The following is a 461,373-nucleotide window of genomic DNA, read 5'->3' on the forward strand; positions in this document are numbered from 1 at the left end:
GTTTCTGGCACAACACTGAATCCCAACCGTGCGTTTCTGTTAGCTCCCGCGGGAGTTCACACCAATCCCCTTCGGGGATCGGACCGGCGTCAGTGCTCAAGCACTAACGCGGGTCGAGACACACCTGTTATAGGATCAAGCCTTACGGGCAATTAGTATCAGTTAGCTCAGTACATTACTGTACGTGCACACCTGACCTATCAACGTCCTGGTCTTGAACGACCCTTCAAGGGGCTCGAAGCCCCGGGGATATCTCATCTTAAGGCGAGTTTCCCGCTTAGATGCTTTCAGCGGTTATCTCTTCCGAACATAGCTACCCGGCGATGCCACTGGCGTGACAACCGGTACACCAGAGGTTCGTCCACTCCGGTCCTCTCGTACTAGGAGCAGCCCCCTTCAAATATCCAGCGCCCACGGCAGATAGGGACCAAACTGTCTCACGACGTTTTAAACCCAGCTCACGTACCTCTTTAAATGGCGAACAGCCATACCCTTGGGACCGGCTACAGCCCCAGGATGAGATGAGCCGACATCGAGGTGCCAAACACCGCCGTCGATATGAACTCTTGGGCGGTATCAGCCTGTTATCCCCAGAGTACCTTTTATCCGTTGAGCGATGGCCCTTCCATACAGAACCACCGGATCACTATGACCTGCTTTCGCACCTGTTCGACTTGTCAGTCTCACAGTCAAGCACGCTTATGCCATTGCACTATCAGCACGATTTCCGACCGTACCTAGCGTACCTTCGTACTCCTCCGTTACACTTTGGGAGGAGACCGCCCCAGTCAAACTGCCTACCATGCACTGTCCCCGACCCGGATCACGGGCCAAGGTTAGAACCTCAAACAGATCAGGGTGGTATTTCAAGGACGGCTCCATTGAGACTGGCGTCCCAACTTCATAGCCTCCCACCTATCCTACACAGACCGGTTCAAAGTCCAATGCAAAGCTACAGTAAAGGTTCATGGGGTCTTTCCGTCTAGCCGCGGGGAGATTGCATCATCACAAACACTTCAACTTCGCTGAGTCTCGGGAGGAGACAGTGTGGCCATCGTTACGCCATTCGTGCAGGTCGGAACTTACCCGACAAGGAATTTCGCTACCTTAGGACCGTTATAGTTACGGCCGCCGTTTACCGGGACTTCAATCAGGAGCTTGCACCCCATCATTTAATCTTCCGGCACCGGGCAGGCGTCACACCCTATACGTCCACTTTCGTGTTTGCAGAGTGCTGTGTTTTTATTAAACAGTCGCAGCCACCAGTTTATTGCAACCCTTTCACCCTTCTGGCGCAGGCCAGTCAGGCTATGAGGGCGTACCTTATCCCGAAGTTACGGTACCAATTTGCCGAGTTCCTTCTCCCGAGTTCTCTCAAGCGCCTTAGAATACTCATCTCGCCCACCTGTGTCGGTTTGCGGTACGGTCACTGTGAAACTGAAGCTTAGAGGCTTTTCCTGGAACCCCTTCCAGTTGCTTCGTCGCCTAGGCGACTCGCCTCGCACCCTTGAATTGCGCGCCCGGATTTGCCAAAGCGCCTTCTCCAATGCAAGGACCGGGACTTCCAACACCCGGACAACCTTCCGCGATCCGTCCCCCCATCGCATTTCACAATGGTGCAGAAATATTAATCTGCTTCCCATCAGCTACGCATTTCTGCCTCGCCTTAGGGGCCGACTCACCCTACGCCGATGAACGTTGCGTAGGAAACCTTGGGCTTACGGCGAGGGGGCCTTTCACCCCCTTTATCGCTACTCATGTCAGCATTCGCACTTCCGATACCTCCAGCACACTTTCCAGTGCACCTTCGCAGGCTTACGGAACGCTCTCCTACCATGCACATTACTGTGCATCCGCAGCTTCGGTATATGGCTTAGCCCCGTTACATCTTCCGCGCAGGACGACTCGATCAGTGAGCTATTACGCTTTCTTTAAAGGGTGGCTGCTTCTAAGCCAACCTCCTGACTGTTTTAGCCTTCCCACTTCGTTTCCCACTTAGCCATATTTGGGGACCTTAGCTGGCGGTCTGGGTTGTTTCCCTCTTGACACCGGACGTTAGCACCCGATGTCTGTCTCCCGTGATTGCACTCTTCGGTATTCGGAGTTTGCTATGGCGTAGTAATCCGCAATGGACCCCACAACCATGACAGTGCTCTACCCCCGAAGGTGACACACGAGGCACTACCTAAATAGTTTTCGGAGAGAACCAGCTATTTCCAGGTTTGTTTAGCCTTTCACCCCTATCCACAGCTCATCCCCTAACTTTTCAACGTTAGTGGGTTCGGTCCTCCAGCACGTGTTACCGTGCCTTCAACCTGGCCATGGATAGATCACCTGGTTTCGGGTCTACACCCAGCGACTGGACGCCCTGTTCGGACTCGCTTTCGCTACGCCTGCCCTAATCGGTTAAGCTCGCCACTGAATGTAAGTCGCTGACCCATTATACAAAAGGTACGCCGTCACCCCGCTTTAAGCGCTCTCGCGCTTAAATCCACTTCAAGCGCGCAGTGGTCATGTTTCAGACTTGATGTCTTTTGACGCATTCATTTCATGAATGCGCCGAAAGCGCTTAAAGCGGGGCTCCGACTGTTTGTATGCATGCGGTTTCAGGATCTGTTTCACTCCCCTCCCGGGGTTCTTTTCGCCTTTCCCTCACGGTACTGGTTCACTATCGGTCGATCACGAGTATTTAGCCTTGGAGGATGGTCCCCCCATCTTCAGACAGGATTTCACGTGTCCCGCCCTACTTCTCGTACACCCAGTTCTTCCATGCTGTTTTCGTCTACAGGGCTATCACCTGCTATGGCCGCACTTTCCAGAGCGTTCGACTAACAATACGGATAACGTGTACCGGCTGATCCCATTTCGCTCGCCACTACTCTGGGAATCTCGGTTGATTTCTTTTCCTGCGGTTACTTAGATGTTTCAGTTCACCGCGTTCGCTTCACGTAGCCTATGGATTCAGCTACGGATACTCCATTAGGAGTGGGTTTCCCCATTCGGACATCTCCGGATCAATGCTCGTTTGCCAGCTCCCCGGAGCTTTTCGCAGGCTACCGCGTCCTTCATCGCCTGTGATCGCCAAGGCATCCACCACATGCACTTGTTCGCTTGACCCTATAACGGGTGTGTCTCTGTGTCGACCCACGTTAGCGCTTTAGCGCTTACGTGGGTCCCATCCCCGGAGGGGATAGACGCACTCGCTACAGGTTGAGTATTCGTGTTGCGCCGTATTCCAAGGCAATCTTTCGATCACCTTTAAAATACATCGATACAATCACAACCCTGATTCACCTACTCGGCACCCATCTCCAGGCGCCTTTCGTGAATCTCTTTACTACTTCTTCCTGATTGTTAAAGAACGGCAGCCGGTATGAAGCCTGTGCCTCATACCGCTCTGACTGGCTCAATCGCCAATGCGCAACGCTCTGCCTTCATGCAGAACCCTGCGCATTGAGGATTGGTGGAGGATGACGGGATCGAACCGACGACCCCCTGCTTGCAAAGCAGGTGCTCTCCCAGCTGAGCTAATCCCCCAGTCCCACAGATATTCCAGCGGCCCCAGCCCTTCAGCTCACCAGACAAGACCGTGGTGGGTCTGGATGGATTCGAACCATCGACCCCCGCCTTATCAAGACGGTGCTCTAACCGGCTGAGCTACAGACCCCTGAAGTCTGTCTGCGTTGCTTCTAACCACAGCCGATAAGCGTGAGCACTTGAGTGCAATGAATGCACAGCTCTGGAAAGGAGGTGATCCAGCCGCACCTTCCGATACGGCTACCTTGTTACGACTTCACCCCAGTCATGAATCCTACCGTGGTGACCGTCCTCCTTGCGGTTAGACTAGCCACTTCTGGTAAAACCCACTCCCATGGTGTGACGGGCGGTGTGTACAAGACCCGGGAACGTATTCACCGCGGCATGCTGATCCGCGATTACTAGCGATTCCAGCTTCACGCACCCGAGTTGCAGAGTGCGATCCGGACTACGATCGGTTTTCTGGGATTGGCTCCACCTCGCGGCTTGGCAACCCTCTGTTCCGACCATTGTATGACGTGTGAAGCCCTACCCATAAGGGCCATGAGGACTTGACGTCATCCCCACCTTCCTCCGGTTTGTCACCGGCAGTCTCCCTGGAGTGCTCTTGCGTAGCAACTAGGGACAAGGGTTGCGCTCGTTGCGGGACTTAACCCAACATCTCACGACACGAGCTGACGACAGCCATGCAGCACCTGTGTTATGGCTCCCTTTCGGGCACTCCCGCCTCTCGGCAGGATTCCATACATGTCAAGGGTAGGTAAGGTTTTTCGCGTTGCATCGAATTAATCCACATCATCCACCGCTTGTGCGGGTCCCCGTCAATTCCTTTGAGTTTTAATCTTGCGACCGTACTCCCCAGGCGGTCAACTTCACGCGTTAGCTACGTTACCAAGCCAATGAAGGCCCGACAACCAGTTGACATCGTTTAGGGCGTGGACTACCAGGGTATCTAATCCTGTTTGCTCCCCACGCTTTCGTGCATGAGCGTCAGTATTGGCCCAGGGGGCTGCCTTCGCCATCGGTGTTCCTCCACATCTCTACGCATTTCACTGCTACACGTGGAATTCCACCCCCCTCTGCCATACTCCAGCGCTGCAGTCACCAATGCAGTTCCCAGGTTAAGCCCGGGGATTTCACATCGGTCTTACAGCACCGCCTGCGCACGCTTTACGCCCAGTAATTCCGATTAACGCTCGCACCCTACGTATTACCGCGGCTGCTGGCACGTAGTTAGCCGGTGCTTATTCTTCCGGTACCGTCATCCCTCACGGATATTAGCCACGAGGTTTTCTTTCCGGACAAAAGTGCTTTACAACCCGAAGGCCTTCTTCACACACGCGGCATTGCTGGATCAGGCTTGCGCCCATTGTCCAAAATTCCCCACTGCTGCCTCCCGTAGGAGTCTGGGCCGTGTCTCAGTCCCAGTGTGGCTGGTCGTCCTCTCAGACCAGCTACAGATCGTCGGCTTGGTAGGCCTTTACCCCACCAACTACCTAATCTGCCATCGGCCGCCCCTTGAGCGCGAGGTCCCGAAAGATCCCCCGCTTTCCTCTCCCGAGCGTATGCGGTATTAATCCGGCTTTCGCCGGGCTATCCCCCACTCCAGGACACGTTCCGATGTATTACTCACCCGTTCGCCACTCGCCACCAGACCGAAGTCCGTGCTGCCGTTCGACTTGCATGTGTAAGGCATGCCGCCAGCGTTCAATCTGAGCCAGGATCAAACTCTTCAGTTCAAACCTGTTACTGTGTTCGGGCTCTCTCGAACCCGGTCGCTCACTCAACGTACTGACGATGATTGATCCGTCTTTCGACAGACAAACCTTCCTCTAATACTGTGTGAGGCTTCTGATACTTCTGCCTGACAGCAGATTCCGGAGAATCCGCCGCCGCATTCCGCATCAAGCGCCCACACTTATCGACTGTTAGTTTTTAAAGATCGGTCCGCCAAACCCGCCGCGCCTGAACCACCTGAACCACCACTACCCGGCACTGCTTCGTTTGCGTCGCTGCGTCTGCAGCAGAGAAGCGAGATTATGGAGAACTTCCGTCGGATCGTCAATACCCGTTTTTGCTTTCGCTTAAAAAAGTTGCCGCTCACTTCCGGGTCGCATCCACCACGACCTCGACAGGAACTGCAGCGGCCATAGCCGCGTAGCCCGCGTCGCTAGGATGGATGTGATCGCCGCTATCGAAAGCGCGCTGCAGACGCTCCGGCTGCGCCCGATCGCGCAACGCCGCGTCGAAGTCGACGACGCCATCGAAAGCACGACTAGTCCGGATCCACTGATTAACCGCGAGTCGGATGTTTTCCCGCTCCGGTGGCAGCGACGCCGGCGTCAGCGTCGCGCCGAACATCTTGACACCGTTGCGCCGCGCGGCCGCGATCACTCGCTGGTAACCGGCGATCAGATCGGCAGCCGTGACCGACGTATGAGGAAAATCGCAGTCGAGCCCGCCATGAGGCGGCATTGCCGCAAAGTTGATGTCGTTGATGCCAATCAGCAGGATCGCCGCTTTGACGCCTGGACGTCGCAAAACGTCGCGCTCGAAGCGGCTCGCAAGCGCGTCGCCATAGCAAGGCGAGTCGCTCAGGAGCCGGTTGCCGCTGATGCCGAGATTCACGATCGCGGTCGACTGCGCGCCGCTCGCCGCCAGCCGCCGAGCCAGCGCATCCGGCCAGCGACGGTTCTGGTTGAGGGTGGAGCGCATGCCGTCGGTGATCGAGTCGCCGATCGCGGCCACGGCAAGCGACGGTGCCGCCGCCTCCACCGACAAACCCGTGACCCACACATATTGCGTGAAGCGGCCGGGAAACGCCGTGGCGGACGTGTCGGTGGTGTGATTGCCGGGCCCGGACACATAATTCACCTGATTCGACACTCGGTGCCATGCGACGATCCGCTGCTCCGGTCCCACGAACGCACTGATCGCATATGGCGCGCCCTCGACGACATCGATCGCGACCGGATCGCTGTCCACCTCGCCGCCAGGCGGAACGCTGACCGCGCCCTTACCGCCAAACGTCACCCGACTGCCGGCGCCCTCGACTGCTGCCGCGCCACCGGCGGAGCGCGCGATGCGCAGTTCGTCGATGACGAGAGGCGTCTTGCCGTACGCATTGCTCAGATGAATTCGCGCCACCCTCCCCGACAACGTCGGATACATGATTTGCCGAACGGTGCGCCCGGCGACTTCCGGCGCGCGATACAGCGGTGGCAACTCGGCCCGCTGTGGAATCGGTTGCAGCGCGGTCGCCCAAACGGCGACCCAATGCTCGGACGCTTCGGCAGCGAACGCACTCGAGGAAACGACAAACGGGGCAAATTGGGCGAGCAGCGCCGCGCCGCATGCGGCAGCCAAGGTGCGAATGGTCATTCGGAGGATCGGTTCGAGGCGAAACGCGCATTGTGCCCGAACGACGCGGCAATCGCCGGCAATCGCCGGCAGGTCCGCTTACCCCGGCGCCCGGCGGCTGTGCCGGCTCGGACTCACGCCGTTTGCTGGCTCATGATCTTCAGCGCGACCGCTTCGGCGACCTCGATTCCGTCGATTGCCGCCGAGTAGATCCCGCCCGCATACCCCGCACCCTCGCCCGCCGGATACAGCCCGTTGACGTTGACACTCTGGTAGTCGTCGCCGCGACGCACGCGTACCGGCGACGAAGTTCGCGTTTCAACGCCGGTCAGCACCGCATCATGCATCGCGAAACCGGCGATTTTCTTCTCCATCTGCGGCAGCGCTTCGCGAATCGCTTCGATCGCGTAGTCGGGCAGCGCGGTGCTGAGATCGGTTGGCCGCACGCCCGGCTTGTATGACGGAACGACCGAGCCGAGTGAAGTGGACGGCCGCCCCGCGATGAAGTCGCCGACCAACTGCCCTGGAGCCATATAGTTACCGCCACCGAGCTCGAACGCCCGCTCCTCCCACTTGCGCTGGAACGCGATGCCGGCGAGCGGCCCGCCCGGGTAGTCGTCTGGCGTAATGCCGACCACGATGCCCGCGTTCGCGTTGCGCTCCGCGCGCGAGTACTGGCTCATGCCGTTCGTGACGACGCGCCCCAGCTCGGACGTGGCCGCCACCACGGTGCCGCCGGGACACATGCAGAAGCTATAAACCGCTCGCCCGTTGCTGCAGTGGTGCACCACCTTGTAGTCGGCTGCGCCGAGCTGTTTGTGACCGGCAAATTTCCCAAAACGGCTCCGATCGATGATCCCTTGCGGATGCTCGATCCGAAAACCGAGCGAAAACGGCTTCGCCTCGACGTGAACGCCGCGGTCGTACAGCATCTGGAAGGTATCGCGTGCGCTATGGCCGACCGCCAGCACAACGTGGTCGCAGCGCAGCGTCTCGCCGGTCGACAGCTTCAGCCCGCGCACCTGGCCGTTGTCGATGTCGATGTCCTCGACACGCGTTTCGAAGCGCACTTCGCCGCCCAACTCGTGGATGCTCGCGCGCATCTTCTCGACCATGCTGACGAGACGAAACGTGCCGATATGCGGCCGGCTCAGGTACAGGATGTCCTCCGGCGCACCGGCCCGCACGAATTCGTCGAGCACCTTGCGGCCGTAGTGTTTCGGGTCCTTGATCTGGCTGTAGAGCTTGCCGTCCGAAAACGTGCCCGCGCCACCTTCACCGAACTGCACGTTCGACTCGGGATTCAGCACCGATTTGCGCCACAGGCCAAACGTGTCCTTGGTGCGCTCACGTACGGCCTTGCCGCGCTCGAGGATGATCGGCCGGAAGCCCATCTGCGCGAGGATCAGGCCCGCGAACAGTCCGCACGGCCCCATGCCGATGACGACCGGACGCTGCGTGCTCAGTTGGGCGGGCGCTTCGGCGACGAACTTGTAGCTCATGTCGGGCGTCACGCCGCAATGCGGCACGTCGGCGAGCCGTTTCAGCGCGGCCCCTTCATCCTTGACCTCGACATCGACGATGTAGGTGAGCTTGATGTCGGCGCGCTTGCGCGCGTCGTGCGCGCGGCGAAACACGGTGTATCGGATGAGCCCGTCCCGCGCCACGCCGAGTTCCATGAGGCGCGCACGGATGGCGGCTTCGAGGGCGCTTTCGGGATGATCGAGCGGGAGTTTGATTTCGCTTAGACGTAACATGAGTACCGGAGACGCGAGTGGGCCGCAAATCGCGGCCAATTCGCAATTTTACCGGTAAGTGTCGGCGCGGGGTGACGGCCGGTCATGAAGCGCCGGCCCGTCGAAACCGGGCAAACCAGCATGCATGCTTCGACGCCCTCAATGAGCTATCAGCCCCAACGTCTCTTCACAAAAAATTTATTAACCGACCGGTCGGTTGGTTTATACTACGCCGACACAGACCACTCCTCCAGAGAGAGCGTCCCTCATGTACACCCAATCCCTCGATATCCCCGGCAACGTCGCCCCGCTGGACGCGGACGCGAATTCGCCCGAACAACAGGCTCGCTTCGACGCGGTCATGAGCGCCGACGGCAAGATCGAGCCGCAGGACTGGATGCCCGACGCGTACCGCAAAACGCTGGTGCGGCAGATCTCGCAGCATGCGCACTCGGAGATCGTCGGCATGCTGCCCGAGGGCAACTGGATCACGCGCGCGCCGAGCCTCAAGCGCAAGGCGATCCTGATCGCCAAGGTGCAGGACGAAGCCGGCCACGGCCTCTATCTGTATAGCGCCGCCGAAACGCTCGGTGTCTCGCGCGAGCAGTTGATCGACGCGCTGCACGCGGGCAAGGCCAAGTATTCGAGCATCTTCAACTACCCGACACCCACCTGGGCCGACGTCGGCGTGATCGGCTGGCTCGTCGACGGCGCGGCGATCATGAACCAGATCCCGCTATGCCGCTGCACGTACGGCCCGTACGCCCGCGCGATGATCCGCATCTGCAAGGAAGAGTCGTTCCATCAGCGCCAGGGCTTCGACGCGCTGCTCGCGATGATGGCCGGCACCGAGGCGCAGCGCGAGCTGGTCCAGCAGGCGGTGAACCGCTGGTGGTGGCCGGTGCTGATGATGTTCGGCCCGAGCGACAAGGATTCGGTCCACAGCAACCAGTCGGCCAGATGGGGCATCAAGCGCATCACCAACGACGACCTGCGCCAGAAATTCGTCGATGCGACCGTCGAGCAGGCGAAGGTGCTCGGCGTCACGCTGCCCGACGCGGACCTCAAATGGAACGAGGCGCGCGGTCACTACGACTACGGCGACATCGACTGGGAAGAGTTCTGGCGCGTCGTCAATGGCGACGGCCCGTGCAACCGCGAGCGCCTCGCGACCCGCGTGAAGGCCCATGAAGACGGCGCCTGGGTACGCGAAGCCGCGCTCGCCCACGCGGAAAAGCAGCGCCAGCGCGCGCAACAGCACGCCGCCTGAGTGGCACCGCACATCAAAGGAATCAGGAGATCAGCAATGAACAAGGAATGGCCGATTTGGGAAGTGTTCGTGCGCAGCAAGCAGGGACTCGACCATAAACACTGCGGCAGTCTGCATGCCGCCGACGCGCCGATGGCGCTGCGCATGGCGCGCGACGTCTACACGCGCCGCCAGGAAGGCGTGAGCATCTGGGTGGTGCCGTCCTCGGCGATCACGGCCTCGGCGCCGCACGAGAAGGCCGAGCTGTTCGAACCGGCGGGCGACAAGATCTATCGCCACCCGACGTTCTACACGCTCCCCGACGAAGTCAACCACATGTAAGCGCGGCCATGACCACTACGTCCACTACGCCCATTACGCCCATTACGCCCGAACATCTCCAGTACGTGCTGCGCCTCGCGGATACTGCGCTGATCCTCGGTCAGCGCAACACCGAGTGGTGCGGCCACGGCCCAATCCTCGAAGAGGACATCGCGCTGTCGAACATGAGCCTCGACCTGATCGGCCAGGCGCGCCTGCTGTACACGCACGCGGCCGCGCTCGAAGCGCCGCTTACCGGCCGTCAGCGCAGCGAAGACGACTACGCGTACTTCCGCGCCGAGCGCGAATTCGCGAACTACACGCTCGCCGAGCTGCCGCATTACGGGCCGCTCGCCGGCACCGCGCAGGCCGGGAAGGATTACGCGGTCACGATCGTGCGCAACTTCCTGTACGCGACGCTGATGATGCATCTGTGGGGTGCGCTGACGGGCTCCAGCGACGGGCAGCTCGCCGCGATCGCCGCGAAGTCGATCAAGGAAACGCAGTACCACGTGCATCACGCGAGCGAGTGGCTGATCCGTTTCGGCGACGGCACCGACGAATCGCACCGTCGCGCGCAGGCCGCGCTCGACTACCTGATGCCGTACACCTACGAGTTCTTCAGTGCGGACGCGGTGGAAGACGCGGTCGCCGCGGCCGGCATCGGCCCGCGCACCTCGGCGCTGGAAGCCGCGTGGCTCGACGACGTGCGCGCCACGCTCGGCCAGGCCACGCTGACGCTGCCCGCGGCGCTGCGGCACGTGAGCACGGGCAAGCACGGCGAGCATTCGGAGCACATGGGTTTCGTGCTCGCGCAAATGCAGAGCCTCGCGCGCCAGCATCCGGGCGCCAGCTGGTGAGTACGCGATGACGACCTCGACCGCCCCGCAGCCCGCGAACGCCGCCGCTGCCACGACCGCCACGCCCGATCCCGCGCTCACCCGCGCATGGACCGTGCTCGAAGCGGTACCCGACCCGGAGATCCCGGTGGTGTCGATCCGTGAGCTCGGCATCCTGCGCGACGTGCGACGCGCCGCGGACGGCGCGCTCGAAGTCGTGATCACGCCGACCTACTCGGGCTGCCCGGCGATGTCGCAGATTGCCGAAGACATCGGCCGTGCGCTCGAGGCCGCGCAGCTCACGCCCTACCGCGTCGCCACCGTGCTCGCGCCGGCGTGGACCACCGACTGGATCACGGCCGAAGCCCGCGAAAAACTGCGCGTCTACGGCATCGCGCCGCCGACGGGCAACTGCGGCGCGGCCGCCCACGCGCAAGCGGCGCCGCAGGAGAAAGTCCTGCGCTTCGTGCCGCGCGCGCTGCCGGCCCCAGGCTGCCCACGCTGCGGCTCGGCGCACACCGAGCGGCTCGCGCAATTCGGCTCGACCGCCTGCAAGGCCCTGTATCGCTGCCTCGACTGCCGCGAACCCTTCGACTACTTCAAACCGTACTGATATGGCCACCCCGCAATTCCATCCGCTGCGTATCCGCGAAGTGCGCCCCGAAACCGCCGATGCGGTCTCGGTCGCCTTCGAAGTCCCGCCCGAACTGCGCGACCACTATCGCTTCACGCAGGGCCAGTTCGTCACGCTGAAGACGCATATCGACGGTGAGGAAACGCGCCGTTCGTATTCGATCTGCGTGGGCGTCACCGACTACGATCGCGACGGCGAGTTGCGCATCGGCATCAAGCGCGTGCGCGGCGGGCGTTTCTCGAACTTCGCGTTCGACACGCTGCAGCCGGGACACACGATCGACGTGATGACGCCCGACGGCCGTTTCTTCACGCACCTGAACGCGGAACAGGGGCAGCAGTACCTCGCGTTCTCGGGCGGCTCGGGCATCACGCCGGTGCTCGCGATCATCAAGACGACGCTCGAAGTCGAGCCGCGCAGCACCTTCACGCTCGTCTACGGCAACCGCAGCGTCGACCAGATCATGTTCGCCGAGGAGCTCGAGGATCTGAAGAACCGCTTCATGAACCGCTTCGTGCTGTATCACGTGCTGTCGGACGACCTGCAGGACGTCGAACTGTTTAACGGCGTGCTCGATCAGGAAAAATGCGCGGCGTTCATCGAGCAGCTGCTGCCGGCCGACGCGATCGACGAAGCGTTCATCTGCGGCCCCGCGCCGATGATGGATGCAGCCGAGGCCGCGCTCAAGGCAGCCGGCGTGCCGCCCGCGAAGGTGCACGTCGAGCGCTTCGGCACGCCGCTGCCGCAGGCGGGCGTGCCGCCCGTCGAGATCACCGCGGACACCCCCGCGGCCGAGCTCGAAATCGTGCTCGACGGCAAGCGCCGCAAGCTGCGCCTGCCGTATCAGGGCACGAGCGTGCTCGACGTCGGGCTGCGCGCCGGTCTCGCGCTGCCGTATGCGTGCAAGGGCGGCGTGTGCTGCACCTGTCGCGCGAAGGTGCTCGAGGGCGAAGTGAAGATGGAAAAGAACTACACGCTCGAAGAACACGAGGTCCGCGACGGGTTCGTGCTGACGTGTCAGTGTCATCCGGTTAGCGACAAGGTCGTCGTCAGTTACGACGAACGTTGAGTCGAGTGCTTTCGTGGCCTAGGTACGGACTGCCCTCCCGCGACGTCCGCCACCGCTTTCGGCCGTTTCGCGATCCGCTTAAACTAGGGGCCGCTCATCGATCGGGACATCGGGTTCCAGTCGGCGAGCGGCCTCTTTTTGTTACAGCTGCTGACGTCACTGCAAGCCCTTGCCCATGAGCACGATTCACCTCACCAACGGCGATGTCGCCGCCGAGTCGCTGCGTACCGCGCTGGACCAGGCGGGCCGCGACGATCGCGTGCAGCCGCTGCGGGACGATCTGGCGGTCGGCCCGTTACGCGGCGTCGACGACTCTGCGCACGTGCGCGCCGACTTCTGGGAACGCGTCAGCGCCGACACGCAACGCGACTTCGTGCGCGAGTTCCGCGAACAGGCCGCGGTGCTCGACGGCCTCGCCAGCAGCACCGCGAATCTCGTGGTGTGGCACGCCGAAAGCGCGTCCGATCAACTGATGCTACGCCGCGTCTGCTATCTGGTGCGCAACAGCCCGCAGCGTTTGAACGAAGTGCGTCTGTCGATCGCCGACCTCACCGATCCGCAAGCGTGGGCGCATACCCGCAAGGATCGCGCGACATCGGTCGGCATGTTTGCGCCGGACGTATTGCAGACACACCTGCCGGACGCCGCCCCGATTTCCGTGCTGCGCATCAGCCGGCTCGCGCTCGAATGGCAGGAGGTCAAACAGGCGAACGGCGAGACGCGGCGCTGGCGTGACAACACCTTCACGAGCGGCAGCGTTGCCGAAATCGACGCGCTGATCCTCGACCGCGCAACCGACGACTGGCAGCCCGCCGCGCGCGTCGCCGCCTATGTGATGACCGCCGGGTTGTGGTTCCTCGTCAGCGACAGCATCGTGCTGTGGCGCATGCGCGAACTCGCGGCGCTGCGGCGCGTCCGCCTGCGCGGCGATGCGAACGAATGGCGCTCGCTCGAACTGCGCGCGGCATCCGCCCCCTGCTCACCCCAATAAGATAAGAACAGACGAATATGGCCCGCACCCGAGCCCCCGACCACGAAACCCAACGCGAGCAGATTCTCGAACTGGCCGCCGCGAAGTTCGCGCAGACCAGCTATCCAAGCACCTCGATGGCCGATCTTGCCGCGGCGAGCGGCACCTCGAAAGCGCGCCTCTATCACTATTACGAGAGCAAGGAAGCAATCCTGTTCGATCTGCTCGATCGCTACACGAAGCGCCTGATGCTGATCATCGCCGAGGTCGAAGGATCGAGCCAGCGGCGCGAACTGAGCGAGCGAGAAACCTTCGCGGAGCTGATCCGCGCGTTCCTGTCCGAGTATGAGACGTCGCACAGCCGGCACGTCGCGCTGCTGAACGATGTCAAGTATCTGGTCGATTCGCAGCGCGAGATCATCCTGAACCGTCAGCGCGACGTAGTCGCCGCCTTCGCGCGGCAGCTCGTGCGCGCCTATCCCGAACGCGCGACACGCGACAACCAGACCGCGCTGACGATGATGGTGTTCGGCATGATCAACTGGACCTTCACGTGGCTCAAGCCGGACGGCCGGATGGGCTATCGCGAGTTCGCCGAGCAGGTGGTCGGCATGGTCGAGCATGGTCTCGGCAGCGCGCCGGCCAGGTAGACGATGGTCTGAACAGATCGCAACCCGCGCACTGGATGTTGCAAAGCAACAACATGCAGACCAAATAAATCAGCGCAGGGAATCCATGCGGCATCGTGTCACGAACGTGCGATCACTTTTAACTTCTGTTTAAAATCAAATAATTAAATTTAGGGTTCCAGCGCTCCAGGTATTCACCTCGACTTTTGATACGGGTTTTCCCTAGTGAATGGCTTAGGTTTCCGTTAAAATTGGTTTTGCGGTGCACAACGCCGCCTGATTAAAAGGAGAACCCGACCATGAACATGCTGACCCATCGCAACACCGAGCCGATCGCGCCGAACGATCGCGCGTCGCTGCCTGCTGAACGCGCGCACGCTCTGGTCCGTGAACTCACCGCCGCCGATCGCGAACGCCTGCTTGCTCACTTCCTCGCGCTCGACGAAGAAGACCGTCTGCTGCGCTTCGGCCAGGTCGTGCCGAACCATGTGATCGAAAACTACGTGCGCGCGATCGACTTTACGCGCGACACCGTGTTCGGCGTGTTCAACAGCAAGCTGGAACTGAGCGGCGTCGGCCATCTGGCCTACCTGCCGGCCGAAGGCAACAAGCGCACCGCCGAATTCGGCGTCTCCGTGCTCGAAAGCGCACGCGGCATCGGTATCGGCTCGAGGCTATTCGAGCGCGCCGCGATCCGCAGCCGCAACACGCATGTGACGACGCTGTACATCCACTGCCTGGCGCGCAATTCGACCATGATGCACATCGCCAGGAAGGCCGGCATGAAGATCGAGTACGCGTACGGCGAGGCCGACGCCTATCTGACGCTGTCGCCCGCCGATCAGTCGAGCATCCTCGCGGAAATGCTGCAGGAGCAGGCCGCCGTGTTCGATTACGCGCTCAAGCGCCACGCACGCCAGGCATCGCGACTGTTCGAGTCGTTCATGCCGGTGGCTGTCGCTGCCTGAACAATCGCTACGGGGAAATGAGATTGGGGCGGCCGCAAGGTCGCCTTTTTTCTATCTGTACCCAATCAACGCCACGCGTAGGACCGTGCGCGTGAAGCCTACAAAATGGGCAGCGCTGTCGTTTCCTTGATCTTTTCTAGCGAAAAGCTCGATTTCACATCGATCACCGATGGATGCCGCAGCAACTGATCCTGCACGAAGCGCGAAAAGTGCGCCATGTCCTCCACTTGGACGCGCAACAGGTAATCCATCTCACCCGTCATCGCGTGACATGCGACAACTTCGGGCCACGTCTGCACGGCCGCGCCGAACAGATCGGCGTGCGTGGCCTCGCCATGCGGACTGAACGCGCGACCGCCACCCTTCTCCAGCCGCACGCTGACATACGCGAGCAGGTCAAGCCCGAGACGTTGCGCGTCGAGCAGCGCGACATAGCCGCGAATCACGCCGCTTTCCTCGAGCCGGCGAATCCGCCGCAGGCACGGACTCGGCGATAGATTGATCCGTTCCGCAATCTCCTGATTCGACAGCCGGCCATTCTCCTGAAGGATCGCCAGAATGCGTCGATCGATCGCGTCTATCTCGCCAATAGCCATGTTCTGCCACGTGTCGTTCGAATAGAGCCATAAACTGGCTCAAGCGTAGCGACGCGTGATTAAGTTCGCAAGTTTTTGTCTTCATCGCGGCTCTACACTTGCCCCATCCGGTCGCGCTCAGCCGACCGTCCCGCGCGCTCACCGCCAGCGCGCCTCGGCAACCCTCTTGCATGGGATTGGAGACAGACGATGCAGGTTTCAACTTGGGAAAATCCTGTCGGCACTGACGGCTTCGAATTCATCGAATACACGGCGCCGGACCCGAAAGCGCTCGGCAAACTGTTCGAACGGATGGGCTTCACGGCCGTCGCGCGGCATCGTCATAAGGACGTGATGCTGTATCGTCAGGGCGACATCAACTTCATCGTCAACGCGGAGAAGCATTCGTTTGCGCAGCGCTTCGCGCGCTTGCATGGCCCGTCGATCTGCGCGATTGCGTTTCGCGTACAGGACGCCGCGAAGGCCTACGCCCAAGCGCTCGAAAAAGGCGCATGGGGTTTCGACAACAAGACCGGCCCGATGGAGCTGAACATCCCGGCGATCAAGGGCATTGGCGATTCGCTGATCTATTTCGTCGACCGCTGGCGCGGCAAGAACGGTGCGACGCCGAACAGCATCGGTGACATCGACATTTACGACGTCGACTTCGAGCCGATTCCGGGCGCGAACCCGAACCCGGTCGGCCACGGCCTGACCTATATCGATCACCTGACGCACAACGTGCATCGCGGCCGCATGCAGGAATGGGCAGAGTTCTACGAGCGCCTGTTCAACTTCCGCGAGGTGCGCTACTTCGACATCGAGGGCAAGGTGACGGGCGTCAAGTCGAAAGCGATGACCTCGCCGTGCGGCAAGATTCGCATTCCGATCAACGAGGAAGGCTCGGACACCGCCGGTCAGATCCAGGAATACCTGGACGCGTACCACGGCGAAGGCATCCAGCACATCGCACTCGGCACCAGCGACATCTACCGCACCGTCGACGGCCTGCGCGCATCGGACATTTCACTGCTCGACACGATCGACACGTACTACGAACTCGTCGACCGACGCGTGCCGAATCATGGCGAGCCGCTCGAGGAACTGCGCAAGCGCAAGATCCTGATCGACGGCGCACCGGACGATCTGCTGCTGCAGATCTTCACCGAAAACCAGATCGGCCCGATCTTCTTCGAGATCATTCAGCGCAAGGGCAACCAGGGCTTCGGCGAAGGCAACTTCAAGGCGCTGTTCGAATCGATCGAGCTCGATCAGATTCGCCGCGGCGTCGTGCAGGACAAGACCTGACCACGGAGACTCGCGCCTGATCGGCGCGCAGAAGAAAAAAGGGCGAGGATCGCAGGATCCTCGCCCTTTTACGTTGCAACGCCGCCGCTCTCTTCGGAACGGCGGCCGGTCGTCATTAGACGCGCGCGATGCGGTGCGTCATGAATTCTGCCTGTACAGATCGCTGCCGATCGCACCGTCGACCCGCGCCGGCGCCACCTGCGCCGTGCGGATGATCGCGTTCGACAGTGCCCCCGTACTGCCCGGATTCGAGCGCACCGGCGCGCTCATCGCGAAGAAAGCGGCGGAAACCATCAGGAAGGTCTGGATGTTTCTTGTGTTCATGCGTACTCCTTTTCTAACTGCCCTGCTGTCCAGAAGCTGCACAGAATGCGCGGCGTTCGGCATCGCTCGCAGGTCGGGGTTAGACAGTCGTTTTCACTGCGGTTCCGCAAATTTGTAGGTTTTACAGCTTGTTACACGCGCAGGCGCAATACAACTCCATTCCGGCGGAAATCCGCGATAACTGCTGACAACACGTAGGCAACTCGTCGCGAAACCGGCCGAAATCAGATCGTGCGCGGGCGATTTTTGATCCGCTGCGGCGGGTTTCCACCAGTGCTACCATCGCTTAAAACCCGTCAATATGACGACCCCGGCCCCAGCATTCACGAGATGCCGGGGGCCAGAAAAGTTTTGGTGATCCCAAGCTGAAGTGGAGGAGTACACATAATGAATGCCCCGCTAGACGCAGGTCAGCGAGCCTCGCTCGAAGCCGCGTTGTCTTCCGTCACGCTCGACGACAAATACACCCTCGATCGCGGCCGCGCGTACATGAGCGGCATCCAGGCGCTGGTGCGTCTGCCGATGCTGCAGCAGGAACGCGACCGCGCCGCCGGCCTCAACACGGCCGGCTTCATCTCCGGCTACCGCGGATCGCCGCTCGGCGGGCTCGACCAGTCGCTGTGGAAAGCGAAAAAGCATCTGGCCGCGCATCAGGTGGTGTTCCAGCCCGGCGTCAACGAAGACCTCGCGGCCACCGCCGTGTGGGGTTCGCAGCAGGTCAATCTGTACCCGAGCGCCAAATACGACGGCGTGTTTTCGATGTGGTACGGCAAGGGCCCCGGCGTCGACCGGTCCGGTGACGTCTTCAAGCACGGCAACTCGGCCGGCTCGTCGCGGCACGGCGGCGTTCTCGTGCTCGCCGGCGACGATCACGCGGCCAAATCCTCGACACTCGCGCATCAGTCCGAACACATCTTCAAGGCATGCGGGCTGCCGGTGCTGTTTCCGTCGAACGTGCAGGAATATCTGGACTTCGGCCTGCACGGCTGGGCGATGAGCCGCTACTCGGGCCTCTGGGTCGCGATGAAGTGCGTGACCGACGTGGTCGAATCGTCCGCATCGGTCGATATCGATCCGCACCGCACCAACATCATCCTGCCGGAAGACTTCGTGATGCCCGACGGTGGGCTGAACATCCGCTGGCCCGATCCGCCGCTCGTGCAGGAAGCGCGTCTGCTCGACTACAAGTGGTACGCGGGCCTCGCCTACGTGCGAGCGAACAAACTCGACCGCGTCGAAATCGATTCGCCGCATGCGCGCTTCGGCATCATGACCGGCGGCAAAGCTTATCTCGACGTGCGCCAGGCGCTGACCGACCTCGGTCTCGACGACGAAACCTGCTCGCGCATCGGCATCCGGCTGTACAAGGTCGGCTGCGTGTGGCCGCTCGAAGCGCAAGGTGCGCAGGCCTTCGCACGCGGTCTCGACGAAATTCTGGTGGTCGAGGAAAAGCGCCAGATCCTCGAATACGCGATCAAGGAAGAGCTGTACAACTGGCCCGACGCGCAGCGCCCGCGCGTATTCGGCAAGTTCGACGAGAAGGACGGCGCGGGCGGCGAATGGTCGGTGCCGATGGGCAACTGGCTGCTGCCGGCGCACTACGAGCTGTCGCCCGCGATCATCGCGAAGGCGATCGCCACGCGGCTCGACAAGTTCGATCTGCCATCGGATGTGCGCGCCCGCATTGCCGCGCGCATCGCGGTGATCGAGGCGAAGGAAAAGGCGCTCGCGCGGCCGCGCGTCGAAGTCGAGCGCAAGCCGTGGTTCTGCTCGGGCTGCCCGCACAACACGTCGACCAACGTGCCGGAAGGCTCGCGCGCGATGGCCGGCATCGGCTGCCATTACATGACGGTCTGGATGGATCGCAGCACCAGCACGTTCAGCCAGATGGGCGGCGAAGGTGTCGCGTGGATCGGCCAGGCGCCGTTCACGAACGACAAGCACGTGTTCGCCAATCTCGGCGACGGCACCTACTTCCACTCGGGGCTGCTCGCGATTCGCGCGGCGATCGCGTCGAAGGCGAACATCACCTACAAGCTGCTGTACAACGACGCAGTCGCGATGACGGGCGGCCAGCCGGTCGACGGCGTGCTGAGCGTGCCGCAGATCACGCATCAGCTCGCCGCCGAAGGCGCGGCGAAGATCGTCATCGTCACCGATGAGCCGGAGAAGTACGCGGCAAACGTCGGCCTCGCGCCCGGCGTCGACATTCACCACCGCGACCAGCTCGACGACGTGCAGCGTCAGCTGCGCGAGGTTACGGGCACCACGATCCTGATCTACGACCAGACCTGCGCGACCGAAAAACGCCGTCGCAGGAAACGCGGCGCGTATCCCGATCCCGCACGGCGCGTCGTGATCAACGAAGCGGTGTGCGAAGGCTGCGGCGACTGCTCGGTGAAGTCGAACTGCCTGTCGGTCGAACCGCTCGATACTGAGTACGGCACGAAGCGCCAGATCAACCAGTCGACCTGCAACAAGGACTTTTCGTGCGTGAACGGCTTCTGCCCGAGCTTCGTCTCCGTTGAGGGCGGCCAGTTGCGCAAGCCGAAGGCGGCGTCGGGCGCCGGCGCCGAAATGCCGCCGGTGCCGGATCCCGAGTTGCCGTCCATCGACCGTCCGTACGGCGTTCTGGTGACGGGCGTGGGCGGCACGGGCGTCGTCACGATCGGCGCGCTGCTCGGCATGGCCGCGCATCTCGAGAACAAGGGCGTCACGGTGCTCGACGTCACCGGCCTCGCGCAGAAAGGCGGCGCCGTGATGAGCCACGTGCAGATCGCGAAGCAGCCCGCCGATATCCACGCGACCCGCATCGCAATGGGCGAAGCGAGCCTCGTGATCGGCTGCGACGCGATCGTCACCGCCAGCGACGAATGCGTGTCGCGGATGCACGCGGATCGCACGCGCGTCGTGCTGAACAGCGCGCACACGCCGACGGCCGAGCTGATCAAGAACCCGAACTGGCGCTTCCCCGGCAGCAGCACCGAAGCCGACGTGCGCGCCGCGGCCGGCGATGACAACGTCTCGACCGTCGACGCGAATCACTTCGCCGTCGCGCTGCTCGGCGACGCGATCTACACGAACCCGTTCGTGCTCGGCTATGCGTGGCAGCGCGGCTGGGTGCCGCTCACGCACGAGTCGCTGATTCGCGCGATCGAGCTGAACAACGTGCAGGTGGACAAGAACCGCGCGGCGTTCGAATGGGGCCGGCGTGCCGCGCACGATCTGGCTGCGGTACGCAAGCTCGCGCAAACGCAGGGACGCGGCGATCCGGCCGACAGCGCGGGCGGCAAGATCATCGCGCTGCATACGCCGAAGGCGCTCGACGCGCTGATCGACAAACGCGCCGACTATCTGACCGCCTGGCAGAACCGTGCGTACGCGGAGCGCTATCGCGCGCTGGTGTCGCAGGTGCGAGCCGCCGAAGAAGCGCTCGATTCCGCCGACGGCCAAATGCCGCTGACCGAGGCGGTCGCGAAGAACCTGCACAAGCTGATGGCGTACAAGGACGAATACGAAGTCGCACGTCTGTACAGCGACCCGGCGTTCATCGAAAAACTGAACGCGACGTTCGAAGGCGACTGGAAGCTGCACCTGCATCTCGCGCCGCCGACGCTATCGAAGAAGGACGCGCACGGCCATCTGGTGAAGAAGAAGTACGGCCCGTGGATGGTCAGCGCGATGCACGTGCTCGCGAAGCTCAAGTTCCTGCGCGGCACCGCGTTCGACGTGTTCGGCAACACCGAGGAGCGTCGCACCGAGCGCGCGCTGATCGGCGAATACGAGGTATTGGTGCGTGAGCTGATCGGCGGGCTGACTTCTCAGAAACGCGATCTCGCGGTCGAGCTCGCGAATCTGCCCGACGGCATCCGCGGCTATGGGCATGTGAAGGAAAACAACCTGAAAGGCGTGCGCATCAAGTGGAACGAGCTGCTCGCGCGTTGGCGTTCGCCGGATGCGGGCAAGACGCAGCACGCGGCTTGATCGACTCTCCCAGCTGAACCGAAAAGCGGCGGTCTGCACGGACCGCCGCTTTTTTTAGGCGATCGGGTAGGAGGCGGGGTTGCCCCCGCCGTCCTCCCACAACACCGGACGTACGGTTCACGTATCCGGCGTTTCCCGTCGGCCTCGGACCGGATCGGTCGTCGGCGTGAGCTTGTTTCGTGCGTCGTGTCACCTGGCATCCGATGGACACCTCAGCCTCTCTCGGGGCTTCCGGCCCCTCCAGCATGGCTGCAGGCCCCCGGCATGGCCGAGGCTTCTGCCCAGATACGCAGAGATCACGCGTGACTTGCCACTCGTGACAGGTTTGGCCCTTCGCCGCTCCGGTTTCAACGGCTACTACGACCTCTGCTGACTTCTGCCACCCCATTCCGACACCTCTCGATGCCAGTAGCACAAGGCAGGATGGCAGATCTCCCAGGGTAATACGCGCGACCTTCACGCTTATGCCTGTCGGATCTACGTCATGGCGTTCCGTGCAAGTATCGGGCTTTACAGATTTTGGCCTGCTCACCCCGCCATTCCGCCTAATATCCGCTTCCTGTTCGTCAGGCCAGCGCTTTGCCTTCGGCTTCCTTCAGATTCCACCTCACGATGGACACCCTTGCCGTCCGCTAACACTTCCCCTTGCCGGGTGTGTAGGGGACTCTCACCCCCAAGTCATCCAGTTCGCCACCACAGCGATCCAGATAGCGCCTTTCACGGCGCTGCGCGCCATGCCTGGCGCACCAAAAAAAAACGCTACGGAACCGGGGTTCCGTAGCGCTTCTGCCCAGGCCGCCGCGCGCGCGTTACTGCTGCGCCCACGCCAACCTCACGTGATACACGTTACTTCGCGTTCACCGACTCGCGCGCGTTCGCCGAAGCAACCGCCGTCATGTTGATGATCCGGCGCACGGTCGCGGCCGGCGTCAGGATATGCACCGGCTTTTCCGCACCCAGCAGGAACGGCCCGACCGTCACACCCTCGCCGCCCACGACCTTCAGCAGGTTGTACGCGATGTTCGCCGCTTCGACGTTCGGCATGATCAGCAGATTCGCTTCGCCGGCGAGCGTCGTGCCCGGGAACGCGGCCTTGCGGACCGTCTCCGACAGCGCCGCGTCGCCGTGCATTTCACCGTCGATCTCGAGCGACGGCGCGCGTTGCGTGATCAGCTTGCGCGCCGCGGCCATGCGCTCCGACGACGACGACGGCGCGCTACCGAAGTTCGAGTTCGACAGCAGCGCGACCTTCGGCGTGATGCCGAACTTCTCGATTTCGCGCGTGGCGAGCATCGTCATGTCGGCAAGCTGCTCGGCGGTCGGCACTTCGTTGACGTACGTGTCGCAGATGAACAGGTTACGGCCCGGCAGCATCAGCAGATTCATCGCGGCGAAGTTCTCGACGTCGTCGGCCTTGCCGAGCACCTGCTCGATGAAGTTCAGATGCGTGTGGTACTGGCCGATCATGCCGCAGATCATGCCGTCCGCTTCGCCAAGGCGCACGAGGATCGCGCCGATCAGCGTGTTGAACTTGCGCATCGCGGCCTTCGCGACGTCCGGCGTCACGCCTTCGCGCGCGCCGAGTTCGTGATACGCCTGCCAGCACTTGTGATAGCGCGGATCGTCTTCCGGATCGACGATCTCGACGTCTTCGCCGCACTTGAGCTTCGAGCCCATCTTCTTCAGACGCATCTCGATCACCGACGGACGGCCGACCAGGATCGGCTTGGCGATCTTTTCGAGCAGCACGAACTGCGCGGCGCGCAGCACGCGCTCGTCTTCGCCTTCCGCGAACACGATGCGCGCCGGTGCCGACTTCGCCGCCGCGAACACCGGCCGCATCACCATGCCCGAGCGATAGACGGTCGCGCCGAGCTGTTCGCGGTACGCATCCATGTCCTGGATCGGGCGGGTCGCGACGCCCGAATCCATTGCGGCCTGCGCGACGGCCGGCGCGATCTTGATGATCAGGCGCGGATCGAACGGCTTCGGAATCAGGTATTCGGGACCGAATTCGAGCGAGTGGCCTTCGTAGGCCTTCGCGACTTCATCGCCCTGGTCGGTTTCCTCGGCCAGTTCGGCAATCGCGCGCACGCACGCGAGCTTCATTTCTTCGGTGATCGTCGTCGCGCCGACGTCGAGCGCGCCGCGGAAGATGAACGGGAAACACAGCACGTTGTTGACCTGGTTCGGATAGTCCGACCGGCCGGTCGCGATGATGCAGTCCGGGCGCACCTTGCGCGCTTCTTCCGGACGGATTTCCGGCTCGGGGTTCGCGAGCGCGAGAATCAGCGGCTGCGAGCCCATTTCGGCGACCATCTCCGGCTTCAGCACGCCGGCGCTCGAGCAGCCGAGGAACACGTCCGCGTCGCGGATTGCATCGGCGAGCGAGCGCGCTTCGGTGTGCGCCGCATAGCGCTCCTTCGACGGATCGAGGTTGCCGCGCCCTTCGTAGATCACGCCCTTCGAGTCGGCGACGAGAATGTTCTGCTTCGACAGACCGAGATTGACGAGCAGATCCAGACACGCAATGGCCGCCGCGCCCGCGCCCGAACAGACCAGCTTCACTTCGTCGAGCCTCTTGCCGACCACCTTGAGGCCGTTCAGGATCGCCGCCGACGCGATGATCGCGGTGCCGTGCTGATCGTCGTGGAAGACCGGAATCTTCATGCGTTCGCGCAGCTTCTTCTCGATGTAGAAGCACTCGGGCGCCTTGATGTCCTCGAGGTTGATGCCGCCCAGCGTGGGCTCGAGCATCGCGATCGCCTCGACGAGCTTGTCCGGATCGGATTCGCTCAGCTCGATGTCGAACACGTCGATGTCGGCGAACTTCTTGAACAGACACCCCTTGCCTTCCATCACCGGCTTCGCGGCAAGCGGGCCGATGTTGCCGAGGCCGAGCACCGCGGTGCCGTTCGTGATCACGCCGACGAGGTTGCCGCGCGACGTGTACTTCTGCGCGTCGAGCGGTTCCTCGTGAATTGCCATACAGGCTGCCGCCACACCCGGCGAATACGCGAGCGACAAATCCAGCTGGTTCGACAGCGCCTTGGTAGGCGTCACCGAAATCTTGCCAGGTTTCGGATTCTGGTGATATGCGAGAGCGCTTTGCTTGAGTTGTTCGTCCATTTCTAGGCCTGCGAGACGTAAGTGATTGGGCCCGGCGACACACATCGTTGCAGCGCTTTCATCTGTCGGACGGATAGACGACCGAGGCGGTTTTCGCACGCGCCCGGTCAGGCGCGACGGCTTACCTCGACGAAGACGGGACGATGTGGAGTGCTTCGCGGGTCGATCAGTGTACACCCCGGACGTGTCGATGCACTGAGTGGTTAACAGGACTCGCCATTGGCGAAACAGGCGCTCAGGACGCTGCGTCGCCACGACCCGGCCGTGCTTTTCCGCCACGCGGCGGGGCGCCATGCGGGCCGCATGGTCCAGGCATTCGCAGTATCCGAAGCGATTGAAGGACGCGCTTCGTCGACGCGGTCAGTCGAGTTCGGCGCCGCGTCGCTCAGGAATCAGAAACAGGGTCGCGAGGATGTCCAGCAGGTAAATCGACGCCAGTAGCGCGAGCGCCGCGCCGAACGAGTAGCGCGCCGCCAGCGCGCCCACGACGACCGGCCCAAAGCCGCCCACCGCGCGACCCGCATTGAACAGCACGTTTTGCGCGGTGGCGCGCGCATCGGTTGGATAGAGCTCCGAAATCAGCGCGCCGTAGCCGCCGATCATGCCGTTGACGAACACCCCCATCGCCGCGCCGCCGATCAGCAACGCCATCGGCGTCGTCAGTTGCGCATAGACGAACACCATGACGACGGCGCCCGCCTGGTAGAACAGGAACGTCGGCTTGCGGCCGAAGCGGTCGGCGGCGATGCCGAATAGCCAGATGCCGGCCGCCATGCCGAGAATCGTCGCGGCGGTCCACAGCCCCGATTGGGTCAGCGAGTAGCCGAAGGTCTTCGACAGATAGCTGGGTAGCCAGATCATCAGCCCGTAATAGCCGAAGTTCTGCACCGAGCACAGGATCGTGACGCCGAGGCTCGCGCGCGTCGTGCGTCCATCGACGAACAGCAGTTTCAGCGGCAGCTTGCGCATGCCGCGCGCGACGCGTTGGTCGAAAAGCGCCGGCTCCTCGACGCGGCGCCGCACGAAGAACGACACCGCCGCCGGCAGCAGCCCGAGCGCGAACATGCCGCGCCAGCCGATCACCGGCAGCAGCAGCGGCGTCAGCAACGCGGCCGCCAGCACGCCAAGCTGCCAGCCGAGGCCGACATACGACGACACCCGCGCCCGCTGCGACGCCGGCCACGCTTCGGCGACCAGCGTCATACCGATGCCGAATTCGCCGCCCAGCCCGATCCCGGCGATGGTCCGATAGATCAGCAGGTCCGTATAGCCTTGCGCGAGCGCGCACAGGCCGGTGAACACCGCGAAGATCAGGATCGTCCACGTCAGCATGCGCACGCGGCCGAAATAATCGCTGAGCACGCCGAAGAGCACGCCGCCCGCCACCGCACCGATGAGCGTCCATGTGACCAGCGCGCCGGCCTGCGAGGAACTCAGATGCAGGTCGGCGGCGATCACCGGCAGCATGAAGCCGAGAATCAGCAGATCGAAGCCGTCCATCGCATAGCCCAGCACCGACGCAAGCAGCGCGCGGCCCGCATAGCCCGGTTCGACGGCGGAGCGGGTTTCGGTGGCGGAGGCGGAGGCGGGTGGAGCGGCGTTCATTGAAAGCATTCCGTTGGTCTGAAGGCGGCTGCGTGGGAAGCGTCCCGGGAAAGTCGCGTGAGTGTAAAGGCGGCCTCACCCGGTCACAAGACGATGCGCGCGCCAAAGCGCCCGCCGGCTGCGCCGCCGCGCGCGACGGCCTCCTCGGTGCGACCCATTTCAGGTAAAATAGCGGCCCACGCGCGCAGCAAAAGCCGGTCTGTGCTCTTCCCCCGGCCGCGTATCCCGCCCAGCATGGCGCGGCATACCCCGCTTGCTGCGCCACCGGGCCAGCGCCCGCTTCTCCCCCGCTCACTCCGAAGGATCCGCCCATGACAGGCTTCGATCGCCAGACGATCTCCGACACCACCGCCAAGATGCTGCTCGAAGTGCAAGCAGTGCATTTCAACGCGGAGAAACCGTATATTTTCACGTCCGGCTGGGCGAGCCCGGTGTACATCGACTGCCGCAAGCTGATCTCGTATCCTCGTGTGCGCCGCGGCCTGATGGAAATGGCCGAAGCGACGATCCTGCGCGACGTCGGCTATGAGCAGATCGACGCGGTCGCCGGCGGCGAAACCGCGGGCATCCCGTTCGCGGCATGGCTGTCCGACCGCCTGATGGTGCCGATGCAGTACGTGCGCAAGAAGCCGAAGGGTTTCGGCCGCAACGCGCAGATCGAAGGTCTGCTGACCGAAGGCCAGCGCGTGTTGCTCGTCGAAGACCTGACAACCGACAGCCGCAGCAAGATCAACTTCATCAACGCGCTGCGCGCCGCCGGCGCGACGGTGAACCACTGCTTCGTGCTGTTCCACTACAACATCTTCAAGGAAAGCGTGTCGGTGCTGAAAGACATCGACGTCGATCTGCACGCGCTCGCCACGTGGTGGGACGTGCTGCGCGTCGCGAAGCAGAACAACTACTTCGACACGAAGACGATCGACGAAGTGGAAAAATTCCTGCACGCGCCGGCCGAGTGGTCCGCTGCACATGGCGGTGCGACGTCTACGCCGCAATAAAGCCATCGCGCTAAGGCAGTGACAATAAAAACGTAGCCGCTTTATGCGGATTGAATGAAAAAGCCGCCTGTTTCGCAACAGGCGGCTTTTTTTATCGCCGATTGTTTATCGCCGATTACCCGGCGGACGAAACGAGGCCCGATATCAGGACTGGTTCGCGATGTCCTTACTCGAGTTCGACGAAAGATTCAGCAAACCATTGCTCTGCGCATACTGGAATAGTTGGGAGTCACGATCGATTCCGAGCTTGCGCATGGCCGCGTTTTTTTGTGTGCTGATCGTCTTGATGCTGCGATTCAAACGCTCCGATATTTCCTTGATCGTCATACCCGATACGAACAGGCGCACGACTTCGAGTTCGCGCCGCGACAGCTTCGAGTCGTCGCGCTTGCCGGCTGAATTGACCCGCAACCCATCGAGCACCGCCTTCACCGACGGACTCATATAGGTCATACGACGGCCCACGTGTTGTACCGCAAGCGCAATATGGCTGAGATCGTCCGATTTGTTCACAACCGACGTCACGCCAAGTTCCTTGAGCCGTTTGAGCAATGCGGCGTTCTCGAGCATGGTGAGCACGACGATCGGCAGATTCGGGAAATTGCGGCGCAAATAGTCGATGAGTTGCAAGCCGTCGCCGTACTGACCGCCCGGCATGGCCAGGTCGGTGACGAGCACGTCGCATTCGGTGGATTGCAACATTTTGATAAGTTCAGTCGACTGCCTTGCGCGCCCAACGACTTGCATACCGGGAAATTTGAGCAGCGCATTTTCAGCGCCAAACAGAATAACCGGATGATCGTCTGCCACCACAACCCTGAGTGAAACTTGCATCGTCCTCCTCTGGACGGATAAACCGGTCTCCACAACTTCTAACACTGCTTTTGACGCTCGCTATTTAAACGAGTCAAATGCAGTAAGGGTCGCGCGACAACCCCCTTACTATAGCTGATTTCCTGTCTGCGAATTCCGCGGCACGCGAACATATTGCGTCGCAGAGCTAATCAGCGCTGATGTTAGACTTGATTCGACCGTGGGGCACAATTCAGGACAACGACAGTCGCGAGCACCCGCGCCTCGCGCCCTTACAGGAGAACCGGCATATGCGCGTGCGTTGCCTGGTTGTTTCGCTGGCTTCATCTTGGCGGCATCGATCGCTCGCCGTCGGCGCCATGCTCGCGCTATTCGCAGCGCATAGTGCCGGTGCCCGGGCCGACGAGCCGTTCACGCTGACGAGCGCGAGCGTGCGCGCGGGCGGCACCGTGCAGAATGCGCAGGTGTTCGACCGGAACGACTGCAAGGGCGGCAACCGTTCACCGCAGCTCTCATGGCGCGACGCGCCGGCCGGTACGCGCGGCTTCGCGATCACGATGTTCGACGAGGACGCACCGGGGCGCGGCTGGTGGCACTGGGCGGTCGCGGGCATCCCCGCCACGGTCGACAGCCTGCCCGAGAATGCGAGCTCGTCCGGTTTCCTGGGCAAGCTCGGCGCGGTCGAAGCGCGCAACGACTTCGATACCGACGGCTATGGCGGCCCGTGCCCGCCTCCCGGCAAACCGCATCGCTATATCATCACCGTGTACGCGCTGAACTCGGCCGATCTGCGTCTCGCGCAAGGACGTCCCGCGTTGATGTTCGATCACGAGATCGGCACGGCCGCGATCGGCAGCGCGCGGCTGGTGGTCAATTACGGGCGCTAGTGGCGGCCGTCGCGGTCGTGATGGGGCGCCGCCGCGCCGCATCGCCTGGCTTGCGCCGTTCGCCTTCCCGATCGCTTTGCTGGAGCACTTCATGTCGAAGATCGTCATCGTTTATCACAGTGGCTACGGCCACACGAAGAAGGTCGCCGAAGCCGTGCTCGCGGGCGCGCTGGAAGTCGGTGCGCAGGCGAAGATGATGCCGGTCGGCGACCTCGACGACGCCTCGTGGGACGAACTCGCCGCCGCCGACGCGCTGATCTTCGGCGCGCCGACCTACATGGGCGGCCCGTCGGCCGACTTCAAGAAGTTCGCCGACGCCAGTTCGAAACCGTGGTTCGCGCAGGCGTGGAAAGACAAGATCGCAGCCGGCTTCACGAACTCGGCGACGATGAACGGCGACAAGTTCTCGACCATCCAGTACTTCGTCACGCTGGCGATGCAGCACAGCATGATCTGGGCCGGCACCGGCATGATGCCGTCGAACACGAAGGCCGCGACGCGCAACGATCTGAACTTCGTCGGCGGCTTTACCGGACTGCTTACGCAATCGGCGGCCGATGCGTCGCCCGACGAAGCGCCGCCGCCGGGCGATCTCGAAACCGCGCGCCTGTTCGGCGCGCGCATTGCGGGCGTCACCGCGCGCTGGATCGCGCCGCGCGGGTAGCGCCGCGCGGGTAGCGGCGCGCGGCTAATGGCTGAACGGCGCCGAAACGACGTCGCGGCTCACCGGCGGTTCATCTTCGGTCATCAGCCCGCATTCGCCGCGCAACGGGTCACGCCAACGTCACGTTGTGCGCGCATCGTCGTTTTTTCGCGCTGCACCGCACGGTCGCGGCGATGACGTCTTAAAATAACGTTCCGGCGCGGCGTCGCGCCCCGTTTCCAGCGAGTGAGATCGAGATGAGCACGAAAGTTTTTGTCGACGGACAGGAAGGCACGACCGGCCTGAAAATTTTTGAATACCTGTCGCAGCGCGCCGACGTCGAAATCCTGCGTATCGAAGAAGCGAAGCGCAAGGACCTGGACGAGCGCCGTCGTCTCATCAACGCGTCCGACGTCACGTTCCTGTGTCTGCCCGATGTCGCCTCGCGCGAGTCGGCCTCGCTCGTCGAGAACGACCGCACGGTGCTGATCGACGCGAGCACCGCGTTCCGCACCGCGCCCGACTGGGCCTACGGCCTGCCCGAGCTGGCTCGCTCGCAGCGCGAGCGCCTGCGCACCGCCAAACGCATCGCCGTGCCGGGCTGCCACGCCTCGGCGTTCGTGCTCGCGATGCGCCCGCTCGTCGAAGGCGGCGTCGTCGCGCCCGAGTTCGCCGCGCACGCCTATTCGATCACTGGCTACAGCGGCGGCGGCAAGAAGATGATTGCCGACTACGAAGCCGGCGGCAACGACAGACTCAAGAGCCCGCGCCCGTACGCGCTCGGCCTCACGCACAAGCACCTGCCGGAAATGGCCACGCATACGGGCCTGAAGTCGGCGCCGATCTTCACGCCGATCGTCGGCGACTTCTACAAGGGCCTCGCGGTCACCACATACTTCTCGCCGGGCCAGCTCGCGAAGAAGACGACGCCGCAGGACGTGCAGGCTCAGTTCGCCGAATACTACGCGGGTGAAGCGTTCGTGCACGTCGCGCCGTTCAACGCCGACGCGAGTCTCGACAACGGCTTCTTCGACGTGCAGGCGAACAACGACACCAACCGCGTCGACCTGTTCGTGTTCGGCAACGAAGAGCGCTTCGTGACCGTCGCGCGGCTGGACAATCTCGGTAAGGGCGCGTCGGGTGCGGCGATCCAGTGCATGAATCTCGCGATCGGCGCGGCAGAAGGCACCGGTTTGAAACGCTAGGCGAGTCGACCCGCATCCGCGGTGCCACGAAAAAAGCCGGTCTTTGCAGACCGGCTTTTTTGTTTTAAAGCCCGTTCATTAAAATTGATACAAAACATTTCTGCCTGGTAGCCTCGGCGCCATACTCACCGCCGGTGCGGGCAAGCCGGGGCTGACGCAGGTGTCGGCGAAGGCGTCCTCGTCGTGGGCGCCGGTGTTCAACGCGGGCCTTGCGTACAACATCACCGAGCACTGGGGGCTCGTTGCGTCGGTCACGTATATCCCGCTGAAGACGACGTCCTCGGTCATCATCAAGGCGGCCGATGGGACGGAGCTTGGCGTGTCGAAGGCGGATCTGAGCGCAAACCCGATCATTTCCTTTCTGGCCGTGTCGTATAAGTTCTGAATTTGATTTTCCGCGGTCGCGGCACCGCTTTGGGCGCGCGGCGAATTCCAGGCAAAAAAAAGCCCACCTAGGTTGGCGGGCTGAATCCATATCAGAGGAGACATGGAGGAGACAAGACGAACTATAGCAGACCGCTTGGTGCGTTGCAACATGCAAATTAGGGTTGACCCTCAATGTTGCAGACATACAACGGTCACATGGGTACGGCTCAGTTTTCCCTTGTCTGCCGACACGCGCGGTGCTTAGTGCCTCACCAGCGCCATCATCGTGCCGAAACCGACGAACACACCGCCCGTCAGCCGGTTGAACATCCGCGCGACGCTGCGGCTCTTCAACCTGGCGCCGATGCGCGTGCCAAAACCCGCATACACGAGATACCAGCTGACCTCGATCGACGCGAATGTCGCGAGCAGCACGCCGAACTGCGGCAACTTCGGCTGGGTTGCATCGATGAATTGCGGCAGCAGCGCGGCCGCGAACAGGATCGCCTTCGGATTGCTGCTCGCGACCAGAAAGCCGTTGCGAAATAGCGCGAAGCGCGAGCGCGCGGGCCGGGCTGTCAGGTCGTCGATGTTGTGCGCGGCGGTTTCGTCGGCCGGCACGCGCCATGCCCTGATGCCCAGATATACGAGGTAGGCCGCGCCGATCATGCGCAGTGCGTTGAACATGGTCGGCCATGCCGCCAGAAACACGCCGAGCCCCGCCGCCGATACCGCCAGCATCAGCACCAGCGCCGATAGACAACCGGCCATCGTCGCGCTCGCGCGACGCAGGCCGTGCTGGGCGCCGTGCGTCATCACGAGCAGCATGTTGGGACCGGGAATCGCGGAAACGACGAAAACGGTGGCGGCGAACAGCCACCAGGTATGCAGAGTCATCGAAATCGGGTGTCGGGGAATCGGGTGGCTATTATGCCTTGCCGCCCAGCGCGACTGATGCGGCCACGCTGCGTCGATCGCTTGCGTCCGGCGATCGACAGCGCCGTCAGCGGCCGGCCCGGCGCGTCGCGACCTGACCCAGCACCGCGAAATCCTTCTCGCCGTCGCCGTGCGCGATCGCCTCGATCAGGCTGTCGCGAACCACGCTCGCGACCGGCATCGGCGTCGTCACCGCATCGGCGGCGGCGAGCGCGAGGCGCACGTCCTTCAGTCCCAGACGCGCCTTGAACAGCGCCGGCTCGAAGCGCTGCTCGGCGATCAGCTTGCCGTAGCCCGAGTACACCGGTCCCGGAAACAGGCCGCTCGTGATCACGTCGAGAAAGTCCTGCATCGCGAGGCCGTGGCCCGTCACGAGCGCGGCCGCTTCGCCGAGCGTCTCGATCGCCGCGCCGAGCATGAAGTTCGCGGCCAGCTTCATCACGTTCGCCTGCTGCGGCAGCGAGCCGATGCGCCAGGTCTTCTGGCCGAGTGCGTCGAAAATCGGCTGGATCCGGTCGATCGATTCGGCCGGGCCGCCGGCGACGATCGTCAGCTTGCCCGCGGCCGCGACGTCGGGCCGCCCGAGCACCGGTGCGGCGACGTAATGCACGCCGCGCGACGCGTGCGCGGTCGCCAGTTCCTCGGCGAGCGCCACGGAAATCGTCGCCATATTCGCGTGGATCAGCCCGCGCGGCGCATGTTCGAGCAACGACGCGGTGATGACTTCGCGCAGCGCGGCATCGTCGGCGAGCATCGAGAACACGGCGTCGCCCGCAAACGCTTCAGCCGGCGTCGCGACGACTTGCGCGCCCAGCCCGGCCAGCGGCTGAGCCTTTTCCGGTGAGCGGTTCCACACGCGCACCTGGTGCCCGGCTTTCAGAATGTTTGCAACCATCGCGGCGCCCATCTCGCCGAGACCGATAAAACCGATGTCCATCTATCGCTCCGTCTTCTATAGAACCCGAAGTAGAGCACACTCATGCGACAAGCGCAGGACAACGCGCAACCCGAGCGGTGCGATACTGCAGGCATGGTCACCGCGACATTCCGCTTCTACGAGGAGCTGAACGACTTCATCGCCCGGCCGCTGCGCCGGCGCGCGTTCACCTGCGTCTGCGCGCGCGGCGCAACGACCAAGCACATGATCGAAGTGCTCGGTGTGCCGCATACCGAGGTCGAGCTGATACTGGTGAACGGCGACTCGGTCGGTTTCGATCATCCGCTCGCCGACGGCGACCGCGTCGCGGTCTATCCGAAATTCGAGGCGCTCGACATCCAGCCGCTGCTGCGCGTGCGCGAGCGGCCGTTGCGCGTGATGCGCTTCATCGCCGATGCGCATCTCGGCGGCCTCGCGCCGCTTCTGCGCCTTGCGGGCTTCGATACGCTGTACGACAACCACTTTCCCGACGCCGATATCGAGGCGCTCGCCGCCGCGCAGCAGCGCATCGTGCTGACGCGCGACCGCGAGCTGCTCAAACGCCGCAACATCACGCATGGCTGCTACGTGCGCGCGCTGCGGCCGCGCGAGCAGTTGCGCGAAGTGTTCGAGCGGCTCGACCTCGCGCGCAGCGCGCAACCGTTTCGGCTATGCCTCGTATGCAACGCGCCGCTGCGACGCATCGCACGCGAGGAAGCCGGCCCGCGCGTGCCGTGCGGCGTGCTGCAGCGGCACAGCCGCTTCGTGACCTGCGATGTATGCGGACGCGTGTTCTGGGAAGGCACGCATTGGCAGAGGATGCGCGCGTTGATGGACAGCGTCTCCGCCGGCGCACCGGACGGTGTCGGCTGACGCCCCGCGCTTGCGTACAATGCGGGTTGATCTATTTGGCAGAGGCCTTTCCGATGATGAAAAAAACCGACCTTGAAAAGAACAAGGCGCTGAAACTGGGCAACGCGATGAAACAGGCGACCGCTAACCGCGGTGGCAAGAACGCGGCGACCGAGCCGAAGATCGACCGGCGCGAGCAGCGCAAGCTCGATCAGGCGCAAGGCCTCGTCCCGTTTGCGTGCAAGCTCAACGGCGAGCTGGTGGAGGCGCTGAAAACGCGTGCCGCCAGTCATGCGGACGGCCTGAACGGGCTGCTGGATGAAGTGATCCGGCGCGGGCTCGCGGGCTGATCTTCCCGCGCGCAAAATCCGCCGCAAATGCAAAAAGGCCAGAGCGCGAGCTCTGGCCTTTTTGCTGGCAACGCATCTGCCGCCACCGGCTGCACCGACCGGCAAACGGTGCGGCGCAGCGCTATGTCGCGCCCAACGAGCGCGCGTTGGCTTAGTTCTGCACGCCCTTGTCGTTCGTGCCTGCTGCCGAAGCTGCGGCGGAAACGTGTGCCTTCTTGCCGTGGGTCTTCAGCTGCTTGACGTGGTGCTTCTTCGGTGCGCTTGCTGCTTCCATAGCAGCGGCATCCGATGCCTGCGCGAAAGCCTGAACGGAAACGAGTGCGATCGAAGCGGCTGCGAGCGAGACGATAACTTTTTTCATGTGTTGATCCCCAAACCAGACGACTGAGTCAATGTGAATGAATACAGCTGCACGGTAGAGCGGCTGGACTTCGAGGTGCCTTGTGCGCCCCGCGGGAGAGTATTACCCAGGCGTAGGCGGTTTGTCATGCGCAAAACTCGATATGTATTTTCCGGGAGACAGCCTGCTTTCAGCGTGCTTTCATCTACCTGCAATGCGCACCAAGGACCCTACCAGGTCACCGTGAAGCCGCCGCCCGCGCGCCTCGCCGACCGCTTCGCGGCGCTCAAACCAGGTTCCGTAGCAGGCTCGCGGTCTCCTGCAGCGCCGGCAAAACGCGGTGCAGCGCGGCGTTCGCCGACTCCTCGCCGATCGGCATGCTGACGCTGATCGCCGCGACCACCGTACCGTGCCGGTCGCGCAGCGGGACCGCGACGCCGCGCACACCGATCTCGAGCTGCTGGTCGGTGACCACGTAGCCGTTGCGGCGGATTTCGCCAAGCACTTCTCTGAGCCGTTCGACGGTCGAATAGGTGTACGGCGTGAAAACCTTGATCGGATACGACGCGAGCCACGGGTCGATGCTGTCGGGCGGCTGGAACGCGAGCAGCACGAGCCCCGCCGACGATAACGGCGCCGGCGCGCGCGAGCCGGTCACGAAGCCGACCGCCATCGCCCGATTCACGCCGTTGCGCGCGACGTAGACGACGTCGTGTTCGTCGAGGATCGCGACCAGCGCGGTTTCCTGCACGGTCGCGGTGATCCGCTGCAGGAACGGCTGCACCGTGCGCGGCAGCCGCGCCGAATCGAGGTAAGACTGGCCGAGCCGCAGCACGCGCGGCGCGAGCCAGAACAGCTTGCCGTCGGTGTCGACGTAGCCGAGTTCGCGCAGCGTCAGCAGATAGCGGCGCGCAGCCGTGCGCGACAGGCCGGCGCGCGCGGCGACCATCGTTGGCGTCATGCGCGCGTGCTCTTCGTCGAATGCTTCGATGATCGCGAGCGCCTTCGCGGCGCCCGCGATCCAGTCCTTGTCGTCCATGTCGTTTGCTCGTGGAAGGAGCGGGGGATCGCGGTCCGGTCCGCAAGTCGCTTGATCACCGCGATCCGCAGGCCGGCGACCGCACGGCCGTTGCGCGATTATCGCGCGACTCGCGGGGCTTGCCTGCCCGGCGCGCGACGCCCGCGTATCATGTGAGCGATTCCTTACCGGCTGAGCACCGCGTGGCGCGCCTGCGCGGCTTCCCAGCGCGATCCCAAGACAAATCAGAAGAAATCTTGAATCCCGATACCCGCCAACACCTGCGCGCGAACGTGCTGATGCTGATCGCCGCGATGATCTGGGGCTCCGCGTTCGTCGCACAGCGACTGAGCCTCGATACGATCGGCCCATTCCTGTTTACCGGCTTGCGCTTTCTGCTCGGCGCGCTCGTCGTGCTGACGATGATCGTCTGCGTGCGCCGGGCGGCGCTCGCCGAGCTGACGAAGCGCGCGCCCGGCGGAGCCCGCGAACTGCTTGGCGCGGGCGGGCTGCTCGGCGTCGTGCTGGCCGTGTCGATCTCGCTGCAGCAGATCGGCCTGCAGTACACGAAGATCGCGAACGCGGGCTTCATCAGTTCGCTGTATGTGGTGATCGTGCCGCTGCTCGGCGTGCTGTTTCGCCACCGGACTGGCCTCGGTACGTCGCTTGGCGCGCTACTGGCGGCCGTTGGCATGTACTTCCTGAGCGTCGACGAGCACTTTTCGATGCTGTACGGCGACTGGTATCAGCTCGCCGGGGCGCTGGTGATTTCCGCGCAGATGATGCTGGTCGGCCGCTTCGCGGCGCGCCACGACACGCTGATGCTCGCACTCGCGCAGTTCGTGACCTGTGGGCTCGTGTGCCTGTCGATCGGCCTTGCCGTCGAACCCTTTAGCGCCGCGATAATTGCACGAGCCGCGCCGACGATCGCGTACGGCGGTGCGTTATCGGTGGGCGTCGCGTATACGATCCAGGTGGTCGCGCAGCGCTACGCGGCGCCCTCGCATGCGGCGGTGATTTTCAGCATGGAAGGCGTGTTCGCGGCGTTTGCGGGCTGGCTCGTCCTCGGCGAAACGCTGACGACTCGCGCGTTGTTCGGCTCTGCGCTGATGCTCGCGGGATTGATCGTGTGTCAGATACTGCCGGGTTGGAAACGCGCCCGGCAGCATGCGCCGCAGGTGATGTGATTTACAGCGTTATAAAACGATTCGACGCCAACGCTCGGTGCGCGATGCGCGCCGACAGGCGTCTTGCCCCTTCGCCCAACTATGCCGCGCGCGGATGAGCGAATGGGCTCGGCGTATCGGCGGTTGGCGGAAACACGCACCAGCAGCCGTCGTCGTGGCGAAAGAAGAACAAACCCCGCCCGCCCTGTTCCGGCGACGTCTCCACCCGCACATAGCGCCGCCCGCCCGCACGTGTGCGGCTGAATTCCGTCACGTGAACCGGCTCGGCCGGCGATGGCGAAAGCCACTTCTCGACCAGAAACCGCAACGACTGTTCGCTCGCGGCTCTCATGATCTGCTCCGGAACAGCTTGTCGCGCTGCTCATCGCGCGTGGACTCGGGACTGTCGTCGTCGCGAGCGGCGTCGCCGTTCTCGGCGGCCTCGGCGGCTGCCAGCGCCATCATCCGACTGGTCGCGACCGCGCGCAACGAGCTGCAATGGGCCGCATGTCGAATGTCCGACAGAAGACGGACTAGCTGTCGTGCTGATCTGCGTTTCATACATCCCCCGCACTGCACCAGAAACCTCACAAAGCACTTTAACTCTATGCCGGATTGTTCGCTGGGCAAATGGTTTTGACTAAATAGCAACAGTTGCGCTTGCAATACGAAGGCGCGCAATCTTCGTACCGAGTTATCAATGTGCGCGTTCGGTGGGCGGAAATCTGTGCGTTGGCGAGCCCTTCGCGGCGCGCGAACCGTCGATGCGGGAGCAACGGGAAGTGTCGGTCGGAGGCGTGGTTATCCACAGCGACCTCTGAATAACTTCGGGATAGCGCGACGAACAGCCTGTGCGCGAAATCTTGATAAAGATCAGGGTCGGCTAACGGTGTTCGAACTTATCCCAGTTATGTAGTTTTTCTACCGACGTGTTCCGCAGGGTTATAGGTTTCGCATGATGTTGAAGCGGCGCGACATTTGCGACTTATCCACAGAATCGGTTAACCCTTGTTAACTACTACTACGTATGTATACGTATCAAGTAAACACCATAAGGTGGATATCGCTGCGCGCCTGAATCAGAGGCTGATCGGACCTTGATTCAGCCTCGATGCGAAAGCCGCTGCGCGGCTGTCAGGGCACCAGAGGCGCCGTGCCGCTCGCGGGTTCGATCGCTGCAGCCTGGCCAATCGGGTCGGCGGGCTGGACCGGCGAGGATGTCGACGGTGTCGTCAACGGAAGCGGTGCGGGTGCGGTTAACTGCACTGGCGCGGGCGCTGACTCGACCGCCTGAGCCGCAGCTGGTGGCGTCACGGCGACAGGCTTGTCGGTCGTCGGTTGGGCGAGCGCTGGTGACGTCGTCTGAACCGGCACGGTCGACGTCGCTCGAACTGCAGCGGAGGTGGTCGCCGCTACCGGCTCGGGTACCGGCTCAGGGATCGTCAGTTGAAGCGGCGCTGCTACCGGCATCGGCAGCGTCCGCGTCTCGATCGGGCTGCTCGTCACCGGCTGCGTGCGCACGACCGTCTGCAAGTAATGATCGACGAGACCGAAAAAGCGGTCATAGAACTTGCCCGACGGAATCGTCTCGCTCGAGATCTTCACCATCGCGTCGCTATTCGAGCGAATCGGCAGCGACAGCGAACCGAGGACGCTGAGCCCGACGCTCGCCGACGTATCGCTCTTCTTCAATGCGAAGCCGTTCTGCACCGCGTTCACGTACACGATGCTGGTATCGGCCGCCTCTTCGCCGGGCGTGCACACGACGTGAAATTCGACGACCACGTGCGAATCGCCTGTCGGCTGAAAATTCTTCGTGCCGTCGACGGTATCGGGACGCGACATCGTCGTCAGATAGCCTTGGCTCAGCAATGCGCGGCGCGCGGCTTCGCAGCTATCGCCCGTACTCGAATTGAAATTGCGCGCGTACGGGCTTGCGCCGGTTTCGAATAGTTCCTGAGTGAATTGGGGTTGCGGCGTGCTGCTGCATGCCGTGAGCGCGACCAGCCCGAACAGGGCCGCGGCGGTGGTGCGGGAAAAGGGGTTCTGCATGATCAATTGCAAGAAGCGCCTCGTGGGCGCGAATGGAAATGCATTGTAGAGCGGGCAGCGTCACGTGCGTAAAAAGCGTGCAAGGTACAGCCCGGACCCTATTACAGCGGGAAACAGGGCGTCAACTTGAAGCACGCCGCCGCGCCCTCGCAGTGCAAACGGGCGAAAATGCGAGAAGAGACCGCGCGTGCGTGCCTAGTTCGACGTCGTGCGCGCCGAGCCCACCGTCGCGGCCGAAGTCGACCCAGAGGTCACGGCCGACGATGCCCCGGCTGCCCCTCTCGCGGCGGGTGCCGCGGATGCAATGAGCGCTGCCGGCACGCTGAACGCGTCGGCCCACGGGTTCGCGCTGGCGCAACGATCCGCCTCGCACCACGCGGCCCGCCCAGCGGCCCCGGAAGCGCCGTCAGCGGGTGTCGCAACCGCCGCGAAATCCTCCACGCGCAGATTCACCTTCTGCGCATAGGCCTTCGAGCCGCCATAGCTCTTGAGCGCGGTATTCAGATCGCCGTTCGCCGAGCGCATGTAGCCGTACAGAATCGCCGAGCCAGCTTCGATGTTCGCACCCGGCTCGGTCAGATCCTTCACGTTGCGCAGCAGGCCGCGGTGCGCCTGCGGCACGACCTGCATCAGCCCCGTCGCGCCATTGGCGCCGCGGGCTTTTTCCTTGAAGCGGGATTCGATCGAGATGATGGCGAGCAGCAGCGCCGGAGGAAGGGAGTATTTGTTGGCGGCGGATTGCACCGCGTCGGAGATCTTTTGAGCCTTTTCTTTGCCCACACCGAACTTCTGCGTCAGGTACGCCGATATTCGGTCGGTGTTTTCGTCGGCCGCCGCGGTTTGCGCGAGGCTGAGCGAAAGCACGATCAGGCAAAGTAACCGGCTCATAGTGGACGTCGGAGGAAGCAAAGATCCGCGCATTATAGCGCCGCTTCGTCGGGCGGCGCCTCTCCTCGGCAATTTTTTGTCTTTTAAATCAAGGGTGAGCGGAACTCGTCCCGCTTTCCGATGGGTTCATTTGACCGCTTTTGACTTCAGGTCATAGCCGTCGCTCAGCGTCGCGAGGAACGCGGCGACGTCGTCGATATCACGCTCGGACCAGACCGGACGCTCGCCCGTTTTGCGCGTCAGCGGCTCGTTGGTCGTATCGACGTTCACGCGCAGTGCGACCGGCAGATCGTTGAATTTGTCGACTTTGCCGTGCGCATCCCTTGGATACCACTTGTCCGGGTTCGTATCGCGTTGCACGTAGAAACGCAACACCTCTTTCAGCGTGTGGAAGCGACCGTTGTGAAAAAACACGTGACGCGTCGCGGTATTGCGCAGCGATACCGACTTGAACAGTCCGCAGTTCAGCTTGTCGCTCTGATCCGTACGCAATGGTCCGCACAGGCCCATGTCGAAATACTTCGGATCGGCGTTGACCTTCAGTTCAGCGTTGCGCGGCACGCCAAGCGCCTGAAAGTTGAAGTCGGTGAAAAGCGGATGAGCGCCGTTCACGCCCGACTGGTCGATATGACAGGATGCGCAATTGCCGCCGGCGGGGTCGTCGAACAGTTTTTTGCCGCGCAACTCTTGTGCAGTTAGTTGCACTTTCCCATCCAGGTAGTAGTCGAACTTGCTCGTGTACGGATGAAAACTCGGGTCTTCGAGCTCGAAGCGCTCGATCGCGTACATCGCCTGGGTGAACGCCTTGGTCGGATCGGCAAAAATGTTCTGGCCGAATACGTCCTTGAAGCGCGCAGCGTATGGTGCGCGCTGCATCTTCGCGAGCAATGCGGCCGGATCCTTGTTGGCCATCTCGTTCGGATTGAACAGCGGGAAGTTCGCCTGATCGTGCAGATAGTTGAAGCGCCCGTCCCAGCCGAAGCCGCCGACCGGCGCGTTGTCCGTTTCGCTGAGCCGCTCGGACAGGCTCGCCGCCTGCGCATGCGTCCAGATCGGCGTACGGTTCAGCACGTAGCGCAGGCTCGGCACCGCGCGCGTGCCCTGCTGATGCAAGTCTACGCCGCCCAGTTGCGCGGCGAGACCGTTGGGCGGCCCGTACGCGTGCTCGGGACTGTGACAGCTCGCGCACGACATCTTGCCCGAGGCCGACAGCGCCGGATCGAAGAACATCAGTTTGCCGAGCGCGGCGGCGTCGCTATAGACGGGCTTCGCATCGGCGGATGCCGGTGTCGCATTCGACGCAACAACGCGCGCCGCACCGGCGCCCCCCAGTAACGCGCCGCCCATCAGGGCGGCGAGCGCTATCCGACGCGCGCTCGCGCGCGCCGTGAATCGCATGACAGAAGACAGCATCGAGTCTTTTACAGGTTCGTGAAGATGTCGCTGCCGAACCCCACCAGACCGGCCTGTCCCGCATAACCAAGGTGGTCCAGTTGGAAGATGTCCTCGATGCTCTTCAGCATCGAATAGTGGTTGTACGGCACCGTGGACACCGTACCCGGCTTGATGAACTTCGAGATCATCACGGCGCCGGTCTGGTCGCCGCCGTAGCTCGACTTGGTCAGGTTGATCGTGATGCCGTTATAGGCGAGCGACGAAGTCTCCGGGAACGACGGCAGGTTCGGGCCGGGTTGCTGGCTACAGCAGGTCGTGCCGGCAAATATCAGATCCTCGCCCGACGCGGACTGCGTGACCGTCGCGTAGCTGCTTTCGTCGAAGTTGATGATCAGCAGGCCATCCTTCTGGAACGCCGGCGATGCGGTGATGATCGGCACCCACTTCTGCAGGAACGTGTTCGCGCTCGTCAGGCCGCCCGGCTGGCCGTTCACGCAAGGTGCGTCGTGGCCGTCGTCGCACAGGTTCGGCGTGATCAGGTTGAAGTTCGCCGTGGTCGAGACCGATTGCAGATCGTTCTGCAGGTTATTCAGATTGACGACGTGCTGTCCGCAGTCCGGCGAATCGATGATCGAGTGGAAGTACATGAACGGATTGTGGCGCGTCGCATACTGGTCGCCGAGCGGCACGGCCGCGCTCGGAGCTTCGGCCGACTGCGTGAGGTCCGTCGTGTTCAGCGTCGGATGGCCGCAGGTGGCCGCTTCGCGCGACGGATCGTTGCCCATGTCGCCTTCATAGCCCTTCCACGTATAGCCCGCTGCCTTGAGTTGGTCCGGCAACGTCTTCGCGCTGGCCGGATACACGCAGCCCGAGCCGATCGCCTGGCCATCGGACGTCATGCCGGTCAGCTTGAAGTCCTGATAGGTCATGCAGTCGTTGTCGGTCTCGTTGGTCGGCGACTGGCCGCTGATCATCGAGATGTAGTTGTCGAGACTCACGTGGCCCGTGCCGTAGTACTGCTGCACGAGCGCGCCTTGCGATGCCAGTGTTTGCGCGAGATACGGCGCTTTGGTGTTGGCGCCGAATGTGGTCGCGTAGTTTTCGTTTTCGAGCGTGATCACGAAGACGTGGCGAATCTGCTGCTGTCCGGTCAGTTGCAGCCCGCCGGACGAAGAAGACGAGCCGCAGGCGGCCACGATCAAAGCGATTAAAGCCGTGCAAGCGGCCATGATGAGTGCGCGTAGCCCAATGCGGTGTGACATGTTCGTTGCCCTCTGTTGCTGTCTCTTTGTTGCCCTGTCGGGAATGCGGTTTTATTTGCGGGCAGACTTTATGGAGCGCCTATGACATTGCGGTGAAAGTTGACGTTAGTTCACCGATAAAACCATTGGCGAACCAGCGGGTTGCCGACTCGATTCACGCTTCGCGCCAATTTGAGACAATGCGCGTCGGCCGCGCACATCGTTGCGCGCCGCCTCAACGAACAACCGATGTTTTCAGCTATGAGCAAGACCGCGTTTATTCCCAGCGTCCCCGGCACGTCGGAGGACGACTTCGAGATTTCGGCGAGCGCGAAAATGGCCGGCTACCGGCGCTTCTTCGGCGTGTTGAAGGTGCTGCGCACGACCGACGGCCGCGTGCTGTTTCCATTCGATGGCGCGCCCGAACTGGGCCCACACGCGAGCCGACTCGAAGCGCTCGCGGCCGCGCAGGTGTATGGCGAACACATCGTCGCGAGCGATCTGGCGCGGCCGGAGTTGTAGGTTTCGTCGATCACCTGGCGATATGCCGATACGCGAAAAAATGCGGGTGGGTCAGCGCACGCGTACCCGGTTTGCCGCGCCGGCCCCCGCACGCGCGGCGAGCACACCACCGAGCACGCCGCCGACATGGCTCTGCCACGACACATCCGGATAGATCGGCAGTACGCCGAACAGCAGGCTCAGACCGTAGCTGCTGACGACGACCAGGGCCACGAGGATCGACACGAGATTGCGCGTGTAGTAACCACGCGCAACCAGGTGACCCGCATAGCCGAACACCAGCCCGCTCGCGCCGATATGCACCGAATACGGCGCGCCGAATAGCCACGCGCAAAGACCGGCGCCGAGCATCGCGCCGATGGTCGCGCGCCAGAAGCCGGCGATGTTCGGCCACGTACACAGCCAGCCGAGTACGACGAGCCCGCTCGTGTTGGCGGCGATGTGTCCGACGCTCGCATGCAGCCACGGCGCGAACAGGATGCCCTGCAAGCCGTCGAGCGAACGCGGCACGACGCCGTGTTCGTTCAGATGCAGGAACGGCAACGCAACCGACAGAAAGAACACCGCCCACATCGAACCGACGAACAGCGCGATTAGCACGACGCGTGACTTCAGCTTTTCGGTTAGCGTGTTGGGAGATGAGGTCTTCATGATGACGAGGCCACGTGGGATGTCGACAGAGGGTAGTCGATGTGGCGTCGTCACGTCGAGGCATCGTGGAAAGACAGATGCCGATGGTGTTTCGTCCGCCGGACCGCATGGCGGCGCGGCTGATCGCGTGAGCTTGCGGCCCGGTTTGCCGCTACGTCTTCGTCACTCCACCGTCACCGACTTCGCCAGGTTCCGCGGCTTATCCACATCCGTGCCACGCGCACAAGCGGTGTGATACGCGAGCAACTGCAGCGGCACGACGTGCAGGATCGGCGACAGCAAGCCATAGTGCTCTGGCATCCGGATCACATGCAGCCCTTCGCCGTTGACGATCTTCGTATCGGCATCGGCGAACACATAAAGCTCGCCGCCGCGCGCGCGCACTTCCTGGATGTTCGACTTCAGCTTTTCGAGCAGCGCGTCGTTCGGCGCGACCGTCACCACCGGCATCGCTTCGGTCACGAGCGCCAGCGGCCCGTGCTTCAGCTCGCCAGCCGGATACGCCTCGGCGTGGATATACGAAATCTCCTTGAGCTTCAGCGCGCCTTCGAGCGCGATCGGATAGTGCATGCCGCGTCCGAGGAACAACGCATGTTCCTTGCGCGAAAACTCCTCCGACCACGCGATGATCTGCGGCTCCAGCGCGAGCACGCTGTTGAGCGCCGCCGGCAGGTGGCGCAACTGCTTCAGATAACTCGCTTCCTGCTCGTCGTTCAAACGTCCGCGCAGCTTCGCGAGCGTTGCCGCCAGCGTGAACAGCGCAACCAGCTGCGTCGTGAATGCCTTGGTCGACGCGACGCCGATCTCGCGGCCCGCGTGCGTGAGGAACGACAACTCGGTCTGCCGCACCATCGCGCTCGTGCCGACGTTGCAGATCGCGAGCGTGTGCTTGTGGCCGAGCTCCTGCGCGTGCTTGAGCGCCGCGAGCGTGTCGGCGGTTTCGCCCGACTGCGAAATCACCACCACCAGCGACTTCGGATTCGGCACCGACTCGCGATAGCGATACTCGCTCGCGATCTCGACCTGAGTCGGAATCTTCGCGAGCGATTCGAGCCAGTACTTGGCGGTGAGCCCCGAGTAGTAGCTGGTGCCGCACGCGAGAATCAGCAGGCTGTCGATGTCCGCGAACACCTGGCGCGCGCCTTCGCCGAAGATCGAGGCATCGAACGCGTCGGCCTGCGGAATCGTGTCGGTGATCGCGCGCGGCTGCTCGAAGATTTCCTTCTGCATGAAGTGGCGATACGGGCCGAGTTCGACCGCGCCGCCATAGGCCGCCACCTGGCGCACCTCGCGTTGCGCGGCCTCGCCCTGGCGATCGGCGATGCGCACGCCATCGAGCGACAGTTCGCAGACGTCGCCTTCCTCGAGGAAGATGAAGCGCTCGGTGCTGCCTGCGAGCGCGAGCGCGTCCGATGCGAGGAAGTTTTCGCCGTCCCCGAGCCCGACCACGAGCGGCGAGCCCTGACGCGCGCCGACCACCGTATGCGGCTGATCCTTGTGCAGCACCGCGATCGCATACGCGCCGTGCAGTTGCGCGATCGCCTCGCGCACCGCAGCGAACAGGTCGCCGCGATACAGGCTATGGACCAGGTGCGCGATAACCTCGGTGTCGGTCTGCGAGACGAACTCGTAACCCTTGCCGCGCAGCATTTCGCGCAAGGTCTCGTAGTTTTCGATGATGCCGTTGTGTACCAACGCCAGCGCATCCCGCGAGAAGATCGGGTGCGCGTTGTCGGTGACCGGTGCGCCATGCGTGGCCCAGCGTGTATGCGCGATGCCCGTCACGCCTTCGAGGTGACCGTCGCGCACCTGGCCTTCGAGGTCGGCCACGCGCGCGACGCTGCGCGCGCGGCTCGGCCCGCGAGCGCCGAGCACGGCGACGCCGCACGAATCGTAGCCGCGATATTCGAGGCGTCGCAGTCCTTCGACCAGGACGGGAACGATATTACGTTGCGCAACCGCGCCGACAATGCCGCACATGGTGTATTCCTTTTCAGTGCCGGATTCAGTGAGCGCGCCTCGTGGGCACGCCGTATCGATCAGCTTTTCTTTTTGACAGGGCGCACGTAGCCCGTCTTGCTCGTCTGGGTTTTATCGTTCAACACCAGCGCGTCGGCGGCGACGTCCTTCCACACCGTGGTGCCGGCCGCGATCGTCGCGCCGCGCTGCACGCGCACCGGTGCGACCAGTTGCGTGTCCGAGCCGACGAACACGTCGTCCTCGATCACGGTGCGGAATTTGTTGGCGCCGTCGTAGTTGCAGGTGATCGTGCCCGCGCCGATATTCACGCGCGCGCCGACATCCGCATCGCCGATGTAGGTGAGGTGGTTGGCCTTCGAGCCATGACCGAGCACCGCGTTCTTGATCTCGACGAAGTTCCCTACATGAGACTCGTCTTGCAGCGCCGCGCCTGTGCGCAAGCGCGCATACGGACCGACAACGGCCTTCGCGCCGACTTCCGCGCCTTCGATGTGGGTGAACGCATCGACGCGCGTACCGGCGCCGATACTCGCGTTGCGAATCACGCAGTTCGGCCCGATGCTGACGTTGTCGGCCAGCGTCACACGGCCTTCGAACACGCAGTTGACGTCGATCGACACGTCGCGGCCGCATTCGAGCGTGCCGCGCACGTCGACGCGCGCCGGGTCGGCGAGCGTCACGCCCGCGACGAGTAGTGCGTCGGCGACATTGCGCTGATGAATCCGCTCGAGCTCGGCGAGCTGCTGCTTGCTGTTGACGCCGAGCGTTTCCCACTCGTCGTCGGGCTGCGTGGTGACGACTTCGAGGCCGGCTTCGATCGCCATTTCGACCGCGTCGGTCAGATAGAACTCGCCTTGCGCGTTGTCGTTTTTGAGCGCCGCGAGCCAGCCGGCAAGGCGCGCGGTCGGCGCGACGATGATGCCGGTGTTGATTTCGGCGATCTTCAGCTGCTCGGGACTCGCGTCCTTCTGCTCGACGATGCGTTGCACGTTGCCGTGCTGATCGCGCACGATGCGGCCGTAACCGGTCGGGTCGTCGAGCGTGACGGTGAGCACGCCGTAGCCGTCCTGGCCGGCACGCCCGGTAAGTGCGCGCAGCGTTTGCGCACGCGTGAGCGGCACGTCGCCATAAAGCACCAGCGTGGGCAACGATGGATCGAGCAGCGGCAGCGCCTGCTGCACCGCGTGGCCGGTGCCGAGCTGTTGCTCCTGTACCGCGAACTGGATATCGGGCGCCGCGACGGCTTCGCGCACGGCTTCGGCGCCGTGGCCGATCACGACGATCAGGCGGGCGGGCTTCAGCGCGCGGGCGGTGTCGATGACATGAGCGAGGAGCGGCCGGCCGGCCAGAGGATGGAGCACCTTGGGAAGCGCGGACCGCATGCGCTTGCCGGTACCTGCCGCCAAAATGACGATGTTCATGGCGTCGGCAAATAGACGAGTTTGGAGCGGACGATTCTATCATGCTGCACCTGCAAAAAAGGCCGCAGACGCGGCCTCGGCAGGGCTTGCAAGCCAGCGGAAAAGCGCCGGAATGCCGCCGGAACAGGCACTTTTCGCTCGTTACAGGTCGTCGAACTGGACCAGCGAAATGGTCTTCGCACCGGTGAGCGGCGCGCCTTCGTCGCCGCTCGAGCATGGTTCTTCGTCGAACGCGATGTCACCTTGCGGGTCGGCTTCGCCGCTCGCGCGCAGCCCCGCGAACGCGAACAGCTGGTGATCCATCAGATGCGACGGCACCACGTTCGACAACGCATTGAACATGTTCTCGATGCGGCCCGGGAAACGCTTTTCCCAGTCGCGGACCAGCGCCTTCATTTCCGCGCGCTTAAGGTTTGGTTGGCTACCGCACAGATTGCACGGAATGATCGGGAATTCACGCAGCTCGGCGTACTTCTCCAGATCGGTTTCCTTCACGTAGGCGAGCGGCCGGATCACGATGTTCTTGCCGTCGTCCGATTGCAGCTTGGGCGGCATGCCCTTCAACTTGCCGCCATAGAACAGGTTCAGCAGCAGCGTTTGCAGGATGTCGTCGCGATGATGGCCGAGCGCGATCTTGGTCGCGCCGAGCTCGCCGGCGACGCGATACAGGATGCCGCGCCGCAGCCGCGAGCACAGCGAACAGGTGGTCTTGCCCTCCGGCACGAGCCGCTTGACGATGCTGTAGGTGTCCTGATTCTCGATGTGAAACGGGATGTCGAGCTGGGTCAGATACTCGGGCAGCACGTGCTCGGGGAAGCCCGGCTGCTTCTGGTCGAGGTTTACCGCGACGATGTCGAAATTGATCGGCGCGCGCTCGCGCAGCCGCATCAGGATCTCGAGCATCGCGTAACTGTCCTTGCCGCCTGACAGGCACACCATCACCTTGTCGCCGTCCTCGATCATGTTGTAGTCGCCGATCGCCTGGCCGACCTGGCGCGCGAGACGCTTGAAGAGCTTGTTGTTCTCGTACGCTTCCTTCTGCTCGCGGCGCGTGAGCGGCGATTTCGGGGCGCGGGCGGCGCTCGGTGCCGCGGTGGCGTCAGCGGCTTCGTTGTCTGCGGTCAGGATTTCCGGTGCGTTCATCGCTCAGTCCTCCTTGATGCGGAAGACTTCGACGCCGACCGCATCGCAGTCCGGATACACGTCCGGCTTTTCGGTCGACACGCGCGCGCCGCGCACCTGCGGATGTTCGAGCATCGCGCGCACGAGGTCGTCGCACAGCGTTTCCTGCAGATGAATATGGCCTTGCGAGACGCGCCTCGCGATCGTCGAGCGCATGAAGTCGTAGTCGACGACTTCGGTGAGCTTGTCATGCACCGGCGTGGACATCGCGAGCGGCACGAACAGTTCGACGTTGATCACGACGCGCTGCTCGCCGCGCTTTTCGAAGTCGTGCACGCCGATATTGATGTGCACTTCGTAATTGCGCAGAAAAAGCCGGCGGCAATCGGCGAGCCGGGGGTGCGAAAGAGCGGCAAACATGTTCGTTCCAGTCCAAAAAAGCGTGCGGGGCACGCAAAGGGGCGCTTCGCCACACGCGTTGGCCGCCTCGAAGGCCGGCCACGCGCGCGTGTCAGGCGCCCGTCAAAAACATCACGTCGCGCGGCAGAGGCACGAGATGCTGCCCGCCGTCGACCACCAGCGTCGTTCCGGTAACGCCGGCTGCATCCGCGAGATACAGCGCGGCGGCGACGATATCCTCGGGCCGCGACGCACGGCCAAGAGGCGTCATACGGTGAGCGGCCTCGAACCCGTGCTGGGTCTGGTCGCCCGATTGCATGGTCAGCCCGGGCGCGAGCCCGACCACCCGGAGCTTCGGCGCGAGCGCCTGAGCGAGCGCGACCGTCGCGGTCTGCAGCGCCGCCTTCGACAGCGTGTACGACAGATAGTCCGGGTTCATGTTGTACAGCTTCTGATCCAGCACATTGATGACGACGCCGCGCTGGCTTTCGTCGCGCAATGCCGCATCGGGCGTCGCGTCGTAAAGCATGCGCGCGAGCACGAGCGGCGCGCCAACGTTCATCGCGGTCAGCTTCAGCAGCAGCTCGTAGCCGACGTCGCGCGCCGTGTCTTCCTCGAAGCGCGACGCGTTATTGACGATGCACGACGGCCGCCCGAGCGCAGCGGCGCAGTCCGGCAGCAGCCGGGCGACCTGCGCCTCGTCGCCGAGCTCAGCGTGCAGCGCGACCGCGCGGCGGCCCAGCGCGACGATCTGCGCAACCACTTCGTCGGCGTCCTCACGCGAGGCACCGTAGTGCACGGCCACGTCCCAGCCGCGCGCGGCGAAGCCGAGGGCGAGCGCGCGCCCGATGCGGCGCGCGGCGCCCGTAATCAGCACGACGCGGGGCGTTTCGGGCGGCAGTTCAGCCGCGCGGGCAGCGGTGTCCGGAGAAACGGTCATTTACAATGCGGGGATGAATCCCAAAGCTCACCAACCCGATAGTTTACCTGCTCCCGGCCCGAGCGCGCTCGCGCAGTCCGACGCGCTCGTCGCCGAGATCCGCGCGCAGCTCGACGCGGCCGGCGGCTGGCTGCCGTTCGACCGCTACATGGAGCGCGCGTTGTACGCGCCGGGTCTCGGCTACTACAGCGGCGGTGCGCGAAAATTCGGCCTGCGCGCCGACGACGGCAGCGACTTCGTCACCGCGCCGGAATTGTCGCCGCTGTTCGCCGCGACGCTCGCGCGCCCGCTCGCCGAAGCGTTGGAGGCGAGTGACACGCGCGATGTGATGGAGTTCGGCGCCGGCACCGGCAAGCTCGCCGCGGGCTTGCTCAATGCGCTCGACACGCTCGGCGCCGAGTTCGACAGCTATTCGATCATCGATCTATCGGGTGAGCTGCGCGAGCGGCAGCGCGAAACGATCGCGGCGGCCGCGCCCGCGCTGCTCGCGAAAGTGCGCTGGCTCGATGCGTTGCCGCAGCGTTTCGAAGGCGTGGTGATCGGCAACGAGGTGCTCGATGCGATGCCGGTGCGGCTCTTCGCGCAAAACGGCGGTGTCTGGCGCGAGCGCGGCGTGGTATGGCGCGACGGCGCCTTCGCGTTCGACGACCGGCCCGTCGCGGCTGCCGCCGACCTCGCGCTGCTGACCGAAATCGATGCGACCCGCGAACCGTCCGGCGACGACTACGTGACAGAAACGCACGAAGCCGCGCGCGCCTTCACGCGCACCATCTGCACGATGCTAGCGCGCGGCGCGATCTTGCTGATCGACTACGGTTTTCCGCGCCACGAGTACTACCACGACCAGCGCGCGCAGGGCACGCTGATGTGCCACTACCGGCACCGCGCGCACGGCGACCCGTTCCTGTACCCCGGTCTGCAGGACATCACCGCGCACGTCGAATTCACCGGCATCGCCGAGGCGGGCGTCGAGACCGGCGCGGACCTGCTCGGCTTCACATCGCAAGCGCGCTTTCTGCTGAACGCGGGCGTCACCGAGGTGCTCGGCGAAATCGATCCCGCCGACGCCGCGCGCTTTCTTCCCGCCGCCAACGCGGTACAGAAGCTGCTGTCCGAGGCGGAGATGGGCGAGCTCTTCAAGGTGATCGCGTTTTCGCGTGGACTCGACGATACGCTGCGCGCCTTTTCGAGCGGCGATCGTTCGCATACGCTGTGATTGTGAATCCGCTCTGGCTCGAGGACTCGCGATGATTCGCTGGCTTTTGACGACCTTCGTTGCCGTCGCGGTGCTGTCGTCGTGCTGGCCGTGGCTGAGGAAGCTCGGCATCGGCCGGATGCCCGGCGACGTGACCTTGCGGCTGTTCGGCCGCGAGTATCCGTTTCCGTTCATGTCGACGCTGGTGCTGTCGATGCTGTTGTCGCTGTTGGCGCGGGTGTTGTAGGCGCCGTCGCGCGCTACTTTACGCCCGCGCGACGTCAAGCCAGCGCAGCCTCTACCGCACGCACGCGCTCCTCATGCACGGCGTCCTTGATGCCGGCCGGCGCATCGGCGAGCCGCTGCGCCACTGCCCCTGCATCCACGCCTCGCGCGGCCACCAGTGCAAGCCTCAGCCGCTCGGCCTGCGGGTACTCGCTCGTCTCGAGGCCGAGCCGCCCGCGTGCATCCGACTCGCAGGCCTGCAGCGCCTCGGCGAAGCGCGCCGGCTTCCTGATCGCGTCGCTGCGCTCGAGCAGGCGCACCAGAGCCGCCGCCCCCATCTCCATCACGCGATGAATATTGCCGTGCTCGCGCGCGACCAGCACCGCCAGATCACGGCACTCGTTCGGCACGCGCAGCCGCTCGCACAGCGGCTTCAGCAAATCGACGCTGCGGCCCTCGTGGCCGATGTGCCGCGGCAGCAGGTCCTCCGGCGTGGTCGCCTTGCCGAGGTCGTGCGTCAGCGCCGCGAAGCGCACCGGCAGCGTGTAGCCCTGCTGCGCGGCATGGTCCAGCACCATCATCACGTGGACACCGGTATCGACCTCGGGGTGATAGTCGGCGCGCTGCGGCACGCCGAACAGCGCGTCGATCTCCGGCAGAATCCGCGCGAGCGCGCCGCAGTCGCGCAGCACGCCGAACATCCGCGACGGCTTCTTCTCCATCAACCCGCGCGACACCTCCTGCCACACGCGCTCGGCCACCAGCGCATCGGCTTCGCCGTCGGCGACCATCTCGCGCATCAGCGCCAGCGTTTCCGGCGCGACCGTGAAATCGACGAAACGCGCCGCGAAACGCGCGATGCGCAGAATCCGCACCGGATCTTCGAGGAACGCATCGCTGACATGGCGAAAAAGCCGCGCCTGCAAGTCAGCCTGGCCGTTGAACGGATCGATGACCGGGCCGGTCAGCTCGCCGTCCGGACGCACCTCGCGCGCCATCGCGTTGATCGTCAGATCGCGGCGCGCGAGGTCTTCTTCGAGCGTCACGTCGGGCGCATAGAAAAACTGGAAGCCGTGATAGCCGGCCGCCGTCTTGCGCTCGGTGCGCGCGAGCGCGTACTCCTCCTGCGTCTGCGGATGCAGGAATACCGGAAAGTCCTTGCCCACCGGCCGATAGCCCTGCGCGACCATCTGCTCGGGTGTCGCTCCCACCACCACGTAGTCGCGGTCCTGCACCGGCACGCCGAGCAGCTCGTCGCGGACCGCGCCACCTACTGCATAGATGTTCATGGGCATTCGTCTTGATAGGCGATCCCGTGCGTTTCGCGGCGCGAGGCGTCGATCCATGCATTGACCGCGGGCAGCTCGGTGAGCCGCTCGACATAGGCGGCTGCGGTCTCCGACAACGCCGGCTTCCACGTGTTGAAGCGCATCGCGACCGGTGCGAACATCGCGTCGGCAATGCCGAATTCGCCGAACAGGAACGGACCGCCGTAGGTCTCGAGGCAGTCGCGCCAGATCGTCTCGATCCGCGCGATATCGGCGAGCGCGCCCGGCGTCGCGTTCTTGCCCGGGAACGACGCACGGATGTTCATCCACATCTTCGAGCGCAACTCGCCGAACCCCGAATGCATCTCGGCGCTGACGCTGCGCGCATGCGCGCGCGCCGCCGCGTCTCGCGGCCACAGCGCGTGTTGCGGGAAGCGCTCGGCGAGCGTTTCGGCGATCGCCAGCGAATCCCACACGGCCTGCCCGGCGTCGTCGATCAGGCACGGCACCTTGCCCGGTCCGCGCGGCGCCTGAGCGCGGATCTTCGCATTCGTGTCCGCTTCGTACAGCAGGATCAGTTCCTCGTCGAACGGAATGCCGAAGTGCGTGAGCAGCAGCCACGGACGCATCGACCACGACGAATAGTTCTTGTCACCAATCAGCAGTTTCATACTTGTTATCAGGTAGAGGGAAAGGCTTCAGCGCCCGGCGTTGGCGCGGAACGTGTCGAGTCGCGAACCCGAGGCAGCACCGGTCAGGTACGTCGGCACGATCGCTTCGATGCTGACCGGTTCGAGTCCGAGCTCGGGCGCGAGCGGCCCGCTCAGAATGTTGGCGACCTTCATCGAATCGAGATTGTCGCGCGAAATCACCGGTTCGCCCGGCGCCAATTCGAAGCTCAACGCCTGCAGGCGCGCGAGCGGCTCGGGCAGACGGATGATGCGCGCATGCTTGCCGATCACGTCGCCGCAGTACGAAACCAGGTCTTCGAGCGTGTAGACGGTCGGGCCGCCAAGCTCGTAGGTGCGGCCGCTCGCGCCATCGAGATCGAGCACGTTGACGATCGCCTTCGCGACGTCGCCGACGTAGACCGGTTGGAACTGCGCGTCCGGCATCGCGAGCGGAATGGCCGGAAACACGCGCTGCAGGAACGCGAACTTGTTCAGAAACGCGTCCTCGGGTCCGAACACGACGGACGGCCGGAAGATCGTCCACGCGACGTTGGCCGCATGCACGGCTTTCTCGCCGTCGGCCTTCGAGCGCGAATACATGCTCGGGCCGTTCGGATTGGCGCCTAGCGCGCTCAGATGAATCAGCCGATGCACGCCCTTGCCTTCGCAGGCGGCGACGATGCGCGTCGGCAGCTCGACGTGCGCATGCGCGAACTCCCGCCCATAGGGCTTGCCGCGTTTGCAGTTCAGGATACCGACGAGATTGATTACGCAATCCGCGCCCTCGACGAAGCGCGCGAGTTGCACCGGATCGAACACGTCGGTTTCGAGCACGTCGATCGGCAGCATGGTCAGATGTCGCGCGTTGTAGCGTCGCCGTGTGGCGACGCGCACGTCCTTGCCCATCTCGACGAGCGCGTTGACGAGGTAGCTGCCGATGAACCCTGAACCGCCGATGACCGCGATGGCTTGATGTCGCATTTTTCGACTCCCTGACGGAAGCCGCGGCAACGGCTGGCGAAGCGCGCCGCAACCTCGAAGCGAGATTGCGGCGCCAAGGCGCTTACGGTGCGATGTAACCCAGGCGCGCCTTCAGCGATTGCGGACGGCCTTCGAACAATGCCGCGTAGTAGACCGTGTTGGACAACACATTTTTCACGTAGTCGCGAGTTTCCTGAAACGGAATCGCCTCGGCGAAGACCGCGCCTTCGACCGGGCGCTGCAGCGACTGCCGCCAGTTGCGCGGACGGCCCGGACCTGCGTTGTAGCCAGCGGTGGCCAGCACGGCGGACCCGTCGAACTGATTGTAGATCATCGCCAGGTAGTTCGTGCCGAGCAGGATGTTGGTGTCGATGTCGTTCATCTGCTCGCGCGACACCGGTCCCAGACCGATCTTCTTCGCGACCAGTTGCGCGGTGGCGGGCATCAGCTGCATCAGTCCGCCCGCGCCGACGCCAGAGCGCGCGTTGATGATGAAGCGCGACTCCTGGCGAATCAGCCCGTACGCCCACTCGACGTCGAGCCCGCTCGACTGCGCGTCCTGCTCGACGATGTTGCGGAACGGCGATAGATAGCGCAGCGAAAAATCGTGCTCGCTCTTCGTGCGGTCCGCGGTGTTGACGGTGCGGTCGTACAGCTCGATGCGGCGCGCGTACTCGGCGGCGGCGAGCAGTTGCCGGTCGGACATGTTGCGCAACGGCCAGTTCCACTCGCGATTGCCTTCGAGCCGCAGATTCAGCCCATAGAAGCGCTGCGCGAGATCGAAGCCCGGCGTGGTGCCGGCTTGCTGCACTTCTGCGTCGGTCACGGTGGTTTTTGGCGGCACGGTGATCTTCTGGCCGAGCTCTTCGAGCGCGAGCTGGCCGTAGAAGTTGAAGTTCGACGCGATCGACTGGAATTCCTGACTGGCCGTGGCCGTGTCGCCGGCCTGCTTCAGCGCGCGCGCGTGCCAGTACACCCACGATGATTGCTTGCGCAGCGACTCGGGCATCTGCTCGATCGACCAGCGCACCATGTTCCAGTCGCCTGCGAGCAGCGCGCTGCGTGTGCGCCATTCATACGCGGGATTCGACAGCGGCGCGTTGGCCGACAGCCGGAACCAGTCGACCGCGCCAGGCATCTGCTTGAGCGCGCCCTGATAGCCGATCGTGCCCCAGCCGATCGCGCGCTCCGGCGAATTCAGCGACGGCGCGACCGACGCGAACGTGGCCGCGGCCATGGCCGGATCGTTGCGCGCCATGCGCGTGATGGCGAGCAGCGCCAGCTGGTGCGATTGCGCATCCGGTCCGACGCCGCGCGCGAGCAATAGCGGCGGCGCATTGGTCGCCTGGCTGAACAGCACCGGGTCGGGCGGCTGGTCGCCGAGCGCGTCGACGAGCTTGCTGCCGGTGCTCGTGTAGTTCTGCTCGTACGCGAGACGAATTTGCGCCCAGATGTCGTCGGCGCTGAACTGGTGGTTCACGCCGAGCACCGTGATCAGATCGACGCAGCCGTCGCCGTACCACTTCGGCTCGACGAGCAGCGCGCGCGCCGCGTCCGCGACGTTCTCGCCGCGCGACGCGCGCGATTCGAGCGCGTAGCACTTGACCTGAGTGTCGTCGTCGAGCACGAACTTCGCGTACTGCTGGTCGAAGTTGCGCCAGTCGTGACGCGTGCCGAGCACCGTCAGGTAGTCGTTGCGCATGCGATCGGCGATCGCCTGGCCGTCGTACTTCTGCAGGAACGCGAGCACGGGCGCGTCCGGCGCGTCGATGCGCGCATGGCCGGTCGAATCGAACAGCTGCGGCTTGATCTGGAAGTACTCCAGATACGAGGGCGCCGGATAATCCGGGATCATGCTCGCGAGTTGGGCTGCGCGCGCCGCGTCGTTAGTACGCGAGGCTTCGCGAAGCTGGACGAAAATCTGGTCGTCGTTCGTGAGTTGCGAGATCGGAAGGGGCTTGACGGCCGAGGCAGTGCTGCAGGCCACGAGTGCCGCTGCGGCAAGCGCGATACTGGCCGCGCGATATACTCGAAAAAGGCGTTTTGACATCGTTGTTTCTGGAGCGCGAATTGGACCCAAGCATAGCATGCAACCCTGTCCCGGCAACGAAAAAGGCGCTGCGCCGGATGTTGCTGGAAAGCCGTCTGCAAGCGGCTTCCGAGCCGGCGAAGAATGCCGCGCTCGGGCGTCGGATGCTCGACGCGCTGAAGCACTACGCGGTACGCAGCGCCGGATTCTACTGGCCGCTTGCCGGCGAGTTCGACGCGCGCGGGGCGATTTCGATCTGGCTTGCCGCGGACTCGCACCACGAAGCCAGTCTGCCAATCATTAAAGAACGTGGCATGGCGCTCGAATTCCATGCCTGGACGCCCGCGACGCCGATGAAAATCGGCCATCACAAGATTGCCGAGCCCACCTCGGGGCGCGTGGTGCTGCCCGAGCTGCTGTTCGTGCCCTGCGTGGGTTTCGACTCGGACGGCTACCGCCTCGGCTACGGCGGCGGCTATTACGACCGCACGCTGGCCGGCTGGCCGGCGGCGCACAAGCCGATCACGGTCGGCATCGCCTACGAAGCGTGCCGCACCGACACGCTGGAACGCGAGGCGCATGACATTGCGCTCGATCTGATCGTCACAGAGGCGGGGTTTCATCCGGCGCTGCCGGGCTGAACGCGCGATGCGCGGCGTGTGACGCGCCGGCGCTTGCGCGGTGCTTCGTCGTTACAGCGAAGCCGCCGCGCGCGCCGCCGTGTCGTACAGGCCCGACGCATTGCGCATCAACTGCGCGGCCTCGCCGATCTGCTGGTTGGTCAGGCCGCTTTCCTTGAGCGTCGAGATCAGGCAGTTTTCGCGCACCTCGCGATACTTCAGGCATAGTTCGCGGCCCGCGTCGGTTGCGGAAAAGAACACTTCCTTGCCGGTCTTTTCGCTTTTTACGTACCCTCTAGCTACGAGCTTTTTCAACGCGTACGTCGCGACGTGCGTGTCCTCGATGTTCAGCACGAAGCAGATGTCCGCGAGCTTCTTGCGGCGTTCGCGATGGCTCACGTGATGCAGCAGCGACACTTCGATCGCGGTCATGTCCTTGTCGCCCGCCGCCGACATGCAGCGCACCATCCAGCGGTTGAACGCATTGCCCGCCATGATCAGCGCGTATTCGAGTTCCGAGAGTTCCGCGCTGCTCTCGGAGACGAGATGTTCCGACGAAACGATCTTGGTGGGATGACGCGTCATACGAGGTTCCCGTGACGAAAATGGGCTGGAAAAGTGTCGCAAGTGTACGACGATGCTCGCCGCCGACGAGCCTGGCAAAAACGCTTATTGGTAAATCGTCGATATTTTATTGATAATGTACGCTCCAAACGTCGCCGACTCCGTGCCGGGCATGCGCCAACGCACCGCGCTGTCCGCCTCATCCTCCGACTCGATCCGGGCCGCCCAGTCATGAGCCAACCACGAATTTTTCCCCTCGGCGATGCCGCGCTCGTCTGCGAAGCGCCGCCGCCCGCCACGCTGGAGTGCCAGCAGCGCGTGTGGGCTGCGGCCGAAGCCGCGCGCGACTGGCCGCAGGTGCTCGAAGTCGTGCCCGGCATGAACAATCTGACGCTCGTGTTCGACCCGCTCTCGACCGACGCCGACGCGCTCGGCGAGCAGTTGCTGACGGCCTGGAACGCAGCGGCCAAAGCCGTCGCGCCCGGGCGCGACGTCGAGATTGCAGTGCAGTACGGCGGCGCATTCGGCCCCGATCTGCGGGCGGTCGCCGAACATACGGGCTTGAGCGCGCGCGAGGTCGTCGAACGTCATGCGGGCGGCGCCTACGTGGTGTTCTTTCTCGGCTTCCAGCCCGGCTTCGCCTATATGGGTGGGCTCGACACCGCGCTGTACACGCCGCGCCGCGCGTCGCCGCGGCTCGAGGTGCCGGCGGGCTCGGTCGGCATCGGCGGCGAGCAGACTGGCATCTATCCGGCGGTGTCGCCGGGCGGCTGGCAGCTGATCGGCCGCACCGAGGTGCCGCTGTTCGATCCGGCGCGCCGTCCGCCCACGCTGCTGCAGCCCGGCGACCGGGTGCGCTTCACGATCGCGGGGATGCACGCATGATCGACGTGATCCGCGCGGGTCTCCAGACCACGATCCAGGACCTTGGCCGCCACGGCTATCGGCATCTCGGCGTCGCGATGGGGGGGGCGCTCGACCGGCTGTCGCTCGAAGTCGGCAACCGGCTGGTCGGCAACCGCCCCGACGCGGCCGGCCTCGAAATCACCTTCGGCCCGACCGTGCTGCGCTTTTTACGCGCGACGCGCGTCGCGATCACCGGCACCGAGTTCGGCGCGACGCTCGACGGCAAACCCGTCTATTCGTTTTGGAGTCTGCCCGTGCAGGCCGGCCAGGAGCTCGTGCTGCACGCGGCGAAGCGCGGCATGCGCGGCTATGTCTGCGTGGCGGGCGGCATCGACGTGCTGCCGATGCTCGGCTCGCGCAGCACCGACCTCGCCGGCCATTTCGGCGGACTCGGCGGCCGCGCGCTCAACGACGGCGACCGTCTGCCGGTCGGCGCGCCGCAGCAGCGCGGCCACCTCGGCTTCACGCCCGAGGCGCCCGAGTTCGGCGTGAAGGCGCCCGCCTGGTGCAAGTTCGTGCTGGTCAACGAGCCGCTGCGGCGCGGTCGTCATCCGTCGGGCGTGCCGTGGGCCATACCGATCCGCGTGCTGCGCGGCCCCGAATACGACAGCTTCACCGCGGATGCACAGCAGTCGTTCTGGTCCGACGACTGGCTCGTGACGCCGAACAGCAACCGCATGGGCTATCGCCTTGCCGGTACCGAGCTGAAGCGCACGCACAAGACTGACCTGCTGTCGCACGCGGTGCTGCCCGGTACGGTCCAGGTGCCCCCGAACGGTCAGCCGATCGTGCTGATGAGCGACGCGCAGACCACCGGCGGCTATCCGAAGATCGGCGCGGTGATACAGGCCGATCTGTGGAAGCTCGCGCAGGTGCGCCTGAACGGTGCTGTCCGTTTCATCCCGACGACGCCCTACGAAGCGCGCCAGGCTTTGCTGGAAGAACGCACGTATCTGCGGCAGATCGATGCCGCGATCGCGATGCATGAAGAGCGTTGCGCGCGCCGGGTGGCGCTCGCGGCGCTGTGACACTAAGTAAAGGAATCCCCATGGAAATCGATCTGAACGCCGATCTCGGCGAAGGCTGCGGCTCCGACGAGGCGCTGCTCGCCCTCGTGAGCTCGGCCAACATCGCATGCGGCTGGCATGCGGGCAGCCCCAACGCGATGCGCGACTGCGTGCGCTGGGCCGTGCAGAAAGGCGTGTCGATCGGCGCGCATCCGAGCTTCAACGATCCCGAGAATTTCGGCCGCAAGGAAATGGATCTGCCGGCGGGCGAGATCTATGCGGGCGTGCTGTATCAGCTCGGCGCGCTGTCGGCGATCGCGCAGGCCGAGGGCGGGCGCATCGCGCACGTGAAGCCGCACGGCGCACTGTACAACCAGGCCGCACGCGACGCGAAGATCGCTGACGCGATAGTCTCCGCGGTGCACGATTTCGATCCGTCCGTGGTGGTGTTCGCGCTCGCCAACAGCGGGCTCGTGAGCGCCGCGCGCAACGCGGGCCTGACCGCGATCGAGGAAGTGTTCGCCGACCGCGGCTATCGCGCCGACGGCTCGCTCGTGCCGCGCAAGGAGCCGGGCGCGCTGCTCGACGACGAGGACGAAGTGCTCGCGCGCACGCTCGTGATGATCCGCGAGCAGCGCGTGAAAGCCGTCGATGGACAGTGGGTGCCGTTGAACGCGCAGACCATCTGCCTGCACGGCGACGGCCCGCATGCGCTGGCGTTCGCGCGACGCATTCGCGGCGCGCTCGCCGACGCAGGCATCGAAGTGCATGCGGCGGCCGCCGCGCGCGTGTGAGCGTTCGCATCACCGTCGATCACACCGCACGCCGATCCGATCCGGCGGTTCCTTTCATATTGACGAGGTGCTGGCCATCTGACGCAGTACCTCGTCGTCCGAAAGCTGCTGCTGTCCAATCAACGGTGGCGCGGCCGACGCAAATGACTAACGATCGCTAACAGAGCGACGGCCAATATCAAGGAGACCAGAAAACTGACAACGAGCAATGTTGCGACGATGATGTCCGTGTTGTTTTCTCCGCCAACCGAATCCAGCACCTTGAAAAGCGGAGCAAAAAACTCAGAGCCCGCGCCGCTCGCAAACCATTCATCAATACCCGGCATGCGGGCAATTCCCACTGCGATGGGAAGCGTCAGCGCCAGTGCGAGCGCAATACCAATCAGCGCCTTTTTCATTTCACGTTGATCGTGCCGTAGTATCTGGTCATCGTTCCGGGAATGAACGCGGGCGGCTGTGCTTTCAGGTATGACCGCAGCGCCTTGAATTGCTCGCGGGACGAAAGCGTAATACAACCGTCGCTTTCTCCGGATCGTCCTACCGGGTGCAACCGAAAGCTACCGCGTCGCACACCGTCTACGAACGTCCAATCATCAATGTGTTGATCATTGCGGTACAGAGCAAACCATTCCGCGCGGTGCGTGTCCGCCAATAAGTCTTTGGCAGCATCCCAGAGCCAACCGAAATGCCCCCCACTTTCCCTATCGACGATGTAGTACTCGCCTGCGGAGATGGCGCCAGCGCTTACCGCGAGGAACGCCGCCGGTCCTTCGCACCGCAAGTTTCGCTTCGGAGATATGCTCTCCGGAGAAGCAGTATTTCGCCAGATTCGGACTGGCACGGTCCATCAGATGAGTAAATTCAAGGTCGGAGACAGTGGCAGTTGGGACATGTCGGCTTGAACCGGCGAGCATCCCGGTCGGTTGTGTAACTTGCCAGCGCCATCCGATTACATCGATCTCGTTGAGATGAGCCGCGTCCTGCGATTCGCCATCGATACCATCGATCTTGATAAAGATGTCCTGTTCCATCCTTGGATCTCCTTCCTGTTAGTCGCTTGCGAAAAAAGTTCTGACGAAGCTAACAGGCACAGGATGCAACACGACTCGGACTCCGCCGAGAAATGCGCCAGAGATTCACGGCGCTGATCGCGATGGCCTGGCTCAGCACGGCGATCGCGCTATACGGTGGTCTGCAGTTGCCTTCTGATTGATCCCGCCGCTACGGCCGCAGTCTCGAACCGACTCAACCCGCCTCAACCACGAAGCCGTGCTGCCGCAACAGCTGCAGCACGCCCTTCGGCCCACCCAGATGCAGCGCGCCGATCGCGACGAACAGCGGCTTGTTCGGCGCGGCGAGCTGCAACATTCTCGCGACGAAGCGGCGATTGCGCTCGTAGACGATCCGGTTGTCGATCGAATTGGAGACGCGCGGGTCGCGCGCGAGCTTTTCCGATTTGGCAGCCTGCCACGCGGCGATCGCATCGGCATCGCCGACCCGCCACAGCCGGTGCAGCGTGCGCACGTCCTCGACGTTCTGCGCGGGCGTCTGCACCAGATCCTGCGCGAGCATCTCCCGCTGCTGCGCGGCCGACAGTCCGGTGAACGCGCGCATCTGTTGCGCGAGCGTTTCGAGTCCGACGATCTTGCCGCGCGTCTTCAGATAGACGTTCTGCAATTGCGCTTCGGTGCCGTATTCCGTTTGCAGACCCGCAGACAGCGAGTCGTAGGTCTCGACCACCAGCGACGCGAGCCACGGCCGCATCTTTTTGATCGCATCGAGCGCGGCCGGGTTGCCGCGCAGCCGCAACGCGAGCTTGTGCCACAGCGGCTCGGGCAGCAGACCCGGCAGGCAGTCGTGCTTGCACACGCCGTACTTCGACACGTCGTCCTGCGACACCAGCAGCTCGTCGGGCGACAGTTCGAGCGCGAGCGTCGGCGACGCGGCGAGCGCCGCGAGGATCGGCGCGCGGAACGGCTGCCCCGCCGGATAGTCGGCGGGATCGCCGACGTGCAGCGTGCCGAGCACGTAGATCGTCGTACTGCCGCGCGTCGCGACATAGAACGGCGTGCGCGCCGGTTGCTGGCGCACCGGGCCGCTCGCCGTGGTGCCGGGGACCGGGGGCGGCGCAATCGACGGCGGTGGCGGGCTTGGCACCGTGACGGCAGGACGGGCCGCCTGGGCTGGCGCCCTGGCCGCCGCGCCGGCCGCGTGAGCGATGCAGGGTACGGCCGCGCCGACCGACAGCGCGCAGCCTACGCGAAATAAAGCGGACAGCGACGCGGGAAGAAATACGGAGAAAAAGGCGCGCGCCAGCGCATGAACAAACGCGCAGAGAAACGTGCGAAAAAACTTGCCGGCGAACCTTCCAGCAAATGCGCCGCAGGGCGCGGCGCCTCCCAGCGCACGCGCCCCGCGGCGCCGCGCGAAGGCGGCTATCCAGCCGCCCTCACACAAGCGGCGCGCAAGACGACGCGCCGCCACCACATCAGGCATCCACGTCCCCCACCTCTTCAGCGCGGTGACAGGAGACCAGGCGGCCATCCACTTCTCGCAGCTTCGGCTCCTCGCTGCGGCAGCGGTCGATCACGTACGGGCAGCGCTGATGGAACGTGCAGCCCGACGGCGGATTCAGCGGCGACGGCATTTCGCCTTGCAGCTTGATCTTGATCGTGCGGTCGGCCTCGAAGATCGACGGGGTCGCCGACATCAGCGCGCGCGTGTACGGATGGCGCGGCTTCGAGAAGATGCGCTGCTTGTCGCCGAGTTCAGCGACGCCGCCGAAGTACATGACCATCACGTCGTCGGCGATATGCTCGACCACCGACAGGTTGTGCGAGATGAACACGTAGCTCGTCTTGAACTCGTCCTGCAGGTCCATGAACAGGTTCAGGATCTGCGCCTGGATCGAGACGTCGAGCGCCGAGACCGGTTCGTCGGCGACCACGATCTGCGGATCGAGGATCATCGCGCGCGCGATCGCGACACGCTGACGCTGGCCGCCGGAGAACATGTGCGGATAGCGCTTCGCGTGCTCGGGCCGCAGGCCGACCGTGCGCATCATCTGCGCGATGCGCTCGGCGCGCTCGGTCGCGCTCATCTGCGTGTTGATCGCGAGCGGTTCGCCGAGCGTCTGCTCGACGGTCTTGCGCGGATTGAGCGACGCAAACGGGTTCTGGAACACCATCTGCACGCGGCGCCTGAGCGCCGCGATCTTCTCGTGATTCGCGCCGGCCACGTCCTCGCCGTCGATCAGCAGGCGGCCCGCGCTCGGCGTTTCGATCATCGTCAGCTGACGCGCGAGCGTCGACTTGCCGCAGCCGGACTCGCCGACTACCGCCAGCGTCTTGCCGCGGTCGAGCGCGAACGACACGCCGTTCAGCGCCTTCACCGTGCCGTGCGCGAACATGCCGCGCTTGACCGTGTAGTAGCGCGCGAGCTGGTCGGCGACGAGCACGTGATCGCCAGTACGATCCGACTGGCGACGGGTTTCGGGTACTGCGCTCATCGGGCGCCTCCTTGCGTGTGAACGTTGGCGTCCTTCTCGAGGTTCAGCGGCTTGATGCAACGCACGCGCGTGAGCTCGGCGTGCGCGGGCAGCGGCGCGAGCGCGGGGCGGGCCTTCATGCAGTCGTCGACCACATACTTGCAGCGCGGCGCGAACAGGCAACCCCTGGGCCGGTCGTCGCGGCCCGGCACCATGCCCGGCAGCGCCGCGAGCCGCACCGCGCCGACGTTGTGCTCGGGAATCGCGGCCAACAGCGCTTCCGTGTACGGATGATGAGGCGCGGCGAAGATGTCCGGCACCTTGTTCGTCTCGATCACCTCGCCCGCATACATCACGGCGACGCGCTGCGCGACCTCGGACACCACGGCCAGATCGTGCGAAATCAGCACGAGCGCCATGCCGCGTTCCTTCTGCAGGCGCATCAGCAATTCCATGATCTGCGCCTGGATCGTCACGTCGAGCGCGGTGGTCGGCTCGTCGGCGATCAGCAGCTTCGGGTTGCAGGCGATCGCCATCGCGATCATCACGCGCTGGTTCATGCCGCCCGACATCTGATGCGGAAACGAGCCGATACGGTTCTTCGCGTCCGGAATGCCGACCTGATCGAGCAGTTCGAGCGCGCGTTTGTCTAGCGCGCTGCCGCGCAGGCCCTCGTGCAGCTTCAGCACTTCCTTGATCTGATAGCCGACCGTGTAGCTCGGGTTCAGGCTCGTCAGCGCGTCCTGGAACACCATCGCGATGTCCTTGCCGATGATCTTGCGGCGTTCCCTCGCGGAGGCCTTCAGCAGGTTCTTGCCGTCGAACGTGATTTCGTCGGCGGTGACCTTGCCGGGCGCGTCGATCAGGCCCATCAGCGCCATCATCGTCACGCTCTTGCCCGAGCCCGATTCGCCCACCACGCCGACCACTTCACCGGCCGCAACGTCGAGATTGATGCGGTCGACCGCCGGCAGACCGCCGAAGTTGACCGCGAGATTGCGGATGGTCAGTAGATTGCTCATGGTCAGGCCATCCGTTTCAGTTTGGGGTCGAGCGCGTCACGCAGCCCGTCGCCGAGCAGGTTGATCGCAAGCACCGAGATCAGGATGGACAGGCCGGGCATCGTGACGATCCACCATGCGCTGTCGATGTAATCGCGCGCCGACGCGAGCATCGCGCCCCACTCCGCCAACGGCGGCTGCACGCCGAGGCCGAGGAAGCCGAGCGCGGCGGCATCGAGAATCGCCGACGAAAAGCCAAGGGTTGCCTGCACGATCAGCGGCGCGGTGCAGTTCGGCAGCACCTGCGAGAACATCAGCCGCAACGTGCTCGCACCCGCGACGCGTGAAGCGGTCACATACTCCTTCTGCAACTCGCCCTGGGCGGACGCGCGCGTCAGACGCACATAGCCCGGCAGCGCGACGATCGCGATCGCGAGCATCGTGTTGACGAGACCCGGACCGATGATCGCGACCACTGCGACCGCAAGCAGCAGCGACGGCAGCGCGAGCAGCACGTCCATGATGCGCATGATCGGCGTGTCGGCCCATTTCTCGAAGAACGCGGCGACGAGGCCGAGCACGACGCCCGGAATCAGCGCGAGGACCACCGAGACGAAGCCGATCCAGAACGACAGCCGCGCGCCGTACATCAGACGCGAAAGGATGTCGCGGCCCGCTTCGTCGGTGCCGAGAATGAACTTCCAGTTGCCGCCGTCGAGCCACGCCGGCGGGATCTTCACGGAGTCGCGGTATTGCTCGATCGGGCTGTGCGGCGCGATCAGCGGCGCGAAGATCGCGATGAAGACCAGCACCAGCACGATGATGCCCGCGCCGACCGCACCGCGGTTGCGCGAGAAGTTCGCCCAGAATTCGCGTGCCGCGATGCCGCGGCCGCTCGGCGGGGTAACCGCTTGGGGGACGGTGTTTTGAATGTCAGCCATCGTGATTTACCTCGTATGGCGAATGCGCGGGTTGAGCACGCCGTACAGCAGATCGACGACGAGGTTCACGACGATCACCAGCGTGGCGATCAACAGGATACCGCCCTGCACGACCGGATAATCGCGCCGGCCGATCGCGTCGATCAGCCACTTGCCGATGCCCGGCCATGAAAACAGCGTTTCGGTCAGCACCGCGCCCGCAAGCAGTGTGCCGACCTGCAGGCCGATCACGGTGACGACCGGAATCAGCGCATTGCGCAGCGCATGCACGACGATCACGCGTCCCGGCGACAGCCCCTTCGCGCGCGCGGTGCGGATGTAGTCCTCGCGCAGCACTTCGAGCATCGACGAGCGCGTCATGCGCGCGACGACCGCGAGCGGAATCGTGCCGAGCACGATCGCGGGCAGGATCAGGTGACTGAGTGCGGATTTGAACGCGCCTTCGTCGGTGGACATCAGCGAGTCGATCAGCATGAAGCCGGTCACGTGCGGAATGTCGTATTCGACCGCGATGCGGCCCGACACCGGCGTCAAGCCGAGCTTGACCGAGAACACCATGATGAGGATCAAGCCCCACCAGAAGATCGGCATCGAGTAGCCGGTCAGGGCGGTGCCCATCACGCCGTGATCGACCACCGTGCCGCGCCTCAGCGCCGCGAACACGCCCGCCGGCAGGCCGACGATCAACGCAAACAGCATCGCGCAGAACGACAGTTCGACGGTGGCGGGAAAGCGCGCGAGGAATTCGCCCATCACGCTCGTGTTGGTGATGATCGAAGTGCCGAGGTCGCCGTGCACGGCACGGACGATGTAGTGGAAGTACTGCAATGGCAAGGGCTCGTCGAGCCCGAGGCGGTGCATCGCGGCCGCATGCATGGCCGGATCGACGCCGCGCTCGCCCATCATCACTTCGATGGGGTCGCCCGGGATCAGGTGAATCAGCGCGAACGCGAGGATCGTGATGCCGATGAACGTCGGTATCACCATGCCGATGCGGCGCAAAACGAAGCGGAACATGGTTCGCTCCCATGGTACTGGTGATGAAAAAACGCAACCGGCGACGAGGGCTCGTGACCCCGGTCGCCGGACCATTTCGACCAGTTTTCTAACCGTGCGAAAAGTGTACTGTGTTGCGGCGTACTGTACTGCGGCCTACTGCGCGAACTTTACGATTACTTGACGCTGACGCCGTCGAAGCGCGCGTAGCCGAGCGGTTCGATGCGCATGTCGACCACCTTCTTGCTGACCGGCTGATAGACGGTCGAGTGCGCGATCGGCGAGAACGGCAGTTGCTGCGCGAAAATATATTGCGCTTCGCCGTAGATCTTCGTGCGCGTCGCCACGTCCGAAGTCGTGCGGCCCTTCTGGATCAGATCGTCGAACGGCTTGTAGCACCACTTCGAGAAGTTGTTGCCGTTGATCGCCTCGCAGCCGAGCAGCGTGCCGAGCCAGTTGTCCGGATCGCCGTTGTCGCCGGTCCAGCCGATCAGCATCGTGTCGTCTTCGCCCGCGTGCGCGCGCTTGATGTACTCACCCCATTCGTACGTGACGATCTTCGCCTTCACGCCGATCTTCGCCCAGTCCGCCTGGATCATTTCCGCCATCAGACGCGCGTTCGGGTTGTACGCGCGCTGCACCGGCATCGCCCACAGCGTGAGGTCGAAACCGTTCGGGTAGCCCGCCTTCGTCAGCAGATCCTTCGCCTTGGCCGGATCGTACGAGGCGGCCGGCAGGTTCTTGACGTACGACCATTGCGTCGGCGGCATCGGGTTCGTGGCCAACTGGCCCGCGCCCTGGTAGACCGAGTCGATGATCGCCTTCTTGTTGATCGCCATGTCGAGCGCCTGACGCACTTCAAGCTTGTCGACCGGCTTGTGCGTCACGTTGTACGCGAGATAGCCGAGGTTGAAGCCCGGCTGCGACGGCATGTCGATGTTCGGCTCGGCCTTCAGCGGCGCGATGTCGGCGGGGCGCGGATAGCTCATCACCTGGCATTCGTCGCGCTTGATCTTCTGCACGCGCACGCCGGCATCCGGCGTGATCGAGAAGATCAGCTTCGAGATTTTCACCGCGCCCGGCTTCCAGTAGTCCGGGTTGCCGTCGAAGCGGATCGTCGCGTCCTTCGTGTAGCTGCGGAAGATGAACGGACCGGTGCCGACCGGGTACTGGTTGATGTCGGCGGCCTTGCCTGCCTTGAGCAGCTGATCCGCATATTCAGCCGACAGGATCGACGCGTATTCCATCGCCAGATTCTGGATGAACGGCGCGTTGACTTCCTTCAGCGTGAACTTGACCGTGTACGGGTCGACTTTCTCGACGCTCGTGATCAGCTTGTCGAGGCCCATGTCGGTGAAGTACGGGAACTGCACCGGATACGCCTTGCGGAACGGCTGGTTCGGGTCGAGCATGCGCTGGAACGAGAAGACCACGTCGTCCGCGTTGAATTCGCGCGTCGGCTTGAAGAACGAGGTGGTCTGGAACTTCACGCCATGACGCAGATGGAACGTGTAGGTCTTGCCATCGGGCGACACGTCCCACTTCTCCGCGAGGCCGGGCTCGACCTTGGTGCCGCCGCGTTCGAACTCGACGAGGCGGTTATAGACGGTGAACGTGTTGGCCGTGAAGTCGACGCCCGTCGTGTATTGGGCCGGATCGAAACCCGCGGGACTGCCTTCCGAGCAGTAAACGAGGGTTTTGTTCGGGATCCCAGCGGCCTGCGCGCTCGTGACGCCAAGCAGGGATGCCGCTGCGGCAGCGACGAGCGTGGACCTACGCGCGACGCGCAACAGATTGTTTTGCTTCATGTTTCCTCCAGGTTCGGGGCCGGCTTGCGCCGGCGTAGCGGGATATTACTTGAGCTTGGGCCGGCTACCAAGCGGAGCAAAATCCCTCTGTTGACGACAGGAAACACTTCGTGCAAACGTTTGACCACGGTTTTGTCACGGGCCGGGCGGGCTCATTCGAGCCGCCCGGCGACGAATGCGGCGCAAAAAAGCGCGCCGCGCCCGCTTATTTCACCCCAACTTCCAGGAATTGCGTCGGCCCGAACGGATCGATCTTGAAGCCTGTCACGTTCTTGCTGATCGGCTGATAGACGGTCGAATGCGCGATCGGCGTGAACGGCACCTGGTCCTTGAAGATCTCCTGCGCCTGCGTATAAGCCTTGGTGCGATCGGCCATGTTGGTGGTGCTGCGGCCCTGCTTGATCAGATCGTCGTAAGGCTTGTAGCACCACTTCGAGAAGTTGCTGCCGTTGACCGCGTCGCAGCCGAGCAACACGCCGAGCCAGTTGTCAGGGTCGCCGTAGTCACCCGTCCAGCCGATCAGCATCGCCTGATGCTCGCCGGCGTGCGCGCGGCGAATGTACTCGCCCCATTCGTACGTGACGATATTCACCTTGACGCCGATCTTCGCCCAGTCCGCCTGCAGCATTTCGGCCATCAGGCGTGCATTCGGGTTATATGGGCGCTGTACCGGCATCGCCCACAGCGTCAGCTCGAAGCCGTCGGGGTAGCCCGCCTGCTTCAGCAGCGCTTTCGCTTTGTCGACGTCGTAGGGCGCGTCCTTCAGGTTCTTGTCGTAACCCCATTGCGTCGGCGGCATCGGATTGGTCGCTGCCTGGCCCGCGCCCTGGTAGACTGCTTCGATGATCGCCTTCTTGTTGACCGACATGTCGAGCGCGCGGCGCACGAGCACGTTGTCGAGCGGCTTTTTGGTCGTGTTGTACGCGATATAGCCGAGGTTGAAGCCCACTTCGCTTGGCATCGCGAGCGACGCATCGGCCTTCACGGTGGGGATGTCGGCCGGGCGCGGATAGGACATCACCTGGCATTCGCCGCGCTTCAACTTTTGCAGGCGCACGGCCGGATCGACCGTGATCGCGAAGATCAGCTTGCCGAGCTTCGCGACGCCCGGCTTCCAGTAGTCGGGATTGCCGTCGAAGCGGATCGTGTCGTCCTTCGTATAGCTGCGGAAGATGAACGGACCGGTGCCGACCGGGTACTGGTTGATGTCGGACGCCTTGCCCGCCTTCAGCAGCTGATCCGTGTATTCAGCTGACAGGATCGACGCGAACGGCATCGCGATCTGCTGCAGGAACGGCGCGTCGACTTCCTTCAGCGTGAAGCGCACCGTGTATGGATCGACCTTCTCGATTTTGGCGATGTTCTTCGCGAGACCGAGGTCGTTGAAGTACGGGAAATTGACTGGATACGCCTTGCGGAACGGGTTCTCGGGATCGAGCATGCGTTCGTAGGTGAACACGACGTCGTCCGCGTTGAATTCGCGGGTCGGCTTGAAGTACGACGTGGTCTGGAATTTGACGCCGTGGCGCAGATGGAACGTATAGGTGAGGCCGTCGGGCGACACGTCCCACTTTTCGGCGAGTCCTGGCTCGATGTCCGTGCTGCCGTGCGCAAATTCGACGAGCCGGTTATAGACCGTGTACGAGCCGGCGCTGAATTCGACGCTGGTCGTGTATTGCGCGGTATCGAAACCCGCCGGGCTGCCTTCGGAGCAGAACACCAGCGTCTTGTCGGGCAGCGTGGCCGCCTGCGACGCGGCGGGCGCGAGGCCGCTCGTGGCGACCGCGAGCGCGGCGAGAGCCGGCAGGCAGAACTGGTGAAGCGCGAACAGCCGGTGTGCCGCAGTCTTTCTTGTCACTGTCATATCGTCCTCCGCACAGCAGCCGGGTTGGCTGCGTTTCGATGATAGACAGCACAAAAATGCGCTTCAACAGGGACTTACCACGCTATTTGGGACAAGTTCGCGACCCATGCCAGACTGGCGGGGACCGCGCGGCCGTTGCAGCCGCGCGGGCATCGCGATTACACGGCGAGCCGTTCGCAGATCGCCTTGGTCGACGCGGCCGCGTTCAGCGTATAGAAGTGCAGACCCGGCACTTTCGCGTCGAGGAGCCGTTGACACAGAGCCGTCACCACGTCGAGCCCGAACGCGCGGATCGACTCGCGGTCGTCGCCGAAGCTCTCTAGCCGGCGCGCGATCCAGCGCGGCACTTCGGCGCCGCACATTTCGGAGAAGCGCATCAGCTGCGAGAAGTTCGTGATCGGCATGATGCCGGGCACGATCGGCACGTCGACGCCGAGCTGGCGCGCATCGTCGACGAAACGGAAGTACGCGTCCGCGTTGAAGAAGTACTGCGTGATCGCCGAGTTCGCGCCGGCTTTCACCTTGTGCGCGAAGTTTTCGAGATCGTGACGCGGCGAGCGCGACTGCGGATGGTATTCCGGATAACCCGCCACCTCGATCCAGAACCAGTCGCCGAACTCGGCACGGATGAAGCTGACGAGCTCCGACGCATAGCGCAGCTCGCCGACCGCGCCCATGCCCGAGGGCAGATCGCCGCGCAGCGCGACGATATGGCGGATGCCGTACGCGCGGTACTCGTTGAGGATCGCACGCAGGCTGTCCTTCGACGAGCCGATGCACGACAGATGCGGCGCCGCCTCGAGCCCTTCCTTCGCCATGTCGACGACGGTATCGAGCGTGCCTTGCTGGGTCGAGCCGCCGGCGCCGAACGTGACGGACACGAACTTCGGTTTGAGCGACACGAGTTCCGCGCGCGTCGCGCGCAGTTTGTCGATGCCTTCCTGCGTTTTCGGCGGGAAGAATTCGAATGAGAGTTCGATCGGATTCATAGTCAAAAAGGTCAACCGAGACTGCGGTTGCCGAAAATGAGCGCGGACAGTAGCCACGACACGATGCTGTACAGGATCGAGCCGAAGAACGCCGACCAGAAGCCCGACACCTCGAAGCCCTTCAGCAGCGACGCGCACAGCCAGAAGCACAGCGCATTGACGACCAGAATGAAGAGTCCGAGCGTGAGGATCGTGACGGGCAGCGTCAGCAGGATCAGCAGCGGCCGCAGCAGCGTATTGATGAGGCCGAGCACGATCGCGACGATCAGCGCGGTACCGAAGCTACGGATATGGATCGACGGAACGATGTAGGTGATGATCAGCAGCGCGAGCGCGTTGATGAGCCAGGTCAGCAGCACGGTCATGTAGAACTCCTTGTAAGCACCAGTGCGGAGAAGATGTCCAGCAAACGGAAAGCCGCGCTGGCGAACAAAGCGGCGCATTGCGCGCCGCCCCGAGATCGGACCGTCAAGCTTTTACCGCCGCCCGCGTGGCCGGGCGCGCGAACGCGCGCATCGAGCCGCGGACGGCCGCGTGCTTAATAGCGGTAGTGGTTCGGCTTGAACGGACCGTTCCTGTCGACGCCGATGTAGCCGGCCTGCGCGTCGGACAGCACGGTCAGGTTCGCGCCGATGCGCGCCAGATGCAGACGCGCGACCTTCTCGTCGAGATGCTTCGGCAGCACGTACACCTTGTTTTCGTACTTCGCGCCCTGCGTGAACAGTTCGATCTGCGCGAGCGTCTGGTTCGTGAACGAGTTCGACATCACGAACGACGGGTGGCCCGTCGCGCAGCCGAGGTTCACGAGGCGGCCTTCGGCCAGCAGGATCACGCGCTTGCCGTCGGGGAAAATGATGTGGTCGACTTGCGGCTTGATGTTTTCCCACTGGTACTGACGGGTCGACGCGACGTCGATTTCCGAGTCGAAGTGGCCGATGTTGCAGACGATCGCGTTATGACGCATCGCCTTCATGTGATCGTGGTTGATCACGTGGTAGTTGCCGGTCGCGGTCACGAAGATGTCGGCCTTGTCGGCCGCGTACTCCATCGTCACGACGCGGTAGCCTTCCATCGCCGCTTGCAGCGCGCAGATAGGATCGATTTCGGTGACCCACACGGTCGCGCCCAGACCGCGCAGCGATTGCGCGCAGCCCTTGCCCACGTCGCCGTAACCGGCCACGACCGCGATCTTGCCCGCGATCATCACGTCGGTCGCGCGCTTGATGCCGTCGACGAGCGACTCGCGGCAGCCATACAGGTTGTCGAACTTCGACTTCGTGACCGAGTCGTTGACGTTGATGGCCGGGAACGGCAGGCGGCCTTCCTTTTCCATCTGGTACAGACGGTGCACGCCGGTGGTGGTTTCTTCGGTGACGCCCTTGATCGCCGCGAGGCGCTTCGAGTACCACGTCGGGTCGATCTCGAGGTGCGCGGCGATCGACTTGTACAGCGCGACTTCTTCCTCGTTGGTCGGCCTGGCGATCACCGAGCGGTCTTTTTCGGCCTTCGAACCGAGGATCAGCAGCAGCGTCGCGTCGCCGCCGTCGTCGAGGATCATGTTGGCGAACTCGCCGTTCGGCCATTCGAAAATGCGGTGCGAGAACTCCCAGTATTCATCGAGCGATTCGCCCTTGAACGCGAACACCGGCGTGCCGGCCTGCGCGATCGCGGCGGCGGCATGGTCCTGAGTCGAGAAGATGTTGCACGAGGCCCAGCGTACGTCCGCGCCGAGCGCGGTCAGCGTCTCGATCAGCACGCCGGTCTGGATCGTCATGTGCAGCGAGCCGGCGACGCGCGCGCCCTTCAGCGGCTGCTGCGCCTTGTACTCTTCACGGGTCTGCATGAGGCCGGGCATTTCGGTCTCGGCGATCGTGAGTTCCTTGCGGCCCCAAGCGGCGAGCGACATGTCGGCGACAACGTAATCCTGCTTCTGGGAATCGATGACTGCGGCGTTCATCACGCCCTCCTTTCTAAGAAATTGACTAGAAATGTGACGTGAGCGCGGTTTGAGGCAGCGTTCGGATTCGCGCGATGCGCATTCCATGCTGCCAATTGAAGCCTTCGAGCCTGGCGGGCGGCCGGCGAATGCGGATTCGCGGTACCCGTCGCAACGCTCCTCGAAGACGAACGGCGATTGTAGCAAATCGAGATGACTTCGGCGTGCGCCGGATGGTGCGGCAGCGCGCTGGTTCAGATCGGCAGCAGCCCCAGCATCGGCGCGAGCAGCACCATGGCGACACCGGCGATCATCATCGTCAGGCTGGACACTACGCCCTCCTCGCTGCCGAGCTCGCGTGCCTTCGCGGTGCCGACGCCGTGCGCGGCCGCACCGAACAGCGCGCCGCGCGCGAGCCGCGTACGCAGCGGCACGAACGCGAGCACGATTTCGCCGAACAGCATGCCGCAGACGCCGGTCGCGATCACGAACAGCGCGGTCAGGTCCTTCGGCGCGTGAATCCTGTCGGACACCGCGAGCGCGAATGGCGTCGACACCGAACGCGTCATCAGGCTGCGCTGCAAGTCCGGCGACAGGTGCAGCAGCTTCGCGAGCATCAGCGAGCCGCCGACGCCGACCAGAATGCCCACCGTCACGCCGACGGACAGCGAGATCCAGTGGCGCTTCAACAGTGCGCGGTACTCGTAGATCGGCACGGCGAACGCGACCGTCGCGGGGCCGAGCAGCCACATCAGCCAGCGCGTGTCCTCGAAGTAAAGCGAATACGGAATGTGCGCGAGTAGGACGATCGCGACGAGCGCGGCCGGCACCGTCAGCATCGGCGTGAGCCACGGCGAGCGCACGCGCGCATACAGCGCCTTCGACGCGAAGTACAGCGCGATCGTCAACACGAGGCAGCCGGCCGCGATCAGGCGCGAGGCGTCGTCGGCCAACAGCGAAGCAAACGGGAGCGGGTTCATCGGCGCTCGCGCGACAGACTGCCTGCCTTACGCGCAACCCGCACGCGGCGCAGCGCGAAACGCCGTTCGACGCGCGCGGCCTGATCGACAGCGAACGCCACCGCGACCATCACCATCAGGGTGCCGGCGATCACCACCAGCGCGAGGCGCCAGCCGTCCGCGCGGAACAGGCCGCCGTATTGCACGGCGGCGACCGCCGCCGGAATGAAGAACAGCAGCATGTCGGACAGCAGCCAGTCCGCGCCGGCCTTGACCCAGCCAGGCGCGATACCGCCACAGAACAGCAGCGCGAGCAGCACGACGAGGCCGACCACGCCGCCCGGCACCGGCAGATGCAGCCGCCGCACGATGAAATCGGCGCCGATCCACAGCGCCGCGATCGCGGCGCTTTGCACGGCGATGCGTGCGACACGGCCGAAGCCACCCGCGTCCCCACTTGAGCCGCCACCGGCGGGACGCACGGAACGGGCGAAAACTGGCGCGGACATGGCATTCCCTGGCTGGCGTGGAAGGCACTTAGTATGGGGCTCGCCGCGGCATAAACAAAATGACTTACAATCATCGAAATCATTCCAAACTGGAATTCGGGAGACCACGCTCATGGAACTCCGCGCGCTGCGCTATTTCGTCGAAGTGGTCCGTCAGCAAAGCTTCACCGTCGCCGCTGAGCAGATGTTCGTCACGCAGCCGACCATCAGCAAGATGGTCAAGTCGCTGGAAGACGAAATCGGCTCGCCGCTGCTGCTGCGCGACGGCCGCCAGATGGTTCTCACCGACGTGGGCCGGATCGTCTATCAGCGCGGCCAGGACGTGCTCGCCGCGCACGCGCAACTGCAGGCCGAGCTGAACGATCTCGACACGCTCGGGCGCGGTGAACTGGCAATCGGCATTCCGCCGATGGGCGGTGCGCTCTTCACACCCGCAATCGCCGCGTTCCGCCAGCGCTATCCGAAGATCGAGCTGAAGCTGTTCGAGCAGGGCTCGCGCGCGATCGAAGCCGCGCTGATCAACGGTGAACTGGAACTGGGCGGTGTGCTGCAGCCGGTCGACCCCGACAACATCGACGTGCTGCCGATGTCGCGCGAGTTGTTGTGGCTCGTCGCGCGCGCCGGCTCGCGCTGGGATGCGTTGAACGAGGTGCCGCTCGCCCAACTCGCCGATGAGCCGTTCGTGTTTTACGGCGAAAGCCTCGCGCTGAACGACGTCGTGTTGAACGCGTGTCGCGCGGCGGGATTTGCGCCCGCGATCGTTGGACGCAGCGCGCATTGGGACTTCATGGCGGCGTTGGTGCTGGCCGGCGTCGGCATCGCGCTGCTGCCCGCGCCCTATTGCCGGCGGCTCGATCCCGCGCAGTTCACCTGCCGCCCGGTCGTCGAACCGGAGATCCCGTGGGAGATGGCGATCGGCTGGCGCCGCAACGGTTATCTGTCGCACGCGGCGCGCGCGTGGCTCGACGTCGCGCGCGAAACGCTGCCGACACACGTCAGCGACGATTTCATACTCGGACCGGGGATCGGCTTTAACGGAATCACAGCGCCGCAAGGAGTTCTGCCACCCTCAGGCGAGTGACGGGCGGCGGCCGGCCGCGTCACGCCGCTCGCGTTTGCCGACCTCCTTGCAAACGGCGATCAAACCGCCTGCGCCGGCATGTCACCTGGGTTCGGGGGCGTCACCGTCGCCGACCTCCCCGCTCCCTCTCGCCGGCTCGTCGCGATCAACTCCGCCGCCCGTTCGCCGATCATCACCGTCGGCGAATTGGTGTTGCCGCCGATCAGGGTCGGCATGACCGACGCATCGACGATCCTCAACCCCGTCACGCCGCGCACGCGCAATTGCGGATCGACGACCGAGCGCGCGTCGCCGCCCATCCGGCAGGTCGCGACCGGGTGATAGATCGTGTCCGCGCGCTCGGCGATCGTCTGGCGCAGTTCCGCATCCGATTGCCCTGGCCGCGTGTACAACTCCTCGCCGCCGTGCAGCGCGAGCGACGGCGCGCCGAGAATGCGCCGCGCCATCTTCGCGCCCTCGACGAGCAGATCGAGATCGCGCGCATCGCTCAGAAAGCGCGGATCGATCAGTGGCGCGACACGCGCATCGGCGCTTGCGAGCGTCACGGTGCCGCGGCTATGCGGACGCAGCACGCATACATGCAGCGAATAGCCGTGGCCCCAGTGCATATGGCGGTTGTGATCGTCGACGATCGCCGCGCAGAAATGCAGTTGCAGATCGGGCCGCGCGAGCGTCGGCCGGCTCTTCAGAAAACCGCCCGCCTCGGCGACGTTGCTCGTCAGCATGCCGCGCCCGTGTCGCATGAAGGTCACGAATTGCGGCAGCATCCGCGCGATGCCGCGCACCGAGAAACCGGTGGGCTCGATCGACCTCACGCGTTTGTTGATCGTGAAATCGATGTGATCGATCAGGTTCTGGCCGACCTCGGGCGCATCGTGAAGCACGTCGATGCCGAGCGAGCGCAGATGCGCGGCCGGCCCGATGCCCGAGCACATCAACAGTTGCGGCGAGTTGAACGCCCCAGCGGCGAGCACGACCTCGGCGCGCGCCGCGAGCGTTTCGGTGCGGCCGCCGCGCACGATTTCGACGCCGCTCGCGCGCTTGCCGTCGAACACGACGCGCAGCACGGTCGCGTCGGCCATCGTGTGCAGGTTCGCGCGCGGCCGGTCGTAGATGTACGCGCGCGCGACGCTGCAACGGCGCCCGTCACGTTGCGTGACCTGATAGAAGCCGATGCCTTCCTGGTCCGCGCCGTTGAAGTCGTCGTTCGCTTTGTAGCCCGCTTCGAGCGCGGCCTGCACGAAGCGCCTGGAAAACGGATTCCTGAAGCGCAGATCGGACACGGCCAGCGGACCGGCCTCGCCATGCCACGCATCGGCGCCGCGCTCGTTGTGTTCGGCGCGGCGGAAATACGGCAGCACCTCGGCCCACGACCAGCCGTCGCAGCCGAGCCGCGCCCACTCGTCGTAATCGAGCGGATGGCCGCGCGTGTAGATCATCGCGTTGATCGCGCTCGACCCGCCGAAACCGCGTCCGCGCGGCTGATAGCCCTGGCGACCGGCGAGCCCCGGCTGCGGCGTGGTCAGGTAGCCGTAGTTGGTCTTCAGTCTATTCGGCACCACGGCCGCGACGCCGACCGGCATGTTCACCAATAGATTGCGCCCGGTATGCGGACCGGCCTCGATCAGCGCGATGGTCGCGTCGGGACAGCTATCCGCGAGACGGCTCGCGAGCGTGCAGCCGCCCGAGCCCGCACCGACGACGATGTAGTCGTATTGCATGCGCTCCTCCTGATGGGCCGCGTTGCTCGCGGACCCTGTCTCGTGCACACTTGTCTACGTGTGTTTTCTGCGCATTGTAGGGAGCGTATCGGGGCTGCGGCGGGTCCCTGACAGAACGATTCCTCTAAACGCCGGCGGCAACGCGCCCCTATGATGAAAGGCGCGTACGGCCCGCGCGCGGCTTCCAAACATGGCGCGACGCGCGCCCTCCTTCCGGCATGCGGCATCACGCGCGGCGCTCGAACAGATGCGACGAAGCGCATCGGGGATGCCGTCGGCGAAGCGGCGCACAATAGCGAAAGCACGGAGACAGCAGATGGAACGGCACGGCTTCGGCCAGACTCACGAGGTGACGAATCAGGCGCCGCCGCTCGCGGACTACAACCTGTTCGCGAGCGACGCCGCTTTGAGCGCGGCCGTCGATCGCGACGGCGCGAGCTGGCATCGCGAGGCGCTGCTGCGACACGGCGCGACGCTGACGACGCCCGACACGCTCGCGCTCGCGGAGCTCGCCAACCGCCATACGCCGGAGCTGGTCACGCATAGTCCGCGCGGCGAGCGCATCGATGCGCTCGAGTTCCATCCCGCGTGGCATGAACTGCTCGCGCTGCTGCGCCGCGAAGGGCTACACGCGCTTCCGTTCGCCGAGCCGCGAAGCGGCGCGATGGCCGCGCGCTGCGCCGGCTACTTCATGCATGCGCAGATCGAATCCGGCTCGCTGTGCCCACTGACGATGACATTCGCGAGCATTCCGGTGTTGCAGCGCGAATCCACGTTGTTCGATACGCTGCGCGACCAGTTGTACACACGCGAGCACGATCCGCGCGACGTGCCGCTCACGCAAAAGCGCTCGGCGATGATCGGCATGGGCATGACCGAGAAACAGGGCGGCTCCGACGTGCGCAGCAACCGGACGCGCGCCCATGCGTTCGACGGTGCCGGCGGACGCGGCGGCGCCTACCGGCTCGTCGGTCATAAATGGTTCTTCTCGGCGCCGCAGTGCGACGCCCATCTGGTGCTCGCGCGCACCGACACGCACGAGGGGCTGTCGTGCTTTTTCGTGCCGCGCTTCGCGCCGGACGGCAGCAAGAACGCGGTGCAGATCCAGCGTCTGAAGGACAAGCTCGGCAATCGCTCCAACGCAAGCAGCGAAGTCGAATTTCTCGACGCGTACGGTGTGATGATCGGCGACGAAGGACGCGGCGTGCCGACCATCATCGAAATGGCGAGCTACACGCGGCTCGACTGCGTGATCGGCAGCGCCGCGCTGATGCGCGCCGCGCTCGTGCAGGCGGTCCATCATGCGCGGCATCGCAGCGCGTTCGGCCGGCACCTTGCCGAGCAGCCGCTGATGCGCAACGTGCTCGCCGATCTCGCGCTCGAATCCGAAGCGGCTACGGTGCTGTTCATGCGCCTCGCGCGCGCGTTCGAGGAGTCCGCCGACGCGTCGTCGGCTTCATCGGCCGAACGCGCCTGGCGGCGCATCGTTACGCCTGCCGCGAAGTACTGGGTCTGCAAGCGCGCGCTCGAATTCACCGGCGAGGCGATGGAAGTCTGGGGCGGCAACGGCTACGTCGAAACCGGGCCGATGGCGCGCTTCTATCGCGAGGCGCCGGTCAACTCGATCTGGGAAGGCTCGGGCAACGTGATGTGCCTCGACGTGCTGCGCGCGATGGAGCGCGAGCCGCATGCCGCGCAAGCGCTGTTCGCCGCCTGGCAGGACGTCGCGCGCGCGCATCCGGCGTTGGGCGCGGCACTCGCGCGTCTCGCCGCGACGCTGAACGGACCGGCCGAACCGCGCGAGGCGTCGGCGCGACGTATCGCGCAGCAGATCGTGCTGATCACGCAGGCGACGCTGCTCGCGCAGCACGCGCCCGCCGGGGTCGCCGACGCGTTCATCGCGACGCGTCTCGCCGACGGCTGCGGCGAAAGCGGCCGCGTGTACGGCACGCTGCCGGCCACGTTCGATCACGCGGCGATCGTCGAGCGCGCCTTTCCCGGGTAAACGCGGCGGGCGCGCAAACCCCGAGCGCACCGCTCGCAGCTCCGACCCAACCTCAAACCAATATAAGCGCGCTCGACGCGCACGGTCATCCATCTGGGAGTGGACTCACATGAAGAACGATGTGCCGGACGCCGGCGCGCTCGAAGCACTGTTGCGCGATCAACGTCATGCGTATCTGCGCGCGCCCTATCCGTCGTGGGACACGCGCGCGACGCATCTGCGTGCGCTGCGCAAGCTGATGCTCGACAATCGCGACGCGCTCGCCGACGCGGTGCACGCGGACTTCGGCAATCGCGCGAAGGAAGAAGTGCTGCTCGCCGAATTCCTGCTCGTGAAGGAAGAGATCGACGCCGCGCTGCGTCACGGCAAGCGCTGGATGAAAGCGCAGCGCCGCCGCACCAACAAGTGGCTGCTGCCGGCGCGCGCGAAGGTGGTGCCGCAGCCGCTCGGCGTGGTCGGCATCATCGTGCCGTGGAATTATCCGGTGCTGCTCGCGGTCGGCCCGTTGATCAGCGCGCTGACGGCCGGCAATCGCGCGATCATCAAGATGTCCGAACTGACGCCGCGCACCTCGGCGCTATTCGAGCTGCTGATCGGTCAGACGTTCGCGCGCACTCACGTCGCGGTCGTCAATGGCGATGCGGCGCTCGCGGCCGCGTTCAGCGCGCAGCCGTTCGATCATCTGCTGTTCACCGGCTCGACGAAGGTCGGTCACGAAGTGATGCGCGCGGCGGCCGAGCATCTGACGCCGGTCACGCTCGAACTCGGCGGCAAGTCGCCGGCGCTGATCGGCGCGCATGCGCGTTTCGAGAACGCGGTCGACAATCTGATCGCAGGCAAGACGCTGAACGCGGGGCAGACCTGTGTGGCGCCCGACTACGTGCTGGTGCCGCGCGGCAAGGAGCAGGCGTTCATCGAACGGGCGCGCGTGCGGATGGCGAGGATGTATCCGGACTTCGCGCAGAACCCGGATTACACGTCGATCATTTCTTCGCGGCACTTCGAGCGGCTCGAACGTCTCGCCGACGAAGCGCGGGCTGCGGGCGCGCAATTGCATGCGCTGACCAACGCGACGCCCGATGCCGGGAGCCGGCGCTTTCCTCTGATCGCCGTGACTGGCGCGCCGGACGGATGCGCGCTGATGCAGGAGGAGATTTTCGGGCCGCTGTTGCCGCTCGTGCCGTACGACACGCTCGACGACGCGATCGCGTGGATCAATGCGCGGCCGCGGCCGCTGGCGCTTTATCTCTATGCCGACGACGCGCGGACGGTTGAACGTGTCACGCATGAAACGATCGCCGGCGGCATGGCGGTTAACGAGACGCTGATGCATCTGGCATGTGAGAGTTTGCCGTTCGGCGGGGTCGGGGCGAGTGGGATGGGGGCGTACCACGGGTACGAGGGGTTCGTTACTTTTTCCAAGATGAAGCCCGTGCTCATGCAGGCGCGCTTGAATGCGCGCGGGTTGATTTCGCCACCATACGGTAGACGCGTGAACGCGGTGTTGAAGTTGATGATGAGGTTTTGATTTTGCCCCTGGGCGGGGTGAGGCCTTTTTTGTCTTTGTTCTTTGCGGTGTTGGCCTTTCCTTGCTTTCTTGTCGGTCTATTAGCGTTGCCCCTGTGCGGGGCGGCACCTACTTTCTTTGCTGCTGCAAAGAAAGTAGGCAAAGAAGACAGCTCAAACCGCAAGCTCATAAGCGGGTCCCCTGGCTTGGAAGGGGTAGTGGTGCATCTGGAATCCGGGCCGCCGCACATTCCCCGTTCGTGACAAAGCCGTCATCCCTCCCACTCCGCACTACGTGCGTCGCGGACGGGTCTGCCTGGGAAACCAATGGTTTTCCCCGCGCAGCGGGGACCCTCGGCTGCGCCTCGGCGATGCGCCGAAACAACCGGTGGTTTTGGAACGGGGATTCGGCGCGCGCAGCGCCGCCGGAAGAATGACTGCCTTGTCACCGGCGCCGAATGTGCGGGAGCACGGATTCCAGATGCACCACTACCTCATGCGGACCGAGGGACCCGCTTAAGAGTTGGCGGTTTGAGCTGTCTTCTTTGCCTACTTTCTTTGCAGCAGCAAAGAAAGTAGGTGCCGCCCCGCACAGGGGCAACGCTAATAGACCGACAAGACAACAAGGAAAGGCCAACACCGCAAAGAACAACGACAAAAAAGCGCCCGCCCTGCCAAAGGGCAAACACACACCTTCAGTGATCCGCAGCACTAGCGCCGCCAGGCACATCAGTAGCAACAACATCAACCACATCCGACGCGCCAGCGCCATTGCCCGTCTCAGCATCAGCCCCACTCTCGAGCCGATGCAACCAGGCCAGCAACTCGGCGACAGCCTGATAAAGCTGCGGTGGAATCCGCGCATCCAGATCGACTTGCATCAGCAGCGACACCATCTCGGGCGCCTCATGCACATACAGCCCTGCCTCCTTCGCGCGCTGCACGATCATCTCGGCGAGCAGCCCATACCCCTTGGCGACCACACGCGGAGCGGGCTCGCCGCCATTAGCGTCATAAACAAGCGCAGCCGCGCTGCGACGATGGGTGCGGCTCATCAGATATCCCAATTGAAGTCGTCGCGCGATGCGGCGCCCGAGGCCGACGCCGTCGACGTGGCCACGGCCGCCGACGCCGACCGTGCATACGCGCTCGCGGCCTGCGCACCCGCCGCCGAGGTGCCCGCCGCGGTAGTACCAGGCACACCGCCGCCGATCTCGCGAATCGTCAATCCCTGCAGCTCGAGCCCCGCCGCCGCGAGCCGTTGACGGAAACCGTCCCCCTGCATCGCGAGCCGCGCGGCGCCCCGCGGGCTCGCCTGCACGCGCGCGGTCAGCCGCGTGCCGGTCAGCGTCAGTTCGGCATCGACGGTGCCGAGCGTCGGCAGCGACAGCGTCAGACGCGTGCGCCACGGCTGGTCCTCCTCGCTCGCGAGGCCGCCGCCGCTGCGGTCCCATTCGTCGCCATCCTGCTCGATCGTCCAGTCCAGACGCGCGCCGGGCCACGCCTCGCCGGTCCAGCGGAACTGTCCGGTCGCAAGCAGATCGAGCTGCTGGCGCACGAGCGGCACCGTCGCCGGATGCACCGCCGCCGCCATCGCCTGCGCGCTCTGCGACGAGCCGGCATCGGCCGCCTGAGACACCGCGCTGTGCAGCCCCGCGTGTGTGGACTGGCCATTCAGGTCGGACACCGAGCTGGCCAGCAGCTCGCCCGCGACGAGTCGCGCGGCCTGCGCGGTCAGGATCGACGGCATCGCGTGCATGGCAGGGTTGTTCTCGGCAACGTTCGCCGTGCCGCGTGGCGTTGCCTCGGGGGCTCCGTTCGCCGCAGCGGTCCGCGCGCTCGCGTCGCCAGCGTCGGCGCTCCAGTCGGGAGGCAATTGAGAATCTGCGACGAGCTGGTTCTGCGCCTCTTTCGCCAGTTCGGCCGGCGAACGCTGGCCGACCAGCCACGCCGCGAGATGCGCCTCGTAGAACAGGCCGCTGTCGGCGAGCGTCTGTTGCAGCGCGGCCGCGAGCGCCGCGACCGGCACTTCGGTCGCCGCCACGCTCGCGGTGGCGGCCGCGGTTGCGCTGGCGGCAGCGTTGGGATTGGTATTGGTGCTGGCAGCAGCGGCGGAATCGCCGGCAGCGAAATTGACTGTCGCGGCGCCCGCCGCATCGGTCAGCGGCAAGCTTTCGATGGCGACGTCGAGCGCCGGCGCGGCCGCCCAGATCGGCGCGCGGCCGAGCACCGCCGGTGTGGCCTCGCCGCCTGAGTGCGCAATCGCATTCAGCGTCAGCGCGACGGCCGACAGCGCGGTTTGCGCGGACGACTGGGGCGCGGGCGTCACGTTCGCAGGCGCCGCGGGAACCGCGGTATCGACGCCGGCCGCGCCGGTCTGCGAGGTGGTCGCGGTTCCCGGCGCGATGCTGAGCAGGCTGTCGATCCGGCTCGACAGCACCGAAGCGAGGGCCGAATCGATTCCGTTCATGCCGGTTCCTTGGTCGCATCGGCGGCAACACGCGCGATGCTCTGATTGCTACGATCCTTCAGACGCGTGCGGCGTGGCGCCAGCTCACGCGCGCGCGCTCGCGCTCAGCGCGCCCCGTACAACTCCTTCAGCACGCGCGTCGACCGGCCGGCGAACAGCGCCGACAGATGCGCCATGCGCGGATTCGCGAGGTCGCGGATCGCGGCGTCGTCGGCGAGGATCTGGCGGATCAGCGCGTACTTGCGCAGGCGTTCGGCCTCGTCGAGCTTGACGCCCACGTCGGCTTCGCGCAGCGCTTCGACCAGCTGCCGATACTCTTCCTGCAAGTGCACCAGGTCGTTCCACAGTGCACGACGGGCCGCTATCAGCATGCGGCAGGACAGCGCGGCGATCGCCTCGTAGCGGGCAAAATATTCTGCGTTCGATGTCATCTCAAGCTTTCCGCGGCTGGCTGTGCTGCCATCCGCGCGATCTCCGGGGCTATCCCGATCCATGCCTCTTCGAGCGTCGCGAGCAGACGGTCCACCTCGACGAGCATCGCCTCGCTCTGATTGATATTGGCTTGCAACAGTCGACGCGCCATATAGTCGTACAAAGCATTGAGCCGTTCGGCGATTTCGCCGCCCACCTCGAGGTTGAGCGACTGCTGCAGCCCGCTTTCGATGATCCGGATCGCCTTGCTGATCGCCATGCCACGCTCGGCCACGTTGCCCTGCTGCAAATGCATGCGGCTTTGCGCGATCGCCTGGCGTGCGCCCTGGTACAGCAACACGATCAGACGATGCGGACTTGCGCCCATCACGGATGTCTCAATACCGACACGCGCATACGCGTTGGCTCCAGCGTGCCCTTGGGAAAACATCGGCGCTCCTCCTCTGATACTGGCTGCGGTTAAGTCGTGGCGTGGCCGCGCGGCGCGTCGACGCGCCGGTCGCTGACCTGTAATTTGGTTATCGGATGCGCGACGACAAAGCTTTAGTCCGGCGTAAGGAGGATCGAAAGCGCCGCTGGGCGGGCACGGGAAACACGGCACGAAGCCGCCGGCGCAAGCGTCGGCAGCGGCGTGCCGGATCGTCGGACGGGACTCGTATGGACCTTCAGGCAGTCCTTCAGGCGGACACGCGCGATCCCGCTCAGATCGACATCTGCGCGATGTCGTTGTACGCGGCGACCAGCTTGTTGCGCACCTGCAGGCCGAACTGGAAGCCGATGTTGGCCTTCTGCATGTCGACCATCACGTCGTTCAGCGACACGTTCGACGCACCGAGCTCGAACGCCTGCGACTCGCCGATCGCCTTCTGCTGGTCGCCGCTGATCTTGTCGAGCGAAGCCTTCAGCGCCGCCGCGAAGTTGGTGGGCGTCGCCGCGCCGGATTGCTCCGCCGCCGGGGTCGCGTCGCCGGCCGCCTGCGCCGCCATCGCCTGCATCTGTTGCAGCGCCGACGATAGCGCGTTCACGGGCATGGTCATGTTTTCTCCGTTGGATGTGCGATCGGACCGCCGGACGGTGTACCGATCTAGACGAAAGCATAGCAGCGGCTCCTTGCGGAAAGTCCCGAAACTAGAGGGGAAACCCGGCTCTATTCAAGCAATCGGGCTGAGCCGCGCTGCGGATAATTTCAAACGTGAAAGTCTCTGTCCGTCCGCCGAGCCCCGGCGCGGCATCACGACAGAACGCCAAGGCATTCCCCGGAGAAACCCGACGCATGGATTCGTCAGCCAACTCTTTGATCAACCCCGACGCCCGTATGGGGCTCGCCGGCGCGCAGCCCGCTGCCGGTCAGGCCGGTAGCGGCCAGGCCGGCGGCACGGCCGACCTCGGTGGCCTCGGCGGCCTGGGAGGTATCGGCGGCAATTTCGGCCAGCGTCTGTCCGGACTCGCGCAGATGCGCGGCAACCCGCGCGCGCCGCTCGTGTTCGCGGTCGCGCTGCTGGTGGCGGTCGTCGCCGGCCTGTTCCTGTGGTCGCGCGCGCCCAGCTACAAGGTGCTCTACAGCAATCTGTCCGACCGCGACGGCGGCTCGATCATCACCGCGCTGCAGCAGGCCAATATTCCGTACAAGCTGTCCGAAAGCGGCAGCGCGATCCTCGTGCCGGCCGAGCAGGTCCACGAGATGCGCCTGCGCCTCGCATCGCAGGGGCTGCCGAAGAGTGGCTCGGTCGGCTTCGAGCTGATGGACAACCAGAAATTCGGCATCAGCCAGTTCGACGAGCAGATCAACTATCAGCGCGCGCTCGAAGGCGAACTCGAACGCACGATCGAAGCGATCTCGAGCGTCAAATCGGCGCGCGTGCATCTCGCGATTCCGAAGCCGAGCGTGTTCGTGCGCGACAAGGAAGCGCCGTCGGCGGCGGTGCTCGTGAACCTGTACCCGGGCCGCGTGCTCGACGAAGGGCAGGTCGTCGCGATTACGCACATGGTGGCGTCGGCGGTGCCGGAAATGCCGGTGCGCGGCGTGACGATCCTCGACCAGGACGGCAACCTGCTCACGCAGCCCACCAATGGCAGCGGACTCGATGCGACCCAGCTGAAGTTCCGCCAGCAGATCGAGCGCAACACCCAGCAGCGCATCGACACGATCCTCGCGCCGCTGTTCGGCGCCGGCAACGCGCGCTCGCAGGTCAGCGCCGACATCGACTTCTCGCACAGCGAGCAGACCTCCGAGAACTACGGCCCGAACGGCAATCCGCAGCAGGCCGCGATCCGCAGCCAGCAGTCGAGCAGCGCCACCGAAATGTCGCAAGGCGGCGCCTCGGGGGTGCCGGGCGCGCTGTCGAACCAGCCGCCGCAGCCGGCCTCCGCGCCGGTCGTGGCCGGCAACGGCGCGAGCTCGGTCACCACGACGCCGGTCAGCGACCGCAAGGATTCAACCACCAACTACGAGCTCGACAAGACCGTGCGCCACGTCGACCAGCCGATGGGCGGCATCCGCCGGCTGTCGGTCGCGGTGGTCGTCAATTATCTGCGGGTCGTCGATCCGAAGGGGCACGTGACGATGCAGCCGGTCAGCGCCGACAAGCTCGCGCAGATCACCCAGCTCGTGAAGGACGCGATGGGCTTCGACGCGTCGCGCGGCGACTCGGTCAACGTGGTCAACAGCGCGTTTACCACCGAGCTCGACCCGAACGCCGATCTGCCGTGGTGGCGCACGCCCGACATGCTCGCGCTGTACAAGCAGATCGCGACGTACCTCGGCATCGGCGCGGTGGCCCTGTTCCTCTACTTCGTGATGGTGAAGCCGGCTTTGCGCCGCGCCTTCCCGCCGCCGCCCGAGCCGGTTGCCGCGCTGATGGGGCCCGACGAACCGGTGCTGCTCGACGGCATCCCGGCCGAGGAGCGCGATGGCGCGGTGGTCGAAATCGAAGCGGATAGCGAGCAGCTCGCGCTCGAAAACGCGAAGCACAAATACGAGCGGAACCTGGAGTTCGCGCGCAGCATCGCGCGTCAGGATCCGAAGGTCGTAGCAACCGTCGTCAAGAACTGGGTGTCCGATGAGCGCTGAAGGCGTAGTGAAGAGCGCGCTGCTGCTGATGTCGATCGGCGAGGAAGAGGCGGCGCAGGTGTTCAAGTTTCTGGGCCCCCGTGAGGTTCAGAAAATCGGCGTCGCGATGGCCGCGCTGAAGAACGTCACCCGCGAACAGGTCGACGAGGTGCTACAGGAGTTCGTGCGCGAGGCCGAGCAGCACACCGGCATGTCGCTCGATTCGAGCGATTACATCCGCTCCGTGCTGACCAAGGCGCTCGGCGACGACAAGGCCGGCGCGATCATCGACCGGATCCTGCAGGGCAGCGACACGAGCGGCATCGAAGGCCTGAAGTGGATGGACTCGGCGGCGGTCGCGGAACTGATCAAGAACGAGCATCCGCAGATCATCGCGACGATCCTCGTGCATCTGGACCGCGATCAGGCTTCGGAGATCGTCGGCTGTTTCACGGACCGGCTGCGCAACGACGTGCTGCTGCGGATCGCGACGCTCGACGGCATCCAGCCGGCCGCGCTGCGCGAGCTCGACGACGTGCTGACCGGCCTCTTGTCCGGCAGCGACAACCTGAAGCGCAGCCCGATGGGCGGTATCCGCACCGCGGCCGAGATTCTGAACTTCATGTCGAGCAACCACGAGGAAGGCGTCATCGAAAACGTGCGCCAGTACGACGCCGAGCTCGCGCAGAAGATCATCGACCAGATGTTCGTGTTCGAGAACCTGCTCGACCTAGAAGACCGCGCGATCCAGCTGCTGCTGAAGGAAGTCGAATCCGAAGCGCTGATCATCTCGCTGAAGGGCGCGGCGCCCGCGCTGCGTCAGAAGTTCCTGTCGAACATGTCGCAGCGCGCGGCCGAGTTGCTCGCCGAAGACCTCGACGCGCGCGGCCCGGTACGCGTGTCCGAAGTCGAGACGCAGCAGCGCCGCATCCTGCAGATCGTGCGCAACCTGGCCGAGAGCGGACAGATCGCTCTAGGCGGCAAGGCGGAAGATGCCTATGTCTGATCCGAACGCCCCGGCAAAGGAAAGCCTCTCGGCCTACCAGCGCTGGGAGATGGCGTCGTTCGACCCGGTCCCGCCGGCGGCGCCGCCGGCCGAACCCGAATTCGACGAGCGCGCGTTCGAAGCCGAACTCGAGCACCGCCGCGAAGCCGCGCATGCACAGGGCGTCGCGTCCGGTCATGTGGCCGGCCAGGCGCTCGGCTTTCAGGCGGGCTATGACCAGGGGCACGCGCAGGGTTTCGCGCAAGGCCAGACCGAGGCGCGCGAGGAAGCGATGCGGCTCGCCGCGCTCGCCGAAACCTTCAAGAGCGCGCTCGATGGCGCGCAGCACGCGATCTCCGAAACGCTGATTGCACTCGCGCTCGACATCGCGCAGCAGGTCGTGCGCCAGCACGTGCAGCACGACCCGACCGCACTGATCGCGGCCGCGCGCGAGGTACTCGCGGCCGAGCCCGCGCTCGCCGGCGCGCCGGCGCTGATCGTGAGTCCCGCCGATCTGCCGGTCGTCGAGGCGTATCTGCTCGATGAATTGCAAACGCGCGGCTGGACCGTGCGAACCGACGCATCGGTGGAACGTGGCGGTTGCCGCGCGCAAGCCGGCACCGGTGAGGTCGACGCGGGCATCGATACGCGCTGGCAGCGCGTCGCCGCCGCGCTCGGCAAGGTGAGCACGTGGTGAAGCCGACGCTCGACGAGATCCGCGCGAGCGATCTGACGCCGCTCGAACGCGAGCTCGCGTTGGCGTCGTTCGGCGCCGAGGCGCTGGCCGATGTCGAGTCGGCCGGTATTCCGGAGCCTCCGGATGCGGCATGGCACGCTCCTGCGAGCGCACATCCAGCGACAGGCGCGGCGGCGAGCCGCGAGTCCGCCGCGACGGACCACGCCGCGCGCAGTGCTTGCGCCGCTCACGCTCCGCACGCGCCGTCCTACGATCCCGCGCTCGACATCAATCCCCACATGCAGGCATGGCGCGGCCAGCTCGACGCGCTGCGCGCGCGCAACGCGATCGCGAAGCCGCTGCGCGCGTGCGGGCGTCTCACACGCGCGGCCGGTCTCGTGCTCGAAGCGGTCGGCCTGCGTCTGTCGGTCGGCGCCGAAGTGATGATCGAGTTGCCGCCCGGCAGTTCGCTGCCGATGGCCGAAGCCGAAGTGGTCGGCTTCTCCGGCGACAAGCTGTTCCTGATGCCGACCACCGAAGTGATCGGCCTGTTGCCCGGCGCGCGGGTCTTTCCGCTCGAAAGCGCGCCGATCGCCGACCCGCTCGCGGGCGCGAAGCGTCTACCGGTCGGCTGGGAATTGCTCGGCCGCGTGCTCGACGCATCCGGCCGTCCGCTCGACGGGCTCGGCCCGCTCGGCACGCAAAAGGACGCGCCGCTGTCCGCGCCGGTCATCAATCCGCTCAATCGCGAGCCGATTCACAAGGTGCTCGACGTCGGCGTGCGCGCGATCAACTCGCTGTTGACCGTCGGTCGTGGTCAACGGATGGGGCTGTTCGCGGGTTCGGGCGTCGGTAAATCTGTGCTGCTCGGCACGATGGCGCGCTACACCAGCGCCGAGGTGATCGTGATCGGCCTGATCGGCGAACGTGGCCGCGAAGTGAAGGAGTTCATCGAACAGATTCTCGGCGAGGAAGGGTTGGCGCGCTCGGTCGTGATCGCCGCGCCGGCCGACGTGTCGCCGCTGTTACGGATGCAGGCCGCCGCGTACTCGACCTCGCTCGCCGAATACTTCCGCGACCAGGGCAAGCACGTGCTGCTGCTAATGGATTCGCTGACCCGTTACGCGATGGCGCAGCGCGAGATCGCGCTCGCGATCGGCGAGCCGCCCGCGACCAAGGGGTATCCGCCGTCGGTGTTCGCGAAGCTGCCGGCGCTCGTCGAGCGCACCGGCAACGGACCGGCGGGCGGCGGCTCGATCACCGCGTTCTACACGGTGCTCACCGAAGGCGACGACCAGCAGGACCCGATCGCCGACTCGGCGCGCGCGATTCTCGACGGCCACATCGTGCTGTCGCGCTCGCTCGCCGAAGCCGGCCACTACCCTGCGATCGATATCGAAGCGTCGATTAGCCGGGCAATGACCGCGCTGATCGACGATAACCATCTGAATAAAACGCGTATGTTCAAGCAGATGCTGTCGCGCTATCAGCGCAACCGCGATCTGATCAACGTCGGCGCGTATTCGAGCGGGCGCGACGCGGTGCTCGATCGCGCGATCGCGCTGTATCCGCGGATGGAAGCGTTCCTGCAGCAAGGCTTTCGCGAGTGCGCGAACTTCCAGCCGAGCATCGACATGCTGAACGCGCTGTTTGCTTAGGGTCTGTTTACATATGGAACGCACGTGCGAATGCCCGCTATCGGCCGTCCCCCAAGGGGACTTCCTTCGGGGCGCAGGGCAAGGAGTAAGGAGCGCTGCGTGGCCGCGCCACGTGAGCGACGCGCGACGCCGCCATGCGGCCGATAGCGGGCATTCCCCTGGAATGAAATTCAGAACTGGGGTTGCCGCGAGAAGGGCCGCTCGCTGCGTCATGCTCCTTGCGAATACGTCGAGTATTCGCGGCGTCGCAGTCCTTGCGAGCGGCCCTTCTCGCGGCAACGCACGTGCGTTCCATATGTAAACAGACCCTGTGGCCGAGGAGGCTGACGATGTCGAAACATTTTCCGATCAAGACGCTGATCGGTCTCGCGCAGGACGACGTGGACGCCGCCGCGCAGCGGCTCGGCCGCGCGCAGCGCGAGCGCAACGACGTACAGGCGCAACTCGATGCGCTCGTGCAGTACCGCGACGAATACTACGCACGCTTCATGGAGAGCGCGCAGTCAGGCATGCCGGCCGGCAACATGCGCAACTTCCAGGCGTTCATCGACACGCTCGATGCCGCGATCGAGCAGCAGCGCAGCCTGCTCGCGGCGGCGAGCGCGCGCCTCGAGGCGGCGAAGCCCGACTGGCAGCGCCACAAGCAGAAGCTCGGCTCGTACGAAGTGCTGCAGGCGCGCGGCGAGGCGGCCGAGGCGAAGGTTGCGGCGCGGCGCGAACAGCGCGATGCCGACGAATATGCGGCGCGGAGTCTGCGCATGCGAGCCGACGGCGCGTGAGGCCTTGCCTCGCGGCTAACGCCCTACGGCACACCCGTTCGACCGATTCACAGGATTCTTTATGTCGCTTCTTTCACAGATCGGCTCCCAACTGAGCACGCTGCTCGACACGAGCGGCAATGGGTCGAGCAGCGCGTCCGCGAACGCCGCGGGCTCGAGCTCGTTCGCGCAGACCTTGCAGCAAAGCATCGACCAGCAGAACAGCGCGAATCAACAGCAGACCAGTTCAGCGACGGCGTCGCAAGCCTCGGCGCCGAGCGCGCCCAGTGCGCCGCCGCCCGCTTCCTCGCAGCAGAGCGCGAGCGGCAGCCAGAACGGCAACGGCACAGCGAGCAACGCGGCCAGCAGCAGCGCGTCATCGCCGTCGTCCATGTCGTCGACGACACCAACGCAGCAGACATCGAACAGCCAGGCGAGCGCGACGCAAGCCAGGCAGAAAGACACCAAGGCGCAAACCGACGCTGGCGCGCTCGCCGCCGCTGCGGCTGCCGCCCAGGCTCAGGCGCAAGCGCAGGCACAGGTCGTCGCCAACAACGCCGACTCGAACGCCACCACCACGACCGATGCCGCAAGCTCCGCCGCCGATGCGATGAGCGCGCTGGCCGGCACGGCCACGAGCACGCTCGCGGCCACCGCGGCAAGCAGGAAAGGCGCGCTCGATCCGAAGTCGCTGCAGGATGCGTTGCAGAGTGCGCTGTCCGCGCTGTCGAGCGGCCAGGGCGCGGTGCCCGCGGCCGCGCTTGCTGCCGGCGCGGCCGCGAAAGCCGCGAGCGTGTCGAGCGCGGCGGGCGGCTTGGGCAGCACGAAAAACGGCCTGAACGGCACGTCGGACGACAAGACGCTCGCGAGCGGCCTGTTCGGCAACGGCAAGGGCGCCTCGACGACCCACACGACGTCGACGGCGACGGCCGCCGCGACCGCGCTGGCCGATCCGTCGGCAGCGAAGTCGGCCGCCGATGCGTTGAGCGCCGCGGCCGCGACGAGCGGCCAGGCGGACAACCTCGCCTCGGCGCGCAGCGCGTCCGAGGCGGCGAACGCCGCGCTGGCCGCGACGCAAGCGACAGCGAACGCCGCGAGCACGACAGCGGCAGCGCAGAGCACGGGCAATGCGAGCGCGGCCGCCGCCGCGAATGCGTTGACGCCGCAGGTCGGCACGAGCGACTGGGAAGACGCGCTGAGCCAGAAGGTGGTGTTTTTGTCGAATGCGCATTCGCAGAGTGCTGAGCTGACGCTCAATCCGAAGGATCTGGGGCCGTTGCAGGTCGTGTTGCAGGTGGCGGATAACCATGCGCATGCGCTGTTCGTTTCGCAGCACCAGTCGGTGCGGGAGGCGGTCGAGGCGGCGTTGCCGAAGCTTCGCGAGGCGATGGAGTCGAATGGGATTGGGCTTGGCAGTGCGAGTGTGAGTGATGGGTTTGCGCGGCAGAGCGGGCAGCAACAGCAGAGCGCTGGCGCGGGTGGGGGGAATGGGAAGAGGGGTAATGGTGGTGGTGGTGCCCTTGCAGGGGACAGCTCCAGCGATGCCATCGGGAATGTTGCCGTGCGGCAGCAGGTTGGATTGGTCGATACGTTTGCCTGAAGCGAGGCGGGGCGCTTTTTTGTCGTTGGTCTGGCTTTGTTGGCCTTTCCTTGCTTTGTTATCGGTCTATTAGCGTTGCCCCTGTGCGGGGCGGCACCTACTTTCTTTGCTGCTGCAAAGAAAGTAGGCAAAGAAGACAGCTCAAACCGCAAGCTCATAAGCGGGTCCCCTGGCTTGGAAGGGGTAGTGGTGCATCTGGAATCCGGGCCCCCGCACATTCCGCGTTCGTGACAAAGCCGTCATCCCTCCCACTCCGCACTACGTGCGTCGCGGACGGGTCTGCCTGGGAAACCAATGGTTTGGCCCGCGCAGCGGGGGCCGTCGGCTGCGCCTTGGCGATGCGCCGAAACCACCAGTGGTTTTTGAACGGGGTTTCGGCGCGCGCAGCGCCGCCGGAAGAATGACTGCCTTGTCACTGGCGCCGAATGTGCGAGGGCACGGATTCCAGATGCACCACTACCTCATGCAGACCGAGGGACCCGCTTAAGAGTTTGCGGTTTGAGCTGTCTTCTTTGCCTACTTTCTTTGCAGCAGCAAAGAAAGTAGGTGCCGCCCCGCACAGGGGCAACGCTAATAGACCGATAAGTCAGCAAGGAAAGGCCAACAAAGCCAGAACAACGAGAAATAGCCAGAAATAGCCCTTCTTTTCGACCCATAGCGCCGCAGGCAAATCAACAACAATCACCCTAACCCTTACTAGGCCAGCAACAAGCTGGCAAACCAAATGGCAACCACGACCGCCCCGCAACAAGCCGCGCCCGCCTCGCCGGGCCCCATGAAGCGCATCATCCTGATCGTCCTCATTGCGCTGATCGCCGCGGGCGCTGCCGGCGCCGGCATGTGGTTCTTCATGTCGAAGCGCGCACCCGTCGCCGTATCGGCCGAAGCCACGCCGGCGCAATCCGCCGTGCCGCTGTTCTTCCCGCTCGAATCGATGACCGTCAACCTGCAATCGGACGACGGCCAGCAACACTTCCTGCGCATCGGCCTCACGCTCAAGCTCGGCGATGCCGCCACCCAGCAGGCGCTCACCGATCACATGCCGGAAGTGCGCAGCCGCATCCTGCTCGCCCTGTCGAACAAGCACCCCGAAGAACTCGCGCCGCTCGAAGGCAAGCGCGCGCTCGCCGAAGAGCTGAAGACGCTGATCACCCAGCCGACCGACAAGAGCGCCGCACCGATCCGCGTGCAGGACGTGCTGTTCACCGAATTCGTCGTGCAGTGACGTGACGTTGTCAAGCGCTGCCATCATCAATCGCCAAGGGACGCACGAGGAATAAGCAATGGGCCACGAAGAGTTCATGTCCCAGGAGGAGGTCGATGCCCTTCTGAAGGGCGTCACCGGCGAATCCGACACGGAATCCGAGCAAAACGACCGCACGGGCGTGCGCCCGTACAACATCGCGACGCAGGAACGTATCGTCCGTGGCCGGATGCCGGGCCTCGAAATCATCAACGACCGCTTCGCGCGCCTGTTGCGCGTCGGCATTTTCAACTTCATGCGGCGCTCGGCGGAAATTTCCGTCGGCCCGGTGAAGGTGCAGAAGTACAGCGAGTTCACGCGCAACCTGCCGATCCCGACCAACCTGAACCTGGTCCACGTGAAGCCGCTGCGCGGCACATCGCTGTTCGTGTTCGATCCGAACCTCGTGTTCTTCGTGGTCGACAACCTGTTCGGCGGCGACGGCCGTTTCCATACGCGCGTCGAAGGACGCGATTTCACGCAGACCGAGCAGCGCATCATCACGAAGCTGCTCAATCTGACGTTCGAGCACTACGCGGCGTCGTGGAAGAGCGTGCGTCCGCTGCAGTTCGAATACGTGCGCTCGGAAATGCACACGCAGTTCGCCAACGTCGCGACGCCGAACGAAATCGTCATCGTCACGCAGTTCTCGATCGAGTTCGGCTCGACGGGCGGCACGCTGCACATCTGCATGCCCTACTCGATGATCGAGCCGATCCGCGACATTCTCTCGTCGCCGATCCAGGGCGAGGCGATGGACGTCGACCGACGCTGGGTGCGCGTGCTGTCGCAGCAGGTGCAGGCCGCCGAAGTGCAGCTGAGCGCCGATCTCGCGCAGGTGCCGGTCACGTTCGAACAGATCCTGAACATGCGCAAAGGCGATGTTCTGCCGATCAACATCCCCGAGCACATCACCGCGAAAGTAGACGGCGTGCCGGTGATGGAATGCGGCTACGGAATTTTCAATGGTCAGTACGCGTTGCGGGTCCAGAAGATGATCAGCGCAGCCGACACGATGAAGGAAGGTGGATATGAGTGACCTGAACGCAAAGCCCGAGACCGATCTCGCGGCAGCCGAGCAACTCGCCGCCGGCGAGCTGTCCGCCGTGGAAGACGACGCGGCGATGGCCGACTGGGCAAGCGCGCTCGCCGAGCAGAACGGCAACGACGAAATCAACCCGGCCGCGGGCGCCGTGTTCCAGCCGCTGTCGAAGGCCGCGCCGACCTCGACGCACAACGACATCGACATGATCCTGGACATTCCCGTCCAGATGACGGTCGAACTCGGCCGCACCAAGATCGCGATCCGCAATCTGCTGCAGCTCGCGCAGGGCTCGGTCGTCGAACTCGACGGCATGGCCGGCGAACCGATGGACGTGCTCGTCAACGGCTGCCTGATCGCGCAGGGCGAGGTGGTGGTCGTCAACGACAAGTTCGGTATCCGGCTGACCGACATCATCACGCCGTCCGAACGCATCCGGAAACTCAATCGATGAAACGTTTGGCAGGTCGCGGCGTGCTGCTCGCGTCGCTTTTCGCGTGCACCGTCGCGTCCACCGTCGCGCACGCCGCCGACATGAACGCGGTCAACAACGCCGCGAAGATCGCCTCCGGTGTCGGCGCGGGCAGCGCAGTGCCGGCGCTCGGCGTCGGCGCGGTCCTGCAAACCTTCGTCGGGCTCGCGGTCGTGATCGGCCTCGTGTTCGGCTGCGCGTGGCTCGCGCGACGCTTCGGCCTGCAACCGGGCCAGCGCGGCGGCCTCGTGAAGACGGTCGGCGGCGCTTCGCTCGGTGGCAAGGAACGCGTCGCGGTCGTCGAGATCGGCGATACGTGGCTCGTGCTCGGCGCCGCGCCCGGCAACGTGCGGCTGCTGCATACGATGCCGGCGGGTTCCGTCGCGGCCGATACGGTTGCCGCTTCGCCAGCACCGCTTTCCGGCACTTTTGGTCAACGCTTTCGCGACGCCCTGAAGGGCGAAGTGGGCAAACGTTTCAACGCGCACCGCGGCGGGGATCGGTAATGCAGGTCAGTTTCAGGCAGTCAGCCTGGTTCTTCACGCTTACGCGCCGTGCGGGGCGGGCGCTCCCCGCAGCGCTTCAACTCGCGCTGCCGGCACTGCTGTTCGCGCTGCCGACGCTGTCTTTCGCGCAAACCGCCGGCCTGCCGGCGTTCACGACGAGCCCCGGCCCCAACGGCGGCACGACCTACTCGCTGAGCGTGCAGACGATGCTGCTGCTCACGATGCTGTCGTTCCTGCCCGCGATGGTGCTGATGATGACGAGCTTCACGCGCATCGTGATCGTGTTGTCGCTGCTGCGCCAGGCGCTCGGCACGACCACGACGCCGCCGAACCAGGTGGTCGTCGGTCTCGCGCTGTTTCTGACGCTGTTCGTGATGTCGCCGGTGCTCGATAAAGCCTATAACGAAGGTTACAAGCCGTTCTCCGAAGGCACGATGTCGATGGATCAGGCGGTGGCGCGCGGCGTCGCGCCGTTCAAGACCTTCATGCTGCGTCAGACCCGCGAAAGCGACCTTGCGCTGTTCGCGCGCATCTCGCACGCGGCGCCGATGCAGGGGCCCGAAGACGTGCCGCTGTCGCTGCTGGTGCCGTCGTTCGTGACGAGCGAGTTGAAGACCGGCTTCACGATCGGCTTCACGATCTTCATTCCGTTCCTGATCATCGACATGGTGGTCGCGAGCGTGCTGATGTCGATGGGCATGATGATGGTGTCGCCGGCGACGATTTCGCTGCCGTTCAAGCTGATGCTGTTCGTGCTCGTCGACGGCTGGCAGTTGCTGCTCGGCTCGCTCGCGCAGAGCTTCGTCTGATATTTTTTCGACTCCTTGTTCCTCAGGCACTCACGATGACACCCGAAGCAGTCATGACGCTGGCCCACCAGGCCATGTACGTCGGCCTCGTGCTGGCCGCCCCGCTGCTGCTCGTCGCGCTCGTCGTCGGTCTGGTCGTGAGCCTGTTCCAGGCTGCCACGCAGATCAACGAAAGCACGCTGTCGTTCATCCCGAAGCTGCTCGCGATCGCGCTCACGCTGGTGATCGCCGGACCATGGATGCTGACCACGATGCTCGACTATCTGCGCCACACGATCACCAGCATTCCGACGCTCGTCAACTGAGCGCCGCTGGCACGTCTGCCCTCCCCACTCCATGTTCACGGTCACCTACGCGCAACTGAACGTCTGGCTGACCGCGTTCCTGTGGCCGTTCGCGCGCATCGCCGCGCTGATCGCGACCGCGCCGGTGCTCGGCAACATGTCGCTGCCCTCGCGCGTGAAAATCGGTCTCGCCGCGTTCGCGACGATCATCGTCGCCCCGACGATCGGCGCGCTGCCGCAGGTCACCGTGTTTTCCGCGGCCGGCGTGTGGATTCTCGTCAACCAGTTCCTGATCGGCATCGCGCTCGGCGTGACGATGCAGGTCGTGTTCCAGGCGATCGACGCGACCGGCTACTTCATCGGCCTCGGCATGGGCCTTGGCTTTGCGACCTTCTTCGACCAGCAGGCGACCGGCTCGGGCGTCGTGATCTCACGCTACATGACGACGATCGCGACGCTGGTGTTTCTCGCCGTCGACGGTCATCTGCAGATGATCGCCGCGCTCGTGACGACGTTCCAGTCGGTGCCGGTGTCGGCGAACCTGCTCGCGCCGCACGGTTGGCAAACGCTCGCGAACTGGGGCGGCTCGATCTTCTCGGCGGGGCTGCTGCTCGCGTTGCCGGTCGTCGTCGCACTGCTGATCGCGAACCTCGCGCTCGGCATTCTCAATCGCGCGGCGCCGCAGATCGGCGTGTTCCAGATCGGCTTTCCGCTGACGATGCTGGTCGGCCTGCTGCTCGTGCAGCTGATGCTGCCGAACATGATCCCGTTCTTCGTGCGCTTGTTCGATAACGGCATCGATGAGATGGGACGGGTCGCGGCGGCGCTGAGATAACGCCGAAAATCGCGGACATAAAAAAACCGGCTCGCGCCGGTTTCTTTATTGCGCCGCCGGAGCGGCATCAGCTGTTGATGTACTGGAACAGCGACATGTTCTGGATCTGCACGAACGCTTGCTGCGAAGCCTGCAAGGCCGCCTGCTCCATCGAGTACTTGCTGATCGTCGAGACCATGTCGGTCTGGGTCAGGTCCGCGAGATCGCTTTGCGTTTGCAGTGAGTTGGTCTCCGTAACCGTTTGCAGCGCCTTGACTTCCTGCTCGCGGCCGCCGACCGATGCCTGCACCGCGGTGACGTTGTTCAGCGTGTTGCCAAGCTGCGACAGGCCCGTATTCAACGCGTTCTGCAGGTTCGCCGAGGCCGCGGGGTTGCCGCTCACCGGCTGCTGGAGCGCGGCGATCATCGCGTTCAGGTTCGCGAACACGTTGGTGCCCGCCTGGTTGGCCGGCTGCACCGTGAATTTGTCGTTGGCCGCCGGCGTGCCTGTGATTTCGACGGTCTGGCCCGCGATCGTGATGTCCGAGCCCGCCGTGTACGGCTGCGCCGTGCCCGCGACGCCGGTCGTCGTGTCAGTGACCGTGTAGGTGAGCGAGCTGCCGCTGCCGCTGAACTGGATCTGGTACGAGTCCGCGTTCCCCGCGTTGGTCGGATCCTTGACCGACACCGCGCCGATCACGCCGCTGCCGGTATTGGCCGGGTCGCCCGAGGCGATCGGCTGCGCGTTGGTCGCGCCGACGCTCATGAACACCGACAGCCCATTGTCACCGGTCGAGACCGCGTTGCTGCCGGTGACCTGCACGGTGCGCGTGCCCGTGTCGCCCGTATAGGTGACGTTGCCGGCCGCATTTGTCGTGAAGGCCTGGGTCGAATTCTGGAAACCGGCGAACAGCGCATTGCCCGAGCTGTCGGTCGCATTCGCGGAGGTGACGAGCTGGTCGCGCAGGGCGGTCAGCTGCGCGGCGATCGCCGTGCGGTCGGCGTCGTTCAAACTGCCGTCGCCGGCGCGCAGGCCTAACGTGTTCGCGCTTTGCAACGTCGTGATGACGTTGGAGAGCGTCGAGTCCTCGGCCTGCAACGACGTGAGCGCCGCATTCTGGTTCGTCGCGTACTGCGACAGCGCGGACGCCGTCGAGCTGAGCTGCACGGCCTGCGCGGCGCCGAGCGGATTGTCGGCGGGCGTGGTCAGGCTCTGGCCGCTCGAGATTTCCTGATAGATCTGCGACAACTGAGCCTGCTGATTGCTCATGTTCGCGACGTTCATGCTGAAGTACTGCTGGGTCGAAATTCGCATGGTTCCGCCTTACGAGAAGATGCCAAGCAAAGTCTGGAACAGCGTCTGCGCCGTCTGGATGACCTTGCTGTTGGCCTGATAGAGCTGCTGGTACTGAAGCAGGTTGGCCGCTTCCTCATTGATATTGACGCCCGACACCGACTGCTGCGCCGACGTGATCTGCGCGACGAGCGTGCTTTGCGCGGTCGCCGAGGTCTGGATCTGCGTGGTCTGGTTGCCGATGTTGTTGACGTAGCTCGCGTACGCGCCCGTCAGCGTCGAGGTGCCGCCGTTGAGAGCCTGCGCCGAAGTCAGGTTCGACAGCAGTTGCGCGTTGCGGCCGTCGTTGGTCGCGCCGGTGTTCGGTCCGATCGTGAACGAGTCGCCGTTGGCGGGCGTGCCGCTGATCGTGACCGTCACGTTGTTCATCACGCCCGCGCTCGCCGAATTGCTCGGGTTGGTGATCGTCAGCGTCGCGCCCGAGCTCGGCGAGTATGGCACCGCGGTCGTCGCCGAGCTGATCGTGTACTGCGTGGACGGCGAGCCGGCGACTGTCACCACCGTGCCGACCGGGAAGCCGGTCAGGCCGGTGCCCGCGGTGTAAGTGATCGTCGAGGTGCTGGTCGGCGCGCTGTAGCCGGCAGATACCGTGCCTTGCGTGATCGTCCCGGTGCCGGTGTTCGACGTCGACGCCGACGCGAGCACCGGCGCCGCGGCCGCGATTGCCGACGCCGACGTGGTGGTCAGCGCGAAGCCGTCGAGCGCGCCGCGGGTCGGTTCGACCGAGAACGAGTCGCCGGCCTTCATCGTGCCGCTCGCGACCGAGAACTGCAGGCCGCCGATCGGGTTGGTCAGGTTCGCCGCCGAACCGACGATGCTGCCGGTCTGGTTGTCGGTCAGCGTGTAGGTGCTGCCGTCGTACGACAGCGTGTAGTCGCCCGTGGTCGGCTGGGTCGCGTCGGCGAACGAGACGCCGAGCGTAGCGTTGCCGGTGTTCTGCGAGTTGGCGTACACGGTCGGCGAGCCGACCGTGAACAGCGCGCCGCCCGCGGTGCCGTTCAGCGTCAGGCCGAGTTCGTTCTGCGCATTGACCTGCGCGGCGAAGCTGGTCGCGATCGCGCCGAGTTGCGCCTCGGCCGGATCGAGCGTTTGCGAGCGGAATTGCAGCAGTCCGCCCAGCGTGCCGCCGGACACGCTCGTGTCGGACAGCGTCTGCGGCGTCGGTGTCGGCTTTGCCCCGGCCTGGCCGAGATACTGGACCGACAGCTCGCTCGGATCACCCGACGAAGTCGCCGTGCCGAGATTGAAGCTGTTGCCGGCCAGCACGAGCGGCTGTCCGCTCGACATGAACAGGCTATAGCTGCCGTTGTCCTGCACGACCGACACGCCGATCAGCTGGGACAGGTTCGACACCGCCTGGTCGCGTGCGTCGAGCAGCTGGTTCGGCGGCTGGCCCTGGTTGCTCGCCTGCGTGATCTGCGTATTCAGCGACGCGATCTGCGCGGTGTAGGTGTTGATCTGCGCAACAGAGTTGCTCAGCTGCGTGTTGACGCTCGAGCGCAACTGGTCGTACTGCTGGCCCGCCGCGTTGATCTGGTTCGCGAGCGTCTGCGCGTCGCTGATCGCGGTCTGCCGCGCCGACACGCTCGACGCGTTGTTGGCGACGTTCTGCAGCCCCGTGAAGTAACCGCTGATCGCGCTCGCAATCCCGGCGGTCGGACTGCCGACGAGGTTGTTGAGCTGGGTGATCATCGTGTTGTACGCGGTGAGCGCGCTGCTCGACGACTGCGCGTTGTTCAGTTGGGTCGTCAGGTACTGGCTGTACGCGCGCGTCACGGTGTCGGTGGAGACGCCCATCGGCAGGTAGCCGGAGCCGGTATACGTGCCGCCCGTCTCCGAATACACCGGGGTTTCCATCGTATAGCCGGGTGTCGACGCGTTGCTGATGTTCTCACCAGTCGTCGTCAAACCCCACTGGGCCGCGTTGAGTCCGCTAAGGCCGATATTGAACAGATTGCTGGACATGCGTCATCCTGAAGGGCGGCATCGCAGACATGCCACCGCGTTAGTGGAACATCCTCTTTAACGGCCCGACGTGCAAAAAATTGAGGGCCATTCCACTTCGTTTGCGCTCGCCGCGACGTTTGCGCGACGTTGCCGCGCTGTTGCCTCCAACGCGAGTGCAACGTTTGCTTCGTCGGCCAAAGCGTTCGCGCGGTGCCGGGCGTCGCGCGCACGGCACCGCGCGTTGGCTCGCCGCTCAGCGCGCCAGCGAGCGGCGCTTCATTTCGAGCTGCGTGATCAGCCGCTGCAGCGTGTTTTCCGCGCTGCCCGGCAGCGACAGGAAACGGAAGCCGAGCTGATAGCGCTGCGTGCCGTTCGGCAGCGCGAGCGAGCGATGCGACACGAGCTGCAGATCGAGCGACAGACGGCCGAGCGCGCCGAGCGTGAGCTCGCAGTCCATCAGGCGCGCGCCCATCGGCAGCGCGGCGACGCGCAGGTCGGTCGTGCGCATCCCGACGCCGCCGAGCGACAGGTCGTGCACCTCGAAGCGGAACGTGTCGCCCTCGGGCAGGCGGCCCGTACACATGAACGGGTCGAGAATCGGCGCGGCGACGCGGAAATACTCGCGGCGCTGCACGTAGAACAGCACCTCGGGGAAGTCGGCCTCGAACGCAGGCATTCCCTCGAAGCGCGTCTCGCGTGGCGTCGGGGTCGTGAACTCGACGCGCACGCCGTCGGGCGACGCGTGGAACTGGCAGCGCGGCGCGTTGAGCAGCCCCTTGTTCTGATCGGCGAGCGCGCCCCAATCGAAGGTGAAGGTGCGCTCGCGCACGTCGACGTCGAGCAGGCGCGTGACGATCTGCCCGCCCGCATATTCGACGGTGAGGAAATCGCCGCGATTGACGATATTGCGCAGCTGCACGCCGATTTCCAGCGGATTGCGGCGGCCGAAATCGGAAGCGCTCTCGTTTTGCGGGACGTGCGGCTGACCGTTCGTGTCAATCAGGCCGTTCGACTGGTTCATATCCATGGGCTTGCCGGTAAGCATGTTCTTGCGGGCACGTGCCAGGGCCTAGCCATGGACTCTGAGGGTCTTCATGCAAAGCCGCAACACACGCGTTCGACCGGACCTTACAGCGCTATTCCGGTATCGGGTCTAACTCGTTAGCGGCAGCATCGAGCCAAAATTTAGGGGCTCAATTTAAATATTCGCCGGAAAATTTCGCGCAAACGTTAAAAGCGTATCCGCCCTATTTCCCGCGACCTTGCTCGCCCCGGACTTTGCGGAGCTTTTTACCGATGCCGCTTTTTCTGCTGCTTTTATCGCCGCTTTTACCGACACCTTTAAAACCGCTTTAATGCCCGTCGCGTGCGTTATTTTTAATCAGCCCATTTTCTGCATGATCGACAGCAGCTTTTTCGCGTAATGCGGATCGGTTGCATAACCGGCGCGCTGCATGCCGTTCGCAAAACCGTTCACGTCGCGCGACGAATTGATCACCTGCGCGTAACGCGGATTGCTCTTCAACATGCTCGAGTAATCGGTCATCGCTTCCTCGTACGAGTCGTACGCGCGGAATTTCTCGACCGTGCGCTGCGGCTTACCGTTCACGTATTCGGTCGTGACCGTCGACACGGTCTTGCCGGTCCAGTCGTTGCCCGCCTTGATGCCGAACACGTTGTGGCTCGTCGAGCCGTCGGCCTTCTTGATCTCGCTCTTGCCCCAGCCCGATTCGAGCGCGGCCTGACCGATGATGAAGCGCGCCGGAATGCCAGTCGCCGCGCTCGCGGCCTGCGCCGGCAGGGCGAGCTTGTCGACGAACGCGTCGACCTTCGAGGAGCTGCCGTCGCCGCGCACCGGCGGCGTCAGCGCGCTATTGGCCGAGTAGGCGCGGCCGAGCCCGAGCTGACCGTTGGCCTGGGCATTGCCGTAGGCACGCGCGAGCGCGTTGAGCGCCGCGCTCTGGCCTTCGTCGCCGCCGCTACCGCCGCCGAGCGCGTTGGCCATGCCGGCGAGACCACCCGCCGCGCCCGCGCCGCTCGCGCCACCCACCTGCATGCCCTGGTTGCGCATCAGCTGCTTGAGCATCGCGTCGGCGACGCCGATGCCCTTCTTCGACAGCTGCTGCGCCATCTGCTGATCCATCATCGACGTGAACGTCGCCGTGTCGTGCGAATCGAACGGACCGTCCTGCGGCGTTGCATCGCGCATGCTCTTCAACATCATCTGCGTGAACACGGCGTCGAACTGCTGCGCGGCCATCTTCATGCCGGCTTGCGGCGAGGCCTTCGCCTGCGCGCTGAGTGCGCCGAAGCCCTGCACGTCGAGCGCGAACCGGCTGGTCAGATCGTTGGCGGAGTTGACGCTATTGGTCGTATCGGAATTCATCTCGCGTGCTCCTTAGATGATTTCAAGGTCGGCGCGCAATGCGCCGGCTGCTTTCATGGCCTGCAGGATCGACATCAGATCCGCGGGCGTCGCGCCGAGCGCGTTGAGCGCCTTCACCACTTCGGCGAGGTTCGCACCGGCGTTCACGAGTTTCAGCGAGCCGTTGTCCTGCTTCATCTGGATCTGCGACTGCTGCGCGACCACCGTGCGGCCGTTCGAGAACGCGCCCGGCTGGCTCACCACCGGCTGCGTATTGATCACGACCGACAGATTGCCGTGCGCGACCGCGCAGTTCTGCAGCGTGACCATCTGGTTCATCACGATCGAGCCGGTGCGGGCGTTCAGGATGACCTTCGCGGCGGCCTGCCCGGGCCGCACTTCGAGGTTCTGCAACCGGGCCATGAACGAGACCTGCTGCTGCGGATCGGCCGGCGCGCGCAGCTGGATCGTGCGGCCGTCGAGCGCGGTCGCGGTGCCGCTGCCGAACGCGTTGTCGATCGCCGCGACGACGCGCTGCGTGGTGTCGTAGTCCATGTCGTTCAGGTCGAGCTGCATGGTGCCCGCCTGCGACACCGCCGTCGGCACCGAGCGCTCGACGATCGCGCCGCTGGTGATGCGCCCCGCGGCGAGCTGGTTGACCTGCACCCTGCTGCCGTTCGCGCTCGCGCCCGCGCCGCCCACGGCGACGTTGCCCTGGCCGAGCGCATACACCTGGCCGTCGGCGCCCTTCAGCGGCGTGAGCAGCAGCGTGCCGCCGCGCAGGCTTTTCGCATTGCCGAGCGACGACACCGTGATGTCGATCGCTTCGCCCGGCCGCGCGAACGGCGGCAGCACCGCGGTCACCATCACCGCGGCGACGTTCTTCAACTGGATGTTCGACAGCGACGACTGCGAGTTGCTGGAGCCCGCCGCCTGGTTGTTGATCGAGATGCCGAGGTTCGCGAGCATGTTCGCGAGCGTCTGCGTCGTGAACGGTGTCTGCGTGGTCTGGTCGCCGGTGCCGTCGAGGCCGACCACGAGGCCGTAGCCGATCAGCGGGTTGTCGCGCACGCCCTGGATCTGCACGAGGTCCTTCAGGCGCTCCGCGTGCGCCGGCGTCACGGCCGGCAGCGCCGCGCAGGCGAGCGCGACGAACATCAGTGCGCGGCCCGCGCGCGACAGCGTGTTGAAGACAGTACCCATGATCACCACGGCGCCACGTTGAGGAAGAACCGCTGCAGCCAGCCCATGGTCTCCGCTTCGTTGATGTAACCCTTCGCGGAGTATTCGATTTTCGCGTCGGCGACCTGGGTTGAGTACACGGCGTTCAGACTCGAAATCGTGTTGGGATTCACGACACCGGAAAAGCGCACGAATTCATTGCCCTGATTGATCAGCATCTGCTTCTCACCGCTCACGACCAGGTTGCCGTTCGCCTGCACGCCGGTCACGGTCACCGTGATCGTGCCGTTGAACGTATTCGACGCGTTCGCGCCGCCGGTGCCGGTAAAGCCGTTGGAGCCGGTCGCGTTCAGGTTGGTCTTGGCGAACAGGCCGCTGAGAAAGCCCGAAGTCGGCACGCTGAACTTCGTGCTGCCGTCGCGGCTCGCATTCGCGCCCGAGTTCTTCGTCGCGTTGATGTTCTCGGAGATCACGATCGTGATGATGTCGCCTACGTTGCGTGGCCGCTGGTCTTCGAACAGCGGCCGACCCGCGTAGCCCGGGTTGTAGATCGAGCCCGGCGCCTGCGTCTGCGGCGGCAGCGGCGGCACCGCGCTCATCGGCTGCTGGGTGATCGGTTCCCTCGGCAGTTGGGCGCAGCCGCCGAGCGCGGCGAGCAGCGTGAGCTGCACGAGCGCCTCGGCCGTGCGCGAATGAACCGGAGTGCGAGTGGAGTGCGACATCATCGTTTACCGCCTTAAATTTCCAGTCCTCAAACCTGCATCTGGCTCAAGGTCTGCAGCATCTGGTCGGAGGTCGTCACGGCCTTGCTGTTGATTTCGTACGCGCGCTGCGTCTGGATCATGTTCACCAGTTCCTGCACGACATTCACGTTCGACGCTTCCACGTAACCCTGGTTGAGCGTGCCCGCGCCGTTCAGACCCGGCTGCGACACGTTCGGCGCACCCGACGACGCCGTCTCCGAGAACAGGTTCTCGCCCTTGGCGTCGAGGCCGGCCGGGTTGATGAAGGTCGCGAGCTGCATCGTGCCGAGCTGCTGCGTATTGCTCGAGTTGGCCACGGTGATCGACACCGCGCCGTCGCTGCCGATCGTCAGCGAGGTGGCATTGGTCGGGATCGTGATCGCCGGAATCACCTGGTAGCCGCTCGACGTGACGAGCTGACCCTGCGCGTTGGTCTGGAACGAGCCGTCGCGCGTGTAGGCGGTCGTGCCGTCGGGCATCTGCACCTGGAAGAAGCCCCCGCCGTTGATCGCGACGTCCTTCGAGTTGCCGGTCTGCTGCAGGTTGCCCTGCGTGTACAGACGCTCGGTCGCGACCTGTTGCACGCCGGTGCCGAGCTGGATGCCGGACGGCAGTTCGGTTTGCTGCGTCGAGTTCGCGCCCGGCTGGCGGATGGTCTGGTACAGCAGATCCTCGAACACCGCGCGCGAGCCCTTGAAGCCGTTGGTGCTGACGTTCGCGAGGTTGTTCGAGATCACGTCCATCTGCGCCTGTTGCGCATTCATGCCGGTGGCGGCGATATACAGTGAGCGGTTCACTTATGGTTCTCCAATGTCGGGCGGAGTTGGCGCTTTAGCGCTTACTCCGGCCCCATGCAAAGCGGTCTCGGAGCGCGCCTCGAAGGGCGCCCCGTGGCAATCCGTTAGCTGAAGCTGAGCAGCTGGTTGGCGGACTGATCGTTCTTGTCGGCGTTTTCCAGCAACTGCGTCTGCATCTGAAACTGGCGCGCGTTGGTGATCATCGAGACCATCGCGCTGACCGGATTCACGTTGCTGCCTTCGAGCGACGCCGGCGCGAGCGTCACGGTCGGATCGGCGTCGGCGGGATTGCCGTCGGCGGTGCGAAACAGACCGTCATCGCCGCGCGTGAGCGACTGCGGATCGGGATTGACCAGCTTCAGCTGATCGACGGTGACCACAGCGGTGGGCGGATCGCCCGGCGTCAGCGCCGACACCGTGCCGTCCTTGCCGATCGTGATCTGCGCGCCCGGCGGCACCGATACCGGCCCGCCGTTGCCGAGCACGACCTGATTGGTCGCGTTCACGAGCTGGCCGTTTTCGTCGATGTGCAGATTGCCCGCGCGCGTGTAGGCCTCGCTGCCGTCGGCGGTCTGCACCGACAGCCAGCCCGGCCCCTGAATCGCGACGTCGAGCGGATTGCCCGTCTGCTGGATCGGCCCCGGCGTATAGTCGGCGCCCGGTGTCGACGACAGCACGAAGGTGCGGGTCGTGTCGTCGTTGATCGTGCTGCCGTCGCCGAACGACATCGGCACGGCGCGGAAGGTTTCGAGCTGCGCGCGAAAGCCCGTGGTCGACGCGTTCGCGAGGTTGTTCGCGACGATCGCTTGCTGTTCGAGCGCCTGCGCGCTGCCCGACATCGCGGTGTAGATCAGCCGATCCATGAAGAGGTCCCGTCCGCTTACAGGTTGATCAGGGTCTGGTCGACGGCCTGCTGGGTCTTGATCGTCTGCGCGTTCGCCTGATAGTTGCGTTGCGCGGTGATCAGGTTGACCAGCTCGCTCGTCAGATCGACGTTCGAGTTCTCGACCGCGCCGCCTTGCAGCACGCCGTGATTGGTCGAGCCCGGCGTCGAAATCTGCGCGACGCCCGAGGCAGCCGTCTGGCCGTACTCGTTGTTGCCGAGGTCGACGAGGCCGTTCTGGTTCGAGAAGTTCGCGAGCACGATCTGGCCGAGCGCCGCGGTCTGGCCGTTCGAGTAGTTGCCGGTCAGCGTGCCGTCGGAGCCGACCGTGAAGCTCGTCAGTTGGCCCGCCGCGTAGCCGTTGGTCGACAGGCTGTTCACGCCGTCCTTGCCGCCGTACTGCGTGGTGCCGGCCATGTTCAGCGTGACGTTCTGCGGCGTGCCCGAACCGTCGGTGGTCGGGATCGACATGGTGAACGCGCCGAGCGTCGCGGTCGCGAGGCCGGTCGTCGCGTCGGTCGTACTGACCAGCGTGCCCGACGAATTGAAGTTCGCCGTGCCGATCAGGGAAGCGGTGCCGGTCGACGGGCCCGCGTACACGTTCCATGTGCCCGAGCCCGTCTTCGCGAAGTACATATTGACGGTCTGCGAGCCGCCGAGCGTGTCGTAGACCGTCGTGCTCGTCGAGTAGTTGTAGGTCGACGAGCTGTTCTGGTTGAACGCGGTCGGGTTTTGCGTGATCGTGTAGCTGTCGTTGGCCACCGGCGTGCCGCTGAACGTGATGCTCTCGCCGTTGCCGAGCGTGATCGCGGTGCCGGCCGTGTAGGGCTGCGACGCCGTCGTCGTGCCGAGCGTGTTGTCCGTGACCGTGTAGGTGGTCGGGCTCGTGAAGTTGATCGTGTACTGGTCGGTGTTGGTGCCCGCTGCCGCGTTGGTGATCGTCGCGCCGGTCGTACTCAGCGTGCCGGCGTTGGTGCCGCCCGGCGTCGCCGTCGGCGCGCCGAGCATGATGTTGTCCTGCGCGTTCAGGTTCAGGCCCGCGGTGATCGAGGTGGTCGCCTGCGGCGCGATGTTCGCGGTCGGCACCGTCAGCGGCACGGTCTGCGCGGTGTTGACGATGCCCGAGCTATTGGCCGCGTAGCCCATCAGATCGAGGCCCTGCGCGTTCGTGATGAAGCCGTTCTTGTCGAGCTGAAACACGCCGTTGCGCGAATAGGTCAGCGTGCCGTTGTTCGACATCTGGAAGAAGCCGTTGCCGTTGATCGCGACGTTCAGCGCCTGGTTCGTCGTCGTGAGCGTGCCTTGCGAGAATTGCTGCTGCACTTCGGAGAGTTGCGTACCGATACCGATCTGCTGGCTCGTCGCGGTCGCGACCGAATTGGCGTACATGTCGGCGAATTCCGCGGTGCCGCTCTTGAAGCCGACGGTGTTGGCGTTGGCGATGTTGTTGCCGATCACGTCGAGATCGCTCGACGACGCCGACAGACCGCTCAAACCTGTTTGGTAACTCATGACGTACTCCGTATCTGTAAAGTCGTAACTGAATGGATCCGGACTACAGGATCGCTGCGACGCTGGTCAGGTCGACCGTCGAGCCGTTCGACAGCACGAGGCCCGGCGTGCCGCTGCTCTGCTGGACGACGCTTTGCACCGTCGCGCCGGTGAGCGTGGTAGCCGTCGCCTGCTGGCCGTTGATCGTGCCTGTCGCGGTGATCGTGTAGGTGCCGTCGGCGAGCGGGTTGCCCGCCGAATCGGTCGGCGTCCAGCCAACCGGAATCGTGCCGGCCGACTGCTTGCCAAGATCGAGCGTGTTGACGATCGTGCCGGCCGAGTTCTTCACGACGATCTGCAGGTCGCTGACGGAGTTCGCGAGCGTGACGCCGAACTCGTTCGTCTTGCCGCTCGCCACGGTGATCGAGTTGCCCGGTGCGAGCACGGTCGAACCGATCAGCAGCGCGGCCTGCGACTGCTGGCCCGCCGACAGCTGCGTCGACAGCGAGGTGAGCGACGTATTGAGCTGGCTGATGCCCTGCACCGTGCTGATCTGGGCGAGCTGCGAGGTCATCTGCGAGCTGTCCATCGGATTGGTCGGGTCCTGGTTCTTCATTTGCGCGACGAGCAGCTGCAGAAAGGTGTTCTGCAGGTCCGCCGCCGACGTGCCCGACGTGCTGCTCGTCGAGCTGGTCGCGCTCGAGCTGCTGCTCGTGCCGTTCATCGTGTCGAGCAGCGTCTGCGAAACGGTCGTGCCGCTGCCGCCGATCGTGGTGTTGGTGGTCAAGGCTCTCTCCTCAGGTTCCGATCGTGAGCGTTTTCAGCATCAGGGTTTTGGCGGTGTTCAGTGTTTCGACGTTGGCCTGGTACGAGCGCGAGGCCGAGATCATGTTGACCATCTCCTGCACCGGGTCGACGTTGGGCAGCGTCACGTAGCCGTTCGCGTCGGCGGCCGGATTGCCGGGCTCGTACGCGGTCTTCATCGGCGACGGATCGTCGACCACGCCCGTCACCTGCACGCCGCCGACCTGCTGGCCGGAGCGTGTGCGCGCGCCGCCGAGCGGGCTCACCGCGAACACGACCTGCTTGGCCTTATACGGCTGACCGTCGGGGCCCGTCGTGCTGTCCGCGTTGGCCAGGTTCGACGCCGTCACGTTGAGCCGCTCCGACTGCGCCGACATCGCGGAACCCGCGACACCAAAAATGTTCATCAGGGATGGCATGTTTCCTGACCTCTCCTGCCGGTTCGCACCGGCTTTACGTTAAGTCCCGTAGCGTTTCTGTTCGTGCGTGCATGCTGCCTGTGTTCAGCTGCTATGCGCCCTGCCTGGGTGCCGTGCGGCGTGCAGGGCTTACGACGAGCCCGACGTGATCGCCGACAGCATCGTCTTGATCTGGTTCGACACGACCGTCATACCCGACTCGAAGTGCACCGTGTTGTCGGCGAACTGCACGCGCTCGGTGTCGACGTCGACCGTGTTGCCGTCGAGCGCCGGCTGCAGCGGAATCCGGTATTGCAGGTTGCCGTAATCGTCGGGGCTGCCGCCCGTCGCCGTCAGCGTGGCCTTGCCGCTCATGTGGCCGGCCTCGGTCGTGTTCATCGACATGCCGCTCGTCACGCCCGCGGGTTGCGTCATCGCGAGCGTCGAGCTGTTCGATGCGCCTTGGCCGGCGGTGCTGCCGCCCGTCTTCTTCAGCGCGCCGGCGAGCGACGACGCGAAGTCGATATCGCGCGCCTTGTAGCCGGGCGTGTCGGCGTTCGCGATATTCGACGACAGCAGTTCCTGCCGGTATGCGCGCACATCCATCGCCTGCCGGCCGAATGCGAATTCGGCATCGAGCTTGTCCAGCATCGGAATCTCCCGAGAACGTTTCCAAGGCCGTCCCGTGTGCGCATCGTGAGAGACACGCGGCGGGCGCGAAGGCCTTTTTGCATGTGATGCATCTTATGGGCCGCGCGCAAGCGGCAATCGGACGAATAACCGGGAAAGGGGGCTTCTATTCAACGTTTGCGCGAAAGCGGGGCTCACTAGAATGCAAGGCGTACCGATGCATTCGATGGAGACCCGCGATGGACCAGCCCACCAACACCTTGCCGCAGCCGGCGAGCGGCACGACGATGCGTCGCGTGGGGGGGGGCCGGGTCGATGAACGGGGCGATGGTTCGGAGGGCGCGCTCGCCCAGCCGGTGCCGCGCTCTTTCTCGCGTTGCCTTGCGCATTGCCTGACGCGGGCGGCCGTCAACGTCGCGGTATGGGTTGCGGGCGGCATCGTGTTGCTGCCGGCTACGACCCAGGCGCAGGATGCGGGCGGCCCGATCGTGATTGCCGGGCCCGCCGAGAAAAATCCCGCCGCGCTGAACGATCTCGCGCAACGGATTCAGACGCCGGCGCAGCGCAGCGCGTCGGCGGCGTCGCTCGCGGCGGCGACCGCACAGTCGCTCGGCCGCGCGAGCGGGTCGCGCGACACCGATACGTTCGGGCGTGCCGCGAGCGCAAGCGGCGCGATCGTCATTCCGGGCGCGGGCGAGCCCGCCGCCGCCGCGCCGGCCATCATCCGCACCAACTTCAAACCGGACGCCAACGGCGTCGTGACGATTCCGCCGGCGGCCAGCACTGGGGCGTCGGGCGTCGCGCGCGTCAATGTCGAAGCGGGTCCGGCCGCCAGCGTCGCGAATCAGCGCGTGGTCGTGGCCAATGCGCCGCAAGGCGACGGTTTCGACAGTCTCGCCGCGCGCGGCGAGCCACCCGAGTTCGGCGCGAATGGCAAGCCGATCGCGGCCGCTGCGGCGCAGCCGGCGCATCCCGGGATCGCGAGAACGCCCGCGACGTCGCCTGGCTCGCGCCAACCGGCGGCCGTCATTGCGCAGAGAGCGCCGCAGACCGCTACCGCCGCGACGGCTGCGCAAGCCGCGCCGCTGCCAGGCCAGCAGGACCCGGAAGCGATTCACGCGAGCGCCCTCGCGTTCCTGCAACAGCAGGCCGTCGGCCTGCCCGGCAAGGCCGACATCACTGTCGCGTCCGCGTTTCCGCGCGGCCTCGCCGCGTGCACGTCGCTCGAACCGTTCATGCCGACCGGCGCGCGCCTGTGGGGCCGGCTGACGGTCGGCGTGCGCTGCGCGGGCGAGCGGCCGTGGACCATCTATCTGCAGGCGCGCATCTCGCTGCATGCGACCTACTACCTCGCCGCCCGCGCGATGGCGCCGGGCGAAGTGCTCACGGCCGCCGACCTCGTCGCGCGCGAGGGCGACCTGACCGGCCTGCCGCAGGCGATCGTCACCGACCCGTCGCAGGCGGTCGGCTCGGTCTCGCTCGTGCGGATCGCGGGCGGCATGCCGCTGCGCCGCGACATGCTGAAGAGCGCGTCGGCGGTGGTGTTCGGCCAGACCGTGCGGGTCATCGCGGCCGGCGACGGTTTCTCGATCTCGTCCGAGGGCAGCGCGATGAACAATGCGTCGCCGGGCCAGCAGGTGCGCGTGAAGACCGCCAACGGCCAGATCATCTCCGGCATCGTCAAGGACGGCGGCACGGTGGAGATCCCGATGTGAGCGGGCTGGCGGCAACGAGCACCGTCGAAACGGTCCGCGCCCCGGTGGCCAGGGCAGACGGACGGGGATTGAAAGCGGTAGATGGCCACCTGGCGGCGAGCCGGGTGTCGAGCGATTGCGCTAAAGTTTTGATCAGCGGTTGCCGTTATCAGGATCAAATCGTTAGGGAAACCAATCGTGAAAGTCGATCCCACCACCTCTTCAAATCTGCCGTCGTTGAAAGACGCTTTGTCCCGTTCGCAGGAGAGCGGCGAAGCCACGCCGGCAGCCAGCACCACCCAAGGCGCGACGAGCACGGCCGCGCCGGCCGCAAGCAGCGCGTCGGGCGACACGAGCGTGAGCCTGTCGGGTCTGTCGCAGCATCTGCACAGCCTCGCGGCCTCCGGCTCGGCCGACATCGACACCGCGCACGTCGAGTCGATCAAACAGGCGATCAAGGACGGCAAGCTGCAGATCGACTCCGGCAAGATCGCCGACGGCGTGCTGCAGACGGCGCGCGACCTGTTGCAGAACAAAACCTCGTCGACCGGCAACTGATCGGCATTGCGCCGCGCGGTGATCTGCCGGGCGGCGTCCGACCAACCCGGTTCGCGCGCCGTTCGCGAGCCAGTGTGCGTAGCGAGTTGTTGATATGAAAGACGCCCTCGTTGCTACCCTGATCGAAGAATATTCGACCGTCGAGGCATTCGCCTCGATCCTCACTCTCGAAACCAAAGCGCTGACGGCGGTCTCGCCGCTGGAGCAGTTGCCCGCGATCGTCGAGAAGAAAACCGAGCTGATCGGCGTGCTCGCGAGGCTCGAAGCCGCGCGCGACTCGCATCTGGCCGAACTCGGCTTTCCGACCGGCTGGTCCGGCATGGAGCTCGCGGCCAGCACCGACGCGCGCGTCGCGACGCAATGGAAGCTGCTGCAGAAAGCCGCGGATCGCGCGCGGCGCGTCAACACCAACAACGGCGAGCTGATCCGCGTGCGGATGGACTACAACGAGCGCGCGCTAAAGGCGCTGCAAGTCAACGTGCCGCGCAAGACGAATCTGTACGGGCCGGATGGACGAGTTCCGGCTTATTCGGGACTTTGATCGGCCCGCCTGCCCGGCCTGCAATCGAGCAATATACGAAATGAATGAAAAAGCCCGTCATCGACGGGCTTTTTTCGTTTTCCGCCGCCGCTTTTCCACCCACTTCCCTGTCCGTTCCGCGCCGCGTTAGCCGTTCGGCTAGCTGGCGCTAGTCCACCTCGTCACGTTGAAATGGTCACTTCGTTCGAGCTTTCGCCAACGCCGCGGCTTCGACGCGGCCGCAATTCGACGGGCGGAATCTTGTTTGCTCGTTAGTTTGTGTAGGCGTGTGTATAATGGAGGGTATGATGTATGAACAGTGCCGAGGTCGTCAAAATGATTCAAGCGAATGGCTGGCAGCTCGTCCGCATAGCGGGCAGTCACCATCATTTCAGGCACGCGGGAAAACGGGGGCTCGTGACCGTCCCGCATCCGAAAAAAGATTTGCCGGCCGGCACCCTGAACAGCATTCTGAAACAGGCGGGGCTCAAATGAAGCATCTGATCTTTCCGATCGCCATCGAACCCGGAGACAACACGCACGCGTTCGGCGTCGTGGTGCCCGATATTCCAGGCTGCTACTCCGCGGGCGACACGCTCGAACAAGCGTATGTGAACGCGAAAGAGGCAATCGAATCGCATCTCGAAACCTTGCTCGACGAAGGGCTGCCGCTGCCCGAGCCTCTCACGCTAGGTGAGCATCGGCGCAATCCCGAGTTCGCGGGGTTCACATGGGGTTTCGTGACGACGCGCAATATTCCGGCGTTGAAGAAGGCGGTTCGCATCAACATCTCGCTGCCCGAGGTGCTGGTGCAGGAGATCGACGCGTATGCGCAGGCGCGCGGTATGTCGCGCTCGGCGTTTCTCGCGCTCGCCGCCGAGCATGAGATGGCGAACGCCTGAGCAACGGCAGGCGGCACAGGCGCGCATCGGCATCGGCGCACCGCCGCATCTGAAGGCAGCGTTTGAAAAACGGCGTGCGGCGCCGCGGTGCCGTCAGTTCGCTTCGGCGTTCGCCCAGGCCATTTCGCGCAGTCGGGCGCGCAGGCGTGCCACGGCCTGGCTATGCAACTGGCACACGCGCGATTCGCTGACTTCCATCACCGCGCCGATCTCTCGCAGATTCATGCCGCGCTCGTAGTACAGCGACATCAGCAGCTTCTCGCGCTCCGGCAAGCGGTCGATCGCTTCGATGAGCGCCGAGCGCAGGCTGTCGTCGAGCAGCGCCGAGAGCGGATCGGAATGATCGACGCAGTAGCGGTCCAGAAAAGGTTCGTCGTCGGCGGAGCGGTCGAAGTCTTCGTAATAGATCAGCTGGCTGCCATGCAGGTCCTGCAACATCGACTGATATTCGTCGAGCGGCATTTGCAGGTGCTCGGCGACCTCCGCCTCGCTCGCCGAGCGGCCGAGGTTCTGCTCCACCTTGTGCACCGCGGATTCCACTTCGCGCGACGTGCGGCGCAGGCTGCGCGGCAGCCAGTCGTTGCTGCGCAACTCGTCGAGCATCGCGCCGCGAATCCGCTGGCTGGCATAGGTCTCGAACTGCGCGCCCTGGTCTTCCTTGTAGCGGCCGGCGGCATCCAGCAAACCGATCATGCCGGCCTGGATCAGGTCGTCGAGATCGACGCTCGCCGGCATTTTCGCGACAAGCTGCAAGCCGAGTCGACGCACGAGCGGTGCGTACTTCGTCAAAACTTCGGCCTGAGAAATCTTTCCCTGAGCGTTGTACATCGTGCTCCCCTTGTCCTTCGTGCACGCCTTTCAAGCGTGATGCGCGGACGGTTGGTCGGCGTGGTGCGCCGCTGTAACTGTCGCAGGCGCCCGCCAGGGCGTTTGCGACGACATCGCTGGCCGCATCGGCCAGTACTGCAATTCGGCGGCGAGATGGCGGAAGTCGCGCGCGGCCGGTGTCGACGGAAACGCGTCGACCACGCAGCGCGACAGCTCGAGTGCCCGGGCGATGCGCACGTCGGCCGCAATGCAGCCGGCGTTTTCCAACGCGACGGTCAGGTAACGGCCGGCCACGCCGGCGAGATTCGCGAACGCGGCCTGCGCGTCGTTGGCGCTTTGCACGTGATTCGCGAGCACGCGCAACTGCGCGATCGCGTGCGCGTAATGCAAACGCTTGATGCACGCATAGGCCTCGGTGATCGCCTCGCCCGACATGCGCGCGACGATCATCACGTCATGCGCCTGCTTGGCGAGCGGCGACAGATGCCCTTCGTCGTCGAGCTGCGCGTCGATCAGCACGATATCGGCCGAGCCGCCGAGCAGCACACCGAGTTCGGCCTCCGTATGCCCCTCGCGGTTGTTGCGCGAGGCGGACAGCACCGAAAAACCGAGCGCGTGACGCGCGGCGGCGAAATCGACCGGGCTCTCGCCGCGCATCACCGCCGCGAAGTTGCCCGCGCCGCGCAAGCCGCCAAGCATCGCGCTCACCGACTTCTCACCGACGCATTCGTCGATCACCAGCACGTCCTTGCCCTGCTGTGCGAGCGCCGCGGCGAGGTTGACCGCCACGGTCGTATTACCGATGCCCGACGACGCACCCGCCAACGCGATCACGCGCGCGCCGCCGCGCCCGAGCAGCCGGCGCAACCCTTCGGCTTGATCCGAAACGAATTTATCCAAAGCGAACCTCGTGCAGCTCGGCCGTCGAACGTGCGGACAGCGAGGACAGCAAAGCGGGGATGTCGTCGTCGTGCGGCACGAACGGCGAGCTGTCGCGCGGAATGCAGAAGGTGCTCTTGATCAGGAATTTCTTCGTCGCGACGTAAAGGTTCTCCGGCACCTTCTGTCCGGTCGATACGTAATGCACCGGCAGCTTGTAGCGGATCACCGTATCGAGCACGCCGCCGAGGTTGGTCGCTTCGTCGAGCTTGGTCAGAATGCAGCCGGCGAGCGGCTGCTGGTCCGGCGCGCGCTGATACGCCTGCACGACTTCGTTCAACGTGTCGCCGTGGCTCGTCGCGTTGAGCAGCAACAGACGCTGCACCGGCTGGCCGGCGCGGCTTAGCATCGCGATCTGGTCGGACACGAGCCGGTCGCGCTGGCTCATACCGATCGTGTCGATCAGCACGATGTGCTTGTTGCGCAACTCCGAGAGCGCGAGCTGCAGATCGGCGCTGTCCTTCACCGCATGCACCGAAACGCCGAGAATCTTGCCGAAGATGCGCAGCTGTTCATGACCGCCGATGCGGTAGCTGTCGGTCGTCAGCAGCGCCACCTTGCTCGCGCCGAAGCGCATCACGCAGCGCGCTGCGAGCTTCGCGGTGGTCGTCGTCTTGCCGACGCCGGTCGGCCCCATCAGCGCGAATACGCCGCCGCGCTCCATCAGCGCGTCTTCGTCCTCCATCACCGGCAGGTTCGACTCGAGCACCGAGCGCACCCAGTCCATGCCGCCATCCATCGTGTCGACATCTTCGGGCAGGTTGTCGACCAGCATCTGCACGAGCTGCGCGGAAAAACCGGCGGCGAACAGGTGCTTGGTGAGCGCGGCGCGTGCGGGACTGCGGCGCTGTCGATCGCCCCACAGCAGACCCGCGAAGTGCTCTTCCATCATGTCGCGCATCGACGACAGCTCGTTCATCACGGTGTCCTTGACGACCTGCTCCATGCGCCCCTTGATCGCTTCGGCGACGGCGGACGGCGTGCGGCTTTCGTCAGTAGCGGACGGCACGGGCGCGATCTTCTGAGCGGCGCGGCGCGCAGCGGCTTCGGCGGCTTCGCGCGCCCAGTCGGGCGTGTCGATCACCGGCGGCACGGCGGCCGGCCGCGCGTCGACTGCGCTGCCGAGGCCTTTGGCGGTCGCGACGGCGGGCGTCATCGCGGCGGGACGCGCGCTGTATTGGCCGCCCTGTTGCTGCTGCTCGGCCGCGAGGCGGCGCGCGTGATCGATGAGCCACGGATTCGACTCGGCCATCGTGCGCGGCGCGGCGGCTTTGCTCGATGGAATTGCCGGCGGTACCGGCACGCCGGCAGCTTTCAACAAATCCGCGCGGATGTCTTTCGACAGGCGCGCGGCCGCGGCGCGGGCGCTCGCGCCGGAAGGCGTGGCGGCAGCGGCGGGCGTGGCCGGTGCGTTGAACGATGTGGCCGCGCTGGACGCCGACTGGCTCACGGCGGGCGCGGGGCCTGTCGCGATGGCCGCGGACGCGCCGGTCGCGCCCAGCATCGCCGGACCGATTGGCGAATTGCCGGGCAACGCGGCGGCGGACGCTGCTTGATTCGCGGACATGCTGAGCGCCTGGCTGAGCGCCGAATTGAGCGCCGAATTGACCGTCGTCCTGTTCACCGAGCCGGCCATGAAATCCGCAGCCGCATTCGCCGGCTCGATCGCCGGCGTCGCTTCACCACCCGCTTCCGGGCTCGCGCCGAACACCGACGAAAACACGTCCGGCATTGCGCTCGCGTATGGATTCGTCGGCGCCGCGAACAAGCCGCGCGGGGCCAGCGTCGATGCCGCACCTGAGCCCGTGCCGAGCGCCGCGGCCTGCGCGCCTTCGCGCGCTTTCGGCGTGATCGCGGCGAGATCGCTATCGGCGAGCGCGACGATTTCGACGCTGCCGTCGTCCATCGTGCGATTCGACAGCACGACCGCATCGGGGCCAAGTGCTTCGCGAACGAGACGCAACGCATCGCGACTGGTAGCACCGACAAATTTACGAATGTTCAAGCTGGACCCCCGATGAGGTATACGGACTGACGGACCGGCAATACACCGCTTCCCATTGCGATCAATTATTGCGAAAGGCGTCGGGCGACGATCGATGGATAAAGACCGTTAAAGGTGGGCAATTCGCGCGATGGACACACGGCAGACGCATCGTTCGACGAGCCTGGGAGAGCCGTGCAAACGCAAACCGGCGCCCCATTGGAGCGCCGGTTTGCGTTGTATCGACAGCCGCGGGCGAGCGACCTTCGTCAGCCGTGCGCGCCGATCAGATTGACCACCTTGACGTTGCGCGTATCGGGCACTTCCGCATACGAGAGCACCTTCAGCTGCGGCAGGCTGCGGCGCAGGAAGCGCGCGAGCATCGGCCGCAGTGCGTGCTGCACCAGCAGCACCGGAGCGAGGCCAAGGTTCTGCTGACGCGTCATCGCTTTCTGCGTTTCGGTGAGCAGCGTGTTCGCGAGACCCGGTTCGAGGCCCGGGTTCGGTCCGGTCGATAGCGCCTGCGACAGCACCCGTTCGAGGTTCGCGTCGAGGCCCATCACCTGCATGTCGGCGGTCCCGGGGAACCACTGCTGCGTGATCGCGCGGCCCAGCGCGAGCCGCACCGCGGCGGTGAGGTCGTGCGGGTCGGTGAGCTTGGTCGCGTGTTCGGCGAGCGCTTCGAGGATCGTGCGCATGTCGCGAATCGGCACGCCTTCTTCGAGCAGGTTCTGCAGCACCTTTTGCAGCGTGGTGAGCGGCAGCATCTTCGGCACCAGATCGTCGACGAGCGACGCCGTGTCCTTCTGCATCCGCTCGACCAGCGACTGCACCTCGCGGCGGCCGAGCAGCTCCGACGCGTGCGTGACGACGAGGTGATTCAGGTGCGTCGCGACCACCGTGCTCGAATCGACGACCGTGTAGCCGTATACCTGCGCCTGTTCGCGCAGATTCGTGTCGATCCAGATGGCGGGCAGGCCGAACGCCGGGTCCTGGGTCGGCGTGCCCGGCAGCGCGGCCGATACCTGGCCCGGGTTGATCGCGAGCCACTGGCCCGGATACGCCTCGCCCGAGCCGACCTCGACGCCCTTCAACGCGATCCGATAGCCGTTCGGCCGCAATTCGAGGTTGTCGCGGATATGAATGACCGGCGGCAAAAAGCCGATTTCCTGCGCGAACTTCTTTCGGATGCTCTTGATCCGCTTGAGCAGTTCGCCGTCCGAGTTCTTGTCGACGAGCGGAATCAGCCGGTAGCCGACTTCGAGGCCGAGCGTGTCGATCATCGTCACGTCGTCCCAGCTCGCCTCGGCGTTTTCGACCGGCGCCAGCGCGGCCGGCGCGACGTCGACGAGCGCCGGTGCGTTCTTGCGCTCCTCGGTGCGCTTCTTCATCGTGCGGCCGAGCTGGATCAGGCCGCCGCCGAGAATCAGGAACGCGAAGTGCGGCATGCCCGGGATCAGGCCCATCAGCACGAGAATGCAGCCGGTGATCATCAGCACGCGCGGGTTCGTGAACAGCTGGCCGGTCAGCTGCGTGCCGATGTCCTCGTTGGTCGCGACGCGCGACACGATCACGCCGGCCGCCGTCGAAATCACCAGCGACGGAATCTGCGCGACGAGGCCGTCGCCGATCGTCAGCAGCGTGTAGTTCTTGGCCGCCGCGGCAAAACTCATGTCGTGCTGGACCATCCCGACGATCAGGCCGCCGATGATGTTGATCACCATGATCAGGAGGCCGGCGACCGCATCGCCTCGCACGAACTTGCTCGCACCGTCCATCGAGCCGTAGAACTCGGCTTCCTGAGAGATCTCCGTGCGCCGCGTGCGAGCCTGCTCTTCGTTGATGAGGCCGGCGTTCAGATCGGCGTCGATCGCCATCTGCTTGCCGGGCATCGCGTCGAGCGTGAAGCGCGCGGACACTTCGGCGATCCGCCCCGCGCCCTTCGTGATCACCATGAAGTTGATCACCATCAGGATCACGAACACGACGATACCAACCGCGAAGTTGCCGCCCACGAGGAAGTGGCCGAACGACTCGATCACCTGACCGGCCGCATCGGGACCGGTATGGCCTTCGAGCAGCACGACCCGCGTCGAGGCGACGTTCAGCGACAGCCGCAGCAGCGTCGAGAACAGCAGCACGCTCGGGAACGCGGCGAAGTCGAGCGGCTTCATCGTGTACATGCTGACGAGCAGCACCATCACCGACAGCGCGATATTGAACGTGAACAGCAGATCCAGCAGGAACGGCGGCAACGGCAGAATCATCATGCCGAGGATCATGCAGATCAGCACCGGCCCGGCGAGGGCGCGCAGGTTGGTGCTGCTCAGCGCATCCGGCCGTCGGGCGAGGAAACCGGCGCGAGCGTTCATGCGGAGGCTCCGTTGTTGTCGTCGCTAGTGGCGTCGTTGGCGTTGTCGTCGGCCGGGTTCCGCGTGTCGGCGGCTTCCTCGGCGGCGTCCTCGTCCGATACGCCGCCCTTGTCGAGTTCGGGCGGCACGTCGAGTTCGGTCGGCGCGACCGGCACGTCGCCGCCTTCGGCCTTGAAGCGGCGCAGCTGATAGACCCACGCGAGCACTTCCGCGACCGCGCCATAGAGCGGCCCCGGAATCTCACGATTCAGATCGACGTTGTGATAGAGCGCACGCGCGAGCGGCGGCGCTTCGAGCAGCGGCACGTTGTTTTCGGTGGCGATCTCGCGAATCCGCGCCGCCACGAGGTTCACGCCCTTCGCGACCACCTTCGGCGCGCGCATCTCGCCGTCCGTGTACTGCAGCGCGACCGCGAAGTGGGTCGGGTTGGTCACGACCACGTCGGCCTTCGGCACTTGCGCCATCATGCGGCGCCGCGCGATCGCGCGCTGCTGCTGGCGAATCTTGCCCTTGATGTGCGGATCGCCTTCGCTCTCGCGATGCTCACGCTTCACTTCTTCCTTCGTCATGCGCAGCTTCTTGTGGAACGACCACAGCTGGTACGGCACGTCGAGCGCGGCCACCGCGAACATGCCGGCCACCGTCATGCCGCAGCACACCGCGATCAGATGCACGGAGTTGGCGAGCGCGAGATTGAGCGGCTGCGTCGCGAGCGCGAGGAATTGCTCGTGGCGATTCCAGATCGCCGTGCCGCCGATCAACCCCACCACCAGCGTCTTCGCGAGCGACATGCCGAGCTGGATCGGTCCGTTGATCGAAAATATGCGGCCGAGGCCCTCGATCGGGTTCAGCCGGTTGAACTTCGGCTCGAGCCCTTTCGCGGACAGTTGCCAGCCGCCCAGCGCCATCGGAGCGAGCAGCGCGGCAAGTCCGGTGACGCCGAGTATCGGCACGAGCGCGTAGAGTCCTTCGCGACCCGCTGTGCCCGCGCCGATCAGCATGCGGCTGGTGTCGAACGCGCTCGCGTGGTTGAAGGTGAGCGACGCACGCAGCATGTTCTGCAAATGCTCGCCGATGCTGCCCGACATGCCCCATACGCCGTAGAACCCGGCCGCGAGCAGCGCGAAGGTCGACAGCTCCCGCGAACGCACGATCTGCCCCTCCTCGCGCGCCTTCTGCAGGCGCCGAGGGGTGGCGGATTCGGTTTTTTCGAGGTCGCTGTCCTCTGCCACAAAGCTCTCCAGTCGGCCGAGGCACGGCGCCTCTTTCCAGTGAGAGCGATTATTCCTGCTCGACGCAAGCGCCGATCGGCGGATAAGGGCGGAGAAACGGGGGTATTTCGACGGATGAGCGGACGGCTCGCGCGTTTGTCACGCAAGCCGTCCGGCATTGGATCGACGTGCGGCTTCAGTAGCCGACGAAGGGGGAGGGACCGCCGCTCGCGGTCTGATCGAGGTGGTAGTACACGTAGCGGCCGTAGAAGAACGGCAGACCGAGGTCGAAGCTGGCGCTGCCGCCGATCTGGCCGGCGAGAGTGTTGAACGCGTAGTTGCCGCCGTTGGCGAACAGCGTCTGCGCGTTCACGATGCCGATGCTCGCGACCGCCGACACGTTGTTCTTCCCGACCAGCGTGACCGTGCGGGTCTGCGCCGACGACGGGCAATAGAAGCCCGCGAACTGGCTGCCGCACAGCGTGAGCGTGCTGTCGCCGAAGAAATAGGCGTTCGAGCCGGAATCGAGGAACGCCTGGACGGTCGTGCCGTTGAAGGTGCTGTTGTTGAGGTCGCCGTATGGGTCGGTCGTGAACACCTGCGCAGCGGCAAGCGGGTTGTTCCCCTGCGTGCCGATGCCGAACACCAGCGTGCCGGTCGCCGACGCCTGCCCGGTGTTCGACACCGGTGCCATCTGTACGATCACGCCGTTGTTGTCGAGCGGGAAGTTCGCGACCGGATTGGCGATCTGTTGCGGAATCGGCACCGCGGTGCGCGTGCACGACGTGCCGTTCGGACAGGCGAAGTAGTTGCTGTAGGTCGCCGCGGTCGTCGTGTTCGCGCAGGTTGCGCCGCAATCGGTCAGCGCGGTGCCGATGCCGAGGATGCCGTTCGCGCCCAGATCGGCGGCCGTGTTTTCGGCCGGGCCGCTGCCGCAGCCGCTTGGTACCGTGCTCGCGGCCTTGTCGCCGATGATCTGCAGCGGGATGCTGCCGGTCGTCGTTTCGCCGCCGAGCGTCACGATCGCGGTACGCACCGAGCCCCACGTGTAACCGTCCGCGAACGTCGCGCACTCGGCGAGCTGCGCGGCGTTGCTGCCGATCGTGCTGACCGGCAGCGCGCCGAGCAGCGTCGAATTGAGCACCGAGCCAACAACGCGCAAGCCGAACGAGCCGGTGTCGACCTGGATGTTGTTGATCGTCTGGCAGTTGCTGGTCGAGCCCGGCGCGCAGATCGTCACGCTGACGGTCGGGATGTTGATGACACCCGAAACGCCCCGGCCGACCGTGATCGGCACCGTGTTCGACGCATTCGCGGAGATCGGCTGCTGGGTCGGGCTGGCCGGCAGCGAACCGCCGTTCAGTCCGTTCGAGGTGCTGCCGCCATTGTTGGAACTGGAGTTGTTGTCGCTACCGCCGCCTCCGCCGCAGGCGACGAGCGTCGCCGTGAGCAGCACGGCAAGCGCGGCCTGCATCCAGCTTTTGAGGTTCGCGGTCGTGAGCATGGTTCGCATCGTGGTCCTCGCCGTTACTGGATGTCGGAACCGCTGACGCCGGCCGGCAGCGCGGAGGGCAGCCACGCGACGCCGCTGAACGCGCCCATGTGGCCGCCCGAACGCACCACCAGCCCGCTCTCGTCGACGGCGACCGGCCCCCGCGCATTGCCGCGCGCGGCCCGCACGGCCTTCACGCCGGCCACGTACTGCGGGAAATAACTGCCGAGCAGATCACTGAGATCGGGCATTTGCGGACCATGCCACGAAATGCCGAATACCGCGCCACTCGTGCTCAGGTATTCGCGCACCACGGTGCCGTTGCCGAACGTGGTCTCGCGCACCGTGTAGGAAGCGGGTGTGGAAGATGTGGAAGACGCCGCGCTCGACTCAGAACGCATGACGCTTTGCGATGTGCCGCTGGCGGGCTGCACCACGCGGGAGGACACCGACGCGTCGGACGGGGGGGTAAGCGGCGCGCTGCCCAGCGCCGCATGGGCGGATTGCGCGGCCGTCAGGGCCAATAACGAACATGGCAATACGAGCGCCGTGACTCCGGCGCGACCAATACGACTCCACATGAGAAGCTCCTCCCGAGCCGCGGCACGCTTCGCCGACTGCGCGAAGCGGCCACTTATAGGCAGATGATACGGCACCGCCGCGGCCGCAACGCTGAGGGATGGCCTCACCGGGCGACTGCCCGGCGTTGCGCGGGCCGGGTGCCGTACCGCTTTGACCTCGTATTATGCCTGCGGATTCTTTCAGCCGGCGCAAGGGGCGCCCACGCGCGCGACTTGCCGACTATTACTAGCAGCAAAACGTACGGAAGATGGGTAGCCGGTACTCATTGAACGCGTGATTGGCGCAAATCGCGGAGAAACCACCAGCCCGGCGCGCTTGCCGGGCCGAGTCACTTGCTCAGAAACCGAGGCTCGCGAGCAGATCGTCGACCTGCGATTGATCCTGCACCACATCCGTCTTGCCTTCCGGATTGATCTGCGGACCGTTGAGCAGATGCTCCGGGCTGCCCGTCGACGACACCTCCGCCTTGAGAGCCGCGGCGTTCGCCGCGAACTGCTCGCGCCGCTCGAGCGCGATGTTCTCGACCAGCACGCCGAGCAGCTGCTGCTCGATCAGATAGACGACGTCGGTGATCTTCTTGATCACCTGGCCGGTCAGATCCTGGAAGTCCTGCGCGAGCATGATCTCCATCAGCTGCGAGTTGGTCGCGCCGGTCGCCTCGGGCACGCCGCGCAGAAAGGTGCGCGTGTCGTTCATCAGCGCGCGCACTTCCTCGCGCTCGATCGGCGCCGCGTACCACTGCTCCCAGCGCGCGTCGAGCGTGCCCGCGTCTTTCTGCAGCTGCTCCTGGATCGGCTTCGCGATGTCGATCGCCGACAGCACGCGCTCGGCGGCCTGCTCGGTCATGTTGGCGATGTACTTCAGGCGATCGCGCGCATCGGGCACGGCTTCGGCCGCGCGCTCGACGTGCTTGTCGAGCCCGAGTTCGCGCATCGAATCGCGCAGCGTGCGCGTCAGTTGTCCGATGCGGGCAAGGATGCGGTCCGACGCGAAGTCGCCGCTGTCGTTGCCCGCTTCGGCGCCAGGCGTTTGGGTCGGCGGCGTCACGTCAGCTCCCGGCTTTCGCCATTTTCTCGAGGATCTTGTTGAGCTTCTCGTCGAGCGTCGCGGCCGTGAACGGCTTGACGACGTAACCGCTCGCGCCGGCCTGCGCCGCCGCGATGATGTTTTCCTTCTTCGACTCGGCCGTCACCATCAACACCGGCAGGTGCGCGAGGCTCGCGTCGGCGCGGATTTCCTTCAGCATCGCGAGACCGTCGAGGTTCGGCATGTTCCAGTCGGAGATCACGAACTCGTAGCTGCCGCTGCGCAGACGCGCGAGACCGGCCGCGCCGTCTTCCGCCTCGTCGACGTTCGAGTAGCCCAGTTCCTTCAGCAGGTTGCGGACGATCCGGCGCATCGTCGGAAAATCGTCAACCACCAGAATCTTCATTCCCTTGTCCATTTCTTTCCCTTTGCTTGATCCATGTTGCGGCGTTCGGCCGCGTCATTCCATCCGGCACGCATCATACCCGCTGAACGCGGTCACCCATCGACGACAAACGCGCCATCACGCGCCGGCTCATGTCCGGCAGCGCGGCGATTTCGTCGGCCGCGCCAAGCGCGATCGCCTCGCGCGGCATGCCGAACACGATGCAACTCGCCTCGTCCTGCGCCAGCGTGTAGGCACCGGCCTTTTTCATCTCCAGCAGCCCGGCCGCGCCGTCGCGCCCCATGCCGGTCAGGATCACGCCAACGGCGTTCTTGCCCGCATGCTGCGCGGCCGAACGGAACAGTACATCGACCGACGGACGATGCCGGTTCACCGGCGGGTCGTCGGACAGATGCGCAATATAGTTCGCACCGCTCCTCGCGAGCAACAGATGCGCATGGCCCGGCGCGATGTACGCGTGCCCCGGCAGCACACGCTCGCCGTGCTCTGCTTCTTTAACGGTAATCCGGCACAAACCATTGAGGCGTTGCGCGAAAGATTTCGTAAAGCCCGGCGGCATGTGCTGCGCGATCAGCACCGCGGGCGCGTCGGGCGGCAGCGGCACCAGCACTTCGCGGATCGCTTCGGTGCCGCCCGTCGAGGCGCCGACGATAACCAGCTTCTCGGTACTCAGCAGCGGGTTGTTGAAGAGCGGCGCGGCGCCGACCGGCGCCTGCGCGGCCTGGGTGGCCGCATGCTGCGCCGGCGCTGCCTGGCGTACGCGCGCGCGGGCTGCCGCGCGAACCTTGTCGGCGAGCTTTTCCGCGTAGTCGAGCATGCCGTCGCGAATGCCGACCTTCGGCTTGGTCACGAAATCGACCGCGCCGAGTTCGAGCGCGCGCAGCGTGATTTCGTTGCCGCGCTCGGTCAGCGACGACACCATCACGACCGGCATCGGCCGCAGACGCATCAGCTTCTCGAGAAAGTCGAGGCCGTCCATGCGCGGCATTTCGACGTCGAGCGTCAACACGTCCGGGTTGTGCTGCTTGATGAGCTCGCGCGCGACGAGCGGATCGGGTGCCGTCGCGACCACCGTCATGTCCGGCTGGCTATTGATGATTTCGGTCATCAGGCTGCGGATCAGCGCCGAATCGTCGACGCACAATACCTTGATCTTTTGCACAGCGCTCACGCCTCCTCTGTGGTTCTGGCGTTGTTGGAATGAGTCGGGCGCGGGCTCGCGCCGAACAGTTCGATTCTCGGCCGCGCGGCGGCGGCGGCCGGCTTCGCGAACAGCTCGACCCGCTTGCGCGCGGCGGCGAGCCGCTCCGCGCGTGCTTCGGCGCTTTGCCGCACGAGCGCCTGCTCGCGCTCGGCAACGCCCGCTTCCTGTTGCAAGCGCAATTTCTTCACCATCACCTGACCGGTGCGCGGCATGAACGCGACCTTGCGCGGGTGCGAGCCCTGCAGGTCCTCGGCGACGATGCGGATCTTTTCGGTGGCCAGATAGCGGCGCACGAACTCCGAGTTGCGATCGCCGATGTTCATCGTCGTCATGCCCGCGAGCACCGCGCCGCCGCCGAACACCTTGGCCTCGAAGCGCTCGCGCCGCCCGCCCGCCTTGATCAGTTCGTTGATCAGCACTTCCATCGCGTACGCGCCGTAGCGCATCGAGTCCGACGCGGCCTGCGCGACGTCGGCGCCGTCGTCGGGCAGCATGAAGTGATTCATGCCGCCGATGCCCGCGGTGCGGTCCTGGATGCAGGCCGCGACGCACGAGCCGAGCACGGTCACGAGCACCATGTCTTCGCTCGTCGTATAGAACTCGTTGGGCAACAGCTTCACGCCGGGGCGCTGGAAGTGGTTGTCGTAGTACAGGTTCGAAGCGATCGGCAGCGTGCTGCTCATGCGGCCACCCCGCTCGATTGATGCGCGTCATGCGCGTCAGGCGCGTTGGCGCGCGACGGCGCGCGAGTGCCGCCCGCGTCGCGCGTCAGTTCGTAGACGGTCTGGCCGCGCAGCCGGAACGCTTGCGTCACGTACGTGAAGTTTTCCGAATGGCCGGCGAACAACAGGCCGCCCGGTTTCATCAGCGGCTCGAAGCGCGTCAGCACCTGCGCCTGCGTCGGCTTGTCGAAATAGATCATCACGTTGCGGCAGAAGATCGCGTCGAACTGCGTGCGCAACTGGTAATCGCGATTGGTCAGGTTCAGTTGCTCGAAGCGCACGAGCGCGCGCACTTCGGGACGCACCTTGACCATCCCCGCATGCGCGCCCGTGCCCTTCAGGAAGAAGCGCTTCAACCGCTCGGGCGACAGGTGCTTGACCTGGTCGAACTGGTAGACGCCGGCCTCGGCCTTCGCGAGCACCTGGGTGTCGATGTCGGTCGCGAGCACCGACGCCTGGCGCGCGCCGCTGTCGCCGAGCGCCTCGATCAGCGTCATCGCGATCGAGTACGGCTCCTCGCCCGTCGATGCCGCCGAGCACCACACGGACACCGGTTGCGCACGGCGCGGCACGAACTCGGCGAGGATCGGAAAGTGATGGGCTTCGCGGAAAAACGCCGTGAGGTTGGTGGTCAGGGCATTGGTGAACGCTTCCCACTCGGCCGGATCGTTTTCCGCTTCGAGCAGATCGAGATACTGCCGGAACGTATCGATGCCGCGCGCCCGCAAGCGGCGCGCGAGGCGGCTATACGCCATGTCGCGCTTGTGGTCCGACAGCGAGATGCCCGCCCCGCGATGAATCAGCTCGCGGATGCGGGCGAAATCCGCCGCCGTAAATTCGAAATCGCGGCCCGTCTCGACGGACCTGGCCGGCTCTGTGCCGTCAGGTGCTGCCCGCGCGGGGCGTTGTGTTGCGCGCGTTGCCATCATGAAAATTCCTGTCTGCGATATGAGCCATCACGCTCGCCGCCCAGCCGGACTGCCTGGGAGGTAGGAATTGTCGTCGCGGGGTCGCGCCCTCCCGCGAGTACCAGCGACATATGGCCGGCTCGCGACACGCGTGCTGCGCGTGCTTCGATGCTTCGCCCATCCGCGGGCGCGATGCCGGTTGACCACATGTCACTCTGCCGTTGCCTAAAATGTTTCCCAGTCCGCGTCCGAGCTCGCCTTCGCCGTGCCCGGCGGAGCGGCGCGCGTGGGCGTGTCGGTCGTGACGCGAGCCGCGGCTGCGGCCGGCCGGGGCTTCAATACCGGTTCGACGCGTGCGGTTGCGTCGTGCTGCGTCGGGGTCGCCGCGCTCGCCGCGGTTGCCTTCGATTCCTTGCTCGCGCCAACCGGGTTCACCGGAGTCGCCGCGCTCGCCGCTTGCGGTGCAGCCCTGGCGAGCCGCGCGGGCGTCTGCGCACGCGTCGCCGGGGCGCTCTGACGCGCCGGTGTGCCGGTTACCTTCCAGCCGCCCAGCACCGCCTGCAACTGCCGCGTCTGATCTTCGAGCGACGCCGCCGCGGCCGCCGCCTGTTCGACCAGCGCCGCGTTCTGCTGCGTGACCGAATCCATCTGCACGACCGCGCGGTTGACCTGCTCGATGCCGCCCGACTGCTCTTCCGACGCCGCGCTGATCTCGCCCATGATGTCGGTCACGCGACGCACCGCCTGCACGATTTCGTCCATCGTCGTGCCCGCGCGGCCGACCAGCTCGGAGCCGCTCCTGACCTTGTCGGCCGAATCGCCGATCAGCTCCTTGATCTCCTTCGCGGCGCTCGCGCTGCGCTGCGCGAGGCTGCGCACTTCGCCCGCGACGACCGCGAATCCGCGGCCCTGTTCGCCGGCGCGTGCGGCTTCGACCGCCGCGTTCAGCGCGAGGATGTTGGTCTGGAACGCGATGCCCTCGATCACGCCGATGATGTCGACGACCTTGTTCGAACTGGTCGCGATTTCCTGCATCGTCGTGACGACCTGGCTCACCACGTCGCCGCCGCGCGTCGCGATGTCCGACGCGTTGACGGCGAGCTGGCTCGCCTGGCGCGCGTTCTCGGTGTTCTGCCGCACGGTGCCGGTCAGCTGATCCATGCTCGATGCGGTTTCCTGCAGCGACGCCGCTTGCTGCTCGGTGCGCTGCGACAGATCGGTGTTGCCCATCGCAATTTCGCGCGCGCCGGTGTCGATCGATTCGGTGCCGCTGCGGACCGCGCGCACCATCGTCGCGAGGCTTTCCTGCATCCGCTTGATGCCCGCGAACAGACGGCCGATTTCATTGTTGCTGAACACCTCGACGGGGGTGGACAGGTCGCCCCCAGCGATCCGCTCGAAGCACGCGGTCGCGTCGTTCAGCGGCTGCACGATGAGACCGCGCAGCGCGAAACGGATGCCGACCACCACCAGCAGCGCGAACACCGTGGTCACGCCGATCAGCATGATCATCAGCGACGCGCTCGACTGCGCGCTCGTTTCCTGATCGGCCACGCTCTGCCGCAACGCCTGGATCACCGCGGCGGCGGCCGCGTCGTAGGCGATGAACATCGGGCTGATCTTCGTGTCCGCGACCGCGTGATACGCGTCGAGATTGTTCGCGTTCAACGCGGCGAATTCGACGTCGACGCCGTCGTGCATCACCGTCGTATGCTTCGCGAGCACATCGTCGAGCAAGGCCTGCTCGACGCGGTGCTTCGGCGCGTCGAGATACGCCTGCCAGTTCTGCTTGCTCTTGCCGAGCAGCTCCTGCGCGCGATCGAGCGCCTTCTTCGCCTCGTCCGCGTTACCGGCGGCCGTCAGCGTGTTGAAGCGATCGATCGCGATGCGCGAACGCAACAGATACGCCGACGCATCGTCGAGCGCATGAATCGCGACCAGTTCGCCGCGTGCGATGCGATCGAGCGAGCCGCTCGCGCGATTCAGCGCGGTCAGCCCGAGCGCGCCGACCACCACGGTCAGCGTCACCAGAAGAATCCCCACCATCGTCAGCGACGTGCGGATCGACCACCTGCTCAGCATTTTGATGCTCCTTGTGCCGGGTTCCGTTACTGCCTGCGCTCAGACGCCGAGCGTTTCGGTCAGCGACATCTCGGAGCTGGTCATCAGCTTCTCGATGTCCATCAGGATCAGCATGCGGCCGTCGACCGTGCCGAGACCGGTCAGGTATTCGGTCGTCAGCGTCGCGCCGAATTCCGGTGCCGGCATGATCTGATCGACCGCGAGCGTCAGCACGTCCGACACGCCGTCCACGACCATGCCGACCACGCGATGCGCGACGTTCAGGATGATCACGACAGTCTGATGGTCGTACTCGACGCGGCCGAGATGGAACTTGATCCGCATGTCGACGATCGGCACGATGATGCCGCGCAGGTTGATCACGCCCTTGATGAACTCGGGCGCGTTGGCGATGCGCGTCACGTTGTCGTAGCCGCGGATTTCCTGCACCTTCAGGATGTCGATGCCGTACTCTTCCGCGCCGAGCGTGAAGACGAGGAATTCCTGACCGCCGGCGTCCGCCTGCGCGTCGCGGCGACCCTTCGCCCCGCCCGCGACGCTCGAATTGATGGATTGGACTTCTGCCACGTTAGCCCCCAAACGGTTGGGATGAATTGAGTTGAAGTTGTGTTGCGATGTCTGTCAGTGCCGCGTTTGCTGCGTGCGTTACGCGAGGCTCATCGCCTGCGCATGCCCATGCGCATGACGCGATTCGCGGTTCAGCGCCGCGACGTCCACGATCAGCGCGACGCTGCCGTCGCCCAGAATGGTCGCCGCGGAAATGCCGTGCACCTTGCGGTAGTTCGTTTCCAGATTCTTCACGACCACCTGCTGCTGGCCGACGAGTTCATCGATCAGCATCGCGAAGCGCCGTCCCTCGGTCTGCATGATCGTGACGATGCCCTGGGTCGGCTCCTGCTTCGCATCCGACACGTTGAACACCTCGTGCAGCGCGACGAGCGGCAGGTATTCGCCGCGCACGCGCACCACGCGCTCGCCGTTGGCGACCGTGTAAATGTCTTCGGCTCGCGGTTGCAGCGACTCCATCACGAAGTTCAGCGGCAGGATGAAGATCTCGTTGCCGACCTTCACCGACATGCCGTCGAGGATCGCGAGCGTGAGCGGCAGCACGATCCGCGTGGTGCTGCCCTTGCCCGCGTGCGACGTGATCTCGACGTGACCGCCCATCGACTGGATGTTGCGCTTCACCACGTCCATGCCGACGCCGCGGCCGGACACGTCGGTGACCTGCTCCGCGGTCGAGAAGCCCGGCAGGAAGATCAGGTTCCAGACTTCCTCGTCGCTCATCGTGTCGCTGACCTGCATGCCCTGCTTGGCCGCCTTCGCGAGGATCTTGTCGCGGCGCAGGCCCGCGCCGTCGTCGCTGACCTCGATGACGATGTTGCCGCCGTGGTGCGCCGCCGACAGCACCAGCTGACCGGTCGAATCCTTGCCCGCCGCGCGCCGCGCCTCGACGGTTTCGATGCCGTGGTCGAGACTGTTGCGCACGAGGTGCGTCAACGGGTCGATGATCCGTTCGATGAGGCTCTTGTCGAGTTCGGTCGCCTGACCGAAGGTGACGAGTTCGACCTCCTTGCCGAGTTTCGCCGCGAGATCGCGCACCAGACGCGGGAAGCGGCTGAACACGTAATCCATCGGCATCATGCGGATCGACATCACCGCTTCCTGCAGATCGCGCGCGTTGCGCTCGAGTTGCGCCATGCCGTTGAAGAGCCGGTCGTGCAGCGCCGGATCGAACGTGCTGGTGGTCTCCGCGAGCATCGCCTGCGTGATCACCAGCTCGCCGACCAGATTGATCAGCTGATCGACCTTCTCGACGCCGACGCGAATCGAGCTGCCTTCGCCGCCGGCCGCCGCGGCGGCCGGACGGGGCGCCTTGCGGTCCGGGTCGGCGGACGCGGCCGAAGCCGGTTTGGCCGCCGCCTGAGCCGCCGCGGGTGCCGCTGACGGCGGCTCGATGCTGTCCGCCTGAGCGGGCGGGCTTGCGGCCGCAGCGGTGAGGGCCGCCGGGGTCGACGATGCTGCGGGCTCCGTGTGAAGGACCGGCTGCGCCTGCGCCTGCGCTTGCGCCGCGGGAGCGGCGGGCGCGACCTGCGCGGATTGCGCCGGTGTCGGAGCGGCAGCGTCGGGCGTTCCAGGTTCGCCCTGCTGCGCGTCGTCCACCGGCGCGGTGCCACGGCCGATCGTGATCTGACTTTCGTCGATCACGAAGCAGCACACGGCGATGATGTCGTCGGAAGATACGTCGCTCGAGAGCCACAGCGTCAGATCGCTGCCGCTCTTGACCTGCCCGACGATGTTGCCCAGGTTGCCCAGCTCTTCGGTGAGCAGTTCCTGGTCTTTCTCTCCCACGCCCCGTAGCGTAATTTTCAGATGTGGGCCGGCGCTGTCGGCCGTGCCCGCGGCTTGTCCGGTCTGTGCCGGTTCGCCGTCGATCCATTCGCCCGCCGCCTGCACCGCCTGTTCGACGACGTGCTCGGGCGGGGTGCCGCCTTGCTGCTGTACCGCGGTTGCTTGTGTTGTTGTTTGGGTTGCCGTCGCCTGCGCTGCTGCGGGCGCGGGGGCGCTCACGGCCGGCGCGGTTTCGGCGCTCGCCGCCGCTGCCGGCGCGCCGCCCATGCGGCTTTCCGCGTGCAGCTGCTCCAGCTTCGCGCAGATCGCACGCGCCACCGCCGCATCGGGCTCGGCGCTCGCGCGATAGTCGGCGAGCTGGCCGGACAGCACGTCCTTGGTTTCGAGGAACGTGTCGATCATGTCCTTGCGCAGCACCAGCTCGTTGTTGCGCGCGCGATCGAGCAGCGACTCGAGAATGTGCGTGGTCTCGGTGAGCGCGGTGAAACCGAACGTCGCCGCGCCGCCCTTGATCGAATGCGCGGCGCGAAAGATCGCCGCGAGGTCTTCGGGGTCCGGGTGGGCCACGTCGAGATTGAGCAGCAATTGCTCCATCTGCGCGAGCAGTTCGTCCGCTTCGTCGAAGAACGTCTGATAGAACTGTGTGATGTCGAGTGTCATGCCTGGTTCACCGCGAGAGTGCCTGTCTGGCGTGAGTCGCCGTAGAGGCGCGTCGAGAGCTATCTGTACTGTGTCTAAAGGTGTTGATGACGCGGATCAAGCCGGGTCCGGTTCGGCCAGCGCCGCCACCAGCTCGGTCAGCAGGTCCGGGTCGAGCGGCTTTTCGATCCAGCCGGTCGCGCCCGCCGCGCGCGCCGCCTCTTTGAAGGGTTCGCCCGATTCCGTCGTGAGGACGAGGATGGGCGTCGCCTGATAGGCCGGATTTCCGCGCAGCGCGGTGATCAGATCGAGACCGGTCTTGCCGGGCATGTGCTGGTCGGTCAACACGAGATCGAACGCCATCGCGAGCGCGTTTTCGAGCCCTTCGTTGCCGTCCGCCGCGAGCGTGACTTCATAGCCGGCGCCCGTCAGCGTCGCGGCGAGGATCTGCCGCATCGATGCCGAATCGTCGATTGCCAGGATGTGCCTGATCATGAAAACCTCGCTGCGCTTAACACTGGGCCGCCGGGCGGTGCGCGCCGGTCGGGCGCGGGCCGCGGCCCGGCGGCCGCGGTCTGTTACTGGGCCGGTGGCGCCGCCGCCGGCAACTTCGGTGCAGCCGTCACCGGCTGCGCAAGTCTTTGCAGCAGCGGCTTCGAGCCGGCTGCGTCGTCCGACAGGGTCGTCGTCGTGGAGTCGTCGTGATCGAGCGCCTCCTCGGACTTCCTGTTCAATACGATGATGCTGATGCGACGGTTTTCCGGATCGAGCGGGTCCGCCTTGTTCAGGTTCTGCGTCGACGCGAGACCGAGCACGCGCATTACCTTCGCTTCGTCCATGCCGCCCGCGACCAGCTCGCGCCGCGACGCGTTGGCGCGGTCGGCCGACAGCTCCCAGTTGCTGTAGCCCTTCTCACCGCCCGCGTACGGCACGGCGTCGGTATGGCCCTGCACGATGATGCGGTTCGGCACGTCGTTCAGCGTGTGGCCGATCTCGCGCAGGATGTCGCGCATGTACGGCTCGACGACGTCGCGTGCGGTCGCGAACATCGGCCGCTTCTGCGAGTCGACGATCTCGATGCGCAGGCCGGTCAGCGTCGAGTCGATGCGGATCTGCTGCTTGAACTGGCGCAGCACCGGGTTCGCCTCGATCGCGGCCATCAGCTTGACCTGCAGGTCGTGCAGGCGCACCTGTTCCTGGCGTTCGAGCGCGCCCGTCAGCTGCTTCACGGAGTCGTCGTCGTTGTGCGACGCGGTGCGCTCGGCGCGGCTGCTGCTGCCGTCGGTCGAGCGGGTCACGCCCTGCGCGTCGGTCGAGATGTCGCGACCGCCGCCCTTCAGGATGCTCGAGTCTTCGGCGCTGCGATCGCCGCCCCACAGCGTGATCTTCAACGGCTGGTTGAAGTAGTCGGCGATACCTTTCAGCTGCACGGTGGAGGCCGAACTCAGCAGCCACATCAGCAGGAAGAACGCCATCATCGCGGTCATGAAGTCCGCGTACGCGAGCTTCCACGCGCCGCCGTGATGACCGGACTTTTTCGGCGCGCTGCGCTTGACGACGATTGCGCGGTCTTTGTCCTTGCTGCTCATCGATTCGGTTCCCGTCGCCTGCTTATTTCGCCTTGACGCGGCGCACGTGCTCTTCGAGCTCGGCGAACGACGGGCGCTCGGTCGAGAACAGCACCTTGCGGCCGAACTCGACCGCGATCGCCGGCGCGTAGCCGTTCAGGCTCGCGAGGATCGTCACCTTGATGCACTGGAACATCTTGGTCGACTCGGTCACGCGCTGCTCGGCGACGCTGGCGAGCGGCCCGATCAGCCCGTACGAAAGCAGAATGCCGAGGAAGGTGCCGACGAGCGCCTGCGCGATCATTTCACCGAGCACCGCGGGCGGCTTGTCGGCCGAGGCCATCGTGTGCACGACGCCCATCACCGCGGCGACGATACCGAACGCCGGCATCGCGTCGCCGACCTTGGTCAGCGCGTGCGCGGGCGCCTCGCCTTCCTGGTGGTGCGTCTCGATCTCCTCGTCCATCAGGCTTTCGATCTCGAATGCATTCATGTTGCCGCCGACCATCAGCCGCAGGTAGTCGGTCAGGAACTCGATGATGTGCTTGTCGGCGAGGATCTTCGGGTACTGCGTGAAGATCGGGCTCTTCGACGGATCGTCGATGTCGGCTTCGAGCGTCAGCGTGCCTTCCTTGCGCGCTTTCGCGAGCAGCACGTACAGGAGCCCCATCAGCTCCATGTAGACGTCCTTGTTGTACTTCGCGCCCTTGAACAGGGTCGGAATGACGCGCAGTGTCGCCCGGATCGTCTTCATCCCGTTACCGAGAATGAATGCGCCGACTCCGGCGCCGACGATCATCAGCACCTCGACGGGTTGCAGCAGCGCGCCGAGATGGCCGCCTTCGAGCGCGTAACCGCCGAAAACGGACAACAGCGTCACGAGTGTTCCCACGAAAATCAGCACTGCCGAGCCCTCACAAAAAAGCGACGGTTACCGTCGTTAGTCAGGTTTACGGCACCGAGGCGGAAAACTTTGGGGAAAAAGACGGCGCTCGAGTCCGGTGTAAACCAGAGGCTTGCGCTGCCTCAACGCGTGCTGCTCAGACTTCGGCGGTGACGAGGGTATCGAGCGTGGGGGCGGGGCAGCGGGCCTCGTGAGCTCGCGCGTCGGTCACTTGCGGCACCTCGGCCGGGACTCCGGCGACGGCGATTTGCCGCTCGGCCCGCGTTTGCGCCGCCTTCTTCGTCTTGCCCGCGCGCGACGGCGGCTGACACAGCCCGCAAACGAACCCGTGCTGCGGATCGTGCGCGTGCGCGACGAAGTGGCCGCCGCAGCGGCGGCAGGCGCTCATCTGAAGCATGCCCGAGTCGAAGAAGCGCGCGAGCGTCCAGGCGCGCGTGAGACTGAGCACCGGCTCGTCGTCGTGCAACTGCACGTGCTCGAGATACAGCCGGTAGCTCTTCACGATCGATTCGATCGCGCGGCAGCCGCCGTGACCGGCCATGAAACGGTAGATGTTGTAGAACAGCGACGAATGAATGTTCGGCTGCCAGGTCATGAACCAGTGGGTCGAAAACGGCAGCATGCCCTTGGGCGGCGACACCCCGTTCAATTCCTTGTACAGCTTGACGAGCCGGTCGCGCGACAGGCTGGTTTCCGCCTCCAGCAATTGCAGACGCGCGCCCAGTTCGATCAGCTCGATCGCGAGGGTGATTTCCCGGACTTCGAGTACGACGCTCTTACTGGCCATCAGCCGATCTGCTCGACCGGCTGGCTCGCCATCAGGATCGCCGAATGAGCCTGCGCGATCGCGCTGGACTTGTCCTTGTCCGCGAGGGCGGACAGCACCGCGTGATCGTCGAAGCGGAAGCGGCACAGCATCTGGTTGGACGCCGCGAGCTTGACGGTCTGCGCCAACGACAGATTGGCGAGCACGTCGGCCAGCTGGTCCGAAATACCCATGCGGAACATGCCCATCGGCTTGTCTTCGCGCAGCAGACGCTGGGCGAGCAGCAGATAGGAAAGATTGACTTCCCTGATCTCACTGAGCATATGGCTAGTCGTGCTCATGATTTCCCCCGTTCGTATGCCGGCTGGTCAGGCCGATTTTTGCGGAAACGTTTGCTCGAACGCGCGCGCTGAATCCGCGCGAATCCGCTCGTCTCTGGTCTTGCAAGCATTGTCTCGAAAGGGGGCACAGCCGAAAATCGGAGAGACACCCCAGCTGGGTGACGGATTAATCCGTCATTTGTGTAGGAATTATTCCTACAACCCGGGTTGCGGCGAGGCACGAATTGGGCCGAATTGATGCGCGGGGCGGGACTGACGATGCGCGCTGGGAATTTATACGGCTGCGGCGTGTACCGGATGGTGAGTTTTCAGAACTTCACCGCCGCACCGTAAAACGGTGGAAAAGAATTATAAGACGTTTTCACCCGGCTGCAATCTGGCTCGGTTAGAAACCTTTCCCGGCTCATCCGACCCTCGGGTCCGCCGCTTGCTACGGTGCATTTCGCCTGTCGAGCTTGATTGAGTCGGTGGAATTACGCTTCCCGATTATGGGGACCAGTTGGCGACTCGACCCTGCGCGGCAGCTGTAACGGTCCATGTTTCGCGCTGTAACAACATTAAGCGTTTGAAAAATAACTCGAATTACCGCGGTCGATCCCGATAATGAAGGCTAAGGGATTACCCGATAGCTATTTCGGAGCCCCCTCGGGCGGGGCAAGCCGCGCCCAACCGTCCGGTTAGGCAGACGTACCACGCGCCATTCGGCCGTCGTGCGAAGCCCCGGTAAGTATCAAAAATCCGCATGGGATCCGGGTCGGCGCCACAGCGCTAACTCTGATCGACACAGGAGAAAACGCATGCGAATCGCACAAGTCGCGCCGCTCTACGAAGCTGTCCCACCGAAACTCTATGGCGGCACCGAACGTGTCGTGTCGTATCTGACCGAAGCGCTGGTCGAGCTCGGCCATGACGTCACGCTGTTCGCGAGCGGCGACTCAGTCACGTCCGCCAATCTCGAGGCATGCTGGCCGCGCGCGCTGCGCCTCGATCCGACGATTCGCGATGCATTGGCGCCGCACGTGCTGATGATGGAAAAGGTCCGCAAGATCGCGCACGAGTTCGACGTGCTGCACTTCCATCTCGACTACCTGCCGTTCCCCCTGTTCACGACGATGGACACGCCGTTCGTGACCACGCTGCACGGTCGTCTCGACCTGCCGGAATTACAGCCGGTGTTCGACGCGTTCTCGCATGTGCCGGTCGTGTCGATTTCGGATTCGCAGCGTCTGCCGCTGCAGCAGGCCAACTGGCTCAACACGATCTATCACGGTCTGCCGGACCAGTTGCTGACGCCGCAGCCGCACAAGAAGCCCGAATATCTCGCGTTCCTCGGCCGCATCTGCCCGGAAAAACGCGTCGATACAGCTATCAGGATCGCCGCGCAAAGCGGTCTGCCGCTGAAGATCGCCGCCAAGGTGGACAAGGTCGACATGGAGTACTTCAAGCGCGAGATCGAGCCGCTGCTGTCGATGGCGCATGTCGAGTTCGTCGGCGAGATCAACGAGGCGCAGAAACCCGAGTTTCTGTCGGGCGCGAAGGCGCTGCTGTTCCCGATCGACTGGTCCGAGCCGTTCGGCCTCGTGATGATCGAGTCGATGGCCTGCGGCACGCCGGTTATCGCGTTCAACCGCGGCTCCGTGCCTGAGGTGATCGACCACGGCGTGACCGGCTATATCGTCGAGGACGTGCAAGGCGCGGTAGCGGCTCTGCAGCGTCTCGACGAGCTGTCGCGCATCGAAATCCGCGCCCAGTTCGAACGCCGCTTCAGTTCGAAAACGATGGCGCAGAACTATATCGACGGCTATTCCGCCTTGATTGAAACGTCGCGGCGCCCGGTATTGCGCCAGGTCGCGGTCGGCTAGGCGCGCCTGAAAACGGCCGGCGCTTTTACGGCTGGCCGTTTTCGGCCCGCATTGAAGCGGCGCTGTGAACCTTCGCTTATAACGCCGCAATAGCGGCGAGTCCGGCATCGGAATCGTTTGCGCGAGCGAAAAACGAAGTCTTTTGGCTGCCGGACGCGAAAAAGCCGCCCTGTATGGGCGGCTTTTTTAATACAGGGATGGTTGCGCTTCCACGGTGGATTTGCGAGCGGCGAATAAGTCAAACAGCAAAGAAACCTTCAGACCGCCTTCACCCCGTCTCACATCAGGTCGGGCGGGCGTCACGCCGAGCCAATCAGAAATCGCTCGCGATTCTTGCCGACGATCCATTTGGGCGGCTTGCCGCGCCCGCTCCATGTATTGCCCGACTTCGGGTCCTGATATTTCGCTGGCAGCGGCGTCTTCTTGGGCGGGCGGCCGCGCTTGGCGGCGACCGCGAAACCGAGATCCTGCGCGGTCAGACCGTATTCGGCGATCTTTTGGCGGATGTCGGCGACGACATTGTCGATTTCCGTGCGTCGCGCTTCTTCTGCCTGTGCCTGCAATTTGGCAATCTGCGCCTTGAGGTCTGCATATTGAGACATTCGGTTCTCCCCTTTTCTAGAACTCATTCGACCGCAGACTAGCTGCAATTATAAAAATTCGCAATGGCGACTAATACCGGTTTAGCGAATTTTCCTCTGATAATTATTAAAGAGTGTGAATTGTAAAACCTGCGCTTTATCTCGCAATAGTTTATAAATTCTGTGCGGATTGACAATCTTTGACACCCGATTTGGCGCTGTCTGCCTAGAATTGCGCGCTCAAGGTACGTACTCGCCCTTTTCGATGCGTGCTTCTGAAGTCCCCATTCTTTTTAGGATCGCCAAACATGCAGTTGTCAAAGCGCCTCGTTGCCGAATTGCTCGGCACCTTCTGGCTCGTGCTCGGAGGCTGCGGCAGCGCGGTCCTCGCCGCCAACTTCGCCGGGCCGGTTCACGGATTGGGCATCGGCTTCGTCGGCGTGTCGCTGGCCTTCGGCCTGACCGTGCTGACGATGGCTTTTACGATTGGCCACATTTCGGGCTGCCACCTGAATCCGGCGGTGAGCGTCGGACTGGCCGTCGCCGGCCGATTTCCGGTGCGCGATCTTCTGCCCTATGTCGTCGCGCAGGTGGTCGGCGCGGTGCTCGGCGCATTCGTACTGTCGCTGATCGCGTCGGGCAAGCCTGGCTTCGACCTCGTCGCGAGCGGCTTCGCGACGAACGGTTACGGCGAGCAATCGCCGGGTCAGTACTCGCTCGCCGCTGCCTTCATTTGCGAAGTGGTCATGACTGGCTTCTTCCTGTTCGTGATTCTCGGCGCGACCGACCGCCGCGCGCCGGCCGGCTTCGCGCCCATCGCGATCGGCCTGTGCCTGACGCTGATCCATCTGGTCTCGATTCCTGTCACCAACACGTCGGTCAATCCGGCGCGCTCGACGGGCCCGGCGCTATTCGTCGGCGGCGTGGCGATCGATCAGCTGTGGCTGTTCTGGGTTGCGCCGATCATCGGTGCGGTGATCGCGGGTGTCGTCTATCCGCTGATCGCTGACGATCGCAGCAGCGATGCGCGCAGGCTGGCGCTCGACTGACGGCCAGTTCGACGCGCCGGTCTCGTGATCATCGCGTAGTGGGCATGAATGGGCGCCTCGGCGCCCATTATTCATTGCGCTCGCCACTGCGATATGAATGCCGCGCCGGCCGCGTGCCGGTGGGCACCGCTGCTAGAATCGGGCGACTTCCCAGTCTCACACAGGTGCTTTCGATGAACCGTTTCCGCGGATTCCTGCATGGCGTCGCACTGTCGCTCGGCGGCCTGTGCGCGAGCACGATGGCGTTGCCGGCCGCGTCCGCGACGACGAACATGGCGACCGTCGTTGCGACCGCGGTCCCCGTTGTTGCCGCGGCGGGCGGCAATATCGAAACCCTCGTATTCGTTCGACACGGCGAGAAACCCGCGCAGGGGTACGGCCAGCTAGACTGCCAGGGGCTCAACCGTGCGCTCGCGTTGCCGGCCGTGATCGCCGCCAAATTCGGCAAACCCGATGCGATCTACGCGCCCGACCCCGGCCAGCAAAAAGACGACGGCGGTCATCCGTACTATTACGTGCGCCCGCTCGCGACGATCGAACCGACCGCGATTCAATTCCAGATGCCGGTCCAAACACCGTACGGTTTTGCGCAGATCGACCAGCTCGGCAACGCGCTCGTCGACCCGGCCAATCGCGGCAAGCTGATCGTCGTTGCCTGGGAGCACAAGCTGATCGAGAAGCTGTTGCGGCAGATGTTGAGCACGCATGGCGGTCGCGCGGCCGACGTGCCGAAATGGCAAAGCGACGACTTCGACAGCATTTACATCGTCCGACTCGACTGGCAGAACGGCACGCCGCGCGCGAGCTTCAAACACGATCGCGAAGGGCTCGACGGGCGGGCAACCGATTGCCCTTGCGCGGCCTTGCCGGGAGTGTCGGCATCTTCGGCAGGGGCGGCCTCTTCCGCAACTTCGGCCGCTTCGGCGCCCGCGGCGGATTAATTGAGCAATACAGATGTAAGCCGTGTTTACGTGCGCCGGCGCGGCAAGCGGCGAGCGTGCGCGGCGAGCCGCCTGCCGGCTTGAATTGACCGGCCGCAAAGCCCCGTGGGGCGCGGCTGCAAGCGAAGTAAGGTGTTTGCGCGCAACGTCCGCGCGAGCGTTTTTCCTGGCTTCGATGACTTCGACGATGCTTGCAGTCCGTAACATCTGGTCGCAGTCCAGCCCGCCTCGAGTGCGTACATTGAGCCTGTGCGACAAACCTACGTCGCCTCACAGGAGAGACCAACATGAAACGCATCGTCACTCACTTGCTGGTTGCTGCCGGACTCGCGGCGGGCGCATGCGGTGTCGCGCAGGCGCATACGGATCTGAGCGTCGGCCTATCGCTCGGCGCCCCGGTTTATGCCGCGCCCGTGAGCGTCTACGCCGCGCCGGAGCCAGTGTATTACGGCGGCTGGGATCATCGCTACCCGCGTGGTGACTACTACCGCGACTATCACCGCGATGATCGCGGCTGGGGTCACGACAACCGTCGCTGGGGTCATGACAATCGAGGCGAGCACCGCGGCTGGCGGGATTGACGAGCGCAAGCGGAGCGCACGCTGCGCGCTTCGCGAGCAACTTTTGCGGCCCGCATCCACGCGAGTGGATGCGGGCCGCTTTCAATCGCAGTGACTGCGGTTCAAGATGCCAGTTCGTCGTTGAGCGCAAACAGTTTGCGCAGATGATGCGCAACGCCCGCCTCGAAATTGTTGCCGATGCGCGGCACATGCGGCAGGCGGGTGATCAGATCGGGATTGGCGTTGTTCATCATGAATGGATGGCCGGCCGTCTCGAGCAGATCGATATCGTTCATGTTGTCGCCGAACGCGACGCAGTGCGACGCGTCGACACCGAGACGCTCGAGCACGATCTGCAGGGCGCGCCCCTTCGACACATTCGCGGTCATCACTTCGAGACAATCCGGCAATGAATACGTCACGTACAGTCGTTCGCCGAAGTCGCGTTCCAGATTGGCGGCCACCTGCGCGAGATCGGCGGGGTCGCCGATATACAGCGCCTTGGCAATGTCGACGCCATCGTGCTTCGGCAGGTCGGTCACTTCGTACGTGAAGCCGGAATCCTGGTGAAATTCCAGCAGATGGGGCGCGTCGCGGTCGATGAGCCACGCCTCGTCTGCAAACAGACTGACGATCACTCGACCATGCGCGCCGACAATTTCGGGCTGCACGAGACGCTGGACGATCGCCGGCGGCAAATCGTCGGCGTGGATCACCGTGTTGTCAGGCGCGTGAATGCGCGCGCCGTTCGACGTGATCAGATACGGATTGATGCCGAGCAGATCGCGGATGCCCGCGACGTCGCAGTAATGCCGCCCGGTGGCGATCACGAACTGCAGCCCGTCGCTTTCGAGCTTGCGCACCGTGGCGACCGTGAACGGGTCTACCTGGTGATCGGCGTTGAGCAGTGTGCCGTCGAGATCCGTGGCGATGACTTTATACATGGTGAGTCCGGCGGCTGAACCGTCGAGGCAGCGTCAAAGCGGGTATTTTACAGGTCTCCTCGAGCCAGCCGCTGCGCCTCGCGCCGCGCCAGTTGCAAGCCGCCATGCGCCGAATCCGCCCGCGGCTCGCGCAGGCGCGCCTGATACGCCTGCGGCACGTACTCGCGCAACGGCGTACCGAGGCCTCCGCATAACGCGACCGGCAGCGCGCCCGCCGCGTCCAGCGCGGCGATCATCTTGCCGACTTCGACGCCGGCCTCGCCGAGCAGCCGCGCCGCGAACGGATGTGCGCGGTGTTCGATCGCGATCGGCGCGAGCCGCGCGTAGGCAGTCTGATTGGCCGTGCACAGCCACACGACGAGACTGTCGCGATCCCGCGCGCCGGTATGCGCGAGCAGCGCTTGCGTGAGATCGTCGACGGCAACGCGGCCATCCAGCGCCTGTTGCGCGTGCACGATCAGCCGGAGGCCGAGCCACGCGCCGCTCGCTTCGTCGCCCGATGGAAAGCCGTAGCCGCTGGCCATGCGGAATTCGCCGTCGCTCGCGAGCGAAGCCGCGACGCTGCCGGTGCCGAGTGCGACGATCACGCCGGGCGCGCCGTCGTGAGCGCCGAGCAGGGTCGTGTAGGCGTCGGTTTTGACGGCCAGTCCGGCGAGCCGCGGCGCCTGCTGGTGAAACTCGGCGAGCCAGTCGCGATTGTTGACGCCCGCCAGTCCGCAACCGAGCACGCAGCGCGACCAGTCCAGCGCGACTCCGGCTCGCTGGAACGCTTCGCCGCAGGCGGCCTGAATGGACTGCCATGCGCGCGGGATGCCGAGCCCAAGGCCCGATGGGCCGCTTGCCGCTTGCGCCAGATCGCGGCCCTGCGCGTCGCCGAGCACGACGCGCGTGCCGGTGCCGCCGCCGTCGACGCCGATCAGAAAGAAGTCGTGGTTCATCGAATCGAATCAGTTCCGTGGGTGAATAACGCTTAGCGTGGCAGGTCAGTTTGAATCGCGCAATTAGCCGATTGGCCAGCTTGCAGCGCACACCGCTTCCGCTATGCTGGCGAACGACATGACCACGCGGGGGCACGACAGTGACACAACGATGCAACTGGGTATCGAGCGAAGCGCTCGCACAGTACCACGACACCGAATGGGGTGTGCCCTCGCGCGACGACCAGCACCTGTTCGAGATGCTCGTGCTCGAAGGCGCGCAGGCCGGTTTGTCATGGTCGACGATCCTCAACAAGCGCATCGGCTACCGCCGTGCATTCGCCGACTTCGACATCGACAAGGTCGCGGCCTTCACGCCGAAGCGCGTGGATGCGCTCGTCGCCGATGAAAGCATCGTTCGACATCGCGGCAAAATCGAGGCGGCCATCCTGAACGCGCGCGCTGTGCAGCAGATTCAGGCCGAACATGGCTCGCTCGCGAACTTCGTGTGGTCATTCGTCGACGACACGCCGATTCAGAACGAATGGGCTTCGTATAAGCATGCACCTGCGTCGACGGAAGTATCGGACGCGCTAAGCAAGGCGCTCAAGCGCTACGGTTGCAAATTTGTCGGTTCGACGATCTGCTATGCATTCATGCAGGCGGTCGGCATGGTCAACGATCATGAGACGACCTGCATGTGTCGTGAGCGATGCGTGTCGCTGGGCAAGAAGGGGCGTGGTCGGAAGGCGAGGTGAGGCCACGGCGTCCGCGGGAGGCGCAAACGCGTGAATTGGCGCCCTTTCATGCTCGTAGTCGGCCCTTCGTCGGACGACGCACGGCGGATACTCGTCGCCATGCGCTCACGCGATGCGCGCTCAACAACAAATAACTACCGCCTCGGACGCGGGAGACCAACCATGAAAACACTTAGCTTCCTGACCCACCAGGACATTTACGATCAGTCCGTCACGCATCTGTTCGAACAGAAACGCGCTGCATTGCTACCGAGAGGCGGCGGCGCCTACCGCGGCTATTGCGGCGGCTGCCCGGTCGGCAACCTGATCAAGCCGCGCGATTACATGACCGCAATGGAAGGCGTGCCGGTGCGCTTCATCGGCAAGCCACTGGCCGAAGTGCCCGCTTACATGGATGTCGGCTTGGCCGCGCTGAAAAAAGCGCTGCTTCGCGCCCGCATCAACGTATACGACCCGGTGACCCTCGCTTTGCTCAGTTGCCTGCAAAACGTGCACGACGTGTTCGGCACATGGGAGTGGCACGACCGGCTGGGCTCGATCGCGCGCGAGTTCGGGCTGTCGGCCGAGCGGCTGAGGAGCGCGGCGTAACGGCTGCACGCAGGGGCAAAATCCGACGCCGTAAAAGCAAAACGGCGATGTGGCTTCTTTCGAAGCTCACACCGCCGTTCGGCGTATGTAAAAAGCGTGTTTAGTGCAGCTTTTTCGGCAGCATCTGGCTGCGCAGACGCTTGTGCAGGCGCTTAACAGCTGCTGCCTTCTTGCGCTTGCGAGCCGTGGTCGGCTTTTCGTACGACTGGCGTTCACGCAGTTCAGCGATCAGGCCATTCTTTTCGATTGCGCGACGAAAGCGGCGAATTGCCACTTCGAACGGCTCGTTTTCCTTCAGAAGAATCGTCGTCATGTAATTCCTAACTCAATCACTAGATACGGGTTTAATTGCATGGCGGTAACCGCTCAGGTCACCACTCACGCGCCGGCCCTCCGGTCGCTCCGATTCATGGCCAGTAACAGGCAAACGCGAGGCTGATAAACAACCCCGGCCAAACCACGAATGAAGCGAGAGGCAAAGCGGCCACGGAGGCCGGAAAAGAGAGGTGGGGAGTTCACCGCGGAACGCGGACAGACGTAATGCAAAAGCCGCGTCTGTTGCCGTTTCGCCAACCTTTCATCAACGAAGAACACTGACGAAACAGGCAAAGATCTCAATTCACTCCCGATCATATCAGGAAACTCCCCATCGTACCAGGGGTTTACCGATTGCGCCAGGCTTTTCCCTGGCGCGGATCGCCTTCGCGTTGGCGGCCGAGGTGTTCGCCTTATCAGGCGCTCGCTTCGTCCAGCTCACGAATATCGTCGGCGGCGAGGGACAGCTGGACGGCCGCGACCAGGCTCTTCAACTGCTGGACCGAGGTTGCGCTCGCAATAGGGGCCGTAACGCTCGGGCGCGCCATCAGCCATGCAAGCGCGATCGCGGCCGGCGTGCTGCCGTGCCGTTGCGCGACGCGGTCGAGCGCGCCGAGAATCCGCAAGCCGCGCCCGTTCAGGTATTTTTCGACCCGGCTCCCGCGCGCCTTGCCGGCCAGATCGGTCTCGCTGCGGTATTTGCCTGACAGGAACCCGCTCGCGAGGCTGTAGTAGACGACCACGCCGAGATGATTCGCGAGCGCCACCGGCTCGCTGTCGCTCTCGTATTGCGCGCGGTCGTACAGGTTGTATTCGGGCTGCAGCAACTGATACCCGGGCAGCCCGTGCTCGCGCGACACCGCGAGCGCTTCCTCGACGCGCGCGCCACTATAGTTAGACGCGCCGATCACGCGCACCTTGCCCGCCTCGATCAGCTTCTGATACGCACCGAGCGTTTCGGCGAGCGGCGTCGCGGTGTCGTCGTCGTGGGAGAAATAGACGTCGATGTAATCGGTTTGCAGGCGGCGCAGCGAGTCTTCGACCGCCGCCTGGATATTTGCGGCCGATAGCCCCTTGCGCTGCGGATGCTTCGACACCTTGGTCGCGAGCACGATCCGCTCGCGCTTGCCGCTCTGATGGAACCACTTGCCGAGGATCGTCTCCGACTCGCCGCCCTGGTTGCCGGGCACCCAGGCCGAGTAGACATCGGCGGTGTCGATGAAATTGAGTCCGGCTTCAACGAACGCGTCGAGGATCGAGAAAGAGGTGGCTTCATCGGCCGTCCAGCCGAATACGTTGCCGCCGAACATGAGCGGGGCGACCTGCAACGAGGAAGTGCCGATCCTGCGTAGTTCCATGATGGCTCCAGGTATGAGTGGGCGAACGCAATGCGGGAAAATGGCCGGGCAAACCCGGGACCGTTGAGCATACGCCGCCTTGCACTACGTTGCAGCCCCGGGCACGAAGGCTACGCCGCACGCCTCGCGCTTGAACGCGGTCGATGCGTGGCGCAAAAGATGGCGCAATAGTTTGCGCGCGTCTCAAGTTTATTCAGAACACCGCTGGCGTTCACGAATGCCGCCGGCGGCAGCGTCACGAACAACCGCGACGCGGGCACGCGCTACGTGCAGGTGTCGGTCCCGCGGCAGATCACGATCATCGACAACGGTCAGACGGTGTTCCAGAGCGTGCAGGCAGACGGCTCCGCCTACGTCGCCGCGGCCGGCTCGTCCAATCAGGGCACGGGCACGTTGGGCACGGTCACGCAACCAACCGGCGGCAGCAGACGTCAACGACAACCATTCGATCCAGTTCGCGACGGACACTACCACCGGTGCGATGATCTATAGGGTCAGGACAACTCGGCCAATACGACGACGCAAACGACCGGCACGTACACAGACGTCTCGGTAATTGTGGCCGGCTCCGTCTTGAGCGTCCCGATCTCGAGTACGCGCGACGCGTTCAGCGTGACGCCCGGCAATGCGAGCGCCAACAGGCAACACGCCTGCGGGTACGGCGGCGCTCGATAACGCGCTCACGACGGGCGAGGCGCGGCTCTCCAACTCGTACTCGAACGTGGTCACGATCCTGGCTTCGGTAGGCGGAGGCGTCGCAGAGAACCTTCTCGTCCGCGCAGAACCTGTCGCTCTTCCAATACATCAATCCCCGGTGTGGGCGAGAGGCTGGCACACGCCGCCAGGCACACCAGCCTCCCCGCAAGCGCAGCCGCACAGCGCATATTTTTCAAGCGCGCTCCCAAAGCGCCCGCTCAGCCCCTGGTCGTAGCGCCGCTGCCACGCACCCCAGCTCCTCGACACATGCTCGCGCTGCTCGATGCGCTGCCGCCGGAATTGCGCGTCGGTCTCGTTTGGCGGGGCAAGCCGCAACATCACAACGACGCAAACCGGGTCGTTGCCGGCGGTCGCGTTGCTCGCGCCGCTCTGGCGGAAGAGGTGGTCGAGCGGGTGCGGGAGAGGTTGGCTAGTTGGCCCTCATTGAGTGCACGCCCATGGCTACGGGATACCAGGCATTAGCACCGCCGATAGTCTGTCGCCTGAACTATCGCTCCACCCCGCGTGCCCGCAACAAAGCTTTAGTTGATCGACCAGGCGCAATGGTCACTTCAGGAACGTCGACCATGCCTGGTGTTTGCGGTAGTACTGATCCTCCGCAGCATCCAGTCCGTTGTCCTTGTACCAGGGCAGATGCCTGCACGTGTACCGTCCACCGAAACGCACCGCAGCCAGATGAGTTTCGCGACGGAAGTACCGCTTGTTGTAGACCGCAAAGGTCGTATCGATCGGCGCGCGAAAGATCGGGTCACCGTTGGCGCTCGCCGCGATCTGCTGTTGCCAGTAGCGTGCTTCCCAGTCGATCAGCCCATAGTTCTTCACGCCGTCCGACTGCATGAGGGAGAGTGCTTTCTCGTCCATCAGCGCGGGTTGCGAGATGTCGAGAGCAAAGCCGGCCTTGCCGATTTTCAAAGCTTCCGTGGCGTCTATCAGGTCGAACAGGAAAGTATCGGGCAACTCGGGATTCAGTTCGAGATCGGGATCGGTAATGCAGAAAATGTCCGGCAGCCGGTGATAGATGACGTCTGAAAGCGTGAACGCGCGCGGCCCGACATTGTGGTCGAGCCGTGCGACGCTCACCGTATCCTGGATGCTGGCGAGGTAGTCGAGCATACCGGGGGCGCTCGATGCGTTGTCCACGACGATGAGATTGCGCAATCCTCTGCCTTGGAGCTGCGACACCATCCGGCGCAGATATGTGACGTTGTTAAAGGTCGGGATCAGAACCGGCACGTTGGCGATCAGGGCGCCGACTGGATGCCGGTATTGCCGGCTATCCGCCCTGAGCGCTGCCAGCTCGCTCGCTGGCTCAGCCTGGTTGACCGGCGCGATGCGCTCAAGATCGCTCACGTATTGTGAGACTCGGCTCAGTTCCTGGCGGATGTTCCTGTCGTTCGGCAGCAGAGTATTGGCCTTGCGCAAAGGCTCCAGTGCCTCAAAGGATTTCCCTTGCTGCCGTAGCGACGTCGCCAGCATGTGCCATGCCTTGCCGATTTCTGGCAAGAGCGTGGTGAACTGGCGGGCTACAGCTTCGGCCTCGGCAAACTGCTGCTTGTCGAGCAGGAGCGTGAGCGTATCGACGAATTCACCGGCCAGCGCGGCGCGCTGCTCGGGCGACAGGCCTGCTGGGCCGTCCCCGGCGGTGTGCGCATTGCTGACATGCGCCAGAACCTCGAAATGCTCAGGCTCCAGTCCGTCGCACCACCGCTGCCACATGGTGCGAAACGCGCGCGAGGCGGCGTTGGAGATCGCGCCGGCGTCGATCAGGACCGACTGTCTGCAGTACTCGCGCAGCTCGCCGCGCACTACCGTGAGCGCTTCGGGGTCGGCGGCCAGCGCGGCGCACTTGCGCACGAACTCGTCCTTGTCCTGCGCAACGAAGGCTGAGGCGAGCCCGAGGTGCGAGAGCCACCCCGTGCTGCCGCGGCTCGCCATCGAAACGCCGGGCAGGGTCATGGTGGGCACGCCCATCCACAACGCTTGCATGGTCGTGGTCGAATTGCCGAAGGGCAACGTGTCGAGACAGACGTCGATCAGATTGTGCTGCTGCAGGTAAGTCGAGACATTCCCGCGCTGCAGAAAACTGATACGGCTCAAGTCGATCCCTTCGCTCGCGAACAGCCCGGTCAGCTTGTCCATCTGCTCCCGTGCCGTAATCGCACCGATGACCATGCGCGAATCCGGTACCTCGCGCAGCACGCGTGCCCAGAGCGCCACGACTTCAGGCCCGATCTTGACGATGCGGCTGAAGCTGCCGAACGTGATGAAGCCGTTTTTCAGGGCAGGTAACTCGTTGACGTCCGGCGCTTGCGGGTGTGGCTTGAACGGCGCGAGCGCCGGCAGGAACACGAGCTTTTCCGAGAACTGGCGCTCGAATTGTTCGAGCGGCGTGACAAAACGGTCCGACAGGTAATAGTCGACGGCATCCAGGCCCGTCGTGGCCGGATTGCCGATCCAGCTCGCCTGGACCGGCGCCGGCTTGTGCGCGAAGGCCACGAGCCGGTTGCGGCCGGTATGGCCGGACAGGTCGATGAGGATATCGATGCCGTCGTCGCGGATCTTCTGCACGACTGCGTCGTCGCTCATGCCGAAGATTTCGCTCCACGTCTGCGCATGCGCACGAATCTGCTCGGTGAAGCCGTCGGTCACCGCGTAGTTCGAATAGATGTGCAGTGACAGACTCGAATCGAGCGCCAGATGCTCTAGCACCGACAGGAAGAAATACGCAACCGGGTGACCGAGCAGATCGCCGGAAACAAAACCGACTCGCAGGCGCCGCGACGGATCGCGGTCATTGGTGTGCCGGGGCCGACGCGCACGCAGCGGCGCTTCGTGGCGCGCTGCAAACTCGCGGAACTCCGCGAATGCGCTGAGCGCATCGAGGTCCGGCTTGTGCATCAGGTTGAACAGCAGGTTGCTGTGGGTTATCGCCTGCATCGGTGCCAGTTTTAGCGCACGGCGGAAAGCGGTTTCGGCTTCGTCGTACAGACCATGCTTGAGTAGCGAGAGGGCAAACGCGTCGCACTCGATGGCGTCGTTCGGCGCCAGTTCCACGGCACGGCGGAGATGGACGATCCCCTCGGCGTACCGGCCCATCTCCTCTAAGGCGGTACCCAGGTTGCGATGTAGCGCGGCGCTTTCGGGATATTTTTCGAGCGCCTGCCGGCAATGCGCTTCGGCTTGCTGATACTGGCGCGTGGTAATCAGCCCGTCAGTCAGCATCGTCCGGGCGGCAATGAAGTTGGGCAGCAGGCGGGCGGCGTGCTCGGCTGCCTCGACGGACTCGTTGTAGCGGCCCGTGCGTTGCAGGACACGCCCAAGTTCGTACCAGCATTCGCCATGCGACGGATATTGATGCGTCAGGCGGCGGGACACATTCAGCGCCGCTTCGAATTTCCCGCTGTTGAAGAGATGCTGGAGCTGGCGCATCTCCTTGAGGCTTGCGCGGCGCGTATCGAGCTTCCCGCGCTCGTCCGTATCGGATGCCGCAGGGGGGCGCGAGTCGCTCCCGCTCGCATCAGCCTGGGGAGCGGGAGCGGTCGCAGCCTCGGGCTCCGGCGTGGCCGGGAGCGGCGCTTCTTCCCCATTGATGCGCTCGTGCAGCATCTGGACGGCCGCCTCGGGCAGGCCTTGATGCCGCGCGAGGTCGAGCACGATGCGCGCCGCCTCGGTCTGCTGGCTGGCGACGAGGGCGTTGATGTAGTAGACCCAGATCTGCCCATTTTTCGGCACCTGCCCGAGCGCCGCCTCGAAATGCGGCACTGCTTCGGAGGGTCGCCCCGTTTGCATGAGCAGCACGCCGAGGTGGTAGTGCGCGTCGGTGTGATCGCTCGCGGCCTCCAGGACGGAGGCATAGCGCGCGGCCGCCTCGTCATATTCCTGCAGGCGATGATGTTCGATCGCGCTCTGCATGGCGAGCGCGATGTCGTGATTCTGCTGCGATGCGGCGGCAGGTGTGGCGGTGCAGCCCGGAGAGAGGAAGGCGGTCATGACGAAGGCGCGCGTACGCGTCAAGAACTCGGAACGTTCGAATTATGGGCGGCGGCCAATTACGCCGATCGTCCGAGCTAGCGCCAAAACGGCCGCCAATTTGCCTTCGATGAACTCTCAGGGCAAACAAACGGAAAAGAAAAAGCCCGCACAACGCGGGCCAGAGTACGCCATTGCGCCGCGAAGGACGCAATGAACCGTTGCTCCTGCTTCAGTACCGCGCCATGCTCAAATACCGCCCGGCGTTGCGGCTCGCTTGCATGCTCGCCTGATACTCGGCGCCCAGCACCTGCTGCGCGGCCTGCGCGGCCTCGACGATGCGGCTGTCGATCTCGTGGATCTCCTTGAGCCGCACGATGACCTCCTGCGGCTGGGGCGCGCCGAGCGCCGTCAGGAGGGGCGAGCGCTCGTCCGCGAGCTGCGCGGCCCGCTCCCACTCGCCAACAGCGACCGCCAGTTCGAGGTCTTTCGTTATCTGCCAGATGCGCTCGATCGGGGCGACGTTCTGCATGGCTCGCTCCTCGTCGCGCTCAGCTCTTGTTCGTGGCGAGCGCGCCTGCGCTGTTGGTGCCACCGAACAGTTGCGTGAGGTATTGCGAGTTGTTGTTCATCGTTGCCATCAGTGAGTTGAGCGCTGTGAACTGCGCGGTATACATACTGGTGAGCTGAGCCTGCCACGCTGTAAGCGTCGTCTGCTGGTTCGAGAGGCTAGTCAGGTCGGCGTTGATCGCGTCCGTACGGTTTTGAATGATGCCGCCGGACGAGGTGTAGTTTGTGATGCTGTCGTCCAGTTGCGCGGCGATGCCGTTGGTCGAATTGAACAGCGAGGCTACAACCGACTGGTTGTTCTGCAACGCATTGCTGAGCGTCGTGTTGTCGACCGACAGCGTGCCGTCCGCCTGGAGCGTAATGCCGATCGCGGCAAGCGTCGTCTGCGAGGTGCCGCTGCCCACGCCGCCGCTCACGATCTTGGCAAGCTGGTTCTGGATCGTGCTCAACGTGGAATCGCCGATTAGCACGCCCTGCGACGTCGAGTTCGCGTTGTACGCCGTCAGCGCCCCCATCGTCGTGACGAGCGTGTTGTAGAGGCTGACGAAATTGTTGATCGCCGAGGACTCCGCGCTGGTGTTCTGCGCGATCGTGAGCGTCTGCGTGGTGCCGACCGCCGCTGCCGTGAGGTTCAGCGTCACGCCGGACACGGCCGTCGTCACGGAGTTCGAGGAGCTGGTTACGCCCACGCCGCCGAGCGTGAAGTACGCATCCTCGGCGGCCTGCGTCTGGGTCCAGCCTGTGCCGGTAATGGTCGACTGGCTGGGGTTGTAGGTCTCCGGGTTGCCGTTGCTATCGAGAACCGGCTTGCCACTGCTATCCAGAACTTGAGCGGTGAGGTCGCTCGCGCTGGAGATCGCCTTGCCGTTGGTGGTCGTCACCGCGAGCTTGTTCAGGGCGTCGGTCGAGCTCGAATCGTTGATTGCGATGCTGATGCCGCTCGACGCGCCGGTCGAGGTCGATTGCAGCACGAGATGCGCGCCGTCCGCGCCGGTCACCACGGTCGCGACCACGCCGGGATTGTCGTTGGCCGAATTGATCGCCGATGCAATGCCGGCAATCGTGCTGTTCGAGCTATTCAGGGAAATCGTGCTGGTCTTGCCGTTGACCGTCAGGGCCATCGTGGCCGCGCCGGAAGCCAGGTTTTTGGTCGAGCTGTAGCCCGCCGAGGTGAGCACTTGCGACGTGGCGACCTGCGCCACATTGAGCGAGTACGAACCTGCCACCGCGCCCGTGCTGGCCGTGGCGGTAACGCCGCTGCCGCTCAAGGTGGACGAGAACGAGTTGAGCGTCGCACCGTCGCTGAGCGGCTCGGCGCCGGCCTGCAACGCGGACAGTGCCGCGGAGAGCGTGCCGTAGGCCGAGATCAGCGTGTTGTCCGCAGTCTGCTCGGCAGCGATGGTCGCGGACTGGCCGGCAGTCTTCGAGTTGACGAGCGCGGTGACGAGCGAACTAGTGTCCATCGACGAATTGGTCGAGCCGCTAATGATCGACTGGGCGGCTGCCTGCTCCGTGGCGTTGGCGCTTGCGGTCGTGGTGGCGACTGCACTCGCGATCGCGCTGGTGGTGGATCCGGTTACGGTGGACATGAGGAGGCTCCGTGCGTCGGCAATGCCGGTTAAAGCGATTTAACAAGCGGGGTAACGCGGGAAAAGACAATCGGGAGGCAAGCCTCCCGACGGGTTTGCGTCCGGCGCGCATCGAGCCGCGCGCCGGCTGCCTGCAGCGGGAAGCGCCTTACTGGAGGAGCTTCAGGATCTGCTGCGGCTGCGAGTTCGCTTGTGCCAGCACCGAGATACCGGCTTGTTGCAGAACCTGTGCCTTGCTCAGGTTAGCCGTTTCTTCTGCGAAGTTGGCGTCCTGGATCGACGATTGTGCGGTCGACAGGTCGGTCGACTGAGCTTGCTGCGTCGTGCCGATTGCGCTGAAGCGGTTTTGTGCCGCGCCGAGCGTTGCTTGCAGGTTGTTGACAGCGCTCAGCGCGTTGTCGATGGTCAGCATTGCTGCCGAAGCGCCGTCCTTGGTCGAGATGTCGATCTGCGAAACCGTGTTCGACTGGCTCAGCTTGTCGATGGTCGCGCCCATTGCGTCTGTAGTCTTGCCCGCAGCATCGAGATTCGGGTTATCGCCGGCCGCTTGACTCGCGGTCGCGATAGCGCCCGTTACCGCTTCGACTTCGGTCGCCATAGTCGCACCGGTGTCGCCAGTCAGCGTGGTGTTGCCGTTGCTGTCCGTACCAACAGTACCGCTGGTGAAGACTGCGCTAGCAACAGCGTTAGTCAAGGCCTTACCGTTCTGGTCCGTGAGCGTGAAGCCGCCCTTACCGTCGGCAATCACGTTGATCTGCGAGACAGTAGCGTTCTCGCTGCCGTTCGTATTAAGCGTCCACGTCTGCGAAGCATCACCTGCTGCAGCCGGAAGCGCGGCGCCACCGGTCACTTCGCCCCCGGGGGCATTCGCGAAGGCCGTGATCGTCGAAGCATCGGTGATGGCGTTACCGTTTTGGTCCGTGTACGAGACCGAATTCGTAGCGTTGTCCCACGAAGCCGTGACCGACGTGATACCCGCAGCCGCAGCCGCAGCGCCGTTGCTGTCCAGCGAGACCGAGAACGAGCCGAGCGTGTTGCCCGCTGCCGGAACGCCGCCGCCAATCGAAGCAGCGGACATCGACTGCGAGAGATTCAGCGAGATCGACTGACCGACGTTTGCGCCGACCTGGAACGACACGTTGCCCAACGAGCCGTCGAGGACGTTCATGCCGTTGTACGTCGTTTGCGACGCGATACGGTTGATTTCCGAGACTTGCTGGTTCACTTCCTGTTGAAGTGCAGCACGGTCGTTGTCGGTCATCGAACCGTTAGCTGCTTGCGTAGCAAGCTGGCGGATACGCTGGAGCGACGAAGTCAGCGACGACAGACCCGACGATGCCGTTTGCACCATCGAAGTACCATCGTTCGAATTCGACACACCCTGGTTCAGACCGTTGATCTGGGTCTGCATGATGTTCGAGATCGCAAGACCTGCTGCGTCGTCTGCTGCGCTGTTGATGCGCTTGCCCGACGACAGACGCGTGATCGCTTGCGACAGTGCGCTACCCGAGCCGGTCAGGTTTTGTTGCGCGATGAGCGAGTTGGTGTTGGTGTTGATTCCGAGCATTGAGATTCTCCTGATGGGGCTATCGGCCCAGTAACGGCAGCGGGTTCGTTGGCCTGCCGCCTTGTTTGTGATTACGACCCCACCTGGAAAAACTTTAGCTGCCTTGTTGATGCAACCCTCTGGGCTGACGCCCTTGCCTCGCCCGCGTGCAGTGGGGAGGCGCTTTTTCAAGATGGGGGACGCCAGGCTTCGTCCTTCGGCGGCTTAAGGCTCGCAGGCGTCGAAGCCACTTCGCGTCGCAATGCTGATTGGGCATCCGATCGCCCTTGATCTGCACCCGGCCTTACGGCTTCGAAAGACAAAGCCCGCGCAGCACGTCATCGGTCGAATTGAACCGAGCTGCCAGCTCAATTCGGGCCGCCACCGCGCGTGCGCATGCCTTAAGCTGCGAATCCACCGCCCCTCTACGACGACCGTGACCGCTACGAGCCCACTTGCCCCCACGCGCCAGCACATTCTGAGCGAAGCCACTGCCCTCAGCGCCACCGGGCAGTTCGCCGACGCACTGGCGCTGCTTGCACCGCTCGTCGGCGCGAAGGCCACCCCCGAGGACGCGGAGCACGCCGATGCGCTCAACCTCGCGGCCATGTGCGCCACGGGTGTGGGCCAGCCCGCGCAGGCGCAAGCTCTATGGTTGCGCTGCATTCAAGCGAAGCCGGATTTCGCCGACGCGTATCTGGGGCTCGGAGCGATGCTCGCGACCCTCAATCAGCTTGCCGAAGCGGAAGCGGTTTACGGGCGGCTTGCCGCGATACGCCCCGATGACGCCGACGTCCACAGCAATCGCGGGATCGTGCTGCACCGTCTCGGACGGCACGACGCGGCCAAGGCCGCGTACCGCGTGGCGCTCGCACTTCGCCCGGACCACGTCGACGCGAACTACAACCTCGGCATCGTGCTTCATGAACAGCGCCGCCTCGACGAAGCGGAGGCGGCCTATCGCACAGCGCTCGCCGTGAATCCGCAATTTGCCAAGGCGAACAACAACCTCGGCAATCTGTTGCGCGATCGCGGCCGGATCGAAGAGGCTGAAGAAGCGTATCGGCAGGCGCTGCTCGCGCACCCGCAATATCCCGAGGCACTGAACAACCTGGGGGCGCTTTACAGGGCGCTCGGCCGGCTCCGGGAAGCCGAGTTGGCTTGCCGCCTCGCGCTTCAGATCCGCCCCGCCTACGCGGACGCGCTCAACAATCTCGGCTGTGTGCTCACCGAACTCAAGCGCCTGCCCGAGGCGGAGAGCGCCTACCGGCAGACGCTCGCGTTGCGCCCCGCCTTCGCCGAGGCGCACTACAACCTCGGCTGCGTCCTGCACGCACTGGACCAACTGGTCGATGCCGAATGCGCGTATCGCGAGGCGCTTCGGCTCGCGCCGAACCGCGTCGAAGCGGCCAATAACCTGGGTTGCACGCTGCTTGCGCAAGCGCGCCTGCCCGAGGCTCTCGCGGCGTTTCGCCACGCGCTCACGTTGCGCGCCGACATCGCCGAAACACACTTCAACATCGGCAGCATCGTGAAAGAGCTCGGCGACCCGGAGCAAGCCGAAGCCGCCTACCGCCGCGCGCTCGCGCTGCGCCCCGACTACGGCGACGCGAAGTTCCGTCTCGCCACGCTGCTCATCGGCATGGGCCGCTTCGAAGAAGGCTTTCTCCTCTACGAATGCCGCTACGAGATGGCTGGGTTCGCGCATCACGCCACGCAGTCGATGCTGAGGTGTCCGCGCTGGCGAGGCGAGCCGCTCGCCGGCAAATCACTCCTCGTTTGGCAGGAGGATGGACTCGGCGACATGCTGCAGTTCGGGCGTTATCTGCGTCTGTTGAAGGCTCAGGGCGCCGCGCACGTCGCGTTTGCCTGTATGGCACCGCTACAACGCCTGTTCGCCGATGTCGATGGAGTCGACGCGGTGCTCAGTCATGACGAAGCCTCGGCGCGCGCCGGCGATTTCGATTGCTGGATCAGCGCGCTCAGCGCACCGCTGTATCTGGGCACGACGCTCGACACGATTCCGCCTCCCCTGTGCATCACCCTGGCCCCGTCGCGCGTCGAGCATTGGCGCGCGCGCCTTGCCGTGCTGGGCGCGGGACACCGGGTGGGTCTCGTCTGGAAGGGCAACCCGAAACACCACAACGACGTGCACCGTTCGCTACCGTTGCTCAACACACTGGCGCCGCTCTGGAGCCTGCCGGGCGTGAAGTTCGTGAGCCTGCAAAAGGGCGCGGGGGAAGACGAAGCGCTGTCATTCCCTGCGAGCCTCCCGATCCTGCCTCTCGGCGCAGATCTCGAAGACTTCACCGACACGGCTGCGGTCATCTCGCAACTCGATCTGCTGATCTGTGTGGACACTTCGACAGCGCATCTGGCAGCCTCGCTCGGCAAACCATGCTGGGTGCTCTTGCCGGCACGCGACGTGGACTGGCGGTGGATGCACGGCCGTGACGACTCGCCGTGGTATCCCAATACGGTTCGCCTGTTCAGGCGAGGGCTGGATGAACCGTGGCCCGCAGTCGCGGAGCGCGTGCGACAGGCCTGCGCTGCGTGGTTCGGCGCGTGATATCAACGCGGAGGCTGGGCTGAAGTCAGGCTGGTCGCACATGTTGTGAAACGCCACGGGCAGCGATTATGGGCACGCAAAGCACGAGCAGCATCAAGGCATCGAGCGGGCGAACCAGGAGGTGTCGCAGATGGGCCACACGGGTGCGAGAGAACTGCAGCTAGCGGTCGGCTAACTGTATTTTCACTGTAGCGGGGAAATCGATGAAGTAGCGAAACCGCTGAAAGCCTTATCCCCGGCTGGGATCGAACCAGCAACCCCTGCCTTCGGAGGGAAAAATCGCCCAAGTGCACACAAGGCCATGTGCATCTAACTTTATGATTCTACAAGATTTTGAATCGATTTTCCTCTCGTCAGCTCATCTTGCATTCGTTCAGATTAGTGACGCGCTCCGCCACTTTTCCGCCGGCTCGCCCGATCAATCAGCGCCGTGGCCTCCGCCTCCGACTGTGCAATTCGTGCCTTCCTGTTGGCTGCCCACGCACTTAAGTCGTCGCCGTACCACTCGGTCTCCCATCCTTCGGCATCAACCTGCCTGACAATGATCTCTGGGCCGCCACGGCTAGATTCAAGTTTGGCCTGCACCAAACGCTTGTGATACGGGCTATATGGCATGTCGCTTTCTGTAACGAGGATTAGGCTGTCCAGAAACTCCAGGCTGTTCAATGCATCGTAGTTATCCCAATAATCAAGGTCTACGCCGACAACCCAAGGCGGACAGCCTGCAGAATACTCACCGTCATCACCATCGCACCAGTGCCACAAAAATTGCTCCATCGTCCCTGCAGGATTGGCCATCCGAAACCAGTCATTCCATTCACTGCGCTCAAGCACACGACTTCCCAGCCCCTCGATTTTGTCGATCCAGCCATCAAACGAAGCCCGACGCTCTGCCGGCGTTGCATTCGCCCATTTTTTGCGCCTGCCATTCCTTGACCAAGGAACGTCGCCCTGGCGAACATTATTGCGGCCGGCGGTAAAAATCTTACAGGCCTCGTGCCGGTTGTTTAGCAGGGCCTTGATTTGGTCTCGCTCCCTTTTCTCCGCCGCTGCCTCTTCGGCCTCGTTCGGGTCAAGTCCAATTTGGATTTGGACGGATTCGACAAGTTGCCCGAGGCCCAATTCAAAGATGAACTGATCAGTTAGTCTGCCGCGCCCCTTATCGTAGCCCTTGCCTGCTATCTGGGCGAATTCCCAGTCCTCCACGCCACCAGGCTCCTTTTCCTCATGCTTGCCGGTCTTCTTGTTCCAACGCTTGCGTGTCGCTTGACGACACATCTCTGTCAACTTCCCCGCTGAAAGCCCAAGCTTAGCTTCGACGTTCGCCCGCGTTTCCTTGATCTCTCCCTGCGAGCGGAGCTCGGCATCCAGATAGATGGCCAAAGCTTTTCTTCGCGCTCGTTCCTCTGCCTCAATACCCGCGCTTCGCCCGGTCATCGGGAACCCCCCTTGATACGCCATTTTCAATGAGCGCTTTGCGCCCGAACATTTGAAATCAGACTACCTGATTCATATGGAGCGCGCAAATGCCTATCGAGGAAATTGGTTTAGCTAGCGATTTCAGGGTGATTTTCGGACAGTTGGACCCGAGCGCGCTAATTTCGCCCAGAGAGTTCGCCTGCCTCTTAGGCATTACGCCCGGGGCGTTCTACCAAAGGAACATGCTGGGGGAGTTTCCACGACCGGCCATGAGTCGGAACCGGTACGTGCGCTGGCGAGCTGCTGACGTAAGGGCCTGGCTGAACGACCTCAATGCGGCAGCTCCGCGTCGCGGTCGCCGACGCAAGTCGGATGCGCAATAAACACGGTGTCAAGAGGCGCTCGTGGAGCGAGATGAAGACCTACTGCTTCTTCCGGTGACGGCTGTGGAGGCATCGGTAGTTGCTGACGCACGGTCGCGCGGGAAGCCTGTGGCCGATGCTTGGCGTCGCTTCCCCCGCGGGCTCGCAATAGCGGCGGCGGTCGAGGTCGCGCCGCGCGAAGCAAACGCGCATGCCGCTCGGAATGAGAACAAAGGCATAGCGCAAGGGATCCCAAAGGGGCACCTAATTCCCGACCGTCACGAACAGCACGATTTTTTCGTGGCCGACATCTTGGATGCCGCACCGAAGGACGACTTGATGAGTATGGAGCATCCGATGTTTGCACTGAAGGCCGGCGACAAGCGTGTGCGAATCTATGAGCGCAACGGCGTGACCGTGAAAGTCAAGCCGGGGCCCGACGGCTGCGCCACCATCCACGACAAAGATATCTGGATTTACTGCATCAGCCAGCTAGTGGAGGCTCTTAACCGTGGGCGTGAGGGTGCAGGTCCTGAATTACGTTTTACAGCCCACGCGTTCTTTGTGGCGACGAATCGGCGCACCGATGGTGACAGTTACGCTCGCATGGGCGACGCCTTAGCGAGGCTTAAGGGTACGGTCATCGAGACCAATATTAAGACGGCCGACATGCGCGAACGTGGGGGCTTTGGCCTGATTGAAAAGTGGAGGGTAATCGAGCGAGCCAATGATGGGCGCATGGTAGCGGTCGAAGTAAAGCTTCCGGACTGGCTGTGGCGCTCGGTCAAGAGCATGCAGGTTAAGACGCTCAGCCGTGGTTACTTTCGCCTGCGTAAGCCGTTGGACAGACGTATCTATGAGCTGGTCCGCAAACACGGCGGCTCGCAAGCCAAGTGGCGCGTGACCCTTGCGGTGCTGCATGAGAAGAGCGGAAGTACCGACACATTGCGCAAATTCCGAGCCTCCATCAAGACGCTGGCAAAGTCCGATGAACTGCCCGATTACCGCGTGACGTTCGATACCGCGAGCGACACGGTGACGTTCTATGCCCGCGCCCAGAAGGGTGCAAAGACCCAGATTACTGACCTCCTGGCTGGACTGAGCAAGGACAAACGTCCGTGAAACCACGTGTCTCCTTCCTTGTGGAAAAGTCCGCGGCGTCTGTGGATAGACACGTGGTTTCACAGACGCCTCCCCTGTGGATTGACACGTTGTTTTACGGACACTCCGAACCGTGGTTTCACGGACGCAGATACCTCGCAAAGCCTGATGTGGCGAGGGTTCCAGAAACCGTAACGCGCGCGCGCGGTTAACCAAAACCTTTTTAAACCTTAACGTCTTCCGATGAACAAAGGCTCGAGCTATCAACGCGCTCCGGAAAAGGAAGGGCACAAACCGCCTATCGCGGCTTGGTTGCCCCACGCAAAATCAAACGACTCCGGCCTGTCCGGATCGCCTGCCCTACGAACGGTCGGCGCTCTCCCACCGCCCTGCGGGCGGTGGTTCCCGTGCGCCTCGATCCGGGTGCGACGGCGCGCGCGAACCGTGGTCAGCAATCGACGGCTTGAGCTTGCAGGAAAGGGGCTTGTAGTCGATTGGCTCTCTCACTTTTGGGCAAGCGTCGCCGGCGCGCGTCAGGCCCGGAGGGCAACGCTCGCGGGGAGCCGGTGGGCGGCTGTGGAACGCCGGCCAGCGCGCCGGCGCTGTCCACGCCCCTGTGGGGTGGGCAGCACAGCCGTCCACGGGCGGGCGCGGGACCGACGATCACATCGGCACATCGACGGTTCGAGCGCCGAAACCTTCCATTGCCGAAACCGGACGATGGCGGTTGCCAGTCCCTCGTTCGGTCCCTGCTCGTTGGTGATTTCACTCCGGCAGGTATCGAGTCGGACTCTTGTCCGAAATTCATGTCGGACAAGAGGGGGCTTGGTCTGTTTCAGCCACAACAACGACATGCGAAGGCATGGCTGGTTGTGGCTGAAACAGACCAAGCCCAACCCCTCAGGGGTCGAGGCGCGTAGCGACTCGGGGGTGGTGCTTGGCCGATTTCTTACGCTGCGAAATCAACACATACGACACCGGTAAGACGCGAAGTCACAACCGGAAGACAACTTAACTAGGCCCGGATACGAAATGGGAAAAGCAAAGAAACCCGCTCTCAAGCTGCTTCCGCCAGACTGGCGCGAGGCCCTATGGCGGCAAGCATGTGAACCTCAATGGCGGGAGTCTAGGCCACAATTGCTTCCTGCACTCGCTATCCTTTGGCTCACCGGCTGCCGTTCGGCAGAACTTGCAAACGGTGCGCATGTGGCTGTGCGCGGCGATTACCTGCTCATAAGGCTGAAGGGCGCGAAGTGTGTCGACGCTGAGGGGCGGGAGCGGGGTCAGCCGACCCGCATGATGGGATTTGCGATCGATGCTGAGGCCAACCCCGCACTGAAGCTCTTGCATGCCCTGTCTGCTCACTACGCGGTCGACGGAACGGCTCAACTCACGGTAACTCATGACAAGGACTACTTGTACAACAGTATCGTCCAGCTGGGAAAAAGCACCTTCCCGAGGCTAAGAACGCGCGTCAGTCCATACTGCTTTCGACACCAGGTGGCTTCCGACCTGAAGGCCGACCCAAGTGTTTCATTGGAGGACGCTGCCAAGGTGATGGGCCATTTGAGCGACTACAGCATCGGAAGTTACGGGCATGCTGCTCACGGACGGAAAGGACAGGGGGGACGGGTCAGGGCGCCGTTCGTTCAAGCAGCTCGACCCATCAAGCATTCGCCGAAAGTTGACCGTTTGTCCCGTTTCAAATTGGCCAGTGCGAAGCGACGCGATCACAAGCAGGGTTGACTAAATCGGAAGGACCAACGAACAATGCGTCGATGCAGCGTCGATGCAGCGTCGATTCAGCGAGGCCGGACTCTGTCGGGATAATCCTTGCCGGCACAATGCGTCGTTTCGGCGTTGTTTCGGCGTCGATTTGGGGAGCGGCCTTCGTTTAAGGGGATCCTAATTCTTGCGATGCGTCGTTGCGGCGTCGATTGAAGCATCGGCAATGGCAAGCAGAACGGCCGTCCAGTACAAGGCCACCAGAGGAAGAGGACATGACAGATTCGGATGCGTACCTCGATACGGTCGCGAACGGTACGAGGAAGGAACTCAACTTCTTCCTAGGGTTTTTCCTGCACGAGTGCCCCACGAGCATGATCCCGGCGAAACAACAGGTGCAGGAATGGGCAGAGATATTGGAGAAGCGCGGTCCCGAATTTTCGGCCGATGCCGCCGCCTGTCGCGAATTCAGTAAAGGAAGCGACGGCTAATTTCGAATTGTCGCGACCGGTCGCGAATCCTACCGGCCGGAAGGCGGAACCAGCACCGGTACCGAAGCAAGCAACGTCGATGACTTCACGAAAGCCGATTTACGTGCACGCGTCGGCGATTTGATAAAGCACGTGTCTGACGCCTACACCTGATAATCCGTCCCGCCTATGCGCCTTTTTGTCGATACTGAATTCACCGATTTCATTGACTGCGACCTGATTTCGATTGCGCTCGTCGCCGACGATGGCCGCGAGTTCTACGGTGAGCGCTCGGATTACGACGATGCGACCTGTACCGCGTTCGTGCGCGAGGCGGTGATACCGCAACTCGGCCAGCATCCGGGCCGGGTCTTCACGCGCGATGCCTTGCGCGCCGATCTACTCGCGTGGCTGGCTCAGTTCGACAGCGAGCAAGAGCGCATGCTGTGCGTCGACTATGCGGGCGACTGGGATTTGTTCGTGGATCTCGTCGGCGATGTGCCGGATGGCTGGTTGGCGTGCCATATCGGCCAAGCGCTGCGCCCCGACCGCTCGGAAATGTACTTTCGCGAGCATGGCGGCCGGCATCACGCGCTGCATGATGCGCGCGCGAGCCGATATGCGATGCAGGACTGACCGCGCGCGGCCGATGCGTAAAGGTCAGGGTTTCGGGGATGGCTCGACCGGCTCTACGGCGCGAAGGGTCAAAGCTTTTGGGATGACTCGACTGGCGCCGCATCCCGAAAGGTCAGGGTTTCGGGGATGACGCAATCGCCCCGGCAATCAACGAAAGGTCAGGGTTTCGGGGATGACTCGACCGACGCTGCATCGCGAAAGGTCGGAGTTCTAGGGATGGCTCGACCGGCTCTGTGGCGCGAAAGGTCAAAACTTTTGGGATGACTCGACCTGCTCCACATCGCGAACAGTCAGGGTTTCGGGGATGGCTCAACCGGCTCTACGGCGCAAAAGGTCAAAACTTTTGGAATGACTCGACCGGCTCCGCATCGCGAAAGGTCAGGGTTTCGCGGATGACGCAATCGCCCCCGCAATCAGCGAAAGGGCAGGGTTTCGGGCATGAGTCGACCGGCTTCATATCGCCAAAGGTCAGGGTTTCGGGGACGCCCGGACCGGCTTTGCAACGCGGAAGACCTCAACGTTATGGGGATGGCTGACTGCTTCTGCGGCACCTTCGGCTTTCGCACCCGCACTGGTTCGCGAAAGGTCAGTGTTTCGAGGAGGTCTTCGTCTTTAGTGCAGGTAGCGAAAGCGTTGTGGACGAAGCGACCCGGTAGCTGAATAAGTTGCTGTCCGGCTCAGATCGGCCACAAACTGCCGGTCACATGCGCCGCCGGAAGGCCGCTCAGGCGCCGGCTCTGCTTCGCAACCGGCCATCTGATTGTCGCAAGGCGAGCGCTCGTTCAGCGGCCAGAAGGGACATCAATCTGGCCGGCCAAAGACGCCCTGTTCCACCGAGCGGAGGCATCTCCCCTGTTAATCCCTGTCAGCTTGCCGGATTTCGTGCCATGACGACCCATGCCGCGCCGTTGATCATCACCGACCCCTCGCCGGGGAGGCTCGCGAAGGCGGCACGAACTGCGGCGGAGGCACGGGCGCGGATGTCGTCGGGCTGACCAGCGAGCGCACGCGACAGCGGGCCGACCTCAAGCGTCATCCTCACTGCGTCGTCGATCGCCGCGTCCCGCGTTTCGCCCTGGCCGAATGGGACGGCCGCGTCGAAGGGCGAGATAACGATTTCGGTGAAACCGGCCGCCGTCAGGATGCGCGCCACGTGCTCCCGGTCGCCGAACGAAAACGGGCCGGGCGCTTCGGGATCGGGGAGCGCGCTCGGCGGGACGATGTCCTTGAGCGCGCCCACCGGCAGTCGCATCCAATCGTTCTCGGCCGCACCGCGCCAGCAGACGAAAGCGACCCGGCCGCCCGGCCGGAGCGCGCGTCGCATATGGGCGAACGCCGCTGTCGGATCGGGGAAAAACATCACGCCGAAACGCGAGAACAGAATGTCGAACGCGCCTTCGGGCAGCTCTGCGCTGCTGGCGTCGGCCACCTGAAACAGGGCCGGCGTATCGTGGCGCGCAAGCGCGCGCGCTCGATCGATCAGCGGTTCGGATATGTCCACGCCCAGCACTTGGCCCCCCGCGCCGACGCGAGCGGCCAGAGCCAGACTTGACGCACCCGCGCCGCAGCCGATGTCCAGCACGCGCTCACCCGTCGCGGGCGCGGCGGCTTCGATCGCGGCCTGGCCGAACACCGCCACCAGAGCGTCGAGCCGGGCCTGGTTGGCGACCCAGCGCTCCCCGCTTTGACCATTCCAGTCACCCTCCTGATCAGCACTTTGCTTTGCCATGTCATCTCCTTGACTCGACGATCCGCCTTTCGCCGCGTCGATTTACGCCAACCTTTTCGAAGGCGACGACGCAACAAGGATCTGTGCTCTCAAACCACCATCGACTGCTGGGCGAAGATACCCGCCATCGCGCCCTGCGATGAAGCCTGGGTGACCGAGGGCAAGAAGGGCGTGGCGAGGTCGCCAGCGGCGTAGATGCCGGGCATGCTGGTTTGGCGGCGCTCGTCGACTTTGAGGACGATGCCGGTGGGCGTATCGACCGTGGCGAGGCCCAGTGATTCATGCAGGCGTGCGGACGGCTTGTTGCGCGGATGGGCGAACAGGACGTCGACCGCGACATTGCGGCGGGTATCGAGATTGACGGTGTTGATATGGCCCTTGTGATGGGCGATCTCGACGATCCGGCCATCGACGACAGGTATGTTGCGACGCGCCAGATCGACTTGGACATCGGGCGCAATGTCATGACCATCGGCGAAGACAGTCAGCTTGTCCGTCCAATCGCGGAACAGCCTGGCAGACTGGTGCGACTGCGGGCTGGACCAGACGAGGCCCCAATGCTGGCCGGCGACTTCAAAGCCGTCGCAATAGGGGCAGGGCACGATGGACGTGCCCCAGCTTTCGGCAAAGCCCGGAACATCAGGCATCTGGTCGGCGACGCCATAGCTCAGGATCAGGCGGTGCGCCCTCAGGCTTTCGTTATCGTCAGTGACGACGCAGAAATCGTCGATGGCGCCAGACACGCTCTCGGCCCGGGCATTGACCAGCCTGATCGTTGGATAGCGCGTCAACTGCTGCCGCGCCTCGACCAGGATGTCCAGCGGTGGCTTGTGATCGTGGCCGAGCAAGCCATGCGAGTGGCCTGCAAAGCGGTTGCGCGGCCGGCCGGTATCGAGAACCGTGACCTTGCGGCGGGCACGGCCGAGCTGCAGGGCGGCGGCGAGGCCGGCAAAGCTGCCGCCGATGATGATGACGTCATCCATGGTGATGGGCTCCGTGTTGTGATTGGAGGGGTGGGCTGGGCGTGGTGTGCAATATCGTCCAGCGATACGCGCTTGAGACGGTCAGCGAGTAGGGCTTCGGCATTGGCGAGAAAGTTGCTGATGGCTTCTATGAGCAGAAAGTTGTCAAGGCCATTTGCGAACTGGCTTACAAAGGATAGGTCAAGTCTCTTTCTCCTTGCTGCAAAGTGGTGACATGCTGGCGTATGGCGGCAAGCGCGGGTGATGGCGCTCGCCGCCATACAAGCCGCATTTTCGCGGCATAGTCGGGCGGATTCCCACCGCCCTCAACGTCAACCATTGGCTACAGTCCGGTCAACGTCGTTAGCCTGAAGCCGCTTATCGCGCGCGTAAGACAGCAACGTCTCACCAACTTCTATCCGCTGGCGTATGGCCAGCCTCATCCTTTATGCGCGTTACGCCGGAACCTGTTCCGGGAGCATGCCCCATCTGTTTAATCGGTCGCGTTAGCAACCCGCCATCAACACGGGCATGTTCACTGCAAACTCTCTATCGACAGGTATCGTTCCTCCCTTGATTGCGTTGTCGCGATACCTTTCGGACTCAGACTGACTTCAGTTGTGCGCCTTCGGGTATCACGCCGTCCTGCAAGTAGCGCCACAGCGCGATCGCGAGGCGTCGTGCTACTGCGACGATCGCAATGCGCCGCACGCGGCGATTCGGTCCCGTGCCTTGCGTGCGCTGGTTGAACCACTGCGTCAGTGCACTACCGGGCTGGTAACGGATCCAGCACCACGCCATCTCAATCAGCAGTGCGCGCACGCGACGGTTGCCCTGCCTGCTGATCCCCTGGTCCACCTGGCTCTCGCCACTGTCGTAGGGTTGTGGAACCAGCCCTACGCAGGCCCCAACTTCGCGCCGGTTATGGAAGTCCCGCCAGAACAGCTCGAGCGCCAGACGCGAGCCACCCACCGGGCCAATGCCATTTAGCTGCGTCAGAAGATCGATCCTTTCGCGTGCGGGTGCGGGCAGGCCAGCGTGTTGCGTTTTCTCGAGTGCCGCGAGTTGCTGCACGGCCAGCGCCAGCCGTTCGCACTCGCGCAGCAGCCGCTCCCGCAGCTCGCGCGGCAGTGGCGCACCGTCGTGACACCGCACCTGGTCACGGGCGAGGCGGGCGGCGAAGGCCTTGTGGTCAACCTCATCCCAGCAGCCGAGCGTGACAAGCAGTTTGCGCATCCGGTCACGATGCTGTAGCACCTCCTTCTGCAGTTCCCCTCGGTCGCGCATCAGATGGCGGGACGCTTCGTCCTGCGGTGACGGCACGTGCACCACGTGCATGCGGTCGCGCTCGCCGCGCAGCCACGCGCGCAGGCTGATCACCAGCCTGATTGCATCAAGCCGGTCAGTCTTGGCACGCCGCTTGTGGCGCTCGACCGGAATGCTCGCTGGATCGACCACATGACACTCGATACCGCGTGCCCGTAGCGCCCGATAGATCCAGAACGCGTCCTGGCCGGCTTCATAACTCACGACAAGGTGCACGCCCGCGGGCAGCGACCACTTCAGCTTCTGTTGTTCGATCACTTCCAGCACGGCCTGTAGGCGCGCGGGGGCTTGCGGTTGCGCTACGGTGTACACCGCCGGCTGCTCCCGCTGCCCGTCGTGCAACGCTACCTTCCACTTCGCCGCGGCGAGTTCGAGCGACACCGCCAGCGCCGGTTCCTCAGTACGCGTGTATCCCTGATCTGTACGCATGATGCTCTCCCGTGAGCAAACCTCGGTACGCCGATTTTAGGCGTTAGCCAGTCGACAACTTGGATGCGTCATAGGATCTGTATTGATCGGCCCCACAATCCCGCATTCGATATCGCCAGGCGCCCCGGGGAAACCCGGTTTGGGCAACTGGTTGAAACCTATCCTTGGCTTGCACATTTAAGATACTGCGTGGTATCGTAGTGCAGGAATTTGAATACTGTCAAGTACTGGAATTGTTGTGACCGAAAACAGCCAGAGCCGGCGCGGCCGGCCCGCCAACGAGGCGCTTCGCCAAACGATCGTCGACGCCGCCTGCGAGCTCTTTGTGGAATTGGGTTTTCAAGCGACGACCATGGACAAGGTCGCGCAGCGGGCGAAGATATCCAAGCTCAGCATCTATCGGCACTTCGAGAACAAGGAGGCGCTGTTCAGCGCGGCCATGGTGGCCCACTGCCATCAATTTGCACCCCAGGCCCTTTCTGAAAGCGTCGACGGTTCAGCCGAAGATCAGCTCATGGCGGTGGGATCATCCCTGCTTCGCACGCTGTTGAGCCCGGACGTCCGCAGTGTCGAAGCCATGGTTTTGGCCGACAAGACGAATCAAAAGTCGTTAAGCAAGCTCCATTACGAAGCCGGGCCCGCCCATGTCATCGCCCAAATCGAGGCCGTGTTGCGTCAGTTGCACGCGAAAGCGATTCTGAACGTACCCGATGCTCTCCGATCCGCCCGCTTGTTTGCCGCGCTTTTCAAAGGATCCGATCTTCTGCTTGTCGCACGCTTCGATGAGGCGAGAGCAGAGGATGACAACGAAATCGAATCCTATTGCCGGTCGGCCGTCGCCATGTTCATCGGCGCGCACGGTGGCATCTAAAGGTGCGCTATCGCGGCTTGATGAAGAACCCGCAGAGTTGCACACGCTGTTCGCTCTAAGCAATCTGTGGATGACGCGCGAACGACTGATGCGCGAGGCCGCTGCATGAGCGCAAAAGCCGCCCGCGCGGGCAGGCAATCGGCGCCTTCCTTATGCCGAACGTAGCGCTGCATTCGAGCCAGGTGCCGCACCGCTTCCACCGCATCGGCCCTATGTGGATGGCTCAGTGCGGCAAAACGAGTTCTGAACACCATCCCTAACCTTGCGGGCGCTTCCTTTCGATCTGGTGAACGACAAGCTGATTGCTTATAGAGAAATCAAACTTAAGTTCGAGAGCAATTCGAGGGTCGAGCAAGACGTCATCCTTGCACGGCGTAAGCCGCCTCACCAACTCACGGGTCTAAGCGTCCGCAGAGGCCGATGACTTGTCCCCCAGGCGACGGCACGGAATGACCGTTCCACTCCGATACCTACCCTTAGAACAGAGACTGCTCGACCGGCTGCAACGGGTCGGCACGAGCCTGTCGCGTCACGCTGTACCCGGCCAGGAAAACTCGCTACACGGGCAGCGCTGGCCCACTTCACCGCGCGACTGGTTCAGTCGATTCGCCCGAGGCCTGGAGTTCCTGAGTCCGTATCCAACCCACAACCTGAAGCGTTTTGGCGATTACAAGCTGCGCATGAACAGCCCGCAGGAAGGCTGGACCCGCGATGCGCTGTTGGAACAAGGCCGCCCGTCCTGCGGGACGGAACGGCACAGTATCTCAGCCCGGATGATGCTAGGCTATGGCGAGTCCGGGGATGGTCAACTCGCACGGGCATGGCCGTTGCGCGCGTCCCGCTTTAGTCAACTGAAAGAACAGGAGGGTGTATGAAAATTGGCATCATTGGCGCGGGGAATATAGGGAGGGTGCTGGCGCTGCGCTGGGTCGAACATGGGCACGAGGTGCTTATCGGCAACTCGCGCGGGCCGGATACGCTCGCCGATGTCGCCCGCGAAACTGGCGCGAAACCAGCCGAACTCGCGGATGTGGTCCGCGGTGCAGCAGTGATCGTGGTCACGATTCCCGAAAAGAAGGTGCTCGATCTGCCTGCCGGCCTGTTCGACGACGTGCCGGAAACCACGGTTGTAATCGATACTGGCAATTATTATCCACGCGAGCGCGATGGCCGCATCGACGGGATCGAGTCCGGGATGATGGAAAGCGCGTGGGTCGCGCAGCAGATCGGCCGGCCAGTAATCAAGGTGTTCAACAACATCTACGCGGATCATTTGCGCAATCTCGGCACGCCGGAAGGCGCACCGGGGCGGATTGCGCTGCCAGTCTCGGGCGATAGCGCCGACGCCAAGGCGACAGTGATGCAACTCGTCAACGAAGTGGGTTTCGATGCCGTCGATAATGGCGGTATCGACGACTCCTGGCGTCACCAGCCCGGCACGCCAGTCTATACGAAGGACTTCGACACGGAAGGCCTGAAGGCCGGCTTGCGGAAGGCGGAGCGAGCTCGTACTTCGCAGTGGACGGCCTCGGACAAGAGCCCCGGCAGCTTCGATCAGCCTGCTTGAAGCGAGGCGACGACGGACCTGTCGAAGTCCGTTGCCGCGTGCTGGAAAGACGCGGTCAATACGAGAGGTCCGTTGTGCGCTCGAGAGCGGATCTTTGGCCAACACGGTCGCAATAGCGGCTATGGGTCGTCCTGAGCTGGTCAACGTCGGGCTCAATGCGGCCACTTTCGGACATTCAACAACCAGCCGAGGATTGGCAACAATCGTTAGATTCGCAACAGGAAAAAACGTCTCGCCGGATGCAATTGGAATGCTTTACGCCAAAGAATTGTTTGATCTTCGGCTTCAGTTCGCCGAAAGGGTCTCAGAGTTAGGGGCCATCCCTTTGGAGGCGGCTCTTCTTGACTTCACGAATTTCTACGTACGGTTCGTTGGCGATAGAAAATGCGATGGCAATAATCCGGTCTGGACAGCATATTTGGCGGGGTTGGGGCGCGAGACCGACCGTCGGTGCGTCCGGTCAGACGCATGAAATTTGGTGTAGTTGTCGAAATCAGAGATGTGGACGAAAAGAGTGATGTCTCCAGCGCATTAACGACACGGTCTATTGCGCGTCACGGTGGACAAATAGTCATGTGGGGCGGTGCTGCCTATCCAGACATGATCGAAAACTTTGAGCGCGCGCTTATCATTCAATTTCCAAGGGCTGACGCCGCACGCCACTGGTACAAAACTGGCGATAACGCGAGCGCCGGATCGACGCAAAGAGAAAACCTCAACATCCGAGTGACGCTAATAAGTTAAATTCGCCAACGCGACGCACGGGACGGCCACTTTTCAACGGAACCCTTTCTAAGTCGTCACATCTTCGCGCCTCCTAATTGTCCCCCTTCATGCCTGAACCGATAAGCTCCCGTAACCATTGATGCGAAAGGTCGCGATGTGACCGTTCGTGCCACAGCATTACCATTTCGTACCCAGGAACCTCGACCGGTGGCGCGATCGATTGCAATCTGGATTCGCCTTTAAGCAGTCGCGATGGGAGCATCGCGACCAAGTCGGTACGCGACAAAACGTCTTGTACGAAGGTGAAATGAGGTACTGAAAGTACAACTCGCCTCTTCAAACCAATCTGCGCCAAAGTCATATCAGTGACGCCGACAAATCCCCCTCCATCCGGTGACACGATTACATGATCCAGTTTGCAAAACTGCGACACGGTAATTCTTCGTTTGAGTCGCGGATGATCAGGCCGTCCGACCAAGACATACTTTTCCTGAAACAAAGTCTTTCGGCGCAACCCGTCAGGTGCTTCGTCCGCCGTATGGAATGCTAGATCAACTTCACCTTTTTCGCATTGTCTCGCGATGAGACGGGGGGCGATCTGCGTAACGCTAACGCGAGAATTCGGCGCATATTCACGCAGCCTTGGAAGCGTGGGTAGCAGTACTGTCGTTTCACTGTAATCCGTCGCTGCAATATTCCAAGTTAGGGCTGCGGTGTATGGGTCAAACGGCTGTAACGGCGACATGACTTCGTTCAGGGCAGCTAGGGCCACGGAAAGCGACTCCCGCAGCGAGTCGGCTCTTGCCGTTGGTCGCATACCGCGAGGCCCGGGTAAAAGCAGAGGATCCTTAAAGACTCTTCTGAGCTTCGATAGGTGGACGCTGACAGACGGCTGCGACAGATTGAGGCGCTCGGCCGCCCGACTTACGTGGTGCTCCTCCAGCAATACATTGAGCGTGCGCAGAAGGTTCAGGTCGAGACTACGCAAATTATCCATGGCAATACCAGGTATCTATGAAATTCATTTCAAATATACCTGATCACCATTTACGCTGCATGCTTCACCACCAACGAGATGAACGGTGAAAGTCCTTTGGGCTGTCTAGCTTTGAGGAGAACGGTCGAAAGCTGCCTCTTCCCTTTCTTATTCAGGATCACCGCATGAGCAATGTTCTTATCGTCCACGCCCATCCAGAGGCCCAGTCGCTGACCGGCTCTTTGAAGAACCTCGCGGTCGAAACGCTGACCGCGCAGGGCCATCAGGTTCAAGTATCTGACCTTTACGCCATGCACTGGAAGGCCGTCGCCGATGCAGCCGACTTCCCGCAGCGTAAGAACGCCGATCGGCTACGCTATGCATCGGAATCGGGCAACGCCTTCGCCACGGGCACCCAACCCGCCGATGTCGTGGCTGAGCAGCAGAAGCTGCTGTGGGCCGACGCGGTCATCCTCACCTTCCCGATGTGGTGGTTCAGCACGCCGGCGATCCTGAAGGGGTGGGTCGAGCGTGTCTATGCACATGGCTTCGCTTACGGCGTCGGCCTGCAGGGTGGTGAGCGCTGGGGCGATCGGTATGGTGAAGGAACGCTAGCCGGTCGCCGGGCGATGGTTGTCGTCAGCATGGGCGGCCGCGAGCCGCACTATAGCGAGCGCGGTGTCAATGGCCGACTCGACGAGATCTTGTGGCCCGTCCAGCATGGACAGCTTTTCTATCCGGGCATGAATGTTATGCCGCCCTTCCCCATCTATCAGAGCGACCGCCTGTCTGAAGAGCGCTGGGTGGAAGTCGCGGCAGCCTTCAAGGTCCGGATGGAGAATCTCTTCACCGACACGCCAATCCCGTATCGCACTCAGAATGGCGGACACTATGATGGACAGCAGGTGCTCAAGCCCGGTCTCGGTTCCGGAGAAACGGGCCTCCGCATCCACCTGGCACAACAGGGCGATTCCGTTGAGAACCTGGACTCAGCCGAATCACAACCCGCGGCGCTTGCCCGCGCCTGATCAGGATTGCCAATCATGCGCACGTTCCGCTCCAACGGTCAGGTCGGCCTCGAAGCCCTCACGATGGTCGACTTGCCCGATCCCGACATACCGGCCCGGGAGAAATCCGGGTCCACCTGCATGCGACCTCGCTCAATTATCACGATCTGGGCGTCGTGACAGGGCGGCTTCCAGCCTCTCCGGGACGCATCCCCATGGCGGAGGAGCAGGCGTGGTCGAGGCGGTCGGGCCGGACGTAGAGGCTTTCTCAGTCGGCGACCATGTCGTGTCGACTTTCTTTCCGACGTGGCTTGATGGCGAGCCGCAGATCGCCGATTTCGCGACGCCGCCGGGCGACGGTATCGACGGTTACGCACGCGAAGCGGTCGTGGCACCAGTACACGCCTTCACACACGCACCGACGGGTTACACTCATGCCAAAGCAGCGACGCTGACAACGGCAGGGCTAACGGCTTGGCGAGCTCTCGTCGTCGATGGTGGATTGAAGGCCGGTGCAACTGTGCTGGTGCTGGTGGCGGGGGGTAGTTTTGCAGCCGGCCGACTTTGCCGCGCTTACGGTACCCGCCATGTCGTTGTCGGGGGCTTCGTGCTTTACGCGCTCGGTTTTGCAGGATTGCTCGGCTTGTCGAGTGACACATCCTACTGGCGTGTGGCGTTGTATCTGACGGCGGTTGGCTTTGGCTCGGGTGTGATAACGCCAGCCGTCACGGCCGCAGTGATGACTGCTGTCGACACAGGCCGTGCTGGGGTGGCGGCTAGCGTGCTCAATGCAAGCAGGCAGAGCGGCTCGGCATTCGCGGTGGCTGCCTTTGGCGCGTTGATGAGTACGGCGTGGGCACCAGGGCAAGGGGTACTGATGGCTACGCTCTTTGCAATCGGGCTATCGCTTGGAGCGGCCGCATGCTGGTGGACCACATCCCGCTACAACACGGGCAGCCCCAGATCGCCGGAGGTCCGCTGGGACGACACAAGACCGAATGTATGACCGTTGTCGAGAAACCCGACTGTCCCTTCTGGGTCGCGTGCCGCCCCTCGACGTCAGGCAGCAGCCGGCCATCAAGAGACGGTCACGCAGTCGCATATGAATGACCGATGCTGGCCATATAAGAGACAACGGCGCCGCTTTTCTCGACCGTATTGGTGATCGCTTTTTTCAAAAGCGTTCGGAACCGGGGGCCTGCAAGACCCAACATACGGCCCGCTTTCCCTTTACTCGAGCGAGACGGGCGTCGCAGAGCAGAGAGCGGGCACGCCGGCACGTTTTCCCACGCTGGAGTTCGCATACATCGGGTGACCACCTTACTTGATTCGATGCAGAGGTTCGGCGGCGGCAGCGGCGAGAAGCAGTTGTTGTGTTAGCCGTTCGTTTGAGCTCGTGTAGCACGTCGAATAGCTTGAGGCGGTTGACCAAACGCCCGCAAAAACGCACGACGCATTCTGTCTGGATCAGCAAAACCGGTCTCTCGTGCAACGACGTCAATCGGCAACCGGCCTTGCTCAACCATGAGACGTGCTGCTTCTAGCCGCAAATTTTCTACAGCCTTCGCTGGCGACTGTCCCGTTTCTTCACGGAACGCGCGAGTGAACTGACGCACGCTCAAACTAGCGGCTTCGGCAAGTCTGTCCACCGTCAACTGAGTGTGCAAATTACTCTTTGCGAATACCAACGCGGTCTGGATTCGATCACTTTTGGCATCGAGATCCAGCAATGTCGAGTGTTGCAGCTGTCCGCCGGCACGTCGGTGGAACATGACCATCCGCTTGGCGATGGTGCGCGCTACCCTTACACCGAGGTCCCGTTCTACCATGGAAATTGCCAGATCGGTCCCCGCTGTCATACCCGCAGATGTCCATACGGGACCATCGACGATAAAGATACGATCTTCTTCGACGTTGATTCTCGGATAGCTTGTCTGCAATGCGCGTGCGTGCGCCCAGTGGGTCGTGGCGCGCCGATCGTCAAGAACGCCGGCTTCTGCAAGGAAGAATGCTCCCGTGCACATTGAGGCTACACGACGAGTGGTTTTCACCGCTCTCTTCAGAAAGTCGACTAGCGCTGGGCTTGGCTCATACACGCCATCGATAACGCCGCCAATGATCACCGTATCAAAGCTACCCTCATCGAAACGGTCCGTCATGACGGAGTACCCGAGAGAACTTTGGACCGGCCCGCCGCTTTCGGATATCAGACGTATTTCGTAATGCGGTTCTTTCGTCAGACGGTTCGCCAGTTCAAACACAGTCAGACCACCAAAGATCATCACCTGGAAGTTTGGAACGACGATATAGCCGATACGTAGCATGACAGGTCCTTTGGGGAAGTTCTATAGCCGAACATGCGTCTGACATGCGGGCGGCGTGTGCAAGGCGTTCCAAGAATCACGGTGCTTGCATCTGCCTTTACGGACCTGGACAACCGGCCGCGATTCTAACTGTCGATACTGACGTCATGCACGTTCTTGCGCAAGTATGGCCCGAATTGTCGGATATATGACGCGCCGGACCGGTTCCCAGCTTCTACTATGAGCAGGTTCCCGAACTGACGCATGACTAGCCGAGACTACTCTATGGATAGCAATATCACCCCACCTGCATGTGCTTCAACACCACTATCCTCTATTACTCGCCGCGCGTTCCTCGCCAGTGGGACTGCGTTGGGCGCAACTCTGCTGCTGGATCGCAAGGCGCAGGCGCAAAGTCCCCTAACTGGCGGAGGTCATACGTTCAAGGAGTATGACATCAGCACTAATGGCATCTCCTTGCACGTAACCGAACAAGGAGACGGACCAGCCGTTCTTTTTGTCCACGGATTTCCGGATACGTCTTATACGTGGCGCCGACAGATGGAAACGGTATCGGCAGCCGGATACCGGGCAATTGCTCCGGACATGCGCGGCTATGGGCGCAGCTCGGCTCCCGCGGACGCCACGTTATACACGCCGCTGCACACGACGGGCGACCTGATTGGGCTGCTCGACGCGCTGAATATCTCCAGTGCAATCCTGGTGGGCCATGACTGGGGGGCGACCCATGCATGGAATGCCGCGCTGCTGCGTCCTGATCGATTTGGTGCGGTGTTTTGCCTGAGCGTGCCCTATGTTCCGCGCGGGGATGTCAGCGTGTTTGAGCGCATGCGGAAAGCGGGCCATCAAAACGACTTTTATATGTTCGAACAGATCCGGCCCGACGCCGATCAGATTTGGGCCGACGCCGCAGTGACCATTCCCGGAATTCTGTATTGGGCCTCATCTTCTGCTCCGTCCGACAAGCGTTGGAGTCCAATGGATCCTGCCCGAAGCCTCCACCGCGCGGCCCCCACACCGATACCGTCGTGGGCGCAGCCTGATTATGTCGCTTACAACATCGCAGAGTTTCAGCGCACCGGCTTCCATGGTGCCCTGAACTACTACCGCGCCGCTGAGCCGTATTTCTATTTGTCCGCTCCGTGGAAGGGCGCCAGGATCAATCAACCCTCATTTTTCATCTGGGGGAAAGCGGATGGATTGCAGGAGCTTTATCCGCTTACGGCGAACCAGATGCGTGCCGGTCTTCCCGGTCTCGTCGGAAGCCTTGATCTCGACAATGTGGGCCATTGGGTACAACACGAAGCCACGGACGTGGTCAATGACCAGCTCGTCAAGTTTCTACGCACCGTAAGCCCCGCGTGACTTCAACCTACGCTCTTGCTGCGAACATGTGCCGGGCGTAGAGTCGGGTAGACCTACGGTCCTTCAGATGATCACTGCGGCGGAAACGATCTTCAATTGAAATGGAATCGACGATGGCGACATCTAAAGGCCCTGGGTACAAGTTGAACAATGGAATCGAGATGCCTGGCATCGGACTAGGGGTGTTTCGCAGTGGTCCGGAAGAAACCGTTGCTGCCGTGCAGTCGGCAGTCGCTAACGGATACCGGCTGATCGATACGGCTGCGGCCTACATGAACGAGCAGCAGGTGGGAGAGGGCATTCGTGCTTCTGGCGTCATTCGCGAAGACATTTTCGTTACGACCAAGGTGTGGATCACGGATTATGGGTACGACCAGACACTCCATGCCTTCGACAGAAGTCTGCGCAAGCTCGGACTCGATTATCTGGATCTGTATCTGACTCATTGGCCTGTCCCTTCCGCCTTTGATGAAACTGTCGCTTCCTACAGAGCCGCGATGAAGCTTCTGGCGGAGGGGCGCGTCCGGGCGATCGGGGTGTGCAACTTCAGCTCCGCTCACCTGCGCAATCTCATTGAGCAAACCGGACATATCCCGGCTGTGAATCAGATAGAAGTGCACCCGTTCTTCATTCAAAGTGAGCTTCGCGAAGCTGACGAAAAGCTGGGGATCATTACGCAGGCGTGGTCTCCCATAGGCGGTATCAAGCGTGACGGGGAGAAAGCCAGGGCGTCGGGGAAGGTGCACGATCCGCTCTCCCATCCGAGCGTGCTTCAACTCGCCACGAAGTACGGCAAGAGTCCCGCGCAGATCATCCTGCGCTGGCAGATCCAGCTAGGCACCTGTCCGATTCCGAAATCCGTGCGTCCGGAACGAATCGCCGAAAACATCGATATTTTCGACTTCACACTCGCGACCGACGAGGTCCAGGCAATCAGCGCGCTGGACACCGGAGAACGTGGCGGGCCGGACCCGGAACTTGTAAGTCCTCAAACCTTTCCGCTGACCATCCATGACTGAACTGAGCGCGCGCACCTTCACATCGCCACGTCACACGACACATTACTGGGAGTGCGGCCCGGTCGATGGGCCGCTTATGCTCTTCATTCATGGCTGGCCGGAAATTGGCCTGATGTGGCGCGCCCAGATCGAGGCATTTTCGGCCGAAGGCTGGCGCTGCGTCGCGCCAGACATGCGCGGCTACGGTGGCTCATCGAGGCCGACCGCTTCGCGGGCCTACACACTGAGCGAGATCGTTCAGGACATGGTCGAGCTTCACGATCATCTGGGAGGCAGGCCGGCAATCTGGCTTGGCCATGACTGGGGAAGCCCGGTGGTCGGGGCGCTGGCGGCACACCACAGCGACCGCAGTCGCGGCGTAGTGCTGATTTCAGTGCCTTATTTCCCCGAAGGTTTCGCGCTGCCAAACCTTTTGCCGCTGATTGATCGACAACTCTACCCGCTCCACATTCATCCCGACGGACAGTGGGACTACTACCGTTTTTACCTGCCCCACTTTGAACAGACGGTGAGCGACTTCGAGGCAGACATTCCAGCGGCGCTGGCTTCGCTCTATCGGCCGGGAAATCCTGCGTCCGCGGGCATGATCTCTCCGTCAGCTTTGATCACACATAACGGAGGCCGCTATGGCTCGGCTCATCGCGCCCCGGCCACGTCCCCTGACCCGACGATGTGGCCACCTGCTGACTTCGATGCTTTGGTCGAGTCGTTTCGCGGCAGTGGATTCCGCCCAGCCAATGCGTGGTACCTGAACGACGCGGTCAACATTGCGTACGCCTCGGCTGCACCTGACAACGGTCGTCTGCGCCAGCCCGTGCTGTTCCTGAACGGCGATTGGGATGCGATCTGCGACATTAACCGCGGCCGCCTCGGAGAACCGATGCACGCCAGTTGCGATGACCTTTCCGTCGCGAACCTTCCCGCTGGCCATTGGCTTCCACTCGAGCGCAAGATCGAGCTTGTCCAGTCGATCCGTTCGTGGCTCGAGGCGAAAGGGCTATAGGTCCGAGCCGTCGAGGATTTGCGGGAAGCCTGCCCACCAGCTCGAATCACTTTGGGAGATATTGCATGACTGATCGGACAATCTTTGTAGCCGGCGCGACAGGCGATACCGGCGGAGCCGCGACAGATGCGCTTCTGCATGCCGGTGAGCGGGTTCGGATACTGGTCCGTAAGGAGGACGACCGGTCCGAGCGACTGAAGGCGCGGGGTGTCGAGGTGGTCGTTGGAGACCTTTCTGATATCGACGACGTCTGCGGCGCGCTTGAAGGAATCTATTCAGCCTATTTTGTGTTTCCTATCGAGTCAGGCGGCGTCTCGGCCACCGCCTACTTTGCGCAGGCTGCGCGCGAGACGGGGATCAGCGCAATCGTCAACATGTCACAGATTTCCGCGCGCCGCGAGGCGAAGAGCCATGCCGCACGCGATCACTGGATTTCCGAGAGGATCTTTGACTGGTCCGGCACGCCGGTCACACACCTTCGCCCTACCTTCTTCGCGCAATGGCTGACCTATCCCGGACAGGTGGCAAGCATCAGGAAGGATGGCGTCCTGCAACTTCCTTTCGGTGAGGGGCGACATGCGCCTATTGCGGCGGAAGACCAGGGCCGCGTGATTGCCGCCATCCTCAGAGACCCCGCCCCACATGCCGGGAACGTCTATCAATTGTATGGCCCGGTAGAGATGAACCACCATGAGATTGCCGCGGAGATGAGCAGAGCGTTGGGGCGCGAAGTGACATATCGGCCGATCGACCTGGAACTGTTCAAGAAGCGCTTGGACAGCGACGCAAAGTTCAGTGACACGTTTTCCCAGCATCTGATGTCTGTCGCGGTCGATTACCAGAATGGCGTGTTTGCAGGCACGAATACGGTTGTAGAGGACCTCACTGGAGCGCCACCTATGACAGTCGAGGTTTTCATTCGACGGCACGCCAGTTTGTTTACCTAACTGGAAAGCTCGTGCCGTTTAACCCGAGCCGTCGAGATCCGGTCCGATCGACTGAAGTTCGACGAGCGGCACAGGTCGCGGTTTCACAATTGGCAGGTGGGAATCTGGTGTGAGCGGATGGTCCGCCGAGCATCAATCGCTGCTGGTCGACTGCCGGGAGTCGCGCAAGAAGCGGAGGGTCAATGCATGCGTCGCGATCGTCCGGAGTGGGTCGCGTGCCGCCGATCGCTGCCTTGTGAAGTTCGAATGATGTATGCCAATTGCATGAGGCAGTGATCGGCCGCGAAGAGACATTCATCATCGCCTTTTCGGCGAGTTCTGGCGGCCGTTCGTGGACCGCAAGCAACCATTCGACTCCCGCTCAAGTCGCACGTCGACGGGGGCGCCTCGAAGGCTGCCGGTCGTCGAAACGTAACAAGCCGCCAACATAGCCCCGCTCGCGCTTGTTCCGCCGATAGCGCGGGCTTATGAGGAGGCAACATCATGACCGGGCGAACGACGGCGCGCACAAAAGCGTGATCAGATAGAAAACGGGCATTTCGACAGATCGCGTGCGAAGTAATATTGGTAGCTACCTGCCTTGAGAGCGCTGTTTATCTCCGCCACGGTTTCTTCAAGAACATCTCCATCTGGGACGGCCCCTACGAGGGCCAATACCGGGGACAGCGGGATGAAAGTCTTGATTTTCAGCGTCGGGACGTCCGGCACAATGAACTCGCCGGATTGCGCATGAATGACTCCCCATCCGCTGAGCGCGGCGGCAAGATCGCGCGTGTAGCCACTTACACGCAGTCGCAGTTGCCCCCCGTTGATCTGCCGAGCAGGTATCTTTCCCCCTTTTCTCACGAACAGACGGTCCGTGCTCTCCAGATGCTCCTCGTGAGCCTTCGTAATGTCGTATCCCGGAACACCGAACAATTGAAGTTCCTGCGCAGCTAGGCCCCGGAAGTGCGTCCGCATGAACCAAAGCGCAAACATGGCATCGATCGCGGGCTTATGTTCCGGCGCTATCGTGTTGACCTGGCCTTCAATGATCGGTTGGACGACATCCTGAAACCTGTTCTCGATCTGCGTCATGGCCGCTTCGGTCTGCTGGTCCCATGCACGCCGCGCGCAAAACAGGATGTCCTGAGGCACAGCGGGGCGCTCCTTGACCCTGATCATGTCGAACACGGTCACGCGCCCGCTCTGGTCGACAAACCGCTGAATGCTGCGCACGGGAAAGACATGCTGCTTGAGCGTCAGCCGCTTGGGGTTCTCTGGCAGCGTTTTTTCAGGCTTGCTCCATTTCTCCGGCGCCGGCAGCGGTGGAAGCGGCTTCGATGCCTGCGCGAGCATCGCAGCCATTACCGCAGCTGCATAGTGGCCTGAGTCCGGATCGTCGTCATCAACAGCGACTCTGATTACCGCCATGTCTTCTTCTCCAGGGAGCGCAGCAAATTCCATTATGACGCGGCACAAAGAGCCGGTCTGGTTCAAGCGCCGAATGCTAAGTCGGACTGGTGAGCGTGCGAACCAGTATCTCTGCCCATTTGAGGGAATCGAACACGAGCGGCTTCAGAATCGGCTTCGTACCGTGTACGTCCCCCATCTTCGCGCGTAAGGTCTGCATCACGTAGGCGCCCTGGTTCAGAGCACCCTTCAGGTTTTGGGCAAATGGCTTCGTGTCCGCAACATCCCAACCGAGAGCGTCGAGCTGGCTCTCCGTCTCGACGATGATCCCGCGGGCTTTCAAAGCGCAGTTGCATCGCTCCTGGAATGACGCATCCTCGGGATCGCCGAGACCTGCCGCCTCATAAATGGATGACGTCGCGGCATCGACTGCGCCACAGGCAGCCGAGATTGTTCCGCTCAAATCGCCATCCCGAAAGCGCTGCGCCGCCTTCAACAGATCCGCGCGAGGCTCTTCGGGCAACTCGGCCAGATCGGCGGTGTCAAACAGGCTCACCGGAATGAGTGCGTTATCGACCCACTGCCAGCCCAACCTTCCGAGATATTCCTCAAGATCGACGCGAACTTCGGGTTTCTGCTTAACGATTTCTTCTGCGGCAATTGCCAGAAAACGCCGACGCCTGTCTTCGCCCATCTCGGCGTAGACCTGGTCGATGCCCGCCAGGAGTGCCCCCTTCGTAGGTCTCTTGCTGGTTCCGTCCGACATCAGCTTTTCGTCGATGTGCGCGATCCTCGTGGTGTCGAGTCCGGCCAGGCCGACGACCTGCTTGATATCGTGGAAGTACAAGGTGCCGAGACAGGCACGGATGGCTCCCCATGCGTCACTAAGTGTGGCCATTTGCTTTGCCCTCCCGATCTGTCAGGACTTCCCCGCGTGATACAAAACAACGCAATTCCTAGCGCGGGTCCGGCTCGGTGCATTGCTCCGGCGTGGGATGTTCTATTTTATCTACATCAATATCGAGCATCACCCAAACGCCATCTCGGAGCCGCTCGTCGTCCGGCACAGTCTTCCGGTTTCGACGGGAGCGGGAGTTCCCCGCCGATCCCCTCCATATGCAACTCGACTGCCTCCTGCGCCATCTGCTGCAACTCGGCCAGCGTGTCGGCATCCGAGAAGCGGCCGGGAAAATCCGGAAACATCGGGCCATAAGACGACCCTGGGTCATGGTGCATGTACGACTGTTACTTGGAAGCGGCCGTTGAGGGGGCTTTCGTCCAGCGGCCGAATCGGGTCGCCTACCGCCGGCAGGCCAGGCGCGAGTAGCCGTTGCATTTGGCTCCAACGCCAAGGGCCATAGGCGCATTGCGACGGCAGCCCCTAAAACAATTCAGCTATGCGCGGGAACGCGCTCATGAAAATCGGCACCGGCTGCCAACTTTTCAAGCAGCATCCTCAGACGGTTCAATGAGCCTAAGCTCCGCGCCGGGACGCCACTCCGGTGCGAGAGCAAGCATGGCCTCACACGCGCCTTTGCTTCGGTAGACTGGATAGTCCTTTCGAAGTCGCGTGAGGTTAAAGTACGCGTAGAGCCTGAATTCATCTGCATCGGGGCGCGTGTATACTCCGTAGCGCAGCCCATCGGTCACGATCAGACGATGGCATTCCGTCCGCGTCTTCGCGTATCCGAGCGCCTGGGACATGGCGGTAAGGCAAGAGTCCTCCATTTTTTTTGCCTCCACAACCGCACAGAGATTTTGGTCCCGGCGGGGCAGGCGCTCAAAAAGCGCTACGTCCACCCGATTCCATTCGACCGCCATCCGCTGGGGCGTCCATCCCAAAGCTCTCAGCAAGGGCACGACCAGATATGCCACGGTCTCATGCTCCGAGGGTTTTTTGGTCCGCTTGTACCATTGTGCAATCCGAGTGAGTTCACCGATTTCGCCCATCAAGCTTGTGATCGACGCGCTGGCAACGCCGTGATCGAACAAATAAGTGGAAATCGCCGACAGAGGAATCGTCCTCTCGCTTTGCCGTGGCAATTCAGGCAGTAGTTCATTCCCGATTCCCGCCAAAGGGGCAAGCGTCTCAAGCCAGTCCGTCACAGCTCCTTTGTCGAGCAACTGCGTTGCATCGCCCTGTTTCATCGCATACGCGTCAAAGCGCTTCGGTCCCGCCTCTGCCTTCCAGAGCCATTTCACGCGGCGAACGTGCTGTAGATCCCATCCGTCGATATCCCCGAACTCATCGTGCCACTCGTACGAGCCGACGACTTCGCCCACGCCGTGTACCTCGTTCGTGCCAATACGGAGTACGACGACATCACCCGAGCGCATTGTGCTGCTGAATCTTTTCAGGTCGGTGACCTTCCTCGCTGACCAGCCATCAGCCCGCAATTTCTCGGCAGCATCCGGTAGCGGGCCCGCATATCCTGGGCCGTTCAGAATGACGCCCCATTCCAGACATATGTTGACGTAGCTCCGACCTGGTTCTCCCCCGGCGTGCTGCCAGATTTGCTTTCCCTCGAAATTCATAAAGTCCCCGTATTGCGGCATGGTTGGGCAGCAATGGCTGCCTGACTTGGAATTTTCGGATTCGCTATATTCCCTATGCAGCGAGGGTCTTGATGTTCCCGATTAGGTTACCCGGATCCGCTCATGACCGACGCGGCCTTATGCGCGTAGCCGATTGAGGTTGGTCGCCGTTGCAGTTGGACCCGCGACCGTTTCGCCACAGCGCCGTGGCGTTATGCAACAGCCAACGCCACTCGGCCCGACCCGGTTCCGAGTATGGCGCGACGGTTTAGCCAAACGCAACGGCTACTTCCGCGCGGTGTGACGGCGGAAGGCGATCATTAGTCTCGGCGCTACATCAACGGCATGGTGTCGGGCGCTCCCAAGATATCCGCCATCAGCACTTCTGAACTGCTGTGGTTAAGCATTCCACGGTCGCGAAATGAACCAGGGGAAAAACGCCATTCAGAGCGAGGCCGACCAGCGCAAAGCGATCGCCTGATACTCGCATGTATACCGGGCCACCGCTCATGCCATCCAAGTCCCACTCGGGCGTACCGTCGACGATTCTCATCGACCGCGTGTGCGGATAAGGACCAGGGCCGATGTGCCTTCCGATTAGCTCGACGCCCTGCGCTACCACGTGGAGCCTGTCGTAATCAATGTGCCCCTCTGTCCCTCGCGCTGGGTGACCTAACATCCGCAACATGGGCTCTTCCGAGTTCGAGGCGAAAAGCTGTAAGGTTCTCTCAAACCACTCCCCAAGAGGCGGCAAGGTTACACACCGCGACAAAAGTTGAGTTGTGACTCCGGGACGATGATCGAATACCTCTAGCGCAACAAGGTCAAGGTCTCCCCGATGCCCTCCTAGAAAATCTCCCGTATTGTTATTGACGACAGCTCGCCCGACGCTTCTGAACTGGACATAGTCGTCGGCAACCAATGTTTTAGGCGTCCTCGGCGGGACGATGGGTATCATCAGCCGCCCTGCGACTTCCGAAAGGTCGTCTCCGATTTTTCCCAGGCAGTGTCTCGCAGTGACAAGAAAAACTCGGCCAAGAAACTGGACGAAAAAACCGCTTCCATGTGTCCCGGGAAACTCAGGGGCCGCGTCGCTATAAGACATAAGCTGGACGGTGCAGTCGGGCCAAGTCGAGTGTGCAAAAGAGACAGGAAACATCATCAAACCAAAAAAAGGGTAGCCGGCTAGTAAACCGCTAGTTTATTCTAACGGCCAATATTCGCGAATTATCAGTCACTGCTACATACGTTTCCGGTGCGCGCATGGATAAGCGTCGACGCTGTGTGAAGACCCGCAGTTTTCGTGTCAGAGACCGCTATTGCCATAGAAGCAATGTTCGCAACAGGTATCCGAATGACCGCTTTCAGGGGCCAAGTGACGTCTCACTGCCCGAGCATCGGCGCGGCCGAATGACGCTTCATGGCCAATACTGTTGAAAAAGTCGCTGACCTTCTCTCTCGAGAGGTTTTCAGGGGTCTCCTTACCCTTGACCGGCGAGCGCGAGCGGCCTGTAGGCCGATCTGAGAGGTCGATTTTCTCGCGGGAGAACTGAAAAAGCCACGCAGCGACTTTTTCAACAGTATCGGCCGCTCACTGCCTCACGCAAACAGCATGTTGTCCCCGAACGTCGTGAAGTGGTGATCGGCAGCACGCGGCCCGTTGCCGCGAGCCATGGTTCTTGGTTCCAACGTCAAGTTCGCGATGCGGACATTCAGTCGACTACCCAGCGGGCGATTGATCGGCAGTCGCAAGTGACGGACATCTCGCCAAAATCGTTCCTCCGAAAAACGACAGAAAATCGAGAGAACTAATAGGTCAACTTCGTTCCTTTCAATCGCGAAGCACCTGCCGCCGCGTATGGTCCACGTGGAACTGGGTAATATCTTTCAAAACTTCCTGCGTTCGTTTAATCTTCTGTCGCCAGAATGAGTCAAACGGACGAAACGCAACATGCACGAGTATCTGGTGCGCCACAGCGCACTTTCCTATCTTAATCAGTGGTATGTCACCGATCGCAAGTACCTGGACCTGCTGGCGTCGTCCGACGTAGCCGCGACTCCTGGCGCTCGCATACAACTGCTGAGCGCAAAGTACATGGTCGCCCGAAACTTTGTCCTGCCTGACCTACCCCCGAACGATGCAGACGTGGAGATAGAACGACTGTGGGATGAGGTGGCGTTGGCTGTGACGGACGCTGCGGCTGACAACGCTTGTGACGCAAGCAGCGTTGTCGTTCGGCTGGCCAACGGACTAGGTGCAATCTTTCCGGACACCCGTGACCGGGCAGCACCGAATCTGCTGAGCGCCGCCACTAAGTTCCTCTGGTTTAGTGGACGGCACGACATCCGCATTTACGACAAGCGCGCGATTATCGCCTTGAATGCCTGGCGAAAGGAGCAACCCCGGGCCGAGGGCAAGCGAGGCTGGCGGGTCAATGGGTCATACGCTGACTTTGCGGGAGCGTGGAGTGATATGTATGCGGTGCACCAACCATCCGTGCGTTTGGCTATCGCCAGCTTGAACGAAGCAATCGGCTGGTCGCTGGTTCCCGATGGGCAGCCCAGAGACATAGCGCGAGCCATCTTCCAGGAGCAGTGGTTCCACGATAGGGTGTTCGACAAATATCTGTGGACGATAGGTGTAGAAGACGAGAGTCGCGTCGGCGCGTTTGTGTGACAGATCCTCGTTGCCGCAGATTTCGGAAAGTTACCTGAATGCGCTGCTCGGGCCGTTCGATGATTTGCTTCTCGAAGGCGATTCCACTTATACAGCTTATACAAGCCGCGCGCTATCTACTGGAGAAGACGAATTGTCGGGACAACTATTTCTCGTAAAGGACGAGGTGGGTTCGCGACTGGATGCGCGATTCTCGGTGGAGCAGGCGGACCTGATCCTGCACAGTCGGGGCGGAGCGAAGGGTCATCCTGGATCGGTGAATGCGGACTACACAAAGGCATTGCTCTTGCTTATGAACCGGCTCTCGTTTGCTGCGGTCCCTGTCCTGGGCGCATGGGTTGATAGCACAACCGTCCAGTCGATGCCACTTAGTATGCGCGCGATTTTGAGTGAAGCCGAAGGCAGCCTGGACCCTGAAACGATCTGCGGTCTGCTGAGCAGTCGCATGAAAGACGTTCGCAGCGACCCAAGTTCGAACGCGAGGGGCGGCAATTCCACGAAGCGTATCAGAATAGCGACTGCCTTTGATGGTACCAGTGATGAGTTGGCTGCGCTTCTCGGAGGTGTGGAGACGCAGGTGGATATGCGAAGCTCTGGACGTCTCCCCGCCGACGTTCTACGTCGCGCGACGCCCGACTTCATCTGGCGCGCGGTGCAGAAATTGGTCGAAGAAGAAGTGGAGCATTCCTTCGGCCCGTCAATAGACTATGACCTAATCGCTGACGACGGTCGCCGCCTTCCTCCAAAAGCTGTTTTTGGACTTGCTCTTTCGATGGCGCTTGATGGCGAATCTGTCGTTCCGGGGAATTTCACTGCTGGTGGGCTGTGCTTTACCCTGTTGCGAGATGCTGGCTATCAGATCGTACGCAAAGGCGAAGCCTTCGAGCCTCCCGACAGAGAAATCGACACCGATCGTGAGTGGCGGGAAGGTGACGTCAAGCTCAAATCGCATCTAAGGCGTGAAAGGGCGCCGGGACTCGCGAGTGCAAAAAGGGCGCAGTATCGGCGAATGCACGGACTACTCTCGTGTGAGCGGTGCAGCCTTGATCCGGTAAAGCAGTATGGGCAGGAAGAGGGCGAGGCATGCATCGAAGTTCATCACGCCTCCACACACGTGAGCGAGATGGGAGAGGGCCACAAGACGACGCTCGATGATCTGCAGTGTCTCTGTGCAAATTGCCACCGGGTAGTTCACAAGCTGCTGCGGAACCAGAGCCGAAAGACCTGAGATTGCTATTCTCCTGCTCTTCTGTGGTGACCCGACGCTTACTCTCGCGGCAGCGGACCGGAAGGGGAACCTTGTCAGTTCAAGCAGGCATTGCGAGCCCTATCTCAATAGGAACTTCAATGCCCGGCGTTTTCCTTGTTGGACGAGGGCGGCGGTGAAACGATGTCAGGGCTGGGAACGGTCGCCCGTGAGCGCACGCAGATCTCCGGATCCTCAATGCAGCAGCGATCGGCTACTCACAGCATCACAGCAACGTTAGCCGTCACCCAGTTAGGACTTCGGTGCGGCGTAAACGCCGTAACGTCCAATCGAAGCTTGGTGCCGAAATGACTTCATTAGGCTGGTGGCGGGTAGCGCAGCCAATACGTCCTCAACAACGTTTGATGTCGTGAGCAGACACCAATCGATGAACGGCTTCTTCAGCTTGTTCAACCAACTTTCGTGCACTTGCACGCGATCAATCAAATTTTCAGCCTCGAGTCGTCGTACCAACGCACTGTGACCAGCGACGTTGCCGCTCGTCTTGCTTCCCTTCAGTCGCTGCGAGAGGCGCTCGCCTTTGGGATGAACGATCTCGTTCCGGACCGCAACCAAAAAATCAAAATCCTTAAGGTCGTGCGTCGTTGCCGTGCCCTCTTTGTTGTTGGGCAACAAGCCAAGAATTTTATGAATCTTGAGGGCGACAGATTTCTTATCGGACTCGAGATCATCGAGCGTTTCAAGAAGCTTAGCTTCCGATTCCGTTAGCTCATGCCCGAATGCAGAGCTGCACCACACATGCTGTTTGTCAAACAGTCGAGCTGGCGAAGCTGAATCGGATTTCGGGTGGAACTCCTTTGCGTGATCGTCGAGCCAGCCTAACCAGGTCGCAAGGTCGTGCGTGAGCGCTTCGACTGACGCGACCGCCAGAACGGCAGTTGTAAGGCCGTCGTGAGAACGCAATGCGCGGTCGTAAAGATTCGGTGAGTGGTTCACCAAATGAATCCGCTGGTCTTTTGCAATTGACAACTTCATACCTGGATTTGGGTGGCTACGAACTATGTTTCCCTCGATAGTAACCGATTCCCAAATCCAACTTTGGCACCCCTACGAGGGAACCCGATTGCAATCAGCAACCAGTGCGGCGTCACCAGCCGCCGCGCGGCGAGATGCGTGGCTCGACGAATTCCGCGCAGTGGCGGCAGCGCGAGCAGCACTCGCAAGCTGCGAATGCATCAAGGAATAGACGGTCGTGCCGATAACCCAAGGGAAATAGCTTTTCCCGCTCTTTGCATTCTTGTCGTGTACGGAATTGGCTGGGCGCGAACTGATCAGATAGACATCAACCGGACGAGATTCGAATTGGAAATCGACTATAAAGAGCAAAAAAGTGAACATGGGGCAACGGACATCCCGATCCACGTCAAATCTATTAGGGAGCGGGAATACGAAATTGGGATGGTCGGAACTCCCACACAATTCATGAAAACCGGCTGGCTATCGAGCTGCATCGCCTTCTATGGTTCGAAGGGAGGCGAGAACGGGCGCGCATTTCTGTGTCATCTGGACTGGCACCCTAGAGGGATGGATTGCATGATACGTGAACTGAAGGCGTCTAACCGAAACGACCTAGGCGGGTTCGAGGTGTATGTCACCAGCGGTCTAGGCTGGATTGGAAGAGTCCTGTGGGCTTGCTTTTACTCTGTAGTGGTCGGTATCGCTGCGCACAGCGTCTGGCATAACGTCTTCATTACTGCCTTTGCGACCGCCCTAATCGGCCTCATCTCCGCTTCCTACTACTTCGGACCCTTGTGGCGAGGCTATCGAATAATCTGTAGTCATTTCGGCAAAGGTCCGAAAGTGAAATTTCTTCGGGGCTGCGTATTCAAAAGGGTTGAAATTACGGTCGATGCTTCGAAGTCCGTACAGGAAGATCCGAGGATTGAAACCGAAGCCTCAAGCAAAACGAAGCTGATATACAAGCCCAGGAAAGGTCACTGGTTTTATATGCCCATCGAACGTACCTCCGTCGCAGAGGCAACTGAGGCTAAACGCAGCCAGTCGCGAAAGACAACGGGTATCGGTTGAATCCGCAGAGTGCAACGGCCCTCCGGACGACTGAGCAACGCATCGAACGAAGGTCCGCTGTTGGCCCGGCTACTGCCGGTTGATTCGAGCGTAGCCGTTGCATTTGGCTAAACGCTCATGCAACGTTCGGAATTGGAGGCAGTGGTGTGTCGCTGATTGTTGCATAACGGCATGACGCCGTCGCGAAATGGTGGTCGATCCTATTGCAACAGCCGGCCAACCGAAACGGACCAACCGCGCGTCCGGCAAAGTTCGGCCATCTCCCGCCATTCGCTCGCGCTCACGGCCAAACGTTCGGCGTCGGTTTTGATCCAAACAACGGATCTCCGCGCCCGATTCCAGTGGATATGTAATTTCTGCTCGGTCCGAGCATCAATCCCGCATCGGCTCAAGCGACCGCTCCCAAGAACAGTCACCCGTACCTGCGTCTGGTCGGTCGTCACAGCTGGACAACACTCATCGGATAAAATTGTATCGTGTAGCGCTACACGATACAATATCCTCGGGCGGTTACCCTGTGGCGATTTGCCTGCTCACATTACTTGAGGATCTCATGGTTCAGTCTACCGATGTCCCGCACCCGGGAGCGCGTATCAAGGTCGAGATCATCCCGCAGGGGATGTCGGTCACCAAAGCCGCCCAGCTCATGGGAGTAGGCCGCCCTGCCTTGTCGAACTTGCTCAACGGTAACGCCGCTTTGTCCGCCGAGATGGCCGCACGCCTAGAGAAGGCGTTTAACTACCCGCTCAAGGACCTGATGGAAATGCAGGCGCAGTACGATGCGGCGCAGGCCAAGCAGAAGGATGCGCCCGCTGACATCAAGGCGTATGTGCCGCCCTTCCTGAAAATTAAAGCCAACGATATTGAAGGCTGGGTCTCGCATAACATCCCGGCGCGCACCCGTCTGGCGGTTTTCTTGCGCACTCTGGTGCACTCGACTGGCGATGGGCTTACCAAAGTGGACTTTCCCGGTAACGACGATGCAGAGCGCCCGGGATGGGACGGGTTCGTAGAGGCAAACGAAGGAGCGCCTTGGGTGCCTGCCGGGCGTTCCGGCTGGGAGTTTGGTACCAACGAGGACCCCAAGACGAAGGCGGAAGGCGACTTCGAAAAGAGCGTGAGGGCTCTTGATAACAAGGAGCGCGCGGAGACGACGTTTGTGTTCGTCACGCCGCGCCGGTGGGCCGGGAAGGCCGCGTGGGTTACGGCCAAGAAGGCGAAGGGACTTTGGAAGGATGTTCGAGCTTACGACGCGAGCGATCTTGAGCAATGGGTCGAACAGTCGCTGCCAGCGCAAGCGTGGTTCGCCAACGAAACGCACATCCCCGCGCAGCACGTTCGTTCGCTCGACAAATGCTGGGCAGACTGGGCCGGCATCTGCACCCCGCCGTTGACCGGTGCTCTGTTTAACTCCGCCATCGAGGCGACCAAGCGCACCATGCTCGCTCGCCTATCCAAACCGTCAGACGGGCCGATTCTGATTGCAGCGGACTCGACTGACGAGGCGCTTGCCTTCCTCGCCCAGTTGCTTAGCGAGCGTGGGGGCAACGATCTGGCGTCATATCGCGACCGCGTTCTGGTATTCGATAAGCCTGGCGTCTTGCCGCGTCTGGCAGCGGGCGCGCAGACCTTCATTCCGGTCGCGTTCACGCGGGAAGTCGAGCGCGAACTCGCTCCCTCTGCGAATTCGTTGCACTCCTTCGTCATCTACCCTCGCAACGCAGCGACCACAACGCCTGACATCGTTCTTGAGCCGGCTAACTACGAAACCTTCAACAAGGCGCTCGAAGAGACGGGCAAGAACCGTGACGAAATCTCGCGACTTGCGAGCGTCTCGGGCCGATCTCTCACCGTCTTGCGTCGTCAGCTTTCGACGGTCCCCGCAGTTCGAACGCCGCAATGGGCGGAAGACCGCCAGACGGCGGCAAGCCTCGTGCCGTTCCTGTTCGTGGGTGCATGGAACAGCCAGAATGAGACCGACAAGATCGGACTTTCACTTTTAGCCGGCGACCGTTCCTATGACGATCTTGAGAAGGATTGCCAAAGCCTTGCTCAATTGAACGACGCGCCGATCTGGTCGGTCGGAACCTATAGGGGCGCGATTTCGAAGATTGACCTGCTTTACGCTATCGCTGGCGCAATAACGCAGGCCGACCTGAATCGCTATTTCGCGGTAGCACGCATGGTACTCGGCGAAGACGATCCAGCGCTCGATCTGGACGAGGATCAGCGCTGGGCCGCTTCGATCCACGGCAAGACGCGCGAGTTTTCCGGTTTTTTCCGGGAAGGCATTTCGGAAACGCTGGTCTTATTGGCCGTCCACGGCGGGGAACTGTTCAAGAGTCGCCTCGGCGTCGATACCGAAATTGAGGCGATACGCGTTGTGCGTGAGTTACTTCCGAAGCCATTGACCACGCGGATTCTGGAGGCCAACGACCGTGACCTTCCCACCTATGCGGAAGCTGCTCCCGATGAATTCCTCTCGATCCTGGAGCGCGACCTCAAGTCCGAAAATCCCGCTGTTCTCGGACTCCTGCGTCCGGTGGACCCTGGCGTGTTCGGACGCAGTCCGAGCCGAACCGGATTGCTTTGGGCGTTGGAGGGTCTTTCCTGGAATCCTGTGACGTTGCCTCGCGCTGCTTCCATCCTCGCCCGGCTCGCGCAGGTAGAGATCAACGACAACTGGGTCAACAAGCCGACGAACTCGCTGGAGTCTATCTTCCGCGCCTGGATGCCGCAGACGGCCGCGAATCACGAGCAGCGGGTCGCCCTGATGAAGAAACTGGCCGAGAGGTTTCCAAACGTTGCATGGAAGATCTGCGTCGCGCAGTTCGGCACGCATCATCAAGTCGGCCATCACAGCCACAAGCCGCGCTGGCGTCCTGACGGCTACGGTTTCGGCGAACCGTTTCTAACGTGGGGGCCTACCATCGAATTCATGCGCGAGATGGTCGAGATGGCTTTGACCTGGCAGAACCATTCGCTTGGGATGTTGTGCGATCTGGTTGAGCGTCTGTACGATCTGACCGAGGCCGACCAAAATCGTGTGTGGGCGCTGGTCGAAGACTGGGCGAAGAACAAGGCGAGCGATGCCGATAAAGCGGCGATGCGCGAGAAAATCCGCATCTCGACAATGTCGCAACGTGCAGCAATGCGCGCAAAGAAGAGTGCAAAATCAACCGGCTTGGCAACTGCGGGCATGGCTGCATACGCTGCGCTCGAACCGAGCGACCTTCTGAACAAGCATGCCTGGTTATTCCGCGACGGGTGGGTCGAGACGTCCGCCGACGAGAATGAAGACATCGAAAAAATCGACTTCAGTAAGCGCGAGGAGCGCATCACGAGCCTGAGGATCGAGGCGTTGCGCGAAATCGTCGCGCAACGTGGTCTCGCCGGGATCTTGCAGCTTGCCGAACGCATGAAAGCTTCATGGGTGATCGGCGGCCTCGCGGCCAGCGCCGTGCTGTCTGAACAAGAACTCCAGGAACTGTTACGGCTCGCGCTCGCGCCAATCCTCGCCGGCAAGGAAGAGATTCACTCACACAAGAACCTCATCTGCGGCGCGGTGCGCGCTCTGGTCGATGACGACATACGCGAAGCGGTTCTCAAAGGCGTCGCAGCTGGCCTCTCCGCAGAGGACGTGGTGCAGCTGTTTGTCCTCGCGCCGTTCGGCAGAAGCACCTGGAAGCTGGTCGATACCCTCAGCGAGGCGGCCCAGGCCAAGTATTGGCGCGAAGTCACCCCAGACTGGGTTCTCGGCGCGGATGCCGAAAACAACGAAGCGGTCGAAAGGTTGTTGAAGGTAGAACGACCCCGCGCGGCGTTCTCTTGCACTAAGTTCAAGCCAGCCAAACTCGACGCGCAGGTCCTTTTCCGCCTGTTGTCGGCGATGGCACGGGGGGGTAACGATCGGCCCGGCGATTACATGCTCGAACATTACTATGTTGAAGAGGCTTTCAAGCACCTTAACAGCAGTCCGGCGCTAACTCTCGACGAAAAGGCTGGTCTGGAATTCGCCTACATTGAGGCACTAGCCCGCCCTTGGGATCGCCAGGGCTCCTATGGAATCCCGAACCTCGAGCGTTACGTCGGGGCACACCCCGAGCTTTTCATCCAAGCAATAACTTGGATCTACAAGCGCGAGGACGGTGCGTCCGACCCTGCTGAATTTCAGGTCCCGCCCGATCGCATCACGGAGATGGCCGAGCGGGGTTACAAACTGTTGGAGGCCATCCATCGAATCCCCGGCCATAACGACCTCGGCGAACTCGAGGCGGATGGTCTGGCGAAGTGGATCTCGACCGTTCGACAATCCTGCGCCGAGTTGGGCCGTTCCGAAATTGCCGACCACTGTATTGGCAAGCTACTGTCCAGCGCTCCGGTTGGCAACGATGGCGGGTGGCCGTGTGAGCCGGTACGGGACGTGATGGAAGATGTCCAGTCAGAGCCCCTAATGAGCGGGGCACGTACCGGTGTATACAATTCGCGTGGGGCACATTGGCGCGGCGAAGGTGGTGACCAGGAACGTGCGCTCGCGGAAAAGTACCGCAAATGGGGCCAAATGCTTCAGGTGTCGCACCCGTTCGTTGCCTCAAAGCTTCTTGAGCGCTTGGCCGACAACTACGACCGCGACGCGAGCAGCGAAGACACCGAGGCAGGCATTAGACGGCGACTGAGTTAAATATTTGTCTAGCATCATGCTCCCGGTGGGGATATTCCAATCAGAACGATACCGCTTGCGGTTACCGCTTTCGTGCGCAGTATCGAGCGCCGAAAGACGTGCCGCGTGCGCAATCGATCGATTTAGTGCAGTCGCCTACCGAACATTCGCCGTAAGGAAGGGCACCACAAGAGCCTTCGATCGCGTATAAATAAATGCGGCGTATGACAAGTCGCCGTCTACGTGGTCTCGGCCGGCAAATGCCACCATGCGGGCAGCGGTGTCTGGCAGGGCAGCCGACTCGGCCACTCAAATTTCATCGGTATTGAAGCGGAAAACACGGGCCTGCCTGACGACTCGCCTTGGCCAAAAGTCCAAGTGGAGAGCTATCAAAGGGGTGCTGCAGCTAGCGGACCGGACCAAGCTGCGCTCACCGAGCGTTGGCATTGGCAGTTCTTTCGCAGTCGTCTTTCTTATGCCCAAGAAGAGGACCTGCGTAGGCATCGTACCTCCGGTGCTCGAACCCATGTTGTTGACAATGGGCGAGTGTATTACGGCCCACGAATCGAAGCGGATCTTCTAGTATTCAACAGGCTCGACTCTACCAGTTGAGATGCACTCGGGTCATCGTTCTCCACCGTCCGTTTCGTCTGGTCGCCGCAGGTGGATCGCCTGCATACCAGCGGCCAGTGCGCCATCGTAGTCCGCGCTGAGCGTATCGCCGATCATGAGCGTGTTTTCAGGGGCAACGCCCAGCCGCTTACAAGTCCATTTAAATATCCGGCGATCCGGCTTCAGGTAGCCGACCTCGAACGACCAGGCATATGCATCGAGCTCTAACGGCAGTAGGGCAAGTAGAGGGGCGGCGTACGGCTTTGCCAGATTGGACGCGATGGCGACCTTGATGCCGCGCGCACGTAGGTCGGCCAGCACATCGTGCACTTCAGGGTAAAGCTCGATGCTCGCCAGCTCCGCGGTAAGAGCAGATTCCAGCGCCTCCATGACTTCAGGCTTCGGGTCGAGCCGTAGCGCGGCGGCTCCTTCACGCAGGTCGAAGGGTTGTGTCATAAGTGCCTTCCGCGCAGCCCAGAACCCAGTTCCCCCGCCGAGGTTGATCAGCCGATGGAACGGTCGCCGCAAATCAGTGATCCGGCAAAGGGATCCGAAGGCATCAAAAATAACGGCCTGTACATCGGGGTCAAACGTCACCTCGGCAAGACTGGACGCGATTGGGGGCTGCTTGAGTGCTTCGATTGCTTTTGCGTCTCGAAATTCGGCAATGGCGTTGCGTAGCCGGGTCGCGTTCTTCGGCGATTCGAGCAGATGAAGCGTTTCACGTATGCGTGGTAGACCTCTGTCCGAGAGGTACACACTGAGGCGAGCGTGCTCTGGGAGCTGCTGAAGGACATTTACCAGTTCTGCGGCAGTCATTCGAGTTTCGCGGCCCAATGACACGTCCTTCAGCGAGCGAATACTTGCCGTTGACTTTTGGCGACGTTTCGAATGCTTTGTCATTGCTTTAGCGTCCCGACGAAATGTTCCCAGTCTCCGCTCCGAGCGAGCTTGACGCGCGGATTAAGGAGGATGAAGGCGGGTCCGTGCTCACGCAAAAACGCGTCACGAATGACTGGCGGCAATGCGCCGATAATGATGAACCCCGTTACTTCCGGCTTGTATGTCTCAGCGGAGTCGATGTCCCAGCGTGGCGTTCCCGTTGAGTAGGCCCGAATCTGCGGACACGCCAGTAGTTCCGTACGCCCCCTGAGGAGAGCCGCAAGCACAGCACCCTGCGCGCCACGCAGGTCGTCAGATTCGAATCCATGCGGGCTCTCGGCAATGTCGCTGCCGCATACCTTCTTCATATCCCCTTTCCGGGTTTCCATTCCCGCTCCCATATCAGACGAAGCCGATCTTCTGCCGCGCAGCAGCCGGTACTGCGACCATTTCAACCATCATGCCAACGCTCATGCCTCCACCAGACTGGAGCGCACGGCCTAAGATCCGGCGAAGCACGCGATCGATGTCGCGGCCGGATTCCATCGCACCGACGAGCGCATCGGACACGTCATCCGGCAGTTGCTCATCGACGTGCATGCGTACGCCGGGATTTTCGTCAATCAGGCGCGCGTACATGCGCTGGACGAGCGCGGCCATTTCGTCGGCCGTCAGTCGACGAATCTCGAACATGTTGAAGCGCGACAGCAGGGCCGAGCTTAAGTCTTCGGTCGAATTGGCGGTTGCAATCCAGTTCATGTGCGAGGCGTTCAGGTGAACGTCGGGCAGCGCCGCATCGGCAAACTGCCTTGCCGTGCGGCGTTCCAACAGTGTGTACAGACCGGCTAGCGGATCCCAGCGCGGATCTTTGGCGGCTTTCTCGATCTCATCGAGAACCATGATTGGATTGATGACCTTCGAGCGGGCCAGCAGTCTGAACACCGCTCCAGGCTGAGTGTTCGCCCAGTGCTGTTCGGTGCCTGTTAAGAACGAGCCGGCCTGCCGCTGGTTCATCGCGACGACCTCGGACGGCACGCCCAGCACGTCGGCCAGTTCCAGGCCGAACGTAGTCTTGCCAGTGCCCGGTGGGCCGACGAGCAGCAGCCGCTGGAAGTCGAGACCTCGCCCAGCGACCTTGGCGAATGCCAGCTCCGCTTCGATCCAGCCGATCACCTCAGCAAAGTTCGGGTGATGCTGTGCGAGCTTATCAAGGCGCACGTCAAGTACCTCTGTGCGCAGTGCGCCGAATGTCTTTCGACCGCCTTCGAGCAGCATGGTGGCCCAGCGACTGACCGTCTTTTCTTCTTCCTTGCCCGGATTGCATCGCTCCAGCAGGCCGACGAATTCGTGCACATCGAGAAATTCCACGTGATTCTTCATGGCAACCTCAACCTGCGAGGTACATCGGCGAACTGCCGAACAGGCGCAGCTCGATGAGCCCGCACAGAGACACCGACTCGATTGGGTAGTCGTTCGAGCAGGCGGTCGCGAGCTCTTCAGGACGTGCGAAGCACATGAGCGTCGGAGCATCGCGCTCAAATACGTTGGCCAGGTCGGCTTCCAGTGGAATCGAGGCCAGCCGGTGGGGCACAATGGATGCAGTCATGTTCACCTCGTTGATAGGTGGGTAGTTGTCAGGCCGGTCGGTCGGTTGGCCGCTTCAAAATTGAACAACGCACTTGCGCGACCTGTAGTGTTTGCCGCCAGGTTCTTGCCGCTCTGCCTGTGCGGCTACATCCAGCAATGCGTAAGCGAGCGCGCGGAGTGTGTCGGGCTTGATTTCCTGTCCGTTACCCAACGGCGAATCGAGCGTGACTAGCGATGTACCTTGATGGGTGCGGCAAAGCGTATATTCCAGCGTGTGGCGCATATGCCTCTCCTATGGGTTGGGCCACGCGAATTGAGTTAGGTCACTCAGCGTTGAGTGGAGTTGAGTCACTCCAGTATTCGATCCTTCAGGTCCTTCAATATCAATTCCCGCACATACTGCGCGCCGGTGAGCCGCAGATCGGCTGCACGGCGTCGAACTCGTTCATGCAAATCCGGCGTTAGGTCGAGATTGAGCCGCACTGGCTTCAGAGGCCGTTGCGGCTGTTGCGAATGGACCATTCCGGCACCATTGGCAAATTCCTCTGCGTTGGCTGGGCGCGGCTCTGGCGAGGCTATGCTTGGTGCGAGCTTGAATTTGCTGGTCATGTGAATCGGATCCTGTCAGCTGAGGTCGAAAAATTCCTGCGCCAGAAGCTGGATCTCCGCGCGCGCCTGGCTGTTGTCGAGCTCGGTGACGCCCTTGCCGGCCAGCAGAGCATCGCGATAGACCTTGCGGTCCCGAATGATCGTGTCCGCCAGTTCAAGCTGGTCGAACTCGGCCAGCAGCTTCCGTGCGTCTTCGACTTCACGAATCACGGGGTTGGATGGTGCGATCGAAAGAACTGCTACTGCCCTCAGCTCTGGATTGAGTCCGCGCGCCAGGCCGATCAGTTCGTTGACCTTCGGGAGCGTCTCCAGGTCTGCCTGACTGGCCTTGGTTGGAACTAAGATCAAACTTGCGACGGCCATTGCACTGCGCATTTCGCGCGAGTCCCGACCGCCTGCATCAACTACGACCACCTGGTAGTGACGCGCAAGGTCCCGCAGCGTCGAAGCGACTTCGCCAGTGCGTTGGACGCACGGTACGGCGGGCGAAATACCGGCCTCATCGCGCCGCTCTACAAACCGCGCCGCCGTGGCCTGTCCATCGGTATCTAGGAGAACGACATCTAGACCACCATGGGCCAGACACACCGCCAAATTGCTTGCGATGGTCGACTTTCCCACGCCCCCTTTTTCAGCGGCGACCAGCAGGATCATTGCTTTGCTCCATGATGAGATGAGTAACTTCCCGTTGAACTACTTAGAGTTGAGTCAAGTGACTCGGAGTTAAGTTACTCACCGTTGAGTCGTGCCACTGCGGGCTGCGCCCGGCGGCTCTGAGTTGAGTTACGTTGAGCGCATCCTATGCGGCCGCACCCACAGCCGTACATGGCGCATAAACGGGGGTTTCATTTCAGTCCGGGCGCGTAAATGGCCGGGTTAGTGCTAGCCCAGCTTCCTCGCCAAGTCTGTCGCTCGCGGATGGTAGTAGCGCTTCAAAAGCTGGACCGATTTATGCCCGGTAACTGCCGACAGCTCGAGGATGTTGTCGAGCCGTTCGGCGATGCGGCTAGTAGCCTCGTGGCGCAGGTCGTGGAAATGGAGATCTGCAATGCCCGCGCGCTTGCATGCGCGCATGAACACGCGCTTCAGGGCTTCACCCGTAATGGGGAAAACAAGGTTGCTGTCGTTTCGGGGTAGACTTTTGAGGACTTCCACTGCGCGACTTGAGAGCGGCACATCTCGCGCTTCGCCGTTCTTGGTGTCGTGAAGCCGTACAAAACGCTCATCCAAAAACACGTCGGCCCAAGAAAGCGAGAGAATTTCACCTCGGCGCATGGCGGTTTCAATCGCGACAATCACCGCTGGGAGAACCCACTTGTTACGACATCCCCCTTCCGCGAACCGGCCGTGCTCATCGCGCGGACTGAGCTTCAACTCAGCAAGGATGCGCTGCTCCTCGCCGGTTGACAGCCGTCGGGTACGGGCACGGTTTTCGCGCGGTCGACGGATGATCGAGACCGGATTGACGTCCATATGCACGCCCCATTCTTTCCGGGCCACGTTCAACACATGGGACAGTAGAGTCAGCTCCCGGCTGACCGTCGAGCCGCTGACGGGGCGATGCTCCGCGTCTCCCTTGAGACGACGGTCACGATACTCGGCGACAACTTTGCCACTGAGCGCGGCGACCTTATATTTGGCAATCGGATCCCGTGAGATTTTTCGAATCCGTAAGACTTCCTCGGCCTCGCCTTTCTTTTGGGGCGATACTTCTTTTGCATACCGCTGCAGCAGATCGCCAAAAGTGTTGCGCTCAGCTTCGGTTCGATCCACAAAGGTTCCGCGATCCATTTCCGACTCGATACGACGAGCCCAAGTCTCTGCTTCGACCCTTGTATCGAAGGTACTCCATTGGTGCGGATAACCAACACGGCGGATTTCAGCGCGCCAGTACTTGCCTCGTTTCCAGATCCCTGCCATTTCTGCTCCAGACAATAATTGATTGTTATTGGGTCTGGGCTATTCTCAACTCCGCCCCTTTTCCGCCAAATGGCGCATAAAGGGAGGTTTCGGGCAACACGAGAAATGAAAAAAGGCCCTTGGCTTTCGCCGTAGGGCCTTGATTCTCTGGGTTTAGATCACCCAGCATCATTCTCAAATTCTGGTGCGCCCGGCTGGGATCGAACCAGCAACCCCTGCCTTCGGAGGGCAGTACTCTATCCATTGAGCTACGGGCGCTTCACCACAAAACTGCGGGGAATCTACGCGAAAGCGCGCCAACCAGAACGGACGCGACGCCAACGCGAGAGACCGCAAGGATACCCGGTTTCGGCCGAACCGTCCACAGGACGGCCTCCGACGCCCATCCCAGCGTCTTCCCCGACTCCTGCCATCGTCCATGCCGATCCGGGTAAACGCCTCCTGAACACCGTCCTGGCCCCCTCGCCGCCGCCGAAAGCTTGCGTCTATAATCGTCCGTGGCTGATAAAGAACAAGAAGTTGCCGTCGCGCTGTACCGCTCACACACCCACGGAGACGAGACAAGCATGAGCGAAGCACCACACGGAGCCCCGATCAAAACCCCAGCACAGCTTATCGCCGCGGTCATCGCCGGGTTTGCTGTGCCGATCGTCATCATCGTTCTGCTCGCCGTCTACGTCGATAATTCGACGCGCACCGGCGCCGGCACCGACTCTCTCTCCGAAGCCGAAGTCACCTCCCGCATCCATCCGATCGCCCAAGTCGAGATCCGCGACACCAACGCACCGCGCGTCTACAAGAGCGGCGAGGAAGTCTACAAGGCGGTCTGCTCGGCGTGTCACGCGTCGGGTGCCGCAGGCGCCCCGAAATTCACCAACACCGCCGACTGGGCGCCGCGCATCGCGCAGGGCTTCAACACGCTGTGGCACACCGCGCTGTCCGGCAAGGGCGCCATGCCGCCGCGCGGCGGCACGAGCCCCGACGACTACAGTGACTTCGAGATCGCGCGCGCGGTCGTCTATATGGCGAACAATTCGGGCGCGAGCTTCCCCGAGCCGGCGCAGCCGGCGGCGGGCGCGGCCGCGGCATCCGGTGCGGCAGCGGCATCCGGTGCAGCAGGCGCATCGGATGCGGGCGCGGCCCAGGCCGCCGCGGCGCTGGCCGCAATGGCCAGCGTGCCGCAGACTCCCGCCCCGGCAGCAGGTGGCGCGCAAAGCGCGGACGCCTCGCAGGCCGGCAAGGCGCTGTATCAGTCGGTATGCCAGGCCTGTCACGCGGCCGGCGTGCTGAACGCGCCGAAGTTCGGCGACAAGGAAGCATGGGCGCCGCGCCTGAAGGACCCGATGGACACCGTCTATAACTACGCGCTGCACGGCAAGGGCGCGATGCCGCCGAAGGGCGGCTCGAACGCATCGGATGCGGACGTGAAGGCCGCGGTCGACTATATGGTCAGCGCGGTGAAGTAAAGCACGCGGCATCGGTCGTCGCTGAAATGAAAAATCCCTGCATGCGCTAACGCGATGCAGGGATTTTTTCTGTGCAATCGCAAGCAACCGCAACTGGCGGGCACTTGCAGTCCCGCCCGCTCACGACTTCTGCAACAACGCCTTCAGGCTCGCGAGCCGGTCCTTCGGCGACATCGGCGCTTCTTCCGGTGTCGGCGGCGGCGCATCGTCGAGCAGCATTTCGTTGATGAAGCGCGACGCCTCGCAGACGACCGTCTCCCGCGCCCGCTTGCGCTTCTTGCACCAGTTCAGATGCAGGCTGCGCTGCGCGCGCGTGATCGCGACGTACATCAGCCGGCGTTCCTCCTCGATGCGCGCGTCGTCGATCGGCTCGTCGTCCGCGCCGCCGCGATGCGGCATGATGCCTTCCTCGACGCCGACCAGGAACACGTGCGGATACTCGAGCCCCTTCGACGCATGCACGGTCGACAGCCGCACCGCATCCGGATCTTCCTCGCGGCCTTCGAGCATCGACATCAGCGCGACCGTCTGGATCAGCCCGAGCAGGTTCTTGCCGGTGTCGCCGAAGCCGTCGGCGGTGTCGTAGCCGGTCGCTTCGCTGCCGCTGCCGTACTCCGGCTCTTCCTTCGTACCCTTGCGCTTGAGCCACTCGATGAACTCCAGCACGTTCTGCCACTTCGCCTGCGCCTGGCGTTCGTCGAACGCGTCGTACAGATACGCTTCGTAGTGGATCGCCTCCATCAGCTCATTGAGTAGCGTGCCCGCCGCGTCCTTCTCCGCGCGGTCGGTCAGGCGCTGCATGAAGTCGCAGAACGCGCGCATCGGCTCGATCTGACGCGGCGACAGACGCGCCTCGATGCCGCCCATGTAGACCGCCTCGAACAGCGACACCTTCGCCTGACCCGCGAACGCGCCGAGCGCCTCCAGCGTCGTATTGCCGACGCCGCGACGCGGTGTCGTGATCGCGCGGATGAACGCGGGATCGTCGTTCGCGTTGGCGATCAGACGCAGGTACGCGCAGATGTCCTTGATCTCGGCCTTATCGAAGAACGACTGGCCGCCCGACAGCACGTACGGAATCCGTTCGCGGCGCAGCACCTGCTCGAAGATGCGCGCCTGGAAGTTGCCGCGATAGAGGATCGCGTAGTCGCGGAAATTCGCGCGCCGCTCGAACTTGTGCGCGGACAGCCGAAACACGACGGACTCCGCCTCGTGCTCCTCGTCGTTGCAGCCCGTCACCGTGATCGTGTCGCCCATACCGTGCTCGGACCACAGCTTCTTCTCGAACAGCTTCGGGTTGTTCGCGATCACGTTGTTCGCGGCGCTCAGGATGCGCACCGTCGAGCGGTAATTCTGTTCGAGCTTGATCAGGTGCAGGTTCGGGAAATCCTTGCCGAGCTGGCCGAGGTTTTCGAGGGTCGCGCCGCGCCAGCCGTAGATCGCCTGATCGTCGTCGCCGACCGCCGTGAACGCCGCGCGCTTGCCGGCCAGGAGCTTCACCAGTTCGTACTGGCATGCGTTGGTGTCCTGATACTCGTCGATCAGCAGATAGCGCAGCTTGTTCTGCCAGCGGTCGCGCACCTGCTCGTTGCTCGCGAACAGTTCGGCGGGCAGGCGGATCAGATCGTCGAAATCGACCGCCTGGTAAGCGTGCAGCGTCGCCACGTAGTTGCGATAGACGATCGCCGCCTGATGCTCGTCCTCGGTCGAGGCGGTCGCGATCGCCTGCTCGGGCATGATCAGGCCATTCTTCCACAGCGAGATGATCGACTGGATCTTGCGGATGAAGCCCTTGTCCGTCGAGCCGACCTGCTCCTGGATCATGCCGAAGCAGTCGTCGGAATCCATGATCGAGAACTGCGGCTTCAGGCCGACATGCTCCGCCTCCTGACGCAAAATCTGCACGCCGAGCGAGTGGAACGTACACACCGTCAGCTGGTTCACGGGCACCTTGCGGCCTTCCTTGCCGGGTGCGGTCAGCGTCTTGCCTTCGAGCAACTTGCCGACGCGCTCGCGCATCTCTGCCGCGGCCTTGTTCGTGAATGTGACGGCGGCGATGTGGCGTGGCTCGAAGCCCTTCGCTTCGATCAGGTGCGCGATTTTCTGCGTGATCACGCGCGTCTTGCCGCTGCCGGCGCCGGCGAGCACGAGACAGGGACCGTCGAGATAACGGACCGCTTCACTTTGAGCGGGGTTCAGGCCTGCGGACATCGTTTGTGGATGGGTAATGCGGTTGAGGGCCGCTGAGGTCGGACCGGCGGGTGGCCCCGGCCGAAGGCCCGGGGCATGCTGCGCGGCGCAATGTGCGCGGGAGGTGCGATGTTAACATGGCCACTGCGATGGCCACCGCGATGACCACCGCGATGGACGCCCTCGTTGGATGCCTCGATGGTTCGGACGCCCCGACGGGCTGCGCGCAAGGCCGGCCGTCATGCTCAGCCCCCAGTCCAGCCCACAAATGCCACAATGATGAGATTGCGCGCCGCCGCCGCGGTGGCAAGGCGGCGCGCCGCTCCTCCAGGAAGACTCGCATGTCCGCATCGCTGAAAATTGGTTTGATGGGCTACGGCTTCGCCGGCGCGACCTTTCACGCACCGGTGATCGAACACTGCGGACGCGCGAGGGTCGCCGCGATTGCGACCGGGCAATCCGAGCGCGCGCACGCCGACTATCCGCACGCGAAAATCGTCGCCGATCTCGACGCGCTGCTCGCGCTCGACGACATCGACTGCGTCGTGATCGCAACGCCCAACGACACCCACTTCGACCTCGCGCGCCGCACCCTCGAAGCCGGCAAGCATGTGGTCGTCGACAAGCCTGTCACGCTGAGCGCCGCCGACGCCCACACGCTTGCCAATATCGCGCTCGCGCGCGGCAAGCTGTTCGTGCCCTTTCACAACCGCCGCTGGGACGGCGATTTTCTGACCGTGCGCGATCTGCTCGCGCGCGTGGAACTGGGTCGCCTCACGCAGTACGAATCGCATTTCGACCGCTTCCGGCCGGGCGCGCGTCAGCGCTGGCGCGAAGACGTGACGCGCGGCGGCGGTCTGCTGTTCGATCTCGGTCCGCATCTGATCGACCAGGCGCTCGCCCTCTTCGGCGCGCCGCGGACCGTATCGGCGACGGTGCGCACCCATCGCGACGACGCAAGTGCACCCGACTACGTGCACATCCAGCTCGGCTACGACGAGTTCGAGGTCGTGCTGCACGCAAGCGCGCTGACCGCGTTGCCGGGAGCGCGCTTTGCTATCCACGGCACGCGCGGCAGCTACGTGAAGTACGGCCTCGACACCCAGGAAGATCAGCTGAAAGCGGGCCTGCGCCCCGGCGACGCAGGCTTCGGCGCCGGCAACAGCCCCGGCGTGCTGCGCGTGCTCGAAGGCGACGAGGAAGTCGAGTGTGAATTGCCGACCCGCAACGGCGAGTACGCAGGCTTCTATATTGCGTTGACCGACGCGATCCAGAACGGCGTCGCATTTCCGATCAGCACGCGCGACGCGGTCGACGTGATGACGATCATCGACCTGGCCGCGCGCAGTTCCGAGCAGGGCGTGCGACTGCCGTTCGAGCGGATTCGCTGAACCCCGCCCCGCTGCGTGTCGACACCGCGCCACCACGAGCTGTGCACCAAAAACGGGACCGCCTTTAGCGCCGCGAAGGCTGTCGGCGCGGGCTTTCCTGACGCTCCGGAAAGGAACATAACGTTACAAATTCGCCCGCTGCCAGGTCAGCGGGCGTTCTTCGTCAGCCGTTGCTAATGAGGTAGCAATTCAACACGACAACGACTCCGGGAGAATCCATGTCTCGAATCATCCGTGCCCTTGTTGCATGCGCGCTGCTCGGCTCCGTCGCCGCCTGCGTGGTAACGCCCCCGCCGGCGCCGCATCCGGGCCCGAGTCCGCAACAGATCGCGGACCAGCGTCTGCATCAGGTCGACGGCCGCATCGACAATCTCGCGCACCGTATCGATAACCGCGTGAATCAGGGCTATTACCCGCCGCCGCAAGGCGCCGCGCTGCATCACCGTCTCGAGACGATCCGCCAGGAAGCGCATGACATGGCCGCCCAGCACGGCGGCGGTTTGTCCGCGGAAGAACAGCGCGTGCTGAATCAGGAACTGGACAATGCGGCTCATGCGATCGGCGAGTGAGTCAGCGAGCAAGTGGGCAAACCGAATCGGCAAACGCGCCACCAGGTGAGCCCCCACTACCGCTCATCGTGCGGTCACGGATGGCACCGGGAGAAGCAACTGAAAAGCGCGGGCACCACGGTCCGCGCTTTTCTTTTTGACGCCCCCGAACAGCCACAGCCGGCCCCACACCGCTGCCGGGCCTTTATTTGACAAGCCCCGGCCCGTCGCGTAAATTCGCCGCACGCGTCGGGAGAGCGTGCTGGCAGGCGAAAAATCGCAGGCCGCGCCGCCGAAGGGGCACACCCGCAAACTCTCAGGCAAAAGGACCGACCGCGTCGAAAAACCCGTCTTCCGGCGGCTTTTTCGCACTCTGGAGAGCGGCAGTAGCCATCCGCGTCGCACCTCGTGCACCGCAGGCAGGCTGCCCACCGAAGGGGCGCGCGTTTCACCGTGACGGATCGAGCTCATTGAGCCAGTCGCGGCGGCGCAATCTCTCAGGTATCGAGGACAGAGGGGTCATGCAGAACCACGCTCGCAGGCACACGGCCGCGAGGCAGTGCGCCGCATGGCCTTTTTTGTTTCGCGAGATACCCGAGGCCCCATGACCGAACTCAAACACACCCCGCTCCACGCCGCTCACCGCGCGCTCAATGCTCGCATGGTCGACTTCGGCGGCTGGGACATGCCCGTCAATTACGGCTCGCAGATCGAGGAACATCGCGCGGTGCGCACCGACGCCGGCATGTTCGACGTGTCCCACATGTGCGTGGTCGACTTCACCGGCGAGCGCGTCCGCGCGTTGTTCGAATACGCGCTCGCGAACAACGTCGGGAAGCTGCAAACGCCGGGCCGCGCGCTCTACTCCTGCATGCTGAATCCGAACGGCGGCGTGATCGACGATCTGATCGTCTATTACTTCGCCGAAGACCACTTCCGCGTGGTCGTCAACGCCGGCACCGCCGACAAAGACATTGCCTGGTTCGGCCAGCTCAACGCGGGCGGCTTCGGTCTCACCATCACGCCGCGCCGCGATCTGGCGATCGTCGCCGTGCAAGGCCCGAACGCACGCGAAAAGGCCTGGCAAACCGTGCCGGCCGCGCGCGCCGCGACTGAAGCGCTGAAGCCGTTCAACGCCGCGCGCGTCGACGGCACGCCGTTCGGCGAGCTGACCGTCGCGCGCACCGGCTATACCGGTGAAGACGGCTTCGAGATCATCGTGCCGGCTACCCACGTCGAAGCGCTGTGGAATGCGCTCGCGGCCCACGGCGTGCGCCCGGCCGGTCTCGGCGCGCGCGATACGCTGCGCCTCGAAGCCGGCATGAACCTGTATGGCCAGGACATGGACGACAATGTCTCGCCGCTCGACGCCGGCCTCGCATGGACCGTCGACCTGGCCTCGCCGCGCGAGTTCGTCGGCAAGAACAGCCTCGAAGCCGACGGCTCGCGCGCCGCGTTCGTCGGCCTGATCCTGCTGAAGGAAAACGGCAAGGCCGCGGGCGTGCTGCGCGCGCATCAGAAAGTCGTCACGCCGCACGGCGACGGCGAAATCACCAGCGGCACGTTCTCGCCGACCATGCAGGAATCGATCGCCTTCGCGCGCGTGCCGAAGGGCGTGCAGCCGGGCGACACCGTGCACGTCCAGATTCGCGACAAAGCCTGTCCCGCAAGCGTGGTAAAACTGCCGTTCGTGCGCAACGGCAAGGTGCTGGCGGTCTAAGCGGCCGGCGCACGCCCCTACATTCAAACACTACCGAACATACCGTTCAGGAGCATCCAATGAGCATCCCGGCCGAACTGAAATACACCGAATCGCACGAATGGGTCCGCACCGAAGCGGACGGCACGCTGACGGTCGGCATCACCGACCACGCGCAGGAAGCGCTCGGCGACATCGTCTTCTTCGAAGTCCAGGAACTCGGCAAGTCCGTGACCGCGGGCGACACCGTCGCCGTGATCGAATCGGTGAAGGCCGCCTCCGATATCTACGCGCCGGTCTCGGGCGAAATCATCGAGGCGAACACGACCGTCGCCGACTCGCCCGACACCGTCAACAGCACGCCGTACGACAGCTGGCTGTTCAAGATCAAGCCGGCCGCCGATGCGTCGCTCGACCGTCTGCTCGACGCCGAGGCGTACGCGAAGTCGATCGGCGCCTGAGTCACCTTTTGTTTTAACCGTCAGGCGCGGCGCTCGGACAACGGCGCGCCGCGCCGCCAGGAACACCCATGAAGCTCGAACACCCGGATCGTCTGATGAACCGCACTCCTCTCTCGCTCGCCGCGCTCGAAGTGCACGACGCCTTCGCCGAACGGCACATCGGCCCGGATACGGCCGACCAGCAAGCGATGCTCGAAGCACTCGGCTTCGCGTCGCGCGCGGCATTGATCGACGCCGTCATCCCGAAGACGATCCGCCGCACCGAAACGCTGCCGCTCGGCCCGTTCGCGCAACCGAAGAGCGAAGCCGAAGCGCTCGCCGCCTTGCGCGAGCTCGCGGACAAGAACCAGGTGTTCCGCTCCTACATCGGCCAGGGCTATTACAACGCCCATACGCCGACGGTGATCCTGCGCAACGTGCTCGAGAATCCGGCGTGGTACACCGCGTACACGCCGTACCAGCCTGAAATTTCCCAAGGCCGTCTGGAAGCGCTCCTGAACTTCCAGCAGATGGTCACCGACCTGACCGGCCTCGCGATCTCGAATGCATCGCTGCTCGACGAAGCGACCGCCGCCGCCGAAGCGATGACGCTGCTGCAACGCGTCGGCAAACCGAAGTCGAACGTGTTCTTCGTTGCCGACGACGTGCTGCCGCAGACCATCGAGGTCGTGAAGACGCGCGCGACGCCGGTCGGCATCGAAGTGAAAGTCGGCCCGGCCGCTGAAGCCGCCGACGCCAACGCATTCGGCGTGCTGCTGCAATACCCTGGCGTGAACGGCGACGTGCGCGACTACCGCGCGCTGACCGAAGCGATCCACGCGGCGGGCGGCCATGTCGTCGTCGCCGCCGACCTGCTCGCGCTGACGCTGCTTACGCCGCCGGGCGAATGGGGCGCGGACGTCGCGGTCGGCAATACGCAGCGTTTCGGCGTGCCGGTCGGCTTCGGCGGCCCGCATGCCGCGTACCTCGCGGTGCGCGACGAATTCAAGCGGCAAATGCCCGGACGTCTGGTCGGCGTAACCGTCGACGCGCAAGGCAACCCCGCGCTGCGTCTCGCGCTGCAAACGCGCGAGCAACACATCCGCCGCGAGAAGGCGACCTCGAACGTGTGTACCGCGCAGGCGCTGCTCGCGATCATGGCGAGCATGTACGCGGTCTATCACGGCCCGCGTGGCCTGAAGACGATCGCACTGCGCGTCAATCGCATCGCCACGCTGCTCGCCGAAGGCGCGAAACAGCTTGGCTATAACCTCGTCAACGAAACTTTCTTCGACACGCTCACGTTCGACACCGGCGCACGCACGCAAGCGCTGCACGACGCGGCGACGGCCAGGCGCATCAACCTGCGCCACGTGAGCGCGACGCAAGTCGGCCTGTCGATCGACGAAACCACCACGCGCCACGATCTGGCCGACCTGCTCGCGGTGTTCGCTCAAGCGGCCTTCACGAGCGACGTGCCGCAAGTCGACGCGCTCGACGCCGCGCTCAACGCATCGAACTCTGCGTCGGTGCCGGCCGCGCTCGAACGCACGAGCGCGTACCTGACGCATCACGTGTTCAACCGTCATCATTCGGAAACGGAAATGCTGCGCTATCTGCGCAGCCTGTCGGACAAGGACCTCGCGCTCGATCGCTCGATGATCCCGCTCGGCTCCTGCACGATGAAGCTGAATGCGACGTCGGAAATGCTGCCGGTCACGTGGCCCGAGTTCGGCCAGATCCATCCGTTCGCACCGACCGAGCAAACCGTCGGCTACCGCGAGATGATCGATCAGCTCGAAGAGATGCTGGTCGCCGCGACCGGCTATGCGGCCGTGTCGCTGCAGCCGAACGCGGGCTCGCAGGGTGAGTACGCGGGTCTTTTGATCATCCACGCCTATCACGCGTCGCGCGGCGAAGCGCATCGCGATGTCTGTCTGATTCCCGCTTCGGCGCACGGCACGAACCCGGCGTCGGCGCAAATGGCCGGCATGCAGGTCGTGGTCGTGGCATGCGACGCGCAGGGCAACGTCGATATCGAAGACCTGAAGAAGAAGGCCGCGCAGCACGCCGATAAGCTCGCGGCGATCATGATCACGTACCCGTCGACGCACGGCGTGTTCGAGCAGAACGTCCGCGAAATCTGCGAGATCGTGCATGCGCACGGCGGCCAGGTGTACGTGGACGGCGCGAACATGAACGCGATGGTCGGCCTGTGCGCGCCGGGTCAGTTCGGCGGCGACGTCTCGCACCTGAACCTGCACAAGACCTTCTGCATTCCGCACGGCGGCGGCGGACCGGGCGTCGGTCCGGTCGCGGTCGGCGCGCATCTCGCGCAGTTCCTGCCGAACCAGACTTCGTCGGGCTACCAGCGCTCGGAGGATGGCATCGGCGCGGTGTCGGCCGCGCCGTACGGCTCGGCGTCGATCCTGCCGATCTCGTGGATGTACATCGCGATGATGGGCGCGAAGAACCTGACCGCCGCGACCGAAACCGCGATCCTCAACGCGAACTACGTCGCCAACAAGCTCGCGCCGCACTATCCGGTGTTGTACTCGGGCCCCGGCGGCCTCGTCGCACACGAGTGCATTCTCGATCTGCGTCCGATCAAGGACACGAGCGGCATCACCGTCGACGACGTCGCGAAGCGCCTCGCCGACTATGGCTTCCACGCGCCGACGATGAGCTTCCCGGTACCGGGCACGCTGATGGTCGAACCGACCGAGTCGGAGTCGAAGGAAGAGCTCGACCGCTTCATCGAGGCGATGATCGCGATCCGCGAGGAAATCCGCGCGGTCGAGGAAGGCCGCGCGGACCGCGAGGACAATCCGCTGAAGCACGCGCCGCACACGGCGGCGGTCGTGATCTCGGACGACTGGAAGCACGCGTATGCGCGCGAGACCGCCGCCTACCCGCTGAAGACGCTGATCGCGAGCAAGTACTGGCCGCCGGTCGGTCGCGCGGACAACGTGTACGGCGATCGCAACCTGTTCTGCTCGTGCGTGCCGATCGCCGATTACGAATAAGCAGTGCGAGTCGGCGAGAGGCCATGCGCGGCGCTGTGAAGGTCCGTCGGCGTCCGCGAGCGGTCCACCCGCGGTCCTGTCGTTGAAAGCCGCAACCGGCTAACATCACACACCGAATCAGCCTAACGAGGAGTTTCGCATGGCGCGAAAGGTGCGATTGATGCAAAGCCGGGCCGAGGCGGCAGGCGTCCGTCCGTGGCGGCCCGCTTACGCGGTACTGTTGGCCGCAGCGGCCGCGTTGCTGCCGCTGCGCGCGGCGCAGGCCGCGATGAATTTCTGCGCGGCGCCGGCGCTGCAAACGAGCGAGCGCACCAATGCCGACCCCGGCGTCAAGGCGCTCGTCGCCAACGTGCAGGCACATCTGAACGAGCAGCCGCATGCGCTCACCAAATTGCACACCGAGGACACGCTGCCGCACGAGGGCATCTACGATCAGAGCGTCGAAGCGGAGAAGGATCTCGACCTGCTGCGCGACGCCGCGCTCGCGTGGCGCGCGACCAGCGACGACCGCTTCCTGAAGCTCGTCGACCGTCTGCTGTACGCGTGGGTCACGACCTATCAGCCGAGCTTCAATCCGATCGACGAAACGCGTTTCGAAGGTCTGATCCTCGCGTACGACATGACCGCGAGCGCGTTGCCCGTCAAAACGCGCAACGCGGCGATGGCGTTTCTGACGAAGCTCGCGAACGGCTACATCGCGCAGATCGACGCGCAGCCGCGGCCGCTCACGGGCACGTTCCGCAACAATTGGCAAAGCCACCGCATCAAGCTGATCGCGATGGCGGCATTCACGCTCGACAACCGCAAGATGATCAACGCCGCGCAGCGGCTGTTCGTCGAGCATATCGGCGACAACATCGCCCCGGACGGCTCGACGATCGACTTCGGCGAGCGCGATGCGCTGCACTACGTGACCTACGATCTGCAACCGCTGGTGACGGCCGCGCTCGCCGCGCGCCGCCACAACCGCAACTGGCTGCAGGAGAAGGGCGCGAACGGCGCGACGCTGCTCGCCGCGCTGAATTGGCTCGTGCCGTTTGCTACCGGCGCTCAGACGCATGAGGAATTCGTGCATTCGAACGTCGCGTTCGATGCAAAACGTCGCGAGGCCGGCTTGCCCGGCTATTCGGGTCAGTGGGATCCGAAGAACGCGACGGAACTGTTTCACCTGGCGGCCCGTCTCGATGGACGCTTTACGCCAGTCGCGCTGCAGCTCGCACCGACGCCGCCCGCGTGGCTCGCCGTGTGCTTGCCGCTGCCGGCGCGCTAAACTCTTTATCTATAGGCAGGGAGCAGTACATGGCAGTCAGCGTCTTCGATCTCTTCAAAATCGGCATTGGTCCGTCGAGCTCGCACACGGTCGGGCCGATGCGCGCGGCGCTGATGTTCGTCCAGGGACTCGAGCGCGACGGGCTGCTCGCTTCCACCGCATCGGTGAAGGCGGAGCTGTACGGCTCGCTCGGCGCGACCGGCAAGGGACACGGCACCGATCGCGGCGTCATGCTGGGCCTGATGGGCGACGCGCCCGACACCGTCGATCCCGAGACGATCGCGCAACGGCTCGAAGCAGTGCGCACGTCGCGCCAACTCGCGCTGCTCGGCACGCACGAGGTGCCCTTCGTGCAGAAAGAGCACATCGCGTTTTATCGTCAGGCGCTGCCCGAGCATCCGAACGGCCTGAAGCTGTTCGCCTTCGATGCGCAAGGGGCAACGCTGCGCGAGTCGACCTATCTGTCGGTCGGCGGCGGCTTCGTCGTGACGGCCGGCGCGCCGAACACGAAGGTATTGAGCGCCGTCGATCAGCTTCCGCATTCGTTCCGTACCGGCAACGAATTGCTCGCGCTGTGTGCGGCGAGCGGCAAGAGCATCGCGCAGCTGATGTGGGAAAACGAGCGCGTCTGGCACAGCGAGGAAGAGACGCGCGCGGGTCTGCTGAAGATCTGGGACGTGATGCAATCATGCGTCGCGCGCGGATGCGGCATCAACAATCCCGATGCCGATGGTCACTTGCCCGGACCTTTCCAGGTGAAGCGGCGCGCGCCGCAGCTCTATCGCGCGTTGACGGGCAACCCTGAGCGCGCGTTGCAGGATCCGCTGTCGATGGTCGACTGGATCAACCTGTACGCGATCGCCGTCAACGAAGAGAACGCGGCCGGCGGGCGCGTCGTCACCGCGCCGACCAATGGCGCGGCCGGCATCATTCCGGCGGTGCTGCATTACTACACGCGCTTCATGCCCGGCGCGAACGAGCAGGGCGTGATCGACTTCCTGATGACGGCCGCCGCGATCGGCATCCTGTACAAGCTGAATGCGTCGATCTCCGGTGCGGAGGTGGGCTGTCAGGGCGAAGTCGGCGTCGCATGCTCGATGGCCGCGGGCGCGCTGGCCGCCGTGATGGGCGGCACGCCGAAGCAGGTCGAGAACGCCGCGGAAATCGGCATGGAGCACAACCTCGGGCTCACCTGCGACCCGGTCGGCGGCATGGTGCAGATTCCGTGCATCGAGCGCAATGCGATGGCATCGGTGAAGGCGGTCAATGCCGCGCGCATGGCGTTGCGCGGCGACGGCAGCCACTACGTGTCGCTCGATTCGGTGATCAAGACGATGCGCGAAACCGGCGCGGACATGAAGACCAAGTACAAGGAAACGTCGCGCGGCGGACTCGCGGTAAATATCGTCGAGTGTTGAGTCGTTGAGCGCGGCATTCAATTGCGTGCGATCGCATCGGAAAAGCGCGGGCCCTGCGGCTCGCGTTTTCATTTGCACGATCGTGTTGCGCGCACGCCGATCGAACAGTTGCGCTGCGCCATGACAGCGCCCACGTGCTCGGCGTAAGCTGTCGAAGCGCCCATCGGCCGCTGTTGCACGTTCCGCCGATGCGGCTCCATCCCAACGCACCCACGCACTGCCAGGAGGCTTCTTCGCAATGTCGCTGCCGAATGCTCCCGCTGCCAATTCCGCTTCCAATTCCGTTATCGCTTCCCATACCGCACGCACGACCGGCGCGCGCCTCGTCGTCGATGCGTTGCTCACGCACGGCGTCGAGCGCGTGTTCTGCGTCCCCGGCGAAAGCTTTCTCGCCGTGCTCGATTCGCTGCACGACGAAACCGGGCGGATCCAGACGATCGTCTGCCGTCACGAAGCCGCGGCCGCGAACATGGCCGAAGCGCTCGGCAAGCTGACCGGCCGCCCGGGTGTCGCACTCGTCACGCGCGGGCCGGGCGCGACGCATGCGTCGATCGGCGTTCATACTGCGTTTCAGGACTCCACGCCGATGATTCTGCTGATCGGTCAGTGCGCGCGCGAACATCTCGATCGCGAGGCATTTCAGGAGATCGACTACCGGCGCATGTTCGGTCAGATGGCGAAGTGGGTCGCGCAGATCGACGACCCGAAGCGCATCCCCGAATATCTGAGCCATGCGTTTCATACGGCCACCTCGGGGAGGCCCGGGCCGGTCGTGCTGGCGCTGCCCGAAGACGTGCTGAGCGATGCCTGCGACGCGGTACCTGGCGCACCCGCTTATCACCGCGTGGCGGCGTCGCCATCGGCCGCGCAGATCGCGAAGCTGCGCGAGTTGCTCGAAGGCGCGCAACGGCCGATGGTCATCGCCGGCGGCAGCGGCTGGACAGCGGCCGCATGCGCGGACCTGCGGCGTTTCATCGAAAACTGGCAGTTGCCGATTGGACTCGCGTTCCGCTTCCAGGACACCTTCGACAACGAGCATCCGAACTACGCGGGCGACGTCGGTCTCGGCATCAATCCGGCGCTCGCTCAGCGCATTCGCGACGCGGACTTGCTGCTCGCGCTCGGTCCGCGCCTCGGCGAAGCGACGACCAACGGCTACATGCTGCTCGACATCCCGAAGACGAAGCAGACGCTCGTCCACGTGCATCAGGGCGCGGAAGAACTGGGCCGCGTATATGCGGCCGATCTGCCGATCGTCTCGGGCATGCCTGAGCTTGCGGCGATGCTTGCGGAACTGGAACCGTCGCCGTCCGGCAGGCTCGCCTGGGCGGGTGCCGCTGAGGAAGCGCATCGCGCGTATCTGGATTGGCGCGAGCCGCGCCCAATTCCCGGCGACGTGCAGATGGGCGAAGTGATCCAGCAGTTACGCGCCCACTTGCCCGACGACGCGATCCTCACGAACGGCGCCGGCAATTACGCGACGTGGCTGCATCGGCATTTCTCGTATCGGCACTTCCGTTCTCAGCTCGCGCCGACGAGCGGCGCGATGGGCTACGGCGTGCCGGCGGCGCTCGCGGCGAAGTCGCTGTATCCACAGCGCGCGGTGGTCGCGCTCGCCGGCGACGGCTGCTTCATGATGGCCGCGCAGGAGCTCGCGACAGCGATGCAGTACGACCTGCGCGTGCTGTTCATCGTCGTCAACAACAGCCAATTCGGGACGATCCGCATGCATCAGGAGCGACACTATCCGCATCGCGTGCATGGCACCGGCCTCACGAATCCGGACTTCGCGGCATTCGCGCGATCGTTCGGCGCGCATGGCGAAACCGTTGAACGTACCGGGGATTTTTTGCCGGCGTTGCAACGCGCGATCGAATCGCAGCTGCCGGCCGTGATCGAAATTCGCATGCCGCAGGAAGCGAGCACGCCCGCGGCGACGCTCGAGATGATTCGTGAGCAGGGGAGGAAGATGCGCGGACAGTGAAAATCGCCACGTGGCCTGACAGCGCGTCGAATGCGCCGCCCATAGAAAACCCCGCCAGAGCGGGGTTTTCTATTATCAACCGTAGTCAGCAAAAAACTTACTTGCCGCCCACGCTTTGCAGCGTCGTCCATTTGCCATCGACGACCTTGTACAGCGTGATACCGCCGTTCTTCAGATCGCCGCGCGCGTCGTATGCGAGGTTGGCCGACGTCACGGCCGGCTTCGACGTCTTGGCGAGCACCGGCAGGTACTTGGCAGGATCGGTCGAGTTCGCGTTCTTCATCGCGGTGAACATCGCCATCGCGCCATCGAACGCGTACGGCGAGTACGTTTGCACATCTTCGTTGAAGCGCGCCTTGTACTTCTCGACGTATGCCTTGCCGCCCGGCATTTCTTCGAGCGGCAGACCGGCGAGCGAAGCCACCGTGCCGTTCGCCGCATCGCCGGCGAGCTTGATGAAGGTCGGCGTGTGGACCATTTCGCCGCCCATCAGCGGCGCCTTCACGCCGAGCTGCTTCATCTGCTTGACCATCGGTGCGGCTTGCGAATCCGCGCCGCCGTAATAGATCAGATCCGGATTCGACGACTTCAGCTTGGTCAGGATCGACTTGAAGTCGACGGCCTTGTCGTTCGTGTATTCGCGATCGACGATCGTCGCGCCTGCCGCCTTCGCAGCCTTCTCGAACTGATCCGCAAGACCCTGGCCGTAAGCGGTGCGATCGTCGACGATCGCGATCTTCTTCATGCCGAGGTTCTTCACCGCGAACGTGCCAGCGACCGAGCCTTGCTGCGTGTCGGACGTCATCATGCGGAAGGTGGTCTTGAAGCCCTGCTGCGTGTATTCCGGCGCCGTCGCCATCGCGATCTGCGGAATGCCCGCGTTCGCGTAGATGCGCGAGGCCGGAATCGTCGTGCCCGAGTTGAAGTGGCCCAGCATGCCCTTGATGCCGTCATCCACGAGCTTTTGCGCGACCGTCGTGCCGGTGCGCGGGTCGGCCTGGTCGTCGGCCGAGTCGAGCACGATGCGAACCGGCTTGCCGCCGATCACCGGCTTCGTCGCGTTGAACTCTTCGACCGCGAGCGTGATGCCGTTCTGGAAGTCCTTGCCATAGTGCGCCTGTGCGCCCGTCATCGGACCGGCGAAACCGATCTTCACGTCTTCCGTCGATTGAGCGTTGGCCGTCCCCGCCAGCGACATGGCGGCAACCAGAGCTGCGCCTGCCAGCTGTTTCATTTTGTGTTGCATAGCTTCTCCTTGATACCAGGTGTGGATGAAGCGGTGTCGGGGTCGCCGTGCCGCTTCCTTTCTATTGAATAAATCGCCGAGGTTCGCTCAACCGATCGTCATCAAATTCGCATTGCCGCCTGCCGCCGCGGTATTCACGCTGACCGAGCGCTCGGTGAGCAGACGCTCGAGCGCGTAGTCCTCGTCGCCGCTCGCGAGCGCACGGGCCGCGACGCCCTGCACCGACACGATCGGCCCCGCGCGCTTCGCGACCTCCTTCACGAGCGCGAGCAGCTCATCGCTGTCGCCTTCGAACAGCACGGCGTCGAACGGCGCGTCGGCGCTCTTCTTCACGCTCGCGTGGGCCTTCAGCGACGCCGGCAATTGCGAAACCAATTGTTCACCGGCCGCGCCCTCGAACAACGCACGATTTCCCGTAGCCAGCGCCGCCGCGAACTGCACGCGCGCGCCGCTCGCCGTCGACGCGATACACAGCACCGTGCCGCGCGGGCCCAGCGTGTACGTATTGCGCTCGCCGGTCGGCCCCGACAGTACCGCGGTCGCGCCCGCCGGCACATGCGACAGATAGCCGTCGCAACGCGCGGCAAGCTGCGGCTCGCGCTCGGCGATCAGCCAGTCGCGCAACGCGGTCAGCGCGGCCGCCGGATTGTCGCCTTTTTCTGCCGCCTGCGCCGCCGGCGGTACTTCGACCACCAGCGCCTGCGCGAGCGACTTCGGCAAACCAGCCGGACGCGTTGCGAGCAGACGCTGCAGATATAACGCACCGCCGGCCTTCGGCCCCGTACCCGACAGTCCTTCGCCGCCGAACGGCTGCACCCCGACCACCGCGCCGATCACGTTGCGGTTCACGTAGATGTTGCCTACGTGTGCGCGGCTGATCACGTGCGCGATCGTTTCGTCGATGCGCGTGTGGATGCCGAGCGTCAAACCGTAACCCGTCGCGCGAATCTGTTCGAGCAGCTTGTCGAGCTGGCTGCGGCGATAGCGCACCACGTGCAGCACCGGACCGAACACTTCGCGCTTCAGCTCGTCGATGCTGTCGAGCTCGATCAGCGTCGGCGGCACGAAAGTACCCTGCGTCGCGCCCTCCGGCAGCGGCAGTTGCTCGACCTTGCGGCCCTTGTCGCGCATCGCCGCGATGTGCGCGTCGATGCCGCGCTTCGCGTCCAGGTCGATCACCGGGCCGACGTCGGTCGACAGCCGATCCGGGTTGCCGAGCGCGAGCTCGCGCATCGCGCCTGTCAGCATTTCGAGCGTGCGGTCCGCGACATCGTCCTGCAAACAAAGAACGCGCAACGCCGAACACCGTTGACCGGCGGAGTCGAAAGACGACTGCAGCACGTCGGCGACGACCTGCTCGGCGAGCGCCGACGAGTCGACGATCATCGCGTTCTGGCCGCCGGTTTCGGCGATCAGCGGAATCGGCTTGCCATCCGGATCGAGTCGGCCGGACAGCGTCTTGTTGATCAGACGCGCGACTTCGGTCGAGCCGGTAAACATCACCGCACGCGTGCGCGGATCGGCGACCAGCGCGGCTCCGACCGTCTCGCCATTGCCCGGCAGCAGTTGCACCGCGCCCGCCGGCACGCCCGCTTCGCGCAGAATTCGCACCGCCTGAGCTGCGATCAGCGGCGTCTGCTCGGCCGGTTTCGCGAGCACCGTGTTGCCGGCCGCGAGCGCGGCGGCCACCTGGCCCATGAAAATCGCCAGCGGGAAATTCCACGGGCTGATACAGACCACCGGACCGAGCGGCCGATGCGTGTCGTTCGAAAACTCGTCGCGGATCTGCGTCGAGTAGTAGCGCAGGAAGTCGATCGCTTCGCGGATTTCCGCGACCGCGTTGGCGAGCGATTTGCCCGCTTCGCGCACCACGAGGCCCATTAGCGTGTGCATCTGCGCTTCGAGCAGATCCGCGGCGCGCGCGAGGCAATCCGCGCGCGCCTCGACCGGCGTCGCCTGCCAGATCGGCGCGGCGGCCACCGCATGGCCGAGCGCGGCGCTCACATGCTCCGCCGTCGCTTCGACGACCGTGCCGACGAGATCACGCTGGTCGGCCGGGTTGCGCACGTCGCGCCCGGCGCCGACGGCGATCTGGTTGTCTTCGAGCATCGGCGCGGCGCGCCACGGATGATGCGCGCTCGCGAGCAGCGCCGACGACAGCGACGCGAGCCGATGCTCGTTCGACAGATCGAAGCCCATCGAATTGAGCCGTTGCGCGCCATACAGGTTGCGCGGCAGCGGAATGCGCGCGTGCGGGGCGCCGAGCGGCACGATCCTCGACGCTTCCTCGACCGGATCGGCGACCAGGTCCTTGATCGCGACGGATTCGTCGGCGATGCGGTTCACGAACGACGTGTTCGCGCCGTTCTCGAGCAGCCGGCGCACGAGGTACGCGAGCAGCGTCTCATGCGTACCGACCGGTGCGTACACGCGGCACGGGCGGTTCAGCTTGTCGCGGCCGGTGACTTCTTCGTAGAGCTGCTCGCCCATGCCGTGCAGGCACTGGAACTCGTACTGGCCGGGGTAGTAGTTATTGCCTGCGAGCTGATAGATCGCCGACAGCGTATGCGCGTTGTGCGTCGCGAACTGCGGATAGACGGCATCGGGCGCGCCGAGCAGTTTCTTCGCGCAGGCGAGGTACGACACGTCGGTGTAGACCTTGCGCGTGTAGACCGGATAGCCTTCGAGGCCGTCGACCTGCGCGCGCTTGATTTCCGTATCCCAGTACGCGCCCTTCACGAGCCGCACCATGACACGGTGGCGGCTGCGGCGCGCCAGATCGATCAGGTAGTCGATCACGAACGGGCAGCGCTTCTGATACGCCTGCACGACGAAGCCGATGCCGTTCCAGCCTTGCAGCTCCGGATCGAAGCACAGCGCTTCGAGCAGGTCGAGCGAGAGTTCGAGGCGGTCGGCTTCTTCGGCGTCGATATTGAGGGCGATGTCGTAGCGGCGCGCGAGGATCGCGAGCGAACGCACGCGCGGCAGCAGCTCGCTCATCGTGCGTTCCTGCTGCGCGCGCGAGTAGCGCGGATGCAGCGCCGACAGCTTGATCGAGATGCCGGGGCCTTCGTAGATGCCGCGGCCGCCCGCGGCCTTGCCGATCGCGTGGATCGCCTGCTCGTACGACGCGTAGTAGCGCTGCGCGTCGGCCTCGGTGGTGGCCGCTTCGCCGAGCATGTCGTATGAATAGCGGAAACCGCGCGCCTCGTACTTGCGGCTGTTCGCGAGCGCTTCGGAAATGTTCTCGCCGGTCACGAACTGCTCGCCCATCAGGCGCATCGCCATGTCGACGCCCTTGCGGATCAGCGGCTCGCCGCCCTTGCCGATCAGGCGCGTGAGCGCCGACGACAGGCTCGTCTCGCTATTGGTCGTCACCAGCTTGCCGGTGATCATCAGACCCCAGGTCGCCGCGTTGACGAACAGCGACGGCGCCTGGCCGACGTGCGATTTCCAGTCGCCCTTGCTGATCTTGTCGCGGATCAGCGCGTCGCGGGTCGCGCGGTCGGGGATGCGCAGCAGCGCCTCGGCGAGGCACATCAGCGCGACGCCTTCCTGGCTCGACAGCGAAAATTCGTGGATCAGCCCTTCCACGCCGCCGCCCTTGCTCTTCGAGCGCAGCGTTTCGACGAGCTTGCCGGCCATCGCCTGCACGTCGCCGGCGAGGTTGGCCGGCAGACGCGCCTGGCCGAGCAGGAACGGCACGCACTCGGGTTCAGGGCGGCGATACGCGGCGGTGATCGCCGCGCGCAGCACCGACTGCGGTTGCACGTTCTGCGCAAAATCGAGAAACGGATGGGATGCGCCGTCTTCCTCGTTCTCGACCGCCGCGCCGTCGGCGAGATCGGCCGTGCCGGTTGCGCCTGACAGTTCGGGCGGCAACTGGCCGTGCTCGATCTTTTCGAGGTAGGCGAAAATCGCCTGCTTGATCAACCAGTGCGGGGTGCGCTCGAGGCGGGTGGCGGCATCTTTGAGCCGGGAACGCAGGAGGTCGTCGACCTTGACGCCAAGGGTGGTGCTAGCCATGTTTCCTTCTCTGATACCGGGCGCGAGCCTGGCGAAAGACTAAAAGTTGGGCGAATCGTACGCCTCCAAATAAAAAGGTGCAACCAAATCGGCAGGTTGGTTGCACCCCATCGGAAGCCTTATGGAACATGGGTTTCCGGGCGGAGACCGACAGTCGGACCAGGGTGTTTTCGATCGGTACTTTCCCTGGCGTGATTCTTTTTGAAATAAGCCTTATCAAACGACTTCGCGCGCCGATATACAGAAGCACGATGACGGACGGCCCGAAACGTCGGTTTCAGGGCACGCAGAAAACATAAACGGGGTTCCCGAGGGTTGGTGTGATGGAAAAGTGGCTGGTAATACTGGGCATCTGGGCGATGTGCGCGGCCTGTGCGGTGTTTTTCATTCGAGGCGCGACAAGGGGCTCGAATCGGCGCGAAGAGGAGCGCAAGCGTGCGAGCGCGGCCTCGCGTGGATCGGCGGGCAATACGCGAAACGCGCTGAACGACTGAGATCAGGAGAGAGCGCGCAACGGCTCATGAAGCCGGATGCGCGCGAATGTGGGGATTCGCGACTGGATTGGCGCGGGGATTTGCGCCTGAAGATCGCTGTTGGATCAGCGCGGCCCGAGCGACGGCGCAACCGGCTCGAACCGCGCACAGACATCGCCGGGCGATACCAACTGGTCATGCAGACCACACAGTCGGCTATCCGCCACGCTCGCGCCGAACCCGGAACTGAACACGGCAAGCCCTGGGATACGCTGCTCGAGCGCATCCCGTTCGCTCACGCGATGCCGGCATGCGGCGCAGCAGGGCGCGTCCGCCGCGCAGCTGCGCTCTACGGCGCCTACGTATGGCGCAGCGCCGGCGCCACGATCCATCGAAATCTTCACGGCGTTATCCGAGGCTGTTCCAGTACGACGCGAACACGTGTGCGGACAGCGCGTAACCGATCGCGATATTGACCACCACGCCCGCCGTGAACGCGAGGAACGGCTTCAGACCGGTCGCGGCAAGCGAGCGGAAGCGCGTCGTCAGACCGATGCTCAGGAAGCAGAAGGTGAACGCCCACGTGCGCAGCACCGTGATCGGCGCGACGAACTCCGGCGTGACGATCTTACGGTAATCGGCGAGTGAATAATGGCTCGCGATCCACGTGACCAACGCCGACGCGATCACGAAGCCGATCACGAACTTCGGGAAACGCGCCCAGATCTCACCGGCATTCGCGCGCGCGGCGACGCCGCTGTCCTGCGCTTCCCAGCGCGTCGTCGCGACGATTGCGAGCACGAACGCCCAGATGCCGATCCAGATGTCGCGGCCGACCACCTTCATCAGCGTGAAGGCCTGCAACGACGCTTCGGGCGCGCCGGCGATCGCGCCGCTCGCGTGGCGCGCGAAATCGCCGTAGGCCTGGGCAGCGGCGATGCCCGCGGCGTCGGCGAATTCGGAGGTGCCGATCCAGGCGCCGGCGACGGCCGTCGGCAGTCCGAGCGAGCGCGACGCGAACGGCAGCACGAAGATCATCACGATCGCCCACAGCACGACCAGCGTGATCGCGACCGACGCCTGCTCGCGCTTCGCCCGTACCGCGCCGGCAATCGCGATCGCTGCCGACACGCCGCACACCGCGCCGCCGACACCGAGCACGGCGGCAAAGCGTCGATCGAGTCCGAATGCTCGCGCAACGAGAAAGATCACGAAGAACGTCACCAATGACACGATGCTCGCCTGGACGACCGCGACCGGACCGGCCCACACGAGCAGCGTGAACGGCAGCGTCGCGCCGAGCAGCACGATACCGACCTTGATGTAAAACTCGACGCGCAGCCCGGCCGCGAGCCACTCCGGCAGCGTGAACAGGTTCGACACGAGCAGCCCGAGCGCGAGCGCGACGAGCGGCGGCTCGAGGTTGTACCTGGACGCGTCGACCCATGCGCCGAGCGTCAGAATCAGCGCGGAAGCGACGAACACCACGATGAAGGCGGCGAGAAACGCGCCGACGCGCTGCCGGAGCAGGGCGACGCTCACGCCGAACAGCACTGCGAATGTCGCGAATAGCGCGAAGTAGTTGGGTAGATGCTTGCCGATGTCCTGCGCGGCCTGCGCGACGCTCGACCATTTGGCCGGCGCGACCGCGAGCCACCTGATGCTGCTGCCCGACGCGAACAGCGCCCACGCGATCACGATCACGAGCAGGCCGACGCCCGCGGCGAGCCAGTCTTCGGTCAGCGAAAAGCCGCTGCCTCGTGCGGTTTGCGCGTCTTGTGTACCTTGCCGCTGACCCGGCGCGGCGCCCTCCGGCACGGTGTGATGGGTGTCGCTCATTGCACATGCCCCGCGAAAGTTGAGTGGCATCGGCGCGAAGTTATTGTCGTTTAGCCCCAAAATGCGCCGATTTGGCGACTATAGGCGAGCGGGATCGCAAAGCGAAACGATCATTCGCTCTATGGATATGACTCAAAGAAGTATGGCCGGCGTCATCTGGCCCGTGGCGTCAGATGTCGAGCGGATCGACCTCGAGGTTCCAGCGCAGCACGCCCTTGAGCGCGCGCAACAGTGGCTGCCACGCGCGCAGCGTAGCCTGCAGCGCCGCGCGCGATGCGCTTTCGATCAGCAGCTGCGCGCGATGCACGTGCATCACCTTGACGATCGTGAGCGGCACTGCGTCGTAGACGGTGACGCGCTCGGCGGCAGGAATCCGCGCAAGTTCGGCGGCGGCCTGCTGCAGAAACGCGAGCGCCGCTTCGAGCGTGCGGCCTTCGGCGCGCAACAGCGCCTGGTAGACGAACGGCGGCAGGTGCGCGTCGCGTCGCTCGGCGAGCGTCGCATTGGCGAAGCCGACGTAGTCATGACGGCACAGCGCGTGATACAGCGCGTGACGCGGATAGCGCGTCTGCACCAGCACTTCGCCCGGCAGACCGGCGCGGCCCGCGCGGCCGCTCACCTGCATCAGCTGCGCGAACAGACGCTCGCTCGCGCGGAAATCATGCGAAAACAGCGCGGTATCGGCGTTCAGCACGCCAACCAGTGACACGCGCTGGAAATCGTGTCCCTTCGCGATCATCTGCGTGCCGACCAGAATATCGACCTCGCCCGCGTGCACGTCCGAGAACAACGCCTGCGCGCTGCCCTTGCGGCGCGTGCTGTCGGCGTCGATACGGAGCACACGGGCGCCCGGCACCGCGCTCGCAAGCGTTTCCTCGACGCGCTGCGTGCCGCGCCCGAGCGGTGCGATATCGACGTTGCCACACTCCGGGCACGAACGCGGGATACGAGACTCCCAGCCGCAGTGATGGCAGCGCAGCGCGCGCTCGGGCTTGTGCAGCACGACGTAGGCGCTGCAGCGCGGACAACCGGCCACCCAGCCGCACGCGTCGCAGGCGAGTTGCGGCGCGTAGCCACGGCGGTTGAGGAACACGAGGCTCTGCTCGCCGCGTTCGAGCCGCGCCTTTATCGCGGCGATCAACGGGCCCGACAAACCTTCGATCGATGCCCGCCCGCGCCGGCGCTCGTCTTCGAGATCGATGAGACGCACGCTCGGCAGTGCGGCCTCGGCGACGGCGCGGCGCGACAGCGTGAGCCGCTCGTAGCGGCCCTGATCTGCCTGCCACCAGCTCTCGAGCGACGGCGTCGCCGAGCCAAGCACGACCGGCACGCCGAGTTGCTTCGCCCGATAGATCGCGAGATCGCGCGCCGAATAGCGCAAGCCTTCCTGCTGCTTGTAGGCCGGATCGTGCTCCTCGTCGACGACGATGATCGCCAGCCGCGGCAGCGACGCGAGCACCGCGAGCCGCGTGCCGAGCACGATGCGCGCGCGGCCGGTGTGCGCGGCGAACCAGTTGCGGGCGCGCTCGCCTTCGGCGAGGCCGCTATGCAGCGTGACGATCGCGCTGGCGTCGAGCGCGGCGAAGCGGGCGCGGAACGCCGCCTCGAACTGCGGCGTCAGGTTGATTTCCGGTACCAGCACGAGCGCTTGCGCGTCGGGCTTGCCGGCCAGAATCGCGGCGAGCGCGCGCAGATACACCTCGGTCTTGCCGCTGCCCGTCACCCCGTGCAGCAGGAACGGCGCGAAGCCGTGGGCGTCGCGGATCGCTTCGACGGCACTCGCCTGTTCGTCGGTGAGGGTTGGCAGGGCAGGCGCGGGCATGTTCGGCAGCGACGCGGCGGCGGGCACCGTGGCGGCGTCGATCACATCGAGCGTGACCCAGCCTGCCGTCTGCCATGTGTCGAGTGTCGCCAGCGCCTTCGGATGCAGCGCGCGGGCGTCGGCAGCGAGGAGGAAGTCGGCTTGAGCGAGCGCTTGAGCGAGCGCTCGGAGCGCGGTCGCGCGGGCCGGCAAGGCGTCAGGCAATACCGTGCGGCCCTCGGCCGTCAACCGATAGCGCTCTTCCGGGGCGAACAGCCGCGACCAGCGCGACGCGTCGCGCAGCGCCTGCGGCAGCCCCGGCAGCGCCACTTCGCCGAGACCGCGCTGATAGTAGTCCGCGGCGAATGCGGCGAGCGCGAGCCAATGTGTCGAGACCGGCGGACACGCCGTGCAGACCTGATCCACATCACGCAGGCGCTCGGCCGGCACGTCGCTGTGAGCGGTCACTTCGCAAACGAGCCCCACCACGTGCCGCTTGCCAAACGGAACGCTGACGAGCGTGCCTACGACAGCCGCCCCGGAGATGTCGCAGCGGTAGTCGAACAGGGTCGGCAGCGGATGGTCGAGCGCGACGCGGACGAACATTTCGTTCACTCGGCGTGGCACTGAGGATGAGCCGGCACGAGGCCAACTCGCGGCGCGGGGTGGGTCGCATGGGACGCGAAGCCGTAGAAGTTAAAGTAAAACCTTAATTTCACCGCTAAGTTTTGGATTCGACTGAACAATTGCGCTCGGCTCGCGGCCCTGTGGATAACTTTGTTGAGAACTTCGCTTCGACGGGCCGCAAACGGCGCCGCGACGGCCTTGTGTGGGATTCCGCACATTTCATCACGCGCCCCGCAAACCCTTGCCCGACAGGGCTCAGATCAAATGCGCCGAGTATGTGCAAGGGTCGGGGCACGATTAAAGTCTCTACCGCGGCGCAGCGTGCGAAGTGTGCATAAGTCAGCTCTTGACTTTCGTAAGACCACCATCTGGCGGCCTATTCGCGGAGCTGCGGTCCTTAGGGCGAGAGCCCAATTCGCTGCGATGCAACAAGAAACGGTAATGATTACACACTCACGCGGGCGTATGTGCGCCACTACGAATAGCGCGGCTGTGACGATGCACTTCGTCGACCAGTTCAGCAACATGCTCTGGCGGCGTGAACTGTGAAATGCCGTGACCCAGATTGAAAACGTGGCCGGGATGGTTGCCGAAACTGTCGAGCACCGCGCGCGCTTCCATGCGGATCGCGGCAGGCGGCGCAAACAGCACCGACGGATCGATGTTGCCCTGAAGCGCCACCTTGCCACCGACACGTTCGCGCGCCTTGCCGAGGTTCACGGTCCAGTCGAGGCCCACCGCGTCGACGCCGCTCGCGGCGATGTCCTCGAGCCACAGGCCGCCCCCCTTCGTGAACGCGATGACGGGCACTTTTTCGCCGTCGTGTTCGCGCTTCAGCTGGCTGACCACCTGCTCGATGTAGCGCAGCGAAAAGCGCTGATAGATGCCATCGGCGAGCGCTCCGCCCCATGTGTCGAAAATCATCACCGCTTGCGCGCCAGCTTCGATCTGCGCGTTCAGATATGCCGCGACCGAGCGCGCGTTGACCTCGAGAATCCGCTGCAGCAGATCGGGACGCGCGTACAGCATCGATTTGACGGTGCGAAAGTCCGCCGAGCCGCCGCCTTCCACCATGTAGCACGCGAGCGTCCACGGGCTGCCTGAGAAGCCGATCAGAGGCACGCGCTGGCGGCCTTGCGCGTCCTTCAGCGCCGAGCGGATTTCACGCACGGCGTCGGTCACGTAGCGCAGTGTCGCGTCGATGTCGGGCACCGCCAGGCGCGCGACGTCGTCTTCGGTGCGCACCGGACGGGCAAATCTCGGCCCTTCGCCGTTGACGAACTCGAGACCGAGGCCCATCGCGTCGGGCACGGTCAGGATGTCGGAGAACAGGATCGCGGCGTCGAGCGGATAGCGATCGAGGGGCTGCAAGGTGACTTCCGTCGCGAAAGCCGGGTTCTTCGCGAGACCGAGGAAACTGCCCGCGCGGCCGCGCGTGGCGTTGTATTCCGGCAGATAGCGGCCAGCCTGCCGCATCAGCCAGATCGGCGTGTAGTCGGTGGGCTGGCGCTGCAGCGCGCGCAGAAAAGTGTCGTTCAGGAGTTGATGGGCCACGTTGCGTGCGACTGAAGAGCTGAGGGCAAATGAGCATTTTACCGGAGGCGGCTCCGGACATCGCGCGTCGCGGGGTAATGAATGTTGCGGCGGCGCGTCGTGGGAAGCGGGCGGAAAGCAGCTCGGACGCACCTCGATCAACTACCGCGCGCCACTGCCCGCACGGGTCAGGGTCGATGTCTTCCGCTGCCCGGGTCGCCCTAGCTGAACGGCCGATGTTCAAGCCCGCGCTGCCAAGCTACTATCCGACAGCTTTACCGATGAATTGCACACTACACACCACCAGGAGACTCGATGAAGAAGGCAGCACTCGCAATGCTCGGCGCGCTCGCCGGCGTCCTGATGCACGTCGGCGTAGCCAGCGCGCAAAACGCCGCGCCCGCGCCGTCCAGGCTCGACGACATCATCAGCCGCGGCACGCTGCGCGCTTGCACTACCGGCGACTACAAGCCGTATTCGTTCTACAGGGGCGATGGCCAGTTCGAGGGCATCGATATCGACATGGCTGAATCGCTCGCGAAGTCGCTCGGCGTGAATGTCGAGTTCGTCAAGACGTCGTGGTCGAACCTGATGAACGACTTCGTCGCAAAGTGCGACATCGGCATTGGCGGTGTGTCGCCGACGCTCGAGCGCCAGAAGCATGCGTTCTTCACACAGGCTTACATGATCGACGGCAAAACGCCGATCGTCCGTTGCGACGACGTCAACAAATATCAGACGGTCGCGCAGATCGATCAACCGTCCACACGTGTGATCGTCAATCCGGGGGGCACCAACGAGAAGTTCGCGAAGCAATACTTCACGCACGCAAACGTGACCGTTTATCCGGACAACGTGACGATCTTCAAGCAGATCCTCGCGGGCAAGGCGGACGTGATGGTGACGGATGCGTCGGAAACGCTGCTGCAGCAGAAACTCAATCCCGGCCTCTGCTCGGTGCATCCGGACAAGCCGTTCCAGTACGGCGAGAAGGCCTGGTTGCTACCGCGCGGGGATATCGCGTTCCAGCAATACGTCGATCAGTGGCTGCATCTCGCTCGAGCGACCGGCGAGTATCAGGCTATCTCGGACAAGTGGTTGAAGTAAGCCGACCGTGTCCGTTGGAGGGCGTCAGTTGCTGACTGATTGCGAGGGCGGCCTGCGCGCGCCTGGAGATTTGGGTGCCGGCGATGATGTAACGAAGGGCGACGTCGTCGGGTCGTATAACTGTCCGGGTCAGGTCCAAGGTGCAGCGATGCGCCCCTTTCCAATACGCTGCACAAGCGGATTCCCTTTGCTGCATTGCATCACAGGTTTTTCATCGAATTGCGATGTATTTCGGGGCAGGGTCACAGCGCTGGTTCCGCAGGAAATTCGTAGCTCGAACGCTGCAGACGCAACCATTTCACGCTGATGAGTGACCCAATTTCTGCTGCACCAGGCGTCATGAATGGCATCAATCATGCGTATTAAATTGCGGCATAGTCATCGGTAATAACTACGTTTTAAAGGTTTCATTTTGGCAATAAATCCCGCAACGCCTTATCTGGCGGGCGTTACAACCTGAAACACTTTGTTACCGCGTTCATAGGGTAATTCGCCCACAATGCCCTCAACGGTTTCAACACGGATGTGGCTGTGTGCGTGGTGTGAGCGGATACGATGCACTTGCCGGTCGGCGCTTGCCGAAGCCCTGTAAAGGGGCATCCCTGCTGGGGCCGTCATCGACGCAGGGGCGTCGTGATAACCGTCCCATCTTTGGTCTCCTCGCGCTAACCCCGTAGCGTGTGGTTTTTAGCGGGCTCCAGGCCCGCTTTTTTTTCGCCTGCTCAAACGTTTGCGCGCGACGAATCCTCACCGCGCAACTCCTGTTCTACCGTACCTATTTGGCATATTTGGCTGCGCAACGTGCTGCAGCGGCGTCACGCCGTCTTGTCCTCTCTGAGTTTCAACTCGCCGATCATCCGTTCGCGCATCACGAATTTTTGCACCTTGCCGGTCACGGTCATCGGCAGTTCATCGACGAAGCGGATATATCGCGGCACCTTGTAGTGCGCAATCTGTCCCTGGCAGAACTGCTGGATTTCTTCTGCCGTCGCCTGTTCGCCGGTCCGCAGCACGATCCACGCGCATACTTCTTCGCCATACCTGGTATCGGGCACGCCGAACACCTGCACGCTCTGGATCTTCGGGTGACGGAACAGAAACTCCTCGATCTCGCGCGGATAGATGTTTTCGCCGCCGCGAATCAGCATGTCCTTCAGCCGGCCTACGATGTTGCAATAGCCTTCGGCGTCGAGCGTCGCCAGGTCGCCCGTGTGCATCCAGCCGTCGACGATACTCTCGTGCGTCTTCGCGTCGTCCCCCCAGTAACCGAGCATCACCGAGTAGCCGCGCGTGCATAGCTCGCCCGTTTCGCCGACCGGCACGATATTGCCGAGCGGATCGACGATTTTCACTTCGAGATGCGGCTGGATGCGCCCGACTGTCGTCGTACGCTTGTCGAGCGGATCGGTCGTCGAGCTCTGGAACGAGACTGGGCTGGTTTCCGTCATGCCGTAGGCGATCGTGATCTCGCTCAGGTGCATCTTCGAGACGACCTTCTTCATCGTCTCGATCGGGCACGGCGAGCCCGCCATGATGCCGGTGCGCAGCCGCGAGAAGTCGTACGAGGGGAAGGTCGGATGGTCGAGTTCTGCGATGAACATCGTCGGGACGCCGTGCAGCGCGGTGCATTTTTCCTCCGCGGTCGCGGTGAGTGTCGCGGCCGGATCGAAGCCCTCGCCCGGAAACACCATGTTCGCCCCGACCGACACGCACGCGAGCACCGCCAGCACCATCCCGAAGCAGTGGTACAGCGGCACTGGAATGCACAGGCCGTCCTGCTCGCTGAGCCGCATCGCCATCGCGATATAGCGCGCGTTGTTCACGACGTTGCGATGCGTCAGCGTCGCGCCCTTCGGATTGCCCGTCGTGCCGCTCGTGAACTGGATGTTGATCGGCTCCCGGCACGACAGCGTCGCGCCGATCGCATCGAGCCGAGTGGCGTCGAACGACGCACGGCCACGCTCGATCACGTCGGAAAAGCTCAGCATGCCTGGCGTCTCCGTGTCGCACATGCGGATCACGTAGCGCAGTTTCGGCAGCCGCGCGGCATGCAGTTCACCCGGCGGCTGCGTCGCCAATTCGGGCGCGAGTTCCTGCAGCATCTCGAGGTACATCGACGTCTTGAAGCGCTCGGCGGTGATGATCGCCTTGCAACCGGCCTTGTTCAGCGCGTATTCGAGCTCCGCGAGCCGGTAGGCAGGATTGATGTTGACGAGGATTGCGCCGATACGCGCGGTCGCGAACTGCGTCAGCAGCCACTCGACGCGGTTCGGCGACCAGATGCCGACGCGATCGCCCTTCGCGATGCCGAGTGCAAGCAGCCCGGACGCAAGCACATCCACTTCCTGCGCGAATTCGCTCCACGTCCAGCGGATGCGCTGCTCCCGAAACACCACGGCCGGCCGGTCGGGAAAGCGCGCCGCGGTGTCGCGCAGAAGCTCGCCGACGGTCGCTTCGCTCAACGGATTTTCAGTCGACCCGCGCACATACGACAGTCCATCCGCGGGTTCGATGAGCGCACCTTCTCCCGAGCTATGCGTTGCCATGGTGTTGTCTCCGTGAGCGCAAGCGCGCTCGATTGAAATGAATTTGAAATCGATTGTGCACCGGCGCGTATCCGGCCGGCATCAAGTCTTACCCGCACCGCGTCGCATCGACCGCGGCGAGCGGTGACCGTCCGTTACTCCAACCTCGTGGATTTTGCCGACCTTTACGTAAACGTCAACTAGCTATCAAAAAAAAGCAGCCGCGCAGGCTGCTTTCTTCCATTACGTGCTGCTTTAGTGCTGGCCGCGCAGCTTGCGCAAACGCTGGATTGCCGCGAGTTGCGCCGTCGCGTACGCGAGTTCCGCCTGTGCGGTCGCGTACTCGAGGTTCGAGCCCGTGTTCTGCAGCGCCTCTTCCGCACGCTTGCGTGCGTCTTCGGCCTTGGCTTCGTCGAGATCCTTGCCGCGGATCGCGGTGTCGGCGAGAACCGTCACTGCACCCGGTTGGACTTCGAGGATGCCGCCGGCGACGAACACAAACTCTTCTTCGCCGTTTTCAACTTCGATGCGCACCGCACCCGGACGGATCCGCGTGATGAGCGGCGTGTGGCCCGGCAGAATGCCGAGTTCACCCGCTTCGCCTGGCAGCGCGACGAACTTCCGCCTGGCCCGAGAAGATTTCCTCTTCCGCGCTGACGACGTCTACTTTAATGGTTGCCATATGTGTCGACTCCTGTCGACGAGAGTTAGCGCTTGAGTGCTGACTCCCGTCCCATGCAAGGCGGGTTGAGCGTAATCAGAGACGCTGGCTTTGCGCAACACTACCGTTTTGGCAGCCGTGATGCGCGAGGTCGGCACCCGCTTCGTTACACCCGACCTTTACTGGATCTTCTTGGCTTTTTCGAAGGCTTCGTCGATCGTGCCGACCATGTAGAACGCTTGCTCCGGCAGGTGGTCGCACTCGCCTTCGACGATCATCTTGAAGCCACGGATCGTTTCCTTCAGCGGCACGTACTTGCCCGGCGAACCCGTGAACACTTCAGCGACGTGGAACGGCTGCGACAGGAAACGCTGAATCTTGCGAGCGCGCGCGACGGAAAGCTTGTCTTCCGGCGCGAGTTCGTCCATGCCCAGAATCGCGATAATGTCGCGCAGTTCCTTGTAGCGCTGCAGCGTTTGCTGCACGCCGCGCGTGATCGAGTAGTGCTCTTCGCCGATCACGTGCGGGTCGATCTGACGCGAGGTCGAATCGAGCGGGTCCACCGCGGGGTAGATACCGAGCGAAGCGATGTCACGCGACAGCACGACGGTTGCGTCGAGGTGGCCGAAGGTCGTAGCCGGCGACGGGTCGGTCAAGTCGTCTGCAGGGACGTACACGGCCTGCACCGACGTGATCGAGCCAGTCTTGGTCGACGTAATACGCTCCTGCAACTTACCCATTTCTTCAGCCAGCGTCGGCTGATAGCCCACTGCCGACGGCATACGGCCGAGCAGTGCCGACACTTCGGTACCGGCCAGCGTAAAACGGTAGATGTTGTCGACGAAGAACAGCACGTCGAGGCCTTCGTCACGGAAGTGCTCGGCCATCGTCAGGCCGGTCAGCGCGACGCGCAGACGGTTGCCCGGCGGCTCGTTCATCTGGCCGTACACCAGCGCGACCTTGTCGAGAACGTTCGAGTCCTTCATTTCATGATAGAAGTCGTTCCCTTCGCGGGTACGCTCGCCCACACCGGCGAACACGGAGTAGCCGCCGTGTTCCTTCGCGATGTTGTTGATCAGTTCCATCATGTTCACGGTCTTGCCCACGCCGGCGCCACCGAACAGACCCACCTTACCGCCCTTCGCGAACGGGCAGATCAGGTCGATAACCTTGATGCCGGTTTCGAGCAGCTCGGTCGACGGCGACAGTTGGTCGAACGCCGGAGCCTTCTGGTGGATCGCACGCGTGGTTTCGCTCGAGATCGGGCCGGCTTCGTCGATCGGACGGCCAAGCACGTCCATGATACGGCCGAGGGTCGGCTTGCCGACCGGCACGCTGATCGGGTTGCCCGTGTTCTTGACGATCGTGCCGCGGCGCAGACCATCCGAAGCACCCAGACAGATGGTACGGACCACGCCGTCGCCCAACTGCTGCTGGACTTCGAGCGTCAGTTCCGAACCTTCCAGAATGAGCGCGTCGTAGATCTTCGGCATGGTTTCACGCGGAAATTCCACGTCGATCACCGCGCCGATGCACTGTACGATCTTGCCTTCTACCAAAGCAGTAGTACTCATCGCTTTTCCTTTAGATACTCAATTCTTCACTCGCGCAAAGGCGCAGTTTCTCCGATGGGCGCGCCGCTCGGGCGCACACGCAACGACCTGCCTGACCGGGGTCAGACGGCCGCCGCTCCACCGACGATTTCCGACAGTTCTTTCGTGATCGCGGCCTGACGGCTCTTGTTGTAGACGAGCTGCAGATCGTTGATGACCGTCTTCGCATTGTCCGAAGCGGCTTTCATCGCGACCATGCGGGCCGACTGCTCCGATGCCATGTTTTCCGCGACGGCCTGATAGACCAGCGCTTCGACATAACGCACCAGCAGTTCGTCCACCACTGCCTGCGCATCCGGCTCGTAGATGTAGTCCCACTGCGTGCTCGGCGTCGTACCGTCTTCTTCCGTGCGCTCGAACTGGTCCGCCGATAATGGCAGCAGTTGCTCGATCACCGGCTCCTGCTTCATCGTGTTGACGAAGCGCGTGTACGCGAGGTACACCGCCGAAATCTTCCCTTCCGAGTACAGGTCGAGCTGCACCTTCACAGCGCCGATCAGTTTTTCCAGATGCGGCGTATCGCCCAGTTGCACGACGTTCGACACGACTTTCGCCTGCAGTCGGTTCAGGAAGCCCAGGCCCTTGCTGCCGATCGCGGTTGCCTCGATCGTCTTGCCTTGGCCTTCCAGTTCCTTGAACTTCTGCAGCGACGCACGGAGCACGTTGGTGTTCATCCCCCCGCACAGACCTTTATCAGTCGTGACGAGGATGATGCCGGCCGCCTTCGCGCCTTCGTTCGACACCATGAACGGGTGACGATACTCCGGGTTCGCACGGCTCATGTGCGCAGCGATATCGCGGACCTTGTCGGCATACGGGCGAGCAGCGCGCATGCGCTCCTGAGCGCGGCGCATCTTCGATGCGGCCACCATCTCCATCGCTTTCGTGATCTTGCGCGTGTTTTGCACGCTCTTGATCTTGCCGCGAATTTCCTTCATTCCAGCCATTGCTTGCTCCTTTGTCGGCCCGAGTTAGCGCTTTAGCGCTTACTCGGGTCCCATGCAATGCGGCCGAAGTAGCGCGGGAGCATTCGCATGCGGCCCGCGCCGCTTCAAGGTCCGTTTATGCCTTGCGGATCACTCGCGGATCAATAAGCGCCGGACTTCTTGAAGTCTTTGACGGCCGTGTGCAGCAGGCCTTCGTCGTCCTTCGAGAGTTCCTTGGTATCTTCGATACGCTTGACCAGGTCAGCATGGCTCGTCTTCAGGTGGTCGCGCAAGCCCTTTTCGAACGGCAGGACTTGAGCAACTTCGAGGTCGTCGAGATAGCCGTTGTTCGCCGCGAACAGCGACACAGCCAGTTCCCACACTTGCAGCGGCTGATACTGCGGCTGCTTCAGCAGTTCCGTCACGCGGCGGCCGCGCTCGAGTTGCTTGCGGGTCGCTTCGTCGAGGTCCGATGCGAACTGCGCGAACGCAGCGAGTTCGCGGTACTGCGCCAGGTCGGTACGGATACCGCCCGACAGCTTCTTCACGACCTTCGTTTGAGCCGCGCCACCCACACGCGACACCGACACGCCTGCGTTAATTGCCGGGCGGATACCTGCGTTGAAGAGATCGGTTTCAAGGAAGATCTGGCCGTCGGTAATCGAGATCACGTTCGTCGGAACGAATGCGGTCACGTCGCCTGCCTGCGTTTCGATGACCGGCAGTGCCGTCAGCGAACCGCTCCTGCCCTTCACTTCACCATTGGTGAACTTCTCGACGTACTCTTCCGAGACGCGAGCAGCACGCTCGAGCAGACGCGAGTGCAGATAGAACACGTCACCCGGGTAAGCTTCACGGCCCGGCGGGCGGCGCAGCAGCAGCGAGATCTGACGGTATGCCCAAGCCTGCTTGGTCAAGTCGTCATAAACGATCAGCGCGTCCTGGCCGCGATCGCGGAAGTATTCGCCCATCGTGCAGCCGGCGTACGGCGCGAGGTATTGCATCGCGGCCGATTCCGAAGCGGAAGCGGCCACGACGATCGTGTACTCCAGCGCGCCAGTTTCTTCCAGCTTGCGCAACACGTTCATGATCGACGAAGCCTTCTGGCCGATCGCGACGTAGATACAGACGAGATTCTTGCCCTTCTGGTTGATGATCGCGTCGACTGCGACTGCGGTCTTGCCGCACTGACGGTCGCCGATGATCAGCTCACGCTGGCCACGGCCGATCGGCACCATCGCGTCGATCGACTTCAGACCGGTCTGGACCGGCTCCGAAACCGACTTACGCCAGATCACGCCCGGAGCAATCTTTTCGATTGCATCGGTCTTCTTCGCGTTGATCGGGCCTTTGCCGTCGATCGGGTTGCCGAGTGTGTCGACCACGCGGCCGAGCAGTTCCGGACCCACCGGCACTTCCAGAATGCGGCCCGTCGTCTTGACGATGTCGCCTTCCGAAATGTGTTCGTATTCACCCAGAATCACGGCGCCGACCGAGTCGCGCTCGAGGTTCAGCGCGAGACCGAAGGTGTTGCCCGGAAATTCGAGCATTTCGCCCTGCATCACTTCCGACAGGCCGTGGATACGCACGATACCGTCGGTCACGGAGATCACGGTGCCCTGGTTGCGAACGTCTGCGCTCGCGTCAAGGCCCTGGATCCGGCTCTTGATCAGCTCGCTGATCTCAGAGGGATTGAGTTGCATTATTCGCTCCTGATAGTCAATTCTGTTGCGTGCCAGCCGCTAAAACGCGAAGCGCTTCAGGCCGTCAGGGCCGTTTGCATGCTGGCGAGCCGCGCGCGGACCGAGGTATCGAGCACTTCGTCGCCGACCGTCACGCGTACGCCGCCGATCAGCGAGTGATCGACTTCGACCGTCGGCTTCAGCTTGCGTTTGAACTTGCGTTCGAGGCTTGCGACGAGTTCGTTCAACTGCGCACCTTCGAGCGGGAATGCGCTGACGATCAGCACATCTGCTGCCCCTTCGCGGGCGTTCTTCAACTCTTCGAACTGCGAGGCGATTTCCGGCAGCAGCTGCAGGCGATGGTTGTCCACCAGCATCTGCACCAGATTCTTCGCTTGCGCGTTGTCCTTGAGCGGCGACTTGACCGCGGCCAGCAGCAGATCGCTTACCTGGGCACGGCTCACTTTCGGGCTCGAGGCGATCGACAGCACTTCGGGCAGACGCGCAACCTGTGCCAGCTCCTGCACGAGCGTGGACCAGGCGGCGATGTCACCAGCTTCGGCCACGCCAAACAGCGCTTCCGCGTACGGACGGGCGATGGTTGCAAGTTCGGCCATGATCAGAGCTCGGCTTTCAGTTGATTCAGCAGGTCAGCATGAGCCGCCTGGTCGACTTCGCGCTGCAGGATCTGTTCAGCGCCCTTCACAGCGAGTGCAGCAACTTCGCCACGCAGCACTTCGCGCGCCTTCACGACTTGCTGATCCGCGTCGGCCTTCGCCTGCGCGATGATGCGGGCGGCTTCCGCCTGCGCCTGAGCCTTGATTTCGTCGGCGACTGCGACAGCGCGCTTTTCAGCGTCGGCAATGCGTTGCTGGCCGTCGTTGCGAGCCTGAGCCAGTTCCTGGTCGACGCGCTTGTGAGCGGCTTCGAGTTCCTGCTTGCCCTTTTCCGCGGCGGACAGACCGTCGGCGATCTTCCTCGCGCGCTCGTCGATGGCGTTGATCAGCGGCGGCCACACGAATTTCATCGTGAACCACGCGAGGATCAGGAACACGACCATTTGCGCAAACAGGGTTGCGTTGAGATTCACGGTGTTTCCTTAAACGTTGCTAGTTCGGAAAGTGAAACGGCAAGGCGCTCATCGATTCTGCTCGATCAGCGCCCCAGTACCCGTTCCGCCCTGCGCCTTTACCTGTTATAGCTCAGGCGCAAACCTCCGAGGAACCTCAGCCTGCCAGCTTCGAGAGCAGCGGGTTCGCGAACGCAAACAGCATTGCCACACCAACGCCAATCAGGAACGCCGCATCGATCAGACCAGCCAGCAGGAACATCTTGGTTTGCAGCGGGTTCATCAGTTCCGGTTGACGGGCGCATGCTTCGATGTACTTGCCGCCCATCAGACCGATACCGATACAGGCGCCGATAGCACCCAGGCCGATGATGATGCCGATACCGATGGCGGTCAGACCCTGGATGTTGGCGATGAAAGCTTGCATGATCACTCCTTTGTGAAAAGTCTTTTAGAACTGGTTGGAACTGGGATTTAAAAAACTACGATTCTTTGCCGACAACGCAGGTTAGTGCGTGTCGTGTGCCTGGCCGATGTACACCAGCGTCAGCATCATGAAAATGAACGCCTGCAGCAGAACGATCAGGATGTGGAAGATTGACCACACTGTGCCGGCGACCACGTGGCCGATGAAGCCAAGCACCGTCGTGTCCGCGCCGAAGCTCCAGAGGCTGCCGAGCAGGGCAATCAGCAGGAACAACAGTTCGCCCGCGTACATGTTGCCGAACAACCGCATGCCGAGCGAGACCGTCTTCGCGACGAACTCGATGATGTTCAGTGCGAGGTTCGGGATCCACAGCAGCGGATGCGCGCCGAACGGAGCGGACAGCAGTTCATGCACGAAGCCGCCAGCGCCCTTGATCTTGAAGTTGTAGTAAATCATCAGCACGAACACGCCGAGCGCGATACCGATCGTGCCGTTCAGGTCGGCGGTCGGCACGATGCGGTGGTGCGGGATGGCTTCGGACAGACCCAGCCAGCCGATCACACGGCCCGGCAGGTCGACGGGAATGAAGTCGAGTGAGTTCATTAGCGCGACCCAGACGAACACGGTCAGCGCGAGCGGCGCGATGAAGGTGCGCGAACCGTGGATCATGGCCTTCGATTGATCCTCGACCATTTCGACAAGCATTTCGATCGCGCATTGGAAGCGACCCGGCACGCCGGCCGTTGCCTTGCGGGCTGCCAGATGCAGCACGAAGATCGTGACCAGGCCGCACACGATCGACCAGAAAAGGGTGTCGAGATTCCACACATGGATGTCGAAAATCGACGTCTGGTGTGCGGTGGAAAAGTTCTGCAAGTGGTGCGCGATGTACTCGGACGGATCCATTGCGCGCGTGCCTTCGCTAGCTGCCATATCGTTAAAGCCACCCAAATTGTCGAAAATCGTTCGAGGCCGCTCCCGCCGGAACACTGTGTTGCGGGAACGCGCCGGGTGCGGGCCCTGTCTCACCCGCACACCCGTGCCGGCGCTGCGCGCCGGCCTTAAATTCTTTTTGCTGCTGTTTTTTGTGCTGCTACCTTAGCGCCACGCCAAGGCGATCCAGTAAGTCTTCAGCGCGATGAGGTTGGTCACGAGCAGCGGAATCCAGCGTACGTCGTGATACCAGAAGGCGATTGCGACAAACATCGCAATCGTTGTCCCCATCTTGAGTGCTTCGCCGATCATCCAGCTCATCACGGTCTCGGCGCCGCCCTGCTTTTTCAGTCGTGCCGCGAACAACGCGCCCGGCACCCAGCAGATCGCCCCCCCGAGGAACGCGGACAGCGCAGCAGCGCCCGGCGGCTTGTAGAACAGCCACCACAACAGCGTTGCGACCAGGGACAAAACCATTTGCGCTGCGACGACCCTGAACGGCGTTACGCGCGATGGACGACCCACGCCGGGACCAAACAGCTTTTCCGCCTCGGCCCGCGTGAGCGGAACGATATTGTTATCTTCCTGCGCGTCATCCCACGCTTCGGCCGGATCGAACTGCCGACTGGAGGACATCTCGGGTGCGGAGCGTTCAGCGCGGTGTCTGTCGTCACCATTCTCCGGCGACAGATTCGACGTTTTGACCGCCATCGCAATGTTCCGAAAGTCTCGTTCAGCCCGCGAGTTTACGCAGCGCTTACGGGGTTGCCGTGCAATTAAATCCGGGCGATTGTAAGCGATAGTTGCAGGCAATTCAAGACTTTAGGCCAGCCTATAACCGCGTGAAACTTCCCTTCACGATGCGGTAAAACATACGCTAACGACGCGAAACACGTCAAATGTAAGGCGGGCGGGGGGCGGCAAAACCCGTGCGGGTGGTCGCGTGGATCGAAGCTCGTTGGCAGTGCGTTCCGACGCAGCGGCAGACGTCTCGAAAATGCAACAAATGCCTCTTTTTTAAGGGCTGAACGGGATAGCTCTTCTAATGAGCTGAATCAGCCTCACCGCAAATTTCGATGATGATCGGGTCGCTTTTGATAGCGGCTCGTCAGGATGATTATCGCGTGAATGTGGAGCGTCTGAAGCTAGGATTCCTGATTATTCGTGCATCGGTTGTTTTGGAATCCACAATAGTCGCTCGCACCGAGGTAAACCAACTCGCGGCAGTGCTCATGCACAGGCCGCCAGCCGTTCACCACTCTTGCCTGCTGAGCGCCAATCTTTGCTCAGACGTTCGCGTTCCCGCGCAAACGAACCAGAATGCCTTCCAGCGCGTCGAGATCGCCGAAGTCCACCAGCACCTGGCCGCGACCGCGTCGGCCGAGCTTGATTTTCACCGTAGCGGACAGCAGGTCCGACAGTTCCTCTTCCAGGCGTCGCGTGTCACGGCCGCCGTCCGGATTCGCGCGGGCCTTGGCCGCCGGCGTCACCTTCGTGGTCATCGCAACCAGCTTTTCCGTCTCGCGCACAGACAGGCGCTTGTTGACGACCTGGTTGGCCAGCGTGATCTGCGTCGCGGCATCGACGGCGAGCAGCGCGCGAGCGTGGCCCATGTCGAGATCGCCGGCGAGCAACATCGTCTGTACCGGTGTCGCAAGGTTCAGCAGACGCAGCAGGTTCGACACCGCGCTGCGCGAGCGGCCCACCGACTCTGCCGCCTGCTCATGCGTGAAATTGAATTCGTCGAGCAGGCGCTGGATCCCCTGGGCCTCTTCGAGGGGATTCAGATCCTCGCGCTGGATGTTTTCGATCAGCGCCATCGCCGCGGCGGCCTGGTCGGGCACGTCCTTCACAAGCACCGGCACCTCGTCGAGGCCCGCGAGCCGCGCCGCGCGAAAACGCCGCTCCCCCGCGATGATCTCATAGCGGTCCGCCGCGATCGGACGCACGAGAATCGGCTGCATCAGCCCTTGCGCGCGGATGCTCGCCGCAAGCTCCTGCAGCGCGCCTTCGTCCATGCGCGTGCGCGGCTGGTATTTGCCCGCCTGCATCTTGCCGAGCGGCAATACGTTCGGTGCGCCGTCGATCACCGCTGCCTCGGTGATATCGGCGGTGCCGCCGAGCAATGCCTCCAGACCGCGCCCCAGTCCCTTCTTTCTTGCTACTGCGTTCATCGTGCTTCCTCGATCCGCTTAGGATGCCTGGGGCGCGTCATTCAGCGCGCGCACCCGCTCAATCATTTCGACGCCGAACTGCACGTACGCCTGCGCGCCTCGCGACGCCCTGTCGAACACCACACCGGGCAGCCCGTAGCTGGGCGCCTCGGCCAATCGCACGTTGCGTGGAATCACCGCGTCGAAGACCTTGTCGCCGAAGTGCTCTTTCAATTGATCCGAGACTTGCTGTTGCAACGTAATGCGCGGATCGAACATGACGCGCAGCAGACCGATCACCTTGAGGTCGCGATTCAGATTCGCATGGACCTGCTTGATCGTGTTGACGAGGTCGGACAGCCCTTCGAGCGCGAAGTATTCGCACTGCATCGGAATGACGACGCCGTGCGCGGCGCATAGTCCGTTGAGCGTCAGCAGTGACAAAGCCGGCGGGCAATCGATCAGCACGAAATCGTACTCGCCCTCGACCCCGGCGAGCGCCGCCTTCAGTTGACGCTCGCGATTCTGCATGCTGACGAGTTCGACCTCGGCGCCCGCGAGCTCACGGTTCGCGGGAAGCACGTCGTATCCGACCGCCTCGGGCCGTACGCGCGCATCGGCCACCGACACGTTGTCCACGAGCACCTCGTAGACCGTGTTCGTACATTCGGCCTTGTCGATGCCGCTGCCCATCGTGGCGTTGCCTTGCGGGTCCAGATCGATGAGAAGGACTCGCTGTCCCTGCGCTGCCAGGCTCGCGGCCAGATTGACTGTGGTGGTCGTCTTGCCGACGCCGCCCTTCTGGTTCGCAACGCAGAAGATTTTTGCCATCGTTGGTGTGTCCCTTTTGCTGCTTGGATGAAGTGAAAATCGTTGAGGGTGTTGACAGGCCGAAGCGGCCGTCAGCTTTCGGGGTCCACTCGCACCTCGATCAGATGCCGCTCGGCGTCGAGCGACGGCACGTTCAGCCGGATGATCTGTTCCACGCGAGCGCCCGCCGGCAGACGCGCGATTTCGGCATCCGGCCGCATACCCTTCATCGCCCAAATTGCGCCCTGCTCCGCAACCAGATGACGGGCCAGTGTAACGAAATCCGAGAGTTCTGCGAACGCGCGCGAGACAATTACGTCGAACTTTGCCGGTACTTCGGCGCCAGGCCGCAGCGTCTCCACCCGACCGGTCACAACCGACAGGTTCGCGAGGCCCAGTTCCGCCTTCGCCTGCGACTGAAAGGCAGTCTTCTTATGGACGATGTCGTTCGTCGTGATGGTCCAATCGGGCAGCACGATCGCGAGCACGATGCCCGGCAGCCCCCCGCCCGAACCGACGTCGAGCACCGACGACGGCCCGCGCGGCGCCAGGTGCGGCACGATCGATAGTGAATCGAGAATGTGCTGGATTAGCATCTGCCTCGGATCGCGGATCGCTGTCAGGTTGTAGACGTTGTTCCACTTCGCGAGCAGCGCGACGTAATCGAGCAGCTTGCGCTGCTGCGTGTCGCTGAGTTCGAGACCAAGTTCACGGACACCGTCCGCCAGCAATGACGCCAAGGCCGGCTGGTCAATTCCCCTCTGCGCTGCCGTCATTGAACCACCGGCGTGCTGTCGGCGCCGGGCTCGGCGGACTTCGACGGACGACGCCCGAGGCCACGCTTCAGATGGACCATCAGCAGCGAGATGGCGGCAGGCGTGATGCCGGAAATACGCGACGCCTGTCCGATCGTTTCCGGCCGGAACTGCATCAACTTCTGGCGAGCTTCAAACGACAGCCCACGGACCTCGGTGTAGTCCAGCCCTTCAGGCAGACGCGTGTTCTCTTGCGCCTCGTTGCGTTCGATCTCACCGGCCTGTCGGTCGATGTAGCCCTGATATTTGACGCCGATTTCGATCTGTTCCTTGATTTGCGCGAGCAGCACGGGGTCTTCCGCAAGTGCTTCGGGCGCGCCACAAGTGCCGTCACGCAGCCCGCAGACGCCGTCGTAGCTGACGCCCGGACGACGCAGCAGGTCCGCGAGACTGTATTCGTGGTCGATTGGCTTGCCAAGCAAGGCGGTCGCCTCTTCTGCCGGTAAGGTCTTAGGATTGACCCAGGTTGAACACAAGCGCTGTGTTTCACGTGAAACAGCGTCACGCTTGCGACTGAAGGCGTCCCAGCGGGCGTCATCGACCACGCCAAGTTCGCGCCCGATCTCCGTCAGCCGCATGTCGGCGTTGTCTTCGCGCAAGCTCAGACGGTATTCCGCGCGGCTCGTGAACATCCGGTACGGCTCGGACACCCCGCGCGTGACTAGATCGTCCACGAGCACGCCGAGATAAGCCTGGTCGCGACGCGGACACCATGCTTCCTTGCCTTGCACGAACAGACCGGCGTTGATGCCGGCCAGAGTGCCCTGTGCAGCTGCCTCTTCGTAGCCGGTCGTCCCGTTGATCTGTCCGGCGAAGAACAGGCCACTGATCACCTTCGTTTCTAGCGATGCCTTCAGGCCACGCGGATCGAAATAATCGTACTCGATCGCGTAGCCCGGGCGCAGGATATGCGCATGCTCGAGGCCGCGCATCGAACGCACCAGCTCGAGCTGCACGTCGAAGGGCAGGCTCGTCGAGATCCCGTTCGGATAGAACTCGTTGGTCGTCAGACCTTCCGGCTCGAGGTAGATCTGATGCGATTCCTTCGACGCAAACCGGTGAATCTTGTCCTCGATCGACGGGCAATAGCGTGGCCCCACCCCCTCGATCACGCCCGTGTACATTGGCGAACGATCGAGACCGCCGCGAATGATGTCATGTGTCCGTTGATTCGTATGCGTGACCCAGCACGGCAGCTGGCGCGGGTGCTGCTCGACACGCCCGAGGTACGAGAACACCGGCACCGGGTCCAGATCGCCGGGCTGCTCTTCGAGCTGCGAATAGTCGATCGTGCGACCGTCGATTCGCGGCGGCGTACCGGTCTTGAGCCGGCCCTGCGGTAGCTTCAGCTCTTTCAACCGCGCCGACAGCGAAACCGCAGCCGGGTCGCCCGCGCGTCCGCCGGTGTAGTTGTTCAACCCCACGTGAATTTTGCCGTCGAGGAACGTGCCCGCCGTCAGCACCACCGCGCGCGACCGGAAACGAATACCCACTTGCGTGATGGCGCCGACCACGCGGTCGCCCTCGACCATCAGATCGTCGACGGCCTGCTGAAATAGCCAGAGGTTCGGCTGATTCTCTAGACGATGGCGGATCGCCGCTTTGTACAGCACGCGGTCAGCCTGAGCGCGCGTCGCGCGGACCGCCGGTCCTTTCGACGAATTCAGGATCCGAAACTGGATGCCGCTTTCGTCGGTAGCGGCCGCCATGGCGCCACCCAGCGCGTCGACCTCCTTGACCAGATGGCCTTTGCCAATGCCGCCAATCGACGGATTGCAGCTCATCTGACCAAGGGTCTCGATGTTATGGGTCAAAAGCAGCGTTTTGTTGCCCATGCGCGCCGACGCCAAAGCAGCTTCGGTGCCGGCATGACCGCCACCGACGACGATTACGTCAAATTCTGAGGGAAAAAGCATCGCGGGATCTCACGCCAGATCGTCGCGTGAGCCTTCAAAAGAAATGTATGGGCGAATTATAACGGGTTCAGTTTCGGCCCGAATTTCGTCCGAATGGTGAAACAATAAAAAAGCGGTGTGTTTCACGTGAAACACACCGCTTCCAGAGACAGCGATCAGCGAAATAAGTGCGGGCTTATGCGACCTTTTTGGCAAGACCGAGATAGGTTTCGATCACCCGGGGATTTTGCGCGAGGTCGGTTGCCGGTCCTTCCAGTGCCAACTCGCCGGTTTCCAGCACGTAGCCGTAGTCCGAGATCTGCAATGCAGCTCGCGCATTCTGCTCGATCAGCAGCGTCGCGACGCCCGTCTGCCGCAACGCGCTGATGATGTGAAAGATTTCCTTCACGATCAGCGGCGCGAGACCGAGGCTCGGCTCGTCCAGCATCAGCAGATCGGGCTTGCCCATCAGGGCGCGGCCGACCGCGAGCATCTGCCGCTCGCCGCCGGAAAGCGTGCCGGCCGCCTGCTTGCGCCGCTCCTTCAGCCGCGGAAACAGTTCGAACACCGGTTCCAGCTGATCGAGAAAGTTGCGCTCCCCTGCTCGCTTGCGCCGGTAGGCGCCAAGCAGCAGATTGTCCTCGACGGTCATCGAAGCGAAAAGCTCGCGCTTTTCCGGCACCAGGCACATACCAAGCGCAACGCGCTTTTCGACCGGCATCGCGCTGACGTCGTCGCCCTGATAGGAAACCGCGCCTTTCGCATGACCGGACGTCGGCAACGCGCCCATGATCGCATTCAGCAGCGTCGACTTTCCCGCGCCGTTCGGGCCGATCACGGAGACGATCTGCCCCGCCCGCACCTTGATCGCCGCATTGTGCAGCGCTTCAACCTTGCCGTAGCGGACGGACAATTGGCTCACTTCGAGAATCGGTCCCGCCGCCGCCACGCCGGTCGTTGTCATGTCGTCCATCATTCCACCCCACCCAGATACGCTTCGAGCACCGCCGGATCCTGCTGGACTTCCTGCGGCAGGCCCTCAGCGATCCGCGTGCCGAACTCCATCACCACGAGCCGGTCCGTCAAATTCATCACGAAATCCATGTCGTGCTCGACGAGCAGCACGCTCATCCCTTCTGTCTTCAGTCTGCGCAGCAGTTCGGCGAGCTGAAGCTTTTCCTGATACCGGAGACCAGCGGCCGGTTCATCGAGCAATAGCAGAGTCGGGTCGCAGCACAGGGCGCGCGCAATTTCGAGAATCCGCTGTTGACCAAGCGCCAGGCTGCCCGCTTCGTCATACATGTGCTGTTCGAGGCCGACGCGGCGAATCTGCCGAGCGGCTTCGGCCATCAACCGCTGCTCTTCGGAGCTGTTCAGCCGCACGACACTGCGCCACACGCCCGCATGGCCACGAAGATGCGCACCGATCGCGACGTTCTCGAGCACGGTCATACCCGGCAGCAGCTTCACGTGCTGGAACGTCCGGCCGATGCCGCGCTTGACGATTTCACGCGAACTCAGCGCATCGATGCGCTCGCCGCGGAACGTGATCTCGCCGCTTGTCGCCTGCAGCACACCGGTCACGAGATTGAAGGTCGTCGACTTGCCTGCGCCGTTCGGTCCGATCAACCCGATGATCTGTCCTGCTTTGACCTCGAAGCTGACGTCGTTCACCGCGACGAGACCGCCGAACTGCTTGCGCGCCTTGTTCACCTTCAGCAGGTCTTCGCCGGTCTGTGGCTTGTTGCGCTGCGGCAGAGGATCCGCGTGATCGGCGAGATGCGCCCGCGGGCCACGCGGGAAAAAGCGCGCGACGAACGGCCAGACGCCCTGCCGCGCGTACTGCAGAAGCAGCACCATGATGATGCCGAACACGATCACTTCGAAGTTGCCGTTCTCGCCGAGCAGTTTTGGCAGCAGCGTCTGCAAATAATCCTGCAGCACGGTCAGGATCGCCGCGCCGAGCACCGCGCCCCAGACGTGTGAGACGCCGCCCACCACCGCCATGAACAGGAACTCGATGCCGTGATTCAGTCCAAACGGCGTCGGATTCACGGCGCGCTGCAAGTGCGCGTACAGAAAACCCGAGACCGACGCAAGCACCGCCGCATAGACGAAAATCACGACGCGCATCCAGCCGGTGTTGACGCCCATTGCCTCGGCCATCAGACCGCCGCCGCGCAACGCGCGGATTGCGCGACCCGGCCGGCTATTAAGCAGATTCTGAACAGAGACGACCGCACCGAGCACGACTACCCAGATCAGGTAATAGATATGGCGGCCGGACTCGAGGTTGATCCCAAAAACATTCAACACCGGGATGCCGTTGATGCCGTCGTACTTGCCGAGCATGTCGAGATTGCCGAACAGGTAGAACAGCGCGAGCCCCCACGCAATCGTGCCGAGCGGCAGAAAGTGGCCGGATAGGCGCATCGTCACGAGACCGAGCATCAGCGCAACCAGGGCAGTGACGATCACGCCCGCGATCAGTGCGAGCCACGGCGACACGCCGAAGTTCGTCGTCAGATATGCGGTTGCATACGCGCCGATGCCAACGAACGCGGCCTGCCCGAAGCTCGTCATCCCGCCGATGCCGGTCAACAACACGAGGCCGATCGCGACGATCGAATAGAGACCGATGTAGTTCAGCAGCGTGACCCAGTACTCGGGTACATGGATCGGATGCGGCAGAACCGGCAAAGCGAACAGCACCACGAGGAACAACCAGAAGAACTTCTTTTGCATGATTCGTTTCATCGTGTCACTCCGCTTCCTCTTCGGCGTGCGGGCTCGCAAGACTGCGCCACAGCAGCACCGGGATGATTAACGTGAAAACGATCACTTCCTTATAAGCACTAGCCCAGAACGACGAATACGACTCCAGCAGACCAACCAGAATCGAGCCGGCCGCCGCCAGCGGATAGCTGACCAGACCGCCGATGATCGCGCCCACGAAGCCCTTCAAACCGATCAGGAAGCCCGAGTCGTAGTAGATCGTCGTGAGCGGCGCGACGAGGATGCCGCACAGTGCGCCGAGCCCCGCCGCAAGCGTGAATGCGAGGCGTCCCGCCTGCGTGGTGCCGATGCCGACGAGCCGCGCGCCGAGCCGGTTCACCGACGTCGCGCGCAACGCCTTGCCCGAGATCGAGCGATCGAAGTACAAATACAGCGCGCCGATCAGCACGGCCGCGGTGCCGATCACCCACAGGCTCTGTCCGGAGATCGACAACGTGCCGATGTTGAACGTCGCATCGGAAAACGCGTTGGTGCGCGAGCCTTCGGCGCCGAACATCACGAGGCCGAGACCGACCATCGCGAAATGCACGGCCACCGCGACGATCAACAGCACCAGCGTGGTCGCCTCCGCGATCGGCTCGTAGGCAAGGCGATACACGAACGGACCCATCGGAATCACGATCAGCAGCGTCAGCGCGATCTGCACGATCATCGGCAGCGGCTGCAGGAAGATGCCGCGCGTGAGCGCGTAGACCGCGATCGGAAACAGCAGGTACTTCCCCGCCAGCACGGGCAGCGTGCGCGCCGCATGACGACGCCGCTCAGCATGCCGCAACACGGCCGCCGTCTCGACGACGAAGCATGCCGCGCCCATCGCCATCAACAGCCAGCAGGTGGCCGGAAACTTCTGCGTTTGCAGTGCGGCGAGCGTCAACGCACCGTACGAAACGAACTCCCCTTGCGGGATGAAGATCACCCGCGTGACGGAGAACACCAGCACCAGCGCAAGCGCGAGCAGCGCGTAGATCGCGCCGGTCGTGATGCCGTCCTGCGCGAGGATCGCCGCAATTGATAGATCCATACTTCCTCGTCCTGAAGCGTCGAAATCGAAAAACCGGGAAACAGTCGCGACGGCGCGGTGCGAAGCCGGCCATCGATCTGCATGTCTGAAAAGACAACCGCCGCGCCGGGACGCGGCGCGGCGGTCGATGCCATTGTCGTCGAACACAATGGCAATGCGGCGTCATGCACCGCAGACTGCGCGAGAGGCGCGTACCGCTACTTGTTTTTGTAAATAGTCTTAGTTGTTCTGCAACTTCCACTTGCCGTCGACGATCTGCACGATCACGCGTGCGCGCTGGTCGAGGCCGTTGTGGTCGTTCGCGGTGGTGTTCATGATGCCGTGCGACACTGGCAGCTCCTTGATGTTTTCGAGCGCGTTGCGCAGCGCCGCGCGGAACTCCGGCGTGCCCGGCTGGGCGGTCTTCAGCGCGACCGGAATCGCAGCCTGCAACATCTGGCCGGCATCCCATGCGTGGCCGCCGAAGGTCGCGACCGAACCCGCGCCATAAGCCTTCTCATAGGCGTTCTTATAGGCTTCCGACGACTTCTTCACCGGGTTCGAATCCGGCAATTGATCGACGACGAGAATCGGACCGGCCGGCAGCAGTTCGCCTTCGCAATCCTTGCCGCACACACGCAGGAAGTCGTTGTTCGCGACCCCGTGAGTCTGATAGATCTTGCCCTTGTAGCCACGCTCCTTCAGCGTCTTGGCCGGCAGCGCCGACGGCGTGCCCGAGCCCGCGATCAGCACCGCGTCGGGATTCGCGCCCATCGTCTTCAGCACCTGGCCCGTCACCGATGCATCAGTGCGGTTGAAGCGCTCGTTCGACACGATCTTCAGGTTGTGCGCTTTCGCGGCGGCGTCGAACGTCGTGTTCCAGCTGTCGCCGTATGCGTCCGAGAATCCGATGAAGCCGACCGTCTTCACGCCGTGATGCTGCATGTAATCGGCGATCGCTTCGGCCATCAGGCTGTCGTTCTGAGGCGGTTTGAATGCCCATGCGCGCTTCGCATCCATCGGCTGAATGATCGCGGCCGATGCCGCGAGCGAGATCACCGGTGTCTTGCCCTCAGCGGCCGGATCGAGCATCGCGAGCGAATTCGGCGTGACGGTCGAGCCGATGATCGCGTCGACGTGGTCTTCGTCGATCAGCTTGCGCGTGTTCTGCACGGCCTTGCTGGTGTCCGACCCGTCGTCGAGGATGATGTACTGCACGCTCTTGCCGCCGATCTCCTTCGGCAGCAACGCGATCGTGTTCTTTTCAGGAATCCCGAGCGAGGCGGCCGGCCCCGTCGTCGACAACGTGACGCCGATCTTCACCTGCGCGAATGCAGCCCCCGCGCCGCACATCAGCGCCATCGCGATGCCGGTGCGTACCCAATGCCTTGTCTTTTTCATTGCGAGTCTCCAAACGCTTTGAAAAGCGCCTATCTGTAAACCGGCTTGCTGGACCGGGTGTTTGAATCTAGTGAGCGGGTTCAAGTGTGCCAAGCATGGTTTTCCCTGCTCGGCGCGCATACCTTCCCCCGCTGCGTTGGGTACCGCTCCTCTCGCGTCGCGCGAGTGCGCATTCGCGTCATACACCGCGTTTCTGTGCCGCGGCTTTTTTCCAACCAGGCATCTCATAGACCACTAATATGTTAGTAGTTTGCGTTCTGCATTATCGACGGTCAAGAGAGCGTGCGCCAAATGCGGGTTTGTCCTGAAGCAGCGAAACCACGCTTTTGCGCGATGCGGACACCTGGCCCGGGTAATAAAAAAGACGCGTCAACTGCACGCGTCTTTTTCGATGAGGTCCCGTGGCGCAGAGCCTTCGCTCAGTCGCCGGCGAGCTTCCACTTGCCGTCGACGATCTGCACCATCACGCGCGCCCGCTGATCGAGGCCGGCATGGTCGTTCCCGCTCATGTTGAAGATGCCGTGCGACGCGGGCAGATCTTTCGTTCCTTCGAGCGCGGCACGCAGCGCCTCGCGGAATGCCGGCATGCCTGGCTGCCCCTTCTTCAACGCGAGCGGGATCGCATGCTGCAGCAGCAGACCCGCGTCCCATGCGTGACCGCCGAACGTCGACACCGACCCCGCGCCATATGCCGTTTCATACGCATGCTTGTACGCGAGCGCGCTTTTCTTCACCGGATTCGCCTCGGGCAGTTGCTCGGCGACGAGCAGTGGGCCAGCGGGCAGCCACGTGCCTTCGCAATCCTTGCCGCACACGCGCAGGAAGTCGTTGTTCGCGACGCCGTGCGTCTGATAGTACTTGCCCTTGTAGCCGCGCTCCTTCAGCGTTTTCTGCGGCAGCGCGGCCGGCGTGCCCGCACCGGCGATCAGCACCGCGTCCGGGTTCTGCGACATCATCTTCAGCACCTGGCCCGTGACGGATGCATCGTTGCGCGCGAAGCGCTCGTTCGCGACGATCTTGATCTTCGCGAAGTCAGCGGCTTTGCTGAATTCCTTGAACCAGCTCTCGCCGTACGCGTCGGAAAAGCCGATGAACGCGACCGTTTTCACGCCGTGATTGGCCATGTGCTGCGCGATCGCCGTGGCCATCAGAATGTCGTTTTGGGGCGTTTTAAAGACCCATCTACGCTTCGCGTCCATCGGCTCGACGATGCCCGCGGCCGCGGCCAGAGAGATCATCGGCGTCGAGGTTTCGGCAGCGATGTCGATCATGGCGAGCGAGTTCGGCACGACGGTCGAGCCGATCAGTGCATCGACGTGGTCTTCGCTAGTGAGCTTGCGGGCGTTCTTGACCGCCTGGGTGGAATCGGTTGCGTCGTCGAGGACGATGTAGTCGATCTTCTGGCCCGCCACTTCTTTCGGCAGCAGTGCGATCGTGTTCTTTTCCGGAATGCCGAGCGATGCGGCCGGTCCTGTTGCCGACACGGTGACGCCGATTTTCACGTCCGCGAATGCATGGCCGCTCCAAGCAGCCGAGACCCCTGTGGCGACCAATGCCGCGCTGATCCAACGCAATGCCGACTTCATCCTGCTCCTCTATTAACCCCGTTATTCAATTGCAATTAAATCCGCGGATTTAATTGCCAACCCAATGGTCGGTGAATAGCGAGTGTAGCGGACGCAAGCGCCGTGCTGCAAGCGTTTCGCAGGCTTGTGATGTTTACCTCAGCGGCTAACGGAGAGTAAAAAATGGCGCGTGAAATAGCCGGGAGATCGCGTCAAAAAATTCGATAAATACAAATAAAAAAGCGCTGTTGGATATCAATCCAACAGCGCTTTCTTCTGGGCACTGAGTGCCTCACTTGTCTCCTCGTTCTCCACCTGCAAATTCGTGGTGCATCAGAACTGCATGAAGATTAAACGACCACCCCAACAGTCACAACTAGCAATTACCCTAGTGGTGCACTGCGGCACCGGATTGGGGCGCGTAGGGCGCATTTCGTCGCACGGTTTGCCACAGGTTCGCCCGAGTCCCTGATCCAGCGGACCTTCAGCACGAGCCGCAATTAGATCGGACGTCGAAGCAATTTCGTATCGCACTGCATCAAGCGAGCGACCACGCGGGCGGGATCAAACAGCCACTCTCAAGCCCGCAACGGTCGCACTCGCGCGACGATCTCACCGACGATGCCACGCCGGAACGCCAGCACACACGCGATGAAAATCAGCCCCGTGACGATCGTCACCGATTCGCCGAGCGAGCGGAACCAGTCGATGCCGGTCATCGACGCGAGTGCCGAGCCGATATCGCCGAGCCTGTCTTCGAGCGACACGATCAACGCGGCGCCGAGCAACGGCCCGAACAGCGTGCCCATGCCGCCCACCAGCGTCATCAGGATCACGAGGCCGGACATTGTCCAATAGGCATCGCTCAGCGTTTCGAAGCCTTGCACCAGCACCTTCAGCGACCCCGCGAGACCCGCAATGCCAGCCGACAGGATGAATGCGAGCAGCTTGAAACGGTCGGTGTCGTAGCCGAGCGACACCGCGCGCGGCTCGTTTTCCTTGATCGCGACGAGCACCTGCCCGAACGGCGAATGCACGATCCGCACGATCAGCAGGAAAGCCGCGACGATCACCGCGAGCACGACGAAATATAGCGCGACGTCCGAAGAGAGATCGAGCACGCCGAACAGCTTGCCCCGCGGCACGCCTTGCAGACCGTCTTCGCCGTGCGTGAACGGCGCCTGCAGGAACACGAAGTAGACCATCTGCGCGAGCGCGAGCGTCACCATCGCGAAGTAGATACCCTGACGGCGAATCGCGAAGAAGCCGACGACGAGCCCAAGCAGCGTCGCCGCCGCGGTGCCGCTCAGCACGGCGAGCTCCGGCGAAAAGCCGAGCGTCTGCATCGCATAGCCGGTCACGTAACCGGCCGACGCGAGAAACATCGCATGACCAAAGGACAGCAAGCCCGTATAGCCGATCAGCAGATTGAAGGCGGCCGCGAACAGCGCGAAGCACAGTACCTTCATCACGAAGAGCGGATAGATGCCGAGCACCGGCACCGCGAGCAGCACGATCAGCAGCAGACCGTAGAGCACCTTTCTCTGCATCATTTTTCCCTGCCGAAAAGACCCGCCGGACGCACGAGCAACACGAGCGCCATGATCACGAAGACGACGGTCGCCGACGCCTCGGGGTAGAACACACGCGTGAGTCCTTCGACTACGCCGAGCATCAGGCCGGTCAGGATCGAGCCCATGATCGAGCCCATGCCGCCGATCACGACCACCGCGAACACGGTGATGATCATCGACTGGCCCATCAGGGGCGAGACCTGAATCACCGGCGCGGCGAGCACGCCGGCAAACGCCGCGAGCGCGACGCCGAAGCCGTAGGTCAGCGTGATCATCAGCGGCACGTTGACGCCGAACGCCTCGACGAGCTTCGGGTTTTCGGTGCCCGCGCGCAGATAAGCGCCAAGCCGCGTCTTCTCGATCACGAACCAGGTCGCAAAGCACACGACCAGCGACGCGACCACCACCCATGCGCGATAGTTCGGCAGATACATGAAGCCGAGGTTGGTCGCGCCCGACAGCGCCGACGGCACATCGTACGGCTGGCCCGACGAGCCGTAGATCGAATGGAACACGCCCTCGATCACGAGTGTGAGGCCAAACGTCAGCAACAGGCCATACAGATGATCGAGCTTGTAAAGCCAGCGCAGCATCGAGCGCTCGATCGCGACGCCGACCAGCCCGACGACCAGCGGCGCGAGCACGAGCATCACCCAGTACGGCAGATTGAAATACGCCAGCCCCATCCACGCGAGCATCGCCCCGAGCATGAACAGCGCGCCATGCGCGAAGTTGATCACGTTGAGCAGGCCGAAAATAATCGCCAGCCCGAGGCTCAGAATCGCGTAGAACGAGCCGTTCACGAGCCCGAGCAGAAGCTGGCTCAGCATCGCCGGTAGCGGAACGCCAAAGATGTCCATTGAAGCCCTTAGCCCTTCAAGTCATCGTCAAGGTGAGATCGGTGACGCACGATCCGGCCGGCACGCGACGAGCGGCGACGCTGCCCGTCGCGTGCGGCATCTGAAACGGTCATCCGCCAGCACGTGCCCCTGCAGCGCCGGCGGTTCTCTCAGGTCTGCGCGGTCCTCGACCGCTTACTGCGCCCGCGCTTACTTCCACAGCGCGCAGCGGGTCTGCGCCTTGGTCGTGAAGACCTGATCGCCCGGAATCGTCGCAGTGATCTTGTAGTAATCCCACGGCTCCTTCGATTCGGCCGGCGTCTTCACCTGCATCAGGTACATGTCGTGGATCATGCTGCCGTCCTGACGGATGTAGCCCTTCGCGTAGAAGTCGTCGATCTTCGTCTTGTGCAACTGCGCCATCACCTTGTCCGGATCGGTCGAGCCCACCGCCTGCACCGCCTTCAGATAGTTCATCGCCGCCGAGTAGTCGGCAGCCTGCAGGCTCGACGGCATCTTCTTCATCTTGTCGAAGTAGCGCTGCGACCACTTACGCGTGTCGGCGTCCTTGTTCCAGTACCAGCTGTCCGTCAACACGAGGCCTTGCGTCGTTTCGAGACCGAGGCTGTGCACATCGTTGATGAACATCAGCAGCGCGGCGAGCTTCATCGTCTTGGTGATGCCGAATTCCTTCGCGGCCTTGATCGCGTTGATCGTGTCGCCGCCCGCGTTCGCGAGGCCGAGGATCTGTGCCTTCGACGCCTGCGCCTGCAGCAGGAACGACGAGAAGTCCGACGCCGACAGCGGATGACGCACCTCGCCGAGCACCTGGCCGCCGTTCGCCTTCACGACCTCCGCGGTCGCTTTTTCGAGCGCCTTGCCGAATGCGTAGTCTGCCGTCAGGAAGTACCACGTCTTGCCGCCCTGCTTCGTCACCGCCGAGCCCGTGCCGTTCGCGAGCGCGGTCGTGTCGTATGCGTAGTGGATCGTGTACGGCGTGCATTGCTCGTTGGTCAACGTATCGGCGCCGGCGCCGACGCTGATATAGACCTTGTGCTTCTCGCCCGCGACGGTGTTAGTCGATAGCGCGGTCGCCGAGTTCGTGCCGCCGATCACCATGTCCACGCCGTCGCGGTCGAACCACTCACGAGCGCGGGATGCCGCGATGTCCGCCTTGTTCTGGTGATCCGCGTACAGCACCGTGATCGGCTTGCCGTTGACCTTGCCGCCGAAGTCGGCGACCGCCATCCGGATCGCTTCAAGACCGCCCTGCCCGTCGATATCCGCGTAAAGCCCCGACATGTCCGTGAGGAAGCCGATCTTCACGGCATCGTCGGCCGCTTGCGCGCTGCCCAGCGTCAGTGCGGTGCCGGCGGCGACTGCGAAACAGAGTGAGGCAATTCGCGCGAGTGGGTTCTTTTTCATGCATGTCTCCTGGTTCTTCGCTTGTGGTTATCAGAGGCAGTCGGGCGCGCGTGTGTCCGTGTCTATACGCCCAGTAAATCGTGCAGCACCGGCATCTTGCCTTCGAGCTCGCTAGCCCCGAAATGCTCGACGATCATGCCGTGCTCCATCACATAGAAACGATCCGCGAGCGGCGCGGCGAAGCGGAAGTTCTGCTCAACCATCACGATCGTGTAGCCGCGCGCCTTCAGCGTAACGATCATGCGCGCGAGCGCCTGCACGATCACGGGCGCGAGCCCTTCCGAGATTTCGTCGAGCAGCAGCAGATTCGCGCCGGTGCGCAGAATCCGCGCGACCGCGAGCATCTGTTGTTCGCCGCCCGAGAGCCGCGTGCCCTGACTCATGCGCCGCTCGTGCAGATTCGGGAACATCGCGTAGATTTCCTCGAGCGACATCATGCGCGCCTTGTCGCCGACGGGCGGCGGCAGCAGCAGATTTTCCTCGCACGACAGGCTCGAAAAAATGCCGCGCTCTTCCGGGCAATAGCCGATGCCGCAATGCGCGATGCGATGCGTGGGCAAGCCGACGGTTTCGCGTCCGTCGATACGGATCGAGCCGGTACGGCGACCCGTGAGGCCCATGATCGCGCGTAGTGTCGTGGTGCGGCCCGCGCCATTGCGTCCGAGCAGCGTCACGACCTCGCCGCGGCCAACCGACAGATCGACACCGTGCAGAATGTGGGATTCCCCGTACCAGGCTTGCAGTCCCGCGATTTCCAGCGCGGGTGCGCCGCTTTTCGTTTGGTTCGCTTCGAGGCCTTCGCGCTCGACCGTCGTATTCATGCGTGGGCTCCGGCGAGCGCCGCGTCAGCGCTGCCCATGTAGGCTTGCATCACGAGCGGATTCTTCGACACTTCCGCGTAGCTGCCCTCGGCGAGCACTTCACCCCGTTGCAGCACGGTGATCGTGTCGGAGATACCGGCGATCACATTCATATTGTGTTCGACCATCAGGATCGTGCGTCCGGCCGACACTTTCTTGATCAGCGCGGTCACGCGATCGACGTCCTCATGACCCATGCCTTGCGTGGGCTCGTCGAGAAGCATCAGTTCCGGCTCCATCGCGAGCGTGGTCGCGATTTCGAGCGCGCGCTTGCGGCCGTAGGCGAGCTCGACCGTCAACACATCGGCGAAATCGGTCAGGCCGACCTGGGTCAGCAGATCCATCGCGCGATCGTTCAGACGGCGCAACGTACGCTCGCTCTTCCAGAAGTGAAACGCAGTGCCGAGCGAGCGCTGCAACCCGATGCGCACGTTCTGCAATGCCGTCAGATGCGGAAATACCGCGGAAATCTGGAACGAACGGATGATGCCGCGCCGCGCGATCTGAGCTGGCCGTTCGCCGGTGATATCGACACCGTTGAAAACGATCTGGCCCGCGGTGGGTTCGAGAAATTTGGTGAGCAGATTGAAGCAGGTGGTCTTGCCCGCTCCATTGGGGCCGATCAGCGCATGGATCGAGCCACGGCGCACGCGCAGGTTCACGCCGTTCACGGCGACAAAGCCTTTGAACTCGCGGGTGAGGCCGCGCGTTTCGAGAATCGTATCGCCGAGAATCATGTTCCCTTCCATACGGAGTAAGGCGAAGCACTACGATCTTTCCGCGCGAAGCTCTGCGCGACTTGTTGTTTTTGCGGCACCCCTTGCCGCTCCTTGGCGTGCTGCACCAATCCGTCCGGTAATTCATGGCGTGACACGCAGCATGGCTGCCATTGTCGCGCCAATGATGCAGCGCAATCATTGGGATTTGCACTTAGGGAACGAGGCCCGCGCCGTGCGCATGTGACGCGCGGTTCACACGCACGCTTCACGTACGCGGCGGAAAACCTGACCGGTGCGCTCGCCGAGTCATGTCACACAGCTGACATCGACGCGTCAACACCGGTATGCGCGGCCATGCTGCCGCTCACGCGCGCGCGGCGATCCTCGCGGATCATGTCGCTGGCGCGCTCGGCGATCATCAGCGTCGGCGAATTGGTGTTACCTGACGTGATGTTGGGCATCACCGACGCATCGACGACACGCAAGCCCTCGACTCCGATAACTCGTAGCCGGTTGTCGACGACCGCGGCGGGATCGTCGGTCGTGCCCATGCGGCAGGTGCCGACCGGATGGAAGATCGTCGTGCCGACCGCGCCCGCGGCCTGCTGCAATTCTTCTTCACTTTGATACTGGAGGCCCGGCAGGATCTCCCGCGGCTGATAGCGCGCGAGCGCGGGCGCCGCGACGATGCGACGCGTCAGACGTAGCGCGTTCGCGGCGACGTGGCGGTCGTAGTCGGTCGACAGATAGTTCGGCGCGATCAACGGTGGCGCGCAAGCATCGGCCGACGCAATATGAATGCTGCCGCGCGACGTGGGGCGCAACTGACACACCGAAGCCGTGAACGCATTGAAGCGATGCAGCGGTTCCCCGAAGCGATCAAGCGACAAGGGCTGCACGTGATACTCGAGATCGGGTCGCGACAGCGAGCGATCGTCGGCGTCGGACTTCGCGAACGCGCCGAGTTGCGACGGCGACATCGACATCGGTCCGCTCTGAAACAGCGCGTACCGCATGCCGATCATCAGCTTGCCCCACCAGTGCGCGGACATCGTATTCAGCGTGCGCACGCCCTGCACCTGATACGCCATGCGCAGTTGCAGATGGTCCTGCAGATTTTCACCGACACCGCGCAGATCCTGAACGACCTCGATGCCGAGATTCTGCAGACGCGCGCCATTGCCGACACCGGACAATTCGAGCAGTTGCGGCGAGTTGACCGCGCCGGCGGAAAGGATCACTTCGCAACGCGCTTTGGCGAGATAGTCGACCTCGCCGCCACGATATTCGACTCCGGTGCAGCGGCGGCCATCGAACACGACACGCTGCGTGTGGGCACCGGTGATGACAGTGAGGTTCTCCCGCTTCAACGCGGGCCGCAAAAATGCCTTCGACGCATTCCAGCGAATGCCACGCTTCTGGTTGACGTCGAAGTAGCCGACACCGGTGTTATCGCCGCGATTGAAATCGTCGGTGGCGGGGATGCCGGTTTGCTGCGCGGCTTGCGCGAACTCTTCGAGAATCTTCCATTTGAGGCGCTGCTTCTCGACGCGCCACGGTCCGCCCGCGCCGTGCGCTTCGTTGGCGCCGCCGTGGTGATCCTCGCTGCGCCTGAAGACCGGCAGCACCGCGTTCCAGGACCACGTCCTGTCGTTCGTCACACGCGCCCACTCGTCGTAGTCTTCCCGCTGACCGCGCATGTAGATCATGCCGTTGATCGACGAACTGCCGCCGAGCACACGCCCGCGCGGATACGACAGCGTGCGGCCGTTCAGACCCGGCTCGGCCTGGGTCTTGTACAGCCAGTCCGTGCGCGGATTGCCGATGCAATACAGGTAGCCGACCGGCACGTGAATCCAGTGATAGTCGTCCTTCCCCCCGGCTTCGAGCAGCAGCACGTGGATGTCGGGATCTTCGGTGAGCCGGTTCGCCAGCACGCAGCCGGCGGTACCCGCGCCGACGATGACGTAGTCGAACTCGCCTTCGAGTCGCCGTGCGGCGCGAGGCATACTGTCGGTATGACTCATCGTTTAGCCTCCTAAGCATTTTTGCGGCGCACGCGTGGCTGCTCGATCGCTTCCACGCGTGCGCCGCGAAGCGCTTTTATTGCGCTTTTATTGTTTTCCTGGCGCGCTTGCCGACTTGATGCCGCGCAAAGCCGCCAGCTTATTTGGCGACCGGCATCGTGAATTCGGCGCCCTTCGCGATGCTGTCAGGCCAGCGCTGCATGATGCTCTTGTAGCGCGTGTAAAACCGCACGCCTTCCTCGCCGTACGCATGATGATCGCCGAACAGCGACTTCTTCCAGCCGCCGAACGAATGCCAGGCCATCGGCACGGGAATCGGCACGTTGATGCCGACCATGCCGATCTCGATCTGCCGGGAAAACGCGCGTGCAATGCCGCCGTCGGACGTGAACAGCGACACGCCGTTCGCAAACTGATTCGCGTTGATCAGTTCGACTGCGGAGGCGAAGTCGGGCACGCGCACGACGCATAGCACCGGTCCGAAAATCTCCTCGCGGTAGATCTTCATGTCGGGCGACACGTCGTCGAACAGCGTGCCGCCGAGGAAGAAACCCTTCTCGTGCCCCGCGACCTGATGACCGCGCCCATCGACGACGAGCTTCGCGCCCGCGGCGACGCCAGCGTCGATATAGCCGAGCACCTTGTCGCGATGCGCGCCGGTGACGAGCGGCCCCATCTCGGCCGCCGCTTCCATGCCGTTGAGGATTTTCAGGCTATTCACGCGCGGCGTCAGACGCTCGATCAGCTCATCGGCGATATGCCCCACCGCGACCGCCACCGAAATCGCCATGCAGCGCTCGCCGGCCGAGCCGTAGGCGGCGCCGATCAGGGCGTCGACGGCCTGGTCGAGATCGGCGTCGGGCATGACGACGAGGTGATTCTTGGCACCGCCCAACGCCTGCACGCGCTTGCCGCGCTTCGTGCCTTCGGTGTAGATGTATTCGGCGATCGGCGTGGAGCCGACGAACGACAGCGCGCTGACTTCCGGATGCACGAGCAGCGCGTCGACCGCGACCTTGTCGCCGTGCACGACGTTGAACACGCCGTCCGGCAGGCCGGCTTCCTTCAGCAGTTCGGCGAGCCGGTTCGACGCGGACGGATCGCGTTCGGACGGTTTCAGCACGAAGGTGTTGCCGCACGCGAGCGCGACGGGGAACATCCAGCACGGCACCATCATCGGGAAGTTGAACGGCGTGATGCCCGCGACCACGCCGAGCGGCTGCCGCAGATTCCAGTTGTCGATGCCGCCGCCAATCTGATCGGTGAAATCGGTCTTCAGCAGATTCGGGATGCCGCACGCGAATTCGACGATCTCGATGCCGCGCATCACCTCGCCCTTGGCGTCGGAAAACACCTTGCCGTGCTCGCGCGTGATCAGCTCCGCGAGCTCATCGTGATGACGGTCGAGCAGTTCCTTGAACTTGAACAGCACCCGCGCGCGTTTGATCGGCGCGGTTTCGCTCCAGGCGGGAAACGCGGCTTTGGCGGCAGCGACCGCGGCGTCCACCTCGGCGACGCTCGCGAGCGGCACGCGCGCGCTGACGCTGCCGAGCGCCGGATTGAAGACGTGGCCGAAGCGCCCGCTCGTGCCTTCGACCGTCTTGCCGTTGATGAAATGGCTCAGCGCGCGTGCACTCGCCGCGCTGCGTGCGGCTTCGTCCTGCGCGGTTGCGTCGGAATATGTCTCGCTCATCTCGTTCCTCTTTCCTGTGAAATCTTCCGCTTCGCGCTCGATGCCGCGCGCACAAGCGTGCTGAACACCAAGCGTACGGCCCTTACGAGCGACAAATCCAATGAGTAATGCTCAACTGCGCCATAAGCCGCGCTAATATCAGCATATGGATCTGACTCTCCTTAGGGCCTTCGTCACCGTAGCACGCGAGGGCAACCTTACGCGTGCCGCGGTGCAACTGCATCTGACCCAACCTGCCGTCAGCCTGCAAATCAAGCACTTGCAGGAGACGCTCGGCGTGACGCTGTTCACGCGGAATTCGCACGGGCTCGCGCTGACACGCGACGGCCAGGCGCTGCTGCCGCATGCCGAACGCGCGCTCGGCGCGGCAGCCGACGTGCAGCGGGCGGCGCAGACGCTGCGCCAGGAAGTACGCGGGCGCCTGCGCATCGGCACCATTCTCGACCCCGAGTTTTTGCGCCTCGGCGGTTTCCTGAAGCAACTCGTCGAGACCTGGCCGCAGATCGAAACCGCGCTGCGCCACGGCATGTCGGGCTGGGTGCGCGAACAGATTCGCGCGGGCGAGCTCGACGTCGGCTATTACATTGGCCTGCCCGCCGACGACGAGACGCGCGACGGCACCACGTTTCACGCGGTCACGCTCACGCATTTCCAGTATCGCGTGCTCGCGCCGGCGGGCTGGAAAGATCGCGTGAAGGGTGCACGAGACTGGCGCTCGCTCGCGGCGCTGCCGTGGATCTGGACGCCGCCGGCGTCCGCGCACAACCGGCTGCTGTCGCGCTGTTTCGGCGAAGCCGGTGTGAAGCCGGTCAAGGTGGCCGAGGTGGACCAGGAGCCGTCGATGCTCGATCTGGTCAAATCGGGCGTCGGTCTCACGCTTGCGCGCGACGCAACCGCGATCGCCGAGGCGCATGCGCACGCGCTGACGATCGTCGATGGCATAACGGTGCCGACGCAGCTGAGCTTCATCACGCTCGACGAGCGCAAGGACGAGCCGGCGATCGCGGCGGCGTTGAAGCTGATCGAACAGCAGTGGGCGATTTGAGCGGGGACGGTCTGACGCGTTGCGATATGAGTCTCGCTAATGCCCGCCCTCTCCCACTTGTCCGCCGAGCTGAAACCGCTCCGTCACGAAATTTTTGCTAGATTGTCGGTTTGCGCTCGCGCAGCGCCCTCGCAGCTTTCCGTTCCGCCTGGCTTCGTCCTTCCCGGCGGCCTCCGCCCGGCAACATCAGCAACTCCGGAGCCGCCGGTCACTTCCCCCATCCACAGGAGCCTGACATGGCACGCAACATCGAAATCAAAGCCCGCGCCCAGCATTTCGACCAACTGCGCGAGCGCGCCGCACAGCTCGCGACGGACGCGCCGCTGATCTTCCGCCAGCAGGACTTTTTCTACGACGTGCCGCGCGGCCGCCTGAAGCTGCGCCAGTTCGACGACGGCACGCCGGCCGAGCTGATCTTCTATCAGCGCGACGACCGCGACGGCCCGAAGGCGTCGTACTACACGCGCAGTCCGGTGACGAATCCCGAAGCGATGCATGCGCTGCTCGCGACCGCGCTGACCACGCGCGGCATCGTCTCGAAAGAGCGGCACGTATATCTGAGCGGGCGCACGCGGATTCATCTGGATCGCGTCGACGGTCTCGGCGATTTCGTCGAACTCGAAGTGGTGCTCGCGCAGGACGACGACGAAGAAGGCGGACACGCGGAAGCTCAAGCGATGTTCAAGAGCCTTGGCGTATCGGAAGCGGATCTGGTGCCGGTCGCGTATGTCGATCTGCTGAATGCCGACGACGAGCCGCAGCGGGCGGCATAGAGATCCCGTCACCGCAGGGGCCGCGGCAAGGCATGCGCGGCTCCCCTCTTCCTGTCAGTCGGCACTGCCGGCAACGGCTTCGAACCCTCAAACCGCCGCCGCCCCCGCCGCCAGATGCCCGAGCGGCAACGGCCCATTGCGCTTGAAGGTGGTCAGCACGATATTCGAGCGCACGCTATCGACACCCGGCACGCGCATCAGCTTCTTCATCACGAAGGTCGACAGGTAATTCAGATCCGGCGCGACGATGCGCAGCAGATAGTCGGCATCGCCGACGACCGCGTGACATTCGAGCACTTCGGGCAGCAAGTCGATCTGGTGCTGAAACTGCTCGATGATCGAATCGCCGTGATGCTTCAGCTTCAGGCTCGTGAAAGCGGTGACGCCAAGCCCAAGCTTTTCGGGCCGCAGCACGACGCGATAGCCATCCACCACGCCGACCTGCTCCAGCCGTTGCAGGCGTCGCCCGATCTGCGACGGCGACAGCGGCACCTGCTCCGCCAACTGCTGATGCGTGGCGCGGCCGAAGCGCTGCAGCACGTCGAGCAGCGCGAGATCGAAGTGGTCGAGTTCAAGCATGGTGATATCCCGCATTAATCTGCCATTTAACACACGATTATCGCATAACCATCCGCTTATACGCGAAACTTGCGCCCTTTCCGCACGTGCTCCGCTCTACACTCGCATACGCCGATCTCATGCAATCCGTCTTGTTACAGCAGCCTCGCCATGTCCACCGCCAGCACCGCCAAACTCAAGGAACAGTTCGACACCGGTCTCGAGACCCAAGCCGACTTCACGATCGATCAGCCGCTTGAGCGCTACGGCACGGTTGACCATGCGGTCTGGCGACAACTGTACGCGCGCCAAACAGCCTTGCTCGAAGGCCGTGCCTGCGATCAATTCCTCGCGGGCGTCGAGCGCATCGGCCTGCCGTCCGAGCGCGTGCCGTCCTTCGAAGACGTCAACGCGAAGCTCACGCCCGCAACCGGCTGGCGCATCGTCGCGGTGCGTGGCCTCGTACCGGATCAGGCATTTTTCGAGCATCTGGCGAATCGCCGCTTTCCGGTCACGTGGTGGATGCGCCGCCCCGACCAGCTCGACTACCTGCAGGAGCCCGACTGTTTTCACGATCTGTTCGGCCATGTGCCGCTGTTGATCGACCCGGTGTTCGCCGATTACATGCACGCATACGGCCGCGTCGCGCTCGCTGCCAATGACGCGGGCGCGCTGCCGCTGCTCGCGCGGCTCTATTGGTACACAGTGGAGTTCGGACTGATCCGCGATGACGCGAGTCCGAACGGCCTGAAGATCTACGGCGCGGGCATCGTTTCGAGAAAGGCGGAGACGCTGCATAGCCAGCGAAGCGCAGCGCCGAACCGACTCGGCGTCGCGCTGGAACGCGTGATGCGCACGCGTTATCGCATCGATACGTTCCAACAAACCTATTTCGTCATCGATGACTTCGCGCAACTTTTCCACGTCGCGCAAACCGACTTCGCGCCGCTGCTGACGAAGCTCGCCAACGCACCTGCCTACGCGGCGGGCGACCTGTTCGACGGCGACTGCGTGATTGCGCGCGGAACCCGCGAGGGTTGGAACACCGGCGGCGACGTTTGAACGAAAAGCCATCGCAAACCGATCCAGCCCAGCGTGCGGCGAGCGTTGCGCAACCATGAAAAAATGACGGATTCGTCCGCCTGCCGGCGAGCGAGTTCGACGAGCGAGGTAACACCATGATTCAGAAACTGACTTCCGACGAGCGAACCGAGCAACTGGCGAAACTGAATCGCTGGCAAAGCGTGGCTGAGTGTGATGCGATTCGCCGCGCGTTCGAGTTCGCCGACTTCAACGAGGCCTTCGGCTTCATGTCGCGCGTCGCGATCAAGGCGCAGGAGATGGACCACCATCCCGAGTGGTTCAACGTGTACAACAAGCTCGACATCACGCTGTCCACCCATGAAGCGAACGGCGTGACCGAACGCGACATCGCGCTTGCCGCATTCATCGACGGGATTACTATGTAATACAAATAATTACGGGCCTTTATGCGTGTTTATGCATAATTCGCCGCGTAATCAGGTGACCATGAAAGGACAATGCAGGCAATTCCCTAGGCAAACCTTCAGTTCTACAGGCTATTCTTAAGTTGAACGTAAGCTTCCCAGGCCTGCCTTGCAATCGGGTCGAAACGATCGAGTGATAGCGACTGCTGACGCTGTACAATCAGCAGCGCATACGGCTTGGAGAGCGCGCTTGCCTCCTTGCACAGAACGTGTTCGTCGCCGCTTGAAGGTGAGCGGGTGCGCCAGAAGTTGATCGCGGCTTCCAGTTCGTGAATGCTGATCTCGGACATGACTTCGTGATGGCTGGCACGGTGCTTCGATTCGGCTCGACAGCTGCTTCGTGGCGCGTCTGCCGCCGCTTCGCACGCTGGCTGTGTAGCAGGCGCCCCGGCGAACCGCTTGCCCAAACGCCTAAACCCATTGTAATTGAGCGAAATCCATGCGACTCCTTCTGATCGAAGATGACCGCCCCATCGCACGCGGCATCCAAAGCAGTCTCGAACAAGCCGGCTTCACCGTCGACATGGTCCATGACGGCATCTTTGCCGAGCAGGCCCTCACGCAAAATCGCCACGAACTCGTGATCCTCGATCTGGGTCTGCCGGGCATCGACGGCATGACGCTGCTGTCGCGTTTCCGCCAGAGCAACCGTCACACGCCGGTGATCATCCTGACCGCGCGCGACGAACTGAACGACCGCGTGCAAGGCCTGAACTCGGGCGCGGACGACTACATGCTGAAGCCGTTCGAGCCGGCCGAGCTCGAAGCGCGTATTCGCGCGGTGATGCGCCGCAGCGGTCCGCACGGTGACATGCCGCGTCCGGAAGTGTCGCTGGGCGGCGTGCGGCTGTCGGGCGTCGACCGCCGCATCTTCAACGACGACAAACCGCTCGAACTGTCGCCGCGCGAATTCGCGGTGCTCGAAATGCTGCTGCTGCGTCACGGCCGCGTCGTCAGCAAGGCGCAACTACAGGATCATCTGACACACTTCGGCGGCGACCTCGGCGATACCGCGATCGAAGTCTACGTGCACCGCGTGCGCAAGAAGCTCGAGAACTGCCGTGTCGAAATCGTCACCGTGCGTGGCTTTGGCTACCTGTTGCAGGAAATTCGCCAGGCCGCATAATCGTCGTGAAGGCCGCGCATTGCGTCGCGACCTGACGGCGCCGGAGCGGCGCCGCGCATCGGCTGTGCCCGCAGCGCGTTGTGCCGGGCCCCGGACCGTCTCAAGGCGCCTCGCGCCATTACTACCGCAGTTGCCACCGCAGTCACAACTTTCCCGCGCGTTCGATCATGCACCAGCCGGCCGCCAATAGTCTGCGCCGCACGCTGCTGCGGCGCCTCGCTGCTCCCCTGTCGCTGCTCGCGCTGATGAGCGGCCTGATCGCTTACTGGCTCGCATGGCAGTACACGCAGCACGTGGTCGACCGTTCGCTCGCGGACCTCGCGACCGCGATCTCCAAACAGATCCAGATTGCCGGACCGGAAGCGCCGATCACGGTGCCACCGCTCGCGCAGGCGATGTTCTCCGACCCGGTCGAACATCTGGTCTACCGGATCAGCACCGGTGACACCGAAATCGCCGGTGACCACAATCTGCCGCTGCAAGGCACCAACGTGCGCCGCATGCATTACGCGTACGTGTTCGAGACGCAGCACGAAGGCGTGGCCGTGCGGGTCGCTCAGGTGCGCGTCGATCAGCCGAGCGGTAATCCGATCGTCGTCGAAGTCGGCCAGCCCGTGCATCACCGCTTCCGCATCGCCGCCGAGTTCCTCATCGCGATCATGATGCCGTTATTGCTCCTGCTGCTAGCCGGCTGGGTGATCGTGTGGCGCGTCGTCAATCAGCAGCTCAATCCGCTGACCGCGCTCGCCGATTCGCTGAACCGGCAAACGCACACGTCGCTCGAGCCGGTCGACGAAACCTATGTGCCGGTCGAGATCCGTCCGCTGACGGGCGCGCTGAACGCATTGCTCGATCGTCTGAAAGCCGCCCTCGATGCGCAACGCAAATTCATCGCCGATGCCGCGCATCAGCTGCGCACGCCGCTCACCGCCGTGAAGCTGCATGCGGAGCAGGCGGTCGTCGCACGCGATCCGCAGCAGACGCTCGCTGCCGTGCGCGAACTGCGCGCCGCGGCCGATCGCGCCGTGCGGCTGTCGAATCAACTGCTGTCGCTCGCGCGCGCCGAGCCGGGCGAACAGGCGGCCCGCTTCGTCAATGTCGACATGGCCGCGCTCGCGTTCGACACCGGCGCCGAATGGGTGCCGCGCGCGCTACCGGTACACGTGGACCTCGGCTTCCAGCGCCTCGACGATCCGTCGAACGATGACCCGCTGATGGCGCGCGGCAACCCTGTGCTGCTCCATGAAGTGATCGCGAATCTGCTCGATAACGCGCTGAAGTATGTGCCGCCTTCGCGGGTCGACGGCGGGCGTATCACGGTCACAGTTTCGCAGACGCTGATCGACGATCTGCGCATGGCCGAGATCGTCGTCGAAGACAACGGGCCGGGCGTGCCGCGTTCGCAGCAGGCGGATCTGTTCAAGCGATTCTTCCGCGGCGACGGGCAGACCGAGGCGGGCGTCGACAGCGGCGCGGGTCTGGGCCTCGCGATCGTCCACGACATCATGGTGCTGCATCATGGCAGCGTGCATTACGAGGACGCACCGGAGGGCGGCGCACGCTTTATCGTGAGGATTCCGTTGCTGCCGCCCGGTGCGTCCGCAGGCGCTGCCACCGCCAACGATGCCAACGCACGGCGCGCCACGAAAAAACCGGCGCACTCGGCGCCGGTCGATTTGTAGAAGGTTTGCCCGGCTGCCGCGGCGGCGTTCGCCTCAGCGCTTCGATCAGCGCAGACAGCTACCGCCGCGCACCGACCCGCGGCTCATTTCTTCTTCGATTTCTTCGCCGGTTTGCTCGACTTTTCGCCCTTGTCGGCGCCTTTACCCGACTTGCCGCCGCCCTTGCCCTTCTGCGGCGGTGCCAGCATCGTGCCGCGGCACTTGCGCGCGCCGCAGCGGCATTCGTATTCCTTTTTCAGCTTTTTCGTCTGACGCGCGTCGATCACGAGGCCGTAGTCGTAAAAGACTTCCTCGCCCTCCGCGATATCGCGCAGCGCATGCACGTACACGTGTCCGTCGATTTCCTCGGCTTCGCAGTTCGGCGCGCATGAATGATTGATCCAGCGCGCGCTATTGCCGTTCACCTTGCCGTCGATGACCTTGCCGTTATCCAGCGCGAAATAAAACGTGTGATTCGGTTCAGCCGGATTATGCGGATGGCGGCGCAACGCTTCTTTCCAGGTAATCCGCTCGCCCTTGTATTCGATCAGTCGCTCGCCGGCCGCGATCGGTTCGAGAGCAAACACGCCTTTGCCGTGCACACCCGAACGGCGCACGGCGATCCTGCGTGAATTCATTGAATGAATCCTTGTGAAGAACTGGGGAATCAAGTCTGGCAATCGTCAGGCGCGTCGCACGCGCGGCTTTTTTCTGACGCGAATAGCAAACGCGGCGCCCTGAAAGCGCCGCGTCGACTTGCGACGCGCACCGCGCCACAACCGGCATCCTACACGTTGTCCACGGCTTCCTTCAACCGTCAGCCGATGCGTTCGTTCAACGTGCGACGGGCGTCACCGTTGACCAAACGAAATGTCGCCGAACAGTGCTTTCTGCTCACGCGGTTGTGAACGCCAGTACTGCGGCGGCGCTTCGACGGTCGCACCGAGGTTAGCGGCGGCGTGCCACGGCCAGCGCGGGTTATAGAGCAGCGCGCGAGCGAGCGCGATCAGATCGGCATCGCCCGTTTCGATCAGCTGCTCGGCGTGCAGGGGATCAGTGATGAGTCCGACGCCGATCGTCGTCAGACCGGTTGCGTGCTTGACCGCCTTCGCGAACGGAATCTGATAGCCCGGCTCGAGCGGAATTTGCTGCAGCGGCGAGACACCGCCCGACGACACGTCGATCCAGTCGCAGCCGCGCTTTTCCAGTTCGTGTGCAAACGCGATCGTGTCGTCGAGCGTCCAGCCGCCTTCGACCCAGTCCGTCGCCGACACGCGCACGCCGACCGGTTTGTCGGCAGGAAATGCGGCACGCACGATGTCGAAGATTTCGAGCGGAAAACGCATGCGGTTTTCGACCGAGCCGCCGTAGTCGTCGGTGCGCTGATTGGCGATCGGCGACAGGAACTGATGCAGCAGATAGCCATGGGCGGCATGCACTTCGAGCGCATCGATGCCAAGACGCGCGGCGCGCCGCGCGGACGCGGCGAACGCCTCGCGAATCCGGTTCAGGCCGACGACATCGAGCGCGAGCGGCGGCTCCTCGCCCGGTTTGTGCGGCAGCGCCGACGGCGCATGCGGCAGCCACCCGCCTTGCGACACCGAAATCAGCTGGCCGCCTTCCCACGGCACGTGGCTCGATGCCTTGCGGCCCGCGTGCGCCAGTTGCATCGTCACGTTGACGTGCGAATGCTTGCGGATCGCGGCCAGCACCGGCACGAGCGCCTCTTCGGTCGCGTCGTCCCACAAGCCGAGATCGCCGGGGGTGATGCGCCCGTCCGCCTCGACGGCGGTTGCTTCGATGCACAGCATGCCCGCGCCGGACAGCGCGAGACCGCCGAGGTGAATCATGTGCCATGCGGTCGCTTCGCCGCGTTCGGCGGAGTACTGGCACATTGGGGAGACGACGATACGATTGGGAAGCGTCACGCTACGCAGCGTGAGCGGAGAGAAAAGCGCGCTCATGGATTACGCCCAGTGAAAGCCCGAGAGCGATCGAGGATAGCACCGCACGCGGTTTACTGCATGAACGTGGCACCTGGCTGGCCGCTTACGTCGCCATTCGGCTAGCCATTCAGGCTTGCGTCTCGACGTGATCGAGCCATTCGCCAAACATGCGGCACGCGGCGGCTTCGAGGACGGGACCGTATCGGCCGGTGTCGGCGCGCAACTGACGCGCGTCGATGCCGTGGCCCGAGAGTTCGTTCGCATTCCCTATCAGCCAAGGTTCGAACCGATCGGTGCGGATCTCGGGATGACACTGCAAGCCCAGTACGTGATCGCCCCATGCGAAGGCCTGATTCTCGCAAGCCGGGGTCGATGCCAGACGGGTCGCGTTGGCCGGCAGATCGAAGGTGTCGCCGTGCCAATGCAGCATCGAGGTATGAGCGCCATCGAGATGACGCAGCGGCGAGGCGCGGCCGGCATCGGTCAGCGTGAGCGGCGTCCAGCCGAGTTCGGCCTGAGTCGCGGGGTAGACGCGCGCACCGAGCGCCCGCGCGATCAGTTGTGCGCCAAGGCAGATACCGAGTGTCGGCAGACCGGCCGCGATGCGTTTTTCGATCAACGACAGCAGCGGCGCGAGCGTGGGGTACAGCGCGTCGTCGGTAGCGCTGATGGGGCCGCCCAGCACGACCATCAGCGACGCGGCAACCGGATTGGGCGCCTCGATACGGGCAACGCCCACATCGAGATAACGGACCGGACGCCCGCGCTCGCCGAGCACGAGCTCGAGACTGCCCAGATCCTCGAAGTGCACATGGCGGATGGCGAGTACTTCCCGATTCATCGGCCTGCCCTATCTTCAGGTTGACTAACGACCTGCCGCCAACGACTTTATCCTTGCACGGCACCAGCCGGCAAGCAGGCGGCGCATACCGCCCGCCGTCGCCGGCCAGGCCATGTTAGCGGATTGCCCAGGAAGACGCCGGTTATTGGGCGAAGATCTTCCAGGTCTTCTTCTGGGTGGCGACGTCCGCCGTTTCATGCACGGAGCAGTCGAGACGCACATCGGTGTCCAACATGTTCAGGTCGAGCAGCGCGCAGTGATGCGGCGTCTTCTTCGGATTCTTGCTCGGCTGGAAATGCGTGCAGCTCAGGCACATACGATGCGCCGGAATCGTGTTTCGCGCTTCGAGCTGATAGATGGTCTTGAGCAGCGTGCGATAGAACACGGACTGCTCGTCGTCGCGCAGCGTACCGACCGCCTTCGAGAGGAAGTCCGGCCATTGCGCGGCGCGTTTGGCAGCGGTGCGGCCACGCGAGGTCAGACGTACCGCGAGCGCGCGACCGTCGTCGAGTGCGCGACGCTTTTCGACGAGGCCCTTGGTCTCGAGCGTGCTGACCGCATCGCTGGTGGTCGCGGCAGTCAGCGCCGTTTCACGCGCGATTTCGCCGAGACGCATCGGCCCCTTACGTTGCATCAACAGCACGAGGATCTCGCCCTGGGTCGGCGTAAGGCCCGCGCCTTCCGCCCATTCCCAAGCCTGGCTTCGCATCGCCGTGCTCAATCGCAAGAGGCTGTGGGTCACTCGCCCGGCTGCCTGTTCTCCGTATACGCCTTCGCTCATAATCTTCGATTCGTTTATTTACCGCTTTGGTGCAATGCCGGCGGCTGCCTGCCGGAGTACACCCGTTGCGTGTGTGGGGTAGCTTCGTCCAACCGCGGATGAAACCGTTTGTACTATCTCAAAAATACACCGTCTTGGAAGCCGAAGGCGGCGAAAAACGACATTCTATGCGACAGCGGCTAATCGTACAGCTAACTTATCCAACGCGAGCTGTGGATAAGCAGGGGAAAACGTTTGGACAGCCTGTGTACCGTTTTGCAACAAGCACTTGTAGCGTGTTGAACGTTTCCTCGGTTGCGCTTGCCAGGCGTGGCCGGAGCCCGTTTTACGAGCCCAGTTATCATTTCCCCAGCGCATTGACTTTGCAGGAAATTATTCAGTTGTCCACAGCCTTTGGCAATGCCTGCTTACGACTACTACGCTGGTATACGTAAGCTTTCGAAAAACCTGAAGGGTTGCGCGCGCGAAAAACCATAAAAATTTTCTTACGAAAAAAAACCCGCACGCGGCGGGTTTCGTCGGAACGTCGCGTAGCTGGCGCACGCAAACGGTTTCATGAAGTCTTCGCGACTAGGCGCGCCATTGCAGACACTGCTGGCGTACCGCTTCGTGCAAGGACTTTTCCTGCGCAAACACACTGCGCAGCCACGTCGCGTCGTTGACCTGACCGCGCGCGATCGCGCCGACTTCGGCCAGCGCATTCACCGAGCCGAGCGCTTCCGCATGCGGTCCGATCTGTTCGAGCGTTTCGAGAATATCTTCGGAAATCGTCTTGCGTTCACCGGTTTGCGGATTGATGCAGGTGCCACCGAGTCCGAACCGGCAGGCTTCGAAACGGTTGAACGTGTAGACCAGATAGTCGTCTTCCTGCGGCATGATCGGCTTATCGAGCAACAAATGACGCGCGAGCGTCTGGATGTAGCAGGCGATCGCCGCGGCGCGATCCACCGAAAACGGTGTATCCATCACGCGGACCTCAATCGTGCCGAAGCCCGGCTTCGGACGGATATCCCAGTAGAAATCCTTCATGCTGTTGACCACGCCCGTGTGGACCATCTTCGAGAAATACTCCTCGAAGCTGTCCCACGTCAGCACGAACGGCGCGCGGCCCGACAGCGGAAACGCGAACACGGAATTCAGACGTGCCGAATGAAATCCGGTATCGACGCCCTGTACGAAAGGCGACGACGCGGACAACGCAATGAAATGCGGGATGAAGCGCGACATCGAATGCAGCAGATACAGCGCGCTGTTCGGATTCGGGCAACCGATGTGCACGTGCTGGCCGAACACGGTGAACTGCTTCGCGAGATAGCCGTATAGCTCGGAAATATACTGAAAGCGCGGCGTATCGACGATCTGCCGCTCGCTCCATTGCTGGAAAGCATGGGTGCCGCCACCGCACAGACCAACGTTCAGATGATCGGCCGCGGACACCAGCGTGTCGCGAATCTTGCGCAGATCGGTGACCGCCTGTTCGTGCGACGTGCAGATGCCGGTCGACAGCTCGATCATGCTTTCGGTGATTTCCGGCGTGATATTGCCGGGGATTTTTTCGTCCTTGATGAGGCGCAGCAGATCCGTGCCGGCTTTGGTCAGATCATAGTCGTGCGTATTGACGATCTGCATTTCGAGCTCGATACCGAACGTGAACGGTTTCGAGTCGATGAAGGGTTCGAGTGACATGGCGTCCCCTGAGTCAGGTCGTTTGAGGCGAAGGAATTGAAAGACGGGTTCGTGAAACGCGCATCGCAGCCCATGCGCGTTTCACGCTTACCCCTCGCGCCGCTCGGCGACGAGCGCGAGGCTGCGATAAACGAGCCACGGCCCGAGAATCTGCAGCACGAAAATCGAACACATAGCGATTGCGCGCAGCTGCGGATCGAAGTTCGGATACAGGTTGTACGTGTCGTCGACGAGCAGATACGCGAGCGCCGACATCGGTGACAAGGACAGGCCGAGCGCGATGCCCTGCTTCAAGTTCAGGCCGCTCGGCTTCGCGAACGCCAGCACGCCGACCAGCTTCGCGACGAGGCGAGCAACGATCAGACCCAGCGCGGCGACTCCGCCCAACGCGATGTGCTTCCATTCGAACGACGTCAGCGTCAGCACGAACAGGATCACTGTCAGCAGCCAGCCCGCGGTGCCGAAATGCTCTGGCCACAACTGCGGACGCACTTCGTGATTCTTCACGATGATGCCCGCGGCGAGCAGCGCGAGAATCGTCGACAGCTTGAACAGATGCGCGATCGCGATCGCGAGCAGCACGAGACCGAACAGCGCCACGAACGAATGCTCGTCCTGCATGTTCAGGCGCCGATAGAAGAACGTGCAGGTGCGCGCGAGCAGATACGCGAGCACGAGCGAGCCGACCAGCAGGTACAACGGCTGCAGGATGGTCGCGAACACGTTGCCGTAAGCCTCCTGATGCAGCCAGCTCGACACGAGCTTTTCGATCACGACCGCGTACATGCTGTTCAGCGCGGTCAAGGTCAGAAGACGCTGCGTGACCTGGCCTTCCGCGCGTAGTTCGGTTTTGAGCTGGATCACCATCGCGGGCGATGTCGCCATCGCGATCGCGGCGAGTACGGTCGCGACCATCAGCGGCACGTGCAGAAACAGCAACACGGGCAGCACCAGCACGAAAGTCAGCGTGGCTTCGGCGACGCTCGACAGAATCAGCCACGGATTGCGGCGGATCCAGCGCAGATCGAGCCGGCTGCCGAGTTCGAACAGCAACAGGCCGAGCGCGACGTCGAGCAGCGGCCGCGCGGCGCTCGCGGAATCCGCATCGATCACGCCAAAGCCTGCCGCGCCGGCCACGAGTCCGATCACCGCATAGCCGGAAATGCGCGGTAAACGCCACGCGCGATAGCAAAGCTCGCCGCACAGACCGGCGGCAAGCAATGCAAGACCCGCCCAGAAAATGGCGTCGGGCGAAAGCGGCCACGCTGGCAAAAACGAAAACGCCGAATTCATCGTAATGGGTTCTCCTTGGCAGCAACGGCAGACGACACGAACCGGCGCACACGCACGCCGTCACGAGCGCACGGGGAGCGCACGTTGTCGCAAGCGCTTCGCGAAATCAGCGTTGCGAGGTTTCAATGATCGGATGATCGGAATGCGCCACGGCCGCGAAGAACCGCACGGAGTCGGGCACATACACGGGATGCGGCAGTAGCAACAGGCACGCTGAAGGAACGCCGTCGACCGTGAATCAGATTCTGTTTGACCGGCACCGTTCCATTGCTGCGCGTGCCGTCATTGCTGTGGCACGACGCGGAAAAACGGGGATTGTGCCATAGCTTTTTCCGGGTTAACCGAAAAGACGTTAACTCGCAGGCAAAACGGTAAAAAAGAACGTTATTTTCCCAGTGAACGGAAAAAGCGACCTTTTTTCGAGGTATCGCATCAGTTTCGACCACGTCGCGAACGGCGAATCCGCTCTCGGGCGTTACCGCTGCTTCGGTGATTTCGATGCGCGGTTTTGTCGTTAGCGCAGCGCGTCGAGCGATCCGGTTTACGCGAACTCGAACGAAACTCAGCTAGCCCGATACGCGGGGCGTTAGCCCCCGTCTTTGCTGTTTACTGGTTTACCGTATGTATACGTAGTAACAGTTAACAAGCTGCCTCGGTTTCTGTGGATAACCTATGTTTACCGAAACAAATCATCGAGTTCCCGGCCGCATAACCGGATGCACAGCATGTGCGGCGGCTGCCGGTATACGCGAGCAACTTTTCGCACTTTTTCGCGATGTCCCAGTTACCCCGTTTACGTCCACAACGGTTCCACACGACTTGCGCCGGTTAACCGCGCGGTTATCCACAGGTCGCAGTGGATAAGCCGGAGTCCTGGTTAACCTTGTTTACAGGGCGGGCGGAGTTAACGTGCCGGGCGCAGAGATAACTTCGCAATGGTCGAAGCCGGTTAACCGATCGTTCCCTGTCGCAAGGACCGCAGCAGAAAACGCCCAGGGTCGATGTCTTCGGCGAGATCGCGTTCGAGCGGCCACGGCTCGCCTTCGATCTGCGAGGCGATCAGTTCAGCGCCGAGCGCGGCCCACACCAGCCCGCGAGAACCATAAGCGAATGCGCCGTACAGACCGTCGAGGCGCGGTAGATCGAGCGGCCATGCGCCGCGCAGGCGGGCAGCATCGCGGGCGGCAGCGGCTTCGTCGGCGAGCTGGCCGATCATCGGCATGCGATCCGAGGTCACGCAGCGAAACGCAACGCGGCCGGCGAGCGAGGTCAGCGGCGCGGCATCGAGTGCGCTTGCGAACGACGGCAACATCTGCGCGACGCGCTCGATATTCTCGCGATGACCGTCCGTGCGCAGCGACGTTTCGGGGTCGTCGAGTTCATAGGTCGCGCCTGTCAGCGTGACATCGTTCGCGAGCGGCACGGCGTAGCCCTCGCCGATCACCGGCAGCGCAAGCGGCGCGACGCTACCCGTCGGCAGCAAGCTCAACTGACCACGAATGCTGCGTGTCGGCGCATGACGCAAGCCAGCGATGCGCGCAGCTTCATGCGCACCAGCGACGATCACGACCGGCGCTCGCGCGACTACCTTTCCCGCGATATCGAAGACGGTCCACTGATCGCCGGAACGTTCGAGCCGCGCGACGTCGACACCGAAGCGTCGTTCGAGCAAGCCGCCTGCCGATGCGAATTGCGCCGCGCACAGCGAAGCCGGATCGATCCAGCCGCCGCGTGGAAAGAACCAGCCGCCGCGCGCGAGCGGCACGCCGGCGAGTCGCTCGGCATCGGACGCGCACACCGGCGTCACGTAGTCGGACGGATAGCGGAACGCGCCGATGGCCTCGCCGATTGCGCGTGCCTCGTCGTCGTCCGCGGCGATCTGCAGCAGACCGCGATCGCCGCGCGCGAGCCGATGCCCTGCACTTTCGAGCGCGGCCCAACGATTGAGCGCGTACAGAAAGCCCGCCCGCGTGACGCGCGACGCGACGCTGTCGTCGCGCGAAATCATTGGGTGGAATACGCCGGCTGGATTGCCAGACGCATCTTGTGCAACCGACGCATGCCGCTCGAGCGAAGTCACGCGCCAGCCGCGCGCCGCAAGCCGTTCGATCACCGCGCAGCCGGCCAGTCCCGCACCGATCACGACCGCGTGTCGTTCGTCGTGCCAGAACGACGCGGGCGGCTCATAACGGCGCACACGCCAGCGCGGCGCGAAGCGGCCGACCAGCATCGCGCGTTTCCAGCCGAAGCCGTCGACCTTGCGATACTCGAAGCCGCATTGCGTCAATGCGCGTTTGACGTCGCCCGCGCTGCTATAGGTGGAGAAGGTCGCGTCATCGCCCGCGACGCGCGCGAGCGCCTTGAAGATCGCCGGGCTCCACAGCTCGGGATTTTTCGCGGGCGCAAAGCCATCCAGATAGAACGCATCGGCACGCAGCCGCAAGGTGGGCAGGCTGTCGAGCGCATCGGCGAAGATCAACGTCAGCACGACGCGGCCGCCTTCGAATTCGAGCCGGTGCGTGCCGGGCACGAGCATCGGCCAAGCGTTCGCGAGCGTGTTCGCGAGCCCGGCGATCAGCGGATCGGAGATCGTCGTCGCGTGAACGCGGCGCAGATCGGCGGCGCTAAACGGATGCTTTTCGGTCGACACGAAATGCAGCCGCTCGCAGCGAGCCGGATCGGCGCGCCATGCGGCCCACGTGACGAGAAAGTTGATGCCGATGCCAAAGCCGGTTTCGAGCACGGTGAACGTACGGCGGCTCTGCCATCTTTCGGGCAATTCGTTGCCGCGCAGAAAGACGTAGTGAGCCTGCTCGAGCGCGCCGACGGCGCTGTGATAGATGTCGTCGTAGTGTGGTGAAAAGGGGCTGCCGTTGTCGCGGAAAGCGAGGACGGCGGGGATCAGCGGATCGGTCATGCGCGACGGGAAAACACGCTCAAAAGGTCGCTCGAAAGAGCGGGTTCGATGGTTCGAGCCGGCGCGCGCTGCGCGCGAGTCGCCGTAAAAGACCCATCAGGACGCATTTAGACGCTTTGCTGCGTTGGCAAAAACCAACGCTAACCCCCGCCAGGACTGGGTTTCAGCCCTCGTTTAGGGGGTGCTGAGGGGCAAAATTTCGATTTCCTTGCAAGAACGGCCCGAAAACCGTGCAATTCCTCGAAACCCTTATCCTGATTGGGTTTGCGCTGCGCTATCATAGCAAGCGCCGCGAAGGGAGCGGCAGCACGGCCGCCGAACAGGGTTTTGTCCGGCGCGGGAGATCGTCAGGATCAGGGCCGCAGCTGCTCGACGGCGCGGTGCGCGCACGTATAATCGGCGCGGTCGCGCTGTTCGTATCAACCTAAACTCAGAAAGGAACCTTAATGAACAAACAGGAACTGATCGACGCTGTCGCAGGACAGACGGGCGCCAGCAAGGCTCAAACCGGTGAAACGCTGGACACGTTGCTTGAAGTGATCAAGAAGTCTGTGTCGAAGGGTGAGGCGGTCCAGTTGATTGGCTTCGGTAGCTTTGGTTCGGGCAAGCGCGCAGCGCGTACGGGTCGTAATCCGAAGACCGGCGAAACTATCAAGATCCCGGCTGCCAAGACCGTCAAATTCACGGCAGGCAAGGCGTTCAAGGACTCGGTCAACAAGCGCTAGGCAGATTCCTGCCGGGCAGTTGACACCCGCGAGAAAAACCCGCCAGTGGCGGGTTTTTTTTCGTCCATGCATATGGTTCAAGCGCGGGACGTGCTTCGTTCAGTCATGACGATGCGCGTTCTCGCCGTGGTCATGTCCGCCATGTTCTCAGTCGTCGCCGTGCCCGTGATGATGATGGCCGCGATCATCATCATGATCGTGGTCGTCGAACTCCCACGCCGGGAACGGATCAGGGAACTGCTGCCAGGCTTGCGGCCCGAGCGCGTATTCGTCGTCGGTGAGCAGACAGGCGTCGAACTTTGCGCGCCAGATGGCGGGGTCGATATCCATGCCGATCAGCACGAACTCCTGACGACGATCGCCGATGCTGGTATCGTCCGGCGCGCCGTACCAGTCGGCGGCGATTTCGGCGGCCAGCTCGTCGTCGCCTGCCGGCCATTCGCTGCGATGCTGCGCGGCCCACCACATGCCCGCCGGACCGTGCCGGCAAGCGCCACCGGCCTGCGATAGCGAACCGCCGATATCGTTGCGCGTCGCGAGCCAGAAGAATCCCTTGCTACGCAGTACGCCCTTCCACTCCCGATGCAGCAGCTCCCACAGCCGCTGCGGATGAAACGGCCGGCGTGCGCGATAGACGAAATGGCCGACGCCGTATTCGTCGGCTTCGCTGCGATGCATGTGGCCGTGTTGACCGCCGTGCTCGTGCTCGAGTGCCGCGAGCCAGCCCGGCGCATTCGACGCTTCGTCGAAATCGAAGCGTCCGGTGTTCACGATCTGGTCGAGCGGCACGTCGGCGAAGCGGCTCACGAGCTGCACCCCGCGCGGGTTCAGGCGTGCCAGGATGCGCTGCAAACACGCGAGCTCGTCGGCGCTGACGAGATCGATCTTGTTCACGACGAGCACGTCACAATACTCGATCTGCTCGATCAGCAATTCGACGATCGTACGGTCGTCGTCTTCGTCGACTGTGATGCCGCGTTCGGCGAGCGCGTCGGCCGACGCGTAATCGCGCAGAAAGTTGAACGCATCGACGATCGTGACCATCGTATCGAGCCGCGCGACGTCGCCGAGCGACGCGCCCTCGTGGCCCTCGAATGTAATGGTTTCGGCACTCGACATCGGCTCGGCGATGCCGCTCGATTCGATCACGAGCGCGTCGAAGCGATTTTCGCCGGCGAGGCGACGGATTTCGTTTTGCAGCTCGTCGCGCAGCGTGCAGCAGATACAGCCGTTCTCGAGTTCAACGACCTGCTCGTCGACGCTCGACAGGTCGGCCGCGTGGCGCACGAGCGTCGGGTCGATATTGACCGCGGCGAGATCGTCGACGATCGCGGCGACGCGCAAACCGGCGCGATTCGCGAGGATGTGATTCAGGAGCGTGGTCTTGCCGGCGCCCAGAAAACCGGAGAGCACGGTGATGGGCAATAGCGGCTGGTTCATCGCGGTACGGAATACGGGAGGATTGAAAGGCGTGCCGGGGGCGGGGCCAAATGGTCGGCGTCGCGGCGACGGCGCGACAGCAGCATGAAGCCGCATTGTGCATTAAAACGGGCGCGGCCTGCGCAAGCGACAGCGCTGGACAAGCCTACTGCGCGGGCATCAACTTCCACCTGCGCAGAATCGCGGCGATCTGTTGCGAGTATTTGTCCCGCAACGCCGGCGTCTCAGAGTGGTATGCTCCGACCGCCTGCCAGGTATTGCCGTACTTGTTCATCTGGCGGCGCAGATGCCACGCCGCGATATAAACGTTCTTGCACGGCTCCATCAGCGTGCCCTGCGAGATCCCGTACTGGGCGAGCACCGGCAGATGCACCGAATTGATCTGCATCACACCGTAGTCGGTCGAGCCGTTCGCGTTCTTGTGCTGCGCATCCGGCCGGTTGTGCGACTCCTGCCACGCGATAGCCCGTAAAATCAATGGGTTGACCTTCTGATACTTCGCCGCTTCGTCGAAGCAGTCGGCGCGCGCGGAGCCGGCTGCGACGAGCAGCGCGAGCATGGCGGCGACGGTGACGAGCGGACTTTTCATCGGTCAACAGGACTGGATAAACCCGAGGTAAGAATCGGTAAGGCAGTTTGCCGGCCGCGTTTCGGCCGCAACGGCAAGCTGGCCGGGCATTTGTCGAGCATCGGGGAAAACCCGCGTCAGCAAACACATAGCAGTGAGTCGAACGGCTCGTATCATACCGGCAGTCCGACCTTCGTCAAGTTGGCTAACCGACATAAGACCGTACAAAGCCGGGTAATGGCGTCCAGGTACGGTGCCGGTTAGCTTTCAATTTAATAACCACCCTGCGATTCCGTAAGGATTCGCATGAGGCCCCTTGTTTTGTTTCAAATCCGACATGAAAAGCTGTTACTGTTCGTTTTTTTCGGACGTCGGGACGCTCGAGCTCGAAGCGAAACTCGCTTTTGGGGCCGGCTCACAGACCGACCGGGCGGTAGCTTGCTGCCAGGTCCGCATCGCATGACCGTCGGTGGCAGAGGCTGCCGGCATCGATATCACATTCCATGAGAAGAAATTGTATGGCTTTGCGTCGCGTGGCAACGGCGCTGCTGGTGGCTGGACTGATCACCGCGCAGACAGCACAGGCAGAGGTGACACTCAACTTCGTCAACGCCGACATCGACCAGGTCGCCAAGGCGATCGGCGCGGCGACCGGCAAGACAATCATCGTCGATCCGCGGGTGAAGGGGCAACTGAACCTCGTGTCCGAAAACGCGGTACCCGAGGATCAGGCGCTCAAAACCCTGGAGTCCGCGCTGCGCATGCAGGGCTTCGCGCTCGTGCAGGATCACGGCGTGCTGAAAGTGGTGCCCGAGGCCGACGCCAAGCTGCAAGGCGTGCCGACCTACGTCGGCAACGCGCCGACGGCGCGCGGCGACCAGGTCGTCACGCAGGTCTTCACGCTGAGGAACGAATCGGCCAACAACCTGCTGCCGGTACTGCGTCCGCTGATTTCGCCGAACAACACCGTCGCGGCCTACCCCGCCAACAATACGATCGTCGTCACCGACTACGCCGACAACGTGCGGCGCATCGCGCAGATCATCGCGGGCATCGATAACGCGGCAGGCCAGTCGGTGGCGGTCGTGCCGCTGAAGAATGCGAATGCGATCGACATCGCGCAGCAGATGAACAAGATGCTCGATCCGGGCGCGATAGGCAGTACGGACGCGACGCTGAAGGTGTCGATCGCGGCGGATCCGCGCACCAACTCGCTACTGATGCGCGCGTCGAACACCGCACGTCTCGCGGCGGCAAAGGAGCTCGCGAAACAGCTCGACGTGCCGACCACGATGCCGGGCAACATTCACGTCGTGCCGCTGCGCAACGCGGACGCGACGAAGCTCGCGCGCACGCTGCGCAACATGCTCGGCAAGGGCGGCGGCGAAGGCTCGTCGGGCGGCGCGAACGAGGCGAACTCGTTCAACCAGAACAGCAGTGGTGGTGGTGGCGGCGGCGGTCTGTCGAACGCCAGCAATTCGACGGGCACGTCGGGCACGCCACCGTTGCCGTCAGGCGGACTCGGCGGCAGCTCGATGAACTCGCCGTTGGGCGGCGGCGCCTCGGGCTCGAATAGCAATAGTGGCGGCTTTCTCGGCGGAGAGAAGGAGAAGAGCGAAGACCAGGGCGGCGGCATGATCACGGCCGATCCCGCAACCAACTCGCTGATCATCACGGCGCCCGAAGCGACGTACCGCAACTTGCGCGCGGTGATCGACCAGCTCGATGCACGTCGCGCGCAGGTGTATATCGAGGCGCTGATCGTCGAGCTGAACTCGAATACGAGCGGCAACCTCGGGATTCAGTGGCAGGTCGCGAACGGTAACTTGTATGCCGGTACCAACCTGTCGACTGGCTCGGGCAACAGCATCGTCAACCTGACGGCGGCCGCGGCCGCTGCCGGCTCGACCGGCGGTCTCGCTACGGCACTGGGCGCCTCGAACTTGCAACAGGGCCTGAACGTTGGCTGGATCCACAACATTTTCGGCGTGCAGGGTCTCGGCGCGCTGCTGCAGGCGCTGTCGCAGACCGCCGACGCGAACGTGCTGTCCACGCCGAACCTGATCACGCTCGACAACGAAGAAGCGAAGATTATCGTCGGTACCAACGTGCCGATCCAGACCGGTTCGTACTCGAACCTGACGAGCGGCACGACGAGCGCGGCGTTCAACACGTACGACCGTGTCGACGTCGGTCTGACGCTACACGTGAAGCCGCAGATTACCGACGGCGGCATCCTGAAGCTGCAGCTCTACACCGAAGATTCGGCGATCGTGAACGGTACGAACAACGCGGCGACGAACCCGGCGGGCCCGGAATTCACGAAGCGTTCGATCCAGTCGACCGTACTGTGCGATAACGGCGAGATCATCGTGCTCGGCGGCCTGATGCAGGACAACTACCAGGTCAGCAACAGCAAGGTGCCGCTGCTCGGCGACATTCCGTGGCTGGGCCAGCTGTTCCGCTCCGAGCAGAAGGACCGCAACAAGACTAACCTGATGGTATTCCTGCGCCCGGTCATTCTCGCCGATCGCGACACCACCCAGGCCGTCACGGCGAACCGCTACGACTACGTCCAGGGTGTGCAGGGTGCGTACCGTTCGGACAACAACATCATGAAGGATCGCGACGATCCGGTCGTGCCGCCGATGCCGCTCGGCCCGAGCCAGGGCGGTGTGCCGGCGCTGAACCTGTTCGATCTGAACCAGATGCGCCGCCAGCAGATGATGCCGCAGCAGGCACCGCAACAGGTGCCTCAACGGGTACCGCCGCAGGCCGTGCCGCAAGCCAACGCGCAGCCCACAACGCAACCTGTGCCGCAAACGATGCCGCAAACCGCGCCGCAACCGGCGGTCGTCGATCCGGCCAGCGGAGTGGTGCCGAGTACGGTATCGCCGGGAGCGCGTCCGTGACGCAGACGCCCGCGCAAACCGCGCCATCGCAAGGTCTGTTGAACGGCGCCGCCGCCGGCGAGCGCGCGGCGCCCTCGCCGCTCGCCGCCCGGCTCGTGCCGTACGGTTTCGCGCGCAGCGGCCAGGTCCTGGTCGCGCATCAGTATGCCGATAGCCTCGAAGTCTGGATCAGCGAGCGCACGAGCGAAGCCGCGCTTGCCGAAATCGCGCGCAACTACGGCACGGTATCGGTGGTGCGCGTGCCCGCCGACGATCTCGCGCAGGCGATCAACCAGGCCTATGCGCGCCAGGACGGCAGCGCCGCGCAGGTGGTCGGTGAAGTGGAAGGCGAAGTCGATCTGTCGCGTCTGATGCAGGACATTCCCGAGGTCGAGGATCTGCTCGAATCGGAAGACGACGCGCCGATCATCCGCATGATCAACGCGCTGCTCACGCAAGCGGCGCGCGAACAAGCATCGGATATTCATATCGAGCCGTTCGAGAATGCGTCCGTGGTGCGCTTTCGTGTCGACGGCACGCTGCGCGACGTGGTGCGGCCGAAAAAAGCGCTGCACGGCGCGCTGATCTCGCGGATCAAGATCATGGCGCAGCTCGACATCGCGGAGAAACGTCTGCCGCAGGACGGCCGCATTACGCTGCGCGTCGGCGGTCGTCCGGTCGACGTGCGCGTATCGACGCTGCCCACCGGCCACGGCGAGCGCGCGGTGCTGCGGCTGCTTGAAAAAGACGCGGCGCGACTGAATCTCGAAGCGCTGGGCATGGCATCCGACACGCTCGGCAAGTTCGACAAGCTGATCGGCAAGCCGCACGGCATCGTGCTCGTGACGGGCCCGACCGGCTCCGGCAAGACCACGACGCTGTATGCGTCAATGTCGCGACTGGAGACGGCGACCACCAACATCATGACGGTGGAAGACCCGATCGAATACGACCTGTCCGGCATCGGCCAGACCCAGGTCAACGAGCGGATCGGCATGAGCTTTGCGCGCGCGTTGCGCTCGATTCTGCGTCAGGATCCGGACGTCATCATGATCGGTGAAATCCGCGACCTCGAAACCGCGCAGATCGCGGTGCAGGCCTCGCTGACCGGCCACCTGGTGCTCGCGACGCTGCACACGAACGACGCGGCATCCGCGGTCACGCGTCTGACCGACATGGGCGTCGAGCCGTATCTGCTCGCCTCGTCGCTGCTCGGCGTGCTCGCGCAGCGGCTCGTGCGGCGGCTGTGCCCCGTGTGCCGCGAAGAGCGCACCGAGGAAGACGGCAGCAAGCGCTGGCATCCGGTCGGCTGCGACCGTTGTGGCCAATCCGGTTACGCGGGACGGCGCGGCGTCTACGAGCTGCTGCTGATCGATGAGACGATCCGTTCGCTGATCCACCGCAACGCGGCGGACGCCGAAATTCTCGAAGCGGGCCGCGCGCACGGCATGCGCACGCTGCGCGAGGATTCAGAGCGCTGGCTCGCATCGGGACTGACGTCGCTCGAAGAAGTGATTCGCGTGACGGGCGGAGCATAAGCGCATGCCGGCATTCCGTTTCGAAGCGATCGACGCGGCGGGCAAGGCACAAAAAGGCGTGCTCGACGCCGACAGCGCGCGCGGCGCGCGGACCAACCTGCGCTCGCAGGGACTCACTCCGCTCGTCGTCGAACCGGCGGCGTCGCGCACCCGCGGCGAGCGCAATCAGCGGCTCGCGCTCGGGCGTCGTCTGTCGCAGCGCGAGCAGGCCATTCTGACGCGGCAGCTCGCGAGTCTGCTGATCGCGGGTCTGCCGCTCGACGAAGCGCTCGCGGTGCTCACCGAGCAGTCGGAGCGCGACTACATCCGCGAGCTGATGGCGGCGATTCGCGCCGAAGTGCTCGGCGGTCATTCGCTCGCGAATGCGCTGCAGCAGCATCCGAAGGACTTCCCCGAGATCTACCGGGCGCTCGTCGCGGCCGGCGAACACACGGGCAAGCTCGGCCTGGTGCTGTCGCGGCTCGCCGACTACATCGAGCAGCGCAATGCACTGAAGCAGAAGATCGTGCTGGCGTTCACGTATCCGACGATCGTCACGATCATCGCGTTCGGCATCGTCACGTTCCTGCTCAGCTATGTGGTGCCGCAGGTCGTCAACGTGTTCGCGAGCACCAAGCAGCAACTGCCGTTCCTGACGATCGTGATGATGGCGCTGTCCGGCTTCGTGCGGCACTGGTGGTGGGCGATGCTGATCGGCGCGATCGTGGTCGTCTATCTGGTGCGCGCGACCCTCAGGCAACCGGGCCCACGGCTCGCCTTCGACCGCTGGCTGCTGACCGCGCCGCTGATCGGCAAGCTCGTGCGCGGCTATAACACGGTCCGCTTCGCTAGCACGCTCGGCATTCTGACCGCGGCGGGCGTGCCGATTCTGCGCGCGCTGCAAGCCGCGGCCGAAACGCTCAGCAACAATGCGATGCGCGAGAACATCGACGACGCGATCGTGCGAGTGCGCGAAGGTACGTCGCTGTCGCGCGCGCTCGGCAACACGAAGACGTTTCCGCCGGTGCTCGTGCACCTGATCCGCTCGGGCGAAGCGACCGGCGACGTGACGACGATGCTCGATCGCGCGGCCGATGGCGAAGCGCGCGAGCTGGAGCGTCGCACGATGTTCCTGACGAGCCTGCTGGAGCCGCTGCTGATCCTGGCGATGGGGGGCGTGGTGCTGGTGATCGTGCTCGCGGTGATGCTGCCGATCATCGAACTGAACAACCTCGTGCAGTAGTAGTCGTCGTAGCGCGAGGAAGGAAGAGAAAGGATTTGCGCGGCATGCGGTATCAGCCGCGCAACCGCTTCGGGTTTCAGCGCACGTAAATGGTGGGACCGCTGGAGTTGGCGGGCAGGAAGATTTCCGAGTGGGCGCCGTTGCGGTCGATGATGATCGAGCGGGCGCGGACTTCGGAGAGCCTGGTGCCTTGCATCAGCGTGCTGCCGAGCGACACCGCGCGCGGCGGCTCGCCACCGACGCTGACGATCGCCGCGGCGCCTTCGCTCAACGCGAGGATGCCGAAGAGATGGATGTCCTGATTGACGTTGCGCGTGAGCTGTCCGCCGAACAGTGTCGCGGCCTGATCGGTCGAGACCTGCGCATGCGCCGCCGCAGCCGGCAACGGCGCGCCGGACAACGTGATGAGCGTGATGACCCAGTAGGTCAGCGTCGCGCAGAAAGCGGCGAACAGCGCGAGCGACAGGAGGCGGATTTGGATGGCGTTCATGCGCACATTGTACGGACTATTGTGAAAATTGCGGTGGGTTGAAGCCCTTCAACTGCATGACATTAAAATGACGGCCCGGCCTGTTCAATCTGATAAGCCGGGCCGAAAATTTCACCTGAAAAGAGGTAGCAACCTATGCAACTGTCGACCATTCGCCGCGCTGACAACGCGGGTTCGCGCGGCCGTCGTCAACGCGGTTTCACGCTGATCGAAATCATGGTCGTGATCGCCATTCTCGGCATTCTCGCCGCGCTGATCGTGCCGAAGATCATGAGCCGTCCGGACGAAGCGCGGCGCGTTGCCGCGAAGCAGGACATCGGCACCGTGATGCAGGCGTTGAAGCTCTATCGCCTCGACAACGGCCGCTATCCGACCCAGGAGCAAGGCCTGCACGCACTGATCGAAAAGCCGTCCACCGACCCGGTGCCGAACAACTGGAAGGACGGCGGCTATCTCGAGCGTCTGCCGAACGATCCGTGGGGCAATGCGTACCAGTACCTGAATCCCGGCGTGCACGGCGAGGTCGATGTGTTCAGCTACGGCGCCGATGGCAAACCGGGCGGCGAAGGCAACGACTCCGACGTCGGGTCCTGGCAATGAACAGGCTGAACCTGGCATCCCGGCAGGCTCGATGATGTTCATGCACGCGCCCTCCTTGCCACCGGTTCGGCCGCTTGTTTCGCCAGGCGCCCTGCCCGCCACGCCGTTATGTTCGCGGCGCGTGCGAGTGTGCGTGCTTCACCGATGCATTGCAGTATGAATTTCCGTTGATCGTCGATGCCCGGCACTATGCGCACGTCCGCTTGCAAGTCCCGTGTGGACACTCCGTGTACGGCTTCGCGGCCGCGCTCCCGCCTGCGCCGCCGCGCGGCAGGCTTCACGCTGCTCGAAATGATGGTCGTGCTCGTGATCGCGGGCCTGCTCGTGTCGCTGACCGCGGTCACGATGACCCGCAATCCGCGCACCGATCTGAACGAGGAAGCGCAGCGTCTCGCGTTGCTGTTCGAATCGGCTGGCGATGAAGCGCAGGTGCGCGCGCGGCCGATCGCGTGGCAGCCGTTCGAGGGCGGCTTCCGTTTCGATCAACGCACCCAGGACGGCTGGCGTCCGCTGCGCGACGATCTGCTCGGACCGCGTCAGTGGGAAGGCGGCGTGACCAGTGTCGCGATCAGTTACCCGGGCTCGGATTCGCACGCCGATCGCATCGTGTTCGGTACCGAGGCGATCGACGTGCCGGTGCAGGTCACGCTGTTTTCGGCGGCCGGCCAGGCGACGATCGTCGGTACCGGCAATGGCCGCTACGAGGTGCGCTGAGATGCGGATGCTTCGCTATGGCAGGTCGGTCCGTGCCCCTTCCCTCTTCACGATGCGCGATGTCGGGTGCCGCGAGGAGCGTGGCTTCACGATGATCGAGGTGCTGGTCGCGCTCGCCATCATCGCGATCGCGCTTGCCGCGTCGCTGCGCGCGGTCGGCAGTCTCGCGAGCGGCGAAGCCGATCTGCACCGGCGTCTGCTCGCCGGCTGGAGCGCGGACAACGCGCTCGCGGACCTTCATCTGAAGCATGCATGGCCCAACATCGGCTCAACGAGCTTCGATTGCTCGCAAGGCAATCTGCAACTGCGCTGTACCGAGCATGTGACGGCGACGCCGAACCCGGTGTTTCGCCGTGTCGAAGTGATGGTGACGATGCCTGGGCAGTCCGGCAATCTCGCGCAGATGGTCACGGTGGTCGCGAATGAAAACAACCGCTCGCTGTGAGCGCCGCCGCCGTTATGGCGCGCGCGGCTTCACGCTGATCGAACTGCTGGTCGCGATCGCGATCCTCGCGGTGATCGCCGTGCTGTCATGGCGGGGGCTCGATCAGATCATCCGCGGCCGCACGACGATCACGAACGCGATGGAAGACGAACGCGTGTTCGCGCAGCTGTTCGACCAGATGCGCATCGACGCACGCCAGGCCGCCAGCGACGACGAATCAGGCCAGCCCGCGGTCTCGGTGTCCGGCAACGCGCTGCAGATCGTGCGGCACATGGTGCTGCCGGCCACCGCGCCGCGTCTGCAGGTGGTGCGCTATCAGATCTCGAACGGCCGCGTGGTGCGCTACGCGTCGCCGCCGCTCGGCAACGTCGGCGAATTGCGGCGCGCGTTGCACGGCAGCGACGAAGGCTGGAGCGCGGTGCCGCTGATGGGTGGCGTCGGCTCGATCTCGGCGCGCATGTACGTGCCGAAGCTCGGCTGGACCATACGGATGAACGACGTACAGACCGCGATGACCGAGGCCGTCAACAACCTGAAGGTGCCGCAGCTCGGCAACGCGCCGATGCCGCGCTCGGTGACGGGGCTCGAGGTCAGCATCGGCGCAACATCGCTCGCGCGGCCGGTCACGCGCGTTTTTCTGGTCGGAGAATGACATGACGTTCTCCTCGTCGTCGTCGAAAAAGTCGGCATCCGGTTCGCGCGTGGCCGGCGCGCGCGAGCGCGGTGTGGCCATCATCAGCGCGCTGCTCGTCGTCGCGCTGTCGGCGATCCTCGTGTCCGGCATGTTGTGGCGCCAGCAGGTACAAATCCGGCGCATCGAGAATCAGCGGCTGTTGTCGCAGGCGCAATGGGTCGCGCGCGGCGCGCTCGACTGGACCCGGCTGATTCTGCGCTCCGAAGGCGATACGTCGGCTGGCATCACGTATCTGGGCGGTGTGTGGGGCGTGCCGATCGCGAAAACCCGGCTGTCGGATTTTCTCGGCCAGATTGGCGAGGTACGCGCTGAGCAAGGCGCGGCCACCTACCTGTCGGGATCGATCGAGGACGCGCAGTCCCGATTCAATCTGCGCAATCTGGTCGCAAGTCCGGCGCCCGGCGTGACGCAAATCAGCGCCGAGCAGATGGCCGCGTATCAGCGCCTGCTGGTGTCGCTCGGCCTGAGCGGGCAGCTCGCCAAAGTGACCGCGCTGCACGTGCGCGCGGGGCTGTCGCAATCGGCGACGCGCTTTCAGACCGGCACGTCGATCAGCAGCACGCCGCAGGTGGGTGGCGGCGGCGGTATGACGGGCGGCAACTTCACGAACCAGCCCGGCATCGAGGACGGCGACGACAACGTGGCGGTCGCGCCGCTGCTGATGACGAGCGTCGATTCGCTGCTCGACATTCCGGGCTACACGCCGGAGATCGTCGCGAAGCTGCGGCCGTTCGTCACCGTGCTGCCTACGACCACCGCGATCAACATGAACACCGCGTCGGCCGAAGTGATCGCGGCGGTGGTGCCGGGCATGACCGTGTCGCAGGCGCAAGCACTCGTCGCGCGGCGCCAGACCGTGTTTTTCCGCAACGTCGGCGACGTGCAGCTCGCGCTGACCGCCGCCGGTGTGCAATCGGTGTCGATCGATCCGAATGAGTTCGACGTCAATTCGAGCTACTTTTTAGTCCACGGCAGTGTGCAGCACGAGCGCGCCGAAGTGGATCGCACGACGCTCGTCTATCGCGATCCGCTAACTCACACCACGCGTATCGTGCGGGTACAAGACCAACTATGAACAACGCAATCCACAGAGAGAGTGGCCTTTGAGCACGCTGATCGTCCTATTGCCACCGCGTGATCCGGCGGTGCCCTCGCAGGAATGGCAACTGCCCGAGCTGCCGTTCGTGCTGCTCGACAAGACCGGGCGCACGCAGCGCGCCGGCCGCTCGGCGCTCGCGCTGCTGCCGCGCGCCGGCACGACGGTGCTGATGCTCGCCCGCGCGCGACCTGCTGCTGATGCCCGCGACGCTGCCGCCGCTGCGTGGCCCGAAGCTGCGCCAGGCGCTGCCCAATATCGTCGAGGATCAACTGATCCAGGACCCGCAGACCTGCCACATCGCGGTCGATCCGCAGGGGCTTGGTGAAGGTCGGCACCTGCTCGCGATCATTGATCGCGGCTGGTTCCGTTTCATCTGTGAGGCGTTCACGGCGGCCGGTCATCGCAGTCTGCGCGCGGTGCCGGTCACGCGTTGCCTGCCGCTGGCGCCGGTGACCGAAGTTGCCGCGAACGTCGATGAAACAGCCGAAGTGCGCGAGCCGGCGATGGCCGGCGCGGCGAGCGTCGCGACGTCGCTACCGGGCGTCGCGCCGGTGGTCGCGCCCGAAGCGCCGTCCATCGTGCCGATGGTGGCCGCGGTGCTCGGTGCGGTCGTGCAGACCGCACCCGCGCTGCTCGTCGAAGGCGCGCTCGACAGCGGCGTGCCGCGCGTCGAACTGGCGATTGCACGCGGTGTCCAGGGCGAGGGTTTCGCGGCGCCGGCCGATGCGGTGAACGCGACGCTGTCCGCGCTAGCGGGTGCGGCGTCGGTGTCGCTGTACATGCTGACCGAGGTGCCCGGCAACGAGCCGAACCAATCCACGACGAGTCCCGCGCGGCTCGCCTCGCATATTCACGGCGCGAGTCCGCTGCCGTTCGAGCAGCTCGCGCGACGCGCGCTCGAATGCCGCTTCGACCTGTGCCAGTTCGAATTCGCGTCGCAGCCGTGGCGCCTCGATCGCGCGACGCTGCGGCGTCTGCGTCTGCCGATCGTGCTCGCGCTCGCCGCGCTCGTCGTCGCGATCATCGGCGCGAACGTGCAGTGGCTGATGCTTGCGCGTCAGCGTGACGCGATCAACACGCAGATGACGGAGCTGCTGCTCAATACGTTCCCGAAGACGACCGTCGTACTCGACGCGCCCGATCAGATGGCGCGTCAGGTGCAACAGCTGCGCGTGGCGGCGGGCGAGCTGTCGCCGGAGGATTTCCTGTCGCTCGCCGACGGCCTCGCGCGCTCGCTGTCGCCGCTGCCGGTCAACGGCATTGCCGCGCTCGACTATCACGATCACCGCCTCGACGTGACCTTCAAACCCGCGGTCAAGGTCGACCCCGACTTCGCCAAGCGCCTCGCGCGCAACGGCCTTACCGGCGCGATCGACAGCAGTACCGGCAAGTGGACCATCAGGAACGGACAATGAAAGCTGAACTCGCTCAAACATGGGCTGGCTTCTGGGACCAGCGCACCGATCGTGAAAAGGCGCTGCTGACGTGGGGCGGCGCCGCGCTCGCCGTGGCGATTGCGTGGTCGGTGCTGTGGGCGCCCGCGCAGGAAGGCCGCGCGCACCTGCGTGAATCGCTGCCCAGCCTGCAGCGGCAGCTTGCGCAGATGACCGCGCAGTCGAACGAGGCGCGCTCGCTGTCGGCGGCCGCGCAAGGTGTCGCGCCGACCGGCGCGGCGCTGAAGGACGCGCTTTCCGCATCGCTCGGCGAACATGGCCTCGCCGCGACGCAGGTGCAGTTCGTCGGCAACGCGGTGCAGGTGCAAATGAAAAACGTGGCGTTTCCGGCCTGGACCGCGTGGGTCGATGACGTGCGCAAGCAGTTCAAGGTGCAGGTCTCCGAGGCGCACATCACCGCGTTGAAAGACGACGGCCAGGTCGATCTGACGGTCGCGCTGCAACCGTCGACCGCGAAATAACAACGCGCCGCTCGCTACAGGATCTCGCATGAATTACTGGATGTGGCGCCTGCGTGCGGCGCTGCCGTGGCTGGTGGTCGCCGTTTTGTCGGTGGCGGCCGTGACGCTCGCGTTACTGCCGGCCGCCTGGATTACGCCGCAGTTCGCGCGGCAAACGCACGGGCACGTCAATCTCGTCGACGCCGAGGGCTCGCTGTGGCATGGCTCGGCGACCCTGATGCTGGCCGCCGGCGCCGATATGAGCGCGGCGACGCTGCTGCCTGGTCGGATCGAATGGCGCACGGCGTTCTGGCCGCTTTTCACCGGACGCGTGCGCATGGTCATGCGCCATAGCGAGGCGATGCCCGACCCGGTCACGGTCGAAGCGTCGCCGCGCGGCGCAACCGTCACGCCCGGCGTGCTCGCGGTGCCGGCGTCGCTGCTCGCGGGGCTTGGCGCGCCATTCAACACGCTCGATCTGCAGGGCAACGTGCAGCTGTCGTGGTCCGAGTGGCGCAGTTTCAACGGCGAAGCGTTCGGCCAGCTGACGATGATGCTCGACGACGTCAGCTCCCGGGTGTCGCTCGTGAAGCCGCTCGGGTCGTACCGGGTCAGGTTTCAGGCGCAGGGCACGTCGTCGGCGCTCGATCTGAGCACGATCAAGGGTCCGTTGACGCTGACCGGCAGCGGCACGGTGTCGGCCGCATCGACGTCGTTTCATGGCACGGCGAGCGCCGCGCCGGAACAGCACGATAACCTCGCCGGCCTGCTGAATCTGCTTGGCCGGCCTAGCGGGCCGGATACGGTGGCGCTGACGTTCGTGCGCTGAGTTGGGGCTGACGTGCGCTGATGTGTGCCGAGGCGCGTGTTTCGCGCGCGTGGCGCAATGAAAAAAGAGGCATGGCCGCGAGTTGCGACCATGCCTCTTCTGTTTTGTGGCGTTGCTGCGCGGCGAGCGCAGCGGACATTATTTGCTCTGCACCCGCGCTTGCGGCGCGTCTGTGCCCGACGCGGTGCTCTGTGCGATGGACGGCGCGCCGACTGACGTGGCCGCAGCCCTCGGCGCCGATGCCGGCAGCGGCGCGGGCGCCGCGACATCGCCGGTCTCGCGATTCATCTGCGACGCGTCCCAGCCGCCGCCGAGCGCCTTCACGAGCCCCACCGACGACACCATCCGCTGCCCGGCGATATTCTCGAGCTTCTGTTCGGCCGTGAAAGCCGTGGTCTGCGCGGTCAGCACATTGACGAAGCCGACCGTACCCGCCTTGTACTCGTTCGTCACGATGGCGAGCGCCTGGCGCGCCGAGTCGACCGCCTGCCGCTGCACGACGATTTCCTGTTCGAGGATGCGCAGCGACGCGAGGTTGTCCTCGACGTCCTGGAACGCGGCGAGCACCGTCTGCCGATAGGTCGCGACATCCGCGTCATAGGTGGCACGCGCGGCCTCGGTTTGCGCTTTGCGCAGGCCGGCGTCGAAGATCGTCCCGGCCAGTTGCGGGCCGAGCGTCCAGAAGCGCGACGGCAACGTCAACAATTGCGAGAACACCGAGTTCTCGAAGCCGCCGGTCGCCGACAGCGTCAGCGACGGGAAGAAGGCGGCGATCGCCACGCCGATCTGCTCGTTCGCCGCCGCGGCCTTGCGTTCCGCCGATGCGATATCCGGCCTGCGTTCGAGCAGCGCGGAGGGCATCTGCGCAGGCACGGCGGGCGGCGTCGCGGTGAGCGGCATCGGCGGCAGGGAGAACATCGACGCGGGCACGCCGACCAGCACCGCGATCGCGTGCTCGTCCTGCGCGCGCTGGATGCCGTTGTCGATCGCGGCGGCCTGCGCCGATTGCAGCTGCGTTTGCGCTTGGATCACGTCCGAGCGCGCGGCGACGCCGGCCGCGTACTGATTCTGCGTCAGTTGCAGCGAGCGCTGATAGGCGATCACGGTGTCGTCGAGCAGCTTCTGAGTGGAGTCGAGCGCGCGCAGCAGGAAGTAGGTCTGCGCGAGCGTGGCCTGGGCGGACAGGCGCGCGTTCGCGAGGTCGGCGGCCGCGCCCTGCTGGCCGGCTTTCTGCGCGTTGACCGAGCGCGTGACCGAGCCCCACAGGTCGGGCTCCCAGCTCGCCGTCATCTGCACGTTGAAGCTGTTTGTGATGCCCTCGCGACTGGTCGCCGTAGTCGCATTGCCACTGGTTTGCGAGCCGTTGCCCGAGCGCGTCGCGCCCGCCGACGCACCGATCGTCGGGAAGTACGCTGCCCGCGCTTCGCCGACGAGCGCGCGCGCCTGCCGGTAGCTCGCGGCGAATTGCGCGATGGTCTGGTTCGCGGTGTTGAGCTTGGCTTCGAGTTCGTTGAGCTTCGGGTCTTCGTAGATCGCCCACCAGTCGCCGCGGTCGTGTTGATCGGCGGGTTCGGCGACTTTCCAGCCGGGCGCGGCTTCCTTGAACGACGCGGGGATCTCGGTGGCCGGCCGCTGATAGTTCGGACCGACCGCGCAGGCGGCCAGGAGCGTCGCGCAGGCCGCGCTCACGGCAAGGGACAGGACGCGCGGCGCAAGCGCCCGCGACATTCGATCAGACTGCATGCAATGAATTCCTTCTGGACGCCACAATGCGACCGGGAATGGCGCCACCGGCCGGGCGAGATCGTGGTCTGCCGGAATGTTAGCGTATGAGCCCGCGCGAGCGCGGGAAACTGAAAGCCGAAAGGTTAATGCGAGGCGGTGCGCAGGTGTGTTACTTGCGGTGACGCGCTGGTTACGCGTTGTTACCGGCGGCGCGAGGGGCTGCGGGTTCGCGGTCGTTCAGATGGCTAGACGAAGCGAAACTGTGTGCCGAAAAGCGCGCTGCGAATCGGTGCACCTTCAGAGCCGCGATTCCGTGGATCGGGTCTGCTGGCGTTGACGCTGACACGCGAGCTTGCCAGCGGAGGCCCGGCACGACGCACCGCCAGGCGCGAGGCAAGCGTTACCGCTGTTGGCCGTCGCGGGGACGACGTTTCCCGCCTTTATCACGAAGCTTTCCTTCGGCAGCACGATCTCGCTGGATTCCGCGCCCACAACGCTGCCTTTCCTCGCCCGCTTCGTCCCCCTTCGATGCTCGGCCCACGCGAGCAACGCGACACCCACCGACCCACCCGGCAGCACCAACAGTCCCGCAAACAGCGCGAGCTTCCACCAGCGGTGTCGGCCCTGGAAGGTATGGAGTGCAGAATCGGTCAGTGAGCGGCTGAGGCCGCCAAGCGTGTTTTTGAGGTACAGCATCGGGGAAATCCTTTGGCGCGCGTCGCGAGGCGGGCGGCTTGCGGTCGATCGGTCAGAACATGGTCTCGAACGGCGCAGGACGCGCGAAACTCATTGCTTGTCATAATATTGACTATGCAATCAAATTTCAAGATACTGTGCGGCGCAATTGATTCGACTGTTGTATTTCGGTTGGCCTCGTTGCGCACCGCAAAATGCGATTTGACTTGTCTGCTTAGGCAGCTAAACTTCGTCTTGCCTGGATGTTGCGGATACCCCATGACTGATGGCCCCTACAAAGCGGACGAGGTCGAGCTCACGAGCAGTCTCGGCTACTACCTGACGAAAGCGCGCAACGTGCTGGTCGAGCGCACGGACCGTGCGGTCAAGCCGCTCGGGCTCACCGCGCAGCAGATCGGCGTGATTCTGATGCTGTCGTCGCGGCGCGCGAGCACGCCATTCGAGCTGTCGCGCGCGATGTCGTACGACAGCGGCTCGATGACGCGTCTGCTCGACCGGCTGGAAAAGAAGGGCTTCGTCGTGCGTACCCGCAGCAGCGACGACCGACGCATGGTGAAGCTTGAGCTGACGCCGCAGGGCCACGAGGCCGCGCGCCAGTTGCCGAACCTCGGCGCAACTGTGCTGAACGACCAGTTGCGCGGCTTTACCGCGGAGGAGCACGCGACGCTGATTCACCTGCTCGCCCGTTTCATCGCAAACGGTCCCGAGGGAGACGCCGACGTGGGTTGCGGACCGGCGCCACCGCCGGACGAGCCGCCGGGATGAGCCGAAGCATGCGTCAAACAACGGTCGTCGTCGGATGGCGGCGGCGCGTCATCACGAAGTACTAGCAGGACAATCACGAGGCGCTTTTCCAAGGCGTCATTGTCATCAGATATCTGTCTGGGCAGAGGGTGATGCGGCATGCAAGCATCGTATCTGAAACACGCGATAAGGCTGCCGCGACAAGCTTTCGCCGCCCGAGGAGAACAAACCTATGGATGCCACGGCTTCCAACGCCACGCTGCCCGCAGCAGAACTCGCCCCGCTCCAGGGCGGCACGCTCGCGCTGCTGACCGTCGGCCTTGCGCTCGGCACCTTCATGGAGGTGCTCGACACCTCGATCGCGAACGTCGCGGTGCCGACCATTTCCGGCAGCCTCGGCGTCGCCGCAAGCCAGGGCACCTGGGTGATCTCGTCGTACTCGGTCGCCTCGGCGATCGCCGTGCCGCTGACCGGCTGGCTCGCGCGACGCGTCGGCGAGGTACGACTCTTCACGCTGTCCGTGCTGCTGTTCACGATCGCGTCGGCGGCCTGCGGTTTCGCGCACAACTTCGAATCGCTGATCGCATTCCGGCTCGTGCAAGGGCTCGTGTCCGGGCCGATGGTGCCGCTGTCGCAGACGATCCTGATGCGCTCCTACCCGCCCGCCAAACGTGGACTCGCGCTCGGCTTATGGGCGATGACCGTGATCTGCGCGCCGATCTTCGGCCCGGTGATGGGCGGCTACATCACCGATAACTTCACGTGGCCGTGGATCTTCTACATCAACGTGCCGATCGGCCTGTTCTCGGCGTTCTGCGCGTATCTGCTGCTGCGTGGCCGCGAGACGCAGACGACGCGCCAGCGCATCGACGCGGTGGGCCTCGTACTGCTCGTGACTGGCGTGTCGTGTCTGCAGATGATGCTCGACCTCGGCAAGGACCGCGACTGGTTCAACTCGACGTTCATCGTGGCGCTCGCCGTGATCGCGCTCGTGTCGATCGCGTTCCTGCTCGTGTGGGAGTTGACCGAGAAGGAGCCGATCGTCGACCTGTCGCTGTTCAAGGATCGCAACTTCGCGCTCGGCGTCGTGATCGTCTCGTTCGGCTTCATGGCGTTCTTCGGTTCGGTGGTGATCTTCCCGCTATGGCTGCAAACGGTGATGGGCTATACGGCCGGCCTCGCGGGTCTCGCCACGGCACCGGTCGGATTGCTCGCGCTGTTTCTGTCGCCGATGATCGGCAAGAACATGCATCGGCTCAATCTGCGCATGGTCGCGAGCTTCGCGTTCATTGTGTTCGCGATCGTGTCGTTCTGGAACTCGACGTTCACGCTCGACGTGCCGTTCGGCCACGTGATCCTGCCGCGGCTCGTGCAGGGGATCGGCGTCGCCTGCTTCTTCGTGCCGATGACGACGATCACGCTGTCGAGCGTGTCCGACGAGCGTCTTGCAAGCGCGTCGGGTCTGTCGAACTTTTTCCGCACGTTGTCGGGCGCGATCGGCACCGCGATCAGCACGACGTTCTGGGAAAACGACACGATCTATCACCACGCGATGCTTGCAGATACGGTCAACACGTATTCGGCGAACACCAACGCCTATACGAATGCGCTGGCGGGCGCCGGGCTCTCCGGCGACAGCCTGACCGCGCAGCTGAACCAGGTGGTGACGAGTCAGGCGTACATGATGGCCACCAACGACTTCTTCCGCATCTCGGGCGCGGCGTTTATCGTGCTGGCGGTGCTCGTGTGGATCACGAAGCCGCGCAAAGGCACCGGGCCTTCATTAGGACACTGAAGCAAACGCGCGGCGGCGGCGAACGCATCGCCGCTGCGGCCACCGCTCGATCTATTGCGACATCACCTCGCCATTCGGCAGCCTGGTCGTGTTACGGGGCATCGTCTCCGGATGCGTGGCATCGGGCGCGTTCTGCGATGGCGTCGCGCTGCCTTGCGGCGCGCTGGCGGCTGTGCCCGTGGTGCCTCTCACATACTGCTTGAAATCCGCACCGGCTTCCCACGGATTCGGCTTGCAGCCGAGCGAGCTGTCGCAATGCGCCGAAAAGCCGATCGTGGTGGTGCCATCGGGACCTGCGGCGCGCGTGATCTGAAACGCGAGCGCGCGCTTGCCGCCGTCCGGGCCGGCGGTCTGGATCAGCGAGTCGTTAGCGGTCTCGATCTTGTACTTCGAATGACTCGCGACCCACGTTTGCGCCCGTTGCCACCAGAGGTCGCATTCGGCCTTGTTCGAACACGTCAACGGCCTGGTCGCGATCTGCATGACATCGGGATCGACCTGACCCTGGGTCGAGCATGCGGTCGTCGCCAAGAGACACAGCGCGGCCAACAGAGCTTTGTTCCTCACGTCGATACCTCCCCTGTGGAGCATGTCATAAGAGTTTGGACTACCCCATCGAAGCGGTGTTTCACCCAGATCAGAGAATCGCGACGTCGCGCGGAGTATTTGCCGATTCCGCGGACGCTTGAAGAGCGCAATCCGTAGAGGTTACCTGCGCGTTGCTCGGGGCAAAGAAAAAGCGGCCACGTGGGCCGCTTGAAGCACTTCCGGGATGCTGTGGTCCGAACGCTCAGACGCTGAAGCGATTGAGCGTATAGGCCCGATACGCAGCGACGAACGCATCGAACGAACCAACCTCGTCGCGTTCGAGCTTCGCCTGTTCGTCGAGCGATCGCACCGCGAGGTCGGCAAACGCCTTGGACTGCGCGGCATCGAGCGGACGCGCACGGAAGTACGCGGCGTGCGCTTCGCTTTGCGCGAGGCCGAACGCGAGGAAGCTTTGCTGCTGGTCGCGCATCGTTTGCAGCACGCGCGCCGATGGCGTCAGCGACACGTCCGCGAGCTTCGCGCGTTGCGCGGTGACCGCGCGCGCGTGTTCGTCACCGCCCTTCAGGCTGTCGAGCACGGCCGCCGCGGCGTCGATTTTCACGAGCAGTTCGTCGGCCCAGTCGATCATCGCGACCGGCTTGCCGTCGCGAACCAGTTCGAGGCCTGGCTTGCGGCCTTCCATCGTCACGCGGCCGAAGTTCTGGTTCGCTTCGGTGTACGCGGGCGGAGGCAGGGGCGCGCTGTCGTCGAGCGCGCACACGAGCAGGTACGCGTCGAGAAAGCGCGATGTTTCGAGCGAAATGCCGGCCGGCTCGAACGGATCGATGTCCATGCAACGCACTTCGACGTATTGCACGCCGCGCGCGGCGAGCGCATGCAACGGCCGCTCACCCGGATACGTGACGCGCTTCGGACGAATCGTCGAATAGAACTCGTTTTCGATCTGCAGCACGTTGGTGTTGATCTGCACCCACTCGCCGTCGCGTTGCGTGCCGATCCGCTCGTAGGCGGGATACGGCTGGCTCACGGCTTTCGCGAGCGCGTCGAGATAGCCGGGCAGCGTGTCGTAGTCGGCGTGCAGCGCGGCTTGCGCGGTCGTGTTCGAATAGCCGAGATCGCTCATGCGCAGGCTGGTCGCGTACGGGCGGTACAGCGTGTCGGCGTCGAACGTCTCGAGCGTGTGTTTGCGATCGCGGAGAAAGCGCCGATCGAGCGCCGGCGACGCGCCGAACAGATACATCAGCAGCCAGTTCGTGCGGCGGAAATTGCGGATCAGCGCGAGGTAGCGGTCGGACTGGAAGTCGACGGCGTTCGCGGTGGATTGCTGATCGGCGTGCAGCAGGCGCCACACGTCTTCGCTCAGCGAATAGTTGTAGTGGATGCCCGCGATGCACTGCATCGTGCGGCCATAGCGCAGCGCGAGGCCGACGCGGTACACGTACTTCAGCTTGCCGATGTTCGAGGTGCCGTAGTGCGCGATCGGAATGCCATCGTCGGTGGCGGGCAACAGTCCCGGCATCGAGTTGTTCCACAGGATCTCGTCGCCGAGCTCCGCGTAGACGAAACGGTGCAGCACGTCGAGTTGCGCGAGGGTTTCGGCGGCGTCCTGCTCAGCCGGCGTGATCAGCTCGAGCAGCGCCTCGGAGTAGTCGGTCGTCAGCGACGGGTGCGTGAGCGCCGAGCCGAGCGCGCGCGGATGCGGCGTCATCGCGAGCTGGCCGTTGCGCGTCACGCGCAGGCTTTCCCTTTCGATGCCGCGCAGGCCGCGTATCAGCACATCGCGCTGCGGGCTCGAGTCGAGCACGGACAGGCGGTGCGAAAGCGCGTCGGTCGTGCAGGAAGGTGTGGTGTTTGGCATTGATGCAAGCCGGGCGTTGCCGGTCGCCGTGTATCGCCAGACGATTCACAGACGGTATAGCGGCTGACAACGTTCGGCGGAATTTTCAGTAGCGGGCACTTTAACATCTCGCCAGAACCGCTGCTTGCGGCCGCTTCGGCGGAGTTTCAGCGGGCTCGTCGAGGTCGCGCTGAACTACGCCATCGCCATCGGCACGTCGCGACGACGCTCAGCTCATCCCCCGCGCGCAGCGCCCGCCCGATCCGCCACCTCGTTCCACAGATGCATCGCGGCATACGCGCGATACGGCCGCCACGCGTCGGTGCGGCTGCGCTGCTGCGCGGGCCGTACGAGCGAAGGATCGCGCGCACAGATCGATTGCATCAGCACGAGATCCGCCTCGGGCCATGCATCGGGATCGCGCCATGCACGCATCGCGACGTATTCGACGGTCCATGGGCCGATGCCCGCGAGCGCGAGCAATGCGGCGCGCAGGCTCGCGGCGTCGACGGTGTCGCTGCTGTCGAGCGGCACGTCGCCGCTCGCGACCGCACGCGCGAAGCCCTGCAACGCGGCGACGCGTTTGCCCGGCATGCCGATCTGCGCGAGATCGACTTCGGCGAGCGCGGCCGGCGTCGGAAAACGCCACGCGGTGTTTTCGTGCGGATGCCCGTCGATGCGTTCGCCCGCTCGCTGCACGAGCCGTCCGATGATGGTCGTCGCGGCCTTCACGCTGACCTGCTGACCGACGATCGCGCGCACCACCAGTTCGAAGCCGGACCACGCGCCCGGCACGCGCAGGCCGGGCACCGCGGCGACGAGCGGCGCGAGCCACGGGTCCGCCGCGAGTCCGGCGGCGATCTTCTTTGGATCGGCGCGCAGATCGAACATTCTTGCGATTGGCGCGGCGAGTGCATCGGCGTGGCGGCTCGCCGGCCCTTCGATGCTCGCGACGATGCAGCGCTTGCGCGGATGCAGCCGCACGCTGAGTGTGCCGCTGTCGCCGTTCCAGTCGATCGCGCGACGATACGCGCCGTCCTCGACGGCTTCGACGCCAGGCGTCGCGCGGCCGCTGAAAAAGCGCAGCAGCCGCGGCCAGTCGAACGGTGCCTTGAACGGTAATTCGAGAGTTGCAACCTCGTGAAGCGTGCTCAAGCGGCGTGATCCAGTTGGGAGTTGTGGGAGTCGGCATCTGTGCGGCTTGCGTCGCGGCGGGGCGCGTCGCTGGCTGAAACGCCGCCTGCGTGCTGCGCCTCATTGTCGAGCAACGCGGCCTTGCGCGGCAGCCCCCAGCGATAGCCGGCGAGCGCCCCGCCCTTCTGCACGACGCGATGGCAAGGAATCGCGAGCGCGACCGGGTTGGTCGCGCATGCGCTCGCGACGGCGCGCACCGCCCGCGGCGAGCCGACCGCCTCGGCGATCTGCGAATAGCTGCGTGTCTCGCCGTACGGGATTCGCCGCAGCGCATCCCATACGCGCTGCTTGAATGCGGTCGACGCGATATCGAGCGGCAACTCGAAGTCCTGGCGCGTGCCGCGCAGATACGCGTCGATCTGTGCGATGAACGGCGCGAGCCGGCCGGCGTCTTCGCGCAGCTCGGCATTCGCGAACTCGCCGCGCAATTCGTCGATCAGCAGCGCGGTGTCGTCGCCGAAACCGATCTTGCAGATGCCCTTGTCAGTCGCGGCGACCAGCACGAAGCCGAGCGAGGTCGGCGCGCTCGCATAGCGCACCGTCAGGCCCGCGCCCTTGCGGCGATACGCGGACGGCGCCATGCCGAGCTCGGCCGGCGCGCTGTCGTACATTCGCGACGGCGAGCCGAAACCGGCGTCGAGCGTCGCGCGCGTAACGTCGGCGCCGCCCTGCAGCGCATCGCGCAACGCGGCGCCGCGCTGCGCGGCCTGGTACTGACGCGGCGAGACGCCGACCACGCGCTTGAACAGGCGCTGCAAATGGAACGGGCTCACGTGCACGGCATCGCTCAATTGCGCGAGCGTGAGGCGCTGCTGCGGATCGGCGTCGAGCGCGGCGCACGCCCTGGCGACGATGTCGAGCTCGCGCGGCAGACCACCGGGCTGGCAGCGCTTGCAATCGCGAAAGCCCGCGGCGCGCGCGGCGGCGGCATCGGTGAAGAAAGCGACGTTTTCGCGGCGCGGCTCGCGCGACGCGCACGACGGCCGGCAGAACACGCCGGTCGTCCTGACCGCGTAGAAGAATGCGCCGTCGGCATCGCGGTCGCGGTGGGTGACGGCGTCCCAGCGTTCGTCGTCGGTGCGCCACTGGGTGGTGTCGACGTCGGCGGCGGCGCGCATGGGGGCGGAATGGCGAGTGGTGGCGTTCATGATGTCCTGGGGCCCGGATGGGCAGGCAGTGTCGATGCTCATCAATCTAGGCCCGAACGCTACACAGTACGCGCCGGATCTTGCTCTGTCATTCGGACGCGCTTGTCCGTACCCGTAGTGGGGTCAAACCCGGCAAATCGCAATCCGAAGCGCCTTGGAATGCCCTGCGGCCGGACGTTTTGCCTCAAAGTGCGGCAATTTCGCACGATATCGGGTTTTCCCTTAAAAAGTTATTGCGTCGCACCAAGCCGATGTGTATATTAGTGCTTGTCTCCTCCATGTCTCCTCCTGATATGGATTCAGCCCGCTCCACTTGAGCGGGCTTTTTTTTGCCTGCGTTTTTTGTCCGCGCCTGGTCCGCATTTGGTCCGGTTCGCCCACGACTTCCCGCCGATCCACCCCGCCCTTTCCTTTCTCCTACACTTCCTAATCGGTTCTCCGAACTAGCGAAAGGGCGTTCGACATGAAAATCCACATTCGCGAGATCGACCACGTCGTGATCCGGGCGACGCACGTCGAAACCCTCGCGCGCTTTTACTGCGACGTACTCGGTTGCAGCGTTGAAAAGGAGCAGCGCGAACTCGGCCTCACGCAACTGCGCGCGGGCCGATCACTGATCGATCTGCTGCAGGTCGGCGCGAAGCTCGATCGCGCGGAAAACGGCGCGGCGGGCACGGGGCGCAACATGGACCACCTGTGTCTGCGCGTCGAGTCGTTCGACGCCGACGCGTTGAAGGCGCATCTGAGCGCGCATGGCGCGCGGCTCGGCGAACAGGGAGTGCGTTATGGTGCGGACGGATTCGGGCCGTCGCTGTATCTGTTCGACCCGGAGGGCAATATGGTCGAGCTGAAGGGGGCGCCGGAAGCGGCGCGGGTCACGTCGCTCTGAATGCGAGAACGAAGCGGCGCAAAAACTGATTCAGACCTGAGCCGTCACGCATCGGCGGGCGCCTTCAGTACGGTCCAGTCGATCTTCACCGCATCGGCTTCGGCGCTGCCGAGCCATGCTTCGCCGTCCTGCACCGTGCATTGCAGCCGCATCGTGCGTTCGGCAAGCGAGCCGAGCGATGCCGCGACGTCTTCGCCGAGCGTCCAGACCGTCACGTTGCGCAGGCGCTCGACCTTGTTGCGCACGCCCTGCCACCAGATTTCCGAAGTACGCCCGCCATACGCGATCACGACCACGTGATTCGCCCGCCCGCTCGCCTTGGCGATGCGGCGCTCGTCGGGCTGGCCGACCTCGATCCACGTGTCGATCGCGCCGGTCAGATCCTTCGCCCACAGATCCGGTTCGTCGACATCCGACAAACCTTTGCAGAACTCCAGCCGTTCCTGCGCGAACAGCGCGAACGCGGCGACGCGAACCATCATCCGTTCGTCGGTTTCGGAGGGGTGACGGGCGATCGTCAGCGAATGATCGGCGTAATAGTGCCGGTCCATGTCAGCGATCTGCAGTTCCGCCTTGTATATCGTCGATTTGAGAGCCATGCCGTTGCTATACCAGGCGCTCGCTCCACCGGAGCGCAGCGAAAATGAATCGTCGACGGCGCGTTGCCGTTTCTTGTGTTTGCTGTACATCGGATGTTCCTCCCGCGCCGTCAGCCGGTGCCTATGACACAGAAGGAAGCATTTACCGGGCCACCGCGGGTTCCGTGGCCGTGCCGTATACGTCGCGAGCCGCATCTCGCAGCGCGTCGAGCACGACGGCGGCCGCCGGCGACAACAGATGCGACTGGCGCGTGATGATACCGAATGTATCCATCCTGCAAGGCAAATCGATCGGGACGCGCTTCAATACCCCGTACTGTTGGTACTGACGCGCCACTTCATCGGGCAATACCGCCAACATGTCGCTTTGCAGCAGCAGGCTCGAAATCGCGAGAAAGTTGTTGGTATTGACGACGTTCTGCGGCGGATTCAGGCCGATCTGCGAAAACATCAGATCGAAGCGATGGCGCAGCACGCTGCCCGGCGGATGCAGCACCCAGGCCGCGTTGACGATACCGCGCAGCGTCAATCCCGTTTCATTTTCGAGCGGATGGCCGGGACGCGCGACCACGCACAGCGGTTCGTCGGCGAGCGGTTCGTAGCGCACGTCGGTCTTGAACTGGTTCTGCCTTTCGAGCACGCGGCCGATCATGATGTCGAGATCGCCTTCGGCGAGCCGCGGCAGCATCACGTCGGAGGTCTCGACCTCGGTCCAGATCTGCAACTGCGGATAACGCTCCTTCACGCTCGCGATCGCGCGCGGCACCATCGTCGCGGCGGCCGCGGCGATCACGCCGATACGCACCTGACCCGCGAGCCCCGAGCGCAGCGCCGAGATTTCGTCGTGCGCCTGGCTCAGGTTCGACAGCACCATGCGCGCGTGGCGGATCATCACCTCGCCGTACAGCGTCGCATGCATACCGTGCGGCGTGCGGTCGAACAGGCTCACGCCGAGCATGTCCTCGAGCTCTTTCAACAGGCGCGACGCGGCCGGCTGCGTCATGCCGAGCACGTCGGCCGCGCGGCGCACGTTGCCCTCCTCCTCCATCGCGGCAAGCAGCAGCAACTGGCGCGTCTTCAGCCGCGCGCGCACGAACCAGTTCGAATAGCTACGCGTCATCGCAGGGTCTCCTGGGTTTTTACGAGCGATGTTTGTACGTTCTTCCTCTGAAGCTCCATGATGCCATACCGAAACTGATATCGGAGAAGCCTAAAAAGGGATTGGAAAGTTATTAGGCCGGCTCATACCATTCGTGGACTTTGTGAACTTACGGTGCGCCTTTTTTCGCCGATGAACCGCGATCCGCTCGTCCCCCTCGTTGCCAGCCCGTTTCGCCATTACATCAATGGCGGATGGGAGACCGGCGCGACCACGGGCGTGTCGCTCAATCCGTCGGATCTCGACGAGCCGGTCGGCGAATACGTGCGCGCCGACGTGCGGCAGACCGACAGCGCGATCGAGGCTGCGCACGCGGCGTTTCGCGACTGGTCGCTCGCCTCCGCACAGCGCCGCGCCGACGCGCTCGACGCGATCGGCAGCGAAATGCTCGCGCGCCGCGAGGAGCTGGCCCGGCTGCTCGCGCGTGAAGTCGGCAAGGTGCTGCCCGAGGCGCTCGCCGAAGCGACGCGCGCAGGGCAACTGTTCAAGCTGTTCGCGGCCGAGGCGCTGCGCGCGTTCGTCGAGCCGCTCGCGTCGGCGCGTGCCGGCGTCGAAATCGACATGACGCGCGAGCCGCTCGGGGTGGTCGGCATCATCGCGCCTTGGAGCGCGCCGCTCGCGATCGCCGCGGCGAAGATCGGCGCCGCGCTCGCGCACGGCAACTGCGTCGTCTACAAGCCGGCCGAATCGGCGCCGGCCTGCGCGGCGGCGCTCGCGTCGATCGTCAGTCGCGCGGGCTTGCCGGCCGGCGTGTTCAACCTCGTGATGGGCAGCGGACGCAAGGTCGGTGCGCGCATCGTCGCGCATCCGCTCGTCGCGGCGATCAGCTTCACCGGTTCGTCCGACACCGGCACGCGCGTGCTGCAGGCCGCCGCGACGCGCCAGGCGCGCGTGCAGCTCGAGATGGGCGGCAAGAATCCGTTCGTCGTGCTGGCCGACGCCGATCTCGACGGCGCGGTCGACGCGGCGCTCACCGGTGCCTTCAGCGCGACCGGCCAGCGCAGCACGGCTGCCGCGCGGCTGATCGTCGAACGGGCGGTGTTCGCGCCGTTCGTCGACGCGTTGCAGGCAAAGCTCGCGAAACTCACCGTCGATCACGCGTTGAAGTACGGCACCGATATCGGCCCGGTGGCGAACGCCGCGCAGCTCGAACGCAATCTCGACTACGTGCGCGTCGGCGAGCAGGAAGGCGCGCAGTTGCTGCGCGGCGGGCGGCAACTGGAGCGCGCGACGCGCGGCTATTTTTTCGAGCCGGCGCTGTTTATCGGCGAATCGGAGCATCGCATCGCGCGTGAAGAGATTTTCGGGCCGCTCGCGGTCGTGCTGCGCGCGGACGATTACGAACACGCGCTACATCTCGCGAACGACACCGCCTACGGACTGTGCGCCGGCATCTGCACGCGCTCGCTCGAACGCGCACGGCATTTTCGCCGCCACGTGCAGAGCGGTCTCGTCACGATCAATCTGCCGACCACGGCCGTCGAGCATCACGGACCCGGCGGCGGGCGCAAGGCGTCGGCCTATGGCGCGAGCGATGCAGCGTTCTGGACCGCCGTGAAAACGGCGTACCTGGCGAGCTAGAAGCAATGAGCCGCGCCACCGTTTTCACCGCGACTCGCGCGAACCGCCCGGCGTGCCGCGCGCAGATCCGCCCCGATTCGCGCGACGGCTGACGCCGCCCGCGTTACCCCGCTGCAACTACACGACATCAATGCAGCTTTTCACCCTCAGGAGACAGTAGATGACCAGCAAGCTTCGCCGTTTGGCCCTGACCGCGATGGCCGCCGCCGCCCTCGCCGCCCCGTTCGCCGCACAACTGTCCGCCCACGCGGATGAGCCGCTCAAAGTCGGCTTCCTCGTGAAGATGCCCGAACAGGCGTGGTTCATCAACGAACAGAAAGCCGCGACCGCGCTCGGCAAGAAGGACGGCTTCTCGGTCGTCAACATCGGCACGCCCGATGGCGAAAAAGTGCTGGCCGCGATCGACAACCTCGGCGCGCAAGGCGCGAAGGGCTTCGTGATCTGCGCGCCCGACGTGCGTCTCGGACCGGCGATTCAGGCGCGCGCGAAGCGCTACAACATGAAGTTCGTGACCGTCGACGACCAGCTGGTCGATTCGACCGGCAAGCCGCTGGCGAACGTGCCGCACCTCGGCATGTCGGCCTTCAAGATCGGCAACCAGGTGGGACAGGCGATCACCGACGAAATGAAGCGCCGCGGCTGGAAGCCTGAGGAAGTCGGCGCGCTGCGTATCACGGACTATGAGCTGCCGACCGCGAAGCTGCGCACCGACGGCGCGACGCAGTCGCTGCTCGCCGGCGGCTTCAAGAAGGAAAACGTCTTCGACGCGCCGCAGAAAACCACCGACGACGAAGGCGGCTTCAACGCGGTGTCGCCGGTGCTCGCGCAGCATCCGAACATCAAGAAGTGGGTGATCTTCGCGCTCAACGAGGAAAGCGTGCTCGGCGGCGTGCGCGCGACCGAACAGCTGCATATTCCGGCCGCGGACGTGATCGGCGTCGGCATCAACGGCGCGGGCGAGGCGTTCGCCGAGTTCCAGAAGAAGGAACCGACGGGCTTCTACGGCACGATCGCGGTCAGCTCGACGAACCACGGCAAGGAAAGCACCGAGAACCTTATCGAGTGGATCAAGGACGGCAAGCAGCCGCCCGCCGACACGCAAACCACCGGCAAGCTGATGGTGCGCGGCAACTGGCAGGACGTGCGCAAGGAACTGGGTATTTAAGCGAGGTTCTCGCAGCAGACGGCGGGCCGCCTCGTGCCTCGCGTTTAGCGCGAGCGCGGCCCGCTCAGGTTTCCTCCGTTCGAGGTTTTTCGATGACGTCCTTATTCACCGGGCCTCATGCCAGCGAGGCGGCGCTCGCGCCCTCGCCTGCATCGACGCCCGCATCCGACGCCCCCTATCTCCGGCTCGACGGCATCACCGTGCGCTTTCCGGGCGTGCTCGCGCTCGACCAGGTCTCGCTGGAAGTGCGCCGCGGCGAGGTGCACGGCCTGATGGGCGAAAACGGCGCCGGCAAATCGACGCTGCTGAAGGTGCTGTCCGGCGTCAATCATCCTGTCTCGGGCACGTTGTCGCTCGACGGCGTCGAGCAGCAGTTCGCGACGACCAAGGCGGCGATCGCCGCGGGCATCGCGATCATCTATCAGGAACTGCATCTGGTGCCGGAGCTGACGGTCGCCGAGAATCTGATGCTCGGCGCCCTGCCGAATCGCTTCGGCGTACTGGACGAAAAGGCTTTGGTCGCGCGTGCGATGCGCGAACTCGAACGGCTCGGCGAAAAGCTCGATCCGTCGCAGCAGGTCAAGCATCTGTCGATCGGTCAGCGGCAGATGATCGAAATCGGCAAGGCGCTGATGCGCGACGCGCGCGTGATCGCGTTCGACGAACCGACCAGCTCGCTGTCGTCGCGCGAAACCACGCAACTGTTCCGCATCATCCGCGCGCTGAAGGCCGAAGGCCGCGCGATCATCTACGTCACGCACCGGATGGATGAAGTCTACGAACTGTGCGATCGCGTCACCGTGTTTCGCGACGGCCGCCGCATCGACACTTTCGAGGCCGGCGCGGGACTCGATCGCGATCGGCTGATCAGCTGCATGGTGGGGCGCTCGATCACCGATGTGTACGGCTATCGCGCGCGCGAGCACGGCGACGTGCAGCTTCAGGTCGACGGCCTGATGGGACCGGGCCTGCGCGAACCGGCTTCGTTTTCGGCGCGCAAGGGCGAGATCGTCGGCTTCTTCGGGCTCGTCGGCGCGGGCCGCTCCGAGCTGATGAAGCTGATCTACGGCGCGGTCAAGCCGAGCGCCGGCGAGGTCGCGCTGAAGGGCAAGCGCGTGCAGTTCGCCACGCCGCGCGACGCGGTGCGCGCCGGTGTCGCGCTGTGTCCCGAGGATCGCAAGCAGGAAGGCATCGTGTCGATCGCGTCGGTGTCGGACAACCTGAACATCAGCTGCCGCCGCCACTTCAGCCGCTTCAACGTGCTCAATGGCCGCAAGGAAGCGCAGACCACACGTGAGTTCATCGGCAAGCTCGCGATCAAGACGCGCAACGGCGACACGCCGATCGGCACGCTGTCCGGCGGCAATCAGCAGAAGGTGATCCTGTCGCGCTGGCTCGCCGAAGAGATCGACGTGTTCCTGATGGACGAGCCGACGCGCGGCATCGACGTCGGGGCGCGCAGCGAGATCTATGGGCTGCTGTATGGGCTCGCCGAGGCGGGCCGCACGGTCATCGTCGTGTCGAGCGATCTCGCCGAGGTGATCGGCGTGACCGATCGCGTGATCGTGATGAAGGAAGGCCGCATCGTCGGCGATCTGCCGAAGGCGCAGGCCACGCCGGATGCGCTGATCAAGCTGGCATTGCCGCGCTGATCGCCCAACGGATCGCGCCACCAGACCCCTTACCGAATACCGCAACGAAAACGGCATTGAATGGAACAGACATCATGAATACACCTTCCACCGATTCCTCGACCTCCGCCGTCGCCTCCGTGGGCTTGACCGCGCGCGCCGCGCGCACCTGGGACCTGATCAACAAATCCGGCATCGTGATGGTGTTCGTCATCCTGTTCGCGGTGCTGTCGTTCACGGTCCCAGACTTTCTGAGCACGCGCAATATCCAGGGCCTGCTGCTGTCGGTCACGCTGATCGGCTCGATCTCCGTCACGATGATGTTCGTGCTCGCGCTCGGCGAGGTGGACCTGTCGGTGGCGTCGATCGTCGCGTTTTCGGGCGTGGTGGCTTCCGTGCTGATCACCGCGACGCACAGCGTGTTAGTCGGCATCACGGCCGGCGTGCTCGCGGGCGGCGCGGTCGGGCTCGTCAACGGCACGCTGGTCGCGCGCTACAAGATCAACTCGCTGATCGTCACGCTCGCGATGATGGAGGTCGTGCGCGGCCTCGCGTACATCACCTCGAACGGCGACGCGGTGATGATCTCCGAGGAGCGCTTCTTCGACCTCGGCGGCGGCTCGTTCCTCGGCATTTCTTATCCGATCTGGAGCAACATCGTCGGCTTCGTTCTGTTCGGCTTCCTGCTGAAAAAGACCGTGTTCGGCAAGAACGTGCTGGCCGTCGGCGGCAATAGCGAAGCGGCTGTGCTCGCGGGGCTGCCCGTCACGCGGATCAAGATCACCGTGTTCGTGCTGCAAGGCCTCGTGACCGGCTTCGCGGGCGTGATGCTCGCGTCGCGCATGAGCCTCGGCGATCCGAAGACGTCGGTCGGGCTCGAACTCGGCGTGATTTCCGCGTGCGTGCTCGGAGGTGTGTCGCTGACGGGCGGTGTCGCGACGATCTCCGGCGTGCTGGTCGGTGTGCTGATCATGGGCTCGGTGCAGGACGCCATGAGTCTCCTGAACGTGCCGACGTTCTATCAGTATCTGATTCGCGGCGGCATCCTGCTGCTCGCGGTTCTGTTCGACCAGTTCCGCCGCAGCAAGCGCGTGCACTGACGCGCCGTTGCTCGTGGCCGGTTTCCTGCGCTTTGCGAGAAGGCGTACTGCCGATGCGGGTCGATAAAACCCGCATCGGCTTTTTTATTGCAGGTGAAGCCTGGCAAGTATCAAAAGCAATAAAAAACGGCTTGGCATCGGAATGCCCAAGCCGTCTCTTTTAGCTCACGCGTTCACGCCTGCGACTTTTAAAGCCGCAGCGGATACGCATGCGACCGTATTCCGGCTTTTGCCGGAATACCGGCGTTGTACTTATTGCTTGATGAATCGGTCGTTCGCCCAGAGCCCCTCGGTATCGCTATTGGCTGAATTCACGAACTCGACGTCGTGGCCGACCACGCGCACCACGCGGAAACTCGAGTCGGTCGGAGTCGACACGCATTGATATCCGGAGAAGAATTCCTGCATCTGCTGCTGTTCACCGGCTTGCGCGTGGTGATCGGCGGCGTCGAGCTTGTCCTTCGATACGCAGCCATAGGCATTGGCCTTGAACTGGATCGTTTGCTGCGGCTTGATCACGACGTCTTGCGCCTGAACGCTAGCGGCAGCCAAACCCGCGATGGCGAAAACAACGGCAATTCGAGTTTTCATTCGTTCCTCCGGGGCGGGCCGAAAAAAATCTCGGTTAGCTATGTATTTAACTTTAACGGTGGACCCGCATCTCGCACTTTAGGAGAACCGATGAGAACGACAAGCACATCTTGTGTGCGATCGCAACAGTGGCGAATTGTCGCACCTGCTGTCGAAGCTGATTAAAGCTTGAGCACACGCTTGATCGAATGGCAATGAAATGAATGACTAAAAATCCACTCCCGCACACGGCTTAGCTGGTAAAGCTTTGCGCGCGCATTCACGTAAACGCGTAGCGTCAATTAAGCGATTTAATACAATTTAATCAATGGGTTTGTGCGTCGCACACAAAGTCATTCCACAGGCAAAAGCTGCGATGCGCAATAACGAGGCAAGTGCAGAAAATAAACAGTGCCAGCCGTCTCTCACGGGCCTTGGTGAAACGCTTGCAACGCGCCATTGCCGAAAACGCATGAAAAAAAGCCGCGCGGCGCCAAGCCGCGTGGACAGGCGAGGGGGGCGCGATCGCAGTGCGATGTACCCTTCGCGGGCGGCCTGAATCCAGGTGGATCTTCGTCGAGCCCATATGCGGGTACAGGCGGTGCTCTACAATGAAAACGAATCTCCTGCACCCGGAGGCTATCGTGAACGAGCACTTAATACTCGGGATTTTTCTGGTCGTTCCGCTGCTGATCGTCATGTTTCTTTTTTCCGACGAACTGTGGCAGGAGCATCGAGACCTGCACGACGGACGGCCGTTGACAGCGCGTCGCCGACGCATCGACTGGCGGCATCCGCTACGCCGTTCGCGCGAGCGGCTCTGAGATTGCGAAGCGGGTCCCCAAAGAAAAAAAGCCTGCCACAGGGGCAGGCTGAAAAAAGAGATCCACACTCAATGCCTTGAACACAAGGCAATAGCAGTCTAGTCGCGACACGCTAATCGGTGGTTTCAACGGCTTTTACAGTTGTTACCGGGCGTGACCGTAATGCGGGGCGCGACGTTGCGTCGGCAGGCCTCGCGTTGCGCTTCAGTGGGCGCGCCAGTGCGCGCGAATCCGTTTGGCGAGCGCTTCGAGCGTGTCCGGATCGGCGATCTCGCGCGCATGCAGCTTCAGCGGTTGGCCCTCCCAGCGCGGAATCACGTGGAAATGGACGTGCGGCACTGTCTGTCCCGCCGCCGCGCCGTTGAACTGGCCGATGAACACGCCGTCAGGACGCAGTGCCGCGCGCACCGCGATCGCGAGCTTTTGCGCCATGCGCGTCGACGCGACGAGCGCCGCATCCGACAGATCGAAAATTTCCGCGACCGCTTCCTTCGGCACGACGAGCAGATGGCCGTCGGCTTGCGGCATCAAGTCCATGAAAGCCAGCGCCTGGTCGTTTTCGGCCACCTTGATGCACGGTAGTTCGCCGCGCAAGATTTTGGCGAACGGGTTGCTGTCGTTGTAGCTCATCGCGTTTCCTTTCATTTGGGCTGGGTTCGATTCACGGGTCGAGCGGGATACTTTTTTTTGCGTAGCTTCGCACCGCGGGTTTCCTATTCTCTACCCGAACGCTTACGCCACGCGTGCGGCACGCCGGATCGCTTGAGGTGGCTGGCCGAACGCGCGCAAAAACGCGCGCCGCATCCGCTCGGGGTCGATGAAGCCAGTGTCCGCTGCGACGGTTTCGATCGAATGACGGCCGGTTTCGAGCATCGTGCGAGCCGCTTCGACACGCAGCGCCTCGATCGCGCGGGCCGGCGACTGGCGCGTCTCGTCGCGAAACGCGCGGCTGAACTGGCGCGGGCTCAGATGCGCGACGTCGGCGAGCTGCTCGACGGTCAGCGGCTCGCGCAGATGGCTCTTCGCATACGACAGCGCGTTCTGGATCCGATCGGATTTCGGTTCGAGATCGAGCATCGCGGAATACTGCGATTGCCCGCCGGTGCGCCGGTGATAGACCACGAGCTTCTTCGCGATCGCGCGCGAAACCGCGACGCCGAGGTCGTTCTCGACGAGCGCGAGGCACAGATCGATACACGCGGTCATGCCGGCCGACGTCCACACCGAGCCGTCGACGATGAAGATGCGGTCCTCGTCGACCCGCGCGCGCGGAAAGCGCCGTTGCAAATCGCGCGCATGCGCCCAGTGCGTAGTCGCGTGGCGGCCGTCGAGGATGCCCGCTTCGGCGAGCACGAACGCGCCGGTGCAGATGCTCGCGGTGCGGCGCGAGGTGGCGAGGGCGTCGTTCAGAAACGCGAGCAGCCCCGGCGACGACGGCGCGATCTCCATCGCGCCGGTGACGATCACCGTGTCGTAGGCGGGATCGCCGAACGGGCGCGTCGCGACCTCGACGCCCGCCGAGCTGCGCACCATGCCGCCGTGCTCGGAGGTCACCGCGACGTCGTACGTGGGCTCGCCGGTGTCCTGATTGGCGAGTTCGAAAATCGATACCGCGACCATGTCGAGGATCTGAAAGCCCGGAAAGACCACCACGCCGATGCGTTTCATTTACGATGTCCGGAAACGAGGGAAATACGACATTTGAGACAAAACGGTACGCGCCTAAACTCAGCGCGTCAACCCCGCCGTATCAGCGCAAAAGCCGCGAGGCGGCGAGTTCACGGATGTTCCCATTCATCGGACAGGGCGGCCGCATCATGCGCAGCCCGCAAGGAGAGCTTCAATGGCAACGCAGGCAGACAAGGGCGTACAAGGCAATTCGAACGAAGGCAAGGGTACGGCGGTGGTCACGGGCGCATCGTCGGGTATCGGCGCGGTCTACGCGGACCGGCTCGCGCGACGCGGCTACGACCTGCTGCTGATCGCGCGCGACGGCGCACGCCTCAGCAGCCTCGCCGACCGGCTGACGAAGGAAACCGGCCGCCGCGTGAGCACCGTCAGCGCCGATCTGACCAACAAGGCCGACGTGCGCCGCATCGAGAACCAGTTGCGCGCCGAGCGCGGCATCACGATGCTGATCAACAACGCGGGCGTCGGCGCGACCGCGACGCTGTTCGACTCCGACATCGATGAACTCGAGCAGATGATCGAGCTGAACGTGACCTCGCTCACGCGCCTGACGGCGGCGGTGTTGCCGGGCTTCATCGCGCGCGGTGCCGGTACGGTGATCAATATCTCGTCGATCGTCGCGCTGGCGCCGGAATTGTTGAACGGCACCTATAGCGGCACCAAGGCCTACGTGTTGAACCTCACGCAGTCGCTGCATCACGAGGTGGGCGGCAAGGGCGTGCGGCTGCAAGCGGTGCTGCCGGGCGCGACGAGCACCGCGTTCTGGGATCGCGCGGGTCTCGCGGTCGAGAACCTGCCTTCGCAGATCGTGATGAGCGCCGAGGACATGGTCGACGCGGCGCTTGCCGGTCTCGACCAGGGCGAGCTGGTGACGATCCCGTCGTTGCCCGATGCTGCCGACTGGGAGCGTCTGAACAGCGCGCGTTTGCATCTGCAGCCGAATCTGTCGCGCAGCGCGCCGGCCGAGCGCTATACGCGCGCCGTGGCCGCGTGAGCCGAAGGTTGAGGAGGGCGGCGCCAGACTCAGCCGCTCACGGCCACCTGATTCTTGCCGTCGTGTTTCGCGCGATACAGGCCGACGCCGGCGGCCTCGATCAGCGTCGTGACCGGTTCGGCGGCCGACGGCACCACCATCGCCGCGCCGATGCTGATCGTGACGACGCCCTCTGCCGAGCCCGCATGGGTGATCGCGCGGTCTTCGACCGCGATGCGGATTTTCTCCGCGAGCAGGCGCAAGCCGCCCGCCGACGTGTCCGGCACGACCACCGCGAACTCCTCGCCGCCGAAGCGCGCGGCGAGATCCAGTGAATGGCCGAGGCACGCTTCGATCGTATGCGCGACGCTCTTCAGCACTTCGTCGCCGGCGACGTGCCCATAGGTGTCGTTGTAGGCCTTGAAGTGATCGACGTCGATCATCAGGAGGCCGAGGCCGGTCTTGTCGCGGGTGCCGCGGTGCCATTCGGCGGCCAGATACTGGTCGAGGTAGCGGCGGTTCGACAGGCCGGTCAGACCGTCCGAATGCGTGAGCCGCTGCAACTCCAGATTCGTCGCCAGCAGTTGCCGCTGAGATTGCCGCAGCGCGCGGTACGCCTCGTCGCGTTGCAGCAGGTGTAGATACGAGCGCGAGTGATAGCGGATGCGCGCTATCAGCTCGATGCGGTCGGGCAGCTTCACGAGGTAGTCGCTCGAACCGGCCGCGAACGCCGCGCTTTTGACGAGCGGCTCTTCGTTGGTCGACAGCACGACGATCGGGATGTCGCGAGTGGCGGGATTCAGCCGGTATTGCCGCACCAGCGTCAGACCGTCGGTGCCCGGCATCACGAGATCTTGCAGGATCACCGTCGCGCGCGTTTCCTCGGCGCAGCGCACCGCGTCTTCCCATGACGCGCAGTAGCGAAAGTCGATGCCCGCCTCGTCGGCGAGCGCCTCGCGCACCCCCTCGGCGATGACCGCGTGTTCGCCGACCAGCAGCACCATGATCGGGCACTCGGCCGCCGGCGGGTCGTCGAGGATGCGCGCGAGCGCGTCGTCGCTGGCGAGACTAGGCGCATCCTCAGCGACGAGCGCGTGCGCCTGCGGGCTCACGTCGTCTGCGGGATGCAGCGTTGCGGCGTTCTGGGGCGGTTTAGAGGTGTCCATGTGGTTCGGCCAGAATGAAGTTCAGGGAGGGCACGTCAGCTTGCGGGGAGGCGAGGCGCTCGTTGACCACTGCCCTTGGTCAGATAATAGTCGGCGCCCGCATCAAGGCCAGCGCGGCAATCTTCCCGGCGATGCCTGGATGAAATGCAGCGCAATGCCATGCGTGGGCTCACGCGTCCAGCGTTATGCACCTGTTACAGAGTTAATCTCCGGTTACCAACTGCAGCATCTATTTCCGCGCGCGCCGGCGACAATTCGTCCATGCCTGAACGGCGGGAGCTCAATATGAAAAAGATCGCAGTGGCGTTGGTAATGACGGGTAGTTTGACGGTGGCGGGCCAGGCGTCCGCGCACGGACACGGCGGTGATGTGGTGGGTGCGCTGATTGGCGGCGCGGTGCTGGGCGCGGTGGTCACCTCGGCGTTGACGCCGGCGCCGGTGGTCGCGTATCCGCAGCCGGTCTATGCCGAGCCCGCGTACCAGCCCGCGCCGGCTTACGTGGCACCGCCGCCCGGATATTGCTACGACCAGTATCAGCGCGCCTATGTCGCGTGCGGCGCACCGCCGCCCGGACAGTACGGCTATGCGCAACCGCAACCCGAGCCGCAGTGGTGAGCGCGGCCAGGCTCTGATGCGCGGATGATTCAGCCGAACAACGCGTAGACAAAAAGGCCGTCGCCCAATGCGACGGCCTTTTTCCATTTGAGGCACGGCTTAATGCTTGTGATGCAGCCATTCCGCGTAATGCGTGTCGAGCCAGCGCTCGAGCCTGGGCGGCCTGGACGGGTCGCGGTGACGCGACATCATCCAGATGGCAAGGCCGACCACCAGCATGACGGCGGGCCCCATCAGATAAGCGAGCATTGATTCAGGCATCGGAACCTCCGTATCGGCTTGCATCCATCTCTCAGTGTAGGCGAAGGAAGCGGGGAAAGAACGACGATGTCAAACGGTCCAGAGAAGCGAAAAAAGGCGCATTTGCGCCCGGTTTGGAAACCTGTTTTTTTGATGAATTTTCCTTTATTTGCTTAGCGTCTGGGCGAGGTCGCATTAGCCTGTGTACCATCCTGTTACCGGCCTGACGGCAAGCGTCACATGGCGCCAAAACCCATGACAATGCCGTCAAGCCGTCCCGTTCGCCGTCTACCGCGCGACTTCCATCTGGCTATCGACAAAGTCCGCCCAACTCTGAAGCATGCGACGCTGCCACGCCGCTTCGTCGGTTGCTTCACGCTTCGCGATGTCGCCCCCTACAGCTGTTTGCTGTTCCATGTCGCGCAGATGCGACGTCGCGGTGCGACGAAAGTCGTGTAGCACGAAATGCTCCACGTCGAGCCCCAATGCCTTGACTGCCTGGTTCAGCGTGCTTTTCGCGATCGGCCGATCGTCGCCCCTGACGCTCGGGACCACGAACGTCTCGCTGGTGCGCCCGCGCTGCAGCTCGCGCAGCAGCGCAACCGCCTGACGCGGCAAACGGACGACGCGGTCCTCGCGCGCGTTCAGGCGCGCGGCGGGGATCGTCCACAGCGCGTTGTCGAGATCGAACTCGACCCATGTCGATTCGACGAGGTCCGCTTTGCGTGCCATCGTCAGCACCAGCAGATGCAGCGCGAGCTTCAGCGGACGGCGGATATTGGATGTGTCGATCGTGCGCAGCATGACACCGATCTCGGCGCCGGACAGCACGCGGGTGCGGCTGTCGAAGGTCGCGATCAAGCGCGCCGGTACGACTTCCGCGGGATTGCCGGTCGCGAGCTGGCGCGCGATCAGGTATGCGTACAGGCGCTTCACGACGTTGCGCGTGTGCAGCGCCATTTTCGGCGAGCCGCGGCTTTTGATGCGCTCGCAGATCGCGACGACGTCGTCAGCGGTGACCGCGCCGATCGGCTTGTTGCCGATCGCGGGCAGCACGTCCTTGTCGAGCGCGCGCCGCGTGGTGCGGCGATATTCATCCGACTTGCCGGCGAGCGCCGTCGCGAGATAAAGCTCGGCCGCTTCGCGCAGCACGTCGGCCTTGCTCTCGGCACCGCGATCGCGCCGCGCGGTTGCGACCGGCGAGATGCCCTGCGCGACGAGAGCCGCGTACCTCTGCGCCTTCGCGCGCGCGACGCGCAGCGAAATCATCCGGTAATCGCCGATGGTCGCGAGCGGCTGACGCTTGCCGTTCAACGTATAGCGGAAGCGCCAGACCTTGGTGCCGGTCGTCATGACCTCGATCACGAGGCCGTTGCCGTCGGCGACGCAGTAGCGGGTCGCGCGCGGTTCTAGCGCGCGGATCTCGGATTCGGTGAGCGGGGTGGCGAGGCGGGGCATGCTTTGGGGACGCTGTACGTTTAGGCTCGGACAGCTGGATTCTAAACCTTTGCCCGGTTGTGTACCAAAAATCCGGCGGGTTTTTGGTCGACGGAGTGCGATTTTCGCGTGTGCGGCAGCGGCGCCGGTTCGGCCGCGAGAGCCTATATGACGGCCGTATTGCGGCGACGCACAAGTTCGGCGTTACTTGCCGATACAGAATCGGCTGAAAATCACGCCGAGCAGATCGTCCGAACTGAACTCACCGGTGATCGAGTTCAGTTGATCCTGCGCGAGCCGCAATTCCTCAGCGAACAGATCGAGCGCCTGCGCGTTCTGCTCCGCATGCACGGCGGCGGTCGCCAGATGCTCGTCGGCCGCGCGCAACGCGATCAGGTGCCGCTCGCGCGCGAGATAGACGCTCTCCGCGCCCGCCTGCCAGCCGGCAATCCGCAGCAGTTCGTCGCGCAGCAGCGCGACGCCGTCACCCTTCTTCGCCGACAGCCGCACCTCGCTAAGTTCGAGGTCGGCGTCGAGCGCCTGCGTCGCGGGCGCGAGCCCTGTCAGGTCGGTCTTGTTCAGCACGCGGACGACAGGCACGCCGCGCGGAAAGCGTCCGGCGATCGTTTCGTCGCCGGCCGTCATTCCGGCGCGCGCGTCGAGCAGATGCAGCACCACGTCCGCGCGCTCGATCTCGCCCCACGTGCGCTCGATGCCGATCTTCTCGACCTCGTCCTCGGTCTCGCGCAGGCCGGCCGTGTCGATCACGTGCAGCGGGATGCCTTCGATCTGGATCGTCTGCGCGACCTTGTCGCGCGTCGTGCCGGCGATCGGCGTGACGATCGCGAGTTCGGCGCCGGCGAGCGCATTCAGCAACGACGACTTGCCGACGTTCGGCTGCCCCGCCAGCACGACCGACAAACCTTCGCGCAGCAACGCGCCCTGGCGCGCCTCGCTCAGCACGTGCGCGAGACGCTCGCGTATGCGCACGAGCTTGCCGCGCGCGTCGGCGGCTTCGAGGAAGTCGATTTCCTCTTCCGGGAAGTCGAGCGTCGCTTCGACCAGCATCCGCAGCGTGATCACCTCTTCGACCAGCGCGTGGATGTCGCGCGAGAACGCGCCGTCGAGCGAGCGGCCGGCCGAACGCGCGGCGGCCTCGGTGCTTGCCTCGATCAGATCGGCGACGGCCTCGGCCTGCGCGAGGTCGAGCTTGTCGTTCAGAAACGCACGACGCGTGAATTCGCCGGGCTCGGCGAGCCGTAGACCGAACGCGCGGCCGGCGTCGATGCAGCGCTGCAGGACCAATTGCAGCACGACCGGGCCGCCATGGCCTTGCAGTTCAAGCACGTGCTCGCCGGTGTACGAATGCGGCGCCGGAAAGTACAGCGCGATGCCGCGATCGAGCGGATTGCCGCTCGCGTCGAGAAACGGCACGTAGCTCGCGCGCCGCGCCGCGAGCGTCTGGCCAGTGAGGGCCTGCATCAACGGCTGGGCCGCCGCCGCGCCAGCGCGGCCGAACGAAATCCGCACGACGCCGATGCCTCCCCGGCCGGGCGCGGTAGCAATGGCAACGATGGAATCGGAGTCGGTCGTGAGCATGTGAAGTCGGGCGGAACGGGAGGGGAAGGGCAGGGCCGCGTCGGTCGAGCCGGCGCGAGGCATTGTAACGCGCGCGCCTCGCACGGAAGGGCTGGCGACAAGGACGCGAAGCGGATGACGTGCCCGTTCGCCCCTATCGTTTGAACAACTCAGATTTATCCCAATTAAGCTAGGATCATTACCGCGCTACTTGGGAATTATTGAGACTCGGCAGGAACTGCAGTTCAGGCAAAGCCAAGCCTGGCAGTCGAGAGATGAAAAAAATCAAATTCGCGCAATGCGTTATGGGGCGCGCGCTGCAAGCTAAAACTATCTCAAATAAGAGAAAACAAAGCTTGATCGGTTGTCAACTGGCTGAACTCCGAATTGCACAATCTGGCCCATGCCGACCGACAAAGAAAAAGCCGCCTTCGCCAAGAGGCTGAAGGATCTGCTGGAGCCGCTGAAAATCCGCGGCGGGACCAAACTCGCCGAGCAATTCAATCTTCGCTATTACGGCGAGCGGCCCGTGACGCCCCAGACCGCACACAAATGGCTGACGGGCACGACGATCCCGAAGCCGGACAAGTTGCGCACGCTCGCCGAATGGTTGAACGTCAAGGAGCACTGGCTCCATTACGGACCACCGCCCGGCGCCAGCGCACGACCGATGGCACGTGGCGAAAAATATCCGCCGACACCCGAAACGATCGAACTCGCTTCGAAGATCGCATCGTTGACCCCGAAGGACCGGAATCTGGTCGAGGAAATGATCGTGCGTTTTTACGGCGAAGATTCCGACGAAGAGTGAACGACGAAACTCAAGCGCAGCCGCCCGCCGCATTTCCTACAACCGCACCATAAAAAAAGCCGCCCGGTTCGCACCGGGCGGCTTTTCGTTTTGAGCTTGCGTCACGGCGGCCCTGCGGGCCGCCACCGGACGGAACATCAGGCCGGCTTCGCCTTCGAACTGCCCATCATCCGCGTGATGTAGTACTGCTGCGCGATCGACAGCACGTTGTTCACGACGTAGTACAACACGAGACCTGCGGGGAAGAAGAAGAACATCACCGAGAACGCGATCGGCATGAACATCATCATCTTCGCCTGGACTGGGTCCGGCGGCGTCGGGTTCAAGCGGGTCTGCAGGAACATCGACACGGCCATCAGGATCGGCAGGATGAAGTACGGGTCCTGCTGTGACAGATCATGGATCCATAGAATCCACGGCGCGCCGCGCATTTCCACCGACGACAGCAACACCCAGTACAGCGAGATGAACACCGGGATCTGGATCACGACCGGCAGACAGCCGCCGAACGGATTGACCTTCTCGGTCTTGTACAGCTCCATCAGCGCCGCGTTCATCTTCTGCGGATCGCCCTTGAAACGCTCGCGCAACGCCTGCATGCGCGGCGTGATCGCCTTCATGCGCGCCATCGACTTGTAGCTCGCGGCCGACAGCGGGAAGAACACCGCCTTGATCAGCACCGTGAGCAGCACGATCGACCAGCCCCAGTTGCCGACATAGCTGTGGATCTTCGACAGCAGCCAGAACAGTGGCTTCGCGATGATCGTGACCCAGCCGTAGTCCTTCACCAGATCGAGACCCGGCGCGATACCTGCGAGCATCTTTTCTTCTTCCGGACCGGCGAACAGACGCGCGGACACGCTGACGGTCTGGCCCGGTTGAATGGTCGGCATCGCCTCCTTCATGCCGACGCGATACAGCGACGGATCGATCTTCTCGGCGTAGAACTCGCGCTTCACGCCTTCCTGCGGAATCCAGGCCGACGCGAAGTAGTGCTGGACCATCGCGACCCAGCCGTCGTTGGCCGACGTCGCGAAGTTTTCCTTGTTCTTGTCGAGATCGCTGAACGTCATCTTCTGGAAGTGATGCTCGTTCGTGTAGACAGCCGGTCCGATGAACGTGTGCGAGAAGCGCGGCGTTTCGACCGGCTGGTCGTCGCGCACGAGCTCCATATAGATCTGCGGCGTCACCGGCGTGGTGCCGACGTTCTGGACCTTCGTCTCGACGCCGATCACGTAGCTGCCGCGCGTGAACGTATACGTCTTGATGACCCGGAGGCCGCCCTTTTCCGGCGACTCGAAGCTCATCTGGAACGAGTTCTGGCCGTCGGCCAGATGGGTCGGCTGATTCGGCATCAGCGTAAAGATGTCGTTGTGATTCGGGAAGTCACCGCCGAGCAGGCCAGTGCGCGCCAGATACGTGTGATTGTTCGTTTTGTCGAACAGCGTGATCACGAGATCCGGCTGCTTGCCGTCGCCCTGCTTGACGAGCGACAGGCGCGACAATGTGGCACCGCGGGTGTCGATTTCGCCGCTATAGACGTCGGTGCCGAACTTCACGAGCTGCGATTGCTCGGCCGCTGGCGCGTTGCCCGGCGCGGCCGCGTTGGTGGCCGGCAGATTGGCCGGCTGGGTGCCCGGTGTCGTGGTGCCCGGCGCGGCGCTGCCGGCGGTCTGGGTCGGCGTCGTGCTCGGGAAGAACATCGACGGGCGTCCGTGGTCGCGTTGCCAGTTGTCGAACAGCATGACAGCTGACATGAAAAAGATGACCCATAGGACGGTGCGTTTGATATCCATGCGTTGTCTCAGTGTCGATGGAACGGCGCGTCAGCGCTTTTCAGAAGTGGGTGGCGGGACGAGATCGATGCCGCCCGCGGAAAACGGGTGGCAGCGGCAAACACGCCTCACGGCGAGATAAGTCCCGCGCGCGGCGCCATGATACTGGATTGCCTCGCGCGCGTAATCAGAGCAGGAAGGGTAAAAACGGCACCGGTTGCCGAGCATGGGGCTCACGGCAAGCTTGTAAAAGCGCAATAAAGCGAAGAGTACCGTTTGCATGGCAGGTGCGGCCGTACGGCGCCGCGCAACGTGAAGTACAGGACGACGCCCGCGCTCTGAAGCTGCCGGCGCAACGCCCGTTGCGGCGACCGTGGTGCGGGCGGTCACTGCGTCATTCCGTCCTGGGCGCCTCCGCGGGCGGCGCCTGACGACGGGTAATTTCGCGCGCTGCCTTGTCGAGCAGCGCCTCGATTTCGCTGCGGCACAGCGCCTTCAACGGCGACGACGACGCGCTCGGCAAAGCTTTTTTGTCGAAACGCGCGTGTAGACGCAGCAGCACATCCCAACCGCCGAATTCCGCGCGACGCAGCCGGAAGGCTTCGCGCGCGATCCGGCGCACCAGATTCCGCGTAGCCGCGCGCGGCGCATACTTCTTACCGATCACGAGGCCAAGACGCGCCTCGTTGCCGGTGGGCCGGCCGTACACGACGAAGTGTGCGGTACGGCGCCACGGCCGCAAACGAAAAACGGATGAAAATTCATCCGTTTTTAGCAGCCTTGCGGCTTTGGGGAAGGCGGCTTGCGCTCGCAACGGAACCGAGCCCGGTTGCTGCGCCCCGGCCGCTCCCGCTTCGCCGCGGGTTTCGGTCACAGCGCGCAATCCGCTTACCTTAGATCGCGAGGCGCTTGCGGCCCTTCGCGCGACGTGCGTTGATGACCTTGCGGCCGCCAGCGGTCTTCATGCGAACGCGGAAGCCATGGGTGCGCTTGCGACGGGTAACGGAAGGTTGGTAAGTACGTTTCATGTTGCTCTCACTTGATCGAAAAAAACCGCGCGATCATCGCTGAAAGCGCAATGGCCGGTGGTTTACTGAAATTGGTTTTCGCGGAACCCGCTATTTAAACTGGTTTTCCGTTGGCCGTCAATAGTTTAGCCGTCGTCTGGCGCAGCCGGGGGTTGCCGGCCCAAGCGATCGGTCCCTGTGGATAACTCACTTTCGGGTTCGTTTTGGCGTTAGAATCTCGCCTTACTTCCCAAAAATGTTGCACGCCGCTCCGGCACGCTTGTCCCGCAGACCCTTGTGGCACAGGCGCCTGGGGCCGTTACGCCTGGCTGCTCAGGGCCTTGTTGCGCGTGCGCGACAGGGGCAGCGGCGACCGCCGTGCACACCATAACGATAGCAACTTGATGAACGAATTCTGGCAACACTGTTCCGCATTGCTGGAGCGTGAGCTTACGCCCCAGCAGTACGTGACGTGGATCAAACCCTTGGCCCCGGTCGCCTTCGACGCCGATGCGAACACGTTGAGCATTGCCGCGCCGAACCGCTTCAAGCTCGACTGGGTCAAGAGCCAGTTCTCCGGCCGCATCGCGGATATGGCCCGCGATTTCTGGCATGTGCCGGTGGACGTGCAATTCGTATTGGATCCGAAGGCCGGCATGCGTAGCCCAACGGCCGCGGCGCCGGCTCCGTCGTCGGCACGCCCGGCTTCGGCCGCGCCGCAGGGCGGTAATGCCGGTGGCGTCGCGGCCGTCGATGCGGCTGTCGGCGCCGTGCACGCCGCGCATGCCGCGCGCGCGAATCCCGCAGCCGCGGCTGCGGGATTCGCAGCGCAAAACGCGAATTCGCGCAGCGCCGCCGAGGACGTTGCAGATCTCGATCTGCCGAGCCTGGACGCGAACGAAGCCGCCGCCGGACGCCGCACGTGGCGCCCAGGCCAAGGCGTGGGCGCCACGGCATCCAGCGAGAGCGACTCGATGTACGAGCGCTCGAAGCTGAACCCCGTGCTGACCTTCGACAACTTCGTGACCGGTAAGGCGAATCAGCTCGCGCGCGCCGCGGCGATCCAGGTCGCCGACAACCCCGGCATTTCGTATAACCCGCTGTTCCTGTACGGTGGCGTGGGCCTCGGCAAGACACACCTGATCCATGCTATCGGAAATCAGTTGCTGATGGACAAACCCGGCGCGCGGATTCGCTACATCCACGCGGAACAGTACGTGTCCGATGTCGTGAAGGCGTACCAGCGCAAGGCGTTCGACGACTTCAAGCGCTACTACCACTCGCTCGACCTGCTGCTGATCGACGATATTCAGTTCTTCTCGGGCAAGTCGCGCACGCAGGAGGAATTCTTCTACGCTTTTGAGGCGCTGGTCGCCAACAAGGCGCAAGTGATCATCACGAGCGATACGTATCCGAAGGAAATCTCGGGTATCGACGATCGCCTGATCTCGCGCTTCGACTCCGGCCTGACGGTAGCGATCGAGCCGCCCGAACTCGAAATGCGCGTCGCGATTCTGATGCGCAAGGCGCAATCGGAGTTCGTGAGCCTGAATGAGGACGTCGCGTTCTTCGTCGCGAAGCATCTCCGCTCGAACGTGCGCGAGCTCGAGGGCGCGCTGCGCAAGATCCTCGCGTATTCGAAGTTCCACGGCCGCGAAATCACGATCGAACTGACCAAGGAAGCGCTGAAAGACCTGCTGACGGTGCAGAACCGGCAGATTTCGGTGGAAAACATCCAGAAAACGGTCGCCGACTTCTACAGCATCAAGGTCGCGGACATGTATTCGAAGAAGCGTCCGGCGAACATCGCGCGGCCGCGGCAGATCGCGATGTACCTGGCGAAGGAATTGACGCAGAAGAGTCTGCCGGAAATCGGCGAGCTTTTCGGCGGGCGCGACCACACGACGGTGCTGCACGCGGTGCGCAAGATCGCCGACGAGCGCAGCAAGGACGCGCAGCTGAATCACGAACTGCACGTGCTGGAGCAGACGCTGAAGGGCTAAACGGGGGCTGGCCGCACGCGACCGTGAAACGGACGTCGGCGGCAGGAAACGCTGGAAGCGGCTACGCAGTGGTTTGAATGAGGCCGCGAAAACGCTGTAAATCGAGAAACGGGCAGGGGACTCACAACCCGGCGGCGCTGTCGGGTCCGAACGGGAAATGACAAGGAACGCGACGGTAAGCGGGCAGAAGCGACGTAAAAAGCGCGGCAAACCCGTGACGAATTTGCGGCGCAACCGGCCAGGAGTGGCGGAAAAACGAGCCTACGAACCGGTAGCGCCGCGCAGCGGCGCGACAAGTCGGCGGCAGCCCGGACCACGCCCTACAAAATCGACCTGTTTATTCCCGAACTCGCCCCCATTTTAGTGAGGCGGTCCCGTTTTCAGGCACAATACAGGTTTAACCGCCCGGCGGCGACGGGCGGATTTCACGCCGTGTCGGGCGCTTTTCAGGGCGCCGACGGGGAGCCGTGGCTGCGCGCTGAAAAGCTTGTCCCGTAAGGCGTGCAGGCCGTTATATCAACGAAGGAACCCTATGCAACTGGTCAAGACCGAACGCGACAACCTCCTCAGGCCGCTGCAAACCGTGAGCGGCATCGTCGAACGCCGCCATACGTTGCCGATCCTCGCCAATTTGCTGATCACCAAGAACGGTCCTGACGTATCGTTCCTGTCGACCGACCTGGAGTTGCAGATCACCACGCGCGCCGATTTCGGCGTGGGCGGCGATTCGGTCGCGACCACGGTGGCGGCGCGCAAGCTCCTCGACATTCTGCGCGCGATGCCTGACGGCCAGGTCACGCTGACGCTGAACGACAAGCGTCTGACCGTGCAATCCGGCAAGAGCCGCTTTGCGCTGCAGACGCTCGCCGCGGACGAATTCCCGACCGTCGCTCAGGCCAAAGACTACGGCGCGAGCCTGGTGGTTCCTCAAAAGACGTTCCGCCAGCTGCTCGGCATGGTCCATTTCTCGATGGCCCAGCAGGACATCCGCTACTACCTGAACGGCATGCTGCTGGTGGTGGACGGCGATCAGCTGATGGCGGTCGCGACCGACGGTCACCGTCTCGCGTTCTCGTCGATGAAGATCGAGGGCTCCTTCGCGCGCCACGAAGTGATCATTCCGCGCAAGACGATTCTCGAACTGCAGCGCCTGCTCGAAGACATCGACGACACGCTGAAGATCGACATCGCGCAGACGCAGGTCAAGTTCACGTTCGGTCAGGTTGAACTCGTGTCGAAGCTCGTGGAAGGCAAGTTCCCCGACTTCCAGCGCGTGATTCCGAAGTCGCACAAGAACAAATTCCAGATTGGCCGCGAAGAACTGCAGCGTTCGCTGCAACGCGCGGCGATTCTGACGTCGGATAAGTTCAAGGGCGTGCGCTGCATCGTCGAGCCGGGCCAGTTGAAGATCATGTCGACCAACGCCGATCAGGAAGAGGCGCAGGAAGAACTGGAAATCGCATACGACGGCGACAGCGTCGATATCGGGTTCAACGTCACGTATCTGCTCGACGTGCTCGCGAATTTGAAGGTCGACATGCTGCAGGTGAGCCTGGGTGATGCCAGCTCCAGCGCGTTGATCACGATTCCCGAGAACGACGAATTCAAGTACGTGGTGATGCCGATGCGCATCTGACGCGTCCAACATCAAGAAGAACACCAAGGGGCGCAGCGCCCCTTTGGCGTTTTTATGGCGTTTTGAAAAGTCCAGAGCAGCAACCTTGCAGTAACGCAGAACCGGAAAAAATCCATGACTGAAACGAACAATACGCAGCCCGATAACAGCTACGGCGCCTCGTCCATCCAGATCCTCGAAGGTCTGGAAGCCGTGCGCAAGCGGCCTGGGATGTACATCGGGGATACATCGGATGGCACCGGTTTGCACCACCTCGTGTTCGAAGTGCTCGACAACTCGATCGACGAAGCGCTCGCTGGCCATTGCAACGACATCCAGGTGATCATCCACGCGGACAACTCCGTGTCGATCACCGACAACGGCCGCGGCGTGCCGACCGGCCTCAAGATGGACGACAAGCACGATCCGAAGCGCAGCGCCGCCGAAATCGTGATGACCGAGCTGCACGCCGGCGGCAAGTTCGACCAGAACAGCTACAAGGTGTCGGGCGGCCTGCACGGCGTGGGCGTGTCGTGCGTGAACGCGCTGTCGGCGTGGTTGCGCCTCACCGTGCGCCGCGACGGCAAGAAGCACTTCATGGAATTCCACCGTGGTGTGCCGCAGAACCGCGTGCTCGAAGAGATCGACGGCGTGACCACGTCGCCGATACAGGTGATCGGCGACACCGAAAACCGCGGCACCGAAGTGCATTTCATGGCCGATGAAAAGATTTTCGGCAATGTTGAATACCACTACGACATTCTCGCGAAGCGGATTCGTGAGCTTTCGTTCCTCAATAACGGCGTGCGGATTCGATTGGTGGATCAGCGCTCGGGTAAGGAAGAGGATTTCGCGTTCGTCGGCGGCGTGAAGGGTTTTGTCGAGTACATCAACAAGAACAAGTCCGTGCTGCACCCGAACATCTTCCACATCATGGGCGAGAAGGATGGTGTGGGCGTCGAAGTGGCGATGCAGTGGAACGACAGCTACAACGAAAACGTGCTGTGCTTCACGAACAACATTCCGCAGCGCGATGGCGGCACGCACCTTACCGGTCTGCGTGCGGCGATGACGCGCGTGCTGAACAAGTACATCGCCGATCACGAAGTCGCGAAGAAGGCGAAGGTCGAAACGTCGGGCGATGACATGCGTGAAGGGCTGTCGTGCGTGCTGTCGGTGAAGGTGCCGGAGCCGAAGTTCAGCTCGCAGACGAAGGACAAGCTGGTGTCGTCGGAAGTGCGCGCGCAGGTGGAAGAAGTGGTCGCAAAGGCGCTCGAGGAATTCCTGCTCGAGACGCCGGGCGACGCGAAGATCATCTGCGGCAAGATCGTCGATGCGGCGCGTGCCCGCGACGCGGCGCGCAAGGCGCGTGAGATGACGCGTCGTAAGGGCGTGCTCGATGGTGTCGGTTTGCCCGGCAAGCTCGCGGATTGCCAGGAGAAGGATCCGGCGAAGTCGGAGATTTATATCGTCGAGGGCGACTCGGCGGGAGGGTCGGCGAAGCAGGGGCGTGATCGGAAGTTTCAGGCTATCTTGCCGCTGCGCGGCAAGGTGCTGAACGTCGAGAAGGCGCGCTACGACAAGCTGCTTTCTTCCGAGCAGATCGTTACGCTGATTACCGCGCTTGGCTGCGGGATCGGCAAGGAAGATTACAACCTCGACAAGCTGCGCTATCACCGCATCATCATCATGACCGATGCTGACGTCGATGGCGCGCACATCCGGACGCTGTTGTTGACGTTCTTCTATCGGCAGATGCCGGAGATGATCGAGCGAGGGTATATCTATATCGCGCAGCCGCCGCTTTACAAGATCAAGGCGGGGAAGGATGAGCGGTATCTGAAGGATGAGTCGGAAGTCAACGCTCATATTCTTCGGCTTGCGTTGCAAGGGTCGGAGTTGGTGGCTTCTGAAGGTGCGACTCCGATTACCGGGGATCCGTTGGGTGAGTTGGCTCGGGCTTATCTGTTGGCGCAGGCAGTGGTTGATCGGTTGAGCCGGCTGTATGACGCGGGTGCGCTCGAGGCCGTGATGGATGGGGTTGCTATCGATCTGTCCAGTGAGCAGGCGGCCGAGGCTTCGGCGCGCGCGCTCGAAGCGAAGCTGCGGGATGATGCGTTGAAGCCCGAGGTGACCGTGACCACGATGTATGACCCTGTGCGGGAGCTGCGCTCGCTGCGCGTCGCGCGGACGCATCATGGGAATCAGAAGATTTCTGTGATCGATGAAGAGTTTCAGTTGACTGCGGATTATCAGCAGCTTGTGACGACCGCTAATACGTTCAAGGGGTTGATTGGCTCTGGCGCTGTGATCAAGCGTGGGGAGCGGAGTATGGCTGTCACCGACTTTAAGAGTGCGATGAAGTGGCTGCTGGCTGATGCTGAGAGGAATATGTCCAAGCAGCGCTATAAAGGCCTCGGGGAGATGAATCCGGAGCAGCTTTGGGAGACGACGATGGATCCTGCGGTGCGGCGTCTTCTTCGGGTGCAGATTGAGGATGCTATTGCTGCTGATGGCATCTTTACTACGCTCATGGGGGATGATGTGGAGCCGCGCAGGGCTTTTATTGAGTCGAATGCGTTGAGGGCGGGGAATATCGACGTTTGAGGGTGTATGTAGGTAGACGCATAACCTGAGAAAAACGGGCCCATAAGTTGAGAAACTTATGGGTCTTTTTATTAATAGTCAGGCTGATGAACAATACGTCGACGTGTTGATACTGCTTGAGCTTTTCTTCCTGCTCGCGGAGTCGCCATTCAGGCCAAACAGCTCTTGGTGGCTTTCTTCGGGTTTTTGCTCCTCTCCCGCTCAGGAATCAACCTGGGGGCGGCGAAGTGAAATCGGCGCTACGCTCGCGCGCCGACCCCGCTCGGCGACTCCGGACGGCTAAAAGCGACTCGAATCCTCGTTTTCTGGGCATGTGCGTCCGGCGAATCGATAAAGTGCCTGCCCTCTGCCCTCTGCCCTCTGCCGTCACCGTCTGTCGTATCACGACAATTCTGTCATTCGCATTGCATTCCTGTCCGGACCGCCTATAACGCAGCATAAATAAGTCTGTCCGTACTCAAGGGAGAGGGCCATGTCCGCAAGTGTGAGAGGCGTGCCGTTCCTTTTGCTTGTCCTTGTGCTCCTTTGCATTCCGCGCGTCCTCTACGCGCAGGTGGCGCGAATGGAAGTCATTCCATTCGAGTCGATGACGCTCACAGACGAGCAATTTCTGGCCGGAAGCGAAGACGGCAAGCGCGTGACGATAGCCGGTGAATTGCGGCTGCCTCGCCCCGGGACCGACAGGCTGGCCGCCGTCATACTGCTGCACCCGTCCGGGGGTATCGGCGGCCAGATAACGGACTGGGAGCAGTGGTTCCTGTCATTGGGCGTTGCCACTTTCGTGGTCGACAGTTTCACGGGCCGAGGCATACAAAACACAATCAATGACCAGAGTCAGCTTGGCAGACTCGCCCAGATAGAAGACGCGTATCGCGCGCTCAGCCTTATTTCCAAACACCCTCGTGTCGACGCGAGCCGCGTGATGCTGATGGGTTTTTCTCGTGGCGGGCAAGGCACGCTCTACGCGAGCATGACGCGCTTCCAGAAAGCGCATGCCGATGCGTCCACGCCAGGATTTGCCGCCTATGTTCCGCTTTACCCAGACTGCAGTGCCCGCTACCTCGATGACGACAACGTTTCAAAGGCTCCTATTCGCATATTCCATGGAAGCGCAGACAACTATGACCCGATTGGGCCTTGCAAGGCCTATGTGGAACGGCTGAAGGCCAAGGGGGTGGACGTAGAGCTCACCGAGTTTGCCAGGGCCAATCATATCTTCGATGGGCGCGCCTTCGCGCATCCAACCTCACTGCCAAAAGCGCAAACCGTGCGCAACTGTGCATGGGAAGAACACAGCGCCGGACAATTGCTCAACGTCAAAAGCAACCTGCCGTTCTCATATGCGGACCCCTGTGTCGAACGGGGCGTGACAATCGGGTACGACGAGAGCGCGACGGAGCAAACGAAGAAGGCAATAGCCAACCTGGTTACCACTACGCTTAAGCCGACACCGACACGTGCCCCGTAATTCCGTTGAAACTGGCGGGAACAGCATTGCTTTGGGCTGTGACGTAAAACGCGCGGAGATTTGCTTTCTGCGCGAACGGGTCGCCACTATTCAGTTGCCGCTAACGAGATCTTCAAAAAATGGCCTTTCACTCGAGGCCACTTATCCACATCCCCCTTTGGAAAACTTTTGTAAAAACAACCGAACATATTGTGGGCGAAACCTTGATAAATGCGCCGCGTTAGCCGGTCGGCTAAAACTTCTCCCTGGCTCCGTTAACCTGTCCGCCCGCGCTCCCAAGGGTTATCGATTCTGCAGCGCGTTGATCCGTAAACGAACTTCCACGTTATCCACAGCCGAACGCCCCACTTGTTAACTATTACTACGTATACATATATAAAGACTATAAAAACCGGAGAAGCACGCCGAAACACGCGCAACGTACACGCACATAACGACAGCAACATCGCAGGACGCAGAACCAGCGAGCACCAACCCAGCCACCGACACCTCACCCCAACGGCAAACAAATCTCCGTAACCAACTCCGCAGGCGCAGTCTCCTTGGGACTGTTCAAATACTCCTCAAACACCGGCGCATCCGCTGCCTCCCTCCCAGACTGCACGAGCCAGGTCCCGTACAACCACTCATAAGCCGCTCGCATATCGCTATACGGCCCAACATGCCGCAACACCGCATATTCCCCACCGCGTATACGCGTGGCAGAAACCGCCCCACCCATCCCAACAGCCGAAGTCACTTCAGCCATCACAGGCCCCGGCAACAACACACCCGCCTTCGACCGCAACGCCTTCTCCTCGACCACTCCCGGATCATCGAAGTAAACCCCGATCATCCGCATCTGCGCCTCCAGCAGATTATGTTTCGCAAGCCACCCCAACAAAGCATCAAAAGCCTTTCCGATCTGCATATAAGGTCCGACATGATCGACCGACAAAATCTCCATCGGCTCCATATAACGAATCATGACCTCACGAATCATCGTCATCTGATCGTCTCCTGAAAGCGCCGGCCGAAACCGGCTATGCGTGCCTTGCCTGCGATACTGCGCCGGCGGCACACCAAACACCGCGCGAAACGTCCGCGAAAAGACTGCAAACTGCTATACCCCGAACGCTCGGCGATCTGAGCAATCGGCATCGAACTACTCGCAAGAAAGCCCGCTGCGCGATGCAACCGTAAACGCCGCGCGGTCGTCGCGACCGTCTCGCCATACATCGCCTGATAAATCCGGTGCCAGTGATACGGCGACAGACACGCAATCTCCGCAAGCCGTCCTATATCGAGCGGTTCGTCGAGGTGATCGTAGATATGGTCGAGCACGCGTGCGAGTCGTGTCTCGTATCGAGCCCGATGGTCTGATTCGTTCATGACTGGACCGCAGAAAATTGGCGCGAGACGATGCGAACAAAGTATCACGTCAGCGAGTGTCGGCCGTTTACCAAATCCTGCGGATTTCAAGCGGTGCGCACAAAGGGGTTGAGCGCCTGTTGACCGCGCCCCGTGGACGCGAGCAGGAGCGCCAAACACAGCATCGGCAAACAGCCCCAATCTCCGCAACGTGACGCTGCCGCCGTTTGGCGCTATCGTGTAGTGCGCAGCACCAGCACCAGCAGCAAGCAACCTGCAGCATGTAACCGCCGTTCCCATTCCTACCCGCGTTCGCGCGAGGCGATGGAGCCGCAAACATGAGCTACACCGAGTCGATTGGCAGTCGCACGTACCGCTTCGCCGACCTGAAGACCCTGCTCGCGAAGGCGAGCCCGCAACGCTCGGGCGACCAGCTCGCAAGCATCGCGGCAGCGAGCGAAGAAGAGCGGGTCGCCGCCAAAATGGCGCTCGCCGAGGTGCCGCTACGCACGTTCCTGAACGAACCGCTGATCCCCTACGAAACCGACGAAGTCACCCGCCTGATCATCGACGATCACTCGCCAGCAGCCTTCGCCGAAATCTCCCATCTGACGGTAGGCGACTTCCGCAATTGGCTACTCAGCACCACAACCGACACCGACGCACTCACCCGCATCACCGAGGGCCTAACACCAGAAATGGTCGCCGCAGTCTCAAAGCTGATGCGCAACCAGGACCTGATCACCGCCGCCCGTAAACGCCCGGTCATCACCTGCTTTCGCAACACGGTCGGTTTACCGGGCCGCATGTCCGTACGCCTGCAACCGAACCACCCAACCGACGACGTCAAAGGCATCGCCGCCTCGATGCTCGACGGCCTGATGTACGGCTGCGGCGACGCGCTGATCGGCATCAACCCCGCGAGCGACAACCTCGCCGCCATCACGAAGCTGCTGCAGATGATCGACGACTTCCGCCAGCGCTATCAGGTACCGACGCAGTCGTGCGTACTCACGCACGTGACGAGCACGATCGCCGCGATGGAAAAAGGCGCGCCGGTCGATCTCGTATTCCAGTCGATCGCCGGTACCGAAAAAGCGAACGCGAGCTTTGGCATTTCGCTCGCGCTGCTGCAGGAAGCATACGAGGCGGGGCTGTCGCTCCAACGCGGCACCGTCGGCAGCAATCTGATGTACTTCGAAACGGGGCAGGGCAGCGCGTTGTCGGCGGATGCGCATTTCGGCGTTGACCAGCAGACCTGCGAGGCGCGCGCCTATGCGGTCGCGCGCAAGTTCAAGCCGTTTCTGGTGAATACGGTAGTCGGTTTCATCGGCCCCGAGTATTTGTACGATGGCAAGCAGATCACGCGCGCGGGTCTCGAGGATCACTTCTGCGGCAAGCTGCTCGGCGTGCCGATGGGTTGCGACATCTGCTACACGAACCACGCCGAAGCGGACCAGGACGACATGGACAATCTGCTGACGCTGCTCGGCGTAGCGGGCATCAATTTCATCATGGGCGTACCTGGCGCGGACGACGTCATGCTCAACTATCAGAGCACGTCCTTTCACGACGCGCTGTACGTGCGCGACGTGCTCGGTTTGCGCCGCGCGCCGGAATTCGAGGAATGGCTGGAGTCGATGCAGATCATCGACGCACGCGGCGCGTTGATCGGCGCATCGGCGCGGCAACCGCTGCTCGAAGGTGCGCGCGACTGGATGGGGATCGCATGAGCGAGAACGACGCACTCGACAAGGACCCGTGGAGCGCACTGCGTCGGTTTACGCAGGCACGCATCGCGTTGGGCCGCGCGGGCAACAGCCTGCCGACCGCACCATTGCTCGCGTTCAATCTCGCGCATGCGCAGGCGCGCGACGCCGTGCACCATCCGCTCGACGTGGACCCGCTGCACGCACAGCTGCGCGCGCAAGGTTTCAACACGCTCGACGTGCATAGCGCCGCGCCGGATCGCGAGCATTATTTGAGGCGCCCTGATCTCGGGCGGCGTCTGTCGGAGGAGAGTCGCGCGACGCTTGCCCGACTGCCATCGCAATCAAGCGATGTGCTGTTTGTGATCGGCGATGGTCTATCGGCGTTCGCCGCATCGAAGCAGGCTGTACCGTTGCTGCAAGCTATACATCCAAAGCTCGCGGGTTGGACCATCGGTCCCGTAGTGGTCGGGCGTCAGGCGCGCGTCGCACTCGGCGACGAGATCGGCGAATTGCTCGACGCGAAAATCGTTGTGATGCTGATCGGCGAGCGGCCGGGTTTGAGTTCACCGGATAGCCTCGGCATCTACGTCACGTACGCGCCAAAAACGGGGTGCAGCGACGCCCAGCGCAACTGCATTTCCAACGTGCGCCCGCAAGGCCTCGACTATCCGCAGGCCGCGCACAAGCTGCACTATCTGCTCACGCAGGCAAGGAAGCTGAGACTGACAGGGGTGGGCTTGAAAGACGACAGCGATGAGCTGCTAGCCAGCGCTCCGACGCATCCTCCCGTGAACGACGGTTCAGCGTAGGACGCAACGAGCGTAAACCTCGCACGCCCACTCACTTCCGCAACAACCTCAACCCATTGCCCACTACCAGCAAACTCGCACCGACATCTGCGAACACCGCCATCCACATCGTGCCGAAGCCCATCAACGTCAGCACGAAGAACACGCTCTTGATGCCAAGCGCGAGCGCGATGTTCTGCACCAGCACCCCGTACGTCGCCTTTGACAACCGGATAAACGCCGGAATCTTCCGCAGATCGTCGTCCATCAACGCGACGTCGGCGGTTTCGATCGCGGTGTCGGTACCCATCGCACCCATCGCGAAGCCGATGTCGGCGCGCGCGAGCGCGGGCGCATCGTTGATGCCGTCGCCGACCATGCCGACCGTCGCGCCATCGCTCGACCATTGCGTGACCGCGTCGAGCTTGTCCTCGGGCAACTGATCGCCGCGCGCCTCATCGACGCCGACCTGCTGCGCGATCGCCTCGGCGGTATGACGGTTGTCGCCGGTCAGCATCGTGGTGCCGACGCCGAGCCGCCGTAATTCGGCGACGGCGGCGCGGCTCGTTTCCTTCACCGTGTCAGCGACCGCAAACAGCGCGAGCACGCGCTGCGCATCGGCGAGCATCACGACGGTTTTGCCGTGCTGTTCGAGCGCATCGAGACGCGCTTCGAGTTGCGGCGAGCAGCGGCCCAGTTCCTCGACCAGGCGATGATTGCCGAGCCAGTACCCGATACCGTCGATATCGCCGCGCACGCCGCGTCCAGCGATCGCCTGGAACGCATCGACGTGCAGGTGTTCGACGCCGTCGTTATTGGCGGCAGCAGCGATCGCCATCGAAACAGGGTGGTCGGAGCGGCCCCCGAGGCTTGCCGCAAGCGTACGGTATCGGAACGTTTCACCCGCGTCACCAACCACCTCAAACTCCGTCTGCACTGGCTTCCCGTGCGTAATCGTCCCGGTCTTATCGAGCGCCAGCCGGGTCAGCTTGCGACCCTGTTCGAGATAAACGCCACCCTTGATCAGAATCCCCTTGCGCGCCGCGGCCGCGAGCCCGCTGACGATCGTCACCGGCGTCGAAATCACGAGCGCGCACGGACACGCGATCACGAGCAGCACCAGCGCCTTGTACACCCACGCGTGCCACGCTCCACCGAACACGAGTGGTGGGACCAGAGCGACGGCGAGCGCAATCGCGAACACGATCGGCGTATAAACGCGCGCGAATTCATCGACGAAGCGCTGCGTCGGCGCCTTCGTGCCCTGCGCCTCCTCGACCGCGTGGATGATCCGCGCGAGCGTCGTGTTGCCGGCGGCCGCCGTCACTTGATAGTCGAACGAGCCCGCCTGGTTGATCGTGCCGGCGAATACGGCGTCGCCGATCGCCTTGTCGACGGGCAGGCTCTCGCCGGTGATCGACGCCTGATCGACGCTCGAGCGGCCCGCGACGATTTCGCCATCGAGCGCGATCCGCTCGCCCGGCTTCACGCGCACGAGCGTCCCGGGCACGATCGCGTCGACGCGGACGAGCTGCCACGCTCCATCGGGCTGCTGCACGCTGGCCTGTTCGGGCGTGAGCCGCATGAGCCCCTCGATCGCGTTGCGCGCGCGGTCGAGCGAGCGCACCTCGATCAGCTCGGCGATCGTGAAGAGCACCATCACCATTGCGGCTTCGGGCCACTGGCCGAGCAGCGCCGCGCCGGTCACGGCGATGCTCATCAGCGCGTTGATGTTCAAGTTGCCGTTGCGCAGCGCGACCCAGCCCTTGCGATATGTCGTGAGGCCACAGGAGGCAATCGCGACGACCGCCATACCCGCCACCACCCAGGCCGGCGCGCCGAGCCAGCTAGCGGCTTCTGAGGCTCCCGCGACGATGCCGGCGAGGATCAGGGGCCCCCACGGCTTGCACATTGCGTCAGTGGCTGCCTGGGGCACCGCGTTGGCGTTCCCACCCTTTCCGGCGTCGCTTGCCAGTTCGGGCGTGAAGTCGAGCGAGCGCAGGGCGGCGAGGACCGACTCGAGCGCCTCCGGCGCGTGGACGACAGTCAGCACGCGCTGCATCAGGTTGAGGTCCACGCTACGCACGGCCGGCATACGGCCGAGTTTCTTGCGGATCAGCGCTTCCTCGGTCGGGCAGTCCATCTGCAGGATGCGGATTGCGGTGCGAAGGTCGTCGCCGACGGCTTCGGACGGAGGCAGGCGCAGCGACGCAGGCGCAAAAGCGCTAGCGGCGCAGCAAGCGACAGCAGCGTGATCATGGGCGTGGCCGTGATCATGACCGTCCTGACGATCGTGCCCTTCATGCCGATCACCGCCGCCCACGTGGGCGCCACAAGCATGTTCACCGCCATGCGAATGCCCACGTCCCTCACCCGTGCCCCTGCCGTGAGCATGGTTGCGCCGCGCATCAACGTCGCCGCAACCCCCGTGTGTACAGGCTTCCTCCCGTTCCGGACGATCGGTGGCAATACGGCAGGTGTCAGGCATTGGTGGCTTCCTCGTGCGATTTGTGGTCTAGTAAACACCCTGAAGCCACTACAAGGTCAAGGCCGCGTGGAGGAAGGATCCATGAAAATCGGCGAACTGGCAAAAATCGCCCATTGCACGACGGAAACCATCCGTTTCTACGAGAAAGAGCGCCTGCTGCCCGAGGCGGAGCGCACCGAAGCCAATTACCGCAGTTACACGGCAAAGCATGTCGAGCGCCTGCGCTTCATCCGCAATTGCCGCGCGCTCGACATGACTCACGACGAAATCCGCGCATTGCTGCGTCTGACCGACGCGCCGGCGAACGGCTGCGGCGGCATGCATACGCTGGTCGACGAGCACATCGCGCACATCGACACGCGTATCGAAGAACTGCAGCAGCTGAAGGCGCAACTGACGGCGCTGCGCGACCAATGCCACGGCGAGCATCCGGTCGAAGACTGCGGCATCGTGCACGGCCTGACCGACATGGATGTGGCCGTGCCGCGTCCGCGGCATACGCATCTCGGCTGACGCCATGCTTGCCGTCGAGCAGCGCTATCGCGTCACGACGCAGCGCCGGCGCGGCAACCCCATACACGGCAAGGCCGCATGTGCGACCTTGCCAATCGATCATCGAATCCAGTTGGAGAATCAACGTGTTCACCTGTAGAAATCAGTCCTGCGGCGCGCAGTGGGAGCAATCCGACGTCGTCATCAAGAACGAAGGCCAGGGGCTGCTGTTCCGCTGCCCGCTGTGCGGCGCGCGCAATTACGTCGAGCGTTTCGACGGCGACGACGGCGCGGTGCTGTACGAGCAGTTGCCGGGCCGCCCCGATCAGGGCCCGATGGCCCAGTAATCGCGATTCCTACAGACGATCCTATGAACAGTCCCACCCCCGCCGGCGCCGCATTCAGCGAGTTGCCGCTACCGCCCGCCACGCTCGCGAACCTGACGCAGCTCGGCTACGTCGAGATGACGCCGATCCAGGCCGCGAGCCTGCCGATTGCGCTCGCCGGTCAAGATCTGATCGCGCAGGCGAAAACCGGCAGCGGCAAGACCGCGGCGTTTTCGCTGGCGCTGCTCGCGCGCCTCGATGTACGCAAATTTGGCACGCAGGCAATGGTGCTGTGCCCGACGCGCGAACTCGCCGATCAGGTCACGCAGGAAATCCGCCGTCTCGCGCGCGCGGAAGAAAACATCAAGGTGCTGACCTTGTGCGGCGGCACGCCGATGCGCCCGCAGACGGCGAGCCTCGAGCACGGCGCGCACGTCGTGGTCGGCACGCCGGGCCGCATCATGGATCACCTCGAACGCGGCAGCCTCGATCTGCAATCGCTGAACACGCTCGTGCTCGACGAAGCCGACCGCATGCTCGACATGGGTTTCTTCGACGACATCGCGAAGGTCGTCAGGCAATGCCCGAAAGAGCGCCAAACGCTGCTGTTTTCGGCGACGTACCCCGAGGGCATCGCGAAGCTGAGCCAGCAATTCCTGCGAAACCCGAAGGAAGTCAAACTTGCCGAGCGGCACGACGACAGCAAGATCCGTCAGCGCTTCTACGAAGTGACCGAAGACGAGCGTCTGCACGCGGTCGGTCTGCTGTTGAATCACTATCGTCCGGTCAGCACGATCGCGTTCTGCAACACGAAGCAGCAGTGCCGCGATCTGCTCGACGTGCTGCGCGCGCAGGGCTTCCATGCGCTTGCGCTGCACGGCGAACTCGATCAGCGCGAGCGCGATCAGGTGCTGATCCAGTTCGCGAACCGCAGCTGCTCGGTGCTCGTCGCGACCGACGTCGCCGCGCGCGGCCTCGACATCGCGCAACTCGAAGCGGTGATCAACGTCGACGTGACGCCGGACCCGGAAGTGCACACGCATCGCATCGGCCGCACGGGCCGCGCCGATCAGGAAGGCTGGGCGCTGAGTCTCGCGAGCATGGACGAGATGGGGCGCGTCGGTGGGATCGAGCAGGCGCACAAGCGCGACGTCGAATGGCACAAGCTGGCCGAGCTGAAGGCGGCCAGCAACGACCCGCTGCTGCCGCCGATGGAAACGCTGCAGATCCTCGGCGGCCGCAAGGACAAGATCCGTCCCGGCGACGTGCTCGGCGCGCTGACCGGCGACGCCGGCTTCGCGGGCTCGCAGATCGGCAAGATCAACGTGACCGACATGTCGACCTATGTCGCGGTGGAGCGCAGCATCGCGCGCGAGGCGGTGCGCCGGCTCAGCGCGGGCAAGCTGAAGGGGCGCAAGGTCAAGGTTCGTTTGATGGACGAAGCATGATTCACCCGAAGCTCCGGCTTTCATTGAAAGTCCAATAACTCGAAAAACGGCCGCGTCAGCGGCCGTTTTCGCGACCGGGCCGCTCAGCATCACATTCCTTCATACCTACGCAGTTACCCGCATTCCCCGAAATCCACACCGCGTCCCCGCAAACCATGAACCCGCCGGCTTAGGCCTGCGTCAAGCGGCTTCGCGCGAGCCATGAAGAAAACGCATGCCGCGCATGACAAAGTTTCGATTGTGAGCGTTCTTTGACTGATGCCTAATCACCCCACCGGAAGGAACGCCCCGCCGCCGCCATTCGCGCGGCCGCCGGCGGGTGTAGAAAGGGAGAAAGTCTTATGCAGAGCGCCATGCAAGCCCGCTCGAAACTGCCGGACGTCGGCACCACCATTTTTACCGTGATCGGCCAACTGGCCGCGCAACACGATGCGTTGAACCTGTCGCAGGGCGCGCCGAATTTCGCGCCGGACCCGAAGCTCGTCGACGGCGTCGCGCAGGCGATGCGCGCCGGCCACAACCAGTACGCGCCGATGGCCGGCATCGGCGCGCTGCGCGAAGCGCTCGCCGACAAGGTCGAAACGCTGTACGGCGTGCGCTACGACCCCGCCAGCGAGGTGACCGTGCTCGCGAGCGCGAGCGAAGGTCTTTATTCGACGATCAGCGCGCTCGTGCATCCGGGCGACGAAGTGATCTACTTCGAGCCGTCGTTCGACAGCTACGGCCCGATCGTGCGCCTGCAGGGCGCGAAGCCGGTCGCGATCAAGCTGTCGCTCGATCACTTCCGCGTGCACTGGGATGAAGTCGCCGCCGCGATCACGCCGAAGACGCGCATGATCATCGTCAACACACCGCACAATCCGACCGCGACGATTTTTAGCGACGCCGATATCGAGCGGCTGAAGGCGCTCACGCGCAACACCGACATCGTGATTCTGTCCGACGAGGTCTACGAACACGTCGTGTTCGACGGCGCGAAGCATCAGAGCATGGCGCGCCATCAGGAACTCGCCGAGCGCAGCGTGATCGTGTCGTCGTTCGGCAAGTCGTACCACGTGACCGGCTGGCGCGTCGGCTACTGCCTCGCGCCCGCCGCGCTGATGGACGAGATCCGCAAGGTCCATCAGTTCATGGTGTTCTCCGCCGATACGCCGATGCAACACGCGTTCGTCGACGCGCTCGCCAATCGCGACAGCTACCTCGGCCTGTCCGACTTCTATCAGAAGAAACGCGATCTGCTCGCGCATGCGCTGCGCGAATCGCGCTTCGAGCTGTTGCCGAGCGAAGGCAGTTTCTTTATGCTCGCCCGGTTCCGCGGCTTCTCCGATGAAAGCGACAGCGATTTCGTGCTGCGCCTGATCCGCGATGCGCGCGTCGCGACGATTCCGTTGTCGGCGTTCTACACCGACGGCACGGATTCGGGGCTGATTCGCCTGAGTTTCTCGAAGGACGACGCGACGCTGCTCGAAGGCGCGCGGCGTTTGTGTGAAATCTGAGCGCGCGAGAGCACACTCGAAGTATCGAAGTCATCAAAGTATTCGAAGAATGAAGGGAGATGTTATGAAGTTGCTCAAGTGCTTGGTGGCGCTGGCCTGTGCCGGCGCGTCGCTCGCAACATCGTCGGCCGCAAGCGCCGCTGATACCGCGACGCTGCGTTTCGGCCTCGAAGCGCAGTACCCGCCGTTCGAGTCGAAAGGACCGAACGGCGAACTGCAAGGGCTCGATATCGACGTGGGCAACGCGGTCTGCGCGGCCGCGCACAAGACGTGCAAGTGGGTCGAAACCTCGTTCGACGGCCTGATTCCGGCGCTGCAAGGCCGCAAGTTCGACGCGATCAATTCAGCGATGAACGCGACCGAGCAGCGCCGCCAGGCGATCGATTTCACGACCGTCGTCTATCGCGTGCCGTCGCAGCTGATCGCGCGCAGCGACAGCGGTTTGCAGCCGACGCCTGAGTCGCTGAAGGGCAAGCGCATCGGCGTACTGCAAGGCTCGATTCAGGAGACCTTCGCTAAGGTGCATTGGGAACCGGCCGGCGTGATCGTGCTGCCGTATCAGGATCAGAACCAGGTCTATGCCGATCTGACGGCTGGCCGTCTCGACGGCACGCTCGTGCTCGCGCCGGCCGGACAAACGGGCTTTCTGTCGAAGCCCGAAGGTAAGGGCTACGCGTTCGTCGGTCAGCCTGTGCGTGACGACAAGATTCTCGGCAGTGGCATCGCATACGGCATTCGCAAGGGTGATACCGCGCTGCGCGATCAGTTGAACGCCGCGATCGCGAAGGTGCAAGCCGACGGCACGGTGAAGACGCTCGCCGCGAAATATCTCGGCAATATCGACGTCAGCGCGAAGTAATCGGGTCGCGTTCGGGCGGCGGCGTCGTTTGCGAGCGGCGCCGCGCGTTCGCTTGTTGGCCATGCGTTTGACGGCTACGATACGTAGGCTTCGCGAAGTCGGAGACAACGGCGAAGTCGGCGGATCAACCGGAGAGCGCGCATGAGCGAGACGATCGGAGCGACAAGCGCTGCGAACACCGCACGCGCAAAAGGCGCAGACGCGCCGCGCTTCTGGCGCAGCGCGGCGCTGCCGTTCATCGAGGCGCGTTCCATCGACGATGGCCGCAAGGTCTGCTACGCCAAACATTCGCACGAAACGTTTTCGATCGGCGCGGTGACGGGAGGCCGCAGCGTGTACCTGAACCGCCACGCGCGGGAATGGGTCGGCGCGGGCGCCGTCGTGATGATGAACCCCGACGATGTGCACGCGTGCAACCCGGTTGCCGGCGAGCGGTGGTCGTATCGGATGCTGCACGTCGACGTTGCGTGGTTCACGAAACTGCAGCACGAACTGGGCTTCAACGAGAACCATGCGTTCCGCGCGTTTTCGCAGATCATGACGCTCGACGCCGCGCTGTTCGACGGCCTGAACCGGCTGTGTGCGATTCTCGCCAGTAACGACGACATCGACGCGCTGCGCAAGGAAAGCGCGGCCATCACCTTCTTCTCCAGCGTGCAGCAAACGCTCAATCCGGCGAGCCTGCCCGAGCGTGCCGTGAGCGGCCAACTCGCGCGCTCCGCGGAGTACATCGCCGAAAACTGCACGCGCGCGCTGAAACTCGACGATGTGTGCGAAGCCGCCGGGCTGTCCGCGTCGCACCTGATACGCGCGTTCAAGCTGCGCTACGGCATGACGCCCCACGCGTATCTGATCAACCGACGCATCCAGTACAGTCGCGCGCAACTGCGGCGAGGGGCACTGATCGCCGATGTCGCGCTCGATGCCGGCTTCGCCGATCAGGCGCATTTGCAGCGCACCTTCAAGCGGCTGGTGGCGGCGACGCCGGGCCAATATCGCAGCGGAGCGTGACGCGGCATGGAGCCGCCTCAGGAAGCAGGCGCGGCTCGCGTCACTCCACGAGCAGATACATTGCACTGAGCGCGAGCAGCGCCGCCATCACGCGATTGAACGCCCGGACCCGCTTCGCTTCACGCAGATGCCTGCGCAAAAACGTGCCGGCATACGCCCAGCTCGCGATCGATAGATAGCAGATCACGAAGTACAGCGCCGTGAATTGCCAGACGAGCCCGCCGTCGCCGCCTGCCGCATACGCGCTCATGCCGGCCAGCGACGCGAGCCACGCCTTTGGATTGAGCCATTGCATGGCCGCGCCGTGCGCGAACGACGGCACGCGCGCCGGCTTGTCCGCGCCGAGCTGGCCGTTGTCGATGGTGAGCTTGTAGGCCATGTAGAGCAGAAAGCCCACGCCTGCCCATTTGACGATCTCGATCAGATTGGGAAAGCGCGCGAGCAATTCGTGCAGGCCGAGGCCGATCAACAGAAGCAGCAACGTGAAACCGACCGTCGCGCCAGTGACGTGCCGCAGACTCGCGGCGAGCCCGTGCTGCGCGCCGGCGCTCAGCGCGACGACGTTGACCGGGCCGGGAGAAATGGAACTGGCGAGCGCGAACGCGGCCATCGAGAGTAATGCGGTCATCGGATGCCTCGAAACGTGAGTGTGCGAATGGATTGCGACGCTCAACGGTAACGAGGCGGCGAGGGCATGTATTGAAGGAAATTGCCCAGTCGATAAGAAGGTAAAACCGCTGCGGCTTCAACGGTTCACAAAAACATTAGGCGATGACGCGATGATTCGATAACAAACACGCGTTTGAATTTAAAAAAGAAATACGCGCAAACGTTACCGAGGAAAAACAATTTTTGAATTATCAGGTAAATTCTATTTACCGAAACTTATGATATGCCCCTATGCAGCGGGCGATTATTCGGCCCGATAAACAGTCCGAAGCCTCGAAAATGCGTGATTCCACTTGCGTATGGATTCGCTATTTGCTGGGTGCTCTGTCCCAACAAACCGGAAGCGTAGTGAGCACTTCGACAAACTGAGTCCCGCCGTTGGAAACGCAGAGCACATGATCCACAAAAGAAAGGCCCGGTTTCGCGTCCTGATCGCACGGGCGCGCAGATGGCGGATGCCACGCGATGGCGTCATCTACGCGGGATGCGGCGTGGTGCTCGCAATGCTCGCGCTGTGTGGCTACGCGCTGTATCAGAGCCGCGAGGATGCGATTGCGCGCGCACTCGATTCGACGCGCGATGTCGCGACGATCACCGAGCGCGACATCGCGCGCAATTTCGAGCTGTACGCGCTGTCGCTGCAGGCCGTCGCCGATGGCCTCGGGCGTCCGGGCGTGCTCGATTCGTCGCGTTTGCGGCGCGAGATCCTGTTCGATCGCGCGGCGACCGGGCAATACGTCGGCGCGATGGTGGTGATCGACGCACTGGGCGACGTCGTGATCGATTCGGATAGCGACGTGCCGCGCGGGGGAAACCTCTCGGACCGTCCGTACTTCAGGATTCATCGTGAAGATCCGGATCTCGGGCTCGATGTCAGCGCGCCGTACAACTCGAGACTCAGACCCGGTTCGCGCAGCATCGCGCTGAGCCGGCGACTGTCCCGGCCTGACGGATCGTTTGCGGGAATCGTCGCGCTCGGTATCGATCAGGAGTATTTCACGAGCCTGTTCGCGGATCTGCGGATCGGGCAGCATGGCTCGGTGTCGATCGTCAGAACGGACGGCACGATCATCGTGCGACGGCCCGACGATCGACACGTGACGGGCAGCGATATCAGCAAGACGGCGTTGTTCCAGCACCTGCTCGCGAAAGACGAGGGCAGCTTTATCGCGTCTTCGCCGCTCGACGGCGCCGAGCGGCTTTACTCGTTCAGACGGATTCCGCAATTGCCGCTGATTGTGCTGGTCGCCGAGGCGACCGACGATATCTATGCGGGCTGGTGGGGGCGCGCGCTGACGATCGGTTCGCTGATGCTGATCTTCGGGATCGGCGTGATCGTGTTGGCGGCGTGGCTCGGCGCCGAGTTGCGGCGGCGACAGCGGGTGGAGCACGAGCTCGAACGGCTTGCCGGCACGGACGGACTCACCGGCCTGCCCAATCGCCGCGCGCTGTGCGAAACGCTCGAGCGCGAATGGCTGCGCGCGCGCCGCACGGGCAGCGTGTTATCGCTGCTGTTCGTCGATATCGATCACTTCAAAGCCTATAACGATACGTACGGTCACCAGGCCGGCGACGTCGCGCTGACCGCGGTCGCGCGCTGCATCCGCAGGGTGATCCAGCGGCCGGGCGATTGCGTCGGTCGATACGGCGGCGAGGAATTCGTCGTGGTGCTGCCGGATACCGACGCCGCCGGTGCCGGGGTGGTCGGCGAGAACATCCGCTTGGCGATCGGCGAGTTGGACATCGCGCACCCGGGCTGCGAGCTCGGTCGCGTGACGGTCAGCATCGGCGCGACCACGTCGCGGTCGGATCGGGTGACGGATGTCAGCGTCGTCGTTCGGGCTGCCGATGAGGCGTTGTATACGGCGAAGGCCGGTGGCAGGAATAGGGTTGCGCAAATGGCAGTTGGGTGACCGGTCGCTCATGATTTTTCTGCACCGGAAATGAAGAAGGGTTGCGACGCTTTCGCGTGCAACCCTTTCTGATTTCCGCGACGTGCTACCTCGCGCCGGTTGTCGATGCCTGGATTAGAACGAGCCAGCGATAACGCGCACCAGCCCACTGCGCAGCGGCGGCGCTGCTTCAGCGAACTCGAGATTCACCTTGTTGGCGACGCTCAAGATGCGGGTCTGATACGTACGATAGTTCGTATCTTCGCTGTAGGTCACGGTTGTGCCGCCACTGTTGCCTTGGTGCAGGTTGTGTGTGGAGTTTTCGTGGCTCGCTACGCCACTGTGCTGGCGCTCCTTGATTTGCACGTCGGTAATGGCGGTGTAGTACACGTCTTTAACTGCAGCGTTGGCGACCAGTTCAATCAGGCCGCCCGCGAGGGCCGCGCCAGCGATCGGCGCGGCATGCGTGCTACCAAACGATGCCGCTGCGGCCGCGCCAAGAAAGGCACCGCCAAGAGGGGCGCCATATCCGCCGAATGCTTCCTGGGCCGCCGACGGAGCGACCTTGCCTACCTGCAGGATGTTTGCCTGAAGAATATATTGCGCATGGTCGGGGTCTCCGACGATGCGGTATCCCTTGCCCGAGACGGCCGCTTTCACGTCAGCCGCGATGTCGAAATCAGGCTTGTCGGAGGTATTGCGAATCTGCACGAAAACAGTCTTTTTCGAATCGGCAACCGGGTCCAGGAAGATCGTGTCCGACATCTTTGTCTGGACATCCAGGTCGTGCTTGCTGATCGCAACCTGGGTCGCCGCACAGCCGGTCAGCAAGCTGGTGGTGCCGGCCGTAGCCAGAAGAACTGCTGTAAGTGCAAGTTTGTTCAATTTCATAACTTCCCCTGTGTTTCTGCAGCAGATCATTACGGTCCCCTGCTGCACGCTGGCCAATCATTTGAATTAATTTCTTCGCAGATACCCGTCCTTGCATTCTTGTGAGGAAAGGAAGGGCATGTGGAATGTCGGCCGCTAGCTTGAGAATCTTTAGGGTTAGAAGTGAAATTATGCTAACTGGGTAATGGCATGGCCATTACGCGGAAGCCTGCGGGGCACGACTTTTCTTTCGCCTTGGATATAGAGAATATCGATAAGACTGAGCCATAAGAAATTCCCTAACCACATGGGTGGCGTTTTGCGGGTGCACCACAACGAGCGCTGGGGCTCCGTCCCGGAAGCTCTCTTAGAAGACGAGCGGCTCGCTTTAGATAGTCGGGCGGTCGCGTCGTGACTTGCTGTGAAGCCGTCCGGTTGGAAGATATCCGTGGGTGTTCTGCAACGCCGCTTGGGCACATTGGTGCGCGACACGGACGGGGAAGAGTGCGTGTATCGGGACTTGAGTAAGGGACGATGGCAGCGGATTGCTCGCGAGTTGGAGGTCACCGGATATCTAACACGCCAGATCACAAACGGCGACTCGGGCCAGTGGACGTGGAACATCGTATTCAATCCTCGGCCCCCATCGGAGGGCGTCACCAGAGCCGCGTTTTCCAGCGATGGCGTTACCGGTGATGGGGCAGCCAGCGCTGGCGAACCGAGCCATAGAGGTATACCAAGGAAGAAAAGCAACACTAAGAGAATTACCACTACACCACCCGGCCGAAGACGAGGAACCGTCGACGAGCCGATCCGGACGAGAGTGGTCAATGTGGTGGGGGATAGGCTTCCCGTCGGCTTTCGAATGTTGTCGAGCGGGTTCGGTAGTCCCTCCATGCTCCATTCCTTCCGCGCGATCTCGAATAAGTGACTGGCGATCTGAAGTTCAAGTCTGATGGTGTTTTCCGCGCGGCCTGCTAAGCGTCGCTCATCACGGTATTTGGCGAAGTCGGCTCCCCGCAGACTAGCGAGTGTCCGGTAGGCTAAGTCGTGATGAATCCATCGATCGATGCGCCGGTTTTCTTGGTATGGATGCCGCTTTTCGGGGACGATGTCGCGTCGATACCGTTCCAGTGCTTCGCGCAACGTTGTGCGCTCGGATTCGGAGCGGTCGGTGTACATGCCGGCGTCCATTTCTCCCTCTACTCGGCGAGCCCACTTTTGGGCTTGCTGCTTCGTGTCGAATGTCCGGTAGACGGGTTTGTGTCCGCGTCGGCGGATCTCGGCGCGCCAGTAGGCGCCGCGTTGGCTGATGTATGCCATTTTCAAGCTCCAGAGACATTGATGAGATGCTTGGTCTGGATTCTCGAATTCCGGCAGATTTCCGGCAAAGGCCAGTTTTTGACGCCGCCACGCGCTTGCTACAGACGAAAAAAAAGCACCGCGATCGCTCGCAAGTGCTTGATTTTCAACTGCAGAATTCGGTGGTGGGGCGTGAGTGACTCGAACACTCGACCTACGGATTAAGAGTCCCGTGCCCGTACCATCTACAGACTTATATGAACATCTATATTTCATTGTAAATCAATGATTTAGCGGTCATGCTGTTTATATGAAGTTTGACCAAAATCGCACAAATTCTATCGCTCATGTTAGCCCCATGTTAGCCGGTTGCCCGTTGTACGCGATATGATGGCGCCCTTTACTCCGCAATTTCAAAGGGGCCTAACGTGGCTGGTAAGTCGTCTGAAAACCGCTTTCGGTTCACGAAGGCAAAGCTTGATGCCGTGTCCCTGCCGCCGGCCGGCACCCGAGTCAACTGGTACGACGAACGTCGACCGGAACTAGCGCTTCGCGTCACCAGTGCGGGTGCCAAGACGTTTTACGTTATCCAACGCGTGAAAGGCAAGCCGCAATGGTTCAAGCTCGGGACGTATCCGACGATGACCATCGAACAGGCGCAGACGGCAGCGACCAAACTTCTCGGTGAGGTGGCTAACGGGGTTGACCCGGCTCAAGCGCGACGCACCTTGCGCGGGGAACCGACGCTAGACGAGTTTTTTCCCGAGTATTGGGAAAAGCACGCTCAGTTCAAGGACTCCGGACGCGACGACAAGCAACGCTATGCTACGCACATTAAGCCGCACCTCGGAAGCAAGAAGCTATCGCAAGTGACTGATGATGATGCGCTGGCGATTGCGACGCGCATGGAACGAGCGGGCCGCTCAGGCGCGACAATTAATCGCGTGAAGGCGTTGCTCCGTATTCTGTTTAATAAAGCGGCAGAATGGAAGGTCTGCATCCGCCCCAATCCCGCCAATGCCATTGGTCGCCGGGCTGAGAAAAGTCGCCTGCGCTTCCTGCGTGGCAACGAGATTAACGCCTTTTTCACGGCGCTGAACGCGCTTCCCGAACAGCCTAGAAATTTCTTTGCCCTTTGCCTACTTCTTGGGGCGCGCAGAGAAAATACGCTTGCGATGCGTTGGTCCGAAATCGACCTCAAAGAGAATGTATGGCGCATCCCGGATACGAAAAATGGTGACCCGCACGAGGTGCCACTAACTGATGATGCGCTCGAACTTATCAACAGGCTGAAACAGCAGCGCGACCTCGATTCGCCTTTTGTCTTTCCAGGCAACGGCAAGACGGGACATTTGGTCGAGCCCAAGCGTCAGTGGGCAAACCTGCTAAAAGCCGCAGGCATCGAGGATTTACATATCCATGACCTGCGGCGAACGTTGGGAAGCTGGCAGGCGAAAAGCGGTGTCAGCCTTGTTACGATTGGTAAGACCTTGGGCCACAAGACGCTGCAAACTACGTTGGTATACGCTCGCCTAGATTCGGCAGCAGTCCGCCAAGGTATTCAGACCGCGACCGATGCGATAAAAGCGGTCGCCGGGATGAGCGCTACCGAACCTTCAAATGATTGATACTCAAAATGGAACTTGTACGAGAAACCGAGTGGCGAAGCTTCGAAGAGGTTTTGGCGTTAGCTTTGGGCTGGCCCGTTGAAGATGCGCAAGAACGTGTAAAGCAGTATGACGCGGCGGCGGGAGAGAAGCCCTTTGAATTCCCAGACCGGGTCGAAAAATATCTTGCTGAAGGGGGGCTGGATTCCCTGACCCCGTATGAGGGGTTCTTCGACCCATCGGCCGCCGAAGACGGGCCAGCAGAATCCCGCGCATCGTCGGCTCCCGGCATCGCTGAGTCTGATTTGAAAGCGTACATTCATGCGAAGCGAATGCTCCAGCAGGCTATCGCCAACGAGGATATTACATACCAGGACCCAGACGGGAGGGAGGACGCACTCTATCAATATCCCGTTCTGACTCCGGCACATGTCAGCCGCTGGCTGAACGCTATGCGACTGCATGACACCGGCAAGCTGCTAGAACGACTCGTAGTGCTTGAGAAAGAAAACAAGGAACTCCGGCGGGAGGTCGAGCGTCGCAACAAGATTAAAGAGGATATTACTGCCCCGTACCTGAAGATTGCAATTCAGGAGTACTACTCAATTTGGCACGGTCGAGACGAATCTCTTAAAAGACCAAAAATACCGGAAGTTGTAGGTATATTGAGCAGCAAATACGGACTTGAGGGCGCACCCGCACTAGCAATAGAGAAAGTCATCTGTCCCATTGACCGAAATTTGGCAAATAAATCGAAGAACCAGACCTGAAAGACACAGGGTCAATCTGCCTTGTGTCTTGTTAGGCTTGTCGGGGCCTTTACGTTCCCACCCGTTGCATCTCTTCCGCCCATTCGCTATCCCATAGCGCCTCAAATTCCTCAACAGTCCCGACTCGGCACGACGTCACGCTGGTCGTGCTGTCGAACGAAATGTCGAGCAACTCGCCACCGGGAAGTTCAAAGCTACTCCATTCGTGCAGCGTGTTCCTTCCCGATTGGGTACGGGAAGAGCAACGCTTGCGACCGGACGTGTTTGCCAGCGCTAGCGCTTCCTCGTGAGATAGATGTTTCATGGCGGCTCCAAGCGAATGTTCTATATGTAGAAACCACGACTTAGATTAGCGGGGCATTCGCGGGAGTCGTGCTGCAACTTTTCCGGGAGGGGGATGCTCGATACGGACTTTCTAAATTTGTGCTTTATCGCGTCGCTGGCATACGGCGACGACGTGTATGCCGCTTGCGAGGTGGTTCAGCGTTTCGACGCCACGAGGCATGTCAATCTGACGAACCTGGTCCGAATCCTGGTACGCGGATTCGAGCTGAACGAGCGCACTCATACTTGGCTTGTCGGGCGGCGGGAGTTGACCGTCGAGCAGTTTGCCCAAGAGGTCGCCCTCTCCGGGCGTACCCATCACGACATTCGGCATGGCTGGCGTCGCCCCGTACTTATTCGCCGCACGTACCTGTAGCCGCTCCGTGTGCTGATTACTGGCGGGCGAATGGCCGGTTCGCGACCTCCCGCATCCCATTTTCGCAAAATATTTTTGCTAATTCCTTTGGGCGTGACCTAACCCTCAGGGTTACCGCCCAGCGAATCCTGCCAGCTCGTCAGTATCCCTGGTCGAATCTCCGGAATAGAAACTTTTCCGTTTCCTATCAAGGCACTACGCCGGGATTTCCCATTCTCCCGTCGTGTCTGGCATGCGTTGCTATCCCCTTGGCGAGACGCTTCAGACAGTAACCCTCAGGGTTATTTGCCCGCGTAATCGACCCAACCCTGTACGGATTGCCCGGAGGGTTCCGTGACTGAAAAGATGCTTGAACTGTTTCTTTGCGCTCTTTAACAACCGAATGAACTGACAGACCCCCGGCAGAAGTCGGGGGACAGATTTCACACATAAAAAAGAAAGTGAGCATGAATATGTTTAAGACAATTTTTCTGAATCCGGTGCAGGCCGCTGAATACCTGCAAATCAAGACCTCGACGCTCGCCATGTGGCGTAGTACGGGGCGCTACAACTTGCCATACGTGAAAGTCGGCGGCCGGGTCCAATACCGACTGCAAGACATCGAAGAGTTCATCTCTGGCCGTGTGCACCTGCACACGGGCAATTGAGGGGAGCCAGCATGAACGACATGGCTTTCACCGCAGCACCTAAGGCAATCCACCAGGAACCCGTCTTCGATATGTCGGAGATTGCGATGCCCGAGTTTCCAACTGAAGAGCTTGGTGTACTGGCTGCTCCCGCGTACGCGATTGCGGAGCACATTCAGGTTCCCGAGGGCATGGCTGGGATGGCGCTGCTTACGGCATCAGCTCTAGTAGCGCAGGCCCACGTAGATGTTGAGATAGATGGACGCCGCTACCCATGTAGCCTTTTCGGTATGACGATTGCCGAGTCCGGCGACAGGAAAAGCGCGACCGACGGGATGGCGATGAAGGCTCACAGGGAGTGGGAAGAGTGGGCCAACGGAGAATGGAAGCGAAAAGTGGAAATGGAAACGCTTATCCGTGATGTCTGGGACGCGCAGGTGAAGCGCGTCAAGTCACAGGGAGTTGACCCATTCTCGATAAAGGAAGAGCTGGAACGTCTTGGACCAAGACCGGTGCTGCCGCCGGAACCAACTCTTACGGTCAGCGCGCCAACCTTCGAGGGCTTGGTGCTGGCGTATCGCAACGGCATCCCCTACAAAGGCCTGTTTTCTGACGAAGCGGGTTCGTTTTTTGGGGGCTATGCGATGCGGCAGGAAGGTGTCAAAGCCACCATCGGTGGCCTATCGAAGCTGTGGGACGGCTCTGCGATACAAAAGACAAATGCCGCCGAAGGCCAAGCGTTTGCGCTGTGGTGCCGTCGTCTATCGGCGCATCTGATGCTGCAACCCATCATCGCGAACGAGGTGATGAGCAATCCGCTGCTCAACGAGCAGGGCTTTCTACCTCGGTTTCTGGTGACCTGGCCGAAGTCGATGAAGGGCACACGAATTTATCTCGGCTCAGACCCGACGCGGGATAACCGGATGACCGAATTCTGGAAGCTGATGCGCGAGCGCCTCAATCGCGACGTCGAAATGGGAGAGAACGGCGAGCTGAAATTGAAGACGCTCAAGCTTGATGCCGACGCGCGGCGAGTCTGGATTGATGCATATAACGAAATCGAGACGGAACTGGGCCCCCACGGGGAGCTTTCGGAAATCGCTGCATTCGGCTCTAAAGCCGCCGAAATTGCCGCGCGCGTCGCTGCCGTCCTCGCGTTTGTCGAGAATCCGTCCGGCGACGAAATTCAGGTGCAACACGTAGCCGGCGGTATTGCGGTGGTCCGCCACAGCCTGGCGACGTTTCTGGCGATACGCAATCGTGCCAGGGCAGATGCGGAGCTGATGGAGGTGGAGAAGCTGCGTGTGTGGCTCATCGAGAGGACGGTCGACAGACCTCGTCGCGTCATCACGAAGACGGAGATAGCCTGGTATTTCCGGCCCAAGCTCTCGGGCCGGGTACTTGCCGAACGCCTGAACGTGCTCGCGGCCAAGGGCTGGTTGAGAATCGTCTCCGGCGGCGCGGAGTTCGACGGCAAGCGCGTGCGGCAGGCGTGGACCGTCCAGTCCTAAGGCTTGTATCACTGAAACACAAACGCACTAGAGCCGGGCCGATAAGGCCCAGCTCGATACCTGTCCAAAGTGTCCAAACCGTCCAAAGCCCTTATTTCATAGGGGACTTCGCGGATAGGAAACTTTCCAATTTTTCCAAGATTAAAGACGGATTGGACACTTTGGACGTGATGGCCTACGTCGGGACTCTACGCCCAACAGGCGCTTTGGACAGTTTGGACGGTTTGAACACTGACAACGTCGGCAGGCGAACGAATCGCCTGCCGCATACCGGAAAAATGAAAAGGATAACGAAACATGTACAGGAAAGAAGAATTACGCGTGAAGGCCTTAATTTCAGACATGGAGGGCGCAGTTGAGGCTATTGAAACTTCATGCGGCATGACGTTCCAGCAAATGGGGCAACTATTGAGCGAGACCGATATGTTAGCGGAAGCCTTTGTCTATGCAGTTAAGCAAGCCGCCCGGAAAAATGGTCTGGACTTTTCAGGATTTAGCTACATACCCGGTTACTTCGATTTTTATGACGGACAGAGTGGCCGATAGCTCTGTCGCCCGACTAAGGAATTAGCGTCGGGCTGAATCAATCGGGAGGGGCGCGGTACGGCCGGGCCGGGCCCTGACCTGTTTCAGAAATGCAGGATAGCCTTAAAACTGTATAGCGACGTTTCAAATCGAATTCGGCTCGCCAGCAGTTCTTTGCTCCATCCCCTGCCGGCGAGGTCGTTCGCGAGCTTCCGAGCGATAACTTCTGAGCAGACGAAAATTACCTGCATGAGTCGTACGTCATTTAACAACAACGCGGGCTCGCCGGGTCGCTTGCTCGTTTGCCATATCGCGTCAAGCCAGTCGAGCAGGCGAGCATAGTCACGCTGATTTTTGCGCCGCTCGACCTCGACCCACCACACCAAATTGCCAGCGCGAAGCAGCACGTCGGGCTTCTTGCCACGAATTCCCGTCATCCCACCGAGCCATCGCCCCTGGGCCGTCTCCCGTTCGGTCGCAGCGCGATACCCTTCAATGATGCCGCTTATCGCGACCTCGTTCGCGATACTTCTGTGCAGAAAATACGCGGCCCCATATTCCCTGACCAAATCCTTGCCGCTGCTCGCGGCGATTCCAAAACTTTGAAGTGCCCTTGCGCCGCGCTCGGAGAGCGCATGTATCAAACTTCCGTTAGGCGCCTGCGTGGTCAGAATCAACCGCTGTTCCCGTAAGCGGGCCACCGTTCGCTGCGCCATCCTGATTCCCGACTGCGTCGCCATAGGCGGCCGCAAGCTTGGACCCGTCCTTGGCGGTGTTCGCTCCCATTCTTGCCACAGCAGACAGGCAAGGTCACGAGTCCGGAGCCAACCGAAACGGTGCAGTCCGCGAAGCGCGTTGATTTCGTTTTCCCGTGCGGCTTCGCGCCCGTCTTTCGCTCTACCCATTGCTATCCCCATGTTTGTCGATAGCTTGTATAGCGACACCAGGACTAACCGGCTCCCTATACGCCGGGGGGCGTACAGGGAAAACGTATCGTGTGCGGCGCACACGAGGGGCACCGTATCGGGTTTTCCGCACTGGACGTGCGGCCCGACACTCTTGTCGCTGCACGCGGCAAGTGCCCCAAACAACGTAGGGCGCCCCACGCTGCGCGCGGGCAACCTCTTCACACGGGGACGCTGGACGCGTTCCCGGCTTCGGCCTTTCGCCTCGGTCAGCGCTGCGCTCGACTGAACAGGTTGCCCGCGCGCAGCGTGGGGCGCGGGGCTTCGCCCCCCGGCAATCTGCCGGCGCGTAGGCGCGCCTCTGCACGCTGGGGCGTGCAGCGATAGCCGGCTCCCCCCATGCACGCCATCGACCGCCCTAGGGGGCGGCGCGACTGCGTGGGCGGCGGGCTGGATGCCCTTGCCCCGCATCACTGCGTGACGCGGCCCCTCTGCGTCAGCAGGCGCTTGCCTGCTTCCTGCGCGCCTGCGGCTTGCGATATGGGCACGGTTTTGACCGTGCGGAGGTCGCGGCCATGGCCGCGACGCCTGCACCACCGTAACGGTGGCGCTTCCGCCGTACTTCCCGACCGCTTCGCCCAACCGATAGCGACCTTACGCCAGGCGGTCCGTAACACAAGGGCCTTCGGCGCTCCGCGCATGGCCATCACCCGGTCCCTGCGGGCTGCGGCTTCCAGCCGTGCCCTTGCATTCCGGCCTTATCGCCCGGCGTCGGGGTGCGCCACGGGCGAAACACTCAGGAAGTACGGCGGCAACAGCAGCACGCCATCCCAACGCCGGAGCCGGGAAACGGTCGGGGCTCGACATCTTGGAACCCGGTCAGCTTTTAAAGGAGCGAAAACTATGCAAGACGCGCAGAGGCAGTCTCAAGTGCGGATGACCGCCGACGAATGGCGGAAAACGCATCGCGATTTCAAAACCGTCATCGACGGGCAGCGTTACATATTGCGATGGACCGAATTCGGCACCAGCCTGGTACCCGTGACCATCATCAAGGAGCAGAAATGAGCCATTCGCCGTTTGGTCACGTGATATTCAGCTACACGCGCGCGCAGGCGATTGCCGATGGCGTGCTGGTCGATGTCTCCGGCGCAGCGAATGAAATCGGCTTCAGGCATCCGGTCGCACTTACCGCCGGTGCGTGGTCCGAGTGTGTCGCATGGAGTGACGCCGACAGCCAGCTACAAACAACACAGGATGAACGGGGCCGCTTGCAGGATGTACTTTGGCTCGCGAAGCTGGCCGCGCGCAACGGTCAGGGTAGTGCAGTGGAGTTCGACGTGCGCCGGGTGCCGCGAGACGGTCACAGCAGGTATCCGCACCGGATGCGCCTGCGGCTGGTCATCGGCCCCGGTGACGCAGGCGAGCCAGTCCTCACAATGATGCTGCTGGAAGAGGACTGAACCCGAAGCCCCGCCGATCGGCGGGGCATGTTTTGGCTGATTTTTTAAGGAGAAATCGGATGTCAATCTGGAATCGTTTATTCGGTGAGTTCTCGCCTGCCGATAACGGCAGTTCGAGGGTGGACGCGTCACCCATGGTTTTCAATCCAGCCACGGGCTTGCCAATGCTCGGCAATAGCTACAGCAGTGTCGATTACGGAGGCAGTTCGTTCGGCACGAACGTCCACGACCATACATCGTGTTCGCCGCCGCCATCGGGCTGCGGATTCGATAACGACTGGATGCGATAGCTGAAGAGAGGCCCGCCCGGCGATTGCCTGGCGGGCCTCTATCGCTCATTTCAGCTTGTCTTCGAGCTGTTTGAATACGTCGCGACCGACGTCGTCGCGCTCGACGGCGAAGAGGAACAGGCAGCGCCCGGTACTCGCCGCTTCCCACTGATAGCCCACCTGATTCTTCTCTTTCGAATCGTCGTTGGTCTTGTATGGCTCGCCCTTGTATTCCACTGCAAGTACGCGACCGTCCGTCAACTCCGCGACAAAATCCGGATAAAAATAATCGGAGGACGTGGGGAGCCAGAACGAGGTCTTTTCCTGCCGCTCGATATTCCGAACCCAGTGCTTAATCTTGGGATGCGCGTCAATTGCCATCGCGCACCGGAATTCCTCCGCGTCCTTGCCTGCGGATGTCTTCTGTTTCAGGTCGTGAATGTCAGGGTAAAAATGTTTGCTGAATTCGTAGCTGCCCTGGTACGTATTGCGCGCGGGGTATCTGCTGGGGTCGAACCGGAAATTGAAATGGGCAACGTCTTCCAGCTTGGGTACCGTCATTTCAAACAGACGTCCCTGGAAGCCCTTGTTCATGGCGAGCTGGCGCAAGCGCTCAATTTCCAGGCCAATAGCCTTCGCTAGCTGGAAGCGGGCACGAACGAGCGCAGTCAGGCCCAGTCCCTTTTCATGCAGATGGGACAGCATCTTGACCAGGTAAGCCTGCAACTGCTGCTGCGGCAGGTACGGTTTGCGCACCTCCAGGTCGAGCCAGCGAACTAGGTCGCGTTCGCTGACGTGGCTCGCAACTTCGTTGAGACTAAGTTGCTGCGCGTCAATATGGCGGAACTTGACCTTCTCGCCATTCACGTCAATCTCGAACGAATTGATTGTCTCGTGTATGGCAAACCCAGCAAGTTGGACCGGGAAGTCCAGCAGATTCCAGTCACCCAGGATGGTCAGGGTTTCCTTTTCGACCAGCTCCAGACAGCCGTCCAGTTCTAGGCAAAGCTGCGGAATTGGGGTGAAGGTAAGGCCGAGCTGTGCTGGAGCGCGAAAGGCGCGTCGCATGGCCCGATGCTCGGCAAACTGCTGCTCGACTTTCTCCTGGACTCTCTTGGGTAAGCCAGCCTTGATGAATTCTTCGGCCTGTTTCAACGTATCGCTGTCCACGTTGCCCTTGACCAAGGCCGTTGCGCCCTGCGAGGTCGGACGAATTTCGACCTTCGCCTTTAATTCTTCGGGCCAGTGCTGGGTATCGGGTAGCGCGGGCAACTCGATATGGCAGTCGGGAACGGTCGGAATCTTGCCCGTGATACCGCCTGCCGCTGGGGAGCCCTGGCCGCTTCCGCCAACGAGAGGCAACGCTTGCTGCGGCACCAGAAGGGTCGCCGTTTCCAGACGCTCGAAGCCCATGTTTTGCACTAGGCGGTCGCGTAGACCACTTGCCGCCTCGGCGAAATTTGCGGCGACGATATGGGCATAAGCCTTATTGAGTCCGGCTTGGGTACGGTCACTGGCGTAGGGCATGCGTAAAACACGGCCCAGCAGTTGTTCCACGTCTTTCGCCGAGTTGATGGATTGCAGGCTCGCCAGAACATAGGCAAAAGAACAATCCCAACCTTCCTTCAGCGCCTCGATGGTTATCACGTAGCGGACGGTGCAAGCCGGGTCAAACAGATTGATGCCGTCCAGCTCCTTCTGCGAACCCGTGGCAATGGCGATTTGCTCTTCGGGAACGTTCTCCTGGTCAAGCAGATGCTGCTTGACCACTTCGACCGTAGCATCGCCACCCTTGGGCATCGCCTGGATTAGCGCGATAGGCCGAACGTAATCAGGTTCCTTCTGGGCCAGCGTCTCCAGGCTGTCGCGTGTGAGTATCGCGTCACGCAGGCACTCACGCCAGCCTTCGGGATGTTCCGCCAGAACGATGGGCAGCTTAATCATCTGCTCGGCGCGCAGTTCTCGCGCCGACACGTGATACAGGACGTTGTTTCCGACGACGGGCGTAGCCGTCAGCTCAATCACACAGCTCGGATTGAGCCGGCCAAGAGTCTTGAAAAAGCGGTCGGTACGATTGTTGTGTGCTTCATCGACGACGACTATCGGACGGTATAGGTTCAGCCAGTTCGCCACGGAAAACTTGACTCTCCCGATGTCCTTGGTGGTCAGGTAGGGCTGGTTTTCGAGGTCGCCTTCCGTGACCTTCTCCAAACCAGTGGTCATTGACGGGGGCAGGTTATCGAAGTGCGGAGCCAGTTCCTCGAAGAACGAGTACACGTTGCGCTTCGCAGTGTCAGTGACGTTGAACGATTGAATCGTTGCCACGACCACGATGCAAGCCTTGCCCAAATCATGCGGGCTGACGGTTTGCAGGCTCTCCAGGGCACAGACTTGTACACGGTCGCCGAAATAATGTGCCAGTGCTTGGCGATACGGATGACGCGCGTTCGAGAGCGCGTCCAGCGTTTGCGAGCGGATTGCGTCCGACGGAACCAGCCACAAGGCAATCGGCGCATCGCTATCGAGGACGGCCTTGCCGGCCAGTGCAACTGCGTGAGCCGCGAGAAGGGTTTTTCCGCCGCCGGTCGGAATGCGCAGACACACGCATGGGGTGTCCGGAAAAATATCGTGATAACTCTCGCTAACACGATTTTGCTCCGCCAATGCGGCGAGATAGGCGTCGCCGACAGGCTTGCTGCGGCTCGCTTCGAGGAACTGCACCAGGGCGTTGAGAGTCCTGCGTTGATAGTCTTTTAATTCGAGCATTATTTTTCTCAGCGCATCTTCACGTCATAAGGGATTTGCTTGAATATGATGTTTTCCGCAGCGAGTCGAGCTGGACCTAGGCGTGACATTTCTCCGTACACAATAACCGGTCCCGCGTGCGGATGGAATTCACGCAATGCCACGAGGACAGCATTAGTTAGTACGTTACCCCCGGCAGGTCGCCGGTCGCCAAGAATACCGTTATAAAGTAAGAAATAGGACGTGCCCTCGTGCACGCCTAACATCGGTGTATCGAAAGTCTGTTGCCCGGGCATGCCCGTCTCAAAGTGCCAGATATAGGCTGCGAGCGTGACAAAGCGCACGCTCGTGGTGATACGGCCGTCTTCGTCAAAGGCGGGTTCACCCAACGTGCAGAAGGTGAATCCGCCGCCACCCTTCCATCCCACGACTCGGCTAATGCCCCCTTGTTCGCCGACAATGACTTTCTCCAGGCGCGGCATGCAGTGGGTGCGCGCGTGTTCACCCATCTCGATGCCGATATAACGGCGCCCCATTTTATGAGCCACGGCAGCCGTGGTTCCTGAACCAAGGAAGGAATCCAACACCAAGTCACCAGGCTGTGTGGATATGTGCAGCATGCGCTGCACTAGTGATTCCGGCTTGGGCGTGCCAAACGGAACTTGGTCGGGTACCACAGCCTTAACTTCAGCCTTCGAGGTTCGGTTGCTGCCGACGTCTTGGTGAAACCAGATTGTCTCTGGTGGGCGCTCAGCGTTACTCTCTGCGTAAATCCGGTAATAAGGTGTCCATCCCCTACGTCCCCGACGCCACTCGATTCGAGCGGCGTCGGATTCCACCTTGTCCCTCCCCCAGCGCCACGCGCCATCGGAGCCGTCCTGCCGTTTTGGGTAGACCTCGGACCCATCCGGCGCGCTCAACGGGAAGTACAGGTTAGGGCGCGCTTCCCGGGAATCCCCTTGGCCGCCCATAGCGCGCAAAGGCTTCAGATAGTATCGGCGGCCCTGGTCGTCCACTTTGTCATAGTGGTCGGCAGTACCATCGGTTACTAGCCTGCTCAGCTTTACCTGTTCGACATCACGGGCGTACGTCAACACAAGGTCATGTCTGGAAGAAAAAAACTGGGCGTCCATGCGGGGACTATCCGACTTTTCCCAGACCACGCTTGAGATAAAGTTTTTACGTCCGAAGACTTCATCTAGGATGACCTTCAGGTAGTGCGCCTCGTTATCGTCGATGGAGACCCAGATGGTGCCGTCCTCAGCCAGCAATTCACGCAGTAGCACCAAGCGCGGATACATCATCGACAACCATTGGCTGTGTTCGAGCCTGTCGTCGTAATGTTCAAAGGCGCTTTGCGTGTTGTACGGCGGGTCAATGAAAATGCACTTAACTTGTCCAGCGTAGAACGGTATCAGCGCCTTCAGGGCCAGTAGATTGTCACCTTGAATAAGCAGATTTTCGGTAGCAGCGTCGGCATCGCCGTAGGTCCTTTCGCGTTGGAGCATGTGATAAGGCACCTCGCGCGCGGTGTCTTTGGCTTGGTTCTTATTGACCCAGTCGAGAAACGGCATCTTTTATTCGACCGCAAGGCGCGGTCATTCGAAAATTGAAGCCGCCATTGTAGGGCCTCAATGTGCCTGCGGGGCGTTGAGCCGGAGCGGCTTTTGGGGCTGCGCAATTCAGAGGAGGGGCAGCGCGACCGTGAAGCTTTGTGCCGCCCTACTGGCCCGGAAGGTCCGGAGGGGCCAACAGCAACGGCTATTGTTAGCCCGATGTTAGCCCGGCGGAAATGAAAAAAGGGTTAGCTTTCGCTAACCCTTTGAATTCTTTGGTGGGGCGTGAGTGACTCGAACACTCGACCTACGGATTAAGAGTCCGCTGCTCTACCAACTGAGCTAACGCCCCAACAGAAGCGAAATTATGCAGGATCTTTTTGAGATTGCCAAGCCCTTTTCGCAGTGTTATTAAAAAGATCGCATCGCCCGAACTTGAGCGTTCCCTCGACAAAGCCGCCATCCCGAAAACATCGACGCGTCCAACGCTGCCGGTATCATGTCGCGGACACCTCCCGCACGCAGCATCGCGGCTTTCGCCCGGGGATTCCCATGGATGACAAAGAGATTACCGAGCTGCTCGACCGAGTTCTCGCCCCCTGGGTCCGGGCGCTCACGTTGACGCCGATCAAGGTCGATGAGGAAAGCGCCACGCTGCGTCTGCCGTTCTCTGGCGAGTGGCGACACTCGGGCGGCATGATCAGCGGCCAGGTATTCATGGCGGCCGCGGATACGGCGATGGTCGTCGCCATCACCGCCGCGCTCGGCGGCTTCAAGCCGATGAGCACGGTGTCGCTGAACATCAACTTCATGCGCGCGGTCCGCAAGGGCGATGTGCTGATCAAGGCGCGCGTGCTGCGCATGGGCCGCAATCTCGTCTTTGGCGAAGTCGAACTGTTCGACGAAGGCGGCAACATGGCGGTTCAAGCCACTACGACTTACGCGCTGCTCGAGTGAATGCGCGTCGGACCCGAGGGGGCCGCCAACACAATCTGCGCGCAGCAAGAGCAAAGGAAAGCAAGGAAAAGCAGCATGTTCGATCAGGTCGTATTCGCCGGCGGCGGCAACCGCTGCTGGTGGCAGGCGGGTTTCTGGGACGTCGTGCAGCCGCAGCTCGACATCCGTCCGCGCGTGATCACCGGCATTTCGGCCGGCGCCGCAACCGCGTGCATGATTTACACGCGCGGCGACTCCGACTGGGTTATGCGCTATTACGAAGACGCACTGCGCCACAACACGCGCAACGCCTACTGGGGCAATCTGCTGCGCGGCGAGTCGGTGTTCCCGCATTACCGGATCTACCGTCAGGCGCTGCTCGATATCTATGGCGACAAGTTTTCCAGGCTCGCGCAGGCGCCGGAAATCCGCATCGGCGTGTCGCATCTGCCGCGCTGGCTCGGCGCGAGAAGTGCGGTCGCGGCAGGGCTGGTCGCGTACAACATCGAAAAATACGTGCGCAAGACGCTGCATCCGACGCTCGGTCGGACGCTTGGCTTTCATCCGGAATTCGTGCGCGCGCAGGATTGCGCGAGCGTCGACGAGTTGGCCGACCTGATCCTGCAATCGTCGAGTACACCGCCGTTCACGCCGGTTCTGCGGCGCAACGGCCGGCCGGTGCTGGACGGCGGCATGGTCGACAACGTGCCGGTCGGCGCGCTAGATGCTGACGCGCCGGGCAACGTGCTCGTGATGGTCACGCGTCTTTATCCGCGGCCGCAGATGTTCGTCGTGCCACACGGCGTCCAGCAGCGGCTTTACGTGCAACCGTCGCGCAAGGTGCCGATTTCGAGTTGGGATTACACGAGTCCGTCGCAGATGGTGCACGCCTATAACCTTGGCCGTGCCGACGGTGAGGTCTTCCTTGAACGCATCCCTGCATTGATGGAGGCGGGAGCGCACGAAGCGCGATGAGCGACGCGGCGGGGCGGGCACACATCTGATCCGCCGGCCGCCTCGCCCACCAATCACCGCCGACGCCCGCCCTGCAACGCCTCCGGATTCGCGACACTGGCGGTATCGCCGGCATCGAACGCGAGGATGTTGTTGAACGCCGCCGAAAAATACAGTTCGTAGCTCTCCCGCTCCACGTAGCCGATGTGCGGCGTGCAGATCACGTTCTCCATGCGCAGCAGGCTGTAGCCTTGCAGGATCGGCTCGCTTTCGTAGACGTCGATCGCGACCATCCCCGGACGGTTGTGCGACAGCGCGTTCACCAGCGCACTCTCTTCGAGCAGCTCGGCGCGGCTCGTGTTCACGAGCAGCGCGGTCGGTTTCATGCGCATCAAATCGTCCTGCTTGACGATGCCACGCGTGTCGTCGTGCAGACGCAGATGCAGGGACAGCACATCGCTGGTCTCGAACAGTTCCTCGCGACTCGCCGCGACGCTGTAGCCATCGGCGCGAGCGGCTTCGCGCGAGTGCTCGCGGCCCCAGATCAGCACGTTCATGCCGAACGCCTTGCCATAGCCAGCGAGGAGTCGGCCGATCTTGCCGTAGCCCCAGATCCCTAGCGTCTGTCCGCGCAGCACTTGCCCCAAACCGAAGTTCGGCGGCAGCGCCGACGTCTTCAGCCCCGACTGCTGCCAGGCGCCCTGTTTAAGGTTTGCCACGTATTGCGGAATACGCCGTTGGGCGGCCATGATGAGTGCCCACGTCAGTTCGGCCGGCGCGACCGGCGAACCGCTGCCCTCGAGCACGGCAATGCCGCGCTCGGTACAGGCCGCTAGATCGATGTGGCTCGACACTTTGCCGGTCTGACTGATCATGCGCAAACGCGGCAGCTTGTCGAGTAGCTGCGACGTGATGCGGGTACGTTCGCGAATCAGAACGAGGGCGTCGACTTCCGCAAGACGGCTCGCAAGTTGTCCGAGACCGCGCACGGTATTGTTGAATACTTTGACTTCCTGGTCGGCCAGCAATTGAAAGCAGTCGAGCTTGCGAACGGCGTCCTGGTAATCGTCGAGGATGGCAATCTTCATGGTATGTAATTTGCGGCGCACCTCGTTGGTGCGAACGGAATGTTATGCTGACTGTCCCAGCATGTGACTTAGGTCACACGTTGGTCTGGCTAGATGCCCTACCGTAGAAGCTGTCGCACCCAAAAAGAACGGCAACGCTACGTGAGGGCGAATTGAGAACGTTTTTAGCAGTTTGTTGCGTGTTGAGGCAAGCCGCTTTACACAAGGTTGCAGAAGCCTTGTAGGAAGCGCGCCTCCGCCTGGCAAGCTGTGTGGCCCAGGACGATCTGCGCAATCATGCGCCGCCAGTGGAAAATTGACACGTCGGCGCGATGAATTCAATGCCTCTCGCATGCAGCGTCCCGCGGGCTTGTACCGTTTTTCTATTGCTTCAAACGGAGACAAGTCGATGAATCATCCCTCGTTCGAAGGCCAGCCCACTATCGAGGCGCCCACATGGATCAAACACCGCAAGCTGATCGACTGGGTCCAGCGCATCGCCGCGCTGACCAAGCCTGAAAAAGTGGTCTGGTGCGACGGCTCGCAGGAAGAATATGACCGCCTGTGCGCGCAGATGGTCGAAGCCGGAACGCTGAAGAAACTCAACCCCGCCAAGCGTCCCAATTCCTATCTCGCCTGGTCCGATCCGTCCGACGTCGCGCGCGTCGAGGATCGCACCTTCATCTGCTCGCAGCGCGCCGAGGACGCCGGCCCCACCAACAACTGGATCTCCCCGGCCGAAATGCGCTCGACGCTCGACGGCCTGTTCGATGGCGCGATGCGCGGCCGCACGATGTACGTGGTGCCGTTCTCGATGGGCCCGCTCGGCTCGCCGATCGCGCATATCGGCGTCGAGTTGAGCGACAGCCCGTACGTCGCGACCAATATGCGCATCATGACGCGCATGGGCCGCAAGGTGTATGACGTGCTCGGCGAGGACGGCGAGTTCGTGCCGTGCGTGCATTCGGTCGGCGCGCCGCTCGCGGCGGGCGAGCAGGACGTCTCGTGGCCTTGCAACAAGACCAAGTACATCGTGCATTTCCCCGAATCGCGCGAAATCTGGAGCTTTGGCTCGGGCTATGGCGGCAATGCGCTGCTCGGCAAGAAGTGCTTCGCGCTGCGCATCGCATCGACGATGGGCCGCGACGAGGGCTGGCTCGCCGAACACATGCTGATTCTCGGCGTCACCTCGCCGGACGGGCGCAAGCATCACGTGGCGGCGGCGTTTCCGTCGGCGTGCGGCAAGACCAACTTTGCGATGCTGATCCCGCCGGCGGGCCTGAACGGCTGGAAAATCTCGACGATCGGCGACGACATCGCGTGGATCAAGCCGGGCAAGGACGGCCGCCTGTACGCGATCAATCCGGAAGCCGGCTACTTCGGCGTAGCGCCCGGCACGAGCGAAAAGACCAACTACAATGCGCTCGCCACGTTGAAGGAAAACGTGATCTTCACGAACGTCGCGCTGACCGACGACGGCGACGTCTGGTGGGAAGGCATGACCGACGAGCCGCCGGCGCATCTGATCGACTGGCAGGGCATGGACTGGACGCCAGCCGAGGCAAAAGAAACCGGCCGCAAAGCGGCGCATCCGAACGCGCGCTTCACTGCGCCAGCTTCGCAGTGCCCGTCGATCGATGCGGACTGGGAAAACCCGGCCGGTGTCGCAATCGACGCATTCATCTTCGGTGGCCGCCGCTCGACCACCGTGCCGCTCGTCACCGAAGCGCGCAACTGGGTCGAGGGCGTCTACATGGCGGCGACAATGGGCTCTGAAACCACCGCCGCGGCGGCTGGACAACAGGGCGTGGTGCGCCGCGATCCGTTCGCGATGCTGCCGTTCTGCGGCTACAACATGAGCGACTATTTCACTCATTGGCTGAAGACCGGCGAGCGTCTGCAGCAGTTGAGCGCGAAGCTGCCGAAAATCTTCTGCGTGAACTGGTTCCGCAAGGGCGCGGACGGCAAGTTCGTGTGGCCTGGCTTCGGCGAGAACATGCGCGTGCTGAGCTGGATGGTCGGCCGCATCGAAGGCACCGCGCAGGGCGAAGAGCATGCGTTCGGCATTTCGCCGCACTATGAGGACATCGACTGGAGCGGGCTGAACTTCAGCCCCGAGCAGTTCGAGCAGGTGATTTCCGTCGATGACGCTGCATGGCGCGACGAGCTCGTGTTGCACACGAAGCTGTTTGACACGCTGCAATACGGTCTGCCGCCGGCACTGACTGAGGCGAAGCGCGCGCTCGAGGAAAAACTCACAGCGTGATTATGTGAGTGCTCACTCAGCATAAAAAGCCGCCCTCGGGCGGTTTTTTCGTTGGGCGCCCGGTTTATTTCCGTTTTTTCGAGTTCCGCAACGGCCGAACGACCGTGGCGTCTGTTCGAACAAAAAAGACAGAGCAAGCTGCAGCGCAGCAGATTGTTTTTGATTTGGGAATAATCGCTGGTCGGACCCCGGTTTTATCGACACAGTCGTACCAAAATTGACAATATTTCCTATTTTGCGGGCAACTTCTGCACGATTTTGCGAGTCGTAGGAGAATTCCAAGTTCGCTTCACTGGTTTTCACCAATTGTCAGGAAGCAGTAACAAGGCAGGGAGTTGTCCTATGGATCATTTGCAGTCGATGCGAGTTTTCGTCAAGGTGGCGGATCTCGGCAGTTTTGCCCGCGCCGCGAGCGCCATGGATATTTCCAACGCGGTCGCCACCCGTCACGTTGCGGACCTCGAGGGCCGTCTTGGTACGCGGCTGCTCAATCGCACGACCCGCAGCTTGTCGCTGACCGAATCCGGTCAGGTCTACCTCGAGCGCGCCCGTCAGATTCTCGACGAACTGGAAGACGTCGAACAGATGGTGGTCGCTCGCAATCACGAACCCGTCGGCACGCTACGCATCGTCGCGCCCGTCGTGTTCGGGCTGCATAACCTCGCGCCCGTGCTGCAAACGTACGCGGAGCGTTATCCAAAAGTCATTCCCGACGTCACGCTGGTCGATCGTCAGGTGGACCTCGTCGAAGAGGGCTTCGACGTCGGCGTCGTGATCGCGCGGCAAATGCGCAGCGCGAGTATCGTTACGCGGCGTCTGACCACGGGTTGCATGACCGTCTGCGCGACGCCGGCTTATCTGGAAAAGCATGGCATGCCGACGCGTCCCGAACATCTGCTCGAGCACCCGTGCCTGAGCCTGCCATCCGAATACTGGGGCGATGAACGCGTGTTTACGGGGCCGGAAGGCGAAGTGCGCGTGCGGCCGTCGAACGTGATCGTCGCGAACAACACGGAGATGCTGAGACAGTTTGCGCTGCTCGGCATGGGCACCGCGATTCTGCCGAGCTATCTGATCGGTCGCGACATGACGCGCGGCCGGCTCGTGCGTTTGCTCGGCGATTACCGTTTGCCGCAGGTCGAGATCAATATTGCGTACCCAAGCCGCCGTCACCTGCCGGCCAAGGTGCGCACGTTCATCGACCATCTGGTCGAGCACTTCAACCAGACGCCGAACAGCGTGCTCGGCGAGCAGTGGATCAAGGACGGTCTGGAGCGTCCGGCGACGTCGGCCGCGTTCGAGACTGCCGAGTCGCGCGCACCGGAAGCGTTCGATGGCGCCGAGCCGCTGTCGCGGCTTCTCGATAGCGAGCTGTCGCCGGCCGTGCCGAAGCCGATGACGAAGTCGTCCAATCGCAGTCCACGCCCGACGGCGTTATCGCCGCTGTAAATCTCTGAATGTCGAAGCCCGCAGCGATGCGGGCCGGCATTAAAAAGGCGCAGTCACCTCAAGTGACTGCGCCTTTTTTCATGGACAGATGCGGACTACACCGCGGGCTGTGCACGGATCGCCGACTGCGGTGGCTAATGTAGCTATTCCTGCTACCACCGCGAGCCGCCGATCCGAATCTCGCCCTACTAGCCGGTTTTTCGCGCCGCGGTCTTTTTCGCCGGTGCCTTCTTGGCCGCCGCGGACTTGGCGGCGGGCGCCTTCTTCGCCGCCACCTTCTTTTCCGCCGGCTCGGCCTTCACGGCCACCGCGGTATCACCTTCGTCCGCTTCCGACATCGCCTTGGCCGCGGAACGAGCACCCGAAGTCTTCGCCGCTGCGGTCTTCGCCGCCGCCGGCTCCTTCTTCTCGAATTCGAAGCCGATCTTGCCGTCGTTCTGCTTGACGAGGAAAGCTTTGAAGTTACGGCCGGTACGCGACGACTTGAAGTTCGTCAGCAGATCGGTGCGACCCTCCTCGAGCAGTTTGGCCATCTGCTCGCGGGCGATTTCCTGCTGCAGGATCACCTTGCCGGAACGGAAGTCGCACGACTTCGGATTCGCCACCGAGTTTTCGCAGACGTAGCTCATGCCATGCTCGAAAACGCGGCCTTGGCACTTCGGACACGCGCCGACCGGCTGCTGATCGGAGAAGTCGGGCGGCTCGCCGTCTTCGCCGGCCGCGTCCTGGCCGAAGTCGAACTCGAGCTTGTAATTCTTGATCTCGTCGTCGAGCGACAGTTTCAGGATCGCCGAGAACGGCCGCCCCATCTTGCTGCGGAAGCCCGACAGCGGCCCGATCGTCTTGTTCTGCAGCAGTTCTTCGACTTCGGCGATCTCGAACTGACGGCCGCCCGGAATCTTCGAGATCGAGAACTCGCACTTCGAGCACGCGAAACGCCGGTAGTTTTCCTTCACCTGGCCACCGCAATTCGGGCAAGGTGTCTGCAATGTCGCGTAATCGCCCGGGATCGTGTCGGAATCGTATTCCTTCGCGCGCTTGACGATAGTCTGCGTCATGCGCGCGATTTCCTGCATGAACGCGTCGCGTGGCAGGTTGCCGCGCTCCATCTGCGACAGCTTGTATTCCCATTCGCCGGTTAGCTCCGGCGCAGTCAGCTCCTTCACGCCGAGGCCGCGCAGCAGCGTCATCAGCTGGAAGGCCTTGGCGGTCGGAATCAGATCACGGCCTTCGCGGATCAGGTACTTTTCGGTGAGCAGACCTTCGATGATCGCCGCGCGCGTTGCCGGCGTACCGAGCCCCTTGGCCGCCATCGCTTCGCGCAATTCGTCGTCTTCGACCAGTTTTCCCGCACCTTCCATCGCCGACAGCAGCGTCGCTTCGTTGTAGCGCGCTGGTGGCTTCGTGACCAGTTGCTGTGCGGCGATCTTGTCGGTCTTGACCTTTTCGTCTTTCTGCACCGGCACGAGGTTCGCGTCATCGCCGCTGGTTTCGCGGCCGTAGATCTGCAGCCAGCCCGGCTCGACGAGCACCTTGCCTTCGGTCTTGAAGTGATGGCCGACCACCTCGGTGATACGCGTCGTCACACGGTATTCGGCGGCCGGGAAGAACACCGAAAGGAAGCGCTTCACGACAAGGTCGTAGAGCTTCTGCTCCGGCTCGGACAGATTCTTCGGCGCCTGCAGCGTCGGGATGATTGCGAAGTGGTCGCTGATCTTCGAGTTGTCGAAGATGCGCTTGTTCGGCTTCACCCAGCCCTTGTCGAGCACCTGCTTCGCGAACGGCAGGTAGTTGTTGCTCTCCTTGAGCATGCCGAGCGTCTGCTTGACCGTGTCCAGATAGTCTTCCGGCAACGCGCGCGCGTCGGTTCGCGGATAGGTCAGTACCTTGTGCTTTTCGTACAGCGCCTGAGCGAGACCCAGCGTGTTCTTCGCCGAAAAGCCGAAGCGGCCGTTGGCTTCTCGCTGCAGACTGGTCAGGTCGAAGAGCGCGGGCGACAGCTGCGTCGACGGTTTCGACTCCTCGGTCACCGTGCCGAGCTGGCCGCGGCAAGCCGCGACGATCGTCTCTGCCGCTGGCAACGCCCAGAGGCGCGAGTCGCGCTTCTCCGGGTCGAACTCGTCGCGCTTGAATTTCGGGTCGAACCAGCGGCCTTCGTAGAAGCCGGCCGCGCAGACGAACTCCGCCTTCACTTCCCAGTAGTCGCGCGGCACGAAGCGTCGAATCTTCTCTTCGCGCTCGACGACGATCGATAGCGTCGGCGTCTGCACGCGCCCGACCGTGGTCAGGAAAAAGCCGCCGCCCTTGCTGTTGAACGCGGTCATCGCGCGCGTGCCGTTGATGCCAACGAGCCAGTCCGCCTCCGAGCGGCAACGCGCCGCGTCGGCGAGCGGCTGCATCTCTTCGTCGCTGCGCAGACGCGCGAAACCGTCGCGGATCGAGCCGGCCGTCATCGACTGCAGCCACAGCCGTTGCACCGGCTGTTTGGCTTTCGCGTGCTGCGCGATCAGGCGAAAAATCAGTTCGCCCTCGCGCCCCGCGTCGCATGCGTTGATCAGACGGTCGATGTCCTTGCGCTTCATCAGCCTGGTCAGCACCTTCAGGCGCGACTCGCTCTTCGCGATCGGATTCAGATCGAAATGCGGAGGAATGACGGGCAGATTGGCAAAGCTCCACTTGCCGCGCTTGACTTCGTAGTCGTCGGGCGCGGCGATTTCCAGCAGGTGGCCCACTGCCGACGAAAGGACGTAGTCGTCGCTTTCGTAGTACTCGTCATGCTTGGTAAAGCCGCCCAAAGCGCGCGCGATGTCGTTCGCGACAGAAGGCTTTTCGGCGATGATCAGTGCTTTGGACATGACTCGATGTGAGGTTGGTAGATCCGGGTTGGTGGCCTTGAGGGCCAACATGGCGCGCGACGCTCGCTTGAGACCTCTTTCGACCCAATAACGACCGCTTTATAGCACAAGGTGCGAACCCAACGGGTCAAGTGCCATAAAAGCGCGTCATCATAATTGCGCGTCCAGAGGTTGATCAACTGCGGCAAACGCCGCGTGCGGACAGCGATGCCAGCCGCGATGCTGTCCCAAATGATCGGCGGGGGCCTGTGCCGCAAGCCGCGCGTCGCGAGGCTTTCCGTTTGACCGGGCGGCGCGCGAGGCCGCCTTCAGGCGACCGCCAGCGCCGGCCGCAGCTTTGGCGCACCGGTTACGCCGGGCAGCGCGGTCAGATCCGACAGCATCCGCTCGACGATCGACACCTGTGGCAAAACCGTACCGAAAAACCGTGTCGTCACCGAGTCTTCGATCAGGACGGTCGGGAAATTCTCGACGTCCAGATCGTCGAACCGATCCGCATGAGTTTCGATGTCGATCCATGCGAAACAGACTTCCGGGTGCCGCTCGGCCAGTTGGTTGAAGGAGTCCCGGTACTCGCGACACGTTCCGCACCACTCCGCGCACAGGCATGCAACGAACAGCGTGTCGGGTTCGTTGACGCGCTCGGCGATCCGGTCCTGGTCGGTGTCGAGGTTCAGCGCGGGCATGAAGTGATTTCCTTGTGTGTTTTGTCGGGTGCTTTGGCGCGAATGTAGCATGGCCGGTCGCGAAAAGTTGCCAATCTGCATTGACGCCGGTCAGTCTCGGCTCAGTCATGATGGGCTCGCATGAAGCGGCCGCCGGGCAGCAGCGTGACCTCGCCGGCGAGTTCGAGCCGGAGCAAGGCGGCGTGCAGGGCGGCGTTCTCCATCTCGGTACGGGCGGCGAGAATTTCAAGCGTGGTCGGCGAATGGCCGAGCGCGGCGAGCAGACGCTGTGCGTCAGGGGCGAGCGCCGGCTGCGGGGCCGGCCCGGACGCCGGTGCGTCGGCGAAGGCTGCGGTCGTAGCGGGCAAAGCGGTCCCACCCGACGAAACATGCAAACCCGCATGCTCCAGCGGCACGGCCCGCTTCGCCGAGCGTCTCGCATCGCCCGCCGGCCGCCGGGCAAAACCGAGCTCCTCCAGCACCTCGTCAGGCGTTTCCACGAGCCGCGCTCCCTGCTTGATCATCCGATGACAGCCGCGCGACAACGGCGCGTAAATCGATCCAGGCAACGCGAACACATCGCGCCCCATCTCATTGGCAAGCCGCGCGGTAATGAGCGAACCGGAACGCATAGCCGCCTCGACGATCACGACTCCGCTGACCAGCCCAGCGATCAGCCGGTTGCGCTGTGGGAAGTTGGCGGCGCGTGCCGGCGTGCCGAGCGGCCACTCCGAGAGAATCGCACCCTGCGCGGCGATCTGCCGCGCGAGCGCTTGATGCGCGGCGGGATATACGAGGTCCGCACCGGTGCCTACCACCGCGACCGTTCCGCCGACACCTTCCAACCCGCCCCGATGCGCGGCGCCGTCGATGCCGAGTGCGAGCCCCGATACGACCGTCACGCCCGCCGCCGACAGCTCTCGCGCGAACCGCCGCGCATCCTCGATGCCCTGCGGCGTCGCGCTGCGGCTGCCGACCAGCGCGACCGCGCGCGTATGCAGCAAATCAAGCCGGCCCTTTATATATAGGAGCGGTGGCGGATCGGGGATCGTCAGCAGCGCGGGCGGATAGGCGGGATCGTCGAGCGTGACGATCTGGTTACCCGGCTGCTCGCGCCATGCGAGCACTGCATCGAGCTGGCCGTCGAACGCTGGACCCGGTGGCGCCAGCACCGCGCGCGCCGCGGTGTCACCGGCGACCTCCGCGAGCGTCTCCGGCGACTGCGCCAACAGCGCCTGCGGCAGCCCGAATGCGCCCAGCAACAGGCGCAACGCCGCGGGTTTTAGGCCCGGCGCAAGTGACAACCGCAGCCAGGCGGCAAGTTCGATACGGGTCGCGGGCAAGGTCTGCATGCGGGTCGCTCCTCTGGCGGGGCCTGCGGGCAGGCGGGCGCCATGCTAAAATTTTCATCATCCGAAATAAAAACGCGGAAATAAAACGGCAATGAGCCGCGAATAATCGCGGCGCCGCGCTTACCGGCGCGGGTTCGTCGTCGGGCGCAAGAGGCGCGTTGAATCGAACCGGTTCGACATCATCTATCCTCTGCGTATTACGACGGGCTCACAACCTGGCCAAATGGCCAACGCGAGCCTCCAACGGTTGGCGGCGTCTCAAATCACACTCGAAATCATGGCTTTACTGAGCATCCTCAATTACCCGGACAAACGGCTGCACAAGGTGGCGAGGCCAGTCCCGGAGGTCAACGACCGTATCCGCCGTCTCGTCGCGGACATGGCCGAAACGATGTACGCGGCGCCCGGCGTCGGCCTCGCCGCCACCCAGGTGGACGTGCACGAACGCGTGATCGTGATCGACGTGTCGGAAACGCACGACGAACTGCTCGCGTTCATCAATCCGGAAATCGTCTGGTCGAGCGATGAGAGGAAGTTGTCGGAAGAGGGCTGCCTGTCGGTGCCCGGGATCTACGACAACGTCGAGCGTGCCGAGAAAGTGCGCGTGCGTGCGCTCAACGAGAAGGGCGAAACGTTCGAGCTCGATTGCGAGGGGCTGCTCGCCGTGTGCATCCAGCACGAGATGGATCACCTGATGGGCCGCGTGTTCGTCGAGTATCTGTCGCCGCTGAAGCAAACGCGCATCAAGAGCAAGATGAAGAAGCTCGCCCACGCGATGTAACGCGCTTTCAACTTGCCTACCGCCCCCCATTCATGAGTCATTCGTTGCGCGTCATCTTTGCCGGCACACCGGAATTCGCCGCGGCCGCGCTGGCCGCGATTCATGGCGCCGGGTTTGCCGTGCCGCTCGTCTTGACGCAGCCGGACCGGCCGGCGGGTCGCGGCATGAAGCTGCAGGCGAGTCCGGTCAAGCGCTACGCACAGGAGCACGGCCTCGCGGTTGCGCAGCCCACGTCGCTGCGCCGCGCTGGCAAATATCCACAGGAAGCCGCCGCCGGCATCGAGCAACTGCGCGCGACGCCGCACGATGTGATGGTTGTCGCCGCCTACGGGCTGATCCTGCCCCAGGAAGTGCTCGACATTCCGCGCTTCGGCTGCATCAACATCCACGCGTCGCTGCTGCCACGCTGGCGCGGCGCGGCGCCGATTCATCGCGCGATCGAGGCGGGCGACACGCAAACCGGCATCACGCTGATGCAGATGGACGCTGGACTCGACACCGGCGCGATGATTTCCGAAGTACGCACCCCCATCTCCGCCGACGACACCACCGCCACGCTGCACGGCCGCCTCGCCGGGGACGGCGCGCAACTGATCGTCGACGCACTGATCGAGCTCGAGCGCAGCGGCAAGCTGACGTCGATCCCTCAACCAACCGACGGCGTGACCTACGCCGAGAAAATCGCCAAGCACGAAGCGGCGCTCGACTGGCGCCGGCCGGCCGAGGCGCTTGCGCGTCAGGTGCGCGCGTTCGACCCGTTCCCCGGCGGCGCCGGCACGCTCGACGACGGCAGCACCGTCAAGATCTGGGCCGCCACCGCCGTGGCCTCGCCGGCGTCGGGCAGCAACAAGGCGCCAGGCACCATCGTCGAGGTTGCGCCCGACGGCGTGCTGGTCGCTTGCGGCGAAGGTGCACTGCGTCTGACGCAATTGCAGAAGCCCGGCGGCAAGCGCCTGCCGGTGCGCGAATTCCTTGCTGGCTCGCCGCTCGCCGCAGGCCAGCGCTTCCAGCTTCCTTACGCGCAGTAAGCGCGTCTCGCACGCCGGAGCATCGTCCATTCGGCCGGTGTTCTCCGCGCCCGCCGCGAGCGCGACGCGCGTTAGAATCCTCCATGCAGCAGACCAGGTTTTCGAGGGTGCATCACATGTTCGGCATCGTCCATTTCGAGTTTTTCATCGTCGCGGTTTTTCTCCTGAACATCACGCCGGGGCCGGATACCGCTTATATCGTCGGGCGCAGCGTTGCCCAGGGCCGCGGCGCGGGGCTGATGTCGGCGCTCGGCATTTCGGCGGGCTGCTGCATTCACTCGCTTGCCTGCGCGTTTGGACTGACCGCGCTGTTGGCCGCGTCGGCTACGGCGTTCACCATCGTCAAATTCGTCGGCGCGATTTATCTGATCTATCTGGGGGTGCGCCTGATCTTCGCGAAACCGGCCGCGGATGCGCCGGTCGGCGATGCGCGCGCGTCGTCCACGCCGAAGTCGCTGCGGCAGTTGTTCCTGCAAGGCTTCTGGACCAACGTTCTGAACCCGAAAGTCGTGCTGTTCTTCGTGTCGTTCTTCCCGCAATTCGTCACGACGGGCAGCGAACACAAGACCTTCGCGTTTCTCACGCTCGGCGCGGTCTTCGTGCTGATGAGCATGGTCTGGAACAGTTTCGTCGCGTGGATCGCGGGCAGCGTCACGCAGCGTTTCTCGGGCAAACCGGCGGTCAAGCACTGGCTCGATCGCGGCGTCGGCAGCGCGTTCGTCGGGCTGGGCATCAAACTCGCGAGCGCCTCGCGATGATTGAATTTTCCCGCATCGCCCCTATCTAACATTTCGCTTACAATCTGGCGCCGCAATCGCGCGGCACGGAGATGAAGGCCACGCTCGGGGCAAGGAGTTGCAGACATGTTTAACTGGGTGAAAACCGCGATGTTGATGGCCGCGATTACGGCCCTTTTCATCGTGATCGGCGGGATGATCGGCGGGTCGCGCGGCATGATGGTCGCGCTCGTGATCGCCCTTGGGATGAATTTCTTCTCGTACTGGTTCTCCGACAAGATGGTCCTGCGCATGTACAACGCGCAGGAAGTCGACGAAAACAGCGCGCCGCAGTTCTATCGGATGGTGCGCGATCTCGCCACGCGCGCGAACCTGCCGATGCCGCGCGTCTACCTGATCAACGAAGACGCGCCGAACGCGTTCGCCACCGGCCGCAACCCGGAGCATGCGGCAGTCGCGGCGACCACCGGCATTCTGCGCGTACTGTCCGAGCGCGAAATGCGAGGCGTAATGGCGCACGAACTCGCGCACGTGAAGCATCGCGACATTCTGATCTCGACGATTTCGGCGACCATGGCCGGCGCGATTTCCGCGTTGGCGAACTTCGCGATGTTCTTCGGCGGCCGCGACGAAAACGGCCGTCCCGCGAACCCGATCGCGAGCATCGCGGTTGCGCTGCTCGCGCCGATTGCGGGTGCGTTGATCCAGATGGCGATTTCGCGTGCGCGCGAATTCGAAGCCGACCGGGGCGGCGCGCAGATTTCGGGCGACCCGCAGGCACTGGCGTCGGCGCTCGACAAGATCCACCGCTATGCGAGCGGCATTCCGTTCCCGACGGCCGAGGCGCATCCGGCCACCGCGCAGATGATGATCATGAATCCGCTGTCGGGCGGCGGTATCGCGAGTCTGTTCTCGACGCACCCGGCGACCGAGGAACGCATCGCGCGTTTGATGGAAATGGCGCGCACCGGGCGCTTCGACTGAGGCGCCGCGTCGCTCGGCGCGTCGAGCCTGAAGTACTGAAGAGCGGGCCCGCGAGGCCCGTTTTTTTTCGCACCGTTCGTCGCCACTGCGCGACAGCGTCTGCGGCCACCACCCACGCATGGCGGCGCCCCACCGGCGCCACGCTACAATGTGCGCTGATTGCGCCGCGCGCACCGTGCGGCTTGCCCTTGCTCCCTTCATGACTCCAAAGCCTTCTTCGCGTTCTGCTTCCTCGTCGGCGCGTTCGCGCGAATCCCGTTTGTCGACGCTGCAACTGTCGCCCGAATCGCTCGGGTTCGCACTCGATTGCGCGGCCCAGGCCGTCGGCGCCGTGCGTCTCGGCGCGGCCTTGCCCGCGGCGCTGCAAAGCGTTTTCGTGGCGGTGCCCGAGGACAACGCCGCAGCGGCGCGCGGCGCGGTGCAGGATATCGCCTATCGCACGCTGCGCCGTCTCGCGACCGCCGAGTGGCTGATCGCGAAGCTGGTGAAGAAGGCGCCTCCGCCGCACGTCGCGCATGTGCTCGCGTGCGCGCTCGCGCTGCTCGTCGACGACGAAGCGAGCGCCGCCTACACGCCGTTCACGGTCGTCGACCAGGCGGTCAGGGTGATTGGCGCGCGTCGCGAGTTCGCGTTCGCGAAGGGGCTCGTCAACGCGGTGCTGCGCAACTTCTTGCGCGAGCGCGACACGTTGCTCGCCTCCGTGCAAGCCGATGAAGTAGCGCGCTGGAACTATCCGGCCTGGTGGATCGACGCGGTGAAGCGCGCATGGCCCGAGGCGTGGCAATCGGTGCTGGCCGCCGGCAACACGCAAGGTCCGCTGACGTTGCGCGTGAACGCGCGCCATTCGACGGTCGACGCCTATCTGCAAGTGCTGCAACGCCAGCAGATCGCCGCAAGCAAGGCAGGCGAGTACGCAGTCACGCTCGCGACGCCAATGCCGGTCGAGCGTATTCCGGGCTTCAGCGAAGGTGTCGTGTCCGTGCAGGACGCAGGGGCGCAACTCGCCGCGCAATTGCTCGGCGTGCGCGACGGCATGCGCGTGCTCGACGCATGCGCGGCCCCTGGCGGCAAGACCGGGCATCTGCTCGAACTCGCCAACATTCAACTGGTCGCGCTCGAAAGCGATGCGTCTCGCGCGCGCCGCATCGGCGAAAACCTGCGGCGTCTGAAGCTCGAAGCGGAAGTGCGCATCGGCGACGCGGGCAACCCCGCGCAATGGCACGACGACCTCGACCAGCCGTTCGACCGCATCCTCGCCGACGTGCCGTGCTCGGCGTCGGGCATCGTGCGGCGTCATCCGGATATTCGCTGGCTGCGTCGTCAGTCCGATATCGCCCCGCTCGTCGCCGAACAGCGCCGCATTCTCGACGCGCTGTGGCCGCTCGTGAAACCGGGCGGCGAGTTGCTTTACGTTACCTGTTCGATCTTCCCCGAAGAGGGCGAGTTGCAGGCACAGTGGTTTGGAAACCAGCACCAGGATGCGGTACGATTGGACGCGCCGGGGCAGCTTTTACCCTCAGTTGCCCGCGCGCCCGCCGACCCATCGGCCGGTTCTCATGCTGGACGACCCGCTGAATTCAGCGCCGGCACGAACTCAGACCACGACGGATTTTTCTACGCGCGCTTTCAGAAACGGTGACCATAAAACGCTTCTTCCCGCTTCGGCTCGCTGCCGTGCTCTGGATCGCGCTGGCCGTCTGGCTTGCAGCGCCGGGCGCGGCGCACGCTGACTCGATAGCGGTGCAGCGCGCGTCGCTGCAGGCCGACAACGGCGGCTGGAGTCTCGACGCGCATTTCGAATTCGAGCTGAACAGCAATCTCGAAGACGCGGTCAACAAAGGCATTCCGCTTTATTTCACGACCGATTTCGAACTGAGCCGGCCGCGCTGGTACTGGTTCGACGAGCAGCCGGTCAGCGTGTCGCAAAGTTTGCGGCTGTCGTTCCAGCCACTCACGCGCGAATATCGCGTGTCGAGCGTGCAGTCGGGCGGCTTGCAACTCGGCTTTTCCACGCTCAACGATGCGCTCGCGGTGATCAAGCACGTGACGTCGTGGCACGTGATCGACCGCAATCAGGTGCGGGTAGGCGAAACCTATAACGCGTCCGTGCGCATGCAACTCGACATCGGGCTGATGCCCAAGCCGTTCCAGATCGACGCGGTGAACAACCGCGACTGGAACCTCGCCTCCGATTGGAAGCGCTTCACTTTCACGGCCGCCGATCGTGCTAAATAAAGTGCGCTCATCTTCCACCAGTGTCAGCAGCATCGTCGTGCGCGTGCTCGTGTCGACGGTCGCGGTGACGGCCGTGTTGCTGCTCGTGTTGCTGGCCGCCGCCAGCGCGAACACCGAATTCTTCGACCGCTATTACCAGTGGCTGTATGCGGCCAACGTCGCGGTCGCGTTGATCTTTCTGCTGGTGGTGGTGACGCTCGTCGTCATCATCATCGTGCGATTACGCACGGGCAAATTCGGCACACGGCTGCTCGCGAAGCTCGCGTTCTTCATGGCGCTGGTCGGTGTGGTGCCGGGCGGCATCATCTACATCGTGTCGTATCAGTTCGTGTCGCGCAGCATCGAGTCGTGGTTCGACGTGAACGTCGAAACCGCGCTCGCGTCCGGCCTCAACCTCGGGCGCGGCATGCTCGACGCGTCGCTGTCCGATCTGCAGACGAAGGCGCGTCTGATGTCCGAGCAGCTCGCGAGCGCGGATGCGGCCGGCACCACGTTGACGCTGCTGCGTTTGCGCGACCAGTTCGGTGTGCAGGACGCGACGATCGTCGAGCCGACCCGCAGCATGTCTGGCGCGACGCCGGACATGCACGTGGTCGCGCAGGCGTCCGGCAACTACGCGATGCTGCTGCCGAACGATCTGCCGACACCGCTGATGATCGAGCAGGCGCGTGGCCACGGCTATGCGGCGATCGAAGGCGAAGTGGACGGCGATCCGAATGCGCACGGCGGCAAGGGAGCGCTGCGTCTGCGCGTGGTGCAGCGTATTCCCGATGCGAACGCGTCGCTGTTGCAGCCCGCCGAGCGCTTCCTGCAACTGACGCAGCCGGTCTCGACGACACTCGCGCGCAATGCCGATTCAGTGCAGCGCGCGTATCGCGAGTATCAGGAGAAGGCGCTCGGCCGCACCGGCCTGCGCAAGATGTACATCGGCACGCTGACCCTGTCGCTGTTTCTCGCGACTTTCATCGCGATGATGCTCGCGCTGGCGCTCGGCAATCAGCTCGCGCGGCCGCTATTCCTGCTCGCGCAGGGCACGAAGGAAATCACCGAGGGGGACTACACGCCAAAGCGCGAGATCAAGTCGCGCGACGAACTCGGTTTCCTCACGCAGTCGTTCAATGCGATGACGCGGCAGTTGTCGGAGGCGCGCGGGGCGGTCGAGAAAAATCGTATCGCGCTCGAGCATTCGAAGGCGTATCTCGAGAGCATCCTCGCGAACCTGACCGCGGGTGTGTTCGTGTTCGACCGGCAATTCCGGCTGACCACCGCGAATCGAGGCGCCGAGCGGATTTTCCGTCAGCCGTTCCAGACGGTGCTCGGCTCGTCGCTCGATCAGATCGGCGTGCTCGGGGAATTCGGCGCGATGGTGCGCAAGGCATTCGCCGATCGCGAAGCGGCGAGTGAAGACGGCCATGACGACATCGGCCATTGGCAGCAGCAGTTCTCGGTGCCGGTGCCCGGCGAAACCGAGCCGCTCACGCTGCTCGTGCGCGGCGCGCGCCTCCTCGCGGCGAACGAGCGCGACGCTGAAGACAGGCAGACCGCGGGCTACGTGATCGTGTTCGACGACATCTCCGACGTGATCTCCGCGCAGCGTTCGATCGCATGGGGCGAAGTCGCGCGGCGTCTCGCGCACGAGATCAAGAATCCGCTCACGCCGATTCAGCTGTCGGCCGAACGATTGCAGATGAAGCTCGCCGACAAGCTCGCGCCGTCGGATGCGGACGTGCTGAAGCGCGGCGCGACGACGATCGTCAATCAGGTCGCCGCGATGAAGCAGATGGTCGACGATTTCCGCGACTACGCACGCACACCGCCCGCGGTACTCGCGCATCTGCAATTAAATGGTCTGGTCAGCGAGGTGCTCACGCTGTACGGTATCGAAGAAGGCAAGGGCGCGATCCAGGTCGAGCTGGCGGCCTTGCCCGCGATACGCGGCGACGCGACGCAGTTGCGTCAGGTGATCCACAACCTGCTGCAGAACGCGCAGGACGCGGTCGCCGAAGTCGCGCATCCGCGTGTTTTGCTCGAGACGAGGACAGTAGAATACGGAGACCCCGACGCGCAAGGCAAGGCACGCGTCGCGGTCCGTCTGACAGTGTCGGATAACGGACCAGGCTTCCCCGCGCGTATCCTCACGCGCGCGTTCGAGCCGTACGTGACGACCAAGGCCAAGGGTACGGGTCTGGGACTTGCGATGGTCAAGAAGATCGTCGACGAACATGGCGCGCGCATCGACATTCGCAATCGCATGAAGGCCGGCGACGTGATCGAAGGCGCGCAGATTTCGATTCTCTTCCTTCAACTGGCGGACGACTCCGCGCAGCCGGGTGCACCTGGTTCGGGTGCCCATCCGGCGCACGGCGGCGCGTCGCAGGGAACGACAAAAGCAACAGTGCAGACAAGGGCAGCGTAAATGGCAACCATCCTGGTGGTAGATGATGAAATGGGTATCCGGGAACTGCTCTCGGAGATCCTCAGCGACGAGGGACACGTCGTGGAGGCCGCTGAAAACGCGCAGGAGGCGCGCGAGTTCCGTCTGCGTCAGGCGCCGGACCTCGTGCTGCTCGACATCTGGATGCCGGACACCGACGGCGTGACGCTGCTCAAGGAGTGGGCCGCGCAAGGTCAATTGACGATGCCCGTGATCATGATGTCCGGTCACGCGACGATCGACACCGCGGTCGAGGCCACCAAGATCGGCGCGCTCAACTTCCTCGAAAAGCCGATCGCGTTGCAGAAGCTACTAAAGGCGGTCGAGCAGGGACTCGCGCGTGGTAACGCGGCGGCCGTGCCTGGCGGCGTGGCTGCGAAGCCGGCGTTGCCGGTCAGCGCATCGTCAGTCGCGTCGTCGGCCGCGTTGCCGATACTGTCGTCCGATGGCGTCGGCGGCGGCGCGCTCGTCGCGCAAACCGCGTCGATCTCGTTCGACATTCCGCTGCGCGATGCGCGCGATGCGTTCGAGCGCGCGTACTTCGAATATCACCTCGCGCGCGAGAACGGCAGCATGACGCGTGTCGCGGAGAAGACCGGTCTCGAGCGCACGCATCTTTATCGCAAGCTGAAGCAACTCGGCGTCGATCTCGGCAAGAACAAAGGGGAGTGAGCGCCACGTGTTGCATGCGAACGCGGCCCGGCAAATTATTTATGAAGGGGCTTGCTGAACTGCGGATCGCTTGATATAGTTTCGTTCTTCGTTGGCCCGGTAGCTCAGTTGGTAGAGCAGCGGATTGAAAATCCGCGTGTCGGTGGTTCGATTCCGCCCCAGGCCACCAGGATTCAGCCCCAGGAAATCGCAAGATTCCCTGGGGCTTTTCCGTTTGGCGGACAAGTCGTCACTTCGGCTTGCCACGCAGTTGAAGCCGCGCGCGTGGGGCAGCTGGCGTCGGCGACATTCGGTGTCGCGTGATAAAATCGCGCCAGTTCAAGGACTTGCATGCAGGCGTCGCACGCGGTCGGGCACCGCGCGAATGCAGTGCCGAGCATGTCGCACCGAAGCACCCAATCCTTCGCCCGACGATCGGCGGTATAAGCGCCCAGTCACGTTCCCGCGCAACGCGCGACCTATACTGCTTTGGGCCGGCACAGTGCCGGCACACGTCGCGCCGCGTTGCTTGCATGGCGCACCTCGCGCAGCGCGACGTGGCACTCTCATTCACGGAGTATCACGGTGATCCGCAAAGACGCTAAGCGTAGCGCGCTCGTGCTGTTTTCCGGCGGCCAGGATTCTGCCACGTGTCTCGCGTGGGCGCTCGACCGTTACGACACGGTCGAAACGGTCGGCTTCGATTATGGTCAGCGTCATCGTGTCGAACTCGAATGCCGCGAAGGATTCCGTCAGGCCGTCGTGCGTGCGTTTCCGGCGTGGGCCGATCGTCTCGGCGACGATCACACGATCGACCTGTCGCTGCTCGGCGCGATCAGCGACACCGCGATGACGCGCGAGATCGAAATCGAAGCCACGGCCAATGGATTGCCGAACACGTTCGTGCCGGGCCGCAATCTGATGTTCATGACGATCGCCGCGGCCATCGCGTATCGGCGCGGTTTGCAGGTGCTGGTCGGCGGGATGTGCGAGACGGACTTCTCGGGCTACCCCGATTGCCGCGACGACACGATGAAGGCGCTGCAGGTCGCGCTGAATCTCGGCATGGACGCGCGCTTCGCGCTGGAGACGCCGCTGATGTGGCTCGACAAGGCCGACACGTGGCGCCTCGCGCGCGAGCTCGGCGGCGACGCATTGGTGGAACTGGTGCGCGTCGAGACGCATACCTGCTACGTCGGCGAACGGGCCGAGTTGCACTCATGGGGCTTCGGCTGCGGCGAATGCCCGGCATGCCGGTTGCGCAAACGTGGCTATGAGGCCTACCTCGCCGGCGAAAAAGTCACCGAGCCGGTCTGACGGCTCGCGCGAGAGGGCCCATCATTGATTCAGGAACACAGGACAGAAAGCGGCATGACGTACGCGGTCAAGGAAATTTTCTACACGTTGCAGGGCGAGGGCGCGAATGCCGGGCGGCCGGCCGTGTTCTGCCGTTTCGCGGGCTGCAATCTGTGGTCGGGCCGCGAAGAGGATCGCGCGGAAGCCGTCTGCCGTTTCTGCGACACCGATTTCGTCGGCACCGACGGCGAGAACGGCGGCAAGTACCGCACACCTGACGAACTGGTCGCGATGATCGCGTCGCAATGGCCGCAGGGCGAGGGCGAACGCTTCGTCGTGTGCACCGGCGGTGAGCCGATGCTGCAGATCGATCAGCCGCTCGTCGACGCGCTGCACGCGGCCGGCTTCGAGATCGCGATCGAGACCAACGGCTCGCTGCCGGTGCTCGACACGATCGATTGGATCTGCGTGAGCCCGAAGGCCGACGCGCCGCTCGTCGTGACGAAGGGCAACGAACTGAAAGTCGTGATCCCGCAGGACAACCAGCGCCTCGCCGACTACGCCAAGCTCGACTTCGAGTATTTCCTCGTCCAGCCGATGGACGGCCCGTCGCGCGACATCAACACGAAGCTCGCGATCGACTGGTGCAAACGTCATCCGCAGTGGCGCCTGTCGATGCAGACTCACAAGTATCTGAACATTCCCTGATTTGCCGTGCTGACGATTACCCGAAAACTCGAATTCGACGCGGGCCACCGCATTCCCGATCACCGCAGCCAGTGCCGTAATCTGCATGGCCATCGCTACGTGCTCGAAATCACGCTGCAAGGCGATCTGGTCGACACCGAAGGCGCGCCCGATCGCGGCATGGTGATGGACTTCGCCGACGTGAAGTCGCTCGCCAACGAGCACCTGGTCGACAAGTGGGACCACGCGTTTCTCGTCTATGAAGGCGACACGCAGGTGCGTGACTTCCTCGACAGTATGGCGGGTCACAAGACGGTCGTGATCGATCGCATTCCGACCGTCGAAAACCTCGCCGCGATTGCGTTCGACATTCTCGCGAACGTCTACGACGCGCACTACGGCGTGAACCTGCGCCTGCACAAAGTGCGTCTGTACGAGACGCCGAATTGCTGGGCCGAGGTGGTCCGCGACTCGCTTCCCACCTGAATCCACGCCCCGCCACGCGAACTAACTCTCGCGTTATTGTCACGGTATGATCGTTCCGACCAACACACGGAGCGAGACATGCCGGTCACCGCATCGCGTCGCAGCAGGCAACGAGGCCGTCAGCGCCCCGGTGCCTGCCTGATCCACTATCTGGCCCCGCTTCGCATTGCAAACCTCCGCGAGGCCAGCCGATGAGCACCTTCACCAACTCCCTCAAACAACGTCTGAAGGACAACGCGCCGCTGATCGGGCTGTGGTTGTCGCTCGGCAGCGAGGCCGCCGCGGAAGCACTCGCGCACGCCGGCTTCGACTGGCTGCTGATCGACATGGAGCACGCGCCCAACGATAGCGGCGGCGTCGAGTCGCAATTGCGCGCGATTGCCGCCGCCCATCTACCGAGCGAGCCGGTGGTGCGGGTGCCCGCGAGCGAGCCGTGGCTCGTCAAGCGCGTGCTCGACGCCGGCGCGCGCACGCTGATGTTCCCGAACATCGAATCCGCTGAAGACGCGGCACGCGCCGTGCGGCTCACCCAATATCCGACCGCCGAGGCGCTCGACGGCCTGCGCGGTGTCGCGGGCGTCGTGCGCGCGGCCGGTTACGGCATGCGGCGTGATTACGTGCAGACGGCCAACGCACAGATCGCGACGATTGTGCAGATCGAATCGGCGCGCGGCTTGCGGGAGGTCGAGCAGATCGCGGCGACGCCGGGCGTCGATTGCCTGTTCGTCGGGCCGGCCGATCTGGCCGCGAGCCTTGGTCATCTCGGCGACGCGAAACACGCGGACGTGCAGGTGGCGATGGCGCGTATCGTCAGCGCGGCGGACAAGGCCGGCATTGCCGCCGGCATCTTCGCGATGGACGTGGCGAGCGCGCGGCAGCATCGCGACGCCGGTTTTCGCTTCGTCGCGCTAGCCGCCGACGTGATCTGGATGTTGCGCGCGACGCGCCAGGCATTACAGGAGGTGAGGTCATGAACGGCACAGTGCAGGGGGGCGCCGGGCGGATGATCACGCGAGTGACCGCGCAAGTGACCATGGCGGCGGCGCTGCTCGCGACTGGGGCGTGGAACGCCGCGTATGCACAGGATCGCGTCGCCAAGGCGAACGATCCGCAGACGCAATCCGCGGTGGCCGACTACAACGCCGGCAACCTTGGCGCGGCGCTGAGCGAATTCCGCCAGGCCGCCGAGCGCGGCAGCCGGCTTGCGCAGTTCAACTACGCGATGATGCTGCTCAACGGCGAAGGCACGCCGGTCAACGTCGACGAAGGCAAGAAGTGGCTGCGCAAGGCCGCCGACGCGAACATGTCGCACGCGCAATACGTGTACGGCAAGATGTACGACGATGGCGAGTTCGTCGAGCGCGATCCGGTGGAGGCGCATCGCTGGTTCATGAAGGCGGCCGCGCAGGGCCATGTGCAGGCGGAGCTCGCGCTCGCGAATCAGTTCCTCGACGGACGCGGTACCGAGCGTGACAACAAGCAGGCGTTCGTCTGGTACAAGAAAGCGGCGCAGGGCGGCGACATGACCGCGCAGTACGTGACCGGCTCGTTCTACGAGCGTGGCGGCGATGGTGTCGACCGGAATCTGAATGTGGCGCGCGCGTATTACGCGGCCGCGGCGGCGCAGGGCGATCCTGCCGCGCGCCTGAAGTATCAGCAGTTGAGCGCGCAGCTGCGCGATCAGAAGGAAGTGAAGCCGCAGTAATGAAGCAGCAATAAAGCAAAAGGGCGCTCGCAACGAGCGCCCCTTTTTTGCATTGTCGTTTGCTGCGTGCCGCTAGCTACGGGTTAGCTCTGCATCAACCGCTTCTGTCGCGCGACGCTCATGATCAGCCCGATCGCGACGCCCAATGTAGTCAGCGCGGTGCCACCGTAACTCATGAACGGCAACGGCACGCCGACCACCGGCAGAATCCCGCTCACCATGCCGATATTGACGAACGCGTACGTGAAGAATGCCATCGTCAACGAGCCGGCCAATAATCGCCCGAACAATGTCGCGCCGTTGGCCGCGATGTAGAGCCCGCGCGCAATCAATAGCATGTACAGCGTGAGCAGCACGATTCCGCCTGCCAAACCGAACTCTTCCGAAAACACCGCGAAGATGAAGTCCGTGTGCTTCTCGGGGATGAACTCCAGATGCGCCTGCGTACCCTTCAGCCAACCCTTGCCGAGCGGGCCGCCCGAGCCGATCGCGATCACCGCTTGAATCGTGTGGAAGCCTTTGCCGAGCGGGTCAGAGGTCGGATCGAGCAGCGTGCAGATGCGGTGCTTCTGGTAGTCGTGCATCAGCGGCCACTGCACTTCGGGCTGACAGATCTTGTCCTGGAACGCCGCGATCGACGCAACCGCAATCACGGCCGCGATCAGCACCGGCACGATCAGCTTGAAGCTCAGCCCCGCGAAGTAAATCACGAACAGGCCGGCCGCGAACACGAGCACGGCCGTGCCGAGGTCGGGCTGCTTCGCGATCAGGCCGACCGGCACGATCAGGATCACGAAGCCGACCAGGTAGTCGTACCAGCGCATCACGCCTTCGCGGCGCTGGTAGTACCAGGCGAGCATCAGCGGTGTGGCGATCTTCATGATTTCCGATGGCTGGATCACCACGCCGACGTTGATCCAGCGCTTCGCGCCCTTGCGCGTAAGGCCGAACATCGCGACCGCGACGAGTAGCGCGATCCCGAACGCGTAGAGCGGGACCGCGAAGCGCATCAGCGTATTGGGCGGCACATTGGCGAGCCCCCACATCAGCACGAAGGTGAGCAGGATGTTGCGCAACTGGTCTTCGACGCGGCCCGGCATGTCGAGTGTCGCGCTGTACAGCGTGACGATGCCGACGCACAGCAGCAGAAACACGATCAGTGCGAGCGGACGGTCGAAGCCTACGAACATCCGCTTGATGCGCTCGAGCCAGGCGCGCTTGTCGAATTGCATGCCTTTCTCCTTATTCGTCGATGCCGCCGGCGGCCGGCTGGCGCGGCGACGCGCCCTGGAAGCTGTCCTCGCGCGATGGTGCCGCTACGGTCGGCGCCGGCTCGCTTGCCGGACGGGGTTGGTGCGGGGCGCCGGACGTACGCGACGCAGATTTCTTTGCCACGGACGAAGCCGATGCCGGCTTGGCCGCCGAGGCCGCGCGCGCTGCGGTGGCCGAAGCCGCTGCCGGCGCGCTGGCTGGCACCGTTGCGGCCGCGCCAGCCGACGCCGCCACCGGCGCAGACGAGCCAATCGCGCCCGAAGCCGCAACGGCCGCCGACGCACCCGAGGCCGCCGCGGCAGCCGCCGCCCCAGGCATCGGCAGTGCCGTAAAGCCCGCCGCAATCTTGAGCGAGTGAGCGCCCTCGTGCGAGGCCGGCGTATCGCCGACCTGCGGCGCGGATGCTTCGAGCGTGGTCGATGCCGCTACCGCGACGGCCGCTTCTTCCGCGCCGGGCTTGTTCTTGCCGACCAGGTAATAGTCGAGCACCCTGCGCGCGATCGGACCGGCCGCCTCCGCGCCCCAGCCGCCGTTTTCGACGACCAGCGCGAGTGCGATCTTCGGTTGATCGGCCGGCGCGAAGGCGATGAACAGCGCGTGATCGCGCAAATTCTCGGCAACCGCGTGACCTTTGTAGTTCGCGCCTTGCAGCGAGTACACCTGCGCGGTACCGGTCTTGCCGGCCGCCTGATATGGCGCGCCCGCGAACACTTTGGCCGCCGTGCCGTTCGTGACCACGCCTTCCATCGCGCGCTTGATGAAGTCGATGTCCTGCTGCTTGACCGCGATCTTGTCGCTCGGATCGCGCACCACCGGCCGCGTGTCCTTCGTGATCGGATTCTCGATGTCGCGCACGAGGTGCGGCTTCATCACGACGCCGTTGTTCGCGAGCGTTGCGGTGGCATGGGCGAGCTGCAGGATCGTGAACGAGTTGTAGCCCTGGCCGATGCCGAGGCTGACCGTTTCGCCTTCGTACCACTTCTGCTGCTCGGGGCGGCGGTACGCGTGGCGCTTCCAGTCGGTCGACGGCAGGATGCCCTTCGCTTCGCCGGCGATGTCGATGCCGGTGATCTGCCCGAAGCCCCACGGCTTCATGAAGTTCGCGATGTTGTTGACGCCGAGATCGTGCGCGAGCATGTAGAAGTACGTGTCGTTCGACACGACGATCGCGCGGTTCATGTCGATCCAGCCTTGGCCCGAGCGCACGTCGTTGCGGAACGTGTGGCCGCCGAACGTGTAGTAACCGGGGTCCTGGAAGCCCCAGCTCGGCGTGCGCTTGTGCAGCGTCAGCGCGGCGAGCGCCATGAACGGCTTGTAGGTCGAGCCCGGCGGATAGGTGCCGTGCAACGGCCGGTTCAGGAGAGGATGGTCGGGCGAGTTGTTCAGCTCGTCCCAGGTCTGCTGGTCGATGCCGTCGACGAAGGAATTCGGATCGAAGCTCGGCGCCGACACGAACGCGAGCACGTCGCCGGTGGACGGCTCGATCGCGACGAGCGCGCCGCGGTGTCCGGCGAACGCCTGCTCGGCGACCTGCTGAAGGCCGATGTCGAGCGACAGCACGAGGTTGTTGCCCGGCGTCGCCTGGGTGCGCGACAGCGTACGCACCGGGCGGCCGCCCGCCGTCACCTCGACTTCCTCGAAACCGGTCTGGCCGTGCAGCTCGGTCTCGTAGCTCTGCTCGACGCCGATCTTGCCGATGTAATCGGTGCCCTTGTAGTTGTTCGCGTCAAGACGCGGATCGTAGTGGTCCGGGTCGCTGTCGTTCTGATCGCTGGCGTCGTCGATGCGGTCCTGGTCGCGTTGCGAAATCCGTCCGATGTAGCCGATCACGTGCGCGGCGGTCGGCCCGAGCGGGTACTGGCGGAACAGCCGCGCGCGCACTTCGACGCCAGGGAAGCGGAAGCGCTGCGCGGTGAAGCGCGCGACTTCGTCGTCGGTCAGGCGCGTGCGGATCGGCAGACTTTCGAAGTTCTTCGAGTCTTCCTGCAGCTTCTTGAAGCGGCGACGGTCGCGCGCATCGATCGACACGACGGCGGCGAGGTTGTCGATCACGTTATCGAGCGTGTCGTTCAGCTTCGACGGGGTGATTTCAAGCGTATAGGCGGAGTAGTTCTTCGCGAGCACGACGCCGTTCCGGTCGGTGATGATGCCGCGGTTCGGCACGATCGGCGCGACGGAGATGCGATTTTCATCGGCTTGCAGCGAGTACTTGCTGTAGTGCCAGACCTGCAGGAACAGGAAGCGGAAGCCGATCAGCCCGAAGCAGACAAACACGAACAGGCCAGCCGCCGCGACGCGCAGGCGGAATTTCGTGAGCTGCTGTTGAGTGTCCTTGAATTCGGTCATGCGATTCTGCAAAAGGCCGGCATGCGGCCATCAAGAGTGTGCGCCCAAACTGGCCGCGGCCGGTGGGCCCGATGCGGGATCAAATGGGGCGCGTATCGTCCGGGTCGGCGGGGCGGCGCTGCGGCATCAGCAGCAAGATGCTGGCGACCGGCCACAGCGCCGCTTCAACGAAACCGTCGATCAGATAACTCCAGCCCGGAAACGCCGCGCCGGTCAACAACCGGATCACGAACGGCACCAGTTGCGCGACGACGAGCAGCGGCATCACCGCGAACATTTGCACGCCGAGCGACATCCACAGCACGCGGCGGTGAATCGTGATCGCGCCATACGACAGCAGCGTGTAGGCGAGCGCGTGCTCGCCGAGCAGGCTCGCGTTGTGCACGTCCATCAGCAGACCGAGCAGAAACGCGATGCCCATGCCCACCTTGCGCGGCTGATGGACATTCCAGAACAGCAGCACGAGTGCGACGAAATCGGGCACGCCGGCGAGACGCCCCCACGGCATCAGGTTCAGCAGGAACGCGGAAGCGAGGCTGAACGCGATGAAGTACGGGTTGACGGGCTGCAGGATGTATTGCGGGCGATTCATGGCTGAGCCCCCGGCTCGGCTTGCGGCTTGACGTTCTTCGCGGCGGCCGGCTTTTCGGCTTTCCTGTCGGCTGCGGGCTTTTCGGACTTCTTGTCGGCCGCAGCTTTGCCCGGCGCCTTTTCCACGGATTTGGCTGCGGGCCTTTCGGTTGGCGCTTTGTCGGCGGCGTTCCTGTCGGCTGGCCTGGCGGCGGATTTGTCCGCCGCGCCCTTGCCGTCCGCTGCTTTGGCGCCCTTCTTCGCTTTCGCTTCCTTCGCGACGGTTGCCGCGTCGGGTTCGTCCGCCGGGCGCGGCGGCGCGTTGTTCTGGACGTGCAGCACGAGCACCTGACGCGCACCGCGCACCGCGGCGACCGGCAGACTGACTACGCGCGCAAACGCGGTGTCGGCCTGCTTGTCGACGCGCACGACCTTCGCGACCGGCAGCCCCGGCGGATACACGCCGTCGAGGCCGCTCGTGACGAGCTCGTCGCCGGTCTGGACGTCGGCGCTGATCGGCACGAAGCGCAAATCGAGGGTGTCACCCTTCGGCGTACCGTAGATCACGCTGCGCAAGCCGGTGCGCAGAATTTCGACCGGCACCGCCTGGTCCTTGTCCGTCAGCAGCGTGACTTCGGCCTGCAGCGGGAACACCCGTGTGACCTGGCCGATCACGCCATCTTCGTCGACGACCGGCGAGCCGTTCTGGATGCCTTGCTGCGCGCCGCGTCCGATCACGACCTTCTGCGTGAACGGATCGCGCGTGTCGTACTGGATTTCGGCGGGCAGCGATTGCGTGGTGAGGCTCTGCGACAGTTGCATCAGCGCGCGCAGATGGCCATTTTCGGCGGCGAGCGACGCGGCCAGATTGGCCTGCTGCGACAGCCGCAGATCCTTCGCCCGCAGCTTCGCGTTCTCGTCGCGTAGCGTGGCGCTCGTCACGGCGAGGTCGGCGGCGCCCATGAAGATGTCGCGCGGCACGAGCGCTGCGCGCTGCAAAGGATAAAGACCCGCGCCGAGCACGCCGCGGACGATTTCGAGCGTCTGGAAGCGAGCATCGGAGATCAGCAGGGCGAGCGCCAGCACGACGAAGAACACCAGTCGGGCCAGAGCGGAGGGGCCTTGCTTGAACAGGGGCGGCGGACTGTATTCCATGGTCGGCGCCGGGGGCGTGAGCGGTTGGGTGAGACGGCGACGCGCAAGGCGCGCGCGGTCAGCGCGCGGAGGCTGGTCGGCCCAGCCAACGACAAAGCGGCCCACAAGGGGCCGTGTGCCAGATCCGCGCTACTGACATGGGAGGAAGGCTCGCTTACTCGTACGAGAAGATGCTGCCGAGCTTGTCCATGCGTTCGAGCGCCATGCCCGAGCCGCGCACGACGCAGGTCAGCGGGTCTTCGGCGACGAGCACCGGCAGGCCGGTTTCTTCGGCGAGCAGGCGATCGAGGTCGCGCAGCAGCGCGCCACCGCCGGTCAGCATCATGCCGCGCTCGGCGATGTCCGCGCCGAGTTCCGGCGGCGTCTGTTCCAGTGCGATCTTCACCGACGACACGATCTGGTTCAGCGGATCGGTCAGCGCTTCGAGGATTTCGTTGCTGGAGATCGTGAAGCTGCGCGGAATGCCTTCCGACAGATTGCGGCCCTTCACTTCCATTTCCTTGACTTCGGAGCCCGGGAACGCCGAGCCGATTTCCTTCTTGATGGCTTCGGCGGTCTGTTCGCCGATCAGCATGCCGTAGTTGCGGCGGATGTAGTTGACGATCGCTTCGTCGAACTTGTCGCCGCCGACGCGCACCGAGCCCTTGTACACGATGCCGCCGAGCGAGATCACGCCGACTTCTGTCGTGCCGCCGCCGATGTCGACGACCATCGAACCCGTTGCTTCCGACACCGGCAGGCCCGCGCCGATCGCGGCAGCCATCGGCTCTTCGATCAGATACACCTGCGAGGCGCCCGCGCCGTGCGCGGCTTCCTTGATCGCGCGACGCTCGACCTGGGTCGAACCGCACGGCACGCAGATGATGATGCGAGGCGACGGCGAGAACATGCGCGATTCGTGAGCAGTCTTGATGAACTGCTTGATCATCTGCTCGGTGACGGTGAAGTCGGCGATCACGCCGTCTTTCATCGGGCGGATCGCCTCGATGTTGCCCGGCACCTTGCCGAGCATCTGCTTGGCTTCCTTGCCGACTGCCTGAATGGTCTTCTTGCCGTTGGGGCCGCCTTCCTGGCGGATCGACACGACCGACGGTTCGTCGAGAACGATGCCCTTGCCGCGCATGTAGATAAGGGTGTTGGCGGTGCCGAGGTCAATCGCCAGATCGTTGGAGAAGTAGCTGCGCAAAAAACCGAACATTCAAAATCCTGTCTCGCTGGGGGCCGGGCCTCGCACCGTATGCGTAGGGCGGCAGCGGAAAAATAACAGCTTCAACCGGGCGGTAGCGACGCCACATGAACTTGAAGCCGCGGGGGAGTCTACCGGAGGCCGTTGCAAAGCTAGGGCGGAAAGCGCCGGACGTTCTTGGAATTGTCCGTAAGGCCTTGGTAAGTCGGTCCGGGTTTGGGTCGAACGCGTAATGATACCTTATAATTTTGGATGTTTTGAAGGAAACGGAGCGCACATTTTGTCATTGCCGCTCCTTTTTCTGGATTGTCCTATCTTGTCGTAACCCGCTGTTACAACGCGACTTTTTAACTGTTGTGACATTCCACCCTTTCCGGTGACCGCATGGCTCTGACCCTGACCGATGTAAAACGCATCGCGCATCTCGCGCGACTCGAACTGGCCGATGCCGACGCCGAGCACACGCGTGCCCAGCTCAATGATTTTTTCGGCCTCGTCGAGCAGATGCAGGCGGTCGATACCACCGGCATCGCGCCGCTTGCCCACCCGATCGAGCAGATCGAAGACGTCGCGCTGCGTCTGCGTGACGACGCCGTCACGGAGACGGTCGAGCGCGAGGCTTTCCAGCGCCCCGCGCCGGCCGTTCAGGACGGCCTGTACCTCGTGCCGAAGGTGATCGAATAAGACCCGCCGGGCAGACCCCAGGTCTGGCGTCGGCGCGAGCCTCCGTGGTCCAGACGCGCGTCCTCGCCGCGAACCTTGCCGGACCGGTCTGCCGACGGGCACCGAACGCCTCCACGGCGGCGTGACCACGCTGCCGCGCTTTCCAGGATAAAACGCAATGCATGAAAAAAGTTTGAGCGAACTGCGCGCCGCGCTCGCGGCCAAGGAATGCTCCGCAGTCGAACTGGCGCAGCTGTACCTGAAGCGGATCGACGCGGCCAATAGCCTGAACGCGTTCATTCAGGTCGATCCGGAACTGACGCTCGCGCAGGCGAAAGCCGCCGACGCGCTGCTGCACACCGGCCATGCGGGCCCGCTGGTCGGCCTGCCGATCGCGCACAAGGATGTGTTCGTCACGAAGGGCTGGCGCTCCACGGCCGGCTCGAAGATGCTCGCGAACTACGAAAGCCCGTTCGACGCGACCGTGGTCGCGCGTCTGCAGAACGCCGGCATGGTGTGCGTGGGCAAGACCAACATGGACGAGTTCGCGATGGGTTCGTCCAACGAGAATTCGTATTTCGGCGCCGTGCAGAATCCGTGGGACCGCAAGGCCGTGCCGGGCGGTTCGTCGGGCGGCTCGGCTGCCGCCGTGGCCGCGCGTCTCGCGCCCGCCGCGACCGGCACCGACACCGGCGGCTCGATCCGCCAGCCGGCGTCGTTCTCGGGCATCACCGGCATCAAGCCGACGTACGGCCGGGTGTCGCGCTACGGCATGATCGCGTTCGCGTCGTCGCTCGACCAGGGCGGCCCGATGGCGCAAAGCGCCGCGGACTGCGCGGCGCTGCTCAACGCGATGGCCGGCTTCGACGAGCGCGACTCGACGAGCCTCTCGCACGAGCACGAGGACTACACGCGCTATCTCGGCAAGTCGTGGCAGGACGGCGGCACGGACAAGCCGCTCGCCGGTCTGCGCATCGGCCTGCCGAAGGAGTATTTCGGCCCCGGTCTCGCCGACGACGTGCGCGCGTCGATCGACGCCGCCTTGAAGCAGTACGAAGCGCTCGGCGCGACGCTCGTCGAGGTGTCGCTGCCGAAGACCGAACTGTCGATCCCGGTCTACTACGTGATTGCGCCGGCCGAAGCATCGTCGAACCTGTCGCGTTTCGATGGCGTGCGGTTTGGCCATCGCGCGGCCGGGTACCGCGATCTGCTCGACATGTACAAGAAGTCGCGCGCCGAAGGCTTCGGCCCGGAAGTGAAGCGCCGCATTCTGGTCGGCACCTACGTGCTGTCGCACGGCTACTACGACGCGTACTACCTGCAGGCGCAGAAGATCCGCCGCATCATCGCGCAGGACTTCCAGCAAGCGTTCAAGCAGTGCGACGTGATCATGGGACCGGTCGCGCCGTCGGTGGCGTGGGACATCGGCGCGAAGGGCGACGATCCGGTGCAGATGTATCTGGCCGACATCTATACGCTGTCGGTGAGCCTCGCCGGCCTGCCGGGCATGAGCGTGCCGTGCGGTTTCGGCGCGGGCGCGAACGCGCAGCGTCCGGTCGGTCTGCAGATCATCGGCAACTATTTCAACGAAGCCCGGATGCTGCAGGTGGCCGACGCGTTCCAGCGCTCGACCGACTGGCACCGTCAGGCACCGGCAGGAGTGTGAGCACTATGACCAAACAATGGGAAGTCGTGATCGGTCTGGAGACCCACACGCAGTTGTCGACGCATTCGAAAATCTTCTCGGGCACCGCGACGCAATTCGGCGCCGCGCCGAACTCGCAGGCCAGCCCCGTCGATCTGGCCTTGCCCGGCACGCTGCCGGTGATGAACCGCGGCGCGGTCGAACGCGCCATTCAGTTCGGCCTCGCGATTGGCGCAACGGTGGCGCCGCGCAGCATCTTCGCGCGCAAGAATTATTTCTACCCGGACCTGCCGAAGGGCTACCAGATCAGCCAGTACGAAATCCCCGTCGTGCAGGGCGGTCAGGTGACGATCCAGGTGCCGGCCAATGAAAAGGCGGGCAAGGAAGCGTACGAGAAAACCATCAACCTGACGCGCGCGCACCTCGAGGAAGACGCGGGCAAGTCGCTGCACGAAGACTTCGCGGGCATGACCGGCATCGACCTGAATCGCGCCGGCACGCCGCTGCTCGAAATCGTCACCGAGCCGGAAATGCGCAGCGCGGCCGAGGCCGTTGCCTACGCGAAGTCGCTGCACACGCTCGTCGTGTGGCTTGGCATCTGCGACGGCAACATGCAGGAAGGCTCGTTCCGCTGCGACGCGAACGTGTCGGTGCGTCCGGTCGGCCAGAAGGAATTCGGCACGCGCACCGAGACCAAGAACCTGAACTCGTTCCGCTTCCTTGAGGAAGCGATCCAGTACGAAGTGCGTCGGCAGATCGAACTGATCGAAGACGGCGGCACGGTGGTGCAGGAAACGCGTCTGTACGATCCGGACAAGCGCGAGACGCGTTCGATGCGCAGCAAGGAAGACGCGCATGACTACCGCTATTTCCCCGACCCCGACCTGATGCCGCTCGTGATCGACGCCGCGTGGGTCGAGCGCGTGAAGAGCGAGATGCCGGAACTGCCGGAAGCGATCCAGCGGCGCTTCGTGTCGCAGTACGGACTCACGCCGTACGACGCGAACGTGCTGACCTCGAGCAAGGCGACGGCCGCTTACTACGAAGCGGTGGTCGCCAAGTTCGGTGCGGCCAACGCGAAGGTCGCGGCGAACTGGGTGATGGGTGAAGTGTCGTCGCAGCTCAATCGCGAAGGCCTCGACATTGCCGCGTGCCCGGTCTCGGCCGCGCAGCTGGCGCTGGTTCTGCAACGTATTGCCGACGGTACGATCTCGAACAAGATCGCTAAGGAAATCTTCCTCGCGATCTGGGAAGAGAAGGCCACCGACGAAGCCGCCGCCGATCGCATCATCGAGGCGAAAGGCTTGAAGCAGATTTCGGACACCGGCGCGCTCGAAGCGATCATCGACGAAGTGCTCGCCGCGAACCAGAAGTCGGTCGACGAATATCGCGCCGGCAAGGAAAAGGCGTTCAACGCGCTGATCGGCCAGGCGATGAAAGCAACCAAGGGTAAGGCCAACCCTGCTCAGGTCAATGAATTGCTCAAGAAGAAGTTGTCCTGAGTTGAAGTGCCGCGGGCCGGGCGTGATCGCGCCCGTGTCACCACGGGCCGTTGCCGGATCGAAGCAGGGCAACGGCCCGTTTTATTTTGCGGACCCGCTTCAGCCGGTTAAGCGTAGGCAAGCGTAGACCTTGGAGTGTATGCATGACAAAGCAACCAGATCTCGACGATTTCCGCGTGCCGTATTTCGACGACGGCAAGAAAAAAAACCACTTCTCGCTCGACCATTTCGATCCGAAGGCGAAGCCGTTTTCGAGCGGCTCGAAAGACGCGGACCGCGCGCGTCTGTCGGAAGTAGGCCTGCTGCTCGACAACCTGCAGGAGCGGTTGCACGCGCAGCGCAAGCGCCGCGTTCTGCTAGTGCTGCAAGGCATGGACACGAGCGGCAAGGACGGCACGATCCGCGCGGTATTTCACGAAGTCGATCCGCTCGGCCTGCGCATCGTGCCGTTCAAGGCGCCGACGCCCGTCGAACTCGCGCACGACTTCCTGTGGCGCGTGCATTCGCAGGCACCCGCGGCCGGCGAGCTGACGATATTCAACCGCAGTCACTACGAAGACCTGCTCGTGCCGACCGTGCTGGGCGCGCTCGACGCCGCGGCGTTCCAGCAGCGGTGCCGCCACATCCGTCAGTTCGAGGAGATGCTCGCCGACAGCGGCGCGACGATTCTCAAGTGCATGCTGCACATTTCAAGGGACGAGCAGCGTGTGCGTTTGCAGGAGCGCATCGACGATCCGCTGAAGCACTGGAAATTCGACGTGTCGGATCTCGAAGCGCGCAAGCAGTGGGACGCGTATCAGTCCGCGTATCGCGACACACTGGCCGCGACGTCGACCGAATACGCGCCGTGGTACGTGATTCCGGCCGAGTCGAAGACGCATCGCAACGTGATGGTCGCCGAACTGCTGCTGCGCACGCTCGACGCGCTGAAGCTCGAATATCCGCCGGCCAAGGAATCGCTGAAGGGCGTCAAGGTCGAGTGAACGCGGCCTTGCCCCTTGGCTTCAGAAACGAATCGAACAAAAGAGGAAAGACATGTTGCGTGTGATTACCGCCAACCTCAACGGCATCCGCTCGGCGGCGAAGAAGGGCTTTTTCGACTGGTTCGGCGAACAGGGCGCCGACGTGCTTTGCGTGCAGGAAATCAAATGCTCGCAGGATGACATGACGCCGGAGTTCATGGCGCCGCATGATTTCACCGGCTATTTCCAGCATGCGGTAAAAAAGGGTTATAGCGGCGCGGGCGTCTATACGCGTCATGAGCCGGACGAAGTGGTCATCGGCTTCGGCAGCGAGGAGTTCGACCCGGAAGGGCGCTATGTCGAGCTGCGTTTCGGCAAGCTGTCGGTGGTCTCGGTGTATGTGCCCTCGGGGTCGAGCGGCGACGAGCGCCAGCAGGCCAAGTTCCGTTTCATGGACGAGTTCATGCCGCATCTCGCCGAGCTGGCGAAGGAGCGCGAGGTGATCGTGTGCGGCGACGTGAACATCGTGCACAAGGAAATCGACATCAAGAACTGGAAGAGCAACCAGAAGAATTCGGGCTGCCTGCCCGAAGAGCGCGCATGGCTCGACAAACTGTTCGACGAAGTCGGTTATGTGGACGTGTTCCGCACGCTCGACCAGCGGCCCGAGCAGTACACGTGGTGGAGCAATCGCGGTCAGGCGTATGCGAAGAACGTCGGGTGGCGGATCGATTACCAGATCGCGACGCCGGGCATCGCAAGCAAGGCGAAGCGCACCGACGTGTTCCGCGACATCAAGTTCAGCGACCATGCGCCGCTGACCGTCGACTACGACCATAAGGTCAAGATCAAGAAGTAAGCAAGGCGCGGCGCTTGAGCGCGCCGCTCTCCGACAGCACCGATATCAGTCGCGCGCAGGCTTGCGGGTCGGCCGACCGATGCCTGCATAATCGGGCAACTCGTCGACGCTCTTGCCGATTGCCTTCGCGTACAGCGGCAGCATGTCCGGCAGCCGCTTGATGATGTCGTCGCGGCGCGCCGGCGAGTACGGGTGCACGTAGATGAAGCCCTGGCCGCGACTGCCGCGCGTCGCCTGCGCGAGCTTATCCCACAGCGTGACCGCCGCGCGCGGATCGAAGCCGGCGCGCGACGCGATATCGCTGCCAATCACGTCGGCTTCGGTTTCGTCGGTGCTCTCGTACTTCATTTCCAGCAGACGCGAACCGATGCCGAGCGGCGCCATGCCCAGATCGGCGAGGCCGAACAGTTGCGGAATCGTGCCGGACGAATCGAGCTGGCTCGCCTGCAACTGACCGAGCCGCATGCGCGCGTGCTCGCGCAACGCGTGCGCGATCTCATGGCCGATCAGCATGCCGACCTCGTTGTCGTTCAGGCGGACGCGAGCGAGAATCCCGCTATAGACGACGATCTTGCCGCCCGGCAGGCAGTACATGCGGATGTCGTTCGAGCGCACCACCGCGACTTCCCACTTCCAGAGCTTGGCTCGCTCGTTCCATTTCAACGAGTACGGAATCATCCGGTTGATGATCGAGCGCACGCGCGTCACGCGCGCGTCCGTCTCGCCGTACAGGCGGTTCGCGTGGCTGGCGCCGTAGACGATCTGGTTGAACTCCTCGGCGGCCTGCGCCTCGAGCATCGACGACGGGATCAGGTTGCGGAACACCATGTAGCCGCCGTAGCGCAGTTGCGGGCTCACGTAGTAGGGCGGCGGGACAGCCGCGGGGGCCGATGCCGCGGCGGACGCTTTGGCGGTGGCGGGGGGGTGCGCGGGCTGCGGCGCGGAGCCGGAGGTAGCGGCGCCCGGAGCGCTACCGCTAGCGCTGGGCGTGCCCGGGGCACCGGCGTTGGCGCCGGTGCTGTTATTCGCGCCAGGATTCGCACCGCCGGCGCTGTTGTTGCCGCTGTTGCCGGCTGCAGCCGAAGTCGCGTTTTCCGCGGCGCTGGCGCCGCTGGTCGCGGACCTGGCCGCAGGCATCGGGGCCGGGTTGGGCGTCGGACCGCTGGTGGTCGCGGCGGCGACGGCCGGCGCGGGCGCTTGCGCGCCGCTCACCGGGCTCGCGCCAGGCGCTGGCGTGCCGGCCGCATAGGCGCCCGCCGGCATCGCCAGCGCGACGCTCGCGCAACCAAGGACGCTTACGGCGCCGAGTGCGGTGCGGCGCGCGCGGGTCGGAATCGGTACCTTCACGACCGGTCCCTCCACGGCGCGATACGCACCAGCAGCAGCATGCCGGGCACCGCGAGCGCGGTGCAGAGGATGAAGTAGTCGAACCAGCCCATCCGCGCGACCACATAGCCGCTCGCCGCCGACGCGAGCGTGCGCGGCACCGACGCGAGGCTCGTGAACAGCGCGAACTGCGTCGCGGTGTAGCGCGGATCGGTGGTGCTCGCGATATACGCGGTGAAAGCGGCCATCGTGAGACCGGTGGCGAAGGTCTCGAAGCCGTACACGAGCGCGAGCGCGACCGAGCGTGGATCGAGCTGCACGCTCCAGTCGATGCCGACGAACGACAGCAGCTTCGTCGTCCCCTGGCTCAGTGCGACGGCCATGTTGTAGATCGCGGCAAGTCCGGGCGAATCCGGGCCGAGATGCGCGAGCCACGCGAAGCCGAGCGTCGACACCATCTGCAGCAAACCGAAGATCCACAAGCCGCGGCCGATGCCGATCTTCATCAGCCAGATCCCGCCGACGATGCCGCCCGCGAGACTCGCGCCGAACGCCGTGGTCTTGGCGATCACGCCGATCTGCGTGCGCGAAAAGCCGATGTCGAGGAAGAACGACGTGGACAGCGTGGTCGCCATCGTATCGCCGAGCTTGTACAGGAAGATGAAGCCGAGCACGAAAAGGGCAGCGCGCCAGCCGTCGCGCTGAATGAATTCCCTGAACGGCTCGACGATCGCCTCGCGCAGATTCTTCGGCGGCTCGCCGTGCACCTCGGGCTCCCGCACCACCAGCGTCATCAGAACGCCCGGCAGCATGAACGCGGCCGTCACGATGAAGACGGTGCTCCACGGCAGATGATCGGACAAAATCAGCGCGAGCGAACCGGGGACGAGCGCCGCGATCTTGTACGCGTTCACGTGCACCGCGTTGCCGAGGCCCTGCTGCGTGTCGCTCAGCAATTCACGCCGGTACGCGTCGATCACGATGTCGGAGCTCGCGCCGAAGAACGCGACCAGAGCGGTCAGCGCGGCGACGGTCCAGATCGATTCCCGTGGCGACACGAAACCGAGCGTCGCCATCGCGCCGGCCACGAGCAATTGCGTGACGAGCATCCAGCCGCGCCGTCTGCCGGGCCGCCAACCGGGCACGCGCGGTACGTAGCGGTCCATCAGCGGTGCCCAGACGAATTTCCAGGTGTACGGAAACTGGATCAGCGCGAAGAGGCCGATTTCCTTCAGATTGACGCCTTCCGAGCGCAGCCACGCCTGCACGAGGTAGACGAGCGTAAACAGCGGCAATCCCGACGTGAAGCCGAGAAAGACGCAAATCAGCATGCGCGTATTCAAAAACGCGCGCCAGCCGGGATGTTCTTCGTGAGCGGTAAGTGCGGGCGCCTCGTGCGGCGGGTTCGACATGTGGATAAGTGACGTTAGCTTTTCTTGACGCGATAGACCGCAAGACTACCACGCCAGTTCACGCCCCAACGCACCACCTGTCCGTCATGCAGCACGACGCGATCGAGAATCTCGATGCCGACCTCAGGCGCGAGCGCTTCGAAGTCCTTGATCGTCAGCACACGCACGTTCGGCGTGTTGTGCCATTGATAAGGCAGCGACTTCGACACCGGCATACGCCCCTGCAACACCGACAGCCGATGCGCCCAATAGCCGAAATTCGGAAACGACACGATGCATTGCTTGCCGACGCGCACCGTCTCGCGCAGGATCGCCGCGGTCTGATGAATCGTCTGCAGCGTCTGCGACAGCACCGCGAAATCGAAGCTGCCGTCTTCGAACAGGCGCAGGCCGTCTTCGAGATTCTGCTGGATCACGTTGACGCCCTTCTGCGTCGCGGCGAGCACGCCGGCGTCGTTGATCTCGATGCCGTAGCCCTGCACGTCCAGTTCTTCGTTCAGCAGCGACAGCAACGAGCCGTCCGCGCAGCCGAGATCGAGCACGGTCGCGCGCGGTTCGACCCAGCGGGCGATCGCGCGGAAGTCCGGGCGCAATGCCAGGTAATCAAGTGCTCGCTGGTTCATGCGTTGACCTCGTTTGCAATGCGTTCGTAGTAGGCGCGCAGCAGGTTGTGATAGCGCGCATCGTCGAGCAGGAAGGCGTCGTGGCCGTGCGGCGCGTCGATCTCCGCATAGGTGACCGTGCGCTTGTGGTCGAGCAGCGCCTTCACCAGTTCGCGCGAGCGTGCCGGCGCGAAACGCCAGTCGGTCGAGAAGCTCGCGATCAGATACTTCGCGGTGGTGTGCGCCAGCGCGGCGGTCAGATCGCCGTCGAAGGCCTTGGCCGGATCGAAGTAGTCGAGCGCGCGCGTGATCAGCAGGTAGGTGTTCGCGTCGAAGTAGTCGGCGAACTTGTCGCCCTGATAGCGCAGATACGATTCCACTTCGAACTCGACGTCGAAGCTGAAGTTGTAGTCATCGAGCGCGCCTTCCGCGCGACGCAGCGAGCGGCCGAATTTTTCGGCCATGTCGTCGTCCGACAGATACGTGATGTGGCCGATCATCCGCGCGACGCGCAGGCCGCGCTTCGGTTTCACGCCGTGCGCGTAGTAGTTGCCGCCGTGGAAGTCGGGGTCCGACAGAATCGCCGAGCGTGCAACCTCGTTGAACGCGATGTTCTGCGCGGACAGTTTCGGCGTCGATGCGACCACGATGCAATGCGCGACCCGCTCCGGATACATCATGCTCCACGCGAGCGCCTGCATGCCGCCGAGACTGCCGCCCATCACGGCGGCGAAGCGCGTGATGCCGAACGCGTCGGCGACGCGCGCCTGAGCGTTGACCCAGTCTTCGACGGTGACGACCGGAAAGGTCGCGCCATACGGCTTGCCGGTCGCGGGGTCGATGCTCATCGGCCCGGTCGAGCCGAAGCACGAGCCGAGGTTGTTCACGCCGATCACGAAAAACGTGTCGGTATCGAGCGGCTTGCCCGGGCCGACCATGTTGTCCCACCAGCCGATGTCGTTCGGATTGTCGGCGTACACGCCCGCCACGTGATGCGATGCGTTCAGCGCGTGGCACACGAGCACCGCATTGCTGCGCGCGGCATTGAGCGTGCCGTAGGTCTCGACCATCAGGTCGTAGCCTGCGAGCGAGCTGCCGTTGCGTAATGGCAGCGGCTCGGTGAAATGCATTTTTTGGGGAGCGACGATGCCGATGGATTCCATTCATTCCGCCATTGAGTCAACAGGGCGGCTAAACGGCGTCGGCGAAGCACGAAGAGAAGGACGGTGTGCGCAGCTGACGACCTCTTTAGCCGCATTTATAGTGAACCGCGGGCCTGGGGCCAAGGGTTCGCGCGCCCGCAATCGAGTCAGCAAATCGGCGCGTGAAAGGGTGTGAAACCGGGTGCAACGTGTTTCGGGATGTCTTGGCGCGGTCCCTTATGCATCGGAAGGCCGCGGCAACATCAGGCGCAAAGTATAGCGGAAAATTCCGCGCGGCAGCGGCACGGGCGATGCCGCGCGAAGGGTGCGAGTCCTCGCGGACTACTGAAGAATCAGCAGCAGTTGCTCGTCCGCGTGTTCGGCGGGCGGCCGCGCGAAACCGCTGCGCACATAGCGATGCCAGCGGCCGATCACGTAGCTCACCACCAGGCTCGCGCGAATGGCGGGATCGTAGTCGGTAGGCAACGCAGTGGATTGCGGTGCGGTCTGCGGGCCGGCGTTGCCTGTGACGTCGTTATTCGCACGGGCAAGCGCTTCGGTCTGCGCGAGCCGCAAGCACTGCTTCAGCGATGCCTCGACCCGTTCGAGCATCTGGTTCACGCGCTCGGTGAGTCGCTCGTGCTCGCCGATCAGCGCCTCGCAGGTCAGCACGCGCGTCATGCCGGGATTTTTCGCGGGAAAGTTGAGCAGCATCAGCGCGATCGCGCGCGCCTGCAGCACGCCGTTGTTTTCGTGATTGGTGATCTGGTTGATGAGGCCGAACAGCGTCTGCTCGATGAACTCGATCAGCCCTTCGAACATCTGCGCCTTGCTGGCGAAATGGCGATACAGCGCGGCTTCCGACACACCTAGCCGGGCGGCGAGCGCGGCCGTGGTGACCTTCTCGCGCTTCGGCGCCTCGAGCATGCTGGCAAGCGTCTGCAGGATGTGCACGCGACGCTCGCCCGGCTTCGGACGCGGCGAGCGTGTGGCGGCCGGCGCCGCGGGGGAGGCTGCGGCTGAGGTTTCGTCAGGCTTGTCGATCGGCTGCATGGCTGTGGTCCCCCGGCTGATGTCGTTGGCGGCTTTCGTCCCTACTGTCCCGGCTTGCGTCCCTTCCATCGAACCGAGCGCGTGCCCGGTCGTAGCGATTTTAGCGAACGAATGCTGCGGTCGACATAATGCGGCCGGCCCGTGCCCGGCAGGCGCGTCGGTACACCGTCCGCGTGCGGCTTGCGCGGCAGGTGGCCGGTGATCCACACGGTGCGGATGCCGAGCCGTCGATAGGTTTTCAGGTGCGAACGCGTGTCCTCGACGAGGATCGCGTCATTCAGCGACACGTGCGCGTCGCGCATCGCGCGGCGCAGCATCGCGTGATCGGGCTTCGCGCGCCATTGGCGGCGATCGCGCATGTGCTCGATCGCGATCACGCGCTCGAATAGCCGCTCGATGCGCAACTCGGCGAGCACCGCGCGCGCGTAGGTTTCGGGCGCGTTGGTCAGCACGATCTTGCGGCCCGGCAGCTCCGCGATCAGACGCGCGACGCCGCGCTCGTGGCGGATCATCGAGCAGAGGTCGGGGAACGTGTGCACGACCTTCAGGAAGTCGTGCGCGTCGAGCGGATGGTGGCGCGTGAGACCGAGCAGTGCTGCGCCGTAGCGCAGCGTGTAGCCGGTGCGCAGACGGTTGGCTTCGTCGATGTCGACTTGCAGCGCGTCGATGATGTACTGGGTCATGCCGCGATTGATCGCGGGGAAAATGGCATGTGACGCGCGGTGCAGCGTGTTGTCGAGATCGAACAGCCAGACGGGCTTGCCGCCTGCGAGGTCAGGACGGCGGCGCCGCGAAGTGGGGGTGCGCATGGTGAATTTCTTCAGCCGCTGACGGGCGTTTCATGCTGCGGATGCGCAGAGATTGCTGCATCAACGCTCGGGGGCGCGCATGGACTGCCGGCCGCGAGGTGGGGCACAGGCGTCGCGCCGCTCGGACGCAACCCCTGTGCCGGGGATGCCGCAACGATCAATGCGAGCGGATCATCGTGCCGAACGGCTGTTCGGTCAGAATTTCGAGCAGCACCGAGTGCTCGATGCGGCCGTCGATGATGTGCACCGAGCGCACGCCGCTCTTCGCCGCATCGAGCGCGGACGAGATCTTCGGCAGCATGCCGCCGGAGATCGTGCCGTCTTCGAACAGACCGTCGATTTCGCGCGCCGACAGGTCGGTCAGCAGATTGCCTTCCTTGTCCATCACGCCGGGGATGTTGGTCATCATGACGAGCTTTTCGGCGTTCAGCACGACCGCCAGCTTGCCCGCGACGAGATCCGCGTTGATGTTGTACGACAGGCCGTCTTCGCCGAAGCCGATCGGCGAGATGACCGGAATGAACGCATCGTCCTGCAACGCCTTCACGACCGCCGGGTTGATCGACTCGACTTCGCCGACCTGGCCGATGTCGACGTACTGGCCCGGAGTTTCGCGATCCGGCATCAGCATCTTGCGCGCGTGGATCAGGCCGCCATCCTTGCCGGTCAGGCCGACCGCGTGGCCGCCGAAGTGGTTGATCAGCATCACGATGTCCTGCTGCACCTCGCCCCCGAGCACCCATTCGACGACTTCCATCGTCTCTTCGTCGGTGACGCGCATGCCCTGGATGAACGTGCCCTGTTTGCCGATTTTCTTAAGCGCCTGGTCGATTTGCGGACCGCCGCCGTGCACGATGACCGGGTTGATGCCGACCAGCTTCAGCAGAATCACGTCGCGCGCGAAGCCCTGCTTCAGACGCTCTTCGGTCATGGCGTTGCCGCCGTATTTGATGACCACGGTCTTACCGTGATACTGACGGATGTAAGGCAGCGCCTCGGCCAGAATTTCGGCTTTCAGGGTGGGCGCAATCTGCGAGAGGTCGGGAAGCTCGGACATGGCGGCAGGCTCGGGCACGGAACAGTTGAAACAGCGCGAATTGTACAGGACTGGCGCGCTGCAACAGGGTTTTCGGCCGCGGCGCGAGCGACGGGCGGTGCAGGCTTGGCGTACCGCACCATGACGCGCCGCGGGGGCGGCGAACAGCAAGCGTAACGCACTTGCGTGACGGCTGTGCATTGGCCGAACGGACGACTGCACCTGAGCGTGTCAGTCATGGCATCATGGCTTGATCAATGTCCCCGGCTCTGAGCGCCGATCTGCGATGAAATCGTCTTCCCCCCGCTCCGAACGCAGCGCACGCTGTCCGCGCTGCGGCAATGCTTTCGACTGCGGCATGCAGACTGATCCGTCCAACTGCTGGTGCCGCGCGCTGCCGCCGCTACCGGTCGAGCGGTTAAAGCCAGGCGGCCGGTGTCTGTGCCCGGAGTGTCTGGCCGCGGAGATTGCACAGGCGACACACGAGGCGAGTGAGCATGAGCGGCCGTGATGGTCGGATTTGCCCCGGGGCCGATCAGAAACCGCCGACGCGCGGCGATGTTGCGCCACCCGCGCCCGCAGATCGCGCACAATCGCTTCCAGCGCCGGCTCCCATTCGCCGCGCGGCTGCCGATCCGCGGCGATCGCGTTGGCGTGCCGGCTGGCCATCTGCAGCGTGTAGCCGGCGCGGAATTGTGCGGCGGCGTTTCCCGGGTCGAGTGGGGCAATAATGGCGGGCGTCGTCGAGCGGGTGCAGTTTGGCCGCGGAGGCGAAGCAACGGGCTTCATCTGCCGCGGCGCCACTGGCTCGGGCCGGCGCGGCGTAACGGGTAGACTAGGGTCATGCACCGTATAACCAACACCGGCCGCGTCAATCTCGGTCATCTGTTCTGGCTACGCAGCCTCGCGATCATCGGTCAGCTGCTGACGATCGCGTTCGTGCAGATCTTCATCGGCGCCAATCTGCCGTTGCCCGCGATGCTGCTCGTGATCGGGCTCGAAGTGCTGTTCAACGCGCTCACGTGGTGGCGCGTGTCGCAGCAGCGTCCCGAGTCCAACCTCGAGCTGTTCGGGCAGATCTGGGTCGATCTCGGGGCGTTGTCGGCGCTGCTGTTCCTGTCCGGCGGCACCACCAACCCGTTCGTGTCGCTGTACCTCCCATCGCTTGCGATCGCGGCGGCCGTGTTGCCGTGGTATCTGATGGCCTGGCTCGCGGCGTTCGCGGTCGCCTGCTACGCGATGCTCAGTTTCGATTCCGTGCCGCTCAATCTCGAGAATCCCGCCAACCTGTTCGACTACTACCGCTCGGGCATGTGGGTCAACTTCATGGTCAGCGTGGGGCTGATTGCGTGGTTCGTCGCGCGCATGTCCCGAGCGCTGCGGCTACGTGACGCAGCGCTTGGAGAAGCGCAGCAGCGCTTGCTCCACGACGAACGGGCGGTCGCGCTCGGCGTGCAGGCGGCCACCGTGGCCCACGAAATCGGCACCCCTCTGTCTACAATCGCGATGTTGTCCGAAGAATTGCGCGACGCGGCGCGGACCGACGCGGGACTCGCCCCCTACCGCGCCGATCTCGAGCTGCTCGAGCAGCAGATGATGTTGTGCACGTCGGCGCTCGCGCGGTTGCGCAGCCGCGCAACGACCACGACGAACCGCCAGCCGGTCGACGAATGGCTCGAATCATTTGCCGGGCAATGGCGCCTGCGCCATCCTCACGTGAAGTTCGAGCGGCTTGGCACACCGCCCGCCGATGTCAGTCTCAACGACACGGTGGCCGTCAGCCAGATACTGACGATCCTGCTCGACAACGCCGCGCGCGCGAGCCGCGATCACGTGACACTGTCCTGCGTGCTCGCGCCACGCGGCGACCAGATCGCGTTCGAAGTGTGCGACCACGGTCCGGGCATTCCGGCCGCGCTGCGCGGCTCGCTCGGCGCGATGCCGGTGGAGAGCACGCAGGGCGGTCACGGCGTCGGCCTGTATCTGGCGTTTTCGGCGGCGGCGCGTCTGAAGGGATCGATCGAGCTGACCGACGCCAACGGCGGACGGCCGCGCGGCACGCGTGCGGTGCTGCGACTACCGCTCGCCGCGCGCAAGATTTCCGGAGCGAGCCCACATGGCGCCGCGCCATCCAACACGGAGAAACAGGCATGAGCGAGAAGAATTTTCTGGTGATCGACGACGACGAAGTGTTCTCCGGCATCCTCGCGCGCGGCTTGACGCGGCGCGGCTACACGGTGACCGAAGCACACAACGCGGACGAGGCGATCCGGCTCGCGAATCAGCAGAAGTTCAGCGAGATCACCGTGGACCTGCATCTCGGCAACGACTCCGGCCTGACGCTCGTCGCGCTGTTACGCGATCTGCAGCCCGATGCGCGCATGCTCGTGCTGACCGGCTACGCGAGCATCGCCACCGCGGTGCAGGCGGTCAAGGACGGCGCCGACAACTATCTCGCAAAGCCCGCCAACGTCGAGACGATCCTGTCGGCGCTGCAAAGCGAGGCGAGCGCGTTGCAGGCCGAGGAGGCGATCGAGCATCCGCAGCCGCTGTCGGTGGCGCGGCTCGAATGGGAGCATATCCAGCGTGTGCTCGCAGAACACAACGGCAATATCTCGGCGACCGCGCGCGCGTTGAACATGCATCGGCGCACGTTGCAGCGCAAGTTGGCGAAGCGGCCGGTGAAGCAGTAGGCGGCGATCTTCTGGCGCGGCGTTGGCTGTTCGAGGCGCCGCCGCGGGAAGGGCGGCACAAAACAAAACGGACTGCCTATGCGAAGGCAGCCCGTTTTTCATGCATCAGCGCTTCGCGCTGCCACCGCGCATGTCAAAGCACGTAGCGCGACAGATCCTCGTCTTCGGCGATTTCGTTCAACGCGCTATCGACATACGCCGCGTCGATCTGCACTGCATGGCCCGAATGATTGCCGGCCGAGAACGACACTTCTTCGAGCAGTTTTTCAATCACCGTATAAAGACGCCGCGCGCCGATGTTCTCGGTCTTCTCGTTGACCGAGTACGCGATCTCGGCGAGACGGCGGATGCCGTCGTCGGCGAATTCGAGGTGCACGTCTTCGGTCGCGAGCAGGGCCTGGTATTGCTTGACAAGGCTCGCGTCCGTCGACACGAGGATCGATTCGAAGTCGTTGACCGACAGCGAATCGAGCTCGACGCGAATCGGGAAGCGTCCCTGCAGCTCGGGAATCAGATCGCTCGGCTTCGCGAGATGAAACGCGCCGCTCGCGATGAACAGGATGTGATCGGTCTTCACCATGCCGTACTTGGTGTTGATCGTCGTGCCTTCGACGAGCGGCAGCAGATCGCGCTGCACGCCCTGACGGGACACTTCACCGCCGCCCGCTTCGTTGCGCGACGCGATCTTGTCGATTTCGTCGAGGAACACGATGCCGTTCTGCTCGACGTTCTGCACCGCCTTGCTCTTCACCTCTTCGTCGTTCAGCATCTTGCCGGCTTCTTCGTCGGTGAGCACCTTCAGCGCTTCCTTGACCTTCATCTTGCGGCGCATCTTCTTGCCGCCGCCGATGTTGGCGAACATCGAGCGGATCTGCTCGGTCATGTCTTCCATGCCCGGCGGCCCCATGATGTCCATGCCGACCTGCGGCTGCTCGACGTCGAGCTCGATTTCCTTGTCGTCGAGCTGGCCTTCGCGCAGGCGCTTGCGGAACGTTTGACGCGTCGTGCTGCCTTCATCGGCGGTGTCGGTCGAGCTCGAGCTCGAACCGAAGCCGACCGGCCGTGCGGTTGGCAGCAGGATGTCGAGGATGCGGTCTTCGGCCAGATCGCCGGCCTTGGTCCGCACTTTGCGCATTTCGGTTTCGCGGGTCTGCTTGACCGAAATTTCGATCAGGTCGCGCACGATACTGTCGACGTCGCGGCCCACGTAGCCGACTTCGGTGAATTTGGTCGCTTCGATCTTGATGAACGGCGCGTCCGCGAGTTTCGCGAGGCGCCGCGCGATTTCGGTCTTGCCGACGCCGGTCGGTCCGATCATCAGGATGTTCTTCGGCGTGATTTCCTGGCGCAGCGGTTCGTCGACCTGCTGACGGCGCCAGCGGTTGCGCAGCGCGACCGCCACGGCCTTCTTCGCGCGGCCTTGGCCGATGATGTGTTTGTCGAGTTCGGAGACGATCTCGGCGGGGGTCATGGTGCTCATCGATGGGTCCTTACTCGATCGTCTCAATGACGCGGTTATGGTTCGTGTAGATGCACATGTCGCCGGCAATTTCCAGCGACTTCTCCACGATGTCGCGCGGCGACAGCTCGGTGTTGTCGGCAAGCGCCTTCGCGGCCGCCTGCGCGTACGCACCGCCCGAGCCGATCGCACAGATGCCGCCTTCGGGATCGAGCACGTCGCCGTTGCCGGTGATGACGAGCGTGGTGGTCGCGTCCGCGGCGATCAGCATCGCCTCGAGACGACGCAGCATGCGGTCGGTGCGCCAGTCTTTCGCGAGCTCCACGGCCGCGCGGGTCAGATTGCCCTGATGTTTTTCCAGCTTCGCCTCGAAGCGGTCGAGCAGCGAGAAGGCATCCGCCGTGCCGCCGGCGAAGCCGACCAGCACCTTGCCGTTGTAGATGCGCCGGACCTTCTTCGCGCCGCCTTTCATGACGATGTTGCCGAGCGTGACCTGGCCGTCGCCGCCGAGCGCCACCTTGTTGCCGCGGCGCACGGAAACGATCGTCGTGCCGTGAAATTGCTCCATATGCGTTCCTCTTTGCAAAACGGGTAGGACGCGGCAGCGCTGTGCGCTACCGCATGAATCCAGTCAGCGGACGGCGCGCCGGCTGGCGCGCTCGTGAGCGCATGTCCGATCTATTTTAGGGCGCGCGCGGTCATATCAAGATCCGCCGGAAGGCCTAGGACGAAAAACTGAAAATCCGCTCAGGGAGCCTGAGAAACGAGGCGGGAAGGGACGGCGGGGCGGGACGGATGGCGGAGCATGCGCGGATGTCGCGCAAAAAGAAAAGGCGCACGGTTCACCGTGCGCCTCTCGACGAAGCAGCGTTTTCAGGGCGCTAAGCCGAAGCCGCGCCGCAGATAATCAGTCGCCGAACAGCTTCTGGCGCAGTTCGCGGCGCTCCTGGGCTTCGAGCGACAGCGTAGCCGTGGGCCGCGCGAGCAGACGCGGAATGCCGATCGGCTCGCCGGTTTCCTCGCACCAGCCGTAGTCGCCCGCCTCGATTCGCGCGATCGATTGCTGCACCTTCTTCAGCAGCTTGCGTTCGCGGTCGCGCGTGCGCAGTTCGAGCGCATGCTCTTCCTCGATCGTGGCGCGATCGGCCGGGTCCGGCACGATGACCGTTTCGCGCAGGTTCTCGGTCGTCTGGCCGGCATTGCGGAGAATGTCCGCCTGCAACTGTTCGAGCCTGTTCTTGAAGAAGGCGAGCTGATCCGCATTCATGTAATCCTTGTCGCTCATCTTCAGGATTTCGGCTTCGGTCAAGAGTCGTTTCGTCGTCATCTGGCTTACTTCTTCAATGTGAGGCAAAACTCATAGGGCCCGCACTTTCGTATTGTCCGCAAACGCGTCGCGCGGACGCGCAGCGCAGGGTGGCCACGAACGTTGGACTGTCGTGACGCCGAAGCGCCTGGCGCCCACACACCGGGCGTTGCTAGCTACGCCGCTGCGGGGCCGAACTCCTCTGGAAACCGATTCACACATGCTCCTGAGGCATCGCTCGCCGACGAGCGCGTGCCCTTTCAGGCCGTGCCCGCCGGCGTTTTCGGCGTGTCTCCGGACAAGATTTTCCGGCGCCGTTTCAGGCCCGTCGCGGGATACGCGCGACCGGGCAATTCGTTGTCATTCTCCAGTGGGCACGTATTGTAACTGAATCACAATACGGCACCGCAACTGCTGAAAGCCGGCCTGCGGCGCTGCGATATCCCGAAAATATAACGCGCAGAAAGCCAAAAAGCGATGGTCGTGCACGCTTTAATACAGCAGGGTTTTCACGCGTTTTTCATATGGCCTGGATTCGAAAGGCCTCGGCGCCGCGGCGTCGCAGTTTCAGCAGAGGATTCACGCCCGCGCAGTCGCCGGCGGGCGTCTCACCGCACTAGAAGTAGCACGGCGCATGCCGCGCTGCGCGCGGCGTGTCGTGGGCTTGCTCCGAGGCTTGCTTGCGCGACGGCGCTGCGCCCGCTCAGGCGAGGCAGGCGTCGAGACCGTCGGTGATCAGATCGCGCGGCAGTTCGATGCCGATGAACACCATCTTGTTGGTCTTCTTCTCGGCCGGTTGCCATTTCGCGGCGAGGTCGCTGCCCATCATTTGATGCACGCCCTGGAACACGACCTTGCGATCGACGCCCTTCATGTACAGCACGCCCTTGTAGCGCAGCAGGTGCTCGCCATAGATCTGCAGGATGCCGCCGAGGAAGTCTTCGAGCTTGTTCGGATCGAACGGACGATCGCTGCGGTACACGAATGACTTGATCTTGTCGTCGTGATGCGCATGGTGGTGATGTCCGTGATCATGGCCTTCGTGATCGCAATGGCCATGGTCGTGATCGCAATTGGCGTGATCGTGGTCATGGTCGCCTTGCGTGTGGCCGTGCTCGTCGTGCGCGTGCGCGTGGCTATGCGCGTGTTCGTCTTCGTTCAGGAAGTCCGGATCGATTTCGAGCTTCGAGTTCAGGTTGAAGCCGCGCAGATCGAAAATTTCCTTGATGTCCGCCTCGCCGAAATTGACGACCTTGATCGCCGCCTTCGGGTTCATGTGCAGCAGACGGTGGCGCAGATCGCCCACGTGCCGCTCGTCGACGAGATCGGCCTTCGTGATGAACAGCCGGTCCGCGAAACCGACCTGGCGCTGCACCACTTCGTGCTCGTCGAGCTGATGGTTCGCGTGCTTCGCGTCGACCAGCGTGATGATCGCGTCGAGCAGGAATTCGCTCGCGATCTGGTCGTCCATGAAGAAGGTTTGCGCGACCGGGCCCGGATTCGCGAGGCCGGTGGTTTCGATCACGACGCGGTCGAAGTCCACTTCGCCCGCCTGCTTCTTCGCGGCCAGCTCGTTGAGCACGCGCGACAGGTCGCCGCGAATCGTGCAGCAGATGCAGCCGTTGCTCATCTGGATGATCTGCTCGCTCGTGTCCTGCACGAGGATCTCGTTGTCGATGTTCTCTTCGCCGAACTCGTTCTCGATGACGGCGATCTTCATGCCGTGCTTTTCGTTCAGGATGCGCTTGAGCAGGGTGGTTTTGCCGCTGCCGAGAAAGCCGGTCAGGATGGTGACTGGAATCATGTGGGTCGCCTGTAAGTCGTGAAACGGTGCGTGATCGGACGCTAGCGCGCAAGGCTAGCCAGATGCGTTAGGCGGGCCGCCGCAGCCAGATGGCGCGGGCCCCGTCCAGCCGGTCATTGAAACATATTTGCCTGGCGGGCGCAGGGGCGGCCGCCCTGCGGCCGGCTGATGGCCGCCTGCGCGGAGGCGGGCCGCTGCCGCCGCCGCCACGCGCAATCACCGGGAAAATGAGGGCGATCAGGCGATTTGCAACAGCAGCCCCTTCAAATACTCGCCTTCGGGGAACGCAGTGAGCAGCGGATGATCGACGCCCGCGCCAAGGCGCTTCAGGATGCGTGCGTCGACGCGTGCGTCGGCGGCCGCGCCCGACACGATCTTCTGGAACAGCTCGGGATCGATCGCGCCCGAGCACGAGTACGTGAACAGCAAACCGCCCGGGCGCAGCAGCTTCAGGCCCGTCAGATTGATGTCCTTGTACGCGCGCGAGGCGCGGTCCACGTGCTCGCGCGATGGCGCGAATTTCGGCGGATCGAGCACGATCAGGTCGAAGCGTTCGCCTTCGTCGTAGAGGCGCCGCAATGTCTTGAACGCGTCGGCGTCGAGCCAGGTCGCGCGGTCGGCGTCGAAGCCGTTGGCCGCGACGTTCTGCTGCGCGAGCGCGAGCGCTTCACCCGACGAATCGACCGACACCACGCGCTTTGCGCCACCCCTGAGCGCCGCGAGCGAAAAGCCGCCGGTGTAGCAGAAGCAGTTCAGCACGTCGCGATCTTTCGCGAACTGCTGCACGAGCAGGCGGTTATCGCGCTGGTCGACATAGAAGCCGGTCTTGTGGCCGTTGCGCACGTCGACGTGATAGCGCACGCCGTTTTCGCTCGCGATCAGCTTCTCGGAAGGCGGCTCGCCCGCGAGCACGCCGGTGATCTGCTCGAGCCCTTCCTTCTGACGGATCGACACGTCCGAGCGCTCGTAGACGTTCGGGCAGCCGGTCGCGCCGACCAGCGCCGCGACGATCGCGTCCTTCCACGCTTCGACGCCGGCCGCCATGAACTGACAGACGATCTGGCTGCGCTGATCCGCGTCCTCGGCGACGTAGTAATCGACGATCAGGCCCGGCAGACCGTCCGCCTCGCCGAAGATCAGCCGCACGGCGCCGGTGTCGCGCACCATCGCCTGACGATGCGCGAACGCGCGCTGCACGCGGCGCTTGAAGAACGCGTGATCGATCGGCTCGGCTTCGTCGAAGCTCCAGACGCGCGCGCGGATCTGCGAGTGCGGGCTGTAGGCGGCGCGGGCGAGAAAGCGGCCATCGTGCGCGCGCACGAGCACGGTCGCGCCGGGCGCGGGGCGGCCGTCGACGTGCTCGATCGCATTGGCATAAACCCACGGATGGCGGCGCAGCAGCGATTTTTCTTTCGACGGTTTGAGCGTAACGGTATTCATCAGGTGTAGGTAAAGTGCAAGCGAAGGCGGCGCGTCGTGGCGCGCGGCGTCAGTCGCGTGATCAGTTGCGTTTCTTTGCGCGAGGATGCGCGCTGTCGTAGACGTGGGCGAGGTGCTGGAAATCGAGGCCCGTATAAACCTGCGTCGCGGTGATGCTCGCGTGGCCGAGCAGCTCCTGCACGGCGCGCAGGTCGCCGCTCGACTGCAGCACGTGCGTCGCGAACGAATGGCGCAGCACGTGCGGATGCACGTTGGCCGGAATGCCGGCGGCGAGCGCCGCGCGCTTCACGCGCTCGCGCACGACGTTCGGCGACAGCCGGTTGCCGCGCGCCGACAGGAACAGCGGATGCGGATCGTGGCGGACCATCGGTTCGCGCACCGCGAGCCATGCGTTCAGCGCCGCGACCGCCTTGCTGCCCACCGGCACGACGCGGCGCCGATTGCCTTTGCCGAGCACTTCGACTTCGCCGGAATCGAGTTTCAGCCAGCCGGCCGAGCGATAGCCGTCGACGTCGGCGAAACGCACGTCGAGGCCGACCAGTTCGGCGAGGCGCAGGCCCGACGAGTAGAACAGCTCGAGCATCGCGTGATCGCGCAGGCCTTCGGGCGAGTCGGCGGCCGGGCTGTCCATCAGGCGCGCGGTGTCGTCGACGGAAAGCGCCTTCGGCAGCGTTTTCGCCTGCTTCGGCGCGCGCACCGCGGCGACCGGATTGGCCGGCAACTCGACGTGGCCCGCGAGCCAGCGATAAAACGCCCGCCATGCCGACAGCCGATGGCCGATCGACCGCGCGGTGAGACCGCCTGCATGCGCGCGCGCGACGGCGCCGCGGATGTCGACGGCGGTGAGGCTTTCGAGCGCTCGGCCTTTGGCGAGCTGCTTCAGTTCCGCGAGCTCATGCGTGTAGCCGCGCAGCGTGTGCGCCGACAGCCGCCGCTCGTGCTCGAGATGCGACAGGTAGGCGGCGATCGGGTCGGCGGCGGTCACGGTACGCGGTGACGTTGCGTGGCGCGGCTCAGCGCGGCAGCAGCCGGCTCAGCGCGGCGCTCGCGAGCGCGCCGATCTGCGTGAGGAAATCGGTGGCCATGCCTTCGTGGAAGCGCCGCGGGTCGGATGAGCCCATCACGAGCAGGCCGAACGTCGGCGCGTCTTCGGCGCCTTCGGGGTCGCGCAGCGCGAGCAGCGCGATCGATTCGGTGCTCTGCGCCGTCCCGTTCGAGGCGACGCCGAGGTCGTCGGTCGCGCTCGTTGCCGCGCTTGCCGCCGGGTTGGTCGTCCCGTTGGACGCGACCGCAGCTTGCGCGAGCCATTGCGCGGCCTCGAAGCCGGTGTTTGCGCCGCAGTACGGCGTGCTCAGGCTGCCCGCGAAAATGCGCACTTCCTCGCTGACGTGGCGCGCGAAGTCCGCTTGCGCATACGGCTCGGCGACGTCCCACACGCGCAGCGCCGCTTGCGGCACGTCGAAGATGTCGCGCAGACCGCCGGCGATCGTGCGCGGCAGCGCGTAGGGATCGCGCTCGGCCATCACACGGATGGTCCAGCGGTTGAATTTCGACGCGATGCTGTCGTTCTCGTGACCGTAGCGCAGCAGTTCGGCAAGACGCCGCTCCAGATGCTTGTTCTTGTCGCGCAGCATCTCCATCTGCCGCTCCTGCAGCGACACCGCGGCTTTGCCGTGCGGGTTCGCGAGCCGGATCGTCGCGAGCGCTTCCGCGTGTTCGACGAAGAATTCGGGATTGGCGAGCAGGTATTCGGCGACTTCGCGATCGTTCATGGTTTCGGCTAGAGGACTACGGGACGGCCGCCTCACGGCGGCGCGTCGGTCAATGAGTTAGACGGAGGGTGCCATGTCGGCCGGGCTGGACGGATTGTGCTGCGACGAGTGCGACGAGGCGCTCGACGCCTCTTCGGCCAACTCGATCTCCCCTTCGAAGACGGTGGCTGCGGGGCCGGCCATCAGCAGCGGCGCGCCTGGGTGCGCGCTGTCCCACGTGATGGTCAGATCGCCGCCGTGCGTATGTACGAGCACCGGCGAATCCAGCCGCCCGCGCCGGATGCCGGCCGCGACCGCCGCGCACGCGCCGGTGCCGCACGCGAGCGTTTCGCCCGCGCCGCGTTCGTAGACGCGCAGCCTGATCTCGTTGCGGTCGACGATCTGCATGAAGCCCGCGTTGACCCGCTGCGGGAAGCGCGTGTGCCGCTCGATGGCCGGACCTTCGGCGAGCACCGGGAACACCTCGGCATCGTCGACGACCTGCACGGCGTGCGGATTGCCCATCGACACCACCGACATCCAGCGCGTCGTCCCGTTCACGTCGAGCGGCCAGAGCGTATCCGCGCCTTCGCGGCGGCCTTGCAGACCCTTGGTCGCGAACGGCACGAGTTCGGGATCGAACACGGGTGTGCCCATGTCGACGATCACTTCGCCGTTGTCCTGCATCGTCAGCGTGATCGTGCCTTTCTGGACCTGCACGCGCACGCTGCGTTGGTCGGTGAGACCGCGCTCGCGCACGAACTTGACGAAGCAGCGCGCGCCGTTGCCGCAGTGTTCGACCTCGCCGCCGTCGCAATTGAAGATGCGATATCTGAAATCGACGCCTTCGAGGGTCGGCTTTTCGACCAGCAGCAACTGGTCGGCGCCGACGCCGAAATGGCGGTTCGCCAACGCGCGCACCTGCGCCGTGGTCAGATCAACCGGTTGGGTATAGCCGTCGAGTACGACGAAGTCGTTGCCCGCGCCGTGCATTTTGGTGAATTTGAGCTTCACGTTTTCCGTGTATCCGTTGCTGCGTAGGGCTTCGCGCGTGCGGGCGGAGCCGAAAATTCCGGCCTCACCGCCGTTGGGTGAATCACCCATTGGAGCCGTGCCCGGCCAATAGCAGATGATACACGTTGGCACATCGGAAACGGTACGGCTGACAAGGAGCCCAGCCCCACCTTCAATACACCCCCGGCACCCCCGGCGGGCGTGTCTTGAACCGCTTGTGCACCCAGTAATACTGCTCGGGCATCAGCGGAATCTGCTCTTCGAGAAACTCGTTCATGCGTCGCGCATCAGCGTCATCGTCGCCGGTCGGATAGTCGTCCCAAGGTTTGAAGACCTTGAGCCGGTAGCCCTTGTAGTTCGGCAGCACCTCGCCGATGAACGGTACGACCTGCGCGTGCCCGACCTTGGCGAGACGGCCGACCGCGGTCAGCGTGCAGGTCGGCACGCCGAAGAACGGCACGAACGTCGAATTGCGCGCGCCGTAGTCCATGTCCGCGCCGAGCATCACCGGTTTGCGTTCGCGCAGCCAGCGCAGCACGACGCGCGCGCTGTCCGCGCGGCTCGCCATGTCCGCGCCGAAACGCGCGCGCGCTGCTTTCGCGACTTCCTCGAACTCCTGATTCGACATTGGCTGATAGAGGGAGCCGCACCGGCGCTTCAGCGAGTAGTTCAGAAAGATCGAACCGGCCTCGATGCCGACAAAATGAAAGCCGAGAAACAATGTGGGCGGCAGGTTCGGGTCCGTCAGGTCGATCGCGCTGTCGAGCTGGATCAGCTTTTCGAGCTTCTTCGCCGAGCCGAACCACTGCACGCTGCGCTCGAGATAGCTGCGGATCGCATGACGGAAGTGCTTTTGCGCGACGTCCTCGCGGCGCTCGTCGCTCCAGTCGGGGAAGCACAGCTTCAGATTCGTATGAACGATGCGCTTGCGACGGCTCGGGATCTGGTAGAGCAGCCAGCCGAGCCCGTCACCGAGACGAGCGACCAATCCGTAAGGCAACAGCGCAAAGAGTTTGAGCAGCCCGATCGCGAGCTTCGCGCCGTAGCGGCTCAGCATGCAGCCTCCAGGCGCGCGGCGCCGCAGGGGGCGAAATTGTGGAAAGCGGAAAAATTGACGTGATACCGCACTCGTTTCGACTCTGTGACATTCAAAGGAAGTCGCTATAATAAAGGCTTCGCCGAGTTAATAGACAACTTGCGGGGCGAAGCCGGCGGGTGCGGTCCATGGGTTTTCATGGGTTTTGCGTCCATCGGTCAGGTAATCCGCTAAAGCGTCGCCGCTTCAGACTCCCGAAGTCGGCTACGTGGAACGCAACCGTAACCACTAACAGGAGTCTGCAACGTGGCAAACGACTATCTCTTCACTTCCGAATCCGTTTCCGAAGGCCATCCCGACAAAGTCGCGGACCAGATCTCGGACGCCATCCTCGACGCCATCCTCGCTCAAGACAAGTACTCGCGTGTCGCGGCCGAAACGCTGTGCAACACGGGTCTCGTCGTGCTGGCCGGTGAAATCACCACCACCGCGAACGTCGACTACATCCAGATCGCGCGCAACACGATCAAGCGCATCGGCTACGACAACACCGACTACGGCATCGACTACCGCGGCTGCGCGGTGCTCGTCGCCTACGACAAGCAGTCGCCGGACATCGCCCAGGGCGTGGACCGCGCGCACGACAACAACCTCGATCAAGGCGCGGGCGACCAGGGCCTGATGTTCGGTTACGCGTGCGAGGAAACGCCGGAACTGATGCCGCTGCCGATCCACCTGTCGCACCGCCTCGTCGAGCGTCAGGCGAATCTGCGCCGCGACGGCCGTCTGCCCTGGCTGCGTCCGGATGCCAAGTCGCAGGTCACCGTGCGCTACGTCGACGGCAAGCCGCATTCGATCGACACCGTCGTACTGTCCACCCAGCATTCGCCGGACATCGAGCTCGACACGCTGCGCGAAGCGGTGATCGAGGAAGTGATCAAGCCGACGCTGCCGGCCGAGCTGATCAAGGGTGACATCAAGTTCCTCGTGAACCCGACCGGTCGTTTCGTGATCGGCGGTCCGCAGGGCGATTGCGGTCTGACGGGCCGCAAGATCATCGTCGATACGTACGGCGGCGCGGCGCCGCACGGCGGCGGCGCATTCTCGGGCAAGGATCCGTCGAAGGTGGACCGCTCGGCAGCGTACGCCGGCCGTTACGTCGCCAAGAACATCGTGGCCGCGGGCCTCGCATCGCGCTGCCTGATCCAGGTGTCGTACGCGATCGGCGTCGCCCAGCCGACCTCGGTGATGGTCAACACGTTCGGCAGCGGCCGCGTGTCGGATGCGACGATCACGGAACTCGTGCGTCAGCATTTCGACCTGCGTCCGAAGGGCATCATCCAGATGCTCGACCTGCTGCGCCCGGTCTACGAGAAAAGCGCGGCGTATGGTCATTTCGGCCGCGAAGAGCCGGAATTCACGTGGGAAGCCACCGACAAGGCGCTCGCACTCGCCGAAGCGGCAGGCACTGAGCCGGTCGCGGTGCTTGCCGAATAAGGGCGAGCCGATCGCCGCTTGAAAGCAAACAAACCCCGCCGGCGTGAGCCGGCGGGGTTTTTCTTTGTCTATCGATGGCGTAGCGATGCCGCCGCGCGAAGCACGTCGTCGAGGCGGCGCGCTCGAAGTCAGCCCAGCGGTGAACGGCCAGCCGGTCGGCAGATCAGCGGTCTAGCCACTCAACGCGCAACTGCAACTCACCGGCCCAGCAATCTCACCGGCTCGCAAACGCAAACGCAAACGCAAACGCGAACCACCCGCCGCTGCTCGCCGACAGGCGACGCGGTCGGCGGCTCGCAGGCGTTCGCATCGCCGGCGCGCGTTTCGCGACCGCGAGGCGCAACGGTGTCGGTTTGCGCAGCAGCGTGCGCAGCGACAGACGGCGCGTGCCGCTCTGCTGGCGTAGCGCCGAGAAGAACGTATGGAACCAGGTGCGAAAGCCGTCGATGGCCTTCGCGTCGCGCCACTGCTCGCCGAGCGCGCGGGTGCGCGCGGCATGATGGCGCAGCGCCCGCATCATATGGCGGCGCGCGGGACGCGCCGCTCTCAGCGCGGCGCGGGTCAGACGGGTGCTCAAAAGAGTATGCATGGCTTCACATTTAGGCAATGAACCGCACGTCGGCGCGTGCACCGGATGTGCACGGACAAACAGCACCATATGTGCCAATGACGGGGTTGCGATGAACGGCCTGAAAGCGGGAAATTCGGTGCGGGTCGTGGCGCGGGAGATTGCGACGCGAAACACGGCGCACAGCGCAGCGAAGGTACAACGCGGAGAAACCGACGGCACGGGCCCTGACGGCCTGCGCACAACAGAAAACTGCGTAAGCGACGATCGACATGCGAGCAGGCTACATGGGAATCATGACGTCAGAAAGTCGGTTATTACCCTGCGAGACCGGATTTCTCCGTGGATCGAATCGTCGCGGATGCCAGTTTGCTGTCACCCTTTACGGGCGATTTGCGTGCGCGTTTGCCCAGCGAATGTGCGGTGCGGGCGCGCCGCGCGCCTGAAACCGGTGCATTGGCGCGCCGCGAAAAGCGAAGGCGACCGGCGTAACAGATCAGCAGGACGCAGGAGCCTCTCGCGGTGAACCAACGCACCCCGATCGCGCCCGTTTTACAATCGAACATCAGCTAGTCGACAGTAACGGAACGCCATGTCACTCCATTCGAAGAAAGAGCAGATTCAAACGTTGCGGGAGCAGGGTTTTGTCGTCGTGCCAGGACTCGTGTCGCCCGAGCGTTGCGACGAGCTGAAGCGGATCGCGCAGCGGCAGCTGCAGGAAGCGGCGGCGCCGATCGAATTCGAAGCGGATTTGCAGTATCCGGGCGCGCCGTCATCGAAGGATGCTCCGGGCGGACATACGGTGCGGCGCCTGCTCGACGCGTACGGTCGTCACCCCGCGTTCGCGCAATGGGCGACCGCGCCCGAAATCCGTGGCTGGATGGAGCTGTATTTTGGCGAGGAGCCGCGTCTGTCGCGCGCGCATCACAACTGCATGATGACCAAGCACCCCGCGTACGGCAGCCTGACCGGCTGGCATCGCGACGTGCGCTACTGGTCGTTCGAGCGCGACGATCTGGTGTCGGCGTGGCTCGCGGTCGGCCCGGAAACCGTCGATAACGGCGCGCTGTGGTTCGTGCCGCAATCGCACGGTGCCGCGTTCACTTCGGACCGTTTCGACGAAGCGAAGTTTTTCCGCGCGGATCTCGCCGAGAACGAGGCCGCGATCCGCACGGCGGTGTCGCCCGAGCTCAAGACCGGCGACGTGGTGTTCTTTCACTGCAACACGCTGCACTCGGCCGGCAAGAATCTGAGCGACCAGGTGAAGTTCTCGCTGGTGTTCACCTATCACGGCGCAAGCAATGTGCCGCTGCCCGGCACGCGCTCGGCCGCGAAGCCCGAGATCGCGTTCTAGATTATTTTGGTCGCGGGCCTCGCGCCGACGCTCAGCGCTTGCGTCCCGACATCGCGATTCCCGTCAGCCCGGCGAGCGTCGCCACCACGCCAGCGACGATCAGCACGATCGCCTTGTTGCTAGGCGAGCCGGTAAAGAAGCGCGCCACGTCGCTGCTCACCGAATTGAATGCCTGCCCGCCGAAATACAGCAGCACGATACCGCCGACAATCAGCGCGATCGAAATCGCTTTCGTCATCTGCACCTCCCATCAACCTGAACCGGCCAGAGTGTAGGTGAGCCGTGCGTGCTCGTCCATCCCGCATACTGGTTGCGCTGCAAGCGCCGCGTCGATTGGCTAACATAGCGGTCTGGCCGCACCGCGGCGACACCACAACAACAAATCTCCCCAGCAGCACGCCTCCCGCAACGCGCGAATCCTCACGCCCGCCATCCTCGGGCGATCTAATCTACAAGGACACTAGCAATGGCTTACGAAGCAGCTTCAGAACGCTATTTGGACATGCAATACCGCGTCTGCGGCAAGTCGGGTCTCAAACTGCCGGCGCTGTCGCTCGGCCTGTGGCACAACTTCGGCGACACCACGCCGATCTCGACGCAGCGTGACATCCTGCGCACGGCCTTCGACCTCGGCATCACGCACTTCGATCTGGCGAACAACTACGGCCCGCCGTACGGCAGCGCGGAAACCAACTTCGGCCGTCTGTTCAAGGACGATTTCAAACCGTATCGCGACGAGTTGCTGATTTCGTCGAAGGCCGGTTGGGATATGTGGCCCGGTCCGTACGGCCAGGGCGGCGGCTCGCGCAAATATGTGCTCGCGAGTCTCGATCAGAGCCTGAGGCGCATGGGCCTCGATTACGTCGACATCTTCTATTCGCATCGCTTCGACGCGCACACGCCGCTCGAGGAAACCGCGGGCGCGCTCGCGAGCGCGGTGCAGCAGGGCAAGGCGCTGTACATCGGCATCTCGTCGTACTCGTCGGCGAAGACGCGCGAAATGGCGAAGCTGCTCGCCGAATACAAGGTGCCGCTGCTGATCCATCAGCCGTCGTACAACATGCTGAACCGCTGGATCGAACACGACCTGCTCGATACGCTCGATGAAGTCGGCGCGGGCACGATCGCGTTCACGCCGCTCGCGCAGGGATTGTTGACCGGCAAGTACCTGAACGGCGTGCCGGAAGATGCGCGCGTCAACAAGCCGGGCGGCGGTTCGCTGAAAGACGAGCATCTGAGCCCGCGGAACATCGAGCACGTGCGGAAGCTCAACGACATCGCGCAGCGCCGTGGTCAGAGCCTCGCGCAGATGGCGCTCGCGTGGGCGTTGCGCGATCCACGCGTGACCTCGGTGCTGATCGGCGCGAGCCGCGCGGAGCAGGTGCGCGAGAACGTCGGCGCGCTGAAGAAGCTCGCATTCTCGGCCGACGAACTCGCCGAAATCGATCGCTATGCGACCGAAGGCGGGATCAATCTGTGGGAAAAGCCGTCGACGGATCAGGCGATCTGATCGCGTGAGGAGCCGTCCGCGCAACAGGCGGACGGACGCAAGGGCAAAACGAAGCCGCACGCTCAGCGTGCGGCTTTTCTGCAGGTATTTCGCCGCGCCGCTACACGAGCGCCGGCAGACCCTCGACCAGCGCCACCGCGCACATCACACCGATCAACGCGCCCAGCACACGCAGCCCATTGTGTCGCAACTCGGTCTTGCAGGGCAGCGCGCCGACGAATAGCGCGCCCGCCAATGCCATCGGAATGACCAGGATGAAATCGCCGATCGTAAAGTAGGTCATCTTCGTCTCCTCCCATGCGGGATGGTTGCTGTGTCGTTCCGGCAGAGGCCGCGGCTTCGAAATCATGCCGCGCCATTGCACGAATCGAGTATAGGAGACCGATGGAGCGGCGCGACGGCGCAAGCTCGCGCGTCGGCGCTTATTCGTAAGCTGCTGAACCCAGGCGCGGCGCGGCCCGCGGCGATTGGCGCGGCGCAACAAAACGCGGCGGAAAATATCAAACGTTCGCTTACGCAAGCCTTTCGTTTTGCCGCCGATCCATGCGGGTTGGCTGATTGCGGCCGGCTCGCGGTGCCCGCACCGCGCAACGCGACCGATGCGCCGGGCTATTCGCGCCCGCGCAGGCGGCTCGCCGCGATCAAGCCGATCACGAGCAGCGCACCGACTAGCCCGACGACGCCGTTCCAGCCATGACCGGCCCACACATGGCCGCCATACGAACCGACCAGGCTCGAGCCGATGTAGTACGCGAGCAGATACAGCGCAGCGGCCTGGCCTTTCGCGTCTTTCGCCAGACGCCCGACCCAGCCGCTCGCGACCGAATGCCCGGCAAAGAACCCGAACGTCACGCAGGCGATACCGGTCGCGATCGCCGCGAGCGGATGCAGCATCGTCAGCGCGAGGCCGAACACCATCAGCAGCAGGCTCCCGATCAGCACGCGTGCACGGCCGAACGTGTCGGCCATGCGCCCGGACCATGGCGACGCGACCACGCCAACCAGATAGACGATGAAAATCGCGCCGATCTCCGTCTGATTCAACCGATACGGCGGCGCGAGCAGCCGGTAGCCGATGTAGTTGTACAGCGTGACGAAGCTGCCCATCAGCACGAAGCCGAGCAGGAACAGCAGCGGCAGACCCGGTCGCGTGAACTGGCGCAACAGCAGCGTGCGGTGATGCGCGAAGCCGAGCCCGCGGCGCGGCACGAAATGGCGCGACGGCGGCAGCAGCGCGCGGAACGCGAGCATCGACAGCAGGCCGAGCACGCCGATCGTGCCGATCGCGATGCGCCACGAAAACAGATCCGCGACCACGCCGGTGATGACCCGCCCGGCCATGCCGCCGATCGCCGTGCCGCCGACGTACAGGCCCATCGCGAGGCCGAGGCCGTCGGGATGCACTTCCTCGGCGAGATAAGCCATCGCGACGGCCGGCACGCCGCCGAGCGTGAGCCCTGCGAGCGTACGCAGCACGAGCAGCTGGTGCCAGTGCGGCGCGACCGATACGCCAATCGTCAGCACCGACGACACCGTCAGCGACAGCGTCATCAGCTTGTGCCGGCTCCAACCCTCGGAGACGAAACCGGCGACGAAGATCGCGAGCGCGAGCGCAGCAGTGGATAGTGACAACGACAGACTGCTTTGCGCCGGCGTCACCTTGAACGCTTCGGAGAACGACGGCAGCAGCGGCTGCACGCAGTAGAGCAGCGAGAACGTCGCGTAGCCGGCGAACAGCAGCGCGAGGCTGGCACGCCAGTACGCGCGCGAGCCGCGTTCGAGATAAGGGATGTCCGACACGGTGGTGGTGCTTGCGGGAGCAGCTGAAGCTGCGCCGCGGGAGGGAACGGCAGATGCAGTCCGCTGGGATTGCGGCGGCAGGGTCACAACAAAACTCCTTGGGTCACACGGAAACGCGCAAAAGTGTTAAGGATACGCTGAAAACGCATTTCAAGCCGGCGTCGCGGGCAACGCGGCGTGCCAATGGTGACCCGCAGCGCTCCATCCGCAGCACGTCGCGCGCCTATCTCCCGGCGCTAGCCGTGCGCCCCGGCTTCACTGTCCGGCGCCGGCGCCCGCGTCGCCCCCGAAGTCGCCGTCGACGGATGCACGAGCGCGTCGTCGCCCGGCAGTCTCGAGGTATCCCCAGCCGCCGCCGAGCGCCTTCACCAGCGCGACGCTCGCGGCCATCCGGCGGCGCGCGATCGCGACCGCGTTGCGCTCGTTGGTCAGCGCGATCGTGCCGGCATCGACGGCGGGGGAAAAGTCGCGGCCGATAAACGGCAGCAACAGCAGCGACGCGCAACAGCACGCGAGAAACAGCGTGACGAACAGTCCCGGTCGCGCGACTCGCGCTTCGAGATGTAAATCCGCGGGCTTGTGGTGATAGCGCAGCAGATACTTCGCGAGCGTCGGCACGAGCGTACGCGAGAAGAAGTACGACGCGAGCATCGCGAACACCACCGCTTCGGCAAGCGGAATGAACAGATAGTGCGCGACACCGGTGAGCAGAAACATCGGCACGAACACGATACAGATCGCCAGCGTCGACACCAGCGTCGGAATCGCGATCTGATGCGCGCCGTCGAGAATCCCGACCGCGAGCGCGAGCCCGCCGAGCGTCATGATGTTGATCGTCTGACCGAGCGCGGACAACGCGATGATCGACGTGATCATCGACAACGGAATCGATACCGCGATGATCAGCGTCGCGCGCCAGTTGCCGAGGAACAGCAGAATCAGGCCCGTCAGGCACGCGGCGACCAGTGCTTCACGCAATACGCCCTGCACGGATGCGCGCACGAACAGCGATTGGTCGGCGACGGGATCGATATTCAGCGACGGCGGCACCAGATTGCGCAGCGTCGGCATCATCGTCTTGATGCGGTCGACGATATCGAGCGTGGACGTGTTGCCGCTTTTGTTGATCGTCAGCAGTGCGGCGCGCTGGCCGTTTACGCGCACGACGTTGGTCTGTGGCTGGTAGCCGTCGCGCACGTGCGCGACGTCGCGGATATAGATGGTGCCGTTTGCCGTGGTGCGGATCGGAATGTTGTTCAGGCCCGCGAGGGAATCGGGGCTGCCGTTCATTTCCACCGAGTACTCGGTCGAGCCGATCTTCGCGGTACCCGAGGGCAGGATCAGATTTGCGCGGAGACTGCGTTGACCACGTCGATCGGCGACAGATTGCGCTCCTGCAGCTCGCGCGAATCGATGTCGACCATGATCTGCCGCTGCTTGCCGCCATACGGCAGCGGCGCGGATGCGCCCGGCACGGTGGCGAGTTGCGTCTTCAGGAAGTTATTGCCGAAGTCGTAGAGTTCCTGCTCGGTCAGCGACGCGGACGACAACGCGAGCCGCAAGATCGGCACCGTCGACGCGTTGTAGCGCAGGATGAACGGCGGCGTGATGCCGGGCGGCAGCGAGCGCACTTGTGATTGCGACAGCGCGGTGACCTCGGCGAGCGCTTCGTCGATATTCGCGCCCGGCTGGAAAAAGATCTTGATGACGGTGATGCCGTTCAGCGATGTCGATTCCGTGTGTTCGATATCGTTGACCGCCACCGACAAGCCGCGCTCGTAGTTCAGCGCGATGCGCCGCTCCATTTCGTCGGCGGGCAGGCCGTTATTCGACCAGATGACCGAGAGCACCGGAATATCGATGTTCGGAAAGATGTCGGTGGGCGTGCGCAGAATGGTCAACGGTCCGACGATCAGCAACAGCAGCGCCAGCACGACGAACGTATAGGGGCGCCGTAGCGCGAGACGAACGATCCATATGACTAGCGCAGACGAATGAAATGAGCGGCGAGCGCGCCGCGCGGATCGGAAACGCAGGCGCGCACCTCGGCGCGAAGGCAGGTGCGAAGCCGCGCGGCGCCCGCATCTGGCAGATCGTTCCGGCAGTGCACGTTTTTGATGTCTCCCCCCGCAGGGTTTATGATGGTCTGCATTACGACGTCTGACGCCGAGATCATCGGCCGTGCGCAGCGTAATGGGAATAGGGCGAAACGACGGGTGAAAGCCTTCTATTCGCCTTCCCAAGGCCCCGCAAAGCGGGAACAATGATTCGAACCTCTCACGCGCCATGCGCGCGACAGATTAAGTGCGCACGCAACGTCAAATGCGAAGCGGCGTTTTTATCATCACCTCGACCGGCGTGAAATCATAAAGCCGGCTAAGGGAAGCGGGGAATTATCATGGAAGTCGGTTCCATTGTCCGATCGGTACATATCGCCGTGCCGCAAGGCGCGCGCGGAATCGTCATGCGCATTCTTGGCGACATGGCGATGGTGGCGTGGTACGCCGGCGAGCCCGGCGCCTCGCAGCAACTCAATACCGAACCCTTTTTCCTGGAAGATCTGATCGATACCGGCGACCTGATACGTCCGGCCGGCGTGCAGACGCATTGAACGAGAGGCTTACCGGTTGCTCATTGCCGTTGTGTGACCCGCAGGTGCGGGCTGTCGTGATGCTGTAAGGTGAGATCGGCTCGCCAGCATCGCCGTGGGCCGATGCGCGCGTCGATTCACGGCGCGGCCCAAATCAGCCCGTATTTCTAGCGATGTCACGCACGCATTGTGAGTCGTCGCCCTCGTCTTTACCCGCGGCGCGGCGCACAATGCGGGGCATGAACGACACCATTCCCGACAATTCCCATCCCGAGGCCGGCGCCGATGGCGCCGTGCCATTCGCGCGGCTCACGCCGGAAACCGTGCTCGACGCGATCGACGGCGTGCTCGCAACGACCGGCGTGCGTACCGACGGCCGTCTGCTGCCGCTCAACAGCTACGAAAATCGCGTGTATCAGGTCGGCGTCGAAGACGGTCCGCCCGTGGTCGCGAAGTTCTATCGTCCCGAGCGCTGGAGCGACGCGGGGATTCTCGAAGAGCACGCGTTCGTCGCCGAACTCGCCGCGCGCGAGATCCCAGCCGTGTCCGCGCGCGTGCTCGATGGCCGCACGCTGCACAGCTTCGACGGCTTCCGCTTCTCGGTCTTCGAGCGACGCGGCGGTCGCGCGCCGGATCTCGACCGGCGCGACACGCTGGAATGGCTGGGGCGTTTCATCGGACGCATTCATGCGATCGGGCAGACCCAGGACTACGTGGAACGTCCCACGCTAAACATCGACACGTTCGGCTACGAGCCGCGCGACTTCCTGCTCGCGCACCGTTTCGTGCCCGACGATCTGCGCACCGCGTGGGAAACCGTCGTGAATCTCGCGCTCGAAGGCGTCGCGCGTGCGTTCGAGCGGGCTGGCGAGATTCGCGGGCTGCGTCTGCACGGCGACTGTCATCCGAGCAACGTGCTGTGGACCGACGCGGGCCCGCATTTCGTCGATTTCGACGACAGCCGCATGGGGCCCGCGATTCAGGATCTGTGGCTGCTGCTGCCGGGCGAGCGTGCGGAGGCGTCGCGCGCGCTGGCCGATCTGCTCGCCGGTTACGAGGATTTCTGCGAATTCGATCCGCGCGAGCTGTATCTGATCGAAGCGCTGCGCACGTTGCGGCTGATTCACTATCAGGCATGGCTCGCGCGCCGCTGGAACGATCCGGCGTTTCCGGCCGCGTTTCCGTGGTTCAACACGCAGCGCTACTGGGAAGATCGCATCCTCGAGATGCGCGAGCAGATCGGCGCGATGCAGGAAGGGCCGTTGTGGCCGGTTTGACGTGTTGACGGTCAAGGCGCCTGCGACGCCACATTCGACGACTCCACCAACGTCGATCTGACGATCACCTCCGCGCGCATGTCCCGCCCAATCGCTTCGATCGCGGGACGCATGCGCGTGAAATCGTCGGGCGTGCAGACGTCGCTGTCGAAATGGGTGGCGCCGTCGCGCGTCATCGTGACCACGTTGCTGCGCGGGTCGAACGCGTACTGCGACGTGAAATCGACGAAGCGGTCCTGCGTGCGTTGCGCCTCCGGCATGTCGAGCACGCGGAAATTGGCCGGCAGTTCGATGCGCGCGCGTTCGTGGATCGCGAGGTTGTGGCACACAAACGGCTGCGTGCGCTTGCGTTCGCCGAGCCAGTAGCGCGTGTCGGCTTCGACGCCGCCGCCGAGGCTCGTCAAGGCCGGAATCGAGGCCGTCATGCCGGTCACCACGAGACTCTCGAGCGTGCCTTTCATCGTCAGCGTGAGCGGGCCGTCGGCCGCGCTGAGGTCGCTCGTCGTCAGCGTCGCGGTGCCGCGCAGATTCGCGTTGCGTAACTCGGCCTGAATCGATTCCTCGCGTTGCGCGGGCGTTTGCGTGCGCAGCCGCGCGCGGGCCTGCTCGGCGTACGGCCCGGCATCCTGCAGCCGATACGTGAAGCTCGCCGAGCCATCCGGTTCGATCTTGATCGCGAGATCGGTGCTGCGCGACATCTGCGCGGTGGCCGGCGTCTGCGCGAGCACGCCGTCGCCGATCAGCACGGTAGGACGGTCCATGTCGGACGAAGGCAGAAAACCGAATTCGACGTTCGACGCGGTCGAATCCGCGTACATCTGCAAATCGGGCAGCCACGTGATCGCATGATTGATGACGCCGTAGCCCGGGACGCTCGGCAGCGTATAGATCGTGCCGCTGCTGATCAGCGCCGGCTCGTTGCGCACGCCGACCGCGTCGAGCAGCGCGCCGTAGAGCGCGACGTGGTCCTTGCAGTCGCCATAGCGGTTCGCGAGAATCGCGCTCGCGCTGTGCGGCACGACGGCGCCACGTCCGACGTAGATCGCGACATAGCGGATATTGCGGCGAACCCAGTCGTACAGCGTTTTGGCTTTGTCGTGTGGGGTGTGATCGTGCGCGGTCAACTGCTGCGCGAACTGGGTGATCGCGACGTCGTGCGCGCCCGGGTCGGCCGCGGAGCTGCGATAGGAGGCGGCGAACGCGGCATAGCTCGGGAAGGTCGACACCATCAGCCGATCACCGTACGACACGTACGCGACCGAGCCGCGTTCGAGCCGGTCGAAGTGTGCCTTGTCATAGCGGAATTCGTAACGCGTGCGGCCGTCGCGCGTGACCGGTGTCGCTGCGCTGAAGCCGCGCGCGTCCGCATACAGCGGCTTGTCGGCGGGCAGGTCGTAGATCAGGCGGAAGTTGCGGGTCGGCGCGAGATCGGGTGGCGTGAAGTCGCTGAATTCGCCCGGCACTATCGGCTGACGCTGCGTCTTGCGGTACGTCAGATGCACGCGCGCGCCGGGTTCGACCGCGGGGAACACGATCACCTTTTCCTGGATGTCCTGGAACATCGGGGCGTCGAACGAGCGGACTTCCTGCACGTCGCGGATCTGCTCGGGCGCAACATCGTGACGCTTGCCGTCGGCGGTGACCGTGTAGGCCTCGAGGATCTGCACGTCGGCCATGTTGCGGTTGAACCAGACGTATTGCTGAGCGACCCGCTCGACGCCGGCTTCGTTGTTCACGCGCAGCGTCATCGAATCGAGCTTCGCATACGAGCCGTCAGCGTTGACGGCGAAGGTCTGCGTCTCGCCTTCGTTGGTGTAGGGATCGTCGAGGTTGAGCGGCGCGCTCGCGCTCGCGGCGTGAATGCCGGCCAGCCAGCCGGCGGAGGCAAGGACCACGAGGCAGAGTCGCATGACGGCAGGCTACACGCTGCAAGCGGCGCCGCCCGACGCCGCAATCTCCCGCGCGGCCTTCGCGCCTTCGACCTGCAATAGCGTCGGCAGCGACACGCCATTTTTCGCCGCCGTCACCTCCGCCAGAATCGACACCGCGATCTCGGGCGGCGTCCTGCTGCCGATATAAATGCCGACAGGTCCATGCAAGCGGGCCAGTTCGGCTTCGTTCAGATCGAACTCCTTCAGGCGCTCGCGTCGCGCGTGATTGTTCCTGCGCGAGCCGAGCGCGCCGACATAAAACGCCGGCGTCTTCAATGCTTCCATCAGCGCGAGATCGTCGAGCTTCGGATCGTGCGTGAGCGCGATTACCGCGCAGCGCTCGTCGAGCTTCATGTCGATCACGGTATCGTCCGGCATCGTGCGTACGATCTTCGTGCCCGGTACGTCCCATTCCTCGGTGTATTCCTCGCGCGGATCGCAGACCGTCACCTGATAATCGAGCCCCACCGCGATATGGCACAGGTAGCGAGACAACTGCCCGGCGCCGATCACTAGCATCCGGTAGCGCGGGCCGTGGATCGTCAACAGACGCTCACCGTCGAAATGCACGCCGTCGGTCGCCTGCGCGTTGTCGAGCCGCACCGCGCACGTCGTCATGTCGAGTTCGCGCGCGACGAGCCGGCCATTTTCGACCGCGTGACACAGCTCGGCGATGCCGCTTTGCCGCGTCAACGGTTCGAGCACGAGCTGGATCGTGCCGCCGCACGGCAGGCCGAAGCGATGCGCTTCCTCGGCCGTGATGCCGTACTTCACCGCCTCCGGATGTGTCTGCTCGATGCCCCGTTGCCGCACGCGATCGATCAGATCGTCTTCGATGCAGCCGCCCGACACCGAGCCCACCACGAGGCCGTCGTCGCGCACCGCGAGCATCGCGCCCTCGGGACGCGGCGACGAGCCCCACGTCTTCACGACCGTCACGAGGAGCGCGCGATGTCCGTCCGCCAGCCAGCGGGCGCTGGTTTTCAGAACTTCGAGATCCACGCTGTCCATGATTTCTTCCCTTTCTTTGCTTCGCCGCCGGACTCGCCGTCCGCGGCCTGGTTCGATTCCGTTTGCCCGGAGGCGGATGCGGCTTCGGCTTCGGTTTCGGTATGCACCGGGGCGTCGCCTTCCGCTGTTTCACGAGCGCTATTGTCTCCCGAGAGCTGGGCGCCGAAGCGCTTGAAAAACTCCCCCGCAATCTTGCGCGCCGCACCGTCGACGAGCCGCGAGCCGATCTGCGCGAGCTTGCCGCCGACCTGCGCATTGGCGGTGTAGGAGAGCTTCGTCGCGGCATCGCCGTCGGCTTCGAGCGTGACATGCGTGTTGCCCTTGGCAAAACCCGCGGCGCCGCCCTGGCCTTCGAACACAATGGTGTAGGTGTTCGGCGCGTCGATATCGGTCAGTTGCATGCGCCCCTTGAAGCGCGCCTTGACCGGGCCGACCGCCGCGACCAGCGTGACCAGGTACGCGTTTTCGCCGTCCGGGTCGATGCTTTCGCAGCCGGGGATGCAAGCGCGCAGAATCTCCGTGTCGTTCAACGCGTCCCACGTTTGCTGCTGCGCGACCGGCAGCGTATGAGTTTCGCTCAATTCCATGACGTTGCTCCTGCGAGTGTCGTCGCGGCGACGGCGTGGCGAGGTGCGCGCGTCAGTTGCGCGAGATCGTGGCCGAACGCTGCGAGACTGTCTAGATTATGAACCGGACGATGCGCGTCGACATACGGCAGGATCGCTTGCACGCCGCGCGCCTTCGGAGTAAAGCCGCTGAACCGCAGCAGCGGATTGAGCCACACGATGCGATGCGCGAAGCGCGCGAGGCGCGCCATTTCGGTATCGAGCACGTCGATCGCTTCGTGATCGAGACCGTCGGTGACGAGCAGCACCGTCGCACGACCTGTGAGCACGCGGCGCGCCCAGCGTCGGTTGAACTCGGCGAGCGCCGCGCCGATGCGCGTGCCGCCCGACCAGTCGACCACCTGATCGCTGAGCGTCGCGATCGCGACGTCCGGATCGCGTTCGCGCAATGCGCGCGTCGCGTTCGTGAGCCGCGTGCCGAACAGAAACACCTGCAGACGTTCGCGCGACTGCAACAACGCGTGGCAAAAGTAGAGCACTGCGCGCGAGTAGTTGCTCATCGAGCCGGAAATGTCGAGCAGCAGCACGAGCGGCGGCTTGCGCTCCACCCTCGCGCGATACTTCCACACGGTCCAGTCGCCACCGGCGCGCACCGCATGCCGCGCGCTCGCGCGCAAGTCCGCATGCGTGCCGTGCGATGCCGCCTTCAGGCGCCGCGTCGATTCGGTTGCGAGCGGCAGCCGCTGGCCGCGAATCAGATGCCGCAGCGTGCGCCATTCGTCGGCGTTCAGCGTGTCGAAATCGCGATGACGCAGCCGCTCTTCTGCGCTGAACGTCAACTGCGCATGCAACTCGTGCTGCTCGGTTTCCTGCGGCGCATTCAGATGCGGCGAGGGTGGCATGCGCACCGCGAGCGCATCGGCGAGACGGTTGTTGCGCTTCGGCGGTGGCAGCCCGTCGCGCACTTTCGGCAGCAGCAGCGCGCGCAGCTTGCCTTCCCAATCGGGGTCGCGCCAGAACAGATCGAACGCGGCATTGAAGAGTTCGCGTTCGTCGGGCGCGGTGACGAGCAGCGCGGCAAGCGCGGCGTGCACGTCGTCGCGGCGGCCGAGGTCGATCCACTGCAACGCGGCGAGTGCGTCGACTGCTTGTGCGGGCGACATCGGCAAGCCGGCGCCGCGCAGCACGCGCACGAAATGGACGACGTTGCGCGCGAGCGTGGGCGCAGTGTGCTGGTTCGTATCGTCGAGCCTGCCCGAGCCGGTTCCGTTCGACATGCCAATCACCCTCACCCGGACAGACACTGCGCGATCTGCGCGGCATCCACACGCGCGAGATCGTCCTGATACTTGAGCAGCACGCCGAGCGTGTTCTGCACCGATTGCGGATCGAGTTCCGTGACCGACAGCGCTTCGAGCGCGCGGCACCAGTCGATCGTCTCGGCGATGCCGGGCGCCTTGAACAGATCCATGCCGCGCAGCCGATGCACGAAGTCGACCGCGCGCCGCTGCAACTGCGCCGACGTTTGCGGCGCGCGCGCGGCGACGATCTCCAGTTCGCGATCGCGGTCCGGATAGCCGATCCATTGATACAGACAGCGGCGCTTCAACGCGTCGTGAACTTCGCGCGTGCGGTTCGACGTCATGATGACGAGCGGCGGCTGCGTCGCGCGCACGGTGCCGTATTCGGGAATCGATACCTGGAAGTCGGACAGGAGTTCGAGCAGGAATGCCTCGAACGGTTCGTCGGCGCGGTCGATTTCGTCGATCAGCAGCACGCGCCGCGCGCCGGGATGGTTTTCGTCGGGCATCAACGCCTGCAGAAGCGGACGCTTCAGCAGGAATTCGCCACGATATAGCGTGTCGTTGTCGGGGCGCTCGCCGCTCGCTTCGGCAAGCCGCAGCGCCATGATCTGGCGCGGGTAGTCCCACTCATACAGCGCGCTCGCGGTGTCGAGGCCTTCATAGCATTGCAGGCGCAGCAACGTGGTGCCGAGCATGCCCGCCGCCGCTTTCGCGAGCTCGGTTTTGCCGACACCCGGCTCGCCTTCGACGAACAACGGCCGCTCCATGCGCAGCGCGAGATACAGTGCGGTCGCGAGCTCGCGGCTCGCGAAATAGCGTTGGGCGGCGAGTTGGGCGAGGGTGTCGTCGATCGAAGCCGGCTGCATGGTGATCCTGAATCTGCGCGACAGGCCATGGCAAAGCGTGGCGCGAGTGAAGAACGCAATGGCCGCGAGCCCGGCGTCGAACTGTCGCGCCGGCTCGCGAAGTGAACGAAGCCGGCTTGCGCGCACCGTGGTGAAGGCGCGGCAAGCCGGGGCGCCTGGCGAGGATCGCTAGGCATTTGCCTTCGTGACCGCGCGCGCGGCGAGCACCGGAATCAGATGCGCGCGATACGCGGCGCTCGCGTGCATGTCGTCGTTCAGCTGGTCGGGCGACACGCTCACTGCACGTGCCGCTTCGGGCGTGAAGTTCGTCGACAGCGTGCTTTCGAGCTCGGCCACGCGAAACACCGATGACGCCGCCCCCGTTACCGCGACGCGCACGCCGCTCGCGACCTTCGCGACGAACACGCCGACCAGCGCGAAGTGCGAGGCCGGATTGCGGAATTTCTCGTATGCGGCACGCTCGGGCACCGGAAACTCGACGGCGACGATCAGCTCGTCGGGCGCGAGCGCGGTCTCGTACATGCCGACGAAGAAGTCGCCCGAGGCGATGCGCCGCCGGTCCGTGACGATCGTCGCATCGAGGCCCATCGCCGCCGCCGGGTAGCACGCGGCCGGGTCGTTGTTCGCGAGCGAGCCGCCGATCGTGCCGAGCGCGCGCACCTGGCGATCGCCGATATTCGCGGCCAGCTCCGCGAGCGCGGGCAACACGCGCCGCACGTCCGCGTGTTCGGCGACGTCCGCGTGACAGACGGCTGCGCCGATCGTCACCGTGCTGGCGTCGACGGTGATCGTCCTGAGCGCGGGAATGCGCGTCACGTCGATCAGTTGCGACGGCTGCGCGAGACGCAGGCGCATCGTCGGCAGAAGGCTCTGGCCGCCGGCGAGGAACTTCGCGTCGCTGTCGGCGGTGAGGGCTGCGGCGGCCGCTTGCGGATCCGTCGCGCGTTGATACTCGAATGAATACATGTCGAATGCTCCGCTCAGGATCGTTGGGTCAGGCTTGCTTCGCGGCTTGAATCGCGGACCAGACGCGATGCGGCGTGGCCGGCATCTGCAGATTGGTCACGCCAAGCGGCGCGAGCGCGTCGATGATCGCGTTGATCACGGCCGGCGGTGAGCCGATCGCGCCTGCTTCGCCGCAGCCTTTGACGCCGAGCGGATTGTGCGTGCACGGCGTGCCCTTCGACGTTTCGACCGTGAAGTCGGGCAGGTCGGACGCATGCGGCATCGCGTAGTCCATGTAAGAGCCGGACAGCAACTGGCCGCTGTCGTTGTCGTACACGCAGCGCTCGAGCATCGCCTGACCGATGCCTTGCCCGAGCCCGCCATGCACCTGACCTTCGACGATCATCGGATTGATCACGTTGCCAAAATCGTCGACCGCGGTGAACTGCTGGATGCGGGAGACGCCAGTGTCCGGATCGACTTCGATCTCGCAGATATACGCACCCGACGGATACGTGAAGTTGGTCGGATCGTAGAACGCACTTTCTTCGAGCCCCGGTTCGAGCACGTCGAGCGGATAGTTGTGCGGCACGTACGCGGCGAGCGAGATCTCCGCGAACGCCTTGGTGCGGTCGGTGCCCGCGACGCGGAATACACCGTTCCTGAACTCGATGTCTTCAGCCGACGCTTCGAGCAGATGCGCGGCGATCTTCTTCGCCTTTGCTTCGATCTTGTCGAGCGCCTTCGAGATGGCCGAGCCGCCGACCGCAATCGAACGCGAACCATACGTGCCCATGCCGAACGCGATGCGGCCGGTGTCGCCGTGCACGATCTCGACGCTTTCGAGCGGAATGCCGAGGCGGTCCGCGACGACTTGCGCGAAGGTCGTCTCATGGCCCTGGCCGTGACTGTGCGAGCCCGTGAACACGGTGACCGAACCGGTCGGATGTACGCGAATCTGGCCGACTTCGAACAGGCCGGCGCGCGCGCCGAGCGCGCCCGCGATGTTCGACGGTGCGAGACCGCATGCCTCGATGTAGCACGAGTAGCCGAGCCCGCGGCGCTTGCCGTTCTGTTCGGATTCCTGCCGGCGTGCCGCGAAGCCCTCGACGTCCGCGAGCGTGAGCGCGCGCGACAGGATCGCGTTGTAGTCGCCGGTGTCGTAGGTGAGGCCGACCGGCGTCGCGTACGGGAATTGCGTGATGAAATTGCGGCGGCGGATTTCCGCGGGGTCGAGTTTCATCTCGCGCGCCGCGGCTTCCACCAGGCGCTCGACGACGAACGTCGCTTCCGGCCGGCCCGCGCCGCGATACGCATCGACGGGAACGGTGTTGGTGAAGACCGCCTTCACTTCGGCGTAGATCGCGGGCGTTGCGTATTGCCCGGCGAGCAGCGTCGCGTACAGGATCGTCGGCACGCTCGACGCGAACGTCGACAGATACGCGCCCATGTTCGCGATCGTATGCACGCGCATCGCGAGGAACTTGCCGTCGGCGTCCAGCGCAAGCTCGGCTTTGGTCACGTGATCGCGGCCGTGCGCATCGGAAAGGAACGCCTCGGAGCGCTCGGCGGTCCATTTGACCGGCCGGCCGATCTTCTTCGACGCCCAGGTGAGCGCGACGTCTTCGGCGTACAGGAAGATCTTCGAGCCGAAGCCGCCGCCGACGTCCGGCGCGATCACGCGCAGCTTCGATTCCGGCAGCGACAGCACGAACGCGGCCATCAGCAGCCGCTCGACGTGCGGGTTCTGATTCGCGACGTACAGCGTGTAGCTGTCGTCCTGCGCCGAAAAGTTCGCGTTGACCGCGCGCGGCTCGATCGCGTTCGGCACGAGGCGGTTGTTGACGATGTCGAGCGTGGTTACGTGCGCGGCTTTCGCGAACGCGGCGTCGGTCGCGGCCTTGTCGCCGTGGCCCCAGTTGTAGCAGACGTTGTCGGGCACTTCGTCGTGCACGGCCGCTTGACCCGGGTCGGCCGCATGCGCGGTATCGACGACGGCCGGCAGTTCTTCGTAATCGACTTCGATCAGTTCGGCCGCATCTTTCGCCGCCTTGATCGATTCAGCGATCACGAGCGCGACCTGATCGCCCACGTGCCGTGCTTTCGTATGCGCGATCACCGGATGCGGCGGCTCGTTCATCGGCTTGCCGTCGGTGCTGTGGATCAGCCAGCCGCACGGCAGTCCGCCGACGTTGTCGGCGGCGAGATCCGCGCCGGTGAAGATCGCGATCACGCCCGGCGACTGTTTGGCCGCGCTCGTGTCGATGCTTCTGATCTTCGCGTGCGCGTGCGGTGAGCGCAGGAACACCGCGTAGGTTTGCTGCGGCAGCACGATGTCGTCGGTGTACTGGCCTTTGCCGGTCAGGAAGCGATAGTCTTCCTTGCGTTCGACGGCGGCGCCAATCAGGCTCTGTGTATCGGGTGCGTTCATCGTCGGCTCCTCAAGCGGCGGTTGCGCCGGCGGCATTCGCGCCGGCAGATGCGCTCGATGCGGCGGACTTCATACCCGCGGCGCCTTCGAGCACGGCCTTGACGATGTTGTGATAGCCCGTACAGCGGCATAGGTTGCCGTCGAGCTGCTCGCGCACCTCGTCGCCCGTCAGATCGGGTTGACGCTGCACCAGCGACACCGCGTTCATCACCATGCCCGGCGTGCAGAAGCCGCATTGCAGACCGTGACAGTGCTTGAACGCGGCCTGCATCGGATGCAGCGCGCCGTTGTGCGCGAGCCCTTCGATGGTCGTGACTTCGGCGCCATCGGCTTGCACGGCGAGGATGTTGCAGGACTTGATCGCGCGGCCATTCAGATGCACGGTGCAGGCGCCGCATTGCGCCGTATCGCAGCCGACATGGGTGCCGGTCAGACGGAGTTGATCGCGCAGGAACTGGACAAGCAGGGTGCCAGGGTCGACTGAGGCGCTCACGGGCGCGCCATTGACCGTCAGACTGATGCTGATCGCCATGAAGCTGTCTCCTTTGTCGACCGCAGTTAGCGCTTCAGCGCTTACTGCGGTCCCATGCGTTTATCGCGGTCGATCGGAGCGAGCGCGTTGGCGTATCGATCCCTGCCTCGGCGCAGACCACGATCCCATGCAAGATAGTTGCTGTGGGTGAGACCGGACCTGTGATTGTTATTGCTCCCTGCTTTGCTTCGACTGCGTGCTGACTTCGATTCGCTAGGTCCGATGAGGGTACTACGGGTTTTACAAATCTGCCGAAAAGTAAAGCACAAATCGCGCGGGCGCGCTATGAGGGGAAGTGTGTCGGCGCGCGCGAGCGCAGGTAGAGAGCACGGCGGCCACGGAATGGGACGCCGCAAAGACAAGCGCCCCGTCTGCGGAGCATGACGGGGCGCATCGATAGATCAGCGGAAAGCGAGGCCACGCTCGCGAGCATTCAGCTCATTGGCGTGGCTTCATTGAAACGGCGCTTTACGTTGCCAGTTTCGAATGACGGCGCGAGTAGCCGAAATAGATGAACATGCCGATCAGCAGCCAGATCACGAACGCGCCCCACGTGATGCCTTGCAGGTTCAGCATCAGGAACAGGCACGATGCGACCGCGAGCACCGGCACGACCGGCACGCCAGGGCAACGGAACGCGCGCGGCAGCTCTGGGTGCGTCTTGCGCAGCACGAGCACCGCGATCGACACCATCGAGAACGCCGCGAGCGTGCCGATATTGATCAGCTCAGCCAACACATTGAGCGGCACCAGCGCGCCGATCAGGCCGAAGAAGATGCCGACGAGCCACGTCGTGAAGAACGGCGTCGCGAAACGCGGATGCACTTTCGACAGCTTCGCGGGCAGCAGGCCGTCGCGCGACATCGCGAAGATCACCCGCGTCTGACCGTAGGCCATCACGAGAATCACGGTCAGCATGCCGAGCACGGCGCCGAGGTCGATGAAGCCCGCGACCCAGTTCTGCCCCGCGAGTTGCAGCGCGTACGACACCGGGTGCGAAATGCCCATGAACTTCTCGGACGGCACGATGCCGGTGACGACCGCGGCCACGGCCACATACAGCACCGCGCACACGCCGAGCGACGCGATGATGCCGATCGGGAGGTCGCGCTTCGGATTCTTCACTTCTTCGGCCGCCGACGACACCGAGTCGAAGCCGATGAACGCGAAGAACATCACCGCGGCCGCGCCGAACACGCCGCTCCAGCCGTGAGGCATGAACGGGTGCCAGTTGGCCGGCGTGACATGAAACACGCCGACGCCGATCACGAGCAGCACGACGACGACCTTGATCGCAACCATGATGTTGTTGATTCGCGCGGATTCGCGCACGCCGAGCGACAGCAGCGTGGTGATCGCCATCATCACGAGGAAGGCGGGCAGGTTGAACAGCGTTTCGTGTCCGGGCACGGCACCGGGGGCTGCGCTCAGCGCCATCGGCAGCGATACGCCGAAGCCCGACAGCAACGACTGCAGATAGCCGGACCAGCCGACCGACACCGCCGAGGTCGCGAGCCCGTACTCGAGCATCAGGTCCCAGCCGATGATCCACGCGGCCAGCTCGCCGAGCGTCGCATACGAGTACGTGTAGATCGAACCGGCGACCGGAATCGTCGATGCGAATTCAGCGTAGGCGAGCGCGGCGAAGCCGCAGGCGATCGCCGCGATCAGGAACGAGATCATCAGCGCGGGACCGGCCTGTAAGGCGCCCGTGCCGGTCAGCACGAAGATGCCGGTGCCGATGATGGCGCCGACGCCGAGGAAAGTCAGGTCGAGCGCGCCCAGCGCCTTTTTCAGGCCGGCGGTCTGAGCGCTCGCCGCAAGCATGTGCTCGACGCTCTTTTTGCGAAACAGGGACATTGGCGTGGGTCTCCAGTGGTGCACGCGTGTTGCGCGCCGAATGTCGGGAAAACCCGCGATTCTAGCGGATGCGTGCCGCCGGGCTGGTTCGCGCGGCGCTTTCTGGGCCAAGGCGATGGGCGGAAACTCCCGCCAGGAGGTGATTTCGAGGAGGTCTTGCGGTGCCGGAAGCGGGGCGGCAGTGAAGCTATTTACTGAATAGTCAATTGATGAGGATGGAATCTCGCCGTTTGCGCCGGCGCCACGATCGGACGACTGCGGCGCAACGCCGCAGGCACGGCTGGCGGCGCCTGCTGGGCTAGCCCGCCATCGCGGGATTCAGATCGACGAGGCGGTTGCTCATTACATAGAACGTCAGCTCGGCGTTGTTGCGCAGCTTCATCTTGTCGAGCAGCCGCGTGCGGTACACGCTGACGGTCTTCACCGACAGCGACAGCGCGGCCGCGATATCGGTGAGACGTTTGCCGGACGCGAGCATGCACAGCGTCTGGTACTCCCGATCGGACAGCTTTTCATGCGGCAACTGCTCGCCGTCGAACGACACGTAGTCGGCGAGCGCCTCGGCCATCTCGGGGCTCACGTACTTGCGGCCCGCCGCGACCTGCTGGATCGCGCCGATCATCTGCGCGGCATCGACCGTCTTCGACAGATAGCCGGACGCGCCGGCTTTGAGCGCGCGCACCGCGTACCGGTCCTCGCGGTACATCGAGAACATCAGCACCGCGACGCGCGGCGCCTTGCGCTTCAGACGCTTGAGCACCTCGACGCCATTCATGTCGGGCAGCGAAATGTCGAGCAGCACGACGTCGAAGCTCTGGTGGACGACCCGGTCGAGCGCTTCGGAGCCGCTTTGCGCCTCGGCGACCTCGCGCGCGACGCCGCGATCGAGCAGCAGATGGCGAACGCCCTGGCGGACCACCGCGTGATCTTCGACGATCAGGATGCGCAGGCTCATGGTCGCGGGCTCACGATTGCAGCGCGCGCCGGGCGGCGCGCGGCGTTGGGGCGGCCGCGAGCAGCGCGTGCCACGCGAAGCGGGCCTGGATCAGGGTGCCGCGCGGGGTGATGGCGGCGTTGCTGCCAGTGCCGCTGTCCTCGCCACGACCGACGCTCGTGCGCCTCGCGCTGATTCGCAGCGTGCCGTCGAATGCGGCGCAGCGCGCATGCATGCCAGCGAGGCCGAAATGACCGCCGGTTTTTTTCTGCCCACCGCGTTCGCGCGCGGCGCGCGGCAGGCCGATGCCATCGTCGCTGACGAGGAGCCTCAGGTGACGCGCACCGGTTTCGACGCGCAGGTCGGCGCAGGTCGCGCGCGCGTGCTTCGCGACGTTGTTCAGCGCTTCCTGCGCGACGCGGAACACGGCGAGCGCGGCATCGGCGGGCAGGCACGCGAGCCGCGCGTCGCCGCTGCAGGTGAAGGTGGTGCGCAAGCCGGTGCGCATGGAGAAGTCGCGGGCCCAGCACTGCAGCGCGCCGGCGAGGCCTGTCTCGAACGACGGCGCGTGCAGTTGCGCGATGGCGTCGCGATTTGCCGCCTGCACGGCGTCGAGCGAACGATTCGCGACCGCGAGCGCGGCCGCGCATTGCGGCGGCGCGTCGGCGGGCAGCCAGGTTTCGATGCCGGCGAGCGCGAAGCGCGTCGCAGTCAGCTCGGCGCCGACGCCGTCGTGCAGCTCGCGCGCGACGTGACGGCGCACGCTTTCCTGCGCGTCGACCAATTCGGCCGACAGCGCGCGTACCCGCGCGCGCAGCCGCTCGATCTCGCGCGCGGCGAGCGATGGCATGTCGAAGCCATCACGCTGCGCGGACGAAGCCAGCGCAGCGTTGAACGGGACGGCAGTCGACGTATCCATGAATTTCCCTCTCAGGAGGCGGAGTGGACGGCGAAGCGGGCACGCGCAGACGGAATCAAAGCCTGCGAATCACGAGCTTTCACGTCGGACGAAACACGATGGCCCAACGTAACGAAATTTACATTCAGTAACAACTCTGGTGGACGACGATCGGTGCATGAATTCGTCTGATCTCGCGGCGCGATGATATCTCAAAAAGATTAAAAAAGCAGTCGCACCAAGGCTTAGCGCAGAGTCTTCAGAGATTACATGATGTTTACAGCGGACTCGTGCTGTCAGAGGAATTCTGACAGCGAAGGTGACGCAACGCGCTCCAATTTGTAACGGAGCAACAAAAAAAGGAGCCCGGAGGCTCCTTTTCTGGAATTCGCGGCGCGCGGGCCGCGAAGAAGAATGCCGGCCGGCTTAGCCGACGAAGGCCTTTTCGACCACGTAATGGCCCGGCTCGTTGTTGCTGCCTTCCTTGAAGCCCGCGTCTTCGAGCAGCTTGCGCGTGTCGCGCAGCATGTGCGGGCTTCCGCACAGCATGACGCGGTCGTCCTCGAGCGAGAAACCCGGCACGCCGAGGTCGGCGAACAGCTTTTCGGTTTCGATCAGCTCGGTGATGCGGCCGCGGTTCTGGAACGCTTCGCGCGTGACGGTCGGGTAGTACAGCAGCTTTTCCTGTACGAACTCGCCGAGGTGTTCATGCGCCGGCAGGTGCTCGGTGATGTATTCCTTGTACGCGAGTTCGTCGACGAAACGGCAGGTATGCGTGAGGACCACGCGCTCGTAGCGGTCGTAAATGTCCGGATCCTTGATGATCGACATGAACGGCGCGAGGCCCGTGCCGGTGGACAACAGCCACAGCGTCTTGCCCGGCAGCAGGTTGTCGGCCACCAGCGTGCCGACCGGCTTCTTGCCGATCAGCACTTCGTCGCCGACCTTCAGGTGCTGCAGACGCGATGTGAGCGGGCCGTCCTGCACCTTGATGCTGAGGAATTCGAGATGTTCTTCGTAGTTCGCACTGGCGAGGCTGTATGCGCGCAGCAGCGGCTTGCCCTCGACCTGCAGGCCCACCATCGTGAACTGGCCGTTTTCGAAACGGAACGACGGATCGCGCGTGCAGGTGAAGCTGAAAAGCGTATCGGTCCAGTGATGGACGCTCAGGACGGTTTGTGAATTCAGGTTGCTCATGGCTTCTTGGATAGTGCGAAAACAAAGGCGGCCAGTCGTCTGAGCCGGCCGGCACGGCAAGGGGCGATGCTGCGCTGACCCGTGGTCGGGACTCCCGCGCAATCCGTCATTTTACCGTGCCCGCCGGGGCGGGGCCGCGGCGCGGCGGTCGAGCGTGGTAAAGCGGGTTGCCAAACCGGGAAGCGGCGGCGCCGGCTTGCTGGCGCCGCGAAGTACGTTGGCTGAGTGCGGCCGTGCTTCAGCGGGGTACGGCGATTCGGCGAACGCCGCGAAGGGCGGCTGCCATTGGTTGCCCGGCAGGCGCGAAAGCGACGCGCCGCAAGGGCAGCATTTTCGAGATGATACCGAAAGGCGGCGTGCGCCGCAGCATTGACCTTGCTGATAAAACTGGCAAATGGGGCGGAACCCTGCCGGCGCCATCGAGATCGCCTCCCTTTCGACTATCGTTTGCGCGCCGCGATTTTTTGGGGAATACGCCCGACGTTGCCTCGTTTACGCAGGACGCGAGTCGCGCGAAGCCAGGCAGTGCGGTGGCTGCGCGACTCGTCCTGGCGGCTACGGCCGCCCATGCGAGCAGGAGGTGTCAAATGGAGGCTTCTCGCGCGATATCTGCATTCGGTTCATACACTGGCTTCGACGGGTTGGTGATACGGGCACGCGCATCGCGCCGCGTGCGTCGCGCGCTGTGTCGAGCCGGTCTGCTGGTTTTAGCGTTGGGGACGGTCGGGGCCGAGGCGCAGGAGGCGATTTTGCCGCCGCAGTCGGTGAGTTCATCGACCGTTCCGGCCAACGGCGATGTCGATCCGTACGGCATGGCGTTCGTGCCGGCCGGCGTGCCGTCCTGGAGCACGCTCAAACCCGGCGATGTGGTGGTGTCGAATCTCAATGCGAAGTCGAATCTGCAGGGAACCGGTACGACGATCGTCAAGCTCGTGTCCAACAGCGATCCGGTGACGTTCTTCCAGGGAAGCAATCTCGCTCTCACGACGGCGCTCGCCGTGCTGGGAAGCGGCTTCGTGCTGGTGGGCAATGTGCCGACCACGGATGGCAAGAACGTCGTCGCGCCGGGCTCGCTGCTCGTCATCAATCCTCAGGGCGGGCTCGTCAAGGAACTGAAAGATCCCAACCTGCTGGACGGCCCCTGGGATCTCACCGTGATCGACGGGGGGCGATTCGTCCGGGTCTTCGTCTCGGATGTGTTGAACGGAAAGGTCGCGCGGATCGATCTTGCCATCAGCGAGGATGGCGTTCAGATGCTGCCTGGCTCCACGAATACGGCGACCGTCTGGACGTTGCGCACCGACAGTCAATAAGGAAACCGGGGACGACGATCGGGGACGTCGTGACGCGTCGGGGACGCGCCACGGTCACACGGTTTCGCGGCGAGTCTATCGGTACACAGAGATGGGTCGGGGGCGGCGATTGTGGCGGCAAGCCTCGGCCAAGTAAGGAAATTCTGTCCGATGGAATTGATGACGCCAATTCGCGGGTGCCGCTTGCTCACACCGCCGGCACCCGCTTTTTTCCGCGCTGTTTCAACACGCGCGACTGCAGCACGATCACGAGTAGCAGGAACACGCCGCGAATCACCGATTGCCAGTACGCGGACAGACTGATGAACCCGAGCCCGTTCTCGAAGTTCAGCAGATTGAACACGAGCCCGAGCAGCAGCACGCCGGCAATCGTCATCGCGACGGAACCCTCGCCGCCCGTCAGCAGCGTGCCGCCAAGCACGACCGCCGAAATCGCGAACAGCTCCCAACCGACGCCTTCGTTAGGCTGCCCAGCGCCGAACTGCGCGGCGAGAATCACGCCCGCCATGCCGGCGAGCAGCCCGCTGACCGCATAGGCCATCACCAGCGTGCGGTCGACGTTCAGCCCCATCAGCCGCGCGGCCTCTTCGCTGCCGCCGATCGCGAGCGAGTGCCGCCCGAAGCGCGTGCTGCGCAGCGCGAGCCAGCCGGCGACCGCGGCGACGAGCGCGACGAGTCCCGGAATCGGCAGCCCGAACAGGTCGCCCTGACCGAAGTTGCCGAAGTTCGAATCGGCCGCGATCGATACCGCGTCGTTCTTGCCGAGCAACAGCGCGACGCCGTGGGCGCCGAGGCTCGTTGCGAGCGTGACGATGAACGGCAGGATCTTGAGCCGCGTGATGATGACGCCGTTCAGCACACCGACCGCGAGCCCGGCCGCGCAACCGGCCAGCACCGCGACCCAGCCGCCGAAGACGCTCGTCAACGCGGCGACCACGCTCGCGAGCGCCGCGACCGTGCCGACCGACAGATCGATGCCGCCCGTGATGATCACGAAGGCCATGCCGATGGAGATCAGCGCGAACATCGAGTTGTAGCGCCAGAACGACGTGATGTTGTACGCCGAGCCGAAGTGGTCGTAGCGCACGAGGCCAAAGACGACGAGCCCCGCGAGCGCAAGCAGGATGGGAAGATTCTTTTTCATCGCATCGAATCCGGAAAGGTTGCCCGCAGATCGTGAAAATGAGCGTGAGCGCCAGCGCCAGCGCCAGAATCAGCGCGAGCGCCGCTGCACGTAAACCGCCGCGACGATGATGCCGGCCTTCACGACGAGCGCGGCGGCATCGGGAATGCCGTGCGCGAGCAGCGTATAGCGCAGCAACTGGATGATCAGCGCGCCGATCAGCGTGCCGCCGATATACGCCTTGCCGCCCGTCAGCGCGGTGCCGCCGACCGCGACTGCCGCGATCGCATCGAGTTCGACGCCAAGCCCCACGACGTTCGCATCCGACGACGAATTCACCGAGATCGAGATCAGCCCCGCGAGGCCCGCGAGCGCCGCGCATAGCGTGTACGCGATCATCTTGACGGTAGCGGTCGGCACGCCGCACAGATACGCGGCTTTTTCGTTGCCGCCGGTGATCAGCAGATGCTGGCCGAACAACGTCTTGCGCACGACCCACGCGAACGCGCCGACCAGCGCGAGCATCAGCAGCACCTGGAACGGCACGCCCGCGACCTTGCCGAGCGCGATCCACTGAAACGCTGGCGTGTCGAACGCCTGCAGGCTGCCGTCGGTGACGACCTGCGCGATGCCGCGTCCGGCGATGAACAGCACGAGCGTCGCGACGATCGGCTGCACCGATAAACGAGTGACGAGCAGGCCGTTGAACACGCCGCATGCGGCCGCCGCGACTACCGGCAGCACGAACGCAAGCCCGATGCCGAGCGGCCCCGCTATGTTGAGGAACAGCATCGGCGCGAGCGCGCCCGAAATCGCCATCGACGCGCCCACCGACAGATCGATGCCGCCCGTCGCGACGACCAGCGTCATGCCGATGCCGACGATCACGATCGTCACGACCTGCGTCATGTTTACGTTGAACGTCTGCAACGACCAGAAGTGCGGCGTGAATATCAGGTTGAACAGCACCATCGCGAGCAGCACGATCACTTCGCGCTGCATCGCGAGATGGCGCCACTTGTGCACGGTGCTCGCGGACCGTGCGGGCGGGGTATTGGTCGATTGCATCATGGTGGTGTCGGCGCCCGCCGCAGCGGCGCCCGCCGCAGCGGCGCCCGCCGCATCGCTGCGCAGCGAATTCGAACGCAGCTTAAGCGCCATGACGGTCGCCCTCCAACGCGTCTTCGATGTGTGCCGATAGCGCGGCTTGCGCGAGCGCCGATTGGCCCTCGCTGCCGTAGGCGATCGCATCCATGATCGCGGTCTCGCTCATGTCGGCGCCGTTCAGTTCGGCGACCGTGCGGCCGTCGCGGATCACGACCGCGCGATCGGCGACCGCGGTCAACTCTTCGAGCTCGGAGGCGGACAGCAGTACCGCGAGCCCCGCGTCGCGCAACTCGCGCACGATCTTCGCGACGTCGGCTTTCGCGCCGACGTCAATGCCGCGCGTCGGCTCGTCGAGCAGCAGCAGCGCTGGCTCGGCCGCGAGCCAGCGCGCGAGCAGCACTTTCTGCTGGTTGCCGCCCGATAGCTCGCGGATCGGCTGATCGGCCGATCGCAGCTTGATGCCGAGCGACGCGATGAAGCGATCGACGATCGCCTGCTGCTTCTTCACGTCGACGATGCCGTTTTTCGCGAGCGTGCGCAGGCAGACGAGCGTCAGGTTGTCGCGCACCGACAGCTCGGGGACGATGCCTTCGCCCTTGCGGTCCTCGGTCAGGTACGCGAGGCCGCGCGCGATCGCGTCCTGCGGCGACTTCAGCGCGACTTTCTCGCCGCCGATCGACAGCGCGCCTTGTGCCAGCGGATCGGCGCCGAACATCAGCCGCATCGTTTCGGTGCGTCCCGAGCCGAGCAGTCCGGCCAGGCCGACCGCCTCGCCCGCGTGCACGTCGAGCGACACGCCGTTGACCTTCGGCGGCGCGCCGAGCTGCGTCGCGCCGATCACCTGCTTGCCGCGCCTCGCGAGATTCGCTTCGCGCGCGGCCGTGTCGTCTTGCACGACGGCGGCGAGCGAGCGGCCGAGCATCGTCGTGACGAGCTGCAGCTTGTCCATCTCGGCCATCGTGCTTTGTACGACCGTCTGGCCGTCGCGCATCACGGTCACGCGATCGCACAGCGCGTACAGCTCGTCGAGCCGGTGCGAGACGAAAATCACCGCGTGGCCGTCGTCGCGCAGCTTGCGCACGACGGTGAACAGCAGTTCGACTTCGCGCTCGTCGAGCGACGACGTCGATTCGTCCATGATCACCATCTTCGCGTCCGACGACACCGCGCGCGCAAGCGCCACCATTTGCTGGATCGCGGTCGAGTAACGACCGACCGGCTTTTTCACGTCGATCTGCAAACCGAACGAATCGAGCAGCGCGGCCGCGCGCTGCTGCACCGTGCGCCAGTCGATCAGACCGAAGCGGCGCGGCTCGCGGCCGAGAAAGATGTTTTCCGCTACCGAGCGGAACGGCACCAGGTTGATCTCCTGGTAGATCGTGCTGATGCCCGCTTCGCGCGCCTGCTTGGGCGTGCGGAAATCGACCTCGCGGCCTTCGAATCTCACGCTGCCCGAGCCGCGCCGATAGGCGCCGGTCAGGATCTTGATCAGTGTCGATTTGCCGGCGCCGTTCTGGCCGATCAGCGCGTGCACTTCGCCCGCGGCGACGCTCAGATTCGCGCCGCGCAACGCGGGCACGCCGCCGAAGCTGATGCCGATGTCCTGCATCTCGAGCAGCGGCGAACGGGTCAGGGGGGAGTGTGGCGTCTCTTTGCCAGATTCCGTCACGGGCGTTCTCCTGATGCGGATGCCCTGCTACAACGCCGAAGGGAGTCCCCGGGAAAATGATGCGCCCGGGGCGCTTCCCGATAATTGCGATCAGTAGCCGTACTGCATGTTCTGCTGCACGTTTTCCTTGTCGTAGAAGCGGTCAGACACCTTGATCCAGGTCGGGATCTTTTCACCCTTCGCATAGCGCTGCGCGACGTCGCAGGCGAGCGGGCCGAAGAACGGGCTCGACTGCACGCTCGCGCCGAGTTCGCCGGCCGCGATCGCGTCCATGCCGCCCTTGGTGCCGTCGATCGTGACGATCTGAATGTCCTTGCCCGGCTGCTTGCCCGCCGCCTTGATCGCAGCAATCGCGCCGAGCGCCATTTCGTCGTTGTGCGCGTACACGGCGGTGACGTCGGGATGCGCCTGCAACAGTGTTTCCATCACCTTGCGGCCGGTGTCGCGCGCAAAGTCGCCGCTTTGCGACGCGATGATCGTCATGCCGGGGTGCTTCGCGATGACTTCGTCGAAACCCTTCTTGCGATCGTTCGCGGCCGACGCACCCGTCGTGCCTTCGAGCTCGATGATCTTCGCCTTGCCGCCCGTCGCCTTGACGAGCCAGTCGGCGGCGCGGTGACCCTGATCGATGAAGTCCGAGCCGATGAACGTGATGTAGTCGCGGCCAGCCTTCGCCACCGACTGGTCGACGTCGCGGTCGACGAGGATCACCGGAATGCCGGCCTTCTTCGCCTGCAGCACGACCGGCGCGAGCGGCTTCTCTTCACGCGGCGGGAACACCAGCAGATCGACGTGCTGGGCGATCATGCTTTGAATGTCGGAGACCTGTTTGGAGTTGGAGCCGTTGGCGTCGGTCATCACGATCTGCCAGCCGCATTTCGCGGCGATGTCCTTGAAGCTCTTGGTTTCCGCGAGACGCCATGGGTTGTTGCTTTCGGTCTGCGCGAAGCCGACCTTCAGCGGGGTCTTGGTCGGCAACTTCGGCAATGCGTCGTCCGCGTGCGCGGCCGCCGCGCCGACACCGATTGCCAGAGCCAGCAACGAAGCTGCCAGCGGACGGATCTGCTGCTTGCGCGCGTGCATGCGCGACTGCCTATTGAGCGACGCCATGTCTTCCTCCAGTAACCGGTGACGGTTTATTTGCTTTTCGTGCTGCTCGGGATTGCCTCTGTCCAGCCGGGGGGGCGACGTTGGTTCGCCGGCGAGCGCGCGATTGGCTATGACCCACCGGCGCGCTGTCTTCCCGACCCGACGTGCCGATTATTCCACTCAAAATTATTATCGGTCAATCACTAATAATATTAGTTGTCACCGGTTTTGCCTCGGTAATTACCCTGACCGAGGTGCGTTCCACCAGCGGTCCGTCGAGCTTGACCGTGCGATGGCGCACCGGCGCGCCGGCTGCGCGGTTGTGCTCTTCCTGCAGCAGCGTTTCGACGGCCCAGCGGCCGAGTTCGTAGTTGGGCAGCACCACCGTCGACAGCGGCGGATGCGTGTGGCGCGCGATTTCCTGGTCGTCGTAGCCGAGCACCGACACGTCCTCGGGCACGCGCAGGCCGAGCTGCTTGAGCGCCTCGATCGCGCCGATCGCGGTCAGGTCGTTGGCGCAGAAGATCGCAGTGGGCGGATTGGCCTCGCGCATCAGCGACAGCGTCAGCTCGAAGCCGAGGCCGGGGCTCCAGTCGCCGTCGCGCACGAGTTCGGCCGCGAAAGGCAGATCGGCGGTCGCGAGCGCGGTGCGGTAGCCCTTCAGGCGGTCTTTCGCGGCGTCCTGCCACGGCTCACCGTTGATGTAGCCGATGCGCCGGTGGCCGGCCTGCAGCAGGTACTCGGTCGCCAGATGGCCGCCCGCGACCTCGGCCGGCACCACGGACGAGAACGTGCTGTCGCCGGTGTAGCAGTTCAGCAGCACGGTCGGCACCTGCGACAGCGCGGTCGGCGGCGCGACCTGGCGCGTGTAGACGGTCGCATAGATCACACCGAACACGTGCGGATTGGTGAGGACCGTGTCGAGTACCTGTTTTTCGATGTCGGCGTTGCCGTGCGTCGAGTAGACCGCGAGCATCTTGCCACTCGCGTACGCGGCGTCGCGCGCGCCGTCGATATTGACGACCGGGTGCGGGCTCGTCGAGATTTCGTCGGCCAGATAGACGATCAGGTTGCGCTCGTCGCTCGATGCCGCTACGGGCGCGCGCAGCGACAGCCGGTAGCCGAGGTCGTGCGCGGCCTTCAGCACCTTGTTGCGGGTTGCATCGGAGAATTTCGCGCCGGCCGCGTTGTTGAGCACGAGCGAAACGGTGGATTGCGACACGCCGGTGAGCTTGGCGATGTCGGTCATGGTGGGACGGCGTTGAGTCGATTTTTTCATTGTGCGGGCCGCACCGAGGCGGCGCTGAAGCGGGGGAATGCCAGCGGCATCATGCTGCTGACGGTACCACTAATAATATGCGCGCGACAACGCCCGCTAACCCGCCATTTGGGGATGGAGCTTACGGTCCGTTACCGGCCCTTTTTGAACGAATTTATTACTAATAATATTGACCAATGGTGCGGTGTCGTGCGATTCTCGCTCGGGGCGGACTGAGGTGGTCCGCCGGCCGCGGGGTGCGCGGCACGTCAAAGGAGATATGAATGCACGTTGATGCCGCTTTCCGCTCGCGGTTTCGCCTCGTCTGACCATGCGCGACGATTCCCTGAATCCTGCCCGGCCGCGCGAGGCACATGCCGCTACTCGATCGGCGACTCAACGCTCATGGCTCGACGATCCCGTGATCGCCGCGCGCCTCGTCACGTTGTCGGCCGGTGCGTTGCGAGCGGTGCTCGCGCCGGACGTTGGCGGCGCGCTCGCGGCGTTCTACGAAGTCACGCCGGAAGGTCCGTTGCACTGGCTGCGGCCGGCGCTGCCGGAAGCGTTCGAAGCGCGCGATCCGCTGCGCATGGCGAGCTTTCCGCTGTTCCCATACTGCAACCGGATTCGCGATGCGCGCTTCGCGTTCGACGGCGCGACGATCGATCTCGCCGGCAACGACCCGCGTTTCGCCCACGCGCTGCATGGCAACGCGTGGCGGCATCCGTGGCGCGTCGGCGCGCGCAGCGAAAGCGCGGTGGACTTGCACTTCGAGCACGAACCGGATGCGAGCGTGACTGGCGACTGGCCGTTTCGCTATCGCGCGCGGCAGCGTATCGAGTTGCGCGGTGGCGCGCTCCACATCACGATGTCCGCGCGGAATCTCGCCGGCCGGCCGATGCCGTTCGGCATGGGCCATCATCCGTACTATCCGCGCACCGCGTCGACGCGCATCCATGCCGACGTTCAGGCCATGTGGCACGCGGACACCGACGTGCTGCCGACGCATCTCGGCCCGCATCCGGCCGTCGACGCATTGCGCGCGGGCATGTCGCCCGATGCTTTCGATCTCGACAACAACTTTTCAAACTGGTCGCGCGTGGCGACGATCGCGTGGCCCGACGAGCGCCGCAATCTGACGATGCGTGCCGACGCGCCGTTCGATCACCTGGTCGTGTTCGCGCCGGTCAACGATCCGCAGTTATGCGTGGAACCGGTCACGAATACGACCGATTGCTTCAACGCGGTTGGTACACAAGAACACGTCGGTGGCTGCGTATTGCAGCCGGGGGAGGAGATCGAAGCGACGTTGAGCTGGACGCCGCTTCGCGAGTGAGGGGGACGCGCTTTCCGTTGGGGAAAGCTCAACCAACAGACGCGCTCACTCCAGCCGCAACTTCGCCATATACGGTAAATGATCGGACAGCCACGCGGTCTCCTGCGTCGGCTGGATCCATTCGACCGGCTGCATGTCGCGCACGAACATCTTGTCGAGCGACAGCGCCGGCGAGAACGCCGGGAACGTGCGCGCCGGTTCGCCGAGCAGCGTCGCGACTTCCTGCAAGCCATGCTCGCGAAAGAGCGGCACCGAGTCGTTGCGCCAATCGTTGAAATCGCCGGCCAGCACGAGCGGACCGTCGGGGGCTTCCTTCGCGATCCAGTGCGCGATCCAGTCCATCTGCCGCAACCGCGCCGGACGCGTCAGCGCGAGATGCGCACAGAGCAACGTGACGAGTCGTCCGCCGAACGTCGCACGCGCGACCAGCAGGCCGCGCTTTTCGAAGCGGTGCGCGGAGATGTCCCAGCGGCCGCCGAGATCGAGCGGATGCGGCGACAGGATCGCATTGCCGTGCCGCCACGACGGCTTGAACACGTTCGGGCCGAGCGCGACTTCGAGTTCGAGCGCGCGCGCGATTTCGGTTGCCTGACAGTGCCATACGTCGGTCAGTGGATCGCCCATCGGCGTGCCGAAACTGCTCGCCAATACCGGCGACGGCATACGCCGCGCCATCGCTTCCTGCAGGAAGTATGCGTCCGCGTGGGTCGATTGAACCCAGCGCTGCATCGCCTGCCAGGCCTGAAAACCGAGCGGTGTGCGGCCCTTGTGCAGGTTCCAGCTCACCGCGACGAAATCGTTCGGCGCGAGGTTCTCGCGGATCAGTTCTTCTGGGTTTCGCATGCCGCGTTATCCACGTGTTCTGTTTGAGCGCGTCGGTAAGGCGCGCGGTTCCTGTCAGTTCGAATTGCTGCTGCCGGTCGCGGCGCCATTGCCGCTCATGCCGCCGTTCGTGCCGTTGCCGTTCGCACCGTTGCTCACGACGTTCGCATGCACGCGGTACACGAGGTTCGGATTGTGATCGACGATCGTCCAGCTCGCCCATTGATCCGGCGACACCACGAGACCCGGGTGGCTCGCGCTCACCTGGCGCGGCTGCGGCGGCAGCTTGCAGCCGATGTCGGTGCGCGCCGCATTGTCGTCCTCGAGCGTTTCCTGTGTGTCGATCGAAAACATCACGCCCTCGGGATCGACGCGCAGCGGCGACACCGTGATCGTGCGTGACAGATCGATGCTGCCGGCCGGCTGGTCCTTGCAGCCGACCTCGTGTTGCACGACCTGGTGATGCGTATCCGTGCGTGCCTGGCCGACGGTGGTGGTGCCGTCGAACGAATCGATCTGCTGGCCATCTTTCACCACCTGCAGCTGCCATTGCACGACCTGCTGCGCTGGCCGTTGTTGCGCGTGGGCGAGCAACGAAGCGCCAAGCAGCATGGCCACGATACTGGTTTTCCACATAAAAAGTATCTCCGCTCACGCATCGCTTGCGTGGGTGCCTCGTAGCAATCAGAGAGCCATCTTACCCCCGATGGCCGCAACGATTTCTGACACGGTCGACGAGGGCCGGTTCAGCAACACTCCATTCCAGATGAGGATGGGATGCCAGCGATCGTTAGCAGCAGAGCCACATGACTGCTGGCTTGCACGCGTTTGTGTCCTCGCTACACTGGACTCGAACCGGCGCTCACAAGGCGCCGCCGCTGCAGAATCAGCCAAACGGGGTGAGCGATGACGACAGCAATGGTCAAACAGGAAATCGCCGTGGCCTCGTTCAGCCGGGTGTATGACCTCGACGAGGTCGAAAGCGCGCTGAACGGTCTCGGCGAGGGCGCGAACGAGGCGCTGCGCGCGACCTACGAAAAGATGCTGAAAACCGGCAATCTGCGATTCTGCGTGAAGCCGAACCGGATGCCGTCGATCGACGATCTGATCGGCGCGCTGCCCAATTTTTCCGCACCGCTCGACGACATCCGCAAGCAGGTCGCGCTGTGCCTCGAAACCGAGGACCGGCTCGAACTGATGCCGATCCTATTGCTCGGCGAGCCCGGCATCGGCAAGACGCATTTCGCGAAGCAGCTCGCGCGCCTGCTCGGCACCGCGTACCAATACGTCGCGATGAGTTCGCTGACGGCGGGCTGGATTCTGTCGGGCGCGTCGTCGCAATGGAAGAACGCGAAGCCGGGCAAGGTGTTCGATGCACTCGTGAACGGCAGCTACGCGAACCCGGTGATCGCCGTCGACGAAATCGACAAGGCGAGCGGCGATTCGCAATACGATCCGCTCGGCGCGCTGTACGCGCTACTCGAACACGACACCGCCCAGAGCTTCATCGACGAGTTCGCCGAGATACCGATCAACGCGGGCAACGTGATCTGGATCGCGACCGCCAACGACGAACGCGCGATCCCCGAGCCGATCCTGAACCGCATGAACGTCTATGAGATCTCGCCGCCGGACCACGCCGGCGCGCGACGCATCGCGCAGTCGATCTACGACGAGATCCGCGGCGCGCACAACTGGGGCCTGCGCTTTCCGGGGACGCTTGGCGAAGCGACGCTCGATGTGCTCAAGCGGGCGTCGCCGCGCGAGATGCGCCGCGCGATCCTGAACGGCTTCGGCGCGGCGCGCATCGCGGGACGCGACCAGATCGAGCCCGCCGATATCCGCCTAGATTACGGAAACCGGCGAAAACCGATCGGTTTTTGAGGTTTTCGGTCGGTTTTTTGTACCCAAACCCCGCTTCTCTGGAATTTGGGGAGCTGTCTCGGCAAATTCGTACAGCCTGCGTGGCGAATGCCGCGGCAATTATTGCTATTTTCGATGTGGAGCGCAGAATCGAGCCAGCTTGCGCCGCCATCGTCTGGTCGGCGCGCACGAACGTTTGTCACTTCTGTCTGTACCGAGTCGTACAATTTTCCGTGGTGGTGATAAAAAGACATAAGCAGACCAGCGGACAGATGCGTTCGACAACAAACGGAACGCGGCGGCGAGGTGCCGTACTTGTCTTCCTTCCATCGGCTGAACGAGGCAGCGCGCGGCCCAATGCGCCGCGTCAACGGATATGGATCAGATCGAATGTGTAGTGATCGGCGCCGGCGTGATCGGCCTCGCGACGGCGCGCGCGCTGGCGGCGCGCGGGCGCGAGGTGATCGTGCTGGAGACCGCCGACGCCATCGGCGTGGGCACGAGTTCACGCAACAGCGAAGTGATTCACGCGGGCATCTACTATCCGCGCGGATCGCTGAAGGCCACGCTGTGCGTGCGCGGCCGCGAAATGCTGTATGACTATTGCGCCGAGCGCAACGTGCCGCATTCGCGCTGCGGCAAGCTGCTCGTCGCCACGTCGCGCAACCAGATTCCGCAGCTCGAAAGCATCATGGCCAAAGGGCGCGACAACGGCGTGCTCGACCTGATGCGCGTCACCGGCGATCAGGCGCAGGCGCTCGAACCGGCGCTCGAATGCGTGGAGGCGGTGTTTTCGCCGCAGACGGGGATCGTCGATAGTCATCAGTACATGCTCGCGCTGCAAGGCGATGCCGAGCGCGACGGCGCCGTGTACGCGTTCCATGCGCCGGTCGAGGCGATCGAGGCTCACAACGGCCGTTTCACCATCGCGGTCGGCGGTGCGGCGCCCACCACGATCAGCGCTGCCTGCGTGATCAACAGCGCGGGTCTGCAGGCGAACGCACTCGCGCGCAAGATTCGCGGACTCGACTCGCGCCACGTGCCGCCGCTCTACTTCGCGCGCGGCAATTACTTCAGCATCTCGGGGCGCGCGCCGTTCAGCCGCCTGATCTATCCGATGCCGAACGAAGCCGGCCTCGGCGTGCATCTGACGCTCGACCTGGGCGGCCAGGTGCGCTTCGGCCCCGACGTCGAATGGGTCGATGCGATCAATTACGACGTCGATCCGCGTCGCGCGGAGTCGTTTTATGCGGCGATTCGCGCGTACTGGCCGGCCTTGCCCGATGGCGCGTTGCAGCCGGCGTACGCCGGTATTCGTCCGAAGTTGTCCGGCCCGGGCGAGCCCGCCGCGGACTTCATGATCCAGGGGCCGGCCGCGCATGGCGTGCGCGGGCTCGTCAATCTGTTCGGCATCGAGTCGCCAGGGTTGACCGCATCGCTTGCGATTGCGCAGCGGGTCTGCGAGCTGAGCGGGCGGCCTTGAGGCTGCGTTTGGACCGTACCGATCCGCTTATCTTTAGCATTTGGAATATCACGGGCGACGGCTACGTTGCTATGCTTGGCGAACGCTGTCATCAGAACGGCGTTGATTCCCATATAAATGGAGTGCGTTCCCCATGAGATCTTCCCGTCGTACGTTTTTGATCACCAGCATCGGTGTGGCATCGACGTTCGCGCTGTCGCGCCAGGCGTTCGCCGACGCGCCGAAAGTCTCCGAAACCGATCCGACCGCGCAGGCGCTTGGCTACAAGGCGGACGCGAGCAAGGTCGACAAGGCGAAATTCGCCAAATACACGCCTGGCGAGCAATGCAGCAACTGCAGCTTCTTCCAGGGCAAGGCGGGCGATGCCTACGGCCTCTGCCCGATGTTCGCGGGCAAGCAGGTCGCGGCCACGGGATGGTGCAGCGCCTATAACAAGAAGGCCTGATCAAGCCTGCGCATGAGGTGCTTGCAAGCGCGCACGGGATGCGCCGCAATCCCGCGGCGCATCCCGTGATTGTGCGCATCGTGGCGCTGCGCGCCGCGCGCGGCGCAAGCCGGGGTGGTTTTTCAAAGCTTCATTGCAGTGGACCGCTGGACTTTTAGCGGCGCGCATTCATCAATGGTGGCCGCCTGTCGAACCACGGCCGTGCCGCCTCGAGTTGCGCGGCGAGTCTGAACAGAGTCGCCTCGCCGCCGATACGCGCCGCGAACTGCACGCCGATCGGCAGCCCGCGCGCATTCCAGTACAAAGGCACCGACATCGCCGGCTGGCCGCTCAGGTTGAACAGCTCCGTGCATCCGGCCCACGCGAACGCCTTGTTCGACGCTTCGAACAGCAGTTTCTTCATCAATCGTTCTAGCGGCATCGTGGTGATCGCGCGCATCTGCATGCGCTCGACCGAGCTTGGTCGCATCTCGCCGATCTTGATCGGCGCGGACGCGAGCGTCGCGCACAACAGCACGTCGTAGCGGTTCAGCAGGTCGGTCAGACGCGCGGTGATGCGGCGCTGTTCGTCGAGCGCGGCCGGCAAGCCCTGCTCGCCGAGCTTGCGGCCGACGTGCGCCATCGCCCATGTCGAAATTTCGAACTCGCCGCGCGTTGGCTTGTGGCCGGTGATGCGCTCCGCGTTCAGCACGAGGTCCTCGGCGGTCACCGACCACAGCGTCAGGAACGCATGACGGACCGCCGCGAAATCGACGCCGAGCGACACCGGCTCCAGACGATGACCGAGTGAGCTCGCGAGTTGCGCGGCGTCGTCGAGCGCGGCGCGCGCATCGGCCGATAACGACGGCGCGAGCATCGGCTCGGTCACGTAGGCGATCGTCAGCGGTTTGCACGGCTCGCGCGTCGCGCCGAGAAAGGTGCCGGGCGCGCCGCTCGGCCGCTCGGCGTTGCCGGCCAGCAGATCGAGCAGCAACGCGCTGTCGCGCACGCTGCGCGACACGGCGTGATCGATGCCGAGTTCGCCGACGCCGGCCTGCGCCGCGCGCGGCACGCGACCGCGCGAGGGTTTCAGGCCGAACAGTCCGCAGCACGACGCCGGAATCCGGATCGAGCCGCCGCCGTCCGACGCATGCGCGAGCGGTACGATGCCGGCAGCGACCGCCGCCGCCGCGCCGCCGCTCGAACCGCCCGGCGTGTGATCGATGTTCCACGGATTACGGCACGCGCCAAATAGTTCGGGCTCCGTATAAGGCATCTGGCCGAGTTCGGACGTGCTGGTCTTCGCGAAGATATTCAAACCCGCCGCTTTCGCGAGCGCGACGACCGGCGCATCCTGAGTCGGAATGAAGTGGCGGTAGTGTCGGCTGCCCATTGCCATGGGCAGTCCCGCAACGGGCGCGCCGAGATCCTTGATCAGGAACGGCACGCCGGCGAGCGCGGCGTGGGCGGCGGAGTCGTCCGTTCCGTTCGTGCCGTCGACGGTATTCGCGCGATTCGCGTCTTCGTGCGACGCACGTTGGCGGGCCGCATCGTAGTCCTTCAGAACGATCGCGTTGATCGCGGGATTGACGGCCTCGGTGCGCGAGATCGCGACGTCGATCAATTCGCGCGCGCTGACCTGGCGCGTGCGCACGAGTTCGGCGAGGCCGATGGCGTCATGAGCGAGATAGTCTGATTGCACGTCGGTTGAGCCCTCGCGGTCGGTTGGCATGCTGCGTCGAATTCGTGGCCGGCCATGCACGCGCGACTGGGGCGTTTCGCTCGGCATCGCGTTGCCCCGCTCGGGCGTCGCACATGTGAAAAGACGGCGTGTCGGCCGACACGCCGTCTTGCACAGAGTACCCGAGTTGAGCGCCGACGTGACTCATGTGAATTCGAGTGCGCACTTCAAATGCGCGAGCTTGCGATCACATGCGCAACGCGGCGGTCCGACTGAATGCGGGAACCGCGGATTACATCCGCTCGCCGAGGAACGTCAGCGTGCGGCCATGCGCCAATGCCGACGCGTGCTGGTTGTACGACGCACGCTCCGAGCAGTTGAAACCGTGATCGGCGTTCGGGTAGATGTTGAATTGCACGTCGGCGCGACCCGCGAAGCGCTCCTGAATCTGGCCGATGTCCGACGGCAGAATATGCGCGTCGAGCTCGCCGTAGTGGAACTGCATTGGCACCTTGATGTTCGCGGCTTTGTCGAGATGGTTATGGATGCCGCCGCCGTAGTAGGCGACAGCGGCGTCGACCGAACCGGCCGCCGCGGCGAGATAGGCGAGACGGCCGCCGAAGCAGTAGCCGATCGCCGCGATCTTGCCGGTCACTTCCGGCAGCGCGCGCAAGGCGGCCGCAGCGGCGCCGATGTCGTCGACCGCGTCGTCGACCTTGGTTTTCTGCATCAGCTCGATGCCCTTTTCGCGATCCTTGCCGTCATACGTCAATTCGACGCGCGGCTGCACGCGCCAGAACACGTCCGGGGCGAGCGCGACATAGCCGTCCTGCGCGTACTGATCCGCGACCGAGCGGATATGGCCGTTCACGCCGAAGATTTCCTGAATGATGATGACGGCCGGTCCCTTGCCGCCCTTCGGCAGCGCGAGGTAGCCGCCGAAACTGTCGTTGCCGGCGGGGATGTCGATCCATCGGGAAGTCGTGCTCATGCTGTTCTCCATTGACTCGCGCGACCGCCGCGCGAGGTCGGTGTGTACGAAACGCTCAAGGCCACGAGGCCCTGCAACGGGCGGTTAGTTTGCCATCAAAAGAATCGCCTTGCAGGGAGGCGGGACGGGGCCTCGCGGGTGATGCGAAGTGCTTCGATTCTCGTCAGGCGATTGAAACGATCTCGATAATTCATTTTTCCGCGATGGCGCGTGTCGGTAAAGTCAGCGCGTGATGGCTCGCGCGTGTCAGCGCATCTCGCGAACACGTTGGCGAGCGCATAAATCAGCACATCGACGGCTTTGCGCCGGAAGGAAACGAACATGAATGAAGGCAGTTTCGTGACGCCGTTCGCCGAGCACTTCCAGATGCGGGTACCCGTCGTGCAGGCGCCGATGGCCGGCGGCGCGACGACGCCGGCGCTCGTCGCGGCGGTATCCAATGCGGGCGGACTTGGTTTTCTCGCGGGGGCGGCGCTCGCGCCCGAGAAGATCGCGAGCGAGGTCGCGGCGATTCGCGCGCTGACCGATCGCCCGTTCGGCGTGAATCTGTTCGTGCTCGATCCGGTCTCGCCCGATGAAGCCACCGTGCGCCGCGCGCTCGACGCAATCGATCCGCTGCGGGCCGATCTCGGCTTGCCGCCGGGACAGGCGCTCGCACGCTATGCGCCTGACTTTCGCGCGCAACTGGAAACGCTGATCGAATTGCGGGTGCCGGTCGCCGGCTTTACGTTCGGACTGCTAGCAGCGGACGACGTCGAGCGTTTGCACGCGAGCGGCAGCTATGTAGTTGGGACTGCGACGCATGTTGAAGAAGGCATCGCGTGGCGCGATGCGGGCGCCGATGCCGTCGCCGGGCAAGGCGCGGAGGCGGGCGCGCATCGCGGCACGTTCATCGGCGCATTCGAAGATGCGCTGGTCGGCACGATGGCGCTCGTGCCGCAACTGGTCGACGCGACCGGGCTGCCGGTGCTCGCGGCCGGCGGCATCATGGACGGTCGCGGCATCGTCGCGGCACTCGCGCTGGGCGCGCAAGCCGCGGTGATGGGCACCGCGTTTCTGACCACCCGCGAGAGCGCGATCCCCGAGGTATGGAAAACCCGCGTGCGCGGCATGGCAGATACCTCGACCACGGTGACGCGCGCGATCACGGGCCGCCACGCGCGCGGCATCCGCAATCCGTTGATACAACGTTTGCGCGAATCGGCGGACAGCATCGCGCCGTATCCGGTGCAAAACGCGTTGACGCAGGAGCTGCGGCAAAGCGCGGCGCGTGCGCAGAACGGCGATTACCTGTCGTTGTGGGCGGGGCAGGGTGCGCCGCTTGGCCACACGCGCGACGAAGCAATCGGCGCGATCGAACTGATGGCGCAGCTCGAGCAGGAATGGCAGGCGGCCTCCGTGCGAATCGCCGCGTTCTTGCGTTGATTGCATGGCCGATTTAAGGCTGATTTAAGTTTTTTACCGCGCTCACAATCCTGTGCGGCACGCCACATTTTTGAGTTGAAAAACCCTTCGAATCATATGTGACAGAAGCCGGAAAATGGCTAAATCCGCGCCCGCGGAGAAACTTCCCAATTAGCGGAAACCCGCATCGGCTGGGGCTTTCCGGCCCGCTCGCCCAAGCCACGAGCGGTTCGCCCGGGAACTGCGCTATTAGTGTTGTTCCCACTTTCTCAAAAAATTCCCGCAAATTAATTTGATGGCCTACACTTGCGCGCAAGTACGGTTTGCCAACTGTCACAAACAGTCCGGTAAACGTACTGGCCAAGTGCATGAACGATGCAACCGGCGTGGTCGTCCACGGGACTGAGCGACACGTGTAGGGGAAGCGGGGCACAGGGCGATTACGTTGTTTTGACCGAAACTGGAGACTTACATGAACATCAAGATTCAAAAGCTGTTGCCGATCAGCGCTGCGGCGGTGCTGTTCGCGACGTTGGCAACATCGGCCGCGGCCGACACGGTCGTGAAGATCGGTCACGTCGCGCCGTTGACTGGCGGTATCGCTCACCTGGGGAAGGACAACGAAAACGGCGCGCGCCTCGCCATTGAGGAAATCAACGCGAAGGGTCTGACGATCGGCGGCCAGAAGATCACGCTGCAACTCGACGCGCAGGACGACGCGGCCGACCCCCGCACGGCCACGCAGGTTGCGCAGAAGCTCGTCGACGACAAGGTCGTCGCCGTGGTCGGCCACCTGAACTCGGGCACCTCGATCCCGGCATCGAAGATCTATAGCGATGCGGGCATCGTGCAGATCTCGCCGTCGGCAACGAACCCGGCCTACACGCAGCAAGGCTTCAAGACGACCTACCGCGTCGTCGCGACCGACGCGCAGCAAGGCCCGGCACTCGCGAACTACGCGGCGAAGGGCATGAAGGTGAAGAGCGTCGCGATCGTCGACGACTCGACCGCTTACGGCCAGGGTCTCGCGAACGAATTCGAGAAGACGGCGAAGTCGCTCGGTATGAACGTCGTGTCGCACGACGCGACGAACGACAAGGCCGTCGACTTCCGCGCGATTCTGACGAAGATCAAGGGTGAAAATCCCGACGCGATCATGTACGGCGGCATGGACGCGACCGGCGGCCCGTTCGCCAAGCAGGCGAAGCAGCTCGGCCTGCGCGCGAAGGTGCTGGCAGGTGACGGCGTGTGTACCGACAAGCTGTCGGACCTGGCCGGCGACGCAACCGACAACATCGTCTGCTCGGAAGCCGGCATGGCGCTCGAAAAGATGGCGGGCGGCAAGGCGTTCGAAACGAAGTACGAGAAGCGCTTCGGCCAGCCGATCCAGATTTACGCGCCGTTCACGTATGACGCGGTGTACATCATCGTCGACGCGATGAAGCGCGCTAACTCGACCGATCCGGCGAAGATCCTGGCAGCGATGCCGACGACCGACTACAAGGGCGTGATCGGCGAAACGACGTTCGACTCGAAGGGCGACCTGCAGCACGGCGTGATCTCGCTCTACAACTACAAGCAAGGCAAGAAGACGCTGCTCGACGTCGTGAAGATGTAAATTCGGTGTGGTCGAAGGCGGCGTCGGGCCGCACTTCGATTTGCCGCTAAAGAGGCACGTGGGCCGTCAGGCTTGCGTGCCTCTTCTTTTTGGCGTCGCGTTTGCGTCAGATCTTCAAACGCCGCAGCACCTTCGGCCCGACGAGCGCGATCATCGCGGCGCACACGGCGACGACCGATAGCCCGATCGTCAGATTGGTCACCTGCGCGACCGCACCGATGATCACCGGTCCGAGCAGCAACCCGAAATAGGCCAGCCCCGCGACGTGCGCGAGCCCCTCGGCCGCGTGGATGCCCTTCACGCTCGCGGCCGCCGCGAACAGCACCGGCATCATGTTCGCGAGGCCCAGGCCGATCAGCGCAAAGCCGGCGAGCGCGGCCACCGGATTCGGCAGCAGCAGCGCGTCGACCATCCCGGCGCAGGCGAGCGCCGCACTGATCATCACGAGTTGCGGCGCGCCGAAGCGGGCGCGCACCGCGTCGCCGGCAAAACGCGCTGCCGCCATGCCGCCGGAAAACGCGGCGTAGGCGGCGCTGGCGAGCGCGGGCGTCGAGAGCACGACATCGCGCATATAGACCGTGGCCCAGTCGTACATCGCGCCTTCGGCGATCAGCGCGACCAGCGCCATCGTGCCGAGCGCCCACAACGCCGGCGAGCGCCAGCGGCTCGCGCGCGGCGTCGCGGCATCGGGATGCTCGGCGTGCGGCACGTGCGGCAGCACCGACGGGCACGCGAGCACCAGCACGAGCGCGCTGGCCGCCGCGGCGAGCGCGAGATGCACAGCCGGCGCCATGCCGCGCGACAGCAGCGCCCCGCCCACCGCCGCGCCAAACATGCCGCCAAGGCTGAACATCCCATGCAGCGACGACATGATCGGCTTGCCGAGCGCCTTTTCGACGGCGCTCGCTTCGGCGTTCATCGCGACGTCGAGCGTGGCCATGCCCGCGCCGAAGACGGCCAGCACGATCAGCAGGATCCAGTACGCCGGCACGACGAGGATCAGCGCGGCGCAGGCGGCCATCGCGAGGCCGCCGGTCAGGCAGGCGCGGCGCGTGCCGACCCGCGCGATCCACGACGCATTGGTCACCATCGCGCCGATCGATCCGCCCGCCACCGCGAACAACGCGAACGACAGCATCGCCGGATTCAGATGGAAGCGGTCGCGCACCGTCGGCACGTGCACGCCCCACGACGCGTACATCATGCCGGCGATGAAAAATACCGCCATCGTGGCAATGCGTGCGCGTTGCCGTGCGGTGACGGACAGATTGCGATGCGCGGCGGGCAGGACGGCGAATTCGGAGGCTTGGTGATCGGGCACGGAGGTCTCGAGGCGAAGTGCGCGAGAAAGCGCATTGAAAGCGGATCTTCGATTCTATCGAAGCGTGGTGGCGAATGCTTGGAGCCGTGGGATCGGGCGCATACGATTGATAGGCTGGGGATGCAACCTGGCGGTATTGCCGGCTGTCATGCCACGGCACGCCGCAGTTGGTTTTTGCATTGCCGTGCGCGGCGGCTTTTCTGCCGCTCACCGCCTTCCGTTCATTCCTAATTCACCGAGGAACGCTCAGTTGAACATTCCGGCTCACGCTCCGCTGCATCTGCTGCACACGGCCACGGTCGGCACGCTCGCCACGCATGCTCGCCAGCCCGAGGGCTTTCCGTATCCGTCGGTGCTGCCGTTCGCGCCGGACGCGCGGCATCGTCCGACGATCCTCGTGAGCCGGCTCGCGGAGCACACGCACAACCTGCACACCGATCCGCGCGCCGGTTTTCTGGCCGTCGACGCACCCGACGGCGACGTGCTGGGCGGCCAGCGCGTCACGCTGCTTGGCCGCTTCGAGCCGGTCGGCTCGAGCCCGGAACTGGCGCGGCGCTACCTGCGCTATCACCCGGACGCGGAGCGCTACCTGATGCTGGGCGATTTCACGTTCTGGATCATGGAGGTCCAGCGGCTGCGCTACATCGGCGGCTTTGGCGCGATGGGCTGGCTCGATGGCGCCGAACTCGATCCGCTGCCGCCGCTTGCAGTCAGCGAGGAGGACGCGCTGATTGCGGAATTCGGTCACCGGCTGAGTGGCGCGGGCGGCGTCGAATTGCTGGGTGTCGACCGTTATGGCGCCGATCTGAAACGCAACGGCGTGCGCCACCGTTTCGCATTCGATGGCGCCCGGTCCGATACCGGGACATTGCACGCCGCGCTCGAAGTCTGCATCGAGCGGCATGCGGATTAAGTATTTATCGTTTATCGAGAAAACGCGCATGCGCCAGTCGCGACGAACGGGTCTGGTCTTTGTCTCAATAGCGCGCGGCTTATCCCAGTCAAAGCTTTCATGCCGTGAAATGTTCGATGTGCAATAGACGGCTCAAGTCTCATTTCTTGATAGTTAAATGGTGTAAATATGCAGATCAGTGGACTTTTTCAGCGACATGCGAAATCAGGATTTGAAAGGCCGTAGTCCGACCCAAAAGCAGCGCAGGAAATTTTTTGAAACGAATTTAAAATAATTTTTTCCGGTTGCTTATCCAGCCTTTCTATTTTGTGTTAATCTCGCCGTCAAATTCCGAGGCATGAAACCTTCAAAGGCGAGTCGGCAAAAGACCGGCGGTCATTTATCCATACCACAAGGGAACCTATGTCTTCTTACAAGGAACTGCTCGCGCAGCGCGAGAAGCTCGAAAAGCAGATTGAAGAAGCGAAGTCGCGCGAATACGCGGAAGTCTTGAATGAAATCAAGCAGAAGATGGCGGATTACGGCATTTCGCTGAGCGAACTCGGCGGCGGCCGCGCACCGAAAGGCGCTAAAGCGAGCCGGCCGCGCGCAGGCGTCGCGCCTAAATATCGCGATCCGGAAAGCGGCAGCACGTGGTCCGGTCGCGGCAAGCCGCCGCGCTGGATTGCGGGTCTTGATCGCGAAAAGTTTCTGATCCAGAAGTAATCACGATCAGGCGGGCAGTGAGGGTTGGCCGCACGTAGTACGAATAGCGGCAATCCACCGCGTTTATAGCCTGCTGCAGAATCTGAAAAAGCCGCGCACCGTTCAGGGCGCGGTTTTCGTCATTTGCGGCGCCGAGTTTTTTGTCGCATGCGCTTCAGGCAACTGGAACGCGAATGCTTTTCGTTTAGATAAGCGACTGATTTAAAAAGGTTTTTTCCGCTTTTCCCTGCGCGCGCGATTCGTGGCGGGTACAATAACAATAATTGACCTTTCCGCCACTTCAGCATGCAGTCCGCCGCGATCGCCCAAACCACCGAGAAACAACGCGTTGCGCGCAAAAGTACTTTTGCGAGTATTGCGCTCAATAGCGTGTTGATGACGCTGCAAATCGCCATCGGCACGATCGCGCACTCGCAGGCGCTAGTTGCCGACGGTATCCATTCCCTTGCCGATCTTATTTCCGATT

404 protein-coding genes, 5 tRNA genes, 2 rRNA genes, 7 pseudogenes and 3 riboswitches (1 of these 421 cut by a window edge) are annotated in these 461,373 nt (G+C 63.6%); of the genes and pseudogenes, 176 read left to right on the forward strand and 242 right to left on the reverse strand.

Annotated elements, in window-relative coordinates:
* Positions 1-131: 131 nt before the first annotated feature.
* The 6 genes from OKW29_RS34255 to OKW29_RS34280 form a co-directional block, all read right to left on the reverse strand.
* Positions 132-3,117, reverse strand: a 23S ribosomal RNA gene (locus OKW29_RS34255).
* A 344-nt stretch (positions 3,118-3,461) separates the two neighbouring features.
* Positions 3,462-3,537: transfer RNA gene (locus tag OKW29_RS34260), tRNA-Ala, on the reverse strand.
* Between the two features lie 53 nt (positions 3,538-3,590).
* A tRNA-Ile gene (locus OKW29_RS34265) sits at positions 3,591-3,667 on the reverse strand.
* Between the two features lie 76 nt (positions 3,668-3,743).
* A 16S ribosomal RNA gene (locus OKW29_RS34270) occupies positions 3,744-5,276 on the reverse strand.
* Together the 16S and 23S rRNA genes with 2 tRNA genes alongside form the textbook arrangement of a ribosomal RNA operon.
* Before the next feature lie 361 nt (positions 5,277-5,637).
* Positions 5,638-6,918: an SGNH/GDSL hydrolase family protein gene (locus OKW29_RS34275; RefSeq protein ID WP_429294065.1), complete on the reverse strand. Its 1,281-nt coding sequence runs from the start codon at positions 6,916-6,918 to the stop codon at positions 5,638-5,640.
* 113 nt (positions 6,919-7,031) lie between these two features.
* The gene (locus tag OKW29_RS34280) at positions 7,032-8,654 is read right to left on the reverse strand and encodes an NAD(P)/FAD-dependent oxidoreductase (protein ID WP_429294066.1); all 1,623 of its coding nucleotides are present in this window, start codon (positions 8,652-8,654) and stop codon (positions 7,032-7,034) included.
* 247 nt (positions 8,655-8,901) lie between these two features.
* Here OKW29_RS34280 and paaA point away from each other — a divergent pair, with 247 nt between their 5' ends.
* The 8 genes from paaA to OKW29_RS34320 all read left to right on the forward strand — a co-directional run bounded on the left by paaA (position 8,902) and on the right by OKW29_RS34320 (position 15,312).
* Positions 8,902-9,903, forward strand: coding sequence for a 1,2-phenylacetyl-CoA epoxidase subunit PaaA (gene paaA, locus OKW29_RS34285; protein WP_184056337.1), 1,002 nt, complete (start codon positions 8,902-8,904; stop codon positions 9,901-9,903).
* A 36-nt stretch (positions 9,904-9,939) separates the two neighbouring features.
* Entirely contained in the window at positions 9,940-10,224 is a 285-nt protein-coding gene (paaB, locus tag OKW29_RS34290; protein ID WP_018418671.1) for a 1,2-phenylacetyl-CoA epoxidase subunit PaaB, read from the forward strand.
* An 8-nt stretch (positions 10,225-10,232) separates the two neighbouring features.
* On the forward strand, positions 10,233-11,063 hold the full coding sequence (paaC, locus tag OKW29_RS34295) for a 1,2-phenylacetyl-CoA epoxidase subunit PaaC (RefSeq protein ID WP_429294067.1): 831 nt from the start codon (positions 10,233-10,235) through the stop codon (positions 11,061-11,063).
* Positions 11,064-11,070: 7 nt separating this feature from the next.
* Positions 11,071-11,655, forward strand: a complete 585-nt coding sequence (gene paaD, locus OKW29_RS34300; protein WP_429294068.1) for a 1,2-phenylacetyl-CoA epoxidase subunit PaaD — start codon at positions 11,071-11,073, stop codon at positions 11,653-11,655.
* A 1-nt stretch (position 11,656) separates the two neighbouring features.
* Positions 11,657-12,745, forward strand: coding sequence for a 1,2-phenylacetyl-CoA epoxidase subunit PaaE (paaE, locus tag OKW29_RS34305; protein WP_184034674.1), 1,089 nt, complete (start codon positions 11,657-11,659; stop codon positions 12,743-12,745).
* A gap of 175 nt (positions 12,746-12,920) precedes the next feature.
* Positions 12,921-13,736 carry a DUF1835 domain-containing protein gene (locus tag OKW29_RS34310; protein ID WP_429294069.1) on the forward strand — a complete coding sequence of 272 codons (816 nt, stop codon included), beginning with the start codon at positions 12,921-12,923 and terminating at the stop codon, positions 13,734-13,736.
* 17 nt (positions 13,737-13,753) lie between these two features.
* A complete protein-coding gene (locus OKW29_RS34315) occupies positions 13,754-14,365 on the forward strand; it encodes a TetR/AcrR family transcriptional regulator (RefSeq protein ID WP_018418677.1) in 612 nt (203 codons plus the stop codon).
* Between the two features lie 278 nt (positions 14,366-14,643).
* The gene (locus OKW29_RS34320) at positions 14,644-15,312 is read left to right on the forward strand and encodes a GNAT family N-acetyltransferase (RefSeq protein WP_184073522.1); all 669 of its coding nucleotides are present in this window, start codon (positions 14,644-14,646) and stop codon (positions 15,310-15,312) included.
* A 98-nt stretch (positions 15,313-15,410) separates the two neighbouring features.
* On the opposite strand, the gene OKW29_RS34325 is transcribed toward OKW29_RS34320, so the two are convergent.
* Positions 15,411-15,908, reverse strand: a complete 498-nt coding sequence (locus OKW29_RS34325) for an Lrp/AsnC family transcriptional regulator (RefSeq protein WP_184034682.1) — start codon at positions 15,906-15,908, stop codon at positions 15,411-15,413.
* A gap of 189 nt (positions 15,909-16,097) precedes the next feature.
* On the opposite strand from OKW29_RS34325, the gene hppD reads away from it, so the two are divergent.
* Positions 16,098-17,195 carry a 4-hydroxyphenylpyruvate dioxygenase gene (gene hppD / locus OKW29_RS34330; protein WP_429294070.1) on the forward strand — a complete coding sequence of 366 codons (1,098 nt, stop codon included), beginning with the start codon at positions 16,098-16,100 and terminating at the stop codon, positions 17,193-17,195.
* A gap of 138 nt (positions 17,196-17,333) precedes the next feature.
* On the opposite strand, the gene OKW29_RS34335 is transcribed toward hppD, so the two are convergent.
* The gene (locus tag OKW29_RS34335) at positions 17,334-17,519 is read right to left on the reverse strand and encodes a hypothetical protein (protein ID WP_184056361.1); all 186 of its coding nucleotides are present in this window, start codon (positions 17,517-17,519) and stop codon (positions 17,334-17,336) included.
* A gap of 387 nt (positions 17,520-17,906) precedes the next feature.
* Here OKW29_RS34335 and OKW29_RS34340 point away from each other — a divergent pair, with 387 nt between their 5' ends.
* Positions 17,907-21,503: an indolepyruvate ferredoxin oxidoreductase family protein gene (locus OKW29_RS34340; RefSeq protein WP_429294071.1), complete on the forward strand. Its 3,597-nt coding sequence runs from the start codon at positions 17,907-17,909 to the stop codon at positions 21,501-21,503.
* 846 nt (positions 21,504-22,349) lie between these two features.
* Here OKW29_RS34340 and OKW29_RS34345 read toward each other — a convergent pair.
* Positions 22,350-24,632: an NADP-dependent malic enzyme gene (locus OKW29_RS34345; RefSeq protein WP_429294072.1), complete on the reverse strand. Its 2,283-nt coding sequence runs from the start codon at positions 24,630-24,632 to the stop codon at positions 22,350-22,352.
* Positions 24,633-24,992: 360 nt separating this feature from the next.
* On the reverse strand, positions 24,993-26,237 hold the full coding sequence (locus OKW29_RS34350; protein ID WP_429294073.1) for an MFS transporter: 1,245 nt from the start codon (positions 26,235-26,237) through the stop codon (positions 24,993-24,995).
* 311 nt (positions 26,238-26,548) lie between these two features.
* Between OKW29_RS34350 and OKW29_RS34355 the strand changes: the two genes are divergently transcribed.
* The gene (locus tag OKW29_RS34355; protein WP_184073530.1) at positions 26,549-27,235 is read left to right on the forward strand and encodes an orotate phosphoribosyltransferase; all 687 of its coding nucleotides are present in this window, start codon (positions 26,549-26,551) and stop codon (positions 27,233-27,235) included.
* A gap of 144 nt (positions 27,236-27,379) precedes the next feature.
* On the opposite strand, the gene OKW29_RS34360 is transcribed toward OKW29_RS34355, so the two are convergent.
* Positions 27,380-28,069 carry a response regulator gene (locus tag OKW29_RS34360; protein WP_184056372.1) on the reverse strand — a complete coding sequence of 230 codons (690 nt, stop codon included), beginning with the start codon at positions 28,067-28,069 and terminating at the stop codon, positions 27,380-27,382.
* Positions 28,070-28,338: 269 nt separating this feature from the next.
* On the opposite strand from OKW29_RS34360, the gene OKW29_RS34365 reads away from it, so the two are divergent.
* The 4 genes and pseudogenes from OKW29_RS34365 to OKW29_RS34380 all read left to right on the forward strand — a co-directional run.
* Positions 28,339-28,935, forward strand: a complete 597-nt coding sequence (locus OKW29_RS34365) for a YbhB/YbcL family Raf kinase inhibitor-like protein (RefSeq protein WP_184035061.1) — start codon at positions 28,339-28,341, stop codon at positions 28,933-28,935.
* Positions 28,936-29,026: 91 nt separating this feature from the next.
* The gene (locus OKW29_RS34370; protein ID WP_429294074.1) at positions 29,027-29,599 is read left to right on the forward strand and encodes a flavodoxin family protein; all 573 of its coding nucleotides are present in this window, start codon (positions 29,027-29,029) and stop codon (positions 29,597-29,599) included.
* A 236-nt stretch (positions 29,600-29,835) separates the two neighbouring features.
* The gene (gene argC / locus OKW29_RS34375) at positions 29,836-30,783 is read left to right on the forward strand and encodes an N-acetyl-gamma-glutamyl-phosphate reductase (RefSeq protein WP_429294075.1); all 948 of its coding nucleotides are present in this window, start codon (positions 29,836-29,838) and stop codon (positions 30,781-30,783) included.
* Between the two features lie 109 nt (positions 30,784-30,892).
* Positions 30,893-31,168, forward strand: a pseudogene (locus OKW29_RS34380) (OmpW family outer membrane protein); the annotation flags it as partial.
* A 242-nt stretch (positions 31,169-31,410) separates the two neighbouring features.
* Here the strand turns inward: OKW29_RS34380 and OKW29_RS34385 are convergent.
* Entirely contained in the window at positions 31,411-32,046 is a 636-nt protein-coding gene (locus OKW29_RS34385; protein ID WP_429294076.1) for a LysE family translocator, read from the reverse strand.
* 106 nt (positions 32,047-32,152) lie between these two features.
* Positions 32,153-33,022, reverse strand: a complete 870-nt coding sequence (locus tag OKW29_RS34390) for an NAD(P)-dependent oxidoreductase (protein ID WP_184034705.1) — start codon at positions 33,020-33,022, stop codon at positions 32,153-32,155.
* A 93-nt stretch (positions 33,023-33,115) separates the two neighbouring features.
* Here OKW29_RS34390 and OKW29_RS34395 point away from each other — a divergent pair, with 93 nt between their 5' ends.
* A complete protein-coding gene (locus tag OKW29_RS34395; protein WP_429294988.1) occupies positions 33,116-33,874 on the forward strand; it encodes a Mut7-C RNAse domain-containing protein in 759 nt (252 codons plus the stop codon).
* A 53-nt stretch (positions 33,875-33,927) separates the two neighbouring features.
* On the forward strand, positions 33,928-34,203 hold the full coding sequence (locus OKW29_RS34400; protein WP_429294077.1) for a hypothetical protein: 276 nt from the start codon (positions 33,928-33,930) through the stop codon (positions 34,201-34,203).
* A gap of 151 nt (positions 34,204-34,354) precedes the next feature.
* On the opposite strand, the gene OKW29_RS34405 is transcribed toward OKW29_RS34400, so the two are convergent.
* Both OKW29_RS34405 and OKW29_RS34410 read right to left on the reverse strand, forming a co-directional pair.
* Positions 34,355-34,564 (reverse strand): hypothetical protein, encoded by a 210-nt coding sequence (locus OKW29_RS34405; protein WP_184056380.1) that lies wholly within the window; start codon positions 34,562-34,564, stop codon positions 34,355-34,357.
* 265 nt (positions 34,565-34,829) lie between these two features.
* Complete coding sequence (locus tag OKW29_RS34410; protein ID WP_018418696.1) at positions 34,830-35,582, reverse strand: IclR family transcriptional regulator domain-containing protein; 753 nt, start codon at positions 35,580-35,582, stop codon at positions 34,830-34,832.
* A gap of 236 nt (positions 35,583-35,818) precedes the next feature.
* Between OKW29_RS34410 and OKW29_RS34415 the strand changes: the two genes are divergently transcribed.
* Positions 35,819-36,748: a DMT family transporter gene (locus OKW29_RS34415; protein WP_429294078.1), complete on the forward strand. Its 930-nt coding sequence runs from the start codon at positions 35,819-35,821 to the stop codon at positions 36,746-36,748.
* A 79-nt stretch (positions 36,749-36,827) separates the two neighbouring features.
* On the opposite strand, the gene OKW29_RS34420 is transcribed toward OKW29_RS34415, so the two are convergent.
* From OKW29_RS34420 to OKW29_RS34440, 5 genes are all read right to left on the reverse strand, one after another.
* A complete protein-coding gene (locus OKW29_RS34420) occupies positions 36,828-37,079 on the reverse strand; it encodes a hypothetical protein (RefSeq protein WP_184034717.1) in 252 nt (83 codons plus the stop codon).
* Positions 37,080-37,861: 782 nt separating this feature from the next.
* A complete protein-coding gene (locus OKW29_RS34425) occupies positions 37,862-38,779 on the reverse strand; it encodes a DUF2242 domain-containing protein (RefSeq protein WP_429294989.1) in 918 nt (305 codons plus the stop codon).
* A 195-nt stretch (positions 38,780-38,974) separates the two neighbouring features.
* Positions 38,975-39,667: a lytic transglycosylase domain-containing protein gene (locus OKW29_RS34430; protein WP_429294079.1), complete on the reverse strand. Its 693-nt coding sequence runs from the start codon at positions 39,665-39,667 to the stop codon at positions 38,975-38,977.
* 126 nt (positions 39,668-39,793) lie between these two features.
* Positions 39,794-41,065, reverse strand: a complete 1,272-nt coding sequence (locus tag OKW29_RS34435) for a cytochrome-c peroxidase (RefSeq protein WP_429294990.1) — start codon at positions 41,063-41,065, stop codon at positions 39,794-39,796.
* A 23-nt stretch (positions 41,066-41,088) separates the two neighbouring features.
* Positions 41,089-42,324, reverse strand: coding sequence for an alkaline phosphatase family protein (locus tag OKW29_RS34440; RefSeq protein ID WP_429294080.1), 1,236 nt, complete (start codon positions 42,322-42,324; stop codon positions 41,089-41,091).
* 240 nt (positions 42,325-42,564) lie between these two features.
* On the opposite strand from OKW29_RS34440, the gene OKW29_RS34445 reads away from it, so the two are divergent.
* The gene (locus tag OKW29_RS34445) at positions 42,565-42,825 is read left to right on the forward strand and encodes a DUF6723 family protein (protein WP_184035068.1); all 261 of its coding nucleotides are present in this window, start codon (positions 42,565-42,567) and stop codon (positions 42,823-42,825) included.
* A 51-nt stretch (positions 42,826-42,876) separates the two neighbouring features.
* Here OKW29_RS34445 and OKW29_RS34450 read toward each other — a convergent pair whose 3' ends face one another.
* From OKW29_RS34450 to OKW29_RS34475, 6 genes are all read right to left on the reverse strand, one after another.
* Positions 42,877-43,476 carry a rhomboid family intramembrane serine protease gene (locus OKW29_RS34450; RefSeq protein WP_090802595.1) on the reverse strand — a complete coding sequence of 200 codons (600 nt, stop codon included), beginning with the start codon at positions 43,474-43,476 and terminating at the stop codon, positions 42,877-42,879.
* 162 nt (positions 43,477-43,638) lie between these two features.
* Positions 43,639-45,456 (reverse strand): glutamine--fructose-6-phosphate transaminase (isomerizing), encoded by a 1,818-nt coding sequence (gene glmS, locus OKW29_RS34455; protein WP_429294081.1) that lies wholly within the window; start codon positions 45,454-45,456, stop codon positions 43,639-43,641.
* Between the two features lie 59 nt (positions 45,457-45,515).
* Positions 45,516-46,877, reverse strand: coding sequence for a bifunctional UDP-N-acetylglucosamine diphosphorylase/glucosamine-1-phosphate N-acetyltransferase GlmU (gene glmU, locus OKW29_RS34460; RefSeq protein ID WP_429294082.1), 1,362 nt, complete (start codon positions 46,875-46,877; stop codon positions 45,516-45,518).
* A gap of 141 nt (positions 46,878-47,018) precedes the next feature.
* Complete coding sequence (gene ttcA, locus OKW29_RS34465) at positions 47,019-48,020, reverse strand: tRNA 2-thiocytidine(32) synthetase TtcA (protein WP_429294083.1); 1,002 nt, start codon at positions 48,018-48,020, stop codon at positions 47,019-47,021.
* 3 nt (positions 48,021-48,023) lie between these two features.
* Positions 48,024-48,419 (reverse strand): dihydroneopterin aldolase, encoded by a 396-nt coding sequence (locus OKW29_RS34470; protein WP_090802589.1) that lies wholly within the window; start codon positions 48,417-48,419, stop codon positions 48,024-48,026.
* Positions 48,420-48,510: 91 nt separating this feature from the next.
* On the reverse strand, positions 48,511-49,338 hold the full coding sequence (locus OKW29_RS34475) for an SDR family oxidoreductase (protein WP_429294084.1): 828 nt from the start codon (positions 49,336-49,338) through the stop codon (positions 48,511-48,513).
* Between the two features lie 13 nt (positions 49,339-49,351).
* Here OKW29_RS34475 and OKW29_RS34480 point away from each other — a divergent pair, with 13 nt between their 5' ends.
* Positions 49,352-50,554 (forward strand): class I SAM-dependent methyltransferase, encoded by a 1,203-nt coding sequence (locus tag OKW29_RS34480; protein ID WP_429294085.1) that lies wholly within the window; start codon positions 49,352-49,354, stop codon positions 50,552-50,554.
* 31 nt (positions 50,555-50,585) lie between these two features.
* Positions 50,586-50,780 carry a DUF2905 domain-containing protein gene (locus OKW29_RS34485; RefSeq protein WP_018418711.1) on the forward strand — a complete coding sequence of 65 codons (195 nt, stop codon included), beginning with the start codon at positions 50,586-50,588 and terminating at the stop codon, positions 50,778-50,780.
* 34 nt (positions 50,781-50,814) lie between these two features.
* Here the strand turns inward: OKW29_RS34485 and OKW29_RS34490 are convergent, their stop codons facing one another.
* The 4 genes from OKW29_RS34490 to OKW29_RS34505 all read right to left on the reverse strand — a co-directional run bounded on the left by OKW29_RS34490 (position 50,815) and on the right by OKW29_RS34505 (position 55,728).
* Positions 50,815-52,047, reverse strand: a complete 1,233-nt coding sequence (locus tag OKW29_RS34490) for a multifunctional CCA addition/repair protein (protein WP_429294086.1) — start codon at positions 52,045-52,047, stop codon at positions 50,815-50,817.
* Complete coding sequence (locus OKW29_RS34495) at positions 52,044-52,697, reverse strand: glutathione S-transferase family protein (protein ID WP_429294087.1); 654 nt, start codon at positions 52,695-52,697, stop codon at positions 52,044-52,046. The genes OKW29_RS34490 and OKW29_RS34495 overlap by 4 nt, the downstream gene beginning before the upstream one ends.
* Before the next feature lie 27 nt (positions 52,698-52,724).
* A complete protein-coding gene (locus tag OKW29_RS34500; protein WP_429294088.1) occupies positions 52,725-53,678 on the reverse strand; it encodes a complex I NDUFA9 subunit family protein in 954 nt (317 codons plus the stop codon).
* An 82-nt stretch (positions 53,679-53,760) separates the two neighbouring features.
* Positions 53,761-55,728 (reverse strand): transglycosylase SLT domain-containing protein, encoded by a 1,968-nt coding sequence (locus OKW29_RS34505; RefSeq protein ID WP_429294089.1) that lies wholly within the window; start codon positions 55,726-55,728, stop codon positions 53,761-53,763.
* A gap of 77 nt (positions 55,729-55,805) precedes the next feature.
* Between OKW29_RS34505 and OKW29_RS34510 the strand changes: the two genes are divergently transcribed.
* Positions 55,806-56,348 carry a 5-formyltetrahydrofolate cyclo-ligase gene (locus OKW29_RS34510; protein ID WP_429294090.1) on the forward strand — a complete coding sequence of 181 codons (543 nt, stop codon included), beginning with the start codon at positions 55,806-55,808 and terminating at the stop codon, positions 56,346-56,348.
* A gap of 51 nt (positions 56,349-56,399) precedes the next feature.
* On the opposite strand, the gene OKW29_RS34515 is transcribed toward OKW29_RS34510, so the two are convergent.
* On the reverse strand, positions 56,400-56,912 hold the full coding sequence (locus OKW29_RS34515) for a winged helix DNA-binding protein (protein ID WP_018418717.1): 513 nt from the start codon (positions 56,910-56,912) through the stop codon (positions 56,400-56,402).
* Positions 56,913-57,122: 210 nt separating this feature from the next.
* Between OKW29_RS34515 and pxpB the strand changes: the two genes are divergently transcribed.
* From pxpB to pxpA, 3 genes are read left to right on the forward strand one after another with little or no spacing between them, the layout of a single operon-like run.
* Positions 57,123-57,776: a 5-oxoprolinase subunit PxpB gene (pxpB, locus tag OKW29_RS34520; protein ID WP_429294091.1), complete on the forward strand. Its 654-nt coding sequence runs from the start codon at positions 57,123-57,125 to the stop codon at positions 57,774-57,776.
* Positions 57,773-58,825: a biotin-dependent carboxyltransferase family protein gene (locus tag OKW29_RS34525; protein ID WP_429294092.1), complete on the forward strand. Its 1,053-nt coding sequence runs from the start codon at positions 57,773-57,775 to the stop codon at positions 58,823-58,825. The genes pxpB and OKW29_RS34525 overlap by 4 nt, the downstream gene beginning before the upstream one ends.
* A gap of 20 nt (positions 58,826-58,845) precedes the next feature.
* Entirely contained in the window at positions 58,846-59,598 is a 753-nt protein-coding gene (gene pxpA / locus OKW29_RS34530) for a 5-oxoprolinase subunit PxpA (RefSeq protein ID WP_429294093.1), read from the forward strand.
* Positions 59,599-59,717: 119 nt separating this feature from the next.
* Here pxpA and OKW29_RS34535 read toward each other — a convergent pair whose 3' ends face one another.
* From OKW29_RS34535 to OKW29_RS34605, 15 genes are all read right to left on the reverse strand, one after another.
* Positions 59,718-59,996, reverse strand: coding sequence for a hypothetical protein (locus OKW29_RS34535; protein ID WP_429294094.1), 279 nt, complete (start codon positions 59,994-59,996; stop codon positions 59,718-59,720).
* Entirely contained in the window at positions 59,993-60,379 is a 387-nt protein-coding gene (locus OKW29_RS34540) for a DUF2778 domain-containing protein (RefSeq protein WP_429294095.1), read from the reverse strand. Before OKW29_RS34540 ends, OKW29_RS34535 begins: the two co-directional genes overlap by 4 nt.
* Entirely contained in the window at positions 60,300-60,629 is a 330-nt protein-coding gene (locus OKW29_RS34545) for an Hcp family type VI secretion system effector (protein WP_429294096.1), read from the reverse strand. Before OKW29_RS34545 ends, OKW29_RS34540 begins: the two co-directional genes overlap by 80 nt.
* A 214-nt stretch (positions 60,630-60,843) precedes the next feature.
* Positions 60,844-62,094 (reverse strand): TraB/GumN family protein, encoded by a 1,251-nt coding sequence (locus OKW29_RS34550; RefSeq protein ID WP_429294991.1) that lies wholly within the window; start codon positions 62,092-62,094, stop codon positions 60,844-60,846.
* The gene (locus tag OKW29_RS34555) at positions 62,087-63,106 is read right to left on the reverse strand and encodes a peptide ABC transporter ATP-binding protein (RefSeq protein ID WP_090802569.1); all 1,020 of its coding nucleotides are present in this window, start codon (positions 63,104-63,106) and stop codon (positions 62,087-62,089) included. Before OKW29_RS34555 ends, OKW29_RS34550 begins: the two co-directional genes overlap by 8 nt.
* The gene (locus OKW29_RS34560; RefSeq protein WP_429294097.1) at positions 63,103-64,107 is read right to left on the reverse strand and encodes an ABC transporter ATP-binding protein; all 1,005 of its coding nucleotides are present in this window, start codon (positions 64,105-64,107) and stop codon (positions 63,103-63,105) included. The genes OKW29_RS34555 and OKW29_RS34560 overlap by 4 nt, the downstream gene beginning before the upstream one ends.
* A 2-nt stretch (positions 64,108-64,109) precedes the next feature.
* A complete protein-coding gene (locus OKW29_RS34565) occupies positions 64,110-65,027 on the reverse strand; it encodes an ABC transporter permease subunit (RefSeq protein ID WP_429294098.1) in 918 nt (305 codons plus the stop codon).
* Positions 65,028-65,033: 6 nt separating this feature from the next.
* Positions 65,034-66,044, reverse strand: coding sequence for an ABC transporter permease subunit (locus OKW29_RS34570; protein WP_429294099.1), 1,011 nt, complete (start codon positions 66,042-66,044; stop codon positions 65,034-65,036).
* A gap of 155 nt (positions 66,045-66,199) precedes the next feature.
* The gene (locus tag OKW29_RS34575) at positions 66,200-67,831 is read right to left on the reverse strand and encodes an ABC transporter substrate-binding protein (RefSeq protein ID WP_429294100.1); all 1,632 of its coding nucleotides are present in this window, start codon (positions 67,829-67,831) and stop codon (positions 66,200-66,202) included.
* A 205-nt stretch (positions 67,832-68,036) separates the two neighbouring features.
* Complete coding sequence (locus OKW29_RS34580) at positions 68,037-69,695, reverse strand: ABC transporter substrate-binding protein (protein WP_429294101.1); 1,659 nt, start codon at positions 69,693-69,695, stop codon at positions 68,037-68,039.
* A 158-nt stretch (positions 69,696-69,853) separates the two neighbouring features.
* Entirely contained in the window at positions 69,854-70,684 is an 831-nt protein-coding gene (metF, locus tag OKW29_RS34585) for a methylenetetrahydrofolate reductase [NAD(P)H] (protein WP_184073600.1), read from the reverse strand.
* 11 nt (positions 70,685-70,695) lie between these two features.
* On the reverse strand, positions 70,696-71,049 hold the full coding sequence (locus OKW29_RS34590) for a phage holin family protein (RefSeq protein ID WP_090805530.1): 354 nt from the start codon (positions 71,047-71,049) through the stop codon (positions 70,696-70,698).
* A 173-nt stretch (positions 71,050-71,222) separates the two neighbouring features.
* The gene (ahcY, locus tag OKW29_RS34595) at positions 71,223-72,641 is read right to left on the reverse strand and encodes an adenosylhomocysteinase (RefSeq protein ID WP_429294102.1); all 1,419 of its coding nucleotides are present in this window, start codon (positions 72,639-72,641) and stop codon (positions 71,223-71,225) included.
* Between the two features lie 33 nt (positions 72,642-72,674).
* A riboswitch (S-adenosyl-L-homocysteine riboswitch) is annotated at positions 72,675-72,809 on the reverse strand.
* A 65-nt stretch (positions 72,810-72,874) separates the two neighbouring features.
* Positions 72,875-73,600 carry an LrgB family protein gene (locus tag OKW29_RS34600; protein WP_429294103.1) on the reverse strand — a complete coding sequence of 242 codons (726 nt, stop codon included), beginning with the start codon at positions 73,598-73,600 and terminating at the stop codon, positions 72,875-72,877.
* Complete coding sequence (locus tag OKW29_RS34605) at positions 73,597-74,088, reverse strand: CidA/LrgA family protein (protein ID WP_429294104.1); 492 nt, start codon at positions 74,086-74,088, stop codon at positions 73,597-73,599. Before OKW29_RS34605 ends, OKW29_RS34600 begins: the two co-directional genes overlap by 4 nt.
* A 112-nt stretch (positions 74,089-74,200) precedes the next feature.
* Here OKW29_RS34605 and OKW29_RS34610 point away from each other — a divergent pair, with 112 nt between their 5' ends.
* Positions 74,201-75,169 (forward strand): LysR substrate-binding domain-containing protein, encoded by a 969-nt coding sequence (locus tag OKW29_RS34610; RefSeq protein WP_429294105.1) that lies wholly within the window; start codon positions 74,201-74,203, stop codon positions 75,167-75,169.
* Between the two features lie 59 nt (positions 75,170-75,228).
* Here OKW29_RS34610 and OKW29_RS34615 read toward each other — a convergent pair whose 3' ends face one another.
* Positions 75,229-76,890 (reverse strand): GMC family oxidoreductase, encoded by a 1,662-nt coding sequence (locus tag OKW29_RS34615; RefSeq protein WP_429294106.1) that lies wholly within the window; start codon positions 76,888-76,890, stop codon positions 75,229-75,231.
* 316 nt (positions 76,891-77,206) lie between these two features.
* Here OKW29_RS34615 and OKW29_RS34620 point away from each other — a divergent pair, with 316 nt between their 5' ends.
* Both OKW29_RS34620 and OKW29_RS34625 read left to right on the forward strand, forming a co-directional pair.
* On the forward strand, positions 77,207-78,895 hold the full coding sequence (locus OKW29_RS34620) for an isovaleryl-CoA dehydrogenase (RefSeq protein ID WP_429294107.1): 1,689 nt from the start codon (positions 77,207-77,209) through the stop codon (positions 78,893-78,895).
* A 109-nt stretch (positions 78,896-79,004) separates the two neighbouring features.
* Positions 79,005-80,423, forward strand: coding sequence for a coniferyl aldehyde dehydrogenase (locus tag OKW29_RS34625; protein ID WP_429294108.1), 1,419 nt, complete (start codon positions 79,005-79,007; stop codon positions 80,421-80,423).
* A gap of 673 nt (positions 80,424-81,096) precedes the next feature.
* Here the strand turns inward: OKW29_RS34625 and OKW29_RS34630 are convergent.
* The 5 genes from OKW29_RS34630 to fliE all read right to left on the reverse strand — a co-directional run bounded on the left by OKW29_RS34630 (position 81,097) and on the right by fliE (position 84,340).
* Positions 81,097-81,456 carry an EscU/YscU/HrcU family type III secretion system export apparatus switch protein gene (locus OKW29_RS34630; RefSeq protein WP_429294109.1) on the reverse strand — a complete coding sequence of 120 codons (360 nt, stop codon included), beginning with the start codon at positions 81,454-81,456 and terminating at the stop codon, positions 81,097-81,099.
* Entirely contained in the window at positions 81,456-82,871 is a 1,416-nt protein-coding gene (locus OKW29_RS34635; RefSeq protein WP_429294110.1) for a flagellar hook-length control protein FliK, read from the reverse strand. Before OKW29_RS34635 ends, OKW29_RS34630 begins: the two co-directional genes overlap by 1 nt.
* Before the next feature lie 104 nt (positions 82,872-82,975).
* Complete coding sequence (locus tag OKW29_RS34640; protein ID WP_429294111.1) at positions 82,976-83,302, reverse strand: flagellar protein FliT; 327 nt, start codon at positions 83,300-83,302, stop codon at positions 82,976-82,978.
* On the reverse strand, positions 83,299-83,733 hold the full coding sequence (gene fliS / locus OKW29_RS34645; RefSeq protein WP_090802543.1) for a flagellar export chaperone FliS: 435 nt from the start codon (positions 83,731-83,733) through the stop codon (positions 83,299-83,301). The genes OKW29_RS34640 and fliS overlap by 4 nt, the downstream gene beginning before the upstream one ends.
* Before the next feature lie 271 nt (positions 83,734-84,004).
* On the reverse strand, positions 84,005-84,340 hold the full coding sequence (fliE, locus tag OKW29_RS34650) for a flagellar hook-basal body complex protein FliE (RefSeq protein WP_184051847.1): 336 nt from the start codon (positions 84,338-84,340) through the stop codon (positions 84,005-84,007).
* A 236-nt stretch (positions 84,341-84,576) separates the two neighbouring features.
* Between fliE and fliF the strand changes: the two genes are divergently transcribed.
* The 13 genes from fliF (at position 84,577) to fliR (ending at position 97,220) form a co-directional block, all read left to right on the forward strand.
* Positions 84,577-86,373: a flagellar basal-body MS-ring/collar protein FliF gene (gene fliF / locus OKW29_RS34655; protein WP_429294112.1), complete on the forward strand. Its 1,797-nt coding sequence runs from the start codon at positions 84,577-84,579 to the stop codon at positions 86,371-86,373.
* Positions 86,363-87,358: a flagellar motor switch protein FliG gene (gene fliG / locus OKW29_RS34660; protein ID WP_187627394.1), complete on the forward strand. Its 996-nt coding sequence runs from the start codon at positions 86,363-86,365 to the stop codon at positions 87,356-87,358. Before fliF ends, fliG begins: the two co-directional genes overlap by 11 nt.
* A complete protein-coding gene (gene fliH / locus OKW29_RS34665) occupies positions 87,345-88,034 on the forward strand; it encodes a flagellar assembly protein FliH (protein WP_429294113.1) in 690 nt (229 codons plus the stop codon). Before fliG ends, fliH begins: the two co-directional genes overlap by 14 nt.
* On the forward strand, positions 88,028-89,671 hold the full coding sequence (gene fliI / locus OKW29_RS34670; protein ID WP_429294114.1) for a flagellar protein export ATPase FliI: 1,644 nt from the start codon (positions 88,028-88,030) through the stop codon (positions 89,669-89,671). The genes fliH and fliI overlap by 7 nt, the downstream gene beginning before the upstream one ends.
* 329 nt (positions 89,672-90,000) lie before the next feature.
* Positions 90,001-90,450, forward strand: a complete 450-nt coding sequence (gene fliJ / locus OKW29_RS34675) for a flagellar export protein FliJ (protein ID WP_018418748.1) — start codon at positions 90,001-90,003, stop codon at positions 90,448-90,450.
* Positions 90,451-90,511: 61 nt separating this feature from the next.
* Positions 90,512-92,029, forward strand: coding sequence for a flagellar hook-length control protein FliK (locus OKW29_RS34680; RefSeq protein ID WP_429294115.1), 1,518 nt, complete (start codon positions 90,512-90,514; stop codon positions 92,027-92,029).
* 724 nt (positions 92,030-92,753) lie between these two features.
* Complete coding sequence (gene fliL / locus OKW29_RS34685) at positions 92,754-93,254, forward strand: flagellar basal body-associated protein FliL (protein WP_429294116.1); 501 nt, start codon at positions 92,754-92,756, stop codon at positions 93,252-93,254.
* 58 nt (positions 93,255-93,312) lie between these two features.
* Positions 93,313-94,311 carry a flagellar motor switch protein FliM gene (gene fliM / locus OKW29_RS34690; protein ID WP_184065889.1) on the forward strand — a complete coding sequence of 333 codons (999 nt, stop codon included), beginning with the start codon at positions 93,313-93,315 and terminating at the stop codon, positions 94,309-94,311.
* Positions 94,304-94,768, forward strand: a complete 465-nt coding sequence (fliN, locus tag OKW29_RS34695; RefSeq protein ID WP_090802529.1) for a flagellar motor switch protein FliN — start codon at positions 94,304-94,306, stop codon at positions 94,766-94,768. Before fliM ends, fliN begins: the two co-directional genes overlap by 8 nt.
* Positions 94,765-95,292 (forward strand): flagellar biosynthetic protein FliO, encoded by a 528-nt coding sequence (gene fliO, locus OKW29_RS34700; RefSeq protein WP_429294117.1) that lies wholly within the window; start codon positions 94,765-94,767, stop codon positions 95,290-95,292. Before fliN ends, fliO begins: the two co-directional genes overlap by 4 nt.
* A complete protein-coding gene (gene fliP, locus OKW29_RS34705) occupies positions 95,292-96,101 on the forward strand; it encodes a flagellar type III secretion system pore protein FliP (protein WP_184069741.1) in 810 nt (269 codons plus the stop codon). Before fliO ends, fliP begins: the two co-directional genes overlap by 1 nt.
* Before the next feature lie 35 nt (positions 96,102-96,136).
* Positions 96,137-96,406 (forward strand): flagellar biosynthesis protein FliQ, encoded by a 270-nt coding sequence (gene fliQ, locus OKW29_RS34710; RefSeq protein ID WP_090802525.1) that lies wholly within the window; start codon positions 96,137-96,139, stop codon positions 96,404-96,406.
* Positions 96,407-96,437: 31 nt separating this feature from the next.
* Positions 96,438-97,220, forward strand: coding sequence for a flagellar biosynthetic protein FliR (fliR, locus tag OKW29_RS34715; protein ID WP_184051828.1), 783 nt, complete (start codon positions 96,438-96,440; stop codon positions 97,218-97,220).
* A gap of 67 nt (positions 97,221-97,287) precedes the next feature.
* On the opposite strand, the gene flgL is transcribed toward fliR, so the two are convergent.
* The 12 genes from flgL to flgB form a co-directional block, all read right to left on the reverse strand.
* Positions 97,288-98,514 carry a flagellar hook-associated protein FlgL gene (gene flgL / locus OKW29_RS34720; protein ID WP_429294118.1) on the reverse strand — a complete coding sequence of 409 codons (1,227 nt, stop codon included), beginning with the start codon at positions 98,512-98,514 and terminating at the stop codon, positions 97,288-97,290.
* A gap of 9 nt (positions 98,515-98,523) precedes the next feature.
* Complete coding sequence (flgK, locus tag OKW29_RS34725; RefSeq protein WP_429294119.1) at positions 98,524-100,518, reverse strand: flagellar hook-associated protein FlgK; 1,995 nt, start codon at positions 100,516-100,518, stop codon at positions 98,524-98,526.
* A 235-nt stretch (positions 100,519-100,753) separates the two neighbouring features.
* A complete protein-coding gene (locus OKW29_RS34730; RefSeq protein WP_184069747.1) occupies positions 100,754-101,527 on the reverse strand; it encodes a flagellar brake protein in 774 nt (257 codons plus the stop codon).
* Positions 101,528-101,881: 354 nt separating this feature from the next.
* Positions 101,882-102,886 (reverse strand): flagellar assembly peptidoglycan hydrolase FlgJ, encoded by a 1,005-nt coding sequence (gene flgJ / locus OKW29_RS34735; RefSeq protein ID WP_429294120.1) that lies wholly within the window; start codon positions 102,884-102,886, stop codon positions 101,882-101,884.
* A 12-nt stretch (positions 102,887-102,898) separates the two neighbouring features.
* Positions 102,899-104,068, reverse strand: coding sequence for a flagellar basal body P-ring protein FlgI (locus OKW29_RS34740; RefSeq protein WP_429294121.1), 1,170 nt, complete (start codon positions 104,066-104,068; stop codon positions 102,899-102,901).
* A gap of 2 nt (positions 104,069-104,070) precedes the next feature.
* The gene (gene flgH / locus OKW29_RS34745) at positions 104,071-104,769 is read right to left on the reverse strand and encodes a flagellar basal body L-ring protein FlgH (RefSeq protein WP_184069942.1); all 699 of its coding nucleotides are present in this window, start codon (positions 104,767-104,769) and stop codon (positions 104,071-104,073) included.
* Between the two features lie 29 nt (positions 104,770-104,798).
* Positions 104,799-105,587: a flagellar basal-body rod protein FlgG gene (gene flgG / locus OKW29_RS34750; protein ID WP_187612742.1), complete on the reverse strand. Its 789-nt coding sequence runs from the start codon at positions 105,585-105,587 to the stop codon at positions 104,799-104,801.
* Positions 105,588-105,691: 104 nt separating this feature from the next.
* Positions 105,692-106,450, reverse strand: coding sequence for a flagellar basal-body rod protein FlgF (gene flgF, locus OKW29_RS34755; protein WP_429294122.1), 759 nt, complete (start codon positions 106,448-106,450; stop codon positions 105,692-105,694).
* 17 nt (positions 106,451-106,467) lie between these two features.
* A complete protein-coding gene (locus OKW29_RS34760; RefSeq protein WP_429294123.1) occupies positions 106,468-107,982 on the reverse strand; it encodes a flagellar hook protein FlgE in 1,515 nt (504 codons plus the stop codon).
* A 43-nt stretch (positions 107,983-108,025) separates the two neighbouring features.
* A complete protein-coding gene (locus tag OKW29_RS34765) occupies positions 108,026-108,748 on the reverse strand; it encodes a flagellar hook assembly protein FlgD (RefSeq protein ID WP_429294124.1) in 723 nt (240 codons plus the stop codon).
* 10 nt (positions 108,749-108,758) lie between these two features.
* Positions 108,759-109,184 carry a flagellar basal body rod protein FlgC gene (flgC, locus tag OKW29_RS34770; protein ID WP_026225509.1) on the reverse strand — a complete coding sequence of 142 codons (426 nt, stop codon included), beginning with the start codon at positions 109,182-109,184 and terminating at the stop codon, positions 108,759-108,761.
* Between the two features lie 129 nt (positions 109,185-109,313).
* Positions 109,314-109,814 (reverse strand): flagellar basal body rod protein FlgB, encoded by a 501-nt coding sequence (gene flgB / locus OKW29_RS34775; protein ID WP_090802505.1) that lies wholly within the window; start codon positions 109,812-109,814, stop codon positions 109,314-109,316.
* Positions 109,815-110,032: 218 nt separating this feature from the next.
* Here flgB and flgA point away from each other — a divergent pair, with 218 nt between their 5' ends.
* The 5 genes from flgA (at position 110,033) to OKW29_RS34800 (ending at position 113,467) form a co-directional block, all read left to right on the forward strand.
* Complete coding sequence (gene flgA / locus OKW29_RS34780) at positions 110,033-111,508, forward strand: flagellar basal body P-ring formation chaperone FlgA (protein ID WP_429294125.1); 1,476 nt, start codon at positions 110,033-110,035, stop codon at positions 111,506-111,508.
* 177 nt (positions 111,509-111,685) lie between these two features.
* A complete protein-coding gene (gene flgM / locus OKW29_RS34785; RefSeq protein WP_429294126.1) occupies positions 111,686-112,045 on the forward strand; it encodes a flagellar biosynthesis anti-sigma factor FlgM in 360 nt (119 codons plus the stop codon).
* Between the two features lie 94 nt (positions 112,046-112,139).
* Complete coding sequence (locus OKW29_RS34790) at positions 112,140-112,586, forward strand: flagella synthesis protein FlgN (RefSeq protein WP_018418771.1); 447 nt, start codon at positions 112,140-112,142, stop codon at positions 112,584-112,586.
* A 291-nt stretch (positions 112,587-112,877) separates the two neighbouring features.
* Complete coding sequence (locus OKW29_RS34795; protein ID WP_429294127.1) at positions 112,878-113,060, forward strand: type II toxin-antitoxin system HicA family toxin; 183 nt, start codon at positions 112,878-112,880, stop codon at positions 113,058-113,060.
* Positions 113,057-113,467: a type II toxin-antitoxin system HicB family antitoxin gene (locus tag OKW29_RS34800; RefSeq protein WP_090802498.1), complete on the forward strand. Its 411-nt coding sequence runs from the start codon at positions 113,057-113,059 to the stop codon at positions 113,465-113,467. Before OKW29_RS34795 ends, OKW29_RS34800 begins: the two co-directional genes overlap by 4 nt.
* Before the next feature lie 93 nt (positions 113,468-113,560).
* Here OKW29_RS34800 and OKW29_RS34805 read toward each other — a convergent pair whose 3' ends face one another.
* From OKW29_RS34805 to flhD, 20 genes are all read right to left on the reverse strand, one after another.
* Positions 113,561-114,295, reverse strand: coding sequence for an RNA polymerase sigma factor FliA (locus OKW29_RS34805; RefSeq protein ID WP_090802497.1), 735 nt, complete (start codon positions 114,293-114,295; stop codon positions 113,561-113,563).
* A gap of 30 nt (positions 114,296-114,325) precedes the next feature.
* Positions 114,326-115,195: a MinD/ParA family ATP-binding protein gene (locus tag OKW29_RS34810; protein ID WP_184069763.1), complete on the reverse strand. Its 870-nt coding sequence runs from the start codon at positions 115,193-115,195 to the stop codon at positions 114,326-114,328.
* Entirely contained in the window at positions 115,188-117,239 is a 2,052-nt protein-coding gene (gene flhF, locus OKW29_RS34815; protein WP_429294128.1) for a flagellar biosynthesis protein FlhF, read from the reverse strand. The genes OKW29_RS34810 and flhF overlap by 8 nt, the downstream gene beginning before the upstream one ends.
* A gap of 248 nt (positions 117,240-117,487) precedes the next feature.
* Positions 117,488-119,590, reverse strand: a complete 2,103-nt coding sequence (gene flhA / locus OKW29_RS34820) for a flagellar biosynthesis protein FlhA (RefSeq protein ID WP_429294129.1) — start codon at positions 119,588-119,590, stop codon at positions 117,488-117,490.
* Entirely contained in the window at positions 119,587-120,822 is a 1,236-nt protein-coding gene (flhB, locus tag OKW29_RS34825) for a flagellar biosynthesis protein FlhB (RefSeq protein WP_429294130.1), read from the reverse strand. The genes flhA and flhB overlap by 4 nt, the downstream gene beginning before the upstream one ends.
* Positions 120,823-120,997: 175 nt before the next feature.
* Positions 120,998-122,314 carry a DUF3443 domain-containing protein gene (locus OKW29_RS34830; RefSeq protein WP_429294131.1) on the reverse strand — a complete coding sequence of 439 codons (1,317 nt, stop codon included), beginning with the start codon at positions 122,312-122,314 and terminating at the stop codon, positions 120,998-121,000.
* Positions 122,315-122,328: 14 nt separating this feature from the next.
* Positions 122,329-122,874, reverse strand: coding sequence for a DUF2844 domain-containing protein (locus OKW29_RS34835; RefSeq protein WP_184065972.1), 546 nt, complete (start codon positions 122,872-122,874; stop codon positions 122,329-122,331).
* 337 nt (positions 122,875-123,211) lie between these two features.
* Positions 123,212-123,922, reverse strand: a complete 711-nt coding sequence (gene cheZ, locus OKW29_RS34840; RefSeq protein ID WP_187615271.1) for a protein phosphatase CheZ — start codon at positions 123,920-123,922, stop codon at positions 123,212-123,214.
* Between the two features lies 1 nt (position 123,923).
* Positions 123,924-124,319 carry a chemotaxis response regulator CheY gene (gene cheY, locus OKW29_RS34845; RefSeq protein WP_018418782.1) on the reverse strand — a complete coding sequence of 132 codons (396 nt, stop codon included), beginning with the start codon at positions 124,317-124,319 and terminating at the stop codon, positions 123,924-123,926.
* Between the two features lie 61 nt (positions 124,320-124,380).
* Positions 124,381-125,469, reverse strand: coding sequence for a protein-glutamate methylesterase/protein-glutamine glutaminase (locus OKW29_RS34850; protein ID WP_429294992.1), 1,089 nt, complete (start codon positions 125,467-125,469; stop codon positions 124,381-124,383).
* A 5-nt stretch (positions 125,470-125,474) separates the two neighbouring features.
* A complete protein-coding gene (cheD, locus tag OKW29_RS34855) occupies positions 125,475-126,194 on the reverse strand; it encodes a chemoreceptor glutamine deamidase CheD (RefSeq protein ID WP_018418784.1) in 720 nt (239 codons plus the stop codon).
* Positions 126,191-127,162 (reverse strand): CheR family methyltransferase, encoded by a 972-nt coding sequence (locus tag OKW29_RS34860; RefSeq protein ID WP_429294132.1) that lies wholly within the window; start codon positions 127,160-127,162, stop codon positions 126,191-126,193. Before OKW29_RS34860 ends, cheD begins: the two co-directional genes overlap by 4 nt.
* A 204-nt stretch (positions 127,163-127,366) precedes the next feature.
* Positions 127,367-129,223 (reverse strand): methyl-accepting chemotaxis protein, encoded by a 1,857-nt coding sequence (locus OKW29_RS34865; protein WP_429294133.1) that lies wholly within the window; start codon positions 129,221-129,223, stop codon positions 127,367-127,369.
* A 39-nt stretch (positions 129,224-129,262) separates the two neighbouring features.
* The gene (locus OKW29_RS34870; RefSeq protein WP_184069781.1) at positions 129,263-129,790 is read right to left on the reverse strand and encodes a chemotaxis protein CheW; all 528 of its coding nucleotides are present in this window, start codon (positions 129,788-129,790) and stop codon (positions 129,263-129,265) included.
* Between the two features lie 78 nt (positions 129,791-129,868).
* Positions 129,869-132,235 carry a chemotaxis protein CheA gene (gene cheA, locus OKW29_RS34875; protein ID WP_429294134.1) on the reverse strand — a complete coding sequence of 789 codons (2,367 nt, stop codon included), beginning with the start codon at positions 132,233-132,235 and terminating at the stop codon, positions 129,869-129,871.
* A 96-nt stretch (positions 132,236-132,331) separates the two neighbouring features.
* Positions 132,332-132,709: a response regulator gene (locus OKW29_RS34880; RefSeq protein ID WP_184035000.1), complete on the reverse strand. Its 378-nt coding sequence runs from the start codon at positions 132,707-132,709 to the stop codon at positions 132,332-132,334.
* An 83-nt stretch (positions 132,710-132,792) separates the two neighbouring features.
* Positions 132,793-133,803, reverse strand: a complete 1,011-nt coding sequence (motB, locus tag OKW29_RS34885) for a flagellar motor protein MotB (protein ID WP_090802477.1) — start codon at positions 133,801-133,803, stop codon at positions 132,793-132,795.
* Positions 133,804-133,825: 22 nt separating this feature from the next.
* On the reverse strand, positions 133,826-134,686 hold the full coding sequence (gene motA / locus OKW29_RS34890) for a flagellar motor stator protein MotA (RefSeq protein ID WP_090802475.1): 861 nt from the start codon (positions 134,684-134,686) through the stop codon (positions 133,826-133,828).
* Positions 134,687-134,822: 136 nt separating this feature from the next.
* Positions 134,823-135,473 carry a flagellar transcriptional regulator FlhC gene (gene flhC, locus OKW29_RS34895; protein ID WP_429294135.1) on the reverse strand — a complete coding sequence of 217 codons (651 nt, stop codon included), beginning with the start codon at positions 135,471-135,473 and terminating at the stop codon, positions 134,823-134,825.
* Positions 135,473-135,793 (reverse strand): flagellar transcriptional regulator FlhD, encoded by a 321-nt coding sequence (gene flhD / locus OKW29_RS34900; protein WP_026225512.1) that lies wholly within the window; start codon positions 135,791-135,793, stop codon positions 135,473-135,475. Before flhD ends, flhC begins: the two co-directional genes overlap by 1 nt.
* Positions 135,794-136,590: 797 nt before the next feature.
* On the opposite strand from flhD, the gene OKW29_RS34905 reads away from it, so the two are divergent.
* Positions 136,591-137,655, forward strand: coding sequence for a glycosyltransferase family 4 protein (locus tag OKW29_RS34905; RefSeq protein ID WP_090802471.1), 1,065 nt, complete (start codon positions 136,591-136,593; stop codon positions 137,653-137,655).
* Positions 137,656-137,954: 299 nt separating this feature from the next.
* Here OKW29_RS34905 and OKW29_RS34910 read toward each other — a convergent pair whose 3' ends face one another.
* Positions 137,955-138,257 (reverse strand): H-NS family nucleoid-associated regulatory protein, encoded by a 303-nt coding sequence (locus OKW29_RS34910; protein ID WP_013090908.1) that lies wholly within the window; start codon positions 138,255-138,257, stop codon positions 137,955-137,957.
* 287 nt (positions 138,258-138,544) lie between these two features.
* Here OKW29_RS34910 and aqpZ point away from each other — a divergent pair, with 287 nt between their 5' ends.
* From aqpZ to OKW29_RS34925, 3 genes are all read left to right on the forward strand, one after another.
* Positions 138,545-139,285: an aquaporin Z gene (gene aqpZ / locus OKW29_RS34915; protein ID WP_429294136.1), complete on the forward strand. Its 741-nt coding sequence runs from the start codon at positions 138,545-138,547 to the stop codon at positions 139,283-139,285.
* A 173-nt stretch (positions 139,286-139,458) separates the two neighbouring features.
* Positions 139,459-140,226 carry a histidine phosphatase family protein gene (locus OKW29_RS34920; protein WP_429294137.1) on the forward strand — a complete coding sequence of 256 codons (768 nt, stop codon included), beginning with the start codon at positions 139,459-139,461 and terminating at the stop codon, positions 140,224-140,226.
* Positions 140,227-140,513: 287 nt separating this feature from the next.
* Positions 140,514-140,807 (forward strand): PXPV repeat protein, encoded by a 294-nt coding sequence (locus OKW29_RS34925; RefSeq protein WP_184069793.1) that lies wholly within the window; start codon positions 140,514-140,516, stop codon positions 140,805-140,807.
* Positions 140,808-140,908: 101 nt separating this feature from the next.
* Here the strand turns inward: OKW29_RS34925 and OKW29_RS34930 are convergent, their stop codons facing one another.
* Both OKW29_RS34930 and OKW29_RS34935 read right to left on the reverse strand, forming a co-directional pair.
* Complete coding sequence (locus OKW29_RS34930) at positions 140,909-141,730, reverse strand: Cof-type HAD-IIB family hydrolase (protein ID WP_187627417.1); 822 nt, start codon at positions 141,728-141,730, stop codon at positions 140,909-140,911.
* Positions 141,731-141,777: 47 nt separating this feature from the next.
* Positions 141,778-142,668, reverse strand: a complete 891-nt coding sequence (locus OKW29_RS34935) for a BadF/BadG/BcrA/BcrD ATPase family protein (protein ID WP_429294138.1) — start codon at positions 142,666-142,668, stop codon at positions 141,778-141,780.
* 140 nt (positions 142,669-142,808) lie between these two features.
* Here OKW29_RS34935 and OKW29_RS34940 point away from each other — a divergent pair, with 140 nt between their 5' ends.
* Both OKW29_RS34940 and OKW29_RS34945 read left to right on the forward strand, forming a co-directional pair.
* The gene (locus OKW29_RS34940) at positions 142,809-143,405 is read left to right on the forward strand and encodes a DNA-3-methyladenine glycosylase I (protein ID WP_187613887.1); all 597 of its coding nucleotides are present in this window, start codon (positions 142,809-142,811) and stop codon (positions 143,403-143,405) included.
* Between the two features lie 162 nt (positions 143,406-143,567).
* Positions 143,568-143,993 (forward strand): hypothetical protein, encoded by a 426-nt coding sequence (locus tag OKW29_RS34945; protein ID WP_429294139.1) that lies wholly within the window; start codon positions 143,568-143,570, stop codon positions 143,991-143,993.
* 100 nt (positions 143,994-144,093) lie between these two features.
* Here the strand turns inward: OKW29_RS34945 and rpsU are convergent, their stop codons facing one another.
* Entirely contained in the window at positions 144,094-144,306 is a 213-nt protein-coding gene (gene rpsU, locus OKW29_RS34950) for a 30S ribosomal protein S21 (protein WP_006050883.1), read from the reverse strand.
* A gap of 418 nt (positions 144,307-144,724) precedes the next feature.
* Positions 144,725-145,666 carry an aldo/keto reductase gene (locus OKW29_RS34955; protein WP_429294140.1) on the reverse strand — a complete coding sequence of 314 codons (942 nt, stop codon included), beginning with the start codon at positions 145,664-145,666 and terminating at the stop codon, positions 144,725-144,727.
* A 267-nt stretch (positions 145,667-145,933) separates the two neighbouring features.
* On the opposite strand from OKW29_RS34955, the gene OKW29_RS34960 reads away from it, so the two are divergent.
* Positions 145,934-146,158 carry a hypothetical protein gene (locus OKW29_RS34960; protein ID WP_429294141.1) on the forward strand — a complete coding sequence of 75 codons (225 nt, stop codon included), beginning with the start codon at positions 145,934-145,936 and terminating at the stop codon, positions 146,156-146,158.
* Positions 146,159-146,160: 2 nt separating this feature from the next.
* Here OKW29_RS34960 and OKW29_RS34965 read toward each other — a convergent pair whose 3' ends face one another.
* The 5 genes from OKW29_RS34965 to OKW29_RS34985 all read right to left on the reverse strand — a co-directional run bounded on the left by OKW29_RS34965 (position 146,161) and on the right by OKW29_RS34985 (position 154,078).
* Entirely contained in the window at positions 146,161-146,304 is a 144-nt protein-coding gene (locus tag OKW29_RS34965; RefSeq protein WP_429294142.1) for a hypothetical protein, read from the reverse strand.
* 625 nt (positions 146,305-146,929) lie between these two features.
* On the reverse strand, positions 146,930-150,373 hold the full coding sequence (locus OKW29_RS34970) for a tetratricopeptide repeat protein (RefSeq protein WP_429294143.1): 3,444 nt from the start codon (positions 150,371-150,373) through the stop codon (positions 146,930-146,932).
* Between the two features lie 211 nt (positions 150,374-150,584).
* Positions 150,585-150,884: a flagellar protein FliT gene (locus tag OKW29_RS34975; protein ID WP_184069809.1), complete on the reverse strand. Its 300-nt coding sequence runs from the start codon at positions 150,882-150,884 to the stop codon at positions 150,585-150,587.
* Positions 150,885-150,903: 19 nt separating this feature from the next.
* A complete protein-coding gene (fliD, locus tag OKW29_RS34980) occupies positions 150,904-152,511 on the reverse strand; it encodes a flagellar filament capping protein FliD (RefSeq protein ID WP_429294144.1) in 1,608 nt (535 codons plus the stop codon).
* Between the two features lie 148 nt (positions 152,512-152,659).
* Complete coding sequence (locus OKW29_RS34985) at positions 152,660-154,078, reverse strand: flagellin (protein WP_429294145.1); 1,419 nt, start codon at positions 154,076-154,078, stop codon at positions 152,660-152,662.
* Positions 154,079-154,493: 415 nt separating this feature from the next.
* Between OKW29_RS34985 and OKW29_RS34990 the strand changes: the two genes are divergently transcribed.
* A complete protein-coding gene (locus OKW29_RS34990; RefSeq protein ID WP_429294146.1) occupies positions 154,494-156,626 on the forward strand; it encodes a tetratricopeptide repeat protein in 2,133 nt (710 codons plus the stop codon).
* Between the two features lie 378 nt (positions 156,627-157,004).
* On the opposite strand, the gene OKW29_RS34995 is transcribed toward OKW29_RS34990, so the two are convergent.
* Positions 157,005-158,063 (reverse strand): hypothetical protein, encoded by a 1,059-nt coding sequence (locus OKW29_RS34995; protein ID WP_429294147.1) that lies wholly within the window; start codon positions 158,061-158,063, stop codon positions 157,005-157,007.
* Between the two features lie 386 nt (positions 158,064-158,449).
* Between OKW29_RS34995 and OKW29_RS35000 the strand changes: the two genes are divergently transcribed.
* The 4 genes from OKW29_RS35000 (at position 158,450) to OKW29_RS35015 (ending at position 162,339) form a co-directional block, all read left to right on the forward strand.
* Positions 158,450-159,529, forward strand: a complete 1,080-nt coding sequence (locus OKW29_RS35000; RefSeq protein ID WP_429294148.1) for a replication initiator protein A — start codon at positions 158,450-158,452, stop codon at positions 159,527-159,529.
* 1,011 nt (positions 159,530-160,540) lie between these two features.
* Positions 160,541-161,254, forward strand: a complete 714-nt coding sequence (locus OKW29_RS35005; RefSeq protein WP_429294149.1) for a site-specific integrase — start codon at positions 160,541-160,543, stop codon at positions 161,252-161,254.
* A 254-nt stretch (positions 161,255-161,508) separates the two neighbouring features.
* Positions 161,509-161,724, forward strand: a complete 216-nt coding sequence (locus OKW29_RS35010; RefSeq protein WP_429294150.1) for a hypothetical protein — start codon at positions 161,509-161,511, stop codon at positions 161,722-161,724.
* Positions 161,725-161,892: 168 nt separating this feature from the next.
* A complete protein-coding gene (locus OKW29_RS35015) occupies positions 161,893-162,339 on the forward strand; it encodes a hypothetical protein (protein ID WP_429294151.1) in 447 nt (148 codons plus the stop codon).
* A gap of 865 nt (positions 162,340-163,204) precedes the next feature.
* Here OKW29_RS35015 and OKW29_RS35020 read toward each other — a convergent pair.
* From OKW29_RS35020 to OKW29_RS35030, 3 genes are all read right to left on the reverse strand, one after another.
* On the reverse strand, positions 163,205-164,068 hold the full coding sequence (locus OKW29_RS35020; protein WP_429294152.1) for a class I SAM-dependent methyltransferase: 864 nt from the start codon (positions 164,066-164,068) through the stop codon (positions 163,205-163,207).
* 89 nt (positions 164,069-164,157) lie between these two features.
* Positions 164,158-165,051: an NAD(P)/FAD-dependent oxidoreductase gene (locus tag OKW29_RS35025; RefSeq protein WP_429294153.1), complete on the reverse strand. Its 894-nt coding sequence runs from the start codon at positions 165,049-165,051 to the stop codon at positions 164,158-164,160.
* 582 nt (positions 165,052-165,633) lie between these two features.
* A complete protein-coding gene (locus tag OKW29_RS35030; protein ID WP_429290624.1) occupies positions 165,634-166,785 on the reverse strand; it encodes an IS110 family transposase in 1,152 nt (383 codons plus the stop codon).
* A gap of 238 nt (positions 166,786-167,023) precedes the next feature.
* Between OKW29_RS35030 and OKW29_RS35035 the strand changes: the two genes are divergently transcribed.
* From OKW29_RS35035 to OKW29_RS35055, 5 genes and pseudogenes are all read left to right on the forward strand, one after another.
* A complete protein-coding gene (locus OKW29_RS35035; protein WP_429294154.1) occupies positions 167,024-167,656 on the forward strand; it encodes a TetR/AcrR family transcriptional regulator in 633 nt (210 codons plus the stop codon).
* Positions 167,644-167,765: pseudogene (locus tag OKW29_RS35040) on the forward strand (IS5/IS1182 family transposase); the annotation flags it as partial. The gene OKW29_RS35035 and the pseudogene OKW29_RS35040, both read left to right, overlap by 13 nt.
* Positions 167,766-168,105: 340 nt before the next feature.
* On the forward strand, positions 168,106-168,531 hold the full coding sequence (locus tag OKW29_RS35045) for a hypothetical protein (protein ID WP_429294155.1): 426 nt from the start codon (positions 168,106-168,108) through the stop codon (positions 168,529-168,531).
* Complete coding sequence (locus tag OKW29_RS35050; protein WP_429294156.1) at positions 168,528-169,223, forward strand: NADPH-dependent F420 reductase; 696 nt, start codon at positions 168,528-168,530, stop codon at positions 169,221-169,223. Before OKW29_RS35045 ends, OKW29_RS35050 begins: the two co-directional genes overlap by 4 nt.
* 468 nt (positions 169,224-169,691) lie before the next feature.
* Positions 169,692-169,967, forward strand: coding sequence for a DUF1330 domain-containing protein (locus tag OKW29_RS35055; protein ID WP_121320603.1), 276 nt, complete (start codon positions 169,692-169,694; stop codon positions 169,965-169,967).
* A gap of 73 nt (positions 169,968-170,040) precedes the next feature.
* On the opposite strand, the gene OKW29_RS35060 is transcribed toward OKW29_RS35055, so the two are convergent.
* Positions 170,041-170,946 carry a LysR family transcriptional regulator gene (locus OKW29_RS35060; RefSeq protein ID WP_429294157.1) on the reverse strand — a complete coding sequence of 302 codons (906 nt, stop codon included), beginning with the start codon at positions 170,944-170,946 and terminating at the stop codon, positions 170,041-170,043.
* Between the two features lie 164 nt (positions 170,947-171,110).
* Between OKW29_RS35060 and OKW29_RS35065 the strand changes: the two genes are divergently transcribed.
* Entirely contained in the window at positions 171,111-171,953 is an 843-nt protein-coding gene (locus OKW29_RS35065; RefSeq protein WP_429294158.1) for an NAD(P)H-dependent oxidoreductase, read from the forward strand.
* 15 nt (positions 171,954-171,968) lie between these two features.
* A pseudogene (locus OKW29_RS35070) lies at positions 171,969-172,938 on the forward strand (MFS transporter).
* 370 nt (positions 172,939-173,308) lie between these two features.
* On the opposite strand, the gene OKW29_RS35075 reads toward OKW29_RS35070, so the two are convergent.
* Positions 173,309-174,256 carry a GlxA family transcriptional regulator gene (locus OKW29_RS35075; protein ID WP_429294159.1) on the reverse strand — a complete coding sequence of 316 codons (948 nt, stop codon included), beginning with the start codon at positions 174,254-174,256 and terminating at the stop codon, positions 173,309-173,311.
* Between the two features lie 264 nt (positions 174,257-174,520).
* On the opposite strand from OKW29_RS35075, the gene OKW29_RS35080 reads away from it, so the two are divergent.
* From OKW29_RS35080 to OKW29_RS35095, 4 genes are all read left to right on the forward strand, one after another.
* Positions 174,521-175,621: an alpha/beta fold hydrolase gene (locus OKW29_RS35080; protein ID WP_429294160.1), complete on the forward strand. Its 1,101-nt coding sequence runs from the start codon at positions 174,521-174,523 to the stop codon at positions 175,619-175,621.
* A gap of 113 nt (positions 175,622-175,734) precedes the next feature.
* Positions 175,735-176,640: an aldo/keto reductase gene (locus OKW29_RS35085; RefSeq protein ID WP_429294161.1), complete on the forward strand. Its 906-nt coding sequence runs from the start codon at positions 175,735-175,737 to the stop codon at positions 176,638-176,640.
* Positions 176,633-177,643 carry an alpha/beta fold hydrolase gene (locus OKW29_RS35090; RefSeq protein WP_429294162.1) on the forward strand — a complete coding sequence of 337 codons (1,011 nt, stop codon included), beginning with the start codon at positions 176,633-176,635 and terminating at the stop codon, positions 177,641-177,643. Before OKW29_RS35085 ends, OKW29_RS35090 begins: the two co-directional genes overlap by 8 nt.
* A gap of 65 nt (positions 177,644-177,708) precedes the next feature.
* Positions 177,709-178,590 carry an NmrA family NAD(P)-binding protein gene (locus tag OKW29_RS35095; RefSeq protein ID WP_429294163.1) on the forward strand — a complete coding sequence of 294 codons (882 nt, stop codon included), beginning with the start codon at positions 177,709-177,711 and terminating at the stop codon, positions 178,588-178,590.
* Positions 178,591-179,109: 519 nt separating this feature from the next.
* Here OKW29_RS35095 and OKW29_RS35100 read toward each other — a convergent pair.
* The 4 genes from OKW29_RS35100 to OKW29_RS35115 all read right to left on the reverse strand — a co-directional run bounded on the left by OKW29_RS35100 (position 179,110) and on the right by OKW29_RS35115 (position 182,517).
* On the reverse strand, positions 179,110-180,069 hold the full coding sequence (locus tag OKW29_RS35100; RefSeq protein WP_429294164.1) for a hypothetical protein: 960 nt from the start codon (positions 180,067-180,069) through the stop codon (positions 179,110-179,112).
* 10 nt (positions 180,070-180,079) lie between these two features.
* On the reverse strand, positions 180,080-180,880 hold the full coding sequence (locus OKW29_RS35105) for a hypothetical protein (RefSeq protein ID WP_429294165.1): 801 nt from the start codon (positions 180,878-180,880) through the stop codon (positions 180,080-180,082).
* A 116-nt stretch (positions 180,881-180,996) separates the two neighbouring features.
* On the reverse strand, positions 180,997-181,218 hold the full coding sequence (locus OKW29_RS35110) for a type II toxin-antitoxin system HicB family antitoxin (protein ID WP_429294166.1): 222 nt from the start codon (positions 181,216-181,218) through the stop codon (positions 180,997-180,999).
* Positions 181,219-181,425: 207 nt separating this feature from the next.
* Positions 181,426-182,517, reverse strand: a complete 1,092-nt coding sequence (locus OKW29_RS35115) for a hypothetical protein (protein WP_429294167.1) — start codon at positions 182,515-182,517, stop codon at positions 181,426-181,428.
* Positions 182,518-184,468: 1,951 nt separating this feature from the next.
* On the opposite strand from OKW29_RS35115, the gene OKW29_RS35120 reads away from it, so the two are divergent.
* The gene (locus tag OKW29_RS35120; RefSeq protein WP_429294168.1) at positions 184,469-185,194 is read left to right on the forward strand and encodes a hypothetical protein; all 726 of its coding nucleotides are present in this window, start codon (positions 184,469-184,471) and stop codon (positions 185,192-185,194) included.
* A 10-nt stretch (positions 185,195-185,204) separates the two neighbouring features.
* Positions 185,205-186,422, forward strand: coding sequence for an HNH endonuclease (locus OKW29_RS35125; protein WP_429294169.1), 1,218 nt, complete (start codon positions 185,205-185,207; stop codon positions 186,420-186,422).
* A gap of 270 nt (positions 186,423-186,692) precedes the next feature.
* Here OKW29_RS35125 and OKW29_RS35130 read toward each other — a convergent pair whose 3' ends face one another.
* Positions 186,693-187,436, reverse strand: coding sequence for a hypothetical protein (locus OKW29_RS35130; protein WP_429294170.1), 744 nt, complete (start codon positions 187,434-187,436; stop codon positions 186,693-186,695).
* Between the two features lie 327 nt (positions 187,437-187,763).
* Between OKW29_RS35130 and OKW29_RS35135 the strand changes: the two genes are divergently transcribed.
* Positions 187,764-188,489: a hypothetical protein gene (locus tag OKW29_RS35135; RefSeq protein WP_429294171.1), complete on the forward strand. Its 726-nt coding sequence runs from the start codon at positions 187,764-187,766 to the stop codon at positions 188,487-188,489.
* A 553-nt stretch (positions 188,490-189,042) separates the two neighbouring features.
* Positions 189,043-193,170, forward strand: coding sequence for a HigA family addiction module antitoxin (locus OKW29_RS35140; protein WP_429294172.1), 4,128 nt, complete (start codon positions 189,043-189,045; stop codon positions 193,168-193,170).
* A gap of 603 nt (positions 193,171-193,773) precedes the next feature.
* Here the strand turns inward: OKW29_RS35140 and OKW29_RS35145 are convergent.
* The 9 genes from OKW29_RS35145 to OKW29_RS35185 all read right to left on the reverse strand — a co-directional run bounded on the left by OKW29_RS35145 (position 193,774) and on the right by OKW29_RS35185 (position 199,017).
* On the reverse strand, positions 193,774-194,664 hold the full coding sequence (locus tag OKW29_RS35145) for an HAD-IA family hydrolase (RefSeq protein ID WP_429294173.1): 891 nt from the start codon (positions 194,662-194,664) through the stop codon (positions 193,774-193,776).
* Positions 194,661-195,032, reverse strand: a complete 372-nt coding sequence (locus tag OKW29_RS35150) for a hypothetical protein (RefSeq protein ID WP_429294174.1) — start codon at positions 195,030-195,032, stop codon at positions 194,661-194,663. Before OKW29_RS35150 ends, OKW29_RS35145 begins: the two co-directional genes overlap by 4 nt.
* A 13-nt stretch (positions 195,033-195,045) precedes the next feature.
* Positions 195,046-196,023, reverse strand: coding sequence for an AAA family ATPase (locus OKW29_RS35155; RefSeq protein WP_429294175.1), 978 nt, complete (start codon positions 196,021-196,023; stop codon positions 195,046-195,048).
* Between the two features lie 7 nt (positions 196,024-196,030).
* On the reverse strand, positions 196,031-196,249 hold the full coding sequence (locus OKW29_RS35160; protein ID WP_429294176.1) for a hypothetical protein: 219 nt from the start codon (positions 196,247-196,249) through the stop codon (positions 196,031-196,033).
* Between the two features lie 54 nt (positions 196,250-196,303).
* Positions 196,304-196,513, reverse strand: coding sequence for a hypothetical protein (locus OKW29_RS35165; protein WP_429294177.1), 210 nt, complete (start codon positions 196,511-196,513; stop codon positions 196,304-196,306).
* 65 nt (positions 196,514-196,578) lie between these two features.
* On the reverse strand, positions 196,579-196,839 hold the full coding sequence (locus OKW29_RS35170; protein ID WP_429294178.1) for a plasmid partition protein ParG: 261 nt from the start codon (positions 196,837-196,839) through the stop codon (positions 196,579-196,581).
* A 15-nt stretch (positions 196,840-196,854) separates the two neighbouring features.
* The gene (locus OKW29_RS35175) at positions 196,855-197,493 is read right to left on the reverse strand and encodes a division plane positioning ATPase MipZ (RefSeq protein WP_429294179.1); all 639 of its coding nucleotides are present in this window, start codon (positions 197,491-197,493) and stop codon (positions 196,855-196,857) included.
* A 228-nt stretch (positions 197,494-197,721) separates the two neighbouring features.
* Positions 197,722-198,759 carry a site-specific integrase gene (locus OKW29_RS35180; RefSeq protein WP_429294180.1) on the reverse strand — a complete coding sequence of 346 codons (1,038 nt, stop codon included), beginning with the start codon at positions 198,757-198,759 and terminating at the stop codon, positions 197,722-197,724.
* A 182-nt stretch (positions 198,760-198,941) separates the two neighbouring features.
* A tRNA-Arg gene (locus OKW29_RS35185) sits at positions 198,942-199,017 on the reverse strand.
* 308 nt (positions 199,018-199,325) lie between these two features.
* On the opposite strand from OKW29_RS35185, the gene OKW29_RS35190 reads away from it, so the two are divergent.
* Positions 199,326-200,225: a c-type cytochrome gene (locus OKW29_RS35190; protein ID WP_429294181.1), complete on the forward strand. Its 900-nt coding sequence runs from the start codon at positions 199,326-199,328 to the stop codon at positions 200,223-200,225.
* A 120-nt stretch (positions 200,226-200,345) separates the two neighbouring features.
* Here OKW29_RS35190 and OKW29_RS35195 read toward each other — a convergent pair whose 3' ends face one another.
* Complete coding sequence (locus tag OKW29_RS35195; protein WP_429294182.1) at positions 200,346-202,436, reverse strand: UvrD-helicase domain-containing protein; 2,091 nt, start codon at positions 202,434-202,436, stop codon at positions 200,346-200,348.
* Between the two features lie 320 nt (positions 202,437-202,756).
* Between OKW29_RS35195 and OKW29_RS35200 the strand changes: the two genes are divergently transcribed.
* The 8 genes from OKW29_RS35200 (at position 202,757) to OKW29_RS35235 (ending at position 214,191) form a co-directional block, all read left to right on the forward strand.
* Positions 202,757-203,806: an oxidoreductase gene (locus tag OKW29_RS35200; protein WP_429294183.1), complete on the forward strand. Its 1,050-nt coding sequence runs from the start codon at positions 202,757-202,759 to the stop codon at positions 203,804-203,806.
* Between the two features lie 218 nt (positions 203,807-204,024).
* Positions 204,025-204,375: a hypothetical protein gene (locus OKW29_RS35205; RefSeq protein WP_429294184.1), complete on the forward strand. Its 351-nt coding sequence runs from the start codon at positions 204,025-204,027 to the stop codon at positions 204,373-204,375.
* Positions 204,376-204,594: 219 nt separating this feature from the next.
* A riboswitch (glycine riboswitch) is annotated at positions 204,595-204,696 on the forward strand.
* 21 nt (positions 204,697-204,717) lie between these two features.
* Positions 204,718-204,878: riboswitch (glycine riboswitch) on the forward strand.
* 80 nt (positions 204,879-204,958) lie between these two features.
* Positions 204,959-206,074, forward strand: coding sequence for a glycine cleavage system aminomethyltransferase GcvT (gene gcvT / locus OKW29_RS35210; protein ID WP_429294185.1), 1,116 nt, complete (start codon positions 204,959-204,961; stop codon positions 206,072-206,074).
* A gap of 59 nt (positions 206,075-206,133) precedes the next feature.
* Positions 206,134-206,514: a glycine cleavage system protein GcvH gene (gene gcvH / locus OKW29_RS35215; protein ID WP_429294186.1), complete on the forward strand. Its 381-nt coding sequence runs from the start codon at positions 206,134-206,136 to the stop codon at positions 206,512-206,514.
* Between the two features lie 68 nt (positions 206,515-206,582).
* Positions 206,583-209,519: an aminomethyl-transferring glycine dehydrogenase gene (gcvP, locus tag OKW29_RS35220; protein ID WP_429294187.1), complete on the forward strand. Its 2,937-nt coding sequence runs from the start codon at positions 206,583-206,585 to the stop codon at positions 209,517-209,519.
* A gap of 139 nt (positions 209,520-209,658) precedes the next feature.
* Entirely contained in the window at positions 209,659-210,789 is a 1,131-nt protein-coding gene (locus OKW29_RS35225; RefSeq protein WP_429294188.1) for an alginate lyase family protein, read from the forward strand.
* Positions 210,790-210,818: 29 nt separating this feature from the next.
* Entirely contained in the window at positions 210,819-212,207 is a 1,389-nt protein-coding gene (locus OKW29_RS35230; protein ID WP_090802417.1) for an L-serine ammonia-lyase, read from the forward strand.
* 238 nt (positions 212,208-212,445) lie between these two features.
* The gene (locus tag OKW29_RS35235; protein WP_429294189.1) at positions 212,446-214,191 is read left to right on the forward strand and encodes a thiamine pyrophosphate-binding protein; all 1,746 of its coding nucleotides are present in this window, start codon (positions 212,446-212,448) and stop codon (positions 214,189-214,191) included.
* Between the two features lie 97 nt (positions 214,192-214,288).
* Here OKW29_RS35235 and OKW29_RS35240 read toward each other — a convergent pair whose 3' ends face one another.
* The 6 genes from OKW29_RS35240 to hemE all read right to left on the reverse strand — a co-directional run bounded on the left by OKW29_RS35240 (position 214,289) and on the right by hemE (position 225,757).
* Complete coding sequence (locus tag OKW29_RS35240; protein WP_429294190.1) at positions 214,289-215,437, reverse strand: branched-chain amino acid ABC transporter substrate-binding protein; 1,149 nt, start codon at positions 215,435-215,437, stop codon at positions 214,289-214,291.
* 87 nt (positions 215,438-215,524) lie between these two features.
* Positions 215,525-219,463 (reverse strand): trifunctional transcriptional regulator/proline dehydrogenase/L-glutamate gamma-semialdehyde dehydrogenase, encoded by a 3,939-nt coding sequence (gene putA, locus OKW29_RS35245; RefSeq protein WP_429294191.1) that lies wholly within the window; start codon positions 219,461-219,463, stop codon positions 215,525-215,527.
* A gap of 598 nt (positions 219,464-220,061) precedes the next feature.
* Entirely contained in the window at positions 220,062-220,235 is a 174-nt protein-coding gene (locus tag OKW29_RS35250) for a hypothetical protein (protein WP_260321177.1), read from the reverse strand.
* 109 nt (positions 220,236-220,344) lie between these two features.
* Positions 220,345-221,775, reverse strand: coding sequence for a YeiH family protein (locus OKW29_RS35255; protein ID WP_429294192.1), 1,431 nt, complete (start codon positions 221,773-221,775; stop codon positions 220,345-220,347).
* 169 nt (positions 221,776-221,944) lie between these two features.
* Positions 221,945-224,182 carry a primosomal protein N' gene (locus OKW29_RS35260; protein ID WP_429294193.1) on the reverse strand — a complete coding sequence of 746 codons (2,238 nt, stop codon included), beginning with the start codon at positions 224,180-224,182 and terminating at the stop codon, positions 221,945-221,947.
* Positions 224,183-224,656: 474 nt separating this feature from the next.
* Complete coding sequence (hemE, locus tag OKW29_RS35265; protein ID WP_429294194.1) at positions 224,657-225,757, reverse strand: uroporphyrinogen decarboxylase; 1,101 nt, start codon at positions 225,755-225,757, stop codon at positions 224,657-224,659.
* Between the two features lie 294 nt (positions 225,758-226,051).
* Between hemE and OKW29_RS35270 the strand changes: the two genes are divergently transcribed.
* Positions 226,052-226,843 (forward strand): transporter substrate-binding domain-containing protein, encoded by a 792-nt coding sequence (locus OKW29_RS35270; protein ID WP_429294195.1) that lies wholly within the window; start codon positions 226,052-226,054, stop codon positions 226,841-226,843.
* 815 nt (positions 226,844-227,658) lie between these two features.
* Here the strand turns inward: OKW29_RS35270 and OKW29_RS35275 are convergent.
* The 26 genes and pseudogenes from OKW29_RS35275 to OKW29_RS35400 all read right to left on the reverse strand — a co-directional run bounded on the left by OKW29_RS35275 (position 227,659) and on the right by OKW29_RS35400 (position 258,251).
* Positions 227,659-229,389 (reverse strand): AMP-binding protein, encoded by a 1,731-nt coding sequence (locus tag OKW29_RS35275; protein WP_429294196.1) that lies wholly within the window; start codon positions 229,387-229,389, stop codon positions 227,659-227,661.
* 234 nt (positions 229,390-229,623) lie between these two features.
* Positions 229,624-230,050: pseudogene (locus OKW29_RS35280) on the reverse strand (F0F1 ATP synthase subunit epsilon).
* Between the two features lie 158 nt (positions 230,051-230,208).
* Complete coding sequence (atpD, locus tag OKW29_RS35285; protein WP_184036913.1) at positions 230,209-231,603, reverse strand: F0F1 ATP synthase subunit beta; 1,395 nt, start codon at positions 231,601-231,603, stop codon at positions 230,209-230,211.
* Between the two features lie 101 nt (positions 231,604-231,704).
* Complete coding sequence (atpG, locus tag OKW29_RS35290) at positions 231,705-232,589, reverse strand: F0F1 ATP synthase subunit gamma (RefSeq protein ID WP_184069847.1); 885 nt, start codon at positions 232,587-232,589, stop codon at positions 231,705-231,707.
* 140 nt (positions 232,590-232,729) lie between these two features.
* Complete coding sequence (gene atpA, locus OKW29_RS35295) at positions 232,730-234,271, reverse strand: F0F1 ATP synthase subunit alpha (RefSeq protein ID WP_429294197.1); 1,542 nt, start codon at positions 234,269-234,271, stop codon at positions 232,730-232,732.
* Positions 234,272-234,327: 56 nt separating this feature from the next.
* Positions 234,328-234,867: a F0F1 ATP synthase subunit delta gene (locus tag OKW29_RS35300; protein WP_090802396.1), complete on the reverse strand. Its 540-nt coding sequence runs from the start codon at positions 234,865-234,867 to the stop codon at positions 234,328-234,330.
* Positions 234,868-234,869: 2 nt separating this feature from the next.
* Positions 234,870-235,340: a F0F1 ATP synthase subunit B gene (locus tag OKW29_RS35305; RefSeq protein ID WP_429294198.1), complete on the reverse strand. Its 471-nt coding sequence runs from the start codon at positions 235,338-235,340 to the stop codon at positions 234,870-234,872.
* 136 nt (positions 235,341-235,476) lie between these two features.
* Complete coding sequence (gene atpE / locus OKW29_RS35310; RefSeq protein WP_007180033.1) at positions 235,477-235,746, reverse strand: F0F1 ATP synthase subunit C; 270 nt, start codon at positions 235,744-235,746, stop codon at positions 235,477-235,479.
* A gap of 81 nt (positions 235,747-235,827) precedes the next feature.
* A complete protein-coding gene (atpB, locus tag OKW29_RS35315) occupies positions 235,828-236,679 on the reverse strand; it encodes a F0F1 ATP synthase subunit A (protein WP_026225522.1) in 852 nt (283 codons plus the stop codon).
* 165 nt (positions 236,680-236,844) lie between these two features.
* Positions 236,845-237,390, reverse strand: coding sequence for an ATP synthase subunit I (locus OKW29_RS35320; protein ID WP_429294993.1), 546 nt, complete (start codon positions 237,388-237,390; stop codon positions 236,845-236,847).
* Positions 237,391-237,965: 575 nt separating this feature from the next.
* The gene (locus OKW29_RS35325) at positions 237,966-238,853 is read right to left on the reverse strand and encodes a ParB/RepB/Spo0J family partition protein (protein WP_090802389.1); all 888 of its coding nucleotides are present in this window, start codon (positions 238,851-238,853) and stop codon (positions 237,966-237,968) included.
* Between the two features lie 18 nt (positions 238,854-238,871).
* Positions 238,872-239,663 (reverse strand): ParA family protein, encoded by a 792-nt coding sequence (locus tag OKW29_RS35330; RefSeq protein ID WP_090802387.1) that lies wholly within the window; start codon positions 239,661-239,663, stop codon positions 238,872-238,874.
* A gap of 71 nt (positions 239,664-239,734) precedes the next feature.
* The gene (gene rsmG, locus OKW29_RS35335) at positions 239,735-240,418 is read right to left on the reverse strand and encodes a 16S rRNA (guanine(527)-N(7))-methyltransferase RsmG (RefSeq protein ID WP_429294199.1); all 684 of its coding nucleotides are present in this window, start codon (positions 240,416-240,418) and stop codon (positions 239,735-239,737) included.
* Complete coding sequence (gene mnmG, locus OKW29_RS35340; RefSeq protein ID WP_429294200.1) at positions 240,415-242,373, reverse strand: tRNA uridine-5-carboxymethylaminomethyl(34) synthesis enzyme MnmG; 1,959 nt, start codon at positions 242,371-242,373, stop codon at positions 240,415-240,417. Before mnmG ends, rsmG begins: the two co-directional genes overlap by 4 nt.
* 175 nt (positions 242,374-242,548) lie before the next feature.
* A complete protein-coding gene (locus tag OKW29_RS35345; RefSeq protein WP_184036898.1) occupies positions 242,549-243,325 on the reverse strand; it encodes an ABC transporter ATP-binding protein in 777 nt (258 codons plus the stop codon).
* Positions 243,325-245,109 carry an ATP-binding cassette domain-containing protein gene (locus OKW29_RS35350; protein ID WP_429294201.1) on the reverse strand — a complete coding sequence of 595 codons (1,785 nt, stop codon included), beginning with the start codon at positions 245,107-245,109 and terminating at the stop codon, positions 243,325-243,327. Before OKW29_RS35350 ends, OKW29_RS35345 begins: the two co-directional genes overlap by 1 nt.
* 4 nt (positions 245,110-245,113) lie before the next feature.
* On the reverse strand, positions 245,114-246,169 hold the full coding sequence (locus OKW29_RS35355; RefSeq protein WP_429294202.1) for a branched-chain amino acid ABC transporter permease: 1,056 nt from the start codon (positions 246,167-246,169) through the stop codon (positions 245,114-245,116).
* 219 nt (positions 246,170-246,388) lie between these two features.
* Positions 246,389-247,549, reverse strand: a complete 1,161-nt coding sequence (locus OKW29_RS35360; protein ID WP_184036889.1) for an ABC transporter substrate-binding protein — start codon at positions 247,547-247,549, stop codon at positions 246,389-246,391.
* 419 nt (positions 247,550-247,968) lie between these two features.
* The gene (locus OKW29_RS35365) at positions 247,969-249,135 is read right to left on the reverse strand and encodes an ABC transporter substrate-binding protein (RefSeq protein WP_429294203.1); all 1,167 of its coding nucleotides are present in this window, start codon (positions 249,133-249,135) and stop codon (positions 247,969-247,971) included.
* 557 nt (positions 249,136-249,692) lie between these two features.
* Complete coding sequence (locus tag OKW29_RS35370) at positions 249,693-250,664, reverse strand: branched-chain amino acid ABC transporter permease (RefSeq protein ID WP_429294994.1); 972 nt, start codon at positions 250,662-250,664, stop codon at positions 249,693-249,695.
* Entirely contained in the window at positions 250,664-251,548 is an 885-nt protein-coding gene (locus tag OKW29_RS35375; RefSeq protein WP_429294204.1) for a branched-chain amino acid ABC transporter permease, read from the reverse strand. Before OKW29_RS35375 ends, OKW29_RS35370 begins: the two co-directional genes overlap by 1 nt.
* A gap of 189 nt (positions 251,549-251,737) precedes the next feature.
* On the reverse strand, positions 251,738-252,952 hold the full coding sequence (locus OKW29_RS35380) for an ABC transporter substrate-binding protein (RefSeq protein ID WP_429294205.1): 1,215 nt from the start codon (positions 252,950-252,952) through the stop codon (positions 251,738-251,740).
* A 62-nt stretch (positions 252,953-253,014) separates the two neighbouring features.
* Entirely contained in the window at positions 253,015-253,773 is a 759-nt protein-coding gene (locus tag OKW29_RS35385) for an ABC transporter ATP-binding protein (protein WP_187627451.1), read from the reverse strand.
* Positions 253,770-254,549 (reverse strand): ABC transporter ATP-binding protein, encoded by a 780-nt coding sequence (locus OKW29_RS35390; protein ID WP_018418872.1) that lies wholly within the window; start codon positions 254,547-254,549, stop codon positions 253,770-253,772. The genes OKW29_RS35385 and OKW29_RS35390 overlap by 4 nt, the downstream gene beginning before the upstream one ends.
* Positions 254,550-254,842: 293 nt before the next feature.
* Entirely contained in the window at positions 254,843-256,558 is a 1,716-nt protein-coding gene (locus tag OKW29_RS35395; RefSeq protein ID WP_429294206.1) for a GMC family oxidoreductase, read from the reverse strand.
* A 139-nt stretch (positions 256,559-256,697) separates the two neighbouring features.
* A complete protein-coding gene (locus tag OKW29_RS35400; protein WP_429294207.1) occupies positions 256,698-258,251 on the reverse strand; it encodes a CoA-acylating methylmalonate-semialdehyde dehydrogenase in 1,554 nt (517 codons plus the stop codon).
* A 145-nt stretch (positions 258,252-258,396) separates the two neighbouring features.
* On the opposite strand from OKW29_RS35400, the gene OKW29_RS35405 reads away from it, so the two are divergent.
* Both OKW29_RS35405 and OKW29_RS35410 read left to right on the forward strand, forming a co-directional pair.
* Positions 258,397-259,296: a LysR family transcriptional regulator gene (locus tag OKW29_RS35405; protein WP_187627453.1), complete on the forward strand. Its 900-nt coding sequence runs from the start codon at positions 258,397-258,399 to the stop codon at positions 259,294-259,296.
* Positions 259,297-259,532: 236 nt separating this feature from the next.
* Entirely contained in the window at positions 259,533-260,069 is a 537-nt protein-coding gene (locus tag OKW29_RS35410) for a class IV adenylate cyclase (protein WP_184051682.1), read from the forward strand.
* A gap of 87 nt (positions 260,070-260,156) precedes the next feature.
* Here the strand turns inward: OKW29_RS35410 and OKW29_RS35415 are convergent, their stop codons facing one another.
* Positions 260,157-260,648 carry an Lrp/AsnC family transcriptional regulator gene (locus OKW29_RS35415; protein WP_429294208.1) on the reverse strand — a complete coding sequence of 164 codons (492 nt, stop codon included), beginning with the start codon at positions 260,646-260,648 and terminating at the stop codon, positions 260,157-260,159.
* 150 nt (positions 260,649-260,798) lie between these two features.
* On the opposite strand from OKW29_RS35415, the gene phhA reads away from it, so the two are divergent.
* Complete coding sequence (phhA, locus tag OKW29_RS35420) at positions 260,799-261,689, forward strand: phenylalanine 4-monooxygenase (RefSeq protein ID WP_429294209.1); 891 nt, start codon at positions 260,799-260,801, stop codon at positions 261,687-261,689.
* Between the two features lie 116 nt (positions 261,690-261,805).
* Positions 261,806-262,096 (forward strand): 4a-hydroxytetrahydrobiopterin dehydratase, encoded by a 291-nt coding sequence (locus tag OKW29_RS35425; protein WP_429294210.1) that lies wholly within the window; start codon positions 261,806-261,808, stop codon positions 262,094-262,096.
* 104 nt (positions 262,097-262,200) lie between these two features.
* Here OKW29_RS35425 and OKW29_RS35430 read toward each other — a convergent pair whose 3' ends face one another.
* Complete coding sequence (locus OKW29_RS35430) at positions 262,201-262,425, reverse strand: DUF3717 domain-containing protein (protein ID WP_090802357.1); 225 nt, start codon at positions 262,423-262,425, stop codon at positions 262,201-262,203.
* Positions 262,426-262,574: 149 nt separating this feature from the next.
* Here OKW29_RS35430 and OKW29_RS35435 point away from each other — a divergent pair, with 149 nt between their 5' ends.
* The gene (locus tag OKW29_RS35435; protein WP_013090980.1) at positions 262,575-263,261 is read left to right on the forward strand and encodes a response regulator; all 687 of its coding nucleotides are present in this window, start codon (positions 262,575-262,577) and stop codon (positions 263,259-263,261) included.
* A 167-nt stretch (positions 263,262-263,428) separates the two neighbouring features.
* Positions 263,429-264,943 carry a sensor histidine kinase gene (locus OKW29_RS35440; RefSeq protein ID WP_429294211.1) on the forward strand — a complete coding sequence of 505 codons (1,515 nt, stop codon included), beginning with the start codon at positions 263,429-263,431 and terminating at the stop codon, positions 264,941-264,943.
* Between the two features lie 83 nt (positions 264,944-265,026).
* Here the strand turns inward: OKW29_RS35440 and OKW29_RS35445 are convergent, their stop codons facing one another.
* The 7 genes from OKW29_RS35445 to mnmC form a co-directional block, all read right to left on the reverse strand.
* Positions 265,027-265,560 (reverse strand): SET domain-containing protein, encoded by a 534-nt coding sequence (locus OKW29_RS35445; protein ID WP_429294212.1) that lies wholly within the window; start codon positions 265,558-265,560, stop codon positions 265,027-265,029.
* Between the two features lie 213 nt (positions 265,561-265,773).
* The gene (locus OKW29_RS35450) at positions 265,774-266,886 is read right to left on the reverse strand and encodes an NADH:flavin oxidoreductase/NADH oxidase (RefSeq protein WP_429294213.1); all 1,113 of its coding nucleotides are present in this window, start codon (positions 266,884-266,886) and stop codon (positions 265,774-265,776) included.
* A 109-nt stretch (positions 266,887-266,995) separates the two neighbouring features.
* Positions 266,996-267,709 (reverse strand): glutamine amidotransferase, encoded by a 714-nt coding sequence (locus OKW29_RS35455; protein ID WP_429294214.1) that lies wholly within the window; start codon positions 267,707-267,709, stop codon positions 266,996-266,998.
* 142 nt (positions 267,710-267,851) lie between these two features.
* Entirely contained in the window at positions 267,852-268,490 is a 639-nt protein-coding gene (locus tag OKW29_RS35460; RefSeq protein WP_429294215.1) for a MarR family winged helix-turn-helix transcriptional regulator, read from the reverse strand.
* A 570-nt stretch (positions 268,491-269,060) separates the two neighbouring features.
* Positions 269,061-270,176, reverse strand: coding sequence for a YbdK family carboxylate-amine ligase (locus tag OKW29_RS35465; protein ID WP_184036839.1), 1,116 nt, complete (start codon positions 270,174-270,176; stop codon positions 269,061-269,063).
* Positions 270,177-270,263: 87 nt separating this feature from the next.
* Positions 270,264-271,469: a cation:proton antiporter gene (locus OKW29_RS35470; protein ID WP_429294216.1), complete on the reverse strand. Its 1,206-nt coding sequence runs from the start codon at positions 271,467-271,469 to the stop codon at positions 270,264-270,266.
* A gap of 949 nt (positions 271,470-272,418) precedes the next feature.
* Positions 272,419-274,386 carry a bifunctional tRNA (5-methylaminomethyl-2-thiouridine)(34)-methyltransferase MnmD/FAD-dependent 5-carboxymethylaminomethyl-2-thiouridine(34) oxidoreductase MnmC gene (gene mnmC, locus OKW29_RS35475; RefSeq protein ID WP_429294217.1) on the reverse strand — a complete coding sequence of 656 codons (1,968 nt, stop codon included), beginning with the start codon at positions 274,384-274,386 and terminating at the stop codon, positions 272,419-272,421.
* Between the two features lie 230 nt (positions 274,387-274,616).
* On the opposite strand from mnmC, the gene OKW29_RS35480 reads away from it, so the two are divergent.
* Positions 274,617-274,814, forward strand: coding sequence for a hypothetical protein (locus tag OKW29_RS35480; RefSeq protein WP_090802341.1), 198 nt, complete (start codon positions 274,617-274,619; stop codon positions 274,812-274,814).
* 18 nt (positions 274,815-274,832) lie between these two features.
* A complete protein-coding gene (locus OKW29_RS35485; RefSeq protein ID WP_018418891.1) occupies positions 274,833-275,111 on the forward strand; it encodes an HU family DNA-binding protein in 279 nt (92 codons plus the stop codon).
* Positions 275,112-275,258: 147 nt separating this feature from the next.
* Here OKW29_RS35485 and OKW29_RS35490 read toward each other — a convergent pair whose 3' ends face one another.
* Positions 275,259-276,551, reverse strand: coding sequence for a GTP-binding protein (locus OKW29_RS35490; RefSeq protein WP_429294218.1), 1,293 nt, complete (start codon positions 276,549-276,551; stop codon positions 275,259-275,261).
* Between the two features lie 145 nt (positions 276,552-276,696).
* On the reverse strand, positions 276,697-277,140 hold the full coding sequence (locus OKW29_RS35495; RefSeq protein WP_429294219.1) for a lytic transglycosylase domain-containing protein: 444 nt from the start codon (positions 277,138-277,140) through the stop codon (positions 276,697-276,699).
* Between the two features lie 497 nt (positions 277,141-277,637).
* Here OKW29_RS35495 and gspD point away from each other — a divergent pair, with 497 nt between their 5' ends.
* The 3 genes from gspD to gspF are packed head-to-tail and all read left to right on the forward strand — an operon-like array spanning position 277,638 to position 282,770.
* Positions 277,638-280,031 (forward strand): type II secretion system secretin GspD, encoded by a 2,394-nt coding sequence (gspD, locus tag OKW29_RS35500; protein WP_429294220.1) that lies wholly within the window; start codon positions 277,638-277,640, stop codon positions 280,029-280,031.
* On the forward strand, positions 280,028-281,548 hold the full coding sequence (gene gspE, locus OKW29_RS35505; protein WP_429294221.1) for a type II secretion system ATPase GspE: 1,521 nt from the start codon (positions 280,028-280,030) through the stop codon (positions 281,546-281,548). Before gspD ends, gspE begins: the two co-directional genes overlap by 4 nt.
* A gap of 4 nt (positions 281,549-281,552) precedes the next feature.
* Complete coding sequence (gspF, locus tag OKW29_RS35510; protein ID WP_184036826.1) at positions 281,553-282,770, forward strand: type II secretion system inner membrane protein GspF; 1,218 nt, start codon at positions 281,553-281,555, stop codon at positions 282,768-282,770.
* A 76-nt stretch (positions 282,771-282,846) separates the two neighbouring features.
* On the opposite strand, the gene OKW29_RS35515 is transcribed toward gspF, so the two are convergent.
* Positions 282,847-283,260 carry a type II secretion system protein N gene (locus tag OKW29_RS35515; RefSeq protein WP_184036823.1) on the reverse strand — a complete coding sequence of 138 codons (414 nt, stop codon included), beginning with the start codon at positions 283,258-283,260 and terminating at the stop codon, positions 282,847-282,849.
* 135 nt (positions 283,261-283,395) lie between these two features.
* Between OKW29_RS35515 and gspG the strand changes: the two genes are divergently transcribed.
* The 8 genes and pseudogenes from gspG (at position 283,396) to OKW29_RS35555 (ending at position 289,535) form a co-directional block, all read left to right on the forward strand.
* A complete protein-coding gene (gene gspG, locus OKW29_RS35520) occupies positions 283,396-283,860 on the forward strand; it encodes a type II secretion system major pseudopilin GspG (RefSeq protein ID WP_184036820.1) in 465 nt (154 codons plus the stop codon).
* A gap of 177 nt (positions 283,861-284,037) precedes the next feature.
* Positions 284,038-284,574 (forward strand): GspH/FimT family pseudopilin, encoded by a 537-nt coding sequence (locus OKW29_RS35525; RefSeq protein ID WP_429294222.1) that lies wholly within the window; start codon positions 284,038-284,040, stop codon positions 284,572-284,574.
* A gap of 52 nt (positions 284,575-284,626) precedes the next feature.
* Positions 284,627-285,019: a type II secretion system minor pseudopilin GspI gene (gene gspI, locus OKW29_RS35530; protein ID WP_184069951.1), complete on the forward strand. Its 393-nt coding sequence runs from the start codon at positions 284,627-284,629 to the stop codon at positions 285,017-285,019.
* Entirely contained in the window at positions 284,997-285,671 is a 675-nt protein-coding gene (locus OKW29_RS35535) for a PulJ/GspJ family protein (protein ID WP_429294223.1), read from the forward strand. Before gspI ends, OKW29_RS35535 begins: the two co-directional genes overlap by 23 nt.
* A 1-nt stretch (position 285,672) precedes the next feature.
* The gene (gene gspK / locus OKW29_RS35540) at positions 285,673-286,788 is read left to right on the forward strand and encodes a type II secretion system minor pseudopilin GspK (RefSeq protein WP_429294224.1); all 1,116 of its coding nucleotides are present in this window, start codon (positions 285,673-285,675) and stop codon (positions 286,786-286,788) included.
* Positions 286,789-286,816: 28 nt separating this feature from the next.
* A pseudogene (gene gspL / locus OKW29_RS35545) lies at positions 286,817-288,227 on the forward strand (type II secretion system protein GspL).
* The gene (locus OKW29_RS35550; protein WP_090802323.1) at positions 288,224-288,727 is read left to right on the forward strand and encodes a type II secretion system protein M; all 504 of its coding nucleotides are present in this window, start codon (positions 288,224-288,226) and stop codon (positions 288,725-288,727) included. Before gspL ends, OKW29_RS35550 begins: the two are co-directional and overlap by 4 nt.
* 28 nt (positions 288,728-288,755) lie before the next feature.
* On the forward strand, positions 288,756-289,535 hold the full coding sequence (locus tag OKW29_RS35555; protein WP_429294225.1) for a type II secretion system protein N: 780 nt from the start codon (positions 288,756-288,758) through the stop codon (positions 289,533-289,535).
* Between the two features lie 138 nt (positions 289,536-289,673).
* Here OKW29_RS35555 and OKW29_RS35560 read toward each other — a convergent pair whose 3' ends face one another.
* Together OKW29_RS35560 and OKW29_RS35565 are read right to left on the reverse strand one after the other, a co-directional pair.
* Complete coding sequence (locus tag OKW29_RS35560; RefSeq protein ID WP_429294226.1) at positions 289,674-291,278, reverse strand: efflux transporter outer membrane subunit; 1,605 nt, start codon at positions 291,276-291,278, stop codon at positions 289,674-289,676.
* A gap of 279 nt (positions 291,279-291,557) precedes the next feature.
* On the reverse strand, positions 291,558-291,956 hold the full coding sequence (locus tag OKW29_RS35565; RefSeq protein ID WP_429294227.1) for a hypothetical protein: 399 nt from the start codon (positions 291,954-291,956) through the stop codon (positions 291,558-291,560).
* Positions 291,957-292,214: 258 nt separating this feature from the next.
* Here OKW29_RS35565 and OKW29_RS35570 point away from each other — a divergent pair, with 258 nt between their 5' ends.
* Positions 292,215-292,721 (forward strand): MarR family winged helix-turn-helix transcriptional regulator, encoded by a 507-nt coding sequence (locus OKW29_RS35570; protein WP_184036802.1) that lies wholly within the window; start codon positions 292,215-292,217, stop codon positions 292,719-292,721.
* A gap of 211 nt (positions 292,722-292,932) precedes the next feature.
* Positions 292,933-294,495 carry a DHA2 family efflux MFS transporter permease subunit gene (locus OKW29_RS35575; RefSeq protein WP_187612256.1) on the forward strand — a complete coding sequence of 521 codons (1,563 nt, stop codon included), beginning with the start codon at positions 292,933-292,935 and terminating at the stop codon, positions 294,493-294,495.
* 51 nt (positions 294,496-294,546) lie between these two features.
* On the opposite strand, the gene OKW29_RS35580 is transcribed toward OKW29_RS35575, so the two are convergent.
* The 4 genes from OKW29_RS35580 to ada all read right to left on the reverse strand — a co-directional run bounded on the left by OKW29_RS35580 (position 294,547) and on the right by ada (position 299,193).
* Positions 294,547-295,062: a hypothetical protein gene (locus OKW29_RS35580; RefSeq protein WP_429294228.1), complete on the reverse strand. Its 516-nt coding sequence runs from the start codon at positions 295,060-295,062 to the stop codon at positions 294,547-294,549.
* Between the two features lie 223 nt (positions 295,063-295,285).
* On the reverse strand, positions 295,286-296,902 hold the full coding sequence (gene gshA / locus OKW29_RS35585; RefSeq protein ID WP_429294229.1) for a glutamate--cysteine ligase: 1,617 nt from the start codon (positions 296,900-296,902) through the stop codon (positions 295,286-295,288).
* Between the two features lie 213 nt (positions 296,903-297,115).
* Positions 297,116-298,036: a DNA-3-methyladenine glycosylase family protein gene (locus tag OKW29_RS35590; protein ID WP_429294230.1), complete on the reverse strand. Its 921-nt coding sequence runs from the start codon at positions 298,034-298,036 to the stop codon at positions 297,116-297,118.
* Entirely contained in the window at positions 298,033-299,193 is a 1,161-nt protein-coding gene (gene ada / locus OKW29_RS35595; protein WP_429294995.1) for a bifunctional DNA-binding transcriptional regulator/O6-methylguanine-DNA methyltransferase Ada, read from the reverse strand. The genes OKW29_RS35590 and ada overlap by 4 nt, the downstream gene beginning before the upstream one ends.
* Positions 299,194-299,686: 493 nt before the next feature.
* Between ada and OKW29_RS35600 the strand changes: the two genes are divergently transcribed.
* Complete coding sequence (locus tag OKW29_RS35600) at positions 299,687-300,112, forward strand: VOC family protein (RefSeq protein ID WP_018418913.1); 426 nt, start codon at positions 299,687-299,689, stop codon at positions 300,110-300,112.
* Positions 300,113-300,156: 44 nt separating this feature from the next.
* On the opposite strand, the gene OKW29_RS35605 is transcribed toward OKW29_RS35600, so the two are convergent.
* The gene (locus OKW29_RS35605) at positions 300,157-300,711 is read right to left on the reverse strand and encodes a YaeQ family protein (RefSeq protein ID WP_026228986.1); all 555 of its coding nucleotides are present in this window, start codon (positions 300,709-300,711) and stop codon (positions 300,157-300,159) included.
* A gap of 142 nt (positions 300,712-300,853) precedes the next feature.
* A complete protein-coding gene (locus OKW29_RS35610; RefSeq protein WP_018418915.1) occupies positions 300,854-301,831 on the reverse strand; it encodes a LysR family transcriptional regulator in 978 nt (325 codons plus the stop codon).
* Positions 301,832-302,002: 171 nt separating this feature from the next.
* Here OKW29_RS35610 and OKW29_RS35615 point away from each other — a divergent pair, with 171 nt between their 5' ends.
* The 4 genes from OKW29_RS35615 (at position 302,003) to araH (ending at position 307,347) form a co-directional block, all read left to right on the forward strand.
* Positions 302,003-303,451: an aldehyde dehydrogenase family protein gene (locus OKW29_RS35615; protein WP_429294231.1), complete on the forward strand. Its 1,449-nt coding sequence runs from the start codon at positions 302,003-302,005 to the stop codon at positions 303,449-303,451.
* Between the two features lie 160 nt (positions 303,452-303,611).
* Positions 303,612-304,616: an arabinose ABC transporter substrate-binding protein gene (locus OKW29_RS35620; RefSeq protein ID WP_429294232.1), complete on the forward strand. Its 1,005-nt coding sequence runs from the start codon at positions 303,612-303,614 to the stop codon at positions 304,614-304,616.
* Between the two features lie 92 nt (positions 304,617-304,708).
* Complete coding sequence (gene araG, locus OKW29_RS35625) at positions 304,709-306,268, forward strand: L-arabinose ABC transporter ATP-binding protein AraG (protein WP_429294233.1); 1,560 nt, start codon at positions 304,709-304,711, stop codon at positions 306,266-306,268.
* A 74-nt stretch (positions 306,269-306,342) separates the two neighbouring features.
* Positions 306,343-307,347, forward strand: coding sequence for an L-arabinose ABC transporter permease AraH (araH, locus tag OKW29_RS35630; RefSeq protein WP_429294234.1), 1,005 nt, complete (start codon positions 306,343-306,345; stop codon positions 307,345-307,347).
* A gap of 252 nt (positions 307,348-307,599) precedes the next feature.
* Here araH and sap1 read toward each other — a convergent pair whose 3' ends face one another.
* Entirely contained in the window at positions 307,600-307,938 is a 339-nt protein-coding gene (gene sap1 / locus OKW29_RS35635) for a surface attachment protein Sap1 (protein ID WP_018418921.1), read from the reverse strand.
* Positions 307,939-308,561: 623 nt separating this feature from the next.
* On the opposite strand from sap1, the gene OKW29_RS35640 reads away from it, so the two are divergent.
* Positions 308,562-308,741 (forward strand): hypothetical protein, encoded by a 180-nt coding sequence (locus OKW29_RS35640; RefSeq protein ID WP_429294996.1) that lies wholly within the window; start codon positions 308,562-308,564, stop codon positions 308,739-308,741.
* A gap of 204 nt (positions 308,742-308,945) precedes the next feature.
* On the opposite strand, the gene OKW29_RS35645 is transcribed toward OKW29_RS35640, so the two are convergent.
* Together OKW29_RS35645 and OKW29_RS35650 are read right to left on the reverse strand one after the other, a co-directional pair.
* Positions 308,946-309,371, reverse strand: a complete 426-nt coding sequence (locus OKW29_RS35645; protein WP_429294235.1) for an HIT family protein — start codon at positions 309,369-309,371, stop codon at positions 308,946-308,948.
* A gap of 102 nt (positions 309,372-309,473) precedes the next feature.
* Positions 309,474-310,409 (reverse strand): GlxA family transcriptional regulator, encoded by a 936-nt coding sequence (locus OKW29_RS35650; RefSeq protein ID WP_429294236.1) that lies wholly within the window; start codon positions 310,407-310,409, stop codon positions 309,474-309,476.
* Positions 310,410-310,584: 175 nt separating this feature from the next.
* Here OKW29_RS35650 and OKW29_RS35655 point away from each other — a divergent pair, with 175 nt between their 5' ends.
* A complete protein-coding gene (locus tag OKW29_RS35655; protein ID WP_429294237.1) occupies positions 310,585-311,424 on the forward strand; it encodes an SDR family NAD(P)-dependent oxidoreductase in 840 nt (279 codons plus the stop codon).
* A 29-nt stretch (positions 311,425-311,453) separates the two neighbouring features.
* On the opposite strand, the gene OKW29_RS35660 is transcribed toward OKW29_RS35655, so the two are convergent.
* A complete protein-coding gene (locus tag OKW29_RS35660) occupies positions 311,454-312,569 on the reverse strand; it encodes a diguanylate cyclase (RefSeq protein ID WP_429294238.1) in 1,116 nt (371 codons plus the stop codon).
* 285 nt (positions 312,570-312,854) lie between these two features.
* On the opposite strand from OKW29_RS35660, the gene OKW29_RS35665 reads away from it, so the two are divergent.
* A complete protein-coding gene (locus tag OKW29_RS35665; protein ID WP_429294239.1) occupies positions 312,855-313,184 on the forward strand; it encodes an ecotin precursor in 330 nt (109 codons plus the stop codon).
* Between the two features lie 99 nt (positions 313,185-313,283).
* Here OKW29_RS35665 and OKW29_RS35670 read toward each other — a convergent pair whose 3' ends face one another.
* The 3 genes from OKW29_RS35670 to mnmE all read right to left on the reverse strand — a co-directional run bounded on the left by OKW29_RS35670 (position 313,284) and on the right by mnmE (position 316,460).
* A complete protein-coding gene (locus OKW29_RS35670) occupies positions 313,284-313,445 on the reverse strand; it encodes a hypothetical protein (protein WP_184036753.1) in 162 nt (53 codons plus the stop codon).
* Positions 313,446-313,712: 267 nt separating this feature from the next.
* A complete protein-coding gene (locus OKW29_RS35675; RefSeq protein ID WP_429294240.1) occupies positions 313,713-314,882 on the reverse strand; it encodes a tyrosine-type recombinase/integrase in 1,170 nt (389 codons plus the stop codon).
* Positions 314,883-315,065: 183 nt separating this feature from the next.
* Positions 315,066-316,460: a tRNA uridine-5-carboxymethylaminomethyl(34) synthesis GTPase MnmE gene (gene mnmE / locus OKW29_RS35680; RefSeq protein ID WP_429294241.1), complete on the reverse strand. Its 1,395-nt coding sequence runs from the start codon at positions 316,458-316,460 to the stop codon at positions 315,066-315,068.
* A gap of 382 nt (positions 316,461-316,842) precedes the next feature.
* On the opposite strand from mnmE, the gene OKW29_RS35685 reads away from it, so the two are divergent.
* Entirely contained in the window at positions 316,843-317,250 is a 408-nt protein-coding gene (locus tag OKW29_RS35685) for a helix-turn-helix domain-containing protein (protein WP_018418931.1), read from the forward strand.
* A gap of 137 nt (positions 317,251-317,387) precedes the next feature.
* Here OKW29_RS35685 and yidC read toward each other — a convergent pair whose 3' ends face one another.
* The 4 genes from yidC to rpmH all read right to left on the reverse strand — a co-directional run bounded on the left by yidC (position 317,388) and on the right by rpmH (position 320,053).
* Positions 317,388-319,046 (reverse strand): membrane protein insertase YidC, encoded by a 1,659-nt coding sequence (yidC, locus tag OKW29_RS35690; RefSeq protein ID WP_429294242.1) that lies wholly within the window; start codon positions 319,044-319,046, stop codon positions 317,388-317,390.
* A gap of 30 nt (positions 319,047-319,076) precedes the next feature.
* Positions 319,077-319,307: a membrane protein insertion efficiency factor YidD gene (gene yidD / locus OKW29_RS35695; RefSeq protein WP_167050029.1), complete on the reverse strand. Its 231-nt coding sequence runs from the start codon at positions 319,305-319,307 to the stop codon at positions 319,077-319,079.
* A gap of 112 nt (positions 319,308-319,419) precedes the next feature.
* Positions 319,420-319,899, reverse strand: a complete 480-nt coding sequence (locus tag OKW29_RS35700) for a ribonuclease P protein component (protein WP_409259079.1) — start codon at positions 319,897-319,899, stop codon at positions 319,420-319,422.
* 19 nt (positions 319,900-319,918) lie between these two features.
* Positions 319,919-320,053, reverse strand: a complete 135-nt coding sequence (rpmH, locus tag OKW29_RS35705) for a 50S ribosomal protein L34 (RefSeq protein ID WP_004198824.1) — start codon at positions 320,051-320,053, stop codon at positions 319,919-319,921.
* Positions 320,054-320,436: 383 nt separating this feature from the next.
* On the opposite strand from rpmH, the gene dnaA reads away from it, so the two are divergent.
* From dnaA to OKW29_RS35725, 4 genes are all read left to right on the forward strand, one after another.
* Positions 320,437-322,035 carry a chromosomal replication initiator protein DnaA gene (gene dnaA / locus OKW29_RS35710; protein WP_429294243.1) on the forward strand — a complete coding sequence of 533 codons (1,599 nt, stop codon included), beginning with the start codon at positions 320,437-320,439 and terminating at the stop codon, positions 322,033-322,035.
* Between the two features lie 532 nt (positions 322,036-322,567).
* Complete coding sequence (gene dnaN, locus OKW29_RS35715) at positions 322,568-323,671, forward strand: DNA polymerase III subunit beta (RefSeq protein ID WP_090802283.1); 1,104 nt, start codon at positions 322,568-322,570, stop codon at positions 323,669-323,671.
* Between the two features lie 114 nt (positions 323,672-323,785).
* A complete protein-coding gene (gene gyrB, locus OKW29_RS35720) occupies positions 323,786-326,257 on the forward strand; it encodes a DNA topoisomerase (ATP-hydrolyzing) subunit B (RefSeq protein WP_429294244.1) in 2,472 nt (823 codons plus the stop codon).
* 472 nt (positions 326,258-326,729) lie between these two features.
* On the forward strand, positions 326,730-327,725 hold the full coding sequence (locus OKW29_RS35725) for a dienelactone hydrolase family protein (protein ID WP_429294245.1): 996 nt from the start codon (positions 326,730-326,732) through the stop codon (positions 327,723-327,725).
* Positions 327,726-328,215: 490 nt separating this feature from the next.
* Here OKW29_RS35725 and OKW29_RS35730 read toward each other — a convergent pair.
* A pseudogene (locus OKW29_RS35730) lies at positions 328,216-329,096 on the reverse strand (AraC family transcriptional regulator).
* A gap of 317 nt (positions 329,097-329,413) precedes the next feature.
* Here OKW29_RS35730 and OKW29_RS35735 point away from each other — a divergent pair.
* Both OKW29_RS35735 and eutC read left to right on the forward strand, forming a co-directional pair.
* Positions 329,414-330,808 carry an ethanolamine ammonia-lyase subunit EutB gene (locus OKW29_RS35735; RefSeq protein ID WP_429294246.1) on the forward strand — a complete coding sequence of 465 codons (1,395 nt, stop codon included), beginning with the start codon at positions 329,414-329,416 and terminating at the stop codon, positions 330,806-330,808.
* Complete coding sequence (gene eutC, locus OKW29_RS35740) at positions 330,805-331,596, forward strand: ethanolamine ammonia-lyase subunit EutC (protein WP_429294247.1); 792 nt, start codon at positions 330,805-330,807, stop codon at positions 331,594-331,596. Before OKW29_RS35735 ends, eutC begins: the two co-directional genes overlap by 4 nt.
* A 31-nt stretch (positions 331,597-331,627) precedes the next feature.
* Here the strand turns inward: eutC and OKW29_RS35745 are convergent, their stop codons facing one another.
* Positions 331,628-334,063 carry a heavy metal translocating P-type ATPase gene (locus OKW29_RS35745; protein ID WP_429294248.1) on the reverse strand — a complete coding sequence of 812 codons (2,436 nt, stop codon included), beginning with the start codon at positions 334,061-334,063 and terminating at the stop codon, positions 331,628-331,630.
* 81 nt (positions 334,064-334,144) lie between these two features.
* Here OKW29_RS35745 and cadR point away from each other — a divergent pair, with 81 nt between their 5' ends.
* The 6 genes from cadR (at position 334,145) to OKW29_RS35775 (ending at position 339,695) form a co-directional block, all read left to right on the forward strand.
* Positions 334,145-334,576 (forward strand): Cd(II)/Pb(II)-responsive transcriptional regulator, encoded by a 432-nt coding sequence (cadR, locus tag OKW29_RS35750; RefSeq protein WP_429294249.1) that lies wholly within the window; start codon positions 334,145-334,147, stop codon positions 334,574-334,576.
* Between the two features lie 125 nt (positions 334,577-334,701).
* Positions 334,702-334,902 carry a hypothetical protein gene (locus OKW29_RS35755; RefSeq protein WP_429294250.1) on the forward strand — a complete coding sequence of 67 codons (201 nt, stop codon included), beginning with the start codon at positions 334,702-334,704 and terminating at the stop codon, positions 334,900-334,902.
* 23 nt (positions 334,903-334,925) lie between these two features.
* Positions 334,926-336,329 carry an ATP-dependent RNA helicase DbpA gene (dbpA, locus tag OKW29_RS35760; RefSeq protein WP_429294251.1) on the forward strand — a complete coding sequence of 468 codons (1,404 nt, stop codon included), beginning with the start codon at positions 334,926-334,928 and terminating at the stop codon, positions 336,327-336,329.
* A 341-nt stretch (positions 336,330-336,670) separates the two neighbouring features.
* On the forward strand, positions 336,671-337,825 hold the full coding sequence (locus OKW29_RS35765) for a pyridoxal phosphate-dependent aminotransferase (protein ID WP_429294252.1): 1,155 nt from the start codon (positions 336,671-336,673) through the stop codon (positions 337,823-337,825).
* 64 nt (positions 337,826-337,889) lie between these two features.
* A complete protein-coding gene (locus tag OKW29_RS35770) occupies positions 337,890-338,684 on the forward strand; it encodes an ABC transporter substrate-binding protein (protein ID WP_429294253.1) in 795 nt (264 codons plus the stop codon).
* A gap of 141 nt (positions 338,685-338,825) precedes the next feature.
* Positions 338,826-339,695: an AraC family transcriptional regulator gene (locus OKW29_RS35775; protein WP_429294254.1), complete on the forward strand. Its 870-nt coding sequence runs from the start codon at positions 338,826-338,828 to the stop codon at positions 339,693-339,695.
* 40 nt (positions 339,696-339,735) lie between these two features.
* On the opposite strand, the gene OKW29_RS35780 is transcribed toward OKW29_RS35775, so the two are convergent.
* Positions 339,736-340,323, reverse strand: coding sequence for a LysE family translocator (locus OKW29_RS35780; protein WP_429294255.1), 588 nt, complete (start codon positions 340,321-340,323; stop codon positions 339,736-339,738).
* Positions 340,324-340,819: 496 nt separating this feature from the next.
* On the opposite strand from OKW29_RS35780, the gene OKW29_RS35785 reads away from it, so the two are divergent.
* A complete protein-coding gene (locus OKW29_RS35785; protein WP_429294256.1) occupies positions 340,820-342,277 on the forward strand; it encodes a sensor domain-containing diguanylate cyclase in 1,458 nt (485 codons plus the stop codon).
* Between the two features lie 114 nt (positions 342,278-342,391).
* Here OKW29_RS35785 and OKW29_RS35790 read toward each other — a convergent pair whose 3' ends face one another.
* Positions 342,392-343,147 (reverse strand): complement resistance protein TraT, encoded by a 756-nt coding sequence (locus OKW29_RS35790; protein ID WP_184040829.1) that lies wholly within the window; start codon positions 343,145-343,147, stop codon positions 342,392-342,394.
* 168 nt (positions 343,148-343,315) lie between these two features.
* A complete protein-coding gene (locus OKW29_RS35795) occupies positions 343,316-344,449 on the reverse strand; it encodes a hypothetical protein (RefSeq protein ID WP_429294257.1) in 1,134 nt (377 codons plus the stop codon).
* Between the two features lie 407 nt (positions 344,450-344,856).
* On the opposite strand from OKW29_RS35795, the gene OKW29_RS35800 reads away from it, so the two are divergent.
* Positions 344,857-346,056 carry a tyrosine-type recombinase/integrase gene (locus tag OKW29_RS35800; protein ID WP_429294258.1) on the forward strand — a complete coding sequence of 400 codons (1,200 nt, stop codon included), beginning with the start codon at positions 344,857-344,859 and terminating at the stop codon, positions 346,054-346,056.
* An 8-nt stretch (positions 346,057-346,064) separates the two neighbouring features.
* Positions 346,065-346,805: a hypothetical protein gene (locus tag OKW29_RS35805; protein ID WP_429294259.1), complete on the forward strand. Its 741-nt coding sequence runs from the start codon at positions 346,065-346,067 to the stop codon at positions 346,803-346,805.
* A 49-nt stretch (positions 346,806-346,854) separates the two neighbouring features.
* Here OKW29_RS35805 and OKW29_RS35810 read toward each other — a convergent pair whose 3' ends face one another.
* Entirely contained in the window at positions 346,855-347,109 is a 255-nt protein-coding gene (locus OKW29_RS35810) for a hypothetical protein (RefSeq protein ID WP_429294260.1), read from the reverse strand.
* Positions 347,110-347,202: 93 nt separating this feature from the next.
* Between OKW29_RS35810 and OKW29_RS35815 the strand changes: the two genes are divergently transcribed.
* The 4 genes from OKW29_RS35815 (at position 347,203) to OKW29_RS35830 (ending at position 350,188) form a co-directional block, all read left to right on the forward strand.
* On the forward strand, positions 347,203-347,505 hold the full coding sequence (locus OKW29_RS35815) for a hypothetical protein (RefSeq protein ID WP_429294261.1): 303 nt from the start codon (positions 347,203-347,205) through the stop codon (positions 347,503-347,505).
* Between the two features lie 446 nt (positions 347,506-347,951).
* On the forward strand, positions 347,952-348,152 hold the full coding sequence (locus OKW29_RS35820) for a helix-turn-helix domain-containing protein (RefSeq protein ID WP_429294262.1): 201 nt from the start codon (positions 347,952-347,954) through the stop codon (positions 348,150-348,152).
* 11 nt (positions 348,153-348,163) lie between these two features.
* Positions 348,164-349,642, forward strand: a complete 1,479-nt coding sequence (locus OKW29_RS35825) for a YfjI family protein (protein ID WP_429294263.1) — start codon at positions 348,164-348,166, stop codon at positions 349,640-349,642.
* Between the two features lie 297 nt (positions 349,643-349,939).
* On the forward strand, positions 349,940-350,188 hold the full coding sequence (locus OKW29_RS35830; protein ID WP_429294264.1) for a hypothetical protein: 249 nt from the start codon (positions 349,940-349,942) through the stop codon (positions 350,186-350,188).
* 83 nt (positions 350,189-350,271) lie between these two features.
* Here the strand turns inward: OKW29_RS35830 and OKW29_RS35835 are convergent, their stop codons facing one another.
* Complete coding sequence (locus OKW29_RS35835; protein ID WP_429294265.1) at positions 350,272-350,883, reverse strand: hypothetical protein; 612 nt, start codon at positions 350,881-350,883, stop codon at positions 350,272-350,274.
* Positions 350,884-351,975: 1,092 nt separating this feature from the next.
* Here OKW29_RS35835 and OKW29_RS35840 point away from each other — a divergent pair.
* Together OKW29_RS35840 and OKW29_RS35845 are read left to right on the forward strand one after the other, a co-directional pair.
* Positions 351,976-352,140, forward strand: a complete 165-nt coding sequence (locus tag OKW29_RS35840) for a hypothetical protein (RefSeq protein WP_429294266.1) — start codon at positions 351,976-351,978, stop codon at positions 352,138-352,140.
* Positions 352,137-352,535, forward strand: a complete 399-nt coding sequence (locus OKW29_RS35845) for a DUF6573 family protein (RefSeq protein ID WP_429294267.1) — start codon at positions 352,137-352,139, stop codon at positions 352,533-352,535. Before OKW29_RS35840 ends, OKW29_RS35845 begins: the two co-directional genes overlap by 4 nt.
* A 335-nt stretch (positions 352,536-352,870) precedes the next feature.
* Here OKW29_RS35845 and OKW29_RS35850 read toward each other — a convergent pair whose 3' ends face one another.
* The 3 genes from OKW29_RS35850 to OKW29_RS35860 all read right to left on the reverse strand — a co-directional run bounded on the left by OKW29_RS35850 (position 352,871) and on the right by OKW29_RS35860 (position 357,457).
* The gene (locus tag OKW29_RS35850) at positions 352,871-355,570 is read right to left on the reverse strand and encodes a DEAD/DEAH box helicase (RefSeq protein ID WP_429294268.1); all 2,700 of its coding nucleotides are present in this window, start codon (positions 355,568-355,570) and stop codon (positions 352,871-352,873) included.
* A gap of 8 nt (positions 355,571-355,578) precedes the next feature.
* Positions 355,579-357,123: a site-specific DNA-methyltransferase gene (locus OKW29_RS35855; RefSeq protein WP_429294269.1), complete on the reverse strand. Its 1,545-nt coding sequence runs from the start codon at positions 357,121-357,123 to the stop codon at positions 355,579-355,581.
* Positions 357,124-357,381: 258 nt separating this feature from the next.
* A tRNA-Lys gene (locus OKW29_RS35860) sits at positions 357,382-357,457 on the reverse strand.
* 200 nt (positions 357,458-357,657) lie between these two features.
* Here OKW29_RS35860 and OKW29_RS35865 point away from each other — a divergent pair.
* Together OKW29_RS35865 and OKW29_RS35870 are read left to right on the forward strand one after the other, a co-directional pair.
* Complete coding sequence (locus tag OKW29_RS35865; RefSeq protein WP_018418954.1) at positions 357,658-358,062, forward strand: PaaI family thioesterase; 405 nt, start codon at positions 357,658-357,660, stop codon at positions 358,060-358,062.
* Between the two features lie 75 nt (positions 358,063-358,137).
* Positions 358,138-359,016, forward strand: a complete 879-nt coding sequence (locus tag OKW29_RS35870; protein ID WP_184025761.1) for a patatin-like phospholipase family protein — start codon at positions 358,138-358,140, stop codon at positions 359,014-359,016.
* A gap of 53 nt (positions 359,017-359,069) precedes the next feature.
* Here OKW29_RS35870 and OKW29_RS35875 read toward each other — a convergent pair whose 3' ends face one another.
* A complete protein-coding gene (locus OKW29_RS35875; protein WP_184025762.1) occupies positions 359,070-360,083 on the reverse strand; it encodes a D-2-hydroxyacid dehydrogenase family protein in 1,014 nt (337 codons plus the stop codon).
* Between the two features lie 388 nt (positions 360,084-360,471).
* On the opposite strand from OKW29_RS35875, the gene OKW29_RS35880 reads away from it, so the two are divergent.
* A complete protein-coding gene (locus tag OKW29_RS35880; RefSeq protein ID WP_429294270.1) occupies positions 360,472-362,328 on the forward strand; it encodes a phosphoenolpyruvate carboxykinase (GTP) in 1,857 nt (618 codons plus the stop codon).
* 12 nt (positions 362,329-362,340) lie between these two features.
* Here OKW29_RS35880 and OKW29_RS35885 read toward each other — a convergent pair whose 3' ends face one another.
* Positions 362,341-362,631, reverse strand: a complete 291-nt coding sequence (locus OKW29_RS35885) for a hypothetical protein (protein ID WP_429294271.1) — start codon at positions 362,629-362,631, stop codon at positions 362,341-362,343.
* Positions 362,632-362,670: 39 nt separating this feature from the next.
* On the opposite strand from OKW29_RS35885, the gene OKW29_RS35890 reads away from it, so the two are divergent.
* Complete coding sequence (locus tag OKW29_RS35890) at positions 362,671-363,777, forward strand: LysR family transcriptional regulator (RefSeq protein WP_090802249.1); 1,107 nt, start codon at positions 362,671-362,673, stop codon at positions 363,775-363,777.
* 188 nt (positions 363,778-363,965) lie between these two features.
* Here the strand turns inward: OKW29_RS35890 and OKW29_RS35895 are convergent, their stop codons facing one another.
* From OKW29_RS35895 to dprA, 3 genes are all read right to left on the reverse strand, one after another.
* A complete protein-coding gene (locus OKW29_RS35895) occupies positions 363,966-366,632 on the reverse strand; it encodes a DNA topoisomerase III (RefSeq protein WP_184025765.1) in 2,667 nt (888 codons plus the stop codon).
* Positions 366,633-366,940: 308 nt separating this feature from the next.
* Positions 366,941-367,318, reverse strand: a complete 378-nt coding sequence (locus OKW29_RS35900) for a thioredoxin family protein (RefSeq protein ID WP_018418960.1) — start codon at positions 367,316-367,318, stop codon at positions 366,941-366,943.
* A gap of 101 nt (positions 367,319-367,419) precedes the next feature.
* Entirely contained in the window at positions 367,420-368,649 is a 1,230-nt protein-coding gene (gene dprA, locus OKW29_RS35905) for a DNA-processing protein DprA (protein ID WP_429294272.1), read from the reverse strand.
* Positions 368,650-368,926: 277 nt separating this feature from the next.
* Between dprA and def the strand changes: the two genes are divergently transcribed.
* The 14 genes from def to OKW29_RS35975 all read left to right on the forward strand — a co-directional run bounded on the left by def (position 368,927) and on the right by OKW29_RS35975 (position 381,673).
* Positions 368,927-369,430, forward strand: a complete 504-nt coding sequence (gene def, locus OKW29_RS35910; RefSeq protein WP_429294273.1) for a peptide deformylase — start codon at positions 368,927-368,929, stop codon at positions 369,428-369,430.
* Between the two features lie 32 nt (positions 369,431-369,462).
* Positions 369,463-370,458, forward strand: a complete 996-nt coding sequence (fmt, locus tag OKW29_RS35915; protein WP_429294274.1) for a methionyl-tRNA formyltransferase — start codon at positions 369,463-369,465, stop codon at positions 370,456-370,458.
* Positions 370,459-370,574: 116 nt separating this feature from the next.
* On the forward strand, positions 370,575-371,216 hold the full coding sequence (locus OKW29_RS35920) for a LysE family translocator (RefSeq protein ID WP_429294275.1): 642 nt from the start codon (positions 370,575-370,577) through the stop codon (positions 371,214-371,216).
* 105 nt (positions 371,217-371,321) lie between these two features.
* A complete protein-coding gene (htpX, locus tag OKW29_RS35925) occupies positions 371,322-372,179 on the forward strand; it encodes a zinc metalloprotease HtpX (RefSeq protein WP_018418965.1) in 858 nt (285 codons plus the stop codon).
* A gap of 199 nt (positions 372,180-372,378) precedes the next feature.
* Complete coding sequence (gene rsmB / locus OKW29_RS35930; RefSeq protein ID WP_429294276.1) at positions 372,379-373,818, forward strand: 16S rRNA (cytosine(967)-C(5))-methyltransferase RsmB; 1,440 nt, start codon at positions 372,379-372,381, stop codon at positions 373,816-373,818.
* Positions 373,815-374,414, forward strand: a complete 600-nt coding sequence (locus OKW29_RS35935) for a DUF4390 domain-containing protein (RefSeq protein WP_090802240.1) — start codon at positions 373,815-373,817, stop codon at positions 374,412-374,414. Before rsmB ends, OKW29_RS35935 begins: the two co-directional genes overlap by 4 nt.
* Positions 374,404-376,830, forward strand: coding sequence for an ATP-binding protein (locus OKW29_RS35940; protein ID WP_429294277.1), 2,427 nt, complete (start codon positions 374,404-374,406; stop codon positions 376,828-376,830). Before OKW29_RS35935 ends, OKW29_RS35940 begins: the two co-directional genes overlap by 11 nt.
* The gene (esaR, locus tag OKW29_RS35945) at positions 376,831-377,520 is read left to right on the forward strand and encodes a response regulator transcription factor EsaR (protein ID WP_184025800.1); all 690 of its coding nucleotides are present in this window, start codon (positions 376,831-376,833) and stop codon (positions 377,518-377,520) included.
* A 93-nt stretch (positions 377,521-377,613) separates the two neighbouring features.
* Positions 377,614-377,689 (forward strand) — tRNA-Phe (locus tag OKW29_RS35950).
* A 395-nt stretch (positions 377,690-378,084) separates the two neighbouring features.
* The gene (gene queC, locus OKW29_RS35955) at positions 378,085-378,816 is read left to right on the forward strand and encodes a 7-cyano-7-deazaguanine synthase QueC (RefSeq protein WP_429294278.1); all 732 of its coding nucleotides are present in this window, start codon (positions 378,085-378,087) and stop codon (positions 378,814-378,816) included.
* 54 nt (positions 378,817-378,870) lie between these two features.
* Positions 378,871-379,503, forward strand: coding sequence for a 7-carboxy-7-deazaguanine synthase (gene queE / locus OKW29_RS35960; RefSeq protein ID WP_013088055.1), 633 nt, complete (start codon positions 378,871-378,873; stop codon positions 379,501-379,503).
* Positions 379,504-379,512: 9 nt separating this feature from the next.
* Entirely contained in the window at positions 379,513-379,968 is a 456-nt protein-coding gene (queD, locus tag OKW29_RS35965; RefSeq protein ID WP_187615331.1) for a 6-carboxytetrahydropterin synthase QueD, read from the forward strand.
* A gap of 191 nt (positions 379,969-380,159) precedes the next feature.
* Complete coding sequence (locus OKW29_RS35970) at positions 380,160-380,942, forward strand: HpcH/HpaI aldolase family protein (RefSeq protein ID WP_429294279.1); 783 nt, start codon at positions 380,160-380,162, stop codon at positions 380,940-380,942.
* A gap of 29 nt (positions 380,943-380,971) precedes the next feature.
* A complete protein-coding gene (locus OKW29_RS35975; RefSeq protein WP_409340037.1) occupies positions 380,972-381,673 on the forward strand; it encodes a tetratricopeptide repeat protein in 702 nt (233 codons plus the stop codon).
* Between the two features lie 83 nt (positions 381,674-381,756).
* Here OKW29_RS35975 and rodA read toward each other — a convergent pair whose 3' ends face one another.
* The 5 genes from rodA to OKW29_RS36000 form a co-directional block, all read right to left on the reverse strand.
* Complete coding sequence (gene rodA, locus OKW29_RS35980) at positions 381,757-382,905, reverse strand: rod shape-determining protein RodA (RefSeq protein WP_184025834.1); 1,149 nt, start codon at positions 382,903-382,905, stop codon at positions 381,757-381,759.
* A 10-nt stretch (positions 382,906-382,915) separates the two neighbouring features.
* Entirely contained in the window at positions 382,916-385,291 is a 2,376-nt protein-coding gene (gene mrdA, locus OKW29_RS35985; protein ID WP_429294280.1) for a penicillin-binding protein 2, read from the reverse strand.
* Positions 385,292-385,370: 79 nt separating this feature from the next.
* Entirely contained in the window at positions 385,371-385,883 is a 513-nt protein-coding gene (mreD, locus tag OKW29_RS35990; protein ID WP_090802227.1) for a rod shape-determining protein MreD, read from the reverse strand.
* The gene (gene mreC / locus OKW29_RS35995) at positions 385,880-387,016 is read right to left on the reverse strand and encodes a rod shape-determining protein MreC (RefSeq protein ID WP_429294281.1); all 1,137 of its coding nucleotides are present in this window, start codon (positions 387,014-387,016) and stop codon (positions 385,880-385,882) included. The genes mreD and mreC overlap by 4 nt, the downstream gene beginning before the upstream one ends.
* 154 nt (positions 387,017-387,170) lie before the next feature.
* A complete protein-coding gene (locus tag OKW29_RS36000; protein ID WP_004189550.1) occupies positions 387,171-388,214 on the reverse strand; it encodes a rod shape-determining protein in 1,044 nt (347 codons plus the stop codon).
* Positions 388,215-388,586: 372 nt separating this feature from the next.
* Here OKW29_RS36000 and gatC point away from each other — a divergent pair, with 372 nt between their 5' ends.
* The 5 genes from gatC (at position 388,587) to OKW29_RS36025 (ending at position 393,833) form a co-directional block, all read left to right on the forward strand.
* Positions 388,587-388,886 (forward strand): Asp-tRNA(Asn)/Glu-tRNA(Gln) amidotransferase subunit GatC, encoded by a 300-nt coding sequence (gatC, locus tag OKW29_RS36005; RefSeq protein ID WP_018419087.1) that lies wholly within the window; start codon positions 388,587-388,589, stop codon positions 388,884-388,886.
* Between the two features lie 157 nt (positions 388,887-389,043).
* Positions 389,044-390,531 carry an Asp-tRNA(Asn)/Glu-tRNA(Gln) amidotransferase subunit GatA gene (gene gatA, locus OKW29_RS36010; protein WP_429294282.1) on the forward strand — a complete coding sequence of 496 codons (1,488 nt, stop codon included), beginning with the start codon at positions 389,044-389,046 and terminating at the stop codon, positions 390,529-390,531.
* Positions 390,532-390,536: 5 nt separating this feature from the next.
* Positions 390,537-392,012: an Asp-tRNA(Asn)/Glu-tRNA(Gln) amidotransferase subunit GatB gene (gatB, locus tag OKW29_RS36015; protein ID WP_429294283.1), complete on the forward strand. Its 1,476-nt coding sequence runs from the start codon at positions 390,537-390,539 to the stop codon at positions 392,010-392,012.
* Between the two features lie 143 nt (positions 392,013-392,155).
* The gene (locus OKW29_RS36020; protein WP_090802221.1) at positions 392,156-392,995 is read left to right on the forward strand and encodes a PPK2 family polyphosphate kinase; all 840 of its coding nucleotides are present in this window, start codon (positions 392,156-392,158) and stop codon (positions 392,993-392,995) included.
* A 52-nt stretch (positions 392,996-393,047) separates the two neighbouring features.
* Positions 393,048-393,833, forward strand: a complete 786-nt coding sequence (locus OKW29_RS36025; protein WP_184025852.1) for an exodeoxyribonuclease III — start codon at positions 393,048-393,050, stop codon at positions 393,831-393,833.
* A gap of 45 nt (positions 393,834-393,878) precedes the next feature.
* On the opposite strand, the gene OKW29_RS36030 is transcribed toward OKW29_RS36025, so the two are convergent.
* The 7 genes from OKW29_RS36030 to argB all read right to left on the reverse strand — a co-directional run bounded on the left by OKW29_RS36030 (position 393,879) and on the right by argB (position 401,234).
* Positions 393,879-395,195, reverse strand: coding sequence for a M48 family metalloprotease (locus OKW29_RS36030; protein WP_429294284.1), 1,317 nt, complete (start codon positions 395,193-395,195; stop codon positions 393,879-393,881).
* On the reverse strand, positions 395,177-396,571 hold the full coding sequence (locus tag OKW29_RS36035; protein ID WP_429294285.1) for an AmpG family muropeptide MFS transporter: 1,395 nt from the start codon (positions 396,569-396,571) through the stop codon (positions 395,177-395,179). Before OKW29_RS36035 ends, OKW29_RS36030 begins: the two co-directional genes overlap by 19 nt.
* Positions 396,572-396,585: 14 nt before the next feature.
* Positions 396,586-397,194, reverse strand: a complete 609-nt coding sequence (metW, locus tag OKW29_RS36040; RefSeq protein ID WP_090802214.1) for a methionine biosynthesis protein MetW — start codon at positions 397,192-397,194, stop codon at positions 396,586-396,588.
* Complete coding sequence (metX, locus tag OKW29_RS36045; RefSeq protein WP_429294286.1) at positions 397,191-398,336, reverse strand: homoserine O-succinyltransferase MetX; 1,146 nt, start codon at positions 398,334-398,336, stop codon at positions 397,191-397,193. The genes metW and metX overlap by 4 nt, the downstream gene beginning before the upstream one ends.
* Before the next feature lie 321 nt (positions 398,337-398,657).
* On the reverse strand, positions 398,658-399,368 hold the full coding sequence (slmA, locus tag OKW29_RS36050; protein ID WP_429294287.1) for a nucleoid occlusion factor SlmA: 711 nt from the start codon (positions 399,366-399,368) through the stop codon (positions 398,658-398,660).
* Positions 399,369-399,409: 41 nt separating this feature from the next.
* The gene (locus tag OKW29_RS36055) at positions 399,410-400,177 is read right to left on the reverse strand and encodes a pyrimidine 5'-nucleotidase (RefSeq protein WP_429294288.1); all 768 of its coding nucleotides are present in this window, start codon (positions 400,175-400,177) and stop codon (positions 399,410-399,412) included.
* A gap of 157 nt (positions 400,178-400,334) precedes the next feature.
* Positions 400,335-401,234 carry an acetylglutamate kinase gene (argB, locus tag OKW29_RS36060; RefSeq protein WP_018419098.1) on the reverse strand — a complete coding sequence of 300 codons (900 nt, stop codon included), beginning with the start codon at positions 401,232-401,234 and terminating at the stop codon, positions 400,335-400,337.
* Positions 401,235-401,499: 265 nt separating this feature from the next.
* Here argB and OKW29_RS36065 point away from each other — a divergent pair, with 265 nt between their 5' ends.
* From OKW29_RS36065 to OKW29_RS36075, 3 genes are all read left to right on the forward strand, one after another.
* The gene (locus tag OKW29_RS36065) at positions 401,500-401,724 is read left to right on the forward strand and encodes a cysteine-rich CWC family protein (protein ID WP_187615117.1); all 225 of its coding nucleotides are present in this window, start codon (positions 401,500-401,502) and stop codon (positions 401,722-401,724) included.
* 332 nt (positions 401,725-402,056) lie between these two features.
* Positions 402,057-403,367: an ATP-binding protein gene (locus OKW29_RS36070; RefSeq protein WP_429294289.1), complete on the forward strand. Its 1,311-nt coding sequence runs from the start codon at positions 402,057-402,059 to the stop codon at positions 403,365-403,367.
* The gene (locus tag OKW29_RS36075; protein ID WP_429294290.1) at positions 403,364-403,906 is read left to right on the forward strand and encodes a response regulator transcription factor; all 543 of its coding nucleotides are present in this window, start codon (positions 403,364-403,366) and stop codon (positions 403,904-403,906) included. Before OKW29_RS36070 ends, OKW29_RS36075 begins: the two co-directional genes overlap by 4 nt.
* 133 nt (positions 403,907-404,039) lie before the next feature.
* Here the strand turns inward: OKW29_RS36075 and hslU are convergent, their stop codons facing one another.
* From hslU to OKW29_RS36120, 9 genes are all read right to left on the reverse strand, one after another.
* Positions 404,040-405,386 carry an ATP-dependent protease ATPase subunit HslU gene (hslU, locus tag OKW29_RS36080; protein WP_090802203.1) on the reverse strand — a complete coding sequence of 449 codons (1,347 nt, stop codon included), beginning with the start codon at positions 405,384-405,386 and terminating at the stop codon, positions 404,040-404,042.
* Between the two features lie 10 nt (positions 405,387-405,396).
* Entirely contained in the window at positions 405,397-405,933 is a 537-nt protein-coding gene (hslV, locus tag OKW29_RS36085) for an ATP-dependent protease subunit HslV (RefSeq protein ID WP_184051150.1), read from the reverse strand.
* Between the two features lie 339 nt (positions 405,934-406,272).
* On the reverse strand, positions 406,273-406,692 hold the full coding sequence (gene dksA, locus OKW29_RS36090; protein WP_090802202.1) for an RNA polymerase-binding protein DksA: 420 nt from the start codon (positions 406,690-406,692) through the stop codon (positions 406,273-406,275).
* Positions 406,693-407,374: 682 nt separating this feature from the next.
* Positions 407,375-408,475 (reverse strand): CobW family GTP-binding protein, encoded by a 1,101-nt coding sequence (locus OKW29_RS36095; protein ID WP_429294291.1) that lies wholly within the window; start codon positions 408,473-408,475, stop codon positions 407,375-407,377.
* A 237-nt stretch (positions 408,476-408,712) separates the two neighbouring features.
* A complete protein-coding gene (locus OKW29_RS36100) occupies positions 408,713-409,915 on the reverse strand; it encodes a class I SAM-dependent rRNA methyltransferase (protein ID WP_090802199.1) in 1,203 nt (400 codons plus the stop codon).
* A gap of 61 nt (positions 409,916-409,976) precedes the next feature.
* Positions 409,977-410,900 (reverse strand): tyrosine recombinase XerC, encoded by a 924-nt coding sequence (gene xerC / locus OKW29_RS36105; RefSeq protein ID WP_429294292.1) that lies wholly within the window; start codon positions 410,898-410,900, stop codon positions 409,977-409,979.
* Between the two features lie 28 nt (positions 410,901-410,928).
* A complete protein-coding gene (locus OKW29_RS36110; protein WP_184025894.1) occupies positions 410,929-411,687 on the reverse strand; it encodes a DUF484 family protein in 759 nt (252 codons plus the stop codon).
* Positions 411,688-411,744: 57 nt separating this feature from the next.
* Positions 411,745-412,680, reverse strand: a complete 936-nt coding sequence (gene dapF / locus OKW29_RS36115; RefSeq protein WP_429294997.1) for a diaminopimelate epimerase — start codon at positions 412,678-412,680, stop codon at positions 411,745-411,747.
* Between the two features lie 172 nt (positions 412,681-412,852).
* The gene (locus OKW29_RS36120) at positions 412,853-413,737 is read right to left on the reverse strand and encodes a lipid A biosynthesis lauroyl acyltransferase (RefSeq protein ID WP_429294293.1); all 885 of its coding nucleotides are present in this window, start codon (positions 413,735-413,737) and stop codon (positions 412,853-412,855) included.
* A 285-nt stretch (positions 413,738-414,022) separates the two neighbouring features.
* On the opposite strand from OKW29_RS36120, the gene metK reads away from it, so the two are divergent.
* Entirely contained in the window at positions 414,023-415,213 is a 1,191-nt protein-coding gene (metK, locus tag OKW29_RS36125; RefSeq protein WP_429294294.1) for a methionine adenosyltransferase, read from the forward strand.
* A 214-nt stretch (positions 415,214-415,427) separates the two neighbouring features.
* Here the strand turns inward: metK and OKW29_RS36130 are convergent, their stop codons facing one another.
* Positions 415,428-415,802, reverse strand: coding sequence for a hypothetical protein (locus OKW29_RS36130; protein ID WP_429294295.1), 375 nt, complete (start codon positions 415,800-415,802; stop codon positions 415,428-415,430).
* Between the two features lie 571 nt (positions 415,803-416,373).
* Here OKW29_RS36130 and OKW29_RS36135 point away from each other — a divergent pair.
* A complete protein-coding gene (locus OKW29_RS36135) occupies positions 416,374-417,135 on the forward strand; it encodes a phytanoyl-CoA dioxygenase family protein (protein WP_429294296.1) in 762 nt (253 codons plus the stop codon).
* A gap of 31 nt (positions 417,136-417,166) precedes the next feature.
* Here the strand turns inward: OKW29_RS36135 and OKW29_RS36140 are convergent, their stop codons facing one another.
* Entirely contained in the window at positions 417,167-417,373 is a 207-nt protein-coding gene (locus tag OKW29_RS36140) for a DUF3185 family protein (protein ID WP_429294297.1), read from the reverse strand.
* A 228-nt stretch (positions 417,374-417,601) separates the two neighbouring features.
* On the opposite strand from OKW29_RS36140, the gene mgrA reads away from it, so the two are divergent.
* Positions 417,602-418,645, forward strand: a complete 1,044-nt coding sequence (mgrA, locus tag OKW29_RS36145; RefSeq protein WP_429294298.1) for an L-glyceraldehyde 3-phosphate reductase — start codon at positions 417,602-417,604, stop codon at positions 418,643-418,645.
* A gap of 100 nt (positions 418,646-418,745) precedes the next feature.
* On the opposite strand, the gene OKW29_RS36150 is transcribed toward mgrA, so the two are convergent.
* The 3 genes and pseudogenes from OKW29_RS36150 to OKW29_RS36160 form a co-directional block, all read right to left on the reverse strand.
* Positions 418,746-418,928 carry a hypothetical protein gene (locus OKW29_RS36150; protein ID WP_090805541.1) on the reverse strand — a complete coding sequence of 61 codons (183 nt, stop codon included), beginning with the start codon at positions 418,926-418,928 and terminating at the stop codon, positions 418,746-418,748.
* A gap of 326 nt (positions 418,929-419,254) precedes the next feature.
* Positions 419,255-420,532 (reverse strand): MFS transporter, encoded by a 1,278-nt coding sequence (locus OKW29_RS36155; RefSeq protein WP_429294299.1) that lies wholly within the window; start codon positions 420,530-420,532, stop codon positions 419,255-419,257.
* A gap of 342 nt (positions 420,533-420,874) precedes the next feature.
* Positions 420,875-422,424 (reverse strand): annotated as a pseudogene (locus OKW29_RS36160) (efflux RND transporter permease subunit); the annotation flags it as partial.
* 20 nt (positions 422,425-422,444) lie between these two features.
* On the opposite strand from OKW29_RS36160, the gene OKW29_RS36165 reads away from it, so the two are divergent.
* The 3 genes from OKW29_RS36165 to OKW29_RS36175 all read left to right on the forward strand — a co-directional run bounded on the left by OKW29_RS36165 (position 422,445) and on the right by OKW29_RS36175 (position 424,312).
* Positions 422,445-422,609 carry a hypothetical protein gene (locus OKW29_RS36165; RefSeq protein ID WP_429295028.1) on the forward strand — a complete coding sequence of 55 codons (165 nt, stop codon included), beginning with the start codon at positions 422,445-422,447 and terminating at the stop codon, positions 422,607-422,609.
* A gap of 234 nt (positions 422,610-422,843) precedes the next feature.
* On the forward strand, positions 422,844-423,056 hold the full coding sequence (locus OKW29_RS36170) for a hypothetical protein (RefSeq protein WP_187628392.1): 213 nt from the start codon (positions 422,844-422,846) through the stop codon (positions 423,054-423,056).
* A gap of 218 nt (positions 423,057-423,274) precedes the next feature.
* Complete coding sequence (locus OKW29_RS36175; RefSeq protein ID WP_429294300.1) at positions 423,275-424,312, forward strand: serine/threonine protein kinase; 1,038 nt, start codon at positions 423,275-423,277, stop codon at positions 424,310-424,312.
* Positions 424,313-424,323: 11 nt separating this feature from the next.
* Here the strand turns inward: OKW29_RS36175 and OKW29_RS36180 are convergent, their stop codons facing one another.
* The 12 genes from OKW29_RS36180 to OKW29_RS36235 all read right to left on the reverse strand — a co-directional run bounded on the left by OKW29_RS36180 (position 424,324) and on the right by OKW29_RS36235 (position 438,787).
* Positions 424,324-426,222 (reverse strand): DUF3857 domain-containing transglutaminase family protein, encoded by a 1,899-nt coding sequence (locus OKW29_RS36180; protein WP_429294301.1) that lies wholly within the window; start codon positions 426,220-426,222, stop codon positions 424,324-424,326.
* A 9-nt stretch (positions 426,223-426,231) separates the two neighbouring features.
* The gene (locus OKW29_RS36185; RefSeq protein ID WP_429294302.1) at positions 426,232-427,254 is read right to left on the reverse strand and encodes an XdhC family protein; all 1,023 of its coding nucleotides are present in this window, start codon (positions 427,252-427,254) and stop codon (positions 426,232-426,234) included.
* Positions 427,227-427,841 carry a CoxG family protein gene (locus OKW29_RS36190; RefSeq protein WP_429294303.1) on the reverse strand — a complete coding sequence of 205 codons (615 nt, stop codon included), beginning with the start codon at positions 427,839-427,841 and terminating at the stop codon, positions 427,227-427,229. Before OKW29_RS36190 ends, OKW29_RS36185 begins: the two co-directional genes overlap by 28 nt.
* The gene (locus OKW29_RS36195) at positions 427,832-429,097 is read right to left on the reverse strand and encodes a vWA domain-containing protein (protein ID WP_429294304.1); all 1,266 of its coding nucleotides are present in this window, start codon (positions 429,095-429,097) and stop codon (positions 427,832-427,834) included. The genes OKW29_RS36190 and OKW29_RS36195 overlap by 10 nt, the downstream gene beginning before the upstream one ends.
* Positions 429,098-429,108: 11 nt before the next feature.
* Positions 429,109-429,990, reverse strand: a complete 882-nt coding sequence (locus OKW29_RS36200) for an AAA family ATPase (RefSeq protein ID WP_090802637.1) — start codon at positions 429,988-429,990, stop codon at positions 429,109-429,111.
* Between the two features lie 168 nt (positions 429,991-430,158).
* Positions 430,159-430,956: an FAD binding domain-containing protein gene (locus OKW29_RS36205; protein WP_429294305.1), complete on the reverse strand. Its 798-nt coding sequence runs from the start codon at positions 430,954-430,956 to the stop codon at positions 430,159-430,161.
* 28 nt (positions 430,957-430,984) lie between these two features.
* Complete coding sequence (locus OKW29_RS36210; RefSeq protein ID WP_429294306.1) at positions 430,985-433,366, reverse strand: xanthine dehydrogenase family protein molybdopterin-binding subunit; 2,382 nt, start codon at positions 433,364-433,366, stop codon at positions 430,985-430,987.
* Between the two features lie 10 nt (positions 433,367-433,376).
* On the reverse strand, positions 433,377-433,898 hold the full coding sequence (locus OKW29_RS36215) for a (2Fe-2S)-binding protein (protein WP_184025999.1): 522 nt from the start codon (positions 433,896-433,898) through the stop codon (positions 433,377-433,379).
* A gap of 468 nt (positions 433,899-434,366) precedes the next feature.
* Entirely contained in the window at positions 434,367-435,758 is a 1,392-nt protein-coding gene (locus OKW29_RS36220; RefSeq protein WP_429294307.1) for an amino acid permease, read from the reverse strand.
* 298 nt (positions 435,759-436,056) lie between these two features.
* Complete coding sequence (gene rqpR, locus OKW29_RS36225; protein WP_429294308.1) at positions 436,057-436,713, reverse strand: response regulator transcription factor RqpR; 657 nt, start codon at positions 436,711-436,713, stop codon at positions 436,057-436,059.
* 10 nt (positions 436,714-436,723) lie between these two features.
* The gene (locus tag OKW29_RS36230) at positions 436,724-437,611 is read right to left on the reverse strand and encodes a sensor histidine kinase (RefSeq protein WP_429294309.1); all 888 of its coding nucleotides are present in this window, start codon (positions 437,609-437,611) and stop codon (positions 436,724-436,726) included.
* 405 nt (positions 437,612-438,016) lie between these two features.
* Positions 438,017-438,787 (reverse strand): ferredoxin--NADP reductase, encoded by a 771-nt coding sequence (locus OKW29_RS36235; RefSeq protein WP_018419136.1) that lies wholly within the window; start codon positions 438,785-438,787, stop codon positions 438,017-438,019.
* Between the two features lie 671 nt (positions 438,788-439,458).
* Here OKW29_RS36235 and OKW29_RS36240 point away from each other — a divergent pair.
* Positions 439,459-440,100 carry a hypothetical protein gene (locus OKW29_RS36240; RefSeq protein ID WP_429294310.1) on the forward strand — a complete coding sequence of 214 codons (642 nt, stop codon included), beginning with the start codon at positions 439,459-439,461 and terminating at the stop codon, positions 440,098-440,100.
* A 187-nt stretch (positions 440,101-440,287) separates the two neighbouring features.
* Here the strand turns inward: OKW29_RS36240 and OKW29_RS36245 are convergent, their stop codons facing one another.
* From OKW29_RS36245 to OKW29_RS36265, 5 genes are all read right to left on the reverse strand, one after another.
* A complete protein-coding gene (locus OKW29_RS36245) occupies positions 440,288-441,244 on the reverse strand; it encodes an ABC transporter permease (protein ID WP_429294311.1) in 957 nt (318 codons plus the stop codon).
* 69 nt (positions 441,245-441,313) lie between these two features.
* Entirely contained in the window at positions 441,314-442,294 is a 981-nt protein-coding gene (locus tag OKW29_RS36250) for an ABC transporter permease (RefSeq protein WP_409340036.1), read from the reverse strand.
* Positions 442,295-442,373: 79 nt separating this feature from the next.
* Positions 442,374-443,939, reverse strand: a complete 1,566-nt coding sequence (locus OKW29_RS36255; protein ID WP_429294998.1) for a sugar ABC transporter ATP-binding protein — start codon at positions 443,937-443,939, stop codon at positions 442,374-442,376.
* A gap of 150 nt (positions 443,940-444,089) precedes the next feature.
* Entirely contained in the window at positions 444,090-445,109 is a 1,020-nt protein-coding gene (locus OKW29_RS36260; RefSeq protein WP_429294312.1) for an ABC transporter substrate-binding protein, read from the reverse strand.
* Between the two features lie 175 nt (positions 445,110-445,284).
* On the reverse strand, positions 445,285-446,337 hold the full coding sequence (locus tag OKW29_RS36265) for a LacI family DNA-binding transcriptional regulator (RefSeq protein ID WP_429294313.1): 1,053 nt from the start codon (positions 446,335-446,337) through the stop codon (positions 445,285-445,287).
* A gap of 340 nt (positions 446,338-446,677) precedes the next feature.
* On the opposite strand from OKW29_RS36265, the gene OKW29_RS36270 reads away from it, so the two are divergent.
* Positions 446,678-447,682 carry an aldose 1-epimerase gene (locus OKW29_RS36270; protein ID WP_429294314.1) on the forward strand — a complete coding sequence of 335 codons (1,005 nt, stop codon included), beginning with the start codon at positions 446,678-446,680 and terminating at the stop codon, positions 447,680-447,682.
* 45 nt (positions 447,683-447,727) lie between these two features.
* On the opposite strand, the gene OKW29_RS36275 is transcribed toward OKW29_RS36270, so the two are convergent.
* Complete coding sequence (locus OKW29_RS36275) at positions 447,728-448,525, reverse strand: endonuclease/exonuclease/phosphatase family protein (protein ID WP_090802649.1); 798 nt, start codon at positions 448,523-448,525, stop codon at positions 447,728-447,730.
* 54 nt (positions 448,526-448,579) lie between these two features.
* Complete coding sequence (locus tag OKW29_RS36280; protein ID WP_429294315.1) at positions 448,580-449,140, reverse strand: hypothetical protein; 561 nt, start codon at positions 449,138-449,140, stop codon at positions 448,580-448,582.
* A 270-nt stretch (positions 449,141-449,410) separates the two neighbouring features.
* Between OKW29_RS36280 and OKW29_RS36285 the strand changes: the two genes are divergently transcribed.
* From OKW29_RS36285 to OKW29_RS36295, 3 genes are all read left to right on the forward strand, one after another.
* Positions 449,411-450,388 (forward strand): AAA family ATPase, encoded by a 978-nt coding sequence (locus OKW29_RS36285; RefSeq protein WP_184026014.1) that lies wholly within the window; start codon positions 449,411-449,413, stop codon positions 450,386-450,388.
* Positions 450,389-450,743: 355 nt separating this feature from the next.
* Positions 450,744-451,850: an NAD(P)/FAD-dependent oxidoreductase gene (locus OKW29_RS36290; protein WP_184068809.1), complete on the forward strand. Its 1,107-nt coding sequence runs from the start codon at positions 450,744-450,746 to the stop codon at positions 451,848-451,850.
* Positions 451,851-451,983: 133 nt separating this feature from the next.
* Positions 451,984-452,295: a high-potential iron-sulfur protein gene (locus OKW29_RS36295; protein ID WP_184026020.1), complete on the forward strand. Its 312-nt coding sequence runs from the start codon at positions 451,984-451,986 to the stop codon at positions 452,293-452,295.
* Between the two features lie 154 nt (positions 452,296-452,449).
* Here OKW29_RS36295 and OKW29_RS36300 read toward each other — a convergent pair whose 3' ends face one another.
* The 3 genes from OKW29_RS36300 to OKW29_RS36310 form a co-directional block, all read right to left on the reverse strand.
* Complete coding sequence (locus tag OKW29_RS36300; RefSeq protein WP_429294316.1) at positions 452,450-454,006, reverse strand: amidase; 1,557 nt, start codon at positions 454,004-454,006, stop codon at positions 452,450-452,452.
* 241 nt (positions 454,007-454,247) lie between these two features.
* Positions 454,248-454,946 (reverse strand): dienelactone hydrolase family protein, encoded by a 699-nt coding sequence (locus tag OKW29_RS36305; protein WP_429294317.1) that lies wholly within the window; start codon positions 454,944-454,946, stop codon positions 454,248-454,250.
* A 95-nt stretch (positions 454,947-455,041) separates the two neighbouring features.
* Positions 455,042-455,269, reverse strand: coding sequence for a hypothetical protein (locus OKW29_RS36310; protein ID WP_429294318.1), 228 nt, complete (start codon positions 455,267-455,269; stop codon positions 455,042-455,044).
* Here OKW29_RS36310 and OKW29_RS36315 point away from each other — a divergent pair.
* Complete coding sequence (locus OKW29_RS36315; RefSeq protein WP_429294319.1) at positions 455,268-456,371, forward strand: NAD(P)H-dependent flavin oxidoreductase; 1,104 nt, start codon at positions 455,268-455,270, stop codon at positions 456,369-456,371. The genes OKW29_RS36310 and OKW29_RS36315 overlap by 2 nt on opposite strands.
* Before the next feature lie 451 nt (positions 456,372-456,822).
* Positions 456,823-457,968, forward strand: coding sequence for a branched-chain amino acid ABC transporter substrate-binding protein (locus OKW29_RS36320; protein ID WP_184026037.1), 1,146 nt, complete (start codon positions 456,823-456,825; stop codon positions 457,966-457,968).
* 106 nt (positions 457,969-458,074) lie between these two features.
* Here OKW29_RS36320 and OKW29_RS36325 read toward each other — a convergent pair whose 3' ends face one another.
* On the reverse strand, positions 458,075-459,289 hold the full coding sequence (locus OKW29_RS36325) for an MFS transporter (RefSeq protein WP_429294320.1): 1,215 nt from the start codon (positions 459,287-459,289) through the stop codon (positions 458,075-458,077).
* A 250-nt stretch (positions 459,290-459,539) separates the two neighbouring features.
* Here OKW29_RS36325 and OKW29_RS36330 point away from each other — a divergent pair, with 250 nt between their 5' ends.
* The 3 genes from OKW29_RS36330 to OKW29_RS36340 form a co-directional block, all read left to right on the forward strand.
* Positions 459,540-460,202, forward strand: a complete 663-nt coding sequence (locus OKW29_RS36330) for a HugZ family protein (protein ID WP_184068800.1) — start codon at positions 459,540-459,542, stop codon at positions 460,200-460,202.
* Between the two features lie 402 nt (positions 460,203-460,604).
* Positions 460,605-460,907 carry an H-NS family nucleoid-associated regulatory protein gene (locus tag OKW29_RS36335; RefSeq protein WP_008921239.1) on the forward strand — a complete coding sequence of 101 codons (303 nt, stop codon included), beginning with the start codon at positions 460,605-460,607 and terminating at the stop codon, positions 460,905-460,907.
* 285 nt (positions 460,908-461,192) lie between these two features.
* A protein-coding gene (locus tag OKW29_RS36340; RefSeq protein WP_429294321.1) for a cation diffusion facilitator family transporter crosses the window boundary here: on the forward strand, positions 461,193-461,373 show its 5' end (the start). It continues 1,103 nt past the right edge of the window; 181 of the gene's 1,284 nt are visible here — the first part of the coding sequence; its start codon is at positions 461,193-461,195; the stop codon falls past the right edge of the window.

The sequence above is a fragment of the Paraburkholderia sp. CI3 genome, assembly GCF_050436505.1.
Lineage (GTDB): Bacteria > Pseudomonadota > Gammaproteobacteria > Burkholderiales > Burkholderiaceae > Paraburkholderia > Paraburkholderia tuberum.

Bases quoted from the DNA above. Each gene is read 5' to 3' on its own strand.
- OKW29_RS34275 (WP_429294065.1), bottom strand. From the start codon at position 6,918: ATGACCATTCGCACCTTGGCTGCCGCATGCGGCGCGGCGCTGCTCGCC.
- OKW29_RS34280 (WP_429294066.1), bottom strand. From the start codon at position 8,654: ATGTTACGTCTAAGCGAAATCAAACTCCCGCTCGATCATCCCGAAAGC.
- paaA (WP_184056337.1), top strand. From the start codon at position 8,902: ATGTACACCCAATCCCTCGATATCCCCGGCAACGTCGCCCCGCTGGAC.
- paaB (WP_018418671.1), top strand. From the start codon at position 9,940: ATGAACAAGGAATGGCCGATTTGGGAAGTGTTCGTGCGCAGCAAGCAG.
- paaC (WP_429294067.1), top strand. From the start codon at position 10,233: ATGACCACTACGTCCACTACGCCCATTACGCCCATTACGCCCGAACAT.
- paaD (WP_429294068.1), top strand. From the start codon at position 11,071: ATGACGACCTCGACCGCCCCGCAGCCCGCGAACGCCGCCGCTGCCACG.
- paaE (WP_184034674.1), top strand. From the start codon at position 11,657: ATGGCCACCCCGCAATTCCATCCGCTGCGTATCCGCGAAGTGCGCCCC.
- OKW29_RS34310 (WP_429294069.1), top strand. From the start codon at position 12,921: ATGAGCACGATTCACCTCACCAACGGCGATGTCGCCGCCGAGTCGCTG.
- OKW29_RS34315 (WP_018418677.1), top strand. From the start codon at position 13,754: ATGGCCCGCACCCGAGCCCCCGACCACGAAACCCAACGCGAGCAGATT.
- OKW29_RS34320 (WP_184073522.1), top strand. From the start codon at position 14,644: ATGAACATGCTGACCCATCGCAACACCGAGCCGATCGCGCCGAACGAT.
- OKW29_RS34325 (WP_184034682.1), bottom strand. From the start codon at position 15,908: ATGGCTATTGGCGAGATAGACGCGATCGATCGACGCATTCTGGCGATC.
- hppD (WP_429294070.1), top strand. From the start codon at position 16,098: ATGCAGGTTTCAACTTGGGAAAATCCTGTCGGCACTGACGGCTTCGAA.
- OKW29_RS34335 (WP_184056361.1), bottom strand. From the start codon at position 17,519: ATGAACACAAGAAACATCCAGACCTTCCTGATGGTTTCCGCCGCTTTC.
- OKW29_RS34340 (WP_429294071.1), top strand. From the start codon at position 17,907: ATGAATGCCCCGCTAGACGCAGGTCAGCGAGCCTCGCTCGAAGCCGCG.
- OKW29_RS34345 (WP_429294072.1), bottom strand. From the start codon at position 24,632: ATGGACGAACAACTCAAGCAAAGCGCTCTCGCATATCACCAGAATCCG.
- OKW29_RS34350 (WP_429294073.1), bottom strand. From the start codon at position 26,237: ATGAACGCCGCTCCACCCGCCTCCGCCTCCGCCACCGAAACCCGCTCC.
- OKW29_RS34355 (WP_184073530.1), top strand. From the start codon at position 26,549: ATGACAGGCTTCGATCGCCAGACGATCTCCGACACCACCGCCAAGATG.
- OKW29_RS34360 (WP_184056372.1), bottom strand. From the start codon at position 28,069: ATGCAAGTTTCACTCAGGGTTGTGGTGGCAGACGATCATCCGGTTATT.
- OKW29_RS34365 (WP_184035061.1), top strand. From the start codon at position 28,339: ATGCGCGTGCGTTGCCTGGTTGTTTCGCTGGCTTCATCTTGGCGGCAT.
- OKW29_RS34370 (WP_429294074.1), top strand. From the start codon at position 29,027: ATGTCGAAGATCGTCATCGTTTATCACAGTGGCTACGGCCACACGAAG.
- argC (WP_429294075.1), top strand. From the start codon at position 29,836: ATGAGCACGAAAGTTTTTGTCGACGGACAGGAAGGCACGACCGGCCTG.
- OKW29_RS34385 (WP_429294076.1), bottom strand. From the start codon at position 32,046: ATGACTCTGCATACCTGGTGGCTGTTCGCCGCCACCGTTTTCGTCGTT.
- OKW29_RS34390 (WP_184034705.1), bottom strand. From the start codon at position 33,022: ATGGACATCGGTTTTATCGGTCTCGGCGAGATGGGCGCCGCGATGGTT.
- OKW29_RS34395 (WP_429294988.1), top strand. From the start codon at position 33,116: ATGGTCACCGCGACATTCCGCTTCTACGAGGAGCTGAACGACTTCATC.
- OKW29_RS34400 (WP_429294077.1), top strand. From the start codon at position 33,928: ATGATGAAAAAAACCGACCTTGAAAAGAACAAGGCGCTGAAACTGGGC.
- OKW29_RS34405 (WP_184056380.1), bottom strand. From the start codon at position 34,564: ATGAAAAAAGTTATCGTCTCGCTCGCAGCCGCTTCGATCGCACTCGTT.
- OKW29_RS34410 (WP_018418696.1), bottom strand. From the start codon at position 35,582: ATGGACGACAAGGACTGGATCGCGGGCGCCGCGAAGGCGCTCGCGATC.
- OKW29_RS34420 (WP_184034717.1), bottom strand. From the start codon at position 37,079: ATGAGAGCCGCGAGCGAACAGTCGTTGCGGTTTCTGGTCGAGAAGTGG.
- OKW29_RS34425 (WP_429294989.1), bottom strand. From the start codon at position 38,779: ATGCAGAACCCCTTTTCCCGCACCACCGCCGCGGCCCTGTTCGGGCTG.
- OKW29_RS34430 (WP_429294079.1), bottom strand. From the start codon at position 39,667: ATGAGCCGGTTACTTTGCCTGATCGTGCTTTCGCTCAGCCTCGCGCAA.
- OKW29_RS34435 (WP_429294990.1), bottom strand. From the start codon at position 41,065: ATGCGATTCACGGCGCGCGCGAGCGCGCGTCGGATAGCGCTCGCCGCC.
- OKW29_RS34440 (WP_429294080.1), bottom strand. From the start codon at position 42,324: ATGTCACACCGCATTGGGCTACGCGCACTCATCATGGCCGCTTGCACG.
- OKW29_RS34445 (WP_184035068.1), top strand. From the start codon at position 42,565: ATGAGCAAGACCGCGTTTATTCCCAGCGTCCCCGGCACGTCGGAGGAC.
- OKW29_RS34450 (WP_090802595.1), bottom strand. From the start codon at position 43,476: ATGAAGACCTCATCTCCCAACACGCTAACCGAAAAGCTGAAGTCACGC.
- glmS (WP_429294081.1), bottom strand. From the start codon at position 45,456: ATGTGCGGCATTGTCGGCGCGGTTGCGCAACGTAATATCGTTCCCGTC.
- glmU (WP_429294082.1), bottom strand. From the start codon at position 46,877: ATGAACATCGTCATTTTGGCGGCAGGTACCGGCAAGCGCATGCGGTCC.
- ttcA (WP_429294083.1), bottom strand. From the start codon at position 48,020: ATGAACGCACCGGAAATCCTGACCGCAGACAACGAAGCCGCTGACGCC.
- OKW29_RS34470 (WP_090802589.1), bottom strand. From the start codon at position 48,419: ATGTTTGCCGCTCTTTCGCACCCCCGGCTCGCCGATTGCCGCCGGCTT.
- OKW29_RS34475 (WP_429294084.1), bottom strand. From the start codon at position 49,338: ATGACCGTTTCTCCGGACACCGCTGCCCGCGCGGCTGAACTGCCGCCC.
- OKW29_RS34480 (WP_429294085.1), top strand. From the start codon at position 49,352: ATGAATCCCAAAGCTCACCAACCCGATAGTTTACCTGCTCCCGGCCCG.
- OKW29_RS34485 (WP_018418711.1), top strand. From the start codon at position 50,586: ATGATTCGCTGGCTTTTGACGACCTTCGTTGCCGTCGCGGTGCTGTCG.
- OKW29_RS34490 (WP_429294086.1), bottom strand. From the start codon at position 52,047: ATGAACATCTATGCAGTAGGTGGCGCGGTCCGCGACGAGCTGCTCGGC.
- OKW29_RS34495 (WP_429294087.1), bottom strand. From the start codon at position 52,697: ATGAAACTGCTGATTGGTGACAAGAACTATTCGTCGTGGTCGATGCGT.
- OKW29_RS34500 (WP_429294088.1), bottom strand. From the start codon at position 53,678: ATGCGACATCAAGCCATCGCGGTCATCGGCGGTTCAGGGTTCATCGGC.
- OKW29_RS34505 (WP_429294089.1), bottom strand. From the start codon at position 55,728: ATGTCAAAACGCCTTTTTCGAGTATATCGCGCGGCCAGTATCGCGCTT.
- OKW29_RS34510 (WP_429294090.1), top strand. From the start codon at position 55,806: ATGTTGCTGGAAAGCCGTCTGCAAGCGGCTTCCGAGCCGGCGAAGAAT.
- OKW29_RS34515 (WP_018418717.1), bottom strand. From the start codon at position 56,912: ATGACGCGTCATCCCACCAAGATCGTTTCGTCGGAACATCTCGTCTCC.
- pxpB (WP_429294091.1), top strand. From the start codon at position 57,123: ATGAGCCAACCACGAATTTTTCCCCTCGGCGATGCCGCGCTCGTCTGC.
- OKW29_RS34525 (WP_429294092.1), top strand. From the start codon at position 57,773: ATGATCGACGTGATCCGCGCGGGTCTCCAGACCACGATCCAGGACCTT.
- pxpA (WP_429294093.1), top strand. From the start codon at position 58,846: ATGGAAATCGATCTGAACGCCGATCTCGGCGAAGGCTGCGGCTCCGAC.
- OKW29_RS34535 (WP_429294094.1), bottom strand. From the start codon at position 59,996: ATGAAAAAGGCGCTGATTGGTATTGCGCTCGCACTGGCGCTGACGCTT.
- OKW29_RS34545 (WP_429294096.1), bottom strand. From the start codon at position 60,629: ATGGAACAGGACATCTTTATCAAGATCGATGGTATCGATGGCGAATCG.
- OKW29_RS34550 (WP_429294991.1), bottom strand. From the start codon at position 62,094: ATGCCTGATGTGGTGGCGGCGCGTCGTCTTGCGCGCCGCTTGTGTGAG.
- OKW29_RS34555 (WP_090802569.1), bottom strand. From the start codon at position 63,106: ATGAGCGCAGTACCCGAAACCCGTCGCCAGTCGGATCGTACTGGCGAT.
- OKW29_RS34560 (WP_429294097.1), bottom strand. From the start codon at position 64,107: ATGAGCAATCTACTGACCATCCGCAATCTCGCGGTCAACTTCGGCGGT.
- OKW29_RS34565 (WP_429294098.1), bottom strand. From the start codon at position 65,027: ATGGCTGACATTCAAAACACCGTCCCCCAAGCGGTTACCCCGCCGAGC.
- OKW29_RS34570 (WP_429294099.1), bottom strand. From the start codon at position 66,044: ATGTTCCGCTTCGTTTTGCGCCGCATCGGCATGGTGATACCGACGTTC.
- OKW29_RS34575 (WP_429294100.1), bottom strand. From the start codon at position 67,831: ATGAAGCAAAACAATCTGTTGCGCGTCGCGCGTAGGTCCACGCTCGTC.
- OKW29_RS34580 (WP_429294101.1), bottom strand. From the start codon at position 69,695: ATGACAGTGACAAGAAAGACTGCGGCACACCGGCTGTTCGCGCTTCAC.
- metF (WP_184073600.1), bottom strand. From the start codon at position 70,684: ATGAATCCGATCGAACTCTCATTCGAATTCTTCCCGCCGAAAACGCAG.
- OKW29_RS34590 (WP_090805530.1), bottom strand. From the start codon at position 71,049: ATGACCGTGCTGCTGACCTGGCTCATCAACGCGCTCGCGCTGCTGATC.
- ahcY (WP_429294102.1), bottom strand. From the start codon at position 72,641: ATGAACGCCGCAGTCATCGATTCCCAGAAGCAGGATTACGTTGTCGCC.
- OKW29_RS34600 (WP_429294103.1), bottom strand. From the start codon at position 73,600: ATGAACCCGCTCCCGTTTGCTTCGCTGTTGGCCGACGACGCCTCGCGC.
- OKW29_RS34605 (WP_429294104.1), bottom strand. From the start codon at position 74,088: ATGTCCGCGCCAGTTTTCGCCCGTTCCGTGCGTCCCGCCGGTGGCGGC.
- OKW29_RS34610 (WP_429294105.1), top strand. From the start codon at position 74,201: ATGGAACTCCGCGCGCTGCGCTATTTCGTCGAAGTGGTCCGTCAGCAA.
- OKW29_RS34615 (WP_429294106.1), bottom strand. From the start codon at position 76,890: ATGCAATACGACTACATCGTCGTCGGTGCGGGCTCGGGCGGCTGCACG.
- OKW29_RS34620 (WP_429294107.1), top strand. From the start codon at position 77,207: ATGGAACGGCACGGCTTCGGCCAGACTCACGAGGTGACGAATCAGGCG.
- OKW29_RS34625 (WP_429294108.1), top strand. From the start codon at position 79,005: ATGAAGAACGATGTGCCGGACGCCGGCGCGCTCGAAGCACTGTTGCGC.
- OKW29_RS34630 (WP_429294109.1), bottom strand. From the start codon at position 81,456: ATGAGCCGCACCCATCGTCGCAGCGCGGCTGCGCTTGTTTATGACGCT.
- OKW29_RS34635 (WP_429294110.1), bottom strand. From the start codon at position 82,871: ATGAACGGAATCGATTCGGCCCTCGCTTCGGTGCTGTCGAGCCGGATC.
- OKW29_RS34640 (WP_429294111.1), bottom strand. From the start codon at position 83,302: ATGACATCGAACGCAGAATATTTTGCCCGCTACGAGGCGATCGCCGCG.
- fliS (WP_090802543.1), bottom strand. From the start codon at position 83,733: ATGTTTTCCCAAGGGCACGCTGGAGCCAACGCGTATGCGCGTGTCGGT.
- fliE (WP_184051847.1), bottom strand. From the start codon at position 84,340: ATGACCATGCCCGTGAACGCGCTATCGTCGGCGCTGCAACAGATGCAG.
- fliF (WP_429294112.1), top strand. From the start codon at position 84,577: ATGGATTCGTCAGCCAACTCTTTGATCAACCCCGACGCCCGTATGGGG.
- fliG (WP_187627394.1), top strand. From the start codon at position 86,363: ATGAGCGCTGAAGGCGTAGTGAAGAGCGCGCTGCTGCTGATGTCGATC.
- fliH (WP_429294113.1), top strand. From the start codon at position 87,345: ATGCCTATGTCTGATCCGAACGCCCCGGCAAAGGAAAGCCTCTCGGCC.
- fliJ (WP_018418748.1), top strand. From the start codon at position 90,001: ATGTCGAAACATTTTCCGATCAAGACGCTGATCGGTCTCGCGCAGGAC.
- OKW29_RS34680 (WP_429294115.1), top strand. From the start codon at position 90,512: ATGTCGCTTCTTTCACAGATCGGCTCCCAACTGAGCACGCTGCTCGAC.
- fliL (WP_429294116.1), top strand. From the start codon at position 92,754: ATGGCAACCACGACCGCCCCGCAACAAGCCGCGCCCGCCTCGCCGGGC.
- fliM (WP_184065889.1), top strand. From the start codon at position 93,313: ATGGGCCACGAAGAGTTCATGTCCCAGGAGGAGGTCGATGCCCTTCTG.
- fliN (WP_090802529.1), top strand. From the start codon at position 94,304: ATGAGTGACCTGAACGCAAAGCCCGAGACCGATCTCGCGGCAGCCGAG.
- fliO (WP_429294117.1), top strand. From the start codon at position 94,765: ATGAAACGTTTGGCAGGTCGCGGCGTGCTGCTCGCGTCGCTTTTCGCG.
- fliP (WP_184069741.1), top strand. From the start codon at position 95,292: ATGCAGGTCAGTTTCAGGCAGTCAGCCTGGTTCTTCACGCTTACGCGC.
- fliQ (WP_090802525.1), top strand. From the start codon at position 96,137: ATGACACCCGAAGCAGTCATGACGCTGGCCCACCAGGCCATGTACGTC.
- fliR (WP_184051828.1), top strand. From the start codon at position 96,438: ATGTTCACGGTCACCTACGCGCAACTGAACGTCTGGCTGACCGCGTTC.
- flgL (WP_429294118.1), bottom strand. From the start codon at position 98,514: ATGCGAATTTCGACCCAGCAGTACTTCAGCATGAACGTCGCGAACATG.
- flgK (WP_429294119.1), bottom strand. From the start codon at position 100,518: ATGTCCAGCAATCTGTTCAATATCGGCCTTAGCGGACTCAACGCGGCC.
- OKW29_RS34730 (WP_184069747.1), bottom strand. From the start codon at position 101,527: ATGGATATGAACCAGTCGAACGGCCTGATTGACACGAACGGTCAGCCG.
- flgJ (WP_429294120.1), bottom strand. From the start codon at position 102,886: ATGAATTCCGATACGACCAATAGCGTCAACTCCGCCAACGATCTGACC.
- OKW29_RS34740 (WP_429294121.1), bottom strand. From the start codon at position 104,068: ATGGGTACTGTCTTCAACACGCTGTCGCGCGCGGGCCGCGCACTGATG.
- flgH (WP_184069942.1), bottom strand. From the start codon at position 104,769: ATGTCGCACTCCACTCGCACTCCGGTTCATTCGCGCACGGCCGAGGCG.
- flgF (WP_429294122.1), bottom strand. From the start codon at position 106,450: ATGGATCGGCTGATCTACACCGCGATGTCGGGCAGCGCGCAGGCGCTC.
- OKW29_RS34760 (WP_429294123.1), bottom strand. From the start codon at position 107,982: ATGAGTTACCAAACAGGTTTGAGCGGTCTGTCGGCGTCGTCGAGCGAT.
- flgC (WP_026225509.1), bottom strand. From the start codon at position 109,184: ATGCCATCCCTGATGAACATTTTTGGTGTCGCGGGTTCCGCGATGTCG.
- flgB (WP_090802505.1), bottom strand. From the start codon at position 109,814: ATGCTGGACAAGCTCGATGCCGAATTCGCATTCGGCCGGCAGGCGATG.
- flgA (WP_429294125.1), top strand. From the start codon at position 110,033: ATGGACCAGCCCACCAACACCTTGCCGCAGCCGGCGAGCGGCACGACG.
- OKW29_RS34790 (WP_018418771.1), top strand. From the start codon at position 112,140: ATGAAAGACGCCCTCGTTGCTACCCTGATCGAAGAATATTCGACCGTC.
- OKW29_RS34795 (WP_429294127.1), top strand. From the start codon at position 112,878: ATGAACAGTGCCGAGGTCGTCAAAATGATTCAAGCGAATGGCTGGCAG.
- OKW29_RS34800 (WP_090802498.1), top strand. From the start codon at position 113,057: ATGAAGCATCTGATCTTTCCGATCGCCATCGAACCCGGAGACAACACG.
- OKW29_RS34805 (WP_090802497.1), bottom strand. From the start codon at position 114,295: ATGTACAACGCTCAGGGAAAGATTTCTCAGGCCGAAGTTTTGACGAAG.
- flhA (WP_429294129.1), bottom strand. From the start codon at position 119,590: ATGAACGCTCGCGCCGGTTTCCTCGCCCGACGGCCGGATGCGCTGAGC.
- OKW29_RS34830 (WP_429294131.1), bottom strand. From the start codon at position 122,314: ATGCGAACCATGCTCACGACCGCGAACCTCAAAAGCTGGATGCAGGCC.
- OKW29_RS34835 (WP_184065972.1), bottom strand. From the start codon at position 122,874: ATGTGGAGTCGTATTGGTCGCGCCGGAGTCACGGCGCTCGTATTGCCA.
- cheY (WP_018418782.1), bottom strand. From the start codon at position 124,319: ATGGACAAGGGAATGAAGATTCTGGTGGTTGACGATTTTCCGACGATG.
- cheD (WP_018418784.1), bottom strand. From the start codon at position 126,194: ATGAGCAGCACGCTGCCGATCGCTTCGAACCTGTACTACGACAACCAC.
- OKW29_RS34860 (WP_429294132.1), bottom strand. From the start codon at position 127,162: ATGATGGCAACGCGCGCAACACAACGCCCCGCGCGGGCAGCACCTGAC.
- OKW29_RS34865 (WP_429294133.1), bottom strand. From the start codon at position 129,223: ATGCTGAGCAGGTGGTCGATCCGCACGTCGCTGACGATGGTGGGGATT.
- cheA (WP_429294134.1), bottom strand. From the start codon at position 132,235: ATGACACTCGACATCACACAGTTCTATCAGACGTTCTTCGACGAAGCG.
- OKW29_RS34880 (WP_184035000.1), bottom strand. From the start codon at position 132,709: ATGATCAGGCACATCCTGGCAATCGACGATTCGGCATCGATGCGGCAG.
- motB (WP_090802477.1), bottom strand. From the start codon at position 133,803: ATGAGCAGCAAGGACAAAGACCGCGCAATCGTCGTCAAGCGCAGCGCG.
- flhC (WP_429294135.1), bottom strand. From the start codon at position 135,473: ATGGCCAGTAAGAGCGTCGTACTCGAAGTCCGGGAAATCACCCTCGCG.
- flhD (WP_026225512.1), bottom strand. From the start codon at position 135,793: ATGAGCACGACTAGCCATATGCTCAGTGAGATCAGGGAAGTCAATCTT.
- OKW29_RS34905 (WP_090802471.1), top strand. From the start codon at position 136,591: ATGCGAATCGCACAAGTCGCGCCGCTCTACGAAGCTGTCCCACCGAAA.
- OKW29_RS34910 (WP_013090908.1), bottom strand. From the start codon at position 138,257: ATGTCTCAATATGCAGACCTCAAGGCGCAGATTGCCAAATTGCAGGCA.
- aqpZ (WP_429294136.1), top strand. From the start codon at position 138,545: ATGCAGTTGTCAAAGCGCCTCGTTGCCGAATTGCTCGGCACCTTCTGG.
- OKW29_RS34920 (WP_429294137.1), top strand. From the start codon at position 139,459: ATGAACCGTTTCCGCGGATTCCTGCATGGCGTCGCACTGTCGCTCGGC.
- OKW29_RS34925 (WP_184069793.1), top strand. From the start codon at position 140,514: ATGAAACGCATCGTCACTCACTTGCTGGTTGCTGCCGGACTCGCGGCG.
- OKW29_RS34930 (WP_187627417.1), bottom strand. From the start codon at position 141,730: ATGTATAAAGTCATCGCCACGGATCTCGACGGCACACTGCTCAACGCC.
- OKW29_RS34935 (WP_429294138.1), bottom strand. From the start codon at position 142,668: ATGAACCACGACTTCTTTCTGATCGGCGTCGACGGCGGCGGCACCGGC.
- OKW29_RS34945 (WP_429294139.1), top strand. From the start codon at position 143,568: ATGAAAACACTTAGCTTCCTGACCCACCAGGACATTTACGATCAGTCC.
- rpsU (WP_006050883.1), bottom strand. From the start codon at position 144,306: ATGACGACGATTCTTCTGAAGGAAAACGAGCCGTTCGAAGTGGCAATT.
- OKW29_RS34955 (WP_429294140.1), bottom strand. From the start codon at position 145,666: ATGGAACTACGCAGGATCGGCACTTCCTCGTTGCAGGTCGCCCCGCTC.
- OKW29_RS34970 (WP_429294143.1), bottom strand. From the start codon at position 150,373: ATGACCGCCTTCCTCTCTCCGGGCTGCACCGCCACACCTGCCGCCGCA.
- OKW29_RS34975 (WP_184069809.1), bottom strand. From the start codon at position 150,884: ATGCAGAACGTCGCCCCGATCGAGCGCATCTGGCAGATAACGAAAGAC.
- fliD (WP_429294144.1), bottom strand. From the start codon at position 152,511: ATGTCCACCGTAACCGGATCCACCACCAGCGCGATCGCGAGTGCAGTC.
- OKW29_RS34985 (WP_429294145.1), bottom strand. From the start codon at position 154,078: ATGCTCGGAATCAACACCAACACCAACTCGCTCATCGCGCAACAAAAC.
- OKW29_RS34995 (WP_429294147.1), bottom strand. From the start codon at position 158,063: ATGACCGGGCGAAGCGCGGGTATTGAGGCAGAGGAACGAGCGCGAAGA.
- OKW29_RS35005 (WP_429294149.1), top strand. From the start codon at position 160,541: ATGGGAAAAGCAAAGAAACCCGCTCTCAAGCTGCTTCCGCCAGACTGG.
- OKW29_RS35010 (WP_429294150.1), top strand. From the start codon at position 161,509: ATGACAGATTCGGATGCGTACCTCGATACGGTCGCGAACGGTACGAGG.
- OKW29_RS35015 (WP_429294151.1), top strand. From the start codon at position 161,893: ATGCGCCTTTTTGTCGATACTGAATTCACCGATTTCATTGACTGCGAC.
- OKW29_RS35020 (WP_429294152.1), bottom strand. From the start codon at position 164,068: ATGGCAAAGCAAAGTGCTGATCAGGAGGGTGACTGGAATGGTCAAAGC.
- OKW29_RS35025 (WP_429294153.1), bottom strand. From the start codon at position 165,051: ATGGATGACGTCATCATCATCGGCGGCAGCTTTGCCGGCCTCGCCGCC.
- OKW29_RS35030 (WP_429290624.1), bottom strand. From the start codon at position 166,785: ATGCGTACAGATCAGGGATACACGCGTACTGAGGAACCGGCGCTGGCG.
- OKW29_RS35045 (WP_429294155.1), top strand. From the start codon at position 168,106: ATGACCGTTCCACTCCGATACCTACCCTTAGAACAGAGACTGCTCGAC.
- OKW29_RS35050 (WP_429294156.1), top strand. From the start codon at position 168,528: ATGAAAATTGGCATCATTGGCGCGGGGAATATAGGGAGGGTGCTGGCG.
- OKW29_RS35055 (WP_121320603.1), top strand. From the start codon at position 169,692: ATGAAATTTGGTGTAGTTGTCGAAATCAGAGATGTGGACGAAAAGAGT.
- OKW29_RS35060 (WP_429294157.1), bottom strand. From the start codon at position 170,946: ATGGATAATTTGCGTAGTCTCGACCTGAACCTTCTGCGCACGCTCAAT.
- OKW29_RS35065 (WP_429294158.1), top strand. From the start codon at position 171,111: ATGAGCAATGTTCTTATCGTCCACGCCCATCCAGAGGCCCAGTCGCTG.
- OKW29_RS35075 (WP_429294159.1), bottom strand. From the start codon at position 174,256: ATGCTACGTATCGGCTATATCGTCGTTCCAAACTTCCAGGTGATGATC.
- OKW29_RS35080 (WP_429294160.1), top strand. From the start codon at position 174,521: ATGGATAGCAATATCACCCCACCTGCATGTGCTTCAACACCACTATCC.
- OKW29_RS35085 (WP_429294161.1), top strand. From the start codon at position 175,735: ATGGCGACATCTAAAGGCCCTGGGTACAAGTTGAACAATGGAATCGAG.
- OKW29_RS35090 (WP_429294162.1), top strand. From the start codon at position 176,633: ATGACTGAACTGAGCGCGCGCACCTTCACATCGCCACGTCACACGACA.
- OKW29_RS35095 (WP_429294163.1), top strand. From the start codon at position 177,709: ATGACTGATCGGACAATCTTTGTAGCCGGCGCGACAGGCGATACCGGC.
- OKW29_RS35105 (WP_429294165.1), bottom strand. From the start codon at position 180,880: ATGGCCACACTTAGTGACGCATGGGGAGCCATCCGTGCCTGTCTCGGC.
- OKW29_RS35110 (WP_429294166.1), bottom strand. From the start codon at position 181,218: ATGCACCATGACCCAGGGTCGTCTTATGGCCCGATGTTTCCGGATTTT.
- OKW29_RS35115 (WP_429294167.1), bottom strand. From the start codon at position 182,517: ATGAATTTCGAGGGAAAGCAAATCTGGCAGCACGCCGGGGGAGAACCA.
- OKW29_RS35120 (WP_429294168.1), top strand. From the start codon at position 184,469: ATGCACGAGTATCTGGTGCGCCACAGCGCACTTTCCTATCTTAATCAG.
- OKW29_RS35130 (WP_429294170.1), bottom strand. From the start codon at position 187,436: ATGAAGTTGTCAATTGCAAAAGACCAGCGGATTCATTTGGTGAACCAC.
- OKW29_RS35140 (WP_429294172.1), top strand. From the start codon at position 189,043: ATGGTTCAGTCTACCGATGTCCCGCACCCGGGAGCGCGTATCAAGGTC.
- OKW29_RS35145 (WP_429294173.1), bottom strand. From the start codon at position 194,664: ATGACAAAGCATTCGAAACGTCGCCAAAAGTCAACGGCAAGTATTCGC.
- OKW29_RS35150 (WP_429294174.1), bottom strand. From the start codon at position 195,032: ATGGAAACCCGGAAAGGGGATATGAAGAAGGTATGCGGCAGCGACATT.
- OKW29_RS35155 (WP_429294175.1), bottom strand. From the start codon at position 196,023: ATGAAGAATCACGTGGAATTTCTCGATGTGCACGAATTCGTCGGCCTG.
- OKW29_RS35160 (WP_429294176.1), bottom strand. From the start codon at position 196,249: ATGACTGCATCCATTGTGCCCCACCGGCTGGCCTCGATTCCACTGGAA.
- OKW29_RS35165 (WP_429294177.1), bottom strand. From the start codon at position 196,513: ATGCGCCACACGCTGGAATATACGCTTTGCCGCACCCATCAAGGTACA.
- OKW29_RS35170 (WP_429294178.1), bottom strand. From the start codon at position 196,839: ATGACCAGCAAATTCAAGCTCGCACCAAGCATAGCCTCGCCAGAGCCG.
- OKW29_RS35175 (WP_429294179.1), bottom strand. From the start codon at position 197,493: ATGATCCTGCTGGTCGCCGCTGAAAAAGGGGGCGTGGGAAAGTCGACC.
- OKW29_RS35180 (WP_429294180.1), bottom strand. From the start codon at position 198,759: ATGGCAGGGATCTGGAAACGAGGCAAGTACTGGCGCGCTGAAATCCGC.
- OKW29_RS35190 (WP_429294181.1), top strand. From the start codon at position 199,326: ATGAGCGAAGCACCACACGGAGCCCCGATCAAAACCCCAGCACAGCTT.
- OKW29_RS35195 (WP_429294182.1), bottom strand. From the start codon at position 202,436: ATGTCCGCAGGCCTGAACCCCGCTCAAAGTGAAGCGGTCCGTTATCTC.
- OKW29_RS35200 (WP_429294183.1), top strand. From the start codon at position 202,757: ATGTCCGCATCGCTGAAAATTGGTTTGATGGGCTACGGCTTCGCCGGC.
- OKW29_RS35205 (WP_429294184.1), top strand. From the start codon at position 204,025: ATGTCTCGAATCATCCGTGCCCTTGTTGCATGCGCGCTGCTCGGCTCC.
- gcvT (WP_429294185.1), top strand. From the start codon at position 204,959: ATGACCGAACTCAAACACACCCCGCTCCACGCCGCTCACCGCGCGCTC.
- gcvH (WP_429294186.1), top strand. From the start codon at position 206,134: ATGAGCATCCCGGCCGAACTGAAATACACCGAATCGCACGAATGGGTC.
- gcvP (WP_429294187.1), top strand. From the start codon at position 206,583: ATGAAGCTCGAACACCCGGATCGTCTGATGAACCGCACTCCTCTCTCG.
- OKW29_RS35225 (WP_429294188.1), top strand. From the start codon at position 209,659: ATGGCGCGAAAGGTGCGATTGATGCAAAGCCGGGCCGAGGCGGCAGGC.
- OKW29_RS35230 (WP_090802417.1), top strand. From the start codon at position 210,819: ATGGCAGTCAGCGTCTTCGATCTCTTCAAAATCGGCATTGGTCCGTCG.
- OKW29_RS35235 (WP_429294189.1), top strand. From the start codon at position 212,446: ATGTCGCTGCCGAATGCTCCCGCTGCCAATTCCGCTTCCAATTCCGTT.
- OKW29_RS35240 (WP_429294190.1), bottom strand. From the start codon at position 215,437: ATGCAACACAAAATGAAACAGCTGGCAGGCGCAGCTCTGGTTGCCGCC.
- putA (WP_429294191.1), bottom strand. From the start codon at position 219,463: ATGGCTAGCACCACCCTTGGCGTCAAGGTCGACGACCTCCTGCGTTCC.
- OKW29_RS35255 (WP_429294192.1), bottom strand. From the start codon at position 221,775: ATGAGCGACACCCATCACACCGTGCCGGAGGGCGCCGCGCCGGGTCAG.
- OKW29_RS35260 (WP_429294193.1), bottom strand. From the start codon at position 224,182: ATGTTCGTCCGCGTCGCGCTCGACCATCCGCTGCCGACCCTGTTCGAC.
- OKW29_RS35270 (WP_429294195.1), top strand. From the start codon at position 226,052: ATGAAGAAGGCAGCACTCGCAATGCTCGGCGCGCTCGCCGGCGTCCTG.
- OKW29_RS35275 (WP_429294196.1), bottom strand. From the start codon at position 229,389: ATGGCAACGCATAGCTCGGGAGAAGGTGCGCTCATCGAACCCGCGGAT.
- atpD (WP_184036913.1), bottom strand. From the start codon at position 231,603: ATGAGTACTACTGCTTTGGTAGAAGGCAAGATCGTACAGTGCATCGGC.
- atpG (WP_184069847.1), bottom strand. From the start codon at position 232,589: ATGGCTGGAATGAAGGAAATTCGCGGCAAGATCAAGAGCGTGCAAAAC.
- atpA (WP_429294197.1), bottom strand. From the start codon at position 234,271: ATGCAACTCAATCCCTCTGAGATCAGCGAGCTGATCAAGAGCCGGATC.
- OKW29_RS35300 (WP_090802396.1), bottom strand. From the start codon at position 234,867: ATGGCCGAACTTGCAACCATCGCCCGTCCGTACGCGGAAGCGCTGTTT.
- atpE (WP_007180033.1), bottom strand. From the start codon at position 235,746: ATGCAAGCTTTCATCGCCAACATCCAGGGTCTGACCGCCATCGGTATC.
- atpB (WP_026225522.1), bottom strand. From the start codon at position 236,679: ATGGCAGCTAGCGAAGGCACGCGCGCAATGGATCCGTCCGAGTACATC.
- OKW29_RS35320 (WP_429294993.1), bottom strand. From the start codon at position 237,390: ATGGCGGTCAAAACGTCGAATCTGTCGCCGGAGAATGGTGACGACAGA.
- OKW29_RS35325 (WP_090802389.1), bottom strand. From the start codon at position 238,853: ATGAACGCAGTAGCAAGAAAGAAGGGACTGGGGCGCGGTCTGGAGGCA.
- OKW29_RS35330 (WP_090802387.1), bottom strand. From the start codon at position 239,663: ATGGCAAAAATCTTCTGCGTTGCGAACCAGAAGGGCGGCGTCGGCAAG.
- rsmG (WP_429294199.1), bottom strand. From the start codon at position 240,418: ATGACGGCAGCGCAGAGGGGAATTGACCAGCCGGCCTTGGCGTCATTG.
- mnmG (WP_429294200.1), bottom strand. From the start codon at position 242,373: ATGCTTTTTCCCTCAGAATTTGACGTAATCGTCGTCGGTGGCGGTCAT.
- OKW29_RS35345 (WP_184036898.1), bottom strand. From the start codon at position 243,325: ATGGACGACATGACAACGACCGGCGTGGCGGCGGCGGGACCGATTCTC.
- OKW29_RS35350 (WP_429294201.1), bottom strand. From the start codon at position 245,109: ATGAAACGAATCATGCAAAAGAAGTTCTTCTGGTTGTTCCTCGTGGTG.
- OKW29_RS35355 (WP_429294202.1), bottom strand. From the start codon at position 246,169: ATGGATCTATCAATTGCGGCGATCCTCGCGCAGGACGGCATCACGACC.
- OKW29_RS35360 (WP_184036889.1), bottom strand. From the start codon at position 247,549: ATGAAAAAGACAAGGCATTGGGTACGCACCGGCATCGCGATGGCGCTG.
- OKW29_RS35365 (WP_429294203.1), bottom strand. From the start codon at position 249,135: ATGAAGTCGGCATTGCGTTGGATCAGCGCGGCATTGGTCGCCACAGGG.
- OKW29_RS35370 (WP_429294994.1), bottom strand. From the start codon at position 250,664: ATGCAGAGAAAGGTGCTCTACGGTCTGCTGCTGATCGTGCTGCTCGCG.
- OKW29_RS35375 (WP_429294204.1), bottom strand. From the start codon at position 251,548: ATGGACATCTTTGGCGTTCCGCTACCGGCGATGCTGAGCCAGCTTCTG.
- OKW29_RS35380 (WP_429294205.1), bottom strand. From the start codon at position 252,952: ATGAAAAAGAACCCACTCGCGCGAATTGCCTCACTCTGTTTCGCAGTC.
- OKW29_RS35385 (WP_187627451.1), bottom strand. From the start codon at position 253,773: ATGAATACGACGGTCGAGCGCGAAGGCCTCGAAGCGAACCAAACGAAA.
- OKW29_RS35390 (WP_018418872.1), bottom strand. From the start codon at position 254,549: ATGATTCTCGGCGATACGATTCTCGAAACGCGCGGCCTCACCCGCGAG.
- OKW29_RS35395 (WP_429294206.1), bottom strand. From the start codon at position 256,558: ATGAGTCATACCGACAGTATGCCTCGCGCCGCACGGCGACTCGAAGGC.
- OKW29_RS35400 (WP_429294207.1), bottom strand. From the start codon at position 258,251: ATGAGCGAGACATATTCCGACGCAACCGCGCAGGACGAAGCCGCACGC.
- OKW29_RS35405 (WP_187627453.1), top strand. From the start codon at position 258,397: ATGGATCTGACTCTCCTTAGGGCCTTCGTCACCGTAGCACGCGAGGGC.
- OKW29_RS35410 (WP_184051682.1), top strand. From the start codon at position 259,533: ATGGCACGCAACATCGAAATCAAAGCCCGCGCCCAGCATTTCGACCAA.
- OKW29_RS35415 (WP_429294208.1), bottom strand. From the start codon at position 260,648: ATGCTTGAACTCGACCACTTCGATCTCGCGCTGCTCGACGTGCTGCAG.
- phhA (WP_429294209.1), top strand. From the start codon at position 260,799: ATGTCCACCGCCAGCACCGCCAAACTCAAGGAACAGTTCGACACCGGT.
- OKW29_RS35425 (WP_429294210.1), top strand. From the start codon at position 261,806: ATGATTCAGAAACTGACTTCCGACGAGCGAACCGAGCAACTGGCGAAA.
- OKW29_RS35430 (WP_090802357.1), bottom strand. From the start codon at position 262,425: ATGTCCGAGATCAGCATTCACGAACTGGAAGCCGCGATCAACTTCTGG.
- OKW29_RS35435 (WP_013090980.1), top strand. From the start codon at position 262,575: ATGCGACTCCTTCTGATCGAAGATGACCGCCCCATCGCACGCGGCATC.
- OKW29_RS35440 (WP_429294211.1), top strand. From the start codon at position 263,429: ATGCACCAGCCGGCCGCCAATAGTCTGCGCCGCACGCTGCTGCGGCGC.
- OKW29_RS35445 (WP_429294212.1), bottom strand. From the start codon at position 265,560: ATGAATTCACGCAGGATCGCCGTGCGCCGTTCGGGTGTGCACGGCAAA.
- OKW29_RS35450 (WP_429294213.1), bottom strand. From the start codon at position 266,886: ATGAGCGCGCTTTTCTCTCCGCTCACGCTGCGTAGCGTGACGCTTCCC.
- OKW29_RS35455 (WP_429294214.1), bottom strand. From the start codon at position 267,709: ATGAATCGGGAAGTACTCGCCATCCGCCATGTGCACTTCGAGGATCTG.
- OKW29_RS35460 (WP_429294215.1), bottom strand. From the start codon at position 268,490: ATGAGCGAAGGCGTATACGGAGAACAGGCAGCCGGGCGAGTGACCCAC.
- OKW29_RS35465 (WP_184036839.1), bottom strand. From the start codon at position 270,176: ATGTCACTCGAACCCTTCATCGACTCGAAACCGTTCACGTTCGGTATC.
- OKW29_RS35470 (WP_429294216.1), bottom strand. From the start codon at position 271,469: ATGAATTCGGCGTTTTCGTTTTTGCCAGCGTGGCCGCTTTCGCCCGAC.
- mnmC (WP_429294217.1), bottom strand. From the start codon at position 274,386: ATGACCGATCCGCTGATCCCCGCCGTCCTCGCTTTCCGCGACAACGGC.
- OKW29_RS35485 (WP_018418891.1), top strand. From the start codon at position 274,833: ATGAACAAACAGGAACTGATCGACGCTGTCGCAGGACAGACGGGCGCC.
- OKW29_RS35490 (WP_429294218.1), bottom strand. From the start codon at position 276,551: ATGAACCAGCCGCTATTGCCCATCACCGTGCTCTCCGGTTTTCTGGGC.
- OKW29_RS35495 (WP_429294219.1), bottom strand. From the start codon at position 277,140: ATGAAAAGTCCGCTCGTCACCGTCGCCGCCATGCTCGCGCTGCTCGTC.
- gspD (WP_429294220.1), top strand. From the start codon at position 277,638: ATGGCTTTGCGTCGCGTGGCAACGGCGCTGCTGGTGGCTGGACTGATC.
- gspF (WP_184036826.1), top strand. From the start codon at position 281,553: ATGCCGGCATTCCGTTTCGAAGCGATCGACGCGGCGGGCAAGGCACAA.
- OKW29_RS35515 (WP_184036823.1), bottom strand. From the start codon at position 283,260: ATGAACGCCATCCAAATCCGCCTCCTGTCGCTCGCGCTGTTCGCCGCT.
- gspG (WP_184036820.1), top strand. From the start codon at position 283,396: ATGCAACTGTCGACCATTCGCCGCGCTGACAACGCGGGTTCGCGCGGC.
- OKW29_RS35525 (WP_429294222.1), top strand. From the start codon at position 284,038: ATGCCCGGCACTATGCGCACGTCCGCTTGCAAGTCCCGTGTGGACACT.
- gspI (WP_184069951.1), top strand. From the start codon at position 284,627: ATGCGCGATGTCGGGTGCCGCGAGGAGCGTGGCTTCACGATGATCGAG.
- OKW29_RS35535 (WP_429294223.1), top strand. From the start codon at position 284,997: ATGAAAACAACCGCTCGCTGTGAGCGCCGCCGCCGTTATGGCGCGCGC.
- gspK (WP_429294224.1), top strand. From the start codon at position 285,673: ATGACGTTCTCCTCGTCGTCGTCGAAAAAGTCGGCATCCGGTTCGCGC.
- OKW29_RS35550 (WP_090802323.1), top strand. From the start codon at position 288,224: ATGAAAGCTGAACTCGCTCAAACATGGGCTGGCTTCTGGGACCAGCGC.
- OKW29_RS35555 (WP_429294225.1), top strand. From the start codon at position 288,756: ATGAATTACTGGATGTGGCGCCTGCGTGCGGCGCTGCCGTGGCTGGTG.
- OKW29_RS35560 (WP_429294226.1), bottom strand. From the start codon at position 291,278: ATGCAGTCTGATCGAATGTCGCGGGCGCTTGCGCCGCGCGTCCTGTCC.
- OKW29_RS35565 (WP_429294227.1), bottom strand. From the start codon at position 291,956: ATGCTGTACCTCAAAAACACGCTTGGCGGCCTCAGCCGCTCACTGACC.
- OKW29_RS35570 (WP_184036802.1), top strand. From the start codon at position 292,215: ATGACTGATGGCCCCTACAAAGCGGACGAGGTCGAGCTCACGAGCAGT.
- OKW29_RS35575 (WP_187612256.1), top strand. From the start codon at position 292,933: ATGGATGCCACGGCTTCCAACGCCACGCTGCCCGCAGCAGAACTCGCC.
- gshA (WP_429294229.1), bottom strand. From the start codon at position 296,902: ATGCCAAACACCACACCTTCCTGCACGACCGACGCGCTTTCGCACCGC.
- ada (WP_429294995.1), bottom strand. From the start codon at position 299,193: ATGCGCGCCGCCGCCGACGTCGACACCACCCAGTGGCGCACCGACGAC.
- OKW29_RS35600 (WP_018418913.1), top strand. From the start codon at position 299,687: ATGAAAATCCACATTCGCGAGATCGACCACGTCGTGATCCGGGCGACG.
- OKW29_RS35605 (WP_026228986.1), bottom strand. From the start codon at position 300,711: ATGGCTCTCAAATCGACGATATACAAGGCGGAACTGCAGATCGCTGAC.
- OKW29_RS35610 (WP_018418915.1), bottom strand. From the start codon at position 301,831: ATGACGCGTAGCTATTCGAACTGGTTCGTGCGCGCGCGGCTGAAGACG.
- OKW29_RS35615 (WP_429294231.1), top strand. From the start codon at position 302,003: ATGAACCGCGATCCGCTCGTCCCCCTCGTTGCCAGCCCGTTTCGCCAT.
- OKW29_RS35620 (WP_429294232.1), top strand. From the start codon at position 303,612: ATGACCAGCAAGCTTCGCCGTTTGGCCCTGACCGCGATGGCCGCCGCC.
- araG (WP_429294233.1), top strand. From the start codon at position 304,709: ATGACGTCCTTATTCACCGGGCCTCATGCCAGCGAGGCGGCGCTCGCG.
- araH (WP_429294234.1), top strand. From the start codon at position 306,343: ATGAATACACCTTCCACCGATTCCTCGACCTCCGCCGTCGCCTCCGTG.
- sap1 (WP_018418921.1), bottom strand. From the start codon at position 307,938: ATGAAAACTCGAATTGCCGTTGTTTTCGCCATCGCGGGTTTGGCTGCC.
- OKW29_RS35645 (WP_429294235.1), bottom strand. From the start codon at position 309,371: ATGAGCTACAACGACAGCAACCCGTTCGCCAAAATCTTGCGCGGCGAA.
- OKW29_RS35650 (WP_429294236.1), bottom strand. From the start codon at position 310,409: ATGAAACGCATCGGCGTGGTGGTCTTTCCGGGCTTTCAGATCCTCGAC.
- OKW29_RS35655 (WP_429294237.1), top strand. From the start codon at position 310,585: ATGGCAACGCAGGCAGACAAGGGCGTACAAGGCAATTCGAACGAAGGC.
- OKW29_RS35660 (WP_429294238.1), bottom strand. From the start codon at position 312,569: ATGGACACCTCTAAACCGCCCCAGAACGCCGCAACGCTGCATCCCGCA.
- OKW29_RS35665 (WP_429294239.1), top strand. From the start codon at position 312,855: ATGAAAAAGATCGCAGTGGCGTTGGTAATGACGGGTAGTTTGACGGTG.
- OKW29_RS35670 (WP_184036753.1), bottom strand. From the start codon at position 313,445: ATGCCTGAATCAATGCTCGCTTATCTGATGGGGCCCGCCGTCATGCTG.
- OKW29_RS35675 (WP_429294240.1), bottom strand. From the start codon at position 314,882: ATGCCCCGCCTCGCCACCCCGCTCACCGAATCCGAGATCCGCGCGCTA.
- mnmE (WP_429294241.1), bottom strand. From the start codon at position 316,460: ATGCTCACGACCGACTCCGATTCCATCGTTGCCATTGCTACCGCGCCC.
- OKW29_RS35685 (WP_018418931.1), top strand. From the start codon at position 316,843: ATGCCGACCGACAAAGAAAAAGCCGCCTTCGCCAAGAGGCTGAAGGAT.
- yidC (WP_429294242.1), bottom strand. From the start codon at position 319,046: ATGGATATCAAACGCACCGTCCTATGGGTCATCTTTTTCATGTCAGCT.
- yidD (WP_167050029.1), bottom strand. From the start codon at position 319,307: ATGCAAACGGTACTCTTCGCTTTATTGCGCTTTTACAAGCTTGCCGTG.
- rpmH (WP_004198824.1), bottom strand. From the start codon at position 320,053: ATGAAACGTACTTACCAACCTTCCGTTACCCGTCGCAAGCGCACCCAT.
- dnaA (WP_429294243.1), top strand. From the start codon at position 320,437: ATGAACGAATTCTGGCAACACTGTTCCGCATTGCTGGAGCGTGAGCTT.
- dnaN (WP_090802283.1), top strand. From the start codon at position 322,568: ATGCAACTGGTCAAGACCGAACGCGACAACCTCCTCAGGCCGCTGCAA.
- gyrB (WP_429294244.1), top strand. From the start codon at position 323,786: ATGACTGAAACGAACAATACGCAGCCCGATAACAGCTACGGCGCCTCG.
- OKW29_RS35725 (WP_429294245.1), top strand. From the start codon at position 326,730: ATGTCCGCAAGTGTGAGAGGCGTGCCGTTCCTTTTGCTTGTCCTTGTG.
- OKW29_RS35735 (WP_429294246.1), top strand. From the start codon at position 329,414: ATGAGCTACACCGAGTCGATTGGCAGTCGCACGTACCGCTTCGCCGAC.
- eutC (WP_429294247.1), top strand. From the start codon at position 330,805: ATGAGCGAGAACGACGCACTCGACAAGGACCCGTGGAGCGCACTGCGT.
- OKW29_RS35745 (WP_429294248.1), bottom strand. From the start codon at position 334,063: ATGCCTGACACCTGCCGTATTGCCACCGATCGTCCGGAACGGGAGGAA.
- cadR (WP_429294249.1), top strand. From the start codon at position 334,145: ATGAAAATCGGCGAACTGGCAAAAATCGCCCATTGCACGACGGAAACC.
- dbpA (WP_429294251.1), top strand. From the start codon at position 334,926: ATGAACAGTCCCACCCCCGCCGGCGCCGCATTCAGCGAGTTGCCGCTA.
- OKW29_RS35765 (WP_429294252.1), top strand. From the start codon at position 336,671: ATGCAGAGCGCCATGCAAGCCCGCTCGAAACTGCCGGACGTCGGCACC.
- OKW29_RS35770 (WP_429294253.1), top strand. From the start codon at position 337,890: ATGAAGTTGCTCAAGTGCTTGGTGGCGCTGGCCTGTGCCGGCGCGTCG.
- OKW29_RS35775 (WP_429294254.1), top strand. From the start codon at position 338,826: ATGAGCGAGACGATCGGAGCGACAAGCGCTGCGAACACCGCACGCGCA.
- OKW29_RS35780 (WP_429294255.1), bottom strand. From the start codon at position 340,323: ATGACCGCATTACTCTCGATGGCCGCGTTCGCGCTCGCCAGTTCCATT.
- OKW29_RS35785 (WP_429294256.1), top strand. From the start codon at position 340,820: ATGCCACGCGATGGCGTCATCTACGCGGGATGCGGCGTGGTGCTCGCA.
- OKW29_RS35790 (WP_184040829.1), bottom strand. From the start codon at position 343,147: ATGAAATTGAACAAACTTGCACTTACAGCAGTTCTTCTGGCTACGGCC.
- OKW29_RS35795 (WP_429294257.1), bottom strand. From the start codon at position 344,449: ATGGCATACATCAGCCAACGCGGCGCCTACTGGCGCGCCGAGATCCGC.
- OKW29_RS35805 (WP_429294259.1), top strand. From the start codon at position 346,065: ATGGAACTTGTACGAGAAACCGAGTGGCGAAGCTTCGAAGAGGTTTTG.
- OKW29_RS35810 (WP_429294260.1), bottom strand. From the start codon at position 347,109: ATGAAACATCTATCTCACGAGGAAGCGCTAGCGCTGGCAAACACGTCC.
- OKW29_RS35815 (WP_429294261.1), top strand. From the start codon at position 347,203: ATGCTCGATACGGACTTTCTAAATTTGTGCTTTATCGCGTCGCTGGCA.
- OKW29_RS35820 (WP_429294262.1), top strand. From the start codon at position 347,952: ATGAATATGTTTAAGACAATTTTTCTGAATCCGGTGCAGGCCGCTGAA.
- OKW29_RS35825 (WP_429294263.1), top strand. From the start codon at position 348,164: ATGAACGACATGGCTTTCACCGCAGCACCTAAGGCAATCCACCAGGAA.
- OKW29_RS35830 (WP_429294264.1), top strand. From the start codon at position 349,940: ATGTACAGGAAAGAAGAATTACGCGTGAAGGCCTTAATTTCAGACATG.
- OKW29_RS35835 (WP_429294265.1), bottom strand. From the start codon at position 350,883: ATGGCGCAGCGAACGGTGGCCCGCTTACGGGAACAGCGGTTGATTCTG.
- OKW29_RS35840 (WP_429294266.1), top strand. From the start codon at position 351,976: ATGCAAGACGCGCAGAGGCAGTCTCAAGTGCGGATGACCGCCGACGAA.
- OKW29_RS35845 (WP_429294267.1), top strand. From the start codon at position 352,137: ATGAGCCATTCGCCGTTTGGTCACGTGATATTCAGCTACACGCGCGCG.
- OKW29_RS35850 (WP_429294268.1), bottom strand. From the start codon at position 355,570: ATGCTCGAATTAAAAGACTATCAACGCAGGACTCTCAACGCCCTGGTG.
- OKW29_RS35855 (WP_429294269.1), bottom strand. From the start codon at position 357,123: ATGCCGTTTCTCGACTGGGTCAATAAGAACCAAGCCAAAGACACCGCG.
- OKW29_RS35865 (WP_018418954.1), top strand. From the start codon at position 357,658: ATGGATGACAAAGAGATTACCGAGCTGCTCGACCGAGTTCTCGCCCCC.
- OKW29_RS35870 (WP_184025761.1), top strand. From the start codon at position 358,138: ATGTTCGATCAGGTCGTATTCGCCGGCGGCGGCAACCGCTGCTGGTGG.
- OKW29_RS35875 (WP_184025762.1), bottom strand. From the start codon at position 360,083: ATGAAGATTGCCATCCTCGACGATTACCAGGACGCCGTTCGCAAGCTC.
- OKW29_RS35880 (WP_429294270.1), top strand. From the start codon at position 360,472: ATGAATCATCCCTCGTTCGAAGGCCAGCCCACTATCGAGGCGCCCACA.
- OKW29_RS35890 (WP_090802249.1), top strand. From the start codon at position 362,671: ATGGATCATTTGCAGTCGATGCGAGTTTTCGTCAAGGTGGCGGATCTC.
- OKW29_RS35895 (WP_184025765.1), bottom strand. From the start codon at position 366,632: ATGTCCAAAGCACTGATCATCGCCGAAAAGCCTTCTGTCGCGAACGAC.
- OKW29_RS35900 (WP_018418960.1), bottom strand. From the start codon at position 367,318: ATGCCCGCGCTGAACCTCGACACCGACCAGGACCGGATCGCCGAGCGC.
- dprA (WP_429294272.1), bottom strand. From the start codon at position 368,649: ATGCAGACCTTGCCCGCGACCCGTATCGAACTTGCCGCCTGGCTGCGG.
- def (WP_429294273.1), top strand. From the start codon at position 368,927: ATGGCTTTACTGAGCATCCTCAATTACCCGGACAAACGGCTGCACAAG.
- fmt (WP_429294274.1), top strand. From the start codon at position 369,463: ATGAGTCATTCGTTGCGCGTCATCTTTGCCGGCACACCGGAATTCGCC.
- OKW29_RS35920 (WP_429294275.1), top strand. From the start codon at position 370,575: ATGTTCGGCATCGTCCATTTCGAGTTTTTCATCGTCGCGGTTTTTCTC.
- htpX (WP_018418965.1), top strand. From the start codon at position 371,322: ATGTTTAACTGGGTGAAAACCGCGATGTTGATGGCCGCGATTACGGCC.
- rsmB (WP_429294276.1), top strand. From the start codon at position 372,379: ATGACTCCAAAGCCTTCTTCGCGTTCTGCTTCCTCGTCGGCGCGTTCG.
- esaR (WP_184025800.1), top strand. From the start codon at position 376,831: ATGGCAACCATCCTGGTGGTAGATGATGAAATGGGTATCCGGGAACTG.
- queE (WP_013088055.1), top strand. From the start codon at position 378,871: ATGACGTACGCGGTCAAGGAAATTTTCTACACGTTGCAGGGCGAGGGC.
- OKW29_RS35970 (WP_429294279.1), top strand. From the start codon at position 380,160: ATGAGCACCTTCACCAACTCCCTCAAACAACGTCTGAAGGACAACGCG.
- OKW29_RS35975 (WP_409340037.1), top strand. From the start codon at position 380,972: ATGATCACGCGAGTGACCGCGCAAGTGACCATGGCGGCGGCGCTGCTC.
- rodA (WP_184025834.1), bottom strand. From the start codon at position 382,905: ATGCAATTCGACAAGCGCGCCTGGCTCGAGCGCATCAAGCGGATGTTC.
- mrdA (WP_429294280.1), bottom strand. From the start codon at position 385,291: ATGACCGAATTCAAGGACACTCAACAGCAGCTCACGAAATTCCGCCTG.
- mreD (WP_090802227.1), bottom strand. From the start codon at position 385,883: ATGAATCGCCCGCAATACATCCTGCAGCCCGTCAACCCGTACTTCATC.
- mreC (WP_429294281.1), bottom strand. From the start codon at position 387,016: ATGGAATACAGTCCGCCGCCCCTGTTCAAGCAAGGCCCCTCCGCTCTG.
- OKW29_RS36000 (WP_004189550.1), bottom strand. From the start codon at position 388,214: ATGTTCGGTTTTTTGCGCAGCTACTTCTCCAACGATCTGGCGATTGAC.
- gatC (WP_018419087.1), top strand. From the start codon at position 388,587: ATGGCTCTGACCCTGACCGATGTAAAACGCATCGCGCATCTCGCGCGA.
- gatA (WP_429294282.1), top strand. From the start codon at position 389,044: ATGCATGAAAAAAGTTTGAGCGAACTGCGCGCCGCGCTCGCGGCCAAG.
- gatB (WP_429294283.1), top strand. From the start codon at position 390,537: ATGACCAAACAATGGGAAGTCGTGATCGGTCTGGAGACCCACACGCAG.
- OKW29_RS36020 (WP_090802221.1), top strand. From the start codon at position 392,156: ATGACAAAGCAACCAGATCTCGACGATTTCCGCGTGCCGTATTTCGAC.
- OKW29_RS36025 (WP_184025852.1), top strand. From the start codon at position 393,048: ATGTTGCGTGTGATTACCGCCAACCTCAACGGCATCCGCTCGGCGGCG.
- OKW29_RS36035 (WP_429294285.1), bottom strand. From the start codon at position 396,571: ATGTCGAACCCGCCGCACGAGGCGCCCGCACTTACCGCTCACGAAGAA.
- metW (WP_090802214.1), bottom strand. From the start codon at position 397,194: ATGAACCAGCGAGCACTTGATTACCTGGCATTGCGCCCGGACTTCCGC.
- metX (WP_429294286.1), bottom strand. From the start codon at position 398,336: ATGGAATCCATCGGCATCGTCGCTCCCCAAAAAATGCATTTCACCGAG.
- slmA (WP_429294287.1), bottom strand. From the start codon at position 399,368: ATGCAGCCGATCGACAAGCCTGACGAAACCTCAGCCGCAGCCTCCCCC.
- OKW29_RS36055 (WP_429294288.1), bottom strand. From the start codon at position 400,177: ATGCGCACCCCCACTTCGCGGCGCCGCCGTCCTGACCTCGCAGGCGGC.
- argB (WP_018419098.1), bottom strand. From the start codon at position 401,234: ATGTCCGAGCTTCCCGACCTCTCGCAGATTGCGCCCACCCTGAAAGCC.
- OKW29_RS36065 (WP_187615117.1), top strand. From the start codon at position 401,500: ATGAAATCGTCTTCCCCCCGCTCCGAACGCAGCGCACGCTGTCCGCGC.
- OKW29_RS36070 (WP_429294289.1), top strand. From the start codon at position 402,057: ATGCACCGTATAACCAACACCGGCCGCGTCAATCTCGGTCATCTGTTC.
- OKW29_RS36075 (WP_429294290.1), top strand. From the start codon at position 403,364: ATGAGCGAGAAGAATTTTCTGGTGATCGACGACGACGAAGTGTTCTCC.
- hslU (WP_090802203.1), bottom strand. From the start codon at position 405,386: ATGAGCACCATGACCCCCGCCGAGATCGTCTCCGAACTCGACAAACAC.
- hslV (WP_184051150.1), bottom strand. From the start codon at position 405,933: ATGGAGCAATTTCACGGCACGACGATCGTTTCCGTGCGCCGCGGCAAC.
- dksA (WP_090802202.1), bottom strand. From the start codon at position 406,692: ATGACGACGAAACGACTCTTGACCGAAGCCGAAATCCTGAAGATGAGC.
- OKW29_RS36095 (WP_429294291.1), bottom strand. From the start codon at position 408,475: ATGATTCCAGTCACCATCCTGACCGGCTTTCTCGGCAGCGGCAAAACC.
- OKW29_RS36100 (WP_090802199.1), bottom strand. From the start codon at position 409,915: ATGAATACCGTTACGCTCAAACCGTCGAAAGAAAAATCGCTGCTGCGC.
- OKW29_RS36110 (WP_184025894.1), bottom strand. From the start codon at position 411,687: ATGAACGATCGCGAAGTCGCCGAATACCTGCTCGCCAATCCCGAATTC.
- OKW29_RS36120 (WP_429294293.1), bottom strand. From the start codon at position 413,737: ATGCTGAGCCGCTACGGCGCGAAGCTCGCGATCGGGCTGCTCAAACTC.
- OKW29_RS36130 (WP_429294295.1), bottom strand. From the start codon at position 415,802: ATGCATACTCTTTTGAGCACCCGTCTGACCCGCGCCGCGCTGAGAGCG.
- OKW29_RS36135 (WP_429294296.1), top strand. From the start codon at position 416,374: ATGTCACTCCATTCGAAGAAAGAGCAGATTCAAACGTTGCGGGAGCAG.
- OKW29_RS36140 (WP_429294297.1), bottom strand. From the start codon at position 417,373: ATGACGAAAGCGATTTCGATCGCGCTGATTGTCGGCGGTATCGTGCTG.
- mgrA (WP_429294298.1), top strand. From the start codon at position 417,602: ATGGCTTACGAAGCAGCTTCAGAACGCTATTTGGACATGCAATACCGC.
- OKW29_RS36150 (WP_090805541.1), bottom strand. From the start codon at position 418,928: ATGACCTACTTTACGATCGGCGATTTCATCCTGGTCATTCCGATGGCA.
- OKW29_RS36165 (WP_429295028.1), top strand. From the start codon at position 422,445: ATGAGCGGCGAGCGCGCCGCGCGGATCGGAAACGCAGGCGCGCACCTC.
- OKW29_RS36170 (WP_187628392.1), top strand. From the start codon at position 422,844: ATGGAAGTCGGTTCCATTGTCCGATCGGTACATATCGCCGTGCCGCAA.
- OKW29_RS36175 (WP_429294300.1), top strand. From the start codon at position 423,275: ATGAACGACACCATTCCCGACAATTCCCATCCCGAGGCCGGCGCCGAT.
- OKW29_RS36180 (WP_429294301.1), bottom strand. From the start codon at position 426,222: ATGCGACTCTGCCTCGTGGTCCTTGCCTCCGCCGGCTGGCTGGCCGGC.
- OKW29_RS36185 (WP_429294302.1), bottom strand. From the start codon at position 427,254: ATGGACAGCGTGGATCTCGAAGTTCTGAAAACCAGCGCCCGCTGGCTG.
- OKW29_RS36190 (WP_429294303.1), bottom strand. From the start codon at position 427,841: ATGGAATTGAGCGAAACTCATACGCTGCCGGTCGCGCAGCAGCAAACG.
- OKW29_RS36195 (WP_429294304.1), bottom strand. From the start codon at position 429,097: ATGTCGAACGGAACCGGCTCGGGCAGGCTCGACGATACGAACCAGCAC.
- OKW29_RS36200 (WP_090802637.1), bottom strand. From the start codon at position 429,990: ATGCAGCCGGCTTCGATCGACGACACCCTCGCCCAACTCGCCGCCCAA.
- OKW29_RS36205 (WP_429294305.1), bottom strand. From the start codon at position 430,956: ATGTATTCATTCGAGTATCAACGCGCGACGGATCCGCAAGCGGCCGCC.
- OKW29_RS36210 (WP_429294306.1), bottom strand. From the start codon at position 433,366: ATGAACGCACCCGATACACAGAGCCTGATTGGCGCCGCCGTCGAACGC.
- OKW29_RS36215 (WP_184025999.1), bottom strand. From the start codon at position 433,898: ATGGCGATCAGCATCAGTCTGACGGTCAATGGCGCGCCCGTGAGCGCC.
- OKW29_RS36220 (WP_429294307.1), bottom strand. From the start codon at position 435,758: ATGTCCCTGTTTCGCAAAAAGAGCGTCGAGCACATGCTTGCGGCGAGC.
- rqpR (WP_429294308.1), bottom strand. From the start codon at position 436,713: ATGAGCCTGCGCATCCTGATCGTCGAAGATCACGCGGTGGTCCGCCAG.
- OKW29_RS36230 (WP_429294309.1), bottom strand. From the start codon at position 437,611: ATGGATACGTCGACTGCCGTCCCGTTCAACGCTGCGCTGGCTTCGTCC.
- OKW29_RS36235 (WP_018419136.1), bottom strand. From the start codon at position 438,787: ATGAGCAACCTGAATTCACAAACCGTCCTGAGCGTCCATCACTGGACC.
- OKW29_RS36245 (WP_429294311.1), bottom strand. From the start codon at position 441,244: ATGAAAAAGAATCTTCCCATCCTGCTTGCGCTCGCGGGGCTCGTCGTC.
- OKW29_RS36250 (WP_409340036.1), bottom strand. From the start codon at position 442,294: ATGATGCAATCGACCAATACCCCGCCCGCACGGTCCGCGAGCACCGTG.
- OKW29_RS36255 (WP_429294998.1), bottom strand. From the start codon at position 443,939: ATGCAGGACATCGGCATCAGCTTCGGCGGCGTGCCCGCGTTGCGCGGC.
- OKW29_RS36260 (WP_429294312.1), bottom strand. From the start codon at position 445,109: ATGGCGTCGCTCAATAGGCAGTCGCGCATGCACGCGCGCAAGCAGCAG.
- OKW29_RS36265 (WP_429294313.1), bottom strand. From the start codon at position 446,337: ATGACCGACATCGCCAAGCTCACCGGCGTGTCGCAATCCACCGTTTCG.
- OKW29_RS36270 (WP_429294314.1), top strand. From the start codon at position 446,678: ATGCGCGACGATTCCCTGAATCCTGCCCGGCCGCGCGAGGCACATGCC.
- OKW29_RS36275 (WP_090802649.1), bottom strand. From the start codon at position 448,525: ATGCGAAACCCAGAAGAACTGATCCGCGAGAACCTCGCGCCGAACGAT.
- OKW29_RS36280 (WP_429294315.1), bottom strand. From the start codon at position 449,140: ATGTGGAAAACCAGTATCGTGGCCATGCTGCTTGGCGCTTCGTTGCTC.
- OKW29_RS36285 (WP_184026014.1), top strand. From the start codon at position 449,411: ATGACGACAGCAATGGTCAAACAGGAAATCGCCGTGGCCTCGTTCAGC.
- OKW29_RS36290 (WP_184068809.1), top strand. From the start codon at position 450,744: ATGGATCAGATCGAATGTGTAGTGATCGGCGCCGGCGTGATCGGCCTC.
- OKW29_RS36295 (WP_184026020.1), top strand. From the start codon at position 451,984: ATGAGATCTTCCCGTCGTACGTTTTTGATCACCAGCATCGGTGTGGCA.
- OKW29_RS36300 (WP_429294316.1), bottom strand. From the start codon at position 454,006: ATGCCAACCGACCGCGAGGGCTCAACCGACGTGCAATCAGACTATCTC.
- OKW29_RS36305 (WP_429294317.1), bottom strand. From the start codon at position 454,946: ATGAGCACGACTTCCCGATGGATCGACATCCCCGCCGGCAACGACAGT.
- OKW29_RS36315 (WP_429294319.1), top strand. From the start codon at position 455,268: ATGAATGAAGGCAGTTTCGTGACGCCGTTCGCCGAGCACTTCCAGATG.
- OKW29_RS36310 (WP_429294318.1), bottom strand. From the start codon at position 455,269: ATGTTCGTTTCCTTCCGGCGCAAAGCCGTCGATGTGCTGATTTATGCG.
- OKW29_RS36320 (WP_184026037.1), top strand. From the start codon at position 456,823: ATGAACATCAAGATTCAAAAGCTGTTGCCGATCAGCGCTGCGGCGGTG.
- OKW29_RS36335 (WP_008921239.1), top strand. From the start codon at position 460,605: ATGTCTTCTTACAAGGAACTGCTCGCGCAGCGCGAGAAGCTCGAAAAG.